The following is a 461,373-nucleotide window of genomic DNA, read 5'->3' as shown; positions in this document are numbered from 1 at the left end:
TTTGGGCTTAAAGAAAGCGAGTGAGGGGAGCATTGTCTTCGGAGACGGTTTGAAGGCAAATGAAATCGGCTATCTTCCCCAGCAAACCGAAAGCCAAAAGGATTTTCCCGCCAGCTGTTATGAGGTAGTAGAGTCGGGTAGATTAAATAAACTTTCGTTTTTCCCTTTTTATCGAAAGGAAGATAAGAAGAGAGTAGAAGACGCTATGGAGTACTTAAAGGTGACAGATCTGAAGAAGTCCTGCTTCAGAGACCTGTCCGGCGGACAGCGGCAGAGGGTTCTTTTGGCAAGAGCCCTCTGCGCCAGCGAAAAGCTCCTCGTGGTGGATGAGCCGGTTGCAGGACTGGATCCTCTCGCACAGAAAGAGCTCTATGAAATGCTGGATAAGTTAAATAAAGAAAAGGGGATGACCATTATCATGGTCTCTCATGATGTGAAGGAAGTGGTTCAGCGTGCAAAAACCATTCTGCACCTTGACCGTACACAGCGCTTTTTTGGAAGTGCAGAGGACTATCTTTCCTCGAAGTGGGGGAAACTTTTGGTAAAGGAGGAAGAAAATGCTTAATTCTTTACTGAAAATGTTCCAGTACGACTTTATGATTCGTGCTCTCGTGGTGGGAGGTCTGGTTTCCTTGTGCTCCGCTCTTCTTGGAACAAGTCTTGTCTTAAAGCGCTATTCCATGATTGGAGACGGTCTTTCCCATGTGGGGTTTGCGGCATTGGCCATAGCTTATGCCCTCAATTTCGCACCGATGTCGGTATCCATTCCGGTCTGTGTGATAGCGGCATTTTTCCTTCTGCAATTGGAAGAAAGTTCCAAAATAAAGGGAGACGCGGCTACGGCACTGCTTTGCAGCGGAGCTTTGGCGGTCGGCGTTATGACGATATCTTTAACTTCCGGAATGAATACGGATGTATGCAACTATATGTTCGGCTCCATCCTAGCTATCAGCCCTTCGGATCTTCGGCTTTCCGTCGTTCTTTCCGTGGTTGTTTTGTTCTTATACATTGTATTTTATCCGCGTATTTTTGCGGTAACCTTTGATGAGACTTTCGCGAAGGCCAGCGGCACCAACACACGCTTTTACAATATGGTATTGGCGTTTCTTACCTCGATTACCATTGTGCTCGGCATGCGCATGATGGGAACCTTGTTGATTTCCAGCTTGATTGTATTCCCCTCCATTACGGCGATGCGAGTTTGCAAGAACTTTTTATCTACTATTATACTGGCGGCTGTTCTTTCACTCTTCGGATTTATTGTCGGAATCAGCCTGTCCTTTTTGTACAGCATTCCCACAGGTGCTTCGATCGTAATAGTAGATATGATTTTGTTCTTTGTTTTTCTGGGTGTGGAAGCGGTACGAAATCGGAAGAGCTAGGGAAGGGAGGTATTTATGGAAATGGAAGAGCAATCTGAAAAAAACAGTAGAAATAGCAGTATCAGTATGAATAGCAGCATGGATAGCAGACCGGATAAGCGTTTTATAAAGCCGGCTATAGACAGCAGAGCTGTTAATAAAAAAATCTTCCTATTACTATCACTTTTTGTACTTTGCTTAACATTTACTTCCTGTAAAAAAGCGAACAATATCAGAAAAGTAGGGAGTAATACAGAAAGTTCGGTAGAGAATGATTCCTCCCTTTCGGAAGAGGAAGCCTTAAAGCAGGCCAAGGAATTGGAGAGCTTGGAGCAAAAAGAGCAGGAATCTCTGGATAAGGAATATGGAAGCGGAGCATCTTCTGAAGCGGAAGGAAAGGAAAGTGAAGAAGCTTCCGATAAGAAGAGTGCAGAAACTGATGTAAAAGAGAGCGAAAAGGGGGAAGGCGCCTATCCCTATGATGACTACCCCTATGATCCGAAAGAGGATAGAGGAAAGGTAAACTTGGATAAGCCGGATATTGTGGTGGGAGACAAGCACTATGCCACACAGATTAATGACTGGTATATGAACTTCCAGGACTATGAAGGAAAAACCGTCAGTATTGACGGCTATTATATGAACTTCGGAGGCTATACACTGGTTGGAAGAATGGGGCCATCCTGTCCGTATTGCACCGGAGGGTATGTGAATTTTGAGTTTAAAACGGACCTCGACTTATCAAAATTAAAATCGGAAGAATCTTGGATTCGGGTAAAAGGAATCCTCCGAAAAGGAAAATATTCCATTTCGAAGGATGTATCGCAACTTATATATTATATTGAAGCCTTGGAAGTGGAAGAGCTTCCGGAGGTAGGGGTAGATACTGTGGCGGACTAAAACTTGATGAGAACTGCTTCCGAAGTTTATTCGAATTGAAAAGCCCGGAGACATCTTGAGAGACGAAACTAGTCCTAGAGATGAAATTAGTCCTAGAGATGAAACTAATCCAGGAGATGAAGATATTCTTCAATGGGGATGGTTTTCTCGGCATGATTTCTTTCCTGAAAGACATCCAAAATGCAGTTCATTTTCTGAAGAGCCCAGTCTCCGGCGGAAAGAAAATTTTTCTCCTGTAGGTATTTTCCGATAAAAAGGGAAGAGAAGAGGTCTCCGGTACCTCCAATATTCAGATTTTTTTCTGTATAGGGGAGGATGTGAAATTCCTTTGTGTTTTCTTCATAAAGAAAAATGCAGGGCTTTTCCTCAATCTTCATACTGGTGATACAGATACTTTTTGCACCTTTTTGGATTAAAGAACAAATCAGTTCTTTTGCTTCATCCAAGTTGAAATTATCCGGAACAGTTTTGAGGTCTGCCAAAAGGCAGGCCTCTGTTTTATTCGGAAAAATACAATCGGCGATCTGCATGAGCTTCTTTCTACTTTCAACGTCCTTTTTTTGAAGGCCGTTATAAAGTTTTCCGTGATCTGCCATAATGGGATCAAAAAAGAGATAACTGCCGTTTTCTTTTTCTTTTTTTGCAAATTGATAAATACGCTCCGCCTGCCTTTCTCCAAGGACAAAGCCGATAAAAAGAGAAGGAAAAGAAAAGCCTAGCTCCTTCCAAATGCTAAGGCTGTGAAAGAGGTACTCTGTTGTATCCAGTATTTCCGCCTTTCCGTAATTTAAGGTATTCGATACCAGAGCGGTCGGAAGGGAAAAGACGTCATAATGGAGCTTTTCCAGTACGGCAGAGGCCATTCTAAGTGCCACCGTACCGTAAGAGGGAGAGTCGCTTAAGAGCAGGATAGACTTTGTTTTATTTGAATTGTCGTGCATGATTGTCTCCGTTTTTCTATGGAAGGGTTGAACTAATACAAGATAGAGTATAACGCATTTTCATAAAAATAAAGCATTTCCAATCATCAGAGTATCATTTCGTCAGCTTGACATTTTATTGAATGCAAATTAAAGTTGAAACAAAGAAACAAAGAAACAAAGAAATAAAGAAACAAAGAAACAAAGAAACAAAGAAGCAAATATAATAAAAAGCAAATAAGATAGGAAAAGAGGTTATAAGATGGGAAAAGTGTTAGAAAGGGAAAAAGGAGTTGAAGTTAAAAAATTACGGATTTCTGCGAAAAGGCAGATTACTATTCCGCAGAAATTTTATTCACAATTGGGGTTTTCTCATGGTGCAGAGTGTGAGATACGAGGGGAAGAGCTGATTATTCGTCCGATTCGAGAAGGGGGAGAGGAATTTGCTGAGGAAATCCTTTCGGATTTGATTAAAGAAGGGCTTTCGGGAGAATCACTCTTACAGGCTTTTCGTAATAGACAGAAGGAAATTCGCCATTCAGTTGAAGCTATGCTGAAGGATGCGAAGAAAGTTGCCGAAGGGAAAGCTTCATACTATACTTTGCAAGAAGTTTTTGGTGAGAAAGGAGAAAAATAGGAATGCCGGAACTTCGATTTCTTCCCGCAGCGGGTAAATATTTTAAAAAGCTGAAAGAAAAAGGACTAAAAGAAAAGTTTAATCAGGCGATACAAAGCATTTTAGAAAACCCTTTTATTGGAGAAGCAAAACATGGTGACTTAGAGAGCATATATTGTTTGGATGTATTCTATAATAAGACAAATTATGAATTGGCCTATGTGGTTTATCAAGAGGAAAATCAAGTTATTGTCGTCATCATGGCCGGGACACGAGAGAATTTTTATGAAAACTTAAAGAGATATAGGAAATAATTATTCATTTTATTTCTCTATATTTTCTAAGTATGCTTATTTTTTAAAATACAGTTATACAAGCTATACCGACAATCTATGGCAGAGGGAGGGAAACTCCCTCTGTCTTCGTTTACACATTTCCTCATCTGTGTTAGAGTATAGCCTTGCAATATAAAAAGGAGGTTATTATGAAGAAAAGACTATTGGCAACTCTTTGTTTAGCATCCGTGCTTTCTTTAGCGGCTTGTTCCAAGCCTGCGGAGAAGGCGGAAAGTAAGGGAGAAGAAAGTGTTTCCGCAGAAGAAAAGGGGACGGAAGCAAAGAAAGAAGAAAAGACAGAGGAAAAGGGAGATGCAGGAGAAGAAAAGACCTATAAGGTAGGTATTTTAAAGTTTATGGATCACCCGTCACTCAATCAGATTGAAGACAGCCTCTGCACAGAGCTGGACAGTCTTTCCAAGGACGGCGTAAAGTACGAGTATAAGGAGTACAAATTAAACGGGCAGGGTGATGCCTCCGTATTAAACCAGATGACTGCACAGCTTCTTTCGGATAAGGTGGATGTTATTGTTCCGATTGCCACACCTGCAGTACAGGTAGTGCAGTCCGGTACAGAAGGAAAGAACGTCCCCATCGTTTTCTCCGCAGTATCGGATCCGGTTTCCGCAAAGCTTGTAAAGTCCATGGAAGAGCCGGGCGGTATGATTACCGGAACTTCCGACTATTTGAATACGGATGCCATTATGAATCTTATTTTTGCGGCAAATAAGGACGCAAAGAAAATCGGACTGCTCTATTCTAAGAGTGAGGACTCTTCCAAGGCTCCTATTGAAGACGCAAAGAAATTCTTAGCGAATAAGGGCGTGGAAGTGGTTGAGAAGACCGGAACGACTACCGATGAAGTAAATCAGGCAGTGGATGCTCTCATTGCAGAGAAGGTGGACGCGATTTTCACGCCGACGGATAATACTATCCAGAAGGCTGAGCTCAGTTTCTATGAGAAACTGCAGAAGGCGAAGATTCCCCACTACGGTGGAGCCGATTCCTTTGCTTTAAACGGTGCTTTTGCCGGCTACGGAGTAGATTATGTACAGCTTGGAAAGGCAACAGCGGATATGGTGGATGAGGTTTTACACGGCGGAAAAGAAACAGCAACGCTTCCTGTACAGACCTTTGACAACGGTATCGCGACAGTCAATACCGATACAGCGGAAAAGCTCGGATTTTCCATGGATGAGTTAAAGGAAGTCTTTAAGCCCTACTGCACAAAGGTAGAAGAAATCAAGACCAATCAGGAATTTGCAAAATAAATTTTTACACGAAATTCTGTGCTGAGAAGATAGCACTGCTATATTGATAAGTAGTACAGGATGAATCTGAGAACAATTTTTATGCCGAAGCGGAGTGGATAACGAGGCTTCGGCATTCGAGTAACATTAAATAAATTCGAGTAACATCAAGTAAATTTAAGTAGAATAAGTAGGATGAGTATGGCTGAATTTTTTACGATAGGAATCATTAAGACTGCTTTGGAAATCGGGCTTATTTATGCGCTGGTTGCTATGGCCCTTTTTATTTCCTATAGCATCTTAAATATTGCGGATCTTTCCACAGACGGATCCTTTACGCTCGGGACTGCGGTATCGGCAGTGTTTACGATTTCCGGGCATCCCATACTGGGGATTTTTATGGCAATGCTTTCCGGCTCCCTTTCGGGTTTTTGTACCGCTTTTTTGCAAACGACGCTGGGAATTGAGAGCATCCTTGCCGGAATCATTGTGAATACAGGGCTTTACACTATAAACCTTGCGGTAATGGGATTTTCTTCGAATCTTTCCATATTTGGGACGAATACAGTATTTACCCTGTTTGCAGGAGAAAATCCCTTCCTTTCCGAGTGGGGAACGCTGATTCTCCTTCTTCTTATTTTACTGCTTGTGGCTTTTATTTTACGCTGGTTCTTCGGAACAGGGCTCGGGCTTTCCATTCGTGCAACCGGAGACAGTCCGGCCATGGTACGGGCATCTTCCATTAATCCTGCCTTTACCATCACTGTCGGGCTCTGCCTTTCCAATGCCTTAACCGGCCTTTCCGGTGCTCTGATTGCCCAGTACAATAAAGCCTCGGATATCAACTTGGGGAATGGAATGGTTACGGTAGCACTTGCCTCCCTTGTGATCGGAGAGACGCTTTTCGGGAAGAGAAAGCTTCTCGGAAGAATACTTGGGGTAGTCGGCGGAGCGATTCTTTATCGCTTGGTGATTGCCCTTGCGCTTCGCCTGCGTGTGCCGACAGAAGCTTTTAAGCTCGTCAGTGCTTTGATTGTTGCTCTTGCGATTTCTTCCACAAGAATTAAAGAGCTTTTCCATTACGCAAAGCTCAGAAGAAACGCGATGCGGGAAAGGGGAGAAAATGCTTGATTTAAAGAATATTTCCAAAACCTTCAACCCGAATACCATTCATGAGAAAAGGGCGCTGGAAAACCTTTCCCTGCACCTTGATAAGGGAGATTTTGCGACCATTGTCGGCAGTAACGGGGCGGGAAAGTCCACCCTTTTTAATGCCATTTCGGGATCTTTCCTTTTAGACAAGGGCAGTGTTATCTTGGAAGGAAGGGATATCACTTTCTTACAGGAGCATAAGAGAAGTGCCTTTATCGGAAGACTCTTTCAGGATCCCTTGATGGGTACGGCTCCTCACATGAGCATTGAGGAAAATCTTTCAGTCTCTTACATTCGGGCGAGCGGTCTGTCCTTATTTTCCCGTGCGGGAAAGAAGGAGAAGGCCTACTTTAGAGAGCAACTAAGTCTTCTTGATATGGGCTTGGAGAATCGAATGAATCACCCTGTGGGACTTCTTTCCGGAGGACAGAGACAGGCACTCACGCTTTTAATGGCGACCATGGTTACGCCGAAAATTCTGCTGCTTGATGAGCATACGGCGGCACTCGACCCGGGAACCGCGGAAAAGGTGCTGAACCTCACAAAGAGTATTGTGGCGGAGCGGGAGATTACATGCCTTATGATTACTCACAATATGCATCAGGCTCTGGAGCTTGGAAACAGAACCTTAATGATGGACAGCGGAAAAATCGTTCTGGACCTTTCCGGAGAAGAAAGGGAGCATCTTACTGTGGATATGCTTCTAAAGAAGTTTTCCGAGAAGGCGGGGAAGGCTTTGGATAACGACCGCATTTTACTGTCCTAAAGGAGATAATGGAGAAAAAACATTAATATATTTATTGGAAATAGAAACTTGATTTGAGATAGTGAAAAAAATTCTTCAGAATCTAAGAGAAAAGAAGCGGGTTGGAGAAAATCCGACAAAAGCAAAGACGGAAATATCAGGTTTAAAAGTTAAAGAGGCAGTTCAGCACGTAGAGACAATTTTTTAGCTGTGCTACTGCCTTTTCTGTATTATAATAAGAAAAACAATACCGCTAGCGATGTAGGAGGCGAATATGCTTACAAAAAAACTGGTCATTACCATTGGAAGACAGTATGGATCCGGAGGACGCACTGTAGGAAAAAACTTGGCAGAATCTTTGGGGATTCCCTTTTATGATGAGGAAATTTTGCGCATTACTTCCGAAAAGACGGCAATCGGAGAGCAGTACTTCCGTTTGGCGGACGAGAAGGCGGGAAGTAATCTCTTATACAAGATTGTGGATTCTTTAAAACCGAGACTTGGAAAGCCGAGTCTTGAAGAGGACATCGTGAGTCCCGAGAACCTCTTTCGTTTCCAAAGTCAGGTTGTGGTAGAACTTGCGGAGCAGGAGAGCTGTATTATTGCAGGACGCTGTGCCAACGTAATCTTACGGGAAGCAAAGAAAGAACATGTGGATTTCTTTGTTTATGCAGACATGGAGAAGCGTATCGAAAGAACCATGGATTACTGTAAGGTGGATGAAGAAGAGGCAAAGAAGCGTATCAAGAAGATTGACCGGGAAAGAAGAGAGTATCATAAGTATTACACCGGAGAGGACTGGATGAAGGTGGATAATTATGACTTGATGATTAACGCTTCCCGTATTGATTACCGGGAAATGGAAGTACTCATGCGGAATTATTTGGAAATGAAGGGGTATCTTAAGTGATTGCGAAGCTCTATGGAGTAGGAAGAGTATTAAAGGGGAAACTTTGTGTTCCGGGGGATAAGAGTATTTCTCATAGAGCGATTATGTTTTCGTCTCTTGTGAAGGGAAAAACGGTGGTAGAGGGCTTTCTTCCTTCTGAAGACTGTCTCTCTACTATGGATATCTTTCAGAAACTCGGTGTTTCCATAGAAAGAGAAGGTACAAAACTCACCATAGAGGGGAAGGGTATGGAGGCTTTAGAGGCGCCTGCCGGCTCTCTTTATTGCGGGAATTCCGGAACAACCATGCGCCTTATGGCAGGAATCCTTTCCGGACAGACCTTTTCTTCCGTACTTTTCGGAGATGAGAGTCTGGAAAAGCGTCCCATGGGGAGAGTGCTAAGTCCTTTATCGAAGATGGGAGCCAAGATTTCCGCGGAAGGAGAAAAATGCACCGCGCCCTTAAAGATAGAAGGCAGTGCACTTAAGGGAATTTGCTATGAAAGTCCCATCTCTTCCGCACAGGTAAAGTCTGCCGTACTTTTGGCGTCTCTTTATGCAAAAGGGGAGACAGTCTATACGGAGCCTTCTCTTTCAAGGGATCATACGGAGAGGCTCCTTTCTGCAATGGGGGCGGATATTGAAACAAGAATCCTGAAAGATGGAAAAGCCGAGATTCACTTAAGACCGGGAAAGGACTTGCATCCCATTCCGGGGATTTTTTCCGTTCCGGGAGATATTTCCTCCGCAGCCTACTTTATGGCAGCCTGCTTCTTCCTTCCCGGCTCCGAAGTTTTATTGGAAAGTGTCGGCCTAAATGAAAGCCGGAGCGGAATTTTGGACGTTCTTTCCAATATGGGGGCAAAGTTTCAAATTCTAAATAAAAAGACGATAGGAGGGGAAGAAAGAGGAGATGTTCTCCTTACTTACGGAAAGCTTCGGGGTACGGAAATTGCAGGTGCTCTTATCCCAAGACTCATAGATGAGCTGCCGGTTCTTGCCATACTCGCTACGATTGCCGAAGGAGAAACCGTAATCAAGAATGCGGAGGAGCTTAAGGTGAAGGAAAGTAACCGCATAAGGGCGGTAGTAGAGAATCTTACAAGTCTCGGCATCCCTTGCGTGGAAACGGAAGACGGCATGCGGATTTCCGGACAGGACGGTATTTTTCCTTTAAAGGGAAAGCGAATTCCAAGCTTTAAAGACCATCGCATTGCCATGAGCTTTGCCGTGCTCGGACTTCTTTGTTCGAAGGAAAGTCCTATGGAGATTGAGGATGCGGAGTGCATCTCTATTTCCTATCCCGGATTTTTCAAAGATTTAGAAAAATTGCTTGACGGAAATCCTGAGGTATGCTAGAATTCGCTAGTCGGTTTCAAATCGACTAAGGCGAATTGGTCAAGAGGTTAAGACGCAGCCCTCTCACGGCTGAATCCCGGGTTCGATTCCCGGATTCGTCATATCCCGAGCGGTGCTCGGGATTTTTTTTATATAAAAATCGGAGGATTGTAATGATTTCTTATAAGAATATTCTTTTTGATATGGGGAATGTCCTGATAAGCTATAACCCGGAGTGGGTTATCCGGCAGTATACGGAGGATGAGGAATTGATTCGAGAGGTGAAGAACATTGTCTTTAACTCACAGGAGTGGTTTTTACTGGATGCAGGACTCATAGAGGAAGAAAAGGCTGAGCGAAACTGGATGGAGAGGCTTTGTTCCGATAAGGCAAGAGAACTCGCGCATCTTTCTTTTCAAAACTGGCATCTTTATAATATGGAGACGATTCCGGGCACAGCGGAGATTATCCGTGCTTTAAAGGAGGCGGGAAAGAATATATACCTCCTATCCAATGCCTCTATGCGTCTGCTTTCCATCTACAAAGAAGTGATTCCTGCCGTAGAGTGCTTTTCCGGGATTTTTTATTCTGCAGCCTATAAGTGTGTGAAGCCGCAAGATATTATTTACGAGCGTTTCTTAAAGGAATATCAATTAAATCCTGCAGATTGCTTTTTTATTGATGATTTGGAAGACAATATCAAAGCGGCGAAAGAAGCCGGTATAAACGGAGCTGTAATGAGCACAAAAACAGCGAAGGAAATGGCTGAAATTTTAGAAATGAATACAGGAGTTTAGATTGAAGACAGTTTTTCCGATAAAGAACTATAAAGTTGGGGAGCATAGTCTTCCCTTCATAGAATCTCCCCTTTTAGAAGGTTTTTCGGGACTTCGGCACGGCTTTTCCACGAGGAAGGGTGGGGTGTCCAAGGATTATCTTTCCTCTCTTAATTTAGGTTTTTCCTTAGGGGACGAAAGAGAAAATGTTATAGAAAACTTCCGTATTATAGGGCAAGCTCTCGGAGGACAGGCAGGAGATTTTGTGCTAACGCAGCAAACGCACAGTATAAATGTCCGCCGCGTGGGAAAAGAAGACCGAGGAAGAGGTATTTTCCGGGAAAGAGAGTATACGGATGTGGATGCTCTTATAACAAATGAAGAAGATGTGATACTCACTGCTTTCTCTGCGGACTGTGTGCCGATTCTTTTTTACGATAAGGGGCATAGAGCCATCGCTTCCTGCCATAGCGGCTGGAGAGGAACACACGGAAGAATCCTTGCACAAGTGATTAAGGCGATGGAAGAAGAATTTTCCTCCAAGCCCGAAGAAATCTATATTGCTATTGGACCGAGTATCTGTAAGAATTGTTATGAGGTGTCAGAGGATGTGGGAGAAGCATTTTTGGACGCTTTTCCTGCACTTAAGGAAGTGAAAAAAAATGCTTGTCCCATTGAACGGGTTTCCGAAGAAAAGTTCCACATTGATTTATGGGAGCTTAATCGTATCATTGCCTTGGAATGCTTTATTCCGCCGGAAAATATCTCCATAAGCGGCTACTGTACAATGGAAAATCCGGATTTATTCTTTTCTCATCGTTTTAGTCAAGGGAAAAGAGGAGTGCAGGGAAGCTTTATCTGTTTAAAGAGTCAAAAATAATGAATAAACAAGAGATGAATAAAAGCCATGCAATATAAATCACAAAATCGGGTAAAAATGATGAAGATGAAGAAAAAAAATGGAATTCGACGTTTATCTATGCTGGTCTTGCTCTTAGCGCTGTCTTTTTCTTTGTATTCTTGCAAAAAAGCCGGAAACCCGTCTGAAAAAGAAGAGGACAAGGCTTCGGTTCTTTCCGCCGGTGAAATTGCCGGGGGAGAGACAGAAAAAGCATCAGAGTCAACATTAAAGCTGAAATTAGAGGATAAGATTAAGACGGAACAGGAGGAAGCACTTGAACAATATCAGAATTTAGGTTTGATTCAATGTGATTCTTATATTAATTTCCGTTCGGATACCAATGAAAATGATATCCGCAATATCATAGGGCTTTTACGAAACGGTGCGGGAGTAGAAGTGCTGGAATCCGACGTGGAAGGAAAGGCAGGCTGGGCGAAGGTTCGTTCCGGCGGTTTAGAGGGCTATATTGTAAAAAACTATCTTCTGGAAGGGGAGGAAGCAAAGGAAAAGGCCCGTGAGTATATGGCGCCCAGAGTAACCATTCTTGCCGATAAGCTTCGTATTCGTTCTACCCCGGAAATTGTGGATGGAAATACACTTTCTTCCTGCGCCAAGGGAGAGCGCTATATAGTATTAAGCAGAAGCGGAAAGGACTTTTTGAAAATTTCCGCAGATACCTTGGAAGGGGTGGAAGAAGCTTATATTTCTTCCAAATCGGAAAATGTGCGTTTGGAGTATGGCTTAGATGAAGCAAGAAGCTTAAATCTTCGCCAAAAGGTTCTAAATATGTATGACAATTTAGGGGTTTCCAAGGCACAGGACTATATCAACATCCGCTCAAGCCCCGAGGATAAAGGAATTGAAAATATTATCGGAAAGTTTCCAAGCTTTGCCGGCGGAAATATACTTGGTGAGGAAAACGGATGGCTAAAGATTGAATCCGGTGGAATCACGGGGTATGTAAAGGCTGAGCTTGTGGCAAGAGGAAAGGAAGCGGAAAGTCTTGCGGTAGAGCATGCTACAGTAATGGCAATTGTAAATACCGATGCTTTAAATGTGCGTTCCAGTGCTGACTTAAATTCCTCGGCATGGACGAAGATAACCAAGGACCAGAGGTATTCGGTTATTAATCAGTTGGATGGGTGGGTACAGCTGGAACTGGACTCCGGGGATGATGACGAAGGAGAACAGGGTGCCTTCGTCTCTACCAGAGACAATAATGTATCCGTGAGCTATGCTCTTTATGAAGCGCTCAGCTACCGTCCGGCACAAGACAGAGCTAATCAGGCTGCAAAGAGAAGAAGTGATCTTGTAAACTTTGCTTGTCAGTTTGTGGGTAATCCCTATGTATGGGGAGGAACTTCGCTTACGCACGGTTGTGACTGTTCCGGCTTTACACAGACGATTATGGGAAAATATGGAGTATCTTTACCCAGAGTATCCAGGGAGCAGGCTAAAACCGGTGTGAAGGTAAGCAGTGAAAATATTAAGCCGGGAGATTTGATTTTCTATGCTAACCGAAGAGGAGTGGTAAATCATGTAGGAATCTACATTGGAAACGGACAGGTAGTAAACGCGGCATCTCGTCGTTCCGGTATTCGCATTTATCGTTGGAATTACAGAACGCCGGTAGCAATCCGTAACGTACTGGGGGAGTAAGAACCCCTAACTCGATTTAATGGAAAGAGTGGAAAGAATAGAAGGGATAAAAATGGATCATTATGTACTATCTTGTTGCTCCACCATGGACTTAAGAAAGAGATGGGCGGAAGAACACGGCGTTAATCTGGTTTATGCAAAATTTTTCTTGGAGGGAGAGGCGTATCAGGATGATTTCTATGCGTCTATTTCTCAAGCAATACTCTTTGAACGTATGCTTTCCGGAAAGAAAAGCCAGACTACGCAAGTTAATACGGAAGAATATATCGACAGCTTTCGAAAATATCTAGAAAAAGGGCAGGATATCTTCCATATCTGCCTCTCCAGCGGAGTGTCCGGTACCTATAACTCTTGCCATATTGCAAAAGACATTTTATTGGAAGAATTTCCGGAGAGAAAAATCGAAATAGTGGATTCTCTCATGGCCTCCAGCGGCTATGGTCTCTTGGTAGATAAGGCTTATGAATTGAAAGAGAAAGGCCTCGATATGATGAGCCTTCGTACTGAAGTGGAAAAATGGAGAAATCGTCTGCATGGCTATTTCTTTACCTCTGATCTTCGCTTTTTTATTCAGGGAGGAAGAGTCAGTAAGGCGGCAGGCTTTATCGGGGGGCTTTTAAAAATATGTCCGGTCCTAAAGATTACGGAGGAAGGAACATTAAAGCCTATCGAAAAGGCACGCGGAAAAAAACAGGCTATAGAAAATATTCTTTCCAAGATGGAAAAGGAAGGATATACTCCTTCGGAAAAATGTTTTATCAGTCACTCTGCGTGCCTTGAGGATGCAAAGAAGCTTTTGGAAAGGATTGAAGAGCGCTTTCATCCGGAGGGAGGTATTGAAATCTTTGACATAGGCGGAACGATTGCCTGTCATACCGGTCCGGGAACGGTTTCCAGCTTTTTCTTCGGTAAAGAAAAGGAATAAAGCAGTATAATTTTTTGATTCCTATCCGGAATAGTTAAAAAGTCTATTATATTTCGTTGTAAGAAATACAGGTCTATGCTATAAATAAAACGTTATAAAGACAGTAATAAAAGATGGAATTAAGAATAGAAGATCAGAAATCGGAGGGGGAAAATGGGACTGGAAACAGAGAATCCTCAAGCTTTTTTAGAACAGTCAAAGGAATTATTAATCAATTTTCAAAGAATTCAAGAGAACTTGCAAGTGTCATTGGAGAAAGAGAAAGAGACAAAGCAGGTATATGAAAGAGACAGAGCTGCAGTAACGGAAAAAATTGAAAAAACAATTAAAGAAAGACAGAAGGAACTGGAGCAGTCCTACGATGAGAAGATTGAACAGAGTAGCGGTAAAGTAAAGAAAGCACAGAGTGAAAGAGAAAGTGCAAAGAATAAGGGAATAAAAGAGCGCATTGCAGAGGAAACGGCACCGCTTAAGCAGGAAAACAAAGAATTAAAGCGACAGATGCAAGGGATTTGTAAGAGGGAAGGTGCTCCTATGTTTATTTCCCGAAAACTCTTTGCCGTTTTGTATAAGCCTGTTGGATTTGCTGAGTTTTTGTGCTTGATTTTTCTATTCCTTTTCTTCTTTGCCGCAATTCCTCTCGGATTGTATTTCTTCTTATTGAGGGAAAGAGGAATCCTCTTTTTGGTGGGGATTTATTTAGTGGATATTTTTATTTTCGGAGGTCTCTATGTCCTTGTGGGAAATCGTACAGTCGGAAAATTCAGGGAAGTAGTAAAACAAAGCGTTTCTATCCGGAAAAGAATCCTGAAAAATAAAAAATCGATTTTGGCTTTGGCAAAAGAGATTCGGAAAGACTCGGATGACGGACATTATAACCTTACCGAGTATGACGATGAAATTGCTAGATTGACACAGGAAAGAAATGATTTCATTGCCCAAAAGCAAAATGCCCTTCATAACTTCGAAACGGTTAGCAAGGAAATCATTAAGGATGAGATTGAAAATGCCGAGAAGGAGCATTTAGAAGCTCTCAAGGCAGAATGGCAGGAAAGTACGAAGGAACGTGTTGAACTTGAAACGTTAGAGCGGGAGAAGGCTCTTGGATTATCCAAGGAGGTTGAACAATATATCGGAAAGAAACATATGAATCTCGATGATATAGAAGCCATGATTCTTATTCTGCAGAAGGGAGAAGCAAAGAGTTTGACAGAGACCATTCTGAAATTGGAAGAAGAAAAAGCGAGCATTTAAAAATTGGCTTGAGTATTGAAATCTATAGCGAAATTATTCGGATGTATAACCCAATCCTTTCAATCCTATGTTTAACCATTAAAAGTAGTAGGGAACCATTTCATAATAGGAAGCAGTTCTGCATATCCTGTATGAAATGGTTTTTTTATGCAGAAAAAATTTTTTGGCATGGAAGATTTCTAGATACGAAAAATTTTTAGCTACGGAAGATTTTCTGTAGGATAGAATTTTCCAAAACGGAATACAGATAAAATTTTATCGAAGATTTCTATTATATAATTCAAATATTTTTATTTATAATAATTGCTGAGATGTCAAAGGAGTGGGAAGCTTATTATATGCTTTATGAACAAAATTCAGTTATATAACGGTAAAATATTTCGCATTATTATAAAACTATGCAGAAAAATACAAAAATTTTGCCGCATATTTACCATGCTTATTAAATAATAAGTTTACAATTAGGGAAGAGTTGATGCACTTTTTTATGTACAACTTTAGCATGTTACCGAAAAAACCTTACAAAAGGTTAATTATTGATTAAAAGTAAATCCATTTCTGGCGCGCGGTATGGGCTTATGGAAATCAATTTTTATTTAAGGAGGAAAAGCATGTCCAATATTCATGTAACGAGTGAGATTAAGACACTCAAAAAAGTATTGCTTCACAGGCCGGGTGACGAATTATTGAACTTAACTCCGGATACCTTAGGAGAGTTACTGTTTGATGATATCCCTGATCTTGCCGAGGCACAGCTTGAGCATGATCGTTTTGCACAGATTTTACGAGACAATGGTGTTGAGGTTGTTTACCTTGAAGATTTGATGGCTGAAACACTGGATGCCCATCCGGAAATCAAGGAGAAGTTCTTGGATCAGTGGTTGGAAGAGTCCGGAGTTCATACAGCAGTGTACCACAAAATCATCAAAGATTTTTTAGCAAAATTCAAGAACAACAAGGAACTCGTTCTGAAGACGATGGCCGGAATTACCTTCTCCGAGCTTGGTGAGATTCATACGAATTTCTTGGTAGACAGAATCGAGACTGCATCTCATCTTCTTGTAAATCCGATGCCGAACCTTTATTTTACTCGTGATCCGTTTGCATCAGTAGGAAATGGTGCCGTTATCAACAGAATGTATTCTGTAACAAGAAATCGCGAGACCATATATGCGGATTATATTTTTAAATATCATCCTGAGTTTGCAGGAAATGTTCCCGATCTTTATGGTCGTAACAATCATTTCCATATTGAGGGTGGCGATGTATTGAACGTAAATGAAAAATTACTCTTTATCGGTATCTCTCAGAGAACACAGGCAGAAGCCATTCAGGATTTGGCTATGAAGATGTTCTACGAGAATGAAGGAAACAAGATCGAGACTATCCTCGCTTTCAATATTCCGAATTCTCGTGCTTTCATGCACTTGGATACCGTATTTACACAGATTGATACCGATGCATTTACTATTCACCCGGGAATTATGGGAACCTTACAGGTTTTCGCAATCACAAAGGATGCAGCAAAGCATGATGTGAAGATTGAAGAGCATACCGGAAAGTTGGAAGAAATTCTGGCTAAGTTTATGGGTCTGCCGAAGGTTCGCTTGTTCCCCTGCGGTGCAGGAGATGCACTTGCAGCAGAGAGAGAGCAGTGGAATGATGGTTCAAATACCTTGACTATTGCTCCCGGAAAGATTATTGTTTACAAGCGAAACTACGTTACGAACAAGTACTTGAAAGAGAATGGATTTACCGTATTGGAGCTCGAAGCATCGAACTTATGTGTAGGACGTGGCGGCCCCAGATGTATGTCCATGCCACTTATTCGTGAAGACTAAGTAGTGCGATAATGTAGAAGAGAAAGGGAATTAACTATGGGCGTTAATGTAAGAGGAAGAAGCTTCTTGACTTTGCTGGATTATACACCGGATGAGATTAGATATTTCTTAGAGCTCTCTGCCGAGTTCAAGAGATTAAAAGCAAACGGTGTAGACCACAGTTATCTGAAGGGCAAGCAGGTTGTATTGCTTTTTGAGAAGACTTCTACCAGAACACGTTGTGCATTTGAAGTAGGAGCTCGTGATTTGGGAATGGGTGTTACCTTCCTTGATTCGGGATCATCCCAGATGGGCAAGAAGGAGTCTCTGGAAGATACCGCTAAGGTATTGGGTCGTATGTATGACGGTATCGAGTACCGCGGATATGAGCAGAAGGTAGTAGAGGAACTTGCAAAGTATTCCGGTGTTCCTGTATGGAACGGATTAACCGATTTGTATCATCCGACACAGATGCTTGCGGATATTCTTACTGTAAAGGAAGAGTTTGGCGATGTAAGAGGCCGTAAGTTAACATTCTTTGGAGACGCAAGAAATAACGTAGCTAACTCTTTAATGATTGTTTGTGCTAAGCTCGGAATGCACTTCTGTGCATGCGGACCGAAGGATTTGATGCCTTCCGACGACCTTGTTGCAAAATGCAGAGAAGTAGCGAAAGACACAGGCGCAGAGATTGAATTAACGGATGATGTGAAGATTGGTGCAAAGGGAGCTGATGTACTTTATACCGATATCTGGCTTTCTATGGGTGAGCCGGAAGAACTGTGGGAGAGCAGAATCAAGCTTCTTCGTCCGTATCAGGTAAATAAAGAAGTTATGGCTATGGCTAATCAGCATGCTATTTTCCTGCATTGCTTACCTTCCTTCCATGACCGCAATACCACCATTGGTGAAAATATTTACCAGAAGTATGGCTTAGAGGCTATGGAAGTAACGGATGATGTCTTCCTTGGAAAGCAGGCAAGACAGTTTGATGAAGCGGAGAATCGTATGCATACCATTAAAGCAGTGATGTATGCAACCTTAAAGTAGGAGAGTAGAGCATGGCAAAACGTATTGTTGTAGCTCTCGGGGGAAATGCCTTAGGCAATACCCCCGAAGAGCAACTTGACTTAGTTCGTCACACCGCAAAGACAATTGTAGACTTGTCTGAAGCAGGATACGAAGTGATTGTAGGACATGGTAATGGACCACAGGTCGGCATGATTAACCTTGCAATGGAATTTTCCAGTACTAAGGGAGGAAATACTCCGTTCATGCCGTTCCCGGAATGTGGAGCAATGTCTCAGGGATATATCGGATACCATTTACAGCAGGCTATTCAGAAGGAATTGAAGGCTCGTCACATGGATAAGGAATGTGCTTCCATTATTACCCAGGTTGTTGTAGATGAGAAAGATCCCGGATTTGCAAAGCCGACAAAGCCTGTAGGCAGCTTCTATACTAAAGAAGAAGCCGACAAAATTGCGGCAGAGAAGGGATTTACCTTTGTGGAGGATGCAGGACGAGGATATCGTCGTGTGGTTCCCTCACCAATTCCACAGCGTATCGTTGAGCTCAAGGTTGTTGAGCAGCTTGTAAAGGCAGGTGACATTGTCATTACAGTCGGTGGTGGCGGAATTCCGGTTGTGGAAACAGCGGAAGGCTTAAAGGGAGTTGCAGCGGTTATCGATAAGGATCGTTCCAGCGCATTGCTTGCTGAGTCGATTGGAGCGGATATGCTCATTATTCTGACTGCAGTAGACCGTGTTTGTATCAATTACAACAAACCGGATCAGAAGGAACTTCCAACCATGAGTCTTTCCGAGGCTGAACAGTATATTGCTGAAAAGCAGTTTGCGCCGGGCAGTATGCTGCCTAAGGTTCAGTCTTGCATGGAATTTGTCAAGAATAATACAAACGGAGGAACCGCTCTTATTACTTCCTTACAGAAGGCTGCTCTTGCTTTAAAGGGTGAAACAGGCACCATTATTACTAAATAAAAAAAGCAGAAGGGGGGATAGTGTTTCTGTGAAAGCGAAAAAACAATCTCTAACAGCATTTAGTATTTTATTTATTATTTTAGCAGTTTTATGTATTATTTCCGTTCTTTTGAACGGACAACCAATCAGCAATGATCTTATTGCAGGTTTGAATCCCGATAAGTATGGGGACTTGGTTCAGACCGTTGCTGACGGTGGTACCGTAACCGTGGTAGGAGCTAAATTAAGCAACTTCTTCATGGCATATCCTAATGGATTTGTGGATGCGGCTGACTTAATTGTGTTTATCGTATCTATCGGTGGTTTTATCGGTGTTGTGATGAAGACCGGTGCTCTTGAAGCCGGTGTATATCATCTGGTTAAAAAGATGCACGGTAGGGAAGAAGTTTTAATTGTTATTTTGATGATTCTTTTCTCTATCGGCGGTTCTACCTACGGAATGGCAGAAGAGACCATCGGTTTCTATGCTCTGATTACTACCGCTCTTGTAGCGGCCGGCTTTGATACCATCGTTGCTGTAGCAACTGTTCTGCTCGGCGCGGGCTGTGGTGTTTTAGGATCCACAATTAACCCCTTCGCTACAGGGGCAGCAACGTCTGCATTACAGAGCGTAAATGTTCCGTATAGTAGTACAACTATTATGATTCTCGGTTTTGCTCTTTGGATAACCTCACTCCTTATCGCTATTTTCTTCGTGCTGGGCTATGCAAGAAAAGTAAAGGCTGATAAAGGCTCCACCATTCTTTCCTTACAGGAACAGCAGGACATGAAGGAGTACTTCACAAAGGATGATGGACAGACTCTGGAGTTTACCGGAAAGCATAAGGCGGTGCTGATTGTATTTGCAATTTCCTTTGCGGTTATGATAGCATCCCTGATTTCTTATCAGGATATTACCTTTGGAGGCAATGAAGAATCTTATCTTGCGGCACTGGGCTGGTCTGATTTCTTGACCGGGGTTCCTCTTGGACAGTGGTACTTTGCGGAATTGGCTGCTTGGTTTACATTTGCCAGCGTTATTATTGCTGTTATGGCAAGAATGTCGGAAAACGAATTCATCAATACTTACCTTGATGGGGCGAAAGATCTTCTTTCCGTAGCTATTGTTATTGCGGTAGCACGTGGTATTACGGTAGTGATGAAGGCAACACATATGGACTTCTGGATTTTGGACAAGTCTGCAAGTATGCTTAGAGGAGTTCCGGGCTTCATATTTGCTCCGCTTTCCTACATCATTTACTTAGTGCTCAGCTTCCTGGTTCCCTCTACTTCCGGATTGGCAGGTTTCTCCATCCCGGTAATGGGAGGTCTTGCAAATGCTCTTGGATTTAATGCATCCGTTATGGTTGCTGTATTCTCTGCAGGTTGCGGTTTGATTAACCTTTTCACTCCGACCTCCGGTGTTGTTATGGGAGGACTTGGTGCAGCTAAGGTAGAGTTAAAGACCTATATGAAGTGGGGATTAAAGCTCTTTGTTGCAATTGGTATTGCGAATATCGTCGTATTGTCTTTGGCAATGATGATGATGAAGTAATTGTTTATGTAAGTATTTTTAATAGGTGCTGAAACGACTCTGAACAGGATTTCGCGCGCAAGGAGCGTGGTACTTATTTAAAAAGAAAGGACTTTTGGGACTTGTTTCCAAAAGTCCTTTTTTGTGAGCAATATATTCAAAATCATGGTATAATAAGACAACATTGAGTTAGAGTTAGATGTTATAAAAGAGGGGATTTTTCTTTATTTGCTATTCCGTTCCTATTTTAGGGATAAGAAATTTTATAATCTTGGGGAATAAGGATATATGAATAAAAAAGCCGTTATACAGGAAAGTTGGACGTCCGATATCAATCCGATTTCTCTGTGTGCCTTTGACTATGAGGCGATAGAGAAGCCGACAAAAGCATTGATGCATCAGGCTGCCCGATTTATGTATTTTAACAAGGGAATCGGGAAAATCAAAATCGACGGGGTGGAGTATGATATTCGCCCGCATACTCTTTGTGCAATTACGCCATGGAGAGTGACGGATATCATCGATGTTAGAGACACATTACATCTAAGTCTCATTGTTTACGATTATCAATTTTTAAATACAGTTTTGAAGTTTACGCCGGGCTTGGAAGAGGAGAGCGTGAGTCTTTTGAATTTTCTACTGTCGCATCCGGTAATTTATCTGGATAAGGAGCAGTCATCCCGCATTGACTATATTATGTCGTCTTTGCAAGGAGAGCTCGGAGTAGATTCTGCGGTTTTGAGTCAAAGGAATAAGCCGATTACTTTTTTGTATACTCTGGTTAAAATTATAGAACTCATGGTGGAGTACCGACGATGTTTTCAGGCTAGAGAAGAAATGGGCAAAAAATCAAGCAACGGCTTACAGAATTCGATTTTGAGTTATATATATTTCCATTCTGCCGAGCACTTGACTTTGGAAAAGGTGGCAGATGTTTTTTATATTTCTGAGTCTTCTCTGTCGAAGAAGCTAAATGATTTGACGGGTACAAGCTTTACGAAATTATTGAATGATATTCGCATTGAAAAGGCCTCCGATTATTTGATCTATACAGGCTTGACGTTGGAAGAAATAGCAGAAATTTTAGGATTTACAGATGCTTCGCATCTTTCAAGGCATTTCGTTGATAAGATTGGTTTGACACCACATAAATATCGTAAAACTTACGGGAAAGAGGGTGTTTCCTATAGCTCTTCAGAAAAAAATGTCGCACTGGAAGTGACAGATTATCTTTATCGGAATTTTGAGATAGAAAAGTTGCATGCAGGAAATGTTGCGGAAAAATACGATATAACGCTTTCTGAATTAAATCGTTCTTTGCTTTACTATACAGGGATGAATTTTTCTACTTTATTGAATTTTATACGGATTAATAAGGCAAGTGAAATGCTGGTTTCCTCATCCTATTCCATCTTGGATATATCCGTTTCTGTCGGATACAGCAATATCAAAACTTTTAATTTGAATTTTTATAAGTTTAAGGGGATGACTCCGACAGAGTTTCGTGAGTCGATTACCTTGCAAAGAATGGACGGAGGAGAAAAGCATTATAAAAATAAAGGGAAAGAAAAAGGACTGTAAACAGTCCTTTGTGGTGGTTTATTTTGAATAAATTTAAGGCAATAAACTCAGCTCTGTATTTTCCTTCCTATTGAAATCTTTGTAGAGCAGTCAATCTCTTTATTTTAAATAGTAAGCAACTTGTACGGAATATTTAGGCTACGTAGAATTTCAGACTCCCGTTTATGACAGGTAAAGAGAAGAATCTGAGAGGGATACTCCTTGCTTATAAAAGAAAGAGCCTGACTCAAACGGCTTTCGTCATACATAGCAAAGCTGTCATCAAAGAGAAGAGGAAGGAATTCTTTTTTTTCTTTTTGTAAAAGCTTAGCAGTAGCCAGTCGAAGAGAGAGATAGAGCTGGTCTATCGTTCCGGTAGAAGCCTGCTCCAAGGGGAGCAATTTCTTTTCCGTATTTACAAAGATGCGCAGATTCTGGTCAATAAAAAGAGAGTCATAACGCTCTTTTGTAATATGAGAAAGTATTTTTCCGCTTTCCTTATTCAAGTAAAAAGCAAAGCTTTGGTAGATTTCTTTGGATAAGAGCTCAATTCGCTCTTTCGCTTCTTCTATAGCTTCAAGCTTTTCCTTAAATCTTTCGTTTTCGTAAATACTGGGGCGAATCTGTTCCGCTCTTTTTTGAAGGGTGGAAACTTGTCGTAAGTTGCTTTCCAATGCATCTTCTTTTTCTTGTAGTCTGCGTTCTTCTTCCCGTTCTTTCTTTTCCTCTTCCTTCAGAATGGAAATTTCCAGGTTAATTGCTTCCAGTTCTTTTTTCTTTTCGGCAATTTCTTCAAAGTTCTTTTTGATTTCACTGTAATAAGCTTTAATGATATAGGGGCTGAAAAATTCGACCGAGGAAGTCCCTTCAACTTCTTCTTTGCTGCTGTTCATATGGGAAGCATAGTCGGCAATTCTTCTTTTTTGTAGAACTTCATTATAGAATTGTTCTTTTTGTTTTTCCAATTCCGCTTTTTTCTTTCCCTCGCAATAGATAGTGCAAGCAAAAATAAAGAAAAATGCAGAAAAGCAAAGGCAGGGATAGAGCAAAGGAATTCCGTTTATTCTTATGGAAAAAATCTCGGAAACGGATAGGTCACTGTAAAAATAAAATCCACTGAATATTGCATAAAACAGGAATACAAAGGAAATGCATAAAAGAAGGAGGGGGAATAATCTGCTGTGATTTTTCTTTCCCTCATCATCCTGTAGATCGATCAAAAGTTTTTCCAACTTTTTTTCTTCAAAAACGGCTTCTTCAATAGATTTGAAAGATTCTCTGTTGAGGATTCCCTCTAGAGTGTTTAATTCATTTTGAAGACGTGCAATTTCGGAAATTTTTTCATCCAGCTCCAGTGCAAGGCTATTGCTGCGTCGTTTTGCTTCGTTCAATGAACTTTCATTAGAAGAAAGCAAGTCTTCATTATTGGGGAATAAATTACTGCTGTCTTCAACGAGATTTTTTTGCGCGTTTTTTTGCTTCTCCGAGGAGAGAGTTATATTCTTTTTCCGCTTGAAAATAAATATGTTCTTTCAAGCGCCTCTCTTCTTCCTCCAAAAGGGAAATTGCATTACTCGGATTGATGTTTATATTTCCGCTGTGCTCCGTATTGGAAAAAATACTTTGCAGTTCTTTTACCATTTCTCGTTCCGTTGTAGACTTTAACTGACGGATGGAGACAGTATTTTTGAAGCTTTCCAAAGAAAAGGAAGAAAGCACTTCCTCTAAAAACAAGTCCGGATTAGCAATGGTTTTTTGACAGCTCATACGATAAATCTTTGCTTCTCCCCCATTAGAAAAATCACGGCTTATACGGTAATCCTCATTTTGATAATGGAAATACAGAATTCCTCCGAACTGAGCATTTTCCGTTGGAACAGTCGGAGAGGCATGGGACATCCCGTTTTTTGAAAAGGGGAGATATCGAAAGAATTCTTCTTTTTTACTTGGTGCACTTGGGATACCATAGAGCATGGCTTGAATAAAACTGTGGAGTGTGGATTTCCCTGCTTCGTTCTCGCCATAAATCACATTGCATTTAGAAGAAAAATCCAAGGAAAAATTACGGAATTTTCCAAAACCTAAAATCTCCAGTTTAGTAATCTGCATTATTTTCCCCCTTGAAGAAGTGCTGAAACTCCATAAAAAAGGGCATCTTGTTCTTTTTGGGAAAGCTCATTTAAGCCTTTTTTCAGGTAGGAGCGAATATAGAGTCCGATGAGGTCGTTACTATGTTCCTTATAAAGAGAATAGAAGTCATAGAGCGGATAGGTTTTGTCTATCCATTCAATCACTCTTGCACCTTTAGGAAGGAGTTCTTCCGTGATTTTTGTTTCCGGATCTCGGTCTCCGCTGAATTTGATGCGATAAATATGCTCCAAGCCTCTTTTTTGTATTTCTGTGTGAAGGCGGGAACGGAGTGCTTCCGTTCCTGTCTCTTTATCCAGATGAAAATGGAGGAAGATATATTGCACGGTAGCGATTGGAATAAAATCCAATGCATCTACCTTTTTTTGCAAGGGATGGATATTTCCGAGATAAATACCGTGTTCCCCTAACTGTTCTTTTCCTAAAGGCTCCGGAGAACCGGCATAGAGAATTCTATTCTCTAAAAGAACCCTCTTATTATATTCTCCTCCCAAAGCAACAAAGGAAAATGGGAGCTTTTCCAGCTCTTCTCTATTGCTAGGGAAGCTACAGTCCTTACCGGTATTACAGAGTAGAAGAGGAATGGCATCGGAATGCTGTAAGGAAAACTCTTCGATCTCTGCTATCTGCCCGGTATATTTTTGTATGGCCAGTATTTCCATATTTAAATCTTCAACATAGAGATGTTCCTTTTCTTCCCGAATTAGATGAATATTTCTCGGAAAAGCTGCATTATTCAGGAAATGATAATCGGGAGAATTTTTAGAAAAAAGAAGGATATGACAAAAAGGAATCCGGGCAAAGACTTGCCGGATTCTTTCTACGTCTTCCTTTAAAGGAGAAAAATGGAAGCTTTGTCCGGTCAGAAACAAAGCATCCGCGTTTTCCTGTATAACCAGATCTACAATTTTATCCAATGCGGAGAAGAGCGCATTTCCGCGTTCTCTTCCCCATGATTTTTGTCCGTCCGGAATCATTCCCAGATTTAAATCGGAGGCGTGAATAAAACGCATAGGATTCCCTTCCTTTACAGTTCGCAATTCCCTACGGTTCTTGGGAACGGAAGTACATCACGGATATTGCTCATACCGGTAATGTACATTACGGCTCTTTCAAATCCTAATCCGAATCCGCCGTGCCTTGTGCTTCCGTACTTACGAAGATCCAAATAGAATTGATACTCCTCAAGATTCATCTTCATTTCTTCCATACGCTTGGTGAGCTTCTCAAGGTCATCCTCTCTTTGGGAGCCGCCGATGATTTCACCGATTCCGGGAACCAGACAATCGACTGCGGCAACAGTCTTTCCATCCTCGTTCAATTTCATATAGAAGGCCTTGATGTCCTTTGGATAGTCCGTTACAAAAACGGGACGTTTAAAAACCTCTTCGGTTAAATAGCGTTCATGTTCGGTCTGCAGGTCGCATCCCCACTCCACCTTATAGTCAAAGCGATCGTTTTCCTTAGATAAAAGTTCTACAGCCTCTGTATAACTTACTCTGGCGAAATCGGACTTTACAATATTTTGAAGACGGGCAAGAAGTTCCTTATCTACAAACTGATTTAAAAATTCCAGCTCTTCCGGTGCATTAATAAGAACATACTGAATGATATATTTCAACATATCTTCCGCGATGAACATAACATCTTCCAAATCGGCAAATGCCATTTCCGGCTCAATCATCCAAAACTCTGCAGCGTGTCTTTGTGTATTGGAGTTCTCTGCACGAAAGGTGGGACCGAAGGTGTAGATATCTCTAAAGGCTTGTGCAAAGGTCTCTCCGTTTAACTGCCCGGAAACAGTCAGACTGGTTTTCTTTCCAAAGAAATCTTCCTTATAATCGGGACAGCCCTCATGCATAGGAATATTTTCCAAGGGAAGAGTCGTTACCTGGAACATTTCCCCTGCACCTTCTGCATCAGACGCGGTAATAATCGGGGTATGTACATAGACAAAACCTCTTTCCTGGAAGAAAGAATGGATGGCGAATGCAATCTGTGAACGAATCCGAAAAACTGCCTGAAAAGTATTGGTTCTCGGACGAAGATGCGGAATGGTACGAAGATACTCCAAGCTATGTCGTTTCTTCTGGAGAGGATAGTCCGGAAGAGTGTCTCCTTCTACAGAAACCACAGTTGCCTGCAGTTCAAAGTCCTGCTTTGCATCAGGAGTGGCAAGCAGACGTCCGGTTACGATAACGGCAGCTCCGACTCCCAGTTTTGCAATTTCGTTAAAGTTTTCCATATTGTCATGGTAAACGACCTGAAGCGGTGTGAAAAAGGTTCCGTCAGAAATGGTAAGGAAACCGAAATTCTTGGAATCTCTATTACTCCTTACCCAACCGCTGACGGTTACTTCCGTGTCAAAAAATTCTTCCTTTGAAAGGAAAATGTCTCGAAGACCAGTGATTTCCATAAATCCCCCTTTAATAGTGCTTATTCCGTGAACGGTTAATCCAGTCCGCCGGATGATTATGCAACATAATAACCGAATCATTTTCTTGAATAAATATTGCAAAGATTCTCTTTATAAGAGTACCTTAATATCCATGTAGTATACTTAAGGAACTGCTTTTTTTCAAGGCTAATTCCGCTAGTGTGAAGTTCCTTGAAGTGTGGAAAAAATTAAAAAAGATTTGTTTTATTATTTGTATAAAATTATTTATAATTACCATATAAAAATACTGTTAAAAAGGAGAAAATTATTGTAAAATATTAAGAAATAGAAAAAAGAGAGCTATCGTTTGGATATTTCTTTTGATTCTTAGAGAAAAAAACGAAAAACAGGAAAAGAAAAAAGATTTTATACATGACACACACAAACATTTATACAAAATTACTAGGAATTTCATTCGTTTTATAGTGAATATTTTGATTTACCTGTTTTCAACATATTCCAATCGTGCTATAATTCAATTACCAGACTTAGGAGATTTTTTAAATTCATTACAATTTTCTATAATCTGGACTAGCCAGAGCGACAGAATCCTAGACACGGTGAGGTGCTAATTATGATCAAGAAGGAAATGATCGCCATGCTTCTAGCTGGAGGCCAAGGCTCTAGACTTGGTGTTCTAACAAAGAATGTGGCAAAACCGGCAGTGGCTTTTGGTGGAAAGTACTCGATTATTGACTTTCCTCTGAGTAATTGTATTAATTCCGGTATAGACACGGTTGGCGTCTTGACTCAGTATCAACCTCTACGTTTGAATGCACACATAGGAATCGGCATACCATGGGATTTGGACAGAAACAGAGGTGGCGTGACGGTACTGCAACCCTATGAGTCTCAAAAAGATACAGGCTTTTACTCTGGCACGGCAAATGCCATCTATCAAAACATCGCCTACATCGAAAACTATGATCCGGAATATGTTTTAATACTATCCGGAGACCATGTGTATAAGATGGATTATGAGGTGATGCTGGAATACCATAAAGCGATGAAGGCGGATTTGACAATCGCATCCATGCCGGTACCCATGGAAGAAGCCAGTCGTTTCGGTATTACCGTGACGGATGAGCAGGGAAGGATTATAGATTTCCAAGAAAAACCAAAAAATCCGAAGAGCAATTTGGCGTCCATGGGAATCTACATATTCAATTGGAAAGTATTAAAGGAGGCTTTGCTCAGGAACAAAGATGTTCCTGACTGTGATTTTGGAAAACATGTCATTCCCTACCTTTTCCAAAATCAAGGGAAGATTTATGCATACGAGTTCAATGGCTACTGGAAGGATGTAGGAACCCTTTTATCCTACTGGGAATCCAATATGGAACTTATAGCATTAATTCCCGAGTTTAATTTGTACGAAGAATACTGGAAGATTTACACCCAGACCGACAATGCCGCACCGCAGTATGTTTCCACGAATTCTCATGTGGAACGTTCCATTATTGCGGAGGGCTGTGAAATTCACGGAGAAATCTACAACTCTGTGATAGGACCGGGTGTTACAGTGGAACACGGGGCAGTCATAGTAAACAGTATTATCATGGAAAACACGGTTATTGGTGAAAATACCCACATTGACCAAGCTGTGGTGGCAGAAAATGTGACAATCGGAAACGCCTGCACTATCGGTACTGGAGAGTACCAAGAGTCGGGTTATGACAGCAGGGTTTATTGCTCGAACCTTGTGACCATCGGGGAAAACTCCCGGATACCGGATGGGGTCAGAGTGGGGAGAAATACAGCTATCTTTGGAACAACAGTGCTATCCGACTATCCGGATGGGCTTCTTTCTAGCGGAGGAGCGATTATCAGGGAGGAGGAAAGAGCATGAGAGCGATTGGTATAATTTTAGCAGGTGGAAACAATAAAAGAATGCATGAGCTTTCCAACAAGAGAGCTATCTCTGCTATGCCTGTAGCAGGAACATTCCGAGCGATTGATTTCTCTCTTTCGAATATGTCCAATTCGCATATTCAGAAGGTGGCGGTACTGACACAGTACAATTCCCGCTCGTTAAACCAACATCTATCATCTTCCAAGTGGTGGGACTTCGGAAGAAAACAGGGAGGGCTTTATGTCTTCACACCGACCATAACCGCTGAACACGGGGACTGGTTCCGTGGGACGGCAGATGCACTCTACCAGAACCTTGTTTTTTTACAGTCTTCTCATGAGCCTTATGTGATTGTTGCAGCAGGAGATGGGGTATATAAACTTGACTATAACAAGGTACTAGAATATCATATCGAGAAGAGAGCGGACATTACCGTCGTATGCAAGTCTATTGATGCGGAAGACGATGTATCTCGCTTTGGCTGTCTGAAAATGAATGAGGACAGCAGGATCGTGGAATTTGAAGAAAAGCCCGTATCGACGGACGCGAATTTGATTTCTTGCGGAGTTTATATTATCCGCAGAAGACTGCTTATTGAGCTTTTGGAAAAAGCCCACGACGAAGATCGTTATGATTTTGTAAAAGATATTCTGGTTCGCTATAAGAATTTAAAGCGAATCTACGGTTATAGACTGAATACTTATTGGAGCAATATTGCGTCTTTGGAGTCCTATTACAAGACGAATATGGACTTCTTAAAGAGAGATATTCGGGATTATTTCTTTCAGCAGGCACCAAGGATATACACAAAATTAGCGGACAACCCGCCTGCGAAGTACAATCCGGATTGCAGTGTTCACAACTCCATAGTAGCCAGCGGCTGTATTATCAATGGAACAGTGGAAAATTCTGTTCTTTGCCGTAAGGTTTATGTGGGTAACAACTGCATTATTCGGAATTCGGTAATCCTGAATGATGTGTATATCGGAGATAACAGCGTTATTGAGAATTGCATCGTGGAGAGCCGGGACACCATTCGCGCCAATACAACCTACATTGGAACACCGGAGAATATCAGAATCGTCATCGAGAAAAATGAAAGGTATACCATGTAAAAAGGAAGGAGTATCATGGAGGTTACAGATGTACGGGTTCGCAAGGTTGACAAAGAAGGTAAAATGAAGGCCATTGTTTCCATCACTTTTGATGAGGAATTTGTGATTCATGATATCAAGGTCATCGAAGGTGAGAAAGGTTTGTTTATTGCAATGCCTTCCAGAAAGACAACGGACGGGGAGTATAGAGACATAGCTCACCCTATCCGCTCCACCACGAGAGAACTACTTCAGCAGACTATTTTGGAGAAATACCAAGAGGACACCGAGGGAGAGGAAGAAGAGGATCTTTAATCTCGAGGGGAGGAATATAATCTATGTACGAGGATAAACTGTTTGGCATAAGTTTGACTCGTCTCAAAACGCTACCAAGAGATTGACCCTCTCTTGGTAGCGTTTTTATATCAGCTTTTTTATATATCAATTTATTTAGGTCGATGGATATGTATGTTTTAATTGATTTTTTGGAAGGGGCAACAGCATAACTTCTTCAATTTATTTACTATATTAGGGGGAATTGATTTTTGGAAGCTTTCCAAAGAAATGACCCGGAAAGGGAGTTCGAAAAATAAATGATTAAAATAAATGAAAATAAAATAAGAGTCATCTATTTGGGCTTCCTGTTTTTTGTTTTGATTTTTATTCTGGGAAGTTCAATACGACAATATGATAAGCTCGGCTTTGTTGCTCATAAATATGAGATTTTGCGAAGCGGATGGCAGAGAATCCTTCCTGACGGCTCCAAAAAGAATCTCGATTCAACAGGTGGGAAGGTACTAATTAAGAATCTTATAATAGAAAGGCAACTTCCTGAAGAAGTACCTTATTCTTTGACGACTCTTTATGTTAGGACGGTGCATCAAGATATTACAGTTTGGGTAGATAAGAATATTGTTTATGATTATACCTACGCAGATATCCCCCCATTTAACAGTAAGACCCCTCCTATATACTGGGTGCGCATTCCAATACGAAGAGATATGCTTGGAAAGACAATTCAGATTGAATTTCGGGGTAGAGCAAGAAATGCGGAGAACACTTTAAATGCAATTTATTTTGGAGAAGATCTTTCTATTGTCGCGGCAATTTTGTGGAAAAGTTCTTTGCAGATTCTTTCTTCTCTTTGCCTTATCTTCATGGGAATCGGTATGTGGGCGGAGTATATTCTTGTAAATAGGAAGCAAGGTGCGGAACGGGGAGTGTACTATCTTGGGCTTTGTCTTTTCTTTATCGGACTTTGGATGGGGAGCCAGGTTGACTCCAGACAGTTGTTGTTTAACAATGTCCTCCTTCTATGGAACCTGGAATACATCTCCCTCATTATGATTCCTATTCCGAGTTTACTTTGTATCAATAAAATTGAGCGGAATGTTTGTCAGCGGGAAATCTATGCTATCTGTATGATTATTGCCGTTTTTGATGCAGTATTTATTATTTCTGCAGGAATCGGACTATACAGTTTTATAGAGCTTAATTTACCGATCGATCTTCTGATTCTTCTGACCTGTCTTGAAATTGCTCGCAGCTTTTATGTCATTAAACGGAATGAACCTGCACTTTTTCGTGAATTAACCTGGCTTATCGGTGCCGGAACAACGATGATTTCCTTTAGCTGTATAGAACTCTTGTCTTTCTTTTTGAACGGCTATGAAAATCAGGGAAAATTCCTTTCTATCGGTGGAGTTCTCTTTGCCTTTCAGATGCTGCATGCACAGGGTGTAGAATATGATAAGGTACGAAATGAAAAGGCAAAACTCGAGGTTGCGGAAAAGATTCAATCGGAATTTTTTGCAAATATGTCGCATGAAATTCGTACACCAATCAATACCGTTATCGGAATGAATGAAATGATTTTAAGAGAAAGCCATGATGATGCGGTTTTGAGCTATGCACAGGATATTCAGGCCTCCGGCCAAAACCTTCTCTCTTTGGTCAATGATATTCTGGATTTTTCACGCATAGAGTCGGGAGGAATTAAACTTGTTCCGAAAGCCTATGAACTTGCGGAGATGCTCCATGACATCAACAGTATGATTCGTTTTCGTGCGGAGTGGAAAGGACTTCGATTCTCTATTATTGTAGATGAGGATACACCTGCAGTTTTGTTCGGAGATTCTTTCAGGGTAAGAGAAGTGATTTTAAATCTTTTGGATAATGCCATTAAATATACGGAAAAAGGCAGCATAAGCCTTTCTGTAAGCTTTAGAGAAATGGAAATCATGGAGGAGGAAGATAGAGGCAATACGACTGAGAGGAATTTAGCAATGTCCTGTATCAGTCCGGATTCTTATCTTTTGAAAAATGAAGAACCGGGATTAGATTATGCTAAAGCGGTGGAGCTTTGCTTTACAGTAAAAGATACCGGGGTGGGAATCAAGGAAAGTGACCAAAATCTGATTTTTCAGAAGTTTCAAAGGGTACATACCGGCTGGCATCAGAATGTGCAGGGAACCGGCTTGGGACTTCCAATCACCCATTATTTTGTTAACATTATGAATGGACATATTGAGTTGCAAAGTAAGCTCGGGGAGGGTTCCAGTTTTTCTGCATATCTTCCGCAACTTAGTTTAAAGGAAGATAGTATCGGGAACTATGAAGAACGTTATTTAAAACAAAAAGGAGAACGTAGAGATTTCGACAAGGGATTTATTGCTACGGAAGCGAAAATTTTAGTTGTAGATGATAATGAATTAAATGTGCGTCTGGTACAAAATCTTTTAAAACGTACAGAAGTGCAAATTGATATTGCATACAGTGGAGAAGAGTGTCTCGAGAAACTGAAGAAAAATACCTATGATATTGCTTACCTTGATTTTATGATGCCCGGTATGGACGGAGAAGAAACCTTAAAACGAATTCGTGAGCTGGAAATTGAAAATCGCTATGGCAGACCAATTCCTGTGATTGCCTTTTCTTCCAATATGCTTCCGGGGATGAGGCAAAAATATTTGAGTGCAAACTTTGATGCGTACCTTGCTAAGCCGGTGGAGGGAAAGGAGCTGGAAAAGACACTTTATACATTTTTACCGGAGAATCTTATACGAAAGAAAAGTAATGAGGAATTTTTTGAGTCCGAGATGAAACAGCATAGTATTTCTGAAGACAAGGAAGAAGAGAAGATTTTGAATCGGGAAATGGGGCTGAAATATTGCATGCAAGACGAGGCAGTATACAGAGAGATATTAAGTCTGTTTCGAGACAGCAGTATGGAAAAAATGCGAGAATTGGAAAGCGCTTTTGAAAATGCGGACTATGTAAAATACCGTCTTTATGCACATGGATTAAAAACAACTTCCCTTACGGTAGGAGCAATTCAGGTATCTGAAGATGCAAAAAAACTGGAGCATGCTGCAAAGCGTGTTGTAGAGGGAGTTGAAAAAGAAGAAGCAATGCATTATATTCGATATAACCATAATTCGTTTATGCGATTGTATCAAAGGACAGTTCAGGAAATCGCAGGATATTTGCAGTGAAGAGGAAGCGGTAATGGATAAACTGAGAATTGCAGTATGCGATGATGAGATTGTTCAGCAGAAATTAATACAAGCTTTGTTGCAGAAGTATTTAACAGAAAACAATATACTTGCCGAGGTGAAATTTTATACTTCGGGACAAGAGTATCTTAAGGAAAAAAAGAGCGAAATATTAGAAACGGATATCTTTCTGTTGGACATTTTTATGCCGGAGATGAATGGAATCGACATCGGTAAAGAATTAAAGAACTTGGGTGTACAAGGGAAAATCATTTTTATTACCGGAGGAAATGACTATATCACGGAAGCTTTTGAGATAAAGGCGTTTTCCTATATTCAAAAGCCTGTAGAATATGAAAAGTTTGTAAAAGTAATGAATTCGGTAATAGCAGGTTTTGAGAAACATCGATATATGGATGTGGTTGTTGATCGGGAAAAGCAAAGAATTTACCTTGATGATGTGGAATATGTGGAAACCTTGGGTCGCCGACTTGTTATTTATATGAAAGATGGTGAGGTGGAAACCTATCTTTCGGTAAAAAACTTTATGGATGAGTATGGGGAAGATGATTTTATTCAAATTTCCCGTTATGTTGCTGTGTCAAAAAGCAGGATACAAAGGATTGTAGGACGAAGCCTGTATCTAATTAATGGTAGAGAGCTTTCCATCAGTGAAAAATACCTGGCAACCACAAAAAAGCTTCATATTGCCTATATCCATACCAAGAAGGTTGCTACTGTTTAGAAGGTGAGGAATACAATGCAAAGTGTCGTAATTGTGGACGATGAGGAGATTCCGCGTCTGATTGCGGAGAAAGCGTTAAAGGAAAAGTACGGAGTACGCTGTTATGAAGATGCCCGTACTGCCCTTTCTGAACTTTCGGAAACTCGACCGGATATACTTTTGGTGGATTTGCACATGCCGGATATGGACGGATATGCCATCTTAAATGCTGTCCGTCAGTTGGAGGATCCTTCACTGAGCAGTATTCCTGTGGTGATTATGACTTCAGATGATGATTCCGATAATGAAGTGAAGGGTTTTGATTTAGGGGCTTATGATTATATTCGAAAACCGCTTCTTCCGGATGTACTGATTCGCCGTGTTGACCGCATCATGAAGAGAGAAGAGATGTTAAAGCATCTGGAAAAAAAGTCGGAAATCGATCTACTGACAGGTCTTTTAAATCGGAGTGCCTGTGTACAACAAATCAATGAAAATTTGCAGATGCGTAGAGATAGCGGTCTTCTTTTGATGCTGGATTTGGATAATTTTAAGATGGTAAATGATTGCTTCGGTCATGAAATGGGAGACCGAGTGATTGCTCGGGTAGCGGATATTCTAAAAAAGCTCGTTCGCTCCGATGATGTTTTGGGGAGAATCGGAGGGGATGAATTTGTCATTTTCTATAGAGGCTTATGGAGTAGAGAGGCTCTAAGAGAACGCTGTGAGGATATTTGCCATAAGGTAAAATGGGGAATGGAAGAACTCTTGGGGATTTCACCGGGAAAAGAATTCGGGATTTCTATAGGAATTGCCTTGGCTCCGCAACATGGAAAAGAATTTTTAGGTCTTTACCAAAGGGCGGATGATGCGATGTACAAGGTGAAGTCTGAAGGAAAGGGCGGTCATGCCGTTTATGAGGAGTATTGCGAGATGGAAGAGGAAGAATCCTCTATCATCTCCATAGCGGAATTACAAGATCGAATTGAAAAACAGGATTTTTTTTCCGGTGCCTATGAAGTGGATTATGAAGATTTTTGCAGTATATACCGTTTTCTTAAGAGGGTGGGAGAACGAGTGCATTCCCCGGTGCAGATTGTGCTTTTTACGATAAAAGAAGCGGAAAATGCGGATCGACGCGGTGTGGAAGGGCGTATGCGTTCCTTCGGAGGGCTTTTAAGCAAAACTATCCGAAGAGGAGACGTCATGGTTCGCTGTGGAAATAAACAGTTTATGGTTCTTCTTATCGGTGCAAATGAGGATAACAGACATATTGCTATAGATCGAATTATGAACCGAAGAAGTGAGGAGGAGAGAAAAAATTATCCGATTCAATATGAAGTAAATACTTTGATTTCCTAAAAAAAGAATTTTATGATAGAATAAGCCTCGTTTTGAGGCTTATTCTATTTTTTTATATTTGAATGAATAGGCATAGCTTAGCTGATTTGTAAAAGTTGAATTAGAATAGACTTGATTATCATGGATTGTCCAAATAATACATCTTAAGACAAATGGGCTGTCAAATAATAGGTGCTATTCATAAAGAAACTTTGTGCTAAGAGATCGAAGATGGCCGGCTAAGAGGTATGTATAGAGGGGGAAGGGATTACAGTGCAGTTATTAATAGAAATGAATCAATTGGTAAATCAGTGGATTTGGGGTATTCCAGCAATGGCGTCTATCCTTGGTGTAGGGATGTACTTAAGCTATCGTACCGGTTTTTTACAGATATCCCGCTTTGGAAGAGCGATGCAGGTAACCCTTGGAAGAATTTTTCGAAAGAAGGAGGCAAGAGACGGCGCGCTCACTCCTTTTCAGGCTGTTTGTACTGCTCTTGCCGCAACGATAGGAACGGGTAATATTGCGGGAGTTGCAGGGGCAATCGCGATTGGCGGTCCCGGAGCGGTGTTTTGGATGTGGTGTTCCGCTATTCTGGGTATGTGTACAAAGTTTTGTGAAGTGACTTTAGCGGTGTATTATCGAGAGAAGAATGAAAAGGGAGAGTATCTGGGTGGACCGATGTACTATATTAAGAACGGTCTGGGGAAAAAATGGATATTTCTTGCCTATCTTTATGCGATTTTCGGTATTCTGACGGTTTTTGGAACGGGAAATGCAACACAGGTTAATACCATTACCGCGGCAATCAATGAAGCCTTGATTAATTTCAACCTGCTTTCTGCAAGAGGAGACAGTCGGGTGAATCTTGCAATCGGCATCCTTATTGCAGTTTTAGTGGCAATGATTCTACTTGGAGGAATTAAGAGAATCGGGAAGGTGTCGGAGAAACTGGTTCCCTTTATGGCACTTTTTTATGTTATCCTATCCCTTATTGTGATTTTCCTGAATATACAAAGAGTTCCGAGTGTTATTTATTCCATTATTATGGGAGCATTTTCTCCGCGAGCTTTTACGGGAGGTGCGGTGTATTCTCTTTTTACTTCGATGAAGAAAGGGGTCTCAAGAGGAATTTTTTCCAACGAGGCAGGATTGGGAACCGGATCGATTGCGCATGCGACAGCGGATACAAGAAAGCCGGTAAAACAGGGATTTTTTGGTATCTTTGAGGTTTTTGCGGACACCATCGTAATCTGTACTTTGACAGCTTTGGTCATCTTATCCAGTGGAGTGAATATTCCTTATGGCATGGATGCGGGGGCCGAGCTTACAATCTCCGGTTTTACTTCTACCTTTGGCCCGCTCGCGAGTTTATTCACTGCAGTGGCTCTCTGTTCTTTTGCTTTTTCTACCATTTTGGGATGGGGGCTTTATGGTGCAAGATTTACGGAGTTTGTTTTCCGTTCCGCTACAGCAGTGAAGATTTTTCTGGTGCTTTATGCTTTAGTATCTATAGTAGGAGCTACTATGAATTTATCTTTAATCTGGTCGATTGCGGAGACTTTTAACGGACTCATGGTTATACCGAATCTGATTGCCCTCTTCCTTCTCTCTCCAAAGGTTTTGCAATTGATTCAGCGATATGAAGAGGAAGAATAAAAATCATCAAAAAAACCCTAGGTTTCAAGCCTTCTCCGGCTGAAATCCTAGGGTTTTAAAATCGTGCAGAAGATGGGAGTTGAACCCACATGAGTGTTACCTCACACGGACCTGAACCGTGCGCGTCTGCCATTCCGCCACTTCTGCGAACTCGAATACTATAGCATTTTTGGATTTTACAGTCAAGACTATTGTTTCGGGTTGAAAAACACCTGTTGTAGTTTGGAGCTGAAAAACTCCTGCAGCGTATGTGGCACAGAAACAGTCGAATATCGCGGGCAGTTTCGTGGGCGGCTTGTAGTGAAAAAGTACTGCATCAAAGAGAAATGAGTGTTCTCATTTAATACCTCGTAAACAAGCAAAAAGCCTAGTGTTTTAAGCTATTTTGGCTTAGACACTAGGCTTTTATAATAGCGCAGAGGGTGGGACTCGAACCCACGCGCCCTTGCGGACAAACGGTTTTCAAGACCGCCTCGTTATGACCACTTCGATACCTCTGCAGAACTTTTTCAGATTAAAGTAAAATTTTAGTTTTGTCAAGACTATATTAAGATTTGCTATCTTGCCAGTAATTTGAAGATTTGCTATACTTTTTTGCCAGTAGTGTAGTCTGTAAAGGAGGCCCATTTTATGGCTGATAGAGGAAGCATGAGGCAGGAATCCTATCCTCAAAAAAAGAAAAAAAATCCGGTTTTCTTAGCATTTTTTTATGCTATATCGTTCCTTATCTTGTTATCAACTCCTGCATACTTTTCTTTGTGCTGGCAACGCCTAAGCTGCAGATCAACGATCCGACAGAACATAGCGGGGATGACTCGGTATCTGTTTTGGTCCATGTTGATTCCGTTTTGCCGATTAAGAAATTTTCTGCAAAGCTGGAAGGAGAAGAACTGAATTACACTCGGGAGAATAATAACTATATCATTCCTCTTTCTGCAAATGGTAGTCTTCGCATCAGTGTGACTTCTATCAACGGAATGACGAATATGGAGAATACCCAGATTAACAGCTTTGATGAAAATCCTCCGGTTATTGATGAGGACAATGTTGTATTGGGCGTGGGATATGTTGAGTTTGTTGTTACGGACAGCCAGTCCGGTGTAGATTTTGCTTCCATTTATGGTATTGATCATGATGGAAACAATTTAAAGCCCAATCACATTGATGAGCAGAGCGGTAAAGTCAGCTTTTCCATGAAGAGCAACAGTATTACCGTATATGTTTCGGATAAGTCCGGAAATCAGGTTAGCGGTAATTTTAACTTGGAAGAGTCTCCCTATCCAAAGACTAAGTCGGACTTAGAGGAAGAGGAAACAAGCAAGGCAGAGTCGGATAAAATCGATACAAAAAAAGAAGACAGCAAAAAAGAAGAAGGCAAAAAAGAAGACAGCAAAAAAGAAGACAGCAAAAAAGAAGAAAGTAAAAAAACGAACAGTAATAAACAAAACTAAATTGGAATATATAAAGAATGACTTTAAAAAGAACAGAATGAAGCGAGGGCTTTGTTCTGTTTTTTTATGCTTTTCTACAAAGCCGGCATAGACTTTTTCGGAGCCTATGGTAAAATTACCATGGAGTTTTTCGTAATGTTTTAGGAGGGTGAAATGAATAAGGAAATAGAAACAAAGGCAATTAACAGCATTCGTATTCTTTCGGCAGATGCAATTCAGAAGGCAAATTCAGGACATCCGGGTCTGCCTCTTGGTGCGGCACCGTCAGCTTATACACTTTGGGCTAAGCATTTAAACTTTGACCCGACCCATCTTGACTGGGAAAACAGAGACCGATTTGTTTTGTCCGCAGGGCATGGTTCCATGCTTCTCTATTCCTTGTTACACCTTTTCTCATGCGGATTAAAAAAAGAAGATTTGATGTCTTTCCGTCAGATGGGTTCTCTTACGCCGGGGCATCCGGAGTACGGGCATACCCGGGGGGTAGATGCAACTACAGGTCCTCTTGGTGCAGGTCTTGCCATGGCGGTGGGCTTTGCAATGGCAGAAGCGCATTTGGCGGCGGAATTCAATAAAGATGATCTTTCTTTGGTGGACCACAGAACCTATGCTCTTTGCGGAGATGGTTGTCTTATGGAAGGAATTTCTTCAGAAGCGTTGTCGCTTGCCGGTACTTTAAATCTGCATAAATTAACCATTTTATATGATTCCAATAAGATTTCCATTGAAGGCTCTACAGATATTGCTTTTACGGAAGATGTACAGAAACGCATGGAATCTTTTGGCTTTAAAACCCTTACAGTAGAAGACGGAAATGATGTTGCCGCTATTTCTGACGCTTTGGAAAAAGCCAAGTCTGACGATTCCGCTCCCTATTTTATTACGGTAAAGACGGAAATCGGATACGGGGTTCCCAAGAAGCAGGGGAGTGCTTCTGCCCATGGCGAACCTCTGGGTGAAGAAAATATTCGGGAGATGAGAAAGTTTTTGAATTGGGAGTATGAGGAAGCTTTCTTTGTTCCGGAAGAGGTATATCGGCATTATGATGCCTTGGTAGAGGAAAAGAAAAAAGGATATTTAAACTGGGAAGCAATTAAGGCAGACTATGCTAAGAAGTACCCTGAAGATTATGAAAAGTATCTTTCTTATCATGATAAGAACAAGGTAATGGATTTAATTCACTGTGAAGAGCTCTGGGCAAAGATGGATAAGCCGGAGGCAACAAGAAGCTCTTCCGGAGAAGTGCTTCAGGTTTTAAAGAAAGCTGTTCCGAATCTCTTTGGGGGTTCTGCAGACCTGGCTCCATCCAATAAGACAGAGATGAAGGGAGAGGGCTTCTTTGCAAGGGATAACAGATTGGGAAAGAATATTCACTTTGGGGTAAGAGAGCTGGCTATGGCGGGTATTGCAAACGGCATCCTCTTACATGGCGGATACCGCTCCTTTGTGGCGACTTTCTTTGTGTTTAGTGATTATATTAAGCCAATGGCGAGACTAGCGGCTTTAATGCAGATTCCGCAGATTTTTGTTCTTACACATGACAGTATCGGTGTTGGAGAGGACGGACCGACTCATGAGCCGATTGAACAGCTTGCAATGCTCCGCTCAACGCCGAACTTCCGCGTTTTCCGTCCGGCAGACCGACAGGAAACGGTTGCTGCATGGTTCTCCGCTTTGAGCAGTACAGACTGTCCAACCGCCATTGTATTAAGCCGACAGAATCTTCCTCAGCTTTGCAAGAATGGAAAGGATGCTTTGAAAGGAGCCTATATTCTTTCAGATTCCGATAAAATCCCGGAATTCATCTTTATTGCAACCGGTTCCGAACTGGAGCTTGCAGAAGAAGCTGCTAAAGTTTTAAGGGGAGAAGGAAAGGCGGTTCGTGTCGTTTCCATGCCGTCCATGGATGTATTTGCAATGCAGAGTGCGGAGTATCAGGAAGAGATTTTACCTTCTTCCGTAGAGAAGAGGATATCCGTAGAAGCACTTTCTTCCTTCGGTTGGGGAAAATATGTCGGATTAAAGGGAAAGACTCTTTCCTTAGACAGTTTCGGTGCTTCCGGTCCTGCAAAGGAACTTTTTAAGCACTTCGGTTTTACAGTTGAAAACTTACTTGCAATGGCAAGATCTATGTAAATAGAGTGGTTCAATCACCAAAATGTAGAGAAGAGAGGAGAGAAGTATGAAGTTTTTTATTGATACGGCAAATGTAGAGGAAATTCGCAGTGCTTACGACATGGGAATTATCTGTGGATGCACAACAAACCCTTCCCTGATTGCAAAGGAGGGAAGAGACTATGTAGAAACTTTAAAAGAAATTGCTTCCTTTTTGGACGGTCCTATTTCCGGTGAAGTAAAGGCGGACACAGTAAAAGCCGAGGATATGATTTTGGAAGGTAGAGAAATTGCCTCCTTATCCCCCAATATGGTTGTGAAGATTCCGATGACGGAAGAAGGACTAAAGGCGGTAAAGGTTCTTTCCAAAGAGGGAATCAAGACCAATGTCACCTTGATATTCTCTGCAACACAGGCAGTTCTTGCGGCAAGAGCAGGGGCTACTTATGTTTCTCCTTTCCTTGGAAGACTGGATGATATCTCGTCTGACGGCTTAATTTTGATTCAAGACATCATGGATATTTTCTCCGTTTATCCGGAAATCGAAACAGAGGTAATCTGCGCATCTGTTCGTCATCCGGTTCATGTAATCGAGTGCGCAAAGACCGGAGCGGATATTGCAACTGTCCCCTTCAAGGTTTTGAAGCAAATGATTCATCATCCTTTGACAGATATCGGTATTGAAAAGTTCAAGGAAGACTATAGAAAAGTTTTTTCTTAAAAAATCGGGATAAATCCATCCTTTTCTTCATAGAACATTGACAGCATTTTCACAAAACAGTATAGTGGAATAAAATGCGGTTATTTACAGCAGATGAGGAAAAATAATGGATAGAAAAGAAATATCACAGGCAGTTATCCAACGTCTTCCCCGGTATTATCGATATTTGGAAGATTTGATGGATCAGGGAATAGAACGTATTTCATCCGGCGAGTTGTCCAAAAGGATGCATCTAACTGCTTCTCAGATACGACAGGATTTAAACAACTTTGGCGGTTTCGGACAACAGGGCTACGGGTATAACGTAGCCAATCTCCATGATGAGATAGCGAAGATTCTGAATATTGATCGAGAAAATCCCATGATTATAGTGGGTGCGGGACACCTTGGACAAGCTTTGGCGAATTATACCAATTTCCAAAAAAGAGGATTTATCTTAAAGGGGATTTTTGATATCAATCCGGAAAGAATCGGAAAGGAAGCCGGTGGGATTAAAATCTTGCCTATGACGGAGATGAAGACCTTGGTAAAAAAGGAAAAGATTCGCCTTGCGGCAATCTGTATTCCGAAGTCGGAATCCATCAAGGTTGTGGATGATTTGATTTCCTACGGCATAGAGGGAATTTGGAATTTTGCGCATATAGACTTGGATGTACCGAAGCATGTTGTTATTGAAAATGTGCATCTGTCTGAAAGTTTGATGCGACTTTCCTACAGATTGTTTGAGGAATTAAAATGATTTTAGGAGTTGGTACGGATATTCTGGAAATTCTTCGAATGGAGCGGTTACAGGATAGTAGTGCAGCGGCAGAGAAGATCTTTACAGAAGAAGAACGCCGGCAAAGCGAGGGAAAAGTCTCTCGCCTTGCCGGTGATTTTAGTGTAAAAGAAGCGGTTTCCAAGGCTCTTGGAACCGGAATTCGAGGGTTTTCTTTGTTGGATATTGAAGTTCTTCGGGATGAACTAGGAAAACCGTATGTGAAACTTTACGGGAATGCAAAGAAAATCTTTCTTCGCCTTGGAGGGAGTAGGTTAGAAGTCAGTATTTCCAATACAGCGACCTTGGTGATAGCCACTGCAGTCCTGTTTGGGAACTCCTTTTCCTTTTCTGAGGGAATAACCCGGGATTCTTCGCTTGCTTTGGAAAGTGGGGAGGGAGAGAAGGACAATGTTTTTTTTGAGGAAACAGAGAGAAATTCTGAAGCAAACTCCAAGAGAAATAAAACATTGCAATGGTTGCTCCCTCTTCCCGAACGAAACGCAGAGTCACACAAAGGCTCTTATGGAAAAGTGGAGATTTTTGCAGGTAAATCAGGTATGGCGGGAGCAGCCATTTTTTCAGCTCTTTCAGCCTATAAAGCTGGTGCAGGACTGGTGAAGGTTATCAGTGATAAGGAGAATCAAATCCCTCTGCAGTCCATGGTTCCGGAGTCCATCTTTTTAGATAAGGAGAAGTTTTCCTTGGAAGAAAGCCTGAATGAAGGACAAGTTCTTCTTTTCGGTCCGGGAATAGGCATGGGAGAAAAAGAGAAGGAATTCCTTCATGAGCTTCTTTTGCGAGGAAAAACAGCCAAGGACAAGAGGCAGTTTTTGATATTGGACGCAGATGCCTTAAATATGATTTCGAAATCTTCTCTTTTGGAGGATGCTCTTCGAATTTATGCAAAAGAGGCGCCGTTGATTTTGACGCCGCATATTAAAGAGTTTGCAAGACTTTGTCATTTGACCGTGGAAGAAGTTTTACTTCACAGAAAAGACTTAGGAAAAAAATATGCCGATTCTCATCATTGTATTTTAATTTTAAAATCCCATGATACAATGGTGTTTGCTCCTTCTTTGGATTCTCCCGAAGGCTTTCTCGGAAAAAGGGAAATAGAAAAGCCGAGTAGAGCGGGAGAAAAAAAGACAGAAGATAAAGAGAATAAAAAAGAGGAAGATAAGGAAAGGAAATGGTTTTTTCATAATACGATTTCCTGTGCCGCACTCAGTAAGGGCGGGTCGGGGGATTGCTTTGCCGGTCTACTGAGCGGTTTGCTCTGTATTCTTGAGGAAAAATATGGAAACTTTCCTGCTAAAGTGCTGGCCTTTCAGGCGGCTTGCCTTTCTGTCCTTGTGCAAGTACGCGGGGCTGAAATAGCTGCGCATCAGGAGGGGCAACATGGCGTTTTGGCCAGAGAGCTTCCTCGGTTTTTTTCTTTGGCCATAGAAGAGTTTATAGAAAAGGAAGATAAGGAAAATGCAAGATAGAAAGAGCTACGATAGAACCTATGCCATTGTGGATTTAGGAAGAATTGTAGAGAATCTTCGTTTGTGTAAAGAAAAGTTGAGAAAAGGGATGGCTGTCTGCGCCGTTGTGAAAATGGATGCCTATGGACACGGAATTGTGGAAGTGGCAAAGGCTATCGCGGACGAATGTGCCATGTTTGGGGTAGCTACGGTGGAAGAAGCAATCACCTTAAGAAAAGCCGGTATAGAGGGAGATATCTTGATTCTCGGTGTTATTCCGGAAAGTCAATATGCTCTTCTTTACGAATATCGGATTATGCCAAGCCTCTTTACTTTGAAACAGCTTAAAAAATTGGAAGAGTTGGGAAAGAAAAACAATACAAATTTAGCTGTACACATTGCTTTAGATACCGGTATGGGGAGAATCGGGATTCAGACCGAAGAAAAGGGAGCTTTGAAGATTGCAGAGCAGATTCTTGCCAGCCCGCATATCGAAGTAAAAGGTATATTTTCTCACTTTGCCTCCTGTGATGAACAGGATAAAAGCTACGCAAGAAAACAAGAGCAGCGTTTTAAGAATTATCTCGAGAAGTTAAAAGAGAGAGGATTTACTATTCCTCTTTGCCATATTGCAAACTCTGCCGGAATCTTGGAAGATATCGGTACGGAATACAATATGGTTAGAGACGGGATAGTGCTCTACGGAGTCTATCCGTCTAAAGAAGTCTTGCACGAGCTTCCGATTAAAATGGCACTATCCTGGAAGGCGAAAATCTCTCATATTAAAACGGTTCCTGCGGGAGAGGGTATCTCCTATGGCTCTACCTTTGTGACGGAGAAAGAAATGAAGATTGCGACGATTCCGGTTGGCTATGGAGACGGCTATCCCCGGATTCTTTCCGGTAAAGCCACGGTTTTGGTAAGCGGTAAAAAATGCCCTATTCTCGGAAGAGTTTGTATGGATCAGTTTATGGTAGATATCACGGGAGTAGAGGCTGAGCTCTTTCAGGAAGTGACTCTTCTCGGAGAAGAGGGAGGAGAGGAAATCAGTCTTTATGACTGGGAAGAGTTGGGGGTATTCCCATATGAGTTTTTATGCGGCCTCGGAAATCGTGTTCCTAGAGTATACTATCGGGGAAAAGAATGGATAGGGACATATAATCCGCAGGATAATCTGCATTTGCATGAATTTTCTTAGACGCATAGAAGGAAAAAGATTGGTTTAGAGATAGTATGGAAATGCCATTTTCATGGAAGAAGAGAAAGCCTTGCTTTTGGGAAAGAACTTGCGAAAGGCTGAGAAAATAGTTACACTGGAAAAAAATATATAGAGGAGTGAATATGTCAGGACATTCAAAATTTTCCAATATCAGAGCAAAGAAAGAAAAAAACGATGCAGCAAAGGGTAAGATATTTACCATTATCGGGCATGAGCTTGCCTTGGCTGTAAAGCAGGGCGGTGCGGATCCGAACAGCAATTCGAAGCTGCGGGATGTTATTGCGAAGGCTAAGGCAAACAATATGCCGAACGATACGATTCAGAACGGTATCAAGAAGGCAGCAGGCGCATTGGATAGTGTGAATTATGAGGAATTGCAATACGAGGGTTACGGAGTAAATGGTGTTGCCATTATTGTAAAAGTCCTTACGGACAATAAAAACCGTTCTGCGGCAGACGTTCGTTCCGCATTTACAAAGGGAAAGGGCAGTCTTGGTGCACAGGGATCCGTATCATTTCTTTTTGAAGAAAAGGGACAGATTATTCTGGATAAGGAAGTGATGGACGACTTGGACAAGGATTTTGATTCTCTTATGGATATTGCCATTATGGCAGGGGCAGAGGATTTGATTGATCGGGATGACAGCTATGAAATTCTTACTGTACCGGCTGATTTTTCCTCGGTTCGAGAGAATCTGGAGAAGGAAAACATTCCCATGGTGCAGGCGGAAGTGGTACTGATTCCGGGGAATACGGTTTCCGTGACGGATGAAGAAGCGGTAAAGAATCTTAGAAAAACATTGGATTTACTCGATGAGTCCGATGATGTGCAGAATGTCTATACTAACTGGGAAGAGGAATAAAGGCTTTCTTTAGAATGCTTTTGTTACATCATTCTGTAAGCCTTATTTTTATCAAGGAAGTCAACGAGATACCGCACGCTACGCGAGCGATACTCGTTATAAATTTTAAAAGTCCCGGAGGAGCTTAAAGCTCTTCCAGGACTTTTTTCGGTTCAACGAGTATGGAATAGTTTTGGTGGTATATAACGAAGCCCGGGGCTCCGCCAATGATTTTTTTCAGATTCTTTCTTTCCGTATAATCTACTTCTACCTTGGCATTTTCCTTTTCGGAAGAAAAGTATGCGGCAAGCTCCGCTGCTTCTTCAAAAAGACGGTCGGGAAGCTCTTCCAGAGTTTTCCCCTCGGTTTTTGCAATGACATGGGAACCGGCAACTCCCTTAACGTGAAACCAGAAGTCTTTCGGATCGGCGATTTGAAAGCTGACCTCTTCGTTTTGAAAATTGTTTTTTCCGACATATAGAAGGTAACCGTCACTGCTGCGGAAGACTCTGGGAGAAGATTTATCTTCTTTTCTACTTGATTTTTTCTTTCCGGATAGCTTTTTCATATATCCGAATTCGCCCATTTCTCGTCGGATATCATCCAAGTCTCCTGCATTTTCAGCAGTAAGAAGACTACCGAGTATAGATTGCAAGTGTTCTAAGGTTTTTCTGCTTTCCTTAAGCTGTTCCGTAAGATTCTTTTCCGTTCGTTTTGCCTTGTCGTATTTATCAAAATAACGTTTTGCATTTTCGATGGGAGGAAGATTTGGATCCAAAGGAATCCGTTCTTCCTTCCCGGTATAATAATTCTCGCAAAGCAGTTCTTTTTCTCCGCCCTGTAAGCTGTAACCGTAGGTGGTCAATAATTCTCCAAAGACACGGAAGCTTTCTTTTTTCTCCGTATCTTTCAACTGCTTTTCCTGTAAACTCAGCTTTTTTCCGACACGTTCCAAAAGGGTAGTGCATTGCTTTTTTAAGTCTATGGACTTCTGGCGTACGCGGTCTTCCTTTTCCTTTCCTCCGTAATATTGTTCTATAAGAGCGGAAGGAGAGGAGAAGGCTTCTTCGTGAAAACGTGGATTCCCCTTATATTGAATGGTGTGAAATGCGGAAAAATCAAATGCCTTCGTTTCTTCAAAAAGAATTACCGGAGAAAAATCGCCGTTGAGAATTTTGCTCCTTAAAGCATGGACTTTCGTGATTATATTTTCCCATTCAGAAGAAGAAAGAACTGTAATATCCTTATCAAACGGTACTTCGGCATCCTCACAAAGCTCTCTTGCAGAAAGAGGGCTTAATCCGGAAAAGCTGTGAAACAAAGCATCGGAAATAGATTCGGGCTTTTCCGCACCCGTACCCTTCATTCGTTCAATTAAGAAGGAACTTAAGTTTTCTAAAGGAAAGCGCAGGATATTTTCTTTATGAAACTGGTCGGGAATAAAATAAGATCTTCCAGGAAGCACCTCTCGAAGAGAAGACTGCACGGAGGAAATTCGTTTTATGGCGTCAAGAATCGTGAAGTCCTCTTTTAGGAGAATGATATTGGAATATTTTCCCATGATTTCTACAGCGAGGTATTTGATGCCATAGTCCCCCATTTCATCTCTATGAGAGATATGGAGAAGAAGTACCCTCTCCAGTCCTTCCTCCTCCAAGGCAGTTGAAGCTTGGGTGATATTTTGAATTAGACCGTTTCCGATGTGTTTACGAAGTGCCATGCAGAAGTTCGGTGCGGTTAGCGGTGCCGTTTTTCCCTTATTACTAAGATAAATCAAAGGAATAGAGGGATTGGCAGAGAGGTGAAGAAGGTACTGTTGCTTTTCTTTTTTTACCGTAATCTGCAATTCATCTTTCTCGCTTTGTATAATTTTAGCAATCTTTCCGCCTAAAATCGTTTCCTTGAATTCGGAAATCAGTGCTGATAAAAATAATCCATCAAATGCCATAAATCCATCCTTTACTTCTTGAAAAAGCCTTTTGCCCTTGTTATCATATTTTATACTGATAACTTGCATTTCCTAGGATAGGCTAAAGGTGGAAAAAACTCAAGGAAAAGGAGAACTTCCGAAATGAAAAGTATGACCGGATTTGGCAGAGCCAAGGCGGAAAACGCAGGACAGATAGTCACGGTGGAGATAAAATCCGTCAATTCCCGTTTTTTGGATTTAAGCTTTAGATTACCCAGAAGCTTTCAAGCAATGGAAATGAAAATCAGAGAATTGCTGAAAAAAAACATTTCCAGAGGAAAGGTGGAGGTTTATCTTTCCATAGAGGATGGCGGTGAAAAAGAGAAGAAGCTGCTGGTAAATACAGTATTGGCAAAAAGATATAAAGAAGAGATTGAGAAACTTTCGAAGGAACTTGACCTTCCGTTTAACCTAAGCGGGAATTCCTTATTTTTTTATCCTGAAGTTTTTCATCTAACGGAAGAAGAGGATGAGGATAATGAAACGGTCATCCTGGAGATAGTGGATGCGGCCATTCAGGAGTTTGTTCGATCCCGCTCTTTGGAAGGAGAGAAGTTACGGGCAGACCTTGAGATGAAACTGCAGGAAATGGAGGATTATCTTCGCTTTTTGAAGGAAAAGGAGCCGAAGCTTCGTATACAATATGAGAACCGCCTTCGGAAGAAGATAGAAGAAAGCCTGGCAGGTCGAGAGATAGATGAGGGAAGGCTCTTAGAAGAGGTCGCCATTTTTTCCGACAAGGTTAGTACAGACGAAGAGATTACAAGACTCGATAGTCATGTGCATAGAATGCAGGCAATCCTTAAAGAGGAACAGGCAGTAGGGCGAGACTTGGACTTTCTGATGCAGGAGATGAACCGAGAGAGTAATACCATTCTTTCCAAAGCAAGTGATTTAGAGATTACGGATATAGGTCTTAAGGCTAAAAACTGTATTGAGAAAATGAGAGAACAGGTACAAAACATCGAATAAGAGTATAGAAGGGAATAGTATGGATAAGGGGATTTTAGTTGTGGTTTCCGGCTTTTCGGGAGCAGGGAAGGGAACCATTATGAAAAGGATAACGGAGAAGTATGATAACTATGCGTTATCCATTTCAGCAACAACAAGAGCGCCGAGGAAGGGTGAAGAAGAGGGAAAGTCCTATTTTTTTGTGAGTAAGCCCCGCTTTGAAGAGATGATTGACAGTGACGAGCTTGTTGAGTATGCAAAGTATGTGGATAACTATTACGGTACGCCCAGAAAGTTTGTAGAGGATTGCTTGAATCAGGGAAAAGATGTAATTTTGGAAATAGAGATACAGGGAGCTCTGAAGATTAAGAAGAAATTCCCGAACAGTCTTCTCATTTTCATGACCCCTCCTTCTGCGGAAGAGTTAAGAAATCGTCTTATCGGAAGAAACACGGAAGATGAAGAAACGGTCAATAAACGATTGGGGAGGGCTATAGTAGAGTCGGAAGGCGTAGAGGCCTACGATTATATTCTGGTCAATGCGGATATTGACACATGTACGGAAAAACTGCATAATCTAATTCGTGCGTCTCATGATAGGGTAGAGGCACATTTAGATTTAATTGAAAAAATCCGAAAGGACTTAAGGAGGATAGAAGATGCTGCGTCCAACATACAATGACTTGATTGATTCTATGAATAAGAATAGAGAAGAGGGAGAATTGGAAGTGCAATCTCGCTATTCTGTAGTAATTGCCAGTGCAAAGAGAGCACGTCAGATTATTGACGGGGATGCACCTTTGGTTAAGGCGGAGGAAGACAGAAAACCTCTTTCCATTGCAATTGAAGAAATCTCCAAGAATCTGGTAAATGTTGAAAAAGGTTTGGACTATGAAGAGGAGCCGATGAATCCCACTACGGAGGTAGAGGATTATTCCCGCTATGCTTTGGATGATGACCTAGATGACGAAGAAGAGGTAGATCTGGACTCCGAGGCGGAGAATGACGACTACTTGCAGGAAGACGGCGAGGAAGATGATTATTCTGACGGAGACTATTCTTCGGATAGTGAGGAATAATGAATTTATATCTGGAAAGTTTGGGCTGTGATAAGAATAGGGTAGACTCCGAAAAACTCTTATCAGAGCTCTTGGAAAAGTATGAAGGAGCAAAGGTAACTATGGATCCTGCGGAAGCGGATATTGCCATAGTCAATACCTGCTCTTTTATTGGTCCGGCAAAAGAAGAAAGTATCAATACGATTTTGGAGCTGGCAGAATACAAAAAGACGGGAAAATTACAAAAGCTGATTGTAGCCGGCTGTTTGGTGGAGAGATATAAGGATGAGATCCGTAAGGAGCTTCCGGAGATAGACGAGATTGCTTCCGTAAAGGACTATGTGAGTCGACTGGACAAGCAGATGAAGAGAGTGGAAAGTGGGGAAAGGTATACCCGCTACCTAAAGATTGCGGAAGGTTGCGACAAGTATTGCAGTTATTGTATTATTCCGCGTCTTCGAGGACACTACCGTTCCATTCCGATGGAGCAGATTTTAGAGGAGGCCGGACAGCTTGTGCTGGAAGGGGCGAAGGAACTTATTTTGGTGGCGCAGGAAACCACCCTGTATGGAACAGATCTCTATGGAGAAAAGTCCTTACATAAGCTGCTTCATGCATTGGGGGAAATTGAGGGACTGGAATGGATTCGGGTTCTATATTGTTATCCGGAAGAAATCGAACTTCCTCTTATTGAGGAAATCCGGGATAATCCGAAAGTTTGTCATTATCTGGACTTGCCTATCCAGCATTCTTCCGACCGAATTTTAAAGGTGATGAATAGAAAAACCAGAAGAGCAGAATTAAAGGAGAAGATTGCTTTACTAAGGAGAGAGATTCCGGACATTTGCTTAAGAACGACTTTAATTACCGGCTTTCCGGGTGAAACGGAAGAAGACCTGGAGGATGTGCTTTCTTTTATCAGAGAAGAGCGCTTTGACCGTTTGGGGGTATTTCCATATTCTCAAGAAGAAGGAACCTATGCGGCAACCATGGACAATCAAGTTCCGGAAAGTGTAAAGAACAAAAGGCTTTCTCGTATTATGGAGTTACAGCAGGAAATTGCTTTCCAAAAGGCGGAAGAGCAGAAGGGCAGAGTCTTAAAGGCTCTTGTAGTAGGTTTTGATGAGGAAGAATCTCGCTTGGTTCTTCGAAGCTATATGGATAATCCCGATATCGACAGCTTTATCTACCTGAAGGGAGAGGAAAGAGCTGTAGGAGACTTTGTCTGTGTGAGAATCATAGACACGGAAGGGTATGATTTAATAGGAGAATATTGTGAATCTTCCCAATAAACTGACAATACTTAGAGCCTTGATGGTTCCCGTCTATGTGTTTTTTATGCTTTTTCCTGCAGAAAATGAGCTTCTCTTTCGTTGGATAGCTTGTGCTGTTTTCTGCATTGCTTCCTTTACCGATTTTTTAGACGGATATATTGCAAGGAAGAGGAATCTGGTGACCAATTTCGGAAAGTTTATGGATCCCTTGGCTGATAAGCTTTTGGTTTGTGCCGCCATGATCTGTATGATTCCGCTTTCCTATCTTCCTGCTTGGTACGTCATTATTCTAATTTCCAGAGAATTTATTATTTCCGGATTTCGTTTGATTGCGGTAGAGCAAAATGTTGTAATTGCCGCATCTTATTTTGGGAAATTTAAAACGGTGAGCCAGATGGTGATGATTATTTTGCTTATTCTGCAAATTCCTGCACTTAATCTTGTGACGACAGGATTTGTTTATCTGTCATTGGCACTTACAATCATTTCCCTGATTGATTACTTATATAAGAACCGTTCCGTTTTAGAAGAAGGAGGCTTTTGATGGGAGATAAGAAAAAAGAAATCAATTACTCAGAGGATGCGCCAATTGAAGAGCAGCTTGTCAGCATACTAAAATCTTTGAAGAAAACGATTACGACGGCTGAAAGCATTACCGGAGGACTGATTTCCGCAGCGATAACTTCTGTTGAAGGGGCTTCGGATTGCTTTAAGGTGGGATATGTAACTTATTCCAATAAGTCCAAGAGAAAACTTCTTTCTGTAAAGAAGGAACTCCTTCGAAAAGAGGGTGCCGTGTCCTCTACTACGGCAAAAGAGATGGCTATTGGTGCCATGATGGAATCGGAGGCGGATATCGCCGTGGCGATTACAGGAAATGCAGGACCTACTGCCTTGGAAGGGAAAGAGGTTGGTTTAATTTATATTGCGGTTTGTGCCGGAGGAAAAACAAAGGTGGAAGAGTTCCACTTTGGCGGAAATAGAAAAGAAGTACGGGAACAGGCTTGCGGTGCTGCTCTTGTTATGGTTAGAGACTATCTTTTGGACAAAAAATAATGCGTTTATCAAAAAAAATGCGCTTTGGTGCCAGGGCAAAAGAATATATTCCATATCTGATGCAGAATCTTAGGGAGGGTCATATAGTACCGATGTGCTATATCGTCTATAGCGGATATGGAAAGAATCTATATGAGTTTTATCCGTCTTCTATGCTAAAAATCAGCAATTTCCCCAGAAAAGAGGATGAGATTTTAGGGATAGCCTATGGGTATAAAGATGCTCTTAAACTGGTGGCCTGCATGGTGGAAGAGAGTCTAAAAGGAGAAGGGATATGTTGCTAATCTTGACAGTTCTCAAGTATGTGTTGATTGCAGTAGCTGTTCTTCTCCTGTTCTTGTTTTTGCTTCTTCTTTTTCTATTGTTTTTTCCATTTCGTTACAAGCTTGAAGGCAGTAAAGAGAAAGAAGCGGAGAGACCGGAGGGAGACTTTCATCTGCGCTTTCCCGGGGTACACTTTTTAGGAGAATATAAAGAGGGAAAGCTGAGATATAGAGGGAAAATTCTTTTCTTCACGCTATTAGAGGGAGGAGAAGAATGAGGGATACAATAAATAAATGGATTGATTTTTTTCGAGATAAAGTTCGGAGTTTGAAGGAAATACAGGTTTTATTAAAGGAGCTTGGTAAAGATGAAACGCGGGAAATGATTGCGTTTGTTTTGATGGAAGGACTTCGTTTTTTAAAGACCTGTCGAATTCGGAAAGCAAAAGGGAGTATATATTTTTCTATAGAAGATCCTGCTACTATGGGGCAGGTGTTAGAAGGGGTGGCACTGGTTTATCCTTTCATTCAGGATAAAATTACTCTTGTGCCGGAGTTCGGAGACAGTTATTATTATGGAGATATTCGTTTAGAAGGAAAGATTCGTCTTATTCATCTATTGATTCTACTGATTCGTCTTTTAAGAAACAGGGCATTTCGCAGATTGGTCCTCAAGGGGGGTAAGCATGGCAAATAACAATACAAAAGAACTCATACAAGAGCTGTTTCAGGGGATGGATGGTTTTATCCAATCCAAAACGGTGGTAGGAGAGCCTATTAAGCTGGGAGATACCGTTTTGGTGCCGCTTATGGAGGTAAGCTGCGGAATGGCAAGCGGTGCTTTTGTAAAGGAGAACACTAAAAAAGGAGATGGCGGAGCCGGGGCAATGAATTCCAGGATTACACCTGCGGCGATGCTGGTCATTCAAAATGGAAGAACAAAACTAATTCGGGTAAAGAATGAAGACGCTTTATCCAAGATTATTGATATGATTCCGGAGGCGATAGATAAGATAACCGGAGGAAATAAGGTAAGTGAATCTGCTGAACAAAAGGGGCAGGATGCCTTAAATTCCTTAGTGGAAAAGGATAAAAAAGAGAAAGAGATTAAGAAATATACCGTACTTTCCGGAAATGAAAATAAAGATTTAGAAATCGAAGAAGCGGATGATGTGATTGATTTGGATTTATCGGATTTTGAGGAATAAAATTGTAGGGTTTCCAGAAATAAATTTTGCTTGCAATCTAAAATCATTTTTGCTATAGTACTATAGTCGCTGTAAAGCAGTGGATTTTTTAAAAGAGGGAGGTGCAATCATGGCTAAGTGTGCTATTTGCGAGAAGGCAGTACATTTCGGTATTCAAGTAAGCCATTCACATAGAAGATCGAACAAGATGTGGAAAGCAAATGTGAAGTCAGTTAGAGTGAAGGTAGATGGCGGTACAAAGAAGATGTACGTCTGTACTTCCTGCCTGCGTTCCGGAAAAGTTGAGCGTGCTGTTGCAGGCGTTACTGAATAATGAAAGATTAGAAAGATATTGTCGTAGGACAGTATCTTTTTTTGTGTTTAAAAATAAGGTGGAATCTCTCTTTCTGTAAAAATTTCAAAATCTAAGTCTTGACAGCGTTAGACTACTAGTGTACTATTTAAATAGTTCACTAGTTGAGTAAGAAATCATATTCACTAGTTGAAATATAGGAAATATGTAGCGAAAAACATTCGCTGAAAGGAGGCAAAATGCAATACAAACCCTCTCTTCCGATTTACCAGCAAGTGGAGATGGATATCATAAAAGATATGCTAAACGGAAAACTATCTCCGGGATCGAAGATGCCTTCGGGAAGAGAACTTGCGCTAGTCTATAAAATCAATCCCAATACAGCCCAAAGAGTATACCAGGAACTGGAGCATAAGGGACTTTGTTACACCAAGAGGGGGATGGGAACCTTTGTGACGGAAGAGGAAGAGAGATTAAAAACGGAAAGAATACATCTTGCCAAAGAGTATAGTAGGGAGTTTCTTCAAAGAATGAAGGATTTATCCGTTTCAAAGGAGCAGTTAAGGAAATATTTAGAGGAGGAGTTAGATGCTTCAAGCTAGTAATTTATCGAAAAAATATAATGGAAGAACAGCTTTGGACCATGTCAATGTAGAGATGGGAGACGGGAAAATATACGCTTTTCTTGGACCCAACGGTTCGGGAAAAACCACTTTCATGAAAATAATAGCAAGTTTAACAAAGCAGAGTGAAGGAGAACTTCTTTTAGATGGGAAAGCCCTTTCCATAAAAAGCAGGGCGGATGTAGCCTATCTTCCTACTGAGACGCATGCCTATCCTTTCATGACAGTAGGGGAATTCGGGGAGTATTATAAGACCTTTTTTAAAGATTTTGATGAAATCAGATATAAATCATGGGTCGAGAGAATGAAGATTCCCTTTCGAACTCCTTTTAAGGTGCTCTCTTCGGGAATGGATAAAAAGGTAAGAGTGGCGGCAACCTTGGCAAGGGAAGCAAAGGTTCTGATATTGGATGAGCCTTTTAACGGAGTGGATTTGCTTGCAAGAGAAGAAATCGAAAAGATGATTTTGGAAGTGATGTCGGATAATCGCACAATTATATTATCCAGCCATCTAGTGGAAGAGGTGGAATCCTATGTAAACTTTGCGCTTTTCTTTAATGAAGGAAGACTGCTTGCTATGGAAGATGTTGAAGAATTACGGAGTAGTCGCGGGATGTCCATCACCGATCGATATAGAGAATTGTTAGGAAGGGTAGGGGAGTAATATGTTGACTTTAATTCGTTACGAAATGAAAAAAACTATGCCGATTAAGCTTGTGTCTGTGGCTTTACTCTTGATTTTTGAAGTTTTATTGCTGTTTGGAAGTATTAGTGGCAATATTTTTGTTATGGGACTCTCCGGAATGTTCCTTATCTTTTTTAGCTTTGTCGTATTCTTATTATTTGGACTTTCCAGTATGGTGAGTCTGAGTAAAGACTTAAGTACGAACCAAGGTTATATGTTGTATATGCTGCCAAGACCCAGTTATCAGTTTCTTTTGGCGAAGATTGTTGAGAGCCTTATCAGCTCAATTTGCATTGGCTTATTTTTGTATTTTCTGTTTTTATTCGATCTTTTTTATTTTAGTGTCGATATAGACGGTTTTTCCCATACCTTCGATATGATTTGGGGCTTGACCGTAGAAAATAAGTTGGGGAATTTTGTTCAATTTATGATTTCCATTGGATCGTTCTATGTCGGAGTTTGGATTTATATGTGCTGTCTTGCCGTACTTTGCGTGACGGTACAGGCGAGTTTCTTCCGGGGGAAAATGCTGGCATTTATCCTTACGATTATTATATTTTTAATTCTTGCGGTAAATATACTCTCCGGTGTGACTGATTTTGTGGATTCCATAAGGAATATATTTGGAATCAGTGCTGATTGGTCCATGTACCTTCAAGTGCTGGTGCTGTCTCTTATTTCCCTTCTTTGTTTTGGGGCAGCTTCTTATGTCCTGGAGAAGAATCGAAACTATTAATTTGGAAGGAGAAAAATCGGGTAAAGAGACGAAAAGAAGCGAGCTTAGATAAGTTAGTGGAAAAAGGCGGAAATTTTTAATCTCTTTTCATATAAAAGAAAATGGAGTATACTAAAGAAGAATTCTCGAACTATCGAGAATTCTTTTTCTTTACTTATCAAGAATTGGAGGACGGACTATGAAAGGAAAGATTCCATCACACTTTGGAGAAGTCGAGATTTCCGAGAGAGTCATTGCTGAATATGCAGCAAATGCTGCTGTTTCTTGCTTCGGTATTGTCGGGATGGCTGCAGTACCTATGAGTGGTAAAGGTCTAGCCCATTTACTTCGGAAAGAAAGTTATCATAAGGGAATTGATGTAAGGATTAAAGAAAATAGAATCAGTTTGGATTTTCATGTTATTATATCCTACGGCGTAAGCATTAAAGCCGTTGCGGAAAATCTGGTGGACAGTGTAGAGTATCGGATTTCCCGGTTTACCGGTATGGAAGTAGATCGCATCAATGTGTATGTAGAAGGCGTACGCATTATTGACTGATAGGAGGGACGACCCTGTGGGTAAAGTGCTTAGTGCAAAGGAGCTGAAGAAGGCATTTTTAGCCGGAGCCAATCAGCTCAATGCAAAAAAAGATTTGATCAATGAATTAAATGTATTCCCTGTGCCGGACGGTGATACGGGAACCAATATGACCATGACCATTCTTTCTGCGGCAAAAGAAGTTGCTGCAATAGAGGGAGGGAGCATTAAAGACATCTGTAAAGCGATGTCAAGCGGTTCTTTAAGAGGAGCAAGGGGAAATTCCGGTGTTATTTTATCTCAGCTTATTCGTGGTTTTACCAAAGAATTGTCTGAAGCGAAGGAAGTAGATAGCCTGGTTTTGGCAAAGGCCTTCCAAAGGGGAGTGGAGACTGCTTATAAGGCGGTTATGAAGCCGAAGGAAGGAACGATACTTACTGTAGCAAAGGGGATGGCGGATAAAATCATGGAGCTGTCTCTGACTGAAGAAGAGATCCTTCCGCTACTGGAGAAAGTATATGCGCACGGAGAAGAGGTTTTAGAGCATACTCCGGATCTCCTTCCTGTATTAAAGGAAGCCGGTGTAGTAGACTCCGGCGGAGCAGGCCTTATGGCTGTTATGGATGGGGCACTTCGTTCTCTTAGAGGAGAGAAGATTGTTCTCGACTTAGAGCTGAAGGAGAGTGGAGCGGTATCTGCACTGGTTGGAGAAAGAAAGAACAGGGGAGAGATTTCCACCGCAGACATTCGCTTCGGTTATTGTACGGAATTTATGGTCAATGGAGACCATGCCTTCACGGATGAAGAGGTGGATGCGCTTCGAACTTACCTGACCGGAATCGGCGATTCTATTGTCTGCTTCTCCGATGAAGAGATGATTAAGGTCCATGTGCATACGAATCATCCCGGTGATGCGTTTGAAAAAGGTCTATCTATGGGGTATCTTTCCAAGATGAAGGTAGACAATATGCGCTTAGAACATCACGAGCTTTTAATCGAAGATGCTTCCCGTATTGCGGCGATGGATAAGCTGGAGGAGGAAGAAAAGCCTGCAGAAAAGAAGGCTTTCGGATTTGTGGCGGTTTGCTCCGGAGAGGGACTGGAAAATATTTTCCGTGATCTTGGGGCAAATCAAGTGGTTTCCGGCGGGCAGAGCATGAATCCGTCTACTGAGGATTTGGTCAATGCGGTAGAGAAGATTAATGCCGAGCATATTTACATTTTACCGAATAATAAAAATATCATTCTTGCGGCAGAGCAGGTTTGCAGTATTTTGGAAGAGCAGCTGATAACCGTACTTCGCAGTACAACGATTCCACAAGGAATTTCCGCTTTGATTGCTTTCCAGGAAGAAGCGAGTCCGGAAGAAAATACGGAGAATATGACAGAGAGCTTAAAAGCGGTTTCCTCCGGTGAAATTACTTATGCGGTACGAGATACTACCATTGACGGCAGAGAAATTCACTCTGGAGATATCCTTTTCCTAGGAGATAATGGGCTTCTTTCTGCTGAAAAAGATATTTTATCTGCGGTAAGGGAAGCACTTCCGAAGATGGGAGAAGGAGAAATCCTTAGTTTGTACTATGGAGAAGATGTGAAGGCAGAGGATGCGGAAGCACTTGTATCTGAAATTCAAAAGGACAATCCGGATTTAGAAATAGAGCTGCAAAATGGTGGTCAGGCAGTTTACTACTATCTCTTATCATTGGAATAATGGAGAATTAAGCTGATTTTCGAGAAATACAGGCAAGAAAGATTCATTTTACAAAATTAAGAAGCCGAGTTCTTTGTTTCAGATGAATTGAAATATTGTTTAGGGCTATGAAGAGAAGAGATAAGAATAGAACCCACTTCTTTCATAGCCCTTTTTTTATGGGAAAGAGCTATGCTAAGTGACGGAATTGAAAAAATAAAGGGAGTAGGAGAGAAAACTACCGCTCTTTTTCATAAGGCCGGAATCTACACAAAGGAAGAGCTTCTAAATGGATTCCCGATAAGCTATATAGACTATCCTCCCGTTTCCCGTATAGTGGATGCCCGGGAAAAGGAATGGATGGCTTTTTCGGCTGTCTTACAAGAGGATTTTCGGGGGAGACCGGGGACGGCAAAGGAAATCCTCCTTGCCCGGGCTTTTGATAGTAGCGGAGAAATCACTTTACAATTTTTTCATGCCCCTTATATTCGAAAGACAGTGAAAAAGGGGATGCACTTTGTTTTTTACGGGCAGGTAAAAGAATTTCAGGGAAGATACTATCTGCAGCAGCCCAAGTATTTTTCTATAGAGGACTATCGGGAAAAGAGAAAGCTTTTAGAAGCGGTTTATTCTTCTGCAAAAGGGATCAAGAACTATATTCGAAGAAGAGCTATTGCAGAGCTCTTTAAGGAAGACTTTGCGTGTTCCGATGTTTTTTCAGAGGGAGAGTTAGAGCGTCTTTCTCTTCCGGATAAAAAAGAAAGCTTAAGACTTCTGCATTTTCCGGAAAATTTTCAGGAGAGGGAGAAGGGACGGAAAAGGCTTGCCTTTGAAGAGCTCTTTTTTTACTCTCTCTATCTGGAAAAGGAAGAGAAGGAATATAAGGCGGAGAAGGAGCTCTCTCTCTACGAGGAAGGGGAAGAAAAGAATTTTTTTTCGTATTTTCCGTTTAGCCTAACGGCATCCCAAAAGGACTGCATTTTGGAAATGAATACGGAGCTTCTTAGAAAGCAAAGAATCTATCGTTTTATAGAGGGGGATGTGGGATCCGGAAAGACCGTCATTGCCTTTTATCTGATATATCTTACGATAAACAGGGGAAAGCAAGCGGCTTTTATGGCACCGACCGAAATTCTTGCAAGACAGCATTATGAAAATGCTTTAAAGCTCTTTCCCGATAGAATCGTTCTACTTCTTGGTAGCACTAGCCAAAAGGAGAAGAGGGAAATCTATAAAGGAATAGCTAAAGGAGAAATTCTCGCCGTATTCGGGACACAGTCCTTGATTCAAGAGGGTTTAAGCTTTTCTGCGCTGGAGAGTATTGTCATTGATGAACAACATCGTTTCGGTGTAAAGGAAAGACTGAAACTGGAAAAAAAGGGAAACTGCCCGCATACGCTCTTTCTTTCTGCAACTCCCATTCCGAGGAGCCTTGCCAAGCTTTTATACGGGAGCCTGCCGCTTTCCGTACTGAAAGAAAAGCCGGCAGACAGACTTCCGATTAAAAATGCACTCATTCACAAAGAGGAACAACAAAAGGCTTTTTCTTTTATTTTAGAGGAGATAAAAAAAGGGAGACAGGCCTATGTGATTTGTCCTATGATAGAGGAAAATGAGAGTCTTCCGGTAGAAGCGGTTCTTTCCTATAGAAAAGTTTTGCGAAAGTTCTTTCCGGAGGATATACGAATTGGAGTTTTGCACGGAAAGCTTAGGAGCGAAGAGAAGGAAGCCGTAATGGCAGCTTTCAAAAGGGGAGAAACAGAGATTTTACTCTCTACGACCGTTGTGGAAGTCGGTGTGGACGTTGCCAACGCTACGGTGATGCTTATTGAAAATGCGGAGCGTTTCGGTCTTGCGCAGTTACATCAGCTTAGGGGAAGAGTGGGGCGCTCCGCTTTGCAAAGTTACTGTATTTTTCTGGATCGAAAAGATGATGAAAAATCACGGGAACGATTGGAAATTATGAAGAACAGCAATGACGGCTTTGCCATTGCGAAAGAAGACCTCCGCCTCCGAGGGCCGGGAGATTTGTTCTTTGGAGAGAGGCAATCCGGAGAATTGCAGTTTTCTATGGCGGATCCGATTCTTGATGAAGAGCTCTTTCGCATAGCAAGAGAAGAAGCGATGCAAATGCTGAAAGCGGATCCGGAACTGAAAAAGCATCCGAAAGTGCAAGAAGAATTTTTCAAAATGATAACGACAGATACACCGTAATGGAATCATAGAGAAACATTGTAATGAATCATAGAGAAACATAGTAATACAATAGCTTATCTATTAATAAATAAGGAATAGCTTAAAAAAATAAGTTTCAGCTATTTACAAAGTCTTCTTAAATTTGCTTTAATACATAGGGAAATGGAGAGAAAGAAATGAGAGTGATTGCAGGAACGGCTAGAAGAATCAATTTAAAAACGCCGGACGGTTTGGATACAAGGCCGACCCAGGATCGGATAAAGGAAACCCTTTTTAATATTCTACAGTTTGATCTTGAGGGGCAGGATGTACTGGATCTTTTTGCGGGAAGCGGTGCTTTGGGGATAGAGGCTCTTTCCAGAGGTGCCAAGAGGGCGGTTTTTTGCGATGCAGCAAGGCAAGCTGTTCTCTGTATTGAGGAAAATCTGGAGAAGACACATTTTAAAGAACAGGCTTTGGTACTTCCCGGAGATTATAATGGAGCAATCAACAGTCTTTTGCGAAAGGACTATCATTTCGGATTGGTCTTCATGGATCCGCCATATGGACGGGAGCTTGCGGAAAAGGCTTTGCTTCGTTTAAAGGATAAGCCCTTCGTGGATGAGAATACCATCTTTGTAGTGGAAGCAGGCCTCGAGGAAGACTTTTCCGCTATGGAAGAAGAGGGATATACTATCCTAAGAGAAAAGACCTATAAGTCCAATAAACATGTTTTTCTGCGTTTAATTAGACAGGAGAACGAAAAGTAACGGAAAACAGTTTTAGAAGTAAGGTATGGTAAGCAAGTAAGGTATGGCAAGCAGTTTGCCTAAGGAAAGAATGATTTGTAAAGAATGTAGGAGGGAAAATGAAGATAGCCATTTATCCCGGATCCTTCGATCCGGTTACCTTTGGACATTTAGACGTGATATCCAGAAGTGCGAAAATGGTGGATAAATTAATCATTGGAGTGCTTATCAATAATAATAAGACCCCGTTGTTTTCTACGGAGGACCGTGTTAGAATGATTAACGAGTTAATTTCAGAGTATTCGAATGTGGAGGTGCATTCCTTTAGCGGTTTGACAGTGGATTACGCAAAAAAGGTCGGTGCTACGATGATTGTTCGTGGTCTTCGTGCTGTTACCGACTTTGAGTATGAGTTACAGCTCGCACAGACCAATAAGGTGATTGCACAGGATATTGACACTTTGTTTTTGGCTACAAATCTAAAGTATTCTTATTTAAGTTCCAGTACAGTGAAGGAAATAGCTTCTTTTAATGGAGATATATCGGCTTTTGTTCCCCAATCGGTGGAAACAGCCATGAAGAAAAAATTCGGTTATGAATAGACGGAGGTAGTATGAGCAGAATAGAGCAATTAATAGGGGAAATTGAGGAGTATATTGACAGCTGTAAGTTTCAGCCTTTGTCTAACAGTAAAATCATAGTTAATAAGGAAGAGATGGAAGAGCTTCTTGTCGAGCTTCGTCTTAGGGTGCCGGAGGAGATTAAGAAGTACCAGAAGATTATTTCTCAGCAGGATGCAATCTTAGCTGATGCGAAGTCCCAGGCAGAGACTTTGATTACGGAAGCCAAGGTTCAGACGGAAGAAATGCTTTCTGACAATGAAATTATGCAGCAGGCTTATGCAAAGGCAAATGCTTTGGTACAGGATGCGCAGAATCAGGCGGATATCATCGTGAACAATGCCGTTGCAGACGCTGATCAGATTAGAGGCAATGCAATTCGTTATACGGATGAGATGCTGGCAAGCTTAGAAACCATTATTTCTCGCTCTTTGGATACCGCAACTGGACATTTAAATGAGTTAAAATCTTCTCTTACGGACTCTAGGAGCATTGTGCAGTCTAACAGAGACGCTTTAGCGAAGGCTATGCCGCAGGCAGATGTTGCTACGCAGCAAGAGTCTGCAGAACAGTAAAAATTATGGATTGACAGGAGTGCAGAGAAAGATTATAATCCTTGACTAGTGAGCTTACAAGCTCACTGGTCAGGAAGTAAGATTATCTTAATCTTATTCCGATATAGAATAGATTGCGAACCCGGTTTCTTTCGTTTGATCTATCCAATAACGATGCGTGGCTCAGCTTGGTAGAGCGCTGCGTTCGGGACGCAGAGGTCGCTGGTTCGAATCCAGTCGCATCGACTTCGAAAAACAGGAGATGTATGACATCTCCTGTTTTTTATTCTTAACAAGTGGCTCAGGCGAAGCCTGAGACGTCTTGTTACAAGTTCTACGCTTCCGGACAGAATGCTCGTATATAAGAGCGGATTCTGCTATCCCGGAGTGCTGAATTTTGTTGATTTTACTTGAACAGCTTTTAAGAAAGTCTATGAAATCATTTTTAGGAAGGGAAGTAAGGGATTTATGGGAAGAGAGAATTTTAAGTCCAGACTCGGCTTTATCTTAGTGAGTGCCGGCTGCGCAATCGGAATCGGAAATGTATGGAAGTTTCCGTATCTTGTGGGACAAAATGGAGGAGGAATTTTTGTCCTCTTTTATCTCTTATTTCTCCTGATGATGGGGCTTCCTATTCTTACTATGGAGCTTGCAGTAGGAAGAGCCAGCAGAAAATCTGTGGTAAAAGCGTATAAAAAGCTGGAGCCGGAAGGTACAAAGTGGCATATTCACGGCTATGTTTGTATTTTCGGTTGCTATCTTTTGATGATGTACTACACAACGGTTTCAGGCTGGATGCTTTCCTATTTCTTTAAATTCTTGTTTAAGAGCTTTGAAAATATTGAGCCGAGTCAGGTAGAAGGAATCTTCGTTGCTATGCTTAGTCGTCCGGAAGAAATGACGCTTTGTATGGGAATCACAGTTATCGGCGGTTTTATGATTTGCTCCTTAGGCTTGCAGAAGGGCCTCGAGAAGGTGACTACCGTTATGATGAGTGCTTTATTTATCCTGATAGTACTCCTTGCCGTACATAGTCTGCTTTTACCCGGTGCTGTGGAGGGGGCAAAGTTCTATCTTCTTCCGAATGTGGAGAAGGTAAAGGAAATCGGTTTATATCATGTGATTTCTGCGGCAATGAACCAGGCATTCTTCACTCTGTCCTTGGGCGTTGCGGCAATGGAAATTTTCGGCTCCTATATGTCTGATGAATACACCTTGGTCAGTGAAGGAGTGAAGATTTGTGCATTGGATACCTTTGTAGCGATTATTGCAGGACTCATTATTTTCCCGGCTTGTTTTAGTTTCGGTGTAGAGCCAAATGCAGGTCCACCCCTTATCTTCTTTACCTTACCGAAAGTTTTCATGCATATGCAGTTTGGAAGAGTTTGGGGAGCCCTTTTCTTCCTCTTTATGACATTTGCAAGCTTTTCCACGGTTATTGCAGTTTTTGAGAACTTAATTTCCACCAGTATTGATAATTTCCGTTGGGATAGAAAAAAAGCGGTGATAATCAACTGTATTTTTATATTTGTAATGAGCATTCCCTGTATTTTAGGGTATAATTTATGGCAGGACTTAAAGCTTATCGGCGGAAGAGATGTTCTTGATTCCGAAGACTTTATTGTAAGTAATCTGATTCTTCCTATAGGATCCCTTATTTATCTCCTTTTCTGTGTAAGTAAGTGGGGCTTCGGGTTTGATAAGTATATTGAAGAGTGCAATAAGGGAGAAGGCATCAAGATGCCCAAGGCTTTAAAGCCATATTTCATTTTTGTATTACCAATTTTGATTCTGATATTACTTTTACAGGGATTATTTTAATTAAGGCTTGAAGATGATATTGTAGGTTTTTCATGTAATTCGTGTTTGACAGTTTATTTTCGTAAAACAGTTCTTTAGAAAAGAAATTGTTTTATAAAAATAGGATAGGAGTCTTATGACGATACGGGAAGAAATGGAGGAATTGGAGAAGAATACACTCTCCCCTTATGCTTTTTTAAGCATGAATTCTTTGGGGCGGGATTTTCCGGAAGAGGAGGACGATATTCGTACCATTTTCCAAAGAGACCGGGACAGGATACTCCATTCCAAGGCCTTCCGCCGCCTAAAGCATAAGACACAGGTTTTTATCCAACCGGAGGGAGACCACTATAGAACAAGACTCACCCATACTCTGGAAGTGAGCCAGATTGCGAGAAGCATTGCAAAGGCTCTTCGCTTAAATGAAGATTTGACGGAGGCGATTGCCCTCGGGCATGACCTTGGGCATACACCTTACGGCCATGCGGGAGAAAGAGCCTTGAATAAGATTTGTTCCTTCGGTTTTTCTCATGTGGAACAGAGTATCCGTGTTGTTGAAGTTTTAGAAAAAAACGGAAGAGGCTTAAATTTATCAAAGGAAGTGCGAGACGGGATTTTAAATCATAGAAGCTCCGGGCATCCAAAGACCTTGGAAGCGCAGGCGGTTCGTCTTGCTGATAAAATCGCTTACTTAAACCACGATGTGGATGACAGTATAAGAGGTGGAATTATCACTGAGGAAGATTTGCCGGAAGAGTTTCGCTTAGTTCTTGGAAGAAGTGTAAAAGAGAGAATCGATACCTTGATTCGTTCTGTTATTTTTTCTTCTATCGGGAAAGACAGTCTGCGTATGGAACCGGCGGTGGGTGAGGCTATGCAGGGACTTCGTAAGTGGATGTTTAGTCATGTCTATAAAAAAAGTGAAGCAAAGGAAGAGGAATGGAAGGTAGAAGGCATGCTTCTTCTTCTCTTTACCTTTTATATGGAGCATTCGGAGAAGCTGACGGAGGAATACCGTTTTTTGTATGAAAATAGCTTAAAGGACAAGAGTATTTCCGAAAAAGAACACTTGGAAAGAGTGGTTTGCGACTATATTTCCGGTATGACGGATGAGTATTGCAATCATAAGTTTATGGAGTACTATGTTCCAAAGGCATGGGCGAAGGACTAAGTTTAAAGAATAAATGGATTTTTTACGCATAAGAAAAATAGGCTTTTGCGGTTGGGACTTGGTGTAGCTTTTGAAGGAGCATTCATGTATTACGGAGAGGATATTGTCGAGGAAGTTCGTCAAAAAACGGATATAGTAGACTTAGTTGGACAATATGTTCACCTGAAGAAAAAGGGATCGAGCTACTTCGGTCTCTGTCCTTTCCATGGAGAAAAAACGGCTTCCTTTTCCGTCTCTCCCGGAAAGCAAATTTTCTACTGCTTCGGTTGCGGCAAGGCGGGAGACAGTATCCGCTTTTTGATGGAATATGAGAACTTAAGCTTTGTGGAGGCTTTAGAGGAGCTTGCAGAGCGGGCAAATATTACACTTCCGAAGGAAGAAAAAAGAGATAAGGGTGAAGAGGATCTTCGCTACAAGATACTGGAGATTAATAAGCAGGCGGCACTGTTTTATGTAAAGCAACTTCGCAGTGAAAAAGGTAAGCAGGGACTTGCTTATTGCGCAAAAAGAAAGCTGAGCGGTGAAAGTATTACGCACTTTGGCTTAGGTTATGCCGGAAAGGAAAGAGACAGTCTCTATCAATATTGTAAGTCCTTGGGCTTTAAGGACCAAGTTTTACAGGAATCAGGATTATTCAGCTTTAAGGAAAATGGAGTCTATGATAAATTCTTCAATCGTCTGATCTTCCCCATTATGGATTTACATAATCGGGTTATCGGCTTTGGAGGAAGAGTGATGGGAGACGGGGAACCCAAGTATTTAAACTCTCCGGAAACCAAGCTTTTCGAGAAGTCCAGAAACCTTTTTGCCCTTAATTTTTCGAGAAAATCCAGAGCAAATTATTTTATTCTCTGCGAAGGCTATATGGATGTGATTTCCCTGCATCAATGGGGATTTCCGGAGGCGGTAGCAGCTCTTGGAACGGCATTTACGGAACAGCAGGCGGATCTTATGAAACGCTTTAATTCCCTTATCTACCTCTGCTTTGACAGTGACGGTGCGGGAAAGAAGGCCTGTAAAAGAGCGATTTCTATTTTGCGGGAAAAGAAATTGGAGGGGAAGGTTATTCGCTTAAGTCCCTATAAGGATCCGGATGAGTTTTTAAAGGCGGAAGGAAAGGAAGCCTTTGAAAAGCGAATTGAGGAAGCAAAGAATGCCTTTCTTTGGGAAGTGGAAGAGAAGAAGACCGAGTTTGACCTCCATGATCCCGCAGGAATGCAGAAATACATGGAAAGCATTGCCGAGCTTTTAAGAACAAGTTTTTCCGACCCGGTAGAGCGAGAAAATTATCTGAAGGCGGTAGCCAGAGAACAGATGCTGAAGGCGGAAAATCTGCAACACCTTGTGGATAAAGAAGAAGAAAAGACGCAACTTTCCTTTGGCTTACGGAAAAATGCGGGTAGACAGGAAAAAAAGAGGGAAGAAAGATGGAATTCTCCGTTAGAAGAAGAATTTCTTTCCGTTTTGATGCAAAGAAATGAATTTGTCGATTTGGCAAAAAAATATATAGAAGAAGTAGATTTTCAAGGAGACTTTGCAAAGGAAATCTATCTTAAGCTTTTATCCGGGCTGTCCGCAAAGGCAATTTTGGACAGCTATCAAAATGAAGAAGAAAAATACCAAAAGCTTGTGAAACTGTATCATGGAGACTTGTATCACATGGATTTGGAAAAGGATGAGGAAAAAAAGCTTTTATCCGACTATATTCGCCAGTTAAAATTGCAGAAGATAGAAAAGGAAATCAAGGAAGTAACAGATGCGGAAGGGTTATCCCATTGCTTTAAAGAACGGGATAAGTGGGAGCATTTTTCGCTATAGATGCAATTTCCAGTATGTGAAAAATAAAAAAAGACAAAGAAATAGGATATTAAGGCAAAAAAACCAAATAGAAAACCAGAAAGAAAACCAAATAGAAAAACAAAAAGAAAAACAAAAAGAAAAACAAAAAGAAAAACATATAAAAAGCATGTAGAAAAGAATATGTATACGGAGGGGCTTTGAGTAAACGAATAGAAAAACTGGTAGAATTGTTTCCCGGAGCACGTTCTGTCGCAGATATCGGGTGTGATCATGGCTATACTTCCATTCTTCTTGCAAAGGCCGGAAAGGCGGAGAAAATCATTGCCTGCGATATAGGACAAGCTCCACTGGAAAGTGCTAAAAAAAATATTTTGCGTGAAGGTCTTACGGACAGGATAGAATGTAGACTCGGAGACGGCTTAGAACCCATAAAGTCGTTTGAGGCAGAATCTGTCCTGATTTCCGGCATGGGCGGTCCCCTCATGACGGAAATCTTGGAAAATCGGATAGAGGAGTTTTCTTTTGCCGTACTTTCCCCCCAATCCGACTTTGCAAAATTTCGTCGTTTTCTTTTCGATAGAATGAAGATTGTAAAGGAAGAATATCTGGAAGAAGGAGGAAAATTTTACAGACTTTTTCTTGCAAGGAAAAAACAATCTCCTGAGAGTCAAGAAATAGAACAGGAAGAAAAACAAGAAGAACGGGAAAACGAACTGAAAAAAAAGGAAGACAAAAAGGAGTTCTGTAGAACGGCTGTAGAATGGGAATATGGCTGGCTTCCTTTACAAGAGAAAGATCCGGTACTAAAGCGAATGCTGGAAAAGGAAGAGAAGCAATATAAGGAGATATTGGAAAAGAAACAGATAAAAGAAGTCAAAGAGAAGTTGGAGCTGGTTAATAAGGCTTTACTGTATTACAGAACACCACGGAATAAGACTTGAATCGGATATATAGAGGGAGAAAAATGCAAAAAGAGGGATTGATCCAATTTTTAGAGGAACTTGCTCCGAAAAATCTTGCAGAAGATTGGGACAATGTAGGCCTTCTCCTTGGAAAGAGAGAGGGCGAAGTAAGAAGAGTTTATCTCTGTCTTGACGTAGACAGTTTTGCTGTGAAAAAAGCAATAGAAGAAGGCTGTGATTTTATTCTTAGTCACCACCCCTTTATTTTTAAAGGAATAAAGGCTGTGACGGGGGAGGATTTGCAGGGAAATAAAATCATTACTCTGATTGAGAATGGGATATCGGTTTTTTCTATGCACACAAATTTTGACAGTGTAAAAAGAGGAATGGCGGATCTTGTTGCGGAAATACTTGAATGGAAGAAAGAGGGCGTTATGGAGGCTGTACCCTCCACGATGGACGGAGAAGAGCAGGGAATCGGCTTTTATACACATTTGGATAGGTCGCTTTCCTGTGCGGATCTTGCAAGATACGTGAAGGAAAAATGTGCCTTACCCTATATCGAGTATTTTGACAGCGGAAGGACAATCCGGAAGATTGCAGTCTGTCCGGGTTCCGGAAAAAGTTTTTTGCCCTCCCTACCTTCTGACGTGGATGCCTATATCAGCGGGGATTTCGGACATCATGATGCGGTTGACAGCATGGAAAAGGGATTAAGCCTAATCAATGCAGGGCATTACGGCTTGGAGCATTTCTTTGTTTCTTATATGAGCGATTTAATTCGCCGACATTTTCCGGAGATAGAGATTGTGGAAGAAGAAATTCGATTTCCGGGAAAAATATGCTAAGATTAGCCGATAGTATGTCTATACAATATAAAAATACGGTAATGCAATGAAAATAGTAAGCGGAAAGAAATAGAAAGGAGAGCAGTATGAAGGTGACATCAAAGGGGAAAAGCATCGAAGTGGAAAAGGGGAGCCGATTTCAAGACATAGTGCCTCTTTTTTCGGATCAGGAAAAGTATCCGTTACTTTTAGCCAAGGTGGGAAGTAAGATATATGAGCTGCATAAGAAGGTGCCGGAAGAGGACTGCGAGATTGAATGGATAACAATCCAAAATCGCATCGGTTTACAGAGCTATCAGCGTTCCGCTGTTTTTATGCTTTTAAAGGCTTTTTTTCATCACTGTAAAGGAGTGAAGGGCTTTAATGTAACGATTGATTACACACTTGGCGGCGGATTTTACGGCTATATTTCTGGCGAGCAGAAGCTTACGACGGAATTGCTATCCAAAGTGAAATCCACCATGCAGGACTATGTTAAGGCGGAAATGCCTATAATGAAGAGAAATGTTTCGACCGAAGAGGCACGGAAGCTTTTCCATCGTCTCGGAATGCATTCCAAGGAGCAGCTCTTCCGCTTCCGTATGACCAGCAGGGTGAACATCTATTCTTTAGGCAATTTTCAGGACTATTTCTACGGCTATATGCTTCTGAATACAAGCTATATTACAAAATTTGATTTGTTTCCTTATGGAAATGGATTTATTTTGCTACTTCCAAAGGAGGATAATCCCGGAGAATTGGCTGAATTTCGTCCGATGGATAAGCTCTATCAGGTGCAGAAGTCCTCTTCCAAGTGGGCAACGGAAGTAGGGATAAAGAATATCGGGGCACTGAATCAGAAAATTGTTTCCGGAGATCCGGACTCCCTGATTCTCATGCAAGAAGCTTTTTTTGAAAAGCAAATCGGAAATATGGCAATGGAAATTGTAAAAAAGAAAAAACGTCTGGTTTTAATTGCCGGACCGTCTTCTTCGGGAAAGACCAGCTTTGCCAAGCGCTTAAGTATTCAGCTTTCTGCACTTGGGAAAAAACCGCATGCCATTTCAGTCGATAACTACTTTAGAGGTAGAGATCAGGCTCCCAGAGATGAAGAAGGAAATTATGACTTCGAGTCCATTGAAAATGTAGACCTTCCACAATTTAATGAAGATATGCTCGGGCTTCTGTCCGGAAAGAGGGTAGAGCTGCCGCGTTACAATTTCTTTAGCGGAAAGCGAGAATATAAGGGAGATTATCTAAGCCTTGGAAAAGAGGATATCCTTGTCATTGAAGGAATTCACTGTTTAAATGATCAGATGTCCGCATCCCTTCCGGAGGACAGTAAGTATCGTATCTATATTTCCGCACTGACACCTTTAAATATCGATGAACACAACCGCATTCCGACTACGGATGTAAGGCTTCTTCGCCGTATGGTTCGGGATAACCGAACACGCGGATATTCCGCAGAGGATACCATTTCTATTTGGAAAAGTGTACGCAGGGGAGAGGACAAGAACATTTTCCCCTATCAGGAAAAGGCGGATGTGATGGTGAATTCCGCTTTGATTTATGAGCTTCCGGTCTTGAAGGTCTTTGCGGAACCTCTTTTGTTTCAAATTGCGGAAGACAGTCCCAACTATCAGGAGGCAAAGCGACTCTTAAAGTTCTTGGACTATGTTTTGGCGCTCAGTCCGGAGTCCATACCGCAAAACTCCATACTTCGAGAGTTTATCGGTGGTTCGTGCTTGCATGTAGGATAAGAAGAGGAATATACTCTTATTCCTCATCATACCACTCCAGGAAGGAGTGCTTTACCCCCTTATCCTTTAGCCCGAGAATAGTCTGCTTGGAAACATTTTCGGTAGACCGGAAGATATTTTTTTCAATAAAGGGATTGGTCTTTTTCAGCTCAGCAATCAATTTCTTTGTTTCTAAGCGTTTAGAGCTTGTGGTTCCGTCCGTATGACAGGTAGAACAAGTCTCCGTAAACTTGCAGGCACATTGGATAAAATTCAGTTTATTATAGTCTCGCCAATGCTTGATATCGTCCTCACGCACATAGTAGAGGGGGCGGATAAGCTCCATGCCCGGAAAGTTCGTGGAGTGCAGTTTCGGCATCATAGCTTGGAATTGTCCACTGTAAAGCATACCCATAAGTACGGTTTCGATCACATCATCAAAATGATGCCCGAGGGCAATCTTGTTACAGCCCAGTTCCTTTGCCTTCGAATATAGGTGGCCTCTCCTCATTCTTGCACAGACGTAGCAGGGAGAGGACTCGATTTCAAAGACGGACTCAAAGATATCACTTTCAAAAAATTGAAGGGGAATACCGAGAAGCTTTGCGTTCTCTTCAATGATTTTCCGGTTATATTCGTTATAGCCGGGGTCCATGCAGAGGAATTGCACGCTAAAGGGAAATTTATTGTGTCTTTTTAATTCCTGGAAGAGTTTTGCCATAATCATGGAGTCTTTTCCGCCGGAGATACAGACACAGATATTGTCTCCCTCTTGTATCAATGCAAAATCATTGATAGCCTTTGCGAAGGGCGTAAAAACAGATTTTTTAAATTTTTTACGAAGGCTCTTTTCGATTTCCTCTCTACGTTCGTTTTCCGAGGCTGATTTAATCTTCATAAGAATGTACTGCCCGTAGCCTCCGCTTAAGTTCGCTACCCGGTATCCTTCATCCAGAAGTCTTTCTCCGAGCTCTCTGGAGATGGTTCCGTATTTGCAGTAGAGCAAATAGGCCTTGGACTTATCCAAGGCTCTGTCTTCACGAAGTAAATCAGAGATAGACATCCATAGTGCATTATCTATATGTCCCAGTTCATATTCCGCTTCATCACGGATATCAATTGCGGTAAAATTCTTATATTCTTCTTTTTCCCATTCTTCGGGGCTGATTTCTCTTATTTTCGACATAGTATTTCCTTGGTAAATGTTTTAGCCGAAGAAAACTCCAGCAGTTCATTCTAAAACCAAAACAGTATAGCATAAAATCAGGATCAAAGGGAATATTCCGGTTTGTAGATGAATAGGAATAGGAGAAGATGAATATAGCCGGATAATTCATTTTATTTTTTCATCTTATAAGCTATAATCAAACGGAATGATATTTAAAAGCTTTCGAAAAAAATAATATATAGAATATATTTTCGGTATAGAGAGAGGACGGGAAGATGAATCCGATAGAAATGATGCAATTTGCAAGAGACCTTGAAACATTTAAAAAGAACCACCCGAAGGTGGCTAAATTTTTGGCTACGGAATTTTCTAAGGGACTTCCGGAAGGGAGTATTTTGGAACTGAAAATCATGCGACCAGGAGAAGAAGAAAAGGTCAGCAATATGCGTGTTCTTCCCGATGATGTGAGCTTTGTAAAAAAAATCACGAAGTCTTAAGCATTTTCTAATGTGCCAGTTCGTTGATTTCTTTCTCTTCCGTCTTGGAGAAGAGTATTTTTTGTGTGTGATAGAGTCCGTAATTTCCTGAGCAGAGATAGCTTATTGCAATTGCCAGAATAAAATAGGAAGATGCCTGAAAGCCGAATAGCTCAAAGCAGATGAGCAAGGTGGCAAGCGGACAATTGGTTACAGCACAAAAAACGGAGGCCATACCGAGTGCCGCACAAAGGCCGGGTTCCAACGGTAAAAAAACTGTTAGAGCATTTCCTAAGGTGGCTCCGATAAAAAGGGAAGGGACAATTTCTCCACCCTGATATCCACCGCCTAAGGATACGGCGGTAAAAAGAATCTTAAGTAAAAAGGCGAGGGCAAAAACCTTGTAGCCCGGTTCGCTTATTGTTTTTACGATGATTTCCATTCCGGTTCCGTTATAATCGGTATTTCCAAGAAGTAATGTAGCAAGGACAATGATAGATCCGCTTAGGAAGATGCGAATGTAATTATTCTGAACATATTTGGTAAAGATTGCTTTTACCTTGTGAGCAGTTACGATGAAAAGAATGCTGACGAGAGAAGCAATAATAGCGAGTGCAATACAGGCCAGTGCTGATTTCCAAGTGATTTCTGAAACCGTAGTTAAGTTAAGCTCCGGTTCACTGACCATCACCACTTTTTCTGCAAAGAAATGGGCGACCAAGGCAGAAATAGTGCAAGGCAACAATGCCGTATAGTACATATGTCCTACGGTACAGATTTCCATGGAAAGAACTGCAGCGGCAAGAGGTGTTCCGAATAAGCCGGAAAAAGCGGCACTCATACCGCACATCATCATTCTGCGTCTTTCCTGTTCTTTAATATGGAGAAACTTTCCGATTGTGGACCCCATTGAAGAACCCAGCTGTAAAGCGGCCCCCTCTCGTCCTACGGATGCTCCGAAGAAATGGGAGATAAGAGTAGCGAAAACAATGAGAGGAGCCATATAGGAAGGGAGCGTTTCCCCGTTCTGAATGGACTCCAAAACAAGGTTTGTTCCCTTCGGATTTTTTACTGAAAAGAGACGATAGGACAGGACAATGATAAGACCTGCCAAGGGAAGGAGACCGATAAGCTTAGGGTTTGCAGCTCTAAGTCCTCCTACAATCTGAATACCTTTAGCAAAATAGGCGGAAACCGTTCCGACTACCCCTCCGGTAAACAGTCCGATAGCAAGCCACTTTATACCATTTCCATAGGTTGATATTAGTTTTTTCTCCAGCTCCTTCATGGTTCTTACAGTCCTTTTTTTGCATTGATTGCCAGCTGCAGGCATCCCAGTACACCTTGATTGTCATTCAGACTTGCCGGAACAATGTAATGGTCTATATCGTTCAGTTCCTCCGTTTGTAAATATCCATTCAGCTGTTTTTTTACTTCGGCACGAATCAGAGGGAAGAGCTGTTCCTGATGCATGACTCCGCCTCCCAGTATGATTCTCTCCGGACTTAAAGTCAGGATGATATTGCATAAAGCTTGTCCGATATAGTAGGCTTCCATTTCCCAAACCATAGGAATTTCGGAAAGGGTATCGGCCTTTTTTCCGTAACGAACTTCCATTGCAGGACCCGACGCCATACCTTCCAGGCAATTCTTATGAAAGGGACAGATTCCTTGAAAATGATCTCTCTCGTGGGGAATCATAGTCATATGCCCCAGTTCAGGATGCAACATCCCGTGAAGCAACTTGCCATTACTGAGCACTCCTCCACCGATCCCGGTCCCTATCGTAATATAAACCGCATTTTCTATTCCGCGGCTTGCGCCGTAAGAAACTTCCCCCAGCAAGGAACCGTTTACATCGGTGTCAAAACCGCAGGGAACGGAAAGTGCCTTTTGAATAACGGGCAAAATAGGATAATTCTGCCATTTTACCTTAGGAGTACTGGTGATATAGCCATAGGTGGGGGAAGATTTATGCAGGTCAATCGGTCCGAAGCATGCAATACCTAAAGCGGCTATCCCTTTATCTTTGAAATAGGCAATAATGGCCGGAATGGTTTCGTCGGGGCTGACTGTAGGAATGGAGCATTGTTCAATGATTTCTCCGTTTTCCTTACAAATAGCGCAAATCATCTTTGTTCCGCCCGCTTCTAATGCACCATAAATCATAGATTCACCTCGATTTTCTAAAAGTAGTTCATAATGGAAATGCTTTATCGGAAATGTCCTCTTTTTATTATTTATGTATAATTTATTACTTTGACCGACCTTCCTTTTTCTGTATTAGTTTATATAAGTAAGGGGAAAAATGCAATCGCAAAGAGGAGAGGATTCACTAAAAAATGTCCTTTCCTTTTGGCTTGTTGTGCAATTTTTTTTAGGGTATAATAAGGCTCGTTATACTACGTATCGGATTCTTAGGAGGGGAAAGATGAAGTCGAAGTCTGTTAAAGAAAAAGAGGCGGAAAAAGCAGAGGCGGTTAAGGATGATAAAGAAAAGCTTAGTAGCACTAAGACAAGTGTAAAAAAGGCGACTACGGCAAAGTCTGACACGAAAGATACTATGGCAAAGTCTGACACTGAAGATACTATGGCAAAGTCTGACACGAAAGATACTACGAAAAAGTCTGACACAAAAAAAACTACGGCAAAGTCTGTCACGAAAAAGCCTACAGAAAAAAAGGCAGCCGAGCCGAAGGTAAAGCGTCCGAAAAAAGTTAAATCGATAAAGGAAAGGGCTTTGGAGTCTTATCAGAATCGACTAAATTCCTATTTTGATGAAATGAAGTGGTTGTACTTTGAACTATATAGGGGCGATGAAGAAGCATTTTCCTACTTTCTGTCCCTGCTTGAAAAATATGCTCTGAGTCGTGAGGAAGATTTACTTCTTCTTGATGAGCAGAGGATGGCGGATCCGGACTGGTATAAAGGGAAAGATCAGTATGGTGTTTTGCTCTACGTGAACAATTTTGCGAACAACTTGAAGGGGGTAGAGGAGCACCTTGATTATATTAAGGAAAGCGGATTCAATTATTTACAGTTGATGCCTATCTTGGAGAGTCCTAAGGACAAGTCTGATGGAGGCTATGCCGTTTCCGATTTCCAGAAGATACAGGCAGAAATCGGCACAATGGGAGATCTTCGTTCCTTATCGAAGGCGTGTCACAGAGAAGGAATCAGTATCGGTTTGGACTTTGTCATGAATCATACTTCGGAAGAGCATGAGTGGGCTAAGAGAGCAAGGAAGGGAGAGAAGGAGTATCAGGATCGCTATTTTATTTTTCCGAACTGGGTTATTCCCAATGAATTCGAGAAAACGGTTCCGCAAGTCTTTCCCGAGTCTGCCCCGGGAAACTTTACCTATTGTGATGAGATAAAGAAAGTGGTTATGACCACGTTTTATCCGTATCAGTGGGATTTAAACTATGCCAATCCGACTGTATTTAACGATATGCTGGATAATATTTTGTATCTTTGCAACATGGGTACGGATGTATTTCGTTTAGATGCAGTACCTTATATCTGGAAGAGACTCGGAACTTGCTGTAGAAATCTTCCGGAGGTGCATACCCTGATTCGTCTTTTCCGTATGGCTATGGAAATAGTAGCTCCCGGAGTTCTGCTTCTTGGAGAGGTTGTGATGGATCCGACGAAGGTACTGCCTTACTTCGGAACTGAGGAAAAGCCGGAATGTCATCTTCTTTATAATGTGACCACGATGGCCAGCACATGGCATACACTGGCAACACAGGATACCAGACTCTTACAACATCAGTTGGGACAAATTTTTGCCTTGCCAAAAGATAAGGTATTCTTGAATTATCTGCGTTGCCATGATGATATAGGCTGGGGCTTGGATTATGCCTTCTTACGAAACTTCGGGATGGAAGAAATTCCTCATAAAGCGTACTTAAATGCCTATTTCCGCGGATTTACGGATTTATCCGAGGCCAGAGGCGAACTCTATAATGACGATCCTCTTCGCGGAGATGCAAGACTCTGCGGAACAACCGCATCCCTTTGCGGAATAGAGGCGGCTGGAAAGGAAGGCAATAAGCAGAAGATGGAGGATGCTATACGATTGGATATCATGCTCCATGCTTTTCTTCTGAGTCTCTCCGGTATTCCGGTTCTCTACTCCGGTGATGAGATAGCCTTGGAAAATGATTACAGTTACCATGATGATCCTATCAAGAAAACGGATTCGCGTTATTTGCATCGAGGGGCTTTCTCTTGGAAGAAGGCGGAGAAAAGGCAGACTGTCGGTACGGTAGAAGAGAGAATTTATTCCGGAATATTGAAGCTTGAGAAATTAAGAAGGAAAAATATAGCTTTTTCCAATAAGGCGGATACATGGATTATTGATACAAAAAACAGTCATGTTTTGGCTTTTGGCAGATATTTTGAGGGAGTAAAGCTTCTTTGCTTCTATAATTTCTCTGTCAATACGGAAGTTGCGTATGTTTCCGAGGTGGAGGATTATGTAAATATGTTGACCGGCAAGAAAATGAAGGCGAGAGACTTGATTATTCCTTCTCATGATTTTGTTTGGTTAAAGACCGGTTTCTAACAGCTTGGATTGGGGAATGTGTAAGAAGATGGAATTGCTGCATGGGATTTCCGTATTTCCCGGAATTGCAATTGGTAGAATAAAATACAGGTTGGAAGAAGAACAAGAGACTTTTTCCGCAAAGCCGGAAGAAACAAGCAAAGATAAGCTTGGCGCTTCCGGAACTATTTTTCCGGAAAATGAAATACATATATTGGAGCGGGCTATTGAACAGGCAATTGAGAAGGAAAATACCTTTTATAAAAGGGCACTGCAGGAAACAGATAAAGACAGTGCGTCAATCTTTGCTTTCCATGCTTTGATTTTGAAAGATGTTGAGCTACACAAAATGATCTGTCGGGAAATTCAGAAGGGCAGTTCTGCGGATTTTGCCATACAGTCCGTATTTTCTGCTCAATTAGCTCATTTTTCCGATTCGGATGATATGTATTTTAGGGAAAGAAAAAGGGACTTAGAGGATCTTCGACATATTTTGCTTTCTTGCCTTAGAGGAATCAAGGATGACGAGGAAAGTACGCCCTTTATCTTGATGGGAGAGGACTTAAGTCCTTCCGACACGATGCGATATCGAAAAAATACTTTTCTCGGCTTTGTTACAAGAGAGGGCTCCTTGTTCAGTCATACCGCGATTCTTTCCCGTTCTATAGGGATTCCTGCTTTGGTACAGTGTCAGGAGATTTCTCCGGAAATGGAAGGAAGGCTTTGTATTTTGGATGGATTTAGCGGAACAGCCTTTCTGGATCCGGATAAGGATCTTTTAGAGGAGTATCGGCTAAAGCAAGCTAAGGAGGAAGAGAAAAGAAAGGCATTGCACGATTTAAAAAATAAGCAGTGCATCAGTAAAGACGGAAAAATCATGCAGGTTTTTGCCAATATCGCAGATGAAACGGGCGCAGAAGTTGCGTTGGAAAATGGGGCGGACGGAATAGGCCTCTTTCGATCCGAATTTTTATATATGAACAGGAATGCAGCCCCCTCAGAAGAGGAGCAATTCTTGTTATATAGAGAAGTTTTAGAAAAGATGAAGGAAAAAGAGGTGGTAGTCCGTGTTTTCGATATAGGAGCGGACAAAGAAGTACCTTATCTTTTACAGGAAAAGGAAAAGAATCCCGCCTTGGGGATAAGAGGAATTCGCTTATGCTTACGGGAAAGAGCTTTATTCAAAGCACAGATTCGTGCATTGCTTCGTGCATCCCTATATGGAAATCTGTCCATCCTTCTTCCGATGATTTCTTCAATTGAAGAAGTCTTGGAAACCAAGAAGATAATAGAACAGTGCAAAGAAGAATTAATGCAAGAAGGACAAGCATATTCGGAAAAAATATCGCTGGGAATTATGGTAGAAGTTCCTGCTCTCTTATTTATTCTGGAAGATATTGCAAAGGAAGTGGATTTCTTTTCGATAGGAAGCAATGACTTAAGCCAGTATCTTATGGCTATGGATAGAGAAAACGGGACTAATGGAGAAGTGCATTTGGCTCATCATCCTGCCGTTCTTAAGGCAATTCGTAAAATAGTGGAAAAATCGCATAAAATCGGAATTCCTATCGGAATTTGTGGAGAGATGGCGGCAGATTCTTCTTTGCTTCCCTTTTTCTTATCAATTGGAGTGACAAAACTTTCCGTTAATGTGCCGTCAATCCTTCCGCTTAAGGGAAGAATACTGGAAAGCGAAAGTCAAAAGGAAGAATAGGATTTCGTTGACGGGAAAAGTATCCTGAAGTACACTAGGAGCCTAAAGTATTGTGAATGGTCGCTGCCGGGAAACCGGGAGAGGAAAGTCCGGGCTTCATAGAGCAGGATGCCTGATAACGTCAGGTTGAGGCGACTCACAGGAAAGTGCAACAGAAAATAACCGCCGTTTATACGGTAAGGGTGAAAAGGCGATGTAAGAGATCACCGGTTTCCTGGTAACAGGAAATGCAATGTAAACCCCATCCGAAGCAAGGTCAACAGAGAGCATAAGGCTGCTCGTCTGCTCTCGGGTAGACCGCTTGAGACTTATGGTGACGTAAGTCCTAGATAGATGACCATTTTCAACATAACCCGGCTTACAGCAATACTTTAGCCCCCTCTTTCGAGGGGGCTTTTTGTATATTTCCTATTTCATTGCTGATTTTTGCTTATAGGACAAAACGGGCTTACAAAAAGCTGAAACGGTTTTTTATGATTCCACTTCCACCTTTTCCATCACTACTTTTTTAACCGGTGCATCTTGGAATCCTGTTTCTACGGAAGCAATCTCATCCACGGCTTCCAGTCCTTCAATTACCTTACCGAAAGCGGCATATTCTCCGTCTAAGTGCGGTGCATCCTTATGCATGATAAAGAACTGCGAACCTGCAGAGTTCGGATCAAAGGCTCTCGCCATGGAGATTACGCCTCGCTCATGTTTCATTGTGTTATTTACACCGTTCGATTTAAACTCACCTTTAATGCTGTATCCCGGACCGCCTGTTCCGTTTCCGGAGGGATCTCCGCCCTGAATCATGAAACCCGGAATAATGCGATGGAAAGTTAAGCCGTTATAAAAACCTTTGTTTACTAAGTCAAGGAAATTTTCCACCGTAATTGGCGCGATTTCGGGGTATAATTCTAATCGAATAGTCTTGCTACTATCCATGGTAATTCGTACAATAGGATTTGCCATTTTATTTCTCCTTCATATAAAATCAATATAACAAGGGGATTTTAACAGTTTTCGATAAAATACACAAGAACGACGACTTTGACATAGCTTGTAGAGAAAATCAGGATTGTCAAATTCTGTAGACTGAACTTTTACTGTATAATGAGTACGGATTGCAAAGCGAGCAATATTTGCTTTTAACAAAAGACGAAGTCGGAGCCTGAGATATCTGGTTTGGATAGTGGAAAGTGTAATGTAGAAGCAGTAATTTAGAACTAGGGAAACGATTAATGCAAATGGATATAGAAGAAAATCTCTCTTACCGCTCCTGTGTGCTTTGCGGGAGGGAATGCAAAGTAAATAGAGAAGAGGGGCAGAGGGGCTTTTGTAAGGCCGGAACAAGCATGCATATCGGTCGTGCAGCAGCCCATTTCTGGGAAGAGCCCTGCCTTAGCGGGACGAAGGGAAGCGGAACCATTTTCTTTTCCTCCTGCGGACTTTCCTGTGTATATTGTCAGAATCAGAAGCTTTCCCGAAAAGAATCCGGGAAGGAAATAAGTGTAGAAGAGTTAGTAGAACTATTTTATCGCTTAGAAAACGAGGGCTGTTATAACATCAATTTTGTAACGGCGGAGCACTATAGTAGAAGTGTTAGAGACGCCATGCAGCTTGCCCGGGAGAGAGGCTTTAGCCTTCCCTTTGTCTGGAATTCTTCGGGATACCAAAGAGCTCGGGTTTTACAGGAGTTTGAAGGCTTAATAGACATTTACCTTATGGACTTTAAGTACTGGGAAGAGGAAATTTCTGCGCGTTATTCAAGGGCGAAAAATTATCCGGAGATTGCAAAAGAAGCCTTGGAAGAAGCCGTTCGACAATGCCCGGAGTTCCTGTTTGAAGGGGAAATCTTAAAAAAAGGAGTCATTCTTCGCCATCTTCTCCTTCCGGGGCAGGTATATCAGGGAAAACAAATATTAAAATACAGTTTCGGTCGATATGGAAATCATATACTATACAGTCTTCTTTCGCAGTATACTCCTTTTGGTGATTTAGCTCGTTTTCCGGAGATAGATAGGAAGGTCTTCGGAAAGGAATATCAAAAGCTTGTAGATTACGCCCTTTCTTTAGGAATGGAGAATGCGTTTATCCAAGAGGGGGAAAGCGCGAAGGAAAGCTTTATACCGGAGTTTTCCGTCTAGAAACCGGTTTAAAGGAAAATTTTTTTAAAGGAGAAGCAATGATTAATTTTACGGTTGGTCCGGTGATGGCATCGGAGGAAATACTTTCAGTCGGAGCAGAGCAGGTACCCTATTTCAGAACTTCGGAGTTCTCCGAAATCATGCTGGAAAATGAAAAATATATCTTAAAGTACAGTAAGGCAGGGCGGAATGCTCGAGCTGTCTTTATGACTTGTTCCAGCACGGGCTCCATGGAAGCCGTGGTGATGAACTGCTTCACAAAGGAAGACAAGCTTTTAGTGATTAACGGAGGAAGTTTTGGAGAGCGCTTTGTACGTCTTTGTGAAATCCATGAAATTCCCTATGTTCAGATTGAACTCGAGCATGGAAAAAAGCTCAGCAAAGAAAAACTCTACGAGTATGACGGGCAGGGCTTTACGGGACTTCTTGTCAATGTGGATGAAACCTCGACAGGAGTACTATATGATACCGAAATGCTTGGGGCATTTTGCGAGAAAAATCATTTGTTTTTTGTCTGTGATTGTGTATCTTCTTTTCTGGCGGATCCTTTTGACATGGATAAAGTAAAAGCGGATATTATGATAACGGGATCTCAGAAGGTTTTAGCCTGTCCTCCGGGCATTTCCATTATCGTCTTATCGGAAAAAGCGGTAGAGAGAGTGAACGATCTAAAAACAAAAAGCATGTATTTTAATTTACAGGACATGTTGAAAAATCAGGAGAGAGGGCAGACGCCCTTCACTCCGGCAGTCGGGATTCTTTTACAAATTCATGCGAGACTTAAGGAAATTGAGAGACTGGGCGGTGTAGAGAAAGAAGTGGAAAGAGTAGCCTTGCAGGCTGAGGATTTTCGAGAGAAAGTAAAGAATTTGCCCTTTGAATTTGTGTCTGAAAGTCCTGCCAATGCGGTAACTCCCCTGCATCCGATTGTGGGAAATGCTTATGAAATAGTTCTCCGTCTTAAGGAGGAATACGGGATTTGGATTTGTCCGAATGGTGGAGATATGAAAGAGAAAATCTTCCGTGTCGGGCACATCGGAGCGCTAAGTCACAAAGATAACAGCATCTTAGTGAAAGCCTTTCAAGATTTACAAAATCGCGGATTATTATAAAAAAGTGGATTAAAAAAAGAGGAAAAGATTATGATACTGGCACTCGATGCGGGAACAACAAGCACAAGAGCGATACTTTTTAACGAAGAGGGAAGACCCGTTTCTTCCGCTCAAAAGGAATTCCCACAGTACTATCCGAAGGCGGGCTATGTAGAACATCATGGAAATGAAATCTGGCAGGCAGAGCTTGCTGCGGCAAGAGAAGCGATAGAGAAGTCGGGAGTCAGCCCTTCTAAAATTAAGGCTATCGGCATCACGAACCAAAGAGAAACGACTCTGGTTTGGGATCGGGCAACAGGTCTCCCGATATATCCGGCCATTGTTTGGCAGTGCAGAAGAACCACGGAAATGATAGAGAAGATGACAAAGGAAGATCCCTCTACCATAGAGCTTATTAAAGAGAAGACGGGATTGGTCTTTGATCCCTATTTTTCCGCAACCAAGCTTTCCTGGATTTTAGACCATGTGGAGGGAGCAAGGGAAAGAGCGGAAAGTGGAGAGCTTTGCTTCGGAACTGTGGATACCTGGCTGATTTATAATTTAACCAAAGGAAGATGCTTCGTTACCGACTATAGTAATGCGAGCAGAACGCTTTTATTTAATATCCATAGCCTCGAATGGGATACGGAGCTTTGCGCGCTTTTCCGAATTCCCAAGGCCATGCTTCCTGAGGTTCGCCCTTCTTCTTCCTTTTTCGGAGAGACGGACGAGGAATATTTCGGAAGAAAAATTCCAATCTGCGGAGTGGCAGGAGACCAACAGGCGGCACTTTTCGGACAATGCTGTTTTCAAAAAGGCGATGTGAAAAATACATACGGCACGGGCTGTTTTATGCTCATGAATACGGGGGAAGACTGCGTCCCTTCTCATCACGGACTGCTTAGTACGATTGCTTTTGGCATTAACGATAAAGTCTTCTATGCGCTGGAGGGTTCTGTCTATGTTGCGGGAGCCGTGATCCAGTGGTTAAGGGATGAATTGCATCTTCTGGATGATTCTAAAGATTCGGAATATTTTGCGACTAAGGTAAAGGATACGCACGGTTGCTATATCGTACCTGCTTTTACAGGGTTAGGAGCACCGTATTGGGACCCGGAGGCAAGAGGATCCATTACCGGTCTTACCCGGGGAGTAAATAAAAATCACCTTATTCGTGCTGCTTTAGAATCGATTGCCTTTCAGAGCAGAGATTTACTAAATGCCATGGAACAGGATACCGGACAAAGACTGAGAAGTCTTCGCGTAGATGGAGGAGCCTCCGGCAATAATTTTCTCATGCAATTTCAAGCGGATATTATGCAGGCTTCGGTGATTCGACCGGTCTGCATTGAAACTACGGCATTAGGCGCGGCGTATCTCGCCGGTCTTTATTGCGGTTTTTATCCTTCTATGGAGAGCCTTGAGGAAAGGCACCATGTGGAAATGGAATTCTTCCCGAAAATGCTTCGAGAGGAAAGAGAAATGAAACTCTCCGAATGGAAAAAGGCATTAAAGAAAAGCTTAAGCGATTATAATAAGCCGGAGTAGGAAAGAGAAAAATAGAGAAATAAAAGAGCAAATAGAAACGAGGAAAAATGCAAGTAACCAATACCACCTGCACAGTGTGCAGAAGAAATTGTTTTATCAGTGTAGAGCATGATGATCATGAGGTTTATGCCGTTTACGGGAATTCCTGCCATAGAGGAAAGGAAGCAGCCATAGAAGAGGCCCTCGCAAAGGAAAAGAAATTTTTAGGAGAAATCAAAATAATCGGAGAAAAGGAGCTCCTTCCCGTCCGTACCGAAGGCCTGATTCCTAAGGAAAAATTCGCTGAAGCGGAAGCGTTCTGTAAAAACTTCCGCATCCCAAAACCCATCCGAATAGGAGACATCCTTGTAGAAAACTTTTTAAATACAGGAGTGCATTTGATTTCTCTGAAGACTGTGTCATAAAAAGCTTGGAGTCGAAAAATATATCTGTAGATTATCATACTGTATGGCTCTGAAGAGGGGCAATCTGAGCCCGTGGGTACTTGCGAAAAACAAATGAAATGCAGTTTTTCGCTTAGTATCCCCTACGTGGCGAGGTTAGCGAGAGCGTGCCCCGATTCTGAGCCATACAGTGTGGAAAAGTGTATTTTTTTTCGACTCCATGTTTTTTTTCTTATAATCCTATAAAATTACTAGGAATACTATTGTCACAGCAAAGCTACTGCTTTATAATGCGGGGAATGTAAGGGAGGAAGAGATGTTATTGTATTTTGTACTCAACTTACTGCTAAATAAATTATGGAATAATACATATCGCTTAAACGTAAGGCGGCATTAGTAGATGGAGGAATTATGGCAGATTTGCTGGACATCAAAAATTTATCTGTTTCCGTAGAAGAGAAGGCCATTCTCGATGCGGTTAATTTGACTATAAATAAAGGAGAGACCCATGTTTTAATGGGACCGAACGGGGCAGGAAAGTCCACCCTCGGAAATGCCATTATGGGAAATCCCCGCTACATCATTACCGGAGGAGAAATCGTATTTAACGGTGAGAATATCACTGCCGAGGCGGTGGATAAGAGGGCGAAGAGAGGCATTTTCCTTTCCTTCCAAAATCCGCTTGAAGTACCGGGAGTAAGCCTTGGAAACTTTATCCGTTCCGCTATGGAGCAAAGATTCGGAAAGAGAATCCGTCTATGGGACTTCCGTAAGGAGCTGAAGGCTTCCATGGATATCTTGGGTATGGATCACAGTTATGCGGAAAGAGACTTAAATGTAGGTTTCTCCGGCGGAGAGAAGAAGAAAGCTGAGATTTTACAACTCCTTATGCTAAAGCCGGAGCTCGCCATTCTGGATGAAACCGACTCCGGACTGGATGTGGACGCAGTTCGTACGGTGTCCGAAGGCGTAAAGGCATATCAGAAAAATATGGATGGCGCGCTTCTTATCATTACCCACTCCACAAGAATCCTGGAGGCACTTAGCGTGGATAAGACACATGTCATTGTAAACGGGAAAATCAAGGCTACCGGAGACGGCAGTCTGGTCAATAAGATTAATGATGAGGGCTTTGAGTCCTTCTTAGAGGGTTAAAGTATGGCAAAAGACAGAGCAATAGTTGAAGACATCGATCGCTCCCTCTATGATTTCCGCTATGAGGAAAAAGAAGGAGAGTTCTATAAGATAAAAGAGGGATTGACCGAGGATATCGTTCTCGAGATTTCCGAGAAGAAAAAGGATCCCAAGTGGATGCGGGATTTTCGTTTAAAATCCTTAGAAATTTACCATAAGTCTGAAATGCCGAACTGGGGGCCGGATATTTCAGGTCTCAATGTAGACAATATCGTGACCTATGTAAAACCGAATACGGAAATGTCTCAGAGCTGGGAAGAGGTGCCGGAAGATATTAAGAATACCTTTGAGAAGCTCGGGATTCCTGAGGCAGAAAGAAAGAGCCTTGCCGGAGTAGGAGCGCAGTATGACTCGGAGCTCGTTTATCATAATCTCCAGGAAGAGGTGGCAAGACAGGGCGTTATTTATACTGATATTGAGTCTGCATTGCATGGTCCCTATGGAAAAATGATTGAAGAGCACTTCATGAAACTGGTGCCACCGACAGACCACAAGTTTGCCGCACTTCACGGAGCGGTTTGGTCAGGCGGATCCTTCGTCTATGTTCCGAAGGGGGTCAATGTGGAAATCCCCCTGCAGTCCTATTTCCGCTTAAATGCGAAGGGAGCGGGGCAGTTTGAGCATACCCTGATTATTGTGGATGAGGGTGCACAGCTTCATTTTATTGAGGGCTGCTCTGCACCGAAGTACAATGTGGCGAACCTCCATGCAGGCTGTGTGGAGCTCTTTGTCGGGAAAAATGCGAAGCTTCGCTACTCCACCATTGAGAACTGGTCCAAGAATATGTATAACCTAAATACAAAGAGGGCAAAGGTAGAGGAGAACGGGATTATGGAATGGGTTTCCGGCTCTTTCGGTTCCCATGTTTCCTATCTTTACCCGATGACCATTTTAAAGGGAGACAATGCGCGTTCCCAGTTCACAGGAGTGACTTTCGCCGGAAAGGGACAGAATCTTGATACCGGAGCAAAGATGGTGCATATCGGGAAGGACACCAGCTCCTTTATCAATACCCGTTCGATTTCGAAGGGCGGCGGCATTTCCACTTATCGCTCTGCTGTAGTGATTCAGAATCAGGCAAAGAATGCGAAGTCTGCCGTTTCCTGTCAGTCCTTGATGCTCGATGACGAGTCCCGTTCCGATACCGTACCGGCTATTGATGTACGTACCAACAAGGCCGATGTGGGACACGAGGCGAAGATCGGAAGAATTTCCGATGATGCGGTTTTCTACCTGATGAGTAGAGGAATCTCGGAAGAAGAAGCAAAGTCTCTTATCGTAAGCGGTTTTGCGGATTCGGTTTCCAAGGAGCTTCCCTTAGAGTATGCGGTGGAAATGAACAATTTGATTCGTTTGGAAATGGTTGGAGCCATCGGCTAGGAAGGAGGATAGGATGAAAGAGAATCAATTTATAATCAATAAAATGCCTGTGCCTACCTTTCGCTGGTTGAAAATGAACGAGGCAAAGCTCGAAATACCGGGAGAACTTACAACGTATCAGCCTTCCGTAGAAGGAAAGCTTCCAAAGAGGCTTACGGAAGAGAATGACTTTTCCGGCAGCATGAGTACGGCACTGGACGATTATTTCCGTGAGGAAAGACTTCCTGTGCAGTCCTTTGTACTAAAAGAAGGAGAGGAGAGCCCTGAATATATTCGCATGCATTTTCGAAACGGGGAAAATGCGGTGGAGCACTCCGCTTACTGTTTTACGGTGGAAGAGGGGGCAAGACTCAAGCTCTTTTTAGCGATTGAATCCTTGAAAGAGTCCAAGAATATGGCTTTTTTGCAGGAAAAATTCCTTTTAAAGAAAAATGCCAAGCTGGACCTCGTTATTGCTGTAAAGAATGCGAAGGACTTTGCACATTTACAGGATTTTTCCTTTGTTTTGGAAGAAAAGGCGAAGCTGAAACTGACTTCCCTTCTTCTCTCCGGAAAGAGCCATCATATTTCCTACCAGATTGATTTAAACGGAGATAAGTCCGAGGCAGACTTGCATCTTGACTATGTGCTCTCTCAAAAAGAAAAAGCGGATTTTAATCTTGTAGTGAATCACAGGGGGAAAAAGACGATTTCCAATATCGTAGCTGACGGTGTACTGCGGGAAGATGCGGTGAAAATATTCCGCGGCACCATTGATTTAAAACATGGCGCAAAGGGAGCTTCCGGTACGGAGCAGGAAAATGTGCTTCTTATGGACGACTCCGTAGTGAATCAGACGATTCCCGTTATTCTTTGTGATGAGGATGATGTGGAAGGAAATCACGGGGCAAGTATCGGAAGACTTGATGAAGAGAGTCTTTTCTATATGGAAAGCCGCGGACTTTCTTTGGAGGCGGCTTATGAGCTGATAGCGGAGGCTCGAATGGAAAGCGCAATCCACGGTATTATGGATAAAAAGGTAGAAGAATATATAGAAGCGGAGCTTCGGGAAAAGAGGAGTGAGGAGGACTAATGGAAGAGAGAGAAAAAGAGATTGCAAGGATAAAAGCGGATTTTCCCATTTTTAAAAGCGCTGACTTTTTCTATCTGGACAATGCTGCCACCACACAGAAACCCTATACAGTGCTGGAAGCTATGAAAAATTATTATGAGACGGAAAACGCCAATCCGCTTCGCGGACTCTATGAGCTCTCCCTTAAGGCGACGGAAGCCTATGAGAAAGCGAGAGTATCCGTGCAGAACTTTCTAAATGCCAAAAGCGCGGAGGAAATTATCTTTGTACGAAATGCGACGGAGGGCTTAAACCTCGTTGCGCAAAGCTACGGAAGAGCCTTTTTGAAAGAGGGAGATGAGATCCTGATTACCATCATGGAGCATCACAGTAACCTGATTCCTTGGCAGCAGATTGCAAAAGAAAAGGGCGCTAAGCTCACCTTCCTGGAGCCGAATGAAGAAGGACTCATTTCTTTGGAAAGCTTTAAAAAGGCACTGAATGATAAGGTGAAAATTGTAGCCATGGCGGAAGTTTCCAATGTTCTGGGAAATCGACAGGATATCGAGACTTTTGTAAAGCTGACTCATGAAAACAATGCTATTTTTGTCTGTGACGGTGCGCAGTCCGTGCCGCACAGAAAGGTGGACGTACAGGCCATGGATGTGGACTTTTTAGCCTTTTCCGGCCATAAAGTTTACGGTCCGATGGGAATCGGTGCGGTTTATGGAAAGAAGGAATTACTGGAAAAAATGCCTCCCTTCCTCTTTGGCGGAGAGATGATTGAGTATGTTACGAAGGAAGATGCCACTTGGGCTGAGCTTCCCCATAAATTCGAAGCCGGTACCGTAAATGTTGGCGGAGCTGTCGGTTTGGAAGCGGCTATTCAGTATATAGAGAAGCTTGGATTTTCTTTTATCGAAGAGAGAGAAAAAGAGCTTTCCGAATATCTTATGGCAGGGATGAAGGAAATTCCCCATGTGCATATCTTGGGGTCCGAGAAGGGAAAAAATCACCACGGAATCATGACCTTTACGATTGACGGGGTACATCCTCATGATATTGCGGAAATTATGGACTCTCATAAAGTCTGTATTCGAGCAGGACACCACTGTGCGCAGCCTCTTATGAAGTTTATGGGGACGCCTAGTACCAGTAGGGTAAGCCTCGGCTTATACAATACCAAAGAGGATGTAGATGCCTTTTTGGCCGCTTTAAAAACAATCAGAGGAGCGATGGGATATGGCGAATAATACCTATTACAACGAAATATTGACGGAGCACAATATCCGTCCTCTTCATAAGTACAAGATGGAGAACGCGGATTTTTCTCTGGAAGGAGTAAATCCAAGTTGTGGAGATGATATTGTCCTGTATCTGAAGCTTGATCAGGATGAAAATATTGTGGAAGCGAGCTTTGATGGAGACGGATGTGCCATTTCTCAGGCGAGCAGTGACATCATGTGCGACCTGATTACCGGAAAGAAGAAGGACGAGGCTCTCCGTCTTTCCGAAATTTTTCTTCGTATGATTCGCGGAAAGATTACGGAAGAAGAGAAAGAAGAACTCGAAGAGGCGGGAATTTTGGAGGATATTTCTCACATGCCCGCCCGTGTAAAGTGTGCGGTTTTGGCATGGCGCACCATGGATGAAATCTTTCAGGATGCCGCGGAGGGGAAGATTGACAAGTATAGCGGAAAGTTTGATTAGCGCTAAAATAAAGCATTGACAAGCAGTTCTTTTCTTGTTAGACTGTTACAGTCTTATGACAGGAAAGTAGGTATCCACCTCACCTCGGCAGTCAAGCTGACCCGGGTTTAAATTGATTATTTACTCTGTATATTTTCAATGGTGGATTGGCTTTCAATCCACCATATTTTTATGTGGATTTTGCTCGAAAGAGCATATCTCTATAACGTCTTGCTATTACGGCATTTCGTTTAAATGTAGCAAAATTCATGTGCAGAGAGGAGCTTATGGCAGCTAAAAAGAATACGGAACTGGAAATTAACGAGCAGATAAGGGACAAAGAGGTTAGAGTTATCGGTGCCGAAGGAGAACAGCTCGGTGTTATGCCCGTACGGGATGCACAGCAGCTGGCGAGAGAGGCGGATTTGGATCTCATTAAGATTGCAGCAACGGCAACACCCCCTGTAGTGCGTATAGCGGACTACGGTAAGTATCGTTATGAACTCTTGCGTAAGGAAAAAGAGGCCAAAAAGAACCAGCACACCACTGAATTGAAAGAAATTCGTATGACACCGAACATTGATACCAATGATTTGAATACGAAGCTTTCAGCAGCAAGAAAGTTCTTGGAAAAGGGCAATAAAGTCAAGATTGCTTTGCGTTTCCGTGGAAGAGAGATGTCCAGAATGAACCAGTCCAAGTATATCCTGGATGATTTTGGAGAGAAGCTTTCCGACATTGCAATTGTCGATAAGGCTGCAAAGGTGGAAGGAAGAAATATGGCAGTGGTTTTAAGCCCTAAAAAGTAAATTCACAGGAGGCAAATATGGCAAAGTTAAAGCTGAAAACAAAGAGAGCTGCAAAGAAGCGCTTTAAGTTAACCGGTACAGGAAAGTTAGTAAGAAATAAGGCATTTAAGTCTCACATCCTTACCAAGAAGTCTACCAAGAGAAAGAGAAACTTGAGAAAAGACATCGTAGTTGACCATACCAATGAAAAGGTAATGAAGAAGATTCTTCCTTATCTGTAATGTGTGAGTAAGAATAGGAGGATGAAATGAGAATTAAAGGTGGCTTAAACGCAAAGAAAAAGCACAATCGTGTATTAAAATTAGCTAAGGGATATAGAGGCGCAAGATCCAAGCAGTATAGAATTGCAAAGCAGAGTGTTATGCGTGCTCTTACAGAGGCTTATAAGGGTCGTAAGGAAAGAAAGAGACAGTTCAGACAGCTATGGATTGCCAGAATCAATGCAGCTGCAAGATTAAACGGTCTTTCTTACTCCAAGCTTATGTTCGGCTTAAAGAGTGCAGGCATCGAGATGAACAGAAAGATGCTTTCCGAAGTGGCAATTGCAGATCCGGAAGGATTCAAGGCATTGTGCGATAGTGCAAAGGCTAAGTTATAAGAAAACTGTCGTTTGACATTTGTGATTAAGAAGAAGTATCGCGGGATTAGCTGCGATACTTTTTTTATACCGAGTGTTATAAAAAAGCATGATATACTTATTCGGAAATACAATAAACACTCTGTGCTATAAAATAATATAATAATCAATTTTCTTGCTAAAGTTAAATAATCTTCCTATAATGGCAAAGTTGATGAAAAATAGTTTTCTTTTTAAAAAAAACTGTATAGTATCGGAAAAGAGGGAGATTTATGAAAAAGAACTATGGAAAAATCATTCTGTCTGCAGTATTTCTTACGGCAGCCCTTTCTGCCTGTGGAAATGCAAAAAAAGCGGAGACAAGTGCTGTAAGCAGTGAAATGTCTACAGAAGCGGCAAGTGAGAAAGCTACGGAAACGGAGAAGGCAGGGGAAACGGAAAAGGCAGGAGAGAAAGAAGCTGCGGAGCTTTCTTCCGTAAAGGAGGAGACTGTCTATGTTTCTGCCGATTATGTAAAAGCTTTACTGGATTCCGGGAAAGACGTAAAGGTCTTGGAAGCTGCATGGGGGCCTGTGGACGCGGATGAAGATTACAATAAGGCACATATTCCCGGAGCCTTTCACGTCAATACGGACGATATCGAGGAAGAAAAGACATGGAACTTCCGTAGTCCGGAAGAAATTGAAAAACTCTTAAAGAACTATGGTATCACGAAGGATACCATTGTTGTGACCTATGGAAATACGCCGGAAAATACGGCTGATGACAGACTGGCAACCGTTCTTCTCTGGGCCGGTGTAGAAGATGTTAAGAATTTAAGCGGCGGTATTGACGCATGGGTGAAGGAAGGATTTGAGACAGAGAAACAGGTCAATGAGCCGGCAGCAACGAAAGAAGATTTCGGTGTAAAGATTCCCGCTCATCCCGAGTATGTTCTCAGCATAGATGAAGTAAAAGAGAAGATAAAGGACGATGCAAAGTTTAAACTTGTCAGCATCCGTTCCAAGGATGAGTTCTTAGGAAAAACCTCCGGCTATTCCTACATTGATAGAGCAGGTGAGCCTTTAGGCGCTGTTTGGGGACATGATACCGATGACGGATCCTACAACAATGCGGACGGTACGGTAGTTGACCTTGCAAAGCTTGAAGAGTATCTTGGGGAAAGCGGACTCTCTCTTGAGAAAAACGATATTGCTTTCTACTGTGGAACAGGTTGGAGAGCTTCCGTTCCCTTCCTGATTGCCCATGAGAATGGCTTTAAGAATGCTTACCTCTATGACGGCGGCTGGTTCCAGTGGCAGATGGATCCGGAGAACAAGGTTCAGCTTGGCGAGCCGGGCTCTTCCGATTATAAGGAAGTGCAGGTTAAGGATCTTCCTACGGATAAGGCGGCAAAGAAATAAATTGATGAAGCTTTATAAACTGCAGTATTCATAAAGAGATGTATTGGGTAAAGCAATATATTAGATAAAGTAATACAGTAGATAAAACTATAGATTAGATTAAGCGTATTGCGGGATAGCACAGAAAGTAGAGGCGGTTTTAGACTTTCTGTGCTATTTTATAGGGATGAAAATGAGAAAAATAATACTGTTAATAATACAAAAGATATTCTTTTTAGGAACAATACTCATGCTTCTTGCCCTTTACATTCTTCGCTATTTTACAATGCGAAAAATGGGTATGGCGCGTTATATGGTCTACTTTCGGGAGAAATGGAGCGGAAAGGAGCTGGGATTCTTTTCCCTTTTACAGTGGGGTGTTTTAGTGATTTTACTGCTTCTTACTTTAGTGCTTTTTCTTATAATAAAGAGACTTTTCACCTGTTTCGGAGGAAAGATACTAAGAGAGAGGGGAGAAAAAGAGGCTTTTCCACTTTTTCCCGTTTCTTACAGTACAGTGCTTATCCTGTATTCTTTTCTTTACTTTTTTTCTCTTGTGGGATCTCCCGGAAGAGAATATACGGCAAGCCTTATTGTGCACGTCCTTATGCAGATCTTTTCCGTGCTATTCCTCTCGACATATTTAAGGAAGGGGACATGGCATGAAAAATAAAAAGCTTTGGATTTTTCTTTTTTTCCTTCTTCTCTTTTTACTCGCCTTATTTTTTCTTCCGGTAAAAGAGATTTTTCAGGGAAATGTCCTTCGTTTCTTGCAGGACAAAGCGGAGGAAAATTTCATTTTTTCCGCTTTTCTTTATCTTGTGCTTTGTGCTCTTGCGGGAGCTTTTTTGGCTCTACCCGGAATTACTTATGCACTTATCGCCGGGACAGTCTTTCATGCTTTTTGGGGAACGATACTCTGCGCTCTTTCCGCCAGCATTTCCGCAGGAATCTCTTTTCTTATGGGGAGATACTTTCTCCATGATGCTATTAAGCCTAAACTGGAGAAGAATCCTTACATAAAGAAATATTTCTTTTCTGGTGAGAAGCGGAATCTCTTACTTCTCCTCTTTTTGACGAGAACCATACCGGTTTTTCCCTTTAACCTGCAAAACTATGCTTACGGTATCACGGATATCCCCTTTTCTCTTTATTTTTTATCGAGCTTCCTTTTTATGATTCCGGGGACGGCAATGTATACCGTAGCCTTTGCCGGTCTTACGGAGAAAAAGAATCCCATACTTTACTTCGGAATTTCGCTTGGGATTTTAGTATTGCTTCTTCTGGCGTCTTTTCTCTTTAAAAAGAAAAATGCAGTAGAAAAAGATAGCGTAAAGGAAAGCGGTGTAAATGATATAAAAGAAAATAGTATATAGGATATAAAATAAATAGTAATAATCATAAAATATAGTGCAAATTAAGTAAAAGATAAGCTATCCGCTTACCAAAGTAGAAACGGGGTAAGAGGAAAAATGAGGATCATGGTAAGAGAAAAATGAAGAAGGAAATTCATAAAAGGGTGGAAGAATGCATCCATTGCAACGCTTGTAAGAGGAAGTGCAAGTTTTTAACAAAATACGATATTTGTATAGGAGACAGCGAGAAGCTGAAAGCACTTGCCTATCACTGCTATCTTTGCGGAGAATGTACCCGGGTTTGCCCGAAGGGGATTGACGGAAGAGGCCTTATTCTCGACTACAGAAAGGAAGAGGTGAGCGAGGGAAAGTACGGCTTAAAAAAAAGGGGCTATAGCGGTATCCTTTTGGAAAAAAAGAACTATCTATTTCAAAATCACAGAAAGGCGAAGGGCTGTAAGACCGTTCTTTTTCCCGGCTGTAATTTTCCTGCCTATTATCCGAAAACCTTAGACAAGCTGGTTGCACTGCTACAGAAGGAAGGAATTGAACCCTACTACGATTGCTGCGGGAAGCCGATTGAAGAGCTGGGTCTTACGAAGGAAGCGGAAGCCATCTTCACACGGCTAAATCAGGATTTTAAAAGGCGCGGAATTGAAGAAATTATCCTTGTTTGCCCAAACTGTTTTTATCACTTTGGGGATAAGCTGAATGTTAAAATCACCACCATTTATGAGAAGCTTTCTGCATTAAATATTGGAAAAAAGCTTTCTACGGAAGAGTACGAGTGCTTCTTCCCCTGTCCCGACAGAGAGGATAAACGTTGGCTTCCGAAGCTTTCTCCCTTTCTTTCGGGAGAGCTTTCCGAAAAGAAAAATCTGCAGTGCTGCGGTATGGGAGGCTGTGCCTTCATTCAGGAACCTATGCTTTCCAAGGAAATGGCGGAAAGTCGGTCGAAGGAGAAGAAGCTCATCAGCTACTGCGCAACCTGTATCGGGCAGTTTGCAAGATTCGGCGAGAGCGAGCATTTTCTGCCCCTCATTTTGGAAACCGGAGAAAAAGCGGATTACAGTCACTCCTTTTGGAATCGGCTTAAGCACAAGTTTTATTAAAGGAATAAAGCCAAAAGAAAAAAGAGCGGAGACTGTAGATGGAGAAGAGAAGTCGAAAGGAGCAAAGAAAATGCTGACGAAAGTAAACAAGATGTCTAAGGCCTTGCCTGCGTCACCTGTTAAGAATAAGATATTGCACGCTCCGAAAATGCTTTTTGCTAAGACCCGAACATCGAAGCAGGCTCTCATACTCTTTACGAGGCTTCCGATTGCCGGGAAGACGAAGACCAGATTGATTCCGTATCTTGGAAAGAAAGGAGCAAGGGATATACACCTTGCTTTGCTCCAAGATTTTGCGAAGCTCTATCGGAACTTCCATCGAAGAGAGAAGGAGGTCAAGCTCTTTCTCTTTTTTTCCTCTGCTACTGCTAATGAAGTAGTAGAGGGCGCATTTGACCCGGGGAAAAAAGAAAGTACTAAAGAACAAGAGGGAAGAAAAGAAGAAAGTAAAGAAGAAAGGAAAGAGGGAAGTAAAGAAGACATAAAAAAAGACATTGCAGAAATGAAAATGCTTAGAAATCTCTTTCCCGATGCCGAGTTTGTGTCACAGGAGGGAGAAAATATTTTCCTAAAAATGAAAAATGCCTTTCTCTATACTTTTCAAGAGGGCTACAGCTTTTCTTATCTTGTCGGAGCGGATATTCCGTTTCTTTCCGAAGATAGCTTTTGTAAAGTCTTTTCTGCAGGGCGATCCGGGAAAAATGTACTCGGAGAGAGCCTTGACGGAGGATATTACGGAATCGGCTTGCAGAGCAGGGTGAAATCTTCCGAGCTTGATAAGATCTTTTCACTTGGAAAGAAAAGGGATGATTGCAAAGTGAATCCGGAGCAGAATCGTTTAATGAAGCCGGAATGTGCGAAAAGAGAGAAGCAGGAACAGGAAGCCGATATTTTCGAATACACGAAAACGGCTCTCTATGCTACCCGCTTTCCGCTTCTTCTCTTAAAGAAAAGGCGGGACATTGATGACAGGGAGGACATCGCAGCCTACAGACAGCTCATTCCTTATAACAAAGCTCTGCAGGACTCCTTTATCGGGAGAGAAATTCTAAGACAGGCGAAGATTTCCATTATCATTCCCTGCTATAAGGAGGGAGATACGCTTTCTAACATGGAAGAGCAACTTCGTCCATATAAGAAGCAGGCAGAGATTCTCTTTGCTGACGGCGGGGAAAATCATTTTTCCGGAGAGTACAGGGTCGTGCCTTGTCCGAAAGGAAGAGCCAAGCAGATGAATACCGTAGCAAAAGTGGCAAGCGGGGATATTTTATTCTTCCTGCACTGCGACTCTATTTTACCGAAGGGCTTTTTGGAAGAAATCCGAGAAGCTCTACGAAAAACACCGGTGGCCTGCTTCGGCATTCGTTTCAGCCCGTCTACGCCTCTTATGATGATTTGCAGTTTTATCAGTAATCACAGAGTTTATGACAGGAAGGTGATGTTCGGTGACCAAGGGATTTTCCTAGGAAGAGAACTTTTCTTTCAAATGGGCGGCTTTCCGGATATTCCCTTAATGGAGGATTATCAGTTTTCACTAAACTTAAAAAGCCGGGGGATTCCCATGGGACTTTGCAAGAAGAGACTGATTACCAGCGAAAGGCGATTTAGCGGAAGCTTTTTCCATAAGCTACTTATTATGTGGAAAATGAATCGCCTTCGGGCAAGATACAGAAAGGGAGAGGATATCAATGCACTTGCAAAAGAATATAGAGACATTCGCTAAAGAGCCGGACTTATTGGAGAGAATTTCGGAGAGAGCCTATAGAGAGGCTTTGCACCTTCCTATGGAGGTTATAGAGGAGTACGAGTTTTTGGCAAGGGGCGAGTACAACGAGAACTTTGTCTTTAGCCATCCGGAAAGCGGAAAAAAATATGTTTTACGAGTCAATCACGGCTCGCAAATGCATCTCAAAAAGCAGATTTCCTATGAAGCGCATGCTCTTTCTCTTCTCGAAAAAAGCGGGAGAGTTCCCAAGGTCTATTATGTAGAGGAAAAGGGCGATAAGGGCATTCTTCTTATGGATTTTTTGGAGGGAAGGGCGCTTCGCTATGAAACGGATCTTTCCGTTGCAGGGCAAATCCTTGCGGATATCCATAGTACCGAGTACGCGAGGGAAAAGGACCGGGGAGAGCTTCGACTTCTTTCTCCTGAAAATCCTCTGTATGCGATGCTCTCGGAATCCGCCTCTTTATTAAGATGCTATGAGCTAAGCCCCTTTATGGAGGAGGAAATCTACAATCGAACTCATACTCTCTGGAAGAAGGGAGTGGATCTTGAGCGAAAATATGCCAAAACACTTTTTTCCAAAGATTTTTGCATTATCAATACCGAATTAAACTCAGGGAACTTTCTTATCCGGAATGAAGAAAAAAAGTTAGAGGAAAAGCCTGAGGCGGTTATCAGCAGTTATCTTATCGACTGGGAAAAACCGCTCTATGCTCATTTTGCGCAGGACCTTGGACATTTCCTGGCACCGACTACCAGTTTTTGGAAGACGGATTGTATTCTCCATGAAAAGGACAAAGCTCTGTTCTTTCATGCTTACAAGGAAGCCTTGGCAGGAAGAAGGAGCTTTTCCGGCATAGAAGAACAGACCGAGCTCTTTATCCTCTTTAATTGTATAAGAGGCCTTTCCTGGTGTGCCTATGCCTACGCCGAATACCAAAAGGGGCGAGATATTCAAAATGAAGATACCTTTCGGAAAATCAAGGCTTATCTCACGGATCCGTTTTTATCTTCCGTGGAAGAATTGTTTCGGGAGTCTCAAATAAAAAGTTATCGGAATTGATAGTTATAAGTTTTATAGATAAATAAAGATAATTATTATAAATCATAATCTGTAATAAAAGAAATAATTGTTCTTATTTTCTAAAATGTATGATAAAATACGGAACTGTTGTATGCAATTTAGACACAATAAGGAGGATAGTATGAAAAAGAAAAGTTTGGCATTAGCAGCATTCCTTGCTATGGGACTTTCTCTTACTGCCTGTGGAAACGGTGGCAGCACAAAGACGGAGACCAAGCAGGAGACTTCCGCAGCTTCCGAGGGAAGTGAGAAGGCGGAAGAGAAAAAGGATGAGAAAACGGACAGCGCCAAAGCGGAAGTAAAAGAAATAAAGGGCGATGCCATTAAGAAGATCGTAGAAGATAAGAAGGAAAAAGAGAACTATCTGATTATCGATGTTCGTAGTGCAGAGGAATACGCTAAGGGACATATCAATTTTGCTATTAATATGCCGCTGGATACTATTAAAGACCATCTTTCCGAGATTGAAGATTGGAAAGATAAGAATGTCATTCTGTATTGCAATTCGGGGAAGATGTCAGGAGAGGCTGCCGATATTCTGGTTTCTAACGGTTTTACCAAGGTGTTTAACGGAGAAGGGGTAAAGAAGTTTTCCTATGATTTAAAGACCTTCGGCAATATCCGTGCAAAGGAGCTTATGGAGAAGGCGAAAGACGCCCTTGTAGTGGATGCAAGAGAGGCAAAGGACTTTGAAGCAGGACATTTTGCTACTGCTGTCAATGTCAATTCCGAGGATCCGGCAACCATCGATGCTATTCTTCCGGATGACAAAAACACCTTAATCATTACCCATTGCTATTCCGGAAACCGTTCCGCGGTAGCTGCAGAGTATATTGCAAGCAAGGGCTATACCAATGTATGGAATTGCTTAGACGGCACCAAGGAAGTGGAGTATGATTTTTCCAAGGGAGATAAGTAATGACTAAAAAATCTTTCCTAAGAGACAGAATTTTTCTGTTCCTTGGAGTGATTGCAGTTGTGGCTCTGTACTTTTTATACGCACCGTTTAGAATGTTCTTGAAGGAAGTCTTCCGTGTTTTTGCCACGGGAGACTTTCAAAAAGTTAAGGACTTTGTAGCGTCTTACGGGCCCTATGCTGCAGCCATTTCCTTTTTACTCATGGTCTTACAGTCTGTTGTAGCACCGCTTCCCGCCTTTTTGATCACCTTTGCCAATGCTGCGCTGTTCGGTTTTTGGAAGGGTGCTTTACTTTCCTGGAGCAGTGCTATGGCCGGTGCCGCACTATGCTTCTTTATTGCAAGAACTTTGGGAAGAGAACCGGTAGAGAAGCTGACCTCTAAGGGTGCTTTAAAGAGCATAGATGAATTTTTCGAGAGACACGGTAAGCAAAGTATCTTAATTGCAAGATTGCTTCCATTTATTTCCTTTGATATCGTAAGTTATGCCGCAGGTTTAAGCTCCGTATCCTTCTTGGGATTCTGGGTGGCAACAGGTCTTGGGCAGCTTCCGGCAACCTTGGTTTATTCCTATGTAGGAGGATTTTTGACAGGAGGAGCAAAGCTCCTTGTAACAGGACTTTTAATTCTCTTTGCCTTGGCATTTCTTATCGGCCTCGGTAAACAGGTTTATACGGAAAGACAGAAGAGTAAGGAAAAACAGAATCAAAATATAGGATAACTAGAAAATAAGGAGTAGAAAGAGTATGAAAAAGAATGTACGAATGATTTCTCGCCTTACAGCAATGGCTATGGCAGGAGTGCTCGCTTTATCCGCTTGCGGCGGAAAGAAAGCGGAAACCTCCGCTACTACGGCTAAGGCAGAGGAAACTAAGGCGGTTGAAGAGAGTAAGGCGGAAGAGAAAAAAGAGGAAACCGGTTCAGAAACCTTTGACAAGCTTGTAGAGGAAGCAAAGGGACAGACCGTAAACTTTTACGGATGGGGCGGAGATGACCGTTTAAACCAGTGGTTGGACGGCTTTTATGCAGAGTATTTGAAGAAGAATTATGATATCACCCTGAATCGTGTTCCCATGGGGATTGAAGATATTTTGACCCAGCTTTCCGCAGAGAAGAAGGCCGGCAGTACAGAATCCGATATTGACATGATCTGGATTAACGGAGAGAACTTTAAGACAGCTAAGGAAAACGATTATCTCTATGGTCCGTTTACAGCGGATTTGCCGAACTTTAAGGAGTATATCAATCAGGATGATCCGGAAACCAAGGCAGACTTCTCTTATCCGATAGAGGGCTATGAAGCGCCATACGGTAAGGCGCAACTTGTTTTATACGGTGATAGCAAGGTTGGAGAGTTTCCGAAGAATACTGCAGAGCTTTTGGAGTTTGCAAAGGCCAACCCCGGAAAGATTACGTATCCGGCACTTCCCGACTTTACCGGTTCCGCCTTCGTCCGCAATGTAATCTATGATATTGTGGGAGTAGAGCAGTTCCAGACCGTTAAGGAAGATAAGGAAGCGGTAAGAGAGCTTGTTAAGCCTGCTATGGAGTACTTAAAGGAGCTTGCTCCCTATCTTTGGAAAGAAGGAAAGACTTATCCGGAGTCCGCACCGACGATGATGAACATGTACTCCGACGGAGAACTCATTATGGGTATGAGCTATTCCGCATATATTGTAGCAAACGGCATCAAGGACGGAAGCTTCTCCCCTGATACGAAGACTTTCCTTTTCGACAAGGGAACAATCGGAAACACGAACTACATTGCTATCTCCAAGAATGCAAAGCACAGAGCTGCTGCTGAAGTGGCAATCAATGCAATGATGGCACCCGAAGTACAGTTAAACCGCTATGAGACTTTAAAGACCATTCCGGTACTCGACAATGTCAAACTTTCGAAAGAGATGCAGGAGGAGTTTTCCAAGGTGGATCTCGGAGAGGGTGTTCTTCCGCAGAGCGAGCTTTTAAACAAGCGTCTTCCGGAAATGCCCGCAGGTCTCGTTCCGATTATCGAGGAAATCTGGCAGGAAGAAGTAGTAGGACAGTAAGATGAAAAAGAATTTCTCCTTTCTGTATCTCTTGCCTCAGATTTTCTTTACACTGCTTTTTCTACTGGCTTTGTTTTGGGGTCTTTGGGAAAGTTTTACTGTAGAGGGACATGGGAGTATTGCGCATTATAAGGAGATTTTTACTAGAGGGGATACGCTCCCCTCTATTTTCTATACATTACGGATTTCCTTTTTATCCTCCCTTTTTACGCTCCTTCTTGCGATTCTTTGTTCTTTTCTGATTTTACATTTTTCGGAAAATTGGAACAGGTTAAAGTCGATATTACAGCTTGCAATTATTATGCCGCATAGCTTGGTAGCGCTTTTTCTACTCTTTTTCCTTTCGCAAAACGGATTTATGGCAAGGATTTTTTATGCGTTAAAACTTATTTCCGATCAAAGTGCTTTTCCGGAGTTCGTCTATGACCGTTTTGGAGTTGGTGTGATCCTTGGTTACATCTGGAAGGAATTACCCTTTATGCTTTTTTTCGCTTTACCGCTCGCCTATTCGGTGGACGGAAAGTTGGGAGAAGCCGCGAGAACAATGGGAGCGAGTCCCTTATACAGCTTCTTTTTTATAACGCTGCCTTTATCGATTCGGCAATATCTTGCGGCTTTTTTTATTATTTTCTCCTTTTCCTTCGGAAGCTTTGATCTTCCCTATCTTCTTGGAAATACAACGGAGAGGGCCCTTAGCGTCCTGGCCTATCAGGAACTGCAAAGAGGATTTATGAATCGCCCTACTGCACTAAGCTATAACGGAATCATGCTCCTTTTTTCGCTCCTGCTTTCCTTCTTTTATTTCCGCTTTTTACCGAAGAAGAAAGGATAACTATGCTTGTAAAGAAAAATCTGGCGTATCAGCTGATACGCATATTGTTTCTGTTTTCGATTGTTTTTCCTTTTTTAGTCCTTATTTTACTGAGCTTTTCCGAGCGCTACACATGGCCGGGGATACTCCCCGGAAACTACTCTTTGAGAGCGATTCGAAGTATTCTCTTTCAAAGAAAGGCTCTTTTTTTAAATTGCCTATTCAGTATCTTTTTTTCCGTCATGGTGTCTTTATGCACTATAATGGCTGCCTATTGCACCGCAAAATGGCAAAGTGAACACAAAGAGAGTAGCTTGCTTTCTTTTTGTATATTCCTTCCTTTTATGATTCCGTCTTCGGTTTTTGCCATGGGAGCACAGATTCTTTTTCTACGCCTTCCCTTTAAAAATGCCTACCTTTCGGTCTTTCTATCGCACGTGCTGTACAGCCTGCCGTATGCAACAAGTTATCTTACGGAGGGAATGCGAAATAACATCAAACGCTTGGAGGAGCAGGGAAGAGTATTCGGGGCGAGCGGCTTCTATTTGCTGTTTAAGGTGACAATTCCCTTGCTTTTCCCCTACCTTATTCCTGCATTTATGATGTCCTTTATTCTTTCCATGAGCCAGTACATCTTAACGGTGCTTCTTGGCGGAGGGAAGCTGAAGACTTTAAGTCTTATTATGGTGCCCTTTATCCAAAGTGGAGAAAGGAATCTCGCGAGCGTTTACGGACTGCTCTTTTTACTGAGCAGCTTCCTACTCTTTCTTCTTATGGAAATGCTGATACGGGGCTTAAAAAGGAGGGAAAAAGTATGTTGAAAATAGAAAATCTGAATGTATATTTGGAAGGGAGTTCTATTGTAAAGAACTGTTCCTTAGAAATACAAAAAGGCGAAATTTTCAGTCTTCTCGGTGTCAGCGGTTGTGGGAAGAGTACCTTGATTAAAGCTGTACTGGGGCTCATTCCGAGTTCTTCGGGGAGAGTTTTTCTGAACGGAAGAGATCTGACTGAGCTTCCTCCCGAAAAAAGAGATTGTACGGTGGTTTTCCAGGACCTTCGTTTATTTCCGCACCTTACGGTTGGAGAAAACATTGCCTTTCCTCTGCATTTTCAAAAAAAGAACAAGACGGAAGAACGGAAAATAGTGGAAGAGCTTCTATCTCTTGTAAGCCTCGAGGGTTTTTCGAGGAGGACGATAGAAAGTCTTTCCGGAGGACAGAAGCAGAGGGTGGCCATTGCGAGAGCACTTGCCCAGAATGCGGAACTGCTCCTTCTGGACGAGCCGTTTTCGTCTTTGGACCCGAATCTTCGAAAGGAAATGGGAGAGCTTCTCCTTCATTTGCGGGAGAAGAGAGGTCTTTCCGTTTTGCTTGTCACACATGACCATGAGGAAGCCCTGCGCCTTTCCGACCGAATTGCTTTAATGAAAGAGGGAGAAGTTCTGCAATGCGGAAGAGGAGAAGAGCTTTTCTATGCCCCGAAAACCGTCTATGCGGCAAAATTTATGGGGGAAGCCAACTTTATTTTAGGAAGGGTGGAAAGGGGAGAATTTAAGATGCCTTTTTTTCCTATTCCTAACGACGATCACTCGTGCACAGCGCAGTCTCTTGTTGTAGCGGACAAGCCGGACGGGGAGTACTATCTTTTCCTAAGGGAGAGACAACTCAAGTTTCAGAAAGCGTCGGGAGCTCTGCAAAAATCAGATGCTCTGCAAAAATCAGATGCGGAAGAGATGCATTTTCCGGAAGAAGCAATCGATTCAAGGGAAAAAGTGCAAGCTTATAGCAGCGCCTCTCTTTTTTATCCGATAAGCTCCCAGTGTATTGGAGACAGCTGGAGAGTTTTTTGGGAAAATGAAAACGGTCTTGTTCTTCACAATTTATCAGACAGACCTGAGGATTTAGAGCAAGTTCCGTATAGGATGGTACTGCAAGCGGAAAAGGGAGTTATTCTATTTTCTAAAGAAGAGGTTTTGGAGGACTAAAGGTGGAAACAGAAAAGATAGAAATAGAAAAGATAGAAACAGAAAAAACGGAAATAGAAAAAATAGAAACGCAAAATATAGAAACAGAAAAAATGGAAATGCAAAATAGAGCAAGGCAAAACGAAAATAAGCGAAAAATCATTTTTGACTGTGACAATACCATGGGAATCCCGGGCTGTGATATGGATGACGGGCTGTGCCTCCTCTATCTTCTCGGAAGAGAGGACATCGAGCTTCTGGCCGTCAGTGCAAGCTTTGGAAACAACCGAACCAAGGTCGTTTATGAAAATACAAGGACTATGCTTAGGGAAAGGAATAGAGAGGATATTCCCTTATGGCTTGGAGGATTAAAACCGGAAGACTGGGACTCGGAAAGCTCCCGAAATCTTGTAAAGCTTGCCAGAGCCTATCCGCATGAAATTGATTTGATTGTGACCGGCTCTCTAACGAATATTGCGGGAGCTTTTGTTTTGGATCCGGAATTCTTTTGTCTGATTAAGGGAATCTACTTTATGGGAGGAATTACCGCACCGCTCATTTTCGAAAAAAAGGAAATGAAGGAGCTCAATTTCTCTGTAGACTATAAGGCATCTACTCTCGTTCTCCAAAATGGAGAGAATCTTCATATCATTACGGGAAATGCCTGCCTCGCGGTTATGACCTCTTATTCCGATTTCAAAGAGAGACTTGAAAATTCAAGCATCGGCCAATATATTTTAAAGAAAGAGAGTGATTGGTTTGCCTATAACGACAGGGAGTACGGCATAAAAGGCTTTTACAACTGGGATATGACGACCGTCCTCTATTATTTTTATCCGGAGCTTTTTTTTAGAAAAAAGAAAAAAATTCTTATTACGGAAGAGAATCTGAAAACAGGCTTTCTGGAAGAGTATCTGAAAACAGGCTTTATAGAAGAGTATCTGGAAATAGGCTATCCGGAAGAAAATCTGAAAGCGGGCTATCCGGAAGAAAAAGTTTTAGGAAGGGAACTTTACTTCGGAGAAATTAAGGAAAAAGAGGAGGTAAAGAGGAAGATGCTGGAGGCCTTTGCCTAGAACGGTAATATTTCAGAAAACCCTCTTTTATTCCGCTTTTCCATTAGATAAGAGTGGAAAAACAAATCGCAGCAAAAAAGAAGGAGCACAGTATGTCTACATTGCAATTCGTTTTCGGGGCAAGCGGGTCGGGTAAGACGGAGTTTTGTATTCGGAAGGCCTTGGAAGAGGCGGGGAAGGACTTAAATCACAATGTCTATTACCTCGTTCCGGAGCAGGATACCCTTGCCATGCAAAAAAGGATTGTAATGCATGAAAAAAACAAGGGAAAAGGAATTCTAAATCTTGATGTTTTGAGCTTCCAAAGGCTCTATTATGCAAGCTTCTCTCATGTGAACAAAAAAGTACCGAAGTCCCTCGATGAGATGGGGAAAATCATGGTGCTTTCTCTTGTTGCGGAAAAATTAAACCATTCCTCTTCTTTACAGTATTTTCGAGGAGAACTTGAGCATCTTGGTTTTTTGGAAGAATGTAAGTCTTTAATCTCCGAGTGCATGCAATATGACATTAGCCCGACAGACCTTAGTGATGCTGCTGAAAAGACGGAGAAGAAGCTCAGCAGGATGAAAATGCAAGACATAGCCCTTCTCTATGAGGGTTTTTTACAATGGCTTTCCGAGCACCGAAAATTCACGGAGGAAGGCATTGCCGGTCTTGCTTTAGAGCAAATTGTAGAAGATCCGAGCCTTGAAAACGCCACTTTCATTTTGGACGGTTTCACCGGATTTACCCCTAGCCAGTTGCATTGTCTGGAACTGCTTTTTGAGAGAAAAAACAGCATCCTTATTTCTTTGGAGATTCGAAGTCGTGAAGAGGGAAATCTCTATGATAAGCATGATTCCTCCTCTCTGTTTTATCTGACCAAGGATGCTGTGGAGTCTGTTGAAGGTTTAGCACATCAGCTGAATGTGAAGCTTCTTCCCGCAGTGAACCTAAATCTCTTTGACAGTATCAGCGGAGAAAAGAGAGAGGCGGGAGTTCCCTATCCCCGCTTTAGAGACATTCCCGTATTGCAGAAGATTTGTGATGATTTTGCTACGGGAAAGAGCTTTTCCTCTGTAGAGCAGGGAATTCTCCTTCGAGAGGCTCCGGATATTCAAAGAGAGGTCGAGGATGCAGGAGCCTACATTCATCATTTGGTAAAGGACAAGGGCTATCGTTATAGGGATATCTCCGTTATTATTCCGGATATAGAAAGCTATAGAGATATTCTTTTTAGCAGATGGAAGGATTTACAGATTCCATTTTTTTTGGAAGAAGATATACAGCTTTTTGACTCTCCCTATGGAAAAGTGATTCGTTCTGCACTTTTGCTTACGGAAAAGGATTTTCTTTTCGATAGCGTTTTCCGTTATCTTCGCTCCTTTCCCTATAGGGGAAAAGAGGCTGAAAGTTTACTTGATGAGTGGGAGAACATTGCCAGAGCAAGAGGACTAAAAGGGAAAAAAGCCTTTCAGTCCTTACTGGATATTCCTGCAGTTGTAAAGGATGGAACTGCAGGCGGAGAAAGTGTCCGTGAGAAGAAATCAACTGTCGGTGAAGATTCGACTGATGATAAAGATTCGACTGATGACAAAGAGCAGACTGAAGACAAAGAGCAGACTGATGACAAAGACTTGACTTCCGTAAAAGAGATGAACGTGCTTAAAGAGCAGTATAGCGTAGAGATAAAAGTATTGTGTCAGGACTTGGAATTTCTCTTTCATTTTTATGAGGAAAATGCCGATGCCTCTCTCTTAAAGGAACGAATGGACTGTCTTTTTCGTCTTTTGCAAAATACAGATTTGGCGGAAAGAGTGGAAGAATCCCTTTCTTTCTTAGATGCGGAAGGCATGGAAAACAGACGGGAAAGCTATCACAGAAGCATAGAAGAAATCCATGAAATCATGGATAGAATGAGAGAAAGCCTGGGGGAGATTCCCGTTTCTAAAAAATCCTTTGCCCTGCTTTTTGACCTTGCTTTCTCTGTAGAAAAGTTAAGACAGATTCCCGCAACTCTTGATCAGCTGGTTGTAGGAGATTTAAGACGGTCTCGCTTTCACAATCCGAAAGCCTTTTTATTTCTCGGTCTAAACTCCGAGTTTCTTCCGGCCCCCCCCGGAAGCAAGAATATTCTCAGTGAAAAGGAAAGAGAGTTCCTAAGAGATAAAGGCTATCGTCTATCTCCTTTAGCGTGGGAAGAAGGTTATATTGAGAAATACTATGTATATAAGGCCTTTCTAACGCCGAGTCAGGAGCTTTACTTGTCCTATCCCCGCGCGTTACGAGACGGAAAAAGCGGTAAGCCAAGTTCCTATATTTTAGAATTAAAAGAGCTGTTTCCGTGGCTGAAAGCTTCCTATTCCCTTAAGGAAAAAAGAGAGATTTACAATGAAAAGAAAGCAAGGGAGGAACTGGCGAGAGAACTTCCTGCAATGTGTAAGAAGAGAATTTTCCAAGAAAAGCTTGAACTGGAACACCGTTTTAAGACGGAAGCCTTCAGTTTATTGCATTACCTTTGGAATAAGGAAGAATACCGTGAGAAGGTAGAGAAGCTGCTGGATGCCTTATTCTTTGAAAATAGAAAAGAAGCTCTTTCGACAGAACTCAGTAAAGCTTTGTATGGAGAAACCATAAAAGGCTCCGTAACCAGAATGGAGCTTTTCACTGCCTGTCCTTTTGCCCATTTCTTGCAATACGGATTAAAACTGAAAGAAAGAAAAACAAAGGAAGTACAGGCCTTTGACATTGGAAACCTTTACCACAAGATGGTAGAGCTTTTCTTTAAACGAATGCTAAAAAGCGGAAATGATGCGGAATTCTTTGGAGAAAAGATGGAGAAGATTCTGAAAGAGGTGATTGAAGAGAGTATGCTGGACCCTCAATTTGCCGTTTTTCAGGAAGGGGGACGGAATCAGTATCTGCTTCGAAAGCTTTCACAAAATGGAAAAAGGATTCTTTGGGCTTTGGGAAAACAACTTCTTGCAGGGGATTTACGACCTAAAGCAATAGAGCAGGACTTTTATTTTGAAGAAGACGGATTAAGTCTCAGGGGAAGAATCGACAGAGTGGACAGCTTTCTTACGGAGGATCAAAAGACTCTTTTCTTAAAGGTTCTTGACTACAAGAGTGGAAAAAAGGACTTTTCCTTAAAGCGCCTGTTTGCAGGTCTTGATTTACAGCTTCCTTTATATATGGACTATGTACTGAGAGAAGAAGGAAAAAAACATAAAGATATGGAGATTCTTCCTTCTGCCATGTTTTATTTTACGATGGATAATCCTGCCCTTCCTTACGATCCGGAGAAGGATGCAGAAAAGGAACGCCTAAAGGCCTTAAAGCCGAAGGGACTTGTCAATATTTCCGAGGAAAGCTTGTCCCATTTGGAAAAGCTGGATGCCGGAGAAAGTCTATGTCTTCCTGTTCAGGTGAAAAATGGAGCGGTAGAAGAAAAGGGCGCTGCGGTTTCCAAGGAAAAGTTTGACGCCCTTCTTTCCTATGCAAAGAAGAAAATGCGGGAAGAACATAGAAGAATTAAGGCGGGTGAAAAAGACATTTTTCCCATGGAAGAGGGAAATGAGCAGACAGCTTGCTCCTACTGTCCCTATCACAGCATCTGCGGCTTTGATGAAAATATCCCGAACTTCCGCTATCGTCGATTGGAAGATAAGACGGAAGAAGAATTTTGGACGGAAATTCTAAAAGATGCAGAAGTGAAAATGAAAGAGGAAGGGAAAACAGGAGCTAAAGCGGAACAAGATTCGGAAGCAAAACAAGAAACAGAAGCGAAAAAGAAAGCGACGAGAAAGGGGGATGAGTAAGATGCCAAGGTGGACAGAAGAACAGCAGAGTGTAATTTCTCATCGTGATGGGAATCTCTTGGTTTCCGCAGCGGCGGGTTCGGGAAAAACGGCGGTACTCGTAGAGCATGTTATTGATCGCATCTTGGATAAGGACAATCCGATCAGCCTTTCCTCTCTTGTTTTAATGACCTTTACAGAAGCTGCAGCGGCGGAAATGAAGGAAAGAATTAAGCTAAGACTGACAGAGGTCTATAGTGAAACGAAGGACAGTTTTCTCCAAAGAGAAATAACACTTCTTTCTACAGCGAAAATCAGCACCATTGACTCTTTTTGTAAAAAACTCATTCAAGAAAATTACAGCAGTCTCGGAATAGAACCCAATTTTCGTATCGGAGAAGAGAATGAGCTTTCTCTCCTTCAGGAGGATATCATAGAAGAATTACTGGAGGAGGAATACAGTAAGAGCGAGGAGCGCTTCCTCTCCTTTGTGGATCAGTTTTCCAGCGGAAAACAGGATAAGGGTATACAGGAAATCATTTTAAAGCTCTATCGCCTTGCGACCTCGAACCCCTTCCCGGAAGAGTACTTAAAAAATCTGGAAAAGGATTCCGAAGTAAACTGGAAGGGATACCATCTGCATCGTATACGAGCAAGTATTCTGGAATTAAAGAATATTCTTCGTGACGGCCTTTTGCTATGTGATGAAGAAGGCGGGCCGATGGAGTATAAGGAAAGATTGGAAGACGAGTATGAAACACTCTTGGCCCTTTCCGAGATAAAGAATGAGGAAGAACAGGGAGAAGTTCTTCATCTTCTCTTAAAAAAAATACAGGCAATCGAATTCGGGCGTTTAAAGAATTCCAAGGCCGAACGAAAGGACGAGGTCAAGGCAAAACGAGACCTTGTGAAGGCGGTAATTCAAAACTGGCAGAAGAATTACAGCATTTTACCGGAAGATATAGAAGATAAAATGGAAACAGAGGGAAGAAAACGATTGCAGGAAGCGATTCGTTTAAGTCTTCTCTTTTTGGAGCGATATCAGGAGGAAAAGCGGGAAAGAAATATCCTGGATTTTTCTGATTTGGAGCACTTTGCACTGAAGCTCCTTTATGAGGAGCAGGAGGGAGAAAAAGTATACAGTGCCATAGCAAATGAACTTGCGGGGGAGCTTTCAGAGATTCTTGTGGATGAGTATCAGGACTCTAATATGGTGCAGGAATATATTGTAAAAGCGCTTTCCAAAGAGCGTTTTTCTACGGGGAATGTCTTTCAGGTAGGAGATGTGAAGCAAAGCATCTACCGTTTCCGATTGGCAAGACCGGAGCTTTTCCTTGTAAAGTATTATGATGAAAATTATCCAAAGATTTTTTTGCAGAAGAATTTCCGTTCTTTTAAGGGAGTTATTGATGTCGTCAACGCCTGCTTCTATAAAATCATGAAAAAGGACTTGGGCGGTATAGAGTATGACAGAGAAAGCAGTCTTTTCTTAGGAAGAGAGGAAAAAGAGGGGGTAGACGATCAAGCAGAGCTTCTTCTCACGGAAACGGAAGATTCTGAAGAAAGCGCTCTTAAGCTGGAATGCAGGATGATTGCACAGAAAATCAAGGAATTGCATCATCAGGGAATAGAATATAAAGATATGGTGATTCTTCTTCGTTCTCCCAAAAAATCCGCAAAGGATATGGTGGAAGTATTTACGGAGGAAGGGATCCCCTCTTATGCAGAGAGTGCAGGCGGATACTATTCTCAGCCTGAGGTGGAAACGCTGTTGTCCATGCTTTCCGTGATTGACAATCCGAAGCAGGATATCGCTCTTGCGGCAGTTCTTCGTTCTCCTATGTACTCCTTTACGGATGAAGAACTTAGCTTTCTTACTATAAAATATGGCAGTCTGGTCTCTGCTTTTGCTTGTTTTTCGGAAGAAAAGAAAAATTCTTCCATGGAAGTAGGGAGAAACTCTTCCTCGGAAGGAGAAGAAAAAGGTAGCGAATCGGCTCATAATCCGAAAGAAAGTGGAGTCGGCAAAAATAAAGCGGATTATCCTTCTGAATTGGATGGAAAATGGGAGCATTTTTGCCGGAGTCTGGAAAGATATCGAATTTTATCCAGAAATTTACGCATCCATGAACTCCTGTATATGCTTTATGAGGAAAGCTCCTACTATCTTTATGTTCAGAGCCTTCCCATGGGAGAGAAGAGAAAGGCGAATCTGGACCGATTAATTGATGATGCGAAGAAATTCGAAAAAGGAAGCTATAGCGGTTTGTTCCATTTTATCCGCTATATTGAAAAAGCGAGAAAGAAGGATTATGACGAGGGAGAAGCGAGTGTTTATTCGGAAAATGACAATCTTCTTCGCATTATGTCCATTCATCACTCCAAGGGCTTGCAGTTTAAGGTGGTTTTTCTTTCCCTATTGCAAAAGAGCTTTAACAAGATGGATAGCAGGGAAACCATCCTTCTTGATGAGCAACTGGGCATGGCCTCGGATTATATTGATTTGGAGGAGAGGATAAAATATCCTTCATTACATAGAACGGCTATTAAAGAGAAAATCAATGAAGAGAATCTGGGAGAGGAGCTTCGGCTTCTCTATGTTGCAATGACAAGAGCTGAGGAAAAGCTGATTATGACGGCAAGCTGCAGCAGCTTTTCCAAGCTGGAAAAAAAGTTTGCCGCTAAGCAGGATTTAAGTATAGAGGACTTAAGGGGAGCAAACTCTTATTTGGATTTTCTTATGCTGGCATTTTCTAAGGTGATTTTTCAGGGACTGGAGCATTCTCCTTTGAAACTTAGTCTGCTCACGCAGGAAACAATAAAGGATGAAGCAGAAAAGGAGAAAGAAGAAGCGATAGACGTTGAAAAGGCACTTTACCAATTTTTGCGGAGTCCAAAAGAAAAGACGATAGAGGAAGAATGCTGGGACAAGGATTTTCATTATGTTTACCCACATGAAGAGAGTACACATCTTTATCCGAAATATGCGGTATCCCTTTTGAAGGAAGAAGCGATGGAGAAGCTTAAGGAGGAGATGCGCTCGCTTGAAAAAAAAGAGAAAACGGAAGTGATTCAAATTCAAGAACTTCCGAATGAAGATACGGAATTTCATTCTTATTCCGAGAAAAAAGAGAAAAGCCGCGGAGCACGGATTGGAGACAGCTTTCACCATGCTTTGGCTTTATTTGACTATAATAAGGGATTAGAACAGCTTCCGGATATATTGGAAGAAGAGGAGCTGGAACTCATTCATAGAGGCAAACTGGAAAAATATTTAGCATCTCCCTTGGGCATCAAAATGAAAGAAGCTTTTCGAGAGAAGCGACTGTTCCGCGAAAAACATTTTATGCAGGCACTTCCTTATAAGGAGCTTTTCCAAAAGGGGGAGGAAAGAGAAGAGGTTCTCCTGCAAGGAATCATTGATGCTTTTATTGTTGAAGAGGACGGGATAATCCTTGTTGACTATAAAACCGATCGGGTAGGGAACGCAGCGGAGCTTGTCGAGCGTTACAGAAAGCAGATGGAACTATATAGTGCGGCATTGGAAGCTATAATAGGGATAAAAGTGAAAAGAAGGGTGCTCTATTCTTTTGCTCTCGGAAAAGAAGTAGAGCTGTGATTTACGGGTGGATTGTGTAACAAGGGTATTTTCTTTTTCATTTTATTTTGATAAAATGAAAGCTCAAGTTATACAATCCAAATTTATTTTTTGTACTAAGGTATATTTCGCCGATATAATCGGCAGTTTTTATCTGTAAAATATTGCTCCTCTTTCAGATTCGAAATCATTCTTTGTAAAGAAAAGGATCTCCCTAGTTCAATTATCGATTCATTTCTATCTAAACCGGAAAGAAATCAGGAAACTGAGAAGAATCAAGAGCAAAGCATTATCTAATGCTATATTTTTGCCGATAAAATAGAGTACTTGAAGGAGTGAGTAGAGTAAAGATGGAAGGAACAGAGGAGAATAATTCCATGGATGAAATGAACAGGGAAGCCGGTGAGACTGTAACAGCGGAAAAGAAAAGAAGGGGACGACCCAAGAAAGCGGAGACGGCAGAGCTTGTTTCCGCAGAATCCGCTTTGGAAAAAGAAGTGAAAAAGAGTAGTAAAGCAGCCGGAACAAAGAAATCAACCGTGAAGAAAACAACGGCTAAGTCTAAGGATGGTTCTGAAGAGGATAAAGGAGCTTCTACAAAAGCTCATCCAAGTTCGGAAAAAGCGACGGAAAAGCCGGAAAAACAGAAGGAAAAACCGGAAAAAAAGAAGGAAAGTCCGATAAAAGCGAAAACGGTAGCTGTCAAAAAGAAGGAATCATCTGTTCAAGAAACTTCTCTGTCCATAGATGAAACAGGGCTTCCTACAGAAACTTCTACTGAGGAGAAAGTAGAGTTGAGCTCCGAAGCTAATCTTTCTCCCATTTCTACAAAGATGGCAGTTGAAGAAAACTTCGCTTCCTATTCTGCGGAAAATCTTCCGCTTCAGACCCCCAAAGAGGAATCCGTCAAAAAAGAAGGACCGAGAGATGCCGATGCAAGGGCTGTTCACGGTATTTTGGAAATCATGCCGGAAGGCTACGGTTTTATCCGTTCGGAGAATTTTCTTCCGGGAGACCAAGATGTCTATGTAAACAATCTGATGATTCGCCGTTTCCATCTGAAGACGGGAGATATGCTTTACGGCTATGCCAAGTCCAGAAATCCGCAAGAACGTTACAGTGCATTGCTTTACATTGAAAGAGTAAATTCACTTCCCCTTTCCGCAATTTTCGGTCGTTCCGATTTCGACAAGCTGACTCCTATCTTTCCGGATGAGCGTATTCCCATGGAAAGAGAAGGAAAGCGTGTTTCCACCTCACTTCGGGTCTTGGATCTCTTAGCTCCGATTGGAAAAGGACAGAGAGGAATGATTGTTTCTCCTCCTAAGGCCGGAAAAACCACTTTGCTAAAGCAGATTGCACAGTCTATTTTGAAAAATGAACCCGATATGACTCTTATGATTCTTCTGATTGACGAGAGGCCGGAAGAAGTAACGGATATGATGGAAGAAGTAGTGGGAGATAAGGTACAGGTTATTTATTCCACCTTTGATGAACTTCCGGAACATCATAAGAGAGTAGCGGAGATGACCATCGAAAGAGCAAAGCGTCTGGTTGAACAGGGACAGGATGTGTGTATCCTTTTAGACAGTATTACAAGGCTGGCAAGAGCCTATAATCTGATTGTTCCTTCTTCCGGAAAGATTCTCTCCGGCGGTATGGATTCAGCGGCATTGCACATGCCGAAGCGTTTCTTCGGCGCGGCAAGAAATATCCGTGAGGGCGGAAGTCTTACCATTTTGGCCACTGCTTTGGTGGATACCGGATCCCGTATGGATGATGTGATTTATGAGGAATTTAAGGGAACGGGCAATATGGAACTGGTATTGAATCGTGAACTGCAGGAAAGACGCATTTTCCCGGCAATCGATATTCAAAAATCCGGCACCAGAAGGGATGACCTTTTGCTTAGTCCGTTAGAGAAGGATGCGGCAGATTTTTTACATCGTGAACTTTCCTCTGATAAAAAGAGCGCTGTGGAAGACACTTTGTCTCTTTTTGACAGAACCCTAAACAACATTAAGCTTTGCGAAACTCTGGTAAGGGGAAGAAGCATAAGTTCCATGGACAGACCTTCTACGGAACGAAATGAGAATGTCTACGTTCGAGTTAATAAGAAAAATTTTTAAAAATAAATGTAACCTTTACAGATATCCTCTGTCTCTATATATGTGGATAAAAAAATGGATCCACAGAAAGAGCGGCTTAACCGCTTGTTAGAGATGGAGGATAAAAAAATGAAAAAAAACACTTTAACTGAAAAGAATGCTTTATGGAAGAAGGCAGCTGTCCTTTCCCTTTCCGTTCTCATGGGGGCATCCATGATGGCATGTGGAGCTAAGGGCGGAAGCAGTGCTGCTGAGAAGAATACAACTGTGGCTGCTTCCGAGACTGCAAAGGAAACAGAAAAAGCGGAAGAAAAGAAAACGGATGGGGAAGAATTGAAGGGTAAGATTTCCGAAATCAAAGACTTCATGTTTACCGTAACCACGGAGGATGGAAAGTCCTATGCACTAAGCTTTGACAAAAAGCCGGAGGGACTTAGCGAGGTAAAGGACGGAGATGAAGTTGTTGTACATTACACCGGAGAACTTTCCGAGGCAGATGCCTTCACAGGAGAAGTTCTTTCTGTAGAAAAAGCCTAATCTGTAGAAAAGCATAATCGGTTCACACTTCGGACAAATTTTTTTCTTATTCTCTTACATAAGAATGGAATGAAAATCAGAAAAATTTGTAGGTGAGTATGGAAGATCAGCAGATCATAGATTTGTTTTTTGCACGAAGTGAAGAGGGGATTCTCCGTTTGCAGGAGCAATATAAGGCGTACTGCGGAAAAATAGCAGGACAGATTTTATCGCAAAAGGAAGATGTGGAAGAAATCCTTAACGATACCTGGCTAAGCGTCTGGAATGCAATTCCTCCGGAGAAACCCCTGTTTTTAAAGGCTTATTGTGCAAAAATTGTGAGAAATTTTGCGATTAATCGATTAAAGATGTTGCATGCTAAAAAGCGTGCGGGAAATGATTTTATAGAAAGTATAGACGAACTCGGAGAAGATATACAGCTTTCTATTAATAATGTAGAAGAGCATATCAATGAAGATGCTCTTGTTGCGGCTATCAATGCATTTCTCGGAGAACAAAAGAAAGAGAGTCGAGTTTTCTTTATTCGCCGATATTTTTATCATGAGGAGATTAAAGAGATAGCGGAGCGCTTTAATGCAAGCGAAAGTAAGGTGAAGGTGAGTCTTTATCGTATGAGAGATGCTTTAAAGAAGAAGCTGGAAAAAGAAGGGTTACTATGAAGGATTGGAAGCTGATAGATGCGATAGGAAAAATTGATGATCGTTTTATTCTGGAAGCCGATGAGGAAGCCGTGAAGAGCAAAACAAAGCTTTTTTCTTTCCACGGAAAGGAACTAAGAAAAGGAGTAAAACATCCTTTTATTAAGACTGCAGTTGCGGCCTGCCTTATGCTTTCCCTGATTCTTCCCAATGTTTCGGAACAAAGTGCATATGCACTACAGGCGATTCCGGGTCTTGGACGATATTTCCAGTTCATTACCCTTCGGAAGTATTCGTTTAATGACGGTAATCATTCTGCTAAGGTTCAGACTCCCTATCTTGCCGTGGATGGCTTGGATGCGGAAGGAGATGCCTTAAAGGAAGAGAAAATGGTGGCCGGTGAAGCGGCAGAAAGCGAAGACTTAAGCCTTTCTAACGGTTCTGCTTCGCTAGAGTCCGAAAAGGCAAATTCTGCAGAAAAGATCAATTTGGATATCGAGAAAAAGACGGAAGAGTGGATTCGAGAATTCAAGGAAGAGCTGGCCGGCACCGAGTTTAAAAATCTGGATGTAAGCTCCGATTTGATTTTAAACTCCGAAGATTACTATGTTCTGTCCCTTTCCGTGTTAAAGCAAGAAGGAGATTCGGAAACCGTTCACCACTATTATACGGTAGATAAAAAAAGCGGAAAGCTCCTAAGCCTCCCGGAACTTTTTTTGGATAGGACAGATTATAAGAAAATACTCTCAGACGAAGTAAAAAGACAGATTAAAGAACATAACAGAAGTTCCGAAAACAAATACTTTGTCCGTGACGGCGAGGATAATGAGGGCTTTGAGGAAATTGGAGATGAGCAGAGCTTCTATATCAATGCGGATAATCAATTGGTTTTGGTCTTCCCCCAAGGAGAAGTAGCACCGATGTCTATGGGAGAAAGTCAATTTATTATGCCTAAGAGTATATGGCAGGAGAGCTAGGCTTATGATAGAATGGTATGCGGTAAATTTGACTTTGCATACTAAGGACGAAGAATGAAGTTCACAAAATACAGTATAGAGAATCGTTTATATGAAATGAAAAGTAAGCGAGCACGAATATGGCACAGGTTTACGGGAATCATAAAAACCGTAATCTTGTTCTGTTTCGTAGCTTCGCTTTTTTTAGGTGTATCTTTTTCTTATGGCATGTTCAAAGGGATTTTGGATTCGGCACCGGATATTCAAAAAATTCATGTGGGACCGACTGCCTATGCTACGAAGATTTACGATAAAAAAGGAAATTTGATGTCGACTCTTGTTACGGAAGGCTCGAATAGAGAGAGGGTAACGTATGAGGAGCTTCCGAAGGATCTGATCAATGCTTTTGTTGCGATTGAGGATGAGCGCTTTTGGAGTCATAACGGAATCGATTTCCGTTCTATTATGCGTGCGGTAAAAGGTGTGGTTTCCGACGACAGTTCAGCTGGAGGAGGATCGACAATTACGCAGCAGCTTCTAAAAAACAATGTTTTCGGTGGAGGTCTTCACGAGGGAAAATTTGAAAAGTATGTTCGAAAGTTTCAGGAGCAGTACCTGGCACTGGAGCTGGAGGATCAGCCCGGATTAGAGAAGAAGCAGATCAAAAAAAGCATTCTGACCGAGTACTTAAACACCATTAATCTCGGGGCAAATACACTTGGAGTGAAGGTTGCAGCAAGACGTTATTTTAATAAAGAGGTAAGCAACTTAAGTCTTTCGGAATCAACGGTAATTGCTGCCATTACTAAGAATCCTTCCGGCTTAAACCCGATTACGCATCCGGATAAAAATGCCGCAAGACGGAAGCAGGTTTTAAAAAATATGCTAAAGCAGGGCTATATCGATGAAACTCGCTATAATGAAGCCTTGGCGGATCCGGTATATGAGAGAATACAGAATGTGAATCTCTCGACTAGCGGAGAAGATAAACCGTATTCGTATTACACCGATGAACTGACGGAGCAGGTAGTGGATGCTTTTATGGAAAGGCTCAACTATTCTAAAGAAGATGCGACAAAGCTGCTTTATTCTGGCGGCTTAACGATTTATGCCAATCAGGACCCGGATTTACAGGCGATTGTGGATAAAGAAATCAATGATCCGGAGAATTACGATACGGCAAAATACTCGATTACCTGGCGCTATACCTTACAACATAAAGACGGCAGTATCGTCAATTTCAGTGAGAAGGATATTGCAAAATATTTAAAGGAAGGAAAAGGCATCAGTTTTAACGGCCTTTACAATTCTAAGGATCAGGCAAATAAAAGAATAGACGAATTTAAGGCAAAGGTTACGATCGACACCGATCGCATTCTCGGAGAAACGATAGACTATGTTTTGGAGCCTCAGGCCTCCTTTGTCTTAATGGATCCTCACAGCGGTGAAGTCCTGGCTTTGACAGGAGGAAGAGGCGAGAAAAAGCAGAGTAAGACTTTAAATCGTGCATCGAATGTGCTTCGTCAGCCCGGATCCACCTTTAAGGTCATAAGTTCCTTTGCTCCGGCAATTGATCTCTACGGTGCAACTCTTGCTTCTACCTACTATGATTCAGAGTACACAGTCGGAAAAAAGACTTTTAAGAACTGGTATTCGGGTGGATATCTTGGTTTCCAAAGCATTCGGGACGGTATAGTATACTCCTTAAATATCGTTGCGGTGCGTTGCCTTATGGAAACGGTAAAACCGGAGCGTGGCTATCAGTATGCAGAATCTCTGGGTATTACTTCTTTGGTAAAGGATGATGAAAATGCCGCGTTGGCGCTGGGGGGATTGACGCGCGGTGTTTCCAACCTGGAATTGACGCAGGCATATGGGGTCATTGCCAATGGAGGAAAATTACAAAAGGCTAAGTTTTTCTCTAAAATCATAGACCAGAACGGTAAGGTTTTAATTGATACCACAGAGGATGAGGCGACACAGGTTATGAAGGAAAGCACGGCATACCTCCTCACGGATGCAATGCGGGAATCTATGGAATCCAAGCGTGCTTTTGCTTCCGATGTTCGTGTCAGCTCAACCTCCACAAGAGCTCATTTTGACGGCATGAGTCAAGCCGGAAAATCCGGAACTACAAGCAATAACAGAGATATCTGGTTTGTCGGTTTTACACCATATTACCTTGCCGGAGTCTGGGGTGGTTGTGATGAAAATCAGGTCTTAAAGGATGCAGGAAGTGGAGAATATAACGGAGGAACCGGCTTCCATAAGGATATTTGGCGGAAAATCATGGCAAAGATTCATGAAGGAAAGGCCGATATCGGCTTCGAAAAACCGGATAGCATTGTGGAAGAGAAGGTCTGCCGAAAGTCCGGACTCCTTCCAACTTCCGGTTGCTACAATGACTACAGAGGAAGTGCAGTGATTACAGAGCTCTTTGCAAGAGGCACTGTACCCACAGAAAAGTGTGACTATCATACCTCTTGGGGAGCTATGCTTGTTCCGGAGAACTTAAGAGATTTGGATACGGATGACCATTACTATCGCTATCAGCCTGAAGAGACAGAGGAAGAAGGCGGCGATGAAGAGGAAAACTTGAGTAACGGAAGAGTCATCATTTCCGAACAGGGACCCGGAATAAAGAAAGGTCCTTCTAACTAATAAAAGATAGTTTAGAACAGGACTCCATAGTTATTTTTCCATATCGTTAGAGGTGAAATGAAGTTTATTAATGAATGCTTTTTTGGAGAGATAGAAGTGAAAAAGTCCGGTTTTTATGCCGGGCTTTTTCCGCTGGAAAAAGAAGAGGATGTAGAGCACTATCTTGAAGAGTGCAAGAAAAAATACAGAGAAGCAAGACATCACTGCTATGCCTATATCTTTCTGGAAGAGAGGGAAGGAATTGTCCAGGAACATAAAAAGCAGAGCGATGACGGAGAGCCCGCTAAGACCGCCGGCATGCCTATTTTGCAAAGAATGGAAGGGCTTAAGCTGAAAAATGCGCTTCTTGTGGTAAGCAGAATTTTTGGCGGAACACTGCTTGGTACGGGAGGACTTTCCCGTGCCTACTCCGATGCGGCAAAAAACGCATTAGATAAGGCGATTTTTTTGGAACGGATAGAGGGTAGAGAGCTGGAACTGCAGATTCCTTATACTCTTCTTGGAAAACTGGAATACAGCTTTACGGAGCAGGAAATTCCTATTTTAGATAAGCAATTCACGGAAAATGTAGTCCTTAAAATACGGGTAAAGGAAGAGAAATACTCGGATTTTGAAAAGCAGATTCGAGAGTATGGGACGCAGGTGGTTTTCCTTGCAATAAAAAAATGCCGGTGGTATACTCGATAAGTTAAAGCGGAAAGTAAATAAAGCATAATTTTGTTGCAGTTTAAGTATATTCGATTTAGTTCAGGAAGTGAAAATTCATGTTAAAGAAGAGAGAAGATGTTCGTAATGTAGCCATTATTGCCCATGTTGACCATGGCAAGACCACCCTTGTGGATGAGCTTTTAAAGCAGTCCGGTGTATTTCGTGATAACCAGGACATCGGTGTTCGTGTAATGGATTCAAACCCGATTGAACGGGAAAGAGGTATTACGATTTTAGCGAAGAATACTGCAGTAAGCTATAACGGGGTAAAGATTAATATTGTCGATACACCGGGACACGCGGATTTCGGCGGCGAGGTTGAGAGAATTTTAAAAATGGTGGATGGTGCCATATTACTGGTTGATGCCTTTGAAGGACCGATGCCGCAAACCCGTTTTGTATTGCAGAGAGCTTTAGAGCTTCGTCTTCCTGTTCTTGTCGTAGTCAATAAGATTGATAAGCCGCAGGCTCGCCCCACTGATGTAGTGGACGAGGTTTTAGAACTGATGCTCGACTTAAATGCTTCCGATGAGCAGCTTGACTGTCCCTTCCTCTTTGCTTCGTCTAAAAACGGCTATGCGAAGAAAAATCTGGAAGATCCGGATGTGGATATGAAACCGCTTTTTGAGAGCATCATCGACTTTATTCCGGCACCGGAGGGAGACCCGGATGAGGAAACGCAGTTTCTCGTTTCCACGATTGATTACAATGAGTTTGTAGGAAGAATCGGAATCGGTAAGGTGGAGAACGGAAAAATCAAGGTAAACCAGGATGCCTTGGTGGTGAATCATCATAATCCGGACAAGCGAAAGAAAGTACGTATCACGAAGCTTTATTCCTTTGACGGCTTAAAGAGAGTGGATGTGGAAGAGGCTTCCTTCGGAGATATCGTGGCTGTATCCGGTATTGAAGACCTTCATGTGGGAGATACCATTTGTACGGAGAAGAATCCTGCTCCGCTTCCTTTCCAGAAGATTTCGGAGCCGACGATTTCCATGGACTTTATGGTAAATGATTCTCCGCTTGCAGGAACGGAAGGGAAGTATGTCACTTCCCGCCATATCCGAGACAGGCTTTTTAGAGAGCTGAATACAGACGTTTCCCTTCGTGTAGAAGAGACCGAATCCGCAGATTGCTTTAAGGTTTCCGGACGCGGAGAGTTGCATCTTTCCGTTTTGGTAGAGACCATGCGTAGAGAGGGATTTGAATTTGCGGTTTCCAAGGCGGAGGTTATCTATAAGACGGACGAGTCAGGAAAACAGCTGGAGCCGATGGAGATTGCATACATTGATGTTCCGGAAGAGGCTACCGGCGCGGTAATACAAAAATTAACCCAGAGAAAGGGTACCTTAAACGGGATGAGCCCTTTGGCATCCGGGTATACAAGACTTGAGTTTGAAATTCCTTCTCGCGGACTCATCGGTTACCGAGGAGAGTTCCTAACCGATACAAAAGGAAATGGAATTTTAAATACGGAATTTGAAGGCTATGGTGAATACAGAGGAGACTTAAACTACCGCCACCAGGGCTCCTTAATCGCCTTTGAGCAAGGTGAGGCGGTGACCTATGGTCTTTTCCAGGCACAGAACAGAGGAATACTCTTTATCGGACCGGGAGAAAAGGTCTACAGCGGCATGGTTATCGGGCAGAGTCCGAAGTCGGAGGATATTGAGTTAAATGTTTGTAAGACAAAGCACTTAAGTAATACGAGAACCTCCAGCTCCGATGAGGCATTAAAGCTGGTTCCGAAGAAGATTATGTCGTTAGAGCAGTGTATTGACTTTATTGATACGGATGAACTTTTAGAAGTAACTCCCGAGAATCTGCGCATCCGTAAGAAGATTCTGGATCCTACGGCAAGAAAGCGTGCCGGTTTTAATAGAAAGTAAGACAGGGTCGGTCGTCAAGGGAAATAGAGTCATCAAGAGTAAGACAGATTTATCAAGAGTAAGATAGGGTGAGAAAAAGTAAGACGAGACGGACAATAGTAAGCGAGGTGAGTTATGGCTTTATTTAAGGGGGCGGGAGTAGCGCTGGTTACTCCTATGCATGAGGATGGAACGGTCAATTTTGAAGTTTTGGAGTCAATTATAGAAGAGCAGATTCTTGGCGATACGGATGCGATTATCTCTGTGGGAACCACAGGAGAAGCGGCAACATTAACGGAAGAGGAGCATATAGAAGTTATTGCTCATACCGTGAAAGTTGTAAATCACCGTATTCCTGTTATTGCCGGTACCGGATCAAACTGTACGGATTCCGCTATTTACCTTTCCAAGAAGGCGGAAGAAGTTGGAGCGGACGGTCTTCTTTTGGTTACACCGTATTACAATAAAGCAACCCAAAATGGACTTTATCAGCATTTTAAAGCAATTGCGGAGTCTGTATCCATTCCCGCCATTCCCTACAATGTTCCGGGAAGAACAGGCGTGAGTATTGAGGCCAAAACGATGGCGGCATTGTATCATGATGTGGAAAATATTATTGGTGTAAAGGATGCAGGAGGAGATGTCGGAAAGACCTTGGACTTAATGCGTATAGTGGATGAGGATTTCTGTCTTTATTCCGGAGAGGACGGCTTGATTCTTCCGATTCTTGCAGCCGGCGGAGTCGGTGTTATTTCCGTTTTATCGAATGTGGCACCGAAGGAAACGCATGAAATCTGTGCAAAGTGGTTTTCCGGAGATATAGAAGGTGCAAGAAAAGAACAACTGCGGGCTTTACCGCTAATTCATGCTTTGTTTAGTGAAGTAAATCCTATTCCGGTAAAGGCGGCTATGAATTTACAGGGAAAGAATGTTGGACCGCTTCGTCTGCCCCTGACAGAAATGGAAAAAGAACATAGGGAAGTCTTAAAAGAAGAAATGATTCGTTACGGTATTTTGAAATAGAAAAGTATAGCTTGCGAAAAAGAGAAGAAACTCTTAGAGTGATGAGGGGATTTTCTTTTTCGCAGCTTTTTTTCTTTTATAGAGTAAAGGAGAGGGATATGAAGATACTTTTACATGGTGCATCCGGTGTTATGGGGATGAATGTTATAGATGTGGCAAAAAATACGAAGGATTGTGTCATTACTTCCGGAGTAGATGCCAATGCGAATACAAAGGATTTCGGTTTTCCGCTTTATCAAGATATTTACAAAGTGGAAGAGGATTTTGATGTAATTATTGATTTTTCCGTTAGAGAAGCGGTTAACAGACTTCTTGACTATGCGGTAGAGAAAAAGAAGGCTCTTGTATTATGTACAACGGGACTTTCCGAGGAACAAGAGAAGAAGATAGAGGAGGCATCCAAACACATCCCTATTTTGCAGTCCGGTAATATGTCTCTAGGCGTTAATCTCTTAGAGGAGCTTATTCGTATCGCTGCAGCAAAGTTGTATAGGGAAGGCTTCGATGTTGAAATTGTGGAAGCGCACCACAGAAGGAAAAAAGATGCGCCGAGCGGAACCGCACTTATGCTGGAAAAAGCGGTTGAAGAGGGAATCGGTGAAGCACTGAATAAGGTCTATGATAGAGAAGAAAGGCATCAGGCCAGAGATAGGCAGGAAATTGGTATGCTCTCCTTAAGAGGAGGAACAATTCCGGGAATTCATGAGGTTATCTTTGCCGGAGAAGATGAGATTGTAAAAATTGAGCACACGGCCTACAGTCGGAAAATCTTTGCAAAGGGTGCAATCACAGCGGCATTTTTCCTTCAAGATAAAGCCCCGGGAAGATATGATATGGGCGCGGTTCTACGATAAGAAGCTTCCCAAAAAGGAATAGCCGGCATATTCGTAAAAGAATAGAGATTTTTGAATCCGAAATAGGCAATAAGGATATGCTTGTATCAAGCATACAAAGTTCTACTCGAAAAGTTGTAAGAAAAAGGATGTTTATCAGTTCTACAAAATAGAAAGGAAAGAGGAATGGAAGCGTTTTCAAGCTATGAAAGTCCGTTATCCGGCAGATATGCGTCTCCCGAGATGCAGAAGATTTTTTCTCTGAGCTTTAAGTTTAAAACCTGGCGAAAGCTCTGGATTGCTCTTGCGGAAAGTGAGAAGGAGCTGGGACTTCCCATAACGGAGGAGCAGATTAAAGAACTTCGGGAAAATGCGGAAAATATCAATTACGAAGAAGCAAAACAAAGGGAAAAAGAGGTTCGACACGATGTGATGAGCCATGTTTATGCCTACGGTCTTCAGTGCCCGAAAGCAAAAGGGATTATTCATCTCGGAGCGACTTCCTGCTATGTAGGAGACAATACTGACTTAATTACGATGCGAGAGGGATTACGGCTGATTCGAAAGAAGCTCTTAAACTGTATGAATGTGCTTTCCGACTTTGCGATGAAATATAGGGCACTTCCTATGCTCGGATACACGCATTTTCAAGCGGCGCAGACCGTAACACTCGGAAAGAGGGCAAGTCTTTGGCTTCATGACTTATATCTCGACTTTTGTGAAATAGAAGAGTGTATTACCTCCCTAAAGCTTTTAGGTTGTAAGGGGACTACCGGAACACAAGCTTCTTTCCTGGAACTTTTTGAAGGAGACCACGAAAAGTGCAAGGAGCTGGATCGTAAGATTGCAAAGAAAATGGGATTTTCCAAAGTCTATCCGGTATCGGGACAGACCTATTCCCGCAAGGTGGATTTTAGAGTGCTTTCCGTGCTTTCCGCCATTGCACAGTCCGCGCATAAGTTCTCAAATGACCTAAGGCTTTTACAACATTTAAAAGAGGTGGAAGAGCCTTTTGAGAAGAAGCAGATAGGATCGAGTGCCATGGCTTATAAGAGAAATCCGATGCGGGCGGAGCGTATGGCGGCACTTTCGAACTTCATTTCTTCGGAAATCATGAATCCGAGCATTACTGCATCTACGCAGTGGTTTGAAAGAACGCTGGATGACTCGGCAAACAAGAGACTTTCCGTTCCGGAAGCCTTTCTTGCTTGTGACGGTTTACTCGATTTATATTATAATGTTGCTGAGAATCTCGTGGTCTATCCCAAGATGATTGAAAAGCATCTGCAACAGGAACTGCCCTTTATGGCTACGGAAAATATCCTGATGGACGCGGTAAAAAAGGGCGGGGACAGGCAGGAGCTTCATGAGCGAATCCGTATGCACTCCATGGAGGCCGGAAAGAGAGTGAAGGAAGAGGGGCTGGAGAATGATCTCTTGGAAAGAATTGTAAAGGATGATGCTTTTCCGCTTACAGAGGAAGATATACAGGGACTCATGAGAGGGGAGCTTTATATCGGACGTGCAAAAGAACAAGTGGAGGAATTTATTTCCGAGTACATTCAGCCGATTTTAGAGGAAAATAAAGAAGAGCTTAATCTATCTGTAGAGATTGCGCTGTAAAATCATGCTATAATTAAAGAATAGGAATTAATTGACTAAAGAAATTAAGTCACAAAAAAAAGAAGCGGAAAAGGAAATGGAGGAAGAATGAAAAGAATACTGGCAATAGGGATATTGTTGTTTATTTTTGTGACTTTGCTTCATTTTCTTTATACTGCCTTTACGGGAGGTAGTAAGGAATCGCTTCTTGCCCATCTCTTTCTGCTCATGGTTGTACCCGCTGTTTTTTATGTATTGCAGTGGATAACCAATCTAATCAGAAGGGAATAAAAAAGAGATACGGTTTTTGAAAAGGAGTACAATAATAGTTTTTGTTAAGGCATCCTTTTTGAGGACAAAGACGTTTTATAATAGTGTATGACATAATAGGATAAGAACTTATACCGTTCTGAAAGAATATGTTCTGAAAAAAAGTTGAAAGGGGAAATTTATGGTACAGGCAATAGTCGGTGCAAACTGGGGAGATGAAGGAAAAGGAAAGATCACGGATTATCTTGCAGAGAATGCAGACGTCGTAGTGCGTTTCCAGGGTGGTGCCAATGCAGGACACACCATTATTAATAGTTATGGCAGGTTTTCTTTGCACCTACTTCCAAGTGGAGTCTTCAATCCGAAGGTCACTTCCATCTTGGGAAACGGCGTGGCGCTGGATATTCAGAAGTTCTTAAAGGAGCTTCATGCTTTGGAGGAAGCCGGTGTACCGACACCGAAGATTTATATTTCCGACCGAGTACAGGTCTTGATGCCCTATCATATTTTACAGGATGAGTATGAAGAAGAAAGACTGGGGAAAAAGAGCTACGGATCCACCAAGTCCGGCATTGCACCGTTTTTCTCCGATAAGTATGCGAAAATCGGCCTGCAGGTCAACGAGCTGTATTACGATGATATTTTAGAGGAGCAGCTAAAGAAGATTTTGGAGATTAAAAATGCCCTTTTTGAGAGCCTTTACGGAAAGAAAGGTCTTGACTACGATACCGTTCTTTCTGAGCTTAAGAATGAGAGAGAGCTGATTCGCCCTTATCTTTGCGATACCTCCCTTTTCCTTAGAAAGGCAATCAAGGAAGGGAAGAAAATCCTCTTGGAGGGACAGCTCGGGACAATGAAGGATACCGATCACGGGATTTACCCGATGGTGACTTCCAGCCATACTTTGGCTTCTTTCGGTGCTGTAGGAGCGGGAATTCCACCCTATGCCATCAGCAGTGTGGTCTGTGTAACCAAGGCATATTCTTCCGCTGTAGGAGCAGGGGAATTCGTTTCCGAAATCTTTGGAGACGAAGCGGAGGAGCTTAGAAAGCGCGGAGGAGACAAGGGGGAGTACGGCGCAACAACAGGTCGTCCGAGAAGAGTCGGCTGGTATGATGCGGTAGCGTCCCGTTACGGCTGTGCTTTGCAGGGGGCAACCGAGGTAGCCTTAACGGTACTGGATCCTTTAGGCTACTTAGAAGAAATCCCGGTTTGCACCGCTTATGAGATTGACGGAAAGGAAGTAAAGGACTTTCCTGTTACTCCCCTGCTTCGTAAGGCTAAGCCGGTATATACCGTTCTTAAGGGCTGGCACTGTGATATTCGCGGAATCCGAAACTATGAGGAATTACCGAAGGAGTGTAAGGATTATATTGACTTTATTGAAAAGGAGCTTGAAGTACCGATTACCATGGTTTCCAATGGTCCCGAAAGACATGAAATGTTAAAGAGAACTCCGAAGATTTAGAAAGGAAAGCCTATGGCGCATTGTTCAAATTGCGGGGGAGAAGTACGATTTTCCATAGACAGTCAAGATCTGGAATGCGTGAACTGTAAAACGCATTTTGATCCGGCAACTTATAATCGAACTCCGGAAAGTTTGGAGCAAGAAGTATATAAAACGAAGGTTTTTACCTGTCCGAACTGTGGTGCGGAAATAGAGAGCTCAGACTTGTCCGTAACCGGTTTTTGTGCATATTGCGGTTCGGCAGTGGTTTTTAACAGTCGCATAAAGGAAGCGGAAAAGCCACAAAAGATTATCCCTTTTCAAATTTCGAAGGAAAAATGCAAAGACCTCTATCTGCAAAAGATTCGATCCTTTTACTATAGACAAAAGGACTTGGAGGATCCGGCCTACCTTGACCGCTTTGTAGGATTTTATCTTCCCTATTGGCTTTATAGTTATGAGTTTAATGGAGATTTTAGTTTAAAAGGAAACAGAAATTACACAAGCGGAAATTATGCCATTCATGAGGATTACAACCTTAGTGGTAACCTGCAGGGGGACGTGAAGGGAATTCCCTTTGATGCTTCTCTTCGTTTTGATGACGATATAGCCGGAGTTATTGCTCCGTTTTCGAAAGAGAAAATGAAGGACTTTTCCCCCAACTATCTTTTGGGATTTTATAGTGAAATAGCGGATACCGAGTCCAAAACCTATGAGAAGGAAGCATTTTCCATGCTTGGAGAAGAGATGGAACGTGAAATTCTTGGACCCAATGGTTTTAACAGACCGGATATTAAAGTCCAAGGTAAGTTCGATGCAAGCTGTCTTCATAATGAAATGAGTGTTGATAGAGGAATGTTTCCGATATGGTTTTTAAGCTATAAAAAGAAGGATCGTATTTCTTATGCTATTGTTAATGGAGAAACGGGAAAAGTATATTGTGATATCCCTATTGACGAAAAGAAATTTCACAAGAGTTCTTTACTGATTGCGATTCCTATTTTCTTGGTTCTAAACCTGCTTTTCCAAGTTTCTGCAGAGACTTTACCCATAATCACCCTTGTTCTTTCTGCCTTTTTAATTTTCTTATCTCAGGTTCAGCTGCATAAGATTCGGGTGCGAGATAGGGAAGCTTTACGCTACAGTAGAAATAAACGACAGGAAGAAGCAAAGAATACGGAACAGAGCGGGACGTTTCGCGCGTTACTTGCACTCATTATCTCCGTACTGATTCTGCTATGGCATCCTGTTAGAGACGAGTACTATTACATTGCGGCAGTCTTATCTGCGGTGGCTTCCATTTTTTCTCTAAGAAGGATGATCAAGAAGTTTAACCTACTATCGACACGTTCCATCCCCGATTTTTTTGAGAAGAAGGAGGAGTGATGAAAAATAGTATTTTTAAAGTTCTGCTTCTTGCTTTCTGTATCAGTACTTTTATGATAGGAAAGAGCTATGCATTGGATCAATCCGCTTTTTTATCCTCGTCCGTTTATCAAAATTCGGACACGGGCTATACCGCTTATATTGACGATGAAGAAGACTTGCTAAGCAGCAGCGAAGAAGAGAATCTGCTTAAAAAGCTGGTTCCCTTAACGAAGTACGGCAATGTTGCCTTTCTCTCCGGAAGAGGAGAGTATAGTGCGGCTGCTACGATTCGTGATTTTTACAATGAAGTATTTTATGGAAAGAGTGGACTGATTTTCTTTATTGATATGGAAAATAGAGAGATTCGAATCCAGAGCGGCGGTGCATTTTATAGAACCATTTCCTCTGATGTAGCAAACAGCATTACGGACAATGTCTATGTCTTTGCTTCCAATGGCGATTACTACAGGACGGCTGCAGTGGCATTTTCACAAGTAAAGGCAAAGATGGAGGGACGCTTTGTGGCGACCCCGATGCGCTGGATCAGTAATTTTTTCCTGGCTATCTTTTTGGGACTTCTCTTTAACTTTACCATGCTCCTTATGACCTGGAAGCAGAATCGGGCAGGATCCAAAGCGGTTCTTGGAGCTCTTCGTCCGAATATGATACTCGGTAATCGAGAGGTTATTATGACGAATCAAACAAAAGTCCGACTCAGTTCAAGCAGTAGCAGAAGAGGAGGGCAATCCGGAGGCGGATTTTCCGGAGGTGGAAGTTCCGGAGGCGGAGGATTTTCTTCAAGTGGTGGAGGACATCGTTTTTAGTTTGAAATGTAAGACTAAGGAAAAAAACTAAGGAAAAAACTAAGAAAAAAAACTAAAGATAAAAAACTAAAGATAAAAAACTAAGGATAATGAAGAGGACTTGGATATAGTTCAAAGCTATAACCAAGTCCTGTTTTTTTGTATTTTTCAAAGGAAGGCTCTTTGCGCTATCCTATATCCAGTTCAGAAACTAGGGATAAATAAAACTATCCCGCGGCTCTTTCAGAAATATTCTATAGAGCAGTTAAAAAAGTAAGAGTAAAACCAAAAGGAAAAGTAAGGAGAAATATTTATGCAAACATCAGTTATCGGCTTCCCAAGAGTGGGAGAGTTAAGAGAACTCAAATTCGCAACAGAGAAGTTTTTTAAGGGCTTGGTATCCGAGCAGGAATTAGAGGCTCTTGCAAAAGACATTCGTAAAAAGCAGTGGCTGAAGATGCAGGAGAAGGAAGTGGATTTTATTCCTTCCAACGATTTTTCTTTTTATGATAACTTTTTGGATGCAGCCGTTCTTTTTAACATCATCCCGGAGCGTTACAGAGAGCTGTCCTTAAGTCCATTGGAAAAATACTTTGCAATGGCTAGAGGCTATAAGGGACCGGCAGGAGATGTGAAGGCACTTGCCATGAAGAAATGGTTCAATACGAACTATCACTACATGGTGGCGGAGATTTCCGATAAGGATGAGATTTCTCTTGTGGGAGATAAGCCCTTTAAGGAGTACGAAGAAGCGAAGGCCTTAGGAGTAGAGACTAAACCTGTGGTAATTGGACCATTTACCTTATTAAAGCTCCTTCGCTATACCGAGAAGAAGACGGAGAAAGATTTCTTACAGCAGGCGGTATCCGCGTACAAGGCTTATGTGGAAAAGTTTGTGTCTCTCGGTGCGAAATGGCTGGCCTTTGATGAAGCTTACCTTGTGAGAGACTTGGATAAGGAAGATCTTGCGCTTTTCATTGCTTTATATCAGGAGATTCTTTCCGTAAAGGGCGAGACTAAGGTTTTGTTGCAGACCTATTTTGGGGATGTACGAGATGCTTTCGAAAGTATCTTAGCCCTTCCCTTTGACGGTATCGGTTTAGATTTCCTCGAAGGAAAAGAAACAAAGAATCTGGTAGCTAAGGGCTTCCCGAAGGATAAGCTCCTTTTTGCAGGACTTGTAAACGGAAAGAATATCTGGAGAAACCATTACGAGAAGACCATAGAGCAAGTAAAGGATTTGGAGGCTAAGGGTATTTCCGTAGTGCTTGGCACTTCCTGTTCCCTGCTTCATGTTCCCTATACTTTAGAAGGGGAAAATAAGCTCTCCGCAGAAGTAAAGAGACATTTCAGCTTTGCGGTAGAAAAGCTTTCCGAGCTTTTGGATTTAAAGAAGGTATTAAGCGGAAAAGCCGAGTCAAGCGTGTTAGAGGAAAATAAAGCCCTCTTTGCTTCTGTAAGACCGAACAGTGAAGACAAGGCGGTAAAGGAGCGTTGTGCAGCGATTACCGATGCAGATTATACAAGACTTCCCGCCTTTTCCGAGAGAGAAAAGATTCAAAAAGAAGAGTTTAAGCTTCCTCTTTTCCCGACAACGACAATCGGTTCCTTCCCGCAGAGCGCGGATGTTCGTCAGAACAGAAATGCCTTTAAGAAGGGTGAGAAGACAAAGGAAGAGTACGTTGCTTTTAACAGAGAAAAGATTGCCGAGTGGGTAAAGATTCAGGAAGACTTGGACCTTGATGTCTTGGTGCATGGTGAGTTCGAAAGAAACGACATGGTGGAGTACTTCGGAGAGCTCTTAAGCGGCTTCTTATTTACCGAAAAGGCTTGGGTGCAGTCCTACGGAACCCGTTGTGTAAAGCCGCCCATCATCTGGGGAGATGTGCGCAGACTTTCCGCTATGACGGTAGAATGGTCTACTTACGCACAGAGTTTAACAAAGCGCCCCATGAAGGGAATGCTGACAGGACCGGTAACCATCTTAAACTGGTCCTTCCCGAGAGAAGATATCAGCATTGCGGAAAGCACAAAGCAGATTGCCTTGGCCATTCGAGATGAGGTTTTGGACTTAGAGAAGAACGGCATCAAGATTATCCAGGTTGATGAAGCGGCTTTAAGAGAGAAATTACCTCTTCGTAAGTCCGATTGGTACAGTGAGTACCTGGACTGGGCCATTCCCGCCTTCCGTCTGGTACACAGTGGCTGTCAGGCAAATACCCAGATTCACACTCACATGTGTTATAGCGAGTTCACCGACATTATCCCTGCAATCGACAACATGGATGCAGATGTCATTTCCTTCGAGGCTTCCCGCTCCGACTTGCAGATTTTGGATTCTTTAAGAGAGAACCATTTCCGTACAGAGGTTGGACCCGGAGTATACGACATTCACTCCCCGAGAGTCCCTTCCGTTGAAGAGATAAAGGAAGCGTTGGAAAAGATGCTTAAGAAGATAGAAAAAGAGAAGCTATGGGTCAATCCGGACTGCGGTTTAAAGACTAGAGGAAGAGAAGAGACCCTGGCAAGTTTGAAGAACCTTGTTCAGGCGGCAAAGGAATTAAGAAATGAGTATTGTTGATTTATTTCAAGATAAAACGGTGTTTTCCTTTGAGGTGTTTCCACCTCAGAGGAATGCTTCCATCGAGACAATTTACGACACCTTATATGATCTTCGGGACTTAAGACCGGATTTCATTTCCGTAACCTACGGAGCAGGAGGCGGAAAGAATAATGTAAGTACCGTCCCCATTGCAGAGCATATCAATGATATCTGCCATGTGCCGAGCGTAGTACATTTTCCCTGTGTAAATCAGAGTAAGAAGGATGTACTGGAAAAAATCGAGGAGTTGAAGGCTGCCGGAATTGAAAACATTTTGGCATTGAGAGGAGATATACCCGAGGGAGAAAGAAACCAAGGAGATTTTCGTTATGCTTCCGACCTGATTGCTTTCTTGAGAGAGCACGGGGATTTCAATATTTCCGCGGCGTGCTACCCGGAAGGACACCTTGAGAGTCCGGATAAGGTAGAAGATATCCGGAACTTAAAAAACAAGGTGGATGCAGGTGTGAATCACTTGATTTCGCAGCTTTTCTTTGAAAATAAGCACTTCTATATCTTCCAAGAGCGTTGTGCCTTAGCGGGAATCAATGTTCCGATTGAGGCGGGGATTATGCCCGTTATCAATAAAAGACAGGTTCAAAAGATGGCCAGCCTCTGTGGGGTAAACGTTCCGAAGAAGTTCCAGAGAATCTTGGAAAAATATGAGGACAATCCTGTTGCTATGCGAGACGCGGGAATCGCTTATGCCGTAGACCAGATTGTGGATTTGGTTACCCACGGGGTTGACGGCGTGCACCTTTACACCATGAACAATTCCTATATCGCAAGAAAAATCTATAAGGCAACGCACAGTCTTTTTGAGTCAACAAACAAGGGGGCTAAGAAAGCCAGCAGTTCGGCATAAGAATAAATCCTCAGATGAAAACGAAAATGTACCTTTCTACAAATAATGAGTAGATAAGGTACATTTTTTCTGATTTTTAACAAGTGGCGCAAGTGCAGCCAGAGACATCTTGTTCATAGCAAGTATCGCTCACCAGGCATGTGGTATCTCGTTTATTGAGTGAAATTCCGGAAAGCAGAGAAAGAATTTTAAAAACGAAAGCCGTACTTATGAAGCAGTTTCTTTGCCATTTCGCAGTCCTCACCCGTGTAAAAGGATAGTTGCAAAGCCCCTTCTCCCTTTTCTCTATTGTGATTGATGCCGATGTTTCGAATGCTTACCATATTGGATGCAAGGATAGTCGAAATGATGGAAATGGCACCGGGGTGATCCTGCACATGAAGAGAAATAGCATATTCACTTTGGATGAGTCCTTGCGCGGAACTGTCCATGGAATTCCGGTATTCACCGGATTCTTGGAAGAGCTCCATAACAGCATGGGGCTCCTCTTTTTTTATAGAAGTCTTGATGTCTTCCAACAAAGTAATGTAATCCTCAATCATGTCTATAATAGGTGCCTTGTTGCTTAGGCAGATTTGCTGCCACATGATGGGAGAAGAGGAGGCAATACGACTGATGTCTTTAAAGCCGCCGGCCGCAAGCTTTTTCATTGTGCCCTTTTCGTCTTCCTCCTTTAAAAGCTTCACAAGACTTGCGGCAAGGAGATGCGGAAGATGACTTACGCAGGCTACAGATTTATCATGTTCTTTCGGACTCATGACAAAGGGAATGCTTCCGATAGAGGAGAGGAAGCTCTGCATTTTTTCAGTCAGTTCGTTCGGAAAAGTCTTCCCCGGTGTAAGAAGATAATAAGCATTTTCCAAAAGAAGAGAATCGGAGGCCTGATAGCCGGAAACTTCCGCACCGGCCATGGGGTGCCCGCCTATAAATCGGGAAGAAAGTCCCAGTTCTTCCGCTTCCTTCATGATGGCGGTTTTGGTAGAGCCGACATCCGATAAGATAGTATGAGAGGAAAGCAGAGTCTTAAGTTCCTTTAAAAAGGCTCGGTTCTGCTCTACAGGAGCACATAAGAAGAGGAGATCCGTATCTTTTTCTATTTCTTTCAGGCTTTTTAGCTCTTGATTTACCACAGCTTCCGCCAGAGCAATCTGTATAGAATGTTCATCTTTATCGAGAACGGAAATATGGGAATCGGGATAAGCCTTTTTTATGGCCTTTGCTAAAGAGCCTCCAATTAATCCTAAACCGATAAAGGTAAAGTGTTTCCATTCCATATTTTCCCCTCCATTTTCCTTGAAAAGCAATCTGTATAGCAAAATCGAATCTTTTTTTACAGCGTAATAACGAAGCGAAAAAAATCGATCGAAGCTGAACTCTTTTCTTTGATTCATTATTCAAAAATTATACATAAAAATTCAAATTTATAAAAGTGAAGCGTAGGAATAAAGGTACTGAAACGCCTTATTTTCAAGAAACGCTTGCGTGCATTTTCATTTTATATTAAAATTGACTGCGAGTTTAGGGTAGAACTATGCCCTCGTGGCGGTTTCCCATAAGTAGAAGATATTTAGGAGGATTTATGATTTCTGCAGGTGATTTCAGAAATGGTATAACCATCGAGATGGATGGACAGGTAGTTCAGATTATAGAGTTCCAGCATGTTAAGCCGGGTAAGGGGGCTGCTTTCGTCCGAACCAAGTTAAGAAATGTGATTAATGGCGGTGTAACCGACAAGACTTTCCGTCCGACCGAGAAGTTCCCGGCAGCAAGAATCGACCGAGTAGATATGCAGTATCTGTATGATGACGGAGAGATGTACAACTTCATGAACAACGAGACCTTTGAGCAGATTGCACTCTCTCATGAGCAGATTGCCGACTCCATGAAGTTTGTAAAGGAAAATGAAATAGTTAAAGTTATTTCTTATCAGGGAAATGTCTTTTCTGTAGAGCCTCCTTTGAAGGTTACCTTGGAAGTCGTTCATACCGAGCCAGGTATTAAGGGCAATACTTCCACAGGTGCAACCAAGCCGGCTACTGTAGAGACAGGCGTTGAGGTTCAGGTTCCCTTGTTTGTAAATATCGGAGATAAGATTATCATTTCCACACAGACAGGAGACTATGAGTCCAGAGCATAAATTTTATGCATAAGAACATTGTGCAAGGAGCACAATGTCTTGTCTAGATAAGAAATAGACTTCCGATTCAGGAAGTCTTTTTCCGTAGTATAAGGAGGTTTTTCAGAACCGGGAAGTATTCAGAGTCAGGCTTCCGATTATTGCAGTAAAAAATTATATTAATGTATTGCGAGTGTCGTCTAAAGGGATGTAGGCACTCATTTAGCAAAAGAAAGGATGAACATGGAAAGCGTAAAGAAGATTTTACAAGGGGCTGTAGAGCTTGCATTTGAGTCTGCCGGATATGAAAAAGAACTGGGAAAGGTCACGATTTCCAATCGTCCCGACCTTTGCGACTATCAGAGTAATGGTGCTTTAATCGGTGCAAAGAAGTATCAGAAGAACCCGATTGAGCTTGCTGAAGATGTACAGAAGTATCTAGAGGGCGATAAGGCTCTATCCGTACCCTTGTTTTCCAAGGTGGAAGTGGTAAAGCCCGGATTTTTGAATATGACACTTTCTCCGGCATTTCTTGCAAAATATTGCAGCTTGATGGCGGAAGATGAGAAAAACGGTTTGGATCCGAAGGAAGGACAGAAAGTTCTTGTGGACTACGGCGGAGCAAATGTAGCAAAGCCCCTTCATGTAGGGCACCTTCGTTCCGCATCCATCGGAGAAGCTTTAAAGCGTCTGGCTATCCGTATGGGAAATGAAGCAGTAGGTGATGTGCACCTCGGTGACTTCGGCTTACAGATGGGACTAATCATCGGAGAGCTGGAAGAAAGAGGAGAGCTGGAGAAAGATTTTACCATCGGTGAACTCGAGGAAATCTATCCCATGGCTTCCGCGAAGGCAAAGGAGAAGAATCCTGACGGCAGTTTAAAGAACGAGGAATACGCAAACCGCGCAAAGGATATTACGGTAAGACTGCAAAAGGGCGAAGAGAAGTACAAGAAGGTTTGGGAGAAGATTATGAAGGTCTCCATTGCCGACTTAAAGAAGAACTACGATGCTCTTGATGTACATTTTGAGATCTGGAAGGGTGAGTCCGATGCGGAGCCTTATTTCCCAAGACTCATTGAGATTTTGGAAGAGAAGGGACTTTCCTATCGCTCGAACGGTGCTCTTGTCGTGGATATTGCAGAGCCGGAAGATAAGAAAGAACTGCCTCCCTGTATGATTTTAAAGTCCGACGGAGCAAGCCTTTATGCCACCTCCGACCTCGGAACCATTATGGATAGAGAGAAACTCTATCCGCAGAACTGGTATCTTTATGTGGCGGACAGCCGTCAGGAGCTGCATTACACCTCCTTCTTCCGTGTAGGAAGAAAGGCGGAGCTCCTTCCGAAGGAAACAAAGCTCACCTTCATGGGATTCGGAACCATGAACGGAAAGGACGGAAAGCCCTTTAAGACAAGAGATGGCGGAGTGCTTCGTTTAGAGAAGCTCATTGACGAGATTCGGGACTCCGTACTTTCCCGTATGGAAGAAGGAAAGGATACCGGACTCACGAGCGAAGAGAGACAGGAAACCGCAAAGGTTATCGCTCTTGCAGCCTTAAAGTACGGTGATCTTTCCAACCAGATTACAAAGGACTATATTTTCGACCTGGAGAAGTTCAGTGCTTTTGAAGGAAATACCGGTCCTTATATTTTGTATACTATCGTGCGTATTGCCTCTATCTTACGGAAATACGCTGAGGCAAACGGAGAGAGCTCTGCAGATACCGCAACATGGATTAAGAACTATGGAAAGAACTACAAGATTCAGTCCGATGAGGAGCCTTCTTTACTTGCGCTTCAGAAGCAGATTATCGTATTTGCCGACGAAATGAATGACGCTTGGAAGGAACTTGCACCGCATAAGATCTGCGGATACATCTATGCATTGGCAAACAGCTTCAATGCGTTCTACCACAATGTAAAGATTCTTGGAGAAGAGAATAAGGAGAAGCAGAAGAACTATATTGCTCACCTCGCCCTTACCTGGAGAATCCTGACCGATGCAATCCATGTACTTGGATTCTCTGCTCCGGAGAAGATGTAAGATGAAGTATTTTGTTATGAGCGACTTACACGGCTCAGCTTATTATACAAAGAAGCTTTTGGATATCTACAAGGCGGGAGAGTATGAAAAGCTTCTCCTCCTTGGAGATCTCCTTTATCATGGTCCGCGAAATGATTTACCGAAGGACTATGCGCCGAAGGAAGTTATTGCGATGCTGAATCCTCTTAAGGATGAAATCCTTGCAGTACGAGGAAACTGTGACGCGGAAGTGGATCAAATGGTACTGGACTTTCCCATTATGGCAGATTATGCGCTGCTTGACTTGGGAAGTAGAAGCATTTTCTTAAGTCACGGGCATGTGTATAATCATGAAAGTTTTCCTCTTAGAAAGAATGGCGATGTCTTTTTGCAGGGACATACCCACCTTCCTGTTGCGGAGAAGAAGGAGCGGGACGGAAAGTTTTATTTCCACTTAAATCCGGGATCTGCAAGTCTTCCGAAGGAAGGAAACCCGAACAGCTACGGGGTACTTACGGAGAAGGGATTTGCGATTTATACCTTAGACGGGGAAGTGCTGAAGGAAGTGGAGTTTTGATAGGGAAGAGTAAGTCAAGTCAAGCTTTATCTTTGATACATGTTATAAATGAAATATTGCAGATATTGTAGCGATATTCGTTATCAGTGAGATACTGCAAAACAAATTTGTAAAGAATAAAAAAACAGCAGATTTTAGGCCAATATCGGCTTAAATCTGCTGTTTTTCATCGTGGACCTGATGGGAGTCGAACCCATGTCCGAAAACGAATTCCCTTTCCTTCTACTATCATAGTACACTTCAAGATTCCCCACTCATAAAAGCTGTGCACCTCTTTTATGAGTCGGTATCCTCTACATACGCCCGAGCATGGGAGGAACCATACGCGTCGTTTCCCACATAAATGAGGTCAGGATCTTCTCCTGTGAGTGAGAGAAGGCTGGCCAGCAGCGCTTAGGCTGCTAATGCGTAACTATTATCGTTAGCGTTTAATTTTAATTTTGAAGTTTAACGCGACTTCTTTCGGATAGCTTCTAAAGCTGCATCATCCCCGTCGAAACCGGTACAAGCCCATATACAGTTTTTTATTTTACGGGAAAATGCGGAATTTGTAAAGAATCTCATTTCTTTCAATTTAGCTTCAATAGAGTAAAGATTTCTTTCAATAGAGTAAAGATTTTGTCAGTGGATAAAAATTCAAGGCTTTAATGAGATTTATCATGTTATAATGACAGAAAATTCATTTGAAGGAGCAGTACAATGAAAGATCTGCAGAAAATTGAGGGAAGCAATATTTTCTTAAAAGAATGCATTCATGAAATTGAAAATGCGGTGGATTTGGACTCTATCACTGTGGAAAGGGCTGTTTTCGGCCTTTTTTTCTCCGGTGTGAAGCTTTCTACAGGGCATGGAGGCCTATGTTTTACTCCGGTAAAAGAGATTCCGGAGGCGGTGTGCTGTCCAAGTTCCGCGAAAGCTATGCCCTTTTCCGGAAAACTTAAAGGGAGAGCAGTTAAGGCCTATCTTGAGGATATTTTTTCGGAAAATATTCTAAGAAGAACTCTGGGAATTGCGGCGTTAAATGCCTTGAGCACATTAGTATGGGAAAAGACGGCGCATCCGGAGTATGAGCTTCTTTACGGTGCGGATGCTTTTGATGAAATTGATGTAAAAAAATATAATAAATCCGTGGTGGTGGGAGCATTGGTACCCATGATTCGAAAGCTTATGCAGGAAAATGCGGATTTTCATATTTTGGAAAAGGACATAAGGACTCTGAAAGAACGGGAAATGCCTTATTTTCTTCCTCCGGAAAGGGCAGGCGAATGTGTGCCTTACGCAGATTTGCTGGTGATTACCGGAGTGACCATCTTAAATGACACTTTGCCGGAGCTTTTATCTATGGCAAAAAAGAATGCGGAAATTCTTGTGGTAGGCCCCACTGCAAGCATGCTTCCCGACTGCCTCTTTTCCAAGGGAGTAACGATGCTTGGCGGTATTCAGGTCACGAAAGCGGATGAACTTTTGGACATCATCAGTGAAGGTGGTTCCGGCTATCATTTCTTCGGAAAATATGCGGAAAGAACCGTACTTAGGCGGAAGTAATGACGGTTCGAAAATATCAGTTCAATATCGCTAAATATCTGCTAAATATCTTCTTGCCGACTCTTGCTTTAGGGATTAAAGATAAACTATAATGAATTCGATTTTGTGTAAGCGAAAGTCGCTTACTTAATTGGACGAATAGAAGAAAAGGGGAAAACAGCATGAATCATGAGAAGATTCTCGTATTGGATTTTGGTGGACAGTACAACCAGTTGATTGCCCGGAGAGTAAGAGACGAAGGGGTTTATGCAGAGGTTTACAGTTCCGACATTGGTATAGAGAAGATTAAAGAATTAAGTCCCAAGGGAATCATCTTTACCGGGGGACCTCAGTCCGTGTACAAGGAGGAGAGCCAGCATATCGGAAAGGAAATTTTTGAGCTGGGCATCCCCATTTTCGGCTTCTGCTATGGAGCGCAGCTGATTGCCTATGAGCTTGGAGGAGAGGTGGCTACCGCCCCTGTCAGCGAATATGGAAAGACGGAAACCCATGTGGAGAAGACCTCCGTGCTTTTCTCCGATGTTTCGGAAGAGACCACCGTTTTCATGTCCCACACCGATTATATTGCCAAGGTGCCGGAGGGCTTTACAATTACCGCCCATACCGAGCATTGTCCTGTTGCGGGAATGGAAGATGTAAATAGACAGATTTATGCGGTGCAGTTCCACCCGGAGGTACAGCATAGCGTGGAAGGGCAGAAGATGATTCATCATTTTCTCTATGACGTCTGCAAATGTACCGGAGACTGGAAAATGGCGTCCTTCGTGGAGGAGCAAGTTTCCCTTTTGAAAAAGAAAATCGGCTCCGGCAAGGTGCTTTTAGCCCTTTCCGGCGGTGTGGACAGCTCTGTTGCAGCAGGGCTTCTTTCCAGAGCCATCGGAAAGCAGTTGTACTGCGTATTCGTGGACCACGGCCTTCTTCGGAAAAATGAAGGCGATCAGGTAGAGGAAATCTTCGGAGAAAAGGGAGATTTCGAGTTAAACTTTGTCCGGGTAAATGCCGGTGAAGAGTATTTTGAGAAATTAGCCGGGGTGGAAGATCCGGAGAAGAAGAGAAAGATTATCGGAGAGCAGTTTATCCGTATCTTTGAGCGTGAGGCCAATAAAATCGGAGCAGTGGACTTCCTTGCCCAGGGAACCATTTACGCAGACGTAGTGGAATCCGGCCTTGGAAAGGGCGCAGTGATCAAGTCCCACCACAATGTAGGGGGACTTCCGAAGAATATTTCCTTTAAGGAAATCGTGGAGCCCTTGCGCCTGCTTTTTAAGGACGAGGTGCGTAAGGTAGGACTGGAGCTTGGCCTTCCGGAGCATCTGGTTTATCGTCAGCCATTCCCGGGACCGGGACTTGGGGTAAGAATTATCGGAGAAGTAACTCCTGAGAAGGTTCGCATGGTACAGGATGCGGACTTCATTTACCGTGAGGAAATCGAGAAGGCAGGACTTTCCCGTTTCTACAGCCAGTATTTTGCCGCCCTCACCAATATGCGCTCCGTAGGTGTTATGGGGGACTTCCGTACCTACGACTATGCGGTGGCTCTCCGTGCGGTGATTACCGATGACTTTATGACCGCAGAATGCGCAGATATCCCCTTTAGCGTACTCCAGAGGGTGATGAATCGAATCGTGAATGAGGTCAAGGGAGTGAATAGGGTGTTCTATGATTTGACATCCAAGCCACCAGGAACGATTGAGATGGAGTAGGGTTAATTGCTATGGAGATATGATTTAATAAGTATATTTCATCTTTCAATGAACAAAAAATATATATTACTTTTTTGTTTGTTAATAATAATGGAGAGCAGTCTGTTTTTGTATAAAAGAAAGGAAAGGATATGTTCAATTACCTATTTCAGAGATATCAAGTAGAGGTTCGCCCGAAAAGATTAATGAAGGATTTAGACTTGTTTGATAAATTTTTGTTTTTTTAACTATATTATTTGGAGTGGCTTTTATTGTACATTATTTTCTTAGGAATAGTGTTTCTCTTGTAATAACCTTTATATTATGTTCTATAGTTATTATTATGTTTTACTATAGAGAGCATTCGCCTAAAAAAAATCAAATTATTGAAAAAAGAATCAAGCCTTATGTTAACGAGACAATGATGAATATGTTATCTTTATTAAAAGATTTTGATGTGAATATTGAAAGTAATGAAGAACTGGATTGTCTAATAGTTTTAGCGCAGAAAGAAAAGGAATTATATGATAGTTTTAAGCCTACAAAACAAGCTTTTTATGGATTAGGCAAATTCTTTTTATCCCCATCGTTGGCCGCTTTTTTAGCGGTATATTTTGATAAAAATAATGTAGATAGTATTTTTACAAATGCTATTTATGTGTTATTTGTTTTTTTAGTTATATTTATCTTATTTTTCTTATTATCTATGATAAATAAACTTGTCAATTATGATGAACGTGATCTGGATAATTTAATAAGTGATATAGAAGATATAAAGGCTTTTAAACATTTCGCATTGAGTAAAATTGGTAAATAATGAAAATGTATTATGTAAGGTTTAAATATCTGAGTTAAAAGAACTATAATATTGTCATAATACAGTGCTCTTTTAAAAGGCTTTTTTATAATAGAATGATATATAATGTCATTAGTAACCTTGAGAATCATAGAAAGTATATTGTTAATATTATTGAGACTCTTTTTATAGCTATATGTATCTATTCGGGAGAAAGAGATTTTATTAAGTTATATTGTCTGGGGCGATGTCTTTATATTGTGTATAGAAGTTATATGAAATAGCGTATAATATAGTTCAGCAAAATTAATAGGAGACCAACTATGAAAAATCAACCCTGAATTAATAAAAAATTCTTTTTTCTATCGATGGTGAAAAAGAGTAAGCTTAACAAGGCTCCCGGGTGGGCGCTGTTAAACAAATCTATCGATGCGATATACAGACCTCTTAGTGGAGGTTAAATTCCAAGTCGTTTGTCATCATTATCCAGATGACTCTGACGAGCTTGCCGGCACAATGCCTCAGGGCATTGTAGTGTGTCCAGCCTTCCGCCATCTTTACATCGTAGTACGCCTTGAAGATGGCGTTATTCTTTAAAACGTTGCGAGCTGCATTTATCAGGGCATAGTGCAATACTTTGGAGCCACGCTTTGACATCTTTGTCTTACGGGCGTGAAAGTTACTCGACTGATATACAGAAGGGTCAAGACCTGCAAAGGCAAGCAGCTTACCGGGACTGGAGAAACGGTGAATATTTCCTTTTTCACCGAGTATCATTCCGCCGTTGATATAACCGATACTCGGAATGGTCATGATAACTGAGTCATTGAATTTCATGATATCAGTCATCTCTTCTTCAATCTTATTTAACTGGCTATCCAGTAACTCAATCTGTACAATGGAGTGAGTTATCTGAATAGATAGAGCACTGTCAGATGTACCGACAGACCTCCGTACAAGAACTCTTAATTCTGTGGCCTGATCTCTTGTGAAATGGCCATGCGCGTTTTTCATCAGTAGACTTGCGAGATGAGTCATATGAATGAAAGCAATGGTCTCCGGTGTAGGAGCCTCCTTCAGGAGGGCATAGACAGACTTCTGATGCAAACCGGATTTAAAAAAATATTGGAGCTCCGGAAAGACCTCATCAGCATAGGATGTAAGCTGAATTTTCAGCGACAAGGTATCGAGCAAGGTTGTCGCCATAGTGTGCCGTTGATTCAAGACCGATGATGCTGCTGTCGGGCTCTGCTTAAGCTAAATGAGCTTCGAGACCAGCATTTGGAAGCCATCAGCGTCATTTGTAAATTTAAACAGCTCAATGAGTACTTCACCGTCAGACGAGATTGCTGAGGCGAGATGGTTAAGTTTGGCAATATCAACGCCAACATAGCTCATGAGGTTGTACCTCCCTTCCTAAAGTATGATACCGTGATATCCACCAATCCGTATCATCGTAGACTTGCGTGAGATAAGTACTCATGGGTAAAACCCTATGGCACATCCAACTGATAAACAATTCAGATACAGCTAGCGGCAATACACTCCTTCAAGTAGTCAAAGCTATAGAATAAGATCAAAAGTACACAGTATCTGAATGTATTGAACCACGATATTAAAAAGAAAGGAAAGTGGTGTTTTTGCTTCTTAAAACATCGTAAAAGAAAAATAATGTTTTATTCACCGTTAAGATATCCGGGTGGTAAAGGAAAGCTTGAACCATTCATGGAGCTGATGATTAAAAAATTAAATCATGTTGGAGGCGTATATATTGAGCCGTTTGCTGGTGGCGCCGGAATTGCTATGGGGCTGCTTGAAAAAGACTTGGTAAAAGACGTCGTTATAAATGATTTAGATAAAGGCATTTATTCGTTTTGGCGTGCAGCTCTATTGGAAACAGATCGCTTTCTTGAAGAGATAATGAATGTTCCACTTACAATGGACGAATGGAGAAGGCAACGAAATATATGCTTTAATGAAAATAGAAAGTATAGTTTCGAATTAGGTTTTTCTACATTATATATGAATAGGACTAATCGATCTGGTATTATTAAGGGAGGGGTGATTGGCGGAAAATCGCAGAGAGGTAATTGGAAGCTGGATGCACGTTTTAATCGTGAAGCTTTGGCAGAACGTATTGAGAAGATTGCAAAAAGAAGGGCACATATCCATTTATATAATAAGGATATAGGTTCATTTATAGAAAGTTATCTTCCTAAATACGCGCATGATGGATTAATTTATTTTGATCCACCGTATTTTGATAAAGGCAAACAACTGTATCTTAACTTTTTTAATTATGATGACCATGTAAGAATTGAGAAAATGATTAGAGAAAAGGTTAAATGTGACTGGATTATAACCTATGATGATGTTCCTGAGATAATGCATATTTATGATGGCTATAATTTGAAAAGATATGATTTGAATTACAGCGTTTCAGAAAAAAGAAAGGCTAGTGAAATTGTTATATTTAAGACTGCACAAATGATTCCGTCTAAAGAAGAGATGGATGGGATGCGGATTTGTTTGAACTTGCGATGAGGAGGAACTAGTAATTGAACAACGTGTTAAAACCTAAGAGTTTAATTTTAAATTCTTTTAGAAATTTTCAGAAAGTTGAAATACAGTTAGGGAATAAGATAACGCTAATAAGTGGACAGAATGGGGTAGGTAAATCAAATATTCTTTCACTAATTGCTTCTGGGTCAGGCTTGAGTCAAAAAGCAATTTTAGGCAGTAACTTTCAACCTGAGTTTAATGAATTTTTTAATATAGATCCGTCGGAAGATTATGATAATTATGAATTATACATAGAGTATACCTGTGAAGGTAAATATGCTCTTGGAAAAAAATTAACATTCAAAGATGACACATCAACTAATAGAGGAATTAGAATAATACCTAGAACGACAAACTACTTTTCTCGGATCAAGCAGGGCGATGCAGAAAATGCTGCTAAAAATGATTATGGCGTTGGTGGTGCAGCTCGTGTGGGAATACCAACAATTTATTTAAGTCTATCCAGACTTTATCCATTGGGAGAAAACAGAGAAAAAGTTAAAGTAAAGAAGATACGTTCAAATAACGTGTTAAATCGAGTTGATGTACGTGAAAAATTTAAGACTTGGTATAATACAGTCATACCGAACGCAATAAAAGATGATGAGACTGTTAAGGTTATTGAGAAAAAAGCATGCCCACGTGAGTCAATGCATATGAACATTAACAATACTCCTACTTTATCTCAATCTATAGGGCAAGATAACGTGGGTAACATTATTAGCGCATTAGTAGATATTTATTTGTTATCTTCAAAACCAGAATATACGGGAGCACTGTTGTGTATTGATGAAATTGATGTCTCGCTACATCCTGATACACAGATAAATATGCTTAATTTATTAGATTATTTGTCAGATGAGTATAATATTCAAATTGTTGTCAGTTCGCATTCCTTAACATTAATAAAAGAATTGTTGAAGAAAGAACATATGAATTCTGATTCTTATAGGATAGCTTATATCAAGAACCCCATGGCACCATATGTTTCCGAACAAAAAAGCTATGATTTACTTAAAGCAGATATGTTTGGTAATTTGAATTTTATGAAGCCTAAGGTGAGAACCTATTTCGAAGATAAAGTGGGACAGACTTTATTTGGAATTTTTATTGATGCATATAAGGATATATATGCTGCTATAGCAAAAGATCCAGAAGGACAAATACTTCGGAACGTACCGGATAACTACAAGAATTTAAATTCAAGTATTTTAGAGGTGAGAGAAATAAATGATATTCGGGAATATTTAAACGAAATTCCCGTAGGTCTTGGCTGTGAAGAATTACTAAAACTAAACAATGCAGACAAATTTTTCAATAGAGTTATAACAGTTTTGGATGGAGATTCAAGATTAAAGGATTCTAATCAAAAACCTAAGATTAAGGATTTTTTAGATGAAGAATATGTGCCTGAAATAGAACTTCCCAATGGAAAAAAGGAAAAGCTAAACACAAGACAGCATGACACTAATGTTTGCTTCTTTCCTGATTATTTCGCACCAGAATCTTTTTTGTATTCAATAATTTACAAACTTTGTAAAGAGCCTATTATTTACTCGGATTTTTGGAAAAGCGTAGATATGCAAGAAGAAACTGCACTTTTTACCACAGACAGAGTTAAAAATCTTTTTGCTAGATTACCTAAGGATTTCAATAATGATAATTTGAAAGATATATTTAAAGAAGTCGATAGTGGAAGTGAGGTTTGGAAATTTGTTCTCAAAACAGAGATGGTCAAATATTATTTTTATGACTATAAAACCGTCAATAAACTTAAATGGTTTATGGAAAATCTTGTACAGGCTTTCAATATGGCATATCCACTAACTATTAGTAATCGATATTGTTAGGTGCAATGAAAAATAAGTTATTTTATGAAGTAAGCTATACCAGAAACGTATACTACACCATCTACAATGACATGTGATATCACGAATCTAGTAAGAGAGAGTAGAATTCTTTGACAACGGATCAGGAAACTGTCATATCGATAGAAGGAGTGTCCTAGGATCACTTTAGGATATCTGAAAAGTTCAGAATCATTATGAAGTATATTAGATTATGAAAAAGCTGGATCCTTGTTCAGTTTAAAAACTTTCGAAGTTTTAAGATGAGATCTGGCTCATCCATTAATTCAGCAGCTTGGGCACTGATGTGCTGCCTTTTTGCAGCTGCAACTACTGCAGAAACGGTGTCTCGTGATATGCCGAGAGTATCGGCCGCTTTCCTCTGGCTGAAACCGGAATCACAGCATTGCAAAATTTGTTTTTCTTTGGATATTCTGAGTCCTCCTTTCAATGGGTCCGGCACAATTGCCGTAAATTTATTGTAGGATATGGCTCTGAACATCTGAATGACATTTGATTCCGCATGGCTCTGCCACTCGGATTTGGTAGCTCTGAGTATCGGCTTCAGTGGCTCTCAAACGCCGGAATAATGTAAATGGTAAATAACCTGTCATCTTTTTTCTCTTCACAAAAATTGAAATAATCGTGAAAAGTGTGAAAAGTTGAACGCACTTTTTCCACTTTGCACCCTATCTCAGGGAGGAATTCAAGATGAACACAAAACTTGCTACAGGCAGGATGCGAACAGGGCAATGGGCTGATACTATTAAAGATTATATTAGTAATGATATATTCGTCGTCATAAAAAAGATAATGATAGTATAAAAAGTATATAAATTAATAATCAAAAAGTCTTTTGTGCAAAATTCAAGAATAATGGTAGCAATTCATTAGCTACCAGCTACACATTTCTATGAAATAACAATCACTTTATGGTACAATCAACTCCGAATGACTTACATCATTTATATGTATTCAAAATTGAAAGTATAGGCATTTTGAGCTTTCTTTGAAAGCTTATTTAAACAGTTAGTAATTAAAGATATCAAGATTGCTTTTAAATCAATTATTATCCTGATTTTAAACCAAGCCCGGATAATTGGACAACCAATTCCTTATAATGAAGAATGGAGTTATTGAAAATGAATAGAAAGGATTACAGTGCCGGTGCTGTAAAACATGCTTTTTGGTTTATGGAATTCCGTAAGGTAGTTTCTCTTCGCCTGGAGGGAAAGACCTGGGAAGAAATAAAGCAGTTAAATGAAAATGAGAACATCTTTGGTGCGCCCACAAAACTGCGTGCAACTCAGATCTTTAATACAGTATCCGCTAGGGTGAAAAGCCTAGATGATAGTTTCTATCCTATTTTTGATGCATGCGATCTGGCATCTCAGAAATTATTTGCCTTGGTCGCTGCCATGACTTACGATGTTCTATTTGGGGATCTGGTTTATGAGCTGGTTCGTGAGAAGATGATTATTGGTAGTAACGAATTGGCAGACAGTGATTTGCGGATTTTCTTTAAGGACAAACAGCAACAAGACGATAAAGTTGCCAAATGGACAGAGGCAACAATCAAGAAGCTGATGGTAACATACAAATCTATGCTTTTTGAAGCTGGTGTAACGAATAAAGCGAAGGATATCCGGGAAATATATAAACCATTGCCTGATCCTGCAATGGAAGGCTGGATGAAAGAGCAGGGGATGATGTATCAGCTAAAGGCAATTATGGGGGTAAGATGATGGCAGGACTTGAAGAAAGGTTAGATAAGATGGAACTTGCCATTCGTAAGCAGACTTTCCGTGAAAATAGTGGCCGGGCAAACGAAGTCAATTTCTGGGTATTTGATTATGATCCGAAAAAAGAATTGGAAGTACGGGAACGTATTGAATACATGAAGAAGAAAAATGAAAAAGGCACAGAGGGATTTCAACTAATTGTTTTCGACCTTTATGACATGATTATGGAATATTTGGAAGAAAAAGATTTTGTAAATTCCTATGGACGGTTCGAAAAAAGGCGCGGATTCGATTATATTATCCGGGCAGTTTCTACATCCATGAAAATGAATGAAGATGACAGCATTCTGATTCGGAAAATTGTTGAGCAAACACCGGAGAATGCTGTTGTTTTTCTGACTGGAGTAGGGAAATGTTATCCGCTTTTACGGTCGCATAAAATCTTGAACAACCTACATCAGTCCGTATTAAAGGCATCAGTGGTGTTATTTTTTCCCGGTACCTATACTGAGCAGGAACTAATCCTATTCAATGAGATCAAAGATGATAATTACTATCGCGCATTCAAACTGGTGAAGTGAGGTAACAATATGCAGATTAAAGAGATGTTCAAAAAGTCTATTACAAGAGATATCCAAGGTGTTGTAATTGCCGGACAAGGGGAAAAAAACAATATTGCGACAGAGTTGGAAGAGTATGTTGTGACACCTGAGTTGCAGCGTCATTTCGCAGATTTCTTTTCTGCATATGCTAAAGGAGTTAATGGCGAGACCACAAAGATGGGAGTCTGGATCTCCGGCTTTTTTGGAAGTGGTAAATCTCACTTTCTAAAAATCTTATCGTATATTCTGGATAATGAAATCATCGGGAGCAAGCATGCTATCGATTATTTTTTTTACGATAAAAAGATTTCTGATCCAATGGTGCTTGCGGATATGCAATTAGCAGCAAACACGCCTGCAGATATCATCATCTTCAACATTGACGCGAAGAGCGAGGCTGATGGAAAGTCCAATAAAGATGCGATAGTAAATGTATTCCTAAAGGTATTTAATAATTCTCTGGGCTTTTGTGGAGCAATTCCCTATTTAGCAGACTTGGAGCGTAAGCTTAGCGAGGATGGAAAATACGAAGAATTTAAAGAGACGTACCAAAAAGTGACTGGCCATGACTGGTATTCGGAACGCCATGAATTCCTTTCTCGGCAGGATGGCGTTGTTGATACCTTAATCGAGATGGGCTACATGAGCGAGAAAGCAGCTTGGAACTGGTGTGATGCTGCTATTGGGGATTATCAGATCAGTATTGAGGATTTTGCAAAGCGTGTGAAATCCTATATCGACCGAAAAGGCAATAATCACCATGTAGTATTTCTCGTTGATGAAATTGGTCAATACATTGGAGATGATTCCAAGCTTATGTTAAATCTTCAGACCGTGACGGAGGAATTAGGGAAAGAGTGTAAGGGTAAGGCTTGGGTCATTGTGACCAGCCAGCAGGATATTGATTCCATCACCAAAGTGAAAGGGAATGACTTTTCTAAGATTCAGGGACGCTTTGATACTCGTTTGTCTCTGTCCTCTGCGAATGTCGATACCGTCATCAAGAAAAGAATCCTGGACAAGACCGATACTGCTGCACAGACACTTCGCCTCTTGTATGAGCAGAAAGCTACGATCATCAAAAATTTGATCGTCTTTAATGATGGAGTAGAGAAGAAGCTGTATGGAAGCGATAGAGACTTTGCAGAAGTTTATCCCTTTATTCCGTATCAATTCAACCTGCTGGCAAGTGTACTTACCTCCATTCGTACGCACGGGGCATCCGGAAAGCACTTGTCTGAAGGAGAGCGTTCCATGCTGGCGCTATTTAAAGAATCTGCGATGGCACTTAAGGATGAAGAGGCAGGAGCAATTGTGCCTTTTCATCGGTTTTATGATGCATTGGAAAATTTTCTGGATCACAGCCATAAGGGCGTTATCATCAAAGCCTACGACAACAGCTATATCAATCCGGACCATAAGGAAAAAGATGTTTTTGCTATTAATGTGCTGAAGACTTTGTTCATGATTAAGTATGTTCTGGAAATTGAGTCTAACATTGATAACATTACCAGTTTAATGGTCGATAACATTGATGATGATCGCATTGCTGTGAAGAGCAGAGTAGAAGAAGCGCTGAAGGTTCTTATGCGACAGATGCTGGTGCAGAAGAATGGCTCCAATTATGTTTTCCTGACCGATGAAGAGCAGGAAATTAATCGTGAGATTGACAGCCAGAATGTAGAGATAGCGGAAGTCATTAACAAAGTATCTGAGATGATCTTTGAAGATATTTTCACAGATAAAAAATATCGCTATCCAGCCTTCAATGGGCGATATTCCTTTAGTTTCAATCAGGCTGTAGATGACAGACCATACAAGGCAAGCCAGAACTATGATATCGGTGTTCGTATCCTGACACCCTGGTACGAGGGGGGAAATGATGATCTTACCCTTCGTATGATGTCCGGACAGAAGAACGAAGTCTTGCTGTCACTACCAAACGATGCTGCATTCTTGGAGGAAATTCGGCAGTACCTAAAGATTGAGAAATTCCTACGGCTTAATACCTCTACACAGCTTGCAAAGTACGAAACCATCAAAGAAGCAAAGCGTGTAGAAATGCGTGAGAGGAATGCCAATGCAAAACTCTATCTGACAGAGTGCATGAAAGAAGCGACCATTTATGTGAATGGCGATGTTCCCCGTATTTCTGGAAAGGAAGTATCCACCAGAATTTCGGAAGCGATGGGGAAGCTGGTGCAGACGGTTTATAATAAGCTGTCGTATATTACGGCTGCTATGGGAGAAATGGAAATTCGAAAGATGTTCCATTCTTCTAACCAGATGAATTTGGGCTTAGATGACGCAGAAGCAAACATCCATGCACTGGATGATGTATTACAATTTATCGCATCGAATACCCGTATACATATAAAAACCTCTATGAAGACGGTGAAGGACCGTTTCATGAAGGCTCCTTATGGATTTGTGGAAGACGATGTGCATTGGCTTGTGGCAAGGCTATTTAAACGAGGGGATCTTGCCTTTACTATGAACGGAGTAAGCGTTAACCAGAATAATAAAACTGAAGAAGAATTGATCGATTTCATCACGAAAAAAGCATTTGTTGAGAAGCTCCTTATGGAAGAGCGAATTCGTGTAAATGAAAAAGATAAGAAAGCTGTCCGCGATATCATGAAGGAACTCTTTGGTGTTTCCAGCAGTGCAGAAGATGAAGACAGTATCATGAAGAATTTTCAGAAATATGCGCAGAATATGATTAATGAGATTCTCCGTCTAGAACCAGAGTACAAGAAATATGCCACCTATCCCGGCGAGAAAGTTTTGCACTCCGGAAAGATCTTACTTGAAGAGGTAATGCAGATACAATCTCCCTTAGAGTTTTTCCAGCAAGTATCTAAAAAGCAGGATTACTTCTATGATTTTGCGGAAGATTTTGAGCCGGTGAAGATTTTCTTTTCAGGAGAGCAACAGAAAATCTTTGCCAGAGCACTGGATATGCTGGCAATTTACGATGATAGCAAGACATATATCGTGGATGAGGCCTTGGAGAAAATTGTTGCTGACATGCGGCACATCGTAAGACAAGACAAACCCTATCAAAATATTCCGAAGCTTCCGGAGCTTCGTAGCCAGTTTAATGAGGCTTATGGAAAGATACTGTCGCAGGAAGAAGAACCTGTGTTGGATGCTATTCATCATGCAAGAGAACGTGTGCTGGAGGTTCTGAATACAAAGGAATATGCTGCGTCAAAGAAGAAAAAATATCTAGACCTCTTTAAAGAAATTCAGGATGGAGCAGAAAAATGTAATAATGTATCTTCTCTAAGAAGTTTTGCAGATAAAGCGGATGCTCTTAAGATTCGCCTCATGAACGAAATGGATGCGCTTGACCGTCAAATTGCGGAAGAAAAATCGTTGATAGCCAAGAAAGAAGCGGAGGAGGCTGCTCAAAAAGCAAAAGAGGAAGGAAGAGCTGTTCCAATCCATGTAGCAGAAGAAAAAGCTACTTACCTGAAGAATACGAAGAATGTGACAATTAAAAACATGACGAGGACCTCTTCCTGGAGGTTAGAGAATGAGCAGGATGTAGACCAGTATCTTGCTAAACTTAGACAGGTTCTACTGGAAGAATTGGAAGAGAGTGATATTGTTAATGTTGAGTTTTAATCCATAAAGGAAGGATAAAGTACAGGAATGAATAAGACTGCCATAAAAAACTTTGCCATCTGGGCGAGAAATAAACTGATCGCAGATATCAGTTATCGTGCCGGCCTTATGGGCATTACTGCAGAGGGAATTCAGAAAGCACTACCACAGTCCACTAGAACAACCGAGTTTTATGATATTGGTACTGCAGAACCTTATTCCATCAGTGGCACGGAAGTGAAACAGCGAGAGAAATTGGCGGAATTGATTCGTAAAAAGGAAAAAGAGACGAATTATAAGACTGCATATAAGTACGTGTTAGAGGAGGTTGCCTATACCTGGTTCAACCGCCTGATTGCTGTGCGCTTTATGGAAGTCAATGATTATCTGCCGTCCCATATCCGTGTGCTTTCCTCCGATTCCGGCAAAACAGAGCCAGATTTGGTGACAAATCCCTTCGACGCGGGACTGTCCTTTACTCAAGCGGAGCAGCAGGAAATCATTCGCCTGAAGCAAGAAAATAAGACGGATGAAGCCTTCCGTCTGCTGTTTATCAAGCAGTGCAATGCTTTAAATGAAATCTTGCCTGCTTTGTTTGAGAAAACCAGTGATTATACTGAGCTCTTGCTGAACCTTTCCGTGGTTGACCGGGACAGTGTGCTTTGGCATCTGGTTCACGATATACCGGAAACGTATTTTGATGTGAATCGCGGCGGTCAGGTAGAGATTATCGGTTGGTTATACCAGTATTACAATACCGAGCCGAAAAATGAGGCTTTTTCCAAGAAGGGGAAGATTAGCAAGGAAGAAGTGCCCGCGGTTACGCAGCTCTTTACGCCCGATTGGATTGTCCGCTATATGGTGGAGAATAGCTTAGGCCGTCTTTGGGTAGAGGGGCATCCGAACGATGAGCTGAAAGCCGGGTGGAAATACTATCTGGAAGAAGCGGAGCAGGAGTCGGAGGTACAGGCGCAGCTTGCTGAAATTCGGAAAGAGTATGCCAAGTTAAATCCGGAGGATATCAAAGTAATAGATCCCTGTATGGGCAGCGGGCACATCTTGGTTTATGCCTTTGATGTGCTGATGCAGATATATGAGAGCGCAGGATATGGACAGCGCGACGCTGCCGAAAGCATACTGGAAAACAATCTCTACGGATTGGATATTGATGACCGAGCTTTTCAGTTAGCGTACTTTGCTATCATGATGAAAGCACGGCAGTATAACCGACGGATTCTAAACAGGGAACATAAGCCGAATGTGTACTCGATTCAAGAGAGCAAAGGGATAGACCGAAATCAGCTGAAGTTTTTTGGTGCGGGTTTTCGTGAAATAGAAAAGAAGCGCGCCATCGAGCAGATGAACGGACTTCTGGATACTTTTAAGGATGCCAAGGAGTATGGCTCTATTCTGACAGTAGATCAGTATGATTGGGAGTTGCTGGATCGCTTTGTTTCCAATATTGAAGTGGTTGGTCAGATGAGTATGGACACCGTTGGACTGGATGATACTGCGGAAGAAGTGAAACAGTTGATTGCGCAAGGCAAGGTGCTGGCGCAAAAATATCATGTGACAATTACGAATCCGCCGTATATGGGAAATAATGGTATGTCAGTAAAGCTAACCGATTATTTAAGGAAAGTATATCCCAACAGCAAGTCAGATTTATATTCCGTATTTATCGAATGTTGTGGCTATACGACACTAAAGCATGGATTCAGAGCTATGATTACGCAGCATGGATGGATGTTTTTATCTAGCTTTGAAAAGCTACGTTTAAGTGTTGAAAATGCAGACATTATTTGTATGTCTCATCTTGGGGCGCGGGCGTTTGACGAGATTAGCGGTGAAGTTGTTCAGACAACATCCTTCATTACGCGTAACAGTACATATTCTGGATATAAAGGTACATATGTACGGCTTCTCACATCGACATCAGAATCAGGAAAAGAACAGTTATTCCTTTCAGGGAATAGTAGATTTTACTCCGGACGCGAGTGCTTTGATATGATTCCCGGGGAACCCATTGCTTATTGGTTTAGCGAGCGGTTATTACGTGTATTCAAAAATCAAGCGCTATCGGATGTAGCAAAACCACGACAGGGATTAGCAACAGGTGATAATGACACTTTTCTGAGACTCTGGACGGAGGTAAATATTCGGAGAATTGGATTCGGATATCAAAGTCGAAGTGATGCGAAGAGATCAGGCGCTAAGTGGTTTCCCTGCAATAAGGGAGGCAGTTATAGAAAATGGTATGGAAATAATGACTATATTGTTAATTGGGAGAATGACGGTTTCGAAATAAGGAATAATTATGATAAGAACGGAAAACTTAAGTCAAGACCTCAAAATGTCGATTTCTATTTTAGGGAAGGAATAACTTGGTCCACAATAGCAAGTGGTAATTTAGCTATGCGTTATAGCCCAGTGGGGCATATGTTTGAAACAAAAGGGTCGGTATGCTTTCCAAATAACAAATCACAGTTGCTATACTTACTTGGACTAACGAATACGCCAATTGTTTCAACTATCCTTTCCGTCCTATCTCCAACCTTAGATTTTCATGAAGGACCTTTAGGAAAGGTGCCTGTCATTATTAATGGCGATTACTTTAAAAGTGTATCTGAGCGAGTAAATGAGTGTATTGAGGTGGCCAAAGCGGACTGGGATTCCTTTGAAACCTCTTGGGATTTTGAATCGCATCCGCTGACAAAGCAAGTACTAAGTCATAGCCATTGGAATGCCGAAAGTGTAACGGTTGAATCGTGCTTCCGTGCCTGGTCTGATGAATGCGATAGGAGATTTGAAGAGCTCAAAGCAAACGAAGAAGAACTAAACCGCATCTTCATTGACATCTACGGCTTACAGGATGAATTAACCCCAGAAGTCGAAGACAAGGATGTAACGGTTCGTCGCGCTGATTTACAGAGGGATATCAAGTCCCTTCTTTCCTATGCCGTCGGCTGTATGTTTGGTCGTTATTCCCTCGACACCGCCGGTCTTGCCTATGCCGGAGGCACATGGGATGAGCAGAAATACGAGAAGTTCAAACCGGATGGTGACAATGTGATTCCGATTACAGATGAGGAATATTTGGAGGATGACATTGTATCTCGCCTTTGTGAATTCCTAAAAGTCGTTTATGGTGAAGAGAAACTGGAGGATAATCTTGACTTTATTGCGAAAGCTCTTGGGAATAAAGGTGACTCCAGTCGAGAGATCATCAGGAACTACTTCCTAAATGATTTCATCAAGGATCATTGTCAGACTTATTCTGTGACTGGCTCCGGTAAGCGCCCAATCTACTGGCTCTTTGATTCCGGAAAAAATAACGGGTTTAAGGCATTAATCTACTTGCACCGATATAATGCTGACACTATCGGTAATCTCCGTATCGACTATCTGCATCGTATGCAGCGTATCTACGAGAGTGAGATGAGCCGCATGCAGGATATAATTGACCATAGTACTAATGCCCGTGAAGTAGTGCAGGCAACAAAGCGTCGGGAAAAACTGACTAAGCAGCTAAAGGAATGCCGGGAATACGATGAGAAACTGGCGCACCTCGCGCTATCTCGCATTGAACTGGATCTGGATGACGGTGTAAAGAAGAATTACCGTAAAATACAGACCGCAAATGACGAAAAGTTCTACGAGGTTCTTGCGGATTCAAAGAATATCATGTCGAAGGAATGAGGTTAGATACGATGAGCGAAACATATCAGCCGCCCTTCCGTATGACGGAAGAAATTACAAACTTAATCGTTGAGATTGGTCAATATGTCGGCTCGATCACAACATATGAGTCTATGTACCGGAATCCAGTTCTTCGAAGAGAAAACCGGATTAAATCCATCTATTCCTCATTGGCGATTGAACAGAATACACTTTCTCTTGATCAGGTCAGCGATGTAATCAATGGGAAACGTGTACTTGGTCCGCCGGAGGATATCCGAGAAGTGAAAAATGCGTATGAAGCATATGAGCATGTTTCTGAGCTTGATCCGTACAGCATCAAGAATCTGCTTTATGCCCATAAGCTGATGACGGAAGGTCTGGTAAAAGAGGCCGGGAGATTCCGTAGCGGCAATGTCGGCGTATATGCCGGGGAATGCTTGATTCATGCCGGCACACCGGCAAGGTATGTTCCGGACCTGATTTCGCAGTTGATGGCCTGGCTAAAGGAATCCAAATACCATCCGCTGGTAAAAAGCTGTATCTTCCACTATGAGTTTGAATTCATTCATCCCTTTATGGATGGGAACGGACGAACCGGGCGGCTCTGGCAGTCGCTGATTCTACGGAAATGGAATGACCTGTTTGCGTGGCTGCCGGTGGAAACTCTGGTGCATGAGAATCAGGAAGAGTACTACCGCGTATTGCAGAAGGCAGACAATGCGGGAGATTCTACAGAGTTTGTGGAGTTCATGCTGGGTATGATACGCAATGCACTGAAGGAACTGCGTGACAATCAGAATCATGATACCAATGAGGCCAATGCTGAAGCCAATCGTGAAGCCAATGAAGCTGAAAGTGGAGCGATTGAGGATCAAATCCTGCGACTCATTCGGGCAAATCCTAAAATCTCGCAGACACGGATTGCGGAAGAGATCGGCGTTTCCCGCTCTACGATTCAAAGAGCCTTTGCCAAGCTGATGGAGGGCGGACTGGTTCGGAGAAGCGGCGGAACACGGGGATCTTGGATCATACAGGAGAAACACGGATATGGCAGAGCTTAACCTAAAACAAATCATTGACCGATTGAATGCCGAGTTTACGGGGGATACTCGTAAGCTTGTTTTCTGGTATGACGATAAGGCTGAGTTTGCAGAAGATATTGATGCTATAGAACTGGATAATGCCAAAGTCTATAAGCTAGAGCCTGATAATCAATTTATGACAAAGCGCTTTCTGGAACGCGAAGATACGAGTACGAACTACCTGATCTATGCGCCGTTTCCTAAGCCGGATGTAAAGGATAATCACTTGGAAGACACGTTGCTATACTCCAAGCGTTTTTTTGCAGACCGGGCATCCTTACTTTCTGTAGATCTTGGCATTGAGGAGAAATATAAGCCCATCATCGAAAAGCATATCAAGTTCTTTGCTAATAAAGAAAGAACGCAACGTTTTTATGATTTGGAAATTGAAAATTTTAATGAGGAAAATATTCTAGTTGGTCTTTTGAGTGCAATTTGCAAGACTCGTACTTGCACTTTTGAAGAGGTGCTACGCGTCGTACTTACAGAGGGAACGTTGGAAGAGAATAAATCTCTCTTAGAAATGGAAAAATACGATCTCCAGAATTCTTTCTGGAAGCTTTGCGAGCAGCAATTTGGTTATACTGATGAAAAACCGACTTTGGAGAAATTGGTTCTTACCCTGTTTGTGACAGAAACCGCCAGACAACTTGGTAATAACGTGCCACAGAGTTGGAAGGCTTTTATCTCATACAAGGCTGGCAATAGTATAGCTTTTCTGGACAGCTTAATGAACAGCGTATTATACAGTGAGCGTTTTGATCAATTATCCATGCATGTTTCCGATAGCTTGAATATATCGGCAACATTTAAAGAGATGGAAGCGGAGGAACTGACGGAAGTAGATACCTTTATTGCAGCTGACCAGGTTTTGGTAAAATGGATTGTAGAACGCCTGATAGCGGAAGACACTGGTGCAAAGCTCAATCAGACTGGTATACCGGAGCTCTGTGAGAAGCGGATGAAAATGCACTTTGGAAGTCGGACAAGGAAAATATATCGATTACTACTTAGTGCATATCACCTGCTTTTAGCAGCAAATTATAATTGCCCAGATGAGTTCAAGGAGATCATTAAGCAGTATCGGGAAAAAGATTATAAGACCGATCAGGAATACAGAAAATTCTACTATAACTTTGATCAGATCGAGGATACCGGAGCTTTTGAAAGCCTTCGAAATTTAGTCGAAAATATCTATACCAATGAGTATCTTGGCAAGATTATGCCCATGTGGAATGAAGGAATCGAAGAGAATAATGCTTTTCATGAGATTCCTTTGCAGCGTGATTTTTATAACCACTATCTAAAGTATGCGAAGGAGAGGACTGTTGTTATCATTTCGGATGCTATGCGTTATGAGGTGGGAGAGGAACTGTTTAAACGGATGATAGATGATCCGAAGTGCATTGCCAAAATAGAAGTTCAGCTCTCCGTATTGCCTTCTTATACGCGGCTCGGTATGGCGGCCTTGCTTCCCCACCAAAAACTTGTTATGACAGACGACTTCCGTGTATTAGTGGATGACGTACTTTGTAATGATCTAGTAGGAAGACAAAAGGTGCTACAAAAGCATCAGGAAGATAGTATCTGCGTTCAGTTTGATGAAATAAAAGGACTAAAGAAAAATGAACTTCGTGACATTTTCACCGGTAAGCAGCTGGTCTATGTCTATCATAATCAGATCGATGCACGTGGGGACAAGGCTACGACGGAGGACGAAGTGTTTGTTGCTTGTGAGGAAGCGATAGCTGAGATTATGGAGTTGATTCGTAAAATCTCCACCAATGCGAATACCTATCGCTTTGTGGTGACATCGGATCATGGGTTTATTTACAAGCGGGACAAACTCTGCGAAAGTGACAAGATTAGCACAATCAGTGATAAACAGGCATTCATCAATCGACGATTTGTTGTGGCGAAAAGTGCTTTAATAGCCGAGGGTGTGAAGAGCCTTTCTATGGGGCGGATCTTGGATAATGATGATACAAAGGTTGTTTCTTTCCCTGTTAGTAGCAATGTTTTTAAGGTTACTGGAGGAGGACAAAACTTTGTTCATGGTGGGTCATCTCCACAGGAAATGCTTGTACCGGTATTGGATATCAAGATGGAACGTGGTCATATGGAAACTAGACCGGCACAGATTGCCCTTGTTAGTATTGTCCAGAAGATTACAAATTTAATTACAACCATGGATTTCATTCAGTCCGAAGCGGTCACGGATATGATTAAAAAGACCACCTATAAACTGTACTTCATCTCTGAGGATAATGAAAAGATTTCCAATGAGAATACGTATATTGCAGACAACCGCGAAGTAGATGCGCAGAAGAGAATTTTCCGCATGCGATTTACATTCAAGAATAAGAAATACGACAAGAATAAGCAATATTATCTTGTTGTTTATGATGATGCAACTGGAATTGAGAGCTTCCGTCATCCTGTAATTATGGATTTGGCGTTTGCTGATGATTTTGGTTTCAGCTTTTAATCAATAGAACGGAGGCTAAGACGTGTCGGAATTTTTAGAGACAGATGATAAAAGAATTGTACTAAAAAACAAGCTTCGTCAGTATTTTGATGGAAAGATTGTGAGAAAGGATCTGACAAAGAAGATCAAAGAAGGAGCGAATGTGCCTGTCTATGTATTGGAGTTTCTACTCGGACAGTATTGCAGCTCTGATGATCCGGGAGTGATTGAAGAAGGCGTTGAGAATGTGAAGAGAATTCTTGCCGATAATTTCGTGCGTCCGGATGAGGTTCAGAAAATTCTTTCCGTCCTCCGTCAGCGCGGTAGTCATACTGTGATTGATATGATTACAGTGAATTTGGATATTAAGCATGACTGCTATGTTTCTGATTTTTCGAATCTTGGTCTCAAAGGAATTCCCATTGATGAGGAATACCCTACAAAATATGACAGACTCCTCTGTGGCGGTATCTGGTGTATCGTACAGCTGGATTATGAGTTTGTAGAGGAAGAGAAGAAAGGAACTCCGATTCATATCCGAAAGTTGACGCCGATTCAGATGCCACATGTGGATATCGATGAACTGAAACTTGGCCGAAAAGCATTTACCAAGGATGAGTGGATTGAAGTCTTGCTTCGCTCCATTGGCATGGAGCCTGACGAGCTCCAATATCGGGAAAAGTGGCTGCTCCTCACAAGAATGCTACCCTTGATTGAAAATAACTTTAATCTTTGTGAGCTTGGCCCGAGAAGTACCGGTAAATCCCATCTATTCAAGGAAATATCCCCGAATAGTATTCTGGTTTCCGGTGGACAGACAACAGTGGCAAATCTGTTTTATAACATGTCTAGGAAGCAGGTGGGGCTTGTTGGTCTCTGGGATTGTGTGGCATTTGATGAAGTGGCCGGCATCCGATTCAAAGATAAAGATGGCGTGCAGATCATGAAGGATTATATGGCATCCGGCTCTTTTGCTCGTGGAAAAGAGGAGAAGGCAGCCTCTGCTTCTATGGTATTTGTCGGCAATATCAATCAGAGTGTAGACGTCCTTCTAAAGACCAGCAGTTTGTTTGATCCATTTCCACCAGAAATGGGCACAGATACGGCATTTCTAGATCGTATGCACTGCTACATTCCTGGATGGGAAATTCCGAAGTTTCGTCCGGAACACTTCACGGATCATTATGGCTTTATTACGGACTATCTGTCAGAATTTCTCCGTGAGCTTCGGAAAGAGCAGTACGGAGATGCTCTGGACAAGTATTTCCGCTTGGGAAAGAACTTAAACCAGCGAGATACTATTGCAGTTCGGAAAATGGTGGATGCTTATGTGAAACTTCTTTATCCAGATGGCATATTTGACAAAGAACAAATCGAAGAGATTCTGTCTATTGCTCTTGAAATGCGCCGTCGTGTGAAGGAGCAACTGAAAAAGCTTGGAGGGATGGAGTTCTATGATGTGAATTTCTCATACATCGATAATGAGACATTTGAGGAGCACTATGGCTCTGTTCCGGAACAAGGAGGGGGAAAGCTGATTCCTGACGGCACGTGTAATCCTGGGCAGGTTTATACGATATCTCATGGAAAATCTGGAATGCTTGGAGTGTTTCGCCTTGAGTCTCAGATGCTGTTGGGAAATGGAAAGTTTGACCGCACAGGTCTTGGCTCAGATCGGGAATGCCGAGAAGCTTCCAACACAGCCTTCAGCTTTTTAAAAGCAAATGGGAACCGGATCAGTGCTAGTATAAGCACAAACACTAAGGATTATATTGTAAATTATCAGGATTTACAGGGTATTGGAATGACCAATAAGCTTGCACTCCCTACATTGATTGCGCTCAGCTCCATCGCCCTAAACAAACAAACGATAAGTTCTCTGGCAGTGCTGGGAGAAATCAGCATCAGTGGAACTATCATCAAGGTGGATGAACTTGCTAATGCACTGCAAGTTTGTTTGGATTCTGGCGCAAAAAAAGTACTACTACCAATAACCTCGGCAGGAGATTTGGGTGCAGTTCCCGCAGAACTTGTCGGATGCTTTAATCTAATTTTCTATAATAGCGCTGAAGATGCGGTGTATAAGGCGTTGGGGGTTGAGTAGAGATTTATTCCTAGGAAAACAGAGTAAAGCTATGGAAAGAGTAATTTACAGGATCTGCAAAGGAATTATGTTACCAGCTCAATTTAGGACGTAGTGCGTCTTGAATTGAGCTGAACTTATCTATATAGAATTGTCTTAGGAGGAAAGGAATGAATAAAAAGATTAAAGTATGCTATAGAATTGCATTTGATAATGGAAAAGAAATATATACATCTAATTCTCCAGGAATAGCTGTACCAGAGTTTAGTGTAGCAAGACGTACCAGCGATGAAGAAGCTGAGTTAAACTTTGAAAAATATTCCCATGGAGAGTTTGTTTTTGAGTATGGAGAGAAAGATACAATAGATTATTTAGTACGAGAGTTATTTAAGAAAATGGATTACTATTATGACTCAGCATTTGAGTATGGTCCTTTACCATTGTTTTTCATGCAAGATAAGACTTTATATGGAATCGAAGATTTATCCATGAACTTTATGTCATTAATAGATAGGCTAGATATTGATAAAGATAATTTGTTGATTTACCTAATATATTGTCATCAAGCAGGTTCTGTATTGCCAAAAGAAGATGGAATTTCATATCGAATGTATTCTAAGGAACAGGGAAAGCACAATATTCCCCATATACACATAGAATATGATGGATATAAAGAGGCAAGCATATCAATATTAAATGGCACAGTATTATCAGGAAAAGCACCTAAAAAGGTGTTAAAAATTGTTCAAAAAAGAATAATTGATAATCAAGAATATTTGTTATCTTGCTGGAATAAATTGACAGATGGAATATCTATAGATGTGGAACACTTTCTAAAAAATAAAGAAATATTGCATAGAAAATTCAACTAGACTAATTTGATTTAAAACCAGATTTTATTCGTAAATGGTAAATAACCTGTCATCTTTTTTCTCTCCATAAAAATTGAGATAATCGTGAAAAGCGATAAAAGTTGAAGGCACTTTTTCCACTTTACAAACTTTTTCCACTTTGCACCCTATCTCAGGGAGGAATTCAAGATGAACACAAAACTTGCTACAAGTAGGATGCGAACAGCGCAATGGGCTGACATTATTAAAGATTGCAAGGAGAGCGGTCTAAAAGTAGATGACTATTGTGCCCGGCATGGACTCTCCAGAAATGCCTACTTCTACTAGCTTAGAAAAGTAAAGGAAGCCGCCCTTACGCAGAGTGGATTTGTGGAAGTACGGCAACAGGTGGCGGTTTCCTCCTGCTATCCATCTCCAAAGTTAACAGCTTCCTTAAACGAAATAGTTTTAGGGATTGACGAAAACACGCCGATGGATTTGCTGGCAAACGTTATAAAGGTCTTGAAAAATGCTTAACGATGCTTCCGGATTCAAACACATTTATCTCTGTACCGGATACACAGACCTTAGACGTGGTATTGACGGCCTTATTGATTATTCCGGCGTTTGAGAGCCAATGAATCCGATATTCAGAGCCACCAAATCCGTGTGGCAGAGCCATGTGGAATCAAATATCATTCCGATGTTCAGAGCCATATCCTAGAATGAATTTACAGTAATTGTACTTATTTATTGAAAGGTGCTAAAAAGATGGATTACAAGGTAATGAGAGATAGAATTGAAGATATGGTAAATGATAACCATAGAGATTTTGTTAAGGCGATTATAAGCATAGAAAAAGGCATTAACGATGAAAGTGCTTTGGACAGGCTCTATGACGCTTATATGGACAATGACAGCCTTAATTTGCTGAATGAGGAATTTGACTATATGATTAAGGAATTAAGGGAGTAAGGCAATATGAAAAAAGAGTTATTTAATTGAAAGTCTGTATTGATTGATATAGATATTTACAAAAAAATGCGAGTGTCGGAGATGTCGGAGAAATAGCAGAAAATTGTCGGAGATATTTTGGTATAAGATATTGAGAGGTGACAAATTACTTGCAGTTCTTTAATTATCCGCAATAATTGAGTAAAGTTTAAAAAGTGTTTAAACTTTTCAAACTTTTTACACCTTTCACACTTTTTAAACTGAGACATCACTGTAATACAGAGTATTTTGTGAATCCTATTGAATGCAATAAAATTCCAAACAAAGGCAGATTTATGAATGAGGAAGAGTATTTATCAAGAATCAGACAACTGGAAGAAGAAATCGAATATCTACACAGACTTCTCGCTGACGCCGGAGTTTCTTATGAATTAGAAGTCAAAGAGTCAGAAGACTTCTCTTCGGATAGGAATCCGGCTTTTGAGGAGGATCAAGGAGCTCGTATTCTGCCTGTTAAGATTACAAAGCAGCATGTTCAATATTTCTATCATTTGTTTAAGGGTAGAAATGATGTGTATAGTAAGAGATCCGGAAAAGCAAATAAGAAGACCGGAAAACATGGTTATTATACGCAATGCTGGAATTTTTGGAAGGATGGAATTTGCCCCAAGAAGGATAATCCACAGTTCCATTGTGGAGAATGTCGGAACCAAAGATATAAGGAGCTAACCGGGCAAGTATTATATGAGCACTTACTTGGAGTAAAAGAAGATGCTTCTGATGTTATAGGACTATACCCGATGTTTCCGGATGAAATGATTAATTTTTTGGTATTCGACTTTGATTGCCATGATGAGTTAAACGGTGGGGATGATGGTGCGAATATTGATTCGGAATGGGTAGCGGAAGTTAATGCTTTCAGAAAGATTTGTGAAAATAATGAAGTTCCCATTCTGGTTGAACGATCCCGCTCCGGAAAAGGCGCCCATATATGGATGTTTTTTGAGAAGCCCATTCTGGCAAGTACTGCGCGTCGATTTGGCACGGCACTCTTAACCCAAGGTGCTGAATCTGTAAATATGCGAAGCTTTAAGTACTATGATAAAATGCTTCCGGCGCAGGATCATTTGCCTATTAACACAAAAACAGGAAAGCCGGGACTTGGAAATCTGGTTGCCTTACCGTTGCAGGGACAGGCTCTTAAGCACGGAAATAGTGCCTTTGTGGATGAGAATTGGAATGCTTATCCCAATCAATGGGATTGCTTAAGGGAAATCAAGAAAATTTCTACTGAAACAGTCGAAAAAAAGATACAAGAATGGTCTTTGTCCGGAATCCTAGGTGTACTCAATAATGATTTCAATACGGATACAGTAGACACTGATAGTATAGCGGATGAAAAGGAGACTAAGCCTTGGAAAAAAGGGAAAATAGCTTTTCGTAAAGAAGATGTTTCCGCTACGGTGGAAATCGTTATTGCTGATAAAGTATACATTAGCACAAAAAGCATGAGACCGAGAATGCAAAATGCTTTACGACGTATGGCGGCATTTAGTAATCCTGATTTTTATAAGAAATCTGCTATGGGATTATCAACAAAAGGAATTCCGAGAATCATATTCTGCGGTTATGATGAGGCAGGCTATATCTGTATTCCGCGAGCCTTACTGGAATCGATAGTGGATAGATTCCAAGAAGCGGGCATTCCATTTACACTAACAGATCATAGGACTGTTGGAAATGCATTGGATGTTACTTTTAACGGCACTTTATATGATGAACAGATGAGAGCGGCCAAGGCTATTTTAGAATATGATAATGGTGTTCTTGCAGCAACCACTTCTTTTGGTAAAACCGTTGTTGGCGCGTATATGATTGCAGAAAGAAAAACCAATACCCTGATACTCGTTCATAATACGGAAATCCAGAAGAATTGGATTGAGGATTTAAATATTTTTCTGGATATAAATGCTGAGTTACCGGAATATAAGACAAAAACAGGGAGAGTAAAAAAGAGAAAGAACATTATTGGAAAGCTACATGCCGGTCATAATTCGATGACCGGTATTATCGATGTTGCAATATTTTCCTCCTTGGGAAAGGGGGAAGATATTAATCCCATGCTTGCCCAGTACGGAATGGTGATCATGGATGAATGTCATCATGGAGCGGCTCAGACTGTCGAAGATATTGTCGGTTCAGCAAAAGCGAAATATGTTTATGGCTTAACGGCAACTCCGAAACGGGAAGACGGGCTGGAAAAGAAAGTTTTTATGCAGTTCGGTCCCATAAGATTTCGCTATACGGCAAAGGAAAGAGCGGAAAAACAGGGCATCGACCATTTTGTTTACCCGAGATTTACTAGGCTCGTAAGTGCTTCTAATCTTAAGGTTAACGAAGCGAACAGAGCGGTTATTGAATGCGAATCCAGAAATGAACAGATTATTGCCGATGTAGAGAACTGTATTCAAAACGGTAGAACACCGCTTGTTTTGACGAAGTATAAGGAGCATGCGGAACTTTTATATCAGAGACTACAGGGGAAGGCAGATCATGTTTATCTTTTGCAAGGAGGGGGCAGTAGAAAAGCTAAGGATGAGATGAGAATTCAAATGAGAGCAGTACCGGATGGGGAGTCTATCGTTCTTGTTGCTATCGATAAATATATTGGCGAAGGCTTTAATTTTCCTCGTCTTGACACAATGATGCTTACCATGCCCGCAGCTGCAGAAGGAAATATTGAGCAGTTTGCCGGGCGTTTACATCGAGACTACGAAACAAAGAAAGAAGTAATTATATACGATTATGTGGATTCTCATATACGTGTGCTGGAGAAGATGTATCATAAGCGCCTAAGGACTTACAAGAAAATTGGATATGAAATTTGCAATAATATTAATGTCGAAAAACAGAATGCCAATACTATTTTTGATATAGATACCTATGAAAAAGTATATGAAAAAGATTTGCTGGAGGCAAATAAGGAAATTATTATTTCCAGTCCCGGATTAAATCACGCCAAGGTTGATGCTTTCGTAAAGCTTATAAAACAGAGACAGGAAGATGGAGTTAAGCTTACGGTAATAACCCTTAACCCGGAAGGATATCCTGAAGAAAAGATTGAAGATACAAAGAGACTTGTAGAGATACTTAAAAATTGTGGTGTCAGAATTAAGCTTCAGGAGCATATGCATGAACATTTTGCGATCATAGATGAAGAGATAGTATGGTATGGAAATATGAATTTTCTATCACTAGCGAAAGCGGATGACAATTTAATGCGTGTAAAAAGTAAAGATGTAGCACATGAGTTATTGGAAATAAGCTTTGGATAAGAAATATGCGAAGCTATTATGCTGTGTTCCCAATTCAGAACGCACTGAGTCCTGAATTAAGCTAGACTTATCATCATCCCCAATGAGAATTTCTGGTGAAAAAGCTCTTGAGTTTTACATGGAGGCAAAGACTTTTTGCTAATTCCATGATTTCTTATAACTTGGTTCATATAAGTAAAATAGAATACAAATACATAAAAATAGAATACAAATACATAATAAACTTTACAGATATGTAAAATTGTGGTATGAATAACTCATTAGGAGGATGACATAATGAGGGATTATTATAGTGGTGAAAAGGCATTTGCCAAAGCTAATGTTTTATCAACAGAAGAGACATGTAAAATTTTAGGAAGATCACGGCAACAGCTAAACAATTTAATTAAAAGTAATAATATTGAAGTGTTTAAAGCGTTATCAAATAGTAATCTGTTTTGGAGACCTGAAGTCTATGAATTACTAAGAAAGCTTAATAGGGAAAAATCAAGAGTATTGCATGAAGTTTATGGATACTATACATCTCAAGCACTGGAAGCATTCCATGCTTTAAATATAGATAAAGAAAAAGTAGAAGAAGTTTATGTTTTCTTTTATCAAAGAGATGCAATTTCAAAAAATTTCTATAATATTGTTGAGATTGAAATGCCTAATACCCTAACAAGGATTGAGGGACCAAGATTTGTCATTGTTATGGAAGATGGGGAAGAATATTGGTTTGAGGGCTTAACTTGTGGATATGCAGGTACAGGATGCCATGGAACGGAAACTGTTCTTTCTGAACTCGGAGTTCTTGTAAAACAAAGTGGCTCAATCAATTCAATTATTTCTGATAATAGGATGCTATATTTTTTCAGAAATGAAGACAGAACATGGAATCATGTTGGTGATCCGTCCATTTATGAGGAGCATAAATTGGATTTCCTTTCAGAGCAGAACCTATGGGGAATTGAAGAAAATTTGTATAGATACAATGGATGTTTAGTTCTTACTCAAGGGGCGCGGTTTAAGAGTGTTTATGGCGGTATGCCGGAGCCTTCAAAAGAAGTATTATTTAAATCATTATATTTTGTTCCAAATCCTGTTTCTGTAGAGTTTTTGTCTGAGAAAGATGCAATGAGCACCGGTCATTATCAAACCTTGTATGGCGAGACAGTATTATTTCAAATTGTAATTAAAGATATTTCAGACAGAGAGTTATGGCTGAATTACCCATTTGACAAGATATCACAAAAAAAACAACATAATATGCAAGAACTTCTGTCTGCTTTGGGAGTTCGGATTGAGGAGCAAAGTATTACGGATAAGTTTTTAGATTGGTTAAATATACGTCCTCGCAATATTTATAGACATTATGAAGTTTGATTTTATATATAAATGTTATTATGTGAGACTGAGATTTTATTAGAAGTTAGGTTTGCATGTGACTAGTATGATTAGTTTTAGTAGTAATTTAGATACTATTGATTACCTACAGCTTAAGAAAATTTATGCACTTGACAATATGGGATAAAAACTATATTATTTTATTAGGAGTTTGGAATGAAGTTTGAAGTAGAATTTTATGAGACAAAAAATGGGATTCAACCGGCGAGAAAATTTATTCTTTCACAGGAGAAAAAATTTATTGCTAAAACCCTTGATATGATACAACTTTTACAAGACAACGGATACCAATTACGTGAACCTTATTCAAAAGCTCTAGAGAATGGTATCTTTGAATTGCGAATAAAATTGGGAAATAATATTTCAAGGATTATGTATTTCTTTTATGTGGATCAACATATCATTCTTACAAATGGTTTCATTAAAAAGACACAAAAGACTCCTCGAAATGAAATTGAAAAAGCAAAAAAATATCGGGCAGATTATATGGATAGAAAGGAATCGTACAATGAGTAGAAAGTTTGATGATTTTCTTCAGGAACAACTTCAGGATCCTGAAATTCGAAAAGAATATGAAGCTCTTCAGCCTGAACATACAGTTATTCAGGCTATGATTGATGCCAGAAAGAAATCTGGAATGACACAAAAAGAGCTTGCAGAGATAACCGGTATTGCACAAGGAGATATTAGCAAACTAGAACGTGGTAGTGCCAATCCATCTATTAGAACTCTTCAGCGCTTGGCAAAAGGAATGGGAATGATTCTTAAGATTGAATTTACTCCGGAGCAGGTATCGGTAGTGAAATAGTTTTCGGATCATGTGAAAGACAGAAATTTTCTTGGAATAGACAGTTTGAATGTTGCAAGAAATTTCTGTCTTTACTTTTATTATTATCTATTATCTATTGTTTACCAATGAGGGCAGCTTCGGTTGAAGATACAATATATCACTTCATTTGTTGCCTATGCAACGAAATTATTTTCTTCTTTACTGATAATTAGATTATACTAACAAGAAACATAGTATACTCAGCAGACTAATATCGTAAAAAATGATCTGACTCTCTCCGGCAAGTAAAAAAGTAAACCCGTCTCATGATTGTCAGAAGAAATCGGTGAAATTAGAAGGAGAAGAAAATGGATAAGATTTTGGATTTGGATAAAAGTGTTGCATCCCTTGTAAAGGAGTATCCGGAAGTTGCCGACATCATGGCTAATTTAGGATTCACGGAAATTAAAAATCCTGCCATGCTGGCTTCTGTAGGTCGGATTATGAACCTGAAGAAGGGTTCTCAGATGAAGAAGATTCCTATGGAGGAGATTGTTCGTGCATTCCGGGAAAAGGGATTTGAGATAAGGGAGGGCGGGAAGCCATTTCCTGCTGAATCATCTGATTCAACTAATGAAGCCAAGATAGCTAAGGCATCTGAGGAGATTAAGATAGCTGATGCATATGAGGCAACTAAAGAACCGGAAGATCGTGCAGAAGCCCTGCGTTCGCTTTTGGATCGTCTGTCTGAGGGTGAGGATCTGGAGTCTGTTCGTGCAGATTTTGTACGGGATTTTAAGGACGTGGATCCTGCAGAAATCATGAGGGCGGAGCAAGGACTCATGGAGTCCGGAATGCCTCTTTCCAAAGTACAGAAGCTTTGTGATGTGCATTCGGCTCTTTTCCATGGAGATACCCGGGAAGAAAAGATTGCCAATGCAGAAAGAGCTGTTCAAGCTTCTTTAAAGAATCATGCAGGGAAAGAGGAGAAAAACTACATCAATAAAAGTGTAGAGGAGGAAAGCTTGATTCAGATTCCCGGACATCCTCTTTCCACATTCACGAAGGAAAATGAGGCTCTCGGGCAGTATTTAGAAAGCACGAAGGCAAGATGGGAAAGCTTAGTAGAGAGCCTTTCCGGAAAAGCCGGCGGAAAAGATAAAGCAGAAAAAACAGAAAAAGCAGAAAAAATAGAAGGAGCAGAAGGAGTACAAGGTGCGCAAGGGGGGCCGGATTGGGAAGCTTTGCTGGCTACTTTTTCAGAGGAGCTTGCAAAACTCCGTTCCTTTATCGTGCACTATGCGAAGAAGGGAGACCTTCTCTATCCGCTTTTGAAAGTGAAATACGACATTTCCGGGCCTTCTCAAGTCATGTGGACAGTGGATGATGAGATTCGGGATACTCTGGGAGAACTGAATAGAGAGCTTAGCGAGAAGAGTAAGGGCGTGAGAGCGCTCAAGAACACCGGAGAAGACTGGGATGATGAGGAAGAAGAGTACATTAGGAGTAAGGCAGAGATTGCGGAAAGTATCCTAAACAGCTTTTTCTTAAAGAATTATCTTGCTGTACGAAACCGTATGGAGGAGATGATTTATAAGGAGGAAAATATTCTCTTCCCCATGTGCGCCCTGCAATTTCAAAAAGAGGAGTGGATACAGATTTACTTCGATTCCAAAGACTATGATGCTTGTTTTTCCGTTGAAAATGCAAGTTGGAAGGAAGCGGAAGAAACCGGCAATACTCCGGAAAAGTGGAGAGCAGCCGAAAGTGCAGGAAATTCAGAAAGAGAAAAATCCGGGAAAGAAGCTTCCAAGGAACATTCCGAAGATTTTCATGCTGCTGAACTTCCTCAGGGAGCCGGAAAAATACTGGAGGACTTGCTTCGCAGGGTAGAATCGCTGGAAGGAAAATCCGGAAATAGAGGAGAGTCCCCTTCTGCAAGCGATGGAGAAATCATCATGCCCGGTGGACATTTAAAGAAAAATGAGCTGATCGCCATGTTAAATACCCTTCCGGTGGAGATTACCTTCGTGGATAAGGACAATATCAATCGTTTCTTTAATGAAGGACCAAAGGTCTTTAAGCGCCCGCAAATGGCCATTGACCGGGAAGTATTTTCCTGTCATCCTCCCAAAGTGGAACCTATGGTGCGTATGATTATCGAAAACTTCCGGGATGGAAAGGAAGATGAAGTTCCTATTTGGATGGAGAAAGGCGGAAAGCCATTCTTGGTGCGCTATATGGCTGTTCGGGACAAGGAGCAGAACTATGTGGGAACCCTGGAAGCGGTAACGGATATGACAGAGGTTAAAGAACATTTCCGTCAGTATTTTAAGAGCCATCCGGAGGAACTGTAAAAAGCTTTTCCACTTTAAAAATCAGGAAATTGCACATCCTCCGTCTTTACCAGCTTTGCCTTTCCGCCTTTCCCGCTTCCGATGTAAAGGAGCTCATAGCTTGTTTTGGCATCTTTTCCTTTTGACTTCTTGGCGGTGAAAATCACGTCTTCTTCGGGCTTGCCTTCTTGTGTGTGCTTCCCGATATAGGCTAGGGGAATATAGGATACATTTTCGTTATCCTTTACGGCCTCTTCAATGGCATTTTGGATTGCTGGAATATTTTCCGGGAGATAGGAGCCGGTATTGTCAATGTAATCTTCTCCCTCTTCTCTGGATTCTTCTGTGGGAAAGAGAATGGCACTTCCCATTACCTCGGACTTTCCGGAAAGGTCCTGATAAATCTGTAAAAGTACAAAGGAGACATTTTCCTGATAATCCGTCCAAGTACTCTTACATAGGTATAGGTAGTTTGTGCCGGAAACCACCTGGGTGCCCAGCAGGGCTATGGGCTCATAATGGGTATAGTTATAGCCATTTGGAAAAGCCGCTTCAAATGCATTCATGGCATCCGGGTTATCCTTTATAGAAAAGCTTACAAGATTCGTGTTATAAGCCCCTACAAGAGAATCGGAATTGTTTTCAGCTTTTTCCTTTTCGCTTTCTGTTGTTGCTCCGGATTCTGTAGGATTCGGAGCACTGCTTTCTTTTTCCGCTTCTTCGGAATCAGTATTACTGCTTTCTTTCTTCGCGTAACTTAGCTCCTCGGAACTGCTTTCTTTTGCGGTTTCCGTGGGATTTACTGCGCTACTTTCCTTTGCCGTTTTGCTGCTGCAGGCGGTAATGGATAGAGCGGATAAGGCTGCGATAAACAGTGTATGCTTTAAAAGATTCTTTTTCATTTTTCCTCCCTCTTCCTCTTGTACTTCTTTATATTTCTTTCTTTTTTTTCTATTTCCTCTGTATTATAAATCGAAAAAGGAAAAGAGCTTCTTACAAAACATTACAAAACAGAGTCAATCTTAGAATTGGCTCAATCGAAAAGCAATTATGTTGATTTTTTTTCAGCCGCAAATTCAACCGTAAAATTTTACGATTGAATTTGCGGCTGTTTTGCAAAGGTTGAAGCAGTGCATCGAATGAGGTATTATAATCATATTAACTGTGTACGTAGCTAACTATGATAGTAAAGGAGGTTTTCTGTTGTGAGTATAAGAGACAAAGAAGTACTTAATATGCAATTAGTCTTAATACCGATTTTGGCAAAGGCATGGAAGAAAACCTATTCCGAGCTATCAGATTTGTTAAAGAAATATGATGTATTGAGTTACATTGATGTTTGCTATGAAGCTTATAATTCTACCGGCAACCAAGGAATTATTAATGATTTGCAAGACTATATTGAGATGCAGGGGGGGAGAGTCAATTGAAGCCTTTATATCATGGTTCAATATACTTGTTTGATAGCATAGATCCTTCAGCAGGAAAAGGCTACAAAGATTTTGGTAAAGGATTTTATGCTACTGCGGTTCCATCACATGCAGAAAGACTTGCAATTAGAAATAAATATATTGCAGAAAAACGTCAAAGTTTTCTCAAAAACAAGAAAAACATAAAGTTCCAGCCTATACAAGCATATAGATACAATCTTCTTTTCAATGAAGACACAAGAGGTTTAAAGCTTAAGGTGTTTGAGAAAGCGGATAAAGAGTGGCTTAGGTTTATACTTAAGAATCGTAGATGTGATGGATGTGCACATGATATGGACATTGTGATAGGTCCAACGGCTGATGCTGAAACTACTACAATAATTAATGAGTACTATGATGAGCTGGAAGAATTGGAATATTCTGATGAAGTATGTGAAAAGCTTATTGCTGAATTAAAACCGGAAAATCTTCCCAAGCAGTATTTTTTTAGAACGCAGGAAGCAGTAAAGACGCTAAGCTTTGATAAAGTGAAAAGGCAGGTGATTGAATAATGATTACGAGTGCGGATCAGAAAAAAGCTATGCGAAATATAGCTGTATTTCTTGTGGAATATATAATGAAAGATAAGGGATATTCAAGAGATGAGGCAGTTGAATTTTTGATGAAAACCACTGTGTATGCAGCCTTGATGGATGAAGAAACAGACCTTTATCTGGAATCCAGGGAATCTATCCTGGATATTTTAAAAGAGGAAATAGCCGGAAATCCGTATAGATTGCTGGTGATATAATAATATTCTTTCTTTCATTCTTTATATCGTGAAACATATAGCCTCTTGGCGTGAGTTTAATATGACTCCGGCAAGAGGCTATAATGTAATACATTTCTATGCACTTGAAAATAATCTGTGCTATACTTCCTCTGTGATTAAACTTTGCTTTTTTTTGAAATTTCTTAACAGTTATGGATCGTCAAAGGAGGTCTATGATTAGCTATCGTTGTAAGCAATGTGGCGCACAGCTGGAACTTGGCAGTGCCGGCGGATTTCAGTGTCCTTACTGTGGGGCAAGAGCCTTCCTGTCCGATGCGGAATTCAAAGGGAATCATGAGTTTCGAAAGAAGCTTTTGGCCTATTACAAGGCGAAGGCCAGCGAGAAGGAAAATGACTATAGTGGTGATACTTTATGGGAAGAGCTGGGCACAGCCACATACCTAATGGTAAATGGTAAAAATCTAACTCTTTCCTATATGGATCGTTATCATTATCCGGAGATGGTCTGCTACTTGTGTCGGGAGTCAGTAGTCTATATCTTTGACCGAGAGGATGGGGCAAATGCTTTTATGCTGGGCTTAGCACGTCTTAGCTTTCCGGAAGCGGATGTAAAGTTATCAAGGTGCTTTCCGATGTTAAAGTCGAAGATTGCTTTAGATGCCGGGAAGCTTTGTCTTATTTTCACAAGAAAGCCCTATTTTTATCCTGCGGAGGTCTTTGCCCCCTTTGCTTCGGAGCATTTGGCCTGGGTGATTTCTCGGATGGAAAATATATGTTGCGCCCTAGAGTATTCGGAGCTTCAGCACGGGGATATTACGGCGTCCACACTTTTTGTGAATTCCCTGACCCATGAGGGGATGCTCTTCGGGGATTGGAGAAATGTGGAAAGGAAGCATAGCAATCAGGATTTATTGGATTTACGAAAGACCGCAAAATCCGTGGCTGAAAATATTCATAGTCCGGCTCTTTTGGAGGATTTCTTATTGGCAGAGCCGAAAGGGGATGCTTTTCAGGACTTTGCCACATGGGATAAGGTGATTGAAGAGGGCTTTGGCGGTCATCATTTTGTGAAGATGAAATAGGAGGAAAATATGGGATACGGTAGTTATTCAGCATCAGATTGGCAGAAATTGAAAAGCAGTAGAAAGCTGTCCAATGGGCAGAGAGTAGAAGAAGTATTTACAAGAAGAGAATGTAATCCCAAGATGAATCCGAAATTCATCGGAACCAGAGAATGTTTCGACTCCGAGGAGCATCCCAATACAACCCCTATCGTTGTGGGCTTGGATGTGACCGGCTCCATGGGTTATCTTGCGGTGGAGTTGGCAGCGGGCGCCTTAAATGAGCTGATTACCAAGCTTTATTCCACCGGCTCAGTGGCGGATCCGGCCCTAATGTGTGCGGCTTACGGAGATTTTCAGGATGCATCCCCTCTACAGGTCACCCAGTTTGAGTCGGATATTCGTATCGCCGAGCAACTCTTAGACATTTACTTTGAAAATCATGGCAGTGGTCAGGTGGTACCTACCTGTCTTTGGGAATTCTTATCCCGCCATACCAATATTGATGCGGTGAAGAAAAGACAGCAAAAGGGCTTTCTCTTTACCATCGGAGATATGGCAGAGATTCGCGGTGATTCGGTGGGAGAAACGATTTCCCGGGTTATAGGAGATGAAATCGAAAGGACTGTCACCAAAGAGGATTTGCTGAATGAAGTAAAGCAATCCTTCCATGTTTTCCATATCATGATTGGCGGAGACAGCCAGGAAAATGAGAAGCTGCTTCCGGGGCATTGTATCGTACTGGCACGACAGGATATTTCCTGTCTTCCGGAAATCATTATCAGTGCCATTCAGTTACAAAAGGGTGCTGCTTTAGAGGAAGTTCTTGGGAGGTGGGATGAAATCAATCGTCCTGTGATTAGCGCGGCATTAGCACAGCTTTCCTTGCAAAGAGATGAAGATATTTTTCTATGAGAACAATTGCGGTTATCGGCAAGAATTTCGGGGATGAGGGAAAGGGCTTTGCTTGCAGTCGTCTTGCTTCATCCCTTAAGAATGCGCTGATTATTAAACATAATGGCGGCGGACAGGCTGGGCACACGGTAGAAGATCCGGAAGGAAAATGGCGTTTTATCCATCATCAGATTGGCGCCGGAGCGGAGTACCATGTGCCTACTTTATTTGCTGATAGCTTTATGCCGGATTTGTTTCAGCTGCGCAATGAAGTGAAAGCGTTTACGGAGCTCTTCGGCTTTCAGCCCATTCTTTATTCTGAAAAAAATGCACAAGGAACCACCATAGATGATGTACTTTTAAATATGGGGGCAGAAGTTGCCAGAGACAAGAATCGCCATGGTTCCTGCGGTATGGGCATAGAGGAATGTGTGCAGCGAAATGCCGCCGGATACAGAATTACCTTGGAAGAGCTTGTTACATGGACTAAGCAAGATTTTTTAGACCGTTTAAAGCAGATTCGAAGAGAATATACGGAAAGAAGAGCAAAAGTCTTGGGAATATATTCCTCGAATCCCTACTATGAGATGCTGCATAATGAGACGGTACTGGAAAACTTTGTGGTAGAAGTGAAAGATAATGTGAAGCTACTGACTTTAGTAGATGCGGATAGAAAATGGCTGGAGGAGTTTAAGAATTTGATTTTTGAGACAGGACAGGGCTTGCTTTTGGATCAGGACTATGAAGCCTATGCTCCCCATTTGACTTCTTCAAAAACCGGAATCCATAATCCGACCATCTTTTTAGAAAAACGAGGATTATCTTTAGAGGAAGCTATCTATGTGACTCGCCCTTATATCACTCGTCACGGAAATGGCCCTTTACCCTGCGAAGTGAAGCGTTCTGAACTTCCCGGAGTGGGAGAGGACCTGACCAATCAGCCTAATGAATGGCAGGGAACTTTACGCTATGCAAAGCATGAGGGTTTGGAAGCCTTTTTTGCGCCGGTACTAAGGGATAGAGATTCCTTAAATAATTTAGATCGTAAAGAACAGATAAAGACGAAAGAATCCCCGGAGCTCTCTATTCTTGTTACCCAGTTGTCGGAAACTGGGAATCAACTATACTTTGAAAAGGGGAGTATTCCCATTGAAACTCTTCAAAAAGCAGGAGAGGAGTTAGGAATTCAATGTATTATAGATACTGAATGGAAATAAATATATTATTGGAGGAGACATGAGCGTTACGGACGTTTTGTTTTCTATTGTTGGAATAGAAGAGAGAGAGACGAAGGGAAAAGTATGGAATTATTATAATTCTGTTTTTTGTAATATTCTAGTTCCTATATTTTATATTATCAATATTTTATATCTCTATAACGCTAATATTTTTAATGATTTTAATATAAGTGCCAGCATACCTGTATATCTTGATAGTATCATTAAAATTGTTTTAAGAAGCATTTTGACAATTGGAAGCATACTTTACGTTAATATAGTATTTGTGGCTATAGGAATTATCGTTCTTGGCATGTTAATTCTGTGCGTCGGTTATTATGGTTTTTTTCATATAATTGGATGGGAGGAGAAAAGTTATAGTTCTGATGGGTTTGTATATACATCCAATTATATTACAGCCCAAAATAGATTATATAGATTTTTATTGTTTATTCTTACAGATTTTTGGATTGTGTATTGTTTTTCTAAAAATCTTTTAAACAATACTTTTGACGTTCCTAAAGCCCCGAACACAACTATAGATATCTTATGGGGTATAGCCTCATTATATATGATATACATCATTATCCTAAAACTATTTTTTATTAGGTATAGAGATGATAATTATAGGATTAAACCGGAAGATATTATCTTAAAGAATAATCCTAGGTATATTACATTGAATCATTACACTGATAAGAGCAAGGATGAAGAGATGGAAGAGTGTTATTATATGGTAAAGGATACTTTTCTGAAAGGGGAGAGATTTATTTATTTTCATTTTTCGATCAAAAAGAATAGTTTTAGAGAAAAAACGGAATATATTACAAAAACAATTTTCACTACTGATCAGTTTGAAGAACTTCAATACATATATGAAAATGCAACGAAAAATAAACCTTTCACATAATGGTGTAATGAACAAAGAAAAAATATTGGATGAGAAGCTATTTGATTTGCTGAAGGAAGATGGCAATCAATCAGCTGCTGGACTTGCTGAGATACTAGGTTCCTTTCCAAGGACGGTTCAAAGAGCATTAAAGCGTCTTATGAGTGATGGAAAGATTGAACACGTTGGTTCGAATTGGTTTGGCCATTACGTCATAAAGCAGGACTTGTAAAATGTCATAATAGATGGCGCGATAAATGACGTAATAGAAGGAATGGGGCTTTTACGTATCTACTGCTATGATTTTCATTGCTTTTATAGTGTTTTTTTGTACTTGTATGATTATACTGATTTCTACTTTTTCTACAAATTTTAATAATATTTTAGAAGGAAATGTTTATGTGGTCCGATAGCAGCATTTTTTATCAATTCTATCCCTTGGGCTTTTGTGGAGCCCCGAAGGAAAACGATGGAGTTCTTACTCCCAGAATACGAAAAGTTACAGAGTGGATTCCCCATCTTAAACGCCTCCATGTGGATGCCGTTTATTTTTCGCCCGTCTTTGAGTCGGACCGGCATGGCTATGATACAAGAGATTATCGAAAGATTGATTGTCGTTTGGGGAGTAATGCGGATTTTTTTGAAGTTTGTAAGATTCTCAAGGAAAATGGGATCCGCATTGTTCTGGACGGCGTCTTTAACCATGTGGGACGAGGCTTCTTTGCTTTTCAGGATGTGATTGAAAAACGTTGGGACTCGGAATACAAGGACTGGTTTTACATTCATTTTGATGGAAATTCCTGCTACAATGACGGCTTCTCCTACGAGGGTTGGGAAGGGCACTTTGAGCTTGTAAAGCTGAATCTCGAGAATCCAAAGGTGAAAGAGTATCTTTTTTCCTGCGTAAGGGCTTGGATGGAAGAGTTTCAGATTGACGGCTTGCGGCTCGATGTAGCGTATTGTTTAAATGAAAACTTCATGCGGGAGCTTCGTGCATTTTGTGATTCCATTAAGCCGGACTTTTTCCTCTTGGGGGAAATTCTTTTTGGGGACTATAAAAGGATTGTCAATGACGCTATGCTTCATAGCTGCACGAATTATGAGTGCTACAAAGGGCTGTATTCCAGCTTTAACGACTTGAACCTTTTTGAGATTAACTATGCACTGAATCGGCAATTTGGAAAGGATAATCCTATTTACAAGGGAATGCACTTGCTTACCTTTGCGGAGAACCATGATGTGACGAGGGTGGCAAGCATCTTAAAGGACAAACGACATTTGCCCCTCTTATATGCTATGCTCTTTACCATGCCGGGGATTCCCTGCATCTACTATGGCGGTGAGTGGGGGATTTCGGGAGTTAAGGAAAATGAGAGTGATGATGCCCTTCGTCCTGTGCTTTCGGAGCCGGAATGGAACGAACTCACCGATTTAATTTCCTCTCTTGCGAAGCTCCATAAAGAACAAAAAGCTTTGGTTTATGGAGACTACAAAAGTATAGTCCTGACCAACCGCCAGCTTATTTTCCAAAGAGAGTATGAGGGAGAGAAGATTTGGGTGAGCGTTAACGCCGATGAGCAGGCGTATCAGGCGCGGCTTCATGGCATGGAAAATTGCGAAGTTACGAATTTACTAAGTGGGGAAAAACTCATCCTTAATGATTCTTTTACGCTTCCGCCTTCTAGTTTCTTTGTTTGGAAAAGCTAATATCGAAGGAGCAGGGTGCTCTATTAAAGTTTCTGCTTTAGCGATAAAAAATGTTCTGCTGTGCATAGAAAAAATGTTCTGCTATGCATAGAAAAAATGTTCTGCTGTGCATATGGGCTCAACGCCCATCTTCTTTGTGTGATATAATATTTACTCAAAAGCTTGGGTTCGACTCCCATGCCGGTTGTTATCCCATTCAGTAAAAAAGATAAGAGAATTCTTTAGGAGGGTAAGATGAGAAAAGCGGTAAAAGGAAATGTAAGTTGGATAGGCTATATCGATTGGGAATTACAGCATTTTCATGGGGATGATTATTCTATCATCAACGGTTCCAGCCAAAATGCCTATCTCATCGAGGAAGAGAAGACGGTTTTGATGGATACGGTTTGGACACCCCACCGTTTTGACTTTGTGGAGAATCTGAAAAAGGAAATTGATTTAAAAAAGATTGATTTTATTGTGGCAAATCATGGGGAGTGTGACCACTCCGGCTCTCTTACAACCATTTTGGAAGAAATTCCGGATGTGCCCATTTATTGTACGGAAAATGCGGTGAAAAGCATTGAGGGGCAGTATGGCAAGAGGGGCTGGAATTTCCATGTGGTAAAGACGGGGGACTCTCTGGACATCGGAAACGGAAAAAAGCTTATTTTCCTGGAAATGCGGATGCTCCACTGGCCGGATTCCATGGCAACATTTTTAACCGGAGACAATATCCTCTTCTCTATGGATGCCTTCGGACAGCATTATGCGGTGGAGGAGCTTTTTAACGATAAAGCAAATCAATGCGTACTTATGAAGGAAGCTATGAAGTACTATGCCAATATCATTGCGCCCTTTGCTCCTATTTTACGGAAAAAACTGGAGGAAATTACGGCTTTGAATCTTCCGATAGAGATGATTGCTCCTTCCCACGGTGCTATCTGGAGAGAGAACCCTATGCAGATTGTGGAGAAATATGGTCAGTGGGCTCAGGATTATCAGGAAGATCAGGTAACGATTGCCTTTGATACCATGTGGGAGGGCACGACAAAGATTGCCTACAGTATTGCGGAGGAGATTCATCGGCAAAGTCCGGATACGGTGGTGAAGGTCTTTAATATTTCCAAGTCGGATAAAAATGAAGTAATGACGGAGATCTTTAAGTCAAAAGCCCTTGCGGTAGGTTCTCCTACGGTGGCAAATTCTATTTTGTCTCCGGTGGCAGGCTGGCTTGAGTTTTTAAAGCAGCTGAAGTTTAAGAAGAAAAAGGCAGCGGCCTTCGGCTGTTATGGCTGGAGCGGAGAGTCCGTGAAGGTTTTGCAGGAGTCCTTAAAGGCTGCAGGCTTTCATGTGATTCCCGAAAATATTCGGGCGGAATGGGTGGCTAAGGAAGAGGATTTTGCGGCGATTCCGGCATTGGTAAGTGCGCTGCTAAAAGCGGAATAAGGCGAAACCGGAGAAGGAGTAAGGGTAAAATGAGTGAGGGCAAAACTTGTCCATGCTGGAAAGAGTTGGCTGTCCGGTTGTAATGGGAAATGCAGCGGAAGAGCTGAAGAAACGTTTTACAAGGTATACTGCGGATCATAATCATGACGGTATAGCTGAGTTTTTGGAGGAAATAAGATGAAACTACTCTTAACGGCATTTACTCCCTTTGACGGGGAGAAAATAAATCCTGCCTTAGAGGCGGTGAAGCTTGTAAAGGATAAGATAGGGAATCTTTTGATTGTCAAGCTCGAAGTACCCACAGTCTTTGGAAAGTCTATAGATACTGTGAGAGAAGCAATAGAACGGGAAAAGCCCGACTTTGTTCTTTCTATCGGGCAGGCGGGCGGAAGAGCGGAGATTACGCCGGAAAGAGTTGCTATTAATCTGAATGATGCAAGGATTCCGGATAACGAAGGGAATCAGCCGATTGACGAGCCTGTTTTTCCTGATGGGGAAAATGCTTACTTTTCCACACTCCCGGTGAAAGCTATGGTGGAGGCAATTAGAGAGGAGGGGATACCTTCTTCCTTATCGAACTCGGCAGGCACTTTTGTTTGCAATCATTTGATGTATGGTGTTTTGTATTATCTTGATAAAAGACCTGTTATAAAAGCCGGTTTTATTCATGTTCCCTATATTCCGGAGCAGGTAAAAAACAAAAAAGAGATGCCGGCACTGGAGCTTTCGGAAATAGTAAGAGGACTGGAAGCGGCTATTACAGCAATTGCAATAAACGGAACGGATAAAAAGCTTGCCTATGGGCAGAATGACTAATAATAAATCTTTGATTCTTTAAACTTCCATTAATTTGTCCGGTAGTGTATCATGGTTATAAATACAAATACTTCACTTTTAGATGGAGGGAATTTATGTTCAGGGAAGAAATTGCTGCAGTTGCCAATTGCGCGGCAACGAAGTTAAATCTGCTCAAAACGAATCCTGCCGGATATTTTCTAATGTCTATGTTTGGTGGAATATTTATCGGGCTTGGTGTATTACTTTCCTTTACGATTGGAGGGCAGCTAGAGGGAAGTCCCTATGTGAAGCTTATGATGGGGATATTTTTCAGTGCGGCTCTTAGTCTAATCATTATTGCCGGAGGGGAGCTCTTTACCGGAAACAATGTGGTTATGGCAACAGGAGTGCTTAAGCGGGTGGTGACGGTGCAAGATGCCCTAAAGCTTTGGATTGTATGTTGGGGAGGAAATCTTCTTGGATCTGTGCTCCTGTCCTATCTTTATAACTTCACGGGTTTATATAAGGATGCGACACTGGCGGCAATTGTTGGGAGTGCCGCAATGAAGATGAGCTTACCTCCCTTGGCACTTTTTATGAGAGGACTGCTCTGTAATTATCTGGTTTGTCTTGCGGTTTGGTGCTGCTTCCGGTCAAAATCCGACTCGGGAAAGCTGATTATGGTATTCTGGTGTATCGTGATTTTTTTTACAGCAGGTTTTGAGCATAGTGTTGCCAATATGACTATCCTCGCACTTGCTCTTATAAACAATGCGGGAAATGAGACAATTTCTCTCGCCGGCTTTGCTTATAATCTACTGTTGGTTACGCTTGGAAACATTCTTGGCGGCGCTCTGTTTGTGGCCGTACCGTATTTTATAGCGGCTAAGGAGGTGGAGAAATAATATAGCTACTTTATATTTGGAGAAGAGGAATGCAAAATTTGGATCAGAAAGAAATGCAGAAAATGCAAAATATAGATGAACTTGAGACAGTGTTATATGCCGGAAATCTTTTGCTGAGCAGCGGCGCGGAGATTTACAGGGCGGAGGAAACGATGCATCGCATTGCCGATGCGATGCATATCAAAGATATGGATGCCTATGTAACGAATCGAGGTATCTTTGCGAGCGGAAATGTACCAGGTAAAGGAATTGAAAGCCGGATTATGAGTGTTCCGGACAAGGAACTGAATATTGATAAGATTGAAGCGGTAAATGAGCTTTCGCGTGAGGTTTGCAGCAATAGAATGGATTTACTCTATCTTAAAACTTCTTTGCAAAACATTGCGAATATGGGAGAGCAAAATGTAGCGGAAAAGATTTTATCCTACTTTCTTGGAGCGGGGTGCTTTAGCTATGCAATCGGAACCTCCTTCCGAGATTCTCTTTGTGCTGCTATTATCGGAAGCCTTGTGGGTTTCTATATGATTTGCTCGAAATACAGAATCAAATCCAGAGTGCTTATTACGATTATTGCCAGTGTCTTAACGGCAGTTCTTAGTCATTTCTGTGTTGCAATCGGCTTAGGTTCCAAGCTTTCTTTTATTATCATCGGTGCTATGATGGACTTGGTACCGGGAGTTGCCTTCGTTAACTCTGTGCGGGAATTCAGTCAGAACAATTTTGCAACAGGACAGACTTTACTTACCAGCGCCTTACTGACCTGTGTCTCCATGGCATCAGGAGTAGCTTTGGTGGAGCAGCTTGTTTCGGGAACCATTATGACACCCAGTGTGATTTATGATATCCCGGAAATATCCTATATTGTTCTCATTATTCGAAGTCTTGCCGCAGGCTTAGGGACTATTGCATTTGCTCTGATGTTTCGGGTAAGAAAACGGCACTTTGTGGACTGTGGAGTACTGGGAACCATTACTTGGTTTGCCTACATGATTTGTATAAGAATCTGGAACAACGAAGCGATTGCCGTGTTTGTGAGTGGGTTTGCGGCAGTTCTTGCTTCCAGAGTCCTCGCAGTGCTCAGAAGATGTCCTGCCACCGTATTTTTGATGACCAGTTTAATTCCTCTTCTTCCCGGAATCAGTCTGTATCGAACCATATATTATCTCTTAATGGGAAGTGCACAGATTTCCATGCATTTTGGAAAGCTCTGTTTCTTAACGGCCTTTACGATAGCGGTATCGATTGCGGTTGTACAGCAGATTCCGAGGAATTGGACAATCCCGGTAAGAAAACAGAAGGAATGAGTTTCGTCGCTGGATAAAAGAGGCTTTACTCTTTCCAAAAACGGACTCCAATGTTAAAATGGAGAAAATTTTGGGGGAGGACTGCAAATAAAATGAAACTGGATTGGAAAGAAGATGGGAAACGCCTTTTGGGAGTACTTGCCGGGGGCTTTCTTATGGCATTGAACCTTAAGTCCTTTGTGTCTGCCGGTGGTCTCTTGCCGGGAGGCGCAAATGGACTTACTGTTTTGTTGCAAAGAATCGCATTAACTTTTTTCAATGTTTCTATCCCGTTTTCTGTTGTGAATATATGTATCAATCTGATTCCGATTTATATCGGTTTTCGTTATGTGGGAAAGAAATTCACGGCATTTTCCTTGATTATGATTCTTGTGACCGGTTTTATAACCGACTCTCTGCACTTTGATCCCATTACCTACGATCCGCTTTTGATTTCCATTTTTGGCGGTATTGTAAACGCGATTGCGATTACACTCTGTCTTAGAGTGGATGCCACATCGGGAGGAACCGATTTCATTGCAATTTTCCTTTCGGAAAAAAAGGGTGTAGATACATGGAACATCATATTTTATTTCAACGCAACGATTCTTTCCGTTGCCGGTTATCTCTTTGGTTGGGATAAGGCGCTGTACTCCATCATTTTCCAGTTCGTATCGACGCAGACTCTTTCTGTGTTATACAGAAACTATCAGAAGTTAACCTTCTTTATTATTACGGACTATCCGGAGGAAATTGCCAAAGGCATTCATGAGGTTTGTCACCATGGAGCCTCTATCTTAAAGGCGGAGGGGGCCTATGCACACAAGGAGAAGAGTATGGTGTATTCCGTTATTTCTTCTATGGATGCCAGAAAGGTGAAGTTGAAAATCAAAGAAATCGACCCGAAGGCTTTTATCAATACGATTCATTCCAAGGACATCATGGGACGATTCTATATGAAGCCGAAGGACTAAGACCGGCAAAAGATCAATATAATGATAAAATCTAAACTGTACTATACCGGGAAAAAAATAGTAAACTTAAGATAAATCCTAAAAATAGAATAAGTAGACTGAACAGCAAGAAGATCATGCAGAGACTAGAGCATGCAGAGACTAGAGCATGCAGAGGGTAGATTGGGTAAAGCAAGTAGAAAGAGGGAGTTATGGGAAAGTATAAGAATATCCTTTTGGATTTAGACGGGACGATTTTGGATTCCGGATCCGGTATCATGAAATCAATACAATATGTCTTGGATCATTTCTCCATGTATCATGAGCCGGAAGAAAAGCTACGAAAGTTTATTGGCCCTGCACTGATTGACTCCTTCATGAACTTTTATGGGTTTTCGAAAGAAAAGGCGGAAGAGGCGGTAGAGTATTTCAGAGATTACTATCCGGAAAAAGGAATGTTTGATGCCTTTATTTATCCCGGCATGAGAGAGTGTATTGAAAAAATGGCAGGAGACGGTAAGAAGCTGGTTCTTCTTACTTCTAAACCGATTTTTTTCGCGAGTCAGATTCTGCAATATTTTGGGCTTAGTGACTATTTCTTTATGGAAATTGGTCCTGATTTGAGTGAACAAAGTTCTGACAAGACCCGTCTTATTGAAAAAGCACTTCGTGAAGGGAATTTTTTGAAGGAAGATTGCTTGATGGTAGGGGATACAAAGTATGATATTTTGGCCGCAAAAGATGTAGGGATTGACTCGGTTGCGGCATTGTATGGTTATGGTGAAGTGGAAGAGATTAGTATTGCAAAGTACAGCATTGAAAAACCGCTGGATTTGCTTTCTATAGTTTAAAATTAAGGTGTTGATGGACATCCATTATCTGCAGTTTGATATAGGGCTTTCCTAGCAAAACTGTTCTTCTTGAAAGGGGTAGTAAAATGAAGAAAAAAATGGCATTGGTATTTCTGTCCTTAGCTGTACTTTGCAGTCTGGCATCCTGTAGCGGAAAGAAGGAAGCGCAGGGAACTACAGAAGCTGCAACAAAACAGCTTGAGACAACAGTAAAGGCGGAAGAGACGGAAAAAGCGGAAGAAGCTGCGGAGAAGCAGGACGAGCAAGACGGAGACAGCTTACGTGTAATCAGTCTAAAGGGGCCGACCAGCATTGGCCTTGTGAACCTTATGGATAAGACGGAAAAAGAGGGCTTAGCATATAGCTTCCAAATGGAGGCAAGCCCGGATGCGCTTCTTCCCGAATTTATTTCCGGAAAGGCGGATATTGCGACAGTTCCTGCAAATATGGCAGCTGTTCTATATCAGAAATTGGAGAAGGATCTTTATGTATTGAATATCAATACCTTGGGTGTGCTTTACGGAGTCAGCGGAAATGCCGAAGTAAAATCTTTTTCCGATGTAAACGGGAAAAGCATTTACAGTACCGGACAGGGAGCGAGCCCCGAGTATTTGATGAATGCTCTTCTGAAGGAAAACCATGTCGCTGCCGACTTGGAGTTTTTCACGGAACCGACGGAAATCGCTGCCAGATTGAAGGAGAATCCGGATGCCATTGCAATTCTTCCGGAACCTTTTGCAACGGCTACTCTTTTACAGAATTCCGCGCTGGAGAGAAAGTTCTCTTTGACAGAGGAGTGGAACAAGCTTTATGCCGGTGCAAATCTTCCGACTGCAGTAACCATTGTACGAAAGTCTTTCTATGAGAAACATAAAGCTACACTTGAGAATTTCTTAAAAGAAGAGAAGGAGAGTATTGAAGCGGTAGAGCAAGACATAGATACTACTGCAAGTCTTATGGTAAAATATGGCATTTTAGAAAAGGAAGAGCTTGCAAAGAAGGCTATTCCGAACTGCAATGTGCATTTTATTGACGGAGAAGAGATGAAGAAGGATTTGGAGAAGTATTATGAAGTCCTTTTTGCAGCGGATCCGAAGTCTGTAGGCGGAGCTTTACCGGATGCGGAATTCTATTTTTCTCTTGGATAATTCTTTTCTTGGCGAAGATTGGTAAAGCCGACTTTAATTTTTGAATTTTTATTCTTGGTGAGTATTGCTCGCAAAGCATACAATATCTCATTTTTAACAGTAAAGGAAATATGCGGAATATAGGAAAGAAAATCATTATCTTAGGCTTTTGGCTTATGGTTTGGGAATTGTTTACGAGATTGGTAGACAATTCCTTTCTTTTAGTAGGGCCGATGGAAGCCTTTAGACATATCTTTTTGTTTGTGGAAAAGGCTGCGTTTTTCAGGATATTGTCCTTCAGTTCCTTTCGTATACTGTCCGCTTATTTTCTTGCCTTTATTCTGGCACTGACTCTTGCTTTGTTTTCTTATCGACACAAGTTTTTTGAGAATCTGATTCAGCCGCCGTTATTTCTCCTTAGAAGTCTTCCTGTTGCAAGCTTTGTCATTATATTGCTTTTCTTTATAGGAAGAGCAAATCTATCTTTTTTTATCAGTTTTTGGATGTCTTTTCCGATTTTTTATTTTAATTTTTTGGAAGGCTTAAAGAAGTTGGATAAAGATATTTTGGAGATGGCGAATGTGTTCCGTCTTTCTCCTTGGAATCGCTTCCGCTATATTTTGATTCCCGGAATTTATCCGCAGATGCTAAGCAGCGCGAAGCTTGCTATGGGACTTTCTTGGAAAAGCGGAATTGCAGCGGAACTGATCGGACAAGTACGAAATAGCATAGGCTATCAGCTTATGGATGCAAAGGTGAGCCTGGAAATGGGAGAGGTTTTTGCGTGGAGCATCATCATGATTGCTTTATCCAAGTTTTTTGAACTGCTAGTTCTATATGTATTAAAAAAAGCTTTTTCGAAAGGAAGTACTTGATGGTATTGGAGATTACAAAGGGGGAAAAGAAATACGGAGAGCAGAGTCTTTTTCAAGATTTTTCCTGCCGGCTTGATTTTATGAAGCATTCTATATATCGCATAGAGGGAGAATCCGGAAAGGGAAAAACAAGTTTGATGCGCATTCTATCTTCCCTTGAGCACTTAGATGGCGGTGAGCTCTCTATTGTTATGGGAGAGGCGGCAAGAGGCGGAAACGGTTTGCGCTCTTCCTGGATGTTTCAGGAAAATAGACTTTTAGAGAAGCTATCCGCTATGGAAAATCTGTCCCTGATTCCTTCTTCCTATACTGCTTCGGAAAAAATATATTTTTTTGAACAATTGCTTTTCGGAGAAGATTTTGAAAAAAGGGTTTCAGAATACTCTGGAGGAATGAAAAGACGCCTTAGCTTTTTACGGGCAATGCTTCCGGATTTCGATATTCTTTTGTTGGATGAACCCTTTACCGGAGTAGATGAAGAAAATCAGCTAAAAATGGAGCGTTTTCTTTTAGAGCACTTAGGAAAAAGAGCCATGGTTTTTGCCAGCCATGAAGAACCTCTGCTTTGGAAAAATTACGGCAGAATCCGGTTATAATATTTCTTCGGTATAAAAATATATGTTTAAAAGAGCGATATATTTTTCTATTTTTACTTTGAAGTTATATCTCCCATAATCAGAAAATTCTTGACAGAAAAAAAGGGCTATGGGATAATCCAAACATATTTTTTAGGAGGAGCAAGCGAATGAATGCTTTAGTTGCACTAACAGTCATTATTATTCTCGTGAACATTATTGTCTTAGACAGTAGTGATTGTTTGTGTAACGCCTCATTAGGAAGATAAAGACAGTTTAGAGAGCCTTTAGCCTTACAGCGTTACGCTGTAAGGCTTTTTCAATGAAGGGGGAGATTTTTGGGATGAAACTAAGAGGAGCAAGGATCTTAATTGAAGAACTCATTCGACAGGGTGTGGATACCGTATTCGGCTATCCCGGCGGTGCGGTTTTAAACATTTATGACGAGCTGTATCAATGCAGAGACCGAATTCACCACGTTCTAACGGCGCATGAGCAGGGAGCGGCTCATGCCGCGGACGGTTTTGCAAGAGCAAGCGGAAAGGTCGGTGTCGTGATTGCCACTTCCGGTCCGGGTGCTACGAATTTGGTCACCGGCATTGCGAATGCCTACTTGGATTCTGTGCCTCTTGTGGCCATTACCGGTAATGTGGCGACCGAAGCTTTAGGACGAGACAGCTTTCAGGAGGTGGACATCGTTTCCATTACCCAGCCGGTTGTAAAGCATAACTTCATGGTAAAGGAAGTATCGGAGCTTGAGCAGACCATAAAGGAAGCCTTTTTAATTGCGAATTCCGGAAGAAAGGGACCGGTGCTTATCGATATTCCAAAGGACGTGCAGGTAAATGAATGCGAGTATGGAGTGGCAGTACTTCCTAGGATGCCGGAGAAGGCGGAGCTTCCCTATGATGAAGAAGTTGCCGTAAAGCTTCTTAATGAAGCAAAGAAGCCCTTTATCTATGCCGGCGGCGGTATTGTTTCTGCCGGAGGAGAGGACTATCTTCGGGAATTGGCCGAAAAGTTAAATGCCCCTGTTGCCGTAAGTATGATGGGACGGACGGTATTTCCGGATTCGCATCCTTTGAGCCTTGGTCTTGTGGGGATGCATGGCAGTTACCAAGCTGCCAAGGTGCAGTCGGAATGTGATTTGATGATTGCAGTCGGTGTTCGTTTCTCAGATAGAGCGACCGGCAATCTTTCCCGATACACGAAAAATTGCAAGGTTATCCATGTGGATATTGATAAGGCGGAACTGGGAAAGAATCTGACTCCCGATTGCTCCGTGCAGGCCAATGTTAAAAAATGGATGAAGTCTATTCTTCCAAAGATTAAGGAAAGAAAGAATCCGGAGTGGTGGAAGGAAATAGATTCTTACCAAGTCGTGAAGAACCCTAAGAAGGACGCTTTTCATCCGAAAAATATTTTGGATACGGTACGAAAGTATACGAAGGATGAAACGGTTGTGGCTACCGATGTAGGACAGCACCAGATGTGGACAGCGCAGTATTATCGCTTTGAGAAGCCAAGAACCTTCCTTACCTCCGGGGGGCTTGGAACCATGGGCTACGGTTTGGGGGCGGCAATTGGGGCCTGTCTTGCAAAAGATAAGGCGGAAACCCTTTTGATTACTTCGGACGGATCCTTCTCCATGAATTGTCATGAGCTTTGTACGGCAGTAAACGAGGGACTTCCTATTACGATTGTGCTTTTAAATAACCAGGTGCTCGGTATGGTTCGGCAATGGCAGACCGCTTTTTTCGGAGAACGTTATTCTGCAACGGTCTTAGACAGAGGAACGGATTTTGTAAAGCTTATCGAAGCTTACGGCGGAAAGGGATTTTCCATTCATAAGATTTCGGAGCTGGAAAAGGCCTTAGAGGAAAGAAAGAATATTGCAGGCCCTGTACTTCTTGACTGTCATATTGATAAGGATGAGAAGGTTTTACCGATGATTCCACCCGGAAAATCAGTGGAAGAAATTATCTTATAAGGAGAAAGCATGAAGAAGTTTACGATTGACCTCTTTGTTAATAACCGTTTCGGTGTTTTGAACCGGATTACCGGTCTATATTGCAAGAGAGGCTATAATATTGAATCCATTCAGGCAGGACCAACTGAAATTCCGGGTTGTACCAAGATTGAAATCGTTTCCACAGGAGACGAGTATATGCGGATGCAGGTCATTTCCCAGCTGGAAAAGCTCTATGATGTAAGGAAGGTAGAGTTGATGTCCGTAACGGATTTAGAGTAAAACGAAGATTTTATCTATAGGTAAAACAACGTGTAATGCAAGAAGGTAGGGAGACACGGAATCTTCGTGCCGGAAGGCTTCGCGATAGAGTGGGAGCGGATGCTCCTTAGGCATCATGGAAGTTAGGGAAGAAAAGCATATTTCTCGGATGAAATTTATCTTTCGAAAAGACTTTTTTTGCTTCCATCATAATCAAAAAAGGAGAAAGAAAAATGGCTGTAATGTACTATGAAAAGGATTGTGATCAGACTCTGTTAAAGGGAAAGAAGGTAGCGATTATCGGATATGGTTCTCAGGGACATGCCCATGCTTTAAACTTACGGGATAGCGGCGTGGATGTAATTATCGGTCTCTATGAAGGTTCAAAATCCGCAGCAAAGGCAAAGGAAGACGGATTTACCGTTCTCAATACCGATGAAGCGACAAAGCAGGCGGATATCATCATGATTTTGGTCAATGATGAGAAGCAGGCAAAGCTTTACAAGGAGCAGATTTCCGGAAACCTTAGTGCAGGAAAGACGATTGCTTTTGCACATGGCTTTAACATTCACTACCATGCTATTGTTCCTCCAACAGATGTGAATGTCATCATGGTTGCTCCAAAGGGCCCCGGTCACACAGTTCGTTCCCAGTATGTAGACGGAAAGGGAGTACCTTGCCTTGTAGCTTGCGAGCAGGATCCTTCCGGAAACTCTATGGATATTGCAAAGGCCTATGCTGCAGCTATCGGCGGAGCAAGAGGCGGAATACTGGAAACAACATTTAAGGAGGAGACAGAGACCGATCTTTTCGGTGAGCAGGCAGTGCTTTGCGGTGGTGTATGTGCTCTTATGGAGGCAGGATTCAATACTCTCGTGGAAGCAGGTTACAAGCCCGAAAATGCCTATTTCGAGTGTGTGCATGAGATGAAACTGATTGTAGATTTGATTTTCAATGCAGGATTTGAAGGCATGCGTTATTCCATTTCCGATACTGCGGAGTATGGAGACTATACAGCAGGCCCGAAGGTTATCGGAGAGGAAGCGAAGGCTGCCATGAAGAAGATTTTAGCGGATATTCAGGACGGAAGCTTTGCAAAGGATTGGATTTTGGAGAACCAGGCCGGAAGACCTCATTTCCTTGCGATGAGAGAGGCAAAGTTGAACAATCTGGTTTCCGAGACCGGAAGGGACCTTCGTAACAAGATGGGATGGAAGCAGGTTCAGGACTTGGATCAGGCTAGATAAGAATATTTTGCTTTAAGGGGTAGAAGGAATTTTGATTTCTCTAAGATAAGCTTCGATAAGATGCCTATCTTAGAGAATCAGAAGATAAAAGTTTGTAAATCTGAAAAAAGATTAGCAGGAAGAAGGGGAAAATGGAACTTACGCTGGACAGAGTTTATCAGGCGGCTCATGTACTGAAGCCGGTAATCAATAAGACGGATCTTGTGCATGCGACAAGAATAGAGGCAGATTGTGACCTGTATTTAAAGACGGAGAATCTACAAAATACCGGTTCTTTCAAGATTCGAGGTGCCTATTTTAAGATATCCACCCTTTCCGAGGAGGACAAGAAGAAAGGTGTAGTGGCTTGCTCTGCCGGAAACCATGCACAGGGCGTGGCACTTGCGGCGACCAAGGCCGGTACCAAGTCTACCATTTTCCTCCCTGCTATTGCTCCAATTTCCAAGGTGGAAGCAACCAGAAATTATGGAGCGGAAGTGCGCATGATTGACGGTGTATACGATGATGCCTATAACGCTGCAGTAGAATACCAGAAGGAAAGCGGTGCGGTTTTTATTCATCCCTTTAATGATATTGATGTCATGGCAGGACAAGGCACTATCGGAATGGAAATCATGGAACAGCTGGAGGACGCGGATGCCGTTGTAGTTCCGGTCGGTGGAGGAGGGCTCATTTCCGGTGTATCTTTCGTAATCAAAAAATTAAACCCGAAATGTAAAGTCTACGGTGTGCAAGCACAGGGCGCGGCTTCCATGGTACAGGCGGTAGCGGATAGGAAGCTGGAAAGCTTAGAAGAGGTGCATACCTTTGCAGACGGTATTGCCGTAAAATCTCCCGGAAACTTAAGTTACGAAATGGTAAGGGAGTATGTGGATGAACTGGTTACCGTCAGTGATGATGAGATTGCCGCGGCAATCTTAACGCTTATGGAGAAGCAGAAGATTGTCTCGGAGGGAGCCGGTGCGGTTTCTGTTGCGGCTGTTCTCTTTAATAAGCTTCCGCTTAAAGGGAAAAAGGTGGTCTGCATTATTTCCGGTGGAAATATTGATGTCAATATTCTTTCCCGTGTCATTAGCCGCGGTCTTTTAAAGACCGGCAGGAAAGCATCTCTGACACTTTCTCTTTTGGATAAACCGGGGCAATTGGAAGAAGTTTCCCGTATTATTGCGGAGCTGGGAGCCAATGTAACGAAGGTCGATCACAACATGAATGTGGAGGATTCGGACATCAACGGCTGCTATTTGACATTAAGGATTGAAACACGAGATTTTAAGCATATAGAAGAAATTAAGAAACGCTTTCGTGAGGAAGGGTTTTCGTTGGTGTAAGACGAAGTATTGTAAATGGAGGTAAGATGACTGGAGCAGATGCGATTGTCAGGTGTTTGGAGCTGGAAAAAGTAAGCTATGTTTTCGGTTATCCCGGTGTAGCGATTTGTCCTTTTTTTGACAGCTTGGAAAGTACAGATATAGAAAGTATCTTGGTTCGAACGGAGCAAAATGCGGCACATGAAGCAAACGGCTATGCCAGAATCAGCGGAAAACCCGGAGTTTGTGCCGTGACCTCCGGTCCCGGAGCGACCAATGTAATTACCGGGATTGCGACTGCCTTTGCGGACAGCATTCCTCTTATTGTGATTACGGGACAGGTAGAGAGTCGTCTGCTCGGCTCGGATGTCTTTCAGGAGGCGGATATCTGCGGTGCCTCGGAATCCTTTGTAAAATACAGCTATACTCTTCGCAATGCGGAAGAAATTCCGAAGGTCTTTAAGGAGGCTTTTCATATCGCGATGACAGGGCGAAAAGGTCCGGTTTTGATTGATATTCCCATTGATGTGCAGAAGGCAAGTCTTAGGAAATTCCAATATCCCGATGACTTGAAAATGCGTACTTATAAACCTACCGTGCAAGGAAATCCTGTGCAGATTAAGCGTTTGTTTCAGCGTCTTGAAAATGTAAAAAAACCGATTCTTTGCGTGGGAGGCGGTGTTCATTTAGCGGGGGTTTCTGAAAAGGTAAGGGAATTTTCTCACAAATTCAATATTCCGGTAGTGAGCACCATGATGGGACTCGGCACGATGCAGGACATTGATCCGCTGTACTTCGGTATGGTGGGAAACAACGGAAGGTCTTACGGAAATAAGGCCATGAATAGAGCGGAACTCATTATCATGATGGGCGCGAGAGTTGCGGATCGTTCTATCAGTCAGCCCGATTTGATTACGGAAAATAAAACCTTGGTGCATATTGATGTGGATCCCGCGGAAATCGGGAAAAATGCCGGTCCGGAGATTCCTTTGGTAGGAGATCTTTCCAGTGTACTGGATAGCCTTCTTCATGTGGAAGCGGAGCTTTCCTATCCCGATTGGATGGAAGAATTAAACGGTATCAAAGAAGAGACGGAGCTTCTTATAGAAAAGAAGAAAAAAGAGGAGTTGAACGCTACTCTTGTCAATCCGTATTATTTCCTAAGGGAACTGAATCTGGCATTACAAGATGATGCTATCTATGTAGCGGATGTGGGACAGAATCAGCTATGGTCCTGCAAACATTATAAAATGAAGGAAGGACGTTTCTTGACCTCGGGCGGTATGGGAACCATGGGCTATTCTCTTCCTGCGGCAATTGGCGCTTATTTTGCGGAAAAGGAGATTGCTTGCTTAGAAGATAGAAAGAATAAAAAGGAAATTATTGCCGTCATGGGAGACGGTGCCTTTCAGATGAGTCTTATGGAGCTTGCGACTCTTCGACAATATAGCGCAGGTGTAAAAATCATTGTTTTTCATAATGGCGTTCTCGGTTTGGTAAGACAGTATCAAAAGACGGCATATAAGGAGCATTATTCCATGATTGACTTAAGCGGGAATCCGGATTTATCCATGCTTTCCAAGGCGTACGGTCTTTCTTATTTTTCCGTAAAAGAGAATAAAGAGGTAAAAGAGAGTATTCGAGCCTTTTTGGATAAAGAGGAAAATGGAATCTTGGAAGTCTTTGTAGATATGGAGGAGACGGCCTGATGAAGAGAATTTATTCTGTTTTGGTAGAAAACCGCTCCGGTGTTTTGGCAAAGGTTGCAGGACTGTTTTGGAGACGTTGCTTTAATATTGATTCCTTGACTGTAGGAGAGACGGAGGACAGCGCGATCTCCAATATGGTGATTGTTTCCAGCGGGGAAGAGCGAACCTTAGAGCAGGTGGAAAAACAACTGAACAAAAAGCTCGACATCATTAAAGTGCGAACCTTTAATGAAAATCAGGGACTTTGCAGGGAACTTCTTATGGTTAAGCTTCGCTATAAAAGAGATAACCGGAAGGATATTATGGAAAATTGCCAGATTTTAGGGGCGAAAATTGCAGAGCTTGGTCATTCACAGATGATTATTGAAATGTGTGATACCCCGGAAAGAATTAATATGTTTTTAGATACTTTAAAGTCGGTCAGTATTTTGGAATGTGCGCGTACCGGAACGCTCGCAATGCTCAAGATTTCCGAGAGTGAAAATAAGTAAAAAAAAGTCGAAATACTTGTTTTACAATCCTGATTTTGGCATAATATAGCGAGAATTGTTTTCTTTAGTAAAGGAGAGTAATATGAAAGTTATATCAACAAGCAATGCACCTGCAGCTATCGGTCCTTATTCCCAGGGCTTTGTAGTAGGAAATTTAGTGATTTCTTCCGGTCAGATTCCCGTTAACCCTGAAAATGGAGAAATTCCGGCTGATATTTCCGCACAGGCTGAACAGAGTTGTAAGAATGTAAAGGCAGTTATTGAAGCAGGTGGAAGTGATATTTCCAAAGTTGTTAAGACCACTTGTTTCTTGGCTGATATGGCTGATTTTGCTACTTTTAACAGTGTGTATGAGAAGTATTTTACCTCTAAGCCGGCTCGTTCTTGTGTAGCGGTAAAGACTCTTCCGAAGAACGTACTTTGTGAGATTGAGGCTATAGCAGAACTGTAAATGAAATTTTATACTTATAATTATCTTTTAAGCAGAATAGAGGTGACCAATTGGGTGCAGATTTTTTTCATTGTTTTGGCCACCTCGGTCTTGTTTTTTGGTGTTTTTAAATACTACAAAGAAAAAAAACAAAGCAAGTACAGGGAGCTTTCCCTGATTGCTTTGTTTTTGGTATTAATAATAATAGGAATTCGGATTAATGATATCCAGATCCATAAAGCGATTGATAATGGTTATGGAACAGCTCTGAAACTGATAGAGGAATTGTCAGAAACCATGGATACCCCCAAGGAAGACATCGTTATCAATACACAGGCTGCTCGGGATGGCGCAATTATTCGAGTTCCGGAAGAGAAGTATTACAGAGTGATTTACGCGGATGGGAATATACTTTTGGAGAAGATGGAGCTTTATCATCCCCAAATTGAAATTATAGATTCGGAGTCAAATTCATGATTTTATCCTATACCAATATTGCTATAAAGCTTGCGTTGGGCTTAATCAGTTTAATCATCGTCATTAACATTACCGGAAAAGGAAATCTTGCACCATCCTCCGCTATTGATGCGGTGCAGAACTATGTTTTGGGTGGAATTATCGGTGGCGTAATTTACAATAACAATATCAGTATTCTGCAATATCTTGTTATTTTGATGATCTGGATTTGCCTGGTATTGAGCATGAGATGGTTAAAGACCAATAGCTCTTTCTTTAAGGTAGCGATTGACGGTAAACCGGTTGTGCTGATTTCCAGAGGAAAGCTCGATACGGAGGCCTGCAGAACTGCAGGTCTTACTGCACATGAAGTGATGTTTAAGTTAAGAAGTAACGGAATTTATAGTATAAAAACAGTAAAACAGGCAGTGTTGGAACAAAATGGACAGTTGATTATTGTGAAGGCCGGAGAAGAGAACCCTCGTTTTCCTTTAATTACAGACGGAACCATCCAATTACAGGCATTGGACAGTATCGATAAAACGGAAGAATGGCTTATGGAAAAACTGAAGGAACAGGATGTGGAAAATATTTCGGATGTTTTCCTTGCCGAATATGAAAACGGCAATTTGAATTTGGTGAAATACTAGTCAGGAGGGACAGTATGAAATGTAGTTTTTGCGGGACAGAAGTGGACGACAAACAAAGATTTTGTCCTAATTGCGGTCTGCTTCTGGACTTAAGCTTTACACCTTATTCTGTAAAGGATATTGAGAAGCCTCAGGAAAAGAGAGAAGAACCGGAATTCCTTCGTCAGAAGAGGGAATATCAGGAAAGTCTGGATATAGAAGAAGCGGAAGTAACAGTAGATTCACAAGTTGTAGAAGAAGCGGAAGTAACGGAAGAAGAGGTTGAAGAAACAGAAAAGTTTGACGATCAGGCAGTGTCAGAAGAAGCGGAAGTAACAGAAGAAGCAGAAGCGACTGAGAGAGCAGAAAAGCTTGACGATCAGGCAGTGTCAGAAGAAGCAGAAGCAATAGAAGAGTCAGAATTAGAAGAGGAAGCAAAGCGGACAAAAGAATCAGAAGTAGAAGAGGAAGCAAAGCGGACAGAAGAGTCTGAAGTAGAAGAAAAAGCAAAGCGGACAGAAGAGTCTGAAGTAGAAGAAAAAGCAAAGCGGACAGAAGAGTCTGAAATAAAAGAGGAAGTGGAACTGACAGAAGAGTCAAATGTTGATGAGAATTCAGAACTGGGAAATGATTCGGAAGAGACAGAAGAATCTAAGCTGGCGGAAGAGGACGTAGAGGCGGATAAAGCAGAAGAGGCAAAGCAGGTAGACAATATAGAAGCTTCGGAACCAGAGTTTGTAAACGGTTATGATGATGCTTCATATTCGGCACTTTTAGATGAGGAGTCGGAGCTTTCTGACGATACTTTTGATGAGGTCTTTTCTGATGGCTCTGATGAAATCTTTGACGATGAAGTAGAAGAGGATTCGGAAAAAGACTTTGTTAAAGACTTCTCTGTTCTTTCGAGGCGGGAAGAAGTTCTTCAAGATATGTCCGATGACAAAATAGTAACGGATAAATCTTTTGAAAAATTGAATGATATAAATTCTCTGAAAAAGGAAGAGGAAGAAAAAAGTGAAATAAAAAGTACGGAGGAAGATTTAGCGGAAGAGTCGTTTTCTCCCGATGCTAAGATTTTCTCCATTCAGGAGAAAAAGGATGAGGAAGATTTTTTCGGAGAAATTCCGGATGACCCGGATGATTTTAGAGATAGATCATCTATTCCGCCTACATCGATGAAGGAGCTGAAATCAGGTCTTCCCAGTAAAAAGATTATTGCGTGCACCGCAGCTGTTGCAATACTTGGCTTTGCCGGTATTAACTATCTGAATTCACCGAAGGTTCGTTATGATTCTTTCTTGAAAAAGGGAGAGCAGTTTATAAAAGGAGAAAAATATAGCGAGGCTGTAGAGAGCTTGGAAAAGGATAAAAGCAGTTTTCAGCTCGATGCAAGGTACTATCTGTTGCTTTCGGAAGCGCAGAAAAATGCCGGAAAGCACGAGGATGCCATTGCCAGTATTTTGGAGGGACAAAAGCATTTTTCCGATAATCAGGAGCTGAAGGATGCTTTAAACCTCTTAGATCCAAAGCTTAGCAGTGATATTCGTGAAGAATTGTATCATGATTCCTTTGAAATCAAGTTGGAAAGCAGTTCCGGCGGGAAAATTATCTATAGCCTATCAGGAGGAAAAGAAGATATTTCCCAAGCGGAGTATACAGGACCGATTTCGATAAAGAGAAACGGAAACTATACTTTGATGGCTTATGGATTGGCTTCTGATGGAGCAAGAGGCGAACTTTATACTAAAAGCTTTACGGTGGACTTGGATAAAGAGAAATATCATCTTTCCTCTTTTGTGGACTTGGATGGCGGAAAAGGGTATATAGATGAAAATGGTGATCAGGCTATCGGTTGGACTCTCATAGATAATGCATATTACTATTTCAATGAAAATGGAATTATGCAGACCGGTTTCCTGGAGTTGGACGGAGAAAAATACTATCTGGACAGTGATGGAAAAATGCATACCGGCCGTTTGGATTTGGATGGAAAGAGCTATTATTTTGATGAGCAGGGACATATGGTACGAGATGCATGGATTGAGAATCGGTACTATGTTGATGAAAATGGAGAAATGCTTAAGAATCAAAGCAATAGTGACGGAATCTATTTTGATCAAAACGGAAATCGCTCTTTTGATGCAAAGGCTTTATATGAAGAACACCCGGACAGCATTTTGGCCATTGTAAGCAAAGACAGAAAGAAGGATGGAAATAAGTACATCTTTAAGGCTAAGGTATATTATCAGAAAAAGAATGGACGTCCGAGCGGTGATCCTGCCTACGAAACGGAGATTGTGATGGCAGAGAATGCAATGATGCACTATCTGGATGAAAATCTGGAGAACATTACAGCAAAGGACGCTGTTTCCTTCCTTCCGAATTTATACTTACAAGAAATTGTGCAGGACAAGGATGGAGTCATCACAAGATTTGGATTTGTTCTTGGAGAGAGGCGTGGATAATGGATTTAAAGCAATGGATTATTCCCTTTCTGCTCCTTTCCTTTCTCTTTATTGTTATTCTGACTGTGATTCTTTATCGCATTATGTGGATGCGCTTGAACGCAATTATTAAAAAGAACAAGGAGCAGGAGAAAATTCAAGAGAGCAAGGAAAAGGAAGATATATAATAAAAGAAAATCCCGGACACTCTCGTCCGGGATTTTTCAAGCTATACAGCTGGCTGGTATCTATTCTATTCTCCATTGTTAAAGTAATATATAAGTAAAACTAAAAATTTTATTGCTCCTTGAAAGAAATATTACCTTCATCGTCCATTTCATCGATGATTGCCAGGCTATAGACATCAAAGCCCATCTCGCGGAGTTCTTTTCCTCCGGACTGGAATCCCTTCTCAATTGCAATACCGATGCCGGCAATATTTGCCTCTGCCTGTCCGCAGATATCAATGAGCCCGCGCATTGCTTTACCTACGGCTAAGAAATCATCAATAAGAAGAACAGTATCGTCTTTAGTCAAAAATTTCTTGGAAAGAGTTACGGTAAAGTCTTTACCGTAGGTGAAAGAATGAACTGTAGAGGTGTAGAGCTCCCCGTCAAGATTTTTACTTTTTGCCTTTTTTGCAAATACAACCGGGACTTTAAAATACTGTGCAGCCAGACAGGCAAGTGCAATGCCCGAAGCCTCTATCGTAAGAATCCTTGTAATGCCTTTATCCTTAAATCTTTCAAAGAATTCCTTACCCAATTGTTCCAGCAAGCTTACATCCAATTGGTGATTCAAAAAGCTGTCCACCTTTAAAATGTTTCCCGGTCTAACTTGACCATCTTCTTTAATTCGCTCTTCCAACAACCTCATTTGACTCTCCATCCTTTCAAAAAAGCACTTGTGTACAATCTGCAAGTATAGTAAAACTTAAGCAAGTTTGCCTATATCCTAATGCAAAATAAGGAAAAAAGAAAGAGTAAAAAGAATCTATTATAAATTATTATAAAATAGACTTATCGTATGTTTTTGGGTATTTAAATCAAGATAGAAGAAAGGGAGCAAAGAATTTTTATGGAAAAATTACATCTACCGGCAGGATATGATACTGTTTTGGAAGAATTTGCGAAGAAGAATAATGTGGCTTTTGAGACTGCATTTTATAACCTGATGGATTTTATTCAATTAAAAGATTATTCTTTTCATTCAGTAAAAGTCCTGGTTGAGAATCCGGATTCCTATTTAGAGGAAGGAACAGAGATTGAGGAGTCGGAGATTCTTTTAGCTTATATGGAAAGCTTCGGAGAAAATACGGTAGGTGCAAAAGTTTATGGATATTATAAGAGGGAAAATGCATTTCTTGCGCTCGAAATAGAGTATGACAATCCTCTAAGTTGCTGGGAGATTCTTAGTATGTTTCAGAGAAAAATACCTTCCATGGAAGTGAAGAATGGAGAACTCTATCTTTTTTATGTGCATAATCTGCAGGAAACGGATACAAGTCCGGATGGATTTCCTCATATCAGAGAGCTTTCAGAGGTAGAAGAGAAGTATACGAAGGCCGGATACTTTGAATCGATTTATCTTGAGGAAGAAGAGGAATGGGAGGATTAATCATTAATCCTCCCATTTTTAAGCTTATACTTTTTTAAGCTAAAACTTTCTTAAAAAAATTTCTTATTCCGGAAACCTGATAGAGGGATCCAAGACAAAGGAGAAGTGTATTGCCATCTCCATTTTTTAACCTTTCAAAATTCCAATCCAAGCCTGCTTCGGCACTTTCCGGGATAAAGATTTCTCCATCATATTCTTTCTCCCATTGCGATTTTAGAGTGCTTACATTTAAACCTCGCTTGTCATCTACCTGAAAGAAGGTAAAGCTTAGACTGTTGTTCTTTAATATCCTGAGCATTTCCATATAATTTTTATCTGCCATAACGGAGAAAAAAACCCTTTTCTTGTATCCCGGAAAAAGCATTTCAACTGAGCGAACCAAAGCGGTTACGGCCTGAGGATTATGAGCACCGTCCAAAACAATAAGAGGATTCTTACTTAAGATTTCAAATCGTCCCTTCCATTCCACCGAATATAAGCCAAGTTTTACAGCTTCTTCCGAAATCTTGTAGCCCTGTGCTTTTAAACAATCTACGGCATCACAAATGACCATGGCATTGTCCAGCTGAAAATCACCGAGAAGGGAAAGTGCATAGTCATTACGCTCGCGATAGCTGAAATATTGATATCCGTTTTCCAGAAAAAAAGGAGAAGAATGCAGATGACGACTGTCAGTAAGAATTAGTTTTGCTTCTTTTTCTTTTGCAACCTTCCGGATGACCTCTAGGACAGATTTCTCCTGTCGTAAAACGACAACGGGACGGTTTTTAGCAATAATACCCGCTTTTTCTCCGGCAATCTTTTCCAAGCTTTTGCCAAGGAGGGCAGTATGTTCCAGTCCGATATGGGCAATAATGGCAAGAAGCTTATCCTCAATCACATTGGTAGAATCCAGACGTCCACCAAGTCCTACTTCTAAAATCAGGAAATCAACCTTCTCCTCGTTGAAATATAAGAATGCAAGAGCGGTCAGAAGGTCAAAATCATTGGGCTTATTCTCCATGAAATGAAGCTCTTCGTGGATGCGTTTTGCATACGTAAGCAGCTTCTCATCTTCGATTTCTTTTCCGTCTATTGTAAAGCGCTCATTCACTCTTTCAAGATGAGGAGAAATATATAGACCTGTCTTATAAGATGCGAGACTGAGTATATTTTGCAAGCTTATGCAAATGGAACCCTTTCCATTACTTCCGGCCACATGAATACATCGAAGAGAGCGTTCCGGATTCCCTAATCTTCTTAAGAGCTCTTTTAAGGGGGAAAAATCACGTTCCATATAAGAGGGAGAATCCGGTTTATGCTTGGTACTTTCCTCTATGTCGGATGTCCCGAGAGCTTCCATACACTCTTCCCAGGTCATGAATTCAACTCCGTCACACGAAACCTTTTCTCTAAGAAGTAAACCATAAACTGAATGGTAAAGAATTGCATAGCGCCGTTAATTCCCACCTGAATCAATCTGGTCAGCATGATGGGAAGAAGAGGTGAGCCGGAGTTGATGGAAATCCATAAGCTGTTTAAGAGAAGACTGCAAACAAGCTGGGTTAGAAGAACCGCAAGAAAGATAGAAAGACTGCTCTTGTTTCGTTTTAAAATTGTAGCAAAAATAAAGGCGGAGAGGGCAATGGAGAAGGTATATCCCGGGAAATAGGGGTAGCTGGATAAAGCAAGACTACCGATAATATCGGCAAGAGCAGCCACTGTCACTGACTCCCATGTACCGAAATACAATGCGGCAAAAAGCATCGGGATGAAACCGAAACCGATTCGGATATTCCATGCATTAATGGAAAATATTCTGGTAAGAACTACTTGTAAAGCGATAAGCATGGAAAGTGTAATCATTTTTTTTGTTGTTGAGTTTTGTAAATCCATAATTCGTCCCCTTTTTCAATAAAAATTGAAGATACGACTGCATAGTATCTTAGACGACCGCGTTTGTAAAGGATAAATCTCTACAGATTATAGGTAAGTGTTTTTTTGCACTGTAAAAAATACTATTCCTGCTTTTTCAGTACTTGTAAAACTGTTATATCAGGAATAAACTAAACAAGTTTTAATTAGGAGGGATGTGTATGAAATTAATTCGGCAAACTCTATGGATTATTTTTTTCACTTTCATAGGTGAGATTTTGAATAAACTTTTACCTCTCCCTGTTCCTGCAGGGGTTTACGGTTTGATTTTAATGCTTATTTTTTTAATGAGAGGTCTTATTCGTCTGGATGAAGTGGAGGTTGCGGGGAGTTTTCTTCTGGAAACAATGAGCATCATGTTTTTACCCGCTGCAGTGGGAATTATGACTGTAACCAAGCTTTTGCTCCCGGTTCTCTTACCTTATACGGTTATTATTTTCTTTTCCACGTTTCTTGTAATTTCCGTCACGGGTCTCTCCGCAGAGTTTATTCTTCGCAGAACGGAATCAAAGGAAGATAAGTTGAAGGAAAAGCTATCCGTAGAAGTAGCTATGGACAAGAAAGAAAAGCAGAAAGAGGAGCTGGTATCTTTGCTTCTTGAAGATGCAAAAAGCGGTTTACAGGATTTGGAGGGGTAAGAAATGAAAGAATTGATTTTTAGCTCGGAGCATTTCGGCTTCGTACTGAGTATCTTTATTTTTCTTCTTTCAATACAGATTAAAGTGAAGTTTAAATCGGAGCTTTTAAATCCTCTACTTCTTTCCACAATCATTATCGTGGCAATATTGGTTTTATTTCGAATTCCTTATAAGGAGTATCAGAAAGGAGCAGATCTGTTAAGTTATTTTTTGACACCGGCAACAGTCTGCCTAGCCATTCCGCTTTATAAGCAGATATCTCTTTTAAAAAACAATTTTAAAGCTGTTTTTTTTAGCGTTTTACTTGGAACACTTACTTCTTTGGGAAGCATTCTGTTTTTGGGACTTTTGTTTCGACTTAAATCGGAACATATTTTTACTTTACTTCCGAAGTCTATTACGACAGCAATCGGAATAGGGGTTTCCGAGGCAAGCGGTGGCTATGTAAATCTCACCGTTGCTGCCATCGTGATTACCGGTATTTTGGGAAGCATACTTTCTGATTTGATTTTTCGAATTCTTCCGATTCGTCATCCTATTGCAAAAGGTCTTGCGCTGGGAACCGGATCCCATGCTATCGGCACGGCAAAGGCTTTGGAATATGGAGAGGTGGAAGGCGCTATGTCTTCTCTTGCAATTGTCTTAGCGGGAATATTTACGGTTATCTTTGTACCTATTATAACAGCAGTATTTTTCTAAAAGCGGACAGAGAGAAGTGTTATAGTTAGGCGGAAACTACAGTAAAGTAAAAATTGTAGTTAAGCGAAGATATCCATTTTTGTAAGAAAAAAGAGAAGTTCTTTTTATGTGGTTTGTTAAAATAAAAAGAACTGAATTACTACAAACTTTGGGGGAGAAGAATGAAAAAGAATATACGAATTGGTTTTATCCTGCTTTTGTTTTCAGCTATTTTTGTTTTTAAGGGCTTTGCAGACGGTCCCGATTTGGACGACAAGCAGGCGGTGCTTTCCGGACCGGGAATGAACCTTGGGAAGGGAGAACAAGAACAGTCTTCCGTAAATGTACCGGAGTCGGCTTTCCAAGTTTACTCCGGCGTCTTATCAGGGGAAGAGATTCCTTTGCCTTCCGACTATGCTTTTTCTTCTTATGAATTTTACGGCTATAATGAGCTGTCCTCCGACTTGATGAAATTAAAAGAGACTTATCCGACTATGCAGTTGGATTCTCTCGGAAAAACGGTGGATGGCAGAGAACTGTACCGGGTAATTGTTGGGAATCCGAATGCTCCTAAGAAAATCTTGGTTCATGCAGGGATTCATGCACGAGAATACATAGTTTGTAAAGTGGCTATGCGACAAATAGCAAGTCTTTTGGAGATGCAAAAGACAGGGAAAACATATGGAGGTAAGTCTATAGCGCAGATGCTTGAAAATACCTGTATTCATTTCGTTCCCATGGTAAATCCGGACGGGATTTCTCTTGTGCAGTACGGGATAGGCGGTATAGGATCGGAAGCATTGCGTGCTTCCATTATGGATATGGCTAAGAGGGAAAATGTAACGGATTATGCAAGTTATTTTCGTCTCTGGAAAAATAATGCAAGAGGTGTAAACCTCAATAAGAATTTCGATGCCAATTGGGAACAAACAGTAGACCGTAAAGGCTATCCGTCTAAGGATGAGTATAAGGGAAGTGCCGCAGAGTCTGAAATGGAATCCAAGGCACTGGCTGATTTGCAACGCAAGGAGAATTTTAAATGTACCTTAAGCTATCATACTCAAGGTGAAGTAATTTACTGGTATTTTGGGGAGGGATCCTATGTCAATGACGCCAGAAGATTAGCGGAAATTGTACATAAGAACTCCAACTATGCCATAATAGATTATTATAACGAGAATCATGCGGGCGGATTTAAGGATTTTACGGAAAGAAAACTGAATGTTCCTTCGGTAACAATAGAGTGCGGAAAAGGAACAAGTCCTGTTCCGGAACAGCAGATTGATAAGATTTGGAAGGAACAAAAGGGCATTTTACCGGATCTTTTGTTTGACTATTCAAAATAAGTTTTTCTGCTTCAAGAAAGGAAATAGTATGGCAAAAGAATTATGGAGAGCGGGGAATATGCTCTACCCTGTTCCGGCGGTCTTGGTGAGCTGCCAAAATAAAGCGGGAGAGAGCAATATGATAACCATTGCATGGACGGGTACGGTATGCTCAGACCCTCCCATGCTTTCCATATCTGTACGAAAAAATAGAGCATCTCATTCAATGCTTATGGAAACAGGGGAATTTGTTGTAAATCTCCCTACCGAAGGAATGGTGAAGGAGCTGGATAAGGCGGGAGTTCTTTCCGGGAAAAATGTCAATAAGTGGGAGCTTCTCCATTTGCATCCCGAAAAGGCAAGCACTGTATCCGTGCCTTTAATTTCCGAATGTCCCGTGAATATTGAATGTAAGGTAGAGCAGGTTTTAGAGCTGGGAAGCCACGATATGTTTTTAGGAAAAGTTATGGCGGTTCATGTGGAGAGCAGTTTGCTGGATACAAAAGGACGTCTGCAGCTGGAAAAAGCAAAACTCCTAAGCTATTCTCACGGACAATACTTTTCTTTGGGGAAATGTATCGGAAGCTTCGGCTTTTCCGTGAGAAAGAGGAAATAGTTTAGTTCCGTGCTTTACAAGTAATAATTATGATAAATAAATCTATGCCGGCACGAATGCAAAAAGATTCGTGTCGGCATTTTCCATAAAAGAAATACATAGATAATTTAATTCTCTTTGTGGTATAATACCTTGATTAAAAGCGATATTAGGTATATAAGTGCTTTGTCGGGGGAGACTCGAAGGAAGTCTTGTATTAGAAAGCAGGAGGAGAAGATGGCAGAGGAGAATCGTTCTTTTACGGATGAGAGTACGAATTTAGAGCCGGAGTCCAAGAATTTTATTGAGAATTTTATTGATGAGGATTTAAAAGAGGGAAAAGTAAAGGAAATCAAAACTCGTTTTCCCCCGGAACCGAACGGTTATTTACATATTGGACACGCAAAGTCTATTTTACTAAACTACGGTATCGCGCAGGAATACAACGGTACCTTTAATTTGCGTTTTGATGATACGAATCCTGTAAAAGAAAAGACCGAGTTTGTCGATAGTATTCGTAAGGATGTGGAATGGCTCGGGGCGGATTTTGAAAATAGGATGTTTTTTGCATCGGATTATTTCCCCATTATGTATGAAAAGGCAGTTTTTTTGATTCAAAAAGGAAAGGCCTTTGTAGATGATTTAACTGCTGAGGAGATTAAGGAATATCGCGGAGATTATAATACTCCCGGTAAGGAAAGTCCTTATCGCAATCGTTCAATAGAAGAAAACCTTCGTTTATTTACCGAAATGAAGGAAGGAAAATATCAGGACGGAGAGAAGACTCTTCGTGCAAAGATTGATATGGCCAGCCCCAATATCAATATGCGTGATCCGATTCTCTACCGCGTATCTCACATGAGCCATCACAATACAGGGGATGAGTGGTGTATTTATCCCATGTATGATTTTGCGCACCCTATCGAAGATGCAGTAGAGGGAATAAGCCATTCCCTTTGCACCTTGGAATTTGAAGATCACAGACCGCTATACGACTGGGTTGTGCAAGAGTGTGAGTTCCCCTTCCCGCCGAGACAGATTGAGTTTGCAAAGCTTTACCTGACGAACGTAGTAACGGGAAAGCGCTATATTAAAAAGCTCGTAGAAGATAAGATAGTAGACGGTTGGGACGATCCCCGACTGGTAACCATTGCCGCTTTAAGAAGAAGGGGCTATACAAAGGAAAGCTTGGCACAGTTTGTGAAGCTTTCCGGTATTTCCAAGGCACAGTCTTCCAGTGACTATTCCCTTTTAGAGTACTGCATTCGTGAGGATTTGAAATTAAAGAAACCTCGTTATATGGCGATTCTTGATCCGATTAAGCTCATTATAGATAACTATGAGGGCGAGGGAGAAATTCTTATCATTCCGAATAACTTGGAAAATGAAGATTTAGGCGAGAGAGAAGTCCATTTTTCTAAAGAGCTTTATATCGAAAGAGATGACTTTATGGTGGATCCACCCAAGAAGTACAAGAGACTAACCATGGAAAATGAAGTTCGTCTTATGGGAGCCTATTTTGTGAAGGCTGTTTCCTATGAATGTGATGAAGAAGGAAATGTTACGGTTGTGCATTGCACTTATGATCCCGCAACAAAGTCCGGTTCAGGATTTAGCGAGAGAAAAGCCAAGGGAACGATTCATTGGGTAGATGCAAAAACAGCCTTTACTGCAGAGGTTCGTCTTTATGAGCAGTTGATTGATGAGGAAAAAGGAAAACTGAATGCAGATGGAAGTCTGAATTTTAACCCGAATTCTCTTACAGTAAAGAACTGTTATCTTGAGAAGATTTTGGAATCTGCGGAGCCTTTGGAAAGCTTCCAATTTGTTCGAAACGGTTACTTCTGTGTAGATTGCAAGGATTCCACAGAAGGACATCCTATATTTAACAGAATTGTATCTTTGAAATCCAGTTTCAAAGTAAATTAACATAGAGGTATTCATTAAATTTTATTAACCGAAGTATATTTATCAATGTTAATTAAATCATCTTTTCATAAAGGATGTAAGGAGGAAGAGCATGGCAAAAAAATTTGGTTCTCTGGTGTTTTTGGCTGCAGTGGCAGGTGCCGCGGCTGGTGTAGTTTCTTATCTTTATAAGTATCAGAAGTTTTCTGAAGAAGTAGATCAGGATTTTACGGATGTCGTGGATTCTGCTATGGAGGTGAAGGATTCTGCAAAACGTTCTTATACGATTTTAAAGGATTCCAGAACAAAGGATGATTTTAAAGCAGTAGCGAAGGACCTCGGTTTTGCGGCAAAGAATCTGGCTATTGACACCAAAAATCTTGCTGTTGATGCCGGAAAGGATGCTTATAAGGCAGTTCGTGAAGCTTTTGATAAGAAGAAAAATGAGTTCATGGATGATGAAGAATCCGTCGACAGCGAAGATGTGGATGTGGAGTTTTACTACGATGATGATGTAGTGGACAGAAAAGAGGATCAGGAAGATCGGGACGAGTCGGTCGGAGAAGCTGACACGGAGAAGCCGGAGGAGTCTTCGAAGGAAGAAGGGTCCGGACTTGTAGTTACGGAAGAGGTGTAAGATGGAAAAGATAACGAGTTTTACCATTGATCATACTCGTCTTTTCCCGGGAGTTTATGTATCGAGAAAAGATAAGGTTGGAGCGGAGACTGTAACGACCTTTGACTTACGCTTTACGAAGCCGAATACAGAGCCTGCAATGGAAAATGCGGCAATGCATACCATAGAGCATCTTGCGGCCACTTATCTCAGAAATGATGAGAAATGGAAGGAGAGAGTTCTCTACTTTGGACCAATGGGCTGTCGTACCGGATTTTATCTTCTTCTTAAAGGGGATTTGGAAAGTAAGGATATTCAGAAATTATTGATTTCCTGTTTTTCCTTCATCGGAGGATTTGAAGGAGATATTCCCGGTGCCACTGCGCATGACTGCGGAAATTTCCGTGATATGAATCTTCCTGTTGCCAAGTGGTGGAGCATTAAGTATCTGGAAGAAGTTTTAGAAAAATTAAGCTTTGAAAATACGCATTATCCCGCGTAAATCAAAACTTAGATATAAGGAGTATAAGGGAATGGGAATCAAGATAAATACACACTACCAAGAAGTAAAAGAGAGTTATCTTTTTGCGGAAATAGCTAAGCGCATTCGTATCTGGCAGGAGAGTCATCCTGAAAAGGCGGATAAGCTGATTCGTATGGGAATCGGAGATGTTACAAGGCCGCTACCCAAGGAAGTTGTGAAGGCACTGAAAGAAGCTTCGGATGAGATGGGCGTTGCAGAAAGCTTCCACGGCTACGGTCCGGAGCAGGGCTATGATTTTCTGAGAGAAAAGATTCAGGAATATTACAAGAGTTTTCCTGTAGATTTGGCAAAAGAAGAGATTTTTATTTCTGACGGTGCGAAGTCTGACCTTGGGAATATATTGGACCTTTTTGACAGAGGAATTACTGCTTTGGTTACCGATCCGGTTTATCCTGTATATGTTGACACAAATATCATGCAGGGAAATAAACTTCTTTATGCACGTGCAGGAGAAGAAAATGGATTTTTACCCATGCCGGATCCTTCCGTAAAGGCGGATTTGATTTACCTTTGTTCTCCGAATAATCCGACAGGTGCCGTATATGACCGTACAGGACTTACGGCTTGGGTGAACTATGCTAAGGAGAAAAATGCGGTAATTCTTTTTGATGCAGCTTATGAATGCTTTGTGGAAGGGGATTTACCCCATTCTATCTATGAGATTCCCGGGGCTAAGAATTGTGCTATTGAGTTCTGTTCCTTCTCCAAGAAGGCAGGCTTTACCGGGACAAGATGCGGATATACCGTTGTACCGGATAGTCTTGTTTTTGGAGGACAGTCTCTTAGAAAGATGTGGTTAAGGAGACAGACTACAAAGTTTAACGGTGTTTCTTATATTGTGCAAAAGGCTGCCGCTGCAGTATTTACGGAGCATGGGGCAAAAGAGATAGAAGAGAATATCAACTATTACAAAGAAAATGCCAAGATGATTATGAAAACGCTCGACGAGTTGGGAATCTACTATACCGGAGGAAAGAATTCTCCCTATGTTTGGATGAAGTGTCCGAATGGTCTTCGTTCTTGGGATTTCTTTGATAAGCTTCTGGAGGAAATCTATGTAGTAGGAACTCCGGGAGCTGGATTTGGTGAAGCGGGAGAGGGATATTTCCGCTTGACAGCCTTCTCTACGCAGGAAAAAACAAAAGAAGCGATGGAGAGATTAAAGATTTTGCTTGCTAAATAGTTTCTAAATTAGAGAAATATTTATTTTTTGGACTTATAATCATAAAGTATTGAAAGATGCAAAAAACCGAGCTGACATGCAGCTCGGTTTTAATCTTTACTATAGATTAATTATCTAATCCAAATTCCGTTGGAATCAACACGATATCCGTCCGGAGTAACTTTGTTAACATAAAGAGATCCTACAGGCTGGTTCTCCACTTTCTGTGTAGAGAAATAGTACCAACACTTGTTCAGGAACTGCCAACCGGTAACCATACGACCATTATCACCGATGAAATACCACTGGTGCTGGTTAACGATCCAACCTTTGACAGGAGCACCGTTTTGGTTACTTACAAAAGACCAGGAACCGTCTCTGTTTGCTACCCAATGTCCATCAGTTTCAGCTGCATTTGTACTGGAACCGCCCCATGCTATAGCGCCCTCTCTAGCAAAAACAGGCATTACGGATGCTGTGGAAAGCATAGCGATTAATCCGGCAACAAGAATTTTCTTCTTCATAAAACGAACCTCCAAATGATTTTTGCAACTTTTTTCTAAATGTTACGAGGAAACTTGCTAGTTCCATTTATGATTATACAAAAAAACAATAAATTTACAAGAAAAAAATAATTTTGCTTTTTATCAAAATTTTATTATTTTTTAATAAAAACAACGTGGCTTATTCAATTCATTGTTCACGAAAACTTCACAGGATAATTTAGCACTCAATACTTGACACTGCTAATAGCTGACATTATAATTTCTAGTGTTGTTAAGATTTATACGTGATTGCAGAGGATGCAAATTAGCAAGGAGGTAAGCAATGAAATTAGTTCCATTATTTGATAAAGTTGTTTTAGAGAAGGAAAAGATGGAAGAAACCACGAAGAGCGGTATTGTCCTTCCCGGACAGGATGACAAGGAAAAGCCGGGACAGGCTGTTGTGGTTGCTGTAGGACCCGGTGGCGTAGTAGACGGTAAGGATATTACAATGCAGGTGAAGAAGGGGCAGCATGTTTTGTTCTCCCGTTATGCAGGTACAGAGGTAGAGCTTGAAGGTAAGAAGTATACCGTAGTTAAGCAAAGTGATATTTTGGCTATTGTAGAGTAACTATAGCGGTTGATTTTAAGAATGGATTTACGGACTTTGATGTTTGAAATTGTATAAATAGAGAAATTTGTATAAAACGAAAGCAAGAAGATTAGCGGAGGAATATTCCGCACAAGGAGGTTTATATGGCTAAGGAAATTAAATATGGAGTAGAGGCTAGAAAGGCTTTGGCTGCCGGTGTGGATGCCGTTGCCAATACCGTGAAAGTAACTTTGGGACCCAAGGGAAGAAATGTGGTTCTTGACAAGTCCTTCGGTTCACCGCTTATCACAAACGACGGTGTTTCCATTGCAAAGGAAATTGAATTAAAGGATCCGTATGAGAATATGGGAGCACAACTGGTTCGTGAGGTGGCATCCAAGACGAATGATGTAGCAGGAGACGGTACCACAACCGCAACAGTTTTGGCTCAGGCTATTGTTAGCGAGGGCTTGAAGAACTTGGAAGCGGGAGCTAATCCTATTGTCTTAAGAAAGGGTATTAAGAAGGCGGTTCTTGCTGCTGTGGAAAGCATCCAGAAGCAGAGCTCCAAGGTAAAGGGGAAGGACCAGATTGCGAAGGTTGCCGGCATTTCTGCAGGAGATAGTGCTGTAGGAGAGATGGTTGCCGATGCTATGGAGAAGGTATCGAAAGACGGCGTAATTACCATTGAAGAGTCCAAGACCATGCAGACCGAGCTGGACCTTGTAGAAGGTATGGAATTTGACCGCGGCTATATCAGTGCATACATGAGTACCGATATGGAAAAGATGGAAGCCAATCTGGACGATCCGTATATTCTGATTACCGATAAGAAGATTTCCAACATTCAGGATATTCTTCCGCTTCTTGAGCAGGTCGTTAAGACCGGTGCAAAGCTTCTGATTATTGCGGAAGATATTGAGGGCGAGGCATTAACCACCTTGATTGTCAACAAGTTAAGAGGTACCTTCAACGTAGTTGCTGTGAAGGCTCCGGGCTATGGCGACAGAAGAAAGGAAATGCTGAAAGACATTGCCATCTTAACCGGCGGTGAGGTGATCTCCGAGGAACTTGGCTTAGACTTAAAGGATGCTACGATTGAGCAATGCGGTAGAGCTAAGTCTGTTAAGGTAAGTAAGGAAAAGACCACTCTTGTAGAGGGCTTAGGAAAGAAGAAGGAGATTAATGATCGAATTGCCCAGATCAGAGGACAGATTGAGACAACTACTTCCGACTTCGATAAAGAAAAGTTACAGGAAAGACTCGCTAAGCTTTCCGGCGGTGTAGCTGTTATTCGTGTAGGTGCTGCAACAGAGACGGAGATGAAGGAAGCAAAGCTTCGTATGGAAGATGCTTTGAATGCTACCCGTGCTGCTGTGGAAGAGGGCGTTATCGCAGGTGGCGGATCTGCTTATATTCATGCGCAGGCTGCTGTAGAGAAGGTAGTAGAGAAGCTTGAAGGAGATGAGAAGACCGGTGCAAGAATTGTTTTAAAGGCTCTGGAAGCACCGATGTTCACAATTGCTTATAATGCAGGCTTAGAGGGTGCTGTAATCGTTAATAAGGTAAAGGAAAGCAAGCTAAACTTCGGTTTCGATGCTTATAAGGAAGAGTATGTAAATATGATGGATGCAGGTATCATTGATCCGGCTAAGGTTGCAAGAACTGCATTACAGAATGCCGCATCGGTTTCCGCATCTCTTCTGACCACAGAGTCCGTAGTGGCTGACATCAAGGAAGCGCAGCCCGCAATGCCTCAGGTTCCCGGCGGAATGGGCGGAATGATGTAATTTCCTTTGACTTTTGCAGACGTAGAAGGAGATTTTCCCATGGAAAACTATATTGAGCATCTGGTCAAGGGAAAAAGAGGAACGAAAGAATACATGGAAAGGGGAGTGGCAATAGCTCTCCCCTTTCTTTTCATGTTTATTCTTTCTTTATTGTCTCTTCCCATTATATTCTTTGTTTTTTTACTTCCTATATCGTATTATATACGGATAAGAAGCGATAAAGAATATGAGTACCTTTATATGGCGGGAGACTTGAGTGTTGATGTTGTTTACCACAAGAGCAGTAGGAAGAAACTGATACAATGCGGTAAGGAAGAAGTGCTGGAGATTCGACCCTTTAGTGAGGAGACAAAAGAGCAGTACCAAAGGAGCGGAGCAGCTGTTTTAGATCTTGCCGGTTTCGGAGAAAATCCGCATTATTTTTACTTAGTACAAAAAGAAGGAAAGAGGACTGCGCTTCTTTTGGATTGCCCTGAAAAGTTGATAAAGGAAATGCGGCTTTATTCCCGTGAAAAGTGGATCCGGTAATGAATATACAAAAAGAAAAAGCATAAAAGATAAGTATTAGAATATGCAAATATAAGAAGAGTAGGAGCAAAGAATGAAGGATTTCGTAAGAGTAGCGGCAGTGAGTCCGAATGTAAAGGTAGCAGATCCGTTTTATAATGTGGAGGAGATGCTGAAATGGGCTAAGGAGGCGGAAAAGGAAGCTGTCTCTCTTTTGGTGTATCCGGAGCTTTCCGTCTCCGGCTATACTGCAAATGATTTGCTTCTGCAGGAAAGTCTGCAAGAGGCCTGTAAAAAGGCTTTAAAAATATTTTCTGTGAAAACGAAGAAAAGTCCTGTGCTCTTTGTCATCGGATATCCGCTGGTTCATAAAGGAAAGCTGTTTAATACGGCAGTAGTTATGCAGGGAGGTATGATTCTGGGAATTGTGCCGAAAAGACATCTTCCGAATCATAGTGAGTTTTATGAGGAGCGTTATTTCCAAGAAGGAAGAGAGGAAGTGGAGTGGATTCAGGATTTTTTAGAAAAGGATGGAGATATTCCTTTCGGAATGCACCTACACTTTATTGCAGATCATGACGAACGCTTCCGCCTTGCGGTGGAAATCTGCGAAGATCTTTGGGTACCGAATCCTCCCTCTGTTACGCATTGCCTGATGGGGGCAACAGTCATTGCCAATACTACGGCTTCCGATGCACTTATTAAAAAAAATGACAGCAGAAGAGCTCTTGTGCAGCATTCCAGCGGTTGTTTGCATAATGCCTATGTCTATACCAGTGCGGGACCGTCCGAATCTACGCAGGATATGGTTTTTTCTGCTCACAGCATGGTTGCAGAGAATGGAAAAATTCTTGCGGAATCTCCACGCTTTTATGAGGGTATGACTTTTGGGGAGATTGATTTATCCGTTTTATGGAGAGAGAGAATCAAGCAAAACACCTTTGAAACCGTGGAGGAAAATGCTGTGCAGGTTCCCTTTACCTTGTTTAAAGCAGATTATCTTGCACAGGGTATTTCCGTAAAGCAACTGGACGAGGTTGAACGAAAAGCGGGAACAAGGAGAGGTTTAACTGGCGAGAAGGCCGGTGCTGAGGAAGTGGAATCGTGCAAGAAAGAAAAGAGACTGATCTTAAAGCGATTTATCAATCCGATGCCTTTTCTTCCGGTGGATAGTTCCAAGGACTTTGAACGTGGAGAGGAAATTCTCAGTATTCAGGCGCATGGTCTAAAGAAAAGACTTCAGCATATTGGAGCTAAAAAGGTAATTTTGGGACTTAGCGGAGGTTTGGATTCCACTTTGGCGCTTTTTGTTGCTGTAAAATGTTTTCAGCTTTTGGGATATGATTTAAAGAACATTATTGCTGTAACTATGCCGTCTTTCGGAACAAGTGAAATTACGCATAGTAATGCTTTGGAATCGGCAAGGATTCTCGGTACCGATATGCGGGAGATTCCTATTCATGATGCGGTTTTACAGCATTTTAAGGATATCTCTTATGATGAAAGTAAAAGAGATGTAGTTTATGAGAATGCGCAAGCCAGGGAGCGTACACAGATTCTGATGGATCTTGCAAATAAGGAGGGGGCACTTTTAATCGGGACAGGAGATTTATCGGAGTCTGCTTTAGGGTTTTCCACTTATAATGGAGACCACATGTCTATGTATAGTGTGAACTGTGATGTACCAAAAACTGCTATACCGCTTATATTGCATAGCTTTGTAAAGGACTTGGAGGATGCCTCCAAGGATAAAAAGGAAAAGAAGCAGGTAGAAGAGCTTAAGAAAACAGTGGAGAAGATTATTCATGTACCGGTTAGCCCGGAGCTTATTCCTCCTAATGAAAAAGGGGAAATTCAGCAAAAGACGGAGGAAATATTGGGACCCTATGCATTACATGATTTCTTCCTCTATATGCATCTTCGCTACGGCTTTTCGGCAAAAAAAGTCTTTTTCCTTGCCTGTCATGCATTTTCAAAGGAAAACCTGAAGTATTATAGTAGGGATTCTGCGGAAATAGCATATACTCCGGTGCAGATTTTGAATTGCTTGAAAATATTCTATAAAAGATTTTTTGCACAACAGTTTAAACGTTCCTGTACACCGGATGGCCCAAAGGTGGGAAGAATCGGTCTTTCTCCCCGCGGAGACTTACGGCAGGCCAGTGATGCATCTTCTCAAATATGGCTGAAAGAGTTGGAAGAAATTGAATCCAGCTTATAGACGAAGAAAAGAAACTTTGTTATACTCTTAATTCAAAGTAGTATTGTGGGTAGGGTCTGCGATACACCTATGGCTTATCAGAAAGACAGGTAGGGGATGCGAAGAATTGATTCACCTGCAAATGCATTGCTTAAAGAGATTCGAGAGCTTGGCAAGAAGGCCAAAAAAAGAAGAGAGGAAGGATATTTTGTTGGAGAGGGAGAACGCTTATTAAGGGATTTGCCTCTTTCTTCTCTTGTACAGATATTTTTAGGGGAAGATTATCGCGGAGAACTTCCGCATGGACTTTCCAAAGAGGATGAGCGGATCATTTTACTGAGTAAGCGAGCTATGGAAAGTATTTCCAATACGGAAAGTCAGCAGGGGATTGTGGCAAAGCTGAAGATCCCGACGGAAAAGAAGGCGGAGGGAGATTTTTTTCTTCTACTTGAGGATATACAGGATCCCGGAAATCTTGGGACCATATTTAGAACAGCGGAGGCTGCGGGCGTTTCTCATATTTTCCTGAGCAGGAACTGTACAGATCTTTTCAGTCCGAAGGTTTTGCGCTCCACCATGGGTTCTCTTTTCCGTGTTCCATTTAGTATTGGGAATCTTTTATCCACGGTAGAAGAGTTGAAGAAAAAAGGCGTTACATTTTATGCTATGCATCTTGCGGGAAGGGAATACTTTTACGAGAGTGATTTTTCTTCTTCCTCCGCCTTTATGTTAGGAAATGAGGGAAACGGTCTAAGTGATGAACTGAGCCGTTTAGCGGATGAAAAAATTCGGATTCCGATGATGGGAAGTATTGAGTCTTTAAACGTTGCTACAGCAGGGAGTATTGTAATGTACGAAGTGTATAGACAAAGAGCAAAGGGGATAGAGAAGCTATTTTCCGGGAGGAATTGTTGATGAATGGCAAGTCTCGCGGGAAGATTCCCAGCCATAATTTAGATATTTTGTACGGTGTTATCGCTTTGCTGATTTTTATTATGGCTGTGATGGCGCTTAGTAATCCGGATGAAAACAAGGTGCTTTTTCCTTTTATCTTTTTCTTTGCCTTTGTTTTACGAAGTGTTAATTTTATGCAAAGAAGAGCGGAAGAAGGAAAAGAAAAATATTTTCAACTGGCATTGTGTTTTGCTTTATTGGTGCTCAGTGTTGTTTCCGGCATCAGCCTTTGGACTTAGTCCTAAAGAAAGGAATTTAACTTGGATAGAGAAGAATTAGAGAAAATCATCGAAACATTAATGAGTAAAGCGAAGGGGAACAAGAACTCCATCGATATGGGTGAGGTTCAGGACATGGTAAAAGACCTGTCTCTCACGGAAGAACAGATGGAGAGTTTTCTACTTCTTTTGGAAAATAAAGGTCTCGAAGTAATTCCTACTGTTGATGAGGACGCCCTAAAGAAACTGGAAAAAGGCGTGGAGAAGGAAGATACGGAGGATGAGCTTCTTGCCCTTGAAGACGAAGACTTTTCTAAGGAAGAGGATGGCGAGGATATTGATTTAGATGCGGTTGATCTTCTGGAAGGAATCGGAACGGAAGATCCTGTTCGCATGTATCTTAAGGAAATCGGTACTGTCCCCCTTCTTACAGCGGAAGAAGAATATTCTCTTGCTATGAAGAAGCAGGAAGGAGACGAGTATGCCAAGCAGAGACTGATTGAAGCCAATCTCCGTCTTGTTGTTTCCATTGCTAAACGCTATACAGGGCGAGGCATGAGCTTCTTGGATTTAGTCCAGGAAGGAAACTTGGGTCTCATTAAAGGCGTAGAAAAGTTTGATCCGGAGAAGGGATTCAAGCTTTCCACCTATGCAACTTGGTGGATTCGTCAATCCGTAACACGTGCTTTAGCCGATCAGGCAAGAACGATCCGTGTGCCGGTACATATGGTAGAAACCATCAACAAGATGTCCAAGATGCAGAGAAAGTTAACGCTGGAGCTTGGCTACGAGCCTTCAGTAAAGGAGCTTGCAGAGCATCTTGATATGACAGAGGAAAAGGTGCAGGAAATCATGCAGATTGCAAGAGAACCGGCATCTTTGGAAACCCCAATCGGAGAGGAAGATGATTCCAACTTAGGAGATTTTGTGGCGGATGCCAATGTTTTATCTCCGGAGGGAAATGTGGAATCCGTTATGTTAAGAGAGCATATTGACAGCCTTTTGGACGATTTAAAGGAAAGAGAAAGACAGGTTATTGTTCTTCGTTTCGGATTAGAGGACGGACATCCGAGAACTCTCGAAGAAGTGGGAAGAGAATTTAATGTAACGCGTGAGCGTATTCGTCAGATTGAAGCAAAGGCCCTTAGAAAGCTTAGAAATCCGGTTCGTTCCAAGCGTATACGAGATTTCCTGCAGTAAGATATTTATGAGTGGTAAAAAGAATTATGAGCTCTTGATGGAAGCGGTCATAAGGGAGAATAGTGGAAGCTCTAAGCCGAAGCTCTTACTTCATGCCTGTTGTGCTCCCTGTTCTACGGCTGTGCTGGAGTCCCTTGTGGATTTTTTTGATATTACTTTGTTTTTTTACAATCCAAACATTGAAAGTGAGACGGAATTTCTACGTCGAGCAGATGAGTGTAAAAGATTGGTAAAGGAAATGGGACTTCCCATTCACTGTATCGTGACCAGCTATATACATGGGGAGTTTTTAGACATTGCCAAAGGACTGGAAAAGGAACCGGAGAGAGGCGAGAGATGTACAGCCTGTTTTCAGCTTCGTTTGGAGGAGACTGCAGCTTTCGCTTCGCGATGGAATAAGGAAAATCCGGAAAATCCCTTTGATTATTACTGTACCAGCTTAAGTATTTCTCCTTTAAAGGATGCAGAAAGGCTCAATAAGCTGGGAATGGAAATTGGGAAAAATTACGGTATTCCCTTCCTGCCATCCGACTTTAAAAAGAAAGGACGCTACCTGCGTTCGGTTGAACTTTCGAAGCAATATGAGCTTTACAGACAGGACTACTGCGGTTGCGAATTCTCCAAGGCGGAGAGTCTTCGCAGAAACAGGGAAAAAGAGAGTATTCAGTAAATTTTTGGAATACGAAAGTATAAAAACGTAGGATCAAGAGAATAGGAATGAGTATAGAATAGTTCAGAGTACGAAAAAAAGGGGGAAATATGGTAAGTGCAGAAGTGAAAATTATCAATGAGTCCGGGCTGCATCTTCGTCCCGCAGGTGTTTTAACACAGACCTGTATTCGCTTTAAGAGTGAAATCATACTCTATTATGGAGAAAGAAAGATTATTGGAAAGTCTGTTTTAAATGTCATGGCTGCCGGTGTAAAGAAGGGGAGTACGGTGAGAGTGGAATGCAACGGTGTTGATGAAGAAGATGCTTTAAAGGCTGTGTTAGAAGCAATTTCTACAGGTCTGGGAGAGGGAACAAGCGTTCCGGAATCTTTGTTCTAAAAGGCTATAAAAAAGCTGTAGGCGAAATCCGCTTACAGCTTTTATATTAATGGACTTTAGCCAGTATCGGAGCTGACATTTGAAAAATGTTAGCTCTGATTCTTAACAAGTGGCTAAGGCGAAGCCTGAGACATCTTGTTAATGGACTTTAGCCAGTATCGGAGCTGACATTTGAAAAATGTTAGCTCTGATACAAAAAACCACCCGCTATGCGGGTGGGAAACACTTGTTATACAAAAATCACCTTTCCTAATACAATAAAGTTGTTCAAGCTATATTGTAGAAAAGGAAGGTGATTTTATGGCGAAGAAAGAATATGCATTGGCACATACGAAATGGATGTGTAAATATCATATTGTCTTCACACCGAAGTATAGGCGAAAAATAATATATTATCAATATAAGTCAGATATTCGGGATATTATCAAGCAGCTCTGCGCCTTTAAAGGAGTGGAGATTATAGAAGGGCATTTAATGCCGGACCATGTACACATTCTGGTTAGTATTCCACCTAAGATTAGCGTTTCTTCTTTTATGGGCTATTTAAAGGGAAAAAGTGCCTTAATGATATTTGATAAACACGCAAATCTTAAATACAAATTTGGAAACAGACATTTTTGGGCCGAAGGCTATTATGTCAGTACAGTAGGTTTAAATGAAGCCACAATAAAAAAGTATATCCAAGATCAAGAAAAACACGATATAGCTTTGGATAAACTAAGTGTTAAAGAATATGAAGACCCTTTTAAGGGTTAAAGTGCAGTAGTACCAATACCCCTTTATGGGGTAGCGACGAGTCAAACGCAATATGGCTTGAATGGAGCTGTGGGAAGGTGCAAAGCAAACTTCCCATAGCCCAAAATGAAAGCCAGCGCCTTTAGACGCTGGCCAGTAGCAGGGGCTTATAGCCCCGAGCAAACCACCCGTTTGACGGGTGGTAGTGATTCATCATCGTCAGTAAGGTATGTTAAGTGTGAGACATCTCGTTTGCTCTGACATAGTGAAAGATTAGTCCTTAATAAGCCTTTTTAAGCAAGCTACGGCATCCTTCAGGCTTTCCTTCGTATCAATGGCTTCCACAGCACCGGCATCCATAAAAGAAGCGTTTTGCGGATCGATGGGAAGCTTTGCAAGAAGCTCCAAGCCTTCCTTCTGACAAAGTTCCTCAATATGGCTTTCTCCGAAGACATCGATTTTCTCATTACAGTGCGGACAGAGGAGATAAGACATATTTTCTACAATACCGAGAATTGGCACATGCATTTTCTCTGCCATACGAACTGCCTTTTCCACAATCATGGATACCAAGTCCTGTGGGGAAGTCACAATAATAACCCCGTCAATCGGGAGGGACTGGAATACGGTAAGAGGGACATCACCTGTTCCGGGAGGCATATCTACGAAGAGATAGTCAATTTCCTTCCACTCGACCTCCTGCCAGAACTGCTTTACCGCATTGGCAATCATGGAACCTCTCCATATTACGGGATCGGTTTCATTTTCCAAAAGAAGATTGGTGGAAATGATTTCCACACCGCCATTACTGGTTTCCGGTACCATGGACTTTCCGTCCTCACTTAAGGCTACACCGTCATGCAGGAGACCGAATGCCTTCGGAATGGAAGGACCGGTAATATCCGCATCCAAAATACCGACATGGAAACCCTCCTTGTTCATTGCGGAAGCAAGAAGAGAGCAGACGGTAGACTTACCTACGCCGCCCTTGCCGGATACGATGCCGATGACCTTCTTTACGGAAGAGCCTTCCGCTAAAGGAAGCTTTTCGATTCCCGCAGTTCTAGTTCTACTTGAGCAATTTGCGGAGCAGGAGCCGCAGTGAGAGGAACAGGAGCTGTTATTTTGTTCTGCCATATATTTATCCTTTCTTTCTATCCATAAATTTTTAAAAAAGATAAGTGCCTTTTTTCGAGTTTTAGATCTATTTCTTAAGCTATTTACATATTTGATACGAATTGCTAAGAAAAAGACCTTACTATTCTAGCGAGTTTATAGAGAGAGTTCAATCCAAGTTTTTGCTGTTTTGAAATTAAAATTATATTGTTTTGAATTGTAAAAATGCAGCATTAACTTGAATATTTCTCGATAGTAATTTTGATTCTATATGAAACTACTCTTTATTATCCTTAATCTTTTTCTTTTTCCAAGAAGGAAAGAAAGCTCTCTAAAGACTTTGAGCAGTTATTGGCATGGTACATAAAGCCGATTTTTCTCCTAGGGATAGGTGGAGCAATATCTATCTGCACGAGACTTCCATTTTCCAAATCTTTTTCCACAAAGGAACGGATAACACAGGAAATCCCCATATCAATCTTCGCGAAATCTATCAGTAAATCCATGGTGTTTAAGGCAATTACCTGCTTAAAATCCAATTGATTTTCACGGATATACATATCGATGTAGTGTCTGGAAACATTTTTATCGTCCATAAGCATTACCGTGGCATTTTGAAAAAGAGAAAAGTTATTTCCGTGAAGGGCTTTTAGATTCTCGATATACTTAGGGGATGCAACAAAAATATCCTCCACCTCCTGCTCTAAAATAACCTTTTGATTGGGACTTAGGTGCTTCGGGATGGCAACCAGTGCAATGTCAATGTCTTGCGCCTCCAAAACCTGGATATTTTTTGCACTGTCTTGATTTTTTAAATTGATTTGAATATTCGGAAATTCTTCCATGAACTTCTTCAAGTAAGGAAGCAGGATATAACGACATAGTGTTGTACTGGCACCGATGTCAAGATGTCCGATATGATAGTCTTTCATTTTTTGCAGAGCATTTTCCGCTTCTTCAATATGATGAATGGCTTCCTGAACGTGATGAAATAAAACCTCTCCTTCTTCGGTGAGACTTACACCTCTGGAATTTCTCTTGAAGAGTTTTACATTCAGATTATCTTCCAGACGCACGATGGTTTTGGAGATAGCAGGTTGAGATATATAGAGGGATTCTGCAGCCTTTGAGATGTTCCCTTGCTTTGCGACTTCAAAAAAAATACGATAGGTTGATAAATTTTGCTCCATATAACTCCTTTGTTTAGAAATGATCCTTTTGAAAATGGATTTCAGATACATATTTGCATTCCCTCTTTTGTAAAGTTATAGATAGAATCTTCTACGGTTTTTCTCATGTATTTTCTCGCAATACGTGAAAATTTCAGATATCTTATTCATAGAAATAACTTTAGGGAATAATAAACATCTAAAAAATGTATTTTAATTATAGCAAGACTTTTGCTAGTATGTAAAGAAAGCAATCTAAATGCTTTCTAAAATTCATAGCGAGTATCGTGCGCAAAGCGTGCGATATCTCGTTTGAAATGAATATATTATGGACGTTACGCAGTATATCTTGTTCAAAGAAGAAAAGGGAAGAAGAGAAAACATTTTTTCGGAGTAGTTGTGAGCTGTATTTTCTGAAAAATGCTGAAGATAAAGGAGAGTACGATGGGAATGACGATGAGCCAAAAGATTTTGGCAAAGCACGCAGGACTGGAGAAGGTGGAAAGCGGTCAACTGATTCTTGCAAAGGTGGATTTGGTTCATGGAAATGACATCACGACTCCGGTTGCGATTCGAGAGCGGGAGAAGATTCAAGGGATAGGTGTCTTTGATAAAGATAAGGTGGTTTTTGTCATGGACCACTTTGTGCCGAACAAGGATATTACTTCTGCAAAGTGCACCCAGATTTGTCGAAATTATGCAAAGGAAAACGGTTTAAAGCATTATTATGATGTGGGAAATATGGGAATTGAGCATGCTCTTATTCCGGAGCAGGGACTGATTACGGCAGGAGAGCTTTCTGTCGGTGCGGATTCTCATACCTGTACTTACGGGGCACTGGGAGCCTTTTCTACCGGTGTGGGCTCTACGGATATGGCTGCCGCTATGGCTACAGGGGAGCTTTGGTTTAAGGTGCCGAACGCAATTCAGGTCATCTTAAAAGGGAAGCTGCAAAAGTATGTCAGCGGTAAGGATGTGATTTTACACCTGATTGGAAAAATCGGAGTGGACGGCGCACTTTACGAGTCTATAGAATTTAGCGGAGAGGGCGTTTCTTCCCTTTCCATGGACGACCGCTTTGCCATTTGTAATATGGCGATTGAAGCGGGCGGAAAGAACGGCATTTTCCCGGTTGACGAGAAAACGATAGAGTACATGAAAGCGCATGGAAATAAGCCCTATACCGTTTACGAAGCGGATTCGGATGCCAAGTATGAGAGAGTGATAGAGATTGACCTCTCTACACTTCAGTCTACAGTGGCTTTTCCGCATCTACCGGAAAATACGCATGAAATCGGGACTTTTGATAAAATTCCAATTGATCAGGTTGTTATCGGCTCTTGCACAAACGGTCGTTTATCGGATATTGCCGTCTCCGCAGAGCTTTTAAGAGGTCGTCATGTTGCAGAAAATCTTCGTTGTATTGTCATTCCGGCAACGCAGAAGATTTATCTGGAAGCGATGGAAAAGGGCTATATCAAGGACTTAATCGAGGCCGGTGCAGTAGTCAGTACCCCGACCTGCGGGCCTTGTCTTGGCGGCTATATGGGAATTTTGGCACCGCATGAAAGATGCGTTTCCACCACCAATCGTAATTTCGTTGGAAGAATGGGAGATGCAAGCTCGGAAATCTATCTGGCTTCTCCGGAGGTTGCTGCGGCATCGGCAGTTTTAGGCTATATCGCAGGACCAAAAGACTTGGGGCTATAAGAAGAGATAATCTTTCTAACAAAAACCAATAAAGAATGTTAAGAAATGAAAATCTGCAGCGAAGAAAAACGAATTTTGAGAAATGAAAATCAGTAGTGGAGAAAAACTGTTTTTATTCTTAACAAGTGGCTAAGGCGAAGCCTGAGACATCTTGTTTTAAGAATGAAAATGGATAGCGAAGAAAATTAGCAAGGGAAATAGGAGAGGAACGGTATGGAAAATGCAAGGGGCAATTGTATAAAATATGGGGACAATGTCGATACGGATGTGATTATTCCGGCACGTTACCTGGCGATTCAGGACCGAAGCCTTCTGGCGACACATGCGATGGAGGATATCGATAAGGACTTCCATAAAAAGATGAAAAAGGGCGATATACTGATTGCCGGAAAGAACTTCGGCTGCGGTTCCTCCAGGGAGCATGCTCCGCAGGTATTAAAGGACTCCGGTGTTTCCTGTATTATTGCAGAGAGCTTTGCGAGAATTTTTTTCCGAAATGCCATAAACATCGGTCTTGCCATTGTAGAATCCCCCGATGCGGCAAAGGAAATCAAAGAGGGAGACGAAGTGGAAGTGGATTTTTCCGCCGGGAGAATTCGGGATATCAGTAGCGGTAAAAGCTACGATATGGCAGTCTTTCCGCCCTTTTTACAGGATATGATCGATAAGGGAGGTCTCATTGCTTTTGTGAATGAAAGGCTGGAGAAAAAGTAGCGAAAATAGAAAAGGGATATAAAGTAGCGAAAACATAGCCATATTCTTATAAATTAAAAATGTATTTTAAGAAAGCTAAGCAGGTATTCCACCGGATTTATGCTCTCAAAAGTATTTTCCTTAAAAGGAATAAAGCAGTTTTTATCCTGATACGTTTTTTTGAAGACTTTCTCTCCTTCCTGAAATACCGGAAGAAAAGAGGCCTTCATTTTTTGATAGGCGGTTGAAGCCTTGGCCTTCTCCCGCATTTCCTTCGGGTACATGGAGGCTAAGGACTTGTGTACTACATGGTCTTCAGAGGGGATAAATTCGTAGTCTTTATAGTCTTTAAAAAAATAGCAAAGTTCTCCCTGATAGAGAGGAACAGTAAGAAAAAGAAACTTGTCTTTTATTTCTAAAAGATAGTTTTTCGGAGCAAGAGTAAGAGGGACGGGAACAGGAGAGGGAAGATAATACTGCAGGCAAAGTTTTTTAGCAGTACGACTTTTTTGCTCTTCTTCCAATTCTAATTTCTTGATTTGTAAACTGCTTTCCAATTCTAAGTGCGCGGTTTCTAAAGGGTTTTTCGTTTGATGATGGTATTTTATATTTTTTATTTCCTCGCTTTCCAAGAACTCTGCCGTTTGGAATTTGATATTCCCCTGAAAGATATTTTCATAAGCTAAAAAGGAGAAGAGATCGGGAAGGTTTTGAATATCCTCCCGATTATGAAGGAGCAACGAATTCTTTTTTTTGCTGTCTTTATTCTGTAAATATTCCCGGTATACGGAAATCAGCTCGCCTCCGCTACACCGGTCTTCACGATAAATGCCTAAAAACCGTTCACAGGATTTAAGAGAACAACTTTCCAATCCGTAAAATTTTTTTCTTTTACGAATCAGTTTAAATAAATCAAGCTGTTTTAAATTGAGGTGAAGAGGAAGCTTTCCATAGGACTTGGCCATGGCCTCAATAAAACGGTTATCAAAGCCTTCTCCATTAAAGCTGATGAGAACTTTCCTTGTTTGACAAAGCTGAAAAAACTGTTCCAAAATTTCCTCTTCGTCACGGACGCTTTCGGCAAAATACTGGATGAATTCACTATTTTCTTTATGAAAAAGCAGTACACCAAGGAGATAAAGCTGAGAAGCCTTCGGATTAAGTCCTGTCGTTTCAATGTCATAGAGCAGGGCGTCTTCTAAGGAAACATTCCCCAAAGCAGGGGAGAGGACGACTTCCAACGCAGCCCTATCTTCCGTATAAGCTAAATCTTTTCGAATGATTTCCATCTGTCCTCCCCAAAATGCAAGATATTAAAAAAAATTTTTATATTTTCACATTTATTTCCTGTTTTTTTGTTTTATAATAGGCAAGCATAGTTTAACACAAGAATATTTGAATTTTAAGTTTAAGGAGAAGAAAAATGAAGGAAGAAGAAAAGCAGGGAGGAGACATCTCAGAAAAGGTAGAGAAGCTTCTGAACGAAAAGCCGAAGAAGAAAAAAGGAAAGAAGAAGTGGATATTCCTCGGGCTTCTCCTTCTTTTTGTTCTTTTTATTTTGAAAAATTTATTGTTCCCGGGTAAGGCTACAGGGATGCTTGTCAATACGGAGAGCCTTTCCAAAGCGGATATTCAGGAAAAGCTCAGCGTTTCCGGTCCCGTTTCCGGTACCCAGTCTCAGCATGTTACTTCGGCACTCCATGCCAAGGTAAAGGAAATTCTCGTAAAGGAAGGAGACAAGGTCACGGAAGGACAGCTCATTGCAAAGCTCGATACCAAAGATGTGGAGGAAGCTTTGGAAGCGGCTAAGACGCAGGTTGATTTGGCAAAGGCAAATAAAGAAGATGCACAGAAAAACACCAAGGCAGAATATGCCAAAGTGCAGACTGCCTATAACAATGCGCTTCTCGATTTCCAGAGGAAGAGCAGCCTTTTGGAGAGCGGTGATATTTCCCAAAGCGAATATGAGCAGGCGGAAAGTGCCTTAAAGGATGCGAAGGCAAGTCTCGGAAGCTTCAAGGTAAGCGGAGGCAATGTGCAGGTTTCCGAGAGTTATGATTTGCAGATTAAGAGTGCGGAAGAAGGTTTAAAGAAGGCACAGAGTGCCGTGGATTCCGCTGAGATTAAAGCACCCATTTCCGGAACAATTACCAGAGTAAACGTGGAAGCCGGGCAGTTTGCGGATAACTTACTGGACGGAAAACCGATGTTTACGGTGGAAAATCTGGATCAGCTGGAACTTTCCATCAGCGTTTCCGAGTATTCCATCGGGAAATTAAGTCTTAGACAGAAGGCTATCATCAGTGCGGATATCTTAGGAGAGGATAAGCTCGAGGGAGAGGTTTCTTCCATTTCTCCGACAGGAGAGGCCAAGGGGGGGAATACAGCTGAAAGAGTCATTCCGATTAAGATTAAAATAGACGGGGATAAGAAAGGACTCCTGTCCGGGATTACCGCTAAGGCGGATATCGTGCTTTCCGAGGCCAAGAATGTCTTTGTGGTTCCGCTTTCCGCTGTGACAACGGGAGAAGACGGAAACAGTCAGATTTACTTTGTGGAAGACGGGAAGATTCATATTGTCCCTGTAAAAACAGGTGTGGAAAGTGATGTTTCCGTTGAAGTCAGTCCTTTAAAGGAGGATGCTGCCTTTAAAGAGGGAGACCATTTCGTAAGTGCTCCGGATCCAAGTCTTACCGAAGGATTAGCGGTTAGCGAGATGCCGAAGGACAGTGTCAGAGAAAGTGTCAGTGCAAGTGAAAGCGGTGTTGTAGTAAAATCAAACTAGGATAAAAAAATGAATGATGTACTCATTGAATTAAGAGATTTAGTGAAAATATATGATACCGGAGCCGTAAAGGTCTTGGGACTCAATAAAATAAACCTGCAAATCAAAAGAGGAGAGTTTGTGGCCATCATGGGACAGTCCGGATCCGGAAAATCAACGCTCATGAATATACTGGGCTGTCTCGACAAGCCGACTCTCGGAAACTATTTTCTGGACGGAGAAGATGTTGCCGCCATGGATCCGAACACCTTAAATAAGGTTAGAAATGAGAAAATCGGATTTGTCTTCCAAAGTTTTAACTTAATCAGTCGCATGAGCGCCCTTAGGAATGTGGAAATCCCCATGATTTATGCGCATAAGAAGTCTCCGGCGGCGCGGCGTGAAAGAGCGGCAATGCTTCTGGAGAAGGTAGGGCTTAGCGGGAGAATCCACCATCAGCCGAATGAAATGTCCGGAGGACAGAGGCAGCGTGTAGCCATTGCAAGAGCTCTTACCAATGAGCCGCCCCTGATTCTTGCCGATGAGCCAACCGGAAATCTGGATACGGCAAGCTCCGTGGAAATCATGGAAATGTTCTCCGCCCTTCATAAGGCGGGAGCAACCGTTGTCGTGGTTACGCATGAGGAAAATATTGCGGCCTATACGGACAGAATGCTTCGCTTTTCGGACGGAAAGCTCATTTCCGATAAGAAAAATGAGAATCCGACACCGGTTAGGGATTTGAGTATTTTCGAGGGTATGTATAAAGGAGAAAGTCATGTTTCTTGAGAATGTAAAGATGGCACTGGGGTCTCTTCGTGCCAATAAACTGCGCTCATTCCTGACGATGCTGGGTATTATTATCGGAATCGGTTCGGTGATTTCCATCGTTTCTATCGGAGACAGCATTCGGAAGATGTTCTCAGACCTTTATAAAAATTACGGTGTGACACAGGCCGCTATCATGATTAATCCCTCTATGGATTGGAATGATTTGCGAGAGAGTGATGAATTCACTATGGATGATTTTAATAATTTTAAAAGGATTTTCGGCAGTCGACTCGACTATGCGGATAATAGCCCCTATGAAAGCATTGATGTCAAAGTGGGAAGAAATCGATTGAAGGTGGGACTTTCCGGTGTGGAGTACAATTTTACCGATTTTCAGCCTTTAAAAATTTTAAACGGAAGGGCATTTTCGGAGAAGGACGTGAGTGAGAGGAAGCCTGTCGTCATGATTTCCGAGAACACGGCACTGAAGCTTTTCGGTACCGAAAATGCCACAGGAAAGCATTTTCGAGCGGACTTTCATGGAGAGGTACAGGATTTTTCCGTTATCGCAGTCTATCGAAAGGATTTGAGTCCTATAGAAAAACTGCTTATGGGCTCGCAGGACAAAAACGGAGAGGCCTTTGTGCCGTGGACGATACTTACGGGACCCGCAGATACTTTCTCTATGATTCGCTATTATGGGAAAAAGAATTTTACAGTAGAGGAAATGAATAGCTTGAATACAGATATCAAGAATTATTTTTCCCGTGTGAAAAATCGTAAACCCGAGGACTGGTATATTTCTTCCGTTCAGGATGAAATGAAACAGGTGGATGGTGTCATGGGCGGTCTCTCTGCGGCAATTGGCGGCATTGCGGCGATTTCCCTTCTGGTCGGCGGTATCGGGATTATGAATATCATGCTGGTAACGGTTACGGAAAGAACGAGAGAAATCGGTATCCGAAAGGCGCTCGGTGCAAGCCGGGAGGATATTCTCGTGCAGTTCCTTACGGAATCGGCATTGCTTTCCGCATTGGGAGGGCTTATCGGCGTGATTCTTGCGAGTACGCTTGTTCATCTTGGGGCTATGGCCTTTAATTTGACCGTAGTGGTAAAGCCCGGAATTGTAATTATAGCAGTTGTCTTTTCCGCCATTGTCGGCGTATTCTTCGGAATTTATCCTGCCAATAAGGCGGCAAAAGAAGATCCAATTGTGGCACTTCGATATGAATAATTCTCCTTCACTATGTGTATAATGGTACTTCGCTAAGAAGAATTCCATTTCAATGTGCATAATGAAACTTCGATAGGAATAATGCATTTAGCTATGAATAAGAGGTAGCGAATAAGATAAAAAGAAGCTATACTGATGAAGTTGATATCTATTTTCAAAAAATACATATAGTCATACATGTTAAGGAGGAGAGCAATGACAATCAGAGAGGCTATGGAGAAAAGACACATGGTAAGAAAGTATAAGGATACTGTTTTACCGGAGGATATTGTAAAAAAGCTGAATGAAAGAATTGAGGCTTTAAATAAAGAGCATCATTTAAATCTGGTACTTCGCGTGGAAGACGGTACCGCCTTTGCAGAATTAATCGATAAGCTGATCACCAAGAATGCCAAGAACTTCATTATTCTTGCTGCAGATCCCGCTGAAGGCGTAGAAGAGAAAATCGGCTACAGCAGTGCAGACATCATGCTCTATGCACAGGAGCTCGGTTTAAATACCTGGTGGGTCGGCGCAAGCTTTAATAAAGATGCCGTAAAGAAGGAGTGCCCGAATCATACGGTATACGGTGTGATTTCTATCGGCTATGGAGAAGAGCAGGGAAACGTGCATCACAGTAAGGATGACTTCGAGGTTTGCTCTTACGAAGGAGAGGCACCGCAGTGGTTTAAAGACGGCGTAGAGTACGCTCTTATGGCACCGACCGCCTTCAATAGACAGTCCTTCTATATCAAGGGAAAAGGAAATACCGTGCACTTTGAGTACAAGGCGGGAGAGTTCCAGGGCATTGATACCGGACTTGTGAAGTATCACTTTGAAGCGGCTGCCGGAAAAGAAAACTTTGAGTGGGCCTAAGAGAATACATGATTCGTTTTGTACATGGGATTTTGAGAGAGAAAAAAGAGGATAGTTTGATTATAGAGGCAGGGGGCTTGGGGTACGGTGTAAGAGTGCCGATTTCCGTGCTTTCCGAGGCCCCTCCCATTGGAGAAGAGCTTCTCTTACATACCTATTTTTCAGTTCGGGAAGACGGACAGGACTTGTTCGGTTTCTTTACGGAGAAGGATAGAGATTTTTTCATGCAACTTATTTCCGTTTCGGGAATCGGTGCGAAGACCGCTCTCGGGATTCTCTCCTGTTTTAGAAGAGAAGAGTTGATTGCATTGATTCTTTCAGCGGATACTAAGCGTATTCAAAAGGCACCGGGTCTCGGAAAGAAGTCTGCAGAACGTTTGATACTCGAATTAAAGGATAAATTACAGGTAGAAGATGCGCTGCCGGGGGCAGTGGAAAACGAAGAGCCGCTCATTTCCGGAGGCTTTAGTGAGGCCATGCAGGAAGCCATGGAAGCCTTACTTTCTCTTGGCTATAAGCAGGGAGAGGCAAGGACGGCCATCGTTAAGTTACCGAATGTAGAGGAGATGAATGCGGAGGAAATATTACGCTCCGCTTTACGGAAACTCGCTTTTTAAGGATTGGGGATGGAAAGAAGACTAATTCAGACGGAGGAAAGCCGGGAAGATTTGGTGTATGAGCCGAAGATTCGTCCCAAAATGCTTTCCGACTATATAGGGCAGGAAAAGCTGAAGGAAATGCTCTCGATTTATATCGAAGCGGCGAAAAAGAGAAAACAAAGCTTGGACCATTGCCTTTTTTACGGTCCTCCCGGACTTGGAAAGACGACGATTTCCAATATTATTGCGAATGAGCTCGGCGTAAATTGTAAGATTACTTCAGGACCGGCGATTGAAAAACCGGGAGAAATGGCGGCTATTTTAAACAGTCTTTCTGAAGGAGATGTACTCTTTGTTGATGAGATTCACAGATTGAATCGTCAGGTAGAGGAAGTACTTTACCCTGCCATGGAGGATTTTGCAATCGATGTCCTTCTTGGAAAGGAAAGCAGTACCCGTTCCCTTCGTTTGGAGCTGCCACATTTTACCTTAATCGGAGCAACAACAAGAGCCGGCCTTTTATCGGCACCCTTAAGAGATCGTTTCGGAATCATCAGTAAGCTGGAATTTTACAAGAAGGAAGAACTCACGAAAATTGTGCTTCGCAGTGCCAAGGTACTTTCCGTTCCGATTGAAGAGGACGGGGCAAAAAGTATTGCCATGCGTTCCAGAGGAACACCGCGACTTGCCAATCGTCTGCTTCGCAGAATCCGGGATTTTGCGGATGTAAAGTACGAAGGTGTGATTACCAAAGATGTGGCGGAGGAAAGTCTGGATTTACTGAATGTCGATAAGCTGGGGCTCGACCAAAACGACAGGGCTTATCTTACAGCCATTGTAGATAAATATTCCGGTGGCCCCGTAGGCCTCGAAACTTTGGCAGTCAGTCTCGGAGAAGACAGCGGAACGGTAGAAGATATGATTGAGCCGTATCTTTTACTGCAAGGCCTCATTGATCGCACAAAAAGAGGCAGAGTCGCAACAGAAAGTGCATACAGACATTTAGGTCTGGTCCAATAATCGAGAAAAGGTGAGAAGCAATGGGAGATAAAAATACAGTAGATGTAATCATTGACGGAAAGATAGTCAGGGTAAGCGGAACAGAGTCGGAGGCTTATCTTGTCAGTGTTTCCAATTATTTAAATGCAAAGATTACTTCTTTTAAAAAGGAATTTAAAAACTACAGATTATTGGATGAGGACCTTCGCTCCATTCTCTTGCAACTCAACATTTGTGATGACCTTTTTCAGGAGCAGGCTAAGACGGAGAAAGCGGAGCAGGAAAAGGAAGAGCTGGAGAAGGAGATCTATTCCTTAAAGCATGATCTCGTGAAGTCACAGATGAAGCTGGACGGAGCTCTACAGGAGCTAGAAAAAGCACAGAAAAAACTGTTTGAGACAGAAGGAAATAAAGGAGAGCAATAATGGGGGAGATGTACAGGGCGGAACTTTTAGCACCTGCCGGTTCCCTTTCAGTTTGTAAGGCTGCGGTTTTTGCCGGAGCCGATGCTGTTTATATGGGTGGACAGAAATATTCGGCAAGAGCCTTTGCGAAGTCCTCCGTATCGGAAGAAGATGAACTCCTCTTGGCAATCGAGTTTTGCCATCTCTATGGGGTGAAGCTTTTTATGACGGTGAATACGCTGTTTAAGGAGAGAGAGCTTGAAAAGCTTTTAGAGTACATGGATCCATATGTGGAAGCGGGAGTGGATGCCGTCATTGTGCAGGACCTCGGTGTAGCCAAAGTTCTGAAGGAAGCTTATTCCGATTTACCTCTGCATGCCAGTACCCAGATGACAGCCAATACGAGAGAGGCGGTTTCGCTCCTCTCTTCTTTTGGTATGGAGAGAATTGTACTGTCGAGAGAACTGTCTCTTAAGGATATTTCCGATATTTATGAGTCTACCGGCGCGGAACTCGAAGTTTTTGTGCACGGCGCGATGTGCTACAGTTATTCCGGAGCCTGCTTTATGTCCTCTCTTCTCGGGGGGAGATCCGGAAACAGAGGAAGATGCGCGGGAACCTGTCGCCTGCCTTATACTACAGGCGGGAAAAAGGGGAATTTCCTGAGTATGAAGGATATGAATACACTGGATTCTCTGGAGGATATTTTAAAAGCCGGTGCCTATTCTTTGAAAATTGAGGGAAGGATGAAGTCGGAACTGTATACGGCGACCGTGGTTTCCGTTTATCGAAAATACCTTGATTTGGCATTAAGGGGGGAAAGCTATACGGTATCCGAACAGGACAAACAGCTTTTAAAGGCGGTGTATGACAGGGGGGGAGAGACTTCTTATTTATATCAGCACAATGCAAAGGACATGATTGCTCTCGCCGACCGTCCTTTTCGTAAAGAAGAGGAAGAGCTTACTGCCTTTATAAGAAAATCCATGGAAGAGCGGGAAAGAAAGCTTCCCCTATCTATGGAGCTTAAGGTGGAAAGCGGTGCGGTTTTAGAGCTGTCCTTGGAACAGGAAGATATCCGAATCAGCGTTTTTGGAGAGCAGCCCGTGGAAAAGGCGAAGCAGAGAGCTACAGCTCGGGAAGAAATGGAAAAGCAGCTCTTAAAGCTTGGAAATAGCTGCTTTTATCCGAAAGCTTTGCGTATTAAAGGAGAAGAAGAGGTATTTATTCCCCTTTCCACCTTAAATGCCTTAAGGAGAGAGGGATGTGAAAGAGTAAGGGAGGCTATTCTTGCCAAATTTAGACGAAATCCGAGAAATCGGAAGTGTAACGGTATCCGTTGAAAGAGAAGAGCAGCTGGAAGCATGTCTTAAGGCAAAGAATATTCAGCGTATTTATTTGGATGAAGCTTCTTTTTCGGAGGAGGAAATCCGGCGCTTTGCGAAGAAAATAAAAGAAAGAGGGATAGAAGTCGCGCTTCGATTTCGAAGAATTGAAAGACGGGAAGACCCGGGAAAGTCCTGCCTTTCCTGGCTTACGGAAAATGAAGAAACTTCTCTTTTTTCCGCCTTTTTGTTTCGGAGCTTAGATCAGGTTTCGGTCTTACAGAGAGTGGAAAGAAAAAACTTTCACTCCGTTTTTGATTATACGCTTTACAGTTACAATGCCTCTGCTTTAGAGGTTTGGAAGGATTTTAGTGCAGAGACCGTGACTTTCCCGATAGAGCTGAATTTCCGGGAGGATAAGGATTTTTCTTCTTGGGCAAATAAATCCGAGCTTTCGACAGAGCTTCTTATTTACGGGCATCTTCCCATGATGGTGAGTGCCAACTGCATCGAAAAAACAAGAAACGGATGCACGAAAAAGAACCATATTTTAGGATTAAAAGACAGACAAAATAAAGAATTGTCTGTTCGTTTGTATTGTAAATTCTGCTATAATCAAATCTTCAATGCCGATGTTTTTTCTTTATTCGGTTTGGAAAAAGAAGTCGCGGCCCTTAAGCCCGACTATCTTCGCTTGGAGTTTACGGTGGAGAGTAAAAGTGAAGTGGAAGAGGTTCTTCAAGGAAAGATGAATAAGAGTTTTACCAGAGGGCATTTTCATAAAGGAATTGAGTAGAGGTAGAGAAATTCAGGAAAGAAACAGTTTGGAAATATAGCTTCCGAATTGCAGCTTTCATGAGTAAGCGTTTTAGTAGGGGGGATAAGTATGGGAAATCTCTTCAGCAGTTTTGCCAAGATTGTCAGCATTCTTTTAATGCTTTTATACAGCTACGGGCTGTTTCGAAATTTATCGATAGATTACAGAGAGGGAAAAAAGAAGCTATCCGGTCTTTTATATAAGATATTGCTTCTTCTTCACTTTATTTCCTATGCGGTGCTGTATTTTCAGACGGGAAATCTGTTTTATATCTATTTTTATCTGCCGCAGCTTCTTTATTTTTTGCTTTATCCTCTTATTTGGAAGAAGCTCTATCCCTTCTATAACGAGGTATTACTGAATAATCAGTGCCTTTTTCTCGCTCTTGGCTGGATTCTTCTTGCAAGACTGCAGGAAGCTAAGGCAATTAAGCAGTTTGCAGTTGCTATGGCGGCAAGTCTCCTTGTTTTAGTGATTCCCTATATCGTGGATAAAATTTGGGATTTTCAGAAATTTCGCTATATTTTTGCGGGGATAGGGATTCTTTCCTTGCTTCTCGTACTTGTACTGGGCTCGGTTAGCTTCGGTGCGAAAATGAGTGTGAGTCTTTTTGGCTTTCGTTTTCAGGCATCGGAATTTGTGAAGCTCTCCTTTGTCTTTTCCATAGCGGGAATTCTCTCGGAAGAGCACAGCCGGGAAGGCGTCATCCATTCTGCTTGTGTTGCGGCATTGCACGGCATCATTTTGGTGCTTTGTAAAGACCTGGGTTCCGCCCTGCTCCTTTTTATTTCCTATGTTTTTATGCTCTATGTCGCAAGGAACCAGATTCTCTATCTCTTAGGGGGAGGGCTTGTTTCCGCCTTGGCGGGGATTGTATCATACGGTTTATTTTCTCATGTGCGAACCAGAGTTTATGCCTTTATCGATCCTTGGAGAGATATGGCGGGGAAGGGCTATCAGATTACCCAATCTCTCTTTGCAATCGGTACCGGCGGATTTTTGGGGCTCGGCCTTTTTCAGGGACTTCCCAATAAGATTCCTATTGTGGAAAATGACTTTATTTTTTCCGCTCTTTCTGAAGAAATGGGAGGTATTGTTGCCATTTGCCTGATTCTCATCTGTCTTTCCTGCTTTATGCAAATGATGATGATGGGAAGAGATATGGAAAGCTCCTTCTATAAACTTGTGGTTCTGGGCTTAAGCGTAATCTATGTCATTCAAGTGATTCTCACGATTGGAGGCGCAATTAAGTTTGTACCTTCCACCGGCGTAACACTCCCCTTTATGAGCTATGGCGGATCCAGTTTGATCTCCAGTTTTATCGTATTCGCCCTTTTCCAGTCCCTCTTTATTATACAAGGACAGGAAGACGAGGTAGAAATGGAGGAAGACGCGGAAAGCGCAGAAGAACAGGAAATGGAGTCGGAGGGAGAAGATGCGTAGAGTGGATAGCGAAGAGAGAAAAAGAAGCAGAAAAGGAAACGAAAAGAATACAGAGAAGAAGATAAATAAGCAAAGAGAGAGACAGGCGGAGAGTAGACGGGAGGAAGTTCTTTCCGAAACGAAACTTGCCATGATAAGAAGAAAGCAAAATCGAGAAATGCTCGGGATCGTCTATCTCTTTGCCCTCATATTCTTTGCTATGATTGTCTATTTTTGTTATTTCATCCTGTTTCAGGCAGAAGATAAGATGGCAAGCCCTTATAATGCAAGAATTGATTATCTTGCGCAAAAGACGGTAAGGGGGGAAATTCAAACGGCTGACGGCATGGTCATTGCAAAAACCGTGACGAAAGAAGACGGAACGGAAAGTAGAGAATATCCGGGAGGTGCTGCTTTCGCCCATCCTGTGGGCTACAGCGTAAAGGGAAAGACCGGCATAGAATCTCTTGGAAATTATTACCTCACAAATTCCGGCATCAATCCCTTACAGAAGTTTATGAATGAAATCGAAAACAGAAAAAATCCGGGAGATACCTTGGTCACGTCTTTAGATGCGGATTTACAAAAGCTTGCCTATTCTTTACTGGACGGAAGAAAGGGAAGCATAGTTTGTATGGAACCCTCCAGCGGAAGAATCCTTGCCATGGCATCCGCGCCTTCCTTTGACCCGAATCAATTACAGGAAAATTGGGACAGTTTAATATCCGAAGGTAATACGGACGGGAATCTTGTAAATCGCGCAACACAGGGACTCTATCCGCCGGGATCGACTTTCAAGCTCCTTATGGCACTGGAATATATTCGGGAGCATCCGACTGACTGGCAGGATTTCAGCTTTAAATGTAAGGGAGAATACGTGGACCCTTCCAATCCCGCAAATGTGGTTCACTGTTATAACGGAGAGGTGCACGGGACGGTGAATCTCGAGTCTGCTATTGCGCAGTCCTGTAACTCGGCCTTTGCTTTTATCGGATCGGAAATAGATGTAAATCGCCTTCAAAGCTTAGCGGAAGATTTTTATTACAACAAGGACTTGTCTATTGGGCTTCCTTCCAAGGCAGGGCAGTTTAGCTTGACAGCGGATTCTCCGACCTGGCTTAAGATGCAAAGCGGAATTGGACAGGGCGAAACACTCTGCACTCCTCTGCAAAACCTTTGCATGGTTTCAGCCATAGCAAACCACGGAACACTTCGTTATCCGACCATTCTTTCCGAAGTAAAATCAAAAGAAGGAACGGCGGTGCATCATTTTCCGAAGGGAGAAGAAATCACACTGATGTCTTCTTCCGAGAGCGATGCTTTGAAACAATTTATGCGTTCAGTTGTTACGGAGGGAACGGCTTCCGCTTTAAAAACCAAGGCATATCAGGTTTGCGGAAAGACGGGATCGGCACAAGTGAAGGAAGGCGGAAAGCTGAAGACCAATGCTTGGTTTGTCGGCTTTGCTCCTATGGATGATCCGAAGCTTGCGGTCTGCGTCCTTGTGGAAGACGGAGAGACGGGCGGAAGAACGGCAGCTCCCTTGGCAAGAGAGCTTTTTGATTTGTATTTAAAGTAAGTAGAGTGAGAATTTTTATGATCTATCTATCATTGAACGGCTATTCCTAAAGTGTACGGAATAAATGTTAGAGAACAAAGGAAGATGTATGAAAAGGCTATTATCGTATATTTCTGAGTTAAAAGGGAAGAGTATCATTGCACCGCTTTTCAAATGTTTGGAAAGCCTCTTTGAGCTTTTTGTCCCTATGGTTATTTCCTATATGATTGACAGTGGAATTCAAAAGGGAAATACGGTAATAATCTGGAGAAGTCTCTTTCTCTTATTATTCCTTGCCTTAATAGGTCTATCTTGCGCAATAGTAGCACAGTATTTTGCGGCGGAAGTGGCGATGCATGTGGGACAGTCCTATCGCAATGCCTTATTTCATAAGGTCCTGAATCTTTCCTACAGAAATGTAGATGAGGTCGGTAGCGCCTCTTTACTGACAAGATTGGGGCCCGATATTTTTCAGATTGAATCCACGGTAAATATGGTTTTACGCCTGTTTCTCCGTTCTCCCTTTATTGTATTCGGCGCAGTGATTATGGCCTTTCGGATTTCTCCCTCTATCTCACTGCTCTTTATTCTGGTACTCGTTCTTCTTTCCGTTCTTATTTTCGGGATTATGCTGATTACCATGCCTCTGTATAAGAAGATTCAAGTGGTTTTGGAGAAAATCACAAAGCAGGTTCGGGAGAATATTCTCGGTGTCCGTGTGATTCGTGCATTTTATAGAGAAAAAAAGGAAGAGGAGGGCTTTCAGAAAAGTAATGAAGCCTATACGGCCATGCAGGTAAAAGTGGGAAAGATTTCCTCCTTACTGAATCCTCTAAGTATGCTGATTATTCAGCTCGGTCTTATGGGAATTTTGTATTTTAGTTCCAGGCTAGTGAACGACGGCAGGCTTTTTCAGGGAAATGTAGTTGCTCTTACGAATTATATGAGTCAGATTCTTGCGGAGCTCCTTAAGCTTGCCAACTTGATTATCCTCATTTTAAAAGGACTCGCCAGTTTAGACAGAGTGGAAGAGGTTTTTGCAATAGAAAATGAACAGGCAGAAGAGGCCTCTTCGGATTTATCAAGACAATCCGGAAGTATAGATAATGCACCTAATGATAAGGAAGTGGCGATTCATTTTCAAAATGTCTCTTTTTCTTATGGGAATAACGGAGAATATGCTGTTTCCGACTTGAATTTCTCCGTAAAGAAAGGAGAAAGTTTAGGAATCATCGGAGGAACGGGTTCCGGAAAGACCACTTTAATCTCCCTTCTTGCCGGCTTTTACCCCGGCTACAGCGGAGAAGTCCGACTCTTCGGGAAAAACCGGCGGAACTATACAAAGGAGGAGCTCTACAGCTCTATAGCGCTGGTTCCGCAAAAAGCAGTGCTGTTTTCCGGAACGCTTCGAGATAATCTACTTTGGAGAGAAAAAAATGCTCAGGATAAAGAGCTCTGGGAAGCGCTCGATATGGCCTGTGCGAAGGAATTTATAGAGGAAAAGGGAAAGGGACTGGAACTTCCTGTTACAGAGGAGGGAAAGAATTTTTCCGGAGGGCAGAGGCAGAGGCTTTGTATTGCAAGAGCTTTAGTGGGGGAGGCAAAATTCCTTATTTTGGACGATTCTTCTTCTGCACTCGATTTTGCCACGGAAAGAAAACTTCGACACACACTTTCCACCTATAAAAGGGTAGAGAATAAAATCATTATTTCGCAAAGAGTGGCCAGTATCCGAGACCTGGATAAGATCATCGTCATGGATCAGGGGAAAATAGTCGGTATGGGAAGGCATAAGGAGCTTTTGGAGAGTTCTCCGATATATAAGGAAATCTGTCTTTCCCAGCTTAAAAAAGAGGAGTTGTAAATGGAGGAGAAGATATATACGCAAGGGAAGGTCTTTCGAAGAATTTTGCAATATGCCAAGGTCTATAAGCTTTGGATATTTTTATCTTTTTTTCTTTCGTTTTTGACCGTAGTTTTATCCCTGACCCTTCCTATTCTGATGGGAAAGGGAATCGACCATTTGCCGGGAAAAGGAAAGGCGGATTTTTCAGGCCTGTTCCGGATTCTCCTCATTATGCTTCTGATTTTAGTACTTACAGTTTTTTTCCAATGGTGCATGAATCAGGTGAATACCTATTTAAGCTATAAGCTTGTGGAAGACCTCCGACGGAATTGCATCCATCATATGCAGAAACTTCCGATTGCCTATTATGATAAGGAAAAGCCCGGAGACTTACTCAGCAGATTAACAACGGATATAGAGCAATTTTCCCAAGGGATTCTTATGGGCTTAAATCAATTTCTGCAGGCTGTACTGACGGTCATAGAAACGGCAGTATTTCTCTTTATTTTGGAGTGGAAAATAGCCGTTATTCTGCTTCTTATTACCCCGCTTTCCTATTTTATTGCAAAATTTATCGCAAAGCGTGCCTATATTTACTTTCAGAGGCAGTCCAAGGAAAGAGGAGAGACCTCGAGCTTTACAACGGAAGTAGTAGGGAATATCAAGTTGATTCAGGCTTTCCAAAAGGAAGAGGATATGGAGAAGCTCTACCGGGAGAATAATGAGAAGATGTCCAGATCCAGTATGCAGGCAAATTTCTACAGTTCTCTGGTCAATCCTCTAACTCGTTTTTTAAATGCACTGGGTTATGCGCTTGTTGCCGGAATCGGCGGATATCTCGCCATTCTCGGAATGCTTTCCGTAGGGAGTTTAAGCTCCCTCCTGGCCTATGCCACGCAATACGCAAAGCCTTTTAATGACATTACTTCCGTGGTTACGGAGTTGCAAAATTCTCTGGCTTCCGCCTCTCGTGTATTTTCTTTTTTGGATGAAAAACCCATGGACAGAACGAAAGAAACGCAGGAACTCAGAACGGAAATCAGCGGAAAAGTGGCTCTCTCCCATGTGGATTTCTCCTATCAAAAGGAACAGAAGCTGATAACGGACTTTAATTTGGAGGTAGAGCCCGGGCAGACAATCGCGATTGTCGGTCCTACCGGCTGCGGAAAGACGACTTTAATTAATCTTTTAATGCGTTTTTATCCTCCCAATCAGGGAGAGATTTATCTGGACGGCTTTCCTTATGAGAAGATTGAAGAAGCTTCTCTTCGAAGAGCCTACGGCATGGTACTGCAGGAAACTTGGTTAAAATCCGATACCGTTTTCGAAAACATTCGTTATGGAAAAGAAGACGCCAGCTTGGAAGAGGTAAGAGAGGCCTGCAAGAGGGCGCACTGCCACCATTTTATCATGCAGCTTCCGAAGGGCTATGATATGGTTCTTTCCGAAGACGGCGGAAATCTTTCTCAAGGACAAAAGCAGCTGCTTTGCATTGCAAGAGTCATGCTGATGGATCCGGCTATCTTGATTCTGGATGAGGCAACAAGCTCCATCGATACTCGAACGGAACAGAAAGTACAGAGCGCTTTTCAGGAAATGCTGAAAGGCAGAACCGCTTTTATTGTAGCGCATAGACTTTCCACCATACAAAATGCGGATTGCATTCTTGTGATGAAGGACGGAAATATCATCGAGAAGGGCAGTCACAATGCGCTTCTTCAGGAAAACGGCTTCTATAAGGAGCTCTATGAAAGCCAGTTTCAAGCAAGCTAGAAACACGGAGCAGTGCGAAAAAAAGTTCCGCTACGTGCTTTAAAAAATTTGGGGAAAATTTACGAACCGATGTTCACAAAAAATCCATTTTACTTTTTGCCGTATTTTGTTTTATAATGTCACGTATTTAATGAGTATTCGTGCTTTTGCAGGATACTCATTATTATGTGGCGGACTTTGTCCTTTCCTACGTTATGGAAATGGAACTTTGTTCCTCTATCGCATTATTTTTTGTCCTGTACAGAAATAGGAAGTCCGTTTACCGTGTATTTTGTCAGTTTTAGGAGGAGAATATGACAATCATTAAAACCTTGTCTAAATCCGTGAGAGAATTTAAGAAAGACTCGATGCTTTCTCCCGCCTTTGTCAGTGCGGAAGTGGTTTTAGAGTGCATGATTCCGTTCTTTACGGCAAGACTGATTAACCAGATGAAGGTGGATGCTTCCCTTCCTATGATCTTTCGCTACGGCATAGTCCTCGTGATTATGGCCATGCTTTCTTTAGTTTGCGGAATCAAGGCCGGAAATTATGCCTCTTCCGCCTCGACCGGTTTTGCCAGAAATTTAAGAAGAGATATGTTTCAAAAGATTCAGGGCTTTTCTTTCAGTAATATTGACCGCTTTGAAACTTCCTCTTTGGTTACCAGACTGACTACGGATGTCAGTAACGTGCAGATGGCCTATATGATGCTTGTGCGTCTGGCTTTTCGTGCGCCGTTAATGATGATTTTCGCCTTTACGGCCGCCTTTCTTCTTGGCGGAAAAATGGCCATCATTTTCTGCCTCATGATTCCGTTTTTGGGAGCCTCTCTTGCGATTCTGATTGCGAAGGCGATGCCGATGTTCGATAAGGTCTTTAAAAACTATGACGCCTTAAACGATTCCATCGAGGAAAATGTACAGGGGATGCGAGTGGTAAAGGCCTTTGTAAGAGAAGAGTACGAGAAAAAGAAGTTTAACGATAGGGCGGAAAAGCTTGCGAATGAGTTTATTCGGGCAGAGAAGCTTGTTTCAATTACGAATCCTTTAATGCAGTTCTGCCTTTATATTGGGGTTGTTTTCATCTTGAGCTTCGGTTCTTACCTCGTTGTAATTACACAGGGCTTAAGTCTGGATGTCGGACAGCTTTCCGCCTTACTGACCTATAGCTTCCTGATTTTATCGAGCCTGATGCTGGTGGCCATGGTTTTCGTTATGGTTTCCATTTCCATTGAGTCCACTCGAAGAATCGTAGAGGTTCTTACGGAAGAAAGCGACTTAAAAAATCCGGAAAATCCGGTCATGGAAGTCCCGAACGGATCCATTGATTTTCATCATGTTTCCTTTAAATATTTGAAAGATGCCAAGAAAAATGTGCTTTCCGATGTGGAAGTGCACATTCCGTCAGGTGCGACGGTGGGAATCATTGGCGGAACCGGTTCTGCGAAGTCTTCTCTAACCCAGCTTATTTCCCGTCTTTATGATGTAACGGAAGGGGAGGTTCTGGTTGGCGGAGTGGATGTACGGAACTATGATTTGACCGTACTTCGTGATCAGGTAGCCGTGGTTTTGCAGAAGAATATCCTCTTTTCCGGAACGATAGCGGAGAATCTGCGCTGGGGAAATAAAAATGCCACGCAGGAAGAAATTGAGCATGCATGCAAGCTTGCTCAGGCTGCCGAGTTTATAGACAATATGAAGGACCGCTATGAAAGTCATGTGGAGCAGGGAGGAAGCAATTTTTCCGGCGGACAGAAGCAGAGACTTTGTATTGCAAGAGCACTCTTGAAAAAACCGAAGGTCCTGATTTTAGACGATTCGACTTCCGCGGTGGACACAAAGACCGACGCCCTGATTCGAAAAGGCTTTAAGGAATTCATTCCCGATACCACAAAAATTATTATTGCGCAGCGAATTGCTTCCGTGCAGGATTCGGATCTCATTTTGGTCATGGACAAGGGGCGCGTTATTGCGCAGGGAAATCACGAGAAGCTAATGGAAAGCTCGAAAGAGTATAGGGAAACCTATGAGTCACAGAACAGAAAGGAGGAAAAAGATGGAGAATAAAAAGAAAGGAATCGATAAAGACTTTTTTCCGACTTTGAAACGAATTCTAAAAACACTTTTTAGCTTTTATCCGGTCTTTTTGCCTCTTACACTAGTTTTGATTGTAGTCAATGCCGTAGTTTCGGCGATTCCCTCCCTGTTTCAGCAGAAAATCATCAGCCTCGTAGAAAGGGCTTATAAAAGCGGGGAATGGAAGTCCGTTTCCGAGCCGATTTTTAATCAAATTACTATCCTCGCAATTTTATACGGTATTTCTTTACTGGCTGCTTTTATCTATAACTGGAATCTGGCAACAATCACACAAGGCTCCTTAAAAAAATACAGACAAAAGATGTTTGACGGCATGCAGGATCTTCCGATTTCGTTTTTTGATAGAAATAAGACCGGAGATATCATGAGTCATTACACAAACGATATTGACTCCATGCGGCAGTTTATTTCGATTTGTATTCCGCAAGCACTGTCTTCCTTTATTACTATGGTGACGGTTGTTTTTCTGATGTTATATTACTCTCTTTGGCTAAGCCTCCTCGTTATTTTGGGCTCTATCCTGATGATTCGAGTTGTAAAGGATATCGGCGGAAAGTCAGGACATTTCTTTGTGCGTCAGCAGGAAGAACTTGCGAAGTCCGAGGGCTTCATACAGGAAATGATGAACGGACAAAAGGTCGTGAAGGTTTTTAATCACGAATCGGAAGCCATAGCTGATTTTGATCGCTATAATGAAGAGCTTTTCTCCGTATCCAATTCGGCAAACCGCTATTCCAGTGTCATTATGCCGATTTTAGGAAATATCGGCAATATTCTTTATGTCTTGGTGGCTATTCTTGGCGGTGTTCTTTTAACCTATAAGGTACCGAATCTTTCTATATCCGGTTTGGCATTAAGCATTTCCATTGTCATTCCCTTCCTCAATATGACGAGACAGTTTGCCGGTATGGTGGGGCAGATTTCGTCGGAAGTGAATGCAGTAGTGATGGGCATTGCCGGAGCAAAGAGAGTCTTTGCCTTAATGGATGAGATGAAGGAAGAGGATAGCGGTCATATTCGTCTAGTAAGCGTTAAGGATCAGGACGGAGAGCTTTTGGAAACAGCAGATCGCACGGAAATGTGGGCATGGAAGGATGTAAAGGAGGACGGAACAATCGTTCTGAAGCGTCTTTTGGGAGATGTGGAGCTTCGGGACGTCGATTTCTCCTATGACGGAAAGCGCATGATTTTAAAGGGAATCAATGTTTTTGCGCATCCCGGTGAGAAGGTGGCCTTTGTGGGCGCAACCGGTGCGGGAAAAACCACGATTACCAACCTTTTGAATCGTTTTTACAGCATTCAAAAAGGAGAGATTATTTATGACGGTTTCGATGTCTATGATATTTGCTTAGGAGATCTTCGACGCTCTCTCGGGATTATCCTGCAGGATACCGTACTGTTTACCGGTACCGTAATGGAAAATATTCGTTACGGGAAGCTCGATGCCAGCGACGAAGAGTGTATTGCGGCGGCTCGCCTTGCAGGCGCAGACGATTTCATCACAAGACTTCCGAACGGATACGATACCGAGCTTAGTGGTAACGGAGGAAATCTTTCTCAGGGACAGAGACAGCTTCTTTCCATTGCGCGCGCCGCGGTAGCCGACCCGCCTGTTCTTATCATGGATGAGGCAACCTCTTCCATTGATACAAGAACGGAGGCGATTGTACAGAAGGGCATGGATGCACTGATGGCCGGTAGAACCGTATTTGTTATTGCCCACAGACTTTCCACCGTACAAAACTCCGATGTCATCATGGTGCTGGAACAAGGTGAAATCATCGAGAGAGGAAGCCATGAGAAATTGATTTCCGAGAAAGGAAAATACTACCAGCTTTATACCGGAGCTTTTGAGCTGGAATAAGAATAGTTTCTTGCAGAGAAATGGATTTTTTGATGCCAATTTGTAAAAGCGAAGTGAATTGCAGCAAAATTTCTTGCTTGCACAATGCTGAAAACCTGTGCTATACTGCAGTGGTTGCCACAATAGCACAGTTGGTAGTGCATCTGATTCGTAATCAGAAGGTCACCGGTTCAAGTCCGGTTTGTGGCCGAATACGGAAACGGGGAAGCTTGGCTTCCCTGTTTTTTTCTGTTTTTCTCTGCTATAATGGGAAAATAGTGATGAAATAAGCTGCCTGCGTAAACGGGGCTAAAGCTAGGGTACAGAAAAAATAGGAGTAGAAAGAACTGAGGAAGTAAAGAAATAAAAAAATAGAGAACCGGGGAAGTAAAGAAATAACAAAATAGAGAAGGAAGAAGGTAAAGAAGTAAGAAAGTGAAGAAAAGTTAGGGAATAGGGAAGTAATCTATGAAGAATAAAAAAGAGTTAAAAGTCATTATCGGAATCGTTTTAGTCGTGCTTTTTATAGCAGGCCTATCTTATCTTATTCCGAAACTTCTGGCTAAGCCTTCTCAAAAACTTCGTGTTTTAAAAAATGGAGAAATCCTTCTGGAACATGAGCTCGTAAAAGATGCCAAGTTTATGATTCTGGATCAGGAAGCCAAAGAAGTTCCTTTTGAAGAAAGTTTAAGCAGTTTGTCAGATGACGAGCGAAATCCGGCAATGCATGAAGTAAATTTTATTGAAGTGAAAGACGGGAAGGTGCTTTGCACGGAATCCAACTGTAACAATCAAATCTGTGTGCACACTCCTGCCATCAGTAAAGAAAATGCGGATTTACCGATTGTTTGCCTTCCGCACGGTCTGATTTTACAGATTGTAAATTGAATTCTATTCGTTGAGACAGAAAGTTCTAACAGAACAAAGGAATCAGTTCTAAGAAAACAAAGGATATTGTTTTTGCTGACGTAGAGTGAACTGTAAGGAGGCTTATATGGATTACGAGGGAAGGATTTGTCGTTCTCCTATGGAGAAGAGTTCTTATATGTTGCCCGTGACTGTCGGCTGCCCGTATAACGGCTGTCATTTTTGCAATCTCTTTCGTGACCTGCACTACAGAGAGCTTCCATTTTCACAGATAGAAGAAGAGCTAAGGCGTGTTCAGAACGCAGGAGGAAAGCCTAAGAAGATCTTTTTAGGAGACGGCTGTGCCTTCAGTTTAAAAACCGAACAGCTTTTAAAAATACTGAATTTAATTCATCAGTACTTTCCGGAATGCGACATAATTAATTCTGACGCAACCGTCACAAGCATTCGGATGAAAACGGACGAGGAGCTTAGGGCTCTTTCGGAGAACGGCTACAAGCATCTCTATATCGGAATAGAAAGCGGACTGCAGGATGTCCTATCCTTTATGCATAAGGAGCATGATGTAGTGGAAGCGGAGCGGGAAATTGCAAGAATTAAAAATGCCGGTATGATTTATGATGCGCATATCATGAGCGGTGTCGCAGGAAAAGAGAGAGGGATAGAAAATGCGGAAGCCCTGGCCGCTTTTCTAAATCGGACAAAACCGGAATTTGTCGTAAACTTTTCCATGTTTATCTCCTCCGATACGCCATTGTATCAGGATATTGTAAAGGGAAGTTTTCAGCCGGCAACGGAACTGGAAAACCTAAAAGAAGATAGAAGAGTGGTGGAACTTTTGGCTACGGACGGAACGGAACTATTTTACGATTCCTTTCACGATTGTATTCGAAAGCGAGTTTGGGGTACCTTAGCGAAAGATAGAGAAAAAATGCTGAAACAGCTGGACAAATGGATAGAAGAATTTGAGAAGAAGGAATCGATCTATGCCACGGATTTTTCCTACAAGAACTGTCCTGCCCAGACGATGTTTGATTTGGAAAATATTGTATAGGAGAGCTGGATGGAACAGGAAAAAATATATCTGGATAATGCCGCAACCTCTTTTCCGAAGCCGGAAGAAGTTCCAATGGCAGTCTATGACTACATGACAAAACTCGGTACGAATGTAAACCGGGGAGGCTATGCAACTGCCTATGATACGGAATCCGTTGTCTTTGAATGTAGAGAGCTGATTGGAGCCTTATTTCATGCGCCGGACTATAAAAATGTTGTATTTACAAGAAATATTACGGAGAGCATGAATGTAGTATTAAAGGGACTTTTGCATAGCGGAGACCATGTTATTGTTTCTTCCATGGAGCACAATGCGGTAATGCGGCCTATCAGGCAGCTGGAAAAAAAGGGAGTCAGCTTTACAAGAGTGCAGTGTGAGTCGGACGGTAGCTTAAAACCGGAAAAGCTCTCGAGCTGTCTTCGTCCGGATACAAAGGCGGTAGTAATGACCCACGCCAGTAATGTCTTCGGCACCATGCTTCCTATTGAAGAAGTGGGGAACTTCTGCAAAGAAAACGGATTGGTTTTCATTCTGGACTCGGCGCAAACAGCCGGTGTTTTTCCGATCGATATGGAGAAAATGCATATCGATATTCTCTGCTTTACGGGGCATAAGGGACTTTTAGGGCCACAGGGTATAGGCGGTTTTATTCTTCGAGATGAACTTGTTCTGAAAATTGAACCTTTGATTTCAGGAGGAACCGGAAGCCTTAGTAATGTAGAGACAGTTCCGGAGTTTATGCCGGATCGTTTTGAAGCGGGAACACCGAATTTACCGGGAATTTTCGGCTTGCATGCTGCATTAAATTGGCTTCGCAAGCTCGGAGAATTGAGCTTATTAGAGGAAAAAAGACGAACAGAAAATGTGGTTTTTGAAGATAAAGAAAATTTTCATTTTCTAAGTTCCTCGGAAGAAAACATAGACAGAATTGAAAACATCTTTACAAGGGGTGCGGATAATGCAGAACTTTTCACTACGGAGCACTGCTTTTCGGCAGCCTTAGAAAAAATCAGTGAGCATGAACTGCACCTTACCGAAGAATTTCTTACACTTCTGGAGCCCCTAGAGAAAGAAGGAAAATTGAAAATCATCGGAAAAAAAGATACGGAGATGCGAACCGGAGTGGTTTCCATCCAGACGCTAACCAGAGAACTATCCGATACGGCTTTTCAGCTCGATACACGCTATGGTATTATGACAAGAGTCGGCCTGCACTGCGCCCCGTCCGCCCATAAAACCATGGGGACTTATCCGACGGGAACGATTCGTTTTTCCTTTGGCTTTGCAAATACGGATAAAGAAGTAAAGCTGGCTATTGATGCTCTAAGGGAATTACTGGAGGAAGAAAAGTAAATTATTAGTAAAGGAGATTTTTCTATGAAGATTATTGTGGACAAAAGTATTGCCGATTTAGGGAAAAAAAGTATTGTGATTGCCATTGCCAAAAATGTAAATCCCGCCGCAAAGCTCTCGGATGCATTTCTTGAAAAGCAGAAGAAGATGGAAGAATGGGCACTGAACTGTGATGCGGAGGAAGCGGCAAAGCATCCTGTAAATCAAGGCTATATTGACTCCATTACGGCTGTAGGGCGCAGTACTAAAAAGAATCCGCCTACGGCTGTAGCCCTCATTCAAAATATCAAGCGCCGCGGCTCTATGCCAAACATTAACAGCATTGTAGATATCTACAATGTAGAGTCTCTGCATTCTTTCCTTGCTATCGGCGGACATGATTTCGATAAGATTGAGGATGAGATCTGCTTTACGGTCAGCAAAAAGGAAGATGTTTTTTATCCGATTCTTGCCCCGGAGAAGTATGTGGCGGAAACGGATTATGTTTACAAGGATAAGAAGGGCATCATGGCTTGGATTGATGTTCGTGACGGCGAAAACTACAAGTTTGATGAGAATACGAAGAATGCTATTTTTATCATTCAGGGAAATGCCAATACTTCCGTAGAGATGCGTCTGGATGCCCTGGAGCGGATTCGTAAGGACATGGCGGAATGTATGCCGGATATGGAGTTCTCTACCCATGTCATTACCTATGGTGATGAGAATACGGAGATATAAATCCATATAAAATAATCTGATGGAATCAATAAACTTATTAATTTATAAGTTTTACAAATAAAAGAGCTTGCCTATATTAACTCACAATTTCTCAAGTTTTTCTTCCTTTCGTATAATGGATACATCACTGTAAACGTGTGTACGAAGGAGCTTAATGAGCGTGAGTTCCTCGTAGACACCGGAATATTTCCGGTGTCTTTTCATTACAGATAGTAGTTTTCTTCAGGAGAGACCTATATCTGTTTATCGGAGATTATTGCAGCTTACATTGCAATAAATCATTCAGGAGGTTAAATTATGGACAAGAACCATCAGATGTGGTCCGATCTTGGCATGGATCTGGACAAACACGACTTACTTTGTGCTGCCCTTCCGGGAGCATATGGCGATGTATTTTTAACACAGGAGAACCGTCCGCAGGGAATGGACTATTTCAATATGGTCGCTGCGGATATTCACGGGATTCGTCCTGCCGAACTGATTCAAGCGCAAAAAGAAGGTAGAAAAGTCATCGGTACCTTCTGTGTCTTCGTTCCGGATGAGGTAATTATTGCGGCAAACGGAATCGTTACCGGTCTTTGCGGCGGTTCTCAGTTCTGGGTACCGGAAGGAGAGAAGGTGCTTCCCGCCAATACCTGTCCTTTAATCAAGGCCTCTGTCGGCGCGAGACTGGGGAGAACCTGCCCCTATTTCCGTATTGCCGATATGTTTGTCGGAGAGACCACTTGTGACGGGAAGAAGAAAGCCTATGAGATTCTTTCCGAAGATGTAAAAATGCACATTATGCACCTTCCTCATGGAAAAAGACCGCAGGACATTGCCGCATGGGACAAGGAAATCCTTGATTTTGTAAAGGTAATGGAAGACTTTAGCGGAAATAAAATCGATATTGATAAGTTAAATCAGGCAATTCACATTGTGAATGAAAAGAGAAAGGCTCTGCAAAGACTCTATAATTGTAGAAAAAACAGTTGTGTACCGATTAGCGGAAGAGACGTTCTTCTCATTATGCAGATTGCTTTCTTTGATGATCCGGAGCGTTTAACGGCACAAGTGAACAGCCTTTGCGAAGAACTGGAAAAAAGAATAAAAGAGGATGTTTCCATTGCTCCGAAGAATGCACCGAGAATCTTAATTACCGGAACTCCTATGGCTGTCCCGAACTGGAAGATGCATAATATCGTGGAAACCAGTGGCGGAATCGTGGTATGCGAAGAAAATTGTACGGGAACTCGCTATTTTACCAATACTGTAAAAGAAAACAACAAGACCATGGAAGAAGCTGCTTCCGCACTTACGGAACGTTATTTTAACAATATTCATTGTGCTTGCTTTACTCCGAACCCGGAAAGAATCGACGATATCCTAAGACTTGCGAAGGAATATCAGGTAGACGGTATTCTCAATGTAAACTTAAAGTTCTGTAATCTCTATGCTACGGAAAACTATTTTGTGGAAAGACGCTTAAAGGAAGAAGGCTATAAGGTATTAAGTCTGGAAACAGACTACGAAGACAGTGATGCGGAGCAGTTGAGAACCCGTGTCAGTGCTTTCCTCGAAATGATTGAAGCAAATAAGTAAGCAAAGTTAAGTCCTAGGGAATATTTCTTTAGGGAAATAGGGAATAGGAAATCTGGCAAAATTGTTATTTATCTTAGAAAGAAGAAGCCGGGAGACATGACAAAATACTATATCCTTTTTGATAATCATGAACAGGCTATTAAATTGCGACGGGATTTGCAAAATGCGGGAATCGGCTCTGTAATTGCACCTACGCCTCGTGAAGCAAGTCTATGTTGCGGAGTGTGTCTTAGGATAGACGAACAGGAGTATCCTGCTCTGGAGCGATATTTAAAGAATAATGCGTCAACGTATCGTGAGCTGAAGAAGATTAATGAGTCTTTCAATGCAAAACGGGATTCCTACCTTTAATTTTACAAATAATCGGAACCTGCAAAATAATACGTGAGCAAAATGTAGAAATTTTATTATTTTTTATACTATAACGACCGATAGTAAAATGTATTTGCACTATTGGTCGTTTCGTTTTTTTTAATAACTTACAAATTACTAAACTTTGCGTTGCAAACCTTACAATTTAATCAAGTACCGTTGTATTAAATTTTTTCGTGTCGTAATATAAAGAAAGGTAAGGAGAAGAGGTTTTGTATGAAAAATAAAAAGCGGATAGGTTTTTGTTCTATTGTTGTTATGTCAGCTCTTCTTGCCCTTCCGGTGTACGCCGGACAGTGGCAGAAGGGAAATGGAAAGAATAGCGCTAAGTGGTGGTACAATCATTTAGATGGTACATATCCTAAGTCTTCATGGGCGTGGATTGACGGGAATGGGGACGGTCTTGCGGAGTGCTATTATTTCGATCAACAGGGATGGTTGGTTGTAAATAAGACGGTGGAAGGATATAAAGTGGATTCTACCGGTGCTTGGCTTGAGAATGGAGCTGTACAAGTAAAGTCAGTTAGCGAGTCCGGTGTATTTACGAACGGGAAAAATGAAGTCAGTAATGGCACAATAGATATGGAGAGTGACTTGGAATTAGGGACCGCTGATAAAGCTGCGGTTTCTGCGGAAGATAAAGCAAGTGTTGCCGTACAGGATAAGACAGGATCTGTTCTTGAAGTGTCCGGTCGTTTCGGAGGTCCGGGAGAGGGAACTTCCGACTTTTCTTCTAATCCTGCAGTTGTAGCTGCAAATGGAGATATGTCCGACTTAATAGGATATGCCCGTTCCTTTATTGCTGTTCTCCCTTATAAGACTGCAGGAAGCTCTCTTAGTACCGGTGCAGATTGTTCGGGATTTACACAAGAAATCTATAAAAAATTCGGTATATCTATTCCGAGAGATTCGCGTTCTCAGTATGCTGCTTCTCAGAAGATATCCGAAGAAGAACTGCAGGCCGGTGATTTGGTGTTTTACGGTTCCAGCCCGAGTACAATTTATCATGTAGGAATTTATTCCGGAAACGGAACGATTATTCATGCAACGAAGAGCGGAGACTATGTAAGAGAACATGACTATCATTATGCAAAGCCCTTTGGTTTCGGAAGATATAAGAGATAGATTTTTATGAAAAAACAGTCTGTTTTTCCGGAGTTTTGCGTAATGAAGTAATAACAGCCTTTTTCTTAATGGCTGTTGCAGTGAAGCTTTAAACGAGAGCGGCTCAGGTCACTCTCGTTTTTTTATGCGAGTGTCCACTTTGTTTATGTTTACAGAAAGATAAAAATTGATTATTATAACATGGTGTCTCGAAGAGAGCCCTGTTTTCTAAGATAAATGGAGTTTAAAATGAGTAAATGGAGTTTTAGTAAAGATATAGCAATTACTGTCATATTGTTTTTGTCAATTAGCTTTTTATCTTTTGCCGGACCCGGAGAAGATTACAAAAAAAAGTTGGACACGCAAAATTCTACCCGGGAAACTACGGAAAACGTAAGTTCTTTTTCTAAAGTAAAATCGGATCTGCCTTCCGACTCTTCTGTATCAGCAGAAAAACAACGAGATGAGAGGATTTCTGCTGCGCTTTCCGCATCACAAGTCGGAAAAAAAGAAGAACAGATTCTTTTGCTTTTGGACCATAAGCTGAGCCTTTGGGATAAAAAAGAGGGGCAGTATGTAAAACTTAAAGAATGGGAGTGCGGCTATGGAAGAAATGGTTTGAAAGCTGCAGAAATTAGAAAAGAAGGAGACGGGACTACTCCTAAAGGAGCTTTTCCCATTTCTTTTGCCTTCGGTTTTGCGGAAAAGGAAAATACGAAGCTTCCCTATAGACAAATTAAAAAGAACTCGGTTTGGTCTGATGAAAAAGGCAGTTATAATCAGTGGGTAGAGTCCAACAGATATGTTTCAGGTGAGCAGCTTTGGAATTATAAGATATGTTATGAAAAGGCCTTGGCGATTGGGTTTAATCAGAATCCGGTTGTCTATGGCAGAGGTTCGGCCATCTTCCTGCATATTAAAGCACCGGATACATGGGAAAGTTCCGGCTGCGTTACTGTGGAAAAGTCTTCCATGGAAGAGTTATTAACTTTGGTCAACGAGAAAGTAAGTATAATGATTCTTCAGAATGAAGAGGAAATCAAGGCATACTAGGAGGCAGAATGGATAAGAAGAAAAGAATATTTAGAGATTATTTATTTATTGTTATTGGAAGTTTTTTGATTTCTGTTGCTTCCTTATCAATTTATGATAGAGCGGAATTGGTAATAGGAGGTGTTACCGGTGTGTCTATTATCGTACGTCACCTCTTTAATATTCCCTTATGGCTTAGCTACAGTATGATTAATGTACCGCTTTTTATTTGGGGATTTTTTGCAAAAGGTGGAAAATTCCTTTTCCGTACAGTGATTTCGACTTTGCTGTGCTCCTTTTTTCTTTATATCTTGCCTGTATGGGAAATTCTTCCCAAGGATGACTTTTTCCTTGCGTCTGTAGTAGGCGGTGTTTTTATGGGTGTAGGTTGTGGCATGGTCTTTATTTCCAACTGTACAACAGGAGGAACGGATCTATTGGCTGCCATTCTGCAGACTAAGTTTAAGCACATTTCCATGGCAAAGCTGGTTCAATTTGTAGATTCTCTGGTTATTCTTTGGGGATTACAAATTTTCGGTGTAACCAAAGCGCTCTACGCATTAGTGTCTATCTATGTATTTACCAAAGTTTGTGAAGCCATAATGGAAGGGATGCACTTTGCAAAATCGGTTACTATTATTTCCCATAAAGGAGAAGAGATTGCCCAGTATGTCATTTCTAAAATGTCCAGAGGTGTAACCGGCATCGAAGCCAAGGGAATGTATACTAAAAACGGAATAACTATGCTTTATTGCGTACTAAGTAATCGTGAGGTTTCGGTTCTTAAGGACGAGGTATATAAAATTGACGATAAGGCATTCTTTATTATTTCCGACGTACGGGAAGTACACGGAGAAGGCTTTATTAGAAGGGACGAAATGATTTAATGAGGAAAAATCTCCGAAAATGGATTTTACTTCTCTTAGCAGGATTGTTTATACTTTCCTGCTTTTTCGTTTCTCCGGAAAAGTTTAGTGTAGAATCGGATTTGCCTTTTTTTTTGAATTTTTCTTTTCTGTATTATTTTCCTCTTGAGAAATATTTTTACATGGCGACAATATTAATTTTGTCGAGCTATCTTTTGGAAAGTCGTGTGCTATCCTATATTGCGTATCCGATTTTACGCTTTGCCAAAACAAGAAAAGCGCTTTCCCATATTTTGATTTTCTTAAGCTTTGGGATTGCCTTGCTATTCGGTACCAGCATCAGTATGTTTTTTACACTTCCTCTTTCCGCAATTACTTTGGGAAAAGAAGAGGATAGTCCCTATCTGTTTATGCATACCGTCTGTCTCCAGATTCTGGCTGCGGAGCTTGGAAGTATTTTATTTCCTTTTACCTCTCTTTCGGATTTTTATCTGTTTTTGCAATTTAACTATTCCTTTACAGATTATCTCCGCATCAGCTTCCCTTTTTTCTTTTCTTCTATATTATTTTTGCTACCCTATGTCTATTGCTTTCATAAAGAGAAGAACCGGCCTCTTTCTTTACAGACTTTAGACAGGTTACAATTTTCTTATGAGGGACTGAAGGAAAGGAGGCCGGAAGGAAAAGTCCATCGCTTTTCGATTCCATTAGGTGTGTTTTCAACTCTGTTTTTTTTATCCTGCATTAGACTTATTCCAATTTATCTTGTGACAGTATTGCTTTTACTTTACAGTCTGTTTTTTAGAAGAGAAGTATTTTTGCGATTGGATTATTTCCTTCTTGGTTTTGTTCTGCTCATTTTTCTCCTTCGTGGAAATTTTTTAACCATGCATTTGATACCCCGCTTTCTCTCTACATTTATCAGCGGAAAAGAATGCAGTCACTCCTTGGTTTTGGCACAGATTTTTACCAGACTTCCGGCTGCGGTTTTTCTGGCTGATTTGACTACAAAGGGGCGACAATTAATCATGGCATCCATTCTATCTTCCATTCATCCTCTTGCCTGGAACTACAGCGGAGTAATTGCCTATTCCATGATGAAGAATCGTCCGCATGGAAAGGTGTTTATCTTGCATTATATTTTTTTACATATTCAAATGCTTTTACTTTTGGTATTTCTTGCTTTCTTTACAGGAAATCTTTAGGAGTTTTATGAAATATTATTTTGCACCCTTGGAATCAATCAGTTCTTATCCCCTAAGAAACGCACATGCACGATTTTTTTCGTCTATAGACAAATACTTCAGTCCATTTGTCTCGGCGAATGAGGAGGGACATTATACAGGAAAAATAGAACGGGATTTATCTCCCAAAAACAATCAAACACTTACACTTATTCCTCAAATTATGGGGAGAGAAGTAGATCATATGTTGAAATCCTTTTCTTATCTGCAAGATCTTGGATATAGTGAGGCAAATCTTAACTTAGGTTGTCCCAGCGGAACTGTTGTGGCTAAAGGAAAGGGAGCAGGGATGCTTCGGGACCTGTATTTTTTAGAGGATTTTTTTAAAAACCTGTTTTTAAAGAAAGAAAAAGATTTTGCAATTTCCGTGAAATGCAGAATCGGAATCAGTGATGCCGTAGCGATTCCGGAATTGTTTTCTTTATTTAATCAATTTCCATTCTCGGAAGTTATTGTGCATCCCAGAGTACAAAAACAATTCTACAAAGGAAACGTGGATTTGGAGGGCTTTCAAAAGGTATACGAGATTACAAAGAATCCTCTAGTCTATAATGGGGATATTGAAAATGCGGAAACGGCTCATAAAATTATGGAACGTTTTCCCGGCATTTCCGGCATTATGCTCGGAAGAGGTCTTCTTGCCAATCCTGCTCTTGCAAGGGAAATTCGGGGTGGAAACGAACTGAAAGAAAAAGAATTGAAAGACTATATTCTTGCAGTGGAAAAAGCATTTTCCGAAGAGATACAGGGAGATAAGAATCTACTTTGTAAATTGAAGGAATGCTGGAGCTATTTTGCTAAAAATTATCCTGTAAGTATAAAGGGAATCAAAGAGCTTAGAAAGGCGAAGACGATGGAAGAGTATAGAGCTGCAAAGTTTCGCATCTATAGTGAAGGAGAGTTTATCCCGTTTAAAGGAGAAAAAGAATGGATATAGAATATCCGTCATATTATGATCAATTTCATTGTATTGCTTCTTCCTGCAAGGACAGCTGCTGTAGGGGCTGGTGCATTGATGTGGATAAAGATAGCCGGGAACGCTACGATAGGGTTCCGGGAAGCTTTGGCGAAAAGCTGAGAGCAACGCTTAAGGAAGAGAAAGGGAATTATTTTTTCCCTTTGGAAGAAAATGGGAACTGCCCTTTTCTTAAGGAAAACGGTCTTTGTGAAATGATATGTGAACTGGGAGAGGATGCACTTTGCGAAGTTTGCCAGTCATACCCAAGGATGAAGCGAAGTTACGGAAATTACGCACAATATGATTTAAATGCATCCTGCGAAGAAGCCTTTCGCTTAATTTTGAGCTGGGATGGAGAAATACTTCGCGGAAGAGAGGATACAGATGCGGAAGAAATTCTTAGTTCCGAGAAAGAGCGGGAACTAATCCATTTAATTGCTTTTCGTTCCGCTCTATGGGAAGAGATTCCGTATTTTTCCAAGGACTTTAACGCTTTCTTTTTAGAACTTTACAAATTCTTTTTAGAAGCGGAATTACTGATATATCCGAATGCTTCAGCTGGTAAATGTAAAGCAGGAAAGATAGAAAGACTAAATTCCGAAAATGTTTATCTTGACAGCTTTTCATTTCTAAATGAAGAGCGTTTTCTTGAAGCCATAAACTGGCAGAAGAAAATCAAGGAGAAAAGCCTTGATTTTTCCAAGTGGAGAGAATTGTTTTTAGAGGAAGTCACAAAAAAAGGCAAGAAGACATTCGAGTATGAATTCAAAAATGAATCCAATACAGTAGAGAAGTCGGAAGGAAACAAAGAGGATAGAATGAATCAATCCCGTTTAGAGGAATATTTTTTGAAACTTCCAAAAGAAAAGCAGATAGACTGGGAGAAAGCCATGCCGGCGCTTTGCCGTTACTTCCTGTTTCGTTATACGCTTCTTCCTCTTGAGGAAGCCTCCTTACTTCCTCTATTTTCGCTCGTGTATCAAAGTATAGAGTGGATCTATACTGCGTATCTTCTTATACTGAATCAATATTCGGTGAAAGATGGAAACTGTTATACAGGCTTAATCGAAGGCAAAGAAATAAAGAAAGAAGATAAGTACTTCTCATGCTTCTTTTCCGAAGAACCGAGTATTCTACGAATTGCGGTATTTTTTTCTAAAGAAATAGAACATGACGAAGAAAATATCCGCCAACTTTTATCTTATAATCCTCTTTCCAATATTTGTAAAAAAGGAGTATAATGTGCTACGTTTGGATTTTGGATTTCCGGTGTATAGAAGGGATAGGTAGACGTCATGGATCGAATCGGTTTTGATAATGAACAGTATTTAAAGATGCAATCAGAGCACATTAAGGAAAGAATAGCCAAGTTCGGAGGCAAGCTGTATCTGGAGTTTGGAGGAAAACTGTTTGATGACTATCATGCGAGCAGAGTTCTACCCGGTTTTCAGCCCGACAGTAAGATTCGTATGCTGGGTGAATTAAAAGCCGACGTTGAGATTGTGATTGCAATACATGCCGGAGATATTGAAAAAAACAAGGTACGTGGAGATCTGGGAATCACTTATGATATGGATGTTCTTCGTCTCATTGATGCCTTTAGGGGGTATGGTCTTTATGTTGGATCTGTAGTGTTGACTCGCTTTACAGGACAGGAGAGTGCCATTGCTTACCAAAAGAAGTTGGAGTCTCTCGGTATTAAAGTTTATCGACATTATCCTATTCCATCTTATCCTTCCAATGTTCCTTTAATTATTAGTGAAGAAGGCTTTGGTAAGAATGATTACATTGAAACTTCCCATTCCTTAATTGTTGTTACCGCCCCGGGACCCGGTTCCGGTAAAATGGCAGTTTGCTTATCCCAGTTATATCAGGAGCATGTCCATGGGGTTAATGCAGGATATGCCAAGTTTGAAACTTTTCCAATTTGGAATATTCCTTTACAGCATCCGGTTAATCTTGCTTATGAAGCTGCAACAGCAGACCTGAATGATGTCAATATGATTGACCCCTATCATTTGGAGGCATATGGAGTCAGCACTGTAAACTACAATAGAGACGTGGAAGTGTTTCCGGTACTAAAGGCTATGTTCAATACCATTTATGGCAGTTCTCCTTATCAATCTCCAACAGACATGGGAGTGAATATGGTGGGGAATTGTATCGTGGATGATGATGCTGTACGAGAAGCCTCTCAGCAGGAAATCATTCGTCGTTACTTTAATGCCTTAGTGGAAAAAAGAAAGGGAAGCGGAAGCGATGCTATCATTGAGAAAGTGCAGCTTCTTATGGAAAAGGCACATATTTCCTCACAAGATAGAACTGTAATCGGCGCCGCTTTACAAAAAGAAGAAATTACAGGTGCCCCTGCTGCTTCTATTTCTCTTCCGAACGGACAGATTGTCACGGGTAAAACATCCCCCTTGCTTGGAGCTTGTTCTGCCATGATCCTCAACGCATTAAAGGTTCTTGCAGGACTTCCTGATGAAGTTAAGGTTATTTCTCCGGAAATTATTGAACCGATACAGCATTTAAAGGTGGCACATCTTGGAAATCACAATCCTCGCCTCCATACGGATGAAATCTTGATTGCCCTTACTATTTCCGCAAATTCTGATGAAAATGCAGAAAAATGTATGGAACAACTTGCAAAGCTCAATGGCTGCGAAATGCATTCTACAGTGATTCTATCTCAAGTGGATGAGAAAACTTTGGGAAAACTTGGAATTCGAATTACCTGTGAACCTCGTTATCAAAATAAAAAATTATTCCATTCTTAATCTTTTTTCCGGGGGATAGGCGAATCAGAGAACAACAAGATATACAAGCTTTAAGTGAAATTACAAATGCACTATATAAAAAAGTATAAGATATTTTTAGAGAACTTTCTGTGAAAGAAGGTTCTCTTTTTTTACAGCGGAATACATAAGTGCATTGTTTGTCATAGCCTCCGGTGATAGAACTTAAAAAGAAGGAATATTGATAAATTTTTCAAATAAATCAGACTAAATTTTCTTCTTTTGCAAAAATGTTAGTCATATATAACTAACTACAAAATGGCATAAACAGCGTTCACTGTACAATATGCACAAAAAATTCCTTCTTTTTTTGAAAAGAAAAAAGAAAATTCGTGTGCTATACTGAGCACGAATCATCTCTTGGAGAAGAGAGGGTATTGTCTTTGAAAAAAGGCAAAGGTGAGTCTTATAACGGAAACAGATATACTGTTTTCGAACAAGGAGAAAAAATGAGCAGGTTAATCATTGTTACAGAAAATGAAGCGCAGAAAACCGTGGAGGGGCTTTACCGCGACTTAGAGCGGAGAATTCAGGCTTCTCAGCCCGGTCTTTGTCCTGTGGATTTGGCAGAGGCATTTTTACATATTTGTCATGCACAGTCCTGTGGAAAGTGTACTCCCTGTAGAGTGGGATTGGGACAACTTGAAAAATTAATGGAATCTGTTTTGGACGGTTCCGCAGATATGGAAACTTTAACGACTATTGAAAAAACTGCAGACGCCATTTATCATTCTGCAGACTGTGCAATAGGTTTTGAGGCAGCGAAGATGGTTCTTCGTGGAATACGCGGTTTCTATGACGATTATGCAGAGCATGTAAAGCATGGACGCTGCAATGCGAAGCAGAGTCAGCCTGTGCCTTGTGTATCCCTTTGCCCTGCTCATGTTGATGTACCCGGTTATGTATCCCTGATTCATGAGGGGCGCTACGCAGAGGCGGTGCAACTCATTCGTAAAGATAATCCCTTTCCTGCAGCATGCGGTTTGATTTGTGAGCACCCGTGTGAATTGCGTTGCAGAAGAACTATGGTGGATAAAGCAATTAACATTCGTGGTTTAAAGCGATATGCAGTAGAGCATGAGGGAGAGATTAAAGTACCCAAAATTATGGATAAAACCGGAAAAAAGGTTGCCGTTGTAGGCGGTGGACCATCCGGTTTAAGCGCTGCGTATTACTTAAGCATCATGGGACACGATGTAACAGTTTACGAGCAAAGGAAACAGCTTGGCGGAATGCTTCGTTATGGAATTCCTGCATACAGGTTACCTAGAGAGATATTGAATCACGAAATTGACGGTTTAATGAAAACCGGATTCCAAGTCAAGACGGATGTTTCCATTGGAAAAGATATCAGCCTTGCGCAGCTTAAAAGAGAATTTGATGCTGTATATGTTTCGATTGGAGCTCATACGGATAAGAAGCTTGGTATTCCGGGCGAGGATGCGGAAGGTGTTATTTCAGCAGTAGAAATGCTTAGAAATATCGGAGATGATATTTATCCGGACTTCACGGGCTTAAATGTAGTCGTAGTCGGCGGTGGAAACGTAGCTATGGACGTGGCAAGGTCTGCCATTCGTCTTGGAGCTAAAACGGTAAAGGTCGCTTACCGCAGAAGAAGAGTAGATATGACGGCCCTTCCCGAAGAAGTGGAAGGCGCTATCGCCGACGGTTGTGACATCGTAGAGTTGCATTCTCCGGTACGCATTGAAAAGGATGAGAAGGGGCATTGTAAGGGCATCGTTCTGAAGCCGCAGATTATCGGAGGCGTTCGCTATGGCAGACCGTCACCCAAGGATTCTCAGGCACCTGAGGTGGAAATGAAGGCGGATCTTGTGCTTGTTGCTATTGGACAGGGAATCGACTTCCGTAAGTTTGAGGAGTATCAGGGGATAACTATTGAATCAGGAAGAATCAATGCTTTAGATACTTCCGCATTACAAAACGCAGAAGGAATCTTTGCGGGAGGAGATTGTGTAACAGGTCCTGCTACGGTAATCCGTGCAATAGCTGCAGGAAAGACCGCTGCGGCAAATATAGATGAATACCTCGGTTTCTTCCATGAAATCGAGTCCGATATTGTACTTCCACCGGTAAGATTTGATGATAATGCGCCCACCGGTCGTGTCAATATGAAAGAAAGACCGGCTGATGAAAGAGTACTTGACTTTAAGCTCATGGAATATGGTATGACGGATGAAGAGGCTTGCCAGGAGTCCGGAAGATGCCTGCACTGTGATCACTTTGGTTATGGTATATTTAAGGGAGGCAGAGAAAATAAATGGTAAACTGTACAATAGATGGAAAAAAGGTTTGTGTGCCTGAGCATACAACGATTTTAGATGCGGCTAAAGAAGTTGGAATCCATATTCCCACTCTTTGCTATTTTAAAGATTTAAATGAAATTGGAGCGTGCCGAGTTTGCGTGGTAGAAGTAGAAGGAGATGCAAGACTTCATGCTGCCTGCAACAGCCCGGTTTTAGAAGGAATGGTTGTTCGCACCAATTCTAAAAAAGCAAGAGAAGCAAGAAAATACAATGTCGAATTAATCTTGTCTCAGCATAACGTGACCTGCACAACCTGCAGTCGTTCCGGAAACTGTGCTTTACAGTCTGTAGCCAATGATTTAAACATTGTCGGAAAGGATTATTATCCGAAAGATTTGCCGAAGCAGAAGAGTTCGAAAACCTTCCCTTTGATTAGAGAATATGATAAGTGCATCAAGTGTATGCGTTGTATTCAGGTTTGTGATAAAATCCAAGCTACCAATGTCTGGGATGTTGTGAATTCCGGTGGAAAAAGTACTGTGGATGTACGTGATTTCTACAAGTTGGAAGATTCTCCATGTGCACTTTGCGGACAGTGTATCACCCATTGCCCTGTAGGTGCTTTAAGAGAAAGAGATGATACGGATAGAATTTTAGATGCATTAGATGATCCTGAGACCATTGTGTTGGCACAGATAGCACCATCCATTCGTACTGCGTGGGGAGAAGAGTTCGGCCTTGGGCCGGAAGAGGCTACGGTAGAAAGACTGGCAAGCTGCCTAAAAGAAATCGGTTTTGACTATGTATTTGATACCGACTTCTCAGCTGACCTGACTATTATGGAGGAAGCTTCCGAGTTTCTACACAAGCTGACTCAAAATGAGGGACAATTCCCGATGTTTACAAGCTGCTGTCCGGGGTGGGTACGCTTTATTAAGAGCCATTATCCGGAGTTCATTCCGCAGGTTTCGACCTCCAAGTCTCCTCAGCAGATGTTCGGAGCCATTGCGAAGACTTATTATGCGGATATTCTGAAAGTAAGTCCTAAGAAAATATTCTCTGTCAGCATTATGCCTTGCCTTGCCAAAAAGGCGGAGTGTGCATATCCGAATATGACAGACAAGGACGGCAACTTTGATGTGGATGTAGCTTTGACCACAAGAGAGGTCAATAGACTGATTCGTTCTTTCCATATCAGTCCTGCAAAACTGGCTGATAAAGAACTGGATATGCCGCTTGGTATCGGTTCCGGTGCAGGAAATATTTTCGGTGCAACCGGAGGTGTAATGGAGGCTGCACTTCGTTCCGCTTACTACTTTGCAACAGGAGAGAACCCCGATCCGGATGCCTTTCAGGATGTAAGAGGTATGGACGGTTGGAAGGAATCAACTTTTACTATTGCAGGAAACAAGCTGAAGATTGCGGTAGTCAACGGACTCGCAAATGCAGACAAGTTGCTTTCTGCATTAAAAACCGGACAGGTACATTATGACTTTGTGGAAGTCATGGCTTGTCCCGGAGGCTGTGTAGGCGGTGGAGGACAACCTATTCATGACCAGGTAGAGATGGCGGCGCACAGAGCACCTGTACTATATAAGCAGGATAGAGAGGGCAGTCTTCGTTTCTGCCATGAAAATCCTTCCATAAAAGCAGTTTATAAAGATTTCTTGGGAGAACCTTTATCCGAGCTTGCAGAAGAGCTGCTACACACTGACCAAAAGGGCTGGTTGATGCCGGGAGAAAAATAAGGATACAGGAATTATTCAGTTTTCTTTTACGACGAAAAAGGCTCGGAAGAATTGCCGAGCCTTTTTTTGTATGGTAAACTAGGGCATTAGAAAGAGGAGAATATTATGGAAAAAAGAAGAGTGATGTTGAAACTTTCCGGAGAGGCTCTGGCCGGAGAGAAGCATTTCGGGTTTTCCGATGATGTAATTTTTAGAGTGGCGGATCAGGTAAAAAGAGCAGTAGACAGAGGCATAGAAGTAGCCATTGTAATCGGAGGAGGAAACTTCTGGAGAGGAAGACAGTCCGAGCAGGTAGACCGGTATAAAGCGGATCAGGTCGGCATTCTTGCGACGCTCATGAACTGTATCTATGTATCGGAAATCTTCCGTATCAGCGGAATGAAGACCAGAATTATGTCATCTTTTTCCATTTCCGATATGAGTGAAGTCTTTTCCAAGGACGAGGCAAATAAAGCTTTACAAAATGGAGAAGTGGTATTCTGTGCCTGTGGTACGGGGCATCCCTATTTTTCCACCGACACCGGTGTAGTGCTTCGTGCGCTGGAGCTCACATGTAAGGAAATTCTCCTTGCCAAGGCCATTGACGGGGTCTATGACAAGGATCCGAAGAAGTTTCCCGATGCCAAGAAATACGATACACTCAGTATTGAAGAAGTGGTGGAAAAGCGTTTGCAGGTAATTGACCTTTCCGCATCCATCCTTTGTCTTGAGAACCGCCTCCCGATGTCCGTATTTTCCTTAGAGGAAGAGGACGGCATCTTCAAGGCCCTTCTCGGAGAGCACAAAGGAACAAGAGTTACAGCGGACTGACTTTTAAGGAAATACTATCATTTAGCATAATTCTTCAAGTCTTGCCTGTGTACAAATTTGAATAATTATAAATTACTTTTTTTCTATTGGATTTTACTATTGCAATTCTCTATCAGAGTATATTCCGTTTAAGAATTCATTCTGATTTAAGACAAAATAAATGCTAAAAATACGAAAGAAGAGGACTGAAAAATGGATGATCAATTTACAATCTATATTGAGAAAATGCATAAGACTCACGACAACTTAATGAGTGAGCTCGCAACGATTCGTGCCGGTCGTGCGAATCCCCATGTTTTAGATCGAATCACTGTGGATTACTATGGTACGCAGACCCCGATTCAGCAGGTAGGGAATATCTCCGTTCCGGAGGCAAGAATCATTCAGATTCAGCCTTGGGATAAGTCTGTGATGAAGGAAATTGAAAAGGCAATCAATATGTCCGACCTCGGTATCAATCCTACAAACGACGGACAGGTGATTCGTCTTGTGTTCCCGGAGCTTACAGAGGAAAGAAGAAAGGAACTGACTAAGGATGTAAAGAAGAAGGGCGAAGCGGCAAAGGTTGCTATTCGAAACATCCGAAGAGATGCCATGGATTTGGCTAAGAAGCTGGAGAAAAATGCGGAGATTACCGAGGACGATTTAGCAAGACAGACGAAGGATATTCAGGAGCTCACCGACCACATGATTGAGAAGATTGATCAGTCCGTGGAAGCAAAGAACAAGGAACTCCTTACAGTATGATGGAAAACACGGAGCGCTTTCCAAAGCACATTGCTATTATTTTGGATGGAAACGGTCGTTGGGCAGCTTCTCGCGGGCTTCCGAGAGCCCTCGGCCATAAAAAAGGCTGTGAGACCTTGGAACAGATTGTAGAAGACTGTGCAAGGCTTGGAATATCCTATTTAACCGTATACGGTTTCTCCACAGAAAATTGGAAGCGCTCTGAAGAAGAGGTTGGAGCGCTTATGCAGCTTTTTCGTTTCTATATGAAAAAGCTTATTTCCGTTGCCAATGCAAATAATGTGAAAGCGAAGATGATTGGCGAGAGAAGCCGTTTTTCCGGGGATATTCAGGAAGGAATCCGTGCTTTGGAAGAAAGCACGAAGGACAATACGGGGATGGAGTTTATTTTTGCCGTAAACTATGGCGGAAGAGATGAAATCATTCGTGCAATTCATCGCTTTTCTACAGAGTACAGGGGAGAGAATTTGAAAGATGCTTTAGCTCATCTTACGGAAGAGCAGCTTGCTTCCTACTTGGATACAAAAGATATTCCTGACCCTGACCTTGTTATCCGTACCTCCGGGGAATTTCGGACTTCGAACTTCCTTTTATGGCAATCTGCCTATTCCGAGTATTATATTACGGATGTGCTCTGGCCCGACTTCAATAAGGAAGAGCTTTTAAAAGCGATAGAAAGTTACGGAAAAAGGGAAAGAAGATTTGGCGGAAGAAAAAAGTAGCTATTGTTTATTTTAAATTTAAAAGGGAGCTCTACAACGAGATATCGCACGCTTTACGCACGATACTCGTTATGAATAAGAATCACTATGTTATAGAGGCTTTTTGAGCTTCCGAAGTATTGTTAGGGTAGAAATGATTAAGGGTAATAGTTAGATGGAGAAACAAAACGAAACGGAAGAAATAAAAAAACGAGAAGGCAGAGTTAAAACGCTTCCCAAGGGACAGAACGAGAAGAAGCTGTCCTCCTTTTTTGTGCGATTAGCAAGCGGAATTGTCTTACTGCTTCTTTTGTTTATCATCCTTCCCGCCGGAGGAAATCTACTGTTATTCTTTAATTTCATTTTATCTATTTTTGCCTGCTATGAGCTTCTGCATTGTTTTTCCTTTCATAAGGAGAAAATGTCGATTTTACCCTACCTTTTTATTTCTCTGCATTACCTTGCACTTTTCTATGGGAAGCATTTTGAAATGGTTCTTATGCTGGTTTATTTCATTCTGCTCTGTGTAGACTATGTATTGTTTTATCCGGAAAAGACAATTCGGGAGATTTGCCTGTATTTTCTGATTTTACCCTATGCGGGAATCATGTTTTCCTACCTCTATCAGACAAGAGGAGTCATGCATGGAAAGATTCTGGTTTGGCTGATTTTTCTATCGAGCTGGGCGGCAGATACCTGTGCCTATGCCGTAGGGATTCTTTTCGGAAAGCACAAAATGACACCGGTTCTTAGTCCGAAGAAGACCTGGGAAGGGGCTATCGGGGGAGTTCTCGGATCTTTTCTTTTAACTTACCTTTACGGACTGTATAATAATCAAGTCTATGACGGATTTTTCCATTCCCCTTTAAAGCTTGCGATTTCTGTCGCCTTTGCCTCTCTTTTTTCCATTGTGGGAGATTTGACGGCTTCCGGAATCAAGCGGGATTTTGGAATCAAGGATTACAGTAATTTGATACCCGGACATGGAGGAATACTGGACCGTTTTGATTCGGCACTCTTTACTGCTCCGATTATCTACTTTGCTTTGGTTCTTTTTGTGAAATAATGTTTTTAGATATTCGTCGTTTTACATTAAGAGTATTGCAGTCTGTTTTTTAAGACAGATTTTTATAAGATGAACTATTCTATATTTCTGTAAGAAAGCCGTTTTTATAGGACTCTAAGTTCATAAGAAGCTGCTTTCATAAAAAGCTACTTTTTCTAAGATTGTGTGAATCGAGGATAGATATGAATATTGTGATTTTGGGGTCTACAGGCTCTATCGGCACACAGACCCTGGAACTTTTAAAAGACCATACGGAATATAAAGTGCTTGCCCTTTCTGCCGGAGAAAATATTTCACTATTGGAAGAGCAGGCGCGGGAGTGGAAGCCGAAGTATCTTTGCGTTTTTCATGAAGATAAAGCAAAACTTCTGAAAGAGCGCTTTCAATCAAGTTATAATCGTGACAATACACTCGATTCGGAATCTGCCGAGAACAGTATACATTACGAAAAAAAAGAGAGCGAAAAAGATAGCTATTCACCGGTGATTTACTCCGGAATGGAAGGCCTTATTCAGCTTTCCGCCTTGACGGAAGCCGATATGATTGTAGTCAGTGTAGTGGGAATGGTCGGAATACAGCCAACTATTTCGGCTATTCAGGCCGGGAAAAAAGTGGCCCTTGCCAATAAAGAAACGTTGGTCTGTGCCGGGCATTTAATCAATGACTTATTAAAAGAGTCGAAGGCAAAGCTTTTCCCTATTGATTCCGAGCACTCTGCAATCTGGCAATGCTTAAGAGGAGAAAAGGCGGAAGAAGTCGAGAAACTCATTTTAACCGCTTCGGGAGGTCCTTTCTTCGGCCTCACAAAAGACGAAATGAGGGGAAAGAAGAAAGAAGATGCCTTAAAGCACCCCAACTGGTCTATGGGAAGAAAGATTACCATAGACTCCGCTACCATGGTGAATAAAGCCTTGGAAGTTTTGGAAGCGCATATTCTTTTTCATATTCCGATTGAAAAAATACAGGTTGTTATCCAGAGAGAAAGCATTATCCATTCCGCTGTAGAGTTTTGTGACGGGGCAATTAAGGCGGAGCTTGGAGTGCCTACTATGCGTGTTCCCATAGCCTACGCCCTGTTTGAAGAGGAAAGAGAGCATTTCAAGGGAGAAAAACTGGATTTTACAAAGGTGATGTCGCTACATTTTCATCCCCCTTCCTATACTGATTTCCCAGCTCTAGCCTTAGGACGTACTGCAGGATTGAAGGGCGGATCTATGACGACCGTTTTTAATGCGGCAAATGAAGAAGCGGTTGCCCTCTTCCTTCAGGATAAAATATCCTTCCTTTCCATTCCGGCTTTGATCGAAAAGGCGATGCAGCTGCATGAGAAGGACTGGAAGGCTTACCCTTCCGTGGATGAGATACTTTCTATTGAACGATGGGCGAGAAACTGTGTAGAAGAAAATGCAAATCAGGTAGAAGCATAGATCTTAGGAGAAAGCCAATGAAGGCTTATAATGAAATGATTTTAGATTTTAATACAAGATAGTATAGAGATTAATTATTTAAACAAGTAAAGGAGTAATTTTGAGTATTGTTTTGGCGTTACTTGCCTTATCGTTTTTGGTTTTTTTTCATGAATTAGGTCACTTTTTGGCGGCGAAGTTTTTTAAGGTCGGTGTTTTGGAGTTTTCTATCGGAATGGGTCCTCGGATTCTTTCCGGCGTCTTCCGTAACACAAGATACAGTTTGAAACTTCTCCCCTTAGGTGGAAGCTGCGCGATGCTCGGAGAGGATGCCGCCGGAAGCGGTGATTTTTCGACAGCAAAAGGGGAAGAAGAGGAAGATGTTCTGGACTTTGATGGCGTGGTTTTTGCCAAGGAAGACTTGGAAAAATACAGTTTTGAGAAAAAGCCGGCGTGGCAAAGATTTATTATCTGCTTTGGCGGTGTATGGCATAACTTCCTTTTGGCCTTTCTCTTTGCCATTATTCTTACGGTAAATATCGGTACGGAATTTCCGATTATCGGAGCCTCCTCTACTGTAGAGACGCCGGCTATGAAAAGCGGTTTACAAGATGGAGATAGAATTGTAGCTATTGCCTTTGCCGACGGAAGTAAACGATCCCTTGCCACCTTGCAGGAGCTGTCGATTTTTCTTGAGCTTCACCAAGAGGACTTTAAGAAAGGGGATATCAAACTTACCGTGATTCGAGACGGAAAAAAAGAGAGTTTTTCCTTTAGCCCTTACCGGGATCCGGAGAGTGGAAGATATCGCCTGGGCGTACAATTAAAGAACGGAAGAGTAAGTGCAAAAAATCTATTTCAAGTTTTAGAGTACAGCTACTACGAATTCCGCTTTAATGCGCGAATTGTCTTTGACAGCCTCGCGATGATTCTAAGAGGAAAGGTTTCCAGACAGGATGTGATGGGGCCGGTAGGAACCGTGGCCGTGATTGGCGGTGCGGTACAGCAGTCCAGCTCCGGAGGTCTTCGCCTAACGATATTGGTTTTAATGAACCTTTCTCTTATGCTTAGTGTAAACCTCGGGATAATGAATTTACTGCCGATTCCGGCGCTCGACGGCGGAAGACTCCTATTTATTCTTCTCGAAATGCTTCTTCGTAAACGCTTAAATCCGAAGTGGGAGGAGAGAATCAATACCGTAGGAATGGCTATTTTACTGCTTCTCATGGTAGCAATCGTCTTTAACGATGTATTCAATCTGTTTACGGGAGTGTATTCCAAGTTGTTAAACTAATCTGTAGTACAGCTGAAATACAAAGAGGAATGAGTAAAAATGTGTTTTAGGGAAACATTGAGGAAGTCTATAAAACAGTGTTCATCCGGTGATTTTTTGAAATTGAAATAATCCGGCAAAAAGGGGAAAAACAATGATAAAACGAACGGAAACTCGAGTAATTGAACTCGGAAAAAAAGAAAAAGGACTTTACCCATCCCTTCCCTTAAAAATCGGCGGAGGGAATCCTGTTGTATTGCAGTCGATGTGCAATACCAAGACAGAAGATATAGAGGGGAGTCTTTCCCAGATTCGCGCTTTAAAGATTGCCGGTGCGGATTTGGTGCGTTTAACGGTTCCCACAAAGGAAGCAGCACTGGCTTTCGGGAAGATTCGAGAAGAATCCCCCCTTCCTATGGTTGCCGATATTCACTTTGATTATCGCTTAGCCATACTTGCTATGGAAAATGGTGCCGATAAAATCCGCATCAATCCCGGGAACATCGGTTCCTCCGATAAGGTAAAGGCGGTTGTAGATTGCGCAAAGGAAAGGAATATTCCCATTCGCATCGGGGTGAATTCAGGTTCTTTGGAAAAGGATATCTTAGAGAAGTACAATGGAAGAGTCACAGCGGAAGGACTTGCCGAGTCCGCTCTTAAGAATGTGGAGCTCGTGGAAAACATGGGCTATCATAATCTTGTTCTTTCCATCAAGTCCTCCGATGTTTTAATGGCGTATCATGCGCATAAGATTGTAGCGGAGAAATGTGAGCTTCCCTTGCATATCGGGATTACCGAGGCGGGCACCGTCTGGTCCGGTAATATCAAGTCCGCCATGGGGCTGGCTCTTATCTTAAATGAGGGAATCGGAGATACCGTTCGGGTCAGTCTTTCCGCGGATCCCGTGGAAGAAATTCGAAGCGGACAGCTGATTTTGGAGACGCTCGGACTGCGTAAAAAAGCTGTTTCCGTGGTATCCTGTCCCACCTGCGGAAGAACGGATATTGACCTTATTTCCCTTGCAAAAGAAGTGGAGAAGATTGCCTTTTCCTATCCCGATAAGTCCTTAAAGATTGCTGTAATGGGCTGCGTGGTAAACGGCCCCGGGGAAGCAAGAGAGGCGGATCTCGGCATTGCCGGAGGAAAGGGTGTCGGCATGCTCTTTAAAAAGGGAGAAATCATCCGAAAGGTTAAGGAAGAAGACTTACTTAGCGCACTACGAGAGGAAATTGAAAAGTATTCATGAAAAGCTTTTTTCAAGTATTTCAAGAACTGAAGGGAAACAAAGACTTAGAAACACTCTTCATGACAACGGAAGTCAGTCGCATTACGTTAAGCCGGGATCGCACGAAGATGAAAATCTACCTGCATAGCGATCATTTACTTAAAAAAAATGAACTCCATGCCATGGAAGAGCTCATTCAGAAGCAGGTATTTTCGGGAAAGAAAATTCAGATAGAAATTCACGAGAGCTTTCATCTTTCTTCCCAGTATAATGCGAAGATTCTTTTTGAGCGTTATGAAGACTCCCTTTTGGATGAGTTAAAAGAAAAAAACATTGTGCTCCATCAAATGTTTACAAGGGGAAAGCTAGAGTGGAAAGACGAGTCCACTCTAGCTCTTTTGCTGCCGGAAATTGCCCTTTTTCAAAAAGAAGAGGAAGAATGTATCCGGGTCATTGAGAAAATAGTGCATGAGCGTTGTGGGATTATCCTGCATTTCTCCATTGGCTATAGTCCCGAGCTGAATAAAGCGGAAGAAAGAGAGCATGATGAGTATGAGAGTAGCGAATATAGGGAAGAAAAGGAAAAATTTGAGTCAATCGGGGGAGAAAAGCAAGCGGAAAACGCCGACCGGCATAGTAATAATAGCAGTGAAGCCGGCGGCAAGACAGCGGTAAACAAGGAAAGACCGGAAAAAAGCCTTGGAAAGACTAAAGAGGAAGGAAAAGAAGAGAATAAGGGAGAGAGTAAAGAAGAGTGTAAAGCGAAAGACGGAAAGCAAGAGATAAAAGATCAAAAAGAATATAAAGAAAAAAAGGATTTCAAAGAGAAAAATAATGATTCTTCCTTCAAGAGAAGCTTCGGAAGCCGAGGTCCTTTTAAGAGAAGTGATAAAGAAGGTGTTTATTACGGCAGAGATTTCCAGGACGAAATTGTACCGATTTCTTCCGTTGGAGAATTCTCCGGAACCGTCGCATTGCAGGGGATTATTCTTCATGTGGATGAACGCCCGACCAGAAAATCCGGTATGGTTATCTTTACCTTTTCCTTTACGGACGATACCGACTCCATCGCCTCTAAAATCTTCGTGGAAGAAGAAAATCTGGACGATGCCAGAGCTTTTTTACAGGTCGGAAAGACTATAGCCGTAAAAGGGAATATCGAATACGACCAGTACGACAAGGAACTGGAGCTTTCCCGTGTATTCGGGATTAAAAAGTCTGATTTTGTACGGGCAAAGAGAGTCGATCATGCCAAGGAAAAGCGTGTGGAGCTGCATCTTCATACCAAAATGTCCGACATGGACGGGGTTTCCGACATAGAAGAGTATATTAACAGAGCTTTAGAATTCGGTATGCCGGCTCTTGCCATTACCGACCATGGCGTAGCACAGTCCTTCCCGGATGCAATGGCACACTTAAAAAAGCTCGGAAAGGAAGATGAGCTGCAGATAATCTACGGCATGGAAGGGTACCTTGTAAATGACCTGGATACCGTGATAAAAAATCTTTCCGAGGACCTTCCTTTATCCTGCAGTACCGTGGTCTTTGATCTGGAAACGACCGGCTTTGATCCGAAGAAAAACCATATCATCGAAATCGGTGCAGTGAAGCTGGAAGAAGGGAAAATCGTGGACCGCATGGATCTCTTTGTGAATCCTCGTGTTCCGATTCCCTATCGCATTACCCAGCTTACCTCGATTGACGACTCTATGGTTATGGATGCAGACGGCATTGAAGTAGTGCTTCCGAAGTTTTTAGAATTTGTCGGAGACAGTATTCTGGTCGCACACAATGCGGAATTCGACTATAACTTTGTGGAAAATAAGGCAAAGGCACTCGGCATTCCTTTTAAACGACCGGTACTCGATACGGTTAGTTTGTCAAGACTCCTTCTTCCGAAGCTCCATCGTTTTAAATTGGACACCGTTGCGAAGGAATTAAAGATTGAACTCTTACATCATCACAGGGCGGTAGACGATGCGGAGGCAACCGCTCGCATTTACCTGAAAGAATTGGAGATGCTTGAAAAAAGAGGCGTGCAGTCCTTAGGGAAAATAGACAGCCTCGATATGGATACCGTGGGAAAGGTTAGAAAACTCCCTAGCTATCATATTATTTTGCTTGCCAAAAATGACCTTGGGCGCATCAATCTCTATCGTTTGATTTCCGAGTCTCATTTAAAATATTTTGCAAAGCACCCCCGTATTCCGAAGTCTCTTCTGAAAAAGTACAGAGAAGGACTGATTATCGGTTCCGCCTGCTCAAACGGAGAGCTCTTTCAGGCTCTGATTCGCGGTATGGACGATCAGCAGCTTCTCACGATTGCGTCCTTCTATGACTATCTGGAAGTCCAGCCGCTGGGAAATAACCGCTATATGCTTTCTTCCGATAAGTACAGTGCGGAGACGGAAGAAGATTTGATCCAGTATAACAAGAAGATTATTTCCCTCGGAGAACAGCTCGGAAAGCCGGTTTGCGCAACTTCCGATGCCCATTATACGGACAAAGAGGAAGACATTTTCCGAAAAATCATCCTCGCCACGAAGGGAATGACCGAAGAAGAGGGGGATACCTTCCTTTATTTCAGAAGTACGGAGGAAATGCTCTCGGAGTTTTCTTATCTCGATGAAAATACCAAGAAAAAGGTCGTGATTGATAATCCCTTAAGCATATTAAAACAATGCGAAAGGATTAAGCCGGTGCGTCCGGACAAGTGCCCGCCCGTGATCCCGAACTCCGATGAAACATTGCGGGAAATCTGTTATGAAACGGCGCATAAGATCTACGGTCCGAAGCTTCCGGAAATCGTGGCAAATCGCTTGGAGAAAGAACTGAACTCCATTATTTCCAACGGCTACTCCGTAATGTATATCATCGCACAGAAGCTCGTGGATCAGTCCAATGCGGACGGCTATCTGGTAGGCTCCCGTGGTTCGGTAGGTTCTTCCTTTGCGGCGACCATGTCCCGCATTACCGAGGTAAATCCGCTTCCCCCACACTATGTCTGCCCAAACTGCTATTACACGGACTTTGACTCGGAAGAGGTGAAGTCTTATTCGGGTATGGCAGGCTACGATATGCCGCCTAAAAAATGTCCGCACTGCGGTGCGGAACTCGACCGCTTAGGATTCGACATTCCCTTTGAAACCTTCCTCGGTTTTGACGGAGATAAGGAGCCGGATATCGACTTAAACTTCTCCGGAGAGTATCAGGCAAAGGCACATGCCTACACCGGAACGATTTTCGGAGAAGAAAATACCTTTAAGGCCGGAACAATCGGTACGCTCGCCGAAAAGACCGCCTACGGTATGATCAAGAATTACTACGAAGAACGAGGAGAACAAAAGCGAAATGCGGAGATTGATCGCCTTGTGCAGGGCCTGACCGGAATCCGGAGAACTACAGGGCAGCATCCCGGAGGCATTGTTGTTCTTCCCCACGGTGAGGACATTAATACCTTTACCCCGGTACAGCACCCCGCAAATGATGTGGAAAGCCCGATTATTACCACGCACTTTGACTATCATAAGATTGACCATAACCTCTTAAAGCTCGATATTCTCGGGCACGATGATCCGACCATGATTCGAAAATTGCAGGACTTAACGGGGCTTGATCCGGTAAAAGACATTCCCTTGGATTCTAAGGAAGTTATGGATCTTTTTCGCTCTACGGAGATTTTAGGAATTAAGCCGGAGGATATTCACGGAGTAAAACTCGGTTGTCTCGGTATACCGGAGTTCGGAACCGGCTTTGCGATGCAAATGGTAGTGGATACGAAACCGCAGTACCTTTCCGACCTGATTCGTATTTCCGGTCTTTCCCACGGTACCGATGTATATCTAAACAATGCGCAGGACCTGATTTTAAACGGGATTACCACTCTCCGTGATGCAATATGCTGTAGAGATGATATCATGGTCTATCTTATGCATATGGGACTGGATCCCTCCGAGAGCTTTAACATCATGGAGGCGACCAGAAAGCATAAGCCCTTAAAAGAGGAGTGGTGTCAGGACATGCGCGACCACGGTGTACCGGAGTGGTATATCGATGCCTGTAAGAAAATCAAGTACATGTTCCCGAAGGCTCATGCCGCAGCTTATGTCATGATGGCTTACCGTGTAGCTTACTGTAAGGTTTTCTATCCGCGAGAATATTACACGGCATATTATTCCGTGCGTGCGGACGGCTTTGATTTTGATAAAATGTGCTTCGGGGTGGAGAAGCTCCGCTTCTACATGCAGGAGTATCTGGAGAAGGATAAACTTTCCGCGACAGAAAATCTTTGTCTTCGTGATATGCGAATCTGTGAGGAAATGTATGCAAGAGGCATTCGCTTTGCCAAACTCGATATTTATAAGGCAAAGGCCAAGGATTTTCAGATAACGGAAGAAGGGGAAATCATGCCGTCCTTCAGCTGTATAGCGGGACTCGGAGAGGCGGTAGCCCTCGGTCTTGAAGATGGAGCAAAATACGGTCCCTATCTTTCCAAGGACGATTTTGTGCAAAGAACACATTGTCCAAAGGTATTTGCAGACAAATTCCATGAATTAGGACTACTGGGAGAAATTCCTCTCTCCAATCAAATCTCTCTTTTTGACTAAGAAGATTGAAATTTTGTCTCTTTTTCGATACAATATGACTATCCATTTTGTTATCAACGAGTTTTCTGTGGGAACGCTTCAGACTCTCGTTGCAAAAGAGGGCTGAATAGAATAGGTTCTCACAAGAAGCTGAGATTGGAGGAAAGGTTTCTATGAAGGTGTATGATACCGGAAGTATTCGTAATGTTGTTCTTTTAGGGCACGGCAGTGCCGGAAAAACGACTGTAGCAGAGTGTCTTTGCTATGTGACCAAGGTGACAAACAGACTGGGTAGCGTAGACGAAGGCAATACAGTTTCCGACTTTGATAAGGAAGAAAAGAAGAGAAAGTTTTCCATTTCCACAAGCTTACTTCCGATAGAATATAAGGGAGAAGACGGAGATTTAAAGATCAATATACTGGATACGCCGGGTTACTTTGATTTCGTAGGAGAGGTTGAAGAGGCAGTCAGCGCTGCCGATGCCGCCATTATCGTAGTAAACGGCAAAGCCGGTATTGAGCCCGGCACCGTAAAGGCATGGGAGCTTTGCGAGGAGAATCATCTTCCGAGACTTTTCTTCGTGACCAATATGGATGACGATAAGGCTTCTTTCCGTCAGCTCGTTTTGGATCTGGAGAAGCGTTTCGGTAAGTCCGTGGCTCCTTTCCAGTTACCGATTCGTGAAAATGAGAAATTTGTCGGCTTTGTCAATGTCGTTAAGATGGCAGGTCGCCGTTTTACCAATTTAAATGAATATGAGGCTTGTCCGATTCCCGACTATGTGGAGAAGCATTTGAATATTGCCCGTTCTTCTTTGCTGGAAGCCGTAGCGGAAAGCTCCGAAGAGCTTATGGAGAAATATTTTGCGGGAGAAGAATTTAGCACGGAAGAAATCCAGAGCGCTTTACGGGAAAATGTAAAGCAATGTAATATTGCCCCGATTCTGATGGGTTCAGGTATCCATGTGCAGGGCTTCAATGTTCTTTTACAGGTTATCGATAAGTACTTCCCGTCCCCGAAGGAACTGGAAGCTATCGGAGTGGACGCCTCGACAGGTGAGCATTTTACAGCGCACTATAATGACGAGGCAACCATCAGCGGCAGAGTATGGAAGACCATTGCGGATCCCTTCCTTGGAAAATATTCCTTATTTAAGATTTGTACCGGTGTTTTAAAGGCAAACTCCGAGGTTTACAATGTCAATAAAGAGGCCACTGAAAAAATCGGTAAGCTCTATGTTTTAAGAGGAAACACCCCGATTGAAGTACCGGAATTAAAGAGCGGAGACTTGGGTGCCGTTGCAAAACTGGGTATTACAGAGACCGGAGACAGTATTGCGGTTCGAAATGCGCCGATTATTTATCACGCACCGAAGCTTTCCGTTCCCTACACTTATATGGCTTATACCGCGGAGAATAAGGCGGATGAAGATAAGCTCTCCACAGCTCTTCAGAGGATGATGGAAGAGGATCGCACCCTTAAGGTAAAGGCGGATCCGGAAAACAGACAGAGCTTACTGTACGGTATCGGAGAGCAACAACTCGAGGTGTTGGCATCTCGCTTAAAAGACCGCTACAATGTTTCTCTTATTTTGACTAAGCCGAAGTTTGCTTATAGAGAGACGATTAAGAAGACCGCCAAGGTACAGGGTAAGTATAAGAAGCAGTCCGGCGGACACGGCCAGTACGGTGATGTAGTGATGGAATTCTCTCCGAGCTTCGACTATGACCAGGCATACACCTTTAAGGAGCAGGTTTTCGGCGGAGCAGTCCCGAAGAACTACTTCCCTGCAGTAGAAAAGGGAATTCAGGAATCCTGCAAGAAGGGCCCCTTAGCCGGTTACCCGGTTGTTGGTGTACAGGCAGTCCTCTTGGACGGTTCCTACCACCCGGTAGACTCCTCCGAGCAGGCCTTTAAGACTGCAGCTTCCATGGCCTTTAAGGACGGTTTTATGCAGGCAAATCCTGTTCTTCTTGAGCCGATTGCCCGCCTCACGGTAAATGTACCCGACAGCTACACGGGAGACATCATGGGCGACTTAACGAAGAGAAGAGGAAGAATTCTTGGTATGAATGCCGTACACGGCGGAAAGCAACTCATTGAAGCGGAGCTTCCGATGAGTAATCTTTACCTCTATAACACGGATCTTCGCTCCATGACAGGCGGTTCAGGATCCTTTTCCTTTGAATTTGACCGTTATGAGCAGGCGCCCGGTGATATCCAGAACATCGTAATTCAAGAAGCGAAGGATAGAGCGGCGACAGAAGAATAAAAGCAAAAACAATATTGCGACAAGATACCGCTCACTATCTGAGCGAAAAACAGTAAGAATCACGAAACGGCATGCTTTGCAAGTACAAGGTATGCCGTTTATCTTTACTTTTTAAGCTCAAATATCTTGTTATCTTTACTTTTTTACAAAAAATCAGTGTAAAAAGTAAAGATAGTGAACGGAAATTCCGAACTCCTAGTTTTTTAGTCCTTTTCTTAAGTTCTTTCGTACCGCTCTTGGCAAGTTGACAGTTTAGGGCGAATAATTTATCATATTTCTTGTTGCTATAAGAGAGTAGGAAAAGGAACTTTCTTATGTATAACGATTGCCGGGCTAAGCGCACGGCATCTCGTTTTTGACAGGAAGCAAGGCTTGTTCCTTAGCATCCTGTTTTTATAGCGTAAAAAGGGGTAAATATGGTTCGTATTGCGATAGATGCTATGGGTGGCGATTTAGGCGCAAAAGCCATGGTAAAAGGCGCAGTGGAAAGTCTTAAAGAAGAAGGAATGAAGCTCCTTCTTTTTGGAGAGGAAGAAGTCCTAAAGCAGGAATTGTCTTCCTACAGCTATGATCCGGAGAGGATCGAGATTGTTCCCTGCAGTGAAAATATCAGTATTCATGAATCACCGGTTATTGCGATTCGAAGAAAAAAGGATTCGAGCCTGGTTCGCGGAATGCTGGTTGTGAAAAATGGAGAGGCCGATGCCTTCATCTCCGCCGGCTCCACCGGTGCGGTGCTTGCCGGAGGGCAACTCGTTGTAGGAAGAGAAAAGGGTGTCTACAGACCGCCCCTTGCAGCGCTCATTCCGACTAAGAACGGAGTTTGCCTTCTTACGGATTGCGGGGCAAATGTGGATGCCAAACCTGAATGGCTGCACCAGTTTGCCAAGATGGGCGCAATTTATATGGAGGAAATGTTGCAGATTAAAAATCCGAGTATCGGTTTAGTCAACATCGGTGCAGAAGAAGAAAAGGGAAACAGCCTTGTGAAAGCTGCCATGCAGATTTTAAAGGAGGACACGGACTATAACTTCATCGGTTCCGTGGAAGCCAGAGATATAGTGGAAGGAAACTGTTCTGTTGTTGTTTGTGATGCCTTTGTAGGAAATGTTGTTCTGAAAATGTACGAGGGTGTCGGAAAGATGCTCCTTTCGGAAATTACGGACACCATGAAACACAGCGGTCCTTTGGCACTTCTTGCGGCTCTTCTTTTAAAGAAGCCCTTAAAGAAGAGACTCAAAAAATTTGATGCAAAGCAGTACGGCGGAGCACCTATTTTGGGACTTAAGGGACTGGTAATCAAGGTGCACGGAAATACGGACGGTAAGGAAGTCACAACGGCTATCAAGCAAGCAAAGGAATTTGCGGAAAAGAAGCTGACAAAGAAAATAGCGGAGGCTATCGATTTTAAGGAAGTAGAGGAATAAAGATGGAATTAGAGAAGTTAAAGAAGATTATTTGCAGAGAATTAACGAATATTAAGGAAGAGGATATCACGGAAGACACCCGTTTTGTGGAAGACTTAAATGCCGATTCCTTAGATGTGGTACAGATCGTTATGGGAATTGAGGACGAGTTCGGGATTGAAATTCCGGAAGAGGCAAGCTACCAGATTAAGACTGTCGGAGAGGCACATAAGGCTATTTTAAAGGCATTAGGACAGTAAAATGACGGAGAAGGAAGAGGCGCTTTCCGCCTTGGAAGAGCGTTTGGAATATCATTTTCAAAACAGAGAATTGCTGCAGCACGCCTTAATTCATCCCTCTTACTCCAATGAAATGGGGGAAGCCAAGGAAGCCTCCAACCAGCGTTTGGAGTTTCTGGGGGATGCCGTGTTGGAGCTTGTTTCCAGTACCGTGCTTTACCATAGAAAGCCTGCCATGCAGGAAGGGCTTATGACGAAGCTCCGTGCCGCACTGGTTTGTGAACCCGCGCTTGCCGCCGTTGCCAAGGCTCTCAAGCTCTCGGAGCACATTGTGCTGGGAAAAGGCGAGGGAAGAGAAGGAATCCAATACAGGGATTCCGTGCTTTCCGATACACTGGAAGCCATTATCGGTGCCATTTACCTGGATAGCGGTATTGAAAGTGCAGCCTGTTTTATAAAGAAAAATCTATTAAATGATATCGAGAAGAAGCAACTGCAAATGGATGCCAAAACCATGCTGCAGGAGTATTCTACGGCGAAGCATCTTCCTCTTCATTACAGTCTTTTGGAGGAATCTGGGCCATTTCATGACCGCTTTTATCGCGTAATGGTGTATCTGGGAGACACGGAGTATGGTATGGGAGAAGGAAGCTCCAAGAAAAAGGCAGAGCAGAATGCAGCATACTTTGCTTTAGAAAAAATAAAGGCGGAAACAGGGGATGTATTTAAAATCTATTGAGGTACAGGGCTTTAAATCCTTTGCGAATAAAACCGTGCTGGATTTTTCCCCGGGTATTACGGGAATTGTGGGCCCGAACGGTTCAGGAAAATCGAATATCTCCGATGCTGTGCGTTGGGTTTTGGGGGAACAAAAGGTAAAACAGCTTCGCGGTGCTTCCATGCAGGATGTGATTTTTGCCGGGACCGCAACAAGAAGGCCGCAAAACTATGCCTCCGTGAGCATTTCCTTTGATAACAGTGATCATGCACTATCGCTCCCCTATGAGGAAATCACCGTCAGTAGAAGGCTCTATCGTTCAGGGGAGTCGGAATACCGTTTAAATGGTTCGGAATGTCGTTTAAAGGACATTCATGAGCTTTTTTATGATACCGGAATTGGAAAAGAAGGCTATTCCTTAATCGGACAGGGACAAATCGATAAAATTCTCTCCGGTAAAGCGGAAGAAAGAAGAGCCCTTTTTGATGAGGCGGTGGGGATTGTCAAGTTTAAAAGAAGGAAAGACCTCGCCGAAAAGAAGCTGGAAGAAGAGCAAGCGAATCTGGAACGAATTCAGGACATTGTCTCCGAGCTCGAAAAGCAGGTAGGACCTCTGGAAAAGCAATCCGAAAAGGCCAGAAAATATCTGAGCTTCCGTGATGAACTTGTAGTACTGGAGTCAACGCATTTTTTGCAAAAGCTGCAGGATACGGAAAGGCTGTTGCAAAAGCTGGAAGAGGCAGAAAAAGACCTGAAGGCCTCGATTGAAGAAGAAGCCAAAAAGCAAAATGCGCTCTCAGAGTCCTTTAAGGGCTTAGAGGAAGAACTCCTCTTACTGGATCAAAAGGAGCAGGAAATCAGCCGCGGAAACGAGGAGGACGAGAGCAGAAAAAAAACGCTTGAGGAAGAAATTGTCCGTTTAAAGGAGGCCATCTCCGGAAAAGAAAGCTCTTCGAGACATTTTCAGGAAAGAGTAAGCGCCTTAAAGGAAGAGGCCTCTTCTTCTATTGGTAAAATGGAAGACTTGGTTTTCGCGTTACTCAGCCTAAAAAAGAAGTTTCAAAGCTTCCTTCTTTTTAACACGGAAGAAGATAAGGTGAAGCTGGATATTGCGCTGATTGATTCCACTATTTCCGAAGCCAAGCAAATCATCCAAAGTACCTTTTATCCCGACTTTGCTTTTGATGAGGGTATACCGGAAAAAGAGGATTCGGAGGCTTCCTCTGAGGACGCGAAAAATTTCCATGCGATAGAAACGGAAATTCGTGCCTTAAAAAAAGAGGGAGAGGAAAAGCAGGAAGCCTTTTCTCATTTACAAAGGAAAAGGGTGGACGCGGAAAAAACGCTTACAGATAAGAGAGCAAGCTTACAGGATTTCATACATCAAAAGGAAAGACACAGAATTCAGCTGGAAAACCTTCAAAATCTTGCCGAGCGCTATGAAGGCTTCGGACAGGCCGTTCGGAAGTGTATGCAAGAGAAAGAGCGGGAAAAAGGGCTGATCGGTGTAGTAGCCGACGTTTTAAAAACCAAGCCCGAGTACGAGCTTGCACTGGAAACCACTCTTTCCGGCAGTCTGCAAAACCTTGTTACGGAAGAGGAGGGGACGGCAAAACGCCTCTTGGAGAAGCTGAAAAGAGAGAAACTAGGCCGAGCAACCTTTTTACCTCTTAGTTCGATTCGAAAGGAAAGAGACGGACGTTATGATAGTGTCAGGGGAGAAAAGGGGCTGATTGGCGTTTTTGCCGATTTTGTAGAGGTACCGAGGTCTTGCGCGGGTCTCGAGAACTATCTTTTATCCAAGGTTCTTTTGGTGGACAATCTGGATAATGCCTTATCCATTGCCCGAAAATATAAACATAGTCTTCGCATTGTCACCCTGGACGGAGAACTTCTTCAGGCCGGCGGTGCTCTTTCCGGCGGAGCTTACCGAAATTCTTCATCTCTTATTGGGAGAAAGAGGGAAATTGACGAGCTCGTGGAGACGCTGAAAGCTATGGAAGAGGAAGAAGGGGAGAAAAGAGCTTCTCTACGAAGAGAAGAGGACGCATTGCAGGAACTATCCTCTATAGAAGCGGAAAAAAGAGAAGAAATCCTGAGTCTGGATAAGCTATATCGGGAAAAACTCCTAACCTTCCAAGGCACAGTCAATGCAGAGAGGCAAACTCTCTCTACAAGAGTTGACTTCTTAACCGAGCAGCTTCATGACTACGGAGAAAAACTCGAAAAGAACTTCACGGACCAGATGGATTTGGAAGAGGAAAATAAAAATACTGCCGGCTCGGTAGAAAAGGACCAAAATCAGATTCATGCTTTGGAAGATAAGATTCGCGCTCTTCTTGAAAAGGAAGAAAAAAGAAAAGAAAGCCTCAGCGCTTTAAAGAATAGAAGGGCGGAAATTGCAGAAGAAGAAAAGCGCTTCTACAAAGAAAAAGAAGGAATCCAGGAAGAACTCTTGCAAATTGAGAAAGAACAGCTTCGACTGGAGCATCAGAAGGAAAAACTGGAAGACCAGTCTGCCCAATCCGCGTCTCAGCTCTTCGAAGACTACGGAATCGGTGTCAGTCAGGCAAAGCAGTATTTCGATGAAAATCTTTCCGATAATCCCGCACTTCCCTCGATTATTCAAGAAAAAAAGGCGGAAATGAAGGGACTAGGCTCCATTAACCTGGATAGTATTGAGCAATATACCGAGGTAAAAGAACGCTATGAATTCCTACGGAAACAGGTGGAAGACCTGATTAGCTCGGAGGAATCGCTTCGAGAGATTATTAAGGACTTGGACAGCGGGATGCGAAAGCAGTTCCACGAAAACTTCCATAAGATTCAGGAGCGCTTCAATGAGGTTTTCCGTGTACTCTTTGGAGGAGGAAGCGGAAAAATCGAAATTGATGACAGCGAGGACCTGCTGGAAAGCGGTATTTCCATTATTGCGGAGCCTCCCGGGAAGAAGCTGCAGAATATGATGCAGCTTTCCGGCGGAGAAAAGGCTCTGACTGCCATTTCCCTGCTCTTTGCCCTGCAGAGCTTAAAGCCTTCGCCTTTCTGTCTTTTGGACGAGATTGAGGCGGCACTGGATGACTCCAATGTGGTGCGCTTTGCGAAGTACCTACATCATTTAACGAAAAACACGCAATTTATCGTGATTACCCATAGAAGAGGAACCATGGAAAGTGCTGACCGTCTTTTCGGCGTCACCATGCAGGAAAAAGGAATTTCCACTTTAGTCTCCGTTGACCTTGTGGAAGAACATTTGCAATAACTATATTGAAATGGATTTAGTGGAAGAACATTTGCAATAAGTAATTAGATATAAAACTATGGTATAAGGAGTAGCTATGGCGAATTTTTTCTCAAAAATTTTAAATAATCTCTTTCAGTCGGATCGGGTTGCCGATGAGGAATTTTACGAAGAGCTGGAAGAGGCTATGATTCAAAGTGATGTTTCTTATCCAAGCTGCATGCGGATTATTGATGCGGTGAAACGCGAGGCGGATCGAAAGGGCGTGAATCTTACCAAGGATGTCCAGAAGATTTTAAAGGATTACCTTTTGGATACCATGTCGGTAGACGAGGATTACTATAATTTTGAGAAAGAAAAGAGCATCATTTCCGTAATCGGCGTAAATGGAGTCGGAAAGACCACTTCTATCGGAAAGCTCGCCTACCACCTAAAGAAAAAAGGAAAAAAAGTTATCCTTGCCGCTGCCGATACCTTCCGCGCCGGTGCGATTGAACAGCTTGTAGAATGGGGAAATCGTGTAGGGGTGGACTGTATTCATCAAAAGGAGGGCTCTGACCCGGCTGCCGTGGTTTTTGATGCTTTGCAATCCTTTAAGGCAAAGAATGCGGATGTTTTAATTATTGATACCGCAGGAAGACTCCACAATAAGAAAAACCTGATGGAAGAGCTCGGAAAGATTAACCGTATTATTGACAGGGAATTTGCGGAAGGCTATAGAGAGACACTGGTGGTTCTTGATGCCACTACCGGGCAAAATGCAATGAGCCAAGCCAAGATGTTTAAAGAATGCTCTCAGGTCACCGGTGTGGTTTTAAGTAAAATGGACTCCACAGCAAAAGGCGGTATGGCCATTTCCATTCAGGCGGAACTCGGACTTCCCGTAAAGTATGTGGGAGAGGGCGAAAAGATCGAAGACCTTAAGCGCTTTGATGCAAAAAAATATGTAGAAGATATTTTTGCCTTTTAGATATTTATGCTTGCTAAGTTAAACAAATAAAATCCGGTTTAGAACTAAATTCAATATAAAAAAAACCAAAATCAGGCTGTATGAAATTTCATTTCAGCCTGATTTTGTTATAATGTAAAATAGTTGCGTTCACAAAATTTCTCAATGATTTTATAAAAAATACATAGTGGGAGATTGTCATGATTGAAGTGGAACATATTACGAAAGAATATAAAATGGCTAAAAGAGAGGCGGGCTTTCATAACGCTGTTAAAGCTTTATTTTCACGTAAACAGGATACTGTAAGAGCTCTTAATGACATCAGTTTCAAAATTGATGATGGAGAAATTCTTGCCTATATAGGACCTAATGGTGCCGGCAAAAGTACCACTATAAAGATATTGTGCGGAATTCTGACTCCTGATAAAGGCAATTGTATTGTGGATGGCTATGTTCCATGGAAAGACAGAAAATCATATGTTAAAAACATCGGGGTTGTGTTTGGGCAGAGAAGCCAGTTGTGGTGGGATATTCCAATCATTGACAGTTTTGAATTGATTAAGGATATGTACGACATAGATAGTCGTACATATAAACAGAATGTATCGGAATTGTGCCAGCTACTGGATTTAGAGAAAATAGTAAAAACGCCTGCTAGAAATCTTAGTCTTGGTCAACGAATGAGATGTGAAATTGTAGCATCATTATTACATAATCCCAAAATTCTTTTTTTGGATGAACCAAGCATTGGTTTGGATGCGGTATCTAAGTTGGCGGTAAGGGATTTTATAAAAAGAATAAATGCAGAAAAAGGAACTACTGTTATATTAACAACACATGACATGCAGGACATTGAAGCATTAACACATCGTGTAATGTTAATTGGAAAAGGTCAAATTCTCTTGGATGGAAGCCTTGAAGAGCTGAAAAAAAGGGTCTCGGATAAGAAAGAGATAAGAATTAAACACTCCGGAAAAACTCCTACACTATGTGAAGGGATGAATTACTTAGAACAAAAAGACGATAAATTAAAAATCTCATTAGACCCTAAGATGATTTCTGTTTCTGAAGGAATTGCGTATTTATCTCGTGAGACTGAATTAATTGATTTGGAAGTATCTGATATATCGGCAGAAGAAATGGTAGCAAGACTCTATAAGGAGTATCAGATATGAAGAAGTATCTATCAGTATTTAGAATTCGCCTTATAAATAATATTCAGTATAGGACGGTTACATTTGGTGCTGTAGCTTCCAATATAGTATGGGTATTGTTGGAACTGATGATGTATGTGGCACTATATAATTCTGCCGGGCATGTACTGCCCATGACATTTTCTCAAATTATCTCCTACATTTGGGTAAAAAGAATTGTAATGAGTATGCTTGCTGTAGTTGCGTATGATGGAGAGATATATAGTGTTATTAATAATGGCGCTGTAGCATATGAACTGGTAAGGCCTATGGATCTATATGGAAAATGGTATTCTCAGGCAGTAGCCAACAGAGTCACATCTACATTGATAACTTGCATCCCGGTATTAGTGATAGCAATTATACTCCCGGAACCTTTTGGACTGCATTTCCCTATGAGTCTTCTGCAGGTATTTGCATTTTTCATTTCTGTTTTTCTTGCACTGGGACTTGTAGTAGCGTTTGCCATGATAATGTTTATTACATTGTTTTATACATTATCTCAACGAGGAATAAAGATTATAGTTACAGCAGTAAGCTCATTTCTATCAGGCGGAATGATTCCTATAACTTTTTTCCCAAAAAAGGTATTAGCTATATTGAAATATCTTCCCTTTTCGTCTATGCAGAGTACTCCGTTACTCATATACAGTGGAAATATTACCGGTACAGAGATTTTAAAAGGAATTGCTATGCAAATTATATGGATGATTATTCTAATTGCAATTGGAAAGGTTTTGATGAATCATTCCATAAAGCATGTAGTTGTTCAGGGAGGATAAGCGTAATGAGGGTTTATCTCAAGATGATGGTACTGAATTTAGAAAGCCAAATGCAATATAAGATATCCTTTTTCATGACAGTTTTAGGTCAGTTTATAACTGCATTTGCAGGATTATTTAGTATCAAATTTATCTTTGATCATGTGGACAAGATATATGGTTTTAACTATACAGATGTGATTTTGTGCTATGCGATTGTGGTTTTGTCTTTCTCCATTGGTGAAGCTATAGGCGGCGGATTAGCTAGATTTGGTAGCATACTTGGAAATGGTGAATTTGATCGAGCATTAGTAAGACCGGGTAATGTTATACTCCAAGTACTGGCTCCGAGTGTGGATTTTACACGCATAGGGCTATTGATTCAGGCTGTAGGAACGCTTGCATATGCAATAGGGAGATCCAATATTCAATGGGACTATAAAAAGATAATTACCCTCGCTCTAATGATTGTCTGTGGAAGCATTTTGTTTTTTTCTATGTTTTTGTTTAAGGCGACATTTGCTTTCTTCACAGTACAGGATTTAGATTTTTTAAATTTGTTTACATATGGAGCAAAGGAATTCGGTAAATATCCTTTTTCCATTTATGGGAAGACTGTTTTATCCATTCTTACCTACATCATACCGCTGGCAATGTTTCAATATTATCCATTATTGTATCTAATTGGGAAAACATCCGAAGCGTATTATATTGGGTTTCCATTACTATCGCTTATTTTTTTGATTCCGTGTTGCTTATTCTTTAAATTTGGCGTTAGAAGGTATAAATCAATAGGCTCTTGACTTGGTATATATTGCGGTATATATTGTTAGGGAAAGGAAGGTGATTCTTATGATGACCGCAAAAGTTTTTAAAAATGGAAGAAGCCAGGCAATTAGACTTCCTAAGGAGTGTCGATTTTCATCAGATGAGGTAATGGTGAATAGGATAGGTGATATGGTTATTCTGCTTCCTAAACAAAACAAATGGGAATCCTTTATGAGAGCAATAGATATGTTCTCGGATGATTTTATGGAAGACGAAAGAACAAGAGATATAGTTCAGGAGCGTGAAGCACTATGAGGTATATGCTTGACACCAACATCTGTATTTATGTAATAAAGCATAAGCCGGAAACTGTATTTCAAAAATTACAGAATATAAATCCCGAGGATGTGTGCATATCATCGGTCACATATGCCGAATTGGTGCACGGTGTAGAAAAGAGCGCTGCTGTAGAAAAGAACAGATTGGCACTGTCCATGCTTCTTGCGAATATGGAAATTCTGGATTTTGATGTGGATGCTGCTGATTGTTATGGAAAGATTAGAGCAGCTTTGGAGAAAAAAGGAACACCGATAGGACCTCTCGACATGATGATTGCTGCTCATGCACAGTCTCTTGGCTATACAGTCGTAACAAATAATATGAAAGAATTTTCCAGAGTTAGTGCTCTGCAAATTGAGATTTGGGTGTAATAGCTGTCAAGAAAAACACTTGACAGCTATTCTTTTTTTTGTTATTTTATTGCAGCGAGGTGTGCTATGGATGAATTTGTAGAAAAAGGAAATCTATTCCTGCTTTACTCGGGACTTTTAAAGGAAAACCAGAAAAAGGTCTATGCCTACCACATTATGGAAGACATGAGCTTCTCGGAAATCGGCATAGAAATGAATATCACGAGGCAGGCAGCACAGTACTTGTACAGTAAAGCCGACGAACAACTTCGCTTTATGGAAGAGAATCTGCAGCTGGGGAAAAAGTGGTTGCGTATTCGTGCACTGGCGGAGAAGATAGCTGAGCAAAGCGGGGATGAGGAAATCAGGAAATTAGCAGGAGAAATAATGCATGGCATTTGAAAGCTTATCAGAAAGACTAAGTACAATATTTCAAGGTTTATCCGGTAAGGGGAAACTCTCCGAGGACGATGTAAATCTTGCGCTAAAAGAAGTCCGTATGGCTCTTTTGGAAGCGGATGTGAATTTCAAGCTGGTAAAAGACTTTGTTGCCAAGGTAAAGGAAAAGGCCATCGGCGAAGAAGTATTTTCTTCCTTGAGTCCCGCTCAAACCGTAATTAAAATCGTAAAAGAAGAACTTACGGCGATGATGGGTGAGGAAAATACCGAGTTGAAGCTCCGCCCCCAAAGTGAGATTACTGTTCTTATGATGGTCGGACTCCAGGGTGCGGGTAAAACAACTACGGCGGCTAAGCTTGCCGGAAAGTTCCAGAAGATGCATAGAAAGCCTCTTCTCGTTGCCTGTGACATTTACAGACCTGCTGCGATTGAGCAGTTAAGAGTCAATGCGGAAAAGCTCTCCATTCCCTTCTTTAGTCTGGGAAATCAGATTAAGCCGGAGGAAATCGCCCAAAGAGCTTATGAAGAGGCGAAAGAGAAGGGATATAATCTTCTCATTTTGGATACGGCAGGTCGTTTGCAAATTGACGATGCTTTGATGCAGGAATTAAAGCGTATGAAGGCTGCCGTTCCGGTGGATTGGACGATTCTTACTGTAGACGCGATGACCGGTCAAGAAGCGGTTAATGTCAGTCAGAGCTTTAGTGAAGACATCGGCGTAGACGGTGTTATTCTTACGAAGTGTGATGGAGATACCAGAGGCGGTGCCGCTTTATCTATTAAAGCGATGACCGGACAGCCTATTTTATTCCTCGGTATGGGGGAAAAGCTTTCCGAGCTGGAACCCTTCTATCCGGATCGTATGGCCGGAAGGATCCTCGGCATGGGCGATGTCCTTTCTTTAATCGAGAAAGCGCAGAGCGAAATTGATGAAGAGAAGGCTAGGGAATCCGTTCGTAAGCTTTCCAAAGGGCAGTTTAACTATGATGACTTCATGGAGCAGATGAACCAGCTGCAAAAGCTGGGCGGAATTGCCGGGATTTTAAAAATGCTTCCGGGGATGAATAAGGCGATGCAGGGAATAGACCTTGAGGACTCCGAGAAGAAGATGAAGCAGGTAAAATGCATCATCCAATCCATGACCTTTAAGGAAAGAGCGAACCCAAAGCTTATGAATCCTTCCAGAAAGAAGAGAATTGCGAGCGGTGCCGGTGTGGATATTTCTGAAGTAAACAAACTGGTAAAACAGTTTGAAGAAATGCAGAAAATGATGAAGCAATTCGGCGGCGGAAGAGGAAAGCATGGCAGTCCATTTGGCGGCGGTTTTCCCGGTATGGGCATGAAGGGCATGGGAGGAAAAGGATTTCCTTTCTAAGATAGGGGAAGAGAATCGGAAATTCCGATTTTTCGTTTGCTGTATTTAAATAAAAATTTAGCTAAATATTGTATTTATTGGTTTCAACAGCATTGCTGAAGAAATAAATCAAGTGTATTTTCAAAGGAGAAAAAAATGGCAGTTAAGATCAGATTAAGAAGAATGGGACAGATCCACGCACCGTACTATCGTGTAATCGTAGCAGATTCCAGAAGCCCGAGAAACGGTAGATTTATCGAGGAGTTAGGATACTATGATCCGACTAAGGAGCCTACTGTATTTAAGGTAGATGCTGAAGCTACAAAGAAGTGGTTACAGAATGGTGCTCAGCCGACAGAAACCGTAGCTAGACTTCTCAAGAAGTTTAACATCTAACTCTACAAGGAGGGGATGCTGTAATGAAAGAACTTCTGGAAACCATTGCAAAAGCATTGGTTCAGTTTCCCGAAGATGTTCATGCTGAAATGGAAGAGAAAGAAGGAGAAGTCTTTCTCACCCTTTCTGTAAATGAGCAGGACATGGGAAAGGTGATTGGACGCTCAGGCCGTATTGCTAAGGCAATTCGTTCTGTGATGAATGCAGCTGCATCCAAGCAAAACAAGAGAATATCCATCGATATTCAGTAAAACAGGCGAGATTTATCTGGCAGTTATGATAAGCGCTGTAAAAGCAAAGCTAAAGATTTTTGATTGCTGTACAAGTCTGTAGAGCATAAGAACGCTTTGATTTTACAGCCCTTTTCTTTAGGAGCGGTAAAGATGTTAGAAGAATTACGAGTGGGTATTGTAGGAAAGCCTCATGGCTTAAAAGGGGAACTTAAGGTCTTCCCCACAACGGATGATCCGAAGAGATTTTCCGCCTTAAAGGAAGTTATTTTAAAAAAAGAAAGCAAGGGGCTGATTTCCAAGGAAGAGCGAGAAGAGAGAGAAGTTTCCGCTGTCCGCTATCATAAGGATACCGTTCTTTTAAGCTTAAAGGGGATTGACAGCATAGAACTTGCCGAAAAATATAGAGATTACTCTCTTTATGTAAAAAGAGAAGAGGCCCTCTCCTTAGCGGAAGGAGAATATTTCCTCGGAGATTACCTCGGCATGGAGGTTTTTATCGAGGGAGAGGAGAGCCTTGGGCAGGTCTCGGAGCTTATTGAAACCGGAGCCAATCTGGTTTTCGTGGTAAAAGGAAAGGATAAGGAATATCTGATTCCGCATGTTCCTGCTATCGTCTACTCTATAGAGAACAATCGTATCCATATTCATACCATACCGGGGTTACTCGAATTATGATGAAATTTACTGTACTGACATTATTTCCGGAACAAGTAGAAGATGCATTTTCCCACTCCATTATGAAAAGAGCGATGGAGGATGGGAAAATAGAGCTGCGCTGCATCAATATCCGAGATTATACGAAAGATCCGCACGGACATGTCGATGATGCTCCCTTTGGCGGCGGAGCGGGAATGCTTATGCAGGCGGAGCCGATCTACGAAGCATTTTCGTATCTACAAGAAAATGAAGCTCCTACAAAGGTGATTTACTGTTCTCCGAGAGGAAGAATATTTTCACAGAAGATTGCAGAAGAGCTGGCAGGAGAAAGTCATATCGTTTTTCTTTGCGGACACTATGAGGGAGTGGATCAGAGAGCCTTGGAGCTTCTTAACGCTGAGGAGCTGTCACTCGGTGACTATGTTTTAAGTGGTGGAGAGCTGGCATGTGCCATTATGATGGATGCCATTTCCAGAGTAAGAGAGGGCGTGCTCAACAAGAAAGAGAGCTACGAGGAGGAGAGCTTCTCGAACGGTCTTTTGGAATATCCCCAGTATACAAGACCGAGAGAATATAAGGGGCTTACGGTTCCGGAGGTCCTTCTTTCCGGAGACCATAAGAAAATTGCCGCATGGAGACATGAGGAAAGTTTAAAGCTAACCGAAGAGGTTCGTCCCGATCTCTATCAGCTCTATAGAGAAAGGAATCCTGAAGAATTTCAGCCTAAGAAAAAGAAAAGGAAGTAAAAAATACAGCTATCTTCCATAAAAAAAGAGGAGAATCCGGCATTTTTCCTTGCTTTTTAGAAGAGGCTGTGCTATTCTATACGAGCTGTTTTGTCATAAGGCAAAATATAACCCTATAATATGTTCCGCTGACGAAACCGTGTATGAACATAGAATGTTTTGGAGGACTTGTATATGTCAAATTTTGAAATCATTAGAGAAATTGAGCAGGCGCAGTTAAGACAGGAAGCCTTAGCACCGTTCAACACAGGAGATACCATTAAGGTATACAACAAGATTAAAGAGGGTAACAGAGAGAGAACCCAGATTTTCGAGGGAACCGTTTTAAAGATTCAGGGTGGTTCCAACAGAGAGACCTTTACCGTTCGTAAGTCCAGTAACGGTGTAGGCGTTGAGAAGACCTGGCCGATTCATAGCCCGTTCGTAGAGAAGATTGAAGTAGTTCGTAAGGGTAAGGTTCGTAGAGCGAAGTTGAACTACCTTCGTGATCGTGTTGGTAAGGCTGCTAAAGTTAAGGCTGCGAAGTAATTTAAACCATACAGTACAGGTGTTCCTTTCGGAGCACCTGTTTTTTTCTAAGGAGTGTTATGAAAGAAAGAACGATTTTTCAAAAGTTTATTCATACTCTGGTGGACATTCTTGTTCTTCTTTCTTTGGCCTGGTTCATTGTTTACAGCTTCTTCTCCCTTTACAGGGTTTCTGGACACAGTATGGAGCCCGCACTTTCCACAGGTGATACGGTTCTCATTGATGAGCTGAGCTATCGATTCATTAAGCCGAAAAGAATGGATATCGTGCTGTTCCAAAGAGCGGATAAGTCTTATAATATGAAACGGATAGTCGGTCTTCCCGGCGAAACCGTGATTATTCAAAATGGAAGAATCTATATTAACGGAGAGCTTTTAGAAACAACAAAGATTTCTCCCATCGCTCTACCGGGTTTGGCTAAAAATCCCGTAGAGCTTGGGAAAGACGAGTATTTCCTTATTGGAGACAATACGGATTCCTCGGAGGACAGTCGTTTTCAGAATATTGGAAATGTGCATTTTGCGCAGATACGGGGAAGAGTCTGGTTTCGCCTGCTTCCTCTTCGGAAAATGAAGCTCATAGTATAGAAAGGAGCCGGAAGTGAAAATACAGTGGTATCCCGGGCATATGGCAAAAGCCAAGAGAAAGATGAAAGAAGATCTACCCCTTGTCGATGCAATTATTGAAGTGATAGACAGCCGTTGTCCTAACTCTTCCCGTAACCCGGAAATCGACATTTTAGCTAAAGACAAGGCCAGAATCATGCTTTTTAACAAGGCTGACCTTGCGGATCCGGCAAGAACAAAGAGCTTTATGGAAAGCTTTCGGAAGCAGGGCTTCTATACCATGGAAATGGATGCCAGAAGCCGTTCTAGTGTAAAAGGCGTAAGTAAGCTTGTCATGGAGAGCTGTGCTGAGCTTTTAGAAAGAAAGAAGCAAAAAGGGATTCTTTCTCAAAGCATCAAAGCCATGGTTCTCGGTATTCCGAATGTTGGGAAATCCACCTTTATCAACGCCTATGTGGGAAAGGCTACGGCGAAAACCGGAAATAAGCCGGGTGTCACTAAGGGGGCTCAGTGGATTAAGATCGGAAAAGACTTACAGCTTCTCGATACACCGGGAATCACCTGGCCGAAATTTGAAAGAGAGATTGTGGGCTTGAATCTAGCTCTCATCGGTTCTATTAACGATGAGATACTGCCGATAGAAGAGCTTATCTTTTATCTTCTAAAATATCTTACCCGTTATTACGGCTCCGCCCTTGTTTCCCGCTATGGTGAAACACTGCAGGGAAAGGAAGATGCTTTGGAAGCAATGGACGCCATTGCCGTAAAGAGAGCCTGTATCAAAAAGGGTGGCGATATTGATTACACGAAGGTATCCCGACTGATTCTGGATGATTTTCGAAGCGGAAGACTGGGAAGAATCAGCTTGGAGCATCCTATGAAATGGGAAGAAGACAGCCAAATGGAAGTATAGATTTATGAGAATTTTCAACGCATAAAAGAATATTCCCATGCTTCGAAAAGGAATGAATTTTAATAGGATAAGATATGACCGATAAAGCAAGAGAAAAAGAAGAGCTTCGGCTCGAGGAAATGCGAAAAGAGGAGAGAGCTGTACTCGATTTAAGTCCGATAGCAGGAGTGGATGAGGCGGGACGAGGCCCCTTAGCAGGACCAGTGGTTGCGGCCTGTGCCGTGATTCCTTTAGATTATCCCTTTTATTATTTAAATGACTCGAAGAAGATGTCCGAGAAACGAAGAGAAGCGCTTTTTGAGGTCTTACAGAAAGAAGCCATTGCCTTTGGAATCGGCATTGTTTCTCCGGAAAGAATCGATGAAATCAACATCTTACAGGCGACTTATGAAGCTATGAGAGAGGCACTGAAGGATATGGAGAAGCGTTTTTCGCTTAGTCCGAAGATTCTTTTAAATGATGCCGTGACGATTCCCGGTATTCCGATTACGCAGAAGGCTATTGTTCACGGTGACGCGAAGTCTTTGTCCATTGCGGCAGCCAGTGTCTTAGCTAAGGTGACAAGGGATCATATCATGCTGGAATATGATGAACAATATCCTAAATACGGCTTTAAGCAGCATAAGGGCTATGGGACAAAGGTCCATAGAGAAGCCATTCTTACACACGGCCCCTGTCCTATTCATAGAAGAAGCTTTTTAAAGAATTTATATAGTTAAATAGAAGTAAACTGCTAAAGAGAATGTAATCTAGAATTGTAGACCTTCCTATGGATAATCAGTTCTTTAAAAATATATCTACGGTTTATCGAGAGAGGTAAGTCGAATGCAGAGTAATAAGGCGAAGAATACACATCTTCTCGGAGAAAAGTACGAGAATATGGCGGTAGAATATTTGGAAGCAATGGGGTATAGTATTTTGGAGCGAAATGCTCGCTTTCACCATTTGGAAACGGATATTATTGCAAGAGACGGAGAATACCTCTGCTTTATAGAAGTTAAGGGGAGAAAGAGCGGGAGCTTAAGCTCTCCCTATGAAGCTGTAAGTCCGAAGAAAATCCGTTTTCTTCGAACCATGGCGGAGGGATACCTGGTAAAACAACATTTATCCTTATATGACACCCTTTGTCGCTTTGATGTACTTTGCATTTTAGGCGAAGAAATTGAGCTCATTAAGAATGCATTTTAGCTATTTAAGAACAGATCTTAGTTATTTTAAAATGGAAAAATGTGTTTTGCATATGATGCTTTTTTATAAAATGATATATTATTTCTCATCATTCGAAAGAGAAGAATAGATAAAGGAGTTTAACAGAATGGAAGAAAAGAGCAAGAATAAAAATGAGCGCAAAGTGATTTTAACGGGAGACAGACCTACCGGAAAACTGCATCTTGGGCATTATGTAGGATCTTTACAAAGAAGAGTGGAATTGCAAAACTCCGGAGAGTTTGACGAAATCAATATTTTGATTGCAGATGACCAGGCCTTAACCGATAACTACGACAACCCGAAGAAAATCAGAGATAACATTATTGAAGTGGCTTTAGACTATCTTTCTGTCGGTATTGATCCCGCTAAGAGTACTATCTGTATTCAATCTGCTCTTCCCGCACTGCATGCCCTGTCCTTCTACTACTTAAATCTGGTTACCACGCAAAGACTGAGCCGTAACCCGACCGTGAAGGTGGAAATGAAGCAGAAGGGCTATAGCGGAGAGAATGAAAACGATAACGAAGCAGGACTTCCTGCCGGTTTCTTTACCTATCCCGTATCTCAGGCAGCCGACATTACTGCATTTAAAGCCACAACCGTTCCGGTTGGAGAAGATCAGCTGCCCATGATTGAGCAGACAAAGGAAATTGTTCGACGCTTTAATCAGCTTTATCAGAGAGAAATCCTTTTGGAGCCGGAAATACTTCTTCCGGAAAATTCCAGTCAGAGAAGACTGCCGGGAATAGACGGTAAGGCAAAGATGAGTAAATCTCTCGGTAACGGCATTTACCTCTCCGACGATGAGAAGATGGTGAAAACGAAGATTATGAGTATGTATACCGATCCTTCACACATTAACATTGCAGACCCCGGTCATGTAGAGGGAAATATGGTATTTACTTATCTCGATGCCTTTTCTAAGCAAGAAGATTTCGCAGACTTCCTTCCGGAGTATCAAAATCTCGAGGAAATGAAGGAGCACTACAGAAAAGGCGGTCTTGGTGATGTAAAGTGCAAGAAATTCTTACTTAAGGTTATGGAAAATATGCTTTCTCCGATTCGAGAGAAGAGAAAGCTGTGGGAAAATCGTATTTCCGATGTCTATGATATTCTATATCAAGGGACGGAAAAGGCTAAGGAGACGACCAATAAAACATTGGAAGAAGTTCGTGATGCCATGCGAATCAATTATTTTACAGGAAATACAATCATTGGAGAATGGGATAAATGGGTACATGGAAGTCACGAGGGCTAAGAGGCTCTCTTCTGGAAGAGGAGCTGAATCAGACTATTTCTCTCTATAGAGAAAAAAATCTTGCCCTCATTCAGAAAATTCCTACCCCGATTACCCCTATAGAACTGGATAAGAGTCATAAACAAATCACCCTTGCCTACTTTGATCGGAAGTCCACCGTGGACTATGTGGGAGTAGTGCAGGGGATTCCTGTTTGTTTCGATGCCAAGGAATGCCATAAGGACTCACTTCCTTTGCAAAACCTTCATGCGCATCAGATGGACTTTATGCAGGACTTTATGAAGCAGGGCGGAATCAGCTTTATTATCCTGTCATTCACACAAAGGAATGAAATCTATTATGTGCCTTTGCGGGAGCTCCTCCGCTTCACAAAGAGAATGGAAGAGGGCGGTAAAAAGAGTTTTCGCTATGATGAACTCGAATGCTCCCATAGAATTTATCGCAAAAAGGACCTTCTGGTGCATTTTTTAGAAGCTTTAAATGAGGATATTTTACTATTAAATGAAATGTCAAAAACTGAGTATTATGGATAAAGATAAAAGTTCATGGACTTACAAGTTTATGTAGTTTATAAGTTCATGCAATGATAAGTTTGTGAAATGATAAGCAGTAAAAATGATTCTTCGACTTTTTCTTTTTAAAAAGAGAAATCTGAAGCGTATGCAATAGTAAAAAAGGAAGATAAAATGAATATTATCGTAGTCGGTTGCGGAAAAGTCGGTCTGAATTTAGCGGACCAGTTAAACAAAGAAGGACATAACATTACCATCATTGATAATGATGAAAAGGAACTTCGTCATGCGGTGGATTTCTTGGATGTCATGGGCGTCCATGGAAATGGTGCCATGCCACAGACGCTTCGAGAAGCGGGTATCGCTGAAGCGGACGTATTGATTGCAGCTACAAACCAAGACGAAGTCAATATGCTCTGTTGTCTTTTTGCTAAAAAAGAAGGACATTATTGCAGCACCATTGCCAGAATTCGTGATCCGCAGTATACAACGGAAATTAAATACTTACGAGATGAATTAAATCTTGCCATGGTTATAAATCCGGAAATGGCAGCTGCAAAAGAGATTGAAAGGCTACTTCGTTTCCCTTCTGCAATCAAAATTGACAGCTTTTCAAGAGGAAGATTGGACCTGATTCGTGCAAAGGTTCCGACAGAAAGTCAGCTGGTCGGTATCCCTTTCTATAAAATGAAAAAGGAGATTGGTCTGGATGTTTTGGTATGCTGCATTGAAAGAGGAGAGGAGGTCTTGATCCCGAAAGGCTCTGACTGCTTTATGGCCGGTGATGAAATCAGCTTTATTGCATCGACAAAGCACATTACGGAATTTTTCCTAAAGCTTGGCTTAAAGTATACCCCTATCCGTGATTGCATGATTGTAGGTGGTGGAAGAGTAAGCTATTATATTGCCAAATATATTGAAGAAACGCATTTAAACTTAAAATTGAAGATTATTGATTCCAATAAAGAGCGCTGTGATTTTTTAGCGGAAGAACTGCCGGATTGTAGTATTATCAACGGGAACGGTATTGATCAAGAATTGTTAAAGAGAGAGGGAATTGAGACCACGGATGCCTTTTGTTCTTTAACAGGCTTTGATGAAGAAAACATTATGCTTTCTCTATATGCCGGAAAACTTTCAAAAACCAGATTGATTACTAAGGTAAACCGTATTACCTTTGAAAATGTGATTCGCGAAATGAATCTCGGCTCTGTAATCTACCCGAAACAGATTATTGCGGACAGCATTGTTCGCTATGTTCGTGCATTGGAAAATTCCAAGGGATCAAACGTGGAAACACTTTATAAAATTGCCGACGGAAGGGCAGAGGCTCTAGAATTTCGTGTCTTAAATGACCCGAATCTGATTAATATTCCTTTATCGGATATTCAATTAAATGATGGTGTTTTGATTTGCGGAATCATCCGGAATCATCGTGTGATTACCCCGAACGGATCGGATATGATGAAAATGGGAGACCGAGTTATTATTGTTACGAAAAATACGGGATACAATGATCTTCGAGATATTTTAAAGATGAATAATGAAGAGGAGAGTGGAATCCATTATGAACTTTAGTATGATTGTCTATATTCTGGCATGGGTACTGAAAATCGAGGGAGCAAGTATGATTTTGCCACTCCTTTGTTCCTTGATTTATAAGGAAAATGACATTGCCCTTTGCTTTTTCATTATTGGAACAGCATCCGTTTTACTCGGATATATTCTAACTGCAAAAAAACCGAAAAAAATCGCTTTTTATGCGAGAGAGGGCTTTGTTATCGTGGCGGCTTGTTGGGTGGTTCTTTCCCTGGTAGGGGCTTTACCCTTTTTCATTTCAGGAAGAATTCCGCACTATATAGATGCTTTATTTGAGATTGTCTCCGGATTTACCACAACCGGTTCTTCAGTTCTTTCCGATGTTGAAGCTCTTGGAAAAGGTCTTTTATTTTGGCGTTCCTTTTCACACTGGATAGGAGGAATGGGCGTACTTGTCTTGGTATTGACCGTACTACCACTTGGCGGCGGTTACAATATGATGATTATGAAAGCGGAGTCACCCGGACCGGAAGTTACAAAAATGGTGCCTAGAGTAGCGGATACGGCAAAAGCACTATATAAAATCTATTTTATTTTAACGATTATCATGATTCTTGTATTTCTGCTTTCCGGCATGCCTCTCTTTGATGCACTGTGTATCGGATTCGGTACAGCAGGAACCGGAGGTTTTGCTATTCGAAACTCCGGAATGGCGGATTATTCTATGCTTAGCCAGTTTTTAATTACTATTTTTATGATTCTATTCGGAGTTAACTTTAATGTATATTACCTGATTCAGAGAAAGAAGTTTTCGGATGCGTTTCATTCTGAAGAGGCCAGAGGATATTTTATCATCATAGCGGCAAGCACTTTGTTTATCACTTTCAATATCTTTCAGAGTATTGGAAAGGGATTTTTATTTGCTCTGCATCATGCTTTTTTCACAGTAGGAAGTATAATCACAACAACAGGATTTTCTACATTAGATTTTAATGAGTGGGCAGTACCTTCCCAAATGGTCATTTTATTCCTTATGATCTGTGGAGCCTGTGCAGGTTCAACCGGTGGAGGACTTAAGGTATCAAGACTTATAATATTGTTAAAGAGCCTCGCAAAGGAATTGCATCTGATTATTCATCCTGAAGCTATAAAAAAGGTAAGACTGGAAGGAAAGTGCTTGGATCACAGCGTAGTTCGTTCCGTAAGCACATATTTGGTAGCTTATTGCTTTATTTATATGATTTCCATTTTCCTTATCAGTTTTGACGGGTATGACTTCTTGACTAATTTTTCCGCAATTTCTGCAACCTTTAACAATATAGGACCGGGACTTGGAAAAGTAGGACCGCTAAGTAATTTTTCTGTGTATTCTTATTTTTCAAAGCTAGTTATGATTTTTGACATGCTAGCCGGAAGACTGGAAATATTTCCCATGTTGATTTTATTTTCCATAAAGACTTGGAAAAAGACAAACTAAGCCGAATTTATAGAACTGAATGGATATTTTATTCGAGATAAATGGCTTCGTGATATTTATTTCCAAGATAGTGTTTTAGAACGTATATAAGTTCATAAAATTATAAGAAAAGAATAAAAGAGATATGCATATAACTATTCGCTAAACTCTTGTTTAACGAATAGTTATATGCTAAAATAAGGGTATGGCTGAATAAGCTATACCTTTAATGCTAAATAAGACAAATACCGTTTTGTTTAACTTATTTTTTTAACTTATTTATGTGAGGTGAACTATGGCTTTAGCCTATCATGAAGAATTGGATAAAAAGAATACTGTAAAGCTTAGAGAATTACAAAAAGATCTTCCTGTATTTTGCAATGTTTTTTTCCGCGGAATTGACCAGATTACCGCATCTCGTACAAAGATTGCCTATGCTTATGATTTGAAAGTTTTTTTTACCTATCTTAAGGAAGAACTGAATATACATGATTCCATCGACGACTTTACGGTTCAGGACGTAGAGAATCTTACTATTCCCGAGCTTGAAGAATATATGGAATATCTTAAATACAGAACCAAAGAAAAAGAAAATGCAGAAGGAGAAATGGAAACCATTGATATACTAAATCATAATAAGAGCATCAAACGAAAAATTTCTTCTTTAAAGAGTTTCTACAACTATTTATATAAAGCAGGTTTGATTAGTAGTAACAAAGCATCTCTTCTCTCCCTCCCCAAGCTTTCCGAGGAGGAGATTATCCGTATGGATCAGGGTGAAATCGCCCAATTTCTTGATGAAGTGGAAAACGGTCATCAACTAAGCAAAAAAGAACGTGAATTTCATGAAAAAAACAATGTACGTGATCTTGCCATGATGCAACTGATGTTGGGAACCGGGATTCGTGTTTCCGAGTGTGTAGGACTCAATTTATCCGATCTTGACTTTAATAATAACGGCATCCGTATTCATCGTAAAGGCGGCAAAAATGTCACTATTTACTTCTCTGATGAGGTGGAAAGCGGGCTTCGTGCTTATTTAGAAGAAAGAAAGCTGAAGATTCCTGCTCTCGGACATGAAGAAGCACTCTTTCTTTCTATGCAGAACAAACGTATATCCGTTCGTTCTGTAGAAAAAATGGTCAAAAAATACGCCAGTCGTGTAACACCATTAAAACATATTACTCCGCATAAATTGCGAAGCAGCTATGGTACGAATCTATATCAAGAAACAGGGGATATTTACCTTGTAGCGGATGTACTGGGACATAGTGATGTCAATACAACAAAGAAGCATTATGCTGCACTGGAAGAGGAACGGCGCAGAAGTGTACGAAATGTCGTTCGTCTTAGAAAAGAAGAAGGAGAAAGCTAGTTTTCTAGAAAAATGAAGTATTTTCTTCATTCCAACGATTCTCTTCTTTATATTTCTTGACTCTTCTTTGATAGGTTCTGAGCTGTACTCCGGCATATTCTGCAGCTTCAGTACTTTTATGGGAATTGCTATAGAGAAATATATCTGAGACTTTTTTTGCTGAACCATAGTCTCTTTTCTTTCCGGCATCGCGTTTTAAACGATCTACTGCAATATCCAGCTTAAAAGTGTATTTCTCATTTCTCCCGGAGGATAGAGATACTTTCATACCATATTTTTTTAAATAAGAATCCAGCTCGGTAATTTCTTTTTGAATACGAAAAAACTCTCCGTCATCTTCTATTTCTAATTGCAGACTTTCCACTATATGTTCCCCTAATCCGGGTTCAGACCATCTCTCTATCATAATAAAGCCTTCAGTCTTATAAACCGAGTCTAATAAGGCCTACAGCCTTACCTAAGATTGCACAATCCTCTACAATAATCGGATCCATTGCATCATTCTCCGGTTGCAAACGAATATGTCCATCTTCCTTATAGAAACGCTTTACCGTCGCACTGTCATCAACCAAAGCTACTACAACTTCACCTTGGGCGCAGGTGTTTTGCTTAGCTACTATAAGATAATCTCCATGAAAGATTCCGATATTAATCATGGAGTCACCCTTGACCTTTAAGATAAAACTCTCCTGATTCGGAAGCAAGTTGACAGGAAACGGGATATTACCGGTAATGTTCTCTTCTGCAAATATTGGAGTTCCTGCAGCCACTGTACCTACTATCGGTAACGCTGTCATCTCTTCTCCATAAGCCTCGGTAGAAACGGTATCTTCTCTATCTTCAACTAATTCAGATTTATCGGCAATATTTCCTATATCATCATCTTCTGTATCTCTTCGCTCTAAGCTAAGACCCTCACGATTTAGGATTTCTATTGCTCGAGGATGAGCCGGATCTTTCCTGATTAAACCAAGCTTTTCTAAATCATTTAAATAAGTAAAAACACTGGAAGTTGATTTAAGGCCTACTTTTGCACAGATATCTCTTACAGATGGAGGATAGTTTTTCTTTTGTACACAATCCTTAATGTACTCATATATTTCTTCCTGCTTTTTTGTTAAATTATCTATACTATATACCTTCTTTGGTCTTCCCATGCCATCCTCCAAAATAATAAAGTTGATACTGCTCTTCATCTTAGTTCACGAACTTTTGTTCTTATAAATTATAGCATAAAAGAATTATATTGCAAACATTTGTACGAAAATAATAAGAACAAAAAAAGTGCTGAACGACAAATTCGCCATTCAGCACTTTCTCAATTACGCTATTCTTTTATTCTAAGTTTCACTATGAATCTATTTACTTATCCTATTCCTCTCCCAGCTTATCTACTGCCATAAGCTTTTCCAGGAAGCTCTTGATTACTATAAGGATTGCTCCGCAAATCAAAAGAGAAGAACCAAGGATAATCAAAATCTTTGCATATCCCCATTTATCCGTTACTGCAACAAGATAACCGGAAGCAATACCGGAGAAAGTATATGTAAGATACCAAGAGCTCATTGCCAAAGAGGAGAACCGCTCCGGGGTCAACTTATTGAATAATGCCATACCTACAGGAGACACTAAAAGCTCGCCGATAGTTAACACAGTATAAGCTACAAGCATGTACCAAAGATCCATCTTTACAGTCTTATCCAGTACACCGTGTAAGGTGTTGAATCCGGCTAAAATGATGAAGAAGGCAAGACCGGTAATCGCCATTCCAACAGCCATCTTTACGCTAATGGGCGGATCCATCTTCTTTTGTCCCAAACTCATCCATAAGTTACCGAAAAGCGGCGCAAGGATGATACATAAGATACCGTTGAAAGAAATAAGCCATACAACAGGAACCTGGAAACCGGCAACCTTTAAGTTAACGTAATCCATAGCCAAAGTGTTAATGGTGTAAGAAGTCTGGAAATAGCATGTCCAATATACGGTAACAAGGATGAAAATGATGAACATACCTAAGATACGCTTCTTGTCAACAGCTGTCAACTTCTCGTTGCTTACTGTCTTAGTTGTTCCATCCTCTTCCTTCTTCTGCTTTCCTGCAGGATACTTTCCAACCTCTCCTAACCACTTCGGAATAAGGAAAAGATAAATCAGGAATACGAGGAACATACCGATGGACACCATCAGATAAGCGTACTTGTAACCATAGCTGATAACATTTCCCGCTTCATCCTTAATAGCCATCCAGTGGTCAGTCAACATTCCACCAAAAATCGGACCGAAGAAGCTTCCGATATTTACAGCCATGTAGAAAATTCCATAAGCGGCATCTTTTCTGGTATGCTCCTTTTTGGAATAAAGCATTCCTACAATAGCACTTAAGTTGTTATTCATAAATGCTGCAGAAAATACATTAATGGAAATACCCACAATAACCATAGGAACGTTTGGCGTAAACAGGAAGAAAATCATATATGCAACTCCCTGCATAAAGAACGCCATAAGTAAGGACTTCTGAATACCTAAGAAACGGTCTGTGATTACCGATCCAAGTAAGGGAAGCACAGAACCGGCTGTTGTGGCAACAGAAATCAACAATCCTGCCTGCTCCTTGGATAATCCCAAGCCTCCCATAGCTACACTATACGTGTAGAAGAAAATCAAGAATCCCGAAACCGCATACTTCAAATAGCTGGATCCGCACATTCCTATGCAGGCAAGCCATAGACCTTTCGGGTGGTGAAATTTTTCTTTCTTTACTGCTTCTTCCATAACCCCTCCTAAAATTACGATAAAAAATTTCATTATTTCCTGTAAAATAATGAATATCTAGACTATGTTAAGAATATAGCAAATTCTACTAATTGGCAAGAACTATTTATTTTTTCCATTACTAGATTTTAAAAGGAGTAGATCGCTTTATTTTTTACAATAATAAACGAATTTAACTAATAATATTTAGGCAAAACGCATAAATAAAATTTACTTTGTAAATCAATTATACAGGAATCTTTTTTGCATCGGACCAAATCTTTTCAAGATCGTAATATTCCCTTTGTTCCTTGGTAAAGAGATGTACTACAATATCACGATAATCCATAAGAATCCAGCCGGAACTGCTCTCTCCCTCCTTATGTAAACCATCTAATTGAACTTGATCCTCTACTGCATCTTCCAGGGCATCTAACTGCCTGGCATTGTCAGCAGATGCCAAAATAAAATAATCTGCCAAGGTGGAAATTTCGGAAATGTCCAAGGCAATGATATCGCCGGCTTTTTTTTCCTCTAATATATTCATAATTTTTTGTAATAAAGTGGTATTTTCCATAAATTCCTCCCTATTATTTAACTAAGATAAACTCGTTAAACGCTAAAATAATTCGTTAAACTCTGATTCAATTCATGAAACGCCGGTTCAATTTAGTAAACTCCATCTCATTTCTGAAGCTCTTCTTCCTGCAAAGCCTTATAGTACCGGTATGCTTCTACCGATTCCGTGCACAAGCTCTGTCCCTTTTCCTCAACATATTCTATTGTTGCACGTAAGCTCATATAAATCGCTTTATCCAGATTAGAAAAGGCTATTCTTCGAATTTCGTCCAATTCTCCTCTACTTCCTCTTCTGACCTCGATATAGTCTGCAAGGTAAATGATTTTTTCCAATAAACTCATAGCCGGTCTGCCAATAGTGTGATAATAAATGGCTGACAATATTTCTTCATTCTGAATTTGAAAATGTTTTCTGGCATACGTTGCACCATATATCCCATGTAAGACCTGCGGGGCAGAAATGTATTCCGGCAGCAAAGGAATATGTTCTCTTTCACAAGCCGTAAGCAATTCTTTTTTTCCCATATATTTTGCACAATCATGACAAAGACCGGCAAGCTCTGCAGCCTTTAAATCGTAGCCGTGAGCCATGGCAAGAGCAATCGCGGTAAAGGATACACTGATGGAGTGCTCATAGCGTTCCTCATTCAAGTGCTCCTTCAAATGCTTGCGAATGAATTTTACTTGTTCCCAATATCCTCTATCTTCTTCCAAAGTGAGTTCCTCCATAAGCACATTCTATTGCGAGTAGTAGCTAGGTTTTGTTACTAATATTCATTTCAAAAAAACTGAAAAGAGCAGATTAGCAGTAAAAATAACGACAGTTTTAATTTTGTCGCGCCATTCCCTGTTTTAAGTCCTCTTCCAATACAATTGAGATTGGAGTATAGCCATGATTTAATGGTATAAATTCTTATCCATTATATATTTTTCTACCGATACAGGAAGAATACCGCTTATGGAATCACCATTTTCCAGTTTTTCCCGAATTAAAGAGCTGGAGTAGTTGATTTTTTTCATATTCAAAAAGCTACAGCTTAATCCAAACTCATTATTTAAGAATTTTTTTCTTTCCGTTAATTCCCTTTCTTTGGATACTCCATTTCGATTTGCCACCAAAAAATGAAGCATTTTACCAAGCTCTTCTATTTTATACCAATTTTCCAAAGTAAAGAACTCATCTGTTCCGATAATCAAAAATATTTCAGCATTCGGAAAAGTTTTTTTTAAAATGAGAGCCGAATCGTAGCTATAGGAATTCCCGCTGCGCTCTCCTTCTATAGTGGAATAGAAAAATGGCAGAGTTTCTTTGTTTTCTATACTGCATCTGTTCGTTCCGATATGATTTTTCTTCGAGTCATTTCGGTATCTTTCATTTTCCTCTTTAAGGGCCAAAAAAAGCATCGTTGAGCGCTCGGAAAAAGGAAGTAAATCCGAGTTTTTTTTATGATACGGCACTCCTGTCGGTAAGAATACTATACATTCCCTAGAAAGAAAGGAATCTGATCTGTTTTCAGAATCAAAAGCCTCTATGCTATTTCTTTTATTCCTGTTATCTTCATTTTCTTTCTCTTCCAACGTCTTTAATGCCGTTCTTCCCAAGATTAAATGCCCGTAATGAATAGGATTGAAGCTTCCACCTAATATTCCAAGCTTTCGGACAGAGGGAAAACATAGTCCGCTTTCAATATCGGAAAGACTTAGACATAAGTTATTTTTATCCATTAAAAAGCTCTATTCTTCTCTTCTTTTGCCGGCTTATACAGTACTATCTTTCTTCCGATTATCTGTACCAGCTCGGTATTGGAACGCTCTGCAATCGTATTTCCCAACTCACGAAGGTCTTCGTCACAGTTCTTCAACACATTAATCTTCATGATTTCATGCTTTTCCATATATTCTTCCACGGAATGAGTAAACTCCGGCGTTAAAGCATTTTTTCCGATGGAAAGAACCGGATCAATGCTTTGCGCCGCACTGCGAATGCGTGCGCGCATCTTGCTATCTGCAATATAGGACTTCATTATTCCTCCTTGGACTCGTTTTCATCCTCTATTTCATCATCATAATATTCAAATTCATGCGAGAATATCTTAATAGTATCGCCTTCCTTCATGCCCATTTTCTTAAGCTCTTTGATAATACCCTGTTCTACCATAAAACGCTGGAAGAAGAGGAATCCCTTTTCCGCCTCTAAATTGGTATAGCCGAGCATCTTCTCCATCTTCGGGCCTTCTACAAGGAAAAGTCCCTCTTCCGGATGCTCATACTTAATGGGAAGAGATTCAACCGCGCCAAGGTTTTCCAGATCCACTTCACTTTCATAGATCATTTCATCTTTGCCGATTCCTTCCAGAAGCTTATATGCCTCTTCCAGAAGCGGATAAATTCCCTGATTACTTGCGGCAGATATTTTAAAGAAAGGATAATGCATGTCTTTACAATATTTCTCCAAGTCCTTCAGGGCTTTCTCCTGCTCCTCGGATTGGATAAGCTCCACCTTATTTGCCGCAACAATAACCGGCTTCTTTAAAATCTCCGGATCATAGCTTTCACACTCGGCATGAATGTTCTTTAAATCCTCTAACGGTACTCTTCCTTCCGAGCCTGCTCCATCTACAATGTGTATAAGGACACGGCAACGGTGAATATGGCGAAGGAACTGAAATCCGAGTCCAACTCCGTCACTTGCACCTTCAATCAGTCCCGGGATATCCGCCATAACAAAGCTTCTGTCTCCCTTTAAGTTCACCACACCAAGGTGCGGGTTCAAAGTCGTAAAATGATAGTTTGCTATCTCAGGTCTGGCATTACTGCACATGGAAAGAAGAGTCGATTTTCCTACATTCGGAAATCCGAGAAGCCCTACATCCGCAATCACTCTAAGCTCTAATTGAAGCGTAATCTCCCTTGCATCCTGTCCGGGCTGAGCAAATTTCGGTGCCTGCATGGAAGGCGTTGCAAAATGCATATTTCCCAATCCGCCTTTTCCTCCGGTAAGAAGAACAATTCTGCGATTCTCTCCACTCATATCGGAAATCAACTTTCCTGTTTCCGCATCCTTTAAAAGCGTCCCGGCAGGCACCTTTAAAACAAGATCCTTACCGTTCTTTCCGTGCATCCTCCGGCCGTCGCCTTCCTGTCCGTCTCCGGCCGCATATTTTGTTTTATGACGAAAGGCTTCCAGACTGTTTAATCCATCATCCACTTCCACGATGATATCTCCTCCCTTACCGCCATCTCCTCCATCGGGACCGCCTGCCGGTACGAAGAGTTCTCTACGGAAAGAAACGTGTCCATTTCCTCCCTTACCACTTCTTACATATATTTTTGCTACATCAGCAAACATAAAAGCTCCTTTTATATTGAAGAAAAAACCCCACACCGGAAACCGGCATGGGGTTAACATTTCTTTATGCCCTTGGAAGAACAGAAACCTGCTTACGATCTCTACCTAATCGGCCGAACTTTACAACACCGTCAACCTTAGCGAATAAGGTAAAATCATTTCCCAAGCCTACATTTTGACCCGGATGAATTCTTGTGCCGTTTTGCTTATACAGGATATTTCCTGCCTTTACAAACTGTCCGTCTGCTCTTTTCGCACCAAGTCTTTTTGAATTAGAATCTCTACCGTTTTTGGTAGAGCCCATACCCTTATGATGAGCCATTTTTTACTCCTTCCTGTAATACACGAGTTTTATACATCCTACTCGTTACGAATTAACCGATCTTCTCAATCTTTACTTCTGTAAAGAGCTGTCTATGACCGTTCTTCTTGTGATATCCGGACTTTCTCTTATAACGGTAAACAATAACCTTCTTGCCCTTACCGTTCTGAAGAACTGTTCCGGAAACCTTCGCACCTTTCACAGTGGGAGTACCAATCTTCAGAGAACCGTCGTTAATAAGAAGAACCTGATCAAAAGAAATCTTTGCTCCCTCTTCTACTTCCAACTTCTCTACGCGGATTACATCGCCTTCACTGACTTTGTATTGCTTTCCGCCACTTACAATAACTGCATACATTTAGGACATCCTCCTATAAATTTACTCGCTAGCTTTGGTGAGTTTGCACTGCTTTAACCTAGCTATGCGGCATCTAAGCTACTCTACAGTATTTTCTCTTTCCCGTCAAGCAGTTTTCTTTGTATTAAGGATGAAAATAGGCTAGAATTCTTGTTTATTGCCCCCAAAACATCAAATCTTCAAATACGACTAAAGCAGCTCAATCCTATGGAAGTATACTTCTATAATAAGGATAGTTTGCAGATACTTCATCTACGGAAATTGTTCCGGCTGTAGCATTTTCATGTATAGCGAGCATCCTACCCTCTTCTGTCCAGCAAAGAAACATCACCACATGACTGTCACCGCTTGGCTGAATGATTAAATCTCCGGGTATCAGTTCACTTCGCTTAATCTTCCTGCCTTGTCCAATCAATTCCTTTGTACTGGACACAAAGTCCAAAGAATCATTTGTGGCTGTCCAGTAAGCCCATTGTACAAAGCCCGAGCAATCCAATCCCTTTCTGTTTCTTCCCTTGTAATCTCGCTCGGAAATTGTTTTTCCGAATGCATTTCCTTCAATTCCTTGTTTTCCGGCTTTACCTCCATAGTAATAGGGTACCTTTCCGACAGTTGTTAAAGAGAAATGAATCAATTGCTTTCGCTCTTCACTTAAATTCTCAGGAAGCAGACTCATATAACGGGAAATTTCTTCCTCAGTAAGAGGGGTTTTGGTTTCAACAGTAGATAAGCTCAGACCGTATTCTGTAAACCAATCTTTATTAATCAGTGTCTTCACCGCTGAAACACACTCTTCATTCCAACCTTTCCAACGGGAAAATGGACTTTTTTCCCACTCTGCATCTTTCTGTACGGAATCCAAAACGATTTCTTTTAAACCGTTTTGATCTTCAAACTTTTTTACCTGAATCGTAATGGTTAAATCGACATGCCCCGGACAATAATTTTTCTCTCGAGTAGAAGAAGCTTTATCTTGTGAAGCGGTCTTTGAATGTTTTTTTTGTAATGAAGTGGAAGAAGAACTTTTTCCACTAGTATTTTGTGCTTTTTCTATATCCGATGGACTGGCCAAAGAAGATGAGTCTTCTGTTTCCTGTGAAAAGCTCTCTTCCGTACTGCTTTCCCAAATGATTGCTCTTCTTTCTTTGTACTTTTCCGTAGTTGATTCGGTCTGCGTTTCCGTACTGCTTTCCACTGCAGTTGTTGTCTCTCCGGAACGCTCCGAAGAAACGATGGCAGAAGCTCCTTCAGAGGCTTCCGTCTCTCCTCCGGAAGCTTCTTTTTCCTCCGAGAGAATTTCTTTAGTTGATTTCCCCTCTTCCTTTTCCGCCTCTTCTTTAGCCGTCAAATTGACACAGCCCTGATCAAAATAGACAGGACTGATAGACAAAGTATACGAATGAGATTTTTCGTAAAGTTCCATACAAATTTCACGAAAATGCTCAGTATCCATATAATTATGCTTATAAGTATAGACGGAGACCATTGCTAGAATATCTTTAACATTACTGGAATCCGATATTTCCTTCCCATCTCCATTTAAAAAGCGATAATGAATATTTTTAAAATAGGGAATCGGATAGGACGCGGCATGATCCGCGTTATCTCCATGAACGGTAGGGTTATACTTGCCCATTATCCTGGAACGTTTAACACCAAGATTTTTTGCCACCTTCTCCGGGGTTTCACCGGCTTCATCTGTAATACTTGCAAGATAACGACTCTCCATCGTCATCATTTCTTTATAAAGAGCTTCCCCGATAGACGATCCTTCCTTATCTTTTTCATTCACAAGATTATAGATATCTATTTTTGCTCTCGGACTTAGAAATTGATCTTCCTCTCTTTCGTTATGAAGTGCGTTTTTATATTCCGTTTCTGTGGAAATATTTCCGGAAGCTTTCGTTTCCCTAACTTTATTATTCTTTTTAATAAAAAACACGATAACGGAAAGCACAAGAAGAAAGGCCGGCACAAGCTTGACCTTCCATCGCTTATGATTTATTTTATTTCGAAGTCTGGATTTTCTAACCTGTCCTTCCTGTACTTTTTCCTTTTCCTCTTCCAAAAACATCTCTCCTAAAGCACTAATCCATTTTACATTGATAGCTGCTATACTTTTATAATGGAATCAGTCAATATTTTCTATATCTTATTCCTTAATTTTCGTTCAATATCTCTGAGTTTGACAATTTATTTTCTGCTTTTATTTCGTAAGCTTGTAAGAACTCTCAGAAAATCATCCGGATAGTCTGCTGAAAATTCCATATATTCACCGCTTTTGGGATGAATGAATCCTAAAACCATAGCATGTAAAGCTTGTCCCTGTATAGAATAAGGACACTTTTTTAATCCATAAACAGGGTCTCCAATTAAGGGATGTCCGATACTCTTCATATGTACCCGGATTTGATGTGTTCTCCCCGTTTCCAGACGACACTCCACCAAGGAAGCATTCTCGAAGCTTTCTAGCAGTTTGTAATGCGTTACTGCTTCTTTACCATGCTTATAATTGATTGCCTGCCGTTTTCGATCTTTTTCATCTCGTCCTATTGGGGCGGAAATCGTCCCGCTCTCCTCTTTTAATCGACCAAAACAGAGTGCGTGATAACGCCTGGTAATGGTATGTTCCTCTAGTTGTTTTGCAAGAGCTTTATGGCTCAAGTCATTTTTACAAATAAGCAATAGTCCGGAAGTATCTTTATCAATCCGGTGTATAATTCCCGGACGCAAAACTCCATTGATAGAGGAAAGAGAAGTTCCGGAATGAGCTATAACAGCATTCACCAATGTTCCGGTATAGTGCCCCGGAGCAGGATGCACCACCATTCCACGGGGCTTGTTAACTACAAGCAGATCTTCATCTTCGAATACAATATCCAAGGGAATATCCTCTCCCTTCACATCTAATACTTCCGCTTCTTTCTCAATTAAGCTGATATGATCTCCACTTTTTAATTTGATAGAGGCTTTCGCTTTCTGTCCATTGTATAGTACATAGCCTTCCTCTATTAATTTTCCAATATAAGAACGGGTATATTCCGCGGTATTGTTTTCAGCTAAAAAGCTGTCCAGACGTTTTTCTTTATCTTCCTCTTTCACATAAAAATCCATGGTTTTCTCCATATATATTTGAAGATATTCAAACTATTCAATATAGAAGAATTAAATAGCAGGATACAATCTTGCAATTATAGGAACTTAATGCTTTAAAAAGGCAAAATCGTCTTCATTGTAGTAGAAAAAAGCCAGCAAGAACAAACCGATACAAGAAAGGGTAACATAAATATCAGCGACATTAAACACCGGAAAATCAATTGGTTTGAAGTAAATAAAATCAACTACATAAGATTGCAACTGTCGATCAATAAAATTGCCTATTGCTCCGGAGAAAATAAAACAAAGTATAAAAAATAAAGGCAATAAACTTTTTTCTTTTTTATTTTTATACTCCCTTGCAGAAATATCCGAGCTTAGTTGATTCGTAGCTATTTCTTCTTTTTCCGCTTTTAATCTCATTTCTTTTGGAAGCTTCCAAAGTACATAGAGAATTCCGAGAAGAACCGCAATCGTAATAATCAAAAAGAATCCTTGTTGACCATGTAAAATCCCAAATGCAGCTCCGGGATTTTCTACATATACAAGTACTAAAATATGTGGAATAAGAGATAGCTCTTTTCCTCCTTTTAAAAATTGTACAGCCAAGGATTTAGTCCATTGATCTAATAGGATAAGCAGTACCGCTATAAAAAAAAATAGAACATACCAAAGTATTTTCTTCATTTACTCCTCCATAAAACGAGCCAATGCGGCTTCCAGCTCTTCTTCCCGAAGTCCCTCTTCAATAAACGGAGCACAAATCTTGTGTAAAAGTACGAATTGTAAATGTGCTTTATTCTGTTTCTTATCCATTTTCATTGCAGAAAGTACTGCTTTATGATCTAATTTTTTGCAGCGTGTTTCCAATAATAAATCTTGCATTAGTGACTCTATCTCTGATAAGTCTTCTTCCGTAATTCCTTTTGATAAAGAAAGAGCCATAAGGGTTCCAAATGCTACACATTGTCCGTGGCTGTAGTAAAAATCGGCAGTCTTTTCAATTGCATGTCCCAAACTGTGCCCGAAGTTCAAAAACTTACGATCCCCATTTTCAAAAGGATCTTTTTCCACAAAATATTTTTTTATACGATTACTCTGATAAATGGTTTCCAAAAGGCACTCCGGCTCTCGATTTTTTAAAGCAAACCTATGTTCCTTTAAATACGGTAAATACTGGGGATTGTGAATCAGAGCATGCTTAATAATTTCCCCCATACCGGAGGCATATTGTTCCAGAGGCAGAGTAGAAAGCGTATGCATGGAGGAATATACAAGGCTGGGCATATGAAAAGCGCCTACCATATTTTTATAGTCTTGAAAATCAACTCCCGTCTTCCCGCCAATTGAGGAATCCACCTGAGCAAGAAGGGTCGTTGGAACCTGAATAAAACGAATTCCTCGAAGATACGTTGCCGCTGCAAATCCGCACATATCTCCAATTACTCCGCCACCTAAAGCGACCATGAAATCTTTTCTTTGCAATCCGTATTGAATAGCCGCTTCATAGATCTTTTCTATTCCGCCAAGTGTTTTATTCTTCTCTCCACTGGGAATAACCAAAGATTCAACATGACGAAAACTCTTTTTAAGCTGATCTCTTAAGTCGGATAGATAAAGAGGCGCTACAATATCATCCGTTATAATCAGCGCACTTCTATCCTCACAATGCAAGTCTTTCAATTTTTCAGAAAGATGAGAAAAATCCTTTTCCAGATAAATCGAATAACTGTGACAATCTTTTTCGTAAATATCCAACTTCCGCATATTTTCTCCTAAAACTCAGCCTTTCTATATACTCATTAAGAATTAAAAAAAGCATATCCTCTAGGGATATGCCTATCGGTTTTTCTTTATCTAAAGTTCAAGAAACTTCCCTGTCCATCTCCACCGAAGCCTGCTCCGGAAAATTCGCCGGATAAATGAACATCCTCAGGACTGATGATAAAGATATATGTAGAAATCTTCTGTAGATTTCCGTTGATGGCATAGGCAGTTCCACTTAAAATATCGATAATTCTTTGTGCAACTTCTGTATGCAAGCCTTCCATATTGAGAACAACCGCTCTTCCACTCAAAAGATAATCACAAATCTCCGTTGCATCTCCCATGGAATTCGGCTTAATCATGGTTACTTCCATGCTGGCTTTTCTTTCATTAGCACTTGATTTAGGTTTTCCAAAAAGACGAAGCTTTGGTTCGGAATCTTCCTCATCTTCATCAGATCTCCTGGAAAAAAAAGATGCTCTCTTTGGACTTTCTTCCTCTTCCTCTTCGTAATCATCCTCGAAGTCATAATCATTATCTAAGTCGTAATCATCCTCGTCATCTCTATTCAAGTTCATCTTTGTCATTAGGTTACTCAAAAAGCTCATACTATTCCCCCAACATCCGCCAAGTCAAACAAGATTATTTTACTCAATTTCGGAGTAAAGTCAACCTTGAAAGTATCTTATAAAAAATAAATTTATGTTTTTATTTAATTCTATATATAAATCGGTATTTAACTTTTTCATATAGCATTTACAATGGACCAAGCATTCCAATCTTAATCAGCCGGTAGCTCAAAAAAATACCTCATTCAAAGAATATTACTGAAAAATAAGTTGTCCGTCCGAGACCATGTCTCCTTGTAAAACAATATGATCATAGACTTCGATTCCGGAGCTTGTATCTTTTTTTACTATAATATATTCATCATTTTTTTCTAAAGGAACAATCTGTCGAAAAACAGCGTAGCCCTTGTTTATATTATACACACCTTCTAAAGATTTGGTAGGTCCAATTATAAAAGAATCTGTACTTTCCTGTTTTATGAGAACATCGCCCGTTTTCAGTACAGAAGAATCCTGGTTCTTTGGAATATCAATATAAGCATATTGCTGATCCTTCCTGTAGATTTCCGTGGGAATAAATTTTAAATTGCCATCCGATTCCTTTCGATAGAAGCCTTGGCTGCCATCTTCTAAAGTAGAAAGAAATTCATTCGGAACAACATAAAAGTCTTTTTTCACTACAGCTGAGGCAGGAATTTTAAGTCCGTTTTCCTCTCTCTCTTTTAAAGAAAAAGCAACGAACCGATCATCCAGAAAATAATCTTGATAATTGGATAACTCTACCTTTCCAAAGCTCTTTCCGTCTTTTCCTCTTACAAGAAAGAGTTCTCCGGATAAATCCAGGTTTTGACTATCAAAATGCAAGATTACTTTATGCTTATTTTCCAGTTCTTTGTTCTCTTCCTCGGATAAAGGAAAAAAAACATTCCACTTTGAAGCACTGATAATTTTATAGATTAGACTTCCTTCTTCAACTTTACTTCCACCTTGTACATATTCCTTTTTGGGATCAGTTTTCTTAAAAACTTCTTCGGCTAAATCACTTTCTTTGAAACTCTCAAAACCATCTAAGATATAGGATACAACTCCGGCTTCTTCTGCTGTTCCAGTGGTATAAGCTATTCCTAAATTACTTAAAATACTGTTTAACTGCTTCACACCTTCTTCACCGGAAAAACTGAAGTGATTATTATCCATACCGGATTGAAAGCTGTAAAGAGTATAAAAACGATTATTCTCAAAGCTTCGAGAAAAATTCTCTAACCGCTGACGAAGTTCCATAATCTGCTTTTCATTTAAACTTCCCAAAAGCTCAGGATGTTCTGATAAATAATTCTCTAGGTTTCCTGTTTCATCTAAAGTATAAAGCTCCGCATTCTTGGAAACTCTTCTTCCCTCCATAACTGTGAAATGAATATAACCACTTTTTTTAGCAGCATAAGCTTTTTCATTCCTAAGGATTAAGCCGGTGAACTGATTTTCTTTCACCAAACTTCCTTCTCTCACTTCATAAAAGCGGATTTGATCCCTTCTCATGAAGGAAACCACACTAAAAAGAATATAGAGAGCAATAATCGCAAAGATTACTCCCTCTATATTGAAAAAAAATCTTCTTTTCTTTAAGTGACTTGTATTTGACATAATTACAGTGCTAACGCGATATGATCCTTCAAATCCTCAGGAACTTCATCCGGACTCATAGACAAACTGCAAATAAAATTAACTTTATACTTATCGGAAAGAGAATCCAGTTTTCTTATGCAATCGGTAATGGGCTTCCCCTCTAAAGAGGCTAACTTCAGAAAACTATCGAGAAAAAGATATTCCAAATCATGATCTTGAGAAATAATACCACTTACAAAACCTACAAAGGCATCTTCGGAATCGAGCTGAAATTCATTGACATTGATCAAACGAACCTTGTTGTTCAGTTCATACATGTGCTGAGCAGAGCGATCAAGAAAATCAACATTTCCTTTTGCTTCTTTTACAACAGTATTGGCTTTCTCAATCAGCTGCTTTGTTTTTCCTTTTCCTCTTTGTCCTACAATAAATTGAACCATTTCCATACCCTCCTTGACCTAACAAGAAAACCTTTCTTTATTAAAACTTATACAAAAAGTATAGTACATTCAAGATATCTTCGCAAGCAAGTTTGTCATATTTTCATAAAGATTGTCCTTGTTTTCCCCCTTCATTACTACAGAAATATAGGAATATGGACTATCACTTTTTTCCGTATCAAGTGCCAGACAATAGCCGGCATCCTTCGTTGTCCCGGTCTTTGCTCCCAGAATAGTTAGTCCCGAGGGAAGTTCCTTTTCTCCCGTACTATACAGATTTGTTGCTTTCCAAACCTGCGATTTCTTCACCCCGTTACGATCTTTATAAACAACTTGATATTCTTTGGTACCGAGAATTTCACGAAGATCCTCATTTTCCATTGCAGCACGCATAATGAGATAAATATCATAAGCTGAAGTATAATGAGATTCATCCGGTAATCCGTGAGGATTTGTAAAATGAGTAGACAAAGCACCCAAGCGAATAGCCTCTTCATTCATCTTTTCTACAAACGAATCCACCGAACCGAAACTTGCTTCCGCTACTGCAACAGCTGCATCATTACCGGAAGGCAGTAAGGTTCCATATAGTAAATCCCGAATTTTCAAACTTTCCCCGACCTGCAAAAATGCAGTGGAAGAACCGCTGACCTTGATTGAAGAGGATGGAGAAATTACAAACTCCTGATCCAAATCCTCTACGTTATTGACACAAACCAGTGCCGTCATCAGCTTCGTTATACTCGCGGGGTAAACTCTTTTATAAGGATTTCTAAAGGCAACAGCTCTATCCGATTCCTTCCCATCCTTTTCCACCAAAATAAAACTATCTGTATCCATACTTTGATCATTGTAACTTTGATCGACAGGAATAGCTAATTTAGAAGCAAAAGCTTCAGTATTATGCTCCGCTCCACTATGTAGGGACACTGATGATAAACGCATCACGGATTGATCTTCAGAGAATGCTTTTTCCGGTTTTCTTCCGCATGAACATAAAAGCAGAAGAAGAAAAATAGACGCAAAAAATAAAAGTCGAGACCTAGATGTAAATACTACATGACTTATCCGATGTTTCGCCACTCCAACTCTCCTCTTTCCAATGCATGAATGAGCAGCTCCGCAGTAGCCAAATTGGTCCCGATTGGAATATTGTACATATCACAAAGACGCAAAACAAAATTCACTTCCGTCTCCTCTTCCATACTCGGGTTAGGATTTCTCAGGAAAATAATCATATCCAGATTCCCCTGTTCAATCTGGGAGGCAAGTTGTCTTACTCCACCGGTTTCGCCCGGTAAAAATTTATGAATTCTTAGATTCGAAACTTCCTGTATTAAACTCCCTGTAGTTCCTGTTGCATATAATTCATGTCTGGTTAAGATCCCTCTATAAGCAATACAAAAGTTTTGCATGAGTTTTTTCTTGGAATCATGCGCAATCAAACCCACTTTCATAGCCTACTCCTCCTATGTTTTTCGCTGTAAAGCTACATTTAGCACAATACCGAATCCAAAATACACGGACAGTAGGGAACTTACACCTCTTGAAAAGAAAGGCAAAGTAATTCCGGTATTTGGAAAAAGCCCGGTTGCTACAGCAATATTGGTATATGTCTGGAAGCCAATCCATGCCATCACACCCACACATATCAATCGTCCGCTTAAAGTCTTCGCTCTATAAGCTATTATAAGACATTCCAAGATAATCAACAAGAAGATTATAATAATTATTATGGCCCCTCTAAATCCTAATTCTTCTCCTATAACCGCAAAAATAAAGTCATTATCCTCCTCAATCAAAAAGTTACCGTTTTTCACGGAAAATATAGAATTATTAAAAAGCCCCTTTCCTTTAAACATACCTGATCCGATAGCCATGATGGAATACATCTGTTGCGCATAACCGCTGGAATTTTCATCCGGCTTCAAAAAGGTAAGGATTCTTTGAATCTGATAACCCTGTAAAATAGGGATTTTATCATAAAGTCCGGAGGCAAAAAGGTAAAATAAAAGAATAAGTATTGTAGCTGCCACAGCTAAAAAAGCCATAATATAACGAAGTTTTAAAGGAGAAGCAAAGGTCATGGCAGATACAATTACCGTCATGATAATGGCTGTGGAGAGATTGGGCTGAATCAACACAAGTCCGACAGGAAGTAATAAATAAAGGCCTTCCAAAATCAAGCCGTGCGCAGTATTTATTTCTTCCTTGGTTTTCTGCAAGTATTCTGCAAAAAATAGGATTAATGCTACCTTTACAAACTCCGCAGGCTGAATTTTACCAAGAACAGGAACGGTAATCCAACGCGTTGCACCATGTCCTGAAGCTGTACCGTAAATCTTTACTCCGGCAAGGATGATGACAGAAATAATATAAATATAAATAGAATATTTACAGAATTTTCTATAATCAAAAAGAGAGATAGCTACACACATGGCCAGTCCCACAAAGGAACCCAATATCTGTCTGACTACCAAGGCGTCTTTAAAGCTTTCCGCCGAAGTTGCGGAACGCACAATAAAAATGCCTATGGTATTCAGTGCAACAATAAAGAATAATAATTTAAAATCATATTGTTTAAAATCATAATCTAATTTCATGCATCTTTTTCCTTAATCACTTACTGTTACAGAGTTTATACTGCTTGCATCTCTTGCCAGAATCGTATCCATACTGAGCTTTCCGAAGCAATAATCATAAACCATGTTAGCAAGACTTGCCGCATTACCCGAGGAATATCCATAGGGAATATTTACCGTAACGGAAATTTCCGGATTCTCATATGGAGCATAGGAAACAAACACGGCATGATTACCTCTATCCTCTCGCTCTTGCGCAGTTCCTGTTTTTCCCGCTACTGCAATAGATTGTCCAATAAAAACATTTTTCGCAACACCTTCTGTTATAACCTTGCGAAGACCGTCATGCACAGTATTCCATGTGGTGTCATTATAGGATAGTTTTTTTTCAAGAACCGGAGCAACTTCTTCAATCGTATTGCTTCTCGGATCCACAATACGATCCAGAATGGATAATTTATATACGGAACCGCTGTTGGCAACTGCAGTAATATAGCGTGATAATTGCGCAGCATTAAAGGCATGGTTACCTTGTCCCATAGCTGAACGTTCCGGATCATAGTTGGAAATTCTCGGTTTTGTTTCATCCAGCTCAATACCTGTTTTTTCATCCAGTCCGAAGTCACTCGCATACTTCTGAATTCGCTCCATCCCAAGATCCGCACTGTAATTTCCGGAGCTGTCAGTTGCTAAGAGATGTCCCAAATCTGCAAAGAAATAGTTACAGGAGTTTTTAATTCCATCGACAATATTTTCATTTCCATGCTTGGATGGCCAAATCCAACAACGGATATTCGGCGTTACCTCTTCATATTTACCGGTACAATCTATAATAGTATCCGTAGTAATTACCCCTTCTTCCAAGGAAGCAACGGAACTGATCGGTTTAAAAGAAGAACCGGGCGCAAGCTGAGTCTGCGTTGCACCGTTTAAAAGCGGAAGAGAAAGATCTTCATTACATTTTTTCAAATAATCACTATCACTGATTCGATTATTATCGAAGCCGGGATAGGTTACAAGTGCTCGCAACTTACCGGTTTTAACATCCGTCACAACCACAGAACCGTTGCAGGGATCCAATGCAAGCTGTGCCGGTGTTAATTCTATTTTACGAATCTTATCCAAAAGAAAAGTGAACGCAAAGTGTGCATCTCCTCCGGAAAGAGCCTGATAAGAAACAGGATCCTGTGAGAGAACATTTTGCTCAAAAAGTGCCATAAGAAGCAAATTACCGGATATAGATTGCTTAGCAATGGCATACTTATATAATAGCTTATTAAATCCACTGTCACTTCGTAAGTAATCCATGATCTTATTCACAAAAAGAGCATAAATTTCATCTGTATCCGAATATTCCGTATCCAAGGATAGTTTTCTTGTATCAATCCATCCCTCTTCAATTCCCTTCTTTAAAAATGCATGAAGAGAAATCGCATCATTTTTCCACTGTGCATAGGCGTCCGATGACTTAAACCGTACATCCTCCGGATCGACTATGCCGCCGTTTTTACTTAAAAGGTAGTCGTAGATATAAACCATATACCCCTGCATCTCCTGCGGCAATGCAGAAAGTTCTCCTCCACTCTCCTTTTTCAAAACATCCTCAATCCTGTTCAACATCTCTTCTTTATTGGATATAAATTTGCCGGCAATTTCTTTTTCAGCATTTCCCGCATCTTCACTAAAGAAATGCTCCTTATCCAAGACGTTATTGTTAATCAACTGATAATATGCATCTTTTACCGGTATCATTAACTGAGACTGCTTCAGTTCACTTTGGTCAAGTTCATTATTCTCTGTAAGCTTAGAGGCTAAAATTCCGGCAAGTTCCTGTTCCAATAAATGATAAATAGAAATCTGATCATTTGCAGAAATAGTGGTATAAATATCATTTCCGGCCATGGGTTTCTCTTCAGAAATGACCTCCATAATGCTTCCCACATTGTTAAGGTACATCTCTTTGTAACCTTTTTTTCCCTTTAAAATAAGGTCCTCACTTTTTTCCAAACCCCAAACTCCGATGGTATCATTTAAGTCATAGGAAGCGTCAATCTTCTTTAGCTCTTCCAGTTGACTTTCCTGCACTTGCCCCGTGTAACCTACGATATGAGACAGGTAGGGAGCATAGTTGTATTTTCGAACGGAAATATTCTCAATATCTACTCCCGGAAGGTCATACTTTGACTCCAGTACTTCCGCCATGCATTCTCTGGAAACATTTTCAACTATGGTCGTACTCATATATCTTTGATAGGAGGTAAGACGCAAGGTATAGATAATCCCAATCATATCCAGGGCGGTTTTATCGGAAAGATTAATAGGGCTTCCCTTTTCATCTGTCAGTTTATGGAAATTATAGAGCTTCTTTGCCTGCTCAAAGCACTCTTCGGCGGTGCTGTCCTTTTCCTTTTCACTCAATTTATCCGGCTCTTTACGAAAAATATTGGCAAGAAGGCGGAGACGTTCCTGATCCGAGTTTGTGCTGTAAGAAAAATTCCCGTCATCATTAAGCGTAAGCTTAAACTGGCTTTTAACGGGATACTTGTACTTTTCAATAATATCTGCAAGCTTTTTCAACATCAAATTTCTCTTGTTGATTCCCTTTGTATTACCTGAAAAAGCACCGGTATCAGCAATGGTAATATTATACTGAAGCTCATTATAAGCAAGAAGTTTACCATCTTTATCATAGATATTCCCCCTTGTTCCGGGGAGAACGATATTCTGCTCTGTATTCTTCTGATAATTCTCCAGATAGCTCTGTCCGTTCATAATTTGCAAACGAAACAAATGCACTGTCAAGATACAGAAAAGTCCGGTAAATATCAAAGCCAACGCAAAAAGTCGGGAGGAAAACAACCTGGACAGCATTTCCTTGATTAAGCTGTAAATTTCTTTAATCATAATGCTTTTTCCTCCAATCTCCTGCTCGCGCTAAAGAAGAAGCGGTAAAGAAGCAGGGTCAATAAAAACGAAAATACGATAGAAGGTAGTACAATATGTACCGAATAATAAGCAATACTCCACTTTCCTCGTATTAAAAAGCGAAGAACATAGATGTAGCTGTGATACAATAGGCCGCTTAAGGTGCAAAGGAACAGTGGAAGCTGAATATACTCCTCATAATAAAATTCATGAAAATATCCGTTTCCATAACCTATCAAAACAAAAATCAATGAATAAAAGCCGAAAGGCCCGGAGTAAAACAAGTCCATTAAAAGCCCGGCAGAAAGTCCGTAAAACATTCCCGGAAGTGGTCCATAATAAAAGCCGAATGAAAAACAAAGAATCAAAAGAAGATTTGGACTCGTAGAAAGAAAAGGAAGCAGAGGAAATACACTGGTTTGCAGTAAAAAAGCCAGAATCAAAAGCAAAAAATAAAAGAAAATCCGAGTACGCTGTCTTTTTTTTCTTGATTTTATCCTATTCCCCAAGCTCACTGCTACTCTCCTTTTGGAAACGATCATCCTTTCGATCGGTAATGACCAACACCTCCTGAAGATCGGTAAAATCCGCCACAGGTATAAGATAACCGTTTTTCATCAGTCTTTTCTCGTCTTCTTCAATATCAATGGCAAATCCCACCAGAATACCCGGTAAAAACTTGGAAGAAATATTGGAGGTGACGATTCTGTCTCCATCCTGAATTACCGCATCTTTCTTCATATTGGTAATACGGAGACGCCCTTCTTCGAAAAGCTTTAAATCTCCTGCCACGATACAAGTATCACTACTCTGAATACCCATGCAGGAAACTCTGGACTCATCATCAATAATAGAACGAACCGTGGCGTAATTTACCCCGACATCCGTTACAATACCCACTAAACCGCCCTTTGCCATAACATTTTGATCCACTTTGATTCCATCTTTGGAGCCTTTGTCAATCCGAAATACCTGAAACCAGTTTTCCGAATCTTTGGCAATAACACGTGCGGCAATTTTTGTATACTGTAAATACTCCTGATCCAAGCTGTACAGCTCCCTCAGGCGCTTCAGTTCTTCATCGTTTTGCTTCAATATATTGTTCTCTTCCGTAAGAGTATCTATCTTCGCCTGAAGCTTCGCATTCTCCGCCTCGGCTTCCGTCAGGTTCTTATGTCTTTCCCACTGGGAATAAAGACCTCTTCCTACCCGATTCACACCGGATTGAATTGGCACCAGAACCGTTCCAACCGTATTCCGTAGAGGATTCATAAGCCCATCCTTTATGGACGATAGAACCACCATCATGATACAGAGTACTGTTAAAATGATAAAAATGTACTTGCTCCGTCTGTTTTCCACTAAAACTTCCCCTGTTCCTTAAAACTATAGTAACAATTGTCCCCAATAATAATATGGTCCACCAACGGAAGACCTATATATTCTCCGGCACGACGTACTGATTCAGTAAAGTGTTCATCCTCTCTTGAAGGAGTCGGATCTCCTGACGGATGGTTATGAACCAGAATCATGCAGCTTGCAGCAAGCATCAGGGCCTCTCGAAATACCTCTCTACCGGATACGCTGGCAGAACTTCCGCTTCCTTTCGCAAGCAAGCAATCCTTCAGGAGCTTCGCTTTTGTATCTAAATACAGGACACGCACTTCTTCATGTCCGAGATATCGCAAATCCTCTTTAAAATAAAGTAAAACATCCTGTGGAGAACGAAAAGACTTCAAATCCTCTCTTACCCTGCTGTTCCATATACGCCTTGCCATCTCTCCGATAGCAAGAAGCTCTATTGCCTTTGTGCCGCCTATTCCGGATACTCCCTGCAATTCTTCCATGGAAAAATGCATAAGAGCGGTAAGTCCTTTACACTCTCCTCGCAATTGTAAAATCTCTTCGGAAAGCTCCAAAACATTGGCATCTTTTCTTCCTGTACGAAGAATCAATGCCAAAAGCTCCGCATCGGTCAGAACGGAAACACCTCCCTGCTTTGCTTTTTCTCTAGGTAAAGTCGAATAATTTCTTTTCAATTCTTCTTTCATTTTTTCCTCCTAATAAAGGAGGAGTCTACAGAGGTTTTTATTCTACCATGAATTGGAAACAATGCCAAAAAACTTTTCTTACACTTTTCGAAATAGCTTCACAAAAATCTAGAGAAGCTTTATAAATCCTTTTTTATACATGGTATCCAGGGCTTTAATCACTCCATATTTTCCATGCGGGAAAGTTAATCCGCCTTGGAAATATACGGTAAAGGGAGGACGAATCGGAGCATCTGCGGAAAGCTCGATGCTGGAACCCTGCACAAAAGCTCCTGCGGCCATAACAACCTTATCCTCATAGCCCGGCATATCATCGGCTTCAGGGCGCACAAAGGAGTCTACAGGAGCTGCAGCCTGTATGCCTTCACAAAAGGCAAGAAGAGCTTCCTTGCTTCCCAGTGTAATCGCCTGAATAATATCCATTCTTTTCGTATCTGCCGTAGGATGACAGGAAAAACCCACTTTTTCAAAAAGACTTGCGGCAAGAATCGCTGATTTTTCCGCAGAAGCGGTCACAGTCGGCGCAAGGAAAAATCCCTCAATCAAATCCTTATTCAGATTTAAAGACGGCCCCTGCTCTTTTCCGAGTCCCGGTGCATATAAACGAACCGCACATCTCTCGATGCAGGCTTTTGTTCCGGCGATGTAGCCTCCAATAGGAGCCAGTCCGCCACCCGGATTCTTTATCAGAGATCCCACAACCATATCCGCTCCGAAATCACTCGGCTCCTCGGCACAGACAAACTCTCCGTAGCAGTTATCCACCATACAGATAAGATCCGGCTTAATCGACTTTACAAAGCGAATAATTTCCCCAATTTCTTTCGGACTAAAGCTTCGTCTATCGCTATAGCCCTTAGAGCGCTGGATCTCCACAAGACGCGTTTTTTCATTTATCGCATTCCGTATTCCGTCCCAATCAAAGCATCCATCAGGAAGCAGATCAACCTGTCTGTATTTTACTCCGAATTCCTTTAAAGAACCCAAAGATTCTCGAATTCCGATAATCTCTTCCAAAGTATCGTAAGGCTTTCCGACCGGAGAAAGCATTTCATCACCGGGACGAAGATTGGCCTGTAAAGCAATGGCAAGGGCATGCGTTCCACAGATAATCTGCCCTCTTACCAAAGCATCTTCTGTATGAAAATAGGCTGCATAAGCCTCTTCCAAAGCATCTCTTCCCATGTCATTATGACCGTAACCGTTTGTTCCCGTAAGATGTGCTTCGGAGATTCCCGCCTTTTGCAGAGCGGCAAGCACCTTTAATTGGTTCAGCTCTGCGATTTCATCTATTTTTTTAAATCTCTCCTCAAGGCTTTTCACCACAGATTCGCTGTAGTCTACGACCTCTTTAGAAATCCCCATTTCGACATACATTTCTCTATAATCCATTCCGCTTCCTCCTCACGACTTTTAAAATTTTCCGCTTCTACAAAAATAGTCTCTTTTTCTCTCTTAAACCAGGTTAACTGCCTTTTTGCATAGTGTCTGGAATTTTGCTGAATCAGTGCTTTACACTCACTAAGACTGCATTCTCCTCTAAGATAAGGGAAAATCTCCCTGTATCCGATTCCCTTAAAGCCCGGAGAATGCTCCGTATAGCCTTTGTTAAAAAATGCCTCCACTTCAGAAACCAAGCCTTCTTGAAACATTTTTTCAACCCGAGCGTTAATCCCCTCATATAAGTCTTCTCTATTACGATTGAGAACCAGAAAAAGGCTGTCATAAAGTGCTTCTTTTTCCTTCTCCTCCCGATTATGCTTCGATATCGGACTTTTATGAAGATAAAAATACTCCAGGGCACGCATAATTCTTTGCCGGTTATGCGGATGAATTTCTTCGGCCGATACAGGATCTACTTGTTTTAATTCCTCATGTAAGGCTGTACTTCCCCGCTCTTCCATTTCTTTTTCCAGTTTACTTCGGAGCCTTTCTTTTTCGGCCTCATCCTCTTCCTGAAAATCAATGTCTCGCAGCATAGCCTGAATGTAAAACCCCGTTCCGCCTACCAAAATCGGAAGTCTTTCTCTACGGTAAATTTCCTCCACCTTTTCTCTGGCCATGCGCTGAAAAGAACTTGCGTCATAGTCTTCCTCCGGATTCAGGATATCCAAAAGATGGTGGGGAACTCCCTCCATTTCCTCTTCCGTAATCTTTCCCGATCCGATATTCAGGCCCTTATATACTTGTATGGAATCCGCGGAAATGCATTCTCCGCCAAGAGCCTTTGCCACTTTAACGGAAAAATCACTTTTTCCCACGGCCGTGGGTCCCGCCAGAATTAAAAGCGGTTTATCTTCTTCGTATAGATTCATAGCCTTCCACATTTCCTATCTTTACACAATTCTCTTAAAGAGCTTATTCACCTACTACTTCCTATTTTTTAATTATTTATTCCTAGTTTAAATCATTGTTTCGCAATTCTATTACAGAGTATTACACAATTCTCTTAAACATCTTTTCCAAATCCTGCTTCTTAAAAGCAACAATGGTGGGTCTTCCATGCGGGCAGGCAAAGGGGTTATCCAGCTGCAAAAGTTCTTGCAAAATGGTATCACATTCCGCTACGGAGATTTTTTGATTTCCCTTTACAGCCGCCTTGCAGGACATGGAGGCAATCTTATTGTATATACTTTCTCCCTCTAAGATAGCGGAGTCCTCTGTAAGCCCGTCTAAAATCTCCAGTAATACCTCCTCTTGTCTTACTGTCGGAAAATCCACCGGTATTGCCGTAAGCGAAATTCCGTTTGACTCTTCCACCCAAAGGTAGCCCATCTCCAGAAACTCTTTTCTATACTTTTCTAAAACTTCTCTTTCTCCTGTGGAAAGATGGATGGAGAGCGGAATAATATTTTGACTGAAAACTTCCTTTTCTTTCTTCCGTCTCATCATACGCTCAAAGTTGATTTTTTCGTGCGCGGCATGCTGATCCATAATGTAGAGGCTGTTTCCATACTCAATTAGCCAATAAGTCTGAAAAACTTCCCCGATAATTCTATGAGAAATTCTGGCCTCTTCCGAAAGAAAGGGGGCGGTAAACAGGCTTTCCTGCCCTTCCTTCGTTTCTTTGGCTTCGTTACATAAGTGTTCCCTCTCAGGACTCGGTGTATTATCTCTTTTCTTTTCCTGAAAAGCTGTCTCGAAGCCTTTGTCCAATACAGACGATTGCGAAGAAACAACATCTTCTTTCAAAGTGAAAGTTTTCTCTGATGCAAAACTGTTCTTTTCTTGAGAATAGCTTCCCTCCTGAACGGATTTTAACCCTTTTGTCAGATCGAATTCTTCATATCGTAGAGGCTGTGAAGGTTTCTCAGAGAAACCTGTCCCCTGTTTTTCCTCAGTTTGGCGAAAAACCGTTTCAGGATAAGCGATATCCTTCCTTTCCGACTCGATATGCTCTTCTTTTAGAGGACTAAACTCCGATGCTCTAAAAGCTCTCTCCTCAGACTCCTTCCGAAGTAGAAGCTCCGGCTGAAATTCCGCCTTCTTTTTCTCCTCTTTTAAGAAGACGGAGAGCGGGTTCTCGTCAATAAGGTTCGCTTCGGAAAGCGTTGTATTCACCGAATTAAAAACAGCCTGATAGATGCTGTCTCTGTTTTGAAAGCGTACCTCGAGTTTCTGCGGATGAACATTCACATCTACTAAACTCGGAGTCAAATCCAGAAAAAGAATGGCAAAGGGAAACTTGTGTTGCATTAAAAAGGGTTTATAGGCGTCTTCCAGAGCACGGCTTAATAGACCGTCATGCACGAAACGCCCATTGACAAAAAAGAGTTCATACTGCCGATTTGCCCTCGTAATACTCGGTCTTCCGAGAATCCCCCGAATATGCACGGTAGGCATACCGGTAATTTTTGAGGGATAATACGCCCCTTCTAAAGGGAGACTTTCCTTACTCTGCTCTTTCCCGTAAATGCTGTAAACCACATCCTCAATACGAGGAGAACCGATGGACTGAAAGCGGGTCTTTCCGTCTCGAATAAAGTGGAAGGAAACGCGGTGGTTCGCTAAGGCCAGTTTCTCCACCATATCCTCCACTCGATTACTTTCCGTACTCTCACTGTATAAAAATTTCTTTCTTGCCGGCACATTAAAGAAGAGGTTTCGAATAATAAAGCTGGAGCCGTCCACTCCCGCAACTTCTTCGACTTCTCCCATTTCTCCACCGTGAATTTGTATTCTATGGGCAAAGAAATCTTCTTTCGTCTTCGTAATCAGCTCCACATTGGAAACAGCGGCAATCGAGGACAGTGCCTCTCCCCGGAAGCCGAAGCTTAAGATACTGTCGAGGTCGGAAAGACTACGAATCTTACTCGTCGCATGGGGAAGAAAGGCATTTACGATATCGTCCTCCCCGATTCCGTCTCCGTTATCAGTGACACGAAGATATTCTATTCCGCCTCCTCTTATTTCTACGGTAATCTGCGTAGCATGGGCATCGATAGCATTTTCCACAAGCTCTTTCACCATACTGCTCGGGCGCTCAATCACTTCTCCCGCTGCTATTTGATTTACCGTATCCGTTCCCAGTACATGAATTTTCACTGTAAAAGCTCCTTTAATTCAAACAAAAGACTGCAAGCCTCAAAGGGACTGATTTTCTCAGGAATGATACTCCGAAGCTTCCTAAGAACCTCCTCTTCCCCCCCGGTAAGGGCAGTTCTGTCTTCCAGTTTATTTAAGCTCTTAAGAAGCTTAGCTCCGGAGGCACCGTTCTTTGATTCGCCTTTCTCAAAAGCACCGTTTTTCGCCTGCTTATCTTGACTTTCCAAGTTACCGTCTGTTTCTAAACCGCCTTCTTTAGCGACGATATTTTTATTTTCCTGCATAAAATCATTGTCCGATAAAAAGGCGGAAATCTCTCTTGCGCGGCTTAAAACGCCCTCCGGCACACCTGCAAGTTTTGCTACATCAATACCGTAACTTTCGTCTGCACCTCCGGGAATGATTTTCCGAAGAAAACTGATTTCGCCGTCCTTTTTGGAGACGGCAATGCAATAGTTCTTCACATTGTTCAGCTTTCCTTCCAGCTCCGTAAGCTCATGGTAGTGTGTTGCAAAAAGCGTCTTCGCCTGAATATGTCTTGCAATATACTCCACAACCGCCCAGGCAATGGAAAGCCCGTCAAAGGTCGAGGTTCCTCTTCCGATTTCGTCAAGAATAAGAAGGGACTGCTTTGTGGCATTTCGTAAAATGTTCGCGACCTCACTCATTTCCACCATAAAGGTCGATTGTCCCTGTGCAAGGTCGTCCGATGCTCCGACTCGGGTGAAAATTCTGTCGCAAATCGGAAGCTCCGCCTCTTTTGCCGGAACAAAGGAGCCGATTGCGGATAAAAGCACGATAAGCGCGACCTGCCGCATATAGGTGGATTTTCCCGCCATGTTAGGGCCGGTAATAATCGCAATTTCCTGATTTTCCTCCAAGGAGGTATCGTTTGGAATAAAATGCTCTTCCTCTAATAGCTTCTCCACTACAGGATGTCTTCCCTCTTTGATGAAGAGACTTCCGCCCTCGCTAAGACGGGGACGCACATAATTTTCCTTTATGGCAAGCTTCGCCAAGGAAAGGTAAGCATCCAAATGAGCAAGCTCTCTTGCCGTTTTCTGAATTCTCGGGAGCTCCGCTGCAATTTCCTCTCTCAGGGTACAAAAAAGAGCATATTCCAGATCCTTCAGCTTCTCTTCCGCACCGAGAATCCGATTTTGCAGCTCCTCGAGTTCCGTTGTGATATAGCGTTCTCCCTGAGCAAGGGTCTGCCTCCGGATAAAATAGTCCGGAATTTCTCCCTGGTAGGCTTTGGAAACCTCGAAGCAATAGCCGAAGATGCGGTTATACTTGATTTTTAAATTCTTAATGCCGGTTTTTTCTCTTTCCCTTGCTTCCAGCTCCTGTAGCCATTCCTTGCCATTCACTCCGGCATTCCGGTAGTCTTCCACATCCTTACTGAAGCTCGCCTTAATAAGGCCTCCCTCCTTAACGGATAGAGGCGGCTCCTCCACAATTTCTTCTTCGATTTTTCGGTATATATCCTCTAATGAGTCCATCTCCTCCCCCATTTTGGAAAGAAGCGAGGATTGGAATGGCGAAAGTGCCTTTTTAATATCCGGTAAATACTGAAGAGACAGCTTTAAAGCAAGAAGATCTCTCGCATTTGCCGTAGAAAGACTGATACGGGAAAGAAGTCTTTCTATATCGTAAATGCTGTCCAGATACTCCCGAAGCTCCTCCATATCAATATAATGCCCGGTGAATTCTTCCACGGCATCGAGTCTTGCCTCTATTTTCTTCTTATCCCGAAGTGGTCTTTCCAAGAAATGGCGAAGCATACGACTTCCCATGGCCGTTTTTGTGTAATCCAGCACCCAAAGAAGGGTACCTCTCTTCTTTTTCTCTCGAAGCGTCTCCCACAGCTCCAAGTTTCTCTGACTGTAGCTGTCTACAACCATGTAATCCTTATTTTGAAAAAAATCTATCCTTCGAATATGCGTAAGCAGGTTCTTCTGTGTGTCATAAAGATAAGAAAGACAGCCTCCGAGAGCTCTTCGAAGATCCGCCTGGTCGGAGAGCCCGAGTCCCATGATAGAGGACTGAAAATGCGCCGTAATCAGCTTATCCGCTTCCGTTAAGGAGAAGAATCTTTCTTCCTTTTCAGTAAGACTTATGCTAAAACGACTGTTTATCTGAGAAAAGAGCTCTTCTTCCTCTTTTAAAGAAGGATTAATAAGGATTTCCTTCGGAGAAAAGCGGGAAATCTCGTCAAGACATTCTTTAGACGAATCCACCGCTGTCGCATAGCATTCTCCGGTAGTGATGTCCACCGTCACAATGCCTCTTTTTTTCTCCCCCAAATAAATAGACATCAGGAAATTGTTTTTTCCTTCTTCTAAAGCCGTTTCCTCCGTCTGCGTTCCCGGGGTAATCACCTTAATAATTTCCCGCTTTACCAGTCCCTTTGCCTTCTTCGGATCCTCTACCTGTTCCCCTATCGCGACCTTATAGCCTTTAGAAACCAATTTACTGACATAGGAGTCAGCCGCATGATAGGGCACGCCGCACATGGGCGCTCTTTCCTCTAGGCCACAGTCCTTTCCGGTTAAAACCAGATCCAGCTCCTTCGATGCCGTAAGCGCATCGTCAAAGAACATCTCGTAGAAATCTCCGATTCTGTAAAAGAGCAGGGCATCAGGATATTCTTTTTTACTGTCTAAATACTGTCTCATCATTGGCGATAACTTGCTCTCGTCCATTCCCCTAACTCCTTTACATCACTACTCATACTTATCATTCTATAGGAATGTAACTGCACTCTAAAAACACTTCTGAAAATAACTTGTAAATTTACATTAAACAATAGTTTTTCAATGTTTTAAAATAACAGTTCTGTTTTTTTATATTTTATTCCTAAGGCAATTTGTCAGGAAGTTATTTCTCAATAGAAATATTTCCTATAAAGCTATTTCCTAAAGATAAGTTAAACTACACTCCCGTAATAGTAAAAGCCCATCGACTTTTCGAGCTTCACCGGAACAATCTCTCCAAGCAGTCTCTCTCCGCCTTCAAAGTGCACCAAAATATTGTTTTCCAGGCGTCCTGTCAGCATATTGTTTTCCGTATTTCGCTCTTCCACAAGAACTTCCATGACCTTACCAAGGTACTTTCCCTCACGTTCCTTGGAGGACTCTCGCACAGTATCCAGTAATCTCTGAAAACGCTCCGACACAATCTTTTCATCCACCGCATCCCACTTCGCAGCAGGCGTTCCGGAACGCTTCGAGTACTGGAAGGTAAAGGCAGAGTCAAACTGTGCCTCTCTCACAACATCCAGAGTATCCTGAAAGTCTTCCTCCGTCTCTCCCGGAAAGCCCACAATAATATCCGTGGTAAGTCCAAGCTCCGGAAGCCTTTCCTTAATTTTACGGAGTAAGGAAAGATAAGATTCCTTCGTATAATGCCGGTTCATTCTTTTTAAAATGTTCGTAGAGCCCGACTGTAAGGGGAGGTGAATATGATTACAGATATTCTCATATTCCTGTATTACGGAAAGGAGCTCCTCCGAAAAATCCTTCGGATTCGGCGTCATAAAGCGAATTCTCCGAAGTCCCGGAATCTTTGCCACCGCGCGAAGAAGCTCCGGGAAAGATAGTTCCTCTTCCCTGTCCAAGCCGTAGGAGTTGACATTCTGCCCAAGCAGCATAATTTCCTTCACGCCGTCCCGCACTAAAGCCTCGCACTCCTTCACGATTTCTCTCGAATCTCTGGATTTTTCTCTTCCGCGCACATAAGGTACGATACAGTAGGTACAGAAATTGTTACAGCCGAAGCTGATATTAACAGACGCACGGAAAGGATATTTCCGCTTGGAAGGAAGATTTTCCACGATAAGATTCGTATCCTCCCAGGTTTCCACCTTTCTCTCCTTGGATATCAAAGCCTCCAAAAGAAGCTCGGCAAGCTTATAGATATTGTGGGTACCGAAAATAAGATGCACATAAGGATATTTCTTTTGAATGGTTTCCACCTCATCCTTTTCCTGCATCATGCACCCGGTAATCCCGATTACCATGTCCTTATTCTTTTTATATAAATGCTTTAACTGCCCGATTCTACCGTAGAGTTTCTGGTTGGCATTCTCCCGGACGGTACAGGTTGTAAAGAGAATCACATCCGCTTCCTCTTCCGACTCCGTGCTCTGATAACCGGCCTCTTCCAGAATCCCCTGAAGCTTTTCTCCGTCCTTTGCAGACATCTGGCATCCTATCACCGAGACCATGGCTTTCGCCTCATATCCTTCGCCCTTCTTCATCTCCACAAAAGAACGAAGAGCCTCTATAAAATAAAGCTGCCGAGCCGGCTCCTCCTTCGGCGCATTCTTCTCTATCTCTTCAAACACTAAATCCTTCACTACAAATTTCCTCTCTATACTCTTACAGGCTTATAAAAATTGGATATAAACAATAGAACTGAATCATTTCTTTGTTTGTGGATATGGGAACAAGGGGTAATCTGAGCCCGCCGGTACTTGCGAAAAACAAAGGTACTGCAGTTTTTCGCTTAGTATCCGCTGCGAAAGGACAAACTTTTCTTCAGAAAAGTTGTACTGTACAAGACCAACTTCTGAAGGAAGTTGCTTTGCGAAGCAAAGTGAGCAATGGGCTACTGAGCCCATGCTCAGTCAGGCGAGGTTAGCGAGAGCGTGCCCCTGTTACTATATCCACAAACAAGAAATACATCCTGTATTGATATCCATTTTTTACCCCTGCTTATCATAAGACAAAATCAAACTTTCCGCTACCTTTAAGCCGTCCATTGCGGCACTCATGATCCCTCCGGCATATCCCGCACCTTCTCCTGCAGGATAAATCCGCCTTCCCAGAGTACTGTAGTCCTCTCCCCTAAGAATACGAAGCGGAGAAGAAGTACGACTTTCTACACCGTAGACCAAGGTATTTCCCTTGGAAAAGCCTTTGATTTTCTTTTCGAAGGCTTCCATGGATTCCACGAAATCCTCCTCCAAATGACTTAATTTCGGATAGTTTTCCAACCGAAACAGGGACGAAATATCACATTCCTCTCCCTGCCCTTTCAGCATAAGGTCCTGCGCTTTCTCTTCACTTGCGACATTTTTAATTTTGTCGTACCTACTGTAAGGAACTTTTCCTCCGGCTAAGCTAAAAGCCTTCTTTTCAAAATCCCTTTGCAGGCTAATTCCGGCTAAAGGATCCTCTTCTCCACCGTATTCTTCTTTGGAAACGGAAAAAATAATGGCGGAATTGGCCTTTCCGCTGTCTCTACCGCTATAGCTCATCCCGTTCACGCAAAGCCCGCCTTCCTCTGAAGAGGAATTTACGACATAGCCTCCCGGGCACATACAGAAGCTGTAGAAGGCACGGTTATGCTTTGTGTGATGACTGATTTTATAGCTTGATGCACCAAGCAGTGCTCTCGTCTTTTCGTCTATTTCCCCGTAAAGCGCAAAGTCTATATCCTTTTGCTCATGCTGCACACGAAATCCCATCGCAAAGTCCTTCGCAACCATGGGATACCCCAGCGCATATAGCTCCCGGAAGCTATCTCTTGCACTATGCCCTATAGCAATAATGAGCGGTCTTTTTTCATGCTTTTCAAAATGATACTGGCTCTCAAAACGGACTTCTCCACCCAAGCTCTCTATTTCCTTTCGGAGAGAGGCCACAATGGAAATCAGGGCATCTGTTCCGACATGAGGCTTTGCATCGTATAAAATCTCTTCCTTTGCACCGTAATGAACAAAAGTTTCCAAAACAAAACGAGAGCGGCCGCAGCTGTCCTTTACCAAGGTGTTCAGTTTTCCGTCCGAAAAGGTACCGGCACCTCCCTCGCCAAACTGCGGATTGGAGTTTGGATCAAGCTTCCCTTCCGTCCAAAGCCTTGTAACTGCTTCCTGTCTTTTTTCTACAGCCTGCCCTCTCTCATAAATGATGGGACGAAGCCCTGCTCTTGCAAGAAGGAGTCCCGAGAACATACCGGCAGGTCCGAAACCGACAATCACAGGCCTGTTTTCTTCCTTTTGAAAATACTCTTTCCGCGCTATTCCCTCTATTTCCAAGGGAAGCTCCGGAGCTTTATAGCGCACCGGTGCTGTGAGAACGATATCCTTCGAGCGAAGCTTTTTCACAAGCTTCTCTTCATTTACCCCTTTTAAACTGAGATAAACCGAATATACAAAGTAAAGCTTCGGCTTTTTTCTGGCATCTATAGAGCGTCTTTCTATCAAAAAATCGGAAATCACGGAGCTGTCCAGATGTAAAAGCTTGGCAGCCGCTTTTTTTATCTCCTCTTCCCCATCGAAGAGTCCCATTTTTATTTGCGAAATTCTAATCATTTCTTCTCCCCATCGCCCTGCCCGAAAGGATTCCCGATCCGAAGGCAAAATGCAGGTTATATCCCCCGCAGAGTCCGTCTACATCCAGGATTTCTCCCGCAAAATAAAGCTTCGGGCAAAGCTTACTCTCCATGCTTTCCGGATACACTTCCGAAACGGAAATTCCTCCCGCAGTACACTGCGCCTTAGTAAAATCCGCTATTTTACTAGCTTTAAAAGGAAAATGAAAAAGCAGCCTGCAAAGCTCTCCGATTTTATCTTTGGAAATCTCGGAAAGCGTTTTATCTACGGGAAAATGTGCTTTTTGGAATAGAACGGACACAAGCTTATCCGGAAGGAGTGCAAGAAGAAAATCTCTTCCATATTGCGCGCTTCTTTCTTCCTTTCTTTTCAGTAAAAAACTAAGGAACTCCTCTTCTTTAAACTCCGGAAAAAAAGAAAGAGAAAGCATTGCCTTTCCGTTTTTTTCCAAAAGCTCATGCACCAAGCGACTACATTGAAAAACTACAATGCCGGAAATGCCGTACTCCGTGCATTGTAATTCTCCTCTATCTCTAAAAAGAAGCTTCTCTCCCTCAAAAAGACTCAGCTCCGTATCCACTCGAACCCCTGCCCAAGCTTTTACAAACTTCTCTTCCGTATAAATCGGGCAAAGACTGGGAAAAGGACTAAGTACCGTGTGTCCTAGCGCTTCCGCGAAACGATAGCCCTCTCCGGTGGAGCCCGAACTTGGCATCGCAAGCCCTCCTGTGCAAAGTAAAAGCTTCTTGGCTTGTATCTTGAAAGTTCTTTCTTGCTTTAGATTTTTTTCCGCTTTGAAAACCTTGTCATCCTTTAAAAATTTCTCTTTTCCGAAAGCTTTCCCCGGCTTTAAAGCCTTCTCTTTTTTTAGCTCTTCTTCTGTACAACAGCTTATTTCAAAAAGAGGCTTCTCTTTATTTCCACTATTCCGAATGGCCTTTACTTCTGTAGAGCACATCCGATCTACCCCTAATTCCCGCATTGCATTTTCCAAAGAAAAAACCAAAGACTTCGCCTGGTCGGAATGCGGATAGACATAGTCTCCCCTTAGCTTCTCCAAAACACCGACGGAATGGAAAAAGCGGAGGCTGTCCTCATAGGAAAACTCTTTTAAAAAAGCCTCAATAAAAGAAGGAGATTCCGAACGAAAACAGGAAGCTTGCATATTTCGGTTCGTAAAATTACACCTGCCGTTTCCCGTCTGCTTAAGCTTCTTCCCTAAGCTGTCATTTTTCTCAATAAGAAGAACCGACTGCGCGCAGGAACGCTTCGCAGCAATCGCTGCCGCCATTCCTGCCGCTCCGCCTCCGATTATCACACAGTCCTGCATCTCCATTCCACTCCATTCTATCCCATTCCTTAATCTTGTTTCTTCTTTAATTCTTAACAAGTGGCGCAGGTGAAGCCTGAGACATCTTGTTCATAACGAGTATCGCTCGCAAAGCGTGCGGTATCTCGTTGGGCTGTGACTGAGGCAACTTTTATAGAAGATCTCCTCATTCTCTTTTTCGAGCTCAGCTCGTATCCATACGCGAAAATCTCTAAAAAAATCTATATCCTTCCATTTTTACAGGAAGCGCTTCAGTCTTCCGCCCATCGGCATTTCATCCAAATCTTCCCTTGTCAAAGTATGGCTCTTTAAAAGAAGGAAGAAGTAAATCAAAATAGCAATAAAAACAGCCGGAAGAAGAGACATAGCTGATCCAACTCTTCCCTTTCTCAAGCCTTCCGGAAGCAAAATATATATCACAAAGTAAATCACATAGGCTGCACCGCCCATAATCAGTCCCGAAAGCATCGGCATCACCAGACTTCGGAAGAGATCAATCCGAAAACGGGTATGCCGGAAAATAGCACGTTGATTTAAGAAACACATAATCAGCGCAAAAACAATATTCGATAAAACGACGCCATAGATTCCAAGACCCGCATAGAGGAAAAGCACCAAGGATAGAAGGTGTAAAACGAGGGCAACCATGGAATGATAAAGAGGTAGATTCAAGTGCCCGAGTCCCTGTAAAATCGCATTCGTAATCGTGGAAAGCGAGTACAGCAGTACGGCAAAGGAGCCAACTCTCGTAAGCTGAATTAAAAGATGCACATTTTTACCGGGGAAAAGCATACGGGAAAGCGGATCCGCAAGCACTGCCATACCGATGGAACAGGGCACGGCAATGAGAAGGGTAAAGCGAATACTCACCCGAATCTGAGAAAGCGTTTTCTGTCTGTCGTGAGATGCTACCGCCATGGTAAGAGCCGGTATTAAAGACGAAGAAAGTGCATTGGCCAAGGCAACCGGGATATTAAAGAGCACATGATACTCTCCGAAAATCCCCCATTCCATGACAATCTGCTTCGTTTTTGAGCCGAGGCTTGTCATAATCGAGGAATAGAGAAAATCATCCAAAACGGAAGAAATATTGTAAACCGTACTGGAAAAAAGAATCGGCAACATGGTAAAGAGAAGGAGCATCGCAGACCGCTCATAGCTCTCCGTAAGCCCCTCGTCCCGCTTTGCCTTTCTTCTTAAAGCTGGGCGCTGATAGCGGTATAAGAGAAACATAAAGAGGAGGGCCAATCCCGCACCCGCACCGGTTCCGATTGCTCCCCCCATTGCCCCGTAGGCATAGGAAAACTCCGTATTTTTATAGAGTAAATCCGCCTGCTGTCCCTTGGCAAATAAAACATAGGCCATTAAAACGGATACGATGGCATTCGCAATCTGCTCCAAGATCTGTGAAATCGCAGTGGGAATCATATTTCCCATTCCCTGAAAATAACCGCGAAGAAGTCCCAAGTAAGCCATAATCCAAACAGTCGGGGCTAAAGCGCGAAGCGCAAAGGCCGCATAAGGCTTCTTTAAAAGCTCCGCAATCCCGTCCGCTCCGAAGAAAAGGACCGACGCCATAACCGCCCCCATTAAAGAGGAATACAGGAAAGAAACGCGAAGCACACGCTCCGTGTTTCTATATTGTTTCTTGGCTAAATTTTGGGAAATCAGCTTGGAAATTGCCGTAGGCATGGAATAGCTGGATAGAATGAGGAGCAGAGTATAGATGGAAAACGCGGAGGTATAATACCCGTTTCCCTCATCGGAAATAATCGCCGTCAAAGGAATACGGTAAACCATTCCGATGATGCGGACTAAAATCCCCGCTACGGCAAGAAGAGAGCCTTGCAGTACGAAATTATTCCTATGTCCTGTAGCCTTAGTAGAAACTGTCGCCTTAGAAGAAACTCTTCCCTTACTCATCTTAGATACCCTCTATTTTGTAAAATCATTTCCTGCTTCTCTTCCATTTCCTTCCGCTCCTCCTCTTCCATGTGATCAAAGGAAAAGAGATGCAGCATGGAATGAGCAATCAAAAAGGCCAGTTCTCTCTCTACGCTATGTCCGTACTCTTCCGCCTGCGAAAGTACCCTGTCCCAGTTTAGAATAATGTCTCCGAGCAGAAGCTCACCGCTGTCCGGATCAAAGTTACCGGGATCCTCTTCCAGGTCTTCCGTAAAAACTCCGGGACTCTCCAGTTCAAACATCGGAAAAGAGAGGACATCGGTAGACTTATCGATTCCCCTGTTTTCCAGATTAATCCTGTGCATTTCCTCATCCTCTATAAAAAGAACGGAAACGGAAATATCATAGGGGCAGCCGACAAAATCCGCCGCCTCTTCCACAATTTCTCTCGCAATCTTCTCATATGGAACGCTTGTTTCTTTCCCTACTTCCCACTCTATGTCGATTTGCATGGTTTTCCCTCTTTTTTCTCTCCTCATCCTTCTCGTAGGCATTGACGATTCTCTGCACAAGAGGATGCCTTACTACGTCTTCGCTGGTTAGCTCCGAAAAGGCGATTCCTTCCACATTTTTTAAGATAAACATGGCATCTTCCAGACCGGAACGCTTTCCCTCTTCCAGATCCTTCTGCGTAAGGTCTCCTGTCACAATCACCTTCGAGCCGAAGCCGATTCTTGTCAGAAACATCTTCATCTGCGCAGGAGTGGTATTCTGCGCCTCATCAAGGATAATATAGGCATTGTCCAGTGTTCTTCCTCTCATATACGCAAGAGGAGCCACTTCAATGAGTCCCTTCTCGGCATTCGCAAGGTACTGCTCCGGCCCCATGATATTATAAAGAGCGTCATAGAGCGGACGAAGATACGGATCCACCTTCGACTGCAGGTCTCCCGGCAAAAAGCCGAGCTTCTCTCCCGCTTCAATCGCCGGTCTAGTCAGAATAATACGGGAGACCTCTTCCTCTCTAAAGGCGGTAATCGCCATGGCCATCGCAAGATAGGTCTTTCCCGTTCCGGCGGGACCCACGCCGAAGGTAATCATATTTTTCCGAATCTTATCGACATAGGACTTCTGCCCCAGGGTCTTCGGCTTTACCGGCTTTCCAAGAGCGGTTCTTGCCACGAAATCCTCTTCCAGCTGTAAAATCTGCTCCGCCTTCCCCTCCTTTATGGTAAGGGAAATGGCATAGTCCACATTTTGCTCTGAAATCCGATTCCCTTTTTCGGATAACTTTAAAAGGGAAAGAAGAACCTCTTTTGTCTTTTCCGCATTTTCTTCTTCCCCGATAATCTTTAATAAACCGTCCCGGTCAATGATGTTCACCGAAAACTGTCTCTGTAACTTTCGTAAATACTTGTCCATATCCCCCAGAATATTCATTTCATGCTCTAAGGGGATGTCTAAAATCAGTTCTTTCTCCGCCATTATACTCCTTCATGGAAGGAAATAGCCCCAATTCAAAATGAATCGGGGCTATCTCTACGCTATAAACGAGACCAATAGCCTCGCATGAATTAATTGAACTTACGCTTTCTAGCCGCTTCAGACTTCTTCTTACGTCTAACGGACGGCTTCTCGTAATGCTCTCTCTTACGAATTTCTTGCTGGATCCCTGCCTTAGCACAGTTTCTCTTGAATCTGCGTAATGCACTGTCCAAAGACTCGTTCTCTTTTACGATAACACTTGACATGCGAACTCCCAAACCTCCCTTCGGGCACAAACTACGCTTTATTATAGCAAAATTTTCCTTTAAGTCAAATGATTTTTTTACATGGAAGCAGTCTGTTTTTTACACGGCAAAAGTCTATTTACTCTTTTACAATATCTTTCATATTCTTCCCCGAAAAGCTCCCTAAGCCACTGCTCTTCCGTTCTCTTTAAGACCACGGTTAAAAGCGCCCATTGCAGTGGAATAAGAGGAAGTGTCCAAAGGTTATGGAAAAGAAGCAGAATCCCGATTAGGACAAACCACCATCCCGTATACATGGGGTTTCTTGTCCATGCGTAGATGCCGTCGGTTTTCAGTCTGTTTTCCTGAATATACCTATCCACATCGGAATGCACTGCTCCAAAAAACCAAATCAATAATCCCGAGGAAATCAAAAAAAATGCGGCAAAATAAAACCATAGCTTTCCCGTCCCATTCACCGTTCCTCCCGATAAGACAGTGTAGGATAAGAGGATTCCCAGTAAAGAAAGAAGGGCAACGGCCAAAATCAGAAAAGGCCCTATGCCGTAAAGAGGCATTTTCTGATCCTTATTCATGTAGTTTTTCATTCCGGCTTCTCCTAATGTAAAATCTCTGTTTGTTTCTTTCCGTATTTATCATCTCTATTTTTTATTCCCGTATTTACAATCTTTTTTCTGTTTCTGTCTGATTAGTTAAGACAAATTTTAAACCCTACTCTATTTCAATTCAAGATAAAGCAATTTAAAATAAACTTTCTCTGAGTAGAAATTTATTTGTTTGGTATCTCTTCAGTAAAAAGGGCATACCCTGTTCTATTTGCTTTCGTTCTAAAACTAATATTCCATTCACATAATAAAATTCTTCATTTTTAAAAAATAATTCATAAATTATTTCGAAATCTTGTATTAATTTAATATTGTGATATTATATTTTTACAACATGATTCGGCAAAATATAAGCAATGATCAGGAGGTAACTTAATGAAAAATTCTTTCGCTCGTTTCCTTACGAAACGGGTTCACAGAAGTATTGTTTCTGTCTTTTCATTCTTTTTTATTATTGCAATAATGATGCTTCTTCCGGGAAATCTGCAGAAGGTTTATGCAGAGGAAGGAAGCATTTATTTAAACGGAGAAAAAGGCAATGATAACAATGACGGAGAAACAGAAGAAACAGCTGTAAAGACCTTTAAAAAAGCAAAGGAAATGGCAAGCGAGAACCCCGATATTAGTATCATATATGTATCGGGAAAAACAGCAGTAAGCGGAGAGCTCAGCTTGGAAGGAACCTCCGCTATTCTGAAACGTGCTCCGGGCTACGGAGATTATCTGTTAGAAGTAGCAAAAGGGGAAGAATTAACATTGCAGGATGTCACCATTGATGGCGGCGAAGAAAACGAGAATAAGACCAGAAAATCTCTTATCTATGTAAATGGTACTTTAAACATAGAAGAAGGCACTATTTTAGAAAACAACTTTGCCACCGACCCTGAATCCACCAATGTTTTTGGAGGAGCTGTTTATGCAGAATTTTTCTCCCCCAAAAAAACAATTAACATGCGAGGCGGTATTATCCGAAATAATAGCGCTTATATGGGAGGGGGCGTATTTTTAGGTAGCAATGCCACTTTCAATATGTCCGGTGGAACCATCAGCAACAACAAAGCAAATCCGGGAAAGGATGCCGGAGCAAGCGGTGGAGGTATTGCAGCTTTTCAAAGTTCAACCATTAATATAAGTGGAGATTCCTTGATTACAGGAAATATGTCCGAAGAAATAGGTGGCGGAATAAGCGTTGGAACCTATTATGATACATTACTAGGAAATACCCTAAACATGAATGGCGGAATTATCAGCGAGAATATCTCCGGATCCTGCGGAGGTGGTATCTATGTACAATCCTCTGCATATGAACAAGGATATTCCGTTGCCAATATTAACTCAGGTCAGATTATTGACAACACTATGAGCGGGACAGGAAATACCCCTCATATGTTTGGCGGAGGCGGTATCTATGTTAATGGTGAAAACCCCGAATCCGGCAGAAAGAACGGTATTTTGAATCTGAACTATGCAGTTATAAAAGAGAATAGCGCGGAGATTGCAGGAGGAGGATATGCATCATGCCCTGTTTCTCTCAGTAGTATTAATGTAAAAAACGGTGTAGCAATTTTCAATAATCAAGCCACCAGAGCCGGAGATATTGATATTGAATCCGGTCTCTTCTCTTTTGGAAGGCATAACGGATTCCCCACTTACTACATTTCCGCTTTTATGCCGGGAGGCACACCTTATAATTGGAAAAATGATAGAGATGAAGTGCTTCCTTTAAATAAATTAAATGGTGTATTGGATGCAACCCGCTTCGAAATCTTGGGTCTTCATACGGATGTAACGGAAGACAGTGCCTCTGAATACTTGGCAGATGTCATTATTTCCGGTAATATTTCCAAAACAAGAGGTGGCGGTATCGGTTCAAACGGAACTGTTAATATGGGAGAGAGAAAAGTAATCGAGTTAAAAGTTACAAAGGACTGGAAATTTGATAATCCGGATACTCGCCCAAGCAACATTACCATCGAGCTTTATCGTGAAAATAAAGAAGATCCCGAAAATCCTGTTTATATCGGTTCGGAAACGATGAAGGAAGTCGATGGAAAATGGGAGCTTATCTTTAAAAATATTCCCAAGGTAGATGAAAACAATAATTTATATCGCTACTTTGTGAAGGAAAGTCCTATTGAAGGCTATGCCGTAAAAGTTAGCGGAAACCAAAAAACAGGCTTTACTATTATTAATATTCCTGAAACTTCTATTCGCGTAGAAAAAAAATGGAATGGAGAATCCGCAAATCAAGTTGAAATCAAGCTTCTTGCGGACGGAGTTGTAAAAGAAAAGGTAAAATTAACCGAGGCAGAGCAATGGACACACTACTTTAATAAACTCCCCAGATTTAATGAGTTCGACGGAAATGAAATTGTATATACAGTTGAAGAAGTAGCCCTATCCGGATATAGCTCTTCTATAAGTGGTGATCAGAAAGACGGGTATATTGTAACCAATACAAAAAATCCTACGCCAACCCCCGATCCTGATCCAAATCCTAACCCAAATCCAAATCCTAGACCGAACCCTAGTCCGAATCCGGGACCAAACCCTGATCCGAATCCCACACCGACTACACCGTCTACATCCACAACTCCTCCTCCAACTGTAGCGGGCATATTTAAGCCTATTCCTACACCGAGTGAAGTAGTTGAAAACAGTCCGGCTCCGGAAGTTCTGGGTGAATATAGACCGGCTGCAGTAAAAAATAAACGGAATATTCCAACAGAAGATGCTTCTCATCTTCTCTTATGGGCAAGTCTTTTTGGCATTTCAGGAACTGCATTGTTAGTATATATTGCTCAGAAATCCCGTAGAATAAGACGGAGAAAAACAAGTAAGTAAATGATTTCATGCTTGGCAATAAACTTGTTGTGCATTCAAAAAACCTCGAGAAATCTATCTCGAGGTTTTTTCTTACTTCAACTCATCCTTTACATCCGTCTAAATCTGTAGTTTATCTTTTACGACATAAGAATCTATGGAATCCGGCATTATCCCTGTAGCTGTGCCTGAATAATATCCTTTGCCTTTTTAAGGGCTTCCGGAATTGCGGAAAGATCTTTTCCACCGGCCTGTGCCATCTGCGGCTTTCCACCTCCGCCACCACCAAGAACGCCTGCTACTTCTTTAATCAGGTTTCCCGCGTGTGCTCCCTTCTTTACTGCGGCATCAGACGCTGTCGCCATAAGAACCGGTTTTCCGTCTACCACGGAAAGGAGAAGCACAAAAGCGTTCTCATACTTATCCTTCAGGCTGTCTCCCAAAGTTCTAAGACCGTTGATGTCTACCCCCTGCAATTCTTTTATAATTACGGAGCATCCGTTTATATTTTCCGCACTGAGTTCTCCCATCTCCTCCTTTGCAATCTTCTCTTTCAGCTTATCGAGATCGGACTTACTGGATTTCAGTTCCTGCTCAAGGCTTTCGATTCTTTGCAATAAATGCTCGGGATCGGCCTTTAACTTAGCACTTAATTCCTTTAAAAGCTCCTCTTCCTTCTGGAAGTAGTCAAAAAGATTCTGAGAGGTTAAGGCCTCAATTCTTCTTACACCGGCTGCAATACCCTGCTCCGAAACAATCTTAAAGCCCTGGATACTGCCGGACTGACTTACATGCGTTCCGCCACAAAGCTCTACAGAATAGTCTCCAACGGAAACTACGCGTACCTTGTCGCCGTACTTTTCTCCGAAAAGAGCAATTGCACCGGACTTCTTAGCATCCTCTAAGCTCATTTCCTCAGTCTTTACAAGCTCACCCTTTGCAATCTCTTGGTTGACCATTTCTTCAACCTTCTTTAATTCGTCCTTAGTGAGTGCCGCAAAGTGCGTAAAGTCAAAACGAAGACGCTTATCATCATAATAAGCACCGGCCTGCTCTACATGAGATCCCAAAACGGTCTTTAAAGCCTTCTGTAAGAGATGTGTAGCCGTATGGTTTCTCGCCGTCAGATTTCTTGCTTCTTCGTCTACAGAAAGATGTACCTTTTCATTTAGGCTAATCTCTCCCTGCTCCATTACACCGAGGTGCGCAATCTTTCCTCCCTGTAAATGAATGGTTTCATCTACGATAAACAAGGAATTCTCTCCGCTGATTTCTCCTCGATCGCCTTGCTGTCCGCCCATGGTGGCATAGAATGGTGTTTTATCTGTAATAATGGCAGCCTTCTGTCCCTCCGTAATCTTATCGGAAATACTGCCCTGCCCTTCTTCATCGGATAAAAATACAAGAGCCTTTACCGTAGCGTCCTCTTCCAATCTGTCATAACCTGTAAACTCTGAACTGATGCTCGGATCCAGAGTCTGGTAAATATCGTCACGTCCCATATAGTTTGTGGTCTTTCTTGCAGCACGGGCTGTATCCTTCTGTACCTTCATCGCCTGATGAAAAGCCTCTTCATCCAAATCCATGCCGGCATCCTCAAGGATTTCCTTGGTTAAATCCAAGGGGAAACCATAGGTGTCATAGAGACGGAAGGCTTCATCTCCGGAAAGTGTCTTCTCTTTCTTCTTCTGTAAATCCTGAATTAAGGACTGGAGAATCGCAAGACCGTTATCAATGGTCTTATTAAAGCGCTCTTCCTCTTCGGCAATCACACGAAGAATCATGTCCTTCTTTTCTTCGAGCTCCGGATAGCCATCCTTAGAAAGCGCGATTGCTTTTTCGGAAAGAGTAGCCAGAAAAGCCCCGTCAATTCCTAAAATTCTTCCATGTCTTGCCGCTCTTCTTAGGAGTCTTCGGAAGACATAACCTCTTCCTTCATTGGACGGCATGATTCCGTCAGAAGCCATAAAGGTACAGCTCTTCACATGGTCTGCAATAATACGGAAAGAAATATCATGCTCCTTATTTTCCATATAACGCTTATGAGAAAGACCGGCAATCTCTTCCATCATAGCCTTGTTGGTATCCACATCAAAAAGAGAGGGAACATCCTGGCAGACTACAGCAAGTCTTTCCAGCCCCATACCGGTATCAATGTTCTTCTGCACAAGCTCGGTGTAGTTTCCCTTTCCGTCGTTGTTAAACTGGGAGAATACTACATTCCATACCTCAATAAAACGGTCACCTTCTCCGCCCATTACATCTTCCGGACCGGTACCGTACTTTTCACCGCGATCATAGTAAATCTCGGAACAGGGACCGCAGGGTCCTGCGCCGTGCTCCCAGAAATTGTCTGCCTTACCGAAGCGATAAACTCTTTCCTTCGGAACACCGATTTCTTCCGTCCAAACTTTGAATGCTTCTTCATCATCAAGATAAATACTGGGATAAAGTCTATCCTTCGGAAGTCCCACTCTCTCCGTTAAAAACTCCCAAGCAAAATGCAGAGCTTCGGACTTAAAGTAATCTCCGAAGGAGAAATTTCCGAGCATCTCAAAGAAGGTACCATGGCGAGCCGTCTTTCCGATATTCTCAATATCGCCTGTACGAATACATTTCTGACAGGTAGAAACTCTTCTCTTAGGCGGAATCTCCTGCCCTGTAAAATAAGGTTTTAAGGGTGCCATGCCCGAATTGATTAAGAGCAAGCTGTTATCATTGTGAGGAACCAATGAAAAGCTCTTCATAATAAGATGATCCTGCTCCCGAAAATAGTCCAGAAACATCTTTCGTAATTCATTTACACCATATTTTTCCATAAAATCTCCTCTATAATACACAAGATATTAAATTGATTGTTCGGGATTATAAAAGGAAAAATTTACCCTTTTTCCCGGCTCTTTCTCTTATAAAACTTTAAAATTATACCTTACTCAAAGAACAAGTTCAAGCCGGGCATTTTACCAAATAGCGTTAAGTATTTTACCAAATAGCGTTTGGCAGACTCCATAAGATATTTCGGTAAAATAAAGCTGAATATAGAGCTAAAGCATCTATAAAAATAGGAGAAGGACGGATATCCCTCTCCCGCTTTTTAATGCCGACAGAAAACAATTTTATTCATCAAATTCGTCCACAATCTTATCCAAAATGACGCTACATCTATTTTTAGTAAGAACGATATACTTCTTCAGGTAATCTACATTTTCTTCTATTCCTGTCTTATCCTGACTCAATTCTTTTTTGCTTTCTCTGCTTCTTTCCGCCAAAAAAATACTCTGCTCAACAAAGAAATTTTCTCTCTCCGTCCCCGTAATCTTTCCGGCATAATAAGAAACAAGCCTCTGCAACTCCTTATCGTAAAGACCGGCTATTTCTTCATAACGTCTTCTTAAGGGAAGCCCTCTATGCCAGTCAGAATCCTCTTCTATCTGCTCAAGACGGGAGAATTCGTTTTGAAAATGAAAAATACTATCCTCTTCCCCAAATTCATCTTCCTCTTCTTCTACAGGTAAAATTTCTCTTGCAGGAGCATCCTGTACGTTTAACTTCGTTTCATACTGCATAAGCTTTCTTTTCCATCTTCTCTGAAAAAGAAAGCTTATACCAAGTCCTAAAACAAGTAGGATCATAATAAAGAAGATAAATTGAGTCAGACTTTTTTTACTCATTTTTACTCCGAAAGATAAGCCGCCTTGACCTTGGGGTCCTCTAATAGTTCTTTTGCATTTCCTTCGAGCGCAATGGAACCGGTTTCCAAAACATAGGCGCGATCCGCAATCATCAGTGCCTTATTCGCATTTTGCTCTACTAAAAGCACCGTAACTCCGCTATCGTGAATCATTTGAATAAGAGAGAATATCTCATTCACATAAATCGGAGAAAGTCCCATCGAGGGCTCATCCAAAAGAATCATTTCCGGCTTAGACATAAGAGCTCTTCCCATTGCAAGCATCTGCTGTTCTCCTCCGGAAAGCGTCCCCGCTACCTGATTTCTTCTTTCTTTCAGTCTTGGAAAATGATGATAAATCATTTCCAAACTATCTTCAATTTCTTTCTTATCTTTTCTGGTATAGGCACCCAGCATAAGGTTCTGGTAAACGGAAAGACTGGCAAAGACTCTTCTTCCCTCGGGAACATGGGCCAATCCCCGTTCTACAAGCTTATGTCCAGGGACCTTTTCAATATGTTTTTCATTATAGATAATTTCTCCGGAGGAAGACGAAATAAGCCCGGTAATCGTCTGTAAGGTACTGGTTTTCCCCGCACCGTTTGCTCCAATTAAGGTAACAATTTCACCCTTATTCACATGAAAGGAAATCCCCTTAATTGCATGAATCATACCATAATGCACATGTAGATTTTTTACTTCCAGTATCTTTCCCATACTACTCTCCTAAATAGGCTTTAATAACCTTCTCATCGTGCAGAACTTCAGCGGTCTCTCCCTCAGCAAGAACCTGACCGAAGTTTAATACAGTCAGTCTGTCACAGATTCCGGAAACTAGCTTCATGTCATGCTCAATAAGTAAAACGGTCATATCGAAGCGGTCTCTAACTAGGCGAATTGTTTCCATTAACTCTTCCGTCTCACTCGGATTCATCCCCGCAGCCGGCTCATCCAGAAGAAGAAGGGACGGATTTGTAGAAAGAGCTCTCGCAATCTCAAGCTTTCGCTGTTTTCCATAAGGAAGATTTCCTGCCGATTCATTTGCCAAGTCTTCCAAGTGAAAAACGGAAAGCAAATCTATAGCCAACTCATCCATGGCTTTTTCTTTCTTAAAATAATTGGGAAGGCAAAAGATTCCGTCTAAAAAGCTATACTTTTGAGACTCAAAATAGCCTGCTTTAACATTATCCAAAACAGACAGCTTATTGAAAAGACGAATATTTTGGAAGGTTCTTGCTACCCCCTCATGGTTAATTTTGATACAGCTCTTCCCCACCAGATTTTTGCCGTTCAAAAGGATTTCTCCGGAATTGGGCTTATATACACCGGTAAGAAGGTTGAATATCGTGGTTTTTCCGGCACCGTTCGGTCCGATTAAACCATATAGCTCATTTTTCTTCACGGATACATGGAAATTATCTACAGCCTTAAGTCCACCAAAGGAAATCCCTAAAGCATTTACTTCTAATAAATTCATGCTGCCACCTCCTTTTTACGGAACTTCTCTACAATACTCTTACGCAAAGCAATAAAGTTCGGTGCGGAGGTAAAGAGCATCATAAGAATTAAAACTACAGCATAAATCAGCATTCTGTAATCATTTAAGGACCGAAGTAGTTCCGGAAGAAGGGTTAAAACCACTGCTGCAAGAATAGAGCCGCGCATATTTCCGATTCCGCCCAAAACCACAAATACCAAAATCATGATGGACTGATTATAGCCGAAATTCTTCGGAAGTGCCTGTAAAGAGCTTAAATTATGCGCATAAAGCACACCGGCTATACCGGCAAAGGCAGCAGATATAGAAAAACAAAGAAGCTTTAATCTGGTAACAGGCAAGCCGATACTCTCCGCCGCAATTCGATTGTCACGAATCGCCATCACTGCACGTCCTGTTCTGGAGTGAATAAAATGCTGGATAAAAAGCATGGAAAGGATAAGAAGAACAATTCCTATTGTAAAATTACTATACTTCGGAGTTCCTGTAATTCCTTGCGCTCCCTTAATAATCCATGTTCCACCCTCTCCCAAAGAAATTGCGTTACTATCCTTTAAAGAAAAATGCCAGCCGGCCTTATCTACACCAAAATAAAGTGCATTGATGAGGTTTTTGATAATCTCACCGAAAGCCAGGGTCACAATAGCCAGATAATCTCCCTTCAAACGAAGTACGGGTATACCGATTAAAATTCCAAGAACACCTGCGCAAAGTGCACCTACAAAAAGAGCTATACAAAAAAGTAAAATAGGGGAAAGCCCGCTTCCTTTTAAAAGCATAGAACATGTTGCGGAGGAAAAGGCGCCCACACACATAAATCCGGCATGTCCAAGGGAAAGCTCACCGGAAATACCTACTACCAGGTTTAAGCTGATTGCCAAAATAGAATAGATACAAAGAGGTACCAAAAGTCCTTTCATAAGCGAAGAAACAGATCCGGCTTGTAAAAAGAACTGTACCACAAGATAAACGAGAATAAGTATCCCGTAGTTCAAAAAAATCTCTTTCAATTGCTTTAATCTTGTTTTATTCATTTTACACCTTCTCCATAATCTTCTTTCCTAAAATGCCGGTCGGCTTAATCAGGAGAACCACAATCAAAACGGAAAACACGATAGCGTCAGACAGCTTTGAAGAAATATACGCCTTAGACAGATTTTCTAAAATCCCTAGTAAAATCCCACCTATAAAAGCACCGGGAATAGAACCGATTCCACCAAGCACCGCAGCGACAAAGGCTTTAATTCCGGGCATCGCTCCTGTAGTCGGAGTAAGACTCGGATACGCAGAACAAAGCAGGATTCCTGCCACACTGGCAAGAGATGAGCCGATTGCAAAGGTCAACGCAATAGTTGCATTAACATTGACCCCCATAAGACTTGCCGCACCCTTATCTTCGGAAACGGCAAGCATGGCCTGTCCTGCCTTTGTTTTCTGAATAAATAAAAGCAAGCAAACTGCTACGATGGCCCCTACCGCAATAGTCACCACAGTTTCTCCGGAAATAGTAAGATTACCGCCAGCAAGTTTAATAGGAGAAATTTTTACGAAAGAAGTGAAGCTCTTCGGATTCGCACTAAAGAGCAATAAAGCCAAATTCTGCAGTAAATAGGAAACACCGATTGCAGTAATCAGTACCGCAAGGGAATTGGCATTTCGAAGCGGCTTATAAGCAATGCGCTCAATTAATACACCAAGTGCAGTACAAACCGCCATACTGAGAAGAACTGCCACCGGAATAGGGAGCCCCATCTGATTAAAAGCGATAAAGGCAGTATACCCCCCTACCATCAGAATATCTCCATGTGCAAAGTTCAGCATTTTTGCAATTCCATATACCATGGTATAGCCAAGCGCAATAATGGCATAGACCGAGCCTAAGCTTATACCACTTAACAGATATGAAATAAAACTCATCATAGAAAAATTTCTCCTTATCAGTAAGAAAAAGGCAAAGCGAATGCATTGCCTTTTTCCTTATAGCTAAAAACGTAAATCTTGAAGCTTGGATTTTTTAGAAAAGAATACTCAATCTAACACTTAAATCACTGCCCCACTCTTTTATAAAGTACTGCTCTACAAAAGATTACTCTGCGGAAACATAGGCTCCGTCTTTGATGATAACAGCCTTCGGCTCTTTATCTACATCTCCGGAGGCATCCCACTTCATGCCGGAACCGGTAAGACCATCTAAAGTGATTTCGGTCATAGCCTTCTCCATAGCATCGCCCAAATCGGAAACGCTTTGATCCGGTGTCAGGTTCGCTTTCTCAGCAGCAGCCTTAATGGCATATACTGCATCATAAGCATCTGCAGCAAACTGAATCGGAGTATCCTTATACTTCTCTTTGTAATTCTTTACAAAGTTTACAGTCAAATCATCTTTAGCATCTGCAGCAAACGGAGTTAAAAGCATTAAGCCGTCAGCAAGCTTTGTATCAAAATTCTCTACATTCAAGATGCCGTCCATACCGTCACATCCGAAGAAGGTCGGCTTATAGCCCATAGTATTTGCCTGGGTAAGAACCAATGCAGCCTCCGTATAGTAGAAGGGTAAGAAAACAAGATCCGCTCCGGAATCCTTCATCTTCTGTAACTGCGTGGAAAAATCTTTGTTGGAATCCGCAGTAAACTGCTCATCAGCAACAATTTCCAAGCCCTGCTTCGGAGCCTCTTCCTTGAAGGAATCATGAACACCCGTGGAATAAACATCGGAAGAATCATAAATGATACCGATCTTTGTTCCCAGCTTATGAGAACCGATATACTGTGCAGACTTCGCTCCTTGTGCAGGATCAGAGAAGCATACACGGAAGACATTCTTCGGTGCAGTTACTTCCAAAGCGGAACCCGACGGAGAAAGAATAAACATATTATCCGGCTCGGACTCTGTTCCTACAGCGATAGCAGGAGCAGAGGTTGTCGGTCCTACAAGAAACTGCATGCCCCAGTCCTTTAAGCTGTTATACGCATTGATGGCCTTTTCCTGATCATGCTCATCATCGGCTTTCTTATATTCAATCTGATAACCGTTGATTCCGCCGTTTGCATTGATTTCATTCACCGCAATTTCAGCACCGTTCACTACGGCATTACCATAAACTGCAGCGCCACCGGTTAAAGGTCCCTGTGCGCCAATCTTCCATACTTTTCCGCTGGCATCCGCTTTTTTCTCACCAGCAGCTTCTGAAGCGGCTCCACTTGTTTCATTACTACTCTTTGCATTTCCACCACATGCTGCTAAGGACAAAGCCATAAGCATAGCCAAGGCAAAACTAATTTGTTTTTTCATTGCAATCCTCCCTTGATTCTTAAAATCTTTCCGTATTATAGGGAAGAGTGCAAGGCTTGTCAATTCTTTTTATAACATTTTTTATGAAATCTTTATCTCACTATAACCCGAAGGAATACCTATTATAAACGAGATACCGCACGCTTTGCGAGCGATACTCGTTATGAATGAGATATCGCACGCTTTGCACACGATACACGCTAAGAAGAGAAAAGAATGCAGTGAATAGAAACCTTGCAGCTTTTATGAATATTCTTTATTTATCATAGCTGACAGCAGAACTTTCGCTTCTTCGGTCTCTTAGCATCAGGTCGGAAACTGCGTCCTTCGCCGCTTTCCCTTCGAAAAGAACCGCATTCACTTCCTTGACAATCGGAAGATCCACTTGGTACTTTTCTCCAAGCTTTTTCGCCGCTTTGGCCGCATATACGCCCTCCACTACTTGACCGACTTCCTTCATCGCTTCTTCGTAAGACTCTCCCTGCCCAATGAGAATTCCCGCTCTTCTGTTTCGGGAATGTTTCGATGCACAGGTAACAATCAAGTCTCCGATTCCGGAAAGCCCGGCAAAGGTTTCCAAATGGCAGCCCATGGCCTGACCGAGTCTTGCAATCTCCGCAATACCGCGAGTAATCAGAGCTGCCATGGTATTATCTCCATAACCCAGTCCGTCTGCAATTCCGGCAGCAAGCGCAATGACATTTTTTAAAGCCGCACCGATTTCCACTCCAAGCACATCTTTATTGGTATAAACCCGGAAGGTATCACTGATAAAAGCCGACTGAATTGTTCTTGCCGTCTCTTCATCCTTCGATGCACAAACTATGGTTGTCGGAATAAAGCGGGAAACTTCCTCGGCATGAGAAGGACCTGAAAGTACCGCAATTTTATTTTCCGGAAAGAACTCTTCTAATATATCCGTCATAGTATAAAGTGTACTCTCTTCTATACCCTTGGAAACCGTTACAAGGATCTGTTCCTTTCGAACAAAAGCTCGGGTTCTCTCCCCCATGGACCTTGTAAAAATGGAAGGCACTGCGTAGACCAGAATTTCCCCTTCTTTTACCGCTTCTTCTAAAGAAGTAAGGATTGTAATCTCTTCCGGAATGACCACTTCAGGTAAATTCGTACATTTTCTTTTTTCTTTTAAATACTTTGCTTCATTTTCATCATGAGTCCACAAATAAACAGTATGCTTATTTTTCCAAAGTGTCATGGAAAGGGCGGTTCCCCAGCTTCCTGCACCAAGCACAGTAATCTTCATAACAGCTCCTTTTCTTTTCCAGTCTCTTTCTTCTTTTTCCCAAAACGATTCTCCGTTCCATTTAAGAGTCTCTTGATGTTTCCTCTATGCTGAAAAATAAGCATTGCCATAAGAAGAAAACTTAAAGCACACATGGGAAGATATACCGCTCCCGAAAACGGGAACAGTAGAGAAGTTTTTCCGAAAAATACAACAGAGAGAAAGAAAACCGTAATAGCCAGCATTGATCCCAAGCTTACATAGCCTGTAATCAGTACAACCAGTATAAAAAAGAGTAATAGGCAAAGAGTATAAAGAGGGGATAGAGCAATCAAAAGAGCTCCTGTACAAGCCACTCCTTTTCCTCCTTTTACCTTGGGAATACAGGGAAAATTATGCCCCAGAATCGCTCCTATTCCCGTTGTCATCAAAATCAGGCTTTTTATGTCTTCATTCTCCGGCTTAAAGAAAAGTACCATAAAGAAGATGGGCAACATACACTTCGCAATGTCCATAAGAAGCACGGTGATTCCGGCTTTTTTCCCCAAGGTACGAAGAATATTTGTACTTCCGGGATTACCTGACCCTTCCTTATAGATATCAATCCCATGTGCTTTCGCATACAAATAGCCGTTCGGGATATTCCCGAAAGCATAGCCCGCAAGCAAGCAAATAATAATTTCCCGTATCGGCATCTAGCTCTCTTCTCCTCTTTCTCTTATGATAAAACGTATTGGGGTACCTCTAAATCCAAAGTTCTCTCGAATCTGATTCTCAATATAGCGAGTATAAGAGAAATGCATTAATTCTCTGTCATTTACAAAAATCACAAAGGTCGGAGGAGAAACGGAAGCCTGCGTAATATAGAAAAGCTTAAGTCTTTTCCCCTTATCGGAAGGAGGCTGCTTCATAGCAGTCGCTCTTGCCATAATTTCATTTAAGACACCGGTCTTTATGCGTAGAACCTGATTTTCATGAATTCTATCTACCATTTCGAATATCTTCTGTGTACGCTGTCCTGTTTCAGCCGAAATAAAAAGAATCTCCGCATAATCCATATAAGAAAACTTTTCACGAAGCTTCTTGGTAAATTCCTGCATGGTCTTGTCGTCCTTCTCCACAAGATCCCATTTATTGACAGCCAAAATGACACCTTTTCCCGATTCATGTGCAATACCGGCAATACGGGTATCTCCGTCCGTAATCCCTTCTGTAGCATCCAGTAAAACAATACAAATGTCGGCTCTATCCACTGCAGAAACAGTACGAATCACAGAATAACGCTCAATATCTTCCGTTACTCTTCCTTTACGACGAAGTCCGGCAGTATCGATAAAGACATAGGGTACTCCGTTATGGATTATTTCCGTATCAATAGCGTCACGAGTCGTTCCTGCAATATCCGAAACGATTACGCGATTTTCTCCCAATAGCTTATTGGTTAGAGAACTCTTTCCTACATTCGGTTTTCCGATTAGTGCTATCTTTAAACGATCATCCTCTTCCGTAGCCTCCCCCTCCTTTGGAAAGTGCTGAACTACCGCCTCCAGTAAATCTCCAATTCCCATATGGTTTGCAGAAGATACGGCAAAGGGTTCTCCCAAAGCCAAGGAATAAAACTCGTAAATGTCATTTCCGAATTTTTTAACGCTGTCTACTTTATTCACACAGAGCACAACCGGCTTTTTGGACTTTCTGAGCATATTTGCCACTTCATAGTCCGCATCAACAACTCCGCTTCGAACATCGGTAACAAAAATAATCACATCTGCGGTATCTATGGCAAGCTCCGCCTGGGAACGCATCTGCTTGAGTAGAACATCATCGGAAACCGGCTCAATCCCGCCGGTGTCGACTAAGGTAAAATGATAATTCAACCAGGAAGCTTCTGCATAGATACGATCCCTTGTTACACCCGGTGTATCCTCTACAATGGAAATCTGCTTTCCGGCTATAGTATTAAATAGAGTGGATTTTCCCACATTAGGACGCCCCACTACGGCAACAATGGCTTTTCTCACGCTATTCCTCCCTTTTCATACTCGAAATCGATTCATTTTACCATTAATTCCGAATAATGTCACATGAATCAGAGTTAACATTTTTCAAAGGTCAGCCCTGATACTGTAAAGTCCATGAATAAAAAAAGGAAGGAGCAAAGCCCCTTCCTTTTGGCGAACCGAAAGCCATCAGCATATTTCTTGCTTACCGCTTTTTTCATCTGAAAAATTAGTTGTTATATAACTCAACCCATCTCTTTAACTTCTCGTATCTCTCTCTAGCTTCTTTCTCGTTCGTCTCATCAAGAGCCTTTGCTCTCTCCGGATTCTTCAGAGCCAAGGATAAGTAACGAACCTCTCCCTGCAAGAATTCCTGATAGGATTCGAACTTCGGCTCCTTAGAGTCTAAGCTGAACTTCTTGTCTCCGCCAAGCGGGTTGAAACGGAAGTTGTTCCAATAACCTGCCTCAACAGCAAGCTTCTCTTCAGTCTGTGCCTTAGCCATACCCTTCTTGATACCGTGGTTGATACAGGGTGAGTATGCGATGATAAGAGACGGTCCCGGATAAGCCTCTGCCTCGGAAATAGCCTTAACAGTCTGCGCCATATCCGCACCCATTGCGATGTGCGCTACATAAACATAGCCATAGGACATTGCGATTCCGGCAAGATCCTTTTTCTTAGTCTCCTTACCGCCGGCAGCAAACTGTGCCACAGCACCGGTCGGAGTAGACTTGGAGGACTGTCCACCTGTGTTGGAGTATACCTCGGTATCGAATACCATTACGTTGATATCCTTTCCGGAAGCAAGAACATGGTCAAGTCCGCCGAATCCGATATCGTAAGCCCAACCGTCACCACCGAAGATCCACTGGCTCTTCTTGCCTAAGAAATCCTTATTCTTAAGAAGATCCTTAGCTACTTCATCGGTCTTACCGGTTAAAGCCGCTACCAGCTTCTCTGTAGCAGTACCGTTTGTAGCACCGATAGAGAAGGTATCCAAATATTCCTTAGCAGCCTCAACAACAGCAGCGTCCTTATTGTCTTCTACAAGCTTTTCAACTTGCTTCTTTAATCTGTCACGGATAGCATTCTGTGCAAGAAGCATACCGTATCCGAACTCGGCATTATCCTCAAAGAGAGAGTTATCCCAAGCGGGTCCCTGTCCCTTGGCATTTACCGTGTACGGTGTAGAAGGAGAAGAGTTACCCCAAATGGAAGAACATCCTGTAGCGTTACTGATGTACATTCTCTCTCCGAAAAGCTGTGTGATGAGCTTTGCATACGGCGTCTCGCCACATCCCGGGCACGCACCGGAGAACTCGAACAGCGGCTTCTTAAACTGAGATCCCTTAACGGTAGTCTCCTTAAACTTTGCAATAACCTCTTCCTTCTCGGGAAGCTTAACTGCATAGTCGAAGTACTTCTGGCGATCCAAGTTGTCCTCGATGGGGGACATAACAAGAGCCTTCTCGCCCTTCATTCCCGGACATACATTTGCACAAGATCCGCAACCTACACAGTCCATCACGGAAACCTTGATACCGAACTTGTAATTCGGCATTCCATTCATAGCCTTCTGCTGATCCGCTTCCGGAGCCTTAGCAGCCTCATCCTCCGTATATGCAAATGCTCGAATTGCAGCATGAGGACAAACATAGGAACAGAAGTTACACTGAATACAGTTATCCGGATTCCATGCAGGAACGTTAACTGCAATACCGCGCTTCTCGTAAGCAGCCGTTCCAATCGGTGTAGAACCGTCTACATAACTTGTAAAAGCGGAAACGGGAAGATTGTTACCCTCCTGTGCAGAAATATAGTTCTGTACATTGTTAACAAAGTCAAGAATATCTTTTCTTCCCTCTGTCTTAGTCTTAAACTCAAGTCCTTCATCAGCGCAACTTGCCCATTCCTTCTTTACTTCCACTTCTTCGAAGGCATTTGCACCTGCGTCAATCGCTGCCCAGTTCTTCTTAACTACGTCTTCACCCTTACGGCCATAAGTCTTCTCAGCAGCATCCTTCATGAGCTTATTAGCCTGCTCCTTCGGAATGATACCGGTTAAAGTAAAGAATGCAGACTGAAGAATGGTATTAATACGAGTCGGTCCCATGCCTGTTTCAATACCAATCTTTACACCGTTAATGATGTAGAACTTGATATTGTGCTCAGCCATGTACTTCTTAACCTGACCCGGAATATGCTTCTCCACTTCATCCTTGGACCATGTACAGTTAAGGAGGAAGGTACCGCCGTCAACCAGCTCCTGAACCATGTTGAACTTGGTCATGTAGGAAGGGTTATGGCAGGCAACGAAGTTTGCTCTCTTAATGAGGTAAGTAGACTTAATCGGCTTATCACCAAATCTTAAGTGAGACATGGTAACACCGCCGGACTTCTTGGAGTCATAGTCGAAATAAGCCTGTGCATACTTATCTGTATTGTCACCAATAATCTTAATGGAGTTCTTGTTTGCTCCAACAGTTCCGTCCGCTCCAAGTCCCCAGAACTTACAGTTTACAGTTCCGGCAGGAGTCGTAACAATAGCCGGTCCAACCTCTAAGGAAAGGTGGGTTACATCATCATTGATTCCGATCGTAAATCTCTTCTTATCCTTGTTGTTGTATACAGCCACAATCTGCGCAGGAGTGGTATCCTTGGAACCTAAGCCGTAACGACCGGAAAGAACGGTCACATTCTTAAACTCGCTGTCGGAAAGAGCAGCCACAACATCTAAGTATAAAGGCTCACCGATGGATCCGGGCTCCTTGGTACGATCTAAAACGGAGATGGTCTTAACAGTCTTCGGAATAGCCTTTAAGAAAGCATCGGTTGCAAACGGTCTGTACAGTCTAACTTTAATTAAACCAACCTTTGCACCGGTCTTCTCAATCATATAATCAATGGTCTCTTCAATGGTTTCATTTACAGAACCCATAGCCACGATAACATGCTCTGCATCCTTTGCCCCATGGTAGTTAAATAATGCGTAATTTGTTCCGATCTTCTTGTTTACCTTATCCATGTACTCCTGCACAATAGCGGGAAGTGCATCGTAATACGGGTTACAAGCCTCTCTTGCCTGGAAGAAGATATCCGGGTTCTGTGCGGAACCTCTCTCCACAGGATGATTCGGATTCAGGGCATTCTGACGGAAAGCATCAATATACTCCCAGTCCACCATATCCTTTAAGTCTTCATAATCCCACTCTTCAATCTTCTGAATCTCGTGAGAAGTACGGAAACCGTCGAAGAAGTTAATAAAAGGAAGCTTACCCTTTAAAGCTGCAAGGTGTGCAACCGGAGTTAAGTCCATTACTTCCTGTACGGAGGATTCACAAAGCAGTGCAGCGCCGGTCTGACGGCAAGCCATAACGTCGGAGTGATCTCCAAAGATGGAAAGCGCATGGGAAGCTACAGCTCTTGCGGATACATCAAAAACACCGGGGAGCTGCTCACCGGCAATCTTATAGATATCCGGAATCATAAGGAGCAAGCCCTGTGAAGCTGTAAAAGTAGTTGTCAAAGCACCGGCAGCCAACGCACCGTGTACTGCACCTGCAGCACCTGCCTCAGACTGCATCTCGGTAACCTGAACAGTTTCCCCGAGAATGTTCTGTCTTCCCTCGGTTGCCCACTCATCCACATGCTCCGGCATAACGGATGAAGGAGTAATCGGGAAAATTGCAGCCACTTCAGAGAACGCATAGGATGCGTGAGCCGCAGCCTGGTTACCGTCCATGGTCTTCATTTTTCTTGCCATAAATACCCTCCTGAAAAAAATGAAATATTATCCTTAAAGCCCAAAATTCAGGCCTCACATACCGAAAAACAGTATAACATTCCCATTTTGAAAAGCAATGAAATTTCCCTCCGTTCCTCAATAAGTACAATTATTAAATCTTTCACAATCTAATTAGCCTGTATTTCTCCAATTTAACCTTAGCTATAAGCACAAACTTTAAACATTTGAAATTCTATTTTATCAAAATATAAAAAACAAAATATAAAAAAGGGGCTGTAAAAAATTAAAATAATTTTCTAAGCAATATAGGTCTGAACTTGGGGCACGCTCTCGCTAGCTTCGCCACGTAACGGATACTAAGCGAAAAACTGCGTTTCTCTTGTTTTTCGCAAGTGCCGACGGGCTCAGACTACCCCGCATTCAGACCTATATTGCAAAGAATCTCTTTATTATTTTAATTTTTTACAGCCCCTTTTTCTAACTATAAGATATTCCAATTACCGGAAATAAGTTTTTAATGTTTACTCTCCACCCGGTCCCGGGGAAATAACATCTTCAGAGCTGGTCACTACAGTATTGTTTCCGCTTGGGCCATTGGAAATCTCCGGATTCTCTTCCTTGGTTTCCTTTGCCTTTGTCTCTGTAGCCTTTGTTTCACTCGTCTTTGTTTCCGAGGATTTACTTTCGGAAACACTCGCAGAAGCGCTGGTACTCTCTCCGGCAGATGTACTCTCAGTAGTACCCGGCGTATATTTTTTAGGAGTATGTCCCTTATAGCTTGCATAATGATCTTTTACCTTCTCGGTCTTTCCGTCTTTGGTAATCACTTTATATGCCTGCCACTCGGATCCTGCAGAGCCGTTGCTCTCCTTCCCTTGCTCCGGAGTAATAATCTGCGGTGCAGGTACCGGAAGATCCTTTACTTTTTCAGAGACTAATTCCCACTTCACTCCATCCGGAAGTACCGGTAAGCCATAAATTTGTACTGTAGCGGTCTGGTTGGAATACCAAGATAAAATACCGATAGCATGCTTGGAATTATTCACAAATTTATAATCCGGTCCCGGCCAAGAGACGGTCGCATCCGTTCCCGGTGTAACATAAGTCGGCGCAAAGGTATGCGCTCTTCTGTAAGTTGTGGTAAGACCTGCGCGAAATACTGCATTATATAGGGTTGAAGAAATCTGGCAAACACCTCCGCCAACTTCTTCCACAACCTCTCCCTGGTTATAAGCCGCTGCAGGCTTATATCCCTTTTCAGCTGTTCTTTGTCCAACAACCGTATTGAATGAAAATTCTTCTCCCGGTTGTAAAACTGTACCATTTACTGCGGCAGCAGCTAACTTCACATTCGTATTCCGAAGTTCATTGGAAGTTGTCTTTGTTGTTACCGATGCGATGATTTTGTACTTATCCTTAATGGATGCTGTTGACGCAGGCACTGTAGAACCAACAGTTTCCACCTCCCCGGAAAAGTTTTTAGCACGAATTAATTCCATAACTTTTTCCGCAGTATCACTTACATTAACAGCATACCCGTCCTTGGTTCCGCCAAATTCAAACTCTCCGGTGGATTTATTGTAGGAAGTAATGTCACCGTTTAGCGGTGCCATCTTCCATACAATAGCAAGCTGATTGACATAATCGTTAACTTTATCACTAAAATCCGGAAGTTGTAAAACATAATCCGCCTGAATAACTTGAGACTCTGTTTCACTTGTAGTTTCTTCTTTCTTCTTTTTCTTCTTTTTCTCTTTTTCTGTAGAACTTTCTTCCGTACTGCTTTCCGTAGCCATATTTTCCTTGTAGTTTGTAAAAATCTGCCCTACAAAATTATGGATACTGTCAGACATCATATCCGGAATAGCGAATTCCGTTTTTTCCGGACGAATGCTGACGTCGGAAAGAGTGTTTGCAACTTTAACAATTTCTTCAGTTCCCTGGTCATCTACCCCGTCATCAGAGCTGCTATTCTCTTTATGCTCAGGAAATTCCGGCATGGAAAAATATTGAATATTCGGATTAGCATTCTTAATCACAATATTCCACTGGTAAGACTTACGAAGAAAATCTTCCACTTCCTCTTCTGTCATACCTTTTAAATTCAAAAGCTCCGCGTCCTTCTTAAATGCGGAATAATCCAGATATAAATCCTTCTGAATTGCATTCGGATTTATAGCCTGTGTTTCGATTACCGTTTCTGTTTCTTCTGTCTTGGATTTCGAACGGGTTAGAGCAAAAACACCGCTACCAAGCACTACTATAGCCAATAATCCAACAGCGACCGCAGGAAAAGGAGCTTTATTATTCGGTCTCCTTCCGCTACTTCTGCCTGTTCTACTGTATTTCCCGCTATATGTATGAGATGAGCTGCGGCTTCTGGAGCTGCCTTGCGCTCTATTCACTTCTCTTGACAATCTTCTTTGACTTGCTAGCATATCGTTCCTCTATTATTCTATATATTTAAGTTAGTGTATAAAAAAAGGCGCCGTATTAATTCAAAAAACGACGCCATTTATCATACCACATTATTTTTTTTTGTGTAGAAAAACTTCCTAAAATATTTCTATACAGAGTCAAGAAATTGTAAGAAAGCCCTTATGGCTTTACAACAAAATTCACAATCTTGCCCGGAACATAGACTTCCTTTATAAGATTGCCGGAAAGCTTATCTCCGATAGCCTTCTTCGCCTCTTTTAAAATGCTCTCCTTATCGATATCTTTCGGCACCTCGAGTACAGTCTTCACTTTCCCGTTAATCTGTACCGGAACCTTGATTTCATCCGCTTCTCTCTCCTTATCGCTGTACTCCGGCCAGTTTGCGGAGAATACGGAAGTCTCTCCACCGCATAAGTGGTAGCATTCCTCCGCAATATGCGGTGCAAACGGAGCAAGTAGAATGGAGAAAGTCCTTAAAGTCTCTAAATCCATTCCGCCTTCTCTTTTAGCGATATCCAGCATAGAATTGTTATACTCCATGAAACCGGAAACCACGGTATTTAAGTTAAAGCTTTCAAACCGCTCCTCAATGTCGTGAATGAGATTATGACGAAGTCGAAGCATTTCCTTTGTCTCAGCCACCTTCTTTTCTTTGGAATCGAGTACCAGAGAATAAAAACGGTTTAAGAAACGATAAACGCCGTCTATTCCTCTTGCATCCCAAGCGGCATCCAGCTCGGGAGGGCCGACAAAAAGCTCATAAAGACGCAAGGCATCACAGCCGTAATCTGCCACTAGATCATCCGGAGAAACTACATTTCCCATGGACTTAGACATCTTCTGCCCGTCCGGTCCCAAAATCATGCCTTGGTTAAACAGCTTCTTGAAGGGCTCCTTAAAGCCGACTACACCGATGTCATAGAGGAACTTAGTCCAGAACCGAGAATAGAGCAGGTGAAGCACTGCATGCTCTACTCCTCCAATATACATATCTACCGGAAGATACTTATCCGCCTTTTCCCTGCTAATCAGTTCCTTATCATTGTATTTATCCACATAACGAATAAAATACCAGGAGGAGCCTGCCCACTGAGGCATCGTGTTCGTCTCTCTTTTTGCCTTTCCCCCGCATTTCGGACAGCTACAGTTTACCCATTCGGGAATACCGGCAAGGGGGGATTCTCCCGTTCCACTCGGCTCATAATGCTCTACCTCGGGTAGCTTTAAGGGTAATTCCTCTACCGGAACCGCTACGTTTCCACATTTCGGGCAGTGCACGATGGGAATCGGTTCTCCCCAGTAACGCTGTCTGGAGAATACCCAGTCTCTTAGTTTATAGCTGACTGTCTTCTTACCGAGTCCCTTCTTCTCTATCTCTTCCGGGGCGGTTTCTTTCAATACGGAGGATTCCTGTCCGTTCCAAGCGCCGGAATTGATCATCACACCGCTTGCTTCCGTATAAGCCTCTGTAAGCTCCTCTTCCTTTCCATCCTTGGAAATAACCTGCACAATCGGAAGATCAAATTTCTTTGCAAAGGCAAAGTCACGGGAATCATGCGCAGGTACGCACATAATCGCACCGGTTCCGTGGTCAGCAAGTACATAGTCGGAAATCCAAACCGGGGTCTTCTTTCCGTTCATCGGATTGATAACGAAAGCTCCGGTAAAGACACCGGTCTTATCCTTATCCGTAACAGCCATTCTATCTACATTGGATTTGTTTGCAGCCTTTTGAATATAGTCTTCTACTGCAGCCTTCTGCTCCACTGTAGTAATATTCCTTACCAAAGGATGCTCCGGAGCCAAAACGAGGAATGTCGCACCGTATAGTGTATCCGGCCTTGTAGTAAAGACGGTAATCTTCTCTTCGGAGTTCTCCAGCTTAAAGTCCACCTCTGCACCATAAGAACGGCCAATCCACTCGGCCTGCATCTTCTTCACCTTTTCCGGCCAATCCAGAGTGTCAAGGTCATCGAGTAAACGGTCTGCATAAGCGGTAATCTTCAACATCCACTGACGAAGATTTTTCTTCGTCACTGCAGTTCCGCATCGCTCGCACTTTCCGTCCACCACCTCTTCGTTGGCAAGGCCTGTCTTACAGCTTGGACACCAGTTGATTGGGAACTCCTTCTCATAAGCAAGACCCTTCTCAAACATTTTCACAAAAATCCACTGTGTCCACTTGAAGTAATCCGGATCCGTGGTGTTAAGCTCCATGTCCCAATCATAAATCGCATTGATTTGGTGCAGTTGCTTTTTAATGTTCTCCACATTCTTTTTTGTGGTTACAGAGGGATGAATGCCCATCTTAATAGCATAGTTTTCTGCAGGAAGACCGAAGGCGTCCCAGCCCATCGGATGGATCACATATTTTCCCTTAATCAGCTGGTAACGGGACCAAGCATCGGAAATCACATACCCTCTCCAGTGTCCTACATGTAAGCCGGATCCGGAAGGGTACGGGAACATATCCAAACAGTAGTATTTTTCTTTCTTATCATCCTTCGGATTAATGGGATTCTTCTCCCAGAATTCCTGCCACTTCTTTTCCACTTGCGCATGATTATATCTTGCCATGTTTCACCTCTATCTTCCTACAACAATGCAGTTTATTGTATATCCAAACTTCAAGTCTCGTCAAGGCATAGAGCGCGCGCTTTCAAAGCCTCTGTCCTTTGTGATTCCCATTTTATCCGTTGCCTTAAAGAAAAGCTTCGCATTTTTTCGAGAGATTCCGAACTCTTCCCTTAGAGCATCGATGGTGATTTCTCCCTCTTTTTCCATTTTTTCCAGAGAAAAATTCTTTAAGCTTTCGAAGAGTTTTCTAAGCGTATAGTATTCTCCATCTAATTGCACAAGAGTCCCTTTATTTTCCAGACTTGCAATAACGTCAGGCAATAGCTTTTTCTCTTCCGGAAGCCAAAAATGCTCGGAGAGCTTTATGAAACTGAACTTTGCTTTTTGCATATCATTCACAAGGGCATTGGCAATTTTCGTATACTTTTCATCCTTAACCATTTTGTATCCGACTAAGGCTATAAAATCTTCCCCGAAACGAAAGCATTTCTTCTCTTCCCAGCTTCTAAGAAGTGCCTTATAGGTATTTTTGTTATAAGAAGAAAAAAGCCTGCTGTACAGTACCATAGGCTTTTCACCCAATTTATAAGGATTTTTCTTATGGAATTCGTGAAGATAATCCTCTACCTCTTTCCGTATTAATTCTTCCTCTTCTGAAAGAAGGGCATATGCTTCACCGTTTATCACAATAACAAATAATAAAGAGGCTTCCTCCCCTAAAATTGCCTGTATTCTTGAGAATCCGCTAAATTGCCTCTTTAATTCCGAGATAGAAACAAACCTTCTTTTTCTTTTCTTTAAATAGGAATGGAGAAGAGCTTCCTCTCCTCCCGTTTCCATGCTTTCAAGATATGCAAGAGGAAAGCGTCCTCTCCTATGCCTTCCTTTAGGACAAGGATCAAGTACCACTCCACCGCCAAGTGTCATAGAGCGAGATTCATCACGCAAGATAAATCGTTCCCCGAAAACCGCTACGGTTTTTTCTTCTAACTGAAGCTGTACAAGTACTGATTCTCCCTCTTTGATTCTATCTCCCTCTAAAAATACAACTTTACAAGGAATATGGGCTGTTCCAAGAAGAATTTCCATCCTTTGATTATGGTGTATGTCTCCGGCAGTTCCACGAATACTTTCAATGCGACAATCAAAAAGAGAACTTGGCTGTAGTGCCCCTTTTTCTCCGATAAGCTCTCCCTTATAACATTGCTCTTTCTCTACTCCTTGGAGATTTAAAGCAATTCTCTCCCCGGCATAAGCGCAATTCACATCCTTTCCATGAACCTGAATATTTCTGATTCGTATTTCTCTTTCCTCGGGATAAAGAACCCATTTTATCTCATTTTCTGCTTCTGTATTACTTTTGAAAACACGACCGGAAAGTGCCGTTCCGGTCACTATTGTTCCTGCTCCGGCAACAGAAAAAACGCGGTCTATCGGCATTCGAAAGCTACCCCGTATGGATTTCCCCTCTACCTCTCCCGCTTTTTTTGACAGGAATGTACTTAAGTCTTGAATCCCCTCTCCCGTATAGGCGGAAACCGGAAAAATCTCTATCTTTTCCGCTTTAAAAAATTCCTTGATTTCTTCTTTTCTTTTTTGCACTATACTTGCTTCGACCAAGTCAATCATAGTCAATACTACAACTATTTTCGTCACATTAAGAAGACGGAGTATAGCCAAGTGCTCAACAGTCTGCGGCATGATTCCTTCTTTTGCGGAAATAACAAGCAGTACGAGGTCCATCCCCATTGCACCGGCAACCATAGTGCGTATAAATTTTTCATGTCCCGGGGTATCAATAAGTCCGATTTTCTCTCCTGAGAAAAGAGAAAGAGAGGTAAAGCCCAGTTCTATGGTCATTCCCCTTTTTTTCTCCTCCTTAAGCCTATCCGTATCATATCCTGTTAAGGCCTTTACCAAGGCTGTTTTTCCGTGATCAATATGCCCTGCAGTACCAATAATAAAATGTTTTCCTTCCATACGCACTATCACTCTATCTCTCTACCGATCTCATTTTTAATTTTAAAATGGCCTTTGCTTTTTTTGCATCGCTTCGAACAAGATTGTTTTCCCCGACAACATTGGTCTCCACACCTTCCGCACTTTTATTAATATCCACTATATTATTCATATACTGATTCGTTACTACAAATGCACCTTGTACCCCCACAAAGGATATACCGACCACCGCAATATCTCTTTTTCCGATTTCCTCAATGGCATGAGCAAAATCGACATTGCTGTTTCCCCAGCTGTCTTCACTGACTATGGCCCCCTTTACACGCATCGCTTCAGCCCAAGCACCTATACGGTCTCCGGTAAAATATTTATTGACATTGTCCTGAGGGATTCCAGCCACAATAACTCCTGTAAAATCGATGTCTGTATCATCACAAAGTTCATCCACCAAGGGATCCCGAAAATGATGTAAGGTTGTTTCTTTTGTCGAAGGTCCTATTCCCATATTTTTCTCCTATAACAAATAAACAAATCTGTCTTTAATACAATGCCCGTATTGCTCCATCCCGATATTCATTTGGGGATAAAATAACCGGAGATCCGGTACTTTCTATAATCGAATGACTTCCGTTAAAACCGGAAGGTTCCGGAGAAAGAAAATGCGTGTCATACATGGCTCCCTGTCCGCTCACCAGTTTCACAAGTACAACCTTATCTTTTCCCGGTCTCTCTATATCTCGATAATCATGTCTTTCCGTACAATACATCCCATTCTTCTTTTTTAAAAGTTGTCGAATCTCCTGACAAAAATTATCACAAAGTCTATGGCAGGCATCCGGCCCCGAACGAGCATAGCCTGCCTTTGCCTCTAAACAGACATCTAAAAGCAAAATCAAATCATCTTTTCCCGGCGTTCCCGCACGGTCAAAAACAATCTGTTCATCCAGAAATCCATCGGAATTACCAAAAGCGGAAACATAATTCCCCTCCGTATCCGTTCCGGTAAGGACAATATAGATCCCCGTCAGAGTATGGGTTATTCCCTCCCCGATTTTTCCCAAAACCTTGGTGGAAATCGGAATAATATCCATAATGGAATGAATGGGGATATGGCGGCCTTCTTTAGGAACAAGTTGCAAAGAATAGGAATGAATAAGAGATTCTTCCTTAGCAAATTCTTCTAAAACAGCCGGATTATATTGCAGGCTATATTCGTTTGCTTCTCCCTTACTCAAGGAAAATCTATCCCCAACTACTGCCTCTCTCACATGGAAAGCCTTTATACTTAAGGTCCTAAGTACTCTTTCTTCCATACATAAATTCTCCCTTCTCCCTTTTTCTTTTTCTAGTTTATCCCAGATTTTAAAAAATCGGAAGCATAAAATATGCTTCCGATCTCTCATTTATACCTTTGCAACATACTCATAAGGTAAGGGAACAATCTTACCAGCAGACTCAATTTCTTCAAGCTGCTCCAAGGTATCCTTTACTATATTGTATTGCATTTCGATATTGTTTGGCTCTCCTGCATTTGCACCCATCGGAACGAGAGGAGCAACTGCTCGGGGAGTACCGGTCTGTCTTACGACAGGAGGAAGGGCGGCAATAATAATTGTCGGTATGCCAGCCTCCTCTATAGCTCTCTGCACAAGCACGGCAGAACGATGGCAAGTTCCTCAGCCAGCGGTAAGGATTACGGCATCCACGCCCTCATCCTTTAAAATCTTCGCAATAGCCGGACCGGTTTCGTTCTTAAACTTTTCCTGGTTTCCGCCACCACCCATGAAGCCAATGTGTACCGGAGCTACCCCCTTAATTACACCATTTTTTGCCAGCTCATGAAGTCTGTCAATCGGGAACATACAGTTGATATCTTTATTAACATCACTATTATCATATCCTCCGTGAGATACCATTAATTCACTGGAAGGCATCGTGTCCTTGATGATTCTGAATGTAAAGTCACCGGCAAGATTAAATCTCTTATCATCTTTATGATGTACTCCGGCAGCAGTAGCGATGGCCACTACCATGTCCTTTAAAGGCTTCGTTACCGGTGCCCAAACAGGAGGAGGAGTAACAGGAACAAAGATTTCAGACTGCATCCCTTTTACTACTGTAAAATCCATGTCTTTCTCCTTTCATTGTATTTTATGTGAATATTCTACAGCTCTTTATGCTTTTGAATATTACTAATGTATTTCTCATTTACTTCCGGACCGAGCTGTTCTATAAAGCTCATATTAAAGCCTACTTCCTGCCCGACTTTGATTTCATAATCCGAAATCAACATCCGCATGGGAATTTTCAAAAAGCCTAGACGCCCCTTTAAATCAATTCCCACAGCGCCATCATGAACTTCCACAATGACACCTTCCATATAAATGAGTTTATCCGTGTACTTCGGCATCAGGAGTTTAAGTACTTTTCCTTAAACTTATCACTCATGGGAAGAGAAGTTTCATTCTCCACAAGCTGGATCGGTTTTCCGGTAACATTGGAAATCAATTCTACGTTCTGCGCCTTGACATTCGGATTCCACTTACGTTCCGCTTTCTTCACTTCTTCGCCGATCATTTCCGCCTTTAACATATTTAAGGCACGGATTGCATCCTCCGGACAAAGGGTATTGTTTGCAAGAATCTCGTTTTCAATACCGGCCTCGGACTTGTTGTTATCCACCATAGCATTCATATACTTGTTACCTACAACAAGTGCCCCCTGGTTAGCACAGAAAGACATACCTACAACCTTGATGCCTCTCTTACCAATCTGCTCGATATGGCTTGCAAAATCAATGTGGTTGTTTCCGAATCCCTCGGTAGTAACAAAAGCACCGTCCGGACCAATTGCTTCCAGTGTCATACCTACACGGCGGGAAACATAGAACTTCTCGGAATTAATTTGCGGAGAACCGACAAGAACAACCCCAGCAAGGTCTACATCCTTGTCGTGCAATACTTCCAATACGAGCGGCTCTCTCCAGTAGTGACGAGACATCTCTTTAGATGCCGGTCCGATACAGGTTAGAGCATGGATACAGCCATCCAGTACTTCAAGCGGAGAAACCACAACCGGAACGTTTCCAAGGTCTACATTCGGCTTTGCACCAAGAACACCAACCGGTTCAACAGGAAGAATGAGGTTGTCATGCATCGCACCTTGTCCCATGATTTCCTTAACGATAACCACCTTCTTCTTACCCGGTCTTCTAACCTGGTTAAATGTCTCTGTATCGACAACAAGACTCTCTTCCGCTTTCTTTAATGCCTTTCTGATTTCATCGGTAATCAAATCGGTAGCGCTATGAGCTGCCAAAGGACCCGGACGCTCCATGTTGGTCTTTTCTCTAATGATTACATTGGTCTTGATAAAGATATCGCCCTTATCCGGTGCACCGGGACGGCCCCACATAATATTTTCATCAAGATATCCTTCGGAAGAACCGAACTCTCCAATCTGCACACCGGTAGAATCAGTTCCGGAAACAACCATAACCACACCATCTAAAACTCTGGTTGTTCCATATCCAATTTCATCATCTCCCTCTTTGGTTGCAATCGGCTGCACATCCATAATGGTATTGGAGAAAGTATGATACTTGTCAGGAGTGATGATTTCCAACTCGAGCTTTTCTACCAATTCCTGGGAAGCTACCGCTTCTGCCTCAATTCCTTCACGAATGGTAAGAACAGTTCCCTCGAGTTTTGTTTCAGGACCGCGCTTTACCTCGGTAATCTTAAAATGCTTTCTTACCAGGGAGCGAACAATTACTTCTTCCTGCTCAACCGGAGCGGAAGCACTGCCGCCTGCAGCGACAGCAGCCACACCGGGGATACCGGATACTCCGCCTAAAGCTCCCACCGGAATCTGAATATCGATTCCCTTACCTTCTCCGATATGAATCTTAAGGCTTCCGCCAAGCTGAGGCTTACCCACAGGAGCTACTACAGCATCCTCTTTCTTTTCCTCTTCCTTAGCCGGATCCCCTGCCTCTGCTGTTACTTCTACCAAATCCTTGGTAAGAGGTGTCAGAGAATCGGAAGTCTTCAATAACTTTCCGCCAAGAACCTCCCCAATCGTAAGGCAGCCATCCAGCTTTAAGAGTCCCTGATCAACCAAATCATCAAAAATCTCGGGATCTTCCAGATTGTGGTTAGTAAGGACAATTCCCTCTTCTGCCCTGCAGCATAAGACTGCCGGACTGCTTTTATGCTCTTCTGCATACTCTGCTGAAATAGACATCGCAATCTTCCTTTCTATTATGAAAATTCTATATGAATATCCTGCCCTTCCTCTATACGGATATGGAACAGTCCATCATCTAATTGAGTACTGAAACTGAAATCTTTCTTTCCAGTCTCTGTTTCCTTCACTTCTTCTTTAGGGAACGGTATCTGTCTTCCCGCCTCATTTAGCGGAAGCTGCTCTACTGTTTTGGATTTTGTAAGGTAGCGCATCGGCTCCATCCCTACCGTTTTCAAAACATGGTCAGTTTGATGGTGTACATTGAGGTTCATCTTCGGTGCGGATCCCATAACTGTATTTGTACAATCACTACAGTTACCAATCAGGATATCCGTACATCCCGCATTCTTAAAGTGCAAAATCTTCTGTGCCTGTCCCGGGCAATTTCCTGGATTCTCACACTTCAAGGTGCCGCGCACATCGGTAGCCTGCTTGCATGCCTGTACATCCGTAAGAACGGCATTGTACTTCTTGCAAAGGTCTTCCATTCTATCCATGTTACCACCGCAGGCACAGATGAGAACGCCCATCTTCGCTCCCTTTAGGTCAGGGAACGGCTCTGTAACAAGGATACCGCCGCTGGTCTTGGTAATCGGAGTGGAAAGAGAAACGGCAGAACCTGTAAAAGGTCCTCCGAGAATAATCTCTCCATACTCTCCGTCAATTCCTCCGGCCATTTCAATAAGTTCCCCTACAGTAGTACCCACCGGTACATCCATAAAGACTTGCGATTCCGTACCCTTCTTCAGCTTTCCTCCAACCGTGATGTTCTTCAGGAAAGACGGCTTCTTGTCTTCAATCGCCTCAGCGACCCTTAAGCAGGTTTCCACGTTGATAACCACGGCATCCGCCTCGGACGGAAGGGCTGTCGGAGGCAGTAACTTCCCTAATACCTCACGAACTACCGCTCTCTCTTCTCCCATAGGGTAAATATCCGGAAGAAGATGTAAGGTAATATCCGGGAAGTCGGCAAGGCGTTCCAAGAGTAAGTTGATTTCTTTCTCATGCTTTTTCTTGATGGCAATCACCGCTTTTGCAGCATTGCTGATCTTCATAGCATAGTGAATCCCTCGAATGGTTTTCTCCGGCTGTTCCAAAATCTGTTTCATATTGTGCTCAAGAAGAGGTTCACATTCTGCAGCGTTTACCAGAATATATCCTCCCTTTAAGTCAATATTCAGCTTTACGGCAGTAGGAAATCCGGCTCCTCCCATTCCCACAATACCTGCCGCCTTAACTAGGGAAAGATAGTCCTCCCCGGAAATGGGCTCAAAAGCATCACTTTGTTCCGGAGAGGCCTCCACGACAACTGCCTCTTCCGTGATGTCTTTTACCACACCATCCACGCTGGAAAACACGTTGGCACCCAACTTCTCCGGTACCGCAAGAAGGGTTCCTCTTTTTACACTGTCCCCCACCTTCACAACAGCAGTGGTAGGAGCACCAATATGCTGTTTGAGTAAAATTGTCTTAATCACTTTGCGTTCTCCTTTTGTTTCTAGACTCATAACTATTTCATTCTAATAAATTTCCTATTTTTTTACAAATGAATATAGCTATTATTTATGAATTAATCAAAATAATGAAATCGCCTATAATGGCTATTATTCTATGTCTTCATTCATTTTTTCGAACAATTCTTCTTTCCTGTTCTGAAAAAAGTGCAAAACAGCCTCTGTGGATTTTTCATCCATTTCCGGAATTGAGCGAATTTCCTCATAACTTGCACGACTGATTCCCGATAAATCATGGAATTTTCTGAGCAAAGCTTTCTTTCTTTGCGGCCCAACTCCCTTGATATCATCCAAAAGAGAATGAATCTGTTCTTTCCCTCTCAGCGAACGATGGTATGTGATTGCAAACCGATGCACCTCATCCTGAATCTTGGTCAAAAGCTTGAAACATGCACTGTGCTTGGAAACGGGTACCTCATGAAAATCAACCAAAAGGGCTCTTGTCCTATGATGCTCATCTTTCACCATACCACAAACAGGAATGGAAATCTTCAATTCCTCCAGAACGGAAAGACATATCCCGACCTGTCCCTTTCCTCCATCCATCAAGATGAGATCCGGAAACTGAGAAAATGAGCCAAGCTCATCCTTTTTCCCCTTTTGCAAATTGTCCTTCTTTTCCTTTAAGCCATGAGAGAAACGTCGATAAAGCATTTCTTTCATGGAAGCGTAGTCGTCTTGTCCTATCACGGACTGGATCCTGAACTTTCGATAATCGTTCGGTTTCTCTTTTCCATCCTGGTATACAACCATGGATCCCACAGTTAAAGCACCGGATGTATTGGAAATATCATAGGATTCAATTCTTACAGGAATTTCGCGCATTCCTATTGCATCTCTAAGCTCCACAAGAGCAAGTTCCTGTTTCTTTTTTTCCTTTCTGTATTTCTCTACATAGCGAAGCATCAGTATCCCGGCATTTTTACCGGCCAACTCCACCAACTTTTCCTTATCTCCCTGCTTGGGATTCACAATACGTACTTTTTTCCCTTTTATCTGACTTAACCATTCCTCTATTATATCCTGATCCGGAAGACTGCAAGGCAAATGTATTTCTTTCGGAATAAAGGGAGTGCCGTTATAAAACTGCCTAAGAAAAAGAGATAATATTTCCTCATCACTATCTTCATCGTCAATCTTTAAAAAACTATGATCTCTTCCGATGATTTTTCCATCACGAACAAAGAAAATCTGTATAATGCAGTCACTATGATCTCTTCTAAGCCCTAAAATATCCCGATCTTCCCCGTCTAACGCAGTAATCTTTTGTCGATTTTCCACTGTGTGAATGGCGCTAATCAAGTCACGGTATTCCATAGCCTTTTCAAAATCCAGCTTATCCGAGGCTTCCTGCATCTTTGCTTCCATTTCCTTAATTGTTTTTTCCGTTTTTCCGGCCAAAAAATCGGATACTTTGGGAATCAATGCCCTATACTCTTCTCTACTCTGTTTCAAAATACAAGGAGCATCACATTGTCCCATATCATAATAAAGGCAAGGACGGGACAGCGGCTTTTCTTCCGAGAATACCTTACTACAGTTTCGAATCCGAATCGTCTTGCGAAGAAGTTCTATTACTTCCCGTACCTGCTCTACGGAAGTATAGGGTCCGTAGTATTTGGATCTTTTATTCTTCTTCGATCGCGTTATAAATAAGCGCGGATATTCCTCCTCCACACTAAAACGAATATACGGGTAGCTTTTATCGTCCTTTAAAACAGTATTGTACCGCGGTTTAAATTCCTTTATCAGATTGGATTCCAGAACCAAGGCCTCCAATTCCGAATCGACCACGATATACTCAAAACGTTGAATTTGAGATACCATTTGCTGGATTTTAATGGATTTTTTATATGACTTTTGAAAATATTGCTTTACTCTGTTCCGAAGTATTTTCGCCTTACCGACATATATAATTTCATCCATAGGCCCGTGCATTAAATAAACCCCCGGAAGCTTCGGGAGTTTACTTAGTTCATCCTGTATCTTAAAATCTTTTTCCTCTTCTTGAACAGGAACTTCTTTAATCTCTTCTTTTGCCATTCTTTTCATTATCTCTGTGTTTCAATCCGCTCTGCTTCTTCTTTTGTCAGAAAGGCGGAAAAATCATAGTTATTCGCCGCATTCCAAATCAGCCACTCATCATATCCACTATCGTAAACCGCTTGAATCTGAGCTCTGATTTGCTCTTTTCCATAAGAAATGTAATGTTGAAGATAGGAAGCCGTAAATCCCTGTAACCAGGGACGAACAACAGCCTGATATTCTCCGTCCCGCATTTCCAAAGACAAATCTTTCTTAGAAGCACGAAGCGCTCCTTCAATGGTCTTATAGGGTTCCGTATCCGGATATTCTATCCCAAAATTTCCATTTCCGTAATGAGAAGGATAAATCATAGGGCACATATAATCTACACAACCGGCCATAAGTGAATAATCCTGTCCTACTGACATACTGTCCACATAAGAGCCGATAATGGTGCCGAATACATCAGTTGAAAAGAAAACCTGTTTGCTCGCCATCCGATCAGAAATAAATTGTACAAATTCGGTTATAATCTTTGTTTTGTCCGACTGTGCCTCCTCCGGATAAACCACCTCCTGCATTCCTTTTTCCGTACAAAAACGCACATAATCCAGCTGTACTTCATCAAATCCCAGGTCTGCACAAGATTCACCGATTAGAGCAATATATTCCCAGTAATCCTTCTGGTATGGATTGACCCAGTTCATACCGCTATTATCGACAAAAAGACTACCATCCGCTTTCTGATTCATCCACTCGGGATGTTTCGTTCCGATGTAGGGGTCTCTGAAACAAACAATGCGGGCAATAACATAAATTCCCTCATTATGAAAAGCATTCAGGAGTCCGGATATATCCGGTATGATTTCCGTGTCCGAACCGATTTCACGAAGTTTCGGATTGTCCAATCTGAAGCTGATTCTTCCGTCATCATTCTTTACATCAATTACCACGGCATTCAACTCCGTGTTTTTCATAGACTGAAGAATTTCATATACCCGCTCAGAACCTGCAGTATTGTCAGTCAGATATATTCCTTTAACTTTCTGTCTTTTCTTTCCGACTTCCTTTTTCTTCCAAATCAACGCTTCCTTTGCTTTCTCTTCTTCCTCGGCTTTTTCTCTTGCCTCTATGCTCTCTTTAGCCAAAGACTCCTGGAACTCCGCTTTTTCAGCCAATTCAGATTCATATTGTTGCAACTCGGGAGTCTTGTTGACTTTATACTGGAGAGGCTCTTTACTTTTACAAGCCTGAAGAGAAATGGAAATCAGAAATAAAATCAAGAGAAAAGATTTTATTCTCATAATCCTCCTATTTTCTATAAAAATTTGGTTCAATTATACCACTTTGCAGGTCTATTACAAGAAAATTTGGGATTGGACAAAAAAAGCCACAAGGTAAACGGAAAATTCCGAAATACCTCATGACTTACATTTTTTAAATCTTATAAAGATATTATATCAAAATAAAATTGTCTTTCTTACTTTAACAAATCATCCGCTACTGCATCAGCCAAGTTTTCTAAAGCTTCCCTGTTAACCGTAGAAGACTTAACGGTAAGAGATTCACCAATATAGGATATATCCTTCATACCGTCCAAAATTCCCTTTAAAAGTTTGGCGCTCTGCGGTGCCCAAGTTCCATTCTCAATAATAGCGAGCTTACGATTTTGAACATTTAAATTCTTCATATCCGTCAACAGGCTCTCCATTTTCGGGAAAAGCCCGTTGTTATAAGTTGTTGCCCCGAGAACAATATGGCTGGCACGAAAAACTTCTGCGATAAGATAAGAAACTTCCGTTTTCGAAACATCATAAATTCGAATATTCCGAATCCCTCTGCTCCCCAGTTCCATAGCAAAATAGTTAATAATGGACTCCGTATGACCGTAAACAGAATTGTACAGGATAAGTACGGCCTGTTCTTCCGGAACATAACGGGACCATAAATCATATTTATCAATGATAAACGAAATATCTTCTCTCCAAATTGGGCCGTGAAGAGGACAAATCATCTTTATAGGGTAAGCTGAAGTTTTTTTCAATGCCGCCTGTGTTTGCTGACCGTATTTTCCTACAATATTGGCATAATAGCGTCTTGCATCATCCAAGAAATCTTTCTCCTTGTAATTCTGCTCATCCGCAAAAATATTTCCATTGTTACAACCGAAGACTCCAAATGCATCCGCTGAAAACAGGATGGAATTCGTTGTATCATAGGAGAACATAACCTCAGGCCAGTGCACCATCGGAGCAAAAAGGAACTTAAAGCTGTGCTTTCCAAAAGAAAACTCCTCACCGTCTTTCACTACCAGCTTTTGTTCTTCCGGAAGCGCCAAAGAGAAGAACTGATCCAGCATCTGAAAAGTCTTCATATTGGCAATGATACTCATTTTAGGATATCTTCTAAAAATCTCTTCTATCGAACCGCAATGATCCGGCTCCATATGATGAATGAGCAGATAATCCAGCGTTCTTCCTCCCAATGCAAAATTAACATTTTCCAGAAATTGATGGGCAACTGTCTGATCACAGCAGTCCATTAAAACTGTTTTATCATCTAAAAGCAGATAGGAATTGTATGTAACGCCTCTATCCAGAGGAAAAATATTTTCAAAGAGAGGCAGTCTTCTGTCATCTACTCCTACATATACTAAGTCATCTGTGATTTTTCTGCATGAATACATCGCTATTTCTCCTCTACCGCTTTTTTCTAACCTTACATCTCGGAATTTTCGATTTTGAAATTAATCCTCAGAAACTTCAAACTGATCCTTACCTACTCCGCAAAGCGGGCAAAGGAAGTCTTCAGGAACATCTTCCCAAGCTGTTCCGGCTGCAACTCCTGCACCCTCTTCACCTACTTCCGGATCATAGATATAACCGCAAACTGTACAAACATATTTTTTCATGATAAATCTCCTTTTCTTATAAACTTAAGTGTTTGAATCTTTGTTCGTTGGTATATTATCATTAGATTGTGCACAAGTCTAGTAATTTTAGGAATAATTTCTGTTTTTAAATTGAATACATTGATTAGACGACTTCCGTTCTATTTTTAAAAAATAAAAGAGTTTCCATAAGGAAACTCTTTTTGTTTTTTTAGTCCTCTACTTTGATAATCTCACGCTTATTGTAAGATCCGCAAGCTTTACAAACTCTATGAGGCATAACCAACGCACCACACTTGGAGCACTTTACAAGGTTAGTAGCACCCATCTTCCAATTTGCTCTTCTGCTGTCTCTGCGGGCCTTGGATGATTTATTTTTTGGACAAATAGACATATTTACACCTCCCGTCTTAACCGACTTAACATCGGTAGATTTGCTCATGCTTTTTAATCATAACGTGAGCCCTTCCTCACGCCTTTAACGGGTAAAGTAATAAAGACAGTCCCGTCGAAAAACACACTCATGATAAAATACACTATCTTGCGGTAAAAAGCAAGCATAAATTTCTAATTTATAAAAGAATCTACTTTACTCCGTTAAGCGCTTTGTATCTCTTGCAATTGCCAACTCTTCATTTGTAGGAATAAGGAAAATCTTAACTTTGGAATCATCAGTGGAAATTAATCTCTGCTTTCCTCTTACATCATTTCTTTCCGGGTCAATCTTTGCTCCAAGATAAGAAAGATACTGCTCCGTTACCAGTCTTCTGGTAACCTTATCATTCTCTCCTACACCGGCAGTAAATGCAATAGCATCAACACCGTTCATTGCCGCAACATAAGCTCCGATATACTTCGCCACTCTATAACGGAATGCATCAAGAGCAACTTCAGCCATGTGATCACCATTCTCCGCAGCAATTTCAATATCTCTAAAGTCGGAAGAAATACCTGTCATTCCAAGAACACCGGATTTCTTATTTAAAATGTTTAAAACCTCATCCACAGTCTTGTTCTCGTGGTTTGCAATAAACTGGATAACGGCACCATCTACATCACCGGAACGGGTTCCCATGATCAGACCCTCAAGCGGGGTAAGTCCCATGGAGGTATCCACAGCCTTTCCACCGATAGATGCGGAAATAGAAGCTCCATTTCCTAAGTGGCAAACGATAACCTTGGCCTTCTCCGGATCCAAACCTCCGAAACGAATGGTTTCTTGAGATACATAAGCATGGCTTGTTCCATGGAAACCGTAGCGGCGAATAGCATACTTATCATAGTACTCCTTCGGAATCGCATAGAAGTATGCCTTCTCCGGAAGTGTCATTCCAAAGGTGGTATCGAATACGGCTACATTCTTCTTACCGGGAACAACCTTCTCACAAGCCTCAATGCCCATCAGATTTGCAGGATTGTGTAGAGGACCAAGATCAAAACACTCACGAATAACTTTCTTTACCTCTTCGTTTACCACAATACTCTCGGTAAACTTGTTTCCGCCATGGAGTACGCGATGACCGATAGCTGTAATCTCATCCACAGACTTTACTACGCCGTGCTCTCCCGTAAGAGCGTCAAAAACCAACTTAACAGCTACAGAATGATCCGGCATATCCGTTTCCACAATATAGTCTTCCTGCTCAGGAACCTGATGCTTCATTTTGGAACCTGCAATACCGATTCTCTCACATAGTCCCTTTGCCAGTACCTTTTCTCCTTCCATATCAATCAGCTGATACTTTAAGGAAGAAGAACCGCAATTAATTACTAAGATTTTCATAGAACCTCCAAAAATGATATATTTACTTCGAATATCACTCCTCTGATACTCGTATTATGAAACCTTTTTTACAGATAAAATATCACCCATAAAACAAAAGTCGAATTAAAGAAGATCTCTATCCTACTAAAGATTAATCATAGAGCTGACACTGCACTGCAGTAATGGCAACCACGCCGACAATATCTTCCGCACTGCAACCTCTGGACAGGTCGTTGACCGGCCTTGCAATTCCTTGGGTCATCGGACCATAAGCCTCTGCCTTAGCCAGTCTCTGAACAAGCTTGTAACCAATATTTCCTGCATCCAAGTTCGGGAAAATCAGAGTATTGGCATGGCCTGCCACTTTGGACCCCGGAGCCTTAAGAGAAGCAACAGATTCTACCAGTGCCGCATCAAGCTGTAACTCACCCTCTAAAAGTAAATCCGGATTGTTTTCTTTTGCAATTCTGGTCGCTTCCTGAACCTTCGTCACATCATCATGCTTAGCTGAACCAAGTGTGGAATAGGAAAGCATAGCCACCTTTGGTTCCTTTCCTACAAGGAAGCGGAAGGACTCGGCAGAGGACTCGGCAATAGCAGCGAGCTCTTCGGCGGTCGGGTTCTGGTTTAAACCGCAGTCAGAGAAAACAAACGTTCCATTCTCTCCATACTGACAATCCGGCACCACCATAACAAAGAAAGCAGATACCAGCTTTGTTCCCGGCTTGGTCTTTAAAATCTGTAGAGAAGGGCGAAGCGTGTCTGCCGTAGAATGGCACGCGCCGGATACCAGACCGTCAGCATCCCCCTTCTTAACCATCATCACGCCAAAATAAGTATTGCTCCCAGTCAGAAGCTTTCTCGCTTCTTCCTCTGTCATTCCCTTGGACTTTCTAAGCTCTACCAAAGTAGCAACATAGTCATCTAAAGAAGGAGAAGTCTTCGGATCCAAAATCTCAATTCCGGACAAATCAAATCCATAGCTTTGTGCATCCTTTTCCACAGTTTCCTTGTTTCCAAGAAGCACAAGCTTTGCGAATCCTTCTTTCTTAATCTGCTCTGCCGCTTCAAGGGTTCTTTTGTCTTCCGCCTCCGGCAAAACTATCGTTTTCATCTTTGACTTGGCTTTTGCCTTTACATCCTCGATAAATGACATAATACTCCTTCTTTCTAAAATGCAACTTCCATCTCTCTTTTTCTGAAAAACGGAACCTATGATATACTATAAATCGCTTGCTATTATAACAAAGGAAGTCCGAGGAAAAAAGAGAAAGCAGCATAATCCTATAAAAGAATCTAATTAAAGACAATTTTGCTTTTTTTCTATTTTTTAACCCGTACTTCCTTTTCAAATAAATCAAAACTTAGTATTTTTCAAAACGTTCCAACGGCACAACCATAATTGTCGCTCCGCCTATCTCCACATTCGTTGGCATGGAAGAATAATTCATAAGGGAGCTTCCGGAAAGATAAGGCATATTTACCGTAATCTGCTGTCTTCTTCCACACTGTGCTTTAATCAATTCGATACACCTTTCCACATCGGAATCTTCCAGAGCAATCATCAAAGTCGTATTTCCCTTTCTTAAAAAACCTCCTGTGGTAGAAAGTCTTGTCACAACAAAATGATCTTGCATTAAAGCTGCCGTTACATCATCCTCATTTTCATTTCTGATAATCGCATAAACCAGTTTCATGAAAAACTTCCTCTCTACTGTAAAAAATCCATTTCCTTTTTTTAAAGTCTATAGCACTACACTTTTTCCGCCTAATAATATCATATTTTGATAAAAAACTCACGGAATTCATCCTTACTTTTCGGATAAATACTTTGAAAAATCCTTCCCGCAAATAAGTCGATTTTTAGACTTCTGTTCTGCATCAACTCCTGATTTTCCTTCAGATACTGTCCGAGGCGCATAATACTGTTCTTTGGTAAGCTGGAAAGTAAGGCCTCTCCTTTACTGCTGCATCCGAGAATTCGAAAATACGGATACGGCTTTTCCTTCAGTTCTTGTATATCTTCTTTTCTTATATTCAAAAGAATATGCATAAGGGCTCTGCTTATACGGGAATAGGTATGGTTTTTCCCTTTTAAATCTTTTATTATTTCTCTTAAATCAAGCTGTTTTTTTTCAATATCTTTCATAAAATCAACAATTCGTTCTGCAAGCTCCGGATGAACATCCTGAAAAGTACTTAGTGAAATCTCATCTCTTTCCAATTCCATGATTCGAAAGAAAAGATAGTCCTTTACTCTTTCAATATCTGCATACAAAAGCTGATTCTCTTCTCTGTATTTTTCCCGTAAGCTGTGTGCGGAAGAAAAATTCTTATCTCTGAATATTATGCCTATCTCCATCTTCGTATGAATAGTGTCTATAGCCCTTAAATAGGAAATTCCTAAATTATCGTTAGGAAGAATGGAATCCGGAAAATAACTTTGTATTGCTTTATCTCTTGCAGCGGGGTAGGAAAAGCCTTCCGCCAAATAAGAGCGGAACGTCTTCTGAAAATCCGGATTTTCTTCTTCTTTTTGCAGAAAAGAAGTGATTTCCTTAAGTCTTTGCAGATTTCCACTCTCCGACCCGAAAACAATTTGATCTACAAACCCGAGTTCATGAAGAAGTTTTATACTGCCATAAGCAAAGTCTCGACTTCCGGAAAGAGAAAAAATAACCGGAAGTTGTACAAGCAAATCCACCCCCTTTTTAATGGCTTCCCTTCCTCTTTCAAACTTGGAAAAAAAGGCCGGTTCTCCTCTTTGCACAAAGTCTCCGGACATCACGGCAACAATATAGTCCGCAGCATATTTTTTTCTGATTTCTTGTAAAAAAAAGGCGTGTCCGTCATGAAAAGGATTAAATTCGGTAACAACTCCAACTATTTTTTTCCGTTTATCATTTTTCAAAAATCTCTTTCCTTGCTATCGTGCACTATTCTTACTTTATCTACCATTCTACAATTGCAGAAATCTCTCCGTGCTTTGCTACGGTAATCGGTAAGTCCTTTTCCGAAAGCTTCTCCCGAATTGTTTGTAAAGCGAGCTCCGGAGTATTATTTTCCTTACTTAAATGTCCCAAAAAGACCTGTCTTAGTGTACTCCCGACTACCTTTTCCAGAAGTGCTGCACTGCTTTCGTTGGAAAGGTGTCCGAAGTCCGAAAGAATCCTACGCTTCAGTTCCAAGGGATAGGGTCCCTTTTCCAGCATTTCTATGTCATGGTTAGCCTCCAAAAGGAGGACATCCGTATCTTGCAAATGTTTGATTGTGTACTCGTCATAAGTTCCAAGGTCTGTAGCAATGGCACAATGTTTCTCTCCCGACTCGGCGCGATAAGCAAGGGGTTCCCCTGTATCATGATGAATACTGAATGGCAATAAATCGAGATCTTTTACACTGAATTTTCGGTCAGTCAAAATCGGATTTAAAAGTTCCTTCGGAAGATTCTTTAAACTCTTACAAAGTAAGGTGCCCTGTAAGGTTCCGAGACTTCCGTAAACCGGAATTTCCTCTTTTCTGAGAATACTTCCGAGAGCTTTTATATGGTCAATGTGTTCATGTGTTAAGAAAATAGCATCAATGTCTTTTAAAGATAGGGAAAGAGACTTGAGCCCTGCCTCTATAGTTCGAATTCCCACCCCGCAATCGATTAAAATATGTGCCTCTTCCGTCCCGATATAGCTGCAGTTTCCATCAGAACCGCTGGATAAACTGGCGAATCGCATTCTCCGTCCTTTCTATATTCCCGTCATTAAAAAGCACAAAATCCGCTCTTTCCTTATATCTTTCAATATCCTGTGACCCCATCATTCTTTCCGCAACCTCTCTATCATAGCCCCGACTTTCCATCAGTCGAAAAAGGCGCGTTTCCCATGGGCAATCCACAAAAAGAACGGCATCGCAAAGAGAAAGAAAATGCATATTCGGAAGAGCCGTCTCTATTGCAAGTTTTTTCTCCTCTTTTCTTGCCTTTACAATGGCTTCCTCTGTAAGTTGAAAGACAAGCGGGTGTACTCTTTCCTCCACTGCCCTTCTATAGGATTCTTCCTTTAGAAGAAGGGCACGAAAAAGAGGAAAGTTTAACTCCCCATCTTTGGTAAAAACCTCTTTCGGCAGTACAGACGAAAGTTCCTTTACGAATGCTTTATCCTTATAGAACTCCTTCGCCATCCTGTCCATTTCCAGTCTTTCATACTGCCCTTCCTGCTCTAAAATGGAAAGCACTGTACTTTTCCCGCTTCCCATTCCACCTATAACGGCCAAAATATTCTTTTCCGATTTCCTGTTCTTCTCCGTAAAAACAGTCTTTTCAGCCAAATAAGGAAGTTCTACTGAACTATTCTTTTCTGCTAAATCCTTCTTTTGCAATGTGCTTTTCACCTTTCCGCCGGCTGTTTCGGCGCAAGCTTTTTCAGTCCGACTAATCTTTTAGTACAGCAAAACAAAAAGCATTCCTACTCATTTCCTAAACTGCTCAGATACAGGCGAATCTCCTCCAAGCCTTTTTCGGAAAAAGGAAAACTTTTCTTTTCCTTCTCTTCCTCCGGCGTATGAGAAAAGGCATAGGGCTCCGGCCAGGTATAGACTAGGAGGGATTTTTCCTCACCTTCTTCCTGTTTTTCAATACGATAGCGTATCCCCTGAAAGGACCCCGTATAGGGAGATTTTTGTAAAAAACTTAAGGGAAGAAGGTCCTTCTTATTTATTTCCATTAGTGCGCTTCCTCCCAGTTATTCCCGGTCTTCGCTTCCACAAGGAAGGGAACCGGAAGAGTCAAGGCATTTTCCATGGAGGAAACCAGAATTTCTCTTACCTCTTCAAGCTCTTCCTTCGGCACCTCCAAAAGAAGCTCATCGTGAACCTGCAAGACAATTCTGCTCCTAAGCTCGTTCCTTTTAAGTTTTTCATAAACTGCATTCATGGCTACCTTCATCATATCCGCAGCCGTACCCTGAATCGGAGAATTCATAGCTACACGTTCACTAAAGCTTCTTCGCATAAAGTTGGAAGCATGAATCTCGGGGATAGGACGGCGTCTTCCGAAGACCGTCTTCACATATCCGTTTTCTCTCGCAAAAGCAATTTCCGAATCCAAATACTCTTTTACCTTCGGATAAGTCGTAAAATAGCGTTCTATATATTCCTTCGCATCGGCTCGCCCTATACTTAGGCCCTCAGAAAGCCCAAAAGCGGAAATACCGTAGACAATGCCGAAGTTAACCGCCTTTGCGTTTCTTCTTAATTCATCCGTTACTTCATCGAGCGGTACATGGAAAACCTGGGAAGCGGTAACTTTATGAATATCTCTATCCATACGATAAGCTTCAATCAGTTTTTCGTCCTTGGAAAGCGCAGCCAAGATACGAAGTTCAATCTGGGAGTAATCCGCATCCAAAAATACGCAGCCCTCCTTGGGAATAAATACGGAGCGGAAATGTCTTCCCATTTCGGTTCGGATCGGAATATTCTGTAAGTTCGGATCCGTTGAGGAAAGTCTTCCTGTTGCCGTAACCGTCTGTTGGAATACACCGTGTATACGGGAGTCTTCCCCGATATAGTTCAGTAAGCCCTCCGCATAGGTGGAATTCAGCTTCGCATAAGTACGGTATTCCATCACCTTCGCCACTATCGGATAGTCCTCCGAAAGTTTTTCCAGTACGTCCACAGCAGTGGAATAGCCCGTCTTCGTCTTCTTTCCTCCCGCTATTCCCATTTTTTCAAACAAAATCACACCGAGCTGCTGAGGGGAGTTGATGTTAAACGCTTCTCCCGCCATGGCATATATATCCTTCTGCAGCTCGTCAAGCTTTTCCTTTAAAACCTTTCCATAAGATAGAAGCTCTTCCTTATCCACCAAAATACCGGTCTTTTCCATAGAATAAAGCGTTCTTGCAAGCGGTAGTTCAATCTTCTCATAGAGATCCCACTGCCCCTCTTCCTTTAATTTAGAGAAAATGGCATCTCTAGCTTTTAACGCGATGAGCGCCTGATAAATTCCCTCTTCCCGACTGTCTTTCAGTTCTTTTTTTCCGGGTAAAATAAGGGAAAGATAATCCCTTGCCAGATCGTCATAAAAATAAGATTCTTTCAGAGGATTCAAAAGATAGGCGGCAATCGCTAAATCATAAACCTCTCCTTCCGTGAATATCTCATGGAGGTGCATCTCTTTCTTACTTTCCAAAGTATAAATCTTGCAAGCTTTAAAAAGCTCCGGAAGCTTTTCTTCCGCAATGCCAAGAGGAACTCGGTAAAGACGCTCATCGGAAAGCGCAAGATAAAGAAGCTTCTCTTCTTCCTCTGCTAAAATAAGGCCTATCTCTCCCTGCTTCACGGCATCCTTTACAACAATCTGAAAAAGATAAGGATCCGTAACCTCCTTCCATGGCTTTAACTGAAAAGCAAGACTTTCCTCTGTATATTCCGAAGAAAAACGGGGAATCAGAGAGCGAAACTCCCATTTTTTCACAAGCGAGAGGCTCTTCGCATTCGCATAGTTTTCCAACTTGGCATCCTCGAAGCGAAAAGTTATCGGGGCATCAATACAGATGGTTGCAAGTTCCTTGGATAACTTTGCAAGCTCAAAATGGGTTTTCAAATCCTCTGCCGCCTTCGGCTTTCTGGGCACTTTGAATTCCGGATCATCCGCATGAGAAAGAGCATTTTCAATACTGTGATACTTGGCAATAATCCACGTTGCCGTTTTTTCTCCCATACCGGGAACCCCGGGGATATTGTCGGAACTGTCCCCCATAAGAGCCTTTAAATCAATAAACTCCTTTGGGCTAACGCCCCACTCCGCTTCCACATCCTTCGGGTAGTAGTTGTAAATATTGGTCTCCCCCTTCGCCGTCTTCGGAAGGGAAATCTTGATATGCTCATCGGAAAGTTGTAAAAGGTCTCTGTCACCGGAAACAATGGTGACTTCCTTTCCTTCTCCCTGCATTCTTTTGGCAACCGTTCCCAGGATATCGTCTGCTTCATAGCCTTCCAGCGTTAAAATCGGAACATTCATGGCAGTAAGGAGCTCCTGCAGAATCGGTACCTGCTGCTTTAATTCCTCCGGCATAGATTTTCTCGTTCCTTTATAGTCGGAGAACATCTTATGTCTAAAGGTCGGCACAGGCATATCAAAGGCAATCGCAACGTGATCTGCCTCTTCCAGTTCAATTTCTTTAAATAAAATATTTAAAAATCCAAAAACACCGTTTGTGGGAACCCCCTCTTTATTACTCAAAATGGGAACACCGTAAAAAGCTCTGGATAAAATGCTGTGGCCGTCAATTAATAACAATTTATTCTTGTTCAAAAAAACCTCCTACTCTATCTCTAAAGTACGACCCTTTGATTCGGATATCTTAAGTTAAGTAAACGCCATACTTCGCAATAAAACAAATCAGACTGAAAGTGACAGCCCAAAAAACGAGTGTTTCAGATACAATACGAAAAGCGGAAAAAAAGTGACAATGAAACAAAAAGCGCCCTGCTTCTTCCTGCAGCTCCGCATAAGAGCCATCTATACGCAGCTCCTCTTTGTCATCAAGACTGCGTAATCCATGATAAACCATGTGCGTAATACGCAGTTCCTCTTGACATTCCGGGCAGCTATGAAGATGTTTCAGAAAGTCCTCCACCATTTCCTCTTCCCAGTTTTTTTGCACGAAGTCATAAATATATTTTCTTGCTTCTAAACAGTTCACTCTCTGCTCCTATAATAAAAATAATGGGTAATTCTTATCTGAACTTACAAATCTCTTCTTCAAAACAATGCTTGCAAAAAAAAAATAAATATGCTACTCTTTATAGCGCTTGCCGCTGTGGCGGAATGGCAGACGCACTTGACTCAAAATCAAGCGGGAAACCGTGCCGGTTCAAGTCCGGCCAGCGGCATTTTTAAAGAGGAAAGAAGATTCTTTCCTCTTTTTTTTTGATAGGAGCTCCTTAATAAGCGAAACTCCCATCAGGAAAACTTATCATAAAACTCCGTCTGTCATATTTATTTTGTTCCGAAAATTCTGTCCCCTGCATCTCCAAGTCCGGGACAGATATAAGCATTAGCATTCAATTCTCTGTCTAAGTTTCCGACATAAATCTGTACATCCGGATGCTCTTCATGAAGCTTCTTTACCCCTTCCGGAGCAGCAATGATACATACAAACTTTATCTTCTTGCCGCCATGCTTCTTTATTAGGTTAATGGCATCCACACCGGAACCGCCTGTTGCAAGCATCGGATCACAAACCACAATAATTCTTTCTTCAATCGGGCTGGGAAGCTTGCAAAAGTATTCTACAGGCTTATGCGTCGTTTCATCTCTGTAAAGACCGATATGTCCGATTTTTGCAGAAGGCACCAAGGCTGTCAGTCCGGACACCATACCAAGGCCTGCACGGAGAATAGGAACAATAGCGAGCTTTCTTCCGGCAATCACATAGGTATCTGCCGTTTCAATAGGAGTCTCCACCGGAACCTTGGTCATGGGAAGATCCGACAGTGCCACAAAACCCATCAGCATAGCGATTTCTTCTACAAGCTGGCGAAATTCATTGGTCCCTGTCGTCTTATCTCTTAAAATTGAGATTTTATGGGTGATCAAGGGGTGGTCTAAAATAAATACATTCTCTCCAAATTCGTTCATAGTCCTATTCCTTTCCTCTCTTCTTCACAATCGTGCTCTTATCCTTATAGATTGAATCACCGGGTATTATACCCCTAACAGCGGACAATGGATAGATATTCGTATGGGAAAATATAATTGTTCCCGGATTTAATACACTTTGACAGCCTACCTCCACATGGTCGGAAAGAATAGCCCCGAACTTCTTAAGTCCTGTCTCGATTTCTCCATCTTCGAAATGGATTTTGAGAAGAGTCTTATCCGACTTTACATTGGAAGTTAAGGCTCCTGCCCCAAGGTGGGAGTATTCCCCCAGAATAGAATCTCCAACATAGTTATAGTGTGGAGTCTGCACATGGGGAAAGAGTACCGCATTTTTAAATTCACAACTGTTTCCAAGTACGGAACCGGCTCCCGCAAAAACATTTTCTCGTAAAAAAGCTCCCGGTCTTAGCTCACAATCTTCCATAATGATGATATTTTCCCCCAGATAGATATTGGGGAAAATTTTTACCGTTTTATGGATAAATACTCCCGGCTTTACCTCATTATAGTCATCTGACAGACTTTCTTGTATAGCTTTAATCCAAGCTTTAATCTTTGGAAGAGCTTCCCAAGGATAAAGTGTATCCTGTAACAAGTTGTCATAAGGTGCTTTCAGCTCAGGAAAGAGCTTCTTTGTTGTACAAGCTTCTTTTTTCATGGTGTCCTTTCTACTCATTTAAGATGATTTCACCTTTTCCGTGTTTTTCCGTACAAAATCTTCCAGCTTCTTCATATACTCCTTCTCTTCTATCGTCCCTTCTTCCACATAAGAAAGACCTTTTTCCCAAGAAGCGGTAAGGGTTGGATTTAAAAGCGAGGGAATAGAGTTCCAAAGAATCTGCACAATTTTCTCTCCTAAAAGGCTCGGAGAAAGCTGCTGATTCTTCTTATCCAAACGGATATATTCATTCTTTTCCAGCTTGGTAAGAATCCCGGCACGTGTTGCGGAAGTTCCAATCCCGGATCCCTTAATCTGTTCTCTAAGAGACTCATCCTCTATCAGTTTTCCCGCATTTTCCATGGCCAGAATCATCGTTCCTGAAGTATAGCGTTTCGGAGGAGAGGTTTCTCCCTCCTTTAAGGCGGTATTCATAAGATAAACTTTGGAACCTTTTTTTAAGCCGGAAAGGCCGGAGAGGCCGCTTACTCGGTTCTCTTCATCCTCCTCATTCTCCGAATTCCCTTCCTTTTCTTCCTTCTCTATGCTTTTTTCATAGAGCTGAAGATAACCTGGCTTTTCAAGTTGCTTCTCACTCGCGAAAAACTCTTCCTCTAAAACAGTAATAGAAAGATTGTATTTTTTATATTCTGCGGAAGGATAGAAAATAGAGAGAAAGCGACGGACAATAAAATCAAAGACCTTTTTTTGAAGCGTTCCCAGACTATTGTACTGGGTTCTTCCTTGCCCCGTAGGAATAATGGCATAGTGATCGGTGATTTTTTTGTCGTCGCAGTACTTCGTCTTAGCGATACCGCTGTAGCTTTTTCGCTCCAGAATCTCCTTTGTAAAGGGAAAGTACTGCGGAAAGGCAGAAAGACCGCGGATATTTTTCTCAATTTCCTTGGAAACCGCTGTAGAAAGCACCCTGGCATCCGTTCTCGGATAGGTGCACAGCTTCTTTTCATAAAGCTCCTGCACAAGCTTTAAGGTATCATCGGGACTGATTTTTAAAATCTTGGCACATTCGTTTTGCAGTTCCGCAAGGTTAAAAAGAAGCGGAGGATTTTTGACTTCTTTCTTTTTTTCTAAGCTCGTAATGATGCCTTCCCTTGGATAAGGTTGAAAGATTTCCTGAAATGTCTTCGCTTTTTCTTCCTGTAAAAAGCCCATATTCTTATATAAGTCGGACTCTCTATAGTGTTTACTCTCTTCCTTTCCTCGAAATTCACAGGAAAGAGCTGTATTTTTCCCGTCCAAACTGAAATCTCCGAGAACCTTCCAAAAGCTCGTCTTTTGAAAGGCGCGAATCTCCATTTCCCGCTGTACAATCATGGCTAAAACGCAGCTCATCACTCTTCCCACTGCAATAACGGTAGATTTTTCCTTTCCAAGGGCTCTCGCAAGCTCTCTTCCGTAGCGAAGGGTCAAAACACGGGAAAAATTAATTCCCATAAGATAGTCTTCCTTTGCTCTAAGATAAGCAGCCGTTCCCAGCTTGTCATAGGCCGTCTTTGTCTTCGCCTCTCGAATACCTCGAAGAATTTCTTCCTTGGTTTGGGAGTCAATCCATACTCGTTTTTCTTCCGCACGAATCTCCGGACATTGGGAAGCAACAAGGCGATAAATATACTCTCCTTCTCTTCCCGAGTCAGTACAGATATAGATGGTTTCCAAGTCCTTCCTCTGTAAAAGGGTGGAAACCACGGAAAATTGCTCTCTCACGGAGGGGATCACTTCATAGCGATACTCTTTCGGAATAAAGGGAAGGGATTCCATCTTCCACTTCTTCAGTTCCTCATCGTATTTTTCCGGATAACTCATACTGATGAGATGCCCTACACACCAGGTAAAGATATAATCCTGATTTTCCAAATAGCCGCGGTTCCCCCCTCCTGTTCCCACTCCAAGAGCTTCCGCAAACTGCTTGGCAACAGAAGGCTTCTCCGCAATAAATAATTTTTTCATTTTAAATCAATCTTCTAAAGAAACGGTAGACCGTTTCCGACTTATACACGACTCCCGCCTTCACAATCGGAGAAGGGAAATTCGGATTATTTACCGCATCGGGGTAGAACTGCGTTTCCAAGCAAAAACCGCTATGCTTTCCATAGTCGCATCCGCCCTTTCCAAGGCCTTCTGCAGACATAAAGTTTCCGGTATAAAACTGAATTCCCGGGCAGTCCGTCTTCACCTCCATGGCAATGCCGGATTTCTTACAGAAAACCTCCGCTGCGCAGCGGAGTGTTCCGTCGTAGTCTCTTATACAGAAATTATGGTCATACCCCCCTACTTCCTTTAAATCTTCCTTTAGACGCTTCTGATCCAGCATCGCTTTCTCCGTCCTAAAGTCAAAGACAGTGCCTTCCACGTTACGAATCTCTCCCGTAGGAATTAAGTGAGAATCGGAAGGAGTGTAGCTGTCCGCATGAAGGCGAATTTCATGCTCAGAAAGAGAACCGAAATCATGTCCCATCAGGTTAAAATAGGCATGGTTTGTAAAATTCATCACCGTATCCTTGTTGGAAAGCCCCTTGTAACGAATCTTCACTTCATTATCATCCGTCAAAGTGTAACGCACGGAAAAATCCAAGTCTCCCGGAAATCCCTGATCCATGTCCTTTGAGAACAAGGAAAGCGTCAGAGTATTGTCCCCTTCGTCCTTTACTGTAAAAAGTCGTCTTCCATAATAGTCAGGTCCGGAATGGCAGTTGCTGTACTGCGCATCATTTAAGAAAAGCTGATAAGGCTTATTATTCAGGCTGAACTTTCCTCCGGCGATACGATTGCTGTTTCGTCCAACCACTTCTCCCATGTGTCCGGGATTTTCCATGATATCTTCCCAGTTTTCCACAGAAAGCAGGAGATCCAGTTCCTTTCCGCTACGATTCGGGAAAAGGAGGGAAAGCCAAACTCCGCCAAGGTCAGTAAAACTTGCCTTTACTCCGTTTTTGTTTTCCATCGTAAAAAGATGAACCTCTCTCCCATCCACAAAATGTCCTAATTTTTGAACCTTCATGCGCTCCTCCTTCTGTCTTTCCTGAATTTTTTGAACATTTCCTGAAATCACAGTATAAAAAAAGGATGAAAGAAAAGAAAATCCACTTTGCCTTGTCTTTTTCTTTCCTTGCATCCTCCTGTCTTTACTTTTTAATATAACCGAGCTCCACCAGCATCTCCGCAGAAAGCACACCGCCTCCTGCAGCACCTCTTAAAGTATTATGGCTAAGACCGACAAACTTATAGTCGAAAAGATGATCCTCTCTTAATCGACCAATGGATATGCCCATGCCCTTTTCAAAATTTACATCTTCCAAAACGGAAGGACGATTATCCTCCTCTAAATACTGAATAAACTGCTTCGGTGCGGAGGGCAAGTTTCTCTCCTGCGGAAGTCCCTTATAGTTTCTGAGTGCGGAAATCAACTCTTCCCTCGTCGGCTTCTTTCTAAAGGAAACGGAAACGGTAGCCGTATGACCGTTTAAAACGGGAACTCGAATACACTGCGCACTGATAACAAGGTCCTCTTTCAAAGCAATGCCCTTCTCTGTAAGGGTTCCAAGAACACGCAAGGGCTCCTTCTCGGACTTTTCTTCCTCTCCGCCGATATAGGGAATGATATTTCCCACCATCTCCGGCCAGGTCTCAAAGTTCTTTCCCGCTCCGGAAATCGCCTGATAGGTTGAAATCACAGCCTGATACGGCTCAAATTCCTTCCATGCGGCGAATGCAGGAGTATAAGACTGAATGGAACAGTTCGGCTTAACGGCAATAAAGCCCTTCTTAGTACCCAAGCGCTTCCGCTGTCTTTCTATGATTTCGTAATGCTCAGGGTTAATCTCCGGTACAACCATGGGAACATCTTCCGTCCAGCGGTGTGCAGAGTTGTTGGAAACCACCGGAAGTTCGGCCTTCGCATAGGCTTCCTCGATGGCCAATATCTCCTCCTTCTTCATATCCACTGCGGAGAATACGAAATCGAGACCTTCCTTAACTGACTCAATATCGGAAACATCCTTTACAACCATCTTCTTGACAGACTCGGGCATAGGGATATCCAACTTCCACTTATCTCCTACCGCCTCCTCATAGGTCTTTCCCTTGGAGCGGGGAGAAGCCGCAAGGCAAGTTAACTCAAACCAAGGATGGTTCTCCAAAAGTGTAGCAAATCTCTGCCCCACCATTCCGGTTGCTCCTAATATTCCTACTTTCAATTTTTCCATTTTATCCCTCTTTCTATACTTCTCATTGTCTTATTGCTTGTCATGCGCCGTCAAATTCCTTCGTAACACAAGACATATTTATTGTATACAAATTGTTTTCAATTTATACAATCTTTCTCATTGTACCATGCTCCCTCTAAAGAGAAAATCCTTTTAGCTGTGTTTTGCTCCTTTTCCTCCGCGCTTTGCGAGCTTTAGCCTAGACAAAGACAGATTTTTTCCGGAGAGCTTAAGCTCCGTCTGTTCGGAAAGAAGGTATACCGACTTTACGCCGTCTCCCTTCTTCAGGCTCATGGCACAAACGCCTCTTGCGGTCTTTTTCTGTACAGGAAGCTCTTCTACAGGGAATCGCAGAAAGAAGGAATCCTCCGACTCCAAAACCAGTTGTTCCTCCGCCTTTACAGGAAGAACAGCTACCAAGCTGTCGTCCACGAGCTTTGTTGCCTGCACTAAGCGGTTTTGGGTATCGAATTCTACTCCCTCTACCCGCTTACCATAGCCGTTTCTGCTCACGAAAAGTAAGGTCTCCTGCAAAAGCTCCATCTTCGCAAAGATGGAAAGCACAACTTCCTTATCCGAGGAGAATTTACTGAGATTATCCAAGGGGATACCCTTATCCTTAAATTTCGCCAAGGGATAGTCTAAGACCTTCACCTGGTGGAGATTTCCCTCACTTGTGAAGAAGAGTAGTCTATCCGTATTCTTGCAGGAAAGAACAAAGGGATAGTCCGCCTCTATGCTTTCCTTATTTCTCTGGTAAACCTGCGGCTCCAAAAGCTTTCCATAGCCGAAACGATCCTGCACGAAGAAAAGATCCATTTCTTCAATGGCATTTTCATCATATACGGCTTCTTCCGCGTTCCGAATCTCCGTCCTTCTCTTTCTTCCAAACTCTTCCCGGATAGCAAGGAGTTCTTCTTCAAGGTGCTTATACAATACTTCCTTGGAAGACACAATTGCCTTATAATTCTTAATATTCTTTAAGGTCTCTCTATAAGACTTTTGCAGAGACAAAATCTCAAGACCGATGAGCTTGGAAAGCCGCATATCGAGAATGGCCTGCGCCTGCACCTCGGTAAAGGAAAAGCTCTCAATGTCCTTTAGGAAAATGAGATCCCTATCCTTTAATTGCAGAACCGAACTGTCCCCCTGCATCAGGGCGATCTTCGCTTCCTTTTGGCTCTTTGCACCGCGAAGAAGGGCAATAATGGCATCAATCACATCCACCGCCTTAATCAGTCCTTCTTCTATTTCCTTTTTCTTCTCTTCCTTTTCCAGAAGCTTTCCGAACTTGGAATGAATACGCTCCTCTTGGAAGGAGAGATACTCTTCCAAGACACGCTTTAAGGAAAGGGTTTCCGGCCTGCCCTTTGCAATAGCCAGCATATTGACCGGGAAGCTGTCCTCGAGTTTGGTTTTCTTGTAGAGAATATTTTCAATCTTCTCTATGTCCGCATTGCTCTTTAGTTCAAGAACGATACGAATCCCCTGTTCTCCGGACTGGTTCGATATATCGGTAATATCCGTAATCTTTTTGTCATCGCAAAGACCTGCGACATCCTGCATAAACTTACTGATTCCGGCACCTACCATAGTATAGGGAATTTCTGTAATGACTAGCTTATCTCTATCGTTTTTCCCCTGCTTTTTCTCGAAAACGAGCTTTCCGCGCAAGCGAAGCTTTCCCTGTCCCGTAGCGTAAATCTCCGCTAAATCATCTTTATTGGCAACCATTCCTCCCGTAGGAAAGTCCGGTCCCGGCATGATGCGAAGCATATCTTCCAAGCTCATTGCACTATTCTTCATATAGGCAAGAATGAGGTTAATGAGCTCCGTCAAATTGTGAGAAGGGGTAGAGGTGGTCATGCCTACCGCAATCCCCTCCGAGCCGTTTAAAAGAAAATATGGAATCTTTGCCGGAAGTATCTCCGGCTCCATCAGCTTCCCGTCATAGTTTGGCTGAAAAGGCACGGAAAGGCTCAAGTCTTCCAGCATGGCTTTTTCGGTAAAGGCTTCGAGCCTTGCCTCGGTATATCGCGGCGCCGCAGCGGAATCTCCCTCTATGGAACCGAAATTTCCCTGTCCTTCGATAAGCGCCTGCATACGCTTAAAGTCCTGCGCCATTACCACTAAGGTCTCATAAATAGAGCTGTCCCCGTGCGGATGATATTTACCCATGGTATCCCCGCAGATTCTAGCGGACTTTAAAGTCGGACGATCATGGAAGACACGGAGTTCCCCCATATCGAAAAGTACTCTTCTTTGCACCGGCTTTAAGCCGTCCCGAATATCCGGAACGGCTCTGCTCGTTATAACGCTCATGGAATAGTCTAAGTAAGACTTCTGCATCTCCTCGGAATATTCCGTGCTTAAGATTTGTTCTGCCATATTTTATCCCTTATTCTATGTATCGATTTCCGCTTCTCTTGCATGCGTAAATATAAATTCTCTTCGTGGTGCAACTTCTACTCCCATTAGCATGGTCGTAACCTGAGAGGCGAGCTTTGCATCCTCGATCTCTACTCTCTTTAATACACGGTTTTCCGGATTTAAGGTTGTGTCCCAAAGCTCCTTCGGATTCATTTCTCCCAGTCCCTTAAAACGCTTTAGATCATAGCCTTCCGTACCGTGCTTCTTCTGATACTCCGTTAAGGCTCTTTCATCATAGAGGTATTGCGGCTTCTCCGTCTTTTTAGAAGGGTTCACAAGGTAAAGTGGCGGCATGGAAACATAGATATGCCCTTCCTGAATAAGCTCCGGCATAAAGCGGTAGAAAAAGGTCAAAAGCAGAGTATCAATATGACTGCCGTCCACATCGGCATCCGTCATCAGAATGATTTTATGGTATCGAAGCTTTGTAATATCAAAGTCATTGCCGTACCCTTCAGAAAAACCGCAGCCGAAGGCATTGATCATGGTTTTAATTTCCGCATTGGCAAGAACCTTATCCATGGAAGCCTTCTCCACATTTAAGATCTTGCCTCGTAGGGGAAGAATAGCCTGTGTATGACGGTTTCGAGAAGTCTTTGCAGAGCCTCCCGCACTGTCTCCCTCCACGATAAAAATCTCACACTCTTCCGCATTTTTGGAAATGCAGTTTGCAAGTTTTCCGTTCGAGTCAAAGCTGTACTTTGACTTGGAAAGAAGGTTGACCTTGGCTCTTTCCTCCTGTTTTCTAATTTTGGCCGACTTCTCTGCGCAAGTGAGGATTGCCTTCACGATTTCCACATTTCGGTCAAAAAAACGCTCGAGCTCCTCTCCTACAATCTGGGAAACCTCTTTCGCCGCCTCTAAAGAAGCAAGCTTCGTCTTCGTCTGTCCTTCAAAAACAGGCTCCGGGTATTTCACGGAAAGCACGGCTACCATACCGTTTCTGCTGTCCGCACCGGTAAAGTTCTGGTCTTTCTCTTTTAAAACACCCAGCTGTCTGGCATAGCCGTTCACAAGCTGCATGAACTTCGTCTTAAAACCAACGATATGTGTTCCGCCCTCTACGGTGTAAATCCCGTTACAAAAGCCCAGAATATTTTCCTCAAAGCTGTCCGTAAACTGAAAAGCACATTCGAGCTCGGTCTTCTCACTCTTCCCTTTAAAATAAATCACGGGAGTCACCGTCTTATCGGAATCCTTTACCAGCTCTTCCACAAAGGAAACAATACCGTTTGGCTCGTAATACTCGATTTCTACAGGCTCTTCTCCTCTTTCATCCCTAAAATAGAGATGCAGATTCGGATTTAAGTAAGCCGTCTCATGCAGACGGGATTTTAGCCAATCTTCTTTGAAGCGTGTCTTCTCAAAAATCGTATCGTCCGGAATAAAACAGGTTTCCGTTCCCGTCTCTCTCGTCTTTCCGACTACAGGAAGAAGACCGTCCACAAGCTCTTTCGTGGGTATGCCCCTACTGTATTCATCCTCAAAGATTTTTCCGTCCTGGTAAACCCGAACACGCATATAATTCGATAAAGCATTGACAACGGAAGACCCTACACCATGCAGACCTCCGGAGGTTTTATAGTTGGAATCATCAAACTTTCCGCCAGCATGCAGGGTAGTCATGACAATTCTTTCTGCGGAAATTCCTTTTTTATGGCGGTCTACCGGAATTCCTCTTCCCATATCGCGAACCGTACAGGAGCCGTCTTTTCCCAGTGTGACATAGATTTCCGTTCCATATCCGGCAAGGTGTTCATCCACGGAATTGTCTAGAATTTCGTAAATTAAATGATTTAAGCCCCGACTCCCTATAGAACCGATATACATTCCCGGTCTTCTACGTACAGCCTCTAAGCCCTCCAAAACCGTAATACTGTCTGCATTGTAATTCTTTGCCATCTTGCTCCTTTAACTATCCAAACTGCTTTTATCGTGATTTAAAAAAATGGGATTGCTCCTTAGGAAAATGTAATGAGAAATGGGATAAAAAAATAAAAATGACGTTTTTAGTGCTATGGAGGTCCGTTGAGGGGTAATCTGAGCCCGTGGGTACTTGCGAAAAACAAATAAAATGCTGTTTTTCGCTTAGTATCCCCTACGAAAGGACAAACTTTTCATCAGAAAAGTTGTCCTGTACAAGACCAACTTCTGAAGGAAGTTGCTTTGCGAAGCAAAGTGAGCAATGGGCTACCGAGCCCATGCTCAGTCAGGCGAGGTTAGCGAGAGCGTGCCCCGCGACGGACCTCCATAGCATAGAGAAATTTTTATTTTTCACAGATCCATTTATCATTGCATGTTTAGGAAAGGCTTGCAATAAATCTTCTGAATCCTTCTTTTCCCGCCTCATCTTCCTTAAAGATTCCGGCATCACGAAGTACCTCTAAGAATACCTTTCCTACCTCCGCTCTTAATATTTCCTCTACCGTATCCTTTGTAATATTCTTGTATTTCTTCTTAATATCCAAAGAAAATGCATGATGCTTTCCAAGGATGGGGTCAGAAGAGATGTCCTTATTTTCCAATATCGCTTCTCCAAGATCGGAAAGCTCCGTCCGAAGTCTGGCCGGTAAAACAGCAAGACCCATTACCTCTATAAGGCCGATATTTTCCTTCTTGATATGATGCCACTCCTCATGGGGATGGAAAAGCCCCAAAGGATGCTCTTCCGTAGTTCTGTTGTTTCGAAGCACCAAATCCAGCTCAAAAAGCTCTCCGCGCTTTCTCGCTATCGGGGTAATCGTGTTGTGCGGCGTGTCTCCCGTATGGGAAAGAATGGAAAGGCTTTCATCGCTATAGCTTCGGAATCGATCTAAAATAAAGCTTGCTGCCTCAGCACAGCGTTCCTTATCTTTTCCGTTTAAACGGATAACGGACATCGGCCAGTTGACAATGCCGAAGTGTAAATCAGGAAATTTCTCCAGACTAAACTCCTCGCGTAGTCCCGCCTTCTCCATTGGGAACGAATAGTTTCCTCCCTGAAAATGCTCATGAGAAAGAATGGAACCGCCCACAATCGGAAGGTCTGCATTGGAGCCCAAGAAATAATGTGGAAATTGTTCCACAAAGGAGAAGAGCTTTCCAAAAACCGCAGAATCAATCTTCATCGGCTTATGCTCTTCATGAAAAACAATGCAATGCTCGTTGTAGTATACATAAGGGGAATATTGAAAATAAAAATTTTCTCCTGAAAGCTTTACGGGGATAATTCTGTGATTTTCTCTTGCCGGGAAATCAAGACGCCCGAAATACCCCTCACTTTCCTTGCAAAGCATACAGGCAGGGTAAGAATGAGAAACCGTCTTTCCAAGAAGAGCAATCTTCTTCGGATCCTTCTCCGGTTTACTTAAGTTAATGGTGATGTCCAGCTCTCCGTAAGGGCTTTCCGCCTTATAGCGAATGTCCTTCTTAATGCGATAACGACGAATATAGTCATTATCCTGACTGAACTGATAAAAATATTCGGTAGCCCCCTTCGGAGAACTACTGTATTTCTCAAAAAATCTGTTTCGGATATTGGACGGTCTGTCCGTAAGAACGCCCATAACCCATGTATCAAAAAGATCCTTTGTAATTGTACTGTCGTCTTCCATGATGCCCTTTACCAAGGCATAGTCCAGAATCTCTTTTAGAACTTTCTCCAGATATTCTCCGGATTCCAACTCTTCCTTCTTGATATTTTTTATTTCTTTTTCAATTCTTTCTTCATTGCATGCCTTCGGCTCGAAAGAAAGGAGGCCTGCCAGACTGTTGTAGCAGTAAATCGTATCTTCCTTCTCTATTAAACCGGTATATAGTCCATACGCTAAAAGCTGTTCTAAAACTTCTTCCATTTCTTCTCCTTGCCGGTAAACGTATAGCGCGCTTATGCACGATACTGCTTATAATTGAGATATCGCACGCCTTGAGCGCGATATTCGTTATGCATGAAATACCGCTGTGCAAAAAGCGATGCCTCTATGCATCACATATCTTTCTTTTCCTTTTAATCAACGTTCTTCTACACAAAAAGACGCGACCTTCGCCAAAAGCTTTCCGTGAAGGCCGTCATTCTTTTGCATCCACTAAATTAAGAATTATAGCCGTTCGGATTCCCGGACTGCCAGCGCCATGCATCCCGACACATATCTTCAATGCCTCTTTCCGCACGCCAGTTCAGTTCCTTCTCCGCTTTCTCCGGGCTGGAATAACAAGTTGCGATATCTCCTGCCCTTCTTCCGTCGATGACATAGGGAATCTCTTTTCCGCATGCCTTTTCAAAAGCATGAATAATTTCTAAAACAGAGTATCCGTTTCCTGTTCCAAGGTTACAAACGAAGACACCGTCATTCTTTGCCAATCTCTCTATGGCTTTCACATGGCCCTTCGCAAGGTCAACTACATGGATATAATCGCGGACTCCGGTGCCGTCCTTTGTATCATAGTCATTTCCGTAAACATGCACCTTCTCCAGTGCACCGGAAGCAACCTTTGCCACATAAGGAAGGAGATTGTTCGGAATCCCTTTAGGATCCTCTCCGATTTTTCCCGAAATATGGGCTCCAATCGGATTAAAATAACGAAGTAAAATAACATTCCACTCCGGCTTTGCCTTCTGTAAATCCGATAAAATCTGCTCCTGCATCCACTTCGTCCAGCCATAAGGATTGGTGCAGGTACCCTTCGGACAACTTTCCGTAATGGGAATCTCTGCCGGGTCTCCGTAAACGGTTGCGGAGGAAGAGAAAATGATATTCTTACAACCCGCCTCGTCCATCACTTCCACAAGATTTAAGGTTCCGAGAATATTGTCATGGTAATAGAAAATCGGCTTTGCCACAGATTCTCCCACTGCCTTTAGTCCCGCAAAATGAATCGTTGCGGAAATATCCGGATGCTCCTTAAAAATCTTTCTCAGGGCCTCCTTATCCAGCATATCCGCCTCGTAAAAAGCAAAATCTTTCCCTGTAATTTCCTTAACTCTCTCAATAGCCTTCGGGCTGGAATTATAGAAATTGTCAAAGGCTACTACATCATAGCCACTTTCCAAAAGTTCAATCAGTGTGTGGGACCCGATATAACCGGCTCCTCCGGATACTAAAATCTTCATCTTCTTCTCCTTTTCGGACTTTTTGCATTCTCATACTTTACTTTGATTGGGCAAAGCCTTAAACATATTCTTGACCTTGTCAAGAAAAAGCTTGCTAAGCTTTCAAAATCCCTATTTTTCATCTCTGAAAAAGCCTATAGTTCTCTCGGACCATCCGCAATCTCCGCCTCATAGAAGCTGCAGCGATAACCTATTTTCGGCTCGTATACCTTCTGAAGTTCTTCTTCAAAGTCCTTTATTTTATCGCGCTTTACTAAGGATACGGTACAGCCTCCAAATCCGCCTCCGGTCATACGGGAACCCAAAACATAAGGAAGACTCCAAGCGGTATCACATAGCAAATCAGATTCCTCGCAAGACACTTCATAATCATCTCGAAGAGAGACATGAGAAAGATTCATAAGCCTTCCGAACTCGTGATAATTCCCTTCCTCTAAGGCCTTCTTGGCTGCAATAGTACGGTTATTTTCCAGTACGGCATGCTTTGCTCTCTTACGGATAATCGGATCTTCCAGTTTCTCTTCCAATTGGAAGAATTCTTCGTCCGATAAGTCACCCAAAGTTTTAATCTCTGCAAACTTTTGTAAAATCTTTAAAGCATCCTCGGATTCTCTTCTTCTATCATTGTAAGCGGAACCGATGAGCTTATGCTTCTTGTTTGTATTGGTAATAATCAAGGCATAATCGGTTAAAACAAGCGGTGCATAACTGAATTCCAAAGTCGCCGTATCGAGGAATATGGCGTGGTCTTTCTTTCCCATCGCAGAAGCAAACTGGTCCATAATACCACAGTTCATCCCATTATAATTGTTTTCACTGTACTGACCGATTAAGGCAATCTCCGGGAAACTCACGCTTAAACCGTACATCTCTTTTAAAATACTGCCCATAAGAACTTCCAAGGAAGCGGAAGAAGACAGTCCTGAACCGTTTGGAATATTCCCGTATAAAACCAAGTCCAATCCTGTCGGAAAACTGACTCCTCTTTTTTGAAATGCCCAAATTACCCCCTTTAAATAGCTTGCCCACTGCTTATCCTCTAAAGGCTTATAACTATCTTCATCCGCTGTAATTACTCCGGCACTTTCTACATTCATAGAGTAAAAACGGAAGAGTCCGTCCTGTCTTTTCTTTACACAAGCATAAGTTCCCATGGAAAGGGCACAGGGGAATACATGCCCTCCATTATAGTCGGTATGCTCTCCTATTAAATTCACTCTCCCCGGAGCAAAAAAGAAACGGGCATTTTCGCATTCTCCGAAAAGCTCCCGAAATTTCTCCTTTAATTTTTCTTTAATTTCCAAATCCTTCATCACGCTCTCCTTCTCCGCTTTTGAAAATTTTCTTCCTAACTATACAAAAAAGAAGGACAGAGTGCAATCCTTCCCCTTCGGCTTTCTTTTTCTATTTCTCTCTTCTTTGCTTCACAACTGGCATTATGGCAAAAAGCGGAAGAACTATGATTTTATAAAAAAAGATACTCATTTCTTTCTTCTTAGTACATGGCTTACTAAAAGATTCGGTTTCCGTCTTACTCTCTTCCGTTTTTTCGACTTTCCTACTCCCTCTTCTTCCGGGTATTCCCTTTCCAAAAGCTGTTCGGACATTTCCCGATCCAATACCTCTTCGGAAATTCTCTCTCTTAAATAAGAAAATTGAAACTTTTTAGACTTTTGTTTATATAGCGGATAGGAAAATTTTTCAAGCATGGAAACAAGCTCGTCCTTCCATAGCAGGCTCCCTTTCTTTGCATAATCCCGAAAGGGATTCCGCTCTTCTCTTCTCCAAAAATAAAAATCGGGTTTTCCTTCTATCTCTTCCACCGTAATAATTCCCCAAAAGGGAGGTACATGGTCTTTTGCGCTATGAGCATGTTTGGTCCCTACAACAAGAATATTGTAATCAAAAAAATCATTATAATTTTTTACTTGGGAGGAAAGTCTTCGATAGCTGTCATGATCAGACTTGATTTCTACACCGATAAAAGCGGATTCCGTGATAAGAACACAATCCGCACGTGCTTTCCCTATTACTTTTTCCTCTATTATCCGGCTTTTACCAAAATGTTCTTCCAGGAAGAAAAATAGCTCTTCTCGAATGTCTTCATCATACATTTTCTTCCTCCGACTTCTCTAGTTCGGAACATTATCGTAAATTCCAATGACTTCTTCCGAACTTTCTACCAGTCCTTCTCCACTCTTCTCCGTTTTTTTACCGTCGGAAGAAGATCCACTGTCCGAAGCGGTTCCGGGTTCACCGGTCTTTTCCGGACTTGTCTCTACGGCAGTTTTATCAGCATTGGTGACAGCAGGACTTTCACTGCTCTGAGCAGCAAGCTCTTCTGTCTCGGAAGGGCTGTTTTCTACTTCCGGAAGAGCCAAAGCAACACCGTTCTTTAAGCCCTTTTCAAGGGGAATCGGCGAAAGATAATACAAGCATTTAAAATTATCCTTCTCTTCTTCCGTCTCAAAATTCAAGATTAACTGCCTTCGAATATTGACGTCTCCGGATAAAATACCAAGATAGGAATCCCCTGTCAGTAAATAGTTCCCCTCTAAAATCCCGTCCACATAAAAATTTCCCTTATTTTCTCCTTCATGTAATGCTGAGGAAAGTGCAAAAATACCATGTCTTCCCTTCAAGGAAAGTTTTTCCAAATCCTCTTCCGATAGACTTAATGCTGTCATTCCATAGTCAGACCACATTTCTTTAGGAATGGCAATGCATTCTCTTGTTTCCTCTAAAATGGGATTAATTGGGGTAGCCGTTTTTTCTCCTGCCTTTATCGTTTCCATTGCAGAAAGAATAGAAGAAACGAAGTATTTCTCCTGAAAGGCTTGAAACTGCTCCTTGCTTTCCAAAACGCTTTCCGGATGCTCCTCTTTTGTGGCAAGAACCGCCGCAAGATTCAAAGTATCCAAAGAGTAGTGCTTAGCAATATTATCTAATGCTGTAGCATTTAACCTGCTTTGCCCCTCCGAAAGAAGAGCCTTATAAGAAATGAAAGGAAGCAGAGGAGTATCCGGATACTTTTCCATAAGGGTGCGAAGAAGAAGTTCGTAATAATATGGAAATGTAAAGCTTTCATCGTTTTCCCCGAAGGAAAAGAAAAGTAAATCCGGTTTTGTATTTTCTTCCAATGCTTTATCCGCTTCCTGAAGATAAAGATAGCCGGAAAGCGCTGTAGCACTGCCGGGGAGCTTCGCCTCTTCATAAACTATCTTCCCGCTGTATTCGCTCTCCAGCAGTTCCTTTAATTTACTAAAATAAGCAGAGTCTGCTCGAAGACTTTCATCTCCAAGAAGAAGAATGTGCAATTCTTCTCCTTTTTTTAATTTTGCAAAGACTTCTCCTTCTCTCTCCTCTACTGCGGAAGAAGCCGCAGCCTCATGAATCAGAGCCTTGTTATGCCTGTCTCTTCCCTCTATCACCTGTCTTCCATAGCGATAAACAAAGAGCGCAGCAAGCGCACCTAAGATCAGAGGAAGGAAAGTCAGGAAAATGCCGAGCGGACTTTTCCTTTTCTTACCATAAGACTTCTTCTCTTCCTCATTTTGTATTTCCTGCATCTCCTGCATCCTTACCTCTTCAAATACAATTCTAATAGTGACAAACTACAGGAATTCCCTGATATACCTTCTGATATAAATTTTGAGCGCTGTTAAAAGGCAGATTAATGCACCCATGCGAACCGGCATTCCGATAAATACTTCCACCAAAACGGTTTCTCCAAAGAGCATCATGAAAACCGATTCCCCGATTAAAGGGCATCCAATAGTTTACCTTCGCCTCGTAATCCGGTCCTTTTAACGTTGCATTACGTGCTTTATAGGTTAAAGAATAGATACCGTCCGGAGTACCATGCCTTCTTGCTATATTTCCCGTTACACAATCGGAGCTGAGTAGCTGCACTCCATTTTCAAAATAGAAAATCTTTTGGCGTCCGATATCCACCTCAACATAGGTATTTCCGATATCGTCAGCGCCTCGAGATGCCGCAACAGTCTCATATTCCGCATCACGAACGATATTCTCCTTTGCTAGTAGATTTTCACTGAGTTGCTTTACCTCTTTTTTTTCCGAAATGGAAAAACCGTACTTTCCACCAAGAGACAAGACTCTTCCGTCTTCTGTCAGGAAGCTTCTTTCCTTTCCGCTTGTATCTGTATAGGTTTTCAGATTTTTTACATACTCTTTAACCCGCTGATTATCCAGTTTCGATCCATCCTCAGTAAACCAAGATAATGTTGTATCACTGTTCAACTCCACAATCTCTCCGGAAAAATTATAACGAACGGTTCCGGGAAGACTCTTGTTTTTCTCATCCTTAAGGCTTTCCAGATTTTCCCGTTTTTCCGCTTCCTCATAAACTCCGGCATCTTCCAAACGAACAAGATTTTTTCCTTCCTGAATTGCATTTTTAATTGCATTTTCCAAGACTTCTGCAGAAATCTTTCCTCCCTGTTTTTCTTCCCCGATTAGATATCCCGCTCCGGGTACATAAGCGCTTAGAAAACCTTCTCTGGGACTTTCATCCGTGCTATGGGAAGCGGCATACTTTTCTACAAAAGAACGCAATAAACTCTCATCATAGGCAAGACTTCCTTTTAAAGGATAGTCCTTCTGCTTTCCCAAGGAAAAAAGCATAAGAAAAGAATCCGGTTTCGGTATAGCGGAAAAATCAGGAGCATATCGTAGTTGAATCTCTTTACCGCTAAGAAGCTCGGTATTTCCTTCTTTATCCACTAGGCTTAATCCAAACTCCTCCTGCTTCCAATTTGAAAAATACTCCGCCGCCTCTTCTCTTTTCATAAGGGAAAGATCAACTTGATTTACCATTGTTCCGGGAAAAAATCGTCCTTCCATAAAGGTTAAAAACAACAAAAGCAAAGATATAATCGTCAGCACCGATACTCCAAGTGATATTAAAATCTGTTTCTTCAAAAACGTACTCCTTCTACTAATCGTATTCCACCTTCATTAGGCAAAGTCCCTTTGCCGGAGCGGTAAATCCCGCCTTTGTTCTGTCTTTGGCAAGCAGAATTTCCTCTACCTCTTCTACTCTTTTTTTATGGAACCCCACCTCCAAAAGTGTTCCTACCATAATCCGAATCTGATACTGTAAAAAACCGCTTCCATGAAAGTAGAAACGAAGAGTACTTCCCGTCTTTCGGATTTCAATATTAAAAAGCTTTCTCACTGTCGACTTTTTCATCTTCGGGTTTCCGCAGAAGGATTTAAAATCCTTTTCCCCGATAAGATAGCTTGCAGCTTTCTGCATTGCTTCTATATCCGGTTCTTCTTCCAAATGATAAAGATATTTTCTTTCGAATACTTCCTTATTTTTCCCAATATGGCAGGAATAACGATAAATCTTTCCTGTAGCAAGGTATCTGGCATGAAAACGTTCGCCGGCTTTTTTAACAGAATTCACTCCGATATCTTCCGGAAGGTATTGATTGCAATAGTCTTGAATTTCCTCTTCAGTCAAATCCGTATCCAAAAACACATTGCAGCACATTCCTCTGGCATGTACGCCTGCATCGGTGCGTCCTGCGGAAAAGCTTTCAACAGGCTCTCTATCACTTCTTGGCATTGCCGTCAGTACCGATTCAAGCTTTCCCTGTATAGTCAATTCCTGCTCCTTTTGCCTTTCAAAGCCATAGTACCGAGAACCGTCATAGCTTAGTAAAAGCTTATAATTTTGTTTCATATTCCTCCCAGCACTGCCCAATCATTTCAAAAACAAAAATCTTGCTTTCCCTACGACATCCTTTGATTTGCTATTATATGATTTTTCTCTTATCCACATGATTTTGAATCATTTGAATAAAACTTTTTGCCCTCTTACTCAGAGGATAGTTGGAATTGCTGACCATATAAATCTTTCTGAAATATCCGCCTTCCTGTAAAGGAAAAGCCAATACATCCCCATTTTTTATTTCCGCCCTTGCAGCAAGCTTCGATACAACGGCAACTCCAACACCTTCCTTTACGGAAAGCATAACAGCACCGGTATTTCCAAATCGTGCTACCACCTTCATATCTTCTATCTTCAGACCGTTTTGCTGTAAGATTTTTAAAGCTTCCTGCTTTGTTCCGGATCCCTGTTCACGCATCACAAAATCAGCTTTAGAAAGAAAGGCCAAATCATTGCTTTCTTTCATTTTCTGATAATAGGGTGTGTTTGGCGTTACAAGAATCAGCTCATCTTCATAAAAAGGCAAAAATGTACAAGCCGTCTTCGGAATAATCGTTCCGCAAAATCCGATATCCGCTCTATGCTCAGCTACATCGGTAACGGCTCCCTTACTATCCGTTTCATGAATGCGAAATTCCGTATTGGGAAAGCGCTTACTGAAATTTGCAAGCATACCGGGAAGCAAGTATTGTCCCGGAATACTGGATGAAGAAATCACAATTTCATTAATGTCATCCTTCGGCTCTTCTTTAAAAGCATTTCGAATCTTATTGGAAAGATTGACTATATCTTTTGCATAAAGATAGATCTGTTCCCCCTCACTCGTAGTATGCACTTCCTTTGTTGTTCTTGTGAAGAGCTGTACTCCGAGATCCTCCTCCAGACTACTGATATAAGAACTGACCGTCGGCTGTGTCAGGTAGAGTTCTTTTGCCGTTTGTGAAAAGCTTTTATTCTTTACAATTCGAACAAATGCCTCTAATTGTTTAATATTCATCCTGTCTCTCCTTTTGCTGCCGGTATCTAAACACTTAGATTCATAGTCTGTCTCAAGATATTTGAAGAATCTACATCGTCTTTAGTTACTGCAGAGCCCCTAATCTACAATGATATTTTTTTCGGAAAACGCAAGTACTTCTCCAATGCACGCGAATCGTGTTGGCAGTCCTGCCCTATCCATTGCTTCAAGAACCGCATCCTTTTCCTCCTTAGGAACACTGTAAAGAAGTCCTCCTGAAGATTGTGGATCAAAAAGAATATCCTGAAAGCCGGTATCTATCCCTTTGAATTCAATCTTTTCTTCTTGAAACTTTCTGTTTTCATGTGCACCTGCAGGAACCAGACCCATCTCGGCGTATTCTTTACTCTCCTTGATATAGGGAATGTCTTTCTTGTGCAGAAGAAAGCTTACCTTACTTGCCTCTGCCATCTCCAAGCTATGTCCCAAGAGTCCGAAGCCGGTAATATCCGTACAGGCATGGACCGTAAAATGATCCATTACTTCCTTCGGTTTTCTGTTTAAACTAGCCATCACGGTCGTTGCCTCCGCAATCGCTCTCTCATCCGCCAAGGAAACCTTTGCAGCGGTATTGATAATTCCCGTACCGATTTGCTTTGTTAAAATCAAAACATCTCCCGGTTTAGCTCCAAAGTTTTTCTGTACCTTAGCGGGGTGTACCAAGCCGGAAACACAAAGCCCGTAGAAAGGCTCATCATTTTGAATGGAATGACCTCCAATCAAAATAGCACCTGCTTCCTTCACCTTATCTGCTCCCCCTTTCATAATCTCAGAGAGCACATCAGGGGACAGGCAGTTTGGAAATCCCACAATGTTTAATGCCAGTTTGGGGATACCGCCCATAGCATAAACGTCGGATAGGGCATTTGCCGCGGCAATCTGTCCAAACATATAGGGATCATCTACTATAGGGGTGAAAAAATCCACCGTTTGAATCATAGCCAAGTCATCCGTTACTGCATAAACTGCAGCATCATCAGAGGTATCAAGGCCAACCAAAACCTTCGGGTCAAAATCGAATTTGGGTAGCTTACTCACAACCTGAGCAAGGGTCTTAGGACCTATTTTGGCCGCTCAACCGGAAAGCTTCGTCATCGATGTTAATTTAATCTCGCTCATTATTTCTCCCTTACTGATTATTGAAAAAAATAGCTCTACAGTTCTCTTTTATTGTACTGCGTGGAAGATATGCCTAATTTCGAGTCTCTTTTAGAAATCGCAGCATGATACATTAGAGTCATTATGAATGAAGAAAAAAGTTAAGAAAATAATCCTTTTCACTTATTTCTTTTTCAAATAACTATTGTACTTTTCTAATAAAAAAAGTCAACATCATGTCTTATTGTACGACTTATTTTGTAAAAAAGAACAGTATTCCTTCCGAAACCGAAAAGGAAAAACTATTTTTTTAAGAAAAATAATTTCACTCAATCTTTACAGTCTAAAATATTTTTACAAATTGCATCCCAAGACAAGAAGGAAATGGATACCATGTTTTTATAAGTATATTCCGTAGCCTTCCTTATGCTTTCCTTTAATTTTGTTTCAAAAGCAGCCATATCTTCTTTTTTCATTTCATCCTGATTCTGCATTTTAGGAAGCTGTACAAAAAATACGGGAGAGGCCGGAGTATTCTCTATAAAGAAGTCCTCTAAGCCTTCCAAAGCGGTAAGCACCACCTTATTCCCGCAGGCAAGCGCTTCCAAAACTGTGAGAGGTACCGCATCAAAAAAACTCGGCAAGGTAAAAATATCCGAAAACTGATAGAATTTCACAAGTTCTTCCTGTTCCAGTCTTCCAAGAAAATGGATCGGATACGAACAGCTTTCAGCCAAGCGATACACGGCTTCTTTTTCCGTAAGATTTCCGTTATCTCCTGCCAAAAAAAGTCGTAAAGAGCTCTTTTCTTTTTCCTCATGAAAAAGGGATTCTACGGCACGAAGTAGGGAAAATACTCCTTTCTTCTCTCCCAGCTTTCCGGCAAAAAGAAGATCCAAAGCCTCTCCTTTTTCCAGTATTTCTCCATTCGGAAGACGGACCGTTCTCCTTCTCGGAATTCCCTCTCTATAGATAATATCTTCCTTCGGAAGTTTAAAGCGTTCGGCATTATAACCTATGGCAATGTTTCTTATTTTATCAGGTTCTACTCCGTAAACACGAATTACCTCTTTTTTCTGCGCCTCTTTAGGCGTGAAAATTCGATCAAGCTTACGAATATTCTCCCGAATAAATTCTCTTTTTAGACCATGCTTTTCCATCTGTCGAAGATCCGTATTATGACAAAAACCGTATATAGTAAGACCCGGAAAAGCTTCTCGAACCAAGGCCGTGAGAAGATAAAGGTGATGACAGAGCACGAGATCGGGTTGAAATTCCTGTACCGCTTCCCGAACTCTCTTTAAAAAAGCCAAACGAAAAGCCTCGAGCATTTCTTCCGTTAAATCTCTGTATCTAGTGCTCCGGTAAGGCATTTCATCACTCATTCCGAGAACCGGAAAGGGCAGATCCGTGGACTCGTAATATACCGGATAAGCCTTCACCCCCGAAAATTCCGGAACCTTATCTTCTTTTGTTATGCCATAGACTACGGCCTGCTCTTCCCCCATTTTCCGGAAGCTTTTCAGTACTTCCGTGAGATAAATCCCCGAACCGGTACTGCTCGGCTTTTGCGCCAGAATACTTAATATTTTCATGTCGACCTCAATTCATTATTGGAAAATTTCCTTCATTACAGCGAAGAAATCTGAATATAAAAAAGCTGCCCAAAAGGACAGCTTTCATAACGGTTTATACCGGAATCTTTGGCGAAGGCGTGTGAGAATCGAACTCACCTAGGACGCTCTACGCGCCCAACACTGGTTTTGAAGACCAGGAGGCTCACCAGGTACCTATCCACCTCCAAAGCGAACGGGTATGATAATAACACAGTAAAAAAGAACTGTCAAACTTCATCGGATTTCAAAATAAGCTATCCCACGTCTTATATACAATACTCAGCATATCATTATATCTTATGTACAAATACCCAGCATGAATAGAAGCATAGAGAACGATAACCGGTAAAAACTATCTGCATGAATCGCTAAAAAACAATCTCGTGAACGGATGCCGGCTTAAGACCCTCTTCTTTTAACACGGAAAGCGTTAAGTCCTTATTCTCCGGTTCCGTAGTCCATGCCAGCCCGCAGCCTGCGGAAATCACGGAAGGAAGAGGAATGAGTCGTCCCGAAAGTTCTCTTTTTTTTCCTATCTGCTCCATCTCCAAAGCATCTACGGTATTTTTAAAGCTGAGTATACATTGTAATTTCTTCTCTCTCATTACGGCTTAATAATCTTCTGGGACTGCATCTGTGTATCTACAATTTCATACATATTGGAAATGATACCGACTCCCAGCTTCTCCTTTATCTTGTAATAATCTGCACAAAGTCCACAGGTCATAATCTTTACCCCCGCCTTCTCTAAGTTCTTTAGGTCGGAAAGAACCGGAGAATCCTCGGAAGTAAGGAAAGCCCCTCTATTATAGAAAACCATAGCGGTCGGAAGAGGATCTACATTGCTTAAGGCAAAAACAAAGGATTTAATCAAGGTCTTTCCCAGTTCTTCCTCTCCTTCGCCCATCTTATCGGAAGAAAATACCACAGTACAAGTTCCTTCCTTCTTTCCTTTCAATGCATGCTCTTTCTTGACTTCCATTTTTACAAGAAAATGGGTATCGGAAAGACTTTCATTGGCTACCGTAAAATCATATTTTCCTGCCAAGCGGCGAAGATTTTCCACACAAGTCTGATTATCCACCTCAATCTCCAAAATACCGTCTTCCTGCATTTCCTCAATTGCCTTCTTTGCTTCTACAACAGGAAGCGGACAAGCCATTCCCATACAATCCAGTTTCTTATTCATTTGCTTCTCCTCTCAAAAAGATAAAAACTAAAATTCAGGTAAATCCTATAAAACTATAGCCATTTTTGTAATCCTTGTCTAATGTAAAAATTAAATAAACAAGCCCTTTTATTTCTATCTTCTATGAATACATTTTCTTATTTATTTGCTTATATATTTGGTCATCTAGCTGTTTTTCGTTTTATTTCTCTTTTTCAAGCTTGCCTGCCTTAACTCTCTTGGCTTTCCACAGTTATCCCGCCTTGATCTAAATCGAAATGGTCAGCCTTCTTCTGAAAGAATCCGGATAGCTTCTATTGCTTTATCCACTTCCTCTTCCGTATTAAAATGGGAAAAGCTGAAGCGCACAGAGCCTTGCTCCACATTGTTTAATGCCTTATGCATAAGAGGCGCGCAATGCCCTCCCGGTCTTGTAGCAATGTTAAAGCGAGTAAAAAGCTCATCACTGACTGCTCCCGAATCATAATCATAAAGATTTAAGCTTAAAACAGGACAGCGCTCCTTCACCGAAAAGTCACCGTAAATACGGATTCCCGGAAGCCCCTTCACAGCATCATACATTTTCCGCATAAGAAAAAGCTCCTGTTCCCGAATCTTCTCCATACCGTATTCTTTAATGTATTCCACACCGGCGTGAAGCCCTGCAATACCGTGCGCATTTAAGGTTCCCGCTTCAAGGTGGTTCGGATTTTCCTTAGGCATATCATGATTATACGTTTCCACCCCGGTTCCGCCATAGGAAAGCGGAGCGAGAGAAACCTCTTCCGCGATAATCATCCCCCCCGTTCCCTGCGGTCCGAGTAAAGACTTATGCCCCGTAAAGCAGAGTACGGAAATTCCCCACTTTTCGCAGTCTATTTCATACACTCCTGCAGTCTGAGAGGCATCTACAATAAAAAGAAGTCCATGCTTCTTTGCAAACGCTCCCATTCTCTCTAAATCCACCATATCCCCGGTCAGATTGGACGCATGTGTACAAATCAAGGCCTTGGTATTCTTTTGTAGCAAAGTATCCAGCTCTTCATAATGCAAGCCTCTTTCTTCGCTGTAAGAAAGGTAAGAAAGCTCCACCCCTCTTTTTTCCATGGCATAAAGAGGGCGAAGGACGGAATTATGTTCCATTACCGTTGTGATAACATGGTCGCCCGCCGCTAAACTCCCCTGAATCGCAATATTTAAGCTCTCTGTAGAGTTTTTTGTGAAAATGCAATTCGAAGCCTTATTTCCATGAAAAAACGCAGTAAGCAGAGTTCTTGTCTCAAATACGGTCTTTGAGGAGCTATGAGATGCGCCGTAAGAAGAGCGACCGGCATTTCCCATATTTCCCATGGCATAGAGCACCGCATCATAGACTGCCTGCGGCTTCTTTTGACTCGTTGCGGCATTATCCAGATAAATCATTTACGCCTCCGTTTTCCGATAAAGAGCATGACCGCTCAGTTTTAAAAATAGTAGATAGAGTTCCATTTTGATAAAAAGTAAATAGAGTTCCATTTTGATAAAAAAACAATTTAGCTCTCCGTTTAATAGAAAAATAAATTAGCTCTCCATTCGATAGAAAAACAAATCAACCTTCTCTCCCTCGGAGAATGGTGCCAAAGAGGAAAGCTTCACCTTAATTTCCTGCCCCTCCCATTTCACTATATACTGCTTCATTATAGCAAGAAATTGGGCAGAAACCACTTCTCCATTAAGAACAATCCGAGTCTCCTCTTTCCCTCGTACTCCGGATAGAGACTCCACTCTTCCCTTTTCATTTTCCATTCCCCACTCTTCCGGTCTTAAGGCATAGCTCTTCCCGTCCACGATAATCCTTGTACTTTCTCCGAAAAAGTCGCGGACATAGTCGTTTACCGGTCTTCGATAAAGCTCCTCCCCGCTTCCGATTTGCAGTATTTTCCCCTTTTCCATAATCCCGATGCGATTGGAAAGCCCCATAGCCTCCTCCTGATCATGGGTAACAAAGAGCATGGAAAGTCCCAGACTTTTTTGCAGTCTTTTTAATTCATCCCGGATGCGAAGTCGCAAGCCCGCATCCAGATTGCTGAGAGGCTCATCCAGAAGTAGGAGCTTAGGTTCAATCGCAAGCGACCTGGCAAGAGCTACTCTTTGCTGTTGTCCCCCGCTAAGTTCCGTTACCGCTCTTTTCCGAAAGGCGGAAAGCCCGACCATATCCAGATACTTTCCGGCAAGCTCTTCTCTCTCTACTCGACTTATTCCCTTTTGCTTTAGTCCGTAGGAAACATTGGCAAGAACAGACATGTGCGGAAAAAGGGCATAAGACTGAAACACCGTTGCCACAGGTCGTTTTTCCGGAGGCAAATCGGTATATTCCTCTCCTTGAATTAACACTCTTCCTTTATCCGGACGTAAAAAACCGCCGAATACCTGCAAGCAAGTGGTTTTTCCACAGCCCGATTCGCCAAGAAGACAAAAGATTTCCGACTCCTTAATTCCCAGAGTGAAATCCTCCAAAATATTGGGCTCTTTTTTATCATAGCGTAGGGAAATATTTTCCAGCTTGGCAATCCATTTCTCTTCCATTTTATAACTCCTCAAACAGTTTTTTCCGATATAGTACTCTACTTCCCTCCAAAAAAAGATAAAACGCCAAAGAAAGAAGAATCATAATCCCGGAAATCAAGGACGCTACATTGTAATTCCCACGGTTTACGGCATCAAATAAAGTATAAACCAGCACCTTATACTTTGCGCTAATCAAAAAGATTACCGCTCCCATCGTTGTTAAGCTCTGTGTAAACTGATTATAAACAGAGGATAGGAAACTAGGCAGGAGCAAGGGAAAAATAATTTCCGTAAAAACTTTAAAAGGATTCCCTCCGAGGTCTCTCCCCGCCATCTCCAGGTCCTTCGGTAAATTACTCAGTGCTGTACTCGCCATGCGGCTGCCAAGCGGAAGCTGACGGAAAATCATACAAAAAAGAATAATCCAAACCGTACCGGTAAGTCTTAGAGGTGGCTTATTAAAGGCCAAAATATAGGCAAGTCCAAAGCAGGTTCCGGGTAAAAGATAAGGCAGGGAAAGAATAAAATCCGGAATTTTTCTTCCGATAGGAAGCTTTCTTTCTACAATATAGGAAAGCACAAAGGCAAAGAAGCTGCCAACGAAACCAGTCACAAGAGATAAGAAAAGAGTTAAAAACAGAGTAGAAAGATTGTAGGAAAAGAGCTCCCCCATATTCTCTAAAGTAAAGCGCATTTGTCCCTTTTCAAAACGAAGAAATCCATAGAGAAAAATACAAAGATATTGCAGGATTTGAAAAAGGAAAAAGAGAAGTAAAGAAAGCTTAAGCACTACTCTGATACCGGCATTTTCCGGAAAACGAGGCGGAATCTTTCCTTTCTGCCCCTTATTACGCTTCTCACTTTCTTCAATAGCAAAACGGTAAAGAAGGAAAGAAAGAAACGCCGGAAAAAGCAGCAGTATATTCATGGCTGCCGTCTTTTGAAAATCGGAATAGCCGATAATCTGTAGATAGATTTCACTTGCAAGCGTACTGTATCTTCCCCCAATAATAATCGGAGTTCCAAAGTCGGAAAGAGCCCTAAGGAAACTCAAAAAAAAGCTGGCCAAAAAAGCAGGACGCAGTAAGGGGAGCACAATATCCTTCATAATGGATAAAGGATTTGCACCAAGGTCTCGTCCGCTATAGAGGAGCTTTCCGTCCATGGAACGAAGGGCATGCAGAAAAAAAAGAATGTTTAAGCAGGTAAAATGCAGACTCTGCATTCCGATGACACCGTACTTGTTATAGGGATCGAGGCTTAGTCCTAGAAGCCTGTAGCTAATAATACCCCTTCTTCCGTACAAGCTGATAAAGGAGAGGGAGGAAATAAAGGGAGGGGAAACAAGGCTCATCGATAAAATCATCATGCAGAATTTTTGCTTCCAACCCTTTAGCTGTACTATCCCATAGGCCAGAATAAAAGCCATTATCGTCGAAATAAAAGCGGATAAAAAGGAGCTTTCCATACTGTTCCAAAAAGCATAACGGTATTTTTTTAAAATACCGGCAAAGAGGGAAAGGCTATCCCCTCCCTGAAATGCCCGAAGAAATAAGAGGGCAATCGGATAAAGAATAAAGAGAAAAAGAGGAATCAGCAGAAAAAAAAGAAAGATACAGAAAAAAAGGGTGGACAAAGCCACCCCCTTTCTTCTTTTCGTGAATCCTAAAGCCAAATCATGAGAAAAGTCCTTTTCCTTTTTGGAAATCATGAATTAAGCCTCATTCTTGCTTCCGGCAAGAGTCTCCCACTTTTCAAGAATACTGTCTCTCTGTGCACCGAAAAGGGCTAAATCTTCTTTCATAAGCTTTCCTGTATCAAAGGAAAGCTCAATTCCGGAAAGCTTCGGAAGAACGACCTTAATGGTATTCTTACCGTCAATTTCAGCCAATTCCTTTAAGTGATCCTCACTGTTATAGAGCCAGTTTAAGAATTCCTTTGCCTGCTCTACATTGGCAGCACCCTTAAATACGGCAACGCCCTCCGGTACATAGGGGATACCGTCCTCAGGATAAACTAAAGAACAGTTCTGCTCGGAAGCAAGCTTTTCCGTCTTCTTATCCATCGGGGTAATACCGATAGCTACTTCTCCCTGAGAAGTTTTCTCTCTGGGATCGCCGCCTCTCTTGGAGTAATACTTCACATTCTCATTTAAAGCAGTGAAATACTTCCATCCTTCCTCTTCACCCTTCTTCTGCAGAAGAGCATTTACCACACCGTAGTTGGTGCCGGATACGGCAGGATTGGACATCAGAACTTCGTCCTTATATGCAGCGTTCGTAAGATCATCCCAGCTCTTCGGAGCCTCGATATTCTTTTCCTTTAAAATGCCGTCATTTACGATAAAACCTACAACGGTAACTCCCTTGGTATACCAGTAATGGTCCGGATCAATATAGCCTGTTGCAAAATCATCCGCAGCATCAAGGTCTATCTTCTCGAGTAAACCGTTGTCCTTCGCGCTCATGAACGCATCGATTCCGCCGCCAAACCAAAGGTCTGCAGTCGGAGTACCGCCTTCCGCCTTAAGCTTACTGATTACCTCACCGGAAGACATGGAAAGTAACTCTGTCTCAATTCCGGTATCCTTGGTGAACTCATCAAAGAGCTTCTTGTAATCCTCGGAAGTCGCCACAATGGAAAGCTTTCCGCCAACACTTGCCTTCTCGGACTCCGCCTCGGTTTCCTTCACCGTTTCTTGTGCGGTGCTTGTTTCTTCAGCCTTTGCCGTCGTTTCCGCAGCTTTCTTTCCGCCGCAGGAAGCAAGAAGAGCTAAAGAAAGAATTGCTGCTGTGCTCATTGCCAGTCTCTTTTTCATAAATTCCTCCTCATTGTCTATACTCAGAACCTGCCTAGTATAACATATTTTTCTAAAAGATAAATTATTATTATCAAAAAATCAATTTCAATAATTTAAAATTTGTTTTTATATTTGAAAGAATTTTAAATTATTGAAGTGGCATACGCTTGACAATTATCAATAAAATTCTGCAGATTAAAAGCATCATGAAACTCTACTAGGTAATAATCATCCGGAAACCCCACAGCCTAAAACAGCCTAAAAATCAAGATGGCAAAGCCGTAGATTAAATCATCAGAATAAATTTATAGATTAAAATCATCAAGATAATACGAAGGAATCCAACAGCTTCCGATAAATTTTTGTACAGCGTTCCAAATCATCAATCTCCAGAAATTCATCTCGTTGATGCGCTACCTTTAAGCTTCCGGGACCGTATGAAAGAGTGTTTTTATTTCCCAAAATACCTGCGGCTACTGCAGTATCGGTATATCCCGGAAAGGGCAGGACCTCCGCCTTATATCCGGACTGTTCGATTGCATTCTTTAGTAAAGGTAATAAAGCATTGTCCAAGTAATGCGGAATAGCCGGGCGATTGCCCTTGATTTCCACATCCAGTCTTAAACCCGGATATTTTTCCTTTACCTTCTCTCCCGCTTTCAATAAAATCTCCCTTCCATCTTCCACCGCATATGGTGGCACTAATCGCATATCTACCGAGCACTCCGCTTCAGCAGGGACCTGATAGGGATGAATCCCGCCCTTACACTGGCCAAAGCAGATTTTGGACTCTCCTAAGAAAGAATCAACTTTAAGCTTCTCGACTGCCTCTTTTGCATATTGCAGAGTCATTCCCATACATAAAATGGCATCTGTTCCCATTTCCGGTTCTGAGGCATGAGCCGCCTTCCCATGAAACAAAACTCGATACCAAAATCTCCCCTTATGAGCGGTTTGAATACTCCCGTCAGTAGGCTCCGTATCCATAAGTAAGGTATCCTTCGTAATCCACTTCCGTTTTATCGCTTCTTCTACCCCCTTCATTTCCCCTTCTTCATCGTATGTGAAAATTATCTGCAGTCCAGAACTAAGTCTTTTTTTCTTGCACTCCTTTTCAGTTGAAGCGAAGTCTCCCAAGAATGATAAAAAGGCAGCAGAAGCCGAAGCCAAGCCGGCCTTCATATCGGAAGAACCTCTCCCGTAAAAACGATTCCCTTCCAATTCTCCAAAAGGATTTTTGCTCCAGTTTAAACCAATTGGCACTGTATCCATATGGCAAATAAAGCTAAAGCACTTTTCCCTGTCTTCTGCCGGAAGAACAAAGCGAAGAATAGGACGATTTCCCTCACAGTCTATTCGCTCATAAAAGCCGCCAATCTTTTCAAAAGGCTCTCTCAAAACACGAATTAAATAGTCTGCCACTTCCCCCTCTCCCTTCCCGGGATTCGTGCTGTCAATAGAAACCAGATCTTTTAATAAAGTAAATGCTTCCATTATCTTCCTCATTTCTTAACGTCATAACTCTAATAGCAATCATTACAAAAATATTCCATATCTTTAGACAAGAGAAAAAAAGGCCAAGTAAGTAAAACTTACTCAGCCTTTTCAAAAAATTCTTACTTTATCTGTGCAGCAACCTCTGCAGCGAAATCTTCGTTCTTTTTCTCCAGTCCCTCACCGGTCTCAAAACGAACGAAACGAACTAAGGAAAGCTCAGCGCCAGCCTGCTTAGCTACGCTCTCTACATACTGACCTACGGTCTGCTTTCCGTCCTCAGCACGAACATAGACCTGATCCACAAGACAAACTTCCTTCAATTCCTTATTCAGTCTTCCCTCAACAATTCCGAGTAAAACCTTCTCAGGAGCGTTCGGCTTCTCATTCTTTGCAGCGGCAAGAAGGATTTCTCTCTCGTTCTTCAGATAGTCCTGATCTACTTCAGCACGAGTAATGTACTTCGGATTTAATGCAGCAATCTGCATAGCTACGTTCTTAGCCATTTCCTTAACAGCATCGTTTACTACGGAGGACTTCACCTGAAGAAGCACACCGATTCTTCCGCCGGAGTGAACATAGTCCTGTACAAGACCGTTCGGCTCTTCCAGCTTCTCAAAGCGACGGATGTTCATATTCTCTCCGATTACGGAAATCGTTGCTGAAAGCTGCTCGGAAACAGTCTGAGACGGATCAAGTTCCCACTTTTCTGCAAGAAAAGCAGTAATATCCTTAGCGTTGCTATTCAGTGCCTGTGCGGCAACTTCATCTACAAAAGTACGGAATTTCTCATTCTTTGCAACGAAGTCTGTTTCTGCATTAACTTCTACAACAACACCACGCTTTCCATCGGAAGAAAGCTTAGTAAAGGAAACGCCCTCGGCAGCGATTCTTCCTGCCTTTTTCTCCGCTCCGGCAAGTCCCTGCTCTCTCAAGTGCTCGATTGCCTTCTCCATATCTCCTTCCACAGCGGCAAGTGCCTTTTTACAAGCCATCATACCTGCTCCGGTTACTTCTCTTAATTCTTTTACCAATGCAGCTGTAATCTCTGCCATTTTACTTTCCTCCTCTATTTCTTTATACGAGAATATTGCACGCCATTCGCACAATATTCTTCATAAAAACAATCCCTTCTGTCCAAAGCCTAAACAAGAGGTTCCAGGCTTCGCCTGCGCCACTTGTTAAGAATTAAAGCACAAAAGGGAGGTTCAATATCTTATTCTTCCTCTTTGGAGAAGTCTTCTTCGCTACTTGCTAAAGCGGCCTCTTCCTCAGTCATGTCGCCCTGCTTTGCTTCAATAACGGCATCTGCCATCTTAGCAACAATCAACTTAATAGCACGAATAGCATCATCATTACCCGGAATGATGTAATCCAACTCTTCCGGATCAGCATTGGTATCGGCAATACCGAAAAGAGTAATTCCTAAAGAGTGTGCCTCCTGAACGCAAATCTTCTCTTTCTTCGGATCGATAACAAAGATAGCATCCGGAGTCTTCTTCATATCCTTAATTCCGCCTAAGTTAGCCTCAAGCTTAGCCCACTCCTTCTTTAAAAGAGTAACTTCCTTCTTCGGAAGAACATCAAATGTTCCGTCTTCAGCCATCTTCTCGATATCCTTCAGTCTCTGGATTCTGGAACGGATGGTCTTAAAGTTGGTAAGCATACCACCAAGCCAACGCTCATTTACATAGAACTCACCGCAACGAAGTGCCTCAGCCTTCACAGCATCCTGCGCCTGCTTCTTGGTTCCTACAAAAAGAACGGTTCCTCCGTTTGCTACGATCTGAGAAAGAGCATTGTAGGAATCATCAACGAGCTTTACAGTCTTCTGTAAATCGATAATGTGAATTCCGTTTCTCTCTGTGTAGATGTAGGGAGCCATCTTAGGGTTCCATCTTCTGGTCTGGTGTCCGAAATGTACACCGGCTTCCAATAACTGCTTCATTCCAATTGCACTCATTTTATACCTCCTTGGTTTACCTTCCCTTATATGCTGTGTGCAGACCGAAATCATCTCAAAAGACACCGTCGGTTTTTCATATAAGGTGATCATTTATTGACTGAATAATGCACAAGGCATAATCCCTCGTCCGTCCTAAAATAGGCAGTAAAAAACTCGCCATAAAAAGACGCAGAGACTACTATAGCAAAATAGTCTCTGCTTTGCAATAGGGATAAGAACATAATCTATTCTTATTTTTATGCCATAATCTCCCCTTCTTTTTTCTCTCCGCTTTTCGCATCCTTCGGCTTTTGCCAAGTCATATAATCACAGTCCGGATATCTTGAGCAGGAATAGAAAATTCTTCCCTTTTTACTTCTTTTCTTTACACACTCCGCACCACAGGTCGGGCAGAGAAAGCCTGCATATTCTACATAGGGCTTCGTGTTCTTACAATCCGGGAATCCGGGACAGGCAAGAAACTTTCCGTGAGGGCCGTATTTCAAGACCATCTTTCTGCCGCATTTATCACAGACTACATCTGTTTCCTCATCCTTAATGCTTACCTTCTCAACCTCTTCCTTTGCCTTTTCCACTGCTGAGGAAAGGTCCGGATAGAAATTCTCCACAATGGTTTTCCAAGCGGTCTCTCCGACACTGACGGAATCCAAAAGGGATTCCAAATTCGCCGTAAATTCCTTGTCTACAATTCCAGGGAAATTCTGAGACATCATCTCATTCACCGCATTACCCAGTTCCGTAACAAAAAGATTTTTCTTTTCTTTCCCCACGTATCTTCTTAATAACAAGGTACCTATTGTCGGTGCATAGGTAGATGGTCTTCCAATTCCGCCCTCTTCCAGTGCTTTTACAAGAGAAGCCTCTGTATAATGTGCCGGAGGCTGGGTAAAGTGCTGTTCCTTCAGCCATTCTTTTACCGCAAAGCTGTCTCCTTCCTTTAGAGGAGGGAGCGCAATATTCTTCTCATTTTTGTCCTCTTCCGACATATACACCGCAAGAAATCCTTCAAAGCGAAGTCTGCTTCCATTAATTGTAAAAATATAATCCTTCGCGGATAGTTTAATGGTTTCCGTTTCGTATACCGCACTTTCCATTCTGGAAGCCACGAAGCGCTTGTAAATCAGCTGATACAGCTTGTATTCGTCTTTTCCCAGACTGTCTTTTGCTTCAAAAGGAGTAATTTCCAGATAGCTCGGACGAATTGCTTCGTGAGCATCCTGTATCTTTCCTTCTTTCTTTTCTTCAGCCTGCTTTTTCTGACAGTACTCTTCTCCGTATTCTGCGCGTATTTTTTCCAAAACAGCCCGGTGCGCTTCATCAGAGATTCTTGTGGAATCGGTTCTTAAGTAAGTAATCAGTCCTACTACACCTCTTCCCTTAATCTGTACTCCCTCATACAAACTCTGGGCAATCCGCATGGTCTTTTGTGTCGGAAAAGATAACAGCTTTGCCGCTTCCTGCTGCAGAGTTGAGGTTGTAAAGGGAAGAGGAGCCTTCTTTCTTCTCTCTCCCTGCTTCTTCTCCACGACAGTCAGCTTAGTCTTTCCGATTTCCTTTAAAATCGAAGCTACAGTTTCTTCCTTATCCAAGGGAATACGCTTATCCTTACCATAGAAAGAAGCCGATATTTCTTTCTTACCGACAGAAAATACCGCATCTAAACTCCAGTATTCTTCAGGAACAAAGGCTGCAATCTCCGCCTCTCTGTCACAGATCATTTTTAATGCAACAGACTGCACGCGTCCCGCCGAAAGACCTTTCTTGATTTTCTGCCAAAGTAAAGGACTAATCGTATAGCCCACCAAACGATCCATTACCCTTCTGGCCTGCTGCGCATTGACCAAATCCATATCAATCTCTCTCGGATTTTTCAAGGCATTCTTTACCGCATTTTTAGTGATTTCATTAAAACTGATTCGAGAAATCTTATCCTCGTTATTGGCATCCTTTAAGAGTTCCTTTTGCAAATGCCAGCTGATTGCCTCTCCTTCTCGATCCGGGTCAGTTGCCAGATATATTTTATCCGCTTTTTTGGCTTCTTTTTTTAACTTACTTAAAAGGTCTCCCTTCCCGCGTATGGTAATGTACTTAGGCTCATAGTCATTTTCCACATCCACACCCAGGGAACTTTTTGGCATATCAATTAAATGCCCCATTGTGGCATCGATGGTATAGGATTTTCCCAAAAACTTACTGATGGTTTTTACTTTTGCCGGAGACTCTACGATAATTAAGTTATTGCTCATTAAAAAGCTATTCCTCCTGTTCAGAAACGAACATTTCTTTTTTTAAGACTATTCGCTGAGATTTATAAAATTGTCGTCAATATAAACGATGAAGAAAAAAAATGCAAGGCTTAGATTTGTTCGTCAAAATTTTTTCTTTCTATAATAGGAGCTTGAAATACATTCACAGTACCCTTCTATTTCCATTTTAACCAATATACTATAAAGACTTTGCAAGGGAATTCCAAGTTCCTTATATAAAGCATCAATATGCTTCCCTTCTAGATCCAAAGCATTATAAATCCGTTTTTCTTCTCCCTTCAGATTCGGCTTTTTTTCATTATCCTTCCCCGCTTCTATAGAAAAACATGATAAGATATCTTCTTTTGAAAGGCAGAGGCTTGCTCCCTCCATCAGCAACCTATTGCAACCTCTGGATAAAGGATCCGTAATTCTTCCCGGAACAACAAAGACCTGCTTCCCTTGCTCCAAGGCTCTATCCACCGTAATAAAAGTGCCGGAACGTTCTTTTGCTTCCACCACAATCAAAATATCGGAAAGTCCGGCAATCAGACGATTTCTTGCCACAAAATGATGCGGTAAGGGAGGGGAACCTTTCGGATACTCACTGATTATCCCCCCTTCTTCCTGAATTTTAGAATACAACTTTCTGTTTATTGCGGGATAGCAGATATCCACGCCGCATCCCAGAACAGCATAGGTTTTTCCGCCTCCCAAAAGTGCTCCTTCATGTGCTGCGGTGTCTATTCCGTATGCCATACCGCTGATAATACTGATTCCGTATTCTGACAGCTCTTTAGCCAAAGTTCTCGCTACCATTTTTCCGTATTCCGTACCGTCCCTTGCACCAATTATTCCTACCGTCATCTCAACCGGATCCGGAAGTCTTCCCTTTAGGTATATACAGCCCGGACTCTCCGGAATCTCTCTAAGACGCTCCGGAAAGCGAGAATCAAATGCCGGAATTTCTTCTATTCTGTTCACTCCAGCCCCCTTTTAATACAATTTTTCATCCACTGTACGATAGCTTACTGCCTCCGAAAGATGAGGAATTCCGATTTTCTCCTCTCCTTCCAGATCAGCAATGGTTCTGGCCACTTTTAAAATCTTGTGATACGTCCTCATGGAGAGATTTTTTATGGCAAAAATTTTCTTCATAAATTCCTCTTCTTCCTTCCCCAATGTACAAAATTTTTCAAGTTCACCCACTCCCATCTGACTGTTCCACTCTATTTTTTCTTCATGCTTAAAACGTTCCTTCTGTCGTTGCATTGCCTGTTCCACTTTCTTTCGTAAATCATCGGAACAAAGCTTCCCCTCTTTTCCCAGAGCATCCTCAATGGAAACAGGCGGAAGTTCCATGGAAATATCGATTCTTTCTAAAATAGGTTTAGACAGACCTCTTTGATAAGTCCGTATCTGAGCAGGGCTACAATTGCATCGATTTCTATCCGGAAAAAAACCGCAGGGACAGGGGTTCATCGCAAGCACCAAGAGACAGTCTACATCATAAGAAAAAACCTGTTGCAGACGGTGTAAGACTACTTTCCTCTCTTCCAAGGGACTGCGTAGAGCTTCTACTGTCTCCTTTCTAAATAGGGGTAACTCATCCAAAAAGAGAACTCCCTTTGTTGCTAAAGCAAGTTCACCCGGTACGAGATTTCCGTGCACCATTCCCCCAAGCAATGTATTTTGACTGATGGCAGAATGCGGTGCTCGAAAAGGCCTTTCCTCTATCATTCCATATTCCGAAGAAAGACTCCCTGCTATAGAATAGATCTTGCTTATCTCCAGCTTCTCTTCTTTACTAAGCTTAGGAAGAATAGTCGGTATTCTTTTCGCCAGCATACTCTTCCCTGCACCCGCAGGTCCCGAAAAGAGAAGCGCATGCTTACCGGAAGCGGCAATAAGGCAAGCACGAATCCCCGCTTCTTGTCCCACAACATCTCGAAAATCCTCTACTGCCTTTTTTCCCTTGCTTTTTTCTCTTGCATCTTGTAAGCCAATCTTAATTTTCTTCTTAGAAACAGATTCTTCCTTTTTCTCCGCATCGAAATCGTTGCATTTTTCTTTCTCTTTTTTCCATTTTTTCAAATATTTTTGCGGTAATAAAAGAATAAAATCTTCAACCGAGGAAAGGGCGGTTACTTTTATATTTTCACAGTTTCTTGCTTCTTTTTCATCTTCCTTCCCTACAAATACGCCTTCTATTCCGGCCTCCTTCATAGCCATGACCATCGGAAGCACTCCGGGAATATGCTTTATCTCTCCATCTAGACCCAATTCTCCTAAAAAAGCATGATTTTTATAGGGGAAATCCTCTATCTTCTGTGTAGAAAGCAACATTCCGACTAAAATAGCAAAATCAAAGGAGGTCCCTCCCTTTCGTATATCTGCCGGTTGTATGTTTATGGTTATCTTCTTTGGAGGAAGTTCTATTCCGATATTTTTCAGAGCTATCTCCGCTCGGTCGAGCGCTTCTCTAACCGATGGCGAAACATTCCCGACAATCAAAGAACGAGGTAAACCGTTCGACTCATCCACTTGTACCGAAAAAAGATAGGCATTTAACCCTATCAGACCGGCAGAATATACATTGGCCAGCATAAAATCCTCCTGATTGAAAAAGAATAAAATAAGAATTTGAAAAAAATCCAAGAAAAATGAATTAAAGTATCTTAAAGATATAAACAGAATAAGCAGTGTTTTTCAATTGAAATAAAGATGAAAATAAAAGAATTTAGATTTAGAGAAATTGAGATACTCGTAAACTCGAATATTTGAATATTTAGATATTTAAAAATTTAAATTCTCGAAATTTTAGCTACAGGAAATTTTAGATATTACTATTCCTGTTTCAAACAATGCAAGAATTATATACTATATAAATTATTTTGTGTCAACATTTCCGTTTACAAAATTTCCTCGCAACTTTTTACCAGTGTTTGAAAATCCTCCGGCATAGGCAAAATAAAGTTTCTTTCAGACAAAGAAGACAAAATATCTTCCTTTTCTATAGCAGGAAAAGAAAGAGAATAGGCATGTAAAAGCTGCCTCTTGATTCCCTTATTTTTGTATAGCTTATTCATCTCCCGATTTCCGTATTTATCATCTCCCAGAATCGGGTGCTGCAAAAAAGAAAGCTGAGAACGAATTTGATGGGTCTTTCCGGTTAAGAGCTTAACAGAAAGCAAAGTGAAAATTTGATTTCCATCCCTATACTTATGAAGCACAGAAAAAACAGCGGAAATCTTTTCTCCCTCTCCTTCCGTCTTCTTATAGACCTTATTTTCTTTTTTATCTTTTTGGATAAAGCTTTCCTGTAGTCCTTCTTTCTGAAAATCCCCTGTAACCAAAGCATAATAATGCTTTTCTATCCTATGCTCCTGCATCATTCTACCGAGACTTTGCAAGGAAGCAAGATTCTTTCCGAACAAAATCAGACCGGAAGTATTTCGATCCAGACGATTGGCTATACCCGGCCTAAAGGTTGCACGCTGCTCCGCACTCACTTCTCCATTTTCCAGGAGATACGCAGAAAGAAGAGAATTAACTGAAAGGGATGAACTTTCATCATTCTCCGACAATAAACCTGCCGGCTTTGCAAAAAGAATCAGATTCTCGTCTTCATAGTGAATATATTTTTTGTAGGAGCTATCCCAGTGTTGTTCTATTTCTTTTCCGGCGGAACTTAAGTTCTTCAAACTTTCTTCCGAAAAATATAGTTGTACCTTGTCTCCTATTGACAAAAGTTCCTTGCCGCTTGCCCTTTTTCCGTTCAGTAAAATGTTTTTCTTTCTGAGCATCTTAAAAAGAAAGGAGTCTTTTTGTCCTTTGAAAAACTTTTGCAATAGCTTTATAAGCTTTTGCTCCTTTTCATTTTCAGAAACCAGAATTTCTCGCATATAATCAATCCATTTCTTTTCCAGCCTTGGCTGTTTTAAAGTTAAGTATAGAATTTCCTTAGGAACTTTATCAGAATAAAATCAGGAATAACCCGACTCATAGCATAGAAAAGCTTCATGGAAAAGCCATAAACAGATACGGGTCGCTTCAATACGCTATCCATCAGTGCCTGCATGGCAACTTTTTTGGGCTTTGCCATAAAGAAGGACTTTGCGAAACGAAGCTTCCCTTCATTTCCCGCCACCTTGAAAAATTCCGTATCCACAGGTCCCGGACATACTGCGGTGACACCAATCTCTCTTTCCCTAAGCTCTTCTCTTAAGGACAAGGAAAAGGAGTAGACATAAGACTTCGTTGCAGCATAGACCGAAAACTCCCTTTGCGGTAAAAATGCCGCAGCTGACGCAATCTGAATGATTCTGGATTTCCTCCTCATAAACGGAAGCGAATATACGGTAAAAGCAGTCAATGCCTTACAATTTAAATCAATCATCTTAAGCTGTTCCGATTCGGAAAGTTTCTCCGTCTCCCCCAATTTACCAAAGCCCGCAGCATTGACCAAAAATAAAATTGAGGGCTTATCCTTCGTTAATGCGCTGCGGTATTCCTCTATTCCTTCTTTCTCTGTTAAGTCATAAGAAAAGATTCGAGTAGGACAAAACAGTTGATTCGCAATCTTTTGCAGTTCATCCTTTCTTCTGGAAAATAGCCAGAATTCCTCTACGGCAGGAATTCTATCCTGTATGGCAAAACAAATCTCTTTTCCAATTCCCGAGCTTGCTCCTGTTATTACCGCTATGTTCATACGCCACCTCTTTTAGATATTGATTATTCCGTCTGTAAGTATAACTATCAATGCACAAAAGCTGATTCAAATATAAAAGAAAAGCCTAAGAATCATATGCACTTAAGCTTGATTCCTAGACTCTTATCATGCTGCGGGAGATGGGACTTGAACCCACACGCCCAACCGGACACAAGATCCTTAGTCTTGCCTGTCTGCCATTCCAGCACTCCCGCACAACAAAAGGTATACTACCATAATGTTGCGCGGCTTGCAAGAACTTTTTCAAAGAATCAATATCTTAGTTGGAATCATTCTCCTTAGAATCTTCCTTTACTTCCTCTTCAACCTGTTTTTTTCTTGACCTGCTCGGCCTTCTTCTACTTTTTTTCTTTACTTCTATATTATTGTCCGTTTTCTCCGTTTCCCTTTTTTCTACATCTTTTTTAGTACCTTGGGTTTGCATATCTTTTTTAACAATTTCTGGATTTTGAGAGTCTTTATCCTCGGAATCTTTCTTTTTCGAATCCTTCTTCTTTAAATTCTCCCTCTTTGGATTTTCCTTCTTCGGATTCCCCTTCTTCGGATCTTCCTTTTTCGAATCTTTCTTCTCCAAATTTTCCTTCTTAGGATTTTCCTCCTTTGGATCTTCCTTCTTTGGATCTTCCTTATCTAACCCCGGTTTTTCAGGATTATTCCCCGTCGAAGACCCCCCCTTATCCTTTCTGTCCTTCGGGGCACTTTGCTTTGTTTTCTTCTCTATAGCTCCTTTTTCGGGAACAAGAGGTAACTCTGCCTCTCCGGAAACTTCTTTATTGTCTTTACTTTCTATCTTTTCTTTACTATCTTTACTTTCTGTTCCTTCTTCCGTCTTCTTTCCACTATGCCTTCTTCGGGAGTTTCTTCTTCTCTTCTCTTTCTTTCCTTCTGTAATATCATTTTCCTCTTCCGCTAACAATGTGCTTTCCCCAACAGAAGACTGATCCAAACTTCCTTCTAATTCTTCTTCCACTTTTATCATGGCTTTTTTTACAGCATCCCATACATAACGAACTTGATTTGGTGCCGCTTTGAATGTTTGTGCAGTTTCCGGTTTTGGTAATTCTTCTAAGAGTACACTTCCGTTCATGGAGGAAGATTCTTCCTTTTTCACTTCTTCCTCTGCAATAGAGTTTATACTGCTCGGCAGGTTTGCCTCAGAAAGCAATACCTTTTCCGGAAAAGATTGTTTTACATTCTTCTCCGCTAATGTTTTATTCTGATTTTCACCATCCAACTCCGGTGAACTTTCAATCTCTACTACGTCTACTGAATCTTCCTTCGCTATAAGATTTTCCTCTTCCAAGAACTCCTTTAAATTCTCAAGCTCGTTATCTGTCAGTGTATATTCCTCCTCTTGAGAAGGTTTAGCAAGAGGATTCGGGAGAATTTCCACAGGATTCAAATGACTACTCAAATCGTAATTCACCTGTCTGCCTCTCCTCCAGAATCGATTTCTACTCAAAGTAGGTCTTGTAGGGATATTGTTCATGGTTTCAAAAGCCTCCGTAAGAAGCGCTTTCTGACTTCTTTCCTTGGCTCTTCTGATTCGTTCATCATCATTGGCAATGGAATGGAGGAAACACTCCTCAATTGTTTCTCCAAGAAGAATTTCCGCTCCTCTTAAGCTGTGCCAGAAATCTCGAACCGCTGCATACCCCTTATCCTTGGAAACAATGCAAATCTTTTCCCCCGTATCGAGAAACATGCCCGTTGTAGACGCAATATACATATCTAAAGCATTGCTGTGTTGCTTTAGAAGCTTCACCATCCGCACATGGACGTTCTTTGCTTTTAAATCGTCCACTACTCCCTTATTCACAGCAGAATTTTCGTCACTATAATACACCACCAGAGTGTCCTGTTCATTGAGATATTCTACCCCCTGAAACCCGCTGGCATGCGTATTCTCAAAATCAATTAAAATAATCACTTTTTTCTCCTTCCGGGAAGCATAGCATATCAAATAAACTATGCATTCCTATCCGGATTATCTCCTGTCAAAAAACTATAGAAATCACCATCATCTAATTTTCTTAAAATGAATTTTGTTTTTTCCAAAGGATAAGGTACTTCTTCTTCCTTACAATACAGAATTTCCGAAATCATCACCACTGTTTCCGCATTTTCCTGTCTGCTACTTGGAACCAATACAAAGTCTCCTACTGCCAGATTATCTTCCCTACTCCTATAATAATAGCTTTTCCCATTCGGTTCAAAAATACAGGAAAGATAAATATGTTCATCTTTTTTCACCCCGTGATGATACAATCCGGAATCAAAAATAGTTCCGAACACGCCGTAATAGGCCAGTGTTTTATGAAAGTCCTCCAACAAATCATCCCAGTCATCCGGCAATCCGTATCGATCATACGTTCTTCTAAGTACTTGCCTTTTTCCATTTTCAAAATACAGACATATTGTTATCTTTGCAGAATCATCCGCCTCTTCCTCCGGCAAATCACTTTCACTGAAATTGGTGAAATACCGTTCTATATTTCCCAAAAGATAATCCACTATATTGGGTATATTGTACTCGTGCTTAACCGTGAAAACACCATTGGTAAATTGTTGATACAGGAGCTTCTTGCTCTCTCTGGAAACAGATAAAAAATCTCTGTATTCCACCTCTACACAATTCTCTTCCCTACTGACAGGATTCCAAAAAATCTGCTCCCGAATGTCTTTCACATCCATGGTAAATTCCATAAGGCCGTTAAAGCGTGAATGATCCATATCCGCCGTAAGCTTCGCAATGGCCTCCATCAATTTCTCCCAGTCCTTAGGAAAAACATTTGATCCCTGAAATTCTTTCGCTTCTCTGTTTTTTTCTTTGTAGAAAAGATACCAACGAGAAGAAAGCTTCTGTTCTTTCGAACGGTCCTTCTTCTCTTCAAAATACTGTTCTTTCCACCGGTAAAGATGCAAGTTGTCCAGGCTTTCTAAAAAAGAGGAGGCAGAATCTCTGGAAACATTTAAAACAAGGGAAGGTCCATTGTCATACTCTGTTGAATCATAGGAGTATTTTAATCTTCCATTTTTCATCCATATATTCAGAGAACTCTCTCCCACACCCAGACCGTCCAACTTTAGGTTCAGATATTCCAGCATGTGCTTCCTCCTTTCTCCTGAATAATTTTATTATACAATATTTGGGATACTTGAAAAGAAATATATTGGAAAATTGAAGAAATTGAATCAAAAATAAAATAGCACATTAGAAAAAACACATAGTTTTTCTATCTTGCTTTTTCTTAGACGAAAAAAGCTCCAAATCCTTATATCCATAAGAATCCAGAGCCTTTAGCGACGAGGATGGGACTTGAACCCACAACCCACGGACGTGAGCACCAACTTTCCAGGCTGGCCGACTACCATTATCACACCTCGTCAAAACAGCTTGTTCACTTTACCACAGGACAGGGTAAAGTGCAAGCCTTTTATTTAAATCTTTCCATTTTTCTCAGAGTTATTTAGCTGTTTTCACGTAAAATCTTATCAACAAGTTCCAAAAACTCTTCTCTTCCAGACTTTGTTTCCGCAGAAAACGGAATCATCATACAGTCTTTCGAAGCCCCGAGTTTTTCACGTATCTCTTTTATCGCCTTTGCGTGTTGAGAGCGCTTCAGCTTATCCATCTTAGTAATGATTACAATTGGTTCATAACCTGTTGCGGCAAGAATCCACTGAAACATCTGTAAATCCATTTCGTTCGGAACTCTGCGTGAATCCAAAAGAAGGATTACCTCTTCGATATCCTCTCCTTCAGAAAGATACCGTCGAATTAAGCGATCCCACTTTTCCTGTTCTACCGGTCCTGTCTTCGCATAGCCGTAGCCGGGTAAATCGACCAGAAAAAAAGCGTCATTTACAGCATAAAAATTAATGGTTCTGGTCTTACCCGGTGTAGAAGAAGTTCTGGCAAAAGACTTTCTCTGTAACAAGGCATTTACAAAAGAGGATTTCCCTACATTGGAACGACCTGCAAGGACAAATTCCGGTTTTCCTGTCTTGGGAAGTACAGACTTAACTCCACAAACATAAGGAAGGTCAACAGAACGAATCAGCATATTATCCCCTCTTTTTGGAGGCCTTTTTCTCTTTCAGGCCATCCTGATTATTGGATTGGAACGACTCATAGCGTTCTCTTCTCTTTTGTGCATCCATGGTAAGACGCGGTTTCGCATGTTCCTCCACAACTTCCTTTGTTATCTCCACATCGGAAATTTCTTCATCAGAGGGAATATCATACATGATATCCATCATCATGCCTTCCATGATAGAACGTAGACCTCGAGCTCCTGTTTTTCTCAGTACCGCCTTTTCTGCAATAGCAGTCACTGCATCATCCCTAAAGGACAGCTCTACACCATCCATCTCAAAAAGTTTCTGATATTGTTTTACCAAAGCATTCTTTGGAACAGTCAAAATCCGCTTTAAACTCTCCGTATCGTGACTGGATAACTCTACATCCACAGGAACACGACCGATAAACTCCGGAATTAATCCAAATTTTGTTAAATCCTCCGGTTGAACCTGCTTTAATACATCATCATAATTATCCTTGTTTTTCTCTACAATTTCCGCACCAAATCCAATAGATCCGGAAGCAATACGCTTTTCAATGATGTGTTCCAGACCGTCAAAGGCACCTCCACAAATGAAGAGAATGTTGGTCGTATCAATTTGAATTAGCTCCTGCTGAGGATGTTTTCTTCCACCCTGCGGCGGTACGGATGCAACGGTTCCTTCCAATATCTTTAGTAAAGCCTGTTGTACACCTTCACCGGATACATCACGCGTGATAGAAACATTCTCCGACTTTTTGGTAATCTTATCAATTTCATCAATGTAAATGATTCCAATTTCCGCTCTTGCCACATCGTAATCCGCAGCTTGAATGAGCTTCAGTAAAATATTTTCTACATCCTCTCCTACGTAACCGGCTTCTGTCAAGGCCGTAGCATCTGCAATAGCAAAGGGAACACCCAGGATTTTTGCAAGGGTCTGCGCAAGATAGGTTTTTCCCGTACCAGTCGGTCCAATCATCAGAATATTAGACTTTTGCACATCTATATCCCGTACCTTGGAAGTGATGCGTTTGTAGTGATTATAAACCGCAACAGAAAGAACCTTCTTCGCCTCCTCCTGCCCGATAACATATTCATCCAGAAAATCCTTGATTTCCTTTGGTTTCAATAGATGCAACTCGGAAACATCGCTGCCACTCTCATCTCCCAACATTTCCTCATCAAAGATTTCCTGACAAAGCTCAACACATTCATCACAGATATAGGTATTGTTTAAGCCGGCAATCATTTTTCTGACTTGCTTGGAAGATTTTCCGCAAAAGGAGCATCTTACCTTATCATCCGGTTTCATAGCCATCTCTTATTTTTTCTCCTCTATCTCACTACGTTTTTTGAAAATATGGTCAACAAGTCCATACTCCAGTGCCTGTTCCGCAGACATCCAGTGGTCTCTTTCTGTATCTTCCATAACCTTTTCCACAGGCTGATTACAATTTTCCGCAAGAATCTTGGCAAGGTTTTTCTTTGTACGGAGAATCCACTCTGCCGTAATCTGAATCTCCGTTGCCTGACCTTGCGCACCGCCGGAAGGCTGATGAATCATCACCTCCGCATTCGGGAGAATCATTCTCTTCCCTTTCGCTCCGCCGGCAAGAAGAAAAGCTCCCATAGAAGCCGCCATTCCTACGCAGATCGTGGATACGTCACACTTAATGTACTGCATGGTGTCATAAATTCCCATACCTGCAGTAACGGACCCGCCCGGAGAATTGATATAAAGAAATATATCCTTATCCGGATCCTCCGACTCCAGGAAAAGAAGTTGTGCAATGACCAAAGAAGCCGTATCACTGTTTACTTCATCTCCAAGAAAAACAATACGCTCATTCAAAAGTCTTGAAAAGATATCGTAGGAACGTTCTCCTCTACTGGTAGACTGAATAACATAGGGTATTGTCGTTATATTATGTGGAAATAAGTAATCTTTCATCTGTTACCTCCTAATAGACCTTATTTTCTCTTATATTAACACAGAAATTTATCTTTCCGTTTAAACCGTTGGTTTAAGAAACTGTAAATATTTTGTGAACTGAAAGAGCGGTGTTGTGATAACACCGCTCCATAGGATTATCTACATTATCCAAAAGAATAATTCTCGGATGAGTCCGAAATAGAAGTAAGCCATACAGATTTATACTTTTACTTATACTTATGCTTCTTCCTTCTCCGCCTTTTCTTCCTTCTTTGTCTTCTTCTCAGCCTTTACAAGCTTTGCCTTTTCAACCAACGCATCAATAGTAGCCTGAATGCTTAACTCTCTCTTGATAGAAGCCTTCTGAGAATCTGTGATAGTCTTTACAAAATCTTCTTTCTTCATACGATACTGATCGCTGATTCTCTGTAATTCTTCCTCAAGTTTTTCATCAGAAGCCTCAATTCCCTCTTTTTTCTGAATCGCATCCAGCACCAAAGAAGTCTTGATATTCTGTACAGCAGATGCTCTCATCTGCTCTTTTAAGGCCTGCTCTGTAAGCCCGGTAATCTGCATGTACTGTTCCATCGGAATGCCCTGCTGTTCCATGCGTCTTGCATAATCATAGAACATCTGATCAAGCTGTGTAGCCACCATAGGCTCGGGAAGTTCTACTTCCGCATTCTCGACCACCTTGGCAATAACGTGACTCTCTACCTCAGATCCGGCTCTCTTTTCCTTCTCTTCCTTAATCTGCTTCTTAATGTCCTTCTTATACTCATCCAAGGTATCGAACTCGGAAACCTCGCTGGCAAACTCGTCATCCGCCTTCGGAACCTGCTTCTCTTTAACAAGCTTTACCGTAACTTTGAAGAGTGCTTCCTTACCGGCAAGATCCTTTGCTCCGTAGTTCTCCGGGAAGGTGACCTTAACATCTACATTATCCCCCGCTTTAGCTCCGATTAACTGATCCTCAAAGCCGGGAATAAAGGTACCGGAACCGATAGTAAGAGGATAGTCCTCTCCTCTTCCGCCTGCAAACTCCTTGCCATTTACAGAACCGACAAAGTCAATAGTAGCAATATCGTTCTTCTTAATGGCGCGGTCTACATCAATCATTCTGGAATTCTTCTCCAGCTCTCTATTCAATCTCTCGGTAACTTCCTTGGCAGAAACGGATACATCTGCCTTTTCAGCTTCTACGCCAAAATACTCACCCAGTTTTACTTCAGGACGAACGGCAACAGAAGCGGTAAATACCAAATCCTTGCCTTCTTCAAGCTCTTTGATTTCAATTTCCGGACGAGAAACAATATCCAGACCCGACTCGGCAGCTGCTTCAGGATAATGACGATCCAATACTTCATTTAATGCAGCATCATAGAAAACCTGTGCTCCGTAAGCCTTTTCAATCATCTTTCTTGTTGCTTTTCCCTTACGAAATCCCGGAACATTATAACGAGATTTTGTTCTCTGATAGGCACTTTCCACTGCCTTTTCAAATTCTTCCGCAGCTACCGTAACGGTAAGCTTTGCCATGCTTTTCTCAAGATTTTCTACTTTTACGCTCATTGCGCATACCTCCAAAAATATTCTTTCTTTACGAGCCCTGCGCAACTGCTACAAGATCTCATTTTTTCGGGCTCCGTTAAAGCAGAGCCTACGAGGGACAAGTATAGCATTTCTCTAAGATTCTTGCAAGAAAAAGAGGAAAAATCCGCCTCCTGTCAAGGAGAAGAATCCAACCTTCGCCTAGTCCTTCCCTTTAATTTCTAAAAGCCAGATCCGCATTGCTATTTCCGGGTTCTTCCGTAAGTTCTCGGTTGAACCACTCCGGTGCCGAAAATTTCTCCGCTTCTTCTTTTGTGGGAAATTCCACTTCGGCATAAATCAAGCCTTCCAGCTTTCCTTTAAAAATATCCAATTCAATCTTATATTTTCCGAACGGCAAAATGTAACGTCTCTTTTCAATAAGTCGCCCTTCTATCTTCCCTTTTAGGCTCTCGTATGCCTCAGCTGTAAGAGGAAGATTATACTCCTCTCTTTCTAAAAGCCCCCTCCCTTTATAGGAAAGCATGTAGTGGCTCTCTCCACTCTTTTTTATTGATTTTCGAATTCGTATAACCGGAACAGCACAGAGATAGCCCTGGCTAATATCCCGATAGTCAAAATCCTCCAGATGAATGCAGTCTTGCTTTTTTAAAATTTCATCCTTTACCAGCCACTTTCTCTCTATTTCCAGTCCCATTTATACTCCTCTGTTTTTGCTATAGCATTGCATCCATATAAAAATTCCCCAGACTAGATCTTCAAATTTTAATCATGAATATCTACATGGTTTGATTATGAATATCTGCGTTATTAATCATATCGTGTATTCCTCCTATATACTACGCCTTCTCAAGGATTATGAAAAGTATAAAAAAGACTGAGCATAGCTCAGCCTTTTTTAATATATTTCTTTAGCGAAATAAAATCTTCAAACTATTTCTTCGAAACGAGGATTTTCATTGAGAACCGCTTCAAAGACAGATTATAGAATTATTCCTCTTCGCTTGCAGCAGCTACATCTACATCAGCAGTATCCTGCTCATCTTCCGGAAGAAGTGCCTTGATGGAAAGAGAAATCTTGTGATTATCTACATCAAGATCAACCACTCTTGCCTCGATTTCCTGGCCCGGCTCAAGTACATCGGACGGCTTGTTTACATGATCCTTGGAAATCTGAGAAACATGCAAAAGCGCATCGATTCCCTTATCCAGCTCGATGAATGCACCAAAGTCGGTCATTCTTGCAACTTTTCCCTTTACGATCTCACCTACAGCGTACTTGCTCTCAGCATCCTTCCACGGATTCTCATTCGGGAACTTTCTGGTAAGAGCGATTCTCTCTCCGCTGATTTCCTTAACCAAAACTTCTACTTCCTGTCCCGGCTTAAAGAGCTTCTTCGGATTCTCGATTCTTCCCCAGCTCATCTCGGAGATGTGAAGCAGTCCATCTGCTCCTCCAAGATCGATAAACGCACCAAAGTCTGTAAGGTTCTTCACTACACCGGTACGAACATCGCCTTCTGCAAGCTCAGAGAAAAGCTTGTCGTGCTGCTCCTTCTTCTGTGCAGACATAATCTGCTTTCTGTCACCGATGATTCTTCTCTTGGCCGGATTAAACTCTGTAATTACAAACTGAATATCCTGTCCCTGATATTTATTTAAATCTCTCTCAAAGCTATCGGATACCAAAGATGCGGGAACGAAGATTCTTGCTCCATCAACTTCTACATTCAGTCCGCCCTTTACTACCTGCACTACTTTTCCTGTAAGGATAGCATTCTCTTCGAAAGCCTTTCTTAATTCCTCGGAAGCCTTAGACTGTAAAGCATCTCTGTGGGAAAGTACGACCTGACCTTCTCCGTCGTTAACCTTCTTAACCTTACACTCAATTTCGTCTCCTACCTTTACAACGGTAGTAAGATCCAACTGGTTGTCTGCACTGTAATCACTTCTTGTCATGATTCCATCGGACTTATAACCGATGTTCAATGCAATCTCATCAGGCTTTACACTGATGACTGTTCCCGTAACGATTTCTCCTGCGTGAACCGACTTTAATGATTCTTCAAGCAATTGTTCAAAACTCATTTCTGACATAAGTTAGAACCTCCTCTATAATTTCTTTTGGGGTGCTTGCCCCTGCTGTGATACCTACGTTGCGAATCGCTTCATCCGAGTTGAATTTGAGATCTTTCACCGTTTGTATCAGCTGGGTGTTAGGACAAATCGCCTTGCATATCTCATATAACTTTTTTGTGTTAGATGAACTGCTTCCTCCGATAACCACCATGGCATCGGACTTACCAGCTAATTCCCTTGCTTCTGACTGACGTTCGAAAGTTGCGTTGCAAATCGTATTGATAACAGAAGTATGATACCCCTTTTTTTTAAAAGTTTCAAGAACTACTTTGAATTTGTCAATATGGAAAGTTGTTTGTGCCACTATAAATACATTTTTTCCGTTACCATCCGGCAGAGCCTCTACCTCTTCTACTCCTTTTAAGGCAATGACATCGCCCTCTCCCCAGCCAAGGATACCTTGCACTTCAGGATGTTCCGGATCTCCCATAACAATCACCGACTCCCCGTTTTTGGTATGTTCTGCAACAAGTTTCTGTATTTTTCTTACAAAGGGACAGGAGCTGTCTACGATTTTTAAACCTCTTTGTTCCAGCGTCTCATAGATTTCTTTCCCTACACCATGAGCACGGATAACTACAATTCCTTCTGCAAGTTCTGTCAGTTCCTTCAGGCTTTTCAATACTCGTACACCGCGTTCTTCCAGTTCCTCTACTATTCTTTCGTTATGAACTATCGGCCCGTAAGTATAAATCGGAAGCCTTAAGGCAGGCTCTTTTTTTTCTTCCTCTTCCAAAACACGGTAGACTGCCTCTACGGCCCGATCCACTCCAAAGCAAAAGCCGGCACTTTTTGCAAGGACAACCGCCATATTATGCCTCGCTTCCCACACAGTAACTAAGGATACAATCCACGACCTCATCTATGCTTAAGTTTGAGCTGTCAATTAAAATTGCATCTTCGACCTGTTTCAAAGGCGCCACAGCGCGGTTCATATCTCTCTCATCTCTTTTTTTTACTTCGTCTAAAATTGTTTCATAGTCTGCAGACTCTCCCTTTTCCTGAAACTCCAGTGTTCTTCTTTTTGCACGCACTTCACAAGACGCGGTCAGAAAGAACTTTTTATTGGCATGGGGAAGTACTACGGAACCGATGTCTCTCCCGTCCATCACACAGGAATGTTGCCTTGCCACATTCCTCTGTAAATCCAGGAGCTTCTCTCGAACGGAAGCATACTGTGAAATCACGGAAGCTCCCTCGCCTATTTCCGAAGTACGAATATAGGCACTGCAATCCACGCCGTTGGAAAGAACCTTTTGTACACCGTCCTCATAAAGAAGCTCAACATCTATATTCTTGATTTCTTCTTCCACTGCCTTTTCATTCACGAAAGGAACCCCTTTTTGCAAAAGCCCGAAGGCCAATCCTCTGTACAAGGCTCCTGTATCCACGTAATAATAGCCCAAACTTTTTGCTACAGCCTTAGCAATCGTGGATTTTCCAGCCCCTGCAGGTCCATCTATGGCAATTGAGTATGGCATAATATTCTCCTTTTTCTCTTTGATTCTGCGAGCTTTTTATACGATTTGTATTTCCTGCTCCTTTTATGTTTTTGCTCTTTATTATGTTATTTGCTCTTTTTTTATGTTTTTTGTTTTTTCGTTATGTATTCTGTTCTTTCTTCATATTTCCGCATCTCTTTTTGTCCATGTATCCATTAGTCCGGGTATCCATATTTCACAATAACTGTAGGGCAAGAGACTCACCCGCAGACTTTCCGGCAAGATATCCTGTGGAAAAGGCAATCTGCATATTATATCCGCCCGTATAGGCATCCACATCGATGACTTCTCCTGCAAAATAGAGTCCAGGAACCGACTTCACTTCCATGGTTTTCTTGGAAAGAGCCTTTGTATCAATTCCGCCTATGGTAACAATCGCTTCCTTATAGTCTCCTGTAGCGGCAATCGTAAAACTAAAACGATGAAAGAGCTTTAAAATCTTTTTTCGTTCCTCTTTTTTACATTCAGAAGCCTTTTTTTCCAAAGCGACCCCTTCTTTTTCCAAGCGTTTTAAAAAGGTCGGAAATAGCTGCTTAGGGAGCTTCTCCTTGATCAAATCTTTGATACTTTCTTTTCCTCTTATTTCACATTCCGCTAAGAAAGAGGAATCGAAATCCTCCATTTCTCCCTTTAAATCAATGACTATCGTGAAACTCCCCATAGGAGATTCATGAATCGCCGGGGAAAGCTCTGCAGAAAGGGAAAGAACGGTCGGACCGAATACGGAGTCCTTTTGAAAATAAAGTTCTCCCGTCTTTTTCCCATATACCTTCCCTTTTTCATCTTCCACGCTAGCCACAATATGCTTTAGCTTCAGCCCGGAAAGAGAAAAAATATCCTCTTCCAAAACTTCCATTTTTACTAAAGACGGATAGAGCTTTGTAACCGGAATAGACAGTTCTTTGGCAAAACGGTAGCCGTCTCCGGTAGAACCGGTAGAGGGATAAGAGAGACCGCCTGTAGCAAGAATAAGCTTTTTTGTATCAATTTCCTTGTTCCCAATCCGGCACAGGAAGCCTTCTTCCTTTCTTTTGATCACTTTCAAAGTCTGATTGCATTCCACCTTAACGGCGTATTTTTTTAAGGCAGATTTTAATGCATCGGTTAACGAATAGGCCTTATTGCTGACAGGGAAAATTCTTCCTCCTCGCTCTTCTTTTAAAGCACAACCGTTTTTCTCAATAAAGTCCATCAAGTCTCTATTGGAAAGAGCCCGAAAAGCAGGATAAATAAAGCGAGGATTTCTCAAAAAATGCGAAAAAAACTGTTCTTCTTCGCAGCTATTAGTTAGATTTCCCCTTCCTTTTCCGGTAATAAAAAGCTTTTTCCCAAGTTTTTCATTTTTTTCAATCAAGAGAACTTCAGCAGTTTTATTCACCTGTCTTGCAGAAATCGCCGCCATCATTCCTGCAGGCCCGCCGCCAACCACAATAATATCCACTTTTCTCCCTTTTATCTCTTTCTTAGTTTTTCCAAACGGTTCTTTTTTAAGTCTATTAAAGCACTACTTGCTGTCTCTTGTTATGATTCCTGTTCTTTTTAACCGCTTTATTTGTTTGGAAGCTCCCTCTATTTTTTAGCAGGCAATGCAGAAAGTACAAACATATTATATATGGCTTTGATAGCCGCCTCAAAGTTTTCATTCTTTACACCGATGATGATATTGTACTCGGATGAACCCTGGTCAATCATCTTGATGTTAATGTATTCATGGGCAAGAGCAGAGAAGATTCTACCTGCAACACCGCGAGAAGACTTCATTCCTCTTCCCACAACCGCAATCAGAGAAAGATCCGATTCCAACTCAATGAGATCCGGATTCACCGCTCTCTGAATACCTTGCAATACCTTTTGCTCGTGAGACTCCAGCTCCTCCTGATGAATAAAGAGTGTCAAGGTATCAATTCCGGAAGGCGTATGCTCTACGGAAATACCATTCTCTTCAATAACGGAAAGAACCTTTCTGATAAAGCCGATTTCCGCATTCATCATTGCTTTTTCAATATTAATGGAACAGAAATTCTTCTTTCCGGCAATACCGGTGATAATAAAACGAGGCTTTTTCAGTGTATTGGCCACAATCATAGTCCCATGATCCTCAGGAGCATTGGTGTTCTTAATCTGAATGGGAATTCCCTCTTTTCTTACCGGGAAAATCGCGTCTTCATGCAAAACCCCTGCTCCCATATAGCTTAATTCTCGAAGCTCTCTATAGGTAATATAATCAATAACCTCCGGATTCTCTACGATATGAGGATCAGAAACTAAAAATCCGGAAACATCGGTCCAGTTTTCGTATAAGTCTGCATAAACGGCTGCGGCAACAAGAGAACCTGTCACATCGGAACCGCCTCTACTAAAGGTTACAACTTCCCCTTTTTCATTGACACCGTAAAAACCGGGAATAACCGCATATTCCAGAGAGGAAAGAACGGACTTCGCCACCTCCTCCGTTTTTTTGAAATCACAGGATTCTCCGGAAAAGAAAATTAAGTCTTCCGCATCAACAAAAGGAAATCCCAAGTATTCCGCCATAACACGTGCATTTAAATATTCTCCTCTGGATGCAGCGTAGTCCAGGCTGGCCCCCTCTGTAAGCTTTCCCACTATTTCCGCAAAGTCTTCATCCAAAGAAATGGATAAAGACAAATTATCAATGATTTCCTGATAACGCTTCTTAATCTTCTCTACAATGCTCTCTACTTTTTTCTTTTCCTGGACTGCCCCATATAAGGAAATAAAAAGGTCGGTCACTTTAATATCCCTGCTATCTCTTTTCCCCGGTGCGGAAACCACGATGTATTTTCTATCCCGGTCAGCCATCACAATGTTTTTTACCTTTTCAAACTGTTCACTGCTCGCGCAGGAGCTTCCTCCAAATTTTGCCACTTTAAGCATATATTAATTCCCTTTCACTAAAAAACATCTAAACATGATACACAAAAAGAATGGGAAAATTGTATCATTTTCCCATTCATGAAACAAGACAAGATTTATTCTTCGCAAATATATGTCGCAAAACCTTCTTTTGCTTTAAATTGTACGACTTAAATCCTATTTGCAATTTATTCATTTCGTATTGCCGCAAGCGGACTGAGCTTCATGGCACGCACAGAGGGGAAGTATCCCGAAAGCATGCCCACAAGCATCGCAAAGACGATGGCAAAAATCGTCAGCCAAAGCGGAATAGTGGAAATATTTCCACCGCCCCCGCCGGTATAGCTGTCCACCATATCTCCTCCGCCGGTAGCCAGCATATTGATGATTAGAGATACTGCATAGCTTAGAACAATGCCGACTATTCCTCCGAGGATTCCGATTAAAGCGGATTCCGTCAGAAACATATTGCGAATATCTCCCATATCACAGCCCAAGACTTTCATCACTCCAATTTCCTTGGTTCGTTCAAAGATGGACATCATCATGGTATTCATGATACCGATTGCCGCAACAAGGAGAGAAACCGCACCGATTCCACCCAGTACAAGCTGCGTTGTCTTAATCTGCTCCTGTGCCTGCTTTAGCCACTCCACCTGCGAATAACAGGAGTAGCCCATATCCGTAATCTGCTTCTGTACATCGGCTACATTGTTCATATTATCAACAAAGACATAGGCCTGGTCATAGGAGTAGTAACGTAAGGGCTTTCCGTTTTTTCCGGTCTTCGGATTCGGTACTAAACTTTTCTTATAAATCTTTTTCAGGAAGGCCTTTAAACTATCCAAATCGGCATATACATAGCTTGAGTCCTCGCTATAGTCCTCTGCGCTTCCTTCCATTACTCCCACTGTTTTTATGATATATTTTTTTTGCGGCTTATCCTGGCCGCCTTCACTCTGCGTTGCACCGTTTTTACTCGTATCCTGCACTTCCGGGAAAATGTAGAAAAGCGTATCCTTCATCGGATCTATTGTGTAATTCTTATCCCAGTTGTTTCCCTTGTGAAAAGAACCTGCTACGGTATTGCCGTATATCAAACCGAGTTCGGCGTCTCCCTTCTTCGGAAAGGTACCTTCCTTCAGCTTCATTTGTTGAAAATATGCCTGAGAAACACCGCGCACACTGAAATCTCCCTGTAGAGCACCGACCTTCGCCGTAACATAAATCTCAAGTGAAGGAGATGTACCGGTAACATGCGGAATAGATTCAAAGGACTTAATACTGTCATCGGTCAGTTCCACTTTGTTTTTCGCATTCTCTCCCATACCGCCATAGTTCGTAATCGTAATCATCGTAAGAGAACCGGCACTCTGAAAAGAACGCAAAAGGTTTTCACTCATACCAAGACCGAGACTTACCATGACTACGATAGAAGCTGTACCGATAACTACACCGAGTACCGTCAGTAAGGTTCTTATCTTTCTTCTTCTAAGATTGGATAAAGCCAGAAGAAATAAGTCTAGTAACTTCATTATTTTTTCTTTCCTTTATTCTTTTTCACAAAATACGAAGCTGCACCAACTGCTGCAACTGCCAGAATCACGCCTGCTACCGGTGTCGGGAAGGAGGACTTCGGCTCCTGGACATCCATTTTATCCATATCATCCGTAGCCTGTGTTTCTTCCTGTTCCGTAACGGTCAGGTTAATCTCCGTTTTCTCAGTGAATTTATTCCCGTTTACATCCTCATACTGAATTTCTACCGGAATTGTATCATCATCCTCTGTGGCCTTAATAGCGGAAAGCATGACATCCACATTTCCCGTTTCTCCGGGTTTTATATTTCCTACATAGGAGGTCGCTTTCTTAATGTAATCACTTTGGAAGGTGGCTGTTACATTATAAAGAATCACCTTTCCGGTGTTATTGATTCCAAACATGGCATTGGACTCACTGCCTACACTTACCGATTCCGGTGTTACACTGAAATTAGAAAATCCCATACGAGCAGTCTGGTTTACCGGAATATCGATATCCACCTTCTCCTCCGCATTCTTAAAAGCGGGAGAATCGTATTTTTCATTAATAGTCATAACATAGGACTTGGGGTCTACACCGGAATTGGCTTTCACATTTAAAGTAAGTTCCGTTTCCGCTCCTGCTGCCAAAGAATTCACCACAAAGGAATTGGCTCCGTCGGCAATAGCAAACACAGCCGTATCCTGACTCTTCTCCGAGGTTAAAGTAAAGAGAATATTGCTTGCCGCAATAGAGGTGGACGCATTTTTCATCGTCAAGAAAAGCTTAAATTCCTGTCCTGCATAAACCTTCTCGGGCTCTGTTCTATAAGAGCTCACAATCAGTCTTGCCTTTGTTCTGTCATTGACATTAAAGTCTCCGAGCTTTTCCTGATCTGCCTGAATCATAGTAGCATTACGAATATTGACATAAAAAGAATAAGTATCGCTAATCGTAACATTTCCTCCCGGTGCAGACTTATAGCTCACTGTATAGGAAAGCGGATAATAGCCGCTTGCAGTATTGGATTTAATGGCCATAGAATATTCTGGGCTGATGGTTTCACCCGGATTTACCACGGTAAAATCTCTGTCATAATTTGCCTCATTTATAGCAAATGGAAAATCCTTTTGTGCGTCCGACTTCGGATTTGCCGTAAGCTGAACGGCATCCTTCTCGGAAAGAGTAGTATTCAGCTTTACCTTAACGTCATAAAGAGCATTTCTGCTTTGATTTCTGAAGTTAACAGAAAAGTTCATTACAGCCGGATAATTTCCGCTCGGAGTCAACTGATTCTCTCCGACAATAAAAGTCTTTTCTACCTGCTTGGTTCCGGAGTCCTTTACCTCTCCGCTCTCCGTAATAAAAACATTGACAAATTCGGTACGGTTCTGCTCCTGTCCGTTTCCATCAGTATACCAAATAGTAAAGGGTACACCGAAGTATCCGTCGCTGCTATTTCCCGCACTGTCTTTCATCTTTAAAGCATCCGAACGAACATTTACAGTAAAGCTGAGTTCCTGATACTCTCCTTTTTTCAGACTGGACAAGGTCTTTTCTTGTGTAAATAAGGAAGCATTTACCTCAAAAGGATAAACACCGCCGTCTACCGGATATACGTAATTTAACCCGTTTTTATAGGCATTGTTCTTTCCTGCTTTATATCCCTCGTCCCATGCGTCCTTTTGTGCCTCTCCCTGCTCATCATCCTCTCCGGCATTTTTGTAGGGATTATCCTTATTCGTTCTTGAAGGACTGTTCTTCGTTGTAAGGTAGCTTTGGTCGTTGGAAAGACGAACACGAACATTCTTGATCTCATCCGTGTTGGGATTCGCCAGTCCGTTTACACCGTTATAACCTACACGCACCTTTACTTCCATCTGCTGTCCGGGATAGCCTGTAGGGATATTTTGTACATCATGAAAAAATGTATTTAAGTTGGTATTGACGTAAGATGCATAGGACTTCTTCTCCATAAGAAAGACAAAGAGCATGGAAAAACTTAAAAGTAAAAGAAGCGTCCCTCTAACTGTCTTCTTCAAAAATCCGTTTTTTCCGCCATCCCTTACATTTTCCCTATTAACTGTGTTTTTCATCATTCTCTCCCTCACTCTTTTTCTCTGTATTTAAGGGATGCACCACCGTAAAGGGTCTCTCCCCGTTTTTTTCTAAAATTTCTTCCTCTATCTTACTGCCTTCTCTAAGTACTGTTTCCACGATTCTTCCGTCCACGATTCGAAGCTGCCTGTCCGACCAAGATGCAATATGGGGATCATGCGTTACCATAATCAAGGTTTTTTTCTGCTCCTCTACTATCTTTCTCATGAGAGTAAGCACCTCTTCCGTGGTATGCGAATCCAGATTTCCCGTAGGCTCATCCGCAAAGATGATTTCCGGATCAATGACGAGCGCTCTCGCAATTCCCACTCTCTGCTGCTGTCCGCCGGACATCTGATTCGGTGTATGGTTTGCTTCCTTCGCAATATTCATAAGCTCCAGATAATGTAAGGCCGCCTTATTTCTTTCTTCTTTTCCGACCCCTCGAAACATCAGAGGCATGGCAACGTTTTCCACGGCATCCAAAAAAGGAATCAGATTATAGCTTTGGAAAATGAATCCGACATGATTTCTTCGGAAAGTAACCAGTTCCGACTCATTCATCTTCTCTATCTCTTCTCCAACGATATGAATTATTCCCTCACTGGGCTTCTCCAGTCCGGCCAACATATTTAAACAAGTAGATTTTCCTGAGCCGGAAGTACCGACTATAGCTATAAACTCTCCCTGATATATATCAAAGTCCAGTCCGTTTAAGGCCGGAACTTTGTTGTCTCCTATGGTGAAGATTTTCTTCAAATTCCGCACCGAAATGATGGGCTCCATACTAGTCCTTTCTAAAATTCCTCTGTGAGTTTCTGTCATGAACGACGGGACTCCGCGCTCTCTTTCTCAGCTTTCCCGCTTATTTGGTCTCCTCTGTTCTTTTCGTAAAAGTATAGAGGATAGCAATAAATTTATCAACGAAAAAAGCCGTTCTCTTTGTATGACAGAAAGAACGGCTTCTTCGTTACATCTATTTTTTCTTTTAAAAACTTTCCATTTAGAATAATTCTTCAAAACAGCAGTTAAAAAAGAATCTTACTCTGCTTTACCTGCTTTTTCAATGGAATTGTACTTTGGAACTAAAACTTCCTTTCCTCCCATGTACGGTTGTAAAGACTTCGGAACGGTTACACTTCCATCTGCCTGTAAATGATTCTCCAAAAAAGCAATGAGCATTCTGGGTGGTGCTACACAGGTATTGTTTAAAGTAAAGGCCAAGTGGTTCTTTCCATCCTCTCCCTTTACACGAATCTTTAATCTTCTGGCCTGTGCATCCCCCAAGTTCGAGCAGGAGCCTACCTCAAAATACTTCTTTTGTCTGGGAGACCAGGCTTCTACATCACAGGATTTTACCTTTAAGTCAGCCAAATCTCCGGAGCAGCACTCCAAAGTTCTTACCGGGATTTCCAAGCTTCTAAAGAAATCCACCGTATTCTGCCATAGCTTCTGATACCAATTCATTGCATCATCCGGCTCACATACGACAATCATTTCCTGCTTTTCAAACTGATGAATGCGATATACACCTCTCTCTTCAATTCCGTGAGATCCCTTTTCCTTACGGAAGCAGGGGGAATAAGAGGTCAGGGTTAACGGTAGGGAAGCTGCCGGTAAAATCTGATCGATAAATCTTCCGATCATAGAATGCTCCGAAGTACCGATAAGATAAAGATCCTCCCCTTCAATCTTATACATCATGGCATCCATTTCCGCGAAGGACATTACACCGTCTACCACCTTGGATCGAATCATATAAGGAGGAATCACATAGGTAAATCCTCTGTCAATCATAAAATCTCTTGCATAGGAAAGCACAGCAGAGTGGAGTCTTGCCATATCTCCTACCAGATAGTAGAAACCGTTTCCGGCAACTCTTCCTGCAGCATCCATATCCAGTCCGCCAAAGCTTTCCATAATATCTGCATGATAAGGAATAGGATAATCCGGAACAAGCGGTTCTCCAAAACGCTCATTTTCCACGTTACAGCTATCATCCTTTCCGATAGGCACACTGGCATCAATCATATTGGGGATGACCATCATGCGCTTCATGATCTCTTCCTGCAATACCGGTTCCTTCTCCTCCAGTTCAGCAAGTCTTTTGGAGAAGGCGGCAACTTCTTCCTTTATCTTCTCCGCTTCTTCCTTTTCACCTTTTGCCATGAGGGCACCAATCTGCTTGGAAACCTGATTCTTCTTGCTTCTCAGTTCATCCGCCTCCATCTGCACTTTTCTGGCTTCCACATCCAGGCCGATTACTTCATCCACAAGATTTAATTTTTCATCCTGAAATTTCTTTTTAATATTTTCCTTCACCAATTCAGGATTCTCTCGTAAAAATTTAATATCCAGCATACTGCCCTCCATTTCTCTAAGTCAAAACGAGCAGTATCCACTACTCGTATAAAACATCTTTCCTGTTTCCATTTTTCTTCATTTGATAAATATAAACGGAAGTTCACGCTTTTTCAAGACAGCCAAGCCTGAAGAAGCATTATTTTCTACCTTATCCAAAACATGATCAGGGCTTAATGAAGCGATTAAAGGCCTCCACCTTCTCCGTAATTTTGTCTTTTTCGGAAAAAACGGAAGAACCTGCAATAATGAAGTTCGCCCCTGCATCCAGTACAGAAGCAATGTTTTCCAAGCCGATTCCGCCATCCACCCCAATTTCCAATTCCAAATCTCTCTCCTCAGCCATCTCCCTAAGACGACGAAGCTTGTCAAGGCTGTACGGAATGAACTTTTGTCCTCCAAAGCCCGGATTCACACTCATAAGAAGTATGTAGGAACAAACAGGAAGCAATTCCTCCACTGTAGAAAGAGAAGTGGCCGGGTTCACTGCAAGTCCCGCCTCCATATCAAGCTCCTTTATGGCATTTAAGGAACGATCCAAATGCGGAGTTGCTTCTACATGAAAACAGATTCTGTCTGCCCCCGCCTTTTTAAAAATCGGAAAATAAAAGTCCGGATTCTCCACCATCAGATGTACATCAAAAAAAGCTCGAGAATCCTTTCTAAGAGCAGAAACTATACTCGCTCCATAAGAAATGTTCGGAACAAAGTGGCCGTCCATAATATCAAAGTGAAAGCTCTCCGCCCCCGCTTCTTCCGCTGTTCTCAAATCTTCTCTCAAAGCTCCGAAATCCGCCGCCAGGACGGATGGAGACAATCTGTTTCGCATTTTTTTCTCTCTTTCTTTTCTATAAATTTTTACAACTATTGCTTTCTTTCCTCTATCAGTTCCAAATACAGCTTTTTATAGCTCTCATAGCGCCTGTCGGAAATCATCCCTGCCGCAACCGCCCTCTTTACTGCACAGTCCGCTTTTCGTTCTCCGATATGCACACAGCTGTTATAGTGACATGTTTCTCTATATTTTTCAAACTCGGGATAAAAATAGCGAAGATTTTCCGGTGATATCTCCGGCGGAAAAAGGGATGTAAAGCCTGGAGTATCAAGGACATAGCTGTCTTCAGCTATTGCAAAAAATTCCGCATGTCTCGTTGTGTTTTTTCCACGAGAAATCTTCTCGGAAAGCTCCCCCGTTTCCATACGCTCTTCTCCAAGAAGAAGATTGATTATCGTAGATTTTCCTACTCCGGACGGTCCGGAAAATACCGTCGTCTTCCCCTTTAGAAGAGAGAATATCGCCTCTTTATCCCTCTCTGTATTCCCTTGAAAGAAGTATACGGGGATTTCCGCCTTTTCATAAATGCACTTTATCTCATTAACAAATGCTGCATCCTTCTCTTCCAAAAGATCCTTTTTATTAAAGAAGATAAGACAAGGAATCTCTCGCACCTCCAAATGCAAAAGAAAGCGATCGATTAAGGGAAAGGAAGGATCGGGACTCTTTAGCGAAAAAACCAGCACAGCTTGATCAATATTACTAACCAAAGGACGAATCAAAGAATTCTTTCTTTCCAAAATATTTAAGATCTGTCCGCAATGTTCCTTTTCACTATCCGGAACAGGACAAAGCTCCACCATGTCCCCCACCAAGGGTTTTTCTTTTTTATTTCGAAAGAGTCCCTTAGCATGGCATTCATAAACGCCGGACTTTGTATGTACATAATAAAATCCACCTACGCCTTTGATGATTTTTCCTACCATGCTAGCCCTCCGGGTGGAAGTCTAAATCATAAGATGCTAAAATTCGATCATTTTCAGCATCCACAACCTCAATGGTTCCCTTGGAAACACCACTTGCTCCGGCAATTCGATTTAAACTTAGCTGCATTTCACTCCCCAATGCATAGGTTCTTGCAGACTGTAAGGTAGTATAACGGGTCTCTCCGTTAATATCCTGTTTAAGATACACTACAACCAATACCGTACCGGAAACCCCCGGACCGCCGCTACCGATACTCACACTTTGATTGATACTCGATACCCAAGCCTTTTCCTGTCCGTTTCTGGACTTTCCTTCCGAACCGGAGCTTACACTAAAAGAAATAGCCTGACCTGTTTCCACATAGGTTTCCGTTGGAACACTTTGACTTATTACATATCCCTTTTCCACTGTATTGCTGGGAATATAACTGATATTACCCAGAGTAAGCCCTTCTTCTTCTAATACGCTAATAGCCTCTTCCTCACTAAGATTAGTCAAATCAGGCATAAGAACAGGCGCTGTACTTTGGCCGCTGCTTACCGTGATAAGTAATTCCCCGGGCTCCTTGGTACTGGCTTTATTGGTACGGATGATATAGCCCTTTTCTACCGTATCGGAAGCTTCTTCCACAACCGTATAGGCAATCTTTCTATCCTTTAACTTGATTTCCAAGTCGGAAAGACTCATCTTTTGCAGTTCACTTAAGTCCGAAGGAGCACTCGGATCATAAAAGCGGATATCTTTCGGTCCCTTGGAGAGGGTAACATAAAGACGACTGTGCGTACTGTATTTCCCGCCGGGATAAGAGATAATCTGTCCCTCTTCATATTGATCGGAGTATTCTTCCTTTTCCGGATAAATATGGATATCATAATTCGATAAAAAATCCTCCGCTTCCGACACCGTTTTTCCTACGATTTCCGGAAGAAGATTGTCTAAGGCGGAAATGGTAATGGCTACCTGCGTACTTTCTTCCGTCACTTTCATTGCTGTTTCCGACTCACCTGAAATGCTTTTTACAGAACGAAGAACCCCTACCACCTTGTAGCCGAGGAAGAGAAAAACTCCTGCAATCAAAATAACAGATGCAATCGCAAGCCCCTTGTAAAGATTGCTGATGCCTTGGTCCATTTCCTTTCTGCCGAAAATCCTGCTTCCTTCCTCTTCTCTTTCCGAAAGGAAACTGCCTTCCGGATCATCAAGGGCAAGCTGCAGGTCCTCTCCCATATCGGAAATATTCTGATAACGAAGAGAGGCCTTCTTTTGCATTCCTCTCCACACAATATAATCAATGGCTTTCGAAAGCTCTTTTACACTATCCCTTACTCTTGGAATAGGATCTTCCAAGTGTGAAAATACCACAGACATGGAATCTTCTCCTGCATACGGCACCTTCCCCGTCAACATTTCGTAAAGTACGCAGGAGAAGGAATAGATATCCGAGCGGGCATCACTGATTCCCCGCTTTGCCTGCTCCGGAGATATATAATGAACCGATCCCATAACAGCCGTATTTGCCGCTTCCTGACTGGCAACTCCTGCTATACCGAAGTCTGCGATCTTTACTACCCCTTCCGTACTGATAATAATGTTTTGCGGTTTTATATCACGATGAATCACACCCATCTTATGCGCAATATCGATTCCGTCAATTAACTGTAAAGCAATTCCGATGGATTCTCTCTCGCTAAGTCTTCCCTTTCTCTGAATAAAATTCTTAAGGGTAACGCCTTCTACAAGTTCCATAACGATAAAATGAAGATTCCCTTCATCTACCGTATCAAAGGTGGATACAATATTTAAATGATTCAGTTTTGCCGCAGACCTTGCTTCCTCCTGAAATTTACTGATAAATTCCTTATCTTCCGCATACTGTTCTTTCAGCACTTTAATGGCAACGATACGTCCCAATTTTTTGTCCTTTGCCTTATAGACATAGCTCATTCCGCCTTCCCCTATAAGACCTTCTATTTGATAACGCCCTTGAAGCAGGGCATCCTTCTCTATCTTCATCTTCCCTGCTCCTTTCCAAACGGGTTGACTAAAATCAAAGCAATATTATCTTTTCCCCCATTGATATTGGCCAAATCAATCAGTGCCTGTCCTTTTTCTTCCAGACTTACCTTTTCCTTTAAAATCTGTGCGATACTTTCACTATCTACCATATTGCTTAAACCGTCAGAACAGAGAAAAAATAAATCTCCTTCTTCCAGCTCTTCCTCAAAAAAATCCACTGCCACTTGCCTCTCCGCTCCTACGGCACGGGTAATGTAGTTTTTATGCGTATAATATTCTTTGGAACCGCGCACCATTTCTCCGCGCCTTATCTTTTCCTCCACATAGCTGTGATCCTTCGTAAGCTGCTTCAATCGGTTTTTACGAAAAATATAGGCTCTACTGTCCCCAACATTGGCAAGAAAGAGAACACGATCCTCCACAAATGCCGTAACCAGGGTACTTCCCATTCCGTGCAGGTTAACATTATTTTGAGACAAGGAATATAATTCAGCATTGATGCGTTCTATTCCTTTATCCAAGCAATGCACCGGACTTTCTCCCGAGCTCTCTGTAACATAGGAGGCAAGACTTTCCACTAAATAGCGAGACGCATAATCTCCCGCCTTATGACCTCCCATCCCGTCCGCCAGCAAAAACAAATTCGGAAATACACCGAGAGCTTCCTTTGTCGCAAAAAGAAAGTCCTGGTTCATTTTTCTCATTTTCCCCTGATCGGTCTTCGCAAAAAACTGCATCAGTCTTCCCTTTCTTCCAGCTCTGCATCCCTTCTTAGCTGTCCGCAAGCGCCGGAGATATCGCTTCCCATTTCTCTTCTTATAGTACAAGCAATGCCATTTTTTTCCAAGCCTTCTTTAAAGCGCTGAATTTTTTTTCGATCCGGCGCGCTAAAATCTCTTTCCTTAATCGGATTCACCGGGATCAGGTTGACATGGGCGGGAAAATGGACTCCCTTTTTCTTTAAAAGCTTTGTAAGCGCAAGTACATCCTCCTCGCCGTCATTCATGCCGAGCACCAAAGCATATTCAAAGCTGACTCTTCTTCCCGTCTTCTGAAAATAAAAGCGAACCGCATCCATTACATCGGAAAGAGCATATCGATAGGCAATCGGCATAATTTTCTTTCGCTTTTCATCCGTGGAGGCATGAAGACTTAAAGCCAAAGTAATTCCTAGGCCTTCTTCGGCAAGCTCTCGAATCTTCGGCACAATCCCGCAGGTGGAAAGCGTTATATTTCTCTGAGAAAGATTTCTTCCCGTTTTACCACTGATTAAGCGAATAAATCGAAGTACCTCGTCATAATTGTCTAAAGGCTCTCCCGATCCCATAAGAACCACATTGGATATCTTCTTGCCCGTTATTTTTTCCATGGCCACAATCTGCCCAAGCATCTCTCCGGAACTTAGATTTCTTGCCAGACCGGATAGAGTTGAAGCACAAAAAGCACAGCCCATCTTGCAGCCGACCTGCGTGGATATGCAAGCGGTATTTCCATGGCGGTATTCCATAAAGACGGACTCGATTCGATGTCCATCCGACAATTCGAAAAGGAACTTTTCCGTACCGTCGATTTGAGAAACATAACGGCGATAGAGCTTCGGGAGCTTAAGGGTGAAGTCCTTGCTGAGTTTCTCCCTTAAGTCCTTAGGCAAATTCTCCATCGCCTGAAAGTCCTCGACATCCTTTTCCTGTACCCACTGAAAAATCTGCTTAGTTCTGTACTTTGGAAAATGCTGTTCCAGCACCCATGCCTCTATTTCATTTTCTTCTAAATCCCTTAAATTTTGCATTCTCCTCTTCCTATATGGACATTGAGTAAAAGCTATCTTTATGTTGATAATGACTTTTTTCTTTTTAAACTCTATTGATTGAACCCTATTTTATATCTTTGCTTTTGATTATGCTTTAGCTTTTTTTATAAAGCTCGCATAGTAAAATCCGTCTCCGGGCTCTCCCGGATAAAATTTTTTTTCTTTCTCGAGTTTATAAGGAAAATGAGAAAGAATGTAATCCCTGTTTTCCTCATTTTCCGCCTTGGAAAGCGTACAGGTAGAGTAAATCAGCTGTCCTCCCGGCTTTACATACTTCTGCACCGTAGAGAGAATCTCTCTTTGCAATTTTTGAAGAGACTTTACTCCTTCCTCTGAAAAATGCAGACGTAAATCCGCTTTTTTCCCGATTACTCCAAGTCCCGAACAGGGTACATCGCAAAGAACCAAATCCAGACAACCTTCTCCATTTTCCAAAAATTGAAGATCCTCCACCCTGGCATCCCAGGCTTCTATCCGCATATTCTTTAACCCCAGACGTTTTTGATTTTCTTCGATAAGGTAGAGTTTATCCTGCTTTTCATCCCTTGCGTAAACCACGGCACTTTCTCCAAAAAGACTTGCAAGATGACAGGCCTTTCCTCCGGGAGCACTGCAACAATCCAAAATCTTAGCTCCTTCTTTCAGATGAGCAAGCTTCGCTACCTCTTGAGAGGATAAGTCCTGAATAGTCACATCGCCCGAAAGAAAACGCTCTTCTTCCATGATATTTCCGGAAACCCTTTCTCCTTCTCCTTTTTCATTGCGGATGAAAAAGCCTCCTTCCTCAGAAAGGAAAGCCTTTGCAATTCGTATGGTATCCTCTAAGCCGTAGTCCTTCTTTAAGAATGAAAAAAGTGCATCGGGTAAGGCAAGACCAATCGCATCCTCCCTGTGCTTGGACTTAAGTTCTTCGAGTAATCGCTCTTTATCCTTATTGATATTTCGTAAAACTGCATTGGCAAAAGGAACAAGTCCCTGTAATTTTCTTTTCTTTAAATAATTTAAGCTCTCATTAATGGCCGCATGAGGCGGAATCTTATCCAAAAAAAGAAGTTGATAAACGGAAAGGCGCATTGCCTGCAAGAGAATAGGCTTCATCTTCTCAATAGGCGTTTTCGAATAAAGTGAAAGAAAATAATCCAGTTGAATATATCGTTCCACTGTTCCATGACTAAGCTTGGTAATAAAGGCTCTTTTTCGAGTATCAAAATAGGGAGCTTCCGCAAAGAGCCTCCGTAAAGCCAAGTGTAAAAATACACCTTCTTCAAATACGGAATAAAGCAGCTCTATCACTGCTTCTCTTTCCGTTTTCTGCTGAAGAACAGGCTCACGATGAGCTTGCCCTTCTCCTGTTTGCCGCTTTTCCCTCCGAAAACTTCTTTTTTTGTTTTTATCTCTTTTTTCCGTCTCCAACTACATATCCTCTTAAGAACTCTGCGGCAGGCATCCTATTCTTTCCTTCTACCTGAAGATCCTCTACTTTTAAAAGACCTTTTCCCGTAGTTACAAATAGTTCCTTTTTGTCTTTTGAACTGAAAAACTCGCCTCTTCCCTCTTCCGGAATATAGGCTTCCTGCATCTTTTCAGCCAAATATTTTTCAATATCCTCTGTTTGTATCTTCCCCAAAGAAAGTAAGGCTTCTCTCTTTTCTTCCACTACATCCGCCTTCCAAATCTTAAAGCTCTTCCCATTGGGAAGAATACTGATTGCATTGGGCCAGGGAATATAGCCTCTCACCTTTCTCTCTATTACGATTGCTTCCAGATTCCAATTGATAAAGCCGTCCTTTTTCTTAATAATTCCTGTATAACTTGCTTCTTCTTCCTTTTGCGGAATAGGACTTATTCCTCCCTTTTCCAGTTCTTCCAGAGTTTTTATGATAGAAGATCGAGATAGTGTCCCTAACTTAAGAAAGAGACTCTCGGCAGTCTCTCCGGGCTCTAAGTTCAATTTATCCTGTACAAGAATATCTCCCGTATCTAACCCCTCTGCCATACGCATCGTCGTAATACCGCTTTCCTTATCCCCCATGAGAACAGCCTGCTGAATCGGGGACGCACCTCTATAGCGAGGAAGCAAAGAAGCGTGGACATTAACGGGGGCGATTCTTGGAATATCGAGTACCTCCTTCGGTAAAATCTGTCCGAAGGCTGTAACAACTATACAATCCGGAGCAAGACTTCGGATTCGCTCTATACAGTCTCTATCCTCCCTTAATCGCTTGGTGGACAGAACGGGAATGCCTAAGCTTTCCGCAGCTTTTTTAACCGGAGTCTTTTCTATAATTCCCTTTCTTCCTTTTGCCTTATCCTCCTGGCTTACAACCATGAGGATCTCATGACCTGCCTCATGAATGGCTTCCAGGCTTTCCACAGCAAAATCAGGAGTACCCATAAAGACTATTTTCAAATCGCTTCCTCCTCGTCCAATTCCTCATAAACTACATCCTCCAGCTCTCCCTCTACTTTCTCGGTATAGAGAATTCCGTTTAAATGGTCATTTTCATGAGAAAAAGCCCTTGCCAAAAAGCCGCTTGCTTCCAGCGTATATTCCTGCATATTTTGATCTAAGGCCTTCACCTCGATCTTCATCGGACGGGTAACAATTCCCTCCTTTCCCGGAACGGAAAGACAGCCTTCTTCTCCCGTCTGTACCTCTTCTCCCAGAGTTCGAATCTCCGGATTAATCGCAACATAACGGTTGCCATCGCCGATATCCACCACAAATATCTGTTTCAGAATTCCCACCTGAGGAGCGGCAAGACCCACACCGTTTGCATCATACATAGTCTCAAACATATCGGAAATCAATTCTTGAAGACGTTCTGTCATTTCCTTCACCGGTTTGGTTTTTTTCTCCAAAATGGAATCTCCTATGGTTCTGATTGTACGAATAGCCATTTTCTTCCCCTTTTCTTCTCTTTCTCGTCTTTTTCTTTATTTCTTTGTATTATTTTTCTTTATTCTTCTTTTTTTATTCTTCGTTTTTTTCTTAATCCGAAATATCTCTTTTTCCACCTAAATAATCCTGTCTTAGTCTAAAGTGGAATCCATTTTTTTCGGTATTATAGGAGATCAAACTGCAATAAAATCAAATTCCTTTTATCTACCTTTTTTAAATCTTGAATAAAACTGTCCCTTAATTGCAGAATTATATCATGGGAGTCATGCTTAATATAGATGATTTTTCTAAAATTATCTTTCAGTTTATATACTGTAGCAGGAAAGGGGCCATAGATTTCTCCCCCCGCTTCCTCCGTCTTTCCCTGAAACCTCGGAAGCAGTTTTTCAAGGATCAAATCAAGATACGCTTCCTCCGTATAAATACATTGAATGGCCAACATTTTGGAAAAAGGAGGGTAGGAAAGCCTTTTTCTAAATCTTTTTTCTTCCTCATAAAACTTTATATAGTCTTGCCTAACAGCAAGTTTCAAGGTGGCATTATCAGGCTGATAGCTCTGAATGATGACTTCACCCTCTTTCTCTCCGCGCCCCGCCCTTCCGGAAACTTGCGTGAGCAACTGGTATGCCCATTCTCCCGCCTGAAAATCCGATTGCAAAAAAATCTGATCCGCTGCCAAAATCCCGACTAAAGTAAGGTTCGGGAAATCATGTCCCTTTACAATCATCTGGGTTCCAAGAAGGATATCCGCCTTTTCCTCTGAAAATTCCTGTAAAATTTCTTCGTACTTTCCTTTTTTTCGAGTCGTATCCCGATCCATTCGTAAAATTTTGGCTTTCGGAAACACGGCATGGCAGATGCTTTCCAGCTTTTCCGTTCCTACACCGAATGCCGCCAAGTACTTGCTTCCGCAATGCGGGCAGTTCTTCGGTAAAATACTTTGGTAACCACAATAGTGACACTGCAAAATTCCGTTTTTATGCAGATTCAGACTTACATCGCAGTGGGGGCAGCGCAGAGCCTCTCCGCATTTTCTGCAGCTTACAAAAGGAGCGTAACCCCTTCTATTCATAAAGAGCATGGTCTGCTCCCCTTTTTCCAAGCGTTCCCGAACCGCTTTTTCTAAAGCTCTTGAAAAAATAGAGCGATTCCCTTCTTCCAGCTCTTTTTTCAAATCCACGATATGGATTTTGGGTAGCATGCTCCCACTCTTAGCTCTATTCTCCATTCTAAAACAGGGAAGCGCTCCTTTCTCCACCTCTGAAAAAATCTGTACAGAAGGAGTTGCCGTACCGTATAAAACTTTTGCTTTTGAAAACTCCGCCCTCTTTCTCGCAACTTCTCTTGTTTCATAGCGAGGAGTCGTTTCCGACTTATAAGAACGATCCTGCTCCTCATCCATAATAATGAGACCAAGATTGGAAAACGGTGCAAACAGGGCAGAACGAGGCCCCATAAGAATCTTCACTTCTCCTAAACGACATTTCTCCATGCTTTCCGCTCGTTCTCCCTGGCTCATCTTGGAATGAAGAACGGAGAGCATGCCTGGAAAGCGCTGTTCTATACGGGAACGGGTCTGAAAGCTTAAGGATATTTCCGGAATCAAGAAAATCACTTCCTTTCCTTCCCGAATATAGTCCTCCATAAGCTGTAAATAAACCTCTGTCTTTCCCGATCCCGTCACGCCGAAAAGTAACGCGGAAGTCCCGCCTTTGGAAAAACTGTTGCGAATCCCTTGAAGGACACCCTTTTGTTCCTGATTAAGCTCTACAGGAGCTGTCTCTCGCTTTAAAAGAAGCTCTCCGGTCTTTCCTCTTTTTTTTATTTTCTTTTTAACAGGAAGAACCGTTTTTAAACACTGGTTTAAAGTGCATCCGTATTCCCTACTCATCCAAATCGCAAGATCCAGAAGCGTATTTTCCAAAGAGAATTCCTTTTTCAATGGGGAAATAATATCTCGGATTTTATCCTCCGGGTACTCCGAAGTATCACTCATCTTTATCACATAGGCTCTCTTTTTTTCCCTTCCGAAGGGAACTAAAACAGGATCCCCTACATGGAGTTCCATGTCTTTGGGAATCCTATAGCTAAAGCTTTTATCAATGGCCTCATGGCTAATGTCTACAATGACTTCAGCGTACAAAATCTCTCCTTGCTGTTCAATATAAAATGAAATTTCAATCCGTTTCTTTATATCTGTTTAAATGATATCTCTTTAAAGGATATCTCTTTAAATGAGAAATTACATGAACAAGTTCCGGAATTATGAACATATAAAAAGCTGAATTATACCTTATGTTTTTCTACGAGCTTGTCTATCACTTTAGATAAAGACAAGGAATGGGACGCTTTAAACAATACTACATCCCCGCTTCTAATTTCCTTTTCCACTGCACGCTGAAGCTCTTCCAAAGAAAGGAAGGTAAATCCGGGCATGGTTTTCTCTCCTAAACCCTTCCATATTTCTTTGGATTTCTCTCCTAAGGTAAATAAGCAATCAATGGAAAGTCCCCTCATCACTTCTCCGATTTCCCGATGACGAAGGAGCTCTTCCTTCCCCAGCTCATTCATGTCTCCCAGAACAGCAACCCTTCTTGTGCCTTTCTCTTCGGAAAGTACCTTTAAGGCTGCCTTCATGGAATCCGGGGAAGCATTGTAACTGTCATCCAAAATCAAAATGCCGTCTTTCGTAAGAATCTTTTCTCCCCTTCCCGGAAGACCGGAAAAGGCACAGACCGCTTTTTCAGCCACCTTCTCAGAAATACCTAAGCGTTTCGATAAGAGAAGGGCAATGCCTGCATTTTCCTTCATATGCTCTCCGGGTACGGAAAGTGGAAGCTCCTCTTTTTCATAGAAGAAGAGAGAAAGAGCTCTCTTTCCCAAAAATCCCATGTCTTGAATTCTTTCTTCTGTCAGTTGAGAAAGAATCGGATCTTTTTTCGGTAGATAGAGTTCTACTCTTCCCGGATCTCCCATTAGAATATGCATCTTTTCAAAACAAGTATTCTCCTTTGTCTGCATATTTTCAAGGTGTGCATCACCGATATTGGTAAACACCGCCATATCCACAGAACACATCCGAGCGAGTCTCTCCATTTCTCCCGGAATAGATACGCCCATTTCGATTACACTTATCTCCTGTTTGGCTTTCGCCATATCAAAAAGAGTTATGGGAACACCGACCTGAGAATTGGCATTTCCTTTCGTCTGAAACACCTTTTTTTCGGAGGAAAGCGCAGCCGCAATCATTTCTCTAGTCGTGGTTTTTCCAACAGAGCCGGTCACACCGATAAGCGTGCCCTTATATTTTCTTCGGCAAAATGCACCAAAGGCCTGTAAAGCCTCTAAGGTATCCTCGACAGAATAAAACTGTACATCCGGATATTTTTTTTGCAGTTTCGCACTATTTTCTGCAGTAAGAACATGCTTTGCCCCATGCTCTATTGCCATCGGAATAAAACGATGTGCATCCACCTTTTCGCCCTTTAAAGGAACAAAAACTGCGGAAGTGCAATCCTCTTTGGAATTGATTACAATATGCTCTACTGCGGAAAATAATTCTTCAAAATCTACCATTTCTCTATCTCCAAAACACAATTTATTGCAGTTTGTTTTTTTCTCTTGCTTTCAACGAGATCCCGTATACTGTACAAGAGTTACTTGTTAAGAATAAAGATCAATCCAGTTTTGCCGCTTCCTCCAGGATAACTTCCCGGTCCACAAAACGGGTAAACTCACCATTTACCTCATTGTATTCCTCATGACCTTTTCCGATTACGGCGATCAGGTCTCCTCGCTTAGCATGCTTTAAAGCATAGAAAATCGCCTCTCTTCTATCCGGAATAGCAATGTACTTGTCCGTCTTCTTTGTAAGTGTGGTTTCGATGTCGTGGATGATATCCTCCGTTTTTTCATAACGGGAATTATCTGCCGTGAGTATCGTAAAATCTGCCATTTCTCCCGCCACTTCTCCCATTCCGTAACGTCTTTCCTTAGAGCGGTTTCCTCCACAACCGAAAACCACGATGAGTCTTTTTGGATGGTAGGCTTTAAGTGTTTGCAAGAGATTTTTCATTCCCATAGCATTGTGCGCATAATCTACAATAACGGTATATCCGTTTCTTTGCAGAGTGACTTCCATTCTTCCGTTTACCTGAATCTTAGATAAAGCTGACTTTACCTTATCCATCGGAATCTTTAATAAAGATGCTATAGAAATGGCTGCCAAGGCATTATAAACATTGTACTCTCCCGGAAGGTGGTTAAAGATACTCTCTACCTCCTCGCCATGCACAAAATCGAAGCGAGTTCCGATAAAATCATCCTGCCGAAGATTTTCTATATTTTTAGCCTGAAAATCCGCTTTTTTTTCTATTGCAAAGCCATGGCAGGGACAGGCGGCATTTTTCCAAAATTCATCTGCGAAATCGGCATCCATATTGATGAGTCCCTGCTTGGACTGCTTAAAAATCATGGACTTATAATACTTGTATTCTTGAAAATCCTTATGCTCATTTTCCCCGATATGGTCTTCCTCAATATTCGTGAAAATACCATAATCAAACAGGATTTCATCGGTTCTATGCATCTTAAAGCCCTGTGAAGAGGCTTCCATAACTACCGCATCACATCCGGCTTCTTTCATTTTCCGGAAAGTTTCTTGCAGAGTATACGATTCAGGTGTAGTATTTCGACTCTCTTCATGAATGCCGGCATAATCAATTCCCGTAGTCCCAATAAGACCTGTACGATATCCGGCCTCTTCCAAAATGCTTCGCACCATACTGGCGGTCGTTGTCTTTCCCTTTGTTCCCGTGATGCCGATCATCAGCATTTCTTTAGCGGGATAATGAAAGTAGCAGGCAGAAAGCCGAGCCAGAGCTGCACGGGCATTTTCCACCTTAATAACGGAAAGTCCCTCTGTCTTCCCAAGTTCCACAGGAAGATCTTCTAATTCTTTTTCTACAACAAACAGTCTGACTCCCTTTTCTAAAAGCTCCGGAATCTTATCATGAGAATCCAACTTGCTTCCCTTCATGCAAAGAAATAAATCTCCTGCTTCCGCTTTTCGAGAGTCATAAGAGATTCTCTTTAGCTCTTCTTTCTCCGGCTCTCCCAAAAGGACCTTGTATTCCTTTAATGCTTCTACCCACTCTTTCATCTCATCCTCATCTTTTTCTTATCTTTGACTCTGTTTTTCCTTTTTTACATAAGAGAATGGCCCCTTAAGGGGCCATTCCATATTAAAACAGTCCTACAGTTTTACCATCTACAACATCTATCTTCTCAGCAGCAGGAACCTTCGGTAATCCCGGCATGGTCATTACATCTCCGGTTAAGCATACCACGAATCCCGCTCCGGCTGAAACATAAACTTCTCTTACCGTAATGGTAAAGCCTTCCGGTCTTCCAAGAAGAGTAGGATCATCCGACAAGCTGTACTGGGTCTTTGCCATACATACCGGATAATGTCCGAAGCCCAAATCTTCCAGATTCTTCAGTTCCTTCGATGCCTTTGCTGCAAACTGTACATCCTTCGCTCCGTAGATTTCCTTGGCTATCTTTTCTACTTTTTCTTTCAGGGATAAGTTTAAATCCTGAATCGGATGGAAATTCGCAGGCTTTTCCAGTTTTGCAAGGACTGCCTTCGCAAGGGCTTCTCCGCCGGCTCCGCCCTTTGCATATACTTCAGATAAGGCAAATCCGACACCCTTTTTCTCGCAGAAATCAGCAATCCACTGTAATTCTTTTTCGCTGTCTGTCGGGAAGCGGTTGATTGCTACCACAAGGGGAAGTCCAAACTTCTGTACATTTTCAATATGCTTCTCCAAGTTCACAATTCCCTTTTCAAGAGCAGCAATATTTTCTTCTACTAAATCCGTCTTAGCAACGCCGCCGTTATACTTTAAAGCACGTACCGTTGCTACAATCACGGTGCAATCCGGATGTAAGTTACCGAGCTGACACTTGATATCCAAGAATTTCTCCGCTCCGAGGTCTGCTCCGAAGCCGGCTTCCGTTACTGCAATATCTCCAATCTTCAAGGCATACTTTGTAGCCATAAGAGAGTTGCAACCATGCGCGATATTGGCAAAGGGTCCGCCATGTACAATCGCCATATTGCCTTCCAGAGTCTGCACAATATTGGGTTTAATTGCATCCTTAAGAAGTACAGCCATAGAACCTACAGCGCCCAGATCCTTGGCTCTAACCGGCTCTCCTTTACGGTTATATGCCACGATAATCTTGGAGAGACGTTCCTTTAAGTCCTCAAGGCCACTACTAAGGCAAAGAATAGCCATAATTTCCGAAGCTACGGTAATGATGAAATGGTCTTCTCTTACCACTCCGTCTCCGGGGCCGCCCAGACCTACAATCACATTTCGAAGACACCTGTCATTCATATCCAGACATCTCTTCCACTGAATACGTTTCATGTCAATATCCAGCGAGTTGCCCTGTTTGATATGGTTATCCAAAAGAGCGGCAAGAAGGTTATTTGCCGCAGTAATGGCATGGAAATCACCGGTAAAATGAAGATTCAAATCTTCCATGGGAACGACCTGAGCATATCCGCCGCCTGCTGCACCGCCCTTTACTCCGAAGCATGGTCCAAGGCTCGGCTCTCTGAGGGCTACTACAGTATTCTTTCCCAACCGATTCAAGGCATCACTTAGTCCAACTGAAGTCGTGGTCTTACCTTCTCCCATAGGAGTGGGATTGATTGCAGTTACCAGAACCAGTTTACCGTCCTTCTTGTCTTTCCTCTTTTCAAAAACGGAGGGAGAGAGTTTTGCCTTGTACTGTCCGTAAAGCTCCAGGTCATCTTCGGAAATCCCGTACTTTTCAGCGATGTTGACAATTTTTTCCAGTTTTTTCTCCTGCGCAATTTCCAGATCTGATTTCATTCTTTCACTTCCTTTCTTGTGCTAAAAAATCGTTAAGTTCTTCTATACTCATTAAGACCCGTCTTGCTTTTGTGCCTTCCTCCTCTCCTACGACATGGGCATCTGCAAGCTGATCCATGATTCGCGCTGCACGATTAAAACCAATTCTGAATTTTCTTTGTAAATAGCCGATACTGGCCTTCTCTGTTTCTATGACCGTCTCTGCCGCCTCATAAAAGAGCTCGTCCCGATCTCCTCCGACAGAAGACACGGACTCTTCTCCGCTTCCCTGCTCTATACTGCTTGTAATGGAATCATTATACTCCACTTCTCCCTGACTCTTCAGGAAATCCGTAACCCTTCCGACCTCCTCATCCGAAACAAAAGCTCCCTGCACACGAATCGGCTTAGGCAGGTTTTGCGGGAAGAAAAGCATATCTCCCTTCCCAAGAAGCTTTTCCGCTCCGTTCATATCGATAATGGTGCGGGAATCCACACCGCTGCTTACTGCAAATGCAATTCTTGAGGGTACATTTGCCTTAATCAATCCGGTAATAACATTGACTGAAGGGCGCTGTGTCGCAATGATTAAATGCATACCGCAGGCTCTTGCCAGCTGTGTCAGGCGGACAATCGCATCTTCCACCTCCTGCGCGGAAACCATCATAAGATCCGCTAACTCGTCAATGATAATGATAATCTGCGGGAGAACTTCCAAACCTTCTTCCTCCCTATCCGCTACGGACATCTTTTTCACCTTATCATTATAGCCGCTTAAGTCCCGAACGGAAAGCCTTGCAAAGCTTTTATAGCGATTTGTCATCTCTGCCACTGCCCAATTGAGTGCAGATGCCGCTTTTTTCGGATCCGTTACTACAGGAATGAGAAGATGCGGTATTCCATTATAGACTTGCAACTCTACAACTTTCGGATCCACCATAATCATACGGACCTCTTCGGGACTGTATTTGTATAGGATAGACATAATCAGAGTATTGATGGAAACGGACTTTCCGGCTCCCGTTGCTCCCGCGACCAAAAGATGCGGCATCTTAGCAATATCGGTCACCACCACTTTTCCTGCAATATCTTTCCCTACTCCAAATGCAAGCTTCATTTTATTATCCTGAAACTCCGGTGAAGATAAAATATCCCCAAGATACACAACCTGACTATTCTTATTGGGGACCTCAATCCCTACCGCAGACTTTCCGGGGATAGGAGCTTCTATACGAATATCCGCCGCCGCAAGACGCATCTTAATATCATTACTGAGAGATACGATTTTAGCCAGCTTTACTCCTTGTTCCGGCTGTAACTCATAACGTGTTACGGCAGGACCGACAGAGACGTTACTTATACTCACCGTGATGCCGAAGCTTTTTAAAGTTTCCTGCAAGGTACGCGCATTCTTCTCAATTTCATTTCGCTCGTTTGCTCCTTTATCCTTTGCTCTTTTCAGTAGAGACAGGGGAGGGAAATGATAAGGAGCCGTTTCCTTAACGATACTAAGTTCCTCTTCTTTCTTCTCCGCAATCCTCTTGTGAAGCTTTTCTCTATCGGATTCTATTCTTCCTCCGGAAGCTGTCTCCACTACCCTGGTAGAACTGTCCCTACTCAAAAGCCTCTCCTTGAGATCCCATTCTTCATCCAAATTCTCTATCTGAACGGAAGCAGGATCTATCTCTTTTCTATAAGCATCAGCCGTATTCGGAATGAAATCATTTTCCTCATAGACTATGTCACCGGCTTCACTTCCTTCCGGGAAGGATAAAGTTTTTCCTTCTTCCGTATGATCTTCAAAATGAAAACCATGTTCCTCTGACTCCTTAAAATCCTCCAGATGAAAGTCTGTAGCGGAAAAATCCACTCCGCTTGCAAGCTGATTTTCTTTTCTTTCTCTTCTTTCTTTTAAGACTTCCCGTGCCGTTGTGGAAATTCGCTGAATATCCTCCTTTGCTCTTCTTCCCGCCTTTTCAGCCGTATGTACGGAATAGGATGCAAAAAGGCTCATAATCGGCTTCTCCGTAATAAAAACCACAGAGAGAACAATCAAAAAGAAAAGAACAAATAAGGCCCCCAGTTTTCCAAGTAAAAGGGAAAGAAAAAACAAAACGGCATTTCCTATAGCACCGCCTCCCGCAATAAGAGCTGACCAATCCATAGGAATTTCCTTTCCCCAAAAAACGGTAGAAAAAAAACTCTCTGTAAGAAGGTAGCAAGCAATCATTGCCACAATCCTCCGCGATGCATTGTCCTTATCTTGACTGCTCATATAAAAAAACAAAATAAAGAGCAAGAGAAAAGGAAACAAAAAACTGAAGCTTCCAAATAAAACAAACTGTATCTGCTGCAGTATTTCCCCTACAAATCCGCAAAATCCTAAATTACTAAAAAAAAGCAAAAAGGAAAAAAGGCAGATAAAAATCAATGCTACCTCTTTCCTTATCTTGGAATCCATCATTCGGTTTTCTGTATTTTGTTGTGTCTTAGCGCGTTTTCTCACACTTTGTTTTCTACTTCTTCTTGTTGCCATACGCTCCTACTCATTCTTTGTACTTTGATGTTATTATACAACAACACGGCAAAAAATAGAAGGATTGCATCCTGAAAACAGCACTAAGAAATTTCAATATTTTTCGGCAAAAATGTCTCTTCAAAACTTTCCTTCACGAAATGAAAATGTAAAGCAGGACGCCCATGACGAAGCTTTTTCTTTTCTTCCGATGAATCCCCCTCTTCTTTTCCCGGTCGGATGAGATTCAACGCAAGAAGCTTTGCCAAAATCCTGCTCGCAGATCGGGAGGTAATCCCCAAAAGCTCTGCAACCGTCTGAGCATTTAGGGCCTTTTCCGGGGCCAGCTCATATAGACTGATTAATTTCAGAATGTTGTTCTCATGGATTCCCTGCGTCTTGGCAAAGTCGATGGCTTTTTCATTATTATAGTTTTTTACCAGCTTCACGTTCTGAGAGAGCGGTCCGACAAGCTTTCCTTCTTCTTCCATATAGAAGGCGTCGTTTCTGCCATAACGATTGCTTTCCATAAGAGCATGCTCTGCATAATAACGACTCCGTTCGTCAGAACTGCTTAAGCCGATTCCCAAGCGAAAGGGAAACCCCAGGTTCTTCTTACACTGCATTAAAATCTCTTCTAAAAGAGGAAAAATTTCTGTATCCGGAGAGATTGCAGCACGAATGGCAAACTGATTAAAACCCTTTTCAATGGAAAAACGATAGTACCTTTCCTTGCGATACGTTGTAAGAAAATGATACACTTCCGCCTCTCTATACTCCTGTTCTTCCTTTTCCACCTCTTCCGTAAAAGGCAATCGGAGTAATACGGAAAGACGCTTTTCCTCCGTGATGGAACTTAAGCGAAGCTCATCCAGTGCGTGCTGAATAGAGGCACGAATCATATCCTCATCCGGAAAAACTGCCACATAAGGTATCTGTAAGTCATCCAATGCTTTCAAATTGTTTATGCTTCTGGAAAGAATCATATCAATCTTTCCCTTATCCCAAAGTTTCTTCGCATACTCCGTTATATGCTTATAGTCATATCGCTTTTCCGTATAAAAATAGGGTCGTTCTGATTCAGAAAGATACTTTCCGACTTCCATATAGCGATTGGTTTCCGTCAGGAAGTCGCAAAATACCCTGTTTAAAGGAATGTTTTTATGATTCATTTGAAAATGAAGGAGAATAGAAAGAACGTCAATGGGTTCATACGCCGTAAAGGCACAGGGAATACGAATATCCGGGAACTTCTTCAGAATATAGTGATAACCCAATTCTCCCGAAAAGAAAATAACATCGCACTTTCTCCGACAATCTTCATAGATTCCGTCAATGTCACTGAGTTCTTTATAAATATAGGGATAAAATCGGCATTCAAAACTATTATCCTGTATAACCTTTTCAATCGGCTCAAGGGATTTCTCAGGACGCACAATGGCAACTGAATACATAAAACATTCCTCTCCTTCATCCAGTCTTCTCTATCTGAAATTGTTATCACAACTTTAAGACAAAGTCAATTGTGTCTTTTATGTCTGAACTTTAATCTTTTAGTCTCGGCTTTATTTTTTTATGCCTCTGCTCTATTCTCTTTTTTCTCCGGCCTCTATCCTCTCCTGAAGTGCAGACAAATATTCCCAGCGTTCCCATTTTTCACTTAACTTTCTTTCCACTTCTTCTTTTTTCAGTTGAAGCTCCTGCAGAAATACAAAGTCATGCGCATTCTCCACACCACTCTTATCCAGCTCATTGAGCTCTTCCTCAAGTTTTGCAATGTCTTCCTCTATACTCTCGTAATCCTTCCTCTCCTGATAAGACATCTTCAGCGCCCTTTCTCCACGCCATGATTTTTCCTTTTTCTCAGTTCCTTCTGTTTCTGCCGCTTTTTTTTCCGCTACCGGATTATTGTTTGCACTCCTCTCTCGAAATAATTCCACCTGATAGTCGGTATATCCTCCTTCAAATTGGCGAATCTGCCCATTTTCCTGAAAAACAAAGAGCCGGTTAACCGTTCTGTCTAAAA

At 41.9% G+C, this 461,373-nt stretch carries 398 protein-coding genes, 9 tRNA genes, 2 other RNA genes and 1 pseudogene (2 of these 410 cut by a window edge); 251 read left to right on the top strand and 159 right to left on the bottom strand.

All coding sequences use genetic code 11. The features are described 5' to 3' along the window. The 3 genes in view from HMPREF9625_RS09895 to HMPREF9625_RS09885 are tightly spaced (at most 15 nt apart) and all read left to right on the top strand, a layout consistent with a single transcriptional unit that may run on beyond the window. Positions 1-565 carry the 3' portion of a metal ABC transporter ATP-binding protein gene (locus HMPREF9625_RS09895; protein WP_009534557.1) on the top strand. Its footprint begins 146 nt before the window's first position, so 565 of the gene's 711 nt are visible here — the last part of the coding sequence; the start codon falls outside the window, past its left edge; it ends in the stop codon at positions 563-565. Then, a complete protein-coding gene (locus HMPREF9625_RS09890; protein WP_009534556.1) occupies positions 558-1,382 on the top strand; it encodes a metal ABC transporter permease in 825 nt (274 codons plus the stop codon). The genes HMPREF9625_RS09895 and HMPREF9625_RS09890 overlap by 8 nt, the downstream gene beginning before the upstream one ends. Before the next feature lie 15 nt (positions 1,383-1,397). Continuing rightward, positions 1,398-2,261, top strand: coding sequence for a TIGR03943 family putative permease subunit (locus HMPREF9625_RS09885; RefSeq protein ID WP_009534555.1), 864 nt, complete (start codon positions 1,398-1,400; stop codon positions 2,259-2,261). 104 nt (positions 2,262-2,365) lie between these two features. Here HMPREF9625_RS09885 and HMPREF9625_RS09880 read toward each other — a convergent pair whose 3' ends face one another. Further along, the gene (locus HMPREF9625_RS09880; protein ID WP_009534554.1) at positions 2,366-3,202 is read right to left on the bottom strand and encodes a bifunctional hydroxymethylpyrimidine kinase/phosphomethylpyrimidine kinase; all 837 of its coding nucleotides are present in this window, start codon (positions 3,200-3,202) and stop codon (positions 2,366-2,368) included. A gap of 241 nt (positions 3,203-3,443) precedes the next feature. On the opposite strand from HMPREF9625_RS09880, the gene HMPREF9625_RS09875 reads away from it, so the two are divergent. The 18 genes from HMPREF9625_RS09875 to HMPREF9625_RS09790 all read left to right on the top strand — a co-directional run bounded on the left by HMPREF9625_RS09875 (position 3,444) and on the right by HMPREF9625_RS09790 (position 21,934). Then, the gene (locus tag HMPREF9625_RS09875; protein WP_009534553.1) at positions 3,444-3,818 is read left to right on the top strand and encodes an AbrB family transcriptional regulator; all 375 of its coding nucleotides are present in this window, start codon (positions 3,444-3,446) and stop codon (positions 3,816-3,818) included. A 2-nt stretch (positions 3,819-3,820) separates the two neighbouring features. Next, positions 3,821-4,111 carry a type II toxin-antitoxin system RelE/ParE family toxin gene (locus HMPREF9625_RS09870; RefSeq protein WP_009534552.1) on the top strand — a complete coding sequence of 97 codons (291 nt, stop codon included), beginning with the start codon at positions 3,821-3,823 and terminating at the stop codon, positions 4,109-4,111. A 170-nt stretch (positions 4,112-4,281) separates the two neighbouring features. Then, positions 4,282-5,403, top strand: a complete 1,122-nt coding sequence (locus HMPREF9625_RS09865; protein WP_009534551.1) for an ABC transporter substrate-binding protein — start codon at positions 4,282-4,284, stop codon at positions 5,401-5,403. Positions 5,404-5,583: 180 nt separating this feature from the next. Further along, on the top strand, positions 5,584-6,513 hold the full coding sequence (locus tag HMPREF9625_RS09860) for an ABC transporter permease (RefSeq protein WP_009534550.1): 930 nt from the start codon (positions 5,584-5,586) through the stop codon (positions 6,511-6,513). After that, on the top strand, positions 6,506-7,300 hold the full coding sequence (locus HMPREF9625_RS09855) for an ABC transporter ATP-binding protein (RefSeq protein WP_009534549.1): 795 nt from the start codon (positions 6,506-6,508) through the stop codon (positions 7,298-7,300). The genes HMPREF9625_RS09860 and HMPREF9625_RS09855 overlap by 8 nt, the downstream gene beginning before the upstream one ends. A gap of 253 nt (positions 7,301-7,553) precedes the next feature. Further along, on the top strand, positions 7,554-8,189 hold the full coding sequence (locus HMPREF9625_RS09850; protein ID WP_009534548.1) for a cytidylate kinase-like family protein: 636 nt from the start codon (positions 7,554-7,556) through the stop codon (positions 8,187-8,189). Further along, positions 8,186-9,526, top strand: a complete 1,341-nt coding sequence (gene aroA, locus HMPREF9625_RS09845) for a 3-phosphoshikimate 1-carboxyvinyltransferase (protein WP_009534547.1) — start codon at positions 8,186-8,188, stop codon at positions 9,524-9,526. The genes HMPREF9625_RS09850 and aroA overlap by 4 nt, the downstream gene beginning before the upstream one ends. Before the next feature lie 29 nt (positions 9,527-9,555). Beyond that, positions 9,556-9,627, top strand: a tRNA-Glu gene (locus tag HMPREF9625_RS09840). A 51-nt stretch (positions 9,628-9,678) separates the two neighbouring features. Further along, positions 9,679-10,302: an HAD family hydrolase gene (locus tag HMPREF9625_RS09835; RefSeq protein WP_009534546.1), complete on the top strand. Its 624-nt coding sequence runs from the start codon at positions 9,679-9,681 to the stop codon at positions 10,300-10,302. A 1-nt stretch (position 10,303) separates the two neighbouring features. Further along, on the top strand, positions 10,304-11,161 hold the full coding sequence (gene pgeF, locus HMPREF9625_RS09830; protein WP_009534545.1) for a peptidoglycan editing factor PgeF: 858 nt from the start codon (positions 10,304-10,306) through the stop codon (positions 11,159-11,161). A 27-nt stretch (positions 11,162-11,188) separates the two neighbouring features. Then, on the top strand, positions 11,189-12,841 hold the full coding sequence (locus tag HMPREF9625_RS09825; RefSeq protein ID WP_009534544.1) for a C40 family peptidase: 1,653 nt from the start codon (positions 11,189-11,191) through the stop codon (positions 12,839-12,841). A 52-nt stretch (positions 12,842-12,893) separates the two neighbouring features. Next, positions 12,894-13,766 (top strand): DegV family protein, encoded by an 873-nt coding sequence (locus HMPREF9625_RS09820; protein ID WP_009534543.1) that lies wholly within the window; start codon positions 12,894-12,896, stop codon positions 13,764-13,766. A 153-nt stretch (positions 13,767-13,919) separates the two neighbouring features. Next, a complete protein-coding gene (locus HMPREF9625_RS09815) occupies positions 13,920-15,020 on the top strand; it encodes a hypothetical protein (RefSeq protein WP_009534542.1) in 1,101 nt (366 codons plus the stop codon). Between the two features lie 611 nt (positions 15,021-15,631). Then, a complete protein-coding gene (arcA, locus tag HMPREF9625_RS09810) occupies positions 15,632-16,861 on the top strand; it encodes an arginine deiminase (RefSeq protein WP_009534541.1) in 1,230 nt (409 codons plus the stop codon). Positions 16,862-16,897: 36 nt separating this feature from the next. After that, entirely contained in the window at positions 16,898-17,890 is a 993-nt protein-coding gene (gene argF / locus HMPREF9625_RS09805) for an ornithine carbamoyltransferase (RefSeq protein ID WP_009534540.1), read from the top strand. Positions 17,891-17,901: 11 nt separating this feature from the next. After that, entirely contained in the window at positions 17,902-18,840 is a 939-nt protein-coding gene (gene arcC, locus HMPREF9625_RS09800; protein WP_009534539.1) for a carbamate kinase, read from the top strand. A 28-nt stretch (positions 18,841-18,868) separates the two neighbouring features. Next, positions 18,869-20,374, top strand: a complete 1,506-nt coding sequence (locus HMPREF9625_RS09795) for a YfcC family protein (protein WP_009534538.1) — start codon at positions 18,869-18,871, stop codon at positions 20,372-20,374. Between the two features lie 267 nt (positions 20,375-20,641). After that, positions 20,642-21,934, top strand: a complete 1,293-nt coding sequence (locus tag HMPREF9625_RS09790; RefSeq protein WP_009534537.1) for a helix-turn-helix domain-containing protein — start codon at positions 20,642-20,644, stop codon at positions 21,932-21,934. A gap of 104 nt (positions 21,935-22,038) precedes the next feature. Here the strand turns inward: HMPREF9625_RS09790 and HMPREF9625_RS11510 are convergent, their stop codons facing one another. Genes HMPREF9625_RS11510 through asnS form a run of 4 tightly spaced genes read right to left on the bottom strand, consistent with a single transcriptional unit; the run spans position 22,039 to position 26,477 of the window. Continuing rightward, positions 22,039-23,304, bottom strand: a complete 1,266-nt coding sequence (locus HMPREF9625_RS11510; RefSeq protein WP_242826664.1) for an ATP-binding protein — start codon at positions 23,302-23,304, stop codon at positions 22,039-22,041. A gap of 58 nt (positions 23,305-23,362) precedes the next feature. Beyond that, positions 23,363-24,022, bottom strand: a complete 660-nt coding sequence (locus HMPREF9625_RS11505) for an ATP-binding protein (protein ID WP_009534535.1) — start codon at positions 24,020-24,022, stop codon at positions 23,363-23,365. Continuing rightward, complete coding sequence (locus tag HMPREF9625_RS09780; protein WP_009534534.1) at positions 24,022-25,074, bottom strand: metallophosphoesterase family protein; 1,053 nt, start codon at positions 25,072-25,074, stop codon at positions 24,022-24,024. The genes HMPREF9625_RS11505 and HMPREF9625_RS09780 overlap by 1 nt, the downstream gene beginning before the upstream one ends. A gap of 14 nt (positions 25,075-25,088) precedes the next feature. Continuing rightward, positions 25,089-26,477 carry an asparagine--tRNA ligase gene (gene asnS / locus HMPREF9625_RS09775; protein ID WP_009534533.1) on the bottom strand — a complete coding sequence of 463 codons (1,389 nt, stop codon included), beginning with the start codon at positions 26,475-26,477 and terminating at the stop codon, positions 25,089-25,091. Positions 26,478-27,072: 595 nt separating this feature from the next. Here asnS and HMPREF9625_RS09770 point away from each other — a divergent pair. The 7 genes from HMPREF9625_RS09770 (at position 27,073) to HMPREF9625_RS09740 (ending at position 36,662) form a co-directional block, all read left to right on the top strand. Continuing rightward, positions 27,073-28,347 (top strand): glucose-1-phosphate adenylyltransferase, encoded by a 1,275-nt coding sequence (locus tag HMPREF9625_RS09770; RefSeq protein ID WP_009534532.1) that lies wholly within the window; start codon positions 27,073-27,075, stop codon positions 28,345-28,347. Then, on the top strand, positions 28,344-29,465 hold the full coding sequence (gene glgD, locus HMPREF9625_RS09765) for a glucose-1-phosphate adenylyltransferase subunit GlgD (RefSeq protein WP_009534531.1): 1,122 nt from the start codon (positions 28,344-28,346) through the stop codon (positions 29,463-29,465). Before HMPREF9625_RS09770 ends, glgD begins: the two co-directional genes overlap by 4 nt. A 15-nt stretch (positions 29,466-29,480) precedes the next feature. After that, positions 29,481-29,759, top strand: a complete 279-nt coding sequence (spoVG, locus tag HMPREF9625_RS09760; protein ID WP_009534530.1) for a septation regulator SpoVG — start codon at positions 29,481-29,483, stop codon at positions 29,757-29,759. A 278-nt stretch (positions 29,760-30,037) separates the two neighbouring features. Beyond that, on the top strand, positions 30,038-32,938 hold the full coding sequence (locus HMPREF9625_RS09755) for a response regulator (protein ID WP_009534529.1): 2,901 nt from the start codon (positions 30,038-30,040) through the stop codon (positions 32,936-32,938). A 13-nt stretch (positions 32,939-32,951) separates the two neighbouring features. Further along, complete coding sequence (locus HMPREF9625_RS09750; RefSeq protein ID WP_009534528.1) at positions 32,952-33,683, top strand: LytR/AlgR family response regulator transcription factor; 732 nt, start codon at positions 32,952-32,954, stop codon at positions 33,681-33,683. 15 nt (positions 33,684-33,698) lie between these two features. Beyond that, positions 33,699-35,024, top strand: a complete 1,326-nt coding sequence (locus tag HMPREF9625_RS09745; RefSeq protein WP_009534527.1) for a GGDEF domain-containing response regulator — start codon at positions 33,699-33,701, stop codon at positions 35,022-35,024. Positions 35,025-35,294: 270 nt separating this feature from the next. After that, complete coding sequence (locus HMPREF9625_RS09740; protein WP_036569251.1) at positions 35,295-36,662, top strand: alanine/glycine:cation symporter family protein; 1,368 nt, start codon at positions 35,295-35,297, stop codon at positions 36,660-36,662. Between the two features lie 64 nt (positions 36,663-36,726). On the opposite strand, the gene HMPREF9625_RS09735 is transcribed toward HMPREF9625_RS09740, so the two are convergent. Continuing rightward, a tRNA-Leu gene (locus HMPREF9625_RS09735) sits at positions 36,727-36,809 on the bottom strand. A 267-nt stretch (positions 36,810-37,076) separates the two neighbouring features. Continuing rightward, positions 37,077-37,162, bottom strand: a tRNA-Ser gene (locus HMPREF9625_RS09730). Between the two features lie 258 nt (positions 37,163-37,420). Here HMPREF9625_RS09730 and HMPREF9625_RS09725 point away from each other — a divergent pair. The 7 genes from HMPREF9625_RS09725 (at position 37,421) to HMPREF9625_RS09695 (ending at position 45,257) form a co-directional block, all read left to right on the top strand. Continuing rightward, positions 37,421-38,113: a hypothetical protein gene (locus HMPREF9625_RS09725; RefSeq protein ID WP_016361593.1), complete on the top strand. Its 693-nt coding sequence runs from the start codon at positions 37,421-37,423 to the stop codon at positions 38,111-38,113. A gap of 153 nt (positions 38,114-38,266) precedes the next feature. Then, positions 38,267-40,249, top strand: coding sequence for a transketolase (gene tkt, locus HMPREF9625_RS09720; protein ID WP_009534524.1), 1,983 nt, complete (start codon positions 38,267-38,269; stop codon positions 40,247-40,249). A 46-nt stretch (positions 40,250-40,295) separates the two neighbouring features. Continuing rightward, a complete protein-coding gene (gene fsa / locus HMPREF9625_RS09715; RefSeq protein WP_009534523.1) occupies positions 40,296-40,949 on the top strand; it encodes a fructose-6-phosphate aldolase in 654 nt (217 codons plus the stop codon). Between the two features lie 106 nt (positions 40,950-41,055). Then, positions 41,056-41,688 (top strand): redox-sensing transcriptional repressor Rex, encoded by a 633-nt coding sequence (locus tag HMPREF9625_RS09710; protein WP_009534522.1) that lies wholly within the window; start codon positions 41,056-41,058, stop codon positions 41,686-41,688. Continuing rightward, on the top strand, positions 41,685-43,196 hold the full coding sequence (gene acpS, locus HMPREF9625_RS09705; RefSeq protein ID WP_009534521.1) for a holo-ACP synthase: 1,512 nt from the start codon (positions 41,685-41,687) through the stop codon (positions 43,194-43,196). The genes HMPREF9625_RS09710 and acpS overlap by 4 nt, the downstream gene beginning before the upstream one ends. Beyond that, the gene (gene alr / locus HMPREF9625_RS09700) at positions 43,186-44,373 is read left to right on the top strand and encodes an alanine racemase (protein ID WP_009534520.1); all 1,188 of its coding nucleotides are present in this window, start codon (positions 43,186-43,188) and stop codon (positions 44,371-44,373) included. The genes acpS and alr overlap by 11 nt, the downstream gene beginning before the upstream one ends. 143 nt (positions 44,374-44,516) lie before the next feature. Continuing rightward, positions 44,517-45,257: a YebC/PmpR family DNA-binding transcriptional regulator gene (locus HMPREF9625_RS09695; protein ID WP_009534519.1), complete on the top strand. Its 741-nt coding sequence runs from the start codon at positions 44,517-44,519 to the stop codon at positions 45,255-45,257. Positions 45,258-45,381: 124 nt separating this feature from the next. On the opposite strand, the gene HMPREF9625_RS09690 is transcribed toward HMPREF9625_RS09695, so the two are convergent. Beyond that, positions 45,382-47,184 carry an Rqc2 family fibronectin-binding protein gene (locus HMPREF9625_RS09690; protein WP_009534518.1) on the bottom strand — a complete coding sequence of 601 codons (1,803 nt, stop codon included), beginning with the start codon at positions 47,182-47,184 and terminating at the stop codon, positions 45,382-45,384. Between the two features lie 123 nt (positions 47,185-47,307). Between HMPREF9625_RS09690 and HMPREF9625_RS09685 the strand changes: the two genes are divergently transcribed. From HMPREF9625_RS09685 to HMPREF9625_RS09555, 27 genes are all read left to right on the top strand, one after another. Then, complete coding sequence (locus tag HMPREF9625_RS09685) at positions 47,308-48,177, top strand: YicC/YloC family endoribonuclease (RefSeq protein ID WP_009534517.1); 870 nt, start codon at positions 47,308-47,310, stop codon at positions 48,175-48,177. A 19-nt stretch (positions 48,178-48,196) separates the two neighbouring features. Further along, positions 48,197-48,838, top strand: a complete 642-nt coding sequence (gmk, locus tag HMPREF9625_RS09680) for a guanylate kinase (RefSeq protein WP_009534516.1) — start codon at positions 48,197-48,199, stop codon at positions 48,836-48,838. Beyond that, complete coding sequence (rpoZ, locus tag HMPREF9625_RS09675; protein WP_009534515.1) at positions 48,816-49,235, top strand: DNA-directed RNA polymerase subunit omega; 420 nt, start codon at positions 48,816-48,818, stop codon at positions 49,233-49,235. The genes gmk and rpoZ overlap by 23 nt, the downstream gene beginning before the upstream one ends. After that, the gene (rimO, locus tag HMPREF9625_RS09670) at positions 49,235-50,506 is read left to right on the top strand and encodes a 30S ribosomal protein S12 methylthiotransferase RimO (RefSeq protein WP_009534514.1); all 1,272 of its coding nucleotides are present in this window, start codon (positions 49,235-49,237) and stop codon (positions 50,504-50,506) included. The genes rpoZ and rimO overlap by 1 nt, the downstream gene beginning before the upstream one ends. After that, the gene (pgsA, locus tag HMPREF9625_RS09665) at positions 50,490-51,032 is read left to right on the top strand and encodes a CDP-diacylglycerol--glycerol-3-phosphate 3-phosphatidyltransferase (RefSeq protein ID WP_009534513.1); all 543 of its coding nucleotides are present in this window, start codon (positions 50,490-50,492) and stop codon (positions 51,030-51,032) included. The genes rimO and pgsA overlap by 17 nt, the downstream gene beginning before the upstream one ends. Beyond that, a complete protein-coding gene (locus HMPREF9625_RS09660; RefSeq protein WP_009534512.1) occupies positions 51,032-51,544 on the top strand; it encodes a CinA family protein in 513 nt (170 codons plus the stop codon). The genes pgsA and HMPREF9625_RS09660 overlap by 1 nt, the downstream gene beginning before the upstream one ends. Continuing rightward, complete coding sequence (locus tag HMPREF9625_RS09655) at positions 51,544-51,828, top strand: hypothetical protein (RefSeq protein ID WP_009534511.1); 285 nt, start codon at positions 51,544-51,546, stop codon at positions 51,826-51,828. Before HMPREF9625_RS09660 ends, HMPREF9625_RS09655 begins: the two co-directional genes overlap by 1 nt. Next, complete coding sequence (locus HMPREF9625_RS09650) at positions 51,819-52,085, top strand: hypothetical protein (RefSeq protein ID WP_009534510.1); 267 nt, start codon at positions 51,819-51,821, stop codon at positions 52,083-52,085. The genes HMPREF9625_RS09655 and HMPREF9625_RS09650 overlap by 10 nt, the downstream gene beginning before the upstream one ends. Beyond that, a complete protein-coding gene (locus tag HMPREF9625_RS09645) occupies positions 52,082-52,504 on the top strand; it encodes a hypothetical protein (protein ID WP_009534509.1) in 423 nt (140 codons plus the stop codon). Before HMPREF9625_RS09650 ends, HMPREF9625_RS09645 begins: the two co-directional genes overlap by 4 nt. After that, on the top strand, positions 52,494-53,015 hold the full coding sequence (locus tag HMPREF9625_RS09640) for a GerW family sporulation protein (protein ID WP_009534508.1): 522 nt from the start codon (positions 52,494-52,496) through the stop codon (positions 53,013-53,015). Before HMPREF9625_RS09645 ends, HMPREF9625_RS09640 begins: the two co-directional genes overlap by 11 nt. A gap of 109 nt (positions 53,016-53,124) precedes the next feature. After that, positions 53,125-53,328, top strand: coding sequence for a 50S ribosomal protein L28 (rpmB, locus tag HMPREF9625_RS09635; protein ID WP_009534507.1), 204 nt, complete (start codon positions 53,125-53,127; stop codon positions 53,326-53,328). 218 nt (positions 53,329-53,546) lie between these two features. Then, positions 53,547-53,909, top strand: coding sequence for a GntR family transcriptional regulator (locus HMPREF9625_RS09630; RefSeq protein WP_009534506.1), 363 nt, complete (start codon positions 53,547-53,549; stop codon positions 53,907-53,909). Beyond that, positions 53,896-54,594, top strand: a complete 699-nt coding sequence (locus HMPREF9625_RS09625) for an ABC transporter ATP-binding protein (protein WP_009534505.1) — start codon at positions 53,896-53,898, stop codon at positions 54,592-54,594. The genes HMPREF9625_RS09630 and HMPREF9625_RS09625 overlap by 14 nt, the downstream gene beginning before the upstream one ends. 1 nt (position 54,595) lies before the next feature. Next, the gene (locus HMPREF9625_RS09620; protein WP_009534504.1) at positions 54,596-55,351 is read left to right on the top strand and encodes a hypothetical protein; all 756 of its coding nucleotides are present in this window, start codon (positions 54,596-54,598) and stop codon (positions 55,349-55,351) included. Between the two features lie 178 nt (positions 55,352-55,529). Continuing rightward, positions 55,530-55,889, top strand: a complete 360-nt coding sequence (locus tag HMPREF9625_RS09615; protein WP_009534503.1) for an Asp23/Gls24 family envelope stress response protein — start codon at positions 55,530-55,532, stop codon at positions 55,887-55,889. 16 nt (positions 55,890-55,905) lie between these two features. Then, on the top strand, positions 55,906-57,582 hold the full coding sequence (locus tag HMPREF9625_RS09610) for a DAK2 domain-containing protein (RefSeq protein ID WP_009534502.1): 1,677 nt from the start codon (positions 55,906-55,908) through the stop codon (positions 57,580-57,582). A 171-nt stretch (positions 57,583-57,753) separates the two neighbouring features. Further along, positions 57,754-59,775, top strand: coding sequence for an ATP-dependent DNA helicase RecG (locus HMPREF9625_RS09605; RefSeq protein WP_009534501.1), 2,022 nt, complete (start codon positions 57,754-57,756; stop codon positions 59,773-59,775). Between the two features lie 158 nt (positions 59,776-59,933). Beyond that, positions 59,934-60,506 (top strand): 16S rRNA (guanine(966)-N(2))-methyltransferase RsmD, encoded by a 573-nt coding sequence (gene rsmD, locus HMPREF9625_RS09600; RefSeq protein WP_009534500.1) that lies wholly within the window; start codon positions 59,934-59,936, stop codon positions 60,504-60,506. Between the two features lie 98 nt (positions 60,507-60,604). Beyond that, the gene (coaD, locus tag HMPREF9625_RS09595; protein WP_009534499.1) at positions 60,605-61,087 is read left to right on the top strand and encodes a pantetheine-phosphate adenylyltransferase; all 483 of its coding nucleotides are present in this window, start codon (positions 60,605-60,607) and stop codon (positions 61,085-61,087) included. Between the two features lie 11 nt (positions 61,088-61,098). Continuing rightward, the gene (locus tag HMPREF9625_RS09590; protein ID WP_009534498.1) at positions 61,099-61,680 is read left to right on the top strand and encodes a FliH/SctL family protein; all 582 of its coding nucleotides are present in this window, start codon (positions 61,099-61,101) and stop codon (positions 61,678-61,680) included. A 151-nt stretch (positions 61,681-61,831) separates the two neighbouring features. Continuing rightward, positions 61,832-61,905, top strand: a tRNA-Pro gene (locus tag HMPREF9625_RS09585). Positions 61,906-62,127: 222 nt separating this feature from the next. Continuing rightward, positions 62,128-63,480: a sodium-dependent transporter gene (locus tag HMPREF9625_RS09580; protein ID WP_009534497.1), complete on the top strand. Its 1,353-nt coding sequence runs from the start codon at positions 62,128-62,130 to the stop codon at positions 63,478-63,480. A 115-nt stretch (positions 63,481-63,595) separates the two neighbouring features. Further along, positions 63,596-64,630, top strand: coding sequence for a deoxyguanosinetriphosphate triphosphohydrolase (locus tag HMPREF9625_RS09575; protein ID WP_009534496.1), 1,035 nt, complete (start codon positions 63,596-63,598; stop codon positions 64,628-64,630). A gap of 84 nt (positions 64,631-64,714) precedes the next feature. After that, positions 64,715-66,448, top strand: coding sequence for a DNA primase (gene dnaG / locus HMPREF9625_RS09570; RefSeq protein WP_009534495.1), 1,734 nt, complete (start codon positions 64,715-64,717; stop codon positions 66,446-66,448). A gap of 179 nt (positions 66,449-66,627) precedes the next feature. Beyond that, positions 66,628-67,371 carry a tRNA (adenine(22)-N(1))-methyltransferase gene (locus tag HMPREF9625_RS09565; protein WP_009534493.1) on the top strand — a complete coding sequence of 248 codons (744 nt, stop codon included), beginning with the start codon at positions 66,628-66,630 and terminating at the stop codon, positions 67,369-67,371. 23 nt (positions 67,372-67,394) lie between these two features. Next, positions 67,395-68,180, top strand: coding sequence for a Nif3-like dinuclear metal center hexameric protein (locus HMPREF9625_RS09560; protein ID WP_009534492.1), 786 nt, complete (start codon positions 67,395-67,397; stop codon positions 68,178-68,180). An 86-nt stretch (positions 68,181-68,266) separates the two neighbouring features. Beyond that, positions 68,267-69,922, top strand: coding sequence for a nucleoside kinase (locus tag HMPREF9625_RS09555; RefSeq protein ID WP_009534491.1), 1,656 nt, complete (start codon positions 68,267-68,269; stop codon positions 69,920-69,922). A gap of 16 nt (positions 69,923-69,938) precedes the next feature. Here HMPREF9625_RS09555 and HMPREF9625_RS09550 read toward each other — a convergent pair whose 3' ends face one another. Next, positions 69,939-71,087 carry a PP-loop family protein gene (locus tag HMPREF9625_RS09550; protein WP_009534490.1) on the bottom strand — a complete coding sequence of 383 codons (1,149 nt, stop codon included), beginning with the start codon at positions 71,085-71,087 and terminating at the stop codon, positions 69,939-69,941. A 257-nt stretch (positions 71,088-71,344) separates the two neighbouring features. On the opposite strand from HMPREF9625_RS09550, the gene HMPREF9625_RS09545 reads away from it, so the two are divergent. Continuing rightward, on the top strand, positions 71,345-71,566 hold the full coding sequence (locus HMPREF9625_RS09545) for a hypothetical protein (protein ID WP_009534489.1): 222 nt from the start codon (positions 71,345-71,347) through the stop codon (positions 71,564-71,566). 7 nt (positions 71,567-71,573) lie between these two features. On the opposite strand, the gene HMPREF9625_RS09540 is transcribed toward HMPREF9625_RS09545, so the two are convergent. Further along, complete coding sequence (locus HMPREF9625_RS09540) at positions 71,574-72,878, bottom strand: chloride channel protein (RefSeq protein WP_242822671.1); 1,305 nt, start codon at positions 72,876-72,878, stop codon at positions 71,574-71,576. Next, positions 72,839-73,714 carry an ROK family protein gene (locus HMPREF9625_RS09535; RefSeq protein WP_009534487.1) on the bottom strand — a complete coding sequence of 292 codons (876 nt, stop codon included), beginning with the start codon at positions 73,712-73,714 and terminating at the stop codon, positions 72,839-72,841. Before HMPREF9625_RS09535 ends, HMPREF9625_RS09540 begins: the two co-directional genes overlap by 40 nt. Positions 73,715-73,976: 262 nt before the next feature. Here HMPREF9625_RS09535 and HMPREF9625_RS09530 point away from each other — a divergent pair, with 262 nt between their 5' ends. From HMPREF9625_RS09530 to rnpB, 3 genes are all read left to right on the top strand, one after another. Beyond that, complete coding sequence (locus tag HMPREF9625_RS09530; RefSeq protein WP_009534486.1) at positions 73,977-76,115, top strand: amylosucrase; 2,139 nt, start codon at positions 73,977-73,979, stop codon at positions 76,113-76,115. Positions 76,116-76,143: 28 nt separating this feature from the next. Beyond that, positions 76,144-77,808: a phosphoenolpyruvate--protein phosphotransferase gene (ptsP, locus tag HMPREF9625_RS09525; RefSeq protein ID WP_242822672.1), complete on the top strand. Its 1,665-nt coding sequence runs from the start codon at positions 76,144-76,146 to the stop codon at positions 77,806-77,808. Positions 77,809-77,852: 44 nt separating this feature from the next. Then, positions 77,853-78,185, top strand: an RNA gene (rnpB, locus tag HMPREF9625_RS11010) — RNase P RNA component class A. Between the two features lie 94 nt (positions 78,186-78,279). Here the strand turns inward: rnpB and HMPREF9625_RS09520 are convergent. Then, positions 78,280-78,765: a peptidylprolyl isomerase gene (locus tag HMPREF9625_RS09520; protein WP_009534484.1), complete on the bottom strand. Its 486-nt coding sequence runs from the start codon at positions 78,763-78,765 to the stop codon at positions 78,280-78,282. Positions 78,766-79,034: 269 nt separating this feature from the next. Between HMPREF9625_RS09520 and HMPREF9625_RS09515 the strand changes: the two genes are divergently transcribed. The 43 genes from HMPREF9625_RS09515 (at position 79,035) to metF (ending at position 130,805) form a co-directional block, all read left to right on the top strand. Beyond that, positions 79,035-79,940 (top strand): radical SAM protein, encoded by a 906-nt coding sequence (locus HMPREF9625_RS09515; protein ID WP_009534483.1) that lies wholly within the window; start codon positions 79,035-79,037, stop codon positions 79,938-79,940. 38 nt (positions 79,941-79,978) lie between these two features. Next, a complete protein-coding gene (locus HMPREF9625_RS09510) occupies positions 79,979-81,052 on the top strand; it encodes a pyridoxal-phosphate-dependent aminotransferase family protein (RefSeq protein ID WP_009534482.1) in 1,074 nt (357 codons plus the stop codon). A 30-nt stretch (positions 81,053-81,082) separates the two neighbouring features. Continuing rightward, on the top strand, positions 81,083-82,579 hold the full coding sequence (gene glpK / locus HMPREF9625_RS09505) for a glycerol kinase GlpK (protein WP_009534481.1): 1,497 nt from the start codon (positions 81,083-81,085) through the stop codon (positions 82,577-82,579). A gap of 47 nt (positions 82,580-82,626) precedes the next feature. Beyond that, positions 82,627-82,983, top strand: coding sequence for a DUF1667 domain-containing protein (locus tag HMPREF9625_RS09500; protein WP_009534480.1), 357 nt, complete (start codon positions 82,627-82,629; stop codon positions 82,981-82,983). A 390-nt stretch (positions 82,984-83,373) separates the two neighbouring features. Then, positions 83,374-84,117 carry a Fe-S cluster assembly ATPase SufC gene (sufC, locus tag HMPREF9625_RS09495; RefSeq protein WP_009534479.1) on the top strand — a complete coding sequence of 248 codons (744 nt, stop codon included), beginning with the start codon at positions 83,374-83,376 and terminating at the stop codon, positions 84,115-84,117. Between the two features lie 3 nt (positions 84,118-84,120). Next, a complete protein-coding gene (gene sufB, locus HMPREF9625_RS09490; protein WP_009534478.1) occupies positions 84,121-85,536 on the top strand; it encodes a Fe-S cluster assembly protein SufB in 1,416 nt (471 codons plus the stop codon). 13 nt (positions 85,537-85,549) lie between these two features. After that, positions 85,550-86,608 carry a SufB/SufD family protein gene (locus tag HMPREF9625_RS09485; RefSeq protein WP_009534477.1) on the top strand — a complete coding sequence of 353 codons (1,059 nt, stop codon included), beginning with the start codon at positions 85,550-85,552 and terminating at the stop codon, positions 86,606-86,608. Then, positions 86,608-87,840, top strand: coding sequence for an aminotransferase class V-fold PLP-dependent enzyme (locus tag HMPREF9625_RS09480; protein WP_009534476.1), 1,233 nt, complete (start codon positions 86,608-86,610; stop codon positions 87,838-87,840). The genes HMPREF9625_RS09485 and HMPREF9625_RS09480 overlap by 1 nt, the downstream gene beginning before the upstream one ends. After that, complete coding sequence (gene sufU / locus HMPREF9625_RS09475; protein WP_009534475.1) at positions 87,830-88,297, top strand: Fe-S cluster assembly sulfur transfer protein SufU; 468 nt, start codon at positions 87,830-87,832, stop codon at positions 88,295-88,297. The genes HMPREF9625_RS09480 and sufU overlap by 11 nt, the downstream gene beginning before the upstream one ends. A 266-nt stretch (positions 88,298-88,563) precedes the next feature. Then, positions 88,564-89,085, top strand: a complete 522-nt coding sequence (gene infC, locus HMPREF9625_RS09470) for a translation initiation factor IF-3 (RefSeq protein WP_009534474.1) — start codon at positions 88,564-88,566, stop codon at positions 89,083-89,085. Positions 89,086-89,102: 17 nt separating this feature from the next. Next, on the top strand, positions 89,103-89,306 hold the full coding sequence (gene rpmI, locus HMPREF9625_RS09465; protein ID WP_009428972.1) for a 50S ribosomal protein L35: 204 nt from the start codon (positions 89,103-89,105) through the stop codon (positions 89,304-89,306). Between the two features lie 26 nt (positions 89,307-89,332). Further along, positions 89,333-89,683, top strand: a complete 351-nt coding sequence (gene rplT, locus HMPREF9625_RS09460) for a 50S ribosomal protein L20 (protein WP_009534473.1) — start codon at positions 89,333-89,335, stop codon at positions 89,681-89,683. Between the two features lie 251 nt (positions 89,684-89,934). After that, entirely contained in the window at positions 89,935-91,065 is a 1,131-nt protein-coding gene (locus HMPREF9625_RS09455) for a sulfurtransferase (protein ID WP_009534472.1), read from the top strand. 172 nt (positions 91,066-91,237) lie between these two features. Beyond that, a complete protein-coding gene (locus tag HMPREF9625_RS09450) occupies positions 91,238-91,717 on the top strand; it encodes a hypothetical protein (protein ID WP_051019833.1) in 480 nt (159 codons plus the stop codon). Then, on the top strand, positions 91,707-92,420 hold the full coding sequence (locus tag HMPREF9625_RS09445) for a TVP38/TMEM64 family protein (RefSeq protein WP_009534470.1): 714 nt from the start codon (positions 91,707-91,709) through the stop codon (positions 92,418-92,420). Before HMPREF9625_RS09450 ends, HMPREF9625_RS09445 begins: the two co-directional genes overlap by 11 nt. Positions 92,421-92,539: 119 nt before the next feature. Then, entirely contained in the window at positions 92,540-93,511 is a 972-nt protein-coding gene (locus HMPREF9625_RS09440) for a heterodisulfide reductase-related iron-sulfur binding cluster (RefSeq protein ID WP_009534469.1), read from the top strand. A gap of 70 nt (positions 93,512-93,581) precedes the next feature. Continuing rightward, a complete protein-coding gene (locus tag HMPREF9625_RS09435) occupies positions 93,582-95,234 on the top strand; it encodes a TIGR04283 family arsenosugar biosynthesis glycosyltransferase (protein ID WP_009534468.1) in 1,653 nt (550 codons plus the stop codon). Then, a complete protein-coding gene (locus HMPREF9625_RS09430) occupies positions 95,200-96,300 on the top strand; it encodes an aminoglycoside phosphotransferase family protein (RefSeq protein WP_009534467.1) in 1,101 nt (366 codons plus the stop codon). Before HMPREF9625_RS09435 ends, HMPREF9625_RS09430 begins: the two co-directional genes overlap by 35 nt. A 142-nt stretch (positions 96,301-96,442) precedes the next feature. Beyond that, positions 96,443-97,240, top strand: coding sequence for a rhodanese-like domain-containing protein (locus HMPREF9625_RS09425; protein WP_009534466.1), 798 nt, complete (start codon positions 96,443-96,445; stop codon positions 97,238-97,240). Beyond that, positions 97,240-97,959: a TVP38/TMEM64 family protein gene (locus tag HMPREF9625_RS09420; protein ID WP_009534465.1), complete on the top strand. Its 720-nt coding sequence runs from the start codon at positions 97,240-97,242 to the stop codon at positions 97,957-97,959. Before HMPREF9625_RS09425 ends, HMPREF9625_RS09420 begins: the two co-directional genes overlap by 1 nt. A 25-nt stretch (positions 97,960-97,984) precedes the next feature. Further along, a complete protein-coding gene (locus HMPREF9625_RS09415) occupies positions 97,985-99,286 on the top strand; it encodes an ABC transporter substrate-binding protein (protein WP_009534464.1) in 1,302 nt (433 codons plus the stop codon). A gap of 1 nt (position 99,287) precedes the next feature. After that, positions 99,288-100,118 carry an ABC transporter permease subunit gene (locus tag HMPREF9625_RS09410; protein WP_009534463.1) on the top strand — a complete coding sequence of 277 codons (831 nt, stop codon included), beginning with the start codon at positions 99,288-99,290 and terminating at the stop codon, positions 100,116-100,118. Between the two features lie 2 nt (positions 100,119-100,120). After that, the gene (locus HMPREF9625_RS09405) at positions 100,121-100,918 is read left to right on the top strand and encodes an ABC transporter permease (RefSeq protein ID WP_009534462.1); all 798 of its coding nucleotides are present in this window, start codon (positions 100,121-100,123) and stop codon (positions 100,916-100,918) included. Continuing rightward, positions 100,912-102,084 (top strand): ABC transporter ATP-binding protein, encoded by a 1,173-nt coding sequence (locus HMPREF9625_RS09400; RefSeq protein ID WP_009534461.1) that lies wholly within the window; start codon positions 100,912-100,914, stop codon positions 102,082-102,084. The genes HMPREF9625_RS09405 and HMPREF9625_RS09400 overlap by 7 nt, the downstream gene beginning before the upstream one ends. Positions 102,085-102,086: 2 nt before the next feature. Continuing rightward, positions 102,087-103,139, top strand: a complete 1,053-nt coding sequence (locus tag HMPREF9625_RS09395) for a nucleoside hydrolase (RefSeq protein ID WP_009534460.1) — start codon at positions 102,087-102,089, stop codon at positions 103,137-103,139. A gap of 92 nt (positions 103,140-103,231) precedes the next feature. Further along, positions 103,232-106,939, top strand: a complete 3,708-nt coding sequence (locus tag HMPREF9625_RS09390; protein WP_009534459.1) for a PD-(D/E)XK nuclease family protein — start codon at positions 103,232-103,234, stop codon at positions 106,937-106,939. Between the two features lies 1 nt (position 106,940). Beyond that, a complete protein-coding gene (gene addA, locus HMPREF9625_RS09385) occupies positions 106,941-110,537 on the top strand; it encodes a helicase-exonuclease AddAB subunit AddA (RefSeq protein ID WP_009534458.1) in 3,597 nt (1,198 codons plus the stop codon). Between the two features lie 329 nt (positions 110,538-110,866). Then, positions 110,867-112,645 carry a transcription termination factor Rho gene (gene rho, locus HMPREF9625_RS09380; RefSeq protein ID WP_009537999.1) on the top strand — a complete coding sequence of 593 codons (1,779 nt, stop codon included), beginning with the start codon at positions 110,867-110,869 and terminating at the stop codon, positions 112,643-112,645. Positions 112,646-112,753: 108 nt separating this feature from the next. Continuing rightward, positions 112,754-113,161, top strand: coding sequence for a DUF1344 domain-containing protein (locus tag HMPREF9625_RS09375; RefSeq protein ID WP_009534456.1), 408 nt, complete (start codon positions 112,754-112,756; stop codon positions 113,159-113,161). 98 nt (positions 113,162-113,259) lie between these two features. Beyond that, entirely contained in the window at positions 113,260-113,820 is a 561-nt protein-coding gene (locus tag HMPREF9625_RS09370) for an RNA polymerase sigma factor (RefSeq protein ID WP_009534455.1), read from the top strand. After that, entirely contained in the window at positions 113,817-114,776 is a 960-nt protein-coding gene (locus HMPREF9625_RS09365; protein WP_009534454.1) for an RsiV family protein, read from the top strand. The genes HMPREF9625_RS09370 and HMPREF9625_RS09365 overlap by 4 nt, the downstream gene beginning before the upstream one ends. Before the next feature lie 54 nt (positions 114,777-114,830). Further along, the gene (locus HMPREF9625_RS09360) at positions 114,831-117,416 is read left to right on the top strand and encodes a transglycosylase domain-containing protein (RefSeq protein ID WP_009534453.1); all 2,586 of its coding nucleotides are present in this window, start codon (positions 114,831-114,833) and stop codon (positions 117,414-117,416) included. A gap of 57 nt (positions 117,417-117,473) precedes the next feature. Further along, the gene (locus HMPREF9625_RS09355; protein WP_009534452.1) at positions 117,474-118,103 is read left to right on the top strand and encodes an IMPACT family protein; all 630 of its coding nucleotides are present in this window, start codon (positions 117,474-117,476) and stop codon (positions 118,101-118,103) included. A 77-nt stretch (positions 118,104-118,180) separates the two neighbouring features. Next, a complete protein-coding gene (gene typA, locus HMPREF9625_RS09350; protein WP_009534451.1) occupies positions 118,181-120,013 on the top strand; it encodes a translational GTPase TypA in 1,833 nt (610 codons plus the stop codon). A gap of 114 nt (positions 120,014-120,127) precedes the next feature. Then, positions 120,128-121,015, top strand: a complete 888-nt coding sequence (gene dapA / locus HMPREF9625_RS09345; RefSeq protein WP_009534450.1) for a 4-hydroxy-tetrahydrodipicolinate synthase — start codon at positions 120,128-120,130, stop codon at positions 121,013-121,015. A gap of 98 nt (positions 121,016-121,113) precedes the next feature. After that, positions 121,114-121,869 carry a 4-hydroxy-tetrahydrodipicolinate reductase gene (dapB, locus tag HMPREF9625_RS09340; protein ID WP_009534449.1) on the top strand — a complete coding sequence of 252 codons (756 nt, stop codon included), beginning with the start codon at positions 121,114-121,116 and terminating at the stop codon, positions 121,867-121,869. Between the two features lie 165 nt (positions 121,870-122,034). Then, complete coding sequence (gene purB, locus HMPREF9625_RS09335; protein ID WP_009534448.1) at positions 122,035-123,471, top strand: adenylosuccinate lyase; 1,437 nt, start codon at positions 122,035-122,037, stop codon at positions 123,469-123,471. A gap of 87 nt (positions 123,472-123,558) precedes the next feature. Further along, entirely contained in the window at positions 123,559-123,741 is a 183-nt protein-coding gene (locus HMPREF9625_RS09330) for a hypothetical protein (protein ID WP_009534447.1), read from the top strand. A 160-nt stretch (positions 123,742-123,901) separates the two neighbouring features. Then, a complete protein-coding gene (locus HMPREF9625_RS09325) occupies positions 123,902-125,188 on the top strand; it encodes an adenylosuccinate synthase (protein WP_009534446.1) in 1,287 nt (428 codons plus the stop codon). A gap of 12 nt (positions 125,189-125,200) precedes the next feature. Continuing rightward, positions 125,201-126,553 (top strand): TFIIB-type zinc ribbon-containing protein, encoded by a 1,353-nt coding sequence (locus HMPREF9625_RS09320; protein WP_009534445.1) that lies wholly within the window; start codon positions 125,201-125,203, stop codon positions 126,551-126,553. After that, the gene (locus HMPREF9625_RS09315) at positions 126,553-127,359 is read left to right on the top strand and encodes a TPM domain-containing protein (RefSeq protein ID WP_009534444.1); all 807 of its coding nucleotides are present in this window, start codon (positions 126,553-126,555) and stop codon (positions 127,357-127,359) included. Before HMPREF9625_RS09320 ends, HMPREF9625_RS09315 begins: the two co-directional genes overlap by 1 nt. 292 nt (positions 127,360-127,651) lie before the next feature. Further along, the gene (gene metE / locus HMPREF9625_RS09310) at positions 127,652-129,919 is read left to right on the top strand and encodes a 5-methyltetrahydropteroyltriglutamate--homocysteine S-methyltransferase (protein WP_009534443.1); all 2,268 of its coding nucleotides are present in this window, start codon (positions 127,652-127,654) and stop codon (positions 129,917-129,919) included. Next, the gene (gene metF, locus HMPREF9625_RS09305; RefSeq protein WP_009534442.1) at positions 129,906-130,805 is read left to right on the top strand and encodes a methylenetetrahydrofolate reductase [NAD(P)H]; all 900 of its coding nucleotides are present in this window, start codon (positions 129,906-129,908) and stop codon (positions 130,803-130,805) included. The genes metE and metF overlap by 14 nt, the downstream gene beginning before the upstream one ends. Positions 130,806-130,993: 188 nt before the next feature. On the opposite strand, the gene HMPREF9625_RS09300 is transcribed toward metF, so the two are convergent. Beyond that, positions 130,994-132,079, bottom strand: a complete 1,086-nt coding sequence (locus HMPREF9625_RS09300) for a prephenate dehydrogenase (protein ID WP_009534441.1) — start codon at positions 132,077-132,079, stop codon at positions 130,994-130,996. A gap of 305 nt (positions 132,080-132,384) precedes the next feature. Here HMPREF9625_RS09300 and efp point away from each other — a divergent pair, with 305 nt between their 5' ends. The 3 genes from efp to yfcE all read left to right on the top strand — a co-directional run bounded on the left by efp (position 132,385) and on the right by yfcE (position 135,523). After that, complete coding sequence (gene efp, locus HMPREF9625_RS09295) at positions 132,385-132,942, top strand: elongation factor P (protein WP_009534440.1); 558 nt, start codon at positions 132,385-132,387, stop codon at positions 132,940-132,942. A 222-nt stretch (positions 132,943-133,164) separates the two neighbouring features. Beyond that, positions 133,165-134,967 (top strand): arginine--tRNA ligase, encoded by a 1,803-nt coding sequence (gene argS, locus HMPREF9625_RS09290; RefSeq protein ID WP_009534439.1) that lies wholly within the window; start codon positions 133,165-133,167, stop codon positions 134,965-134,967. A gap of 1 nt (position 134,968) precedes the next feature. After that, on the top strand, positions 134,969-135,523 hold the full coding sequence (gene yfcE / locus HMPREF9625_RS09285) for a phosphodiesterase (protein WP_009534438.1): 555 nt from the start codon (positions 134,969-134,971) through the stop codon (positions 135,521-135,523). Between the two features lie 169 nt (positions 135,524-135,692). Here yfcE and ssrA read toward each other — a convergent pair. Beyond that, positions 135,693-136,035: a transfer-messenger RNA gene (gene ssrA / locus HMPREF9625_RS11185) on the bottom strand. Between the two features lie 187 nt (positions 136,036-136,222). Between ssrA and HMPREF9625_RS09280 the strand changes: the two genes are divergently transcribed. The 3 genes from HMPREF9625_RS09280 (at position 136,223) to HMPREF9625_RS09270 (ending at position 139,567) form a co-directional block, all read left to right on the top strand. Then, complete coding sequence (locus HMPREF9625_RS09280) at positions 136,223-137,068, top strand: DUF364 domain-containing protein (RefSeq protein ID WP_009534437.1); 846 nt, start codon at positions 136,223-136,225, stop codon at positions 137,066-137,068. Positions 137,069-137,229: 161 nt separating this feature from the next. Beyond that, positions 137,230-138,771 carry a glutamine-hydrolyzing GMP synthase gene (gene guaA, locus HMPREF9625_RS09275; protein ID WP_009534435.1) on the top strand — a complete coding sequence of 514 codons (1,542 nt, stop codon included), beginning with the start codon at positions 137,230-137,232 and terminating at the stop codon, positions 138,769-138,771. A gap of 322 nt (positions 138,772-139,093) precedes the next feature. Beyond that, positions 139,094-139,567 carry a hypothetical protein gene (locus HMPREF9625_RS09270; RefSeq protein ID WP_154650199.1) on the top strand — a complete coding sequence of 158 codons (474 nt, stop codon included), beginning with the start codon at positions 139,094-139,096 and terminating at the stop codon, positions 139,565-139,567. Between the two features lie 426 nt (positions 139,568-139,993). On the opposite strand, the gene HMPREF9625_RS09265 is transcribed toward HMPREF9625_RS09270, so the two are convergent. Further along, positions 139,994-140,770 (bottom strand): IS110 family transposase, encoded by a 777-nt coding sequence (locus HMPREF9625_RS09265; RefSeq protein ID WP_009537994.1) that lies wholly within the window; start codon positions 140,768-140,770, stop codon positions 139,994-139,996. A 33-nt stretch (positions 140,771-140,803) separates the two neighbouring features. Next, positions 140,804-140,944, bottom strand: coding sequence for an IS110 family transposase (locus HMPREF9625_RS11500; RefSeq protein ID WP_009534431.1), 141 nt, complete (start codon positions 140,942-140,944; stop codon positions 140,804-140,806). A gap of 273 nt (positions 140,945-141,217) precedes the next feature. Here HMPREF9625_RS11500 and HMPREF9625_RS09260 point away from each other — a divergent pair, with 273 nt between their 5' ends. The 17 genes and pseudogenes from HMPREF9625_RS09260 to HMPREF9625_RS09180 all read left to right on the top strand — a co-directional run bounded on the left by HMPREF9625_RS09260 (position 141,218) and on the right by HMPREF9625_RS09180 (position 168,855). Continuing rightward, positions 141,218-142,090: a DNA adenine methylase gene (locus tag HMPREF9625_RS09260; protein ID WP_009537996.1), complete on the top strand. Its 873-nt coding sequence runs from the start codon at positions 141,218-141,220 to the stop codon at positions 142,088-142,090. 23 nt (positions 142,091-142,113) lie between these two features. Further along, positions 142,114-143,958, top strand: coding sequence for an AAA family ATPase (locus HMPREF9625_RS09255; protein ID WP_242822678.1), 1,845 nt, complete (start codon positions 142,114-142,116; stop codon positions 143,956-143,958). 1,139 nt (positions 143,959-145,097) lie between these two features. Next, positions 145,098-145,700, top strand: a complete 603-nt coding sequence (locus HMPREF9625_RS09245; RefSeq protein ID WP_009534428.1) for a DUF1819 family protein — start codon at positions 145,098-145,100, stop codon at positions 145,698-145,700. Then, the gene (locus tag HMPREF9625_RS09240; RefSeq protein WP_009534427.1) at positions 145,697-146,278 is read left to right on the top strand and encodes a DUF1788 domain-containing protein; all 582 of its coding nucleotides are present in this window, start codon (positions 145,697-145,699) and stop codon (positions 146,276-146,278) included. Before HMPREF9625_RS09245 ends, HMPREF9625_RS09240 begins: the two co-directional genes overlap by 4 nt. Positions 146,279-146,287: 9 nt before the next feature. Beyond that, positions 146,288-149,932 (top strand): BREX system P-loop protein BrxC, encoded by a 3,645-nt coding sequence (gene brxC, locus HMPREF9625_RS09235; protein WP_009534426.1) that lies wholly within the window; start codon positions 146,288-146,290, stop codon positions 149,930-149,932. Positions 149,933-149,959: 27 nt separating this feature from the next. Further along, entirely contained in the window at positions 149,960-153,610 is a 3,651-nt protein-coding gene (gene pglX, locus HMPREF9625_RS09230; RefSeq protein WP_009534425.1) for a BREX-1 system adenine-specific DNA-methyltransferase PglX, read from the top strand. A gap of 11 nt (positions 153,611-153,621) precedes the next feature. Further along, on the top strand, positions 153,622-154,653 hold the full coding sequence (locus tag HMPREF9625_RS09225) for a Fic family protein (RefSeq protein ID WP_009534424.1): 1,032 nt from the start codon (positions 153,622-153,624) through the stop codon (positions 154,651-154,653). Then, the gene (gene pglZ, locus HMPREF9625_RS09220) at positions 154,640-157,162 is read left to right on the top strand and encodes a BREX-1 system phosphatase PglZ type A (protein WP_009534423.1); all 2,523 of its coding nucleotides are present in this window, start codon (positions 154,640-154,642) and stop codon (positions 157,160-157,162) included. Before HMPREF9625_RS09225 ends, pglZ begins: the two co-directional genes overlap by 14 nt. Positions 157,163-157,184: 22 nt before the next feature. Continuing rightward, positions 157,185-159,245, top strand: a complete 2,061-nt coding sequence (brxL, locus tag HMPREF9625_RS09215) for a protease Lon-related BREX system protein BrxL (protein ID WP_009534422.1) — start codon at positions 157,185-157,187, stop codon at positions 159,243-159,245. Between the two features lie 149 nt (positions 159,246-159,394). Beyond that, positions 159,395-160,096 carry a DUF4160 domain-containing protein gene (locus HMPREF9625_RS09210; RefSeq protein ID WP_009534421.1) on the top strand — a complete coding sequence of 234 codons (702 nt, stop codon included), beginning with the start codon at positions 159,395-159,397 and terminating at the stop codon, positions 160,094-160,096. A 348-nt stretch (positions 160,097-160,444) separates the two neighbouring features. Continuing rightward, positions 160,445-160,591 (top strand): hypothetical protein, encoded by a 147-nt coding sequence (locus HMPREF9625_RS11340; RefSeq protein WP_154650198.1) that lies wholly within the window; start codon positions 160,445-160,447, stop codon positions 160,589-160,591. A 234-nt stretch (positions 160,592-160,825) separates the two neighbouring features. Then, positions 160,826-161,026, top strand: a pseudogene (locus HMPREF9625_RS09205) (DNA-binding protein); the annotation flags it as partial. A 317-nt stretch (positions 161,027-161,343) separates the two neighbouring features. Then, complete coding sequence (locus tag HMPREF9625_RS09200) at positions 161,344-164,343, top strand: TOTE conflict system archaeo-eukaryotic primase domain-containing protein (protein ID WP_009534419.1); 3,000 nt, start codon at positions 161,344-161,346, stop codon at positions 164,341-164,343. Between the two features lie 276 nt (positions 164,344-164,619). Continuing rightward, positions 164,620-165,708 (top strand): hypothetical protein, encoded by a 1,089-nt coding sequence (locus HMPREF9625_RS09195; RefSeq protein WP_009534418.1) that lies wholly within the window; start codon positions 164,620-164,622, stop codon positions 165,706-165,708. A gap of 177 nt (positions 165,709-165,885) precedes the next feature. After that, positions 165,886-166,245, top strand: coding sequence for a type II toxin-antitoxin system RelE/ParE family toxin (locus HMPREF9625_RS09190; RefSeq protein ID WP_009534417.1), 360 nt, complete (start codon positions 165,886-165,888; stop codon positions 166,243-166,245). Beyond that, entirely contained in the window at positions 166,238-166,537 is a 300-nt protein-coding gene (locus HMPREF9625_RS09185; protein WP_009534416.1) for a helix-turn-helix domain-containing protein, read from the top strand. The genes HMPREF9625_RS09190 and HMPREF9625_RS09185 overlap by 8 nt, the downstream gene beginning before the upstream one ends. Positions 166,538-166,866: 329 nt before the next feature. Beyond that, positions 166,867-168,855 carry a DUF438 domain-containing protein gene (locus HMPREF9625_RS09180; RefSeq protein WP_009534415.1) on the top strand — a complete coding sequence of 663 codons (1,989 nt, stop codon included), beginning with the start codon at positions 166,867-166,869 and terminating at the stop codon, positions 168,853-168,855. Positions 168,856-168,869: 14 nt separating this feature from the next. On the opposite strand, the gene HMPREF9625_RS09175 is transcribed toward HMPREF9625_RS09180, so the two are convergent. Further along, positions 168,870-169,736, bottom strand: coding sequence for a hypothetical protein (locus HMPREF9625_RS09175; protein ID WP_009534414.1), 867 nt, complete (start codon positions 169,734-169,736; stop codon positions 168,870-168,872). A 333-nt stretch (positions 169,737-170,069) separates the two neighbouring features. On the opposite strand from HMPREF9625_RS09175, the gene HMPREF9625_RS09170 reads away from it, so the two are divergent. From HMPREF9625_RS09170 to HMPREF9625_RS11385, 30 genes are all read left to right on the top strand, one after another. Continuing rightward, entirely contained in the window at positions 170,070-170,264 is a 195-nt protein-coding gene (locus tag HMPREF9625_RS09170; RefSeq protein ID WP_242822673.1) for a DUF3791 domain-containing protein, read from the top strand. Beyond that, the gene (locus HMPREF9625_RS09165) at positions 170,261-170,815 is read left to right on the top strand and encodes a DUF3990 domain-containing protein (protein ID WP_009534412.1); all 555 of its coding nucleotides are present in this window, start codon (positions 170,261-170,263) and stop codon (positions 170,813-170,815) included. The genes HMPREF9625_RS09170 and HMPREF9625_RS09165 overlap by 4 nt, the downstream gene beginning before the upstream one ends. Before the next feature lie 65 nt (positions 170,816-170,880). Next, on the top strand, positions 170,881-171,054 hold the full coding sequence (locus tag HMPREF9625_RS09160; protein ID WP_242822674.1) for a hypothetical protein: 174 nt from the start codon (positions 170,881-170,883) through the stop codon (positions 171,052-171,054). Positions 171,055-171,248: 194 nt separating this feature from the next. Then, the gene (locus HMPREF9625_RS09155; protein ID WP_009534410.1) at positions 171,249-172,118 is read left to right on the top strand and encodes a TFIIB-type zinc ribbon-containing protein; all 870 of its coding nucleotides are present in this window, start codon (positions 171,249-171,251) and stop codon (positions 172,116-172,118) included. Positions 172,119-172,127: 9 nt separating this feature from the next. Further along, the gene (locus HMPREF9625_RS09150) at positions 172,128-173,012 is read left to right on the top strand and encodes a hypothetical protein (RefSeq protein ID WP_009534409.1); all 885 of its coding nucleotides are present in this window, start codon (positions 172,128-172,130) and stop codon (positions 173,010-173,012) included. Beyond that, complete coding sequence (locus HMPREF9625_RS09145; RefSeq protein WP_009534408.1) at positions 173,009-174,208, top strand: adenylosuccinate synthetase; 1,200 nt, start codon at positions 173,009-173,011, stop codon at positions 174,206-174,208. The genes HMPREF9625_RS09150 and HMPREF9625_RS09145 overlap by 4 nt, the downstream gene beginning before the upstream one ends. Positions 174,209-174,227: 19 nt before the next feature. Beyond that, the gene (locus HMPREF9625_RS09140; RefSeq protein ID WP_009534407.1) at positions 174,228-175,118 is read left to right on the top strand and encodes a hypothetical protein; all 891 of its coding nucleotides are present in this window, start codon (positions 174,228-174,230) and stop codon (positions 175,116-175,118) included. Positions 175,119-175,125: 7 nt separating this feature from the next. Beyond that, on the top strand, positions 175,126-175,329 hold the full coding sequence (locus tag HMPREF9625_RS09135; protein ID WP_242822675.1) for a winged helix-turn-helix domain-containing protein: 204 nt from the start codon (positions 175,126-175,128) through the stop codon (positions 175,327-175,329). A gap of 167 nt (positions 175,330-175,496) precedes the next feature. Next, positions 175,497-176,804 (top strand): alpha-amylase family glycosyl hydrolase, encoded by a 1,308-nt coding sequence (locus HMPREF9625_RS09130; RefSeq protein WP_009534406.1) that lies wholly within the window; start codon positions 175,497-175,499, stop codon positions 176,802-176,804. 234 nt (positions 176,805-177,038) lie between these two features. Beyond that, positions 177,039-178,232: an oxygen-binding di-iron domain-containing protein gene (locus HMPREF9625_RS09125; protein WP_009534405.1), complete on the top strand. Its 1,194-nt coding sequence runs from the start codon at positions 177,039-177,041 to the stop codon at positions 178,230-178,232. A gap of 52 nt (positions 178,233-178,284) precedes the next feature. Beyond that, positions 178,285-178,413 carry an HAD hydrolase family protein gene (locus HMPREF9625_RS11180; protein WP_081485000.1) on the top strand — a complete coding sequence of 43 codons (129 nt, stop codon included), beginning with the start codon at positions 178,285-178,287 and terminating at the stop codon, positions 178,411-178,413. Continuing rightward, the gene (gene pcp / locus HMPREF9625_RS09120; protein ID WP_009534404.1) at positions 178,410-179,048 is read left to right on the top strand and encodes a pyroglutamyl-peptidase I; all 639 of its coding nucleotides are present in this window, start codon (positions 178,410-178,412) and stop codon (positions 179,046-179,048) included. The genes HMPREF9625_RS11180 and pcp overlap by 4 nt, the downstream gene beginning before the upstream one ends. A 95-nt stretch (positions 179,049-179,143) precedes the next feature. Next, positions 179,144-179,914, top strand: coding sequence for a formate/nitrite transporter family protein (locus tag HMPREF9625_RS09115; RefSeq protein ID WP_009534403.1), 771 nt, complete (start codon positions 179,144-179,146; stop codon positions 179,912-179,914). Between the two features lie 29 nt (positions 179,915-179,943). Next, on the top strand, positions 179,944-181,218 hold the full coding sequence (locus HMPREF9625_RS09110) for a threonine/serine exporter family protein (protein ID WP_009534402.1): 1,275 nt from the start codon (positions 179,944-179,946) through the stop codon (positions 181,216-181,218). Positions 181,219-181,310: 92 nt separating this feature from the next. Further along, entirely contained in the window at positions 181,311-182,171 is an 861-nt protein-coding gene (locus tag HMPREF9625_RS09105; protein WP_009534401.1) for a YitT family protein, read from the top strand. A 191-nt stretch (positions 182,172-182,362) separates the two neighbouring features. Continuing rightward, positions 182,363-183,001 carry an HAD hydrolase-like protein gene (locus HMPREF9625_RS09100; RefSeq protein ID WP_009534400.1) on the top strand — a complete coding sequence of 213 codons (639 nt, stop codon included), beginning with the start codon at positions 182,363-182,365 and terminating at the stop codon, positions 182,999-183,001. 86 nt (positions 183,002-183,087) lie between these two features. Next, a complete protein-coding gene (locus tag HMPREF9625_RS09095) occupies positions 183,088-184,149 on the top strand; it encodes an ABC transporter substrate-binding protein (protein ID WP_009534399.1) in 1,062 nt (353 codons plus the stop codon). Positions 184,150-184,259: 110 nt separating this feature from the next. Further along, on the top strand, positions 184,260-185,003 hold the full coding sequence (locus HMPREF9625_RS09090; RefSeq protein WP_009537998.1) for an ABC transporter permease: 744 nt from the start codon (positions 184,260-184,262) through the stop codon (positions 185,001-185,003). After that, positions 185,003-185,599, top strand: a complete 597-nt coding sequence (locus HMPREF9625_RS09085) for an ABC transporter ATP-binding protein (RefSeq protein ID WP_009534397.1) — start codon at positions 185,003-185,005, stop codon at positions 185,597-185,599. The genes HMPREF9625_RS09090 and HMPREF9625_RS09085 overlap by 1 nt, the downstream gene beginning before the upstream one ends. Before the next feature lie 322 nt (positions 185,600-185,921). Beyond that, positions 185,922-187,568 (top strand): biosynthetic-type acetolactate synthase large subunit, encoded by a 1,647-nt coding sequence (gene ilvB / locus HMPREF9625_RS09080; RefSeq protein WP_009534395.1) that lies wholly within the window; start codon positions 185,922-185,924, stop codon positions 187,566-187,568. 9 nt (positions 187,569-187,577) lie between these two features. Further along, on the top strand, positions 187,578-187,829 hold the full coding sequence (ilvN, locus tag HMPREF9625_RS09075) for an acetolactate synthase small subunit (protein ID WP_009534394.1): 252 nt from the start codon (positions 187,578-187,580) through the stop codon (positions 187,827-187,829). A gap of 212 nt (positions 187,830-188,041) precedes the next feature. Beyond that, a complete protein-coding gene (ilvC, locus tag HMPREF9625_RS09070) occupies positions 188,042-189,055 on the top strand; it encodes a ketol-acid reductoisomerase (protein ID WP_009534393.1) in 1,014 nt (337 codons plus the stop codon). 131 nt (positions 189,056-189,186) lie between these two features. Further along, complete coding sequence (gene ilvA, locus HMPREF9625_RS09065) at positions 189,187-190,383, top strand: threonine ammonia-lyase (RefSeq protein ID WP_009534392.1); 1,197 nt, start codon at positions 189,187-189,189, stop codon at positions 190,381-190,383. 26 nt (positions 190,384-190,409) lie between these two features. After that, on the top strand, positions 190,410-192,071 hold the full coding sequence (gene ilvB / locus HMPREF9625_RS09060; RefSeq protein ID WP_009534391.1) for a biosynthetic-type acetolactate synthase large subunit: 1,662 nt from the start codon (positions 190,410-190,412) through the stop codon (positions 192,069-192,071). Further along, a complete protein-coding gene (ilvN, locus tag HMPREF9625_RS09055; protein ID WP_009534390.1) occupies positions 192,071-192,562 on the top strand; it encodes an acetolactate synthase small subunit in 492 nt (163 codons plus the stop codon). Before ilvB (HMPREF9625_RS09060) ends, ilvN (HMPREF9625_RS09055) begins: the two co-directional genes overlap by 1 nt. Before the next feature lie 82 nt (positions 192,563-192,644). Then, positions 192,645-193,013, top strand: a complete 369-nt coding sequence (locus HMPREF9625_RS09050) for a RidA family protein (RefSeq protein WP_009534389.1) — start codon at positions 192,645-192,647, stop codon at positions 193,011-193,013. After that, the gene (locus HMPREF9625_RS09045) at positions 193,014-193,469 is read left to right on the top strand and encodes a DUF3290 family protein (protein ID WP_009534388.1); all 456 of its coding nucleotides are present in this window, start codon (positions 193,014-193,016) and stop codon (positions 193,467-193,469) included. It abuts the gene before it with no gap. Then, positions 193,466-194,098, top strand: a complete 633-nt coding sequence (locus HMPREF9625_RS09040; protein WP_009534387.1) for a DUF421 domain-containing protein — start codon at positions 193,466-193,468, stop codon at positions 194,096-194,098. Before HMPREF9625_RS09045 ends, HMPREF9625_RS09040 begins: the two co-directional genes overlap by 4 nt. Before the next feature lie 14 nt (positions 194,099-194,112). Continuing rightward, positions 194,113-196,542, top strand: a complete 2,430-nt coding sequence (locus HMPREF9625_RS09035) for a zinc-ribbon domain-containing protein (protein WP_009534386.1) — start codon at positions 194,113-194,115, stop codon at positions 196,540-196,542. Next, a complete protein-coding gene (locus tag HMPREF9625_RS11385) occupies positions 196,542-196,709 on the top strand; it encodes a hypothetical protein (protein ID WP_009534385.1) in 168 nt (55 codons plus the stop codon). The genes HMPREF9625_RS09035 and HMPREF9625_RS11385 overlap by 1 nt, the downstream gene beginning before the upstream one ends. A gap of 109 nt (positions 196,710-196,818) precedes the next feature. On the opposite strand, the gene HMPREF9625_RS09030 is transcribed toward HMPREF9625_RS11385, so the two are convergent. Next, on the bottom strand, positions 196,819-197,397 hold the full coding sequence (locus tag HMPREF9625_RS09030; protein WP_009534384.1) for a xanthine phosphoribosyltransferase: 579 nt from the start codon (positions 197,395-197,397) through the stop codon (positions 196,819-196,821). Between the two features lie 201 nt (positions 197,398-197,598). On the opposite strand from HMPREF9625_RS09030, the gene HMPREF9625_RS09025 reads away from it, so the two are divergent. Then, on the top strand, positions 197,599-198,138 hold the full coding sequence (locus HMPREF9625_RS09025) for a hypothetical protein (protein ID WP_009534383.1): 540 nt from the start codon (positions 197,599-197,601) through the stop codon (positions 198,136-198,138). Between the two features lie 34 nt (positions 198,139-198,172). Here HMPREF9625_RS09025 and HMPREF9625_RS09020 read toward each other — a convergent pair whose 3' ends face one another. Further along, positions 198,173-199,498, bottom strand: a complete 1,326-nt coding sequence (locus HMPREF9625_RS09020; RefSeq protein WP_009534382.1) for a bifunctional folylpolyglutamate synthase/dihydrofolate synthase — start codon at positions 199,496-199,498, stop codon at positions 198,173-198,175. Continuing rightward, positions 199,495-200,013, bottom strand: a complete 519-nt coding sequence (locus HMPREF9625_RS09015) for a folate family ECF transporter S component (protein WP_009534381.1) — start codon at positions 200,011-200,013, stop codon at positions 199,495-199,497. The genes HMPREF9625_RS09020 and HMPREF9625_RS09015 overlap by 4 nt, the downstream gene beginning before the upstream one ends. A 200-nt stretch (positions 200,014-200,213) precedes the next feature. Here HMPREF9625_RS09015 and HMPREF9625_RS09010 point away from each other — a divergent pair, with 200 nt between their 5' ends. The 8 genes from HMPREF9625_RS09010 to HMPREF9625_RS08975 all read left to right on the top strand — a co-directional run bounded on the left by HMPREF9625_RS09010 (position 200,214) and on the right by HMPREF9625_RS08975 (position 207,539). Continuing rightward, positions 200,214-200,690: a CidA/LrgA family protein gene (locus HMPREF9625_RS09010; RefSeq protein WP_009534380.1), complete on the top strand. Its 477-nt coding sequence runs from the start codon at positions 200,214-200,216 to the stop codon at positions 200,688-200,690. Between the two features lie 3 nt (positions 200,691-200,693). After that, on the top strand, positions 200,694-201,389 hold the full coding sequence (locus HMPREF9625_RS09005) for an LrgB family protein (RefSeq protein ID WP_009534379.1): 696 nt from the start codon (positions 200,694-200,696) through the stop codon (positions 201,387-201,389). Positions 201,390-201,550: 161 nt separating this feature from the next. Next, positions 201,551-202,714 carry a M14 family zinc carboxypeptidase gene (locus HMPREF9625_RS09000; RefSeq protein ID WP_009534378.1) on the top strand — a complete coding sequence of 388 codons (1,164 nt, stop codon included), beginning with the start codon at positions 201,551-201,553 and terminating at the stop codon, positions 202,712-202,714. 28 nt (positions 202,715-202,742) lie between these two features. Further along, positions 202,743-203,309: a flavin reductase family protein gene (locus HMPREF9625_RS08995; protein WP_009538035.1), complete on the top strand. Its 567-nt coding sequence runs from the start codon at positions 202,743-202,745 to the stop codon at positions 203,307-203,309. 216 nt (positions 203,310-203,525) lie between these two features. After that, positions 203,526-205,217: a glutamine--tRNA ligase/YqeY domain fusion protein gene (locus HMPREF9625_RS08990; RefSeq protein WP_009534376.1), complete on the top strand. Its 1,692-nt coding sequence runs from the start codon at positions 203,526-203,528 to the stop codon at positions 205,215-205,217. Between the two features lie 91 nt (positions 205,218-205,308). Continuing rightward, positions 205,309-205,833 carry a hypothetical protein gene (locus HMPREF9625_RS08985; RefSeq protein ID WP_009534375.1) on the top strand — a complete coding sequence of 175 codons (525 nt, stop codon included), beginning with the start codon at positions 205,309-205,311 and terminating at the stop codon, positions 205,831-205,833. A gap of 1 nt (position 205,834) precedes the next feature. Then, positions 205,835-206,314, top strand: a complete 480-nt coding sequence (locus HMPREF9625_RS08980; RefSeq protein WP_009534374.1) for an S-ribosylhomocysteine lyase — start codon at positions 205,835-205,837, stop codon at positions 206,312-206,314. Between the two features lie 31 nt (positions 206,315-206,345). Then, positions 206,346-207,539, top strand: coding sequence for an LL-diaminopimelate aminotransferase (locus tag HMPREF9625_RS08975; RefSeq protein WP_009534373.1), 1,194 nt, complete (start codon positions 206,346-206,348; stop codon positions 207,537-207,539). A 110-nt stretch (positions 207,540-207,649) separates the two neighbouring features. Here HMPREF9625_RS08975 and HMPREF9625_RS08970 read toward each other — a convergent pair whose 3' ends face one another. Next, positions 207,650-208,042 (bottom strand): hypothetical protein, encoded by a 393-nt coding sequence (locus HMPREF9625_RS08970; protein ID WP_009534372.1) that lies wholly within the window; start codon positions 208,040-208,042, stop codon positions 207,650-207,652. Between the two features lie 304 nt (positions 208,043-208,346). Here HMPREF9625_RS08970 and HMPREF9625_RS08965 point away from each other — a divergent pair, with 304 nt between their 5' ends. The 10 genes from HMPREF9625_RS08965 (at position 208,347) to tnpA (ending at position 217,270) form a co-directional block, all read left to right on the top strand. Then, positions 208,347-208,634 (top strand): co-chaperone GroES, encoded by a 288-nt coding sequence (locus HMPREF9625_RS08965; protein ID WP_009429015.1) that lies wholly within the window; start codon positions 208,347-208,349, stop codon positions 208,632-208,634. Between the two features lie 125 nt (positions 208,635-208,759). Further along, positions 208,760-210,385 (top strand): chaperonin GroEL, encoded by a 1,626-nt coding sequence (groL, locus tag HMPREF9625_RS08960; protein ID WP_009534371.1) that lies wholly within the window; start codon positions 208,760-208,762, stop codon positions 210,383-210,385. A gap of 39 nt (positions 210,386-210,424) precedes the next feature. After that, the gene (locus HMPREF9625_RS08955) at positions 210,425-210,913 is read left to right on the top strand and encodes a DUF6106 family protein (protein ID WP_009534370.1); all 489 of its coding nucleotides are present in this window, start codon (positions 210,425-210,427) and stop codon (positions 210,911-210,913) included. Between the two features lie 73 nt (positions 210,914-210,986). Beyond that, complete coding sequence (locus HMPREF9625_RS08950) at positions 210,987-213,113, top strand: NAD(+) synthase (protein WP_009534369.1); 2,127 nt, start codon at positions 210,987-210,989, stop codon at positions 213,111-213,113. A 96-nt stretch (positions 213,114-213,209) separates the two neighbouring features. Continuing rightward, positions 213,210-214,007, top strand: a complete 798-nt coding sequence (locus HMPREF9625_RS08945; RefSeq protein WP_009534368.1) for a TrmH family RNA methyltransferase — start codon at positions 213,210-213,212, stop codon at positions 214,005-214,007. Beyond that, positions 214,007-214,285, top strand: a complete 279-nt coding sequence (locus HMPREF9625_RS08940; RefSeq protein ID WP_009534367.1) for a DUF6637 family protein — start codon at positions 214,007-214,009, stop codon at positions 214,283-214,285. Before HMPREF9625_RS08945 ends, HMPREF9625_RS08940 begins: the two co-directional genes overlap by 1 nt. A gap of 21 nt (positions 214,286-214,306) precedes the next feature. Next, entirely contained in the window at positions 214,307-215,464 is a 1,158-nt protein-coding gene (rpoD, locus tag HMPREF9625_RS08935) for an RNA polymerase sigma factor RpoD (protein WP_009534366.1), read from the top strand. 7 nt (positions 215,465-215,471) lie between these two features. Next, positions 215,472-216,134 carry an epoxyqueuosine reductase QueH gene (locus tag HMPREF9625_RS08930; RefSeq protein ID WP_009538032.1) on the top strand — a complete coding sequence of 221 codons (663 nt, stop codon included), beginning with the start codon at positions 215,472-215,474 and terminating at the stop codon, positions 216,132-216,134. 89 nt (positions 216,135-216,223) lie between these two features. After that, a complete protein-coding gene (locus HMPREF9625_RS08925) occupies positions 216,224-216,514 on the top strand; it encodes an HPr family phosphocarrier protein (protein ID WP_009534364.1) in 291 nt (96 codons plus the stop codon). Between the two features lie 300 nt (positions 216,515-216,814). Then, complete coding sequence (gene tnpA / locus HMPREF9625_RS08920; RefSeq protein WP_007156859.1) at positions 216,815-217,270, top strand: IS200/IS605 family transposase; 456 nt, start codon at positions 216,815-216,817, stop codon at positions 217,268-217,270. Between the two features lie 252 nt (positions 217,271-217,522). Here tnpA and HMPREF9625_RS08915 read toward each other — a convergent pair whose 3' ends face one another. Together HMPREF9625_RS08915 and HMPREF9625_RS08910 are read right to left on the bottom strand one after the other, a co-directional pair. Beyond that, entirely contained in the window at positions 217,523-218,386 is an 864-nt protein-coding gene (locus HMPREF9625_RS08915) for an Mrp/NBP35 family ATP-binding protein (protein ID WP_009534361.1), read from the bottom strand. Between the two features lie 272 nt (positions 218,387-218,658). Continuing rightward, positions 218,659-219,555: a LysR family transcriptional regulator gene (locus tag HMPREF9625_RS08910; RefSeq protein ID WP_009534360.1), complete on the bottom strand. Its 897-nt coding sequence runs from the start codon at positions 219,553-219,555 to the stop codon at positions 218,659-218,661. 423 nt (positions 219,556-219,978) lie between these two features. Here HMPREF9625_RS08910 and leuC point away from each other — a divergent pair, with 423 nt between their 5' ends. Then, positions 219,979-221,244, top strand: a complete 1,266-nt coding sequence (leuC, locus tag HMPREF9625_RS08905) for a 3-isopropylmalate dehydratase large subunit (RefSeq protein ID WP_009534359.1) — start codon at positions 219,979-219,981, stop codon at positions 221,242-221,244. 213 nt (positions 221,245-221,457) lie between these two features. Further along, positions 221,458-221,958, top strand: a complete 501-nt coding sequence (locus tag HMPREF9625_RS08900; protein ID WP_009534358.1) for a 3-isopropylmalate dehydratase small subunit — start codon at positions 221,458-221,460, stop codon at positions 221,956-221,958. 53 nt (positions 221,959-222,011) lie between these two features. Here the strand turns inward: HMPREF9625_RS08900 and HMPREF9625_RS08895 are convergent, their stop codons facing one another. Beyond that, positions 222,012-223,226 carry a ribonuclease H-like domain-containing protein gene (locus HMPREF9625_RS08895; protein WP_009534357.1) on the bottom strand — a complete coding sequence of 405 codons (1,215 nt, stop codon included), beginning with the start codon at positions 223,224-223,226 and terminating at the stop codon, positions 222,012-222,014. Positions 223,227-223,360: 134 nt separating this feature from the next. Between HMPREF9625_RS08895 and HMPREF9625_RS08890 the strand changes: the two genes are divergently transcribed. The 66 genes from HMPREF9625_RS08890 (at position 223,361) to HMPREF9625_RS08565 (ending at position 297,378) form a co-directional block, all read left to right on the top strand. After that, positions 223,361-224,722, top strand: coding sequence for an efflux RND transporter periplasmic adaptor subunit (locus HMPREF9625_RS08890; RefSeq protein WP_009534356.1), 1,362 nt, complete (start codon positions 223,361-223,363; stop codon positions 224,720-224,722). 9 nt (positions 224,723-224,731) lie between these two features. Further along, a complete protein-coding gene (locus HMPREF9625_RS08885) occupies positions 224,732-225,490 on the top strand; it encodes an ABC transporter ATP-binding protein (protein ID WP_009428739.1) in 759 nt (252 codons plus the stop codon). Then, positions 225,480-226,706 carry an ABC transporter permease gene (locus tag HMPREF9625_RS08880; protein WP_009534355.1) on the top strand — a complete coding sequence of 409 codons (1,227 nt, stop codon included), beginning with the start codon at positions 225,480-225,482 and terminating at the stop codon, positions 226,704-226,706. The genes HMPREF9625_RS08885 and HMPREF9625_RS08880 overlap by 11 nt, the downstream gene beginning before the upstream one ends. Before the next feature lie 195 nt (positions 226,707-226,901). Next, on the top strand, positions 226,902-227,561 hold the full coding sequence (locus tag HMPREF9625_RS08875; protein WP_009534354.1) for a nitroreductase family protein: 660 nt from the start codon (positions 226,902-226,904) through the stop codon (positions 227,559-227,561). 8 nt (positions 227,562-227,569) lie between these two features. After that, a complete protein-coding gene (gene ruvA / locus HMPREF9625_RS08870) occupies positions 227,570-228,178 on the top strand; it encodes a Holliday junction branch migration protein RuvA (protein WP_009534353.1) in 609 nt (202 codons plus the stop codon). Positions 228,179-228,187: 9 nt separating this feature from the next. After that, positions 228,188-229,180 carry a Holliday junction branch migration DNA helicase RuvB gene (gene ruvB / locus HMPREF9625_RS08865; protein WP_009534352.1) on the top strand — a complete coding sequence of 331 codons (993 nt, stop codon included), beginning with the start codon at positions 228,188-228,190 and terminating at the stop codon, positions 229,178-229,180. 20 nt (positions 229,181-229,200) lie between these two features. Continuing rightward, a complete protein-coding gene (locus HMPREF9625_RS08860; RefSeq protein WP_009534351.1) occupies positions 229,201-229,584 on the top strand; it encodes a cell division protein ZapA in 384 nt (127 codons plus the stop codon). Then, on the top strand, positions 229,584-230,906 hold the full coding sequence (locus HMPREF9625_RS08855; RefSeq protein ID WP_009534350.1) for a peptidase U32 family protein: 1,323 nt from the start codon (positions 229,584-229,586) through the stop codon (positions 230,904-230,906). The genes HMPREF9625_RS08860 and HMPREF9625_RS08855 overlap by 1 nt, the downstream gene beginning before the upstream one ends. Further along, entirely contained in the window at positions 230,854-231,684 is an 831-nt protein-coding gene (locus HMPREF9625_RS08850) for a hypothetical protein (RefSeq protein ID WP_009534349.1), read from the top strand. Before HMPREF9625_RS08855 ends, HMPREF9625_RS08850 begins: the two co-directional genes overlap by 53 nt. Positions 231,685-231,774: 90 nt before the next feature. Next, positions 231,775-233,148 (top strand): FtsW/RodA/SpoVE family cell cycle protein, encoded by a 1,374-nt coding sequence (locus HMPREF9625_RS08845; protein WP_009534348.1) that lies wholly within the window; start codon positions 231,775-231,777, stop codon positions 233,146-233,148. Beyond that, entirely contained in the window at positions 233,141-234,706 is a 1,566-nt protein-coding gene (locus HMPREF9625_RS08840) for a peptidoglycan D,D-transpeptidase FtsI family protein (protein ID WP_009534347.1), read from the top strand. The genes HMPREF9625_RS08845 and HMPREF9625_RS08840 overlap by 8 nt, the downstream gene beginning before the upstream one ends. An 88-nt stretch (positions 234,707-234,794) precedes the next feature. Next, positions 234,795-236,549, top strand: coding sequence for an ABC transporter ATP-binding protein (locus HMPREF9625_RS08835; protein WP_009534346.1), 1,755 nt, complete (start codon positions 234,795-234,797; stop codon positions 236,547-236,549). Then, positions 236,550-238,304: an ABC transporter ATP-binding protein gene (locus tag HMPREF9625_RS08830; protein ID WP_009534345.1), complete on the top strand. Its 1,755-nt coding sequence runs from the start codon at positions 236,550-236,552 to the stop codon at positions 238,302-238,304. A gap of 293 nt (positions 238,305-238,597) precedes the next feature. Beyond that, on the top strand, positions 238,598-240,349 hold the full coding sequence (locus HMPREF9625_RS08825; RefSeq protein WP_009534344.1) for an ABC transporter ATP-binding protein: 1,752 nt from the start codon (positions 238,598-238,600) through the stop codon (positions 240,347-240,349). Beyond that, entirely contained in the window at positions 240,339-242,243 is a 1,905-nt protein-coding gene (locus HMPREF9625_RS08820; protein WP_009534343.1) for an ABC transporter ATP-binding protein, read from the top strand. Before HMPREF9625_RS08825 ends, HMPREF9625_RS08820 begins: the two co-directional genes overlap by 11 nt. Positions 242,244-242,359: 116 nt before the next feature. Next, positions 242,360-242,432, top strand: a tRNA-Thr gene (locus HMPREF9625_RS08815). Positions 242,433-242,690: 258 nt separating this feature from the next. Next, positions 242,691-243,110, top strand: coding sequence for a NusG domain II-containing protein (locus HMPREF9625_RS08810; RefSeq protein WP_009538286.1), 420 nt, complete (start codon positions 242,691-242,693; stop codon positions 243,108-243,110). 106 nt (positions 243,111-243,216) lie between these two features. Further along, the gene (locus HMPREF9625_RS08805) at positions 243,217-244,143 is read left to right on the top strand and encodes a radical SAM protein (RefSeq protein ID WP_009534341.1); all 927 of its coding nucleotides are present in this window, start codon (positions 243,217-243,219) and stop codon (positions 244,141-244,143) included. A gap of 9 nt (positions 244,144-244,152) precedes the next feature. Continuing rightward, positions 244,153-245,499, top strand: coding sequence for an aminotransferase class V-fold PLP-dependent enzyme (locus tag HMPREF9625_RS08800; RefSeq protein ID WP_009534340.1), 1,347 nt, complete (start codon positions 244,153-244,155; stop codon positions 245,497-245,499). Positions 245,500-245,523: 24 nt separating this feature from the next. Continuing rightward, positions 245,524-246,219 carry a B3/B4 domain-containing protein gene (locus HMPREF9625_RS08795; protein ID WP_009534339.1) on the top strand — a complete coding sequence of 232 codons (696 nt, stop codon included), beginning with the start codon at positions 245,524-245,526 and terminating at the stop codon, positions 246,217-246,219. A 297-nt stretch (positions 246,220-246,516) separates the two neighbouring features. Further along, positions 246,517-247,800: a double-cubane-cluster-containing anaerobic reductase gene (locus HMPREF9625_RS08790; RefSeq protein ID WP_009534338.1), complete on the top strand. Its 1,284-nt coding sequence runs from the start codon at positions 246,517-246,519 to the stop codon at positions 247,798-247,800. Positions 247,801-247,896: 96 nt separating this feature from the next. Further along, a complete protein-coding gene (locus HMPREF9625_RS08785) occupies positions 247,897-248,151 on the top strand; it encodes a putative Se/S carrier protein (protein ID WP_009534337.1) in 255 nt (84 codons plus the stop codon). Positions 248,152-248,388: 237 nt separating this feature from the next. Further along, entirely contained in the window at positions 248,389-249,297 is a 909-nt protein-coding gene (locus HMPREF9625_RS08780) for a C40 family peptidase (protein WP_009534336.1), read from the top strand. Between the two features lie 228 nt (positions 249,298-249,525). Further along, positions 249,526-250,329 (top strand): L,D-transpeptidase family protein, encoded by an 804-nt coding sequence (locus HMPREF9625_RS08775; RefSeq protein WP_009534335.1) that lies wholly within the window; start codon positions 249,526-249,528, stop codon positions 250,327-250,329. An 8-nt stretch (positions 250,330-250,337) separates the two neighbouring features. Beyond that, complete coding sequence (locus tag HMPREF9625_RS08770) at positions 250,338-251,195, top strand: YitT family protein (RefSeq protein ID WP_009534334.1); 858 nt, start codon at positions 250,338-250,340, stop codon at positions 251,193-251,195. 161 nt (positions 251,196-251,356) lie between these two features. Then, entirely contained in the window at positions 251,357-252,379 is a 1,023-nt protein-coding gene (locus tag HMPREF9625_RS08765; protein ID WP_242822695.1) for a hypothetical protein, read from the top strand. A gap of 7 nt (positions 252,380-252,386) precedes the next feature. After that, positions 252,387-253,355, top strand: a complete 969-nt coding sequence (locus tag HMPREF9625_RS08760; RefSeq protein ID WP_009534332.1) for a tRNA dihydrouridine synthase — start codon at positions 252,387-252,389, stop codon at positions 253,353-253,355. Next, on the top strand, positions 253,346-254,617 hold the full coding sequence (fliB, locus tag HMPREF9625_RS08755; RefSeq protein WP_009534331.1) for a flagellin lysine-N-methylase: 1,272 nt from the start codon (positions 253,346-253,348) through the stop codon (positions 254,615-254,617). Before HMPREF9625_RS08760 ends, fliB begins: the two co-directional genes overlap by 10 nt. A gap of 54 nt (positions 254,618-254,671) precedes the next feature. After that, positions 254,672-256,156, top strand: coding sequence for a DUF1846 domain-containing protein (locus HMPREF9625_RS08750; protein WP_009534330.1), 1,485 nt, complete (start codon positions 254,672-254,674; stop codon positions 256,154-256,156). A 467-nt stretch (positions 256,157-256,623) separates the two neighbouring features. Next, positions 256,624-258,459 (top strand): NAD(P)-binding protein, encoded by a 1,836-nt coding sequence (locus HMPREF9625_RS08745; RefSeq protein WP_009534329.1) that lies wholly within the window; start codon positions 256,624-256,626, stop codon positions 258,457-258,459. Further along, positions 258,453-260,186, top strand: coding sequence for an NADH-dependent [FeFe] hydrogenase, group A6 (locus tag HMPREF9625_RS08740; protein ID WP_009534328.1), 1,734 nt, complete (start codon positions 258,453-258,455; stop codon positions 260,184-260,186). The genes HMPREF9625_RS08745 and HMPREF9625_RS08740 overlap by 7 nt, the downstream gene beginning before the upstream one ends. Before the next feature lie 105 nt (positions 260,187-260,291). After that, positions 260,292-260,996 carry a UMP kinase gene (gene pyrH, locus HMPREF9625_RS08735; protein WP_009534327.1) on the top strand — a complete coding sequence of 235 codons (705 nt, stop codon included), beginning with the start codon at positions 260,292-260,294 and terminating at the stop codon, positions 260,994-260,996. 192 nt (positions 260,997-261,188) lie between these two features. Continuing rightward, entirely contained in the window at positions 261,189-261,743 is a 555-nt protein-coding gene (frr, locus tag HMPREF9625_RS08730) for a ribosome recycling factor (RefSeq protein ID WP_009429767.1), read from the top strand. Then, a complete protein-coding gene (locus HMPREF9625_RS08725; RefSeq protein ID WP_009534326.1) occupies positions 261,740-262,465 on the top strand; it encodes an undecaprenyl pyrophosphate synthase in 726 nt (241 codons plus the stop codon). Before frr ends, HMPREF9625_RS08725 begins: the two co-directional genes overlap by 4 nt. Positions 262,466-262,619: 154 nt before the next feature. Then, positions 262,620-263,510: a phosphatidate cytidylyltransferase gene (locus HMPREF9625_RS08720; RefSeq protein WP_009534325.1), complete on the top strand. Its 891-nt coding sequence runs from the start codon at positions 262,620-262,622 to the stop codon at positions 263,508-263,510. Positions 263,511-263,692: 182 nt separating this feature from the next. Then, complete coding sequence (dxr, locus tag HMPREF9625_RS08715; protein ID WP_009534324.1) at positions 263,693-264,937, top strand: 1-deoxy-D-xylulose-5-phosphate reductoisomerase; 1,245 nt, start codon at positions 263,693-263,695, stop codon at positions 264,935-264,937. Positions 264,938-265,037: 100 nt separating this feature from the next. After that, positions 265,038-266,210 (top strand): M50 family metallopeptidase, encoded by a 1,173-nt coding sequence (locus tag HMPREF9625_RS08710; protein ID WP_009534323.1) that lies wholly within the window; start codon positions 265,038-265,040, stop codon positions 266,208-266,210. Between the two features lie 133 nt (positions 266,211-266,343). After that, on the top strand, positions 266,344-267,435 hold the full coding sequence (ispG, locus tag HMPREF9625_RS08705) for a flavodoxin-dependent (E)-4-hydroxy-3-methylbut-2-enyl-diphosphate synthase (RefSeq protein WP_009534322.1): 1,092 nt from the start codon (positions 266,344-266,346) through the stop codon (positions 267,433-267,435). Further along, positions 267,432-272,021, top strand: a complete 4,590-nt coding sequence (locus tag HMPREF9625_RS08700; protein WP_009534321.1) for a PolC-type DNA polymerase III — start codon at positions 267,432-267,434, stop codon at positions 272,019-272,021. The genes ispG and HMPREF9625_RS08700 overlap by 4 nt, the downstream gene beginning before the upstream one ends. A 152-nt stretch (positions 272,022-272,173) precedes the next feature. Further along, a complete protein-coding gene (locus tag HMPREF9625_RS08695) occupies positions 272,174-274,273 on the top strand; it encodes an elongation factor G (protein WP_009534320.1) in 2,100 nt (699 codons plus the stop codon). Positions 274,274-274,689: 416 nt separating this feature from the next. Further along, a complete protein-coding gene (gene plsX, locus HMPREF9625_RS08690; RefSeq protein ID WP_009534319.1) occupies positions 274,690-275,700 on the top strand; it encodes a phosphate acyltransferase PlsX in 1,011 nt (336 codons plus the stop codon). Between the two features lie 2 nt (positions 275,701-275,702). Beyond that, complete coding sequence (gene acpP, locus HMPREF9625_RS08685; RefSeq protein ID WP_009534318.1) at positions 275,703-275,939, top strand: acyl carrier protein; 237 nt, start codon at positions 275,703-275,705, stop codon at positions 275,937-275,939. Between the two features lies 1 nt (position 275,940). Beyond that, positions 275,941-276,657, top strand: a complete 717-nt coding sequence (gene rnc / locus HMPREF9625_RS08680; RefSeq protein ID WP_009534317.1) for a ribonuclease III — start codon at positions 275,941-275,943, stop codon at positions 276,655-276,657. Then, positions 276,638-279,898: a chromosome segregation protein SMC gene (gene smc, locus HMPREF9625_RS08675; protein WP_009538284.1), complete on the top strand. Its 3,261-nt coding sequence runs from the start codon at positions 276,638-276,640 to the stop codon at positions 279,896-279,898. The genes rnc and smc overlap by 20 nt, the downstream gene beginning before the upstream one ends. 76 nt (positions 279,899-279,974) lie before the next feature. Beyond that, entirely contained in the window at positions 279,975-280,847 is an 873-nt protein-coding gene (gene ftsY / locus HMPREF9625_RS08670; protein WP_009538301.1) for a signal recognition particle-docking protein FtsY, read from the top strand. A 179-nt stretch (positions 280,848-281,026) separates the two neighbouring features. Then, the gene (locus tag HMPREF9625_RS08665; protein WP_009534313.1) at positions 281,027-282,001 is read left to right on the top strand and encodes an ABC transporter ATP-binding protein; all 975 of its coding nucleotides are present in this window, start codon (positions 281,027-281,029) and stop codon (positions 281,999-282,001) included. Beyond that, positions 281,998-282,801 (top strand): ABC transporter permease, encoded by an 804-nt coding sequence (locus HMPREF9625_RS08660; protein ID WP_009534312.1) that lies wholly within the window; start codon positions 281,998-282,000, stop codon positions 282,799-282,801. The genes HMPREF9625_RS08665 and HMPREF9625_RS08660 overlap by 4 nt, the downstream gene beginning before the upstream one ends. A 5-nt stretch (positions 282,802-282,806) precedes the next feature. After that, entirely contained in the window at positions 282,807-283,583 is a 777-nt protein-coding gene (locus HMPREF9625_RS08655) for an ABC transporter permease (protein ID WP_009534311.1), read from the top strand. Between the two features lie 49 nt (positions 283,584-283,632). Further along, positions 283,633-283,863: a type II toxin-antitoxin system antitoxin VapB gene (vapB, locus tag HMPREF9625_RS08650; protein ID WP_009538261.1), complete on the top strand. Its 231-nt coding sequence runs from the start codon at positions 283,633-283,635 to the stop codon at positions 283,861-283,863. After that, positions 283,860-284,258 carry a type II toxin-antitoxin system tRNA(fMet)-specific endonuclease VapC gene (gene vapC, locus HMPREF9625_RS08645; RefSeq protein ID WP_009534309.1) on the top strand — a complete coding sequence of 133 codons (399 nt, stop codon included), beginning with the start codon at positions 283,860-283,862 and terminating at the stop codon, positions 284,256-284,258. The genes vapB and vapC overlap by 4 nt, the downstream gene beginning before the upstream one ends. 66 nt (positions 284,259-284,324) lie before the next feature. Further along, complete coding sequence (locus HMPREF9625_RS08640) at positions 284,325-284,639, top strand: helix-turn-helix domain-containing protein (RefSeq protein WP_009534308.1); 315 nt, start codon at positions 284,325-284,327, stop codon at positions 284,637-284,639. Next, a complete protein-coding gene (gene ffh / locus HMPREF9625_RS08635; RefSeq protein ID WP_009534307.1) occupies positions 284,629-286,011 on the top strand; it encodes a signal recognition particle protein in 1,383 nt (460 codons plus the stop codon). The genes HMPREF9625_RS08640 and ffh overlap by 11 nt, the downstream gene beginning before the upstream one ends. A gap of 135 nt (positions 286,012-286,146) precedes the next feature. After that, positions 286,147-286,386: a 30S ribosomal protein S16 gene (rpsP, locus tag HMPREF9625_RS08630; protein ID WP_009534306.1), complete on the top strand. Its 240-nt coding sequence runs from the start codon at positions 286,147-286,149 to the stop codon at positions 286,384-286,386. A gap of 23 nt (positions 286,387-286,409) precedes the next feature. Continuing rightward, positions 286,410-286,637: a KH domain-containing protein gene (locus tag HMPREF9625_RS08625; protein ID WP_009428061.1), complete on the top strand. Its 228-nt coding sequence runs from the start codon at positions 286,410-286,412 to the stop codon at positions 286,635-286,637. A 132-nt stretch (positions 286,638-286,769) separates the two neighbouring features. Beyond that, the gene (gene rimM, locus HMPREF9625_RS08620; protein WP_009534305.1) at positions 286,770-287,294 is read left to right on the top strand and encodes a ribosome maturation factor RimM; all 525 of its coding nucleotides are present in this window, start codon (positions 286,770-286,772) and stop codon (positions 287,292-287,294) included. Further along, positions 287,291-288,022, top strand: a complete 732-nt coding sequence (trmD, locus tag HMPREF9625_RS08615; RefSeq protein WP_009534304.1) for a tRNA (guanosine(37)-N1)-methyltransferase TrmD — start codon at positions 287,291-287,293, stop codon at positions 288,020-288,022. Before rimM ends, trmD begins: the two co-directional genes overlap by 4 nt. Before the next feature lie 174 nt (positions 288,023-288,196). Continuing rightward, positions 288,197-288,550 (top strand): 50S ribosomal protein L19, encoded by a 354-nt coding sequence (gene rplS / locus HMPREF9625_RS08610; protein ID WP_009429342.1) that lies wholly within the window; start codon positions 288,197-288,199, stop codon positions 288,548-288,550. A gap of 59 nt (positions 288,551-288,609) precedes the next feature. Beyond that, positions 288,610-289,137: a signal peptidase I gene (lepB, locus tag HMPREF9625_RS08605; protein WP_009534303.1), complete on the top strand. Its 528-nt coding sequence runs from the start codon at positions 288,610-288,612 to the stop codon at positions 289,135-289,137. 13 nt (positions 289,138-289,150) lie between these two features. Further along, positions 289,151-290,029 carry a ribosome biogenesis GTPase YlqF gene (gene ylqF / locus HMPREF9625_RS08600; RefSeq protein ID WP_009534302.1) on the top strand — a complete coding sequence of 293 codons (879 nt, stop codon included), beginning with the start codon at positions 289,151-289,153 and terminating at the stop codon, positions 290,027-290,029. A 74-nt stretch (positions 290,030-290,103) separates the two neighbouring features. Beyond that, complete coding sequence (locus HMPREF9625_RS08595; RefSeq protein ID WP_009534301.1) at positions 290,104-290,748, top strand: ribonuclease HII; 645 nt, start codon at positions 290,104-290,106, stop codon at positions 290,746-290,748. Between the two features lie 106 nt (positions 290,749-290,854). Beyond that, a complete protein-coding gene (locus tag HMPREF9625_RS08590) occupies positions 290,855-291,217 on the top strand; it encodes a YraN family protein (protein WP_009534300.1) in 363 nt (120 codons plus the stop codon). 127 nt (positions 291,218-291,344) lie between these two features. Then, positions 291,345-292,496, top strand: coding sequence for a tryptophan--tRNA ligase (gene trpS, locus HMPREF9625_RS08585; protein ID WP_009534299.1), 1,152 nt, complete (start codon positions 291,345-291,347; stop codon positions 292,494-292,496). After that, a complete protein-coding gene (locus tag HMPREF9625_RS08580) occupies positions 292,469-293,029 on the top strand; it encodes a Holliday junction resolvase RecU (protein WP_009534298.1) in 561 nt (186 codons plus the stop codon). Before trpS ends, HMPREF9625_RS08580 begins: the two co-directional genes overlap by 28 nt. A gap of 153 nt (positions 293,030-293,182) precedes the next feature. Next, on the top strand, positions 293,183-294,586 hold the full coding sequence (trkA, locus tag HMPREF9625_RS08575; protein ID WP_009534297.1) for a Trk system potassium transporter TrkA: 1,404 nt from the start codon (positions 293,183-293,185) through the stop codon (positions 294,584-294,586). Continuing rightward, positions 294,576-296,024, top strand: a complete 1,449-nt coding sequence (locus HMPREF9625_RS08570; RefSeq protein ID WP_009534296.1) for a TrkH family potassium uptake protein — start codon at positions 294,576-294,578, stop codon at positions 296,022-296,024. The genes trkA and HMPREF9625_RS08570 overlap by 11 nt, the downstream gene beginning before the upstream one ends. Positions 296,025-296,298: 274 nt before the next feature. Continuing rightward, complete coding sequence (locus tag HMPREF9625_RS08565; protein WP_009534295.1) at positions 296,299-297,378, top strand: tyrosine-type recombinase/integrase; 1,080 nt, start codon at positions 296,299-296,301, stop codon at positions 297,376-297,378. Positions 297,379-297,382: 4 nt separating this feature from the next. Here the strand turns inward: HMPREF9625_RS08565 and HMPREF9625_RS08560 are convergent, their stop codons facing one another. From HMPREF9625_RS08560 to HMPREF9625_RS08385, 36 genes are all read right to left on the bottom strand, one after another. Continuing rightward, complete coding sequence (locus tag HMPREF9625_RS08560) at positions 297,383-297,784, bottom strand: hypothetical protein (protein WP_009534294.1); 402 nt, start codon at positions 297,782-297,784, stop codon at positions 297,383-297,385. Positions 297,785-297,800: 16 nt separating this feature from the next. Next, on the bottom strand, positions 297,801-298,535 hold the full coding sequence (lexA, locus tag HMPREF9625_RS08555) for a transcriptional repressor LexA (RefSeq protein ID WP_009534293.1): 735 nt from the start codon (positions 298,533-298,535) through the stop codon (positions 297,801-297,803). A 214-nt stretch (positions 298,536-298,749) separates the two neighbouring features. Beyond that, the gene (locus HMPREF9625_RS08550) at positions 298,750-300,153 is read right to left on the bottom strand and encodes a peptide MFS transporter (protein WP_009534292.1); all 1,404 of its coding nucleotides are present in this window, start codon (positions 300,151-300,153) and stop codon (positions 298,750-298,752) included. A gap of 226 nt (positions 300,154-300,379) precedes the next feature. Continuing rightward, complete coding sequence (rsfS, locus tag HMPREF9625_RS08545; RefSeq protein WP_009538312.1) at positions 300,380-300,709, bottom strand: ribosome silencing factor; 330 nt, start codon at positions 300,707-300,709, stop codon at positions 300,380-300,382. A gap of 107 nt (positions 300,710-300,816) precedes the next feature. Further along, positions 300,817-301,425 carry a bis(5'-nucleosyl)-tetraphosphatase (symmetrical) YqeK gene (gene yqeK, locus HMPREF9625_RS08540; RefSeq protein WP_009534290.1) on the bottom strand — a complete coding sequence of 203 codons (609 nt, stop codon included), beginning with the start codon at positions 301,423-301,425 and terminating at the stop codon, positions 300,817-300,819. A gap of 183 nt (positions 301,426-301,608) precedes the next feature. Next, positions 301,609-302,436: a nicotinate-nicotinamide nucleotide adenylyltransferase gene (locus HMPREF9625_RS08535; protein WP_009534289.1), complete on the bottom strand. Its 828-nt coding sequence runs from the start codon at positions 302,434-302,436 to the stop codon at positions 301,609-301,611. Then, positions 302,436-302,735 (bottom strand): YhbY family RNA-binding protein, encoded by a 300-nt coding sequence (locus HMPREF9625_RS08530; RefSeq protein ID WP_009534288.1) that lies wholly within the window; start codon positions 302,733-302,735, stop codon positions 302,436-302,438. Before HMPREF9625_RS08530 ends, HMPREF9625_RS08535 begins: the two co-directional genes overlap by 1 nt. Further along, positions 302,735-304,060 carry a GTPase ObgE gene (obgE, locus tag HMPREF9625_RS08525; protein ID WP_009534287.1) on the bottom strand — a complete coding sequence of 442 codons (1,326 nt, stop codon included), beginning with the start codon at positions 304,058-304,060 and terminating at the stop codon, positions 302,735-302,737. Before obgE ends, HMPREF9625_RS08530 begins: the two co-directional genes overlap by 1 nt. Before the next feature lie 64 nt (positions 304,061-304,124). After that, positions 304,125-304,382 (bottom strand): 50S ribosomal protein L27, encoded by a 258-nt coding sequence (rpmA, locus tag HMPREF9625_RS08520; RefSeq protein WP_009429415.1) that lies wholly within the window; start codon positions 304,380-304,382, stop codon positions 304,125-304,127. A gap of 52 nt (positions 304,383-304,434) precedes the next feature. Continuing rightward, positions 304,435-304,740, bottom strand: a complete 306-nt coding sequence (gene rplU / locus HMPREF9625_RS08515; protein ID WP_009534286.1) for a 50S ribosomal protein L21 — start codon at positions 304,738-304,740, stop codon at positions 304,435-304,437. A gap of 205 nt (positions 304,741-304,945) precedes the next feature. After that, positions 304,946-306,808, bottom strand: coding sequence for a C40 family peptidase (locus tag HMPREF9625_RS08510; protein WP_009534285.1), 1,863 nt, complete (start codon positions 306,806-306,808; stop codon positions 304,946-304,948). Between the two features lie 125 nt (positions 306,809-306,933). Then, complete coding sequence (locus HMPREF9625_RS08505; RefSeq protein ID WP_009534284.1) at positions 306,934-307,854, bottom strand: RluA family pseudouridine synthase; 921 nt, start codon at positions 307,852-307,854, stop codon at positions 306,934-306,936. A gap of 87 nt (positions 307,855-307,941) precedes the next feature. Next, positions 307,942-308,523, bottom strand: coding sequence for a signal peptidase II (locus tag HMPREF9625_RS08500; protein WP_009534283.1), 582 nt, complete (start codon positions 308,521-308,523; stop codon positions 307,942-307,944). Continuing rightward, entirely contained in the window at positions 308,524-309,603 is a 1,080-nt protein-coding gene (aroB, locus tag HMPREF9625_RS08495) for a 3-dehydroquinate synthase (protein ID WP_009534282.1), read from the bottom strand. Between the two features lie 86 nt (positions 309,604-309,689). Beyond that, positions 309,690-310,211 carry a cell division protein SepF gene (locus HMPREF9625_RS08490; RefSeq protein WP_009534281.1) on the bottom strand — a complete coding sequence of 174 codons (522 nt, stop codon included), beginning with the start codon at positions 310,209-310,211 and terminating at the stop codon, positions 309,690-309,692. A 216-nt stretch (positions 310,212-310,427) separates the two neighbouring features. Further along, positions 310,428-311,813, bottom strand: coding sequence for a biotin/lipoyl attachment domain-containing protein (locus HMPREF9625_RS08485; RefSeq protein ID WP_009534280.1), 1,386 nt, complete (start codon positions 311,811-311,813; stop codon positions 310,428-310,430). A 2-nt stretch (positions 311,814-311,815) separates the two neighbouring features. Further along, positions 311,816-312,235, bottom strand: coding sequence for a hypothetical protein (locus HMPREF9625_RS08480; RefSeq protein WP_009534279.1), 420 nt, complete (start codon positions 312,233-312,235; stop codon positions 311,816-311,818). 69 nt (positions 312,236-312,304) lie between these two features. After that, positions 312,305-313,075 carry a D-alanyl-D-alanine carboxypeptidase family protein gene (locus HMPREF9625_RS08475; RefSeq protein WP_009538283.1) on the bottom strand — a complete coding sequence of 257 codons (771 nt, stop codon included), beginning with the start codon at positions 313,073-313,075 and terminating at the stop codon, positions 312,305-312,307. Between the two features lie 224 nt (positions 313,076-313,299). Beyond that, complete coding sequence (locus tag HMPREF9625_RS08470; RefSeq protein WP_009534277.1) at positions 313,300-313,692, bottom strand: methylglyoxal synthase; 393 nt, start codon at positions 313,690-313,692, stop codon at positions 313,300-313,302. 12 nt (positions 313,693-313,704) lie between these two features. Next, positions 313,705-314,838, bottom strand: a complete 1,134-nt coding sequence (locus HMPREF9625_RS08465; RefSeq protein WP_009534276.1) for an FtsW/RodA/SpoVE family cell cycle protein — start codon at positions 314,836-314,838, stop codon at positions 313,705-313,707. A 12-nt stretch (positions 314,839-314,850) separates the two neighbouring features. After that, entirely contained in the window at positions 314,851-317,721 is a 2,871-nt protein-coding gene (locus HMPREF9625_RS08460; protein WP_009534275.1) for a penicillin-binding transpeptidase domain-containing protein, read from the bottom strand. Next, a complete protein-coding gene (gene mreD / locus HMPREF9625_RS08455) occupies positions 317,718-318,257 on the bottom strand; it encodes a rod shape-determining protein MreD (protein ID WP_009534274.1) in 540 nt (179 codons plus the stop codon). The genes HMPREF9625_RS08460 and mreD overlap by 4 nt, the downstream gene beginning before the upstream one ends. Continuing rightward, positions 318,241-319,104, bottom strand: a complete 864-nt coding sequence (gene mreC, locus HMPREF9625_RS08450; RefSeq protein ID WP_009534273.1) for a rod shape-determining protein MreC — start codon at positions 319,102-319,104, stop codon at positions 318,241-318,243. The genes mreD and mreC overlap by 17 nt, the downstream gene beginning before the upstream one ends. Next, on the bottom strand, positions 319,104-319,793 hold the full coding sequence (radC, locus tag HMPREF9625_RS08445; RefSeq protein ID WP_009534272.1) for a RadC family protein: 690 nt from the start codon (positions 319,791-319,793) through the stop codon (positions 319,104-319,106). The genes mreC and radC overlap by 1 nt, the downstream gene beginning before the upstream one ends. Before the next feature lie 108 nt (positions 319,794-319,901). Beyond that, positions 319,902-321,185: a methionine gamma-lyase family protein gene (locus HMPREF9625_RS08440; protein ID WP_009534271.1), complete on the bottom strand. Its 1,284-nt coding sequence runs from the start codon at positions 321,183-321,185 to the stop codon at positions 319,902-319,904. Next, complete coding sequence (gene miaA, locus HMPREF9625_RS08435; protein WP_009534270.1) at positions 321,134-322,108, bottom strand: tRNA (adenosine(37)-N6)-dimethylallyltransferase MiaA; 975 nt, start codon at positions 322,106-322,108, stop codon at positions 321,134-321,136. The genes HMPREF9625_RS08440 and miaA overlap by 52 nt, the downstream gene beginning before the upstream one ends. 121 nt (positions 322,109-322,229) lie before the next feature. After that, positions 322,230-324,338 carry a DNA mismatch repair endonuclease MutL gene (gene mutL / locus HMPREF9625_RS08430; RefSeq protein ID WP_009534269.1) on the bottom strand — a complete coding sequence of 703 codons (2,109 nt, stop codon included), beginning with the start codon at positions 324,336-324,338 and terminating at the stop codon, positions 322,230-322,232. Continuing rightward, on the bottom strand, positions 324,335-327,043 hold the full coding sequence (mutS, locus tag HMPREF9625_RS08425; protein WP_009534268.1) for a DNA mismatch repair protein MutS: 2,709 nt from the start codon (positions 327,041-327,043) through the stop codon (positions 324,335-324,337). The genes mutL and mutS overlap by 4 nt, the downstream gene beginning before the upstream one ends. A gap of 224 nt (positions 327,044-327,267) precedes the next feature. Further along, on the bottom strand, positions 327,268-328,698 hold the full coding sequence (miaB, locus tag HMPREF9625_RS08420) for a tRNA (N6-isopentenyl adenosine(37)-C2)-methylthiotransferase MiaB (protein WP_009534267.1): 1,431 nt from the start codon (positions 328,696-328,698) through the stop codon (positions 327,268-327,270). 348 nt (positions 328,699-329,046) lie between these two features. Continuing rightward, positions 329,047-330,657 (bottom strand): NAD(P)/FAD-dependent oxidoreductase, encoded by a 1,611-nt coding sequence (locus HMPREF9625_RS08415; RefSeq protein ID WP_009534266.1) that lies wholly within the window; start codon positions 330,655-330,657, stop codon positions 329,047-329,049. Further along, the gene (locus HMPREF9625_RS08410; protein ID WP_154650197.1) at positions 330,650-332,014 is read right to left on the bottom strand and encodes a BaiN/RdsA family NAD(P)/FAD-dependent oxidoreductase; all 1,365 of its coding nucleotides are present in this window, start codon (positions 332,012-332,014) and stop codon (positions 330,650-330,652) included. Before HMPREF9625_RS08410 ends, HMPREF9625_RS08415 begins: the two co-directional genes overlap by 8 nt. 231 nt (positions 332,015-332,245) lie before the next feature. Further along, positions 332,246-333,931, bottom strand: a complete 1,686-nt coding sequence (locus tag HMPREF9625_RS08405; RefSeq protein ID WP_009534264.1) for a putative polysaccharide biosynthesis protein — start codon at positions 333,929-333,931, stop codon at positions 332,246-332,248. Then, positions 333,928-334,425, bottom strand: a complete 498-nt coding sequence (ybeY, locus tag HMPREF9625_RS08400; protein WP_009534263.1) for an rRNA maturation RNase YbeY — start codon at positions 334,423-334,425, stop codon at positions 333,928-333,930. The genes HMPREF9625_RS08405 and ybeY overlap by 4 nt, the downstream gene beginning before the upstream one ends. Further along, entirely contained in the window at positions 334,373-335,398 is a 1,026-nt protein-coding gene (locus HMPREF9625_RS08395) for a PhoH family protein (protein WP_009534262.1), read from the bottom strand. Before HMPREF9625_RS08395 ends, ybeY begins: the two co-directional genes overlap by 53 nt. 89 nt (positions 335,399-335,487) lie before the next feature. Then, positions 335,488-335,664 (bottom strand): 30S ribosomal protein S21, encoded by a 177-nt coding sequence (gene rpsU, locus HMPREF9625_RS08390; protein WP_009429204.1) that lies wholly within the window; start codon positions 335,662-335,664, stop codon positions 335,488-335,490. Positions 335,665-335,741: 77 nt separating this feature from the next. Further along, a complete protein-coding gene (locus HMPREF9625_RS08385; protein ID WP_009534261.1) occupies positions 335,742-336,251 on the bottom strand; it encodes a methyltransferase family protein in 510 nt (169 codons plus the stop codon). 393 nt (positions 336,252-336,644) lie between these two features. Between HMPREF9625_RS08385 and HMPREF9625_RS08380 the strand changes: the two genes are divergently transcribed. Continuing rightward, positions 336,645-339,113 carry a Cna B-type domain-containing protein gene (locus HMPREF9625_RS08380; RefSeq protein ID WP_009534260.1) on the top strand — a complete coding sequence of 823 codons (2,469 nt, stop codon included), beginning with the start codon at positions 336,645-336,647 and terminating at the stop codon, positions 339,111-339,113. Between the two features lie 149 nt (positions 339,114-339,262). Here HMPREF9625_RS08380 and alaS read toward each other — a convergent pair whose 3' ends face one another. From alaS to HMPREF9625_RS08205, 34 genes are all read right to left on the bottom strand, one after another. Then, positions 339,263-341,911, bottom strand: coding sequence for an alanine--tRNA ligase (gene alaS, locus HMPREF9625_RS08375; RefSeq protein ID WP_009534259.1), 2,649 nt, complete (start codon positions 341,909-341,911; stop codon positions 339,263-339,265). A 297-nt stretch (positions 341,912-342,208) separates the two neighbouring features. After that, a complete protein-coding gene (locus HMPREF9625_RS08370; RefSeq protein ID WP_009534258.1) occupies positions 342,209-342,763 on the bottom strand; it encodes a hypothetical protein in 555 nt (184 codons plus the stop codon). A gap of 2 nt (positions 342,764-342,765) precedes the next feature. Then, a complete protein-coding gene (locus tag HMPREF9625_RS08365; protein ID WP_009534257.1) occupies positions 342,766-343,479 on the bottom strand; it encodes an ABC transporter ATP-binding protein in 714 nt (237 codons plus the stop codon). 1 nt (position 343,480) lies between these two features. Beyond that, on the bottom strand, positions 343,481-344,239 hold the full coding sequence (locus tag HMPREF9625_RS08360; RefSeq protein WP_009534256.1) for an ABC transporter ATP-binding protein: 759 nt from the start codon (positions 344,237-344,239) through the stop codon (positions 343,481-343,483). Beyond that, positions 344,236-345,294: a branched-chain amino acid ABC transporter permease gene (locus HMPREF9625_RS08355; RefSeq protein WP_009534255.1), complete on the bottom strand. Its 1,059-nt coding sequence runs from the start codon at positions 345,292-345,294 to the stop codon at positions 344,236-344,238. Before HMPREF9625_RS08355 ends, HMPREF9625_RS08360 begins: the two co-directional genes overlap by 4 nt. A 1-nt stretch (position 345,295) precedes the next feature. Continuing rightward, positions 345,296-346,177: a branched-chain amino acid ABC transporter permease gene (locus tag HMPREF9625_RS08350; protein ID WP_036569576.1), complete on the bottom strand. Its 882-nt coding sequence runs from the start codon at positions 346,175-346,177 to the stop codon at positions 345,296-345,298. Positions 346,178-346,346: 169 nt separating this feature from the next. Next, positions 346,347-347,552: an ABC transporter substrate-binding protein gene (locus tag HMPREF9625_RS08345; protein WP_009534253.1), complete on the bottom strand. Its 1,206-nt coding sequence runs from the start codon at positions 347,550-347,552 to the stop codon at positions 346,347-346,349. A 256-nt stretch (positions 347,553-347,808) separates the two neighbouring features. Next, positions 347,809-348,816, bottom strand: coding sequence for an NAD(P)H-dependent glycerol-3-phosphate dehydrogenase (locus tag HMPREF9625_RS08340; protein WP_009534252.1), 1,008 nt, complete (start codon positions 348,814-348,816; stop codon positions 347,809-347,811). Further along, positions 348,813-349,490 carry a glycerol-3-phosphate 1-O-acyltransferase PlsY gene (gene plsY, locus HMPREF9625_RS08335; RefSeq protein ID WP_009534251.1) on the bottom strand — a complete coding sequence of 226 codons (678 nt, stop codon included), beginning with the start codon at positions 349,488-349,490 and terminating at the stop codon, positions 348,813-348,815. Before plsY ends, HMPREF9625_RS08340 begins: the two co-directional genes overlap by 4 nt. Beyond that, positions 349,491-350,816, bottom strand: coding sequence for a ribosome biogenesis GTPase Der (gene der / locus HMPREF9625_RS08330; RefSeq protein ID WP_009534250.1), 1,326 nt, complete (start codon positions 350,814-350,816; stop codon positions 349,491-349,493). 208 nt (positions 350,817-351,024) lie between these two features. Further along, on the bottom strand, positions 351,025-354,561 hold the full coding sequence (nifJ, locus tag HMPREF9625_RS08325) for a pyruvate:ferredoxin (flavodoxin) oxidoreductase (RefSeq protein WP_009534249.1): 3,537 nt from the start codon (positions 354,559-354,561) through the stop codon (positions 351,025-351,027). Between the two features lie 503 nt (positions 354,562-355,064). Then, positions 355,065-356,981, bottom strand: a complete 1,917-nt coding sequence (locus tag HMPREF9625_RS08320) for a VanW family protein (protein WP_009534248.1) — start codon at positions 356,979-356,981, stop codon at positions 355,065-355,067. Between the two features lie 160 nt (positions 356,982-357,141). Continuing rightward, a complete protein-coding gene (gene leuS, locus HMPREF9625_RS08315) occupies positions 357,142-359,559 on the bottom strand; it encodes a leucine--tRNA ligase (RefSeq protein ID WP_009534247.1) in 2,418 nt (805 codons plus the stop codon). 60 nt (positions 359,560-359,619) lie between these two features. Continuing rightward, on the bottom strand, positions 359,620-361,539 hold the full coding sequence (gene selB / locus HMPREF9625_RS08310) for a selenocysteine-specific translation elongation factor (RefSeq protein ID WP_009534246.1): 1,920 nt from the start codon (positions 361,537-361,539) through the stop codon (positions 359,620-359,622). Positions 361,540-361,552: 13 nt separating this feature from the next. Further along, positions 361,553-362,023 (bottom strand): glycine/sarcosine/betaine reductase component B subunit, encoded by a 471-nt coding sequence (locus HMPREF9625_RS08305; protein ID WP_009534245.1) that lies wholly within the window; start codon positions 362,021-362,023, stop codon positions 361,553-361,555. Positions 362,024-362,057: 34 nt separating this feature from the next. Next, a complete protein-coding gene (gene prdD / locus HMPREF9625_RS08300) occupies positions 362,058-362,831 on the bottom strand; it encodes a proline reductase cluster protein PrdD (RefSeq protein WP_009534244.1) in 774 nt (257 codons plus the stop codon). A 90-nt stretch (positions 362,832-362,921) separates the two neighbouring features. Beyond that, positions 362,922-363,647, bottom strand: coding sequence for a D-proline reductase (dithiol) protein PrdB (gene prdB / locus HMPREF9625_RS11175; protein ID WP_081485009.1), 726 nt, complete (start codon positions 363,645-363,647; stop codon positions 362,922-362,924). A 35-nt stretch (positions 363,648-363,682) separates the two neighbouring features. After that, positions 363,683-363,928, bottom strand: a complete 246-nt coding sequence (locus HMPREF9625_RS08285) for a CBO2463/CBO2479 domain-containing protein (protein WP_009534242.1) — start codon at positions 363,926-363,928, stop codon at positions 363,683-363,685. Next, the gene (prdA, locus tag HMPREF9625_RS08280; RefSeq protein ID WP_009534241.1) at positions 363,928-365,763 is read right to left on the bottom strand and encodes a D-proline reductase (dithiol) proprotein PrdA; all 1,836 of its coding nucleotides are present in this window, start codon (positions 365,761-365,763) and stop codon (positions 363,928-363,930) included. The genes HMPREF9625_RS08285 and prdA overlap by 1 nt, the downstream gene beginning before the upstream one ends. A gap of 17 nt (positions 365,764-365,780) precedes the next feature. Further along, entirely contained in the window at positions 365,781-367,274 is a 1,494-nt protein-coding gene (gene prdC / locus HMPREF9625_RS08275) for a proline reductase-associated electron transfer protein PrdC (RefSeq protein WP_051019842.1), read from the bottom strand. Between the two features lie 96 nt (positions 367,275-367,370). Then, positions 367,371-369,332 carry an excinuclease ABC subunit UvrC gene (gene uvrC, locus HMPREF9625_RS08270; RefSeq protein ID WP_009534239.1) on the bottom strand — a complete coding sequence of 654 codons (1,962 nt, stop codon included), beginning with the start codon at positions 369,330-369,332 and terminating at the stop codon, positions 367,371-367,373. Beyond that, positions 369,332-370,609, bottom strand: coding sequence for a putative glycoside hydrolase (locus tag HMPREF9625_RS08265; protein ID WP_009534238.1), 1,278 nt, complete (start codon positions 370,607-370,609; stop codon positions 369,332-369,334). Before HMPREF9625_RS08265 ends, uvrC begins: the two co-directional genes overlap by 1 nt. A 176-nt stretch (positions 370,610-370,785) precedes the next feature. Then, positions 370,786-371,991, bottom strand: a complete 1,206-nt coding sequence (locus tag HMPREF9625_RS08260) for an FprA family A-type flavoprotein (protein ID WP_009534237.1) — start codon at positions 371,989-371,991, stop codon at positions 370,786-370,788. A 60-nt stretch (positions 371,992-372,051) separates the two neighbouring features. Continuing rightward, positions 372,052-372,216 (bottom strand): rubredoxin, encoded by a 165-nt coding sequence (rd, locus tag HMPREF9625_RS08255; protein WP_009534236.1) that lies wholly within the window; start codon positions 372,214-372,216, stop codon positions 372,052-372,054. 190 nt (positions 372,217-372,406) lie between these two features. Then, positions 372,407-372,589: a 50S ribosomal protein L32 gene (gene rpmF, locus HMPREF9625_RS08250; RefSeq protein WP_009534235.1), complete on the bottom strand. Its 183-nt coding sequence runs from the start codon at positions 372,587-372,589 to the stop codon at positions 372,407-372,409. A 195-nt stretch (positions 372,590-372,784) separates the two neighbouring features. Further along, on the bottom strand, positions 372,785-373,978 hold the full coding sequence (locus HMPREF9625_RS08245; protein ID WP_009534234.1) for an acetate kinase: 1,194 nt from the start codon (positions 373,976-373,978) through the stop codon (positions 372,785-372,787). A gap of 133 nt (positions 373,979-374,111) precedes the next feature. After that, positions 374,112-375,116, bottom strand: coding sequence for a phosphate acetyltransferase (gene pta / locus HMPREF9625_RS08240; RefSeq protein WP_009534233.1), 1,005 nt, complete (start codon positions 375,114-375,116; stop codon positions 374,112-374,114). A gap of 208 nt (positions 375,117-375,324) precedes the next feature. Beyond that, complete coding sequence (locus HMPREF9625_RS08235) at positions 375,325-375,657, bottom strand: cyclic-di-AMP receptor (RefSeq protein WP_009534232.1); 333 nt, start codon at positions 375,655-375,657, stop codon at positions 375,325-375,327. 80 nt (positions 375,658-375,737) lie between these two features. Further along, complete coding sequence (locus HMPREF9625_RS08230; protein WP_009534231.1) at positions 375,738-376,871, bottom strand: nucleotidyltransferase family protein; 1,134 nt, start codon at positions 376,869-376,871, stop codon at positions 375,738-375,740. A gap of 40 nt (positions 376,872-376,911) precedes the next feature. Next, entirely contained in the window at positions 376,912-377,688 is a 777-nt protein-coding gene (locus HMPREF9625_RS08225; RefSeq protein ID WP_009534230.1) for an MBL fold metallo-hydrolase, read from the bottom strand. Beyond that, on the bottom strand, positions 377,657-378,343 hold the full coding sequence (coaE, locus tag HMPREF9625_RS08220) for a dephospho-CoA kinase (protein ID WP_009534229.1): 687 nt from the start codon (positions 378,341-378,343) through the stop codon (positions 377,657-377,659). The genes HMPREF9625_RS08225 and coaE overlap by 32 nt, the downstream gene beginning before the upstream one ends. 74 nt (positions 378,344-378,417) lie before the next feature. Next, positions 378,418-378,675 (bottom strand): hypothetical protein, encoded by a 258-nt coding sequence (locus HMPREF9625_RS08215; protein WP_009534228.1) that lies wholly within the window; start codon positions 378,673-378,675, stop codon positions 378,418-378,420. Then, positions 378,675-381,269 carry a DNA polymerase I gene (polA, locus tag HMPREF9625_RS08210; RefSeq protein WP_009534227.1) on the bottom strand — a complete coding sequence of 865 codons (2,595 nt, stop codon included), beginning with the start codon at positions 381,267-381,269 and terminating at the stop codon, positions 378,675-378,677. The genes HMPREF9625_RS08215 and polA overlap by 1 nt, the downstream gene beginning before the upstream one ends. A 49-nt stretch (positions 381,270-381,318) precedes the next feature. Continuing rightward, the gene (locus HMPREF9625_RS08205; protein WP_009534226.1) at positions 381,319-381,660 is read right to left on the bottom strand and encodes an anti-sigma factor; all 342 of its coding nucleotides are present in this window, start codon (positions 381,658-381,660) and stop codon (positions 381,319-381,321) included. A gap of 111 nt (positions 381,661-381,771) precedes the next feature. Here HMPREF9625_RS08205 and HMPREF9625_RS08200 point away from each other — a divergent pair. Next, a tRNA-Leu gene (locus HMPREF9625_RS08200) sits at positions 381,772-381,850 on the top strand. A gap of 106 nt (positions 381,851-381,956) precedes the next feature. On the opposite strand, the gene upp is transcribed toward HMPREF9625_RS08200, so the two are convergent. The 65 genes from upp to HMPREF9625_RS07880 form a co-directional block, all read right to left on the bottom strand. After that, on the bottom strand, positions 381,957-382,598 hold the full coding sequence (upp, locus tag HMPREF9625_RS08195) for a uracil phosphoribosyltransferase (RefSeq protein ID WP_009534225.1): 642 nt from the start codon (positions 382,596-382,598) through the stop codon (positions 381,957-381,959). A 4-nt stretch (positions 382,599-382,602) separates the two neighbouring features. Continuing rightward, positions 382,603-383,280 (bottom strand): LbetaH domain-containing protein, encoded by a 678-nt coding sequence (locus HMPREF9625_RS08190; RefSeq protein ID WP_009534224.1) that lies wholly within the window; start codon positions 383,278-383,280, stop codon positions 382,603-382,605. A gap of 18 nt (positions 383,281-383,298) precedes the next feature. Next, positions 383,299-385,248 (bottom strand): DNA topoisomerase, encoded by a 1,950-nt coding sequence (locus tag HMPREF9625_RS08185; protein WP_009534223.1) that lies wholly within the window; start codon positions 385,246-385,248, stop codon positions 383,299-383,301. Between the two features lies 1 nt (position 385,249). Further along, positions 385,250-386,299 carry an aldose epimerase family protein gene (locus HMPREF9625_RS08180; protein ID WP_009534222.1) on the bottom strand — a complete coding sequence of 350 codons (1,050 nt, stop codon included), beginning with the start codon at positions 386,297-386,299 and terminating at the stop codon, positions 385,250-385,252. 124 nt (positions 386,300-386,423) lie between these two features. Continuing rightward, complete coding sequence (asd, locus tag HMPREF9625_RS08175) at positions 386,424-387,503, bottom strand: aspartate-semialdehyde dehydrogenase (protein ID WP_009534221.1); 1,080 nt, start codon at positions 387,501-387,503, stop codon at positions 386,424-386,426. Between the two features lie 153 nt (positions 387,504-387,656). Then, a complete protein-coding gene (locus tag HMPREF9625_RS08170) occupies positions 387,657-389,891 on the bottom strand; it encodes a DNA gyrase subunit A (RefSeq protein WP_009534220.1) in 2,235 nt (744 codons plus the stop codon). Positions 389,892-389,906: 15 nt separating this feature from the next. After that, on the bottom strand, positions 389,907-391,835 hold the full coding sequence (locus HMPREF9625_RS08165; RefSeq protein ID WP_009534219.1) for a DNA gyrase/topoisomerase IV subunit B: 1,929 nt from the start codon (positions 391,833-391,835) through the stop codon (positions 389,907-389,909). Between the two features lie 398 nt (positions 391,836-392,233). Continuing rightward, positions 392,234-393,766: a UDP-glucose--hexose-1-phosphate uridylyltransferase gene (locus HMPREF9625_RS08160; protein ID WP_009534218.1), complete on the bottom strand. Its 1,533-nt coding sequence runs from the start codon at positions 393,764-393,766 to the stop codon at positions 392,234-392,236. Between the two features lie 236 nt (positions 393,767-394,002). Further along, complete coding sequence (gene galE, locus HMPREF9625_RS08155) at positions 394,003-395,022, bottom strand: UDP-glucose 4-epimerase GalE (protein ID WP_009534217.1); 1,020 nt, start codon at positions 395,020-395,022, stop codon at positions 394,003-394,005. A gap of 134 nt (positions 395,023-395,156) precedes the next feature. Then, positions 395,157-396,335 (bottom strand): galactokinase, encoded by a 1,179-nt coding sequence (locus HMPREF9625_RS08150; protein ID WP_009534216.1) that lies wholly within the window; start codon positions 396,333-396,335, stop codon positions 395,157-395,159. Between the two features lie 168 nt (positions 396,336-396,503). Beyond that, positions 396,504-397,136 carry a sce7726 family protein gene (locus HMPREF9625_RS08145; protein WP_009534215.1) on the bottom strand — a complete coding sequence of 211 codons (633 nt, stop codon included), beginning with the start codon at positions 397,134-397,136 and terminating at the stop codon, positions 396,504-396,506. An 18-nt stretch (positions 397,137-397,154) separates the two neighbouring features. Beyond that, positions 397,155-398,600 (bottom strand): SGNH/GDSL hydrolase family protein, encoded by a 1,446-nt coding sequence (locus HMPREF9625_RS08140; RefSeq protein ID WP_009534214.1) that lies wholly within the window; start codon positions 398,598-398,600, stop codon positions 397,155-397,157. Between the two features lie 22 nt (positions 398,601-398,622). Further along, entirely contained in the window at positions 398,623-399,966 is a 1,344-nt protein-coding gene (locus HMPREF9625_RS08135; RefSeq protein ID WP_009534213.1) for a L,D-transpeptidase family protein, read from the bottom strand. A 16-nt stretch (positions 399,967-399,982) separates the two neighbouring features. Continuing rightward, positions 399,983-400,735, bottom strand: a complete 753-nt coding sequence (truA, locus tag HMPREF9625_RS08130; RefSeq protein ID WP_009534212.1) for a tRNA pseudouridine(38-40) synthase TruA — start codon at positions 400,733-400,735, stop codon at positions 399,983-399,985. 73 nt (positions 400,736-400,808) lie between these two features. Then, the gene (locus HMPREF9625_RS08125; RefSeq protein ID WP_009534211.1) at positions 400,809-401,720 is read right to left on the bottom strand and encodes a selenium metabolism-associated LysR family transcriptional regulator; all 912 of its coding nucleotides are present in this window, start codon (positions 401,718-401,720) and stop codon (positions 400,809-400,811) included. A gap of 99 nt (positions 401,721-401,819) precedes the next feature. After that, positions 401,820-402,860, bottom strand: a complete 1,041-nt coding sequence (gene selD, locus HMPREF9625_RS08120; protein ID WP_081485008.1) for a selenide, water dikinase SelD — start codon at positions 402,858-402,860, stop codon at positions 401,820-401,822. A 308-nt stretch (positions 402,861-403,168) separates the two neighbouring features. Beyond that, positions 403,169-404,434, bottom strand: coding sequence for a glycosyltransferase family 4 protein (locus HMPREF9625_RS08115; protein WP_009534209.1), 1,266 nt, complete (start codon positions 404,432-404,434; stop codon positions 403,169-403,171). 109 nt (positions 404,435-404,543) lie between these two features. Further along, positions 404,544-404,641 (bottom strand) — tRNA-Sec (locus tag HMPREF9625_RS11335). 182 nt (positions 404,642-404,823) lie between these two features. Next, a complete protein-coding gene (locus HMPREF9625_RS08110) occupies positions 404,824-405,060 on the bottom strand; it encodes a putative Se/S carrier protein (protein WP_009534208.1) in 237 nt (78 codons plus the stop codon). Continuing rightward, positions 405,060-405,644, bottom strand: a complete 585-nt coding sequence (gene yedF / locus HMPREF9625_RS08105; RefSeq protein WP_009534207.1) for a sulfurtransferase-like selenium metabolism protein YedF — start codon at positions 405,642-405,644, stop codon at positions 405,060-405,062. The genes HMPREF9625_RS08110 and yedF overlap by 1 nt, the downstream gene beginning before the upstream one ends. Before the next feature lie 261 nt (positions 405,645-405,905). Beyond that, positions 405,906-407,045 (bottom strand): aminotransferase class V-fold PLP-dependent enzyme, encoded by a 1,140-nt coding sequence (locus tag HMPREF9625_RS08100; protein ID WP_009534206.1) that lies wholly within the window; start codon positions 407,043-407,045, stop codon positions 405,906-405,908. Between the two features lie 138 nt (positions 407,046-407,183). Further along, positions 407,184-408,188, bottom strand: coding sequence for an ABC transporter ATP-binding protein (locus HMPREF9625_RS08095; protein ID WP_009534205.1), 1,005 nt, complete (start codon positions 408,186-408,188; stop codon positions 407,184-407,186). Between the two features lies 1 nt (position 408,189). Beyond that, entirely contained in the window at positions 408,190-409,881 is a 1,692-nt protein-coding gene (locus HMPREF9625_RS08090) for an ABC transporter permease (protein ID WP_009534204.1), read from the bottom strand. A 3-nt stretch (positions 409,882-409,884) separates the two neighbouring features. After that, positions 409,885-410,988 carry an ABC transporter substrate-binding protein gene (locus HMPREF9625_RS08085; RefSeq protein ID WP_009534203.1) on the bottom strand — a complete coding sequence of 368 codons (1,104 nt, stop codon included), beginning with the start codon at positions 410,986-410,988 and terminating at the stop codon, positions 409,885-409,887. Positions 410,989-411,291: 303 nt separating this feature from the next. After that, positions 411,292-412,464 carry a M20 family metallopeptidase gene (locus HMPREF9625_RS08080; RefSeq protein ID WP_009534202.1) on the bottom strand — a complete coding sequence of 391 codons (1,173 nt, stop codon included), beginning with the start codon at positions 412,462-412,464 and terminating at the stop codon, positions 411,292-411,294. Positions 412,465-412,586: 122 nt separating this feature from the next. Further along, the gene (gene tsf / locus HMPREF9625_RS08075) at positions 412,587-413,519 is read right to left on the bottom strand and encodes a translation elongation factor Ts (protein ID WP_009534201.1); all 933 of its coding nucleotides are present in this window, start codon (positions 413,517-413,519) and stop codon (positions 412,587-412,589) included. A gap of 161 nt (positions 413,520-413,680) precedes the next feature. After that, positions 413,681-414,427: a 30S ribosomal protein S2 gene (gene rpsB / locus HMPREF9625_RS08070; RefSeq protein ID WP_009534200.1), complete on the bottom strand. Its 747-nt coding sequence runs from the start codon at positions 414,425-414,427 to the stop codon at positions 413,681-413,683. A 239-nt stretch (positions 414,428-414,666) separates the two neighbouring features. Further along, a complete protein-coding gene (gene topA, locus HMPREF9625_RS08065; protein ID WP_009534199.1) occupies positions 414,667-416,676 on the bottom strand; it encodes a type I DNA topoisomerase in 2,010 nt (669 codons plus the stop codon). Between the two features lie 123 nt (positions 416,677-416,799). After that, positions 416,800-417,660 carry a DNA-processing protein DprA gene (dprA, locus tag HMPREF9625_RS08060; protein WP_009534198.1) on the bottom strand — a complete coding sequence of 287 codons (861 nt, stop codon included), beginning with the start codon at positions 417,658-417,660 and terminating at the stop codon, positions 416,800-416,802. 12 nt (positions 417,661-417,672) lie between these two features. Then, a complete protein-coding gene (locus tag HMPREF9625_RS08055; protein ID WP_009534197.1) occupies positions 417,673-419,283 on the bottom strand; it encodes a YifB family Mg chelatase-like AAA ATPase in 1,611 nt (536 codons plus the stop codon). A 305-nt stretch (positions 419,284-419,588) separates the two neighbouring features. Beyond that, entirely contained in the window at positions 419,589-420,581 is a 993-nt protein-coding gene (locus tag HMPREF9625_RS08050) for an RluA family pseudouridine synthase (protein WP_009534196.1), read from the bottom strand. Positions 420,582-420,622: 41 nt separating this feature from the next. After that, complete coding sequence (locus HMPREF9625_RS08045; protein ID WP_009534195.1) at positions 420,623-421,387, bottom strand: SDR family NAD(P)-dependent oxidoreductase; 765 nt, start codon at positions 421,385-421,387, stop codon at positions 420,623-420,625. A gap of 132 nt (positions 421,388-421,519) precedes the next feature. Continuing rightward, positions 421,520-421,602: transfer RNA gene (locus tag HMPREF9625_RS08040), tRNA-Leu, on the bottom strand. Between the two features lie 65 nt (positions 421,603-421,667). Beyond that, positions 421,668-423,338 (bottom strand): PIN domain-containing protein, encoded by a 1,671-nt coding sequence (locus HMPREF9625_RS08035; protein WP_009534194.1) that lies wholly within the window; start codon positions 423,336-423,338, stop codon positions 421,668-421,670. Between the two features lie 38 nt (positions 423,339-423,376). Then, positions 423,377-424,516 (bottom strand): hypothetical protein, encoded by a 1,140-nt coding sequence (locus tag HMPREF9625_RS08030; protein ID WP_009534193.1) that lies wholly within the window; start codon positions 424,514-424,516, stop codon positions 423,377-423,379. A 196-nt stretch (positions 424,517-424,712) separates the two neighbouring features. Next, positions 424,713-424,797, bottom strand: a tRNA-Ser gene (locus HMPREF9625_RS11330). 81 nt (positions 424,798-424,878) lie between these two features. Continuing rightward, positions 424,879-425,475: a ribosome biogenesis GTP-binding protein YihA/YsxC gene (gene yihA, locus HMPREF9625_RS08025; RefSeq protein ID WP_009534192.1), complete on the bottom strand. Its 597-nt coding sequence runs from the start codon at positions 425,473-425,475 to the stop codon at positions 424,879-424,881. 1 nt (position 425,476) lies between these two features. After that, positions 425,477-426,793 (bottom strand): ATP-dependent Clp protease ATP-binding subunit ClpX, encoded by a 1,317-nt coding sequence (gene clpX, locus HMPREF9625_RS08020; RefSeq protein ID WP_009534191.1) that lies wholly within the window; start codon positions 426,791-426,793, stop codon positions 425,477-425,479. A 3-nt stretch (positions 426,794-426,796) separates the two neighbouring features. Then, positions 426,797-427,426 carry an ATP-dependent Clp endopeptidase proteolytic subunit ClpP gene (gene clpP, locus HMPREF9625_RS08015; RefSeq protein ID WP_009534190.1) on the bottom strand — a complete coding sequence of 210 codons (630 nt, stop codon included), beginning with the start codon at positions 427,424-427,426 and terminating at the stop codon, positions 426,797-426,799. Positions 427,427-427,645: 219 nt separating this feature from the next. Then, positions 427,646-428,980, bottom strand: coding sequence for a trigger factor (tig, locus tag HMPREF9625_RS08010; protein WP_009534189.1), 1,335 nt, complete (start codon positions 428,978-428,980; stop codon positions 427,646-427,648). A gap of 193 nt (positions 428,981-429,173) precedes the next feature. Continuing rightward, complete coding sequence (locus tag HMPREF9625_RS08005; RefSeq protein ID WP_009534188.1) at positions 429,174-429,656, bottom strand: CYTH domain-containing protein; 483 nt, start codon at positions 429,654-429,656, stop codon at positions 429,174-429,176. 293 nt (positions 429,657-429,949) lie between these two features. Continuing rightward, a complete protein-coding gene (gene rpsA, locus HMPREF9625_RS08000) occupies positions 429,950-431,056 on the bottom strand; it encodes a 30S ribosomal protein S1 (RefSeq protein ID WP_009534187.1) in 1,107 nt (368 codons plus the stop codon). Continuing rightward, positions 431,037-431,909 carry a 4-hydroxy-3-methylbut-2-enyl diphosphate reductase gene (gene ispH / locus HMPREF9625_RS07995; RefSeq protein WP_009534186.1) on the bottom strand — a complete coding sequence of 291 codons (873 nt, stop codon included), beginning with the start codon at positions 431,907-431,909 and terminating at the stop codon, positions 431,037-431,039. The genes rpsA and ispH overlap by 20 nt, the downstream gene beginning before the upstream one ends. A 1-nt stretch (position 431,910) precedes the next feature. Next, a complete protein-coding gene (cmk, locus tag HMPREF9625_RS07990; RefSeq protein WP_009534185.1) occupies positions 431,911-432,579 on the bottom strand; it encodes a (d)CMP kinase in 669 nt (222 codons plus the stop codon). Between the two features lie 196 nt (positions 432,580-432,775). Further along, entirely contained in the window at positions 432,776-434,041 is a 1,266-nt protein-coding gene (locus HMPREF9625_RS07980; protein WP_009534184.1) for a BaiN/RdsA family NAD(P)/FAD-dependent oxidoreductase, read from the bottom strand. 128 nt (positions 434,042-434,169) lie between these two features. Beyond that, positions 434,170-435,498, bottom strand: a complete 1,329-nt coding sequence (locus HMPREF9625_RS07975; RefSeq protein ID WP_009534183.1) for an aspartate kinase — start codon at positions 435,496-435,498, stop codon at positions 434,170-434,172. A 167-nt stretch (positions 435,499-435,665) separates the two neighbouring features. Next, complete coding sequence (locus HMPREF9625_RS07970; RefSeq protein WP_009534182.1) at positions 435,666-437,012, bottom strand: ABC transporter permease; 1,347 nt, start codon at positions 437,010-437,012, stop codon at positions 435,666-435,668. Next, on the bottom strand, positions 437,012-439,096 hold the full coding sequence (locus tag HMPREF9625_RS07965; RefSeq protein WP_009534181.1) for a COG1361 S-layer family protein: 2,085 nt from the start codon (positions 439,094-439,096) through the stop codon (positions 437,012-437,014). Before HMPREF9625_RS07965 ends, HMPREF9625_RS07970 begins: the two co-directional genes overlap by 1 nt. Next, entirely contained in the window at positions 439,077-439,880 is an 804-nt protein-coding gene (locus tag HMPREF9625_RS07960; protein ID WP_009534180.1) for an ABC transporter ATP-binding protein, read from the bottom strand. Before HMPREF9625_RS07960 ends, HMPREF9625_RS07965 begins: the two co-directional genes overlap by 20 nt. Before the next feature lie 255 nt (positions 439,881-440,135). Then, on the bottom strand, positions 440,136-441,455 hold the full coding sequence (gene serS / locus HMPREF9625_RS07955) for a serine--tRNA ligase (protein ID WP_009534179.1): 1,320 nt from the start codon (positions 441,453-441,455) through the stop codon (positions 440,136-440,138). A gap of 166 nt (positions 441,456-441,621) precedes the next feature. Next, positions 441,622-442,284 (bottom strand): ribulose-phosphate 3-epimerase, encoded by a 663-nt coding sequence (gene rpe / locus HMPREF9625_RS07950; protein WP_009534178.1) that lies wholly within the window; start codon positions 442,282-442,284, stop codon positions 441,622-441,624. Positions 442,285-442,319: 35 nt separating this feature from the next. Next, positions 442,320-443,216 carry a ribosome small subunit-dependent GTPase A gene (rsgA, locus tag HMPREF9625_RS07945; RefSeq protein ID WP_009534177.1) on the bottom strand — a complete coding sequence of 299 codons (897 nt, stop codon included), beginning with the start codon at positions 443,214-443,216 and terminating at the stop codon, positions 442,320-442,322. Between the two features lies 1 nt (position 443,217). Continuing rightward, positions 443,218-445,230, bottom strand: a complete 2,013-nt coding sequence (locus tag HMPREF9625_RS07940; protein ID WP_009534176.1) for a protein kinase domain-containing protein — start codon at positions 445,228-445,230, stop codon at positions 443,218-443,220. Next, positions 445,227-445,970, bottom strand: a complete 744-nt coding sequence (locus tag HMPREF9625_RS07935) for a Stp1/IreP family PP2C-type Ser/Thr phosphatase (protein ID WP_009534175.1) — start codon at positions 445,968-445,970, stop codon at positions 445,227-445,229. Before HMPREF9625_RS07935 ends, HMPREF9625_RS07940 begins: the two co-directional genes overlap by 4 nt. Then, the gene (gene rlmN / locus HMPREF9625_RS07930; RefSeq protein ID WP_009534174.1) at positions 445,970-447,022 is read right to left on the bottom strand and encodes a dual-specificity RNA methyltransferase RlmN; all 1,053 of its coding nucleotides are present in this window, start codon (positions 447,020-447,022) and stop codon (positions 445,970-445,972) included. Before rlmN ends, HMPREF9625_RS07935 begins: the two co-directional genes overlap by 1 nt. 108 nt (positions 447,023-447,130) lie before the next feature. Beyond that, entirely contained in the window at positions 447,131-448,456 is a 1,326-nt protein-coding gene (locus tag HMPREF9625_RS07925) for a transcription antitermination factor NusB (protein ID WP_009534173.1), read from the bottom strand. Continuing rightward, positions 448,434-449,453: a methionyl-tRNA formyltransferase gene (fmt, locus tag HMPREF9625_RS07920; RefSeq protein WP_009534172.1), complete on the bottom strand. Its 1,020-nt coding sequence runs from the start codon at positions 449,451-449,453 to the stop codon at positions 448,434-448,436. The genes HMPREF9625_RS07925 and fmt overlap by 23 nt, the downstream gene beginning before the upstream one ends. Further along, on the bottom strand, positions 449,450-449,944 hold the full coding sequence (def, locus tag HMPREF9625_RS07915; protein ID WP_009534171.1) for a peptide deformylase: 495 nt from the start codon (positions 449,942-449,944) through the stop codon (positions 449,450-449,452). Before def ends, fmt begins: the two co-directional genes overlap by 4 nt. A 164-nt stretch (positions 449,945-450,108) precedes the next feature. Then, positions 450,109-452,088: a replication restart helicase PriA gene (priA, locus tag HMPREF9625_RS07910; protein ID WP_009534170.1), complete on the bottom strand. Its 1,980-nt coding sequence runs from the start codon at positions 452,086-452,088 to the stop codon at positions 450,109-450,111. A 143-nt stretch (positions 452,089-452,231) separates the two neighbouring features. Beyond that, on the bottom strand, positions 452,232-453,521 hold the full coding sequence (locus HMPREF9625_RS07905) for a UDP-N-acetylmuramoyl-tripeptide--D-alanyl-D-alanine ligase (protein WP_009534169.1): 1,290 nt from the start codon (positions 453,519-453,521) through the stop codon (positions 452,232-452,234). Between the two features lie 100 nt (positions 453,522-453,621). Then, positions 453,622-455,106, bottom strand: coding sequence for a UDP-N-acetylmuramoyl-L-alanyl-D-glutamate--2,6-diaminopimelate ligase (locus HMPREF9625_RS07900; RefSeq protein ID WP_009534168.1), 1,485 nt, complete (start codon positions 455,104-455,106; stop codon positions 453,622-453,624). A gap of 82 nt (positions 455,107-455,188) precedes the next feature. Further along, positions 455,189-456,853 carry a formate--tetrahydrofolate ligase gene (locus HMPREF9625_RS07895; RefSeq protein ID WP_009534167.1) on the bottom strand — a complete coding sequence of 555 codons (1,665 nt, stop codon included), beginning with the start codon at positions 456,851-456,853 and terminating at the stop codon, positions 455,189-455,191. A gap of 4 nt (positions 456,854-456,857) precedes the next feature. After that, positions 456,858-459,368 (bottom strand): FtsK/SpoIIIE family DNA translocase, encoded by a 2,511-nt coding sequence (locus HMPREF9625_RS07890; protein ID WP_009534166.1) that lies wholly within the window; start codon positions 459,366-459,368, stop codon positions 456,858-456,860. A gap of 83 nt (positions 459,369-459,451) precedes the next feature. Continuing rightward, on the bottom strand, positions 459,452-460,801 hold the full coding sequence (locus tag HMPREF9625_RS07885) for a MarR family transcriptional regulator (RefSeq protein ID WP_009534165.1): 1,350 nt from the start codon (positions 460,799-460,801) through the stop codon (positions 459,452-459,454). Between the two features lie 132 nt (positions 460,802-460,933). Beyond that, positions 460,934-461,373 carry the final stretch of an ABC-F family ATP-binding cassette domain-containing protein gene (locus HMPREF9625_RS07880; RefSeq protein ID WP_009534164.1) on the bottom strand. The gene runs 1,390 nt beyond the window's last position, so 440 of the gene's 1,830 nt are visible here — the last part of the coding sequence; its start codon lies beyond the right edge, outside the window; its stop codon occupies positions 460,934-460,936.

The sequence above is a fragment of the Oribacterium parvum ACB1 genome, from assembly GCF_000238055.2.
Classification (GTDB): Bacteria; Bacillota; Clostridia; order Lachnospirales; family Lachnospiraceae; genus Oribacterium; species Oribacterium parvum.
Note: the sequence above shows the minus strand (reverse complement) of the source record. Positions and strands in the feature narration are given on the sequence as shown.

Excerpts from the sequence above, each read along its gene's own strand:
- HMPREF9625_RS09890 (WP_009534556.1), top strand. The coding sequence starts at position 558 with ATGCTTAATTCTTTACTGAAAATGTTCCAGTACGACTTTATGATTCGT.
- HMPREF9625_RS09885 (WP_009534555.1), top strand. The coding sequence starts at position 1,398 with ATGGAAATGGAAGAGCAATCTGAAAAAAACAGTAGAAATAGCAGTATC.
- HMPREF9625_RS09880 (WP_009534554.1), bottom strand. The coding sequence starts at position 3,202 with ATGCACGACAATTCAAATAAAACAAAGTCTATCCTGCTCTTAAGCGAC.
- HMPREF9625_RS09875 (WP_009534553.1), top strand. The coding sequence starts at position 3,444 with ATGGGAAAAGTGTTAGAAAGGGAAAAAGGAGTTGAAGTTAAAAAATTA.
- HMPREF9625_RS09870 (WP_009534552.1), top strand. The coding sequence starts at position 3,821 with ATGCCGGAACTTCGATTTCTTCCCGCAGCGGGTAAATATTTTAAAAAG.
- HMPREF9625_RS09865 (WP_009534551.1), top strand. The coding sequence starts at position 4,282 with ATGAAGAAAAGACTATTGGCAACTCTTTGTTTAGCATCCGTGCTTTCT.
- HMPREF9625_RS09860 (WP_009534550.1), top strand. The coding sequence starts at position 5,584 with ATGGCTGAATTTTTTACGATAGGAATCATTAAGACTGCTTTGGAAATC.
- HMPREF9625_RS09855 (WP_009534549.1), top strand. The coding sequence starts at position 6,506 with ATGCTTGATTTAAAGAATATTTCCAAAACCTTCAACCCGAATACCATT.
- HMPREF9625_RS09850 (WP_009534548.1), top strand. The coding sequence starts at position 7,554 with ATGCTTACAAAAAAACTGGTCATTACCATTGGAAGACAGTATGGATCC.
- HMPREF9625_RS09835 (WP_009534546.1), top strand. The coding sequence starts at position 9,679 with ATGATTTCTTATAAGAATATTCTTTTTGATATGGGGAATGTCCTGATA.
- HMPREF9625_RS09825 (WP_009534544.1), top strand. The coding sequence starts at position 11,189 with ATGCAATATAAATCACAAAATCGGGTAAAAATGATGAAGATGAAGAAA.
- HMPREF9625_RS09820 (WP_009534543.1), top strand. The coding sequence starts at position 12,894 with ATGGATCATTATGTACTATCTTGTTGCTCCACCATGGACTTAAGAAAG.
- HMPREF9625_RS09815 (WP_009534542.1), top strand. The coding sequence starts at position 13,920 with ATGGGACTGGAAACAGAGAATCCTCAAGCTTTTTTAGAACAGTCAAAG.
- arcA (WP_009534541.1), top strand. The coding sequence starts at position 15,632 with ATGTCCAATATTCATGTAACGAGTGAGATTAAGACACTCAAAAAAGTA.
- argF (WP_009534540.1), top strand. The coding sequence starts at position 16,898 with ATGGGCGTTAATGTAAGAGGAAGAAGCTTCTTGACTTTGCTGGATTAT.
- arcC (WP_009534539.1), top strand. The coding sequence starts at position 17,902 with ATGGCAAAACGTATTGTTGTAGCTCTCGGGGGAAATGCCTTAGGCAAT.
- HMPREF9625_RS09790 (WP_009534537.1), top strand. The coding sequence starts at position 20,642 with ATGAATAAAAAAGCCGTTATACAGGAAAGTTGGACGTCCGATATCAAT.
- HMPREF9625_RS11505 (WP_009534535.1), bottom strand. The coding sequence starts at position 24,022 with ATGCAGATTACTAAACTGGAGATTTTAGGTTTTGGAAAATTCCGTAAT.
- HMPREF9625_RS09780 (WP_009534534.1), bottom strand. The coding sequence starts at position 25,074 with ATGCGTTTTATTCACGCCTCCGATTTAAATCTGGGAATGATTCCGGAC.
- asnS (WP_009534533.1), bottom strand. The coding sequence starts at position 26,477 with ATGGAAATCACTGGTCTTCGAGACATTTTCCTTTCAAAGGAAGAATTT.
- HMPREF9625_RS09770 (WP_009534532.1), top strand. The coding sequence starts at position 27,073 with ATGATCAAGAAGGAAATGATCGCCATGCTTCTAGCTGGAGGCCAAGGC.
- glgD (WP_009534531.1), top strand. The coding sequence starts at position 28,344 with ATGAGAGCGATTGGTATAATTTTAGCAGGTGGAAACAATAAAAGAATG.
- spoVG (WP_009534530.1), top strand. The coding sequence starts at position 29,481 with ATGGAGGTTACAGATGTACGGGTTCGCAAGGTTGACAAAGAAGGTAAA.
- HMPREF9625_RS09755 (WP_009534529.1), top strand. The coding sequence starts at position 30,038 with ATGATTAAAATAAATGAAAATAAAATAAGAGTCATCTATTTGGGCTTC.
- HMPREF9625_RS09750 (WP_009534528.1), top strand. The coding sequence starts at position 32,952 with ATGGATAAACTGAGAATTGCAGTATGCGATGATGAGATTGTTCAGCAG.
- HMPREF9625_RS09745 (WP_009534527.1), top strand. The coding sequence starts at position 33,699 with ATGCAAAGTGTCGTAATTGTGGACGATGAGGAGATTCCGCGTCTGATT.
- HMPREF9625_RS09740 (WP_036569251.1), top strand. The coding sequence starts at position 35,295 with ATGAATCAATTGGTAAATCAGTGGATTTGGGGTATTCCAGCAATGGCG.
- tkt (WP_009534524.1), top strand. The coding sequence starts at position 38,267 with ATGAATAAGGAAATAGAAACAAAGGCAATTAACAGCATTCGTATTCTT.
- fsa (WP_009534523.1), top strand. The coding sequence starts at position 40,296 with ATGAAGTTTTTTATTGATACGGCAAATGTAGAGGAAATTCGCAGTGCT.
- HMPREF9625_RS09710 (WP_009534522.1), top strand. The coding sequence starts at position 41,056 with ATGGATAGAAAAGAAATATCACAGGCAGTTATCCAACGTCTTCCCCGG.
- acpS (WP_009534521.1), top strand. The coding sequence starts at position 41,685 with ATGATTTTAGGAGTTGGTACGGATATTCTGGAAATTCTTCGAATGGAG.
- alr (WP_009534520.1), top strand. The coding sequence starts at position 43,186 with ATGCAAGATAGAAAGAGCTACGATAGAACCTATGCCATTGTGGATTTA.
- HMPREF9625_RS09695 (WP_009534519.1), top strand. The coding sequence starts at position 44,517 with ATGTCAGGACATTCAAAATTTTCCAATATCAGAGCAAAGAAAGAAAAA.
- HMPREF9625_RS09690 (WP_009534518.1), bottom strand. The coding sequence starts at position 47,184 with ATGGCATTTGATGGATTATTTTTATCAGCACTGATTTCCGAATTCAAG.
- HMPREF9625_RS09685 (WP_009534517.1), top strand. The coding sequence starts at position 47,308 with ATGAAAAGTATGACCGGATTTGGCAGAGCCAAGGCGGAAAACGCAGGA.
- gmk (WP_009534516.1), top strand. The coding sequence starts at position 48,197 with ATGGATAAGGGGATTTTAGTTGTGGTTTCCGGCTTTTCGGGAGCAGGG.
- rpoZ (WP_009534515.1), top strand. The coding sequence starts at position 48,816 with ATGCTGCGTCCAACATACAATGACTTGATTGATTCTATGAATAAGAAT.
- rimO (WP_009534514.1), top strand. The coding sequence starts at position 49,235 with ATGAATTTATATCTGGAAAGTTTGGGCTGTGATAAGAATAGGGTAGAC.
- HMPREF9625_RS09660 (WP_009534512.1), top strand. The coding sequence starts at position 51,032 with ATGGGAGATAAGAAAAAAGAAATCAATTACTCAGAGGATGCGCCAATT.
- HMPREF9625_RS09655 (WP_009534511.1), top strand. The coding sequence starts at position 51,544 with ATGCGTTTATCAAAAAAAATGCGCTTTGGTGCCAGGGCAAAAGAATAT.
- HMPREF9625_RS09650 (WP_009534510.1), top strand. The coding sequence starts at position 51,819 with ATGTTGCTAATCTTGACAGTTCTCAAGTATGTGTTGATTGCAGTAGCT.
- HMPREF9625_RS09645 (WP_009534509.1), top strand. The coding sequence starts at position 52,082 with ATGAGGGATACAATAAATAAATGGATTGATTTTTTTCGAGATAAAGTT.
- HMPREF9625_RS09640 (WP_009534508.1), top strand. The coding sequence starts at position 52,494 with ATGGCAAATAACAATACAAAAGAACTCATACAAGAGCTGTTTCAGGGG.
- rpmB (WP_009534507.1), top strand. The coding sequence starts at position 53,125 with ATGGCTAAGTGTGCTATTTGCGAGAAGGCAGTACATTTCGGTATTCAA.
- HMPREF9625_RS09630 (WP_009534506.1), top strand. The coding sequence starts at position 53,547 with ATGCAATACAAACCCTCTCTTCCGATTTACCAGCAAGTGGAGATGGAT.
- HMPREF9625_RS09625 (WP_009534505.1), top strand. The coding sequence starts at position 53,896 with ATGCTTCAAGCTAGTAATTTATCGAAAAAATATAATGGAAGAACAGCT.
- HMPREF9625_RS09620 (WP_009534504.1), top strand. The coding sequence starts at position 54,596 with ATGTTGACTTTAATTCGTTACGAAATGAAAAAAACTATGCCGATTAAG.
- HMPREF9625_RS09615 (WP_009534503.1), top strand. The coding sequence starts at position 55,530 with ATGAAAGGAAAGATTCCATCACACTTTGGAGAAGTCGAGATTTCCGAG.
- HMPREF9625_RS09605 (WP_009534501.1), top strand. The coding sequence starts at position 57,754 with ATGCTAAGTGACGGAATTGAAAAAATAAAGGGAGTAGGAGAGAAAACT.
- rsmD (WP_009534500.1), top strand. The coding sequence starts at position 59,934 with ATGAGAGTGATTGCAGGAACGGCTAGAAGAATCAATTTAAAAACGCCG.
- coaD (WP_009534499.1), top strand. The coding sequence starts at position 60,605 with ATGAAGATAGCCATTTATCCCGGATCCTTCGATCCGGTTACCTTTGGA.
- HMPREF9625_RS09590 (WP_009534498.1), top strand. The coding sequence starts at position 61,099 with ATGAGCAGAATAGAGCAATTAATAGGGGAAATTGAGGAGTATATTGAC.
- HMPREF9625_RS09580 (WP_009534497.1), top strand. The coding sequence starts at position 62,128 with ATGGGAAGAGAGAATTTTAAGTCCAGACTCGGCTTTATCTTAGTGAGT.
- HMPREF9625_RS09575 (WP_009534496.1), top strand. The coding sequence starts at position 63,596 with ATGACGATACGGGAAGAAATGGAGGAATTGGAGAAGAATACACTCTCC.
- dnaG (WP_009534495.1), top strand. The coding sequence starts at position 64,715 with ATGTATTACGGAGAGGATATTGTCGAGGAAGTTCGTCAAAAAACGGAT.
- HMPREF9625_RS09560 (WP_009534492.1), top strand. The coding sequence starts at position 67,395 with ATGCAAAAAGAGGGATTGATCCAATTTTTAGAGGAACTTGCTCCGAAA.
- HMPREF9625_RS09555 (WP_009534491.1), top strand. The coding sequence starts at position 68,267 with ATGAAGGTGACATCAAAGGGGAAAAGCATCGAAGTGGAAAAGGGGAGC.
- HMPREF9625_RS09550 (WP_009534490.1), bottom strand. The coding sequence starts at position 71,087 with ATGTCGAAAATAAGAGAAATCAGCCCCGAAGAATGGGAAAAAGAAGAA.
- HMPREF9625_RS09545 (WP_009534489.1), top strand. The coding sequence starts at position 71,345 with ATGAATCCGATAGAAATGATGCAATTTGCAAGAGACCTTGAAACATTT.
- HMPREF9625_RS09540 (WP_242822671.1), bottom strand. The coding sequence starts at position 72,878 with ATGCCTGCAGCTGGCAATCAATGCAAAAAAAGGACTGTAAGAACCATG.
- HMPREF9625_RS09535 (WP_009534487.1), bottom strand. The coding sequence starts at position 73,714 with ATGATTTATGGTGCATTAGAAGCGGGCGGAACAAAGATGATTTGCGCT.
- HMPREF9625_RS09530 (WP_009534486.1), top strand. The coding sequence starts at position 73,977 with ATGAAGTCGAAGTCTGTTAAAGAAAAAGAGGCGGAAAAAGCAGAGGCG.
- ptsP (WP_242822672.1), top strand. The coding sequence starts at position 76,144 with ATGGAATTGCTGCATGGGATTTCCGTATTTCCCGGAATTGCAATTGGT.
- HMPREF9625_RS09520 (WP_009534484.1), bottom strand. The coding sequence starts at position 78,765 with ATGGCAAATCCTATTGTACGAATTACCATGGATAGTAGCAAGACTATT.
- HMPREF9625_RS09515 (WP_009534483.1), top strand. The coding sequence starts at position 79,035 with ATGCAAATGGATATAGAAGAAAATCTCTCTTACCGCTCCTGTGTGCTT.
- HMPREF9625_RS09510 (WP_009534482.1), top strand. The coding sequence starts at position 79,979 with ATGATTAATTTTACGGTTGGTCCGGTGATGGCATCGGAGGAAATACTT.
- glpK (WP_009534481.1), top strand. The coding sequence starts at position 81,083 with ATGATACTGGCACTCGATGCGGGAACAACAAGCACAAGAGCGATACTT.
- HMPREF9625_RS09500 (WP_009534480.1), top strand. The coding sequence starts at position 82,627 with ATGCAAGTAACCAATACCACCTGCACAGTGTGCAGAAGAAATTGTTTT.
- sufC (WP_009534479.1), top strand. The coding sequence starts at position 83,374 with ATGGCAGATTTGCTGGACATCAAAAATTTATCTGTTTCCGTAGAAGAG.
- sufB (WP_009534478.1), top strand. The coding sequence starts at position 84,121 with ATGGCAAAAGACAGAGCAATAGTTGAAGACATCGATCGCTCCCTCTAT.
- HMPREF9625_RS09485 (WP_009534477.1), top strand. The coding sequence starts at position 85,550 with ATGAAAGAGAATCAATTTATAATCAATAAAATGCCTGTGCCTACCTTT.
- HMPREF9625_RS09480 (WP_009534476.1), top strand. The coding sequence starts at position 86,608 with ATGGAAGAGAGAGAAAAAGAGATTGCAAGGATAAAAGCGGATTTTCCC.
- sufU (WP_009534475.1), top strand. The coding sequence starts at position 87,830 with ATGGCGAATAATACCTATTACAACGAAATATTGACGGAGCACAATATC.
- infC (WP_009534474.1), top strand. The coding sequence starts at position 88,564 with ATGGCAGCTAAAAAGAATACGGAACTGGAAATTAACGAGCAGATAAGG.
- rpmI (WP_009428972.1), top strand. The coding sequence starts at position 89,103 with ATGGCAAAGTTAAAGCTGAAAACAAAGAGAGCTGCAAAGAAGCGCTTT.
- rplT (WP_009534473.1), top strand. The coding sequence starts at position 89,333 with ATGAGAATTAAAGGTGGCTTAAACGCAAAGAAAAAGCACAATCGTGTA.
- HMPREF9625_RS09455 (WP_009534472.1), top strand. The coding sequence starts at position 89,935 with ATGAAAAAGAACTATGGAAAAATCATTCTGTCTGCAGTATTTCTTACG.
- HMPREF9625_RS09450 (WP_051019833.1), top strand. The coding sequence starts at position 91,238 with ATGAGAAAAATAATACTGTTAATAATACAAAAGATATTCTTTTTAGGA.
- HMPREF9625_RS09445 (WP_009534470.1), top strand. The coding sequence starts at position 91,707 with ATGAAAAATAAAAAGCTTTGGATTTTTCTTTTTTTCCTTCTTCTCTTT.
- HMPREF9625_RS09440 (WP_009534469.1), top strand. The coding sequence starts at position 92,540 with ATGAAGAAGGAAATTCATAAAAGGGTGGAAGAATGCATCCATTGCAAC.
- HMPREF9625_RS09435 (WP_009534468.1), top strand. The coding sequence starts at position 93,582 with ATGCTGACGAAAGTAAACAAGATGTCTAAGGCCTTGCCTGCGTCACCT.
- HMPREF9625_RS09430 (WP_009534467.1), top strand. The coding sequence starts at position 95,200 with ATGCACTTGCAAAAGAATATAGAGACATTCGCTAAAGAGCCGGACTTA.
- HMPREF9625_RS09425 (WP_009534466.1), top strand. The coding sequence starts at position 96,443 with ATGAAAAAGAAAAGTTTGGCATTAGCAGCATTCCTTGCTATGGGACTT.
- HMPREF9625_RS09420 (WP_009534465.1), top strand. The coding sequence starts at position 97,240 with ATGACTAAAAAATCTTTCCTAAGAGACAGAATTTTTCTGTTCCTTGGA.
- HMPREF9625_RS09415 (WP_009534464.1), top strand. The coding sequence starts at position 97,985 with ATGAAAAAGAATGTACGAATGATTTCTCGCCTTACAGCAATGGCTATG.
- HMPREF9625_RS09410 (WP_009534463.1), top strand. The coding sequence starts at position 99,288 with ATGAAAAAGAATTTCTCCTTTCTGTATCTCTTGCCTCAGATTTTCTTT.
- HMPREF9625_RS09405 (WP_009534462.1), top strand. The coding sequence starts at position 100,121 with ATGCTTGTAAAGAAAAATCTGGCGTATCAGCTGATACGCATATTGTTT.
- HMPREF9625_RS09400 (WP_009534461.1), top strand. The coding sequence starts at position 100,912 with ATGTTGAAAATAGAAAATCTGAATGTATATTTGGAAGGGAGTTCTATT.
- HMPREF9625_RS09390 (WP_009534459.1), top strand. The coding sequence starts at position 103,232 with ATGTCTACATTGCAATTCGTTTTCGGGGCAAGCGGGTCGGGTAAGACG.
- addA (WP_009534458.1), top strand. The coding sequence starts at position 106,941 with ATGCCAAGGTGGACAGAAGAACAGCAGAGTGTAATTTCTCATCGTGAT.
- rho (WP_009537999.1), top strand. The coding sequence starts at position 110,867 with ATGGAAGGAACAGAGGAGAATAATTCCATGGATGAAATGAACAGGGAA.
- HMPREF9625_RS09375 (WP_009534456.1), top strand. The coding sequence starts at position 112,754 with ATGAAAAAAAACACTTTAACTGAAAAGAATGCTTTATGGAAGAAGGCA.
- HMPREF9625_RS09370 (WP_009534455.1), top strand. The coding sequence starts at position 113,260 with ATGGAAGATCAGCAGATCATAGATTTGTTTTTTGCACGAAGTGAAGAG.
- HMPREF9625_RS09365 (WP_009534454.1), top strand. The coding sequence starts at position 113,817 with ATGAAGGATTGGAAGCTGATAGATGCGATAGGAAAAATTGATGATCGT.
- HMPREF9625_RS09360 (WP_009534453.1), top strand. The coding sequence starts at position 114,831 with ATGAAGTTCACAAAATACAGTATAGAGAATCGTTTATATGAAATGAAA.
- HMPREF9625_RS09355 (WP_009534452.1), top strand. The coding sequence starts at position 117,474 with ATGAAGTTTATTAATGAATGCTTTTTTGGAGAGATAGAAGTGAAAAAG.
- typA (WP_009534451.1), top strand. The coding sequence starts at position 118,181 with ATGTTAAAGAAGAGAGAAGATGTTCGTAATGTAGCCATTATTGCCCAT.
- dapA (WP_009534450.1), top strand. The coding sequence starts at position 120,128 with ATGGCTTTATTTAAGGGGGCGGGAGTAGCGCTGGTTACTCCTATGCAT.
- dapB (WP_009534449.1), top strand. The coding sequence starts at position 121,114 with ATGAAGATACTTTTACATGGTGCATCCGGTGTTATGGGGATGAATGTT.
- purB (WP_009534448.1), top strand. The coding sequence starts at position 122,035 with ATGGAAGCGTTTTCAAGCTATGAAAGTCCGTTATCCGGCAGATATGCG.
- HMPREF9625_RS09330 (WP_009534447.1), top strand. The coding sequence starts at position 123,559 with ATGAAAAGAATACTGGCAATAGGGATATTGTTGTTTATTTTTGTGACT.
- HMPREF9625_RS09325 (WP_009534446.1), top strand. The coding sequence starts at position 123,902 with ATGGTACAGGCAATAGTCGGTGCAAACTGGGGAGATGAAGGAAAAGGA.
- HMPREF9625_RS09320 (WP_009534445.1), top strand. The coding sequence starts at position 125,201 with ATGGCGCATTGTTCAAATTGCGGGGGAGAAGTACGATTTTCCATAGAC.
- HMPREF9625_RS09315 (WP_009534444.1), top strand. The coding sequence starts at position 126,553 with ATGAAAAATAGTATTTTTAAAGTTCTGCTTCTTGCTTTCTGTATCAGT.
- metE (WP_009534443.1), top strand. The coding sequence starts at position 127,652 with ATGCAAACATCAGTTATCGGCTTCCCAAGAGTGGGAGAGTTAAGAGAA.
- metF (WP_009534442.1), top strand. The coding sequence starts at position 129,906 with ATGAGTATTGTTGATTTATTTCAAGATAAAACGGTGTTTTCCTTTGAG.
- HMPREF9625_RS09300 (WP_009534441.1), bottom strand. The coding sequence starts at position 132,079 with ATGGAATGGAAACACTTTACCTTTATCGGTTTAGGATTAATTGGAGGC.
- efp (WP_009534440.1), top strand. The coding sequence starts at position 132,385 with ATGATTTCTGCAGGTGATTTCAGAAATGGTATAACCATCGAGATGGAT.
- argS (WP_009534439.1), top strand. The coding sequence starts at position 133,165 with ATGGAAAGCGTAAAGAAGATTTTACAAGGGGCTGTAGAGCTTGCATTT.
- yfcE (WP_009534438.1), top strand. The coding sequence starts at position 134,969 with ATGAAGTATTTTGTTATGAGCGACTTACACGGCTCAGCTTATTATACA.
- HMPREF9625_RS09280 (WP_009534437.1), top strand. The coding sequence starts at position 136,223 with ATGAAAGATCTGCAGAAAATTGAGGGAAGCAATATTTTCTTAAAAGAA.
- guaA (WP_009534435.1), top strand. The coding sequence starts at position 137,230 with ATGAATCATGAGAAGATTCTCGTATTGGATTTTGGTGGACAGTACAAC.
- HMPREF9625_RS09270 (WP_154650199.1), top strand. The coding sequence starts at position 139,094 with ATGTTTTACTATAGAGAGCATTCGCCTAAAAAAAATCAAATTATTGAA.
- HMPREF9625_RS11500 (WP_009534431.1), bottom strand. The coding sequence starts at position 140,944 with ATGAGCTATGTTGGCGTTGATATTGCCAAACTTAACCATCTCGCCTCA.
- HMPREF9625_RS09260 (WP_009537996.1), top strand. The coding sequence starts at position 141,218 with ATGTTTTATTCACCGTTAAGATATCCGGGTGGTAAAGGAAAGCTTGAA.
- HMPREF9625_RS09245 (WP_009534428.1), top strand. The coding sequence starts at position 145,098 with ATGAATAGAAAGGATTACAGTGCCGGTGCTGTAAAACATGCTTTTTGG.
- HMPREF9625_RS09240 (WP_009534427.1), top strand. The coding sequence starts at position 145,697 with ATGATGGCAGGACTTGAAGAAAGGTTAGATAAGATGGAACTTGCCATT.
- brxC (WP_009534426.1), top strand. The coding sequence starts at position 146,288 with ATGCAGATTAAAGAGATGTTCAAAAAGTCTATTACAAGAGATATCCAA.
- pglX (WP_009534425.1), top strand. The coding sequence starts at position 149,960 with ATGAATAAGACTGCCATAAAAAACTTTGCCATCTGGGCGAGAAATAAA.
- HMPREF9625_RS09225 (WP_009534424.1), top strand. The coding sequence starts at position 153,622 with ATGAGCGAAACATATCAGCCGCCCTTCCGTATGACGGAAGAAATTACA.
- pglZ (WP_009534423.1), top strand. The coding sequence starts at position 154,640 with ATGGCAGAGCTTAACCTAAAACAAATCATTGACCGATTGAATGCCGAG.
- HMPREF9625_RS09210 (WP_009534421.1), top strand. The coding sequence starts at position 159,395 with ATGAATAAAAAGATTAAAGTATGCTATAGAATTGCATTTGATAATGGA.
- HMPREF9625_RS09200 (WP_009534419.1), top strand. The coding sequence starts at position 161,344 with ATGAATGAGGAAGAGTATTTATCAAGAATCAGACAACTGGAAGAAGAA.
- HMPREF9625_RS09195 (WP_009534418.1), top strand. The coding sequence starts at position 164,620 with ATGAGGGATTATTATAGTGGTGAAAAGGCATTTGCCAAAGCTAATGTT.
- HMPREF9625_RS09190 (WP_009534417.1), top strand. The coding sequence starts at position 165,886 with ATGAAGTTTGAAGTAGAATTTTATGAGACAAAAAATGGGATTCAACCG.
- HMPREF9625_RS09185 (WP_009534416.1), top strand. The coding sequence starts at position 166,238 with ATGAGTAGAAAGTTTGATGATTTTCTTCAGGAACAACTTCAGGATCCT.
- HMPREF9625_RS09180 (WP_009534415.1), top strand. The coding sequence starts at position 166,867 with ATGGATAAGATTTTGGATTTGGATAAAAGTGTTGCATCCCTTGTAAAG.
- HMPREF9625_RS09175 (WP_009534414.1), bottom strand. The coding sequence starts at position 169,736 with ATGAAAAAGAATCTTTTAAAGCATACACTGTTTATCGCAGCCTTATCC.
- HMPREF9625_RS09170 (WP_242822673.1), top strand. The coding sequence starts at position 170,070 with ATGCAATTAGTCTTAATACCGATTTTGGCAAAGGCATGGAAGAAAACC.
- HMPREF9625_RS09160 (WP_242822674.1), top strand. The coding sequence starts at position 170,881 with ATGAAAGATAAGGGATATTCAAGAGATGAGGCAGTTGAATTTTTGATG.
- HMPREF9625_RS09155 (WP_009534410.1), top strand. The coding sequence starts at position 171,249 with ATGATTAGCTATCGTTGTAAGCAATGTGGCGCACAGCTGGAACTTGGC.
- HMPREF9625_RS09150 (WP_009534409.1), top strand. The coding sequence starts at position 172,128 with ATGGGATACGGTAGTTATTCAGCATCAGATTGGCAGAAATTGAAAAGC.
- HMPREF9625_RS09145 (WP_009534408.1), top strand. The coding sequence starts at position 173,009 with ATGAGAACAATTGCGGTTATCGGCAAGAATTTCGGGGATGAGGGAAAG.
- HMPREF9625_RS09140 (WP_009534407.1), top strand. The coding sequence starts at position 174,228 with ATGAGCGTTACGGACGTTTTGTTTTCTATTGTTGGAATAGAAGAGAGA.
- HMPREF9625_RS09135 (WP_242822675.1), top strand. The coding sequence starts at position 175,126 with ATGAACAAAGAAAAAATATTGGATGAGAAGCTATTTGATTTGCTGAAG.
- HMPREF9625_RS09130 (WP_009534406.1), top strand. The coding sequence starts at position 175,497 with ATGTGGTCCGATAGCAGCATTTTTTATCAATTCTATCCCTTGGGCTTT.
- HMPREF9625_RS09125 (WP_009534405.1), top strand. The coding sequence starts at position 177,039 with ATGAGAAAAGCGGTAAAAGGAAATGTAAGTTGGATAGGCTATATCGAT.
- HMPREF9625_RS11180 (WP_081485000.1), top strand. The coding sequence starts at position 178,285 with ATGCTGGAAAGAGTTGGCTGTCCGGTTGTAATGGGAAATGCAGCGGAA.
- pcp (WP_009534404.1), top strand. The coding sequence starts at position 178,410 with ATGAAACTACTCTTAACGGCATTTACTCCCTTTGACGGGGAGAAAATA.
- HMPREF9625_RS09115 (WP_009534403.1), top strand. The coding sequence starts at position 179,144 with ATGTTCAGGGAAGAAATTGCTGCAGTTGCCAATTGCGCGGCAACGAAG.
- HMPREF9625_RS09110 (WP_009534402.1), top strand. The coding sequence starts at position 179,944 with ATGCAAAATTTGGATCAGAAAGAAATGCAGAAAATGCAAAATATAGAT.
- HMPREF9625_RS09105 (WP_009534401.1), top strand. The coding sequence starts at position 181,311 with ATGAAACTGGATTGGAAAGAAGATGGGAAACGCCTTTTGGGAGTACTT.
- HMPREF9625_RS09100 (WP_009534400.1), top strand. The coding sequence starts at position 182,363 with ATGGGAAAGTATAAGAATATCCTTTTGGATTTAGACGGGACGATTTTG.
- HMPREF9625_RS09095 (WP_009534399.1), top strand. The coding sequence starts at position 183,088 with ATGAAGAAAAAAATGGCATTGGTATTTCTGTCCTTAGCTGTACTTTGC.
- HMPREF9625_RS09090 (WP_009537998.1), top strand. The coding sequence starts at position 184,260 with ATGCGGAATATAGGAAAGAAAATCATTATCTTAGGCTTTTGGCTTATG.
- HMPREF9625_RS09085 (WP_009534397.1), top strand. The coding sequence starts at position 185,003 with ATGGTATTGGAGATTACAAAGGGGGAAAAGAAATACGGAGAGCAGAGT.
- ilvB (WP_009534395.1), top strand. The coding sequence starts at position 185,922 with ATGAAACTAAGAGGAGCAAGGATCTTAATTGAAGAACTCATTCGACAG.
- ilvN (WP_009534394.1), top strand. The coding sequence starts at position 187,578 with ATGAAGAAGTTTACGATTGACCTCTTTGTTAATAACCGTTTCGGTGTT.
- ilvC (WP_009534393.1), top strand. The coding sequence starts at position 188,042 with ATGGCTGTAATGTACTATGAAAAGGATTGTGATCAGACTCTGTTAAAG.
- ilvA (WP_009534392.1), top strand. The coding sequence starts at position 189,187 with ATGGAACTTACGCTGGACAGAGTTTATCAGGCGGCTCATGTACTGAAG.
- ilvB (WP_009534391.1), top strand. The coding sequence starts at position 190,410 with ATGACTGGAGCAGATGCGATTGTCAGGTGTTTGGAGCTGGAAAAAGTA.
- ilvN (WP_009534390.1), top strand. The coding sequence starts at position 192,071 with ATGAAGAGAATTTATTCTGTTTTGGTAGAAAACCGCTCCGGTGTTTTG.
- HMPREF9625_RS09050 (WP_009534389.1), top strand. The coding sequence starts at position 192,645 with ATGAAAGTTATATCAACAAGCAATGCACCTGCAGCTATCGGTCCTTAT.
- HMPREF9625_RS09045 (WP_009534388.1), top strand. The coding sequence starts at position 193,014 with ATGAAATTTTATACTTATAATTATCTTTTAAGCAGAATAGAGGTGACC.
- HMPREF9625_RS09040 (WP_009534387.1), top strand. The coding sequence starts at position 193,466 with ATGATTTTATCCTATACCAATATTGCTATAAAGCTTGCGTTGGGCTTA.
- HMPREF9625_RS09035 (WP_009534386.1), top strand. The coding sequence starts at position 194,113 with ATGAAATGTAGTTTTTGCGGGACAGAAGTGGACGACAAACAAAGATTT.
- HMPREF9625_RS11385 (WP_009534385.1), top strand. The coding sequence starts at position 196,542 with ATGGATTTAAAGCAATGGATTATTCCCTTTCTGCTCCTTTCCTTTCTC.
- HMPREF9625_RS09030 (WP_009534384.1), bottom strand. The coding sequence starts at position 197,397 with ATGAGGTTGTTGGAAGAGCGAATTAAAGAAGATGGTCAAGTTAGACCG.
- HMPREF9625_RS09025 (WP_009534383.1), top strand. The coding sequence starts at position 197,599 with ATGGAAAAATTACATCTACCGGCAGGATATGATACTGTTTTGGAAGAA.
- HMPREF9625_RS09020 (WP_009534382.1), bottom strand. The coding sequence starts at position 199,498 with ATGACCTGGGAAGAGTGTATGGAAGCTCTCGGGACATCCGACATAGAG.
- HMPREF9625_RS09015 (WP_009534381.1), bottom strand. The coding sequence starts at position 200,013 with ATGGATTTACAAAACTCAACAACAAAAAAAATGATTACACTTTCCATG.
- HMPREF9625_RS09010 (WP_009534380.1), top strand. The coding sequence starts at position 200,214 with ATGAAATTAATTCGGCAAACTCTATGGATTATTTTTTTCACTTTCATA.
- HMPREF9625_RS09005 (WP_009534379.1), top strand. The coding sequence starts at position 200,694 with ATGAAAGAATTGATTTTTAGCTCGGAGCATTTCGGCTTCGTACTGAGT.
- HMPREF9625_RS09000 (WP_009534378.1), top strand. The coding sequence starts at position 201,551 with ATGAAAAAGAATATACGAATTGGTTTTATCCTGCTTTTGTTTTCAGCT.
- HMPREF9625_RS08995 (WP_009538035.1), top strand. The coding sequence starts at position 202,743 with ATGGCAAAAGAATTATGGAGAGCGGGGAATATGCTCTACCCTGTTCCG.
- HMPREF9625_RS08990 (WP_009534376.1), top strand. The coding sequence starts at position 203,526 with ATGGCAGAGGAGAATCGTTCTTTTACGGATGAGAGTACGAATTTAGAG.
- HMPREF9625_RS08985 (WP_009534375.1), top strand. The coding sequence starts at position 205,309 with ATGGCAAAAAAATTTGGTTCTCTGGTGTTTTTGGCTGCAGTGGCAGGT.
- HMPREF9625_RS08980 (WP_009534374.1), top strand. The coding sequence starts at position 205,835 with ATGGAAAAGATAACGAGTTTTACCATTGATCATACTCGTCTTTTCCCG.
- HMPREF9625_RS08975 (WP_009534373.1), top strand. The coding sequence starts at position 206,346 with ATGGGAATCAAGATAAATACACACTACCAAGAAGTAAAAGAGAGTTAT.
- HMPREF9625_RS08970 (WP_009534372.1), bottom strand. The coding sequence starts at position 208,042 with ATGAAGAAGAAAATTCTTGTTGCCGGATTAATCGCTATGCTTTCCACA.
- HMPREF9625_RS08965 (WP_009429015.1), top strand. The coding sequence starts at position 208,347 with ATGAAATTAGTTCCATTATTTGATAAAGTTGTTTTAGAGAAGGAAAAG.
- groL (WP_009534371.1), top strand. The coding sequence starts at position 208,760 with ATGGCTAAGGAAATTAAATATGGAGTAGAGGCTAGAAAGGCTTTGGCT.
- HMPREF9625_RS08955 (WP_009534370.1), top strand. The coding sequence starts at position 210,425 with ATGGAAAACTATATTGAGCATCTGGTCAAGGGAAAAAGAGGAACGAAA.
- HMPREF9625_RS08950 (WP_009534369.1), top strand. The coding sequence starts at position 210,987 with ATGAAGGATTTCGTAAGAGTAGCGGCAGTGAGTCCGAATGTAAAGGTA.
- HMPREF9625_RS08945 (WP_009534368.1), top strand. The coding sequence starts at position 213,210 with ATGCGAAGAATTGATTCACCTGCAAATGCATTGCTTAAAGAGATTCGA.
- HMPREF9625_RS08940 (WP_009534367.1), top strand. The coding sequence starts at position 214,007 with ATGAATGGCAAGTCTCGCGGGAAGATTCCCAGCCATAATTTAGATATT.
- HMPREF9625_RS08930 (WP_009538032.1), top strand. The coding sequence starts at position 215,472 with ATGAGTGGTAAAAAGAATTATGAGCTCTTGATGGAAGCGGTCATAAGG.
- HMPREF9625_RS08925 (WP_009534364.1), top strand. The coding sequence starts at position 216,224 with ATGGTAAGTGCAGAAGTGAAAATTATCAATGAGTCCGGGCTGCATCTT.
- tnpA (WP_007156859.1), top strand. The coding sequence starts at position 216,815 with ATGGCGAAGAAAGAATATGCATTGGCACATACGAAATGGATGTGTAAA.
- HMPREF9625_RS08915 (WP_009534361.1), bottom strand. The coding sequence starts at position 218,386 with ATGGCAGAACAAAATAACAGCTCCTGTTCCTCTCACTGCGGCTCCTGC.
- HMPREF9625_RS08910 (WP_009534360.1), bottom strand. The coding sequence starts at position 219,555 with ATGGAGCAAAATTTATCAACCTATCGTATTTTTTTTGAAGTCGCAAAG.
- leuC (WP_009534359.1), top strand. The coding sequence starts at position 219,979 with ATGGGAATGACGATGAGCCAAAAGATTTTGGCAAAGCACGCAGGACTG.
- HMPREF9625_RS08900 (WP_009534358.1), top strand. The coding sequence starts at position 221,458 with ATGGAAAATGCAAGGGGCAATTGTATAAAATATGGGGACAATGTCGAT.
- HMPREF9625_RS08895 (WP_009534357.1), bottom strand. The coding sequence starts at position 223,226 with ATGGAAATCATTCGAAAAGATTTAGCTTATACGGAAGATAGGGCTGCG.
- HMPREF9625_RS08890 (WP_009534356.1), top strand. The coding sequence starts at position 223,361 with ATGAAGGAAGAAGAAAAGCAGGGAGGAGACATCTCAGAAAAGGTAGAG.
- HMPREF9625_RS08885 (WP_009428739.1), top strand. The coding sequence starts at position 224,732 with ATGAATGATGTACTCATTGAATTAAGAGATTTAGTGAAAATATATGAT.
- HMPREF9625_RS08880 (WP_009534355.1), top strand. The coding sequence starts at position 225,480 with ATGTTTCTTGAGAATGTAAAGATGGCACTGGGGTCTCTTCGTGCCAAT.
- HMPREF9625_RS08875 (WP_009534354.1), top strand. The coding sequence starts at position 226,902 with ATGACAATCAGAGAGGCTATGGAGAAAAGACACATGGTAAGAAAGTAT.
- ruvA (WP_009534353.1), top strand. The coding sequence starts at position 227,570 with ATGATTCGTTTTGTACATGGGATTTTGAGAGAGAAAAAAGAGGATAGT.
- ruvB (WP_009534352.1), top strand. The coding sequence starts at position 228,188 with ATGGAAAGAAGACTAATTCAGACGGAGGAAAGCCGGGAAGATTTGGTG.
- HMPREF9625_RS08860 (WP_009534351.1), top strand. The coding sequence starts at position 229,201 with ATGGGAGATAAAAATACAGTAGATGTAATCATTGACGGAAAGATAGTC.
- HMPREF9625_RS08855 (WP_009534350.1), top strand. The coding sequence starts at position 229,584 with ATGGGGGAGATGTACAGGGCGGAACTTTTAGCACCTGCCGGTTCCCTT.
- HMPREF9625_RS08845 (WP_009534348.1), top strand. The coding sequence starts at position 231,775 with ATGGGAAATCTCTTCAGCAGTTTTGCCAAGATTGTCAGCATTCTTTTA.
- HMPREF9625_RS08840 (WP_009534347.1), top strand. The coding sequence starts at position 233,141 with ATGCGTAGAGTGGATAGCGAAGAGAGAAAAAGAAGCAGAAAAGGAAAC.
- HMPREF9625_RS08835 (WP_009534346.1), top strand. The coding sequence starts at position 234,795 with ATGAAAAGGCTATTATCGTATATTTCTGAGTTAAAAGGGAAGAGTATC.
- HMPREF9625_RS08830 (WP_009534345.1), top strand. The coding sequence starts at position 236,550 with ATGGAGGAGAAGATATATACGCAAGGGAAGGTCTTTCGAAGAATTTTG.
- HMPREF9625_RS08825 (WP_009534344.1), top strand. The coding sequence starts at position 238,598 with ATGACAATCATTAAAACCTTGTCTAAATCCGTGAGAGAATTTAAGAAA.
- HMPREF9625_RS08820 (WP_009534343.1), top strand. The coding sequence starts at position 240,339 with ATGGAGAATAAAAAGAAAGGAATCGATAAAGACTTTTTTCCGACTTTG.
- HMPREF9625_RS08810 (WP_009538286.1), top strand. The coding sequence starts at position 242,691 with ATGAAGAATAAAAAAGAGTTAAAAGTCATTATCGGAATCGTTTTAGTC.
- HMPREF9625_RS08805 (WP_009534341.1), top strand. The coding sequence starts at position 243,217 with ATGGATTACGAGGGAAGGATTTGTCGTTCTCCTATGGAGAAGAGTTCT.
- HMPREF9625_RS08800 (WP_009534340.1), top strand. The coding sequence starts at position 244,153 with ATGGAACAGGAAAAAATATATCTGGATAATGCCGCAACCTCTTTTCCG.
- HMPREF9625_RS08795 (WP_009534339.1), top strand. The coding sequence starts at position 245,524 with ATGAAGATTATTGTGGACAAAAGTATTGCCGATTTAGGGAAAAAAAGT.
- HMPREF9625_RS08790 (WP_009534338.1), top strand. The coding sequence starts at position 246,517 with ATGGACAAGAACCATCAGATGTGGTCCGATCTTGGCATGGATCTGGAC.
- HMPREF9625_RS08785 (WP_009534337.1), top strand. The coding sequence starts at position 247,897 with ATGACAAAATACTATATCCTTTTTGATAATCATGAACAGGCTATTAAA.
- HMPREF9625_RS08780 (WP_009534336.1), top strand. The coding sequence starts at position 248,389 with ATGAAAAATAAAAAGCGGATAGGTTTTTGTTCTATTGTTGTTATGTCA.
- HMPREF9625_RS08775 (WP_009534335.1), top strand. The coding sequence starts at position 249,526 with ATGAGTAAATGGAGTTTTAGTAAAGATATAGCAATTACTGTCATATTG.
- HMPREF9625_RS08770 (WP_009534334.1), top strand. The coding sequence starts at position 250,338 with ATGGATAAGAAGAAAAGAATATTTAGAGATTATTTATTTATTGTTATT.
- HMPREF9625_RS08765 (WP_242822695.1), top strand. The coding sequence starts at position 251,357 with ATGGCGACAATATTAATTTTGTCGAGCTATCTTTTGGAAAGTCGTGTG.
- HMPREF9625_RS08760 (WP_009534332.1), top strand. The coding sequence starts at position 252,387 with ATGAAATATTATTTTGCACCCTTGGAATCAATCAGTTCTTATCCCCTA.
- fliB (WP_009534331.1), top strand. The coding sequence starts at position 253,346 with ATGGATATAGAATATCCGTCATATTATGATCAATTTCATTGTATTGCT.
- HMPREF9625_RS08750 (WP_009534330.1), top strand. The coding sequence starts at position 254,672 with ATGGATCGAATCGGTTTTGATAATGAACAGTATTTAAAGATGCAATCA.
- HMPREF9625_RS08745 (WP_009534329.1), top strand. The coding sequence starts at position 256,624 with ATGAGCAGGTTAATCATTGTTACAGAAAATGAAGCGCAGAAAACCGTG.
- HMPREF9625_RS08740 (WP_009534328.1), top strand. The coding sequence starts at position 258,453 with ATGGTAAACTGTACAATAGATGGAAAAAAGGTTTGTGTGCCTGAGCAT.
- pyrH (WP_009534327.1), top strand. The coding sequence starts at position 260,292 with ATGGAAAAAAGAAGAGTGATGTTGAAACTTTCCGGAGAGGCTCTGGCC.
- frr (WP_009429767.1), top strand. The coding sequence starts at position 261,189 with ATGGATGATCAATTTACAATCTATATTGAGAAAATGCATAAGACTCAC.
- HMPREF9625_RS08725 (WP_009534326.1), top strand. The coding sequence starts at position 261,740 with ATGATGGAAAACACGGAGCGCTTTCCAAAGCACATTGCTATTATTTTG.
- HMPREF9625_RS08720 (WP_009534325.1), top strand. The coding sequence starts at position 262,620 with ATGGAGAAACAAAACGAAACGGAAGAAATAAAAAAACGAGAAGGCAGA.
- dxr (WP_009534324.1), top strand. The coding sequence starts at position 263,693 with ATGAATATTGTGATTTTGGGGTCTACAGGCTCTATCGGCACACAGACC.
- ispG (WP_009534322.1), top strand. The coding sequence starts at position 266,344 with ATGATAAAACGAACGGAAACTCGAGTAATTGAACTCGGAAAAAAAGAA.
- HMPREF9625_RS08700 (WP_009534321.1), top strand. The coding sequence starts at position 267,432 with ATGAAAAGCTTTTTTCAAGTATTTCAAGAACTGAAGGGAAACAAAGAC.
- HMPREF9625_RS08695 (WP_009534320.1), top strand. The coding sequence starts at position 272,174 with ATGAAGGTGTATGATACCGGAAGTATTCGTAATGTTGTTCTTTTAGGG.
- plsX (WP_009534319.1), top strand. The coding sequence starts at position 274,690 with ATGGTTCGTATTGCGATAGATGCTATGGGTGGCGATTTAGGCGCAAAA.
- acpP (WP_009534318.1), top strand. The coding sequence starts at position 275,703 with ATGGAATTAGAGAAGTTAAAGAAGATTATTTGCAGAGAATTAACGAAT.
- rnc (WP_009534317.1), top strand. The coding sequence starts at position 275,941 with ATGACGGAGAAGGAAGAGGCGCTTTCCGCCTTGGAAGAGCGTTTGGAA.
- smc (WP_009538284.1), top strand. The coding sequence starts at position 276,638 with ATGTATTTAAAATCTATTGAGGTACAGGGCTTTAAATCCTTTGCGAAT.
- ftsY (WP_009538301.1), top strand. The coding sequence starts at position 279,975 with ATGGCGAATTTTTTCTCAAAAATTTTAAATAATCTCTTTCAGTCGGAT.
- HMPREF9625_RS08665 (WP_009534313.1), top strand. The coding sequence starts at position 281,027 with ATGATTGAAGTGGAACATATTACGAAAGAATATAAAATGGCTAAAAGA.
- HMPREF9625_RS08660 (WP_009534312.1), top strand. The coding sequence starts at position 281,998 with ATGAAGAAGTATCTATCAGTATTTAGAATTCGCCTTATAAATAATATT.
- HMPREF9625_RS08655 (WP_009534311.1), top strand. The coding sequence starts at position 282,807 with ATGAGGGTTTATCTCAAGATGATGGTACTGAATTTAGAAAGCCAAATG.
- vapB (WP_009538261.1), top strand. The coding sequence starts at position 283,633 with ATGATGACCGCAAAAGTTTTTAAAAATGGAAGAAGCCAGGCAATTAGA.
- vapC (WP_009534309.1), top strand. The coding sequence starts at position 283,860 with ATGAGGTATATGCTTGACACCAACATCTGTATTTATGTAATAAAGCAT.
- HMPREF9625_RS08640 (WP_009534308.1), top strand. The coding sequence starts at position 284,325 with ATGGATGAATTTGTAGAAAAAGGAAATCTATTCCTGCTTTACTCGGGA.
- ffh (WP_009534307.1), top strand. The coding sequence starts at position 284,629 with ATGGCATTTGAAAGCTTATCAGAAAGACTAAGTACAATATTTCAAGGT.
- rpsP (WP_009534306.1), top strand. The coding sequence starts at position 286,147 with ATGGCAGTTAAGATCAGATTAAGAAGAATGGGACAGATCCACGCACCG.
- HMPREF9625_RS08625 (WP_009428061.1), top strand. The coding sequence starts at position 286,410 with ATGAAAGAACTTCTGGAAACCATTGCAAAAGCATTGGTTCAGTTTCCC.
- rimM (WP_009534305.1), top strand. The coding sequence starts at position 286,770 with ATGTTAGAAGAATTACGAGTGGGTATTGTAGGAAAGCCTCATGGCTTA.
- trmD (WP_009534304.1), top strand. The coding sequence starts at position 287,291 with ATGATGAAATTTACTGTACTGACATTATTTCCGGAACAAGTAGAAGAT.
- rplS (WP_009429342.1), top strand. The coding sequence starts at position 288,197 with ATGTCAAATTTTGAAATCATTAGAGAAATTGAGCAGGCGCAGTTAAGA.
- lepB (WP_009534303.1), top strand. The coding sequence starts at position 288,610 with ATGAAAGAAAGAACGATTTTTCAAAAGTTTATTCATACTCTGGTGGAC.
- HMPREF9625_RS08595 (WP_009534301.1), top strand. The coding sequence starts at position 290,104 with ATGACCGATAAAGCAAGAGAAAAAGAAGAGCTTCGGCTCGAGGAAATG.
- HMPREF9625_RS08590 (WP_009534300.1), top strand. The coding sequence starts at position 290,855 with ATGCAGAGTAATAAGGCGAAGAATACACATCTTCTCGGAGAAAAGTAC.
- trpS (WP_009534299.1), top strand. The coding sequence starts at position 291,345 with ATGGAAGAAAAGAGCAAGAATAAAAATGAGCGCAAAGTGATTTTAACG.
- HMPREF9625_RS08580 (WP_009534298.1), top strand. The coding sequence starts at position 292,469 with ATGGGTACATGGAAGTCACGAGGGCTAAGAGGCTCTCTTCTGGAAGAG.
- trkA (WP_009534297.1), top strand. The coding sequence starts at position 293,183 with ATGAATATTATCGTAGTCGGTTGCGGAAAAGTCGGTCTGAATTTAGCG.
- HMPREF9625_RS08570 (WP_009534296.1), top strand. The coding sequence starts at position 294,576 with ATGAACTTTAGTATGATTGTCTATATTCTGGCATGGGTACTGAAAATC.
- HMPREF9625_RS08565 (WP_009534295.1), top strand. The coding sequence starts at position 296,299 with ATGGCTTTAGCCTATCATGAAGAATTGGATAAAAAGAATACTGTAAAG.
- HMPREF9625_RS08560 (WP_009534294.1), bottom strand. The coding sequence starts at position 297,784 with ATGATAGAGAGATGGTCTGAACCCGGATTAGGGGAACATATAGTGGAA.
- lexA (WP_009534293.1), bottom strand. The coding sequence starts at position 298,535 with ATGGGAAGACCAAAGAAGGTATATAGTATAGATAATTTAACAAAAAAG.
- HMPREF9625_RS08550 (WP_009534292.1), bottom strand. The coding sequence starts at position 300,153 with ATGGAAGAAGCAGTAAAGAAAGAAAAATTTCACCACCCGAAAGGTCTA.
- rsfS (WP_009538312.1), bottom strand. The coding sequence starts at position 300,709 with ATGGAAAATACCACTTTATTACAAAAAATTATGAATATATTAGAGGAA.
- HMPREF9625_RS08535 (WP_009534289.1), bottom strand. The coding sequence starts at position 302,436 with ATGGATAAAAATAACTTATGTCTAAGTCTTTCCGATATTGAAAGCGGA.
- HMPREF9625_RS08530 (WP_009534288.1), bottom strand. The coding sequence starts at position 302,735 with ATGAAGTCCTATATTGCAGATAGCAAGATGCGCGCACGCATTCGCAGT.
- obgE (WP_009534287.1), bottom strand. The coding sequence starts at position 304,060 with ATGTTTGCTGATGTAGCAAAAATATATGTAAGAAGTGGTAAGGGAGGA.
- rpmA (WP_009429415.1), bottom strand. The coding sequence starts at position 304,382 with ATGGCTCATCATAAGGGTATGGGCTCTACCAAAAACGGTAGAGATTCT.
- rplU (WP_009534286.1), bottom strand. The coding sequence starts at position 304,740 with ATGTATGCAGTTATTGTAAGTGGCGGAAAGCAATACAAAGTCAGTGAA.
- HMPREF9625_RS08505 (WP_009534284.1), bottom strand. The coding sequence starts at position 307,854 with ATGGATTTTTATGTGAAAGAGGAAGATAAAGAAAAACGTCTGGACAGC.
- HMPREF9625_RS08500 (WP_009534283.1), bottom strand. The coding sequence starts at position 308,523 with ATGAAGAAAATACTTTGGTATGTTCTATTTTTTTTTATAGCGGTACTG.
- aroB (WP_009534282.1), bottom strand. The coding sequence starts at position 309,603 with ATGCGGAAGTTGGATATTTACGAAAAAGATTGTCACAGTTATTCGATT.
- HMPREF9625_RS08490 (WP_009534281.1), bottom strand. The coding sequence starts at position 310,211 with ATGAGCTTTTTGAGTAACCTAATGACAAAGATGAACTTGAATAGAGAT.
- HMPREF9625_RS08485 (WP_009534280.1), bottom strand. The coding sequence starts at position 311,813 with ATGTCAAATACAAGTCACTTAAAGAAAAGAAGATTTTTTTTCAATATA.
- HMPREF9625_RS08480 (WP_009534279.1), bottom strand. The coding sequence starts at position 312,235 with ATGGTTCAATTTATTGTAGGACAAAGAGGAAAAGGAAAAACAAAGCAG.
- HMPREF9625_RS08475 (WP_009538283.1), bottom strand. The coding sequence starts at position 313,075 with ATGGATACAGATAGTTTTATTTTGGTGGAAAAGGATGGGAAGGAATCG.
- HMPREF9625_RS08470 (WP_009534277.1), bottom strand. The coding sequence starts at position 313,692 with ATGAAAGTGGGTTTGATTGCGCATGATTCCAAGAAAAAACTCATGCAA.
- HMPREF9625_RS08465 (WP_009534276.1), bottom strand. The coding sequence starts at position 314,838 with ATGAAATTAGATTATGATTTTAAACAATATGATTTTAAATTATTATTC.
- HMPREF9625_RS08460 (WP_009534275.1), bottom strand. The coding sequence starts at position 317,721 with ATGATTAAAGAAATTTACAGCTTAATCAAGGAAATGCTGTCCAGGTTG.
- radC (WP_009534272.1), bottom strand. The coding sequence starts at position 319,793 with ATGAAAGAAGAATTGAAAAGAAATTATTCGACTTTACCTAGAGAAAAA.
- HMPREF9625_RS08440 (WP_009534271.1), bottom strand. The coding sequence starts at position 321,185 with ATGGATTATAGAGAAATGTATGTCGAAATGGGGATTTCTAAAGAGGTC.
- miaA (WP_009534270.1), bottom strand. The coding sequence starts at position 322,108 with ATGAATCTATACGAAGAAGATAAACCGCTTTTAATTCTGGCGGGACCC.
- mutS (WP_009534268.1), bottom strand. The coding sequence starts at position 327,043 with ATGGACGAGAGCAAGTTATCGCCAATGATGAGACAGTATTTAGACAGT.
- HMPREF9625_RS08415 (WP_009534266.1), bottom strand. The coding sequence starts at position 330,657 with ATGATTAGAATTTCGCAAATAAAAATGGGACTCTTCGATGGGGAAGAG.
- HMPREF9625_RS08410 (WP_154650197.1), bottom strand. The coding sequence starts at position 332,014 with ATGGAGATGCAGGACTGTGTGATAATCGGAGGCGGAGCGGCAGGAATG.
- HMPREF9625_RS08405 (WP_009534264.1), bottom strand. The coding sequence starts at position 333,931 with ATGAGTAAGGGAAGAGTTTCTTCTAAGGCGACAGTTTCTACTAAGGCT.
- ybeY (WP_009534263.1), bottom strand. The coding sequence starts at position 334,425 with ATGCAAATCGACATAGAGTGGGAAGTAGGGAAAGAAACAAGCGTTCCA.
- HMPREF9625_RS08395 (WP_009534262.1), bottom strand. The coding sequence starts at position 335,398 with ATGGCGGAGAAAGAACTGATTTTAGACATCCCCTTAGAGCATGAAATG.
- rpsU (WP_009429204.1), bottom strand. The coding sequence starts at position 335,664 with ATGTCAAGTGTTATCGTAAAAGAGAACGAGTCTTTGGACAGTGCATTA.
- HMPREF9625_RS08385 (WP_009534261.1), bottom strand. The coding sequence starts at position 336,251 with ATGAAAAACTACATGAATAAGGATCAGAAAATGCCTCTTTACGGCATA.
- HMPREF9625_RS08380 (WP_009534260.1), top strand. The coding sequence starts at position 336,645 with ATGAAAAATTCTTTCGCTCGTTTCCTTACGAAACGGGTTCACAGAAGT.
- alaS (WP_009534259.1), bottom strand. The coding sequence starts at position 341,911 with ATGGAAAAATATGGTGTAAATGAATTACGAAAGATGTTTCTGGACTAT.
- HMPREF9625_RS08370 (WP_009534258.1), bottom strand. The coding sequence starts at position 342,763 with ATGAGTAAAAAAAGTCTGACTCAATTTATCTTCTTTATTATGATCCTA.
- HMPREF9625_RS08365 (WP_009534257.1), bottom strand. The coding sequence starts at position 343,479 with ATGGGAAAGATACTGGAAGTAAAAAATCTACATGTGCATTATGGTATG.
- HMPREF9625_RS08360 (WP_009534256.1), bottom strand. The coding sequence starts at position 344,239 with ATGAATTTATTAGAAGTAAATGCTTTAGGGATTTCCTTTGGTGGACTT.
- HMPREF9625_RS08355 (WP_009534255.1), bottom strand. The coding sequence starts at position 345,294 with ATGAATAAAACAAGATTAAAGCAATTGAAAGAGATTTTTTTGAACTAC.
- HMPREF9625_RS08350 (WP_036569576.1), bottom strand. The coding sequence starts at position 346,177 with ATGAGTTTTATTTCATATCTGTTAAGTGGTATAAGCTTAGGCTCGGTC.
- HMPREF9625_RS08345 (WP_009534253.1), bottom strand. The coding sequence starts at position 347,552 with ATGAAAAAACAAATTAGTTTTGCCTTGGCTATGCTTATGGCTTTGTCC.
- HMPREF9625_RS08340 (WP_009534252.1), bottom strand. The coding sequence starts at position 348,816 with ATGAAGATTACTGTGCTTGGTGCAGGAAGCTGGGGAACCGCCCTTTCC.
- plsY (WP_009534251.1), bottom strand. The coding sequence starts at position 349,490 with ATGCCGATACGGGAAATTATTATTTGCTTGCTTGCGGGCTATGCTTTC.
- nifJ (WP_009534249.1), bottom strand. The coding sequence starts at position 354,561 with ATGGCAAGAAAAATGAAGACCATGGACGGTAACCAGGCTGCGGCTCAC.
- HMPREF9625_RS08320 (WP_009534248.1), bottom strand. The coding sequence starts at position 356,981 with ATGCTAGCAAGTCAAAGAAGATTGTCAAGAGAAGTGAATAGAGCGCAA.
- leuS (WP_009534247.1), bottom strand. The coding sequence starts at position 359,559 with ATGGCAAGATATAATCATGCGCAAGTGGAAAAGAAGTGGCAGGAATTC.
- selB (WP_009534246.1), bottom strand. The coding sequence starts at position 361,539 with ATGGAAGGAAAACATTTTATTATTGGTACTGCAGGGCATATTGATCAC.
- HMPREF9625_RS08305 (WP_009534245.1), bottom strand. The coding sequence starts at position 362,023 with ATGGGAATAGGACCTTCGACAAAAGAAACAACCTTACATCATTTTCGG.
- prdD (WP_009534244.1), bottom strand. The coding sequence starts at position 362,831 with ATGGAAGAAAGAGTACTTAGGACCTTAAGTATAAAGGCTTTCCATGTG.
- HMPREF9625_RS08285 (WP_009534242.1), bottom strand. The coding sequence starts at position 363,928 with ATGCCGAAGTACACGGATAAACTCATTTATATGGAAGGTGTCATTGTG.
- prdA (WP_009534241.1), bottom strand. The coding sequence starts at position 365,763 with ATGTCTATTTCAGCAGAGTATGCAGAAGAGCATAAAAGCAGTCCGGCA.
- prdC (WP_051019842.1), bottom strand. The coding sequence starts at position 367,274 with ATGAGTCTAGAAACAAAAGGAGAACGCAAAGTGATTAAGACAATTTTA.
- uvrC (WP_009534239.1), bottom strand. The coding sequence starts at position 369,332 with ATGAAAAGAATGGCAAAAGAAGAGATTAAAGAAGTTCCTGTTCAAGAA.
- HMPREF9625_RS08265 (WP_009534238.1), bottom strand. The coding sequence starts at position 370,609 with ATGAGAATAAAATCTTTTCTCTTGATTTTATTTCTGATTTCCATTTCT.
- HMPREF9625_RS08260 (WP_009534237.1), bottom strand. The coding sequence starts at position 371,991 with ATGTATTCATGCAGAAAAATCACAGATGACTTAGTATATGTAGGAGTA.
- rd (WP_009534236.1), bottom strand. The coding sequence starts at position 372,216 with ATGAAAAAATATGTTTGTACAGTTTGCGGTTATATCTATGATCCGGAA.
- rpmF (WP_009534235.1), bottom strand. The coding sequence starts at position 372,589 with ATGTCTATTTGTCCAAAAAATAAATCATCCAAGGCCCGCAGAGACAGC.
- HMPREF9625_RS08245 (WP_009534234.1), bottom strand. The coding sequence starts at position 373,978 with ATGAAAATCTTAGTAATTAATTGCGGTTCTTCTTCCTTAAAGTATCAG.
- pta (WP_009534233.1), bottom strand. The coding sequence starts at position 375,116 with ATGTCATTTATCGAGGATGTAAAGGCAAAAGCCAAGTCAAAGATGAAA.
- HMPREF9625_RS08235 (WP_009534232.1), bottom strand. The coding sequence starts at position 375,657 with ATGAAACTGGTTTATGCGATTATCAGAAATGAAAATGAGGATGATGTA.
- HMPREF9625_RS08225 (WP_009534230.1), bottom strand. The coding sequence starts at position 377,688 with ATGCGATTCGCCAGTTTATCCAGCGGTTCTGATGGAAACTGCAGCTAT.
- HMPREF9625_RS08215 (WP_009534228.1), bottom strand. The coding sequence starts at position 378,675 with ATGGAAATAAATAAGAAGGACCTTCTTCCCTTAAGTTTTTTACAAAAA.
- upp (WP_009534225.1), bottom strand. The coding sequence starts at position 382,598 with ATGAACGAATTTGGAGAGAATGTATTTATTTTAGACCACCCCTTGATC.
- HMPREF9625_RS08190 (WP_009534224.1), bottom strand. The coding sequence starts at position 383,280 with ATGAAAAAAGAAGCTTGTACAACAAAGAAGCTCTTTCCTGAGCTGAAA.
- HMPREF9625_RS08185 (WP_009534223.1), bottom strand. The coding sequence starts at position 385,248 with ATGAAAAAATTATTTATTGCGGAGAAGCCTTCTGTTGCCAAGCAGTTT.
- HMPREF9625_RS08180 (WP_009534222.1), bottom strand. The coding sequence starts at position 386,299 with ATGAAGGTTCAAAAATTAGGACATTTTGTGGATGGGAGAGAGGTTCAT.
- asd (WP_009534221.1), bottom strand. The coding sequence starts at position 387,503 with ATGGAAAAATTGAAAGTAGGAATATTAGGAGCAACCGGAATGGTGGGG.
- HMPREF9625_RS08170 (WP_009534220.1), bottom strand. The coding sequence starts at position 389,891 with ATGGCAGAACAAATCTTAAGCACGGAATATTCCGAGGAGATGCAGAAG.
- HMPREF9625_RS08165 (WP_009534219.1), bottom strand. The coding sequence starts at position 391,835 with ATGGCAAAGAATTACAATGCAGACAGTATTACGGTTTTGGAGGGCTTA.
- HMPREF9625_RS08160 (WP_009534218.1), bottom strand. The coding sequence starts at position 393,766 with ATGGAAGAAGTTTTAGAACAGCTTTTAGCGTATGGACTATATACCGGT.
- galE (WP_009534217.1), bottom strand. The coding sequence starts at position 395,022 with ATGAAGATTTTAGTATCCGGAGGAGCCGGTTATATCGGGTCCCACACA.
- HMPREF9625_RS08150 (WP_009534216.1), bottom strand. The coding sequence starts at position 396,335 with ATGAAGGATTTGGAAATTAAAGAAAAATTAAAGGAGAAATTTCGGGAG.
- HMPREF9625_RS08145 (WP_009534215.1), bottom strand. The coding sequence starts at position 397,136 with ATGTATGATGAAGACATTCGAGAAGAGCTATTTTTCTTCCTGGAAGAA.
- HMPREF9625_RS08140 (WP_009534214.1), bottom strand. The coding sequence starts at position 398,600 with ATGCAGGAGATGCAGGAAATACAAAATGAGGAAGAGAAGAAGTCTTAT.
- truA (WP_009534212.1), bottom strand. The coding sequence starts at position 400,735 with ATGAAACAAAATTATAAGCTTTTACTAAGCTATGACGGTTCTCGGTAC.
- HMPREF9625_RS08125 (WP_009534211.1), bottom strand. The coding sequence starts at position 401,720 with ATGAATATTAAACAATTAGAGGCATTTGTTCGAATTGTAAAGAATAAA.
- HMPREF9625_RS08115 (WP_009534209.1), bottom strand. The coding sequence starts at position 404,434 with ATGAAAATATTAAGTATTCTGGCGCAAAAGCCGAGCAGTACCGGTTCG.
- HMPREF9625_RS08110 (WP_009534208.1), bottom strand. The coding sequence starts at position 405,060 with ATGAGAGAGAAGAAATTACAATGTATACTCAGCTTTAAAAATACCGTA.
- yedF (WP_009534207.1), bottom strand. The coding sequence starts at position 405,644 with ATGAATAAGAAACTGGATTGTATGGGAATGGCTTGTCCGCTTCCTGTT.
- HMPREF9625_RS08100 (WP_009534206.1), bottom strand. The coding sequence starts at position 407,045 with ATGATTTATCTGGATAATGCCGCAACGAGTCAAAAGAAGCCGCAGGCA.
- HMPREF9625_RS08095 (WP_009534205.1), bottom strand. The coding sequence starts at position 408,188 with ATGGAAGAGAAATGGATTGCCAAGCTGGAAAATATTTCCCTACGCTAT.
- HMPREF9625_RS08090 (WP_009534204.1), bottom strand. The coding sequence starts at position 409,881 with ATGATTTCCAAAAAGGAAAAGGACTTTTCTCATGATTTGGCTTTAGGA.
- HMPREF9625_RS08085 (WP_009534203.1), bottom strand. The coding sequence starts at position 410,988 with ATGAAAAAGAGACTGGCAATGAGCACAGCAGCAATTCTTTCTTTAGCT.
- HMPREF9625_RS08080 (WP_009534202.1), bottom strand. The coding sequence starts at position 412,464 with ATGGAAGCATTTACTTTATTAAAAGATCTGGTTTCTATTGACAGCACG.
- tsf (WP_009534201.1), bottom strand. The coding sequence starts at position 413,519 with ATGGCAGAGATTACAGCTGCATTGGTAAAAGAATTAAGAGAAGTAACC.
- rpsB (WP_009534200.1), bottom strand. The coding sequence starts at position 414,427 with ATGAGTGCAATTGGAATGAAGCAGTTATTGGAAGCCGGTGTACATTTC.
- topA (WP_009534199.1), bottom strand. The coding sequence starts at position 416,676 with ATGAGCAATAACTTAATTATCGTAGAGTCTCCGGCAAAAGTAAAAACC.
- HMPREF9625_RS08055 (WP_009534197.1), bottom strand. The coding sequence starts at position 419,283 with ATGCTGGCCAATGTATATTCTGCCGGTCTGATAGGGTTAAATGCCTAT.
- HMPREF9625_RS08050 (WP_009534196.1), bottom strand. The coding sequence starts at position 420,581 with ATGCGAGAAATTCTGGTTTCTGAAAATGAAAAGGAGCAAAAGCTTATA.
- HMPREF9625_RS08045 (WP_009534195.1), bottom strand. The coding sequence starts at position 421,387 with ATGAACATAGCGGTAATAACAGGAGCAAGCTCGGGAATTGGAAAAGAG.
- HMPREF9625_RS08030 (WP_009534193.1), bottom strand. The coding sequence starts at position 424,516 with ATGCTGGAATATCTGAACCTAAAGTTGGACGGTCTGGGTGTGGGAGAG.
- yihA (WP_009534192.1), bottom strand. The coding sequence starts at position 425,475 with ATGCTGATTCGTTCTGTTGACCTTCCTTATGTTTGTGGAGTTAAGTCT.
- clpX (WP_009534191.1), bottom strand. The coding sequence starts at position 426,793 with ATGGCTATGAAACCGGATGATAAGGTAAGATGCTCCTTTTGCGGAAAA.
- clpP (WP_009534190.1), bottom strand. The coding sequence starts at position 427,426 with ATGAAAGATTACTTATTTCCACATAATATAACGACAATACCCTATGTT.
- tig (WP_009534189.1), bottom strand. The coding sequence starts at position 428,980 with ATGAGCGTAAAAGTAGAAAATCTTGAGAAAAGCATGGCAAAGCTTACC.
- HMPREF9625_RS08005 (WP_009534188.1), bottom strand. The coding sequence starts at position 429,656 with ATGGGACTGGAAATAGAGAGAAAGTGGCTGGTAAAGGATGAAATTTTA.
- rpsA (WP_009534187.1), bottom strand. The coding sequence starts at position 431,056 with ATGTCAGAAATGAGTTTTGAACAATTGCTTGAAGAATCATTAAAGTCG.
- ispH (WP_009534186.1), bottom strand. The coding sequence starts at position 431,909 with ATGGCGGTTGTCCTTGCAAAAAGTGCCGGCTTTTGCTTTGGAGTGGAT.
- cmk (WP_009534185.1), bottom strand. The coding sequence starts at position 432,579 with ATGCCATACTCAATTGCCATAGATGGACCTGCAGGGGCTGGAAAATCC.
- HMPREF9625_RS07975 (WP_009534183.1), bottom strand. The coding sequence starts at position 435,498 with ATGCTTAAAGTGGCAAAATTTGGAGGAAGCTCCTGCGCGAGCAGTGAA.
- HMPREF9625_RS07970 (WP_009534182.1), bottom strand. The coding sequence starts at position 437,012 with ATGAAGTTACTAGACTTATTTCTTCTGGCTTTATCCAATCTTAGAAGA.
- HMPREF9625_RS07965 (WP_009534181.1), bottom strand. The coding sequence starts at position 439,096 with ATGATGAAAAACACAGTTAATAGGGAAAATGTAAGGGATGGCGGAAAA.
- HMPREF9625_RS07960 (WP_009534180.1), bottom strand. The coding sequence starts at position 439,880 with ATGGAGCCCATCATTTCGGTGCGGAATTTGAAGAAAATCTTCACCATA.
- serS (WP_009534179.1), bottom strand. The coding sequence starts at position 441,455 with ATGCTGGATATTAAATTTTTACGAGAGAATCCTGAATTGGTGAAGGAA.
- rpe (WP_009534178.1), bottom strand. The coding sequence starts at position 442,284 with ATGCGAAACAGATTGTCTCCATCCGTCCTGGCGGCGGATTTCGGAGCT.
- rsgA (WP_009534177.1), bottom strand. The coding sequence starts at position 443,216 with ATGGTAGGAAAAATCATCAAAGGCGTAGGTGGATTTTATTATGTACAT.
- HMPREF9625_RS07940 (WP_009534176.1), bottom strand. The coding sequence starts at position 445,230 with ATGAAGATAGAGAAGGATGCCCTGCTTCAAGGGCGTTATCAAATAGAA.
- HMPREF9625_RS07935 (WP_009534175.1), bottom strand. The coding sequence starts at position 445,970 with ATGCAGTTTTTTGCGAAGACCGATCAGGGGAAAATGAGAAAAATGAAC.
- rlmN (WP_009534174.1), bottom strand. The coding sequence starts at position 447,022 with ATGCAAAATTTAAGGGATTTAGAAGAAAATGAAATAGAGGCATGGGTG.
- def (WP_009534171.1), bottom strand. The coding sequence starts at position 449,944 with ATGGCTATTCGTACAATCAGAACCATAGGAGATTCCATTTTGGAGAAA.
- HMPREF9625_RS07905 (WP_009534169.1), bottom strand. The coding sequence starts at position 453,521 with ATGGTAGATTTTGAAGAATTATTTTCCGCAGTAGAGCATATTGTAATC.
- HMPREF9625_RS07900 (WP_009534168.1), bottom strand. The coding sequence starts at position 455,106 with ATGAAAGAGTGGGTAGAAGCATTAAAGGAATACAAGGTCCTTTTGGGA.
- HMPREF9625_RS07895 (WP_009534167.1), bottom strand. The coding sequence starts at position 456,853 with ATGAAATCAGATCTGGAAATTGCGCAGGAGAAAAAACTGGAAAAAATT.
- HMPREF9625_RS07890 (WP_009534166.1), bottom strand. The coding sequence starts at position 459,368 with ATGGCAACAAGAAGAAGTAGAAAACAAAGTGTGAGAAAACGCGCTAAG.
- HMPREF9625_RS07885 (WP_009534165.1), bottom strand. The coding sequence starts at position 460,801 with ATGTATTCAGTTGCCATTGTGCGTCCTGAGAAATCCCTTGAGCCGATT.